418 protein-coding genes, 7 tRNA genes, 3 other RNA genes, 2 pseudogenes and 2 riboswitches (2 of these 432 cut by a window edge) are annotated in these 452,843 nt (G+C 62.1%); of the genes and pseudogenes, 168 read left to right on the top strand and 262 right to left on the bottom strand.

What is annotated here, in order from left to right:
* A protein-coding gene (locus ACEPP2_RS06735; protein WP_077546263.1) for an invasion associated locus B family protein crosses the window boundary here: on the bottom strand, window positions 1–505 show its 5' portion. The gene continues 143 nt to the left of window position 1, outside the view; only the first 505 of its 648 coding nucleotides appear in the window; the start codon lies at window positions 503–505; its stop codon lies off the left edge, out of view.
* Between the two features lie 281 nt (window positions 506–786).
* On the opposite strand from ACEPP2_RS06735, the gene ACEPP2_RS06730 reads away from it, so the two are divergent.
* From ACEPP2_RS06730 to ACEPP2_RS06720, 3 genes are read left to right on the top strand one after another with little or no spacing between them, the layout of a single operon-like run.
* Window positions 787–2,595 carry an extracellular solute-binding protein gene (locus tag ACEPP2_RS06730; RefSeq protein ID WP_281977444.1) on the top strand — a complete coding sequence of 603 codons (1,809 nt, stop codon included), beginning with the start codon at window positions 787–789 and terminating at the stop codon, window positions 2,593–2,595.
* Between the two features lie 42 nt (window positions 2,596–2,637).
* Window positions 2,638–3,309, top strand: coding sequence for a DsbA family oxidoreductase (locus tag ACEPP2_RS06725; RefSeq protein ID WP_395516143.1), 672 nt, complete (start codon window positions 2,638–2,640; stop codon window positions 3,307–3,309).
* A 12-nt stretch (window positions 3,310–3,321) separates the two neighbouring features.
* The gene (locus ACEPP2_RS06720; protein WP_281977446.1) at window positions 3,322–4,257 is read left to right on the top strand and encodes a DMT family transporter; all 936 of its coding nucleotides are present in this window, start codon (window positions 3,322–3,324) and stop codon (window positions 4,255–4,257) included.
* Window positions 4,258–4,269: 12 nt separating this feature from the next.
* On the opposite strand, the gene mfd is transcribed toward ACEPP2_RS06720, so the two are convergent.
* Window positions 4,270–7,782 carry a transcription-repair coupling factor gene (gene mfd, locus ACEPP2_RS06715; protein WP_395516142.1) on the bottom strand — a complete coding sequence of 1,171 codons (3,513 nt, stop codon included), beginning with the start codon at window positions 7,780–7,782 and terminating at the stop codon, window positions 4,270–4,272.
* A gap of 3 nt (window positions 7,783–7,785) precedes the next feature.
* Window positions 7,786–8,109, bottom strand: coding sequence for an FAD assembly factor SdhE (locus ACEPP2_RS06710; protein WP_395516141.1), 324 nt, complete (start codon window positions 8,107–8,109; stop codon window positions 7,786–7,788).
* A gap of 92 nt (window positions 8,110–8,201) precedes the next feature.
* Here ACEPP2_RS06710 and recG point away from each other — a divergent pair, with 92 nt between their 5' ends.
* Complete coding sequence (gene recG, locus ACEPP2_RS06705; protein ID WP_395516140.1) at window positions 8,202–10,307, top strand: ATP-dependent DNA helicase RecG; 2,106 nt, start codon at window positions 8,202–8,204, stop codon at window positions 10,305–10,307.
* Here recG and ACEPP2_RS06700 read toward each other — a convergent pair.
* The 8 genes from ACEPP2_RS06700 to pcsA form a co-directional block, all read right to left on the bottom strand.
* A complete protein-coding gene (locus ACEPP2_RS06700) occupies window positions 10,285–10,983 on the bottom strand; it encodes a DUF502 domain-containing protein (RefSeq protein ID WP_395516139.1) in 699 nt (232 codons plus the stop codon). The two genes, recG and ACEPP2_RS06700, sit on opposite strands and share 23 nt — an antisense overlap.
* Window positions 10,984–11,143: 160 nt before the next feature.
* A complete protein-coding gene (gene glmS / locus ACEPP2_RS06695) occupies window positions 11,144–12,973 on the bottom strand; it encodes a glutamine--fructose-6-phosphate transaminase (isomerizing) (protein ID WP_281977450.1) in 1,830 nt (609 codons plus the stop codon).
* Between the two features lie 108 nt (window positions 12,974–13,081).
* Window positions 13,082–14,443: a bifunctional UDP-N-acetylglucosamine diphosphorylase/glucosamine-1-phosphate N-acetyltransferase GlmU gene (gene glmU, locus ACEPP2_RS06690; RefSeq protein WP_395516138.1), complete on the bottom strand. Its 1,362-nt coding sequence runs from the start codon at window positions 14,441–14,443 to the stop codon at window positions 13,082–13,084.
* Between the two features lie 128 nt (window positions 14,444–14,571).
* Window positions 14,572–15,645 carry a BMP family ABC transporter substrate-binding protein gene (locus tag ACEPP2_RS06685; RefSeq protein ID WP_395516137.1) on the bottom strand — a complete coding sequence of 358 codons (1,074 nt, stop codon included), beginning with the start codon at window positions 15,643–15,645 and terminating at the stop codon, window positions 14,572–14,574.
* 44 nt (window positions 15,646–15,689) lie between these two features.
* Entirely contained in the window at window positions 15,690–16,604 is a 915-nt protein-coding gene (locus tag ACEPP2_RS06680) for an ABC transporter permease (RefSeq protein WP_142587632.1), read from the bottom strand.
* Window positions 16,597–17,682 (bottom strand): ABC transporter permease, encoded by a 1,086-nt coding sequence (locus tag ACEPP2_RS06675; RefSeq protein ID WP_395516136.1) that lies wholly within the window; start codon window positions 17,680–17,682, stop codon window positions 16,597–16,599. Before ACEPP2_RS06675 ends, ACEPP2_RS06680 begins: the two co-directional genes overlap by 8 nt.
* On the bottom strand, window positions 17,672–19,234 hold the full coding sequence (locus ACEPP2_RS06670) for an ABC transporter ATP-binding protein (protein WP_142588442.1): 1,563 nt from the start codon (window positions 19,232–19,234) through the stop codon (window positions 17,672–17,674). The genes ACEPP2_RS06675 and ACEPP2_RS06670 overlap by 11 nt, the downstream gene beginning before the upstream one ends.
* Window positions 19,235–19,393: 159 nt before the next feature.
* A complete protein-coding gene (gene pcsA, locus ACEPP2_RS06665; RefSeq protein WP_183949683.1) occupies window positions 19,394–20,128 on the bottom strand; it encodes a phosphatidylcholine synthase in 735 nt (244 codons plus the stop codon).
* 176 nt (window positions 20,129–20,304) lie between these two features.
* Between pcsA and ACEPP2_RS06660 the strand changes: the two genes are divergently transcribed.
* A complete protein-coding gene (locus ACEPP2_RS06660; RefSeq protein WP_281977454.1) occupies window positions 20,305–21,543 on the top strand; it encodes a UbiH/UbiF family hydroxylase in 1,239 nt (412 codons plus the stop codon).
* On the opposite strand, the gene ACEPP2_RS06655 is transcribed toward ACEPP2_RS06660, so the two are convergent.
* Both ACEPP2_RS06655 and ACEPP2_RS06650 read right to left on the bottom strand, forming a co-directional pair.
* The gene (locus tag ACEPP2_RS06655) at window positions 21,484–22,446 is read right to left on the bottom strand and encodes an AEC family transporter (RefSeq protein ID WP_395516135.1); all 963 of its coding nucleotides are present in this window, start codon (window positions 22,444–22,446) and stop codon (window positions 21,484–21,486) included. The genes ACEPP2_RS06660 and ACEPP2_RS06655 overlap by 60 nt on opposite strands.
* Window positions 22,447–22,487: 41 nt before the next feature.
* Window positions 22,488–23,237: a cytochrome c biogenesis CcdA family protein gene (locus tag ACEPP2_RS06650; protein ID WP_395516134.1), complete on the bottom strand. Its 750-nt coding sequence runs from the start codon at window positions 23,235–23,237 to the stop codon at window positions 22,488–22,490.
* A gap of 191 nt (window positions 23,238–23,428) precedes the next feature.
* On the opposite strand from ACEPP2_RS06650, the gene ACEPP2_RS06645 reads away from it, so the two are divergent.
* From ACEPP2_RS06645 to ACEPP2_RS06635, 3 genes are all read left to right on the top strand, one after another.
* Window positions 23,429–23,504 (top strand) — tRNA-Lys (locus ACEPP2_RS06645).
* 93 nt (window positions 23,505–23,597) lie between these two features.
* The gene (locus ACEPP2_RS06640; protein ID WP_395516133.1) at window positions 23,598–23,978 is read left to right on the top strand and encodes a YkvA family protein; all 381 of its coding nucleotides are present in this window, start codon (window positions 23,598–23,600) and stop codon (window positions 23,976–23,978) included.
* A gap of 157 nt (window positions 23,979–24,135) precedes the next feature.
* Entirely contained in the window at window positions 24,136–24,537 is a 402-nt protein-coding gene (locus ACEPP2_RS06635; RefSeq protein WP_152340132.1) for a heme-copper oxidase family protein, read from the top strand.
* Window positions 24,538–24,607: 70 nt separating this feature from the next.
* Here the strand turns inward: ACEPP2_RS06635 and ACEPP2_RS06630 are convergent, their stop codons facing one another.
* The 7 genes from ACEPP2_RS06630 to ACEPP2_RS06600 all read right to left on the bottom strand — a co-directional run bounded on the left by ACEPP2_RS06630 (window position 24,608) and on the right by ACEPP2_RS06600 (window position 33,030).
* Window positions 24,608–25,366: a TIGR04290 family methyltransferase gene (locus ACEPP2_RS06630; RefSeq protein ID WP_077546358.1), complete on the bottom strand. Its 759-nt coding sequence runs from the start codon at window positions 25,364–25,366 to the stop codon at window positions 24,608–24,610.
* Between the two features lie 79 nt (window positions 25,367–25,445).
* A complete protein-coding gene (locus tag ACEPP2_RS06625; protein WP_395516132.1) occupies window positions 25,446–26,561 on the bottom strand; it encodes a CgeB family protein in 1,116 nt (371 codons plus the stop codon).
* Window positions 26,558–27,646, bottom strand: a complete 1,089-nt coding sequence (locus tag ACEPP2_RS06620; RefSeq protein ID WP_395516131.1) for a CgeB family protein — start codon at window positions 27,644–27,646, stop codon at window positions 26,558–26,560. The genes ACEPP2_RS06625 and ACEPP2_RS06620 overlap by 4 nt, the downstream gene beginning before the upstream one ends.
* Window positions 27,643–28,773 carry a CgeB family protein gene (locus tag ACEPP2_RS06615; RefSeq protein WP_395516130.1) on the bottom strand — a complete coding sequence of 377 codons (1,131 nt, stop codon included), beginning with the start codon at window positions 28,771–28,773 and terminating at the stop codon, window positions 27,643–27,645. Before ACEPP2_RS06615 ends, ACEPP2_RS06620 begins: the two co-directional genes overlap by 4 nt.
* A gap of 2 nt (window positions 28,774–28,775) precedes the next feature.
* Window positions 28,776–29,849 (bottom strand): glycosyltransferase family 4 protein, encoded by a 1,074-nt coding sequence (locus ACEPP2_RS06610; RefSeq protein ID WP_395516129.1) that lies wholly within the window; start codon window positions 29,847–29,849, stop codon window positions 28,776–28,778.
* Window positions 29,850–29,887: 38 nt separating this feature from the next.
* The gene (locus tag ACEPP2_RS06605; protein WP_395516128.1) at window positions 29,888–31,927 is read right to left on the bottom strand and encodes an SDR family NAD(P)-dependent oxidoreductase; all 2,040 of its coding nucleotides are present in this window, start codon (window positions 31,925–31,927) and stop codon (window positions 29,888–29,890) included.
* On the bottom strand, window positions 31,924–33,030 hold the full coding sequence (locus ACEPP2_RS06600; protein ID WP_077546364.1) for an NAD-dependent epimerase/dehydratase family protein: 1,107 nt from the start codon (window positions 33,028–33,030) through the stop codon (window positions 31,924–31,926). Before ACEPP2_RS06600 ends, ACEPP2_RS06605 begins: the two co-directional genes overlap by 4 nt.
* A 186-nt stretch (window positions 33,031–33,216) precedes the next feature.
* Here ACEPP2_RS06600 and ACEPP2_RS06595 point away from each other — a divergent pair, with 186 nt between their 5' ends.
* From ACEPP2_RS06595 to ACEPP2_RS06575, 5 genes are all read left to right on the top strand, one after another.
* Complete coding sequence (locus ACEPP2_RS06595; RefSeq protein ID WP_395516127.1) at window positions 33,217–33,828, top strand: DUF1003 domain-containing protein; 612 nt, start codon at window positions 33,217–33,219, stop codon at window positions 33,826–33,828.
* 58 nt (window positions 33,829–33,886) lie between these two features.
* Entirely contained in the window at window positions 33,887–34,876 is a 990-nt protein-coding gene (locus ACEPP2_RS06590) for an MDR/zinc-dependent alcohol dehydrogenase-like family protein (RefSeq protein ID WP_395516126.1), read from the top strand.
* A complete protein-coding gene (locus ACEPP2_RS06585) occupies window positions 34,873–35,901 on the top strand; it encodes a Gfo/Idh/MocA family protein (RefSeq protein ID WP_395516125.1) in 1,029 nt (342 codons plus the stop codon). The genes ACEPP2_RS06590 and ACEPP2_RS06585 overlap by 4 nt, the downstream gene beginning before the upstream one ends.
* Window positions 35,902–36,012: 111 nt before the next feature.
* Window positions 36,013–36,138, top strand: a complete 126-nt coding sequence (locus ACEPP2_RS06580) for a hypothetical protein (protein WP_268876990.1) — start codon at window positions 36,013–36,015, stop codon at window positions 36,136–36,138.
* Between the two features lie 53 nt (window positions 36,139–36,191).
* Window positions 36,192–36,401, top strand: coding sequence for a hypothetical protein (locus ACEPP2_RS06575; RefSeq protein ID WP_395516124.1), 210 nt, complete (start codon window positions 36,192–36,194; stop codon window positions 36,399–36,401).
* A gap of 84 nt (window positions 36,402–36,485) precedes the next feature.
* Here ACEPP2_RS06575 and ACEPP2_RS06570 read toward each other — a convergent pair whose 3' ends face one another.
* Window positions 36,486–36,809, bottom strand: a complete 324-nt coding sequence (locus tag ACEPP2_RS06570; protein WP_139346141.1) for a hypothetical protein — start codon at window positions 36,807–36,809, stop codon at window positions 36,486–36,488.
* A gap of 252 nt (window positions 36,810–37,061) precedes the next feature.
* On the opposite strand from ACEPP2_RS06570, the gene ACEPP2_RS06565 reads away from it, so the two are divergent.
* From ACEPP2_RS06565 to ACEPP2_RS06555, 3 genes are read left to right on the top strand one after another with little or no spacing between them, the layout of a single operon-like run.
* Window positions 37,062–38,345: an efflux RND transporter periplasmic adaptor subunit gene (locus ACEPP2_RS06565; protein ID WP_395516123.1), complete on the top strand. Its 1,284-nt coding sequence runs from the start codon at window positions 37,062–37,064 to the stop codon at window positions 38,343–38,345.
* A gap of 7 nt (window positions 38,346–38,352) precedes the next feature.
* Window positions 38,353–39,069: an ABC transporter ATP-binding protein gene (locus tag ACEPP2_RS06560; RefSeq protein WP_281978255.1), complete on the top strand. Its 717-nt coding sequence runs from the start codon at window positions 38,353–38,355 to the stop codon at window positions 39,067–39,069.
* Window positions 39,059–40,261 (top strand): ABC transporter permease, encoded by a 1,203-nt coding sequence (locus ACEPP2_RS06555; RefSeq protein WP_395516122.1) that lies wholly within the window; start codon window positions 39,059–39,061, stop codon window positions 40,259–40,261. Before ACEPP2_RS06560 ends, ACEPP2_RS06555 begins: the two co-directional genes overlap by 11 nt.
* Window positions 40,262–40,298: 37 nt before the next feature.
* Here ACEPP2_RS06555 and sufA read toward each other — a convergent pair whose 3' ends face one another.
* The 7 genes from sufA to ACEPP2_RS06520 all read right to left on the bottom strand — a co-directional run bounded on the left by sufA (window position 40,299) and on the right by ACEPP2_RS06520 (window position 47,296).
* A complete protein-coding gene (sufA, locus tag ACEPP2_RS06550) occupies window positions 40,299–40,691 on the bottom strand; it encodes a Fe-S cluster assembly scaffold SufA (RefSeq protein WP_077546372.1) in 393 nt (130 codons plus the stop codon).
* 75 nt (window positions 40,692–40,766) lie between these two features.
* The gene (locus ACEPP2_RS06545) at window positions 40,767–41,147 is read right to left on the bottom strand and encodes an SUF system Fe-S cluster assembly protein (RefSeq protein ID WP_395516121.1); all 381 of its coding nucleotides are present in this window, start codon (window positions 41,145–41,147) and stop codon (window positions 40,767–40,769) included.
* 10 nt (window positions 41,148–41,157) lie between these two features.
* Window positions 41,158–42,399, bottom strand: a complete 1,242-nt coding sequence (locus ACEPP2_RS06540) for a cysteine desulfurase (protein WP_395516120.1) — start codon at window positions 42,397–42,399, stop codon at window positions 41,158–41,160.
* Window positions 42,400–42,401: 2 nt separating this feature from the next.
* Window positions 42,402–43,679, bottom strand: a complete 1,278-nt coding sequence (sufD, locus tag ACEPP2_RS06535; RefSeq protein ID WP_395516119.1) for a Fe-S cluster assembly protein SufD — start codon at window positions 43,677–43,679, stop codon at window positions 42,402–42,404.
* Between the two features lie 21 nt (window positions 43,680–43,700).
* On the bottom strand, window positions 43,701–44,456 hold the full coding sequence (gene sufC / locus ACEPP2_RS06530) for a Fe-S cluster assembly ATPase SufC (protein WP_077546376.1): 756 nt from the start codon (window positions 44,454–44,456) through the stop codon (window positions 43,701–43,703).
* Between the two features lie 62 nt (window positions 44,457–44,518).
* A complete protein-coding gene (sufB, locus tag ACEPP2_RS06525; RefSeq protein ID WP_077546377.1) occupies window positions 44,519–45,988 on the bottom strand; it encodes a Fe-S cluster assembly protein SufB in 1,470 nt (489 codons plus the stop codon).
* Between the two features lie 141 nt (window positions 45,989–46,129).
* Window positions 46,130–47,296, bottom strand: coding sequence for a cysteine desulfurase family protein (locus tag ACEPP2_RS06520; protein ID WP_395516118.1), 1,167 nt, complete (start codon window positions 47,294–47,296; stop codon window positions 46,130–46,132).
* Between the two features lie 225 nt (window positions 47,297–47,521).
* On the opposite strand from ACEPP2_RS06520, the gene ACEPP2_RS06515 reads away from it, so the two are divergent.
* Entirely contained in the window at window positions 47,522–48,199 is a 678-nt protein-coding gene (locus tag ACEPP2_RS06515; RefSeq protein ID WP_077546379.1) for an alpha/beta hydrolase, read from the top strand.
* 90 nt (window positions 48,200–48,289) lie between these two features.
* Here the strand turns inward: ACEPP2_RS06515 and ACEPP2_RS06510 are convergent, their stop codons facing one another.
* Both ACEPP2_RS06510 and ACEPP2_RS06505 read right to left on the bottom strand, forming a co-directional pair.
* Window positions 48,290–49,378, bottom strand: a complete 1,089-nt coding sequence (locus ACEPP2_RS06510; RefSeq protein WP_395516117.1) for a GGDEF domain-containing protein — start codon at window positions 49,376–49,378, stop codon at window positions 48,290–48,292.
* Between the two features lie 156 nt (window positions 49,379–49,534).
* Complete coding sequence (locus ACEPP2_RS06505; protein WP_077546381.1) at window positions 49,535–50,659, bottom strand: anhydro-N-acetylmuramic acid kinase; 1,125 nt, start codon at window positions 50,657–50,659, stop codon at window positions 49,535–49,537.
* 90 nt (window positions 50,660–50,749) lie between these two features.
* On the opposite strand from ACEPP2_RS06505, the gene tyrS reads away from it, so the two are divergent.
* Window positions 50,750–52,006 (top strand): tyrosine--tRNA ligase, encoded by a 1,257-nt coding sequence (tyrS, locus tag ACEPP2_RS06500; RefSeq protein WP_152340117.1) that lies wholly within the window; start codon window positions 50,750–50,752, stop codon window positions 52,004–52,006.
* A 58-nt stretch (window positions 52,007–52,064) separates the two neighbouring features.
* Here tyrS and ACEPP2_RS06495 read toward each other — a convergent pair whose 3' ends face one another.
* Window positions 52,065–55,454: a YhdP family protein gene (locus tag ACEPP2_RS06495; protein ID WP_152340116.1), complete on the bottom strand. Its 3,390-nt coding sequence runs from the start codon at window positions 55,452–55,454 to the stop codon at window positions 52,065–52,067.
* A gap of 109 nt (window positions 55,455–55,563) precedes the next feature.
* Here ACEPP2_RS06495 and ACEPP2_RS06490 point away from each other — a divergent pair, with 109 nt between their 5' ends.
* The 4 genes from ACEPP2_RS06490 to ACEPP2_RS06475 all read left to right on the top strand — a co-directional run bounded on the left by ACEPP2_RS06490 (window position 55,564) and on the right by ACEPP2_RS06475 (window position 59,540).
* On the top strand, window positions 55,564–56,031 hold the full coding sequence (locus ACEPP2_RS06490; RefSeq protein WP_077546872.1) for a peroxiredoxin: 468 nt from the start codon (window positions 55,564–55,566) through the stop codon (window positions 56,029–56,031).
* Window positions 56,032–56,133: 102 nt separating this feature from the next.
* Window positions 56,134–57,414: a M23 family metallopeptidase gene (locus ACEPP2_RS06485; protein ID WP_395516116.1), complete on the top strand. Its 1,281-nt coding sequence runs from the start codon at window positions 56,134–56,136 to the stop codon at window positions 57,412–57,414.
* 182 nt (window positions 57,415–57,596) lie between these two features.
* Window positions 57,597–59,108: a DEAD/DEAH box helicase gene (locus ACEPP2_RS06480; RefSeq protein ID WP_395516115.1), complete on the top strand. Its 1,512-nt coding sequence runs from the start codon at window positions 57,597–57,599 to the stop codon at window positions 59,106–59,108.
* Window positions 59,109–59,114: 6 nt separating this feature from the next.
* Complete coding sequence (locus ACEPP2_RS06475; protein WP_395516114.1) at window positions 59,115–59,540, top strand: NUDIX domain-containing protein; 426 nt, start codon at window positions 59,115–59,117, stop codon at window positions 59,538–59,540.
* 1 nt (window position 59,541) lies between these two features.
* Here ACEPP2_RS06475 and ACEPP2_RS06470 read toward each other — a convergent pair whose 3' ends face one another.
* Genes ACEPP2_RS06470 through ACEPP2_RS06440 form a run of 7 tightly spaced genes read right to left on the bottom strand, consistent with a single transcriptional unit; the run spans window position 59,542 to window position 65,240 of the window.
* On the bottom strand, window positions 59,542–59,871 hold the full coding sequence (locus ACEPP2_RS06470) for a TfoX/Sxy family protein (protein ID WP_152340111.1): 330 nt from the start codon (window positions 59,869–59,871) through the stop codon (window positions 59,542–59,544).
* A 3-nt stretch (window positions 59,872–59,874) separates the two neighbouring features.
* Entirely contained in the window at window positions 59,875–61,512 is a 1,638-nt protein-coding gene (locus ACEPP2_RS06465; RefSeq protein ID WP_395516113.1) for an NTP transferase domain-containing protein, read from the bottom strand.
* 1 nt (window position 61,513) lies between these two features.
* Window positions 61,514–62,209: an XdhC family protein gene (locus ACEPP2_RS06460; protein WP_281978267.1), complete on the bottom strand. Its 696-nt coding sequence runs from the start codon at window positions 62,207–62,209 to the stop codon at window positions 61,514–61,516.
* The gene (locus ACEPP2_RS06455; protein WP_077546389.1) at window positions 62,209–62,535 is read right to left on the bottom strand and encodes an XdhC family protein; all 327 of its coding nucleotides are present in this window, start codon (window positions 62,533–62,535) and stop codon (window positions 62,209–62,211) included. The genes ACEPP2_RS06460 and ACEPP2_RS06455 overlap by 1 nt, the downstream gene beginning before the upstream one ends.
* The gene (locus tag ACEPP2_RS06450) at window positions 62,532–63,791 is read right to left on the bottom strand and encodes a vWA domain-containing protein (RefSeq protein ID WP_395516112.1); all 1,260 of its coding nucleotides are present in this window, start codon (window positions 63,789–63,791) and stop codon (window positions 62,532–62,534) included. The genes ACEPP2_RS06455 and ACEPP2_RS06450 overlap by 4 nt, the downstream gene beginning before the upstream one ends.
* A 3-nt stretch (window positions 63,792–63,794) precedes the next feature.
* On the bottom strand, window positions 63,795–64,724 hold the full coding sequence (locus ACEPP2_RS06445; RefSeq protein WP_395516111.1) for an AAA family ATPase: 930 nt from the start codon (window positions 64,722–64,724) through the stop codon (window positions 63,795–63,797).
* A 21-nt stretch (window positions 64,725–64,745) separates the two neighbouring features.
* Window positions 64,746–65,240, bottom strand: a complete 495-nt coding sequence (locus tag ACEPP2_RS06440; protein ID WP_345742176.1) for a flavin reductase — start codon at window positions 65,238–65,240, stop codon at window positions 64,746–64,748.
* 165 nt (window positions 65,241–65,405) lie between these two features.
* Here ACEPP2_RS06440 and ACEPP2_RS06435 point away from each other — a divergent pair, with 165 nt between their 5' ends.
* From ACEPP2_RS06435 to ACEPP2_RS06420, 4 genes are all read left to right on the top strand, one after another.
* Complete coding sequence (locus ACEPP2_RS06435) at window positions 65,406–66,476, top strand: branched-chain amino acid ABC transporter substrate-binding protein (RefSeq protein ID WP_395516110.1); 1,071 nt, start codon at window positions 65,406–65,408, stop codon at window positions 66,474–66,476.
* 53 nt (window positions 66,477–66,529) lie between these two features.
* Window positions 66,530–67,204: a ribulose-phosphate 3-epimerase gene (gene rpe, locus ACEPP2_RS06430; RefSeq protein WP_142587665.1), complete on the top strand. Its 675-nt coding sequence runs from the start codon at window positions 66,530–66,532 to the stop codon at window positions 67,202–67,204.
* A 77-nt stretch (window positions 67,205–67,281) separates the two neighbouring features.
* Complete coding sequence (purB, locus tag ACEPP2_RS06425) at window positions 67,282–68,589, top strand: adenylosuccinate lyase (RefSeq protein ID WP_142587666.1); 1,308 nt, start codon at window positions 67,282–67,284, stop codon at window positions 68,587–68,589.
* Window positions 68,590–68,729: 140 nt separating this feature from the next.
* A complete protein-coding gene (locus ACEPP2_RS06420; protein ID WP_077546874.1) occupies window positions 68,730–69,284 on the top strand; it encodes an RBBP9/YdeN family alpha/beta hydrolase in 555 nt (184 codons plus the stop codon).
* A 61-nt stretch (window positions 69,285–69,345) separates the two neighbouring features.
* On the opposite strand, the gene ACEPP2_RS06415 is transcribed toward ACEPP2_RS06420, so the two are convergent.
* A complete protein-coding gene (locus ACEPP2_RS06415) occupies window positions 69,346–69,654 on the bottom strand; it encodes a DUF1476 domain-containing protein (RefSeq protein WP_077546396.1) in 309 nt (102 codons plus the stop codon).
* Window positions 69,655–70,000: 346 nt separating this feature from the next.
* On the opposite strand from ACEPP2_RS06415, the gene purC reads away from it, so the two are divergent.
* The 9 genes from purC to ACEPP2_RS06370 all read left to right on the top strand — a co-directional run bounded on the left by purC (window position 70,001) and on the right by ACEPP2_RS06370 (window position 77,543).
* Window positions 70,001–70,765: a phosphoribosylaminoimidazolesuccinocarboxamide synthase gene (gene purC, locus ACEPP2_RS06410; RefSeq protein WP_052638461.1), complete on the top strand. Its 765-nt coding sequence runs from the start codon at window positions 70,001–70,003 to the stop codon at window positions 70,763–70,765.
* A gap of 16 nt (window positions 70,766–70,781) precedes the next feature.
* On the top strand, window positions 70,782–71,024 hold the full coding sequence (gene purS / locus ACEPP2_RS06405) for a phosphoribosylformylglycinamidine synthase subunit PurS (RefSeq protein ID WP_142587669.1): 243 nt from the start codon (window positions 70,782–70,784) through the stop codon (window positions 71,022–71,024).
* Between the two features lie 158 nt (window positions 71,025–71,182).
* Window positions 71,183–71,854 carry a phosphoribosylformylglycinamidine synthase subunit PurQ gene (purQ, locus tag ACEPP2_RS06400; protein WP_395516109.1) on the top strand — a complete coding sequence of 224 codons (672 nt, stop codon included), beginning with the start codon at window positions 71,183–71,185 and terminating at the stop codon, window positions 71,852–71,854.
* Between the two features lie 42 nt (window positions 71,855–71,896).
* Window positions 71,897–72,295 (top strand): hypothetical protein, encoded by a 399-nt coding sequence (locus ACEPP2_RS06395; protein ID WP_395516108.1) that lies wholly within the window; start codon window positions 71,897–71,899, stop codon window positions 72,293–72,295.
* 170 nt (window positions 72,296–72,465) lie between these two features.
* The gene (locus ACEPP2_RS06390; RefSeq protein WP_395516107.1) at window positions 72,466–73,071 is read left to right on the top strand and encodes an acyloxyacyl hydrolase; all 606 of its coding nucleotides are present in this window, start codon (window positions 72,466–72,468) and stop codon (window positions 73,069–73,071) included.
* Window positions 73,072–73,187: 116 nt separating this feature from the next.
* Entirely contained in the window at window positions 73,188–75,395 is a 2,208-nt protein-coding gene (gene purL / locus ACEPP2_RS06385; protein WP_077546401.1) for a phosphoribosylformylglycinamidine synthase subunit PurL, read from the top strand.
* Window positions 75,396–75,494: 99 nt separating this feature from the next.
* Complete coding sequence (locus tag ACEPP2_RS06380; RefSeq protein WP_077546402.1) at window positions 75,495–75,728, top strand: BolA family protein; 234 nt, start codon at window positions 75,495–75,497, stop codon at window positions 75,726–75,728.
* 151 nt (window positions 75,729–75,879) lie between these two features.
* A complete protein-coding gene (grxD, locus tag ACEPP2_RS06375; RefSeq protein ID WP_077546403.1) occupies window positions 75,880–76,215 on the top strand; it encodes a Grx4 family monothiol glutaredoxin in 336 nt (111 codons plus the stop codon).
* 122 nt (window positions 76,216–76,337) lie between these two features.
* On the top strand, window positions 76,338–77,543 hold the full coding sequence (locus ACEPP2_RS06370) for a multidrug effflux MFS transporter (RefSeq protein ID WP_077546875.1): 1,206 nt from the start codon (window positions 76,338–76,340) through the stop codon (window positions 77,541–77,543).
* Between the two features lie 41 nt (window positions 77,544–77,584).
* On the opposite strand, the gene ACEPP2_RS06365 is transcribed toward ACEPP2_RS06370, so the two are convergent.
* Window positions 77,585–78,409 carry an inositol monophosphatase family protein gene (locus ACEPP2_RS06365; protein ID WP_395516106.1) on the bottom strand — a complete coding sequence of 275 codons (825 nt, stop codon included), beginning with the start codon at window positions 78,407–78,409 and terminating at the stop codon, window positions 77,585–77,587.
* 146 nt (window positions 78,410–78,555) lie between these two features.
* Between ACEPP2_RS06365 and ACEPP2_RS06360 the strand changes: the two genes are divergently transcribed.
* Window positions 78,556–79,185, top strand: a complete 630-nt coding sequence (locus tag ACEPP2_RS06360) for a thioesterase domain-containing protein (protein ID WP_395516105.1) — start codon at window positions 78,556–78,558, stop codon at window positions 79,183–79,185.
* Between the two features lie 3 nt (window positions 79,186–79,188).
* Here the strand turns inward: ACEPP2_RS06360 and ACEPP2_RS06355 are convergent, their stop codons facing one another.
* The 5 genes from ACEPP2_RS06355 to recA form a co-directional block, all read right to left on the bottom strand.
* On the bottom strand, window positions 79,189–79,770 hold the full coding sequence (locus ACEPP2_RS06355; RefSeq protein WP_077546405.1) for a protein-S-isoprenylcysteine O-methyltransferase: 582 nt from the start codon (window positions 79,768–79,770) through the stop codon (window positions 79,189–79,191).
* Window positions 79,763–80,986, bottom strand: a complete 1,224-nt coding sequence (locus ACEPP2_RS06350; RefSeq protein ID WP_395516104.1) for a lipase — start codon at window positions 80,984–80,986, stop codon at window positions 79,763–79,765. The genes ACEPP2_RS06355 and ACEPP2_RS06350 overlap by 8 nt, the downstream gene beginning before the upstream one ends.
* A 175-nt stretch (window positions 80,987–81,161) precedes the next feature.
* Window positions 81,162–82,031, bottom strand: a complete 870-nt coding sequence (ttcA, locus tag ACEPP2_RS06345) for a tRNA 2-thiocytidine(32) synthetase TtcA (RefSeq protein WP_395516103.1) — start codon at window positions 82,029–82,031, stop codon at window positions 81,162–81,164.
* A 32-nt stretch (window positions 82,032–82,063) separates the two neighbouring features.
* Complete coding sequence (alaS, locus tag ACEPP2_RS06340) at window positions 82,064–84,724, bottom strand: alanine--tRNA ligase (protein WP_077546408.1); 2,661 nt, start codon at window positions 84,722–84,724, stop codon at window positions 82,064–82,066.
* 152 nt (window positions 84,725–84,876) lie between these two features.
* The gene (recA, locus tag ACEPP2_RS06335) at window positions 84,877–85,962 is read right to left on the bottom strand and encodes a recombinase RecA (protein WP_152340089.1); all 1,086 of its coding nucleotides are present in this window, start codon (window positions 85,960–85,962) and stop codon (window positions 84,877–84,879) included.
* A gap of 236 nt (window positions 85,963–86,198) precedes the next feature.
* Between recA and ACEPP2_RS06330 the strand changes: the two genes are divergently transcribed.
* Genes ACEPP2_RS06330 through ACEPP2_RS06320 form a run of 3 tightly spaced genes read left to right on the top strand, consistent with a single transcriptional unit; the run spans window position 86,199 to window position 89,001 of the window.
* Window positions 86,199–87,140 (top strand): carbohydrate kinase family protein, encoded by a 942-nt coding sequence (locus ACEPP2_RS06330; RefSeq protein ID WP_152340088.1) that lies wholly within the window; start codon window positions 86,199–86,201, stop codon window positions 87,138–87,140.
* Window positions 87,141–87,159: 19 nt separating this feature from the next.
* Window positions 87,160–88,086: a pseudouridine-5'-phosphate glycosidase gene (locus ACEPP2_RS06325; RefSeq protein ID WP_152340087.1), complete on the top strand. Its 927-nt coding sequence runs from the start codon at window positions 87,160–87,162 to the stop codon at window positions 88,084–88,086.
* Between the two features lie 24 nt (window positions 88,087–88,110).
* Window positions 88,111–89,001 (top strand): DMT family transporter, encoded by an 891-nt coding sequence (locus tag ACEPP2_RS06320; RefSeq protein ID WP_395516102.1) that lies wholly within the window; start codon window positions 88,111–88,113, stop codon window positions 88,999–89,001.
* A 34-nt stretch (window positions 89,002–89,035) separates the two neighbouring features.
* Here the strand turns inward: ACEPP2_RS06320 and cckA are convergent, their stop codons facing one another.
* Window positions 89,036–91,633: a cell cycle histidine kinase CckA gene (cckA, locus tag ACEPP2_RS06315; protein ID WP_077546412.1), complete on the bottom strand. Its 2,598-nt coding sequence runs from the start codon at window positions 91,631–91,633 to the stop codon at window positions 89,036–89,038.
* A gap of 216 nt (window positions 91,634–91,849) precedes the next feature.
* Here cckA and ACEPP2_RS06310 point away from each other — a divergent pair, with 216 nt between their 5' ends.
* Window positions 91,850–92,749, top strand: coding sequence for a flagellar biosynthetic protein FliO (locus ACEPP2_RS06310; protein ID WP_281978289.1), 900 nt, complete (start codon window positions 91,850–91,852; stop codon window positions 92,747–92,749).
* 69 nt (window positions 92,750–92,818) lie between these two features.
* On the opposite strand, the gene ACEPP2_RS06305 is transcribed toward ACEPP2_RS06310, so the two are convergent.
* A complete protein-coding gene (locus ACEPP2_RS06305) occupies window positions 92,819–95,371 on the bottom strand; it encodes a methyl-accepting chemotaxis protein (protein WP_395516101.1) in 2,553 nt (850 codons plus the stop codon).
* A gap of 263 nt (window positions 95,372–95,634) precedes the next feature.
* On the opposite strand from ACEPP2_RS06305, the gene ACEPP2_RS06300 reads away from it, so the two are divergent.
* Genes ACEPP2_RS06300 through mobB form a run of 4 tightly spaced genes read left to right on the top strand, consistent with a single transcriptional unit; the run spans window position 95,635 to window position 98,933 of the window.
* On the top strand, window positions 95,635–96,570 hold the full coding sequence (locus tag ACEPP2_RS06300) for a DMT family transporter (RefSeq protein ID WP_077546415.1): 936 nt from the start codon (window positions 95,635–95,637) through the stop codon (window positions 96,568–96,570).
* Between the two features lies 1 nt (window position 96,571).
* A complete protein-coding gene (locus tag ACEPP2_RS06295; protein WP_395516100.1) occupies window positions 96,572–97,798 on the top strand; it encodes a multidrug effflux MFS transporter in 1,227 nt (408 codons plus the stop codon).
* On the top strand, window positions 97,795–98,418 hold the full coding sequence (gene mobA / locus ACEPP2_RS06290; RefSeq protein ID WP_395516099.1) for a molybdenum cofactor guanylyltransferase MobA: 624 nt from the start codon (window positions 97,795–97,797) through the stop codon (window positions 98,416–98,418). The genes ACEPP2_RS06295 and mobA overlap by 4 nt, the downstream gene beginning before the upstream one ends.
* A complete protein-coding gene (gene mobB / locus ACEPP2_RS06285; protein ID WP_395516098.1) occupies window positions 98,415–98,933 on the top strand; it encodes a molybdopterin-guanine dinucleotide biosynthesis protein B in 519 nt (172 codons plus the stop codon). Before mobA ends, mobB begins: the two co-directional genes overlap by 4 nt.
* A 65-nt stretch (window positions 98,934–98,998) precedes the next feature.
* Here mobB and ACEPP2_RS06280 read toward each other — a convergent pair whose 3' ends face one another.
* The 4 genes from ACEPP2_RS06280 to rpiA all read right to left on the bottom strand — a co-directional run bounded on the left by ACEPP2_RS06280 (window position 98,999) and on the right by rpiA (window position 103,329).
* The gene (locus ACEPP2_RS06280; RefSeq protein ID WP_395516097.1) at window positions 98,999–100,372 is read right to left on the bottom strand and encodes a class II 3-deoxy-7-phosphoheptulonate synthase; all 1,374 of its coding nucleotides are present in this window, start codon (window positions 100,370–100,372) and stop codon (window positions 98,999–99,001) included.
* A gap of 146 nt (window positions 100,373–100,518) precedes the next feature.
* Window positions 100,519–101,907, bottom strand: a complete 1,389-nt coding sequence (gor, locus tag ACEPP2_RS06275) for a glutathione-disulfide reductase (protein WP_395516096.1) — start codon at window positions 101,905–101,907, stop codon at window positions 100,519–100,521.
* A 103-nt stretch (window positions 101,908–102,010) separates the two neighbouring features.
* Window positions 102,011–102,613 carry a DUF2059 domain-containing protein gene (locus tag ACEPP2_RS06270; RefSeq protein WP_077546420.1) on the bottom strand — a complete coding sequence of 201 codons (603 nt, stop codon included), beginning with the start codon at window positions 102,611–102,613 and terminating at the stop codon, window positions 102,011–102,013.
* 20 nt (window positions 102,614–102,633) lie between these two features.
* Window positions 102,634–103,329 carry a ribose-5-phosphate isomerase RpiA gene (gene rpiA, locus ACEPP2_RS06265; RefSeq protein ID WP_395516095.1) on the bottom strand — a complete coding sequence of 232 codons (696 nt, stop codon included), beginning with the start codon at window positions 103,327–103,329 and terminating at the stop codon, window positions 102,634–102,636.
* Window positions 103,330–103,472: 143 nt separating this feature from the next.
* Between rpiA and gph the strand changes: the two genes are divergently transcribed.
* Window positions 103,473–104,180 (top strand): phosphoglycolate phosphatase, encoded by a 708-nt coding sequence (gene gph / locus ACEPP2_RS06260; protein WP_395516094.1) that lies wholly within the window; start codon window positions 103,473–103,475, stop codon window positions 104,178–104,180.
* A gap of 42 nt (window positions 104,181–104,222) precedes the next feature.
* Here gph and ACEPP2_RS06255 read toward each other — a convergent pair whose 3' ends face one another.
* Window positions 104,223–106,034, bottom strand: a complete 1,812-nt coding sequence (locus ACEPP2_RS06255; protein WP_395516093.1) for a L,D-transpeptidase family protein — start codon at window positions 106,032–106,034, stop codon at window positions 104,223–104,225.
* A gap of 432 nt (window positions 106,035–106,466) precedes the next feature.
* Between ACEPP2_RS06255 and fumC the strand changes: the two genes are divergently transcribed.
* Together fumC and ACEPP2_RS06245 are read left to right on the top strand one after the other, a co-directional pair.
* Window positions 106,467–107,858, top strand: coding sequence for a class II fumarate hydratase (fumC, locus tag ACEPP2_RS06250; protein ID WP_395516092.1), 1,392 nt, complete (start codon window positions 106,467–106,469; stop codon window positions 107,856–107,858).
* A gap of 169 nt (window positions 107,859–108,027) precedes the next feature.
* Window positions 108,028–109,098 (top strand): GGDEF domain-containing protein, encoded by a 1,071-nt coding sequence (locus ACEPP2_RS06245; protein WP_395516091.1) that lies wholly within the window; start codon window positions 108,028–108,030, stop codon window positions 109,096–109,098.
* 27 nt (window positions 109,099–109,125) lie between these two features.
* Here the strand turns inward: ACEPP2_RS06245 and ACEPP2_RS06240 are convergent, their stop codons facing one another.
* On the bottom strand, window positions 109,126–109,734 hold the full coding sequence (locus ACEPP2_RS06240) for a pyridoxamine 5'-phosphate oxidase family protein (protein ID WP_395516090.1): 609 nt from the start codon (window positions 109,732–109,734) through the stop codon (window positions 109,126–109,128).
* Window positions 109,735–109,801: 67 nt separating this feature from the next.
* On the bottom strand, window positions 109,802–110,716 hold the full coding sequence (locus tag ACEPP2_RS06235; RefSeq protein WP_395516089.1) for an alpha/beta fold hydrolase: 915 nt from the start codon (window positions 110,714–110,716) through the stop codon (window positions 109,802–109,804).
* A 47-nt stretch (window positions 110,717–110,763) separates the two neighbouring features.
* On the opposite strand from ACEPP2_RS06235, the gene ACEPP2_RS06230 reads away from it, so the two are divergent.
* Window positions 110,764–111,240 carry a MarR family winged helix-turn-helix transcriptional regulator gene (locus tag ACEPP2_RS06230; protein ID WP_395516088.1) on the top strand — a complete coding sequence of 159 codons (477 nt, stop codon included), beginning with the start codon at window positions 110,764–110,766 and terminating at the stop codon, window positions 111,238–111,240.
* Window positions 111,241–111,243: 3 nt separating this feature from the next.
* Here ACEPP2_RS06230 and ACEPP2_RS06225 read toward each other — a convergent pair whose 3' ends face one another.
* Complete coding sequence (locus ACEPP2_RS06225) at window positions 111,244–111,618, bottom strand: gamma-butyrobetaine hydroxylase-like domain-containing protein (RefSeq protein ID WP_395516087.1); 375 nt, start codon at window positions 111,616–111,618, stop codon at window positions 111,244–111,246.
* Window positions 111,619–111,743: 125 nt separating this feature from the next.
* Here ACEPP2_RS06225 and moaA point away from each other — a divergent pair, with 125 nt between their 5' ends.
* Window positions 111,744–112,790, top strand: coding sequence for a GTP 3',8-cyclase MoaA (gene moaA / locus ACEPP2_RS06220; protein WP_077546428.1), 1,047 nt, complete (start codon window positions 111,744–111,746; stop codon window positions 112,788–112,790).
* Window positions 112,791–112,892: 102 nt separating this feature from the next.
* Here the strand turns inward: moaA and dksA are convergent, their stop codons facing one another.
* Entirely contained in the window at window positions 112,893–113,312 is a 420-nt protein-coding gene (gene dksA, locus ACEPP2_RS06215) for an RNA polymerase-binding protein DksA (protein ID WP_281978302.1), read from the bottom strand.
* A gap of 268 nt (window positions 113,313–113,580) precedes the next feature.
* Here dksA and ACEPP2_RS06210 point away from each other — a divergent pair, with 268 nt between their 5' ends.
* The 4 genes from ACEPP2_RS06210 to ACEPP2_RS06195 all read left to right on the top strand — a co-directional run bounded on the left by ACEPP2_RS06210 (window position 113,581) and on the right by ACEPP2_RS06195 (window position 117,333).
* Window positions 113,581–114,084, top strand: coding sequence for a SixA phosphatase family protein (locus ACEPP2_RS06210; protein WP_395516086.1), 504 nt, complete (start codon window positions 113,581–113,583; stop codon window positions 114,082–114,084).
* Between the two features lie 65 nt (window positions 114,085–114,149).
* The gene (locus ACEPP2_RS06205) at window positions 114,150–115,619 is read left to right on the top strand and encodes a YcjX family GTP-binding protein (protein WP_395516085.1); all 1,470 of its coding nucleotides are present in this window, start codon (window positions 114,150–114,152) and stop codon (window positions 115,617–115,619) included.
* A complete protein-coding gene (locus tag ACEPP2_RS06200; RefSeq protein WP_281978305.1) occupies window positions 115,616–116,692 on the top strand; it encodes a YcjF family protein in 1,077 nt (358 codons plus the stop codon). Before ACEPP2_RS06205 ends, ACEPP2_RS06200 begins: the two co-directional genes overlap by 4 nt.
* A gap of 92 nt (window positions 116,693–116,784) precedes the next feature.
* The gene (locus tag ACEPP2_RS06195) at window positions 116,785–117,333 is read left to right on the top strand and encodes a hypothetical protein (RefSeq protein ID WP_052638499.1); all 549 of its coding nucleotides are present in this window, start codon (window positions 116,785–116,787) and stop codon (window positions 117,331–117,333) included.
* Here ACEPP2_RS06195 and folK read toward each other — a convergent pair.
* The 3 genes from folK to folP are packed head-to-tail and all read right to left on the bottom strand — an operon-like array spanning window position 117,330 to window position 119,063.
* Window positions 117,330–117,833: a 2-amino-4-hydroxy-6-hydroxymethyldihydropteridine diphosphokinase gene (folK, locus tag ACEPP2_RS06190; RefSeq protein ID WP_077546433.1), complete on the bottom strand. Its 504-nt coding sequence runs from the start codon at window positions 117,831–117,833 to the stop codon at window positions 117,330–117,332. The two genes, ACEPP2_RS06195 and folK, sit on opposite strands and share 4 nt — an antisense overlap.
* Before the next feature lie 7 nt (window positions 117,834–117,840).
* Complete coding sequence (gene folB, locus ACEPP2_RS06185) at window positions 117,841–118,206, bottom strand: dihydroneopterin aldolase (RefSeq protein ID WP_395516084.1); 366 nt, start codon at window positions 118,204–118,206, stop codon at window positions 117,841–117,843.
* Entirely contained in the window at window positions 118,203–119,063 is an 861-nt protein-coding gene (gene folP, locus ACEPP2_RS06180) for a dihydropteroate synthase (RefSeq protein ID WP_077546880.1), read from the bottom strand. The genes folB and folP overlap by 4 nt, the downstream gene beginning before the upstream one ends.
* Window positions 119,064–119,176: 113 nt before the next feature.
* Here folP and ACEPP2_RS06175 point away from each other — a divergent pair, with 113 nt between their 5' ends.
* Window positions 119,177–119,797, top strand: coding sequence for a DUF922 domain-containing Zn-dependent protease (locus tag ACEPP2_RS06175; RefSeq protein ID WP_077546435.1), 621 nt, complete (start codon window positions 119,177–119,179; stop codon window positions 119,795–119,797).
* Window positions 119,798–119,817: 20 nt separating this feature from the next.
* Here ACEPP2_RS06175 and ACEPP2_RS06170 read toward each other — a convergent pair whose 3' ends face one another.
* Together ACEPP2_RS06170 and ACEPP2_RS06165 are read right to left on the bottom strand one after the other, a co-directional pair.
* Window positions 119,818–120,138 carry a 2Fe-2S iron-sulfur cluster-binding protein gene (locus ACEPP2_RS06170; protein WP_395516083.1) on the bottom strand — a complete coding sequence of 107 codons (321 nt, stop codon included), beginning with the start codon at window positions 120,136–120,138 and terminating at the stop codon, window positions 119,818–119,820.
* A gap of 109 nt (window positions 120,139–120,247) precedes the next feature.
* On the bottom strand, window positions 120,248–120,616 hold the full coding sequence (locus ACEPP2_RS06165) for an Hpt domain-containing protein (protein ID WP_077546436.1): 369 nt from the start codon (window positions 120,614–120,616) through the stop codon (window positions 120,248–120,250).
* Window positions 120,617–121,075: 459 nt separating this feature from the next.
* Here ACEPP2_RS06165 and ACEPP2_RS06160 point away from each other — a divergent pair, with 459 nt between their 5' ends.
* On the top strand, window positions 121,076–127,591 hold the full coding sequence (locus tag ACEPP2_RS06160; RefSeq protein WP_395516082.1) for an apolipoprotein A-IV repeat region-like domain-containing protein: 6,516 nt from the start codon (window positions 121,076–121,078) through the stop codon (window positions 127,589–127,591).
* A gap of 292 nt (window positions 127,592–127,883) precedes the next feature.
* On the opposite strand, the gene ACEPP2_RS06155 is transcribed toward ACEPP2_RS06160, so the two are convergent.
* Together ACEPP2_RS06155 and ACEPP2_RS06150 are read right to left on the bottom strand one after the other, a co-directional pair.
* Window positions 127,884–128,831, bottom strand: coding sequence for a DUF1775 domain-containing protein (locus tag ACEPP2_RS06155; RefSeq protein WP_395516081.1), 948 nt, complete (start codon window positions 128,829–128,831; stop codon window positions 127,884–127,886).
* A gap of 74 nt (window positions 128,832–128,905) precedes the next feature.
* On the bottom strand, window positions 128,906–129,274 hold the full coding sequence (locus tag ACEPP2_RS06150) for a hypothetical protein (protein ID WP_395516080.1): 369 nt from the start codon (window positions 129,272–129,274) through the stop codon (window positions 128,906–128,908).
* A gap of 191 nt (window positions 129,275–129,465) precedes the next feature.
* Window positions 129,466–129,553: riboswitch (glycine riboswitch) on the top strand.
* A riboswitch (glycine riboswitch) is annotated at window positions 129,554–129,640 on the top strand.
* Window positions 129,641–129,703: 63 nt separating this feature from the next.
* Here ACEPP2_RS06150 and gcvT point away from each other — a divergent pair.
* The 9 genes from gcvT (at window position 129,704) to ACEPP2_RS06105 (ending at window position 136,821) form a co-directional block, all read left to right on the top strand.
* The gene (gcvT, locus tag ACEPP2_RS06145) at window positions 129,704–130,840 is read left to right on the top strand and encodes a glycine cleavage system aminomethyltransferase GcvT (RefSeq protein WP_395516079.1); all 1,137 of its coding nucleotides are present in this window, start codon (window positions 129,704–129,706) and stop codon (window positions 130,838–130,840) included.
* A 19-nt stretch (window positions 130,841–130,859) separates the two neighbouring features.
* Window positions 130,860–131,222 carry a glycine cleavage system protein GcvH gene (gcvH, locus tag ACEPP2_RS06140; RefSeq protein WP_152340056.1) on the top strand — a complete coding sequence of 121 codons (363 nt, stop codon included), beginning with the start codon at window positions 130,860–130,862 and terminating at the stop codon, window positions 131,220–131,222.
* Window positions 131,219–134,083, top strand: a complete 2,865-nt coding sequence (gcvP, locus tag ACEPP2_RS06135; RefSeq protein WP_395516078.1) for an aminomethyl-transferring glycine dehydrogenase — start codon at window positions 131,219–131,221, stop codon at window positions 134,081–134,083. Before gcvH ends, gcvP begins: the two co-directional genes overlap by 4 nt.
* Before the next feature lie 234 nt (window positions 134,084–134,317).
* Window positions 134,318–134,527 (top strand): cold-shock protein, encoded by a 210-nt coding sequence (locus ACEPP2_RS06130; RefSeq protein ID WP_029618104.1) that lies wholly within the window; start codon window positions 134,318–134,320, stop codon window positions 134,525–134,527.
* Between the two features lie 245 nt (window positions 134,528–134,772).
* On the top strand, window positions 134,773–135,015 hold the full coding sequence (gene rpsU, locus ACEPP2_RS06125) for a 30S ribosomal protein S21 (protein WP_152341916.1): 243 nt from the start codon (window positions 134,773–134,775) through the stop codon (window positions 135,013–135,015).
* Window positions 135,016–135,075: 60 nt separating this feature from the next.
* Entirely contained in the window at window positions 135,076–135,282 is a 207-nt protein-coding gene (locus tag ACEPP2_RS06120; protein WP_052638514.1) for a hypothetical protein, read from the top strand.
* A gap of 107 nt (window positions 135,283–135,389) precedes the next feature.
* Window positions 135,390–135,527 (top strand): hypothetical protein, encoded by a 138-nt coding sequence (locus ACEPP2_RS06115; RefSeq protein ID WP_172973586.1) that lies wholly within the window; start codon window positions 135,390–135,392, stop codon window positions 135,525–135,527.
* A 223-nt stretch (window positions 135,528–135,750) separates the two neighbouring features.
* Entirely contained in the window at window positions 135,751–136,011 is a 261-nt protein-coding gene (locus ACEPP2_RS06110; protein WP_395516077.1) for a hypothetical protein, read from the top strand.
* A gap of 129 nt (window positions 136,012–136,140) precedes the next feature.
* Window positions 136,141–136,821: a DUF922 domain-containing Zn-dependent protease gene (locus ACEPP2_RS06105; protein WP_395516076.1), complete on the top strand. Its 681-nt coding sequence runs from the start codon at window positions 136,141–136,143 to the stop codon at window positions 136,819–136,821.
* Between the two features lie 52 nt (window positions 136,822–136,873).
* Here ACEPP2_RS06105 and ACEPP2_RS06100 read toward each other — a convergent pair whose 3' ends face one another.
* Both ACEPP2_RS06100 and dusA read right to left on the bottom strand, forming a co-directional pair.
* A complete protein-coding gene (locus tag ACEPP2_RS06100) occupies window positions 136,874–137,680 on the bottom strand; it encodes a PRC-barrel domain-containing protein (protein WP_395516075.1) in 807 nt (268 codons plus the stop codon).
* Window positions 137,681–137,769: 89 nt separating this feature from the next.
* The gene (gene dusA / locus ACEPP2_RS06095; protein ID WP_395516170.1) at window positions 137,770–138,783 is read right to left on the bottom strand and encodes a tRNA dihydrouridine(20/20a) synthase DusA; all 1,014 of its coding nucleotides are present in this window, start codon (window positions 138,781–138,783) and stop codon (window positions 137,770–137,772) included.
* Window positions 138,784–138,923: 140 nt separating this feature from the next.
* Here dusA and ACEPP2_RS06090 point away from each other — a divergent pair, with 140 nt between their 5' ends.
* Window positions 138,924–139,451 carry a gamma carbonic anhydrase family protein gene (locus ACEPP2_RS06090; RefSeq protein WP_077546447.1) on the top strand — a complete coding sequence of 176 codons (528 nt, stop codon included), beginning with the start codon at window positions 138,924–138,926 and terminating at the stop codon, window positions 139,449–139,451.
* A 39-nt stretch (window positions 139,452–139,490) separates the two neighbouring features.
* Here the strand turns inward: ACEPP2_RS06090 and ACEPP2_RS06085 are convergent, their stop codons facing one another.
* The 9 genes from ACEPP2_RS06085 to ACEPP2_RS06045 form a co-directional block, all read right to left on the bottom strand.
* Window positions 139,491–139,778, bottom strand: coding sequence for a hypothetical protein (locus ACEPP2_RS06085; protein ID WP_077546448.1), 288 nt, complete (start codon window positions 139,776–139,778; stop codon window positions 139,491–139,493).
* A 58-nt stretch (window positions 139,779–139,836) separates the two neighbouring features.
* The gene (locus ACEPP2_RS06080; protein WP_077546449.1) at window positions 139,837–140,865 is read right to left on the bottom strand and encodes a fatty acid desaturase; all 1,029 of its coding nucleotides are present in this window, start codon (window positions 140,863–140,865) and stop codon (window positions 139,837–139,839) included.
* A 78-nt stretch (window positions 140,866–140,943) separates the two neighbouring features.
* A complete protein-coding gene (locus ACEPP2_RS06075; RefSeq protein ID WP_077546450.1) occupies window positions 140,944–141,324 on the bottom strand; it encodes a DUF6481 family protein in 381 nt (126 codons plus the stop codon).
* Between the two features lie 170 nt (window positions 141,325–141,494).
* Entirely contained in the window at window positions 141,495–141,704 is a 210-nt protein-coding gene (locus tag ACEPP2_RS06070; protein ID WP_077546451.1) for a cold-shock protein, read from the bottom strand.
* A gap of 278 nt (window positions 141,705–141,982) precedes the next feature.
* On the bottom strand, window positions 141,983–142,222 hold the full coding sequence (locus ACEPP2_RS06065; RefSeq protein ID WP_077546452.1) for a hypothetical protein: 240 nt from the start codon (window positions 142,220–142,222) through the stop codon (window positions 141,983–141,985).
* Window positions 142,215–142,433: a hypothetical protein gene (locus tag ACEPP2_RS06060; RefSeq protein WP_281978321.1), complete on the bottom strand. Its 219-nt coding sequence runs from the start codon at window positions 142,431–142,433 to the stop codon at window positions 142,215–142,217. Before ACEPP2_RS06060 ends, ACEPP2_RS06065 begins: the two co-directional genes overlap by 8 nt.
* Window positions 142,434–143,251: 818 nt before the next feature.
* Window positions 143,252–143,659, bottom strand: a complete 408-nt coding sequence (locus ACEPP2_RS06055; RefSeq protein WP_077546454.1) for a Fur family transcriptional regulator — start codon at window positions 143,657–143,659, stop codon at window positions 143,252–143,254.
* Window positions 143,656–144,477 (bottom strand): zinc ABC transporter permease subunit ZnuB, encoded by an 822-nt coding sequence (gene znuB, locus ACEPP2_RS06050; protein ID WP_281978322.1) that lies wholly within the window; start codon window positions 144,475–144,477, stop codon window positions 143,656–143,658. Before znuB ends, ACEPP2_RS06055 begins: the two co-directional genes overlap by 4 nt.
* Window positions 144,470–145,381: an ATP-binding cassette domain-containing protein gene (locus ACEPP2_RS06045; protein WP_395516074.1), complete on the bottom strand. Its 912-nt coding sequence runs from the start codon at window positions 145,379–145,381 to the stop codon at window positions 144,470–144,472. The genes znuB and ACEPP2_RS06045 overlap by 8 nt, the downstream gene beginning before the upstream one ends.
* A gap of 104 nt (window positions 145,382–145,485) precedes the next feature.
* Here ACEPP2_RS06045 and znuA point away from each other — a divergent pair, with 104 nt between their 5' ends.
* Window positions 145,486–146,481, top strand: a complete 996-nt coding sequence (gene znuA, locus ACEPP2_RS06040; RefSeq protein WP_395516073.1) for a zinc ABC transporter substrate-binding protein ZnuA — start codon at window positions 145,486–145,488, stop codon at window positions 146,479–146,481.
* A gap of 54 nt (window positions 146,482–146,535) precedes the next feature.
* Here the strand turns inward: znuA and ACEPP2_RS06035 are convergent, their stop codons facing one another.
* The 10 genes from ACEPP2_RS06035 to ACEPP2_RS05990 form a co-directional block, all read right to left on the bottom strand.
* Window positions 146,536–146,883, bottom strand: coding sequence for an RcnB family protein (locus ACEPP2_RS06035; protein WP_395516072.1), 348 nt, complete (start codon window positions 146,881–146,883; stop codon window positions 146,536–146,538).
* Between the two features lie 143 nt (window positions 146,884–147,026).
* Complete coding sequence (locus ACEPP2_RS06030) at window positions 147,027–148,640, bottom strand: glycoside hydrolase family 43 protein (RefSeq protein WP_395516071.1); 1,614 nt, start codon at window positions 148,638–148,640, stop codon at window positions 147,027–147,029.
* A gap of 55 nt (window positions 148,641–148,695) precedes the next feature.
* Window positions 148,696–149,745: an L-glyceraldehyde 3-phosphate reductase gene (gene mgrA / locus ACEPP2_RS06025; protein WP_395516070.1), complete on the bottom strand. Its 1,050-nt coding sequence runs from the start codon at window positions 149,743–149,745 to the stop codon at window positions 148,696–148,698.
* 63 nt (window positions 149,746–149,808) lie between these two features.
* On the bottom strand, window positions 149,809–150,942 hold the full coding sequence (locus ACEPP2_RS06020) for a Gfo/Idh/MocA family protein (protein ID WP_395516069.1): 1,134 nt from the start codon (window positions 150,940–150,942) through the stop codon (window positions 149,809–149,811).
* 25 nt (window positions 150,943–150,967) lie between these two features.
* Entirely contained in the window at window positions 150,968–151,732 is a 765-nt protein-coding gene (locus ACEPP2_RS06015; protein WP_395516068.1) for a sugar phosphate isomerase/epimerase family protein, read from the bottom strand.
* A 39-nt stretch (window positions 151,733–151,771) separates the two neighbouring features.
* Window positions 151,772–154,210, bottom strand: a complete 2,439-nt coding sequence (locus ACEPP2_RS06010; protein WP_395516067.1) for a beta-mannosidase — start codon at window positions 154,208–154,210, stop codon at window positions 151,772–151,774.
* Window positions 154,211–154,216: 6 nt separating this feature from the next.
* The gene (locus tag ACEPP2_RS06005) at window positions 154,217–155,305 is read right to left on the bottom strand and encodes an ABC transporter ATP-binding protein (RefSeq protein ID WP_077546463.1); all 1,089 of its coding nucleotides are present in this window, start codon (window positions 155,303–155,305) and stop codon (window positions 154,217–154,219) included.
* An 8-nt stretch (window positions 155,306–155,313) separates the two neighbouring features.
* A complete protein-coding gene (locus tag ACEPP2_RS06000; RefSeq protein WP_077546464.1) occupies window positions 155,314–156,258 on the bottom strand; it encodes a carbohydrate ABC transporter permease in 945 nt (314 codons plus the stop codon).
* Window positions 156,251–157,153, bottom strand: coding sequence for a carbohydrate ABC transporter permease (locus ACEPP2_RS05995; protein ID WP_052638555.1), 903 nt, complete (start codon window positions 157,151–157,153; stop codon window positions 156,251–156,253). Before ACEPP2_RS05995 ends, ACEPP2_RS06000 begins: the two co-directional genes overlap by 8 nt.
* Window positions 157,154–157,281: 128 nt before the next feature.
* On the bottom strand, window positions 157,282–158,517 hold the full coding sequence (locus ACEPP2_RS05990; RefSeq protein WP_077546465.1) for an ABC transporter substrate-binding protein: 1,236 nt from the start codon (window positions 158,515–158,517) through the stop codon (window positions 157,282–157,284).
* 404 nt (window positions 158,518–158,921) lie between these two features.
* Between ACEPP2_RS05990 and ACEPP2_RS05985 the strand changes: the two genes are divergently transcribed.
* Window positions 158,922–159,974 carry a LacI family transcriptional regulator gene (locus ACEPP2_RS05985; RefSeq protein ID WP_077546466.1) on the top strand — a complete coding sequence of 351 codons (1,053 nt, stop codon included), beginning with the start codon at window positions 158,922–158,924 and terminating at the stop codon, window positions 159,972–159,974.
* A gap of 87 nt (window positions 159,975–160,061) precedes the next feature.
* Here the strand turns inward: ACEPP2_RS05985 and gndA are convergent, their stop codons facing one another.
* The 5 genes from gndA to ccoG form a co-directional block, all read right to left on the bottom strand.
* Window positions 160,062–161,489 (bottom strand): NADP-dependent phosphogluconate dehydrogenase, encoded by a 1,428-nt coding sequence (gene gndA, locus ACEPP2_RS05980; protein ID WP_395516066.1) that lies wholly within the window; start codon window positions 161,487–161,489, stop codon window positions 160,062–160,064.
* Between the two features lie 94 nt (window positions 161,490–161,583).
* On the bottom strand, window positions 161,584–161,739 hold the full coding sequence (ccoS, locus tag ACEPP2_RS05975; RefSeq protein WP_065814526.1) for a cbb3-type cytochrome oxidase assembly protein CcoS: 156 nt from the start codon (window positions 161,737–161,739) through the stop codon (window positions 161,584–161,586).
* Window positions 161,736–164,030, bottom strand: coding sequence for a cation-translocating P-type ATPase (locus ACEPP2_RS05970; RefSeq protein WP_395516065.1), 2,295 nt, complete (start codon window positions 164,028–164,030; stop codon window positions 161,736–161,738). Before ACEPP2_RS05970 ends, ccoS begins: the two co-directional genes overlap by 4 nt.
* The gene (locus ACEPP2_RS05965) at window positions 164,027–164,521 is read right to left on the bottom strand and encodes a FixH family protein (protein ID WP_395516064.1); all 495 of its coding nucleotides are present in this window, start codon (window positions 164,519–164,521) and stop codon (window positions 164,027–164,029) included. The genes ACEPP2_RS05970 and ACEPP2_RS05965 overlap by 4 nt, the downstream gene beginning before the upstream one ends.
* Window positions 164,518–166,095 (bottom strand): cytochrome c oxidase accessory protein CcoG, encoded by a 1,578-nt coding sequence (gene ccoG, locus ACEPP2_RS05960; protein ID WP_395516063.1) that lies wholly within the window; start codon window positions 166,093–166,095, stop codon window positions 164,518–164,520. The genes ACEPP2_RS05965 and ccoG overlap by 4 nt, the downstream gene beginning before the upstream one ends.
* Window positions 166,096–166,220: 125 nt before the next feature.
* Between ccoG and ACEPP2_RS05955 the strand changes: the two genes are divergently transcribed.
* The 3 genes and pseudogenes from ACEPP2_RS05955 to ACEPP2_RS05945 all read left to right on the top strand — a co-directional run bounded on the left by ACEPP2_RS05955 (window position 166,221) and on the right by ACEPP2_RS05945 (window position 168,503).
* On the top strand, window positions 166,221–166,625 hold the full coding sequence (locus ACEPP2_RS05955) for an SRPBCC family protein (RefSeq protein WP_142587730.1): 405 nt from the start codon (window positions 166,221–166,223) through the stop codon (window positions 166,623–166,625).
* Window positions 166,626–166,702: 77 nt separating this feature from the next.
* Window positions 166,703–168,121: an alanine/glycine:cation symporter family protein gene (locus tag ACEPP2_RS05950; protein WP_281978335.1), complete on the top strand. Its 1,419-nt coding sequence runs from the start codon at window positions 166,703–166,705 to the stop codon at window positions 168,119–168,121.
* A 26-nt stretch (window positions 168,122–168,147) separates the two neighbouring features.
* A pseudogene (locus ACEPP2_RS05945) lies at window positions 168,148–168,503 on the top strand (VOC family protein).
* A gap of 45 nt (window positions 168,504–168,548) precedes the next feature.
* On the opposite strand, the gene ccoP reads toward ACEPP2_RS05945, so the two are convergent.
* From ccoP to ccoN, 4 genes are read right to left on the bottom strand one after another with little or no spacing between them, the layout of a single operon-like run.
* On the bottom strand, window positions 168,549–169,412 hold the full coding sequence (ccoP, locus tag ACEPP2_RS05940) for a cytochrome-c oxidase, cbb3-type subunit III (RefSeq protein ID WP_052638565.1): 864 nt from the start codon (window positions 169,410–169,412) through the stop codon (window positions 168,549–168,551).
* Between the two features lie 3 nt (window positions 169,413–169,415).
* A complete protein-coding gene (locus ACEPP2_RS05935; RefSeq protein WP_052638566.1) occupies window positions 169,416–169,568 on the bottom strand; it encodes a CcoQ/FixQ family Cbb3-type cytochrome c oxidase assembly chaperone in 153 nt (50 codons plus the stop codon).
* Window positions 169,569–169,578: 10 nt separating this feature from the next.
* Complete coding sequence (gene ccoO / locus ACEPP2_RS05930) at window positions 169,579–170,310, bottom strand: cytochrome-c oxidase, cbb3-type subunit II (RefSeq protein ID WP_052638567.1); 732 nt, start codon at window positions 170,308–170,310, stop codon at window positions 169,579–169,581.
* An 11-nt stretch (window positions 170,311–170,321) separates the two neighbouring features.
* Entirely contained in the window at window positions 170,322–171,947 is a 1,626-nt protein-coding gene (gene ccoN, locus ACEPP2_RS05925; RefSeq protein ID WP_395516062.1) for a cytochrome-c oxidase, cbb3-type subunit I, read from the bottom strand.
* 203 nt (window positions 171,948–172,150) lie between these two features.
* Here ccoN and ACEPP2_RS05920 point away from each other — a divergent pair, with 203 nt between their 5' ends.
* Window positions 172,151–172,639, top strand: a complete 489-nt coding sequence (locus ACEPP2_RS05920) for a hemerythrin domain-containing protein (RefSeq protein WP_395516061.1) — start codon at window positions 172,151–172,153, stop codon at window positions 172,637–172,639.
* A gap of 3 nt (window positions 172,640–172,642) precedes the next feature.
* Here the strand turns inward: ACEPP2_RS05920 and ACEPP2_RS05915 are convergent, their stop codons facing one another.
* The 7 genes from ACEPP2_RS05915 to ACEPP2_RS05885 all read right to left on the bottom strand — a co-directional run bounded on the left by ACEPP2_RS05915 (window position 172,643) and on the right by ACEPP2_RS05885 (window position 178,823).
* Window positions 172,643–173,362, bottom strand: coding sequence for a PAS domain-containing protein (locus tag ACEPP2_RS05915; protein WP_281978339.1), 720 nt, complete (start codon window positions 173,360–173,362; stop codon window positions 172,643–172,645).
* A 133-nt stretch (window positions 173,363–173,495) separates the two neighbouring features.
* A complete protein-coding gene (locus ACEPP2_RS05910) occupies window positions 173,496–174,425 on the bottom strand; it encodes a lipid A biosynthesis lauroyl acyltransferase (protein WP_395516169.1) in 930 nt (309 codons plus the stop codon).
* A gap of 10 nt (window positions 174,426–174,435) precedes the next feature.
* Window positions 174,436–175,464 carry a zinc-binding dehydrogenase gene (locus tag ACEPP2_RS05905; RefSeq protein WP_395516060.1) on the bottom strand — a complete coding sequence of 343 codons (1,029 nt, stop codon included), beginning with the start codon at window positions 175,462–175,464 and terminating at the stop codon, window positions 174,436–174,438.
* A gap of 59 nt (window positions 175,465–175,523) precedes the next feature.
* A complete protein-coding gene (locus ACEPP2_RS05900; RefSeq protein ID WP_077546479.1) occupies window positions 175,524–176,810 on the bottom strand; it encodes a beta-ketoacyl-ACP synthase in 1,287 nt (428 codons plus the stop codon).
* Window positions 176,811–176,821: 11 nt separating this feature from the next.
* Entirely contained in the window at window positions 176,822–178,027 is a 1,206-nt protein-coding gene (locus ACEPP2_RS05895) for a beta-ketoacyl-ACP synthase (RefSeq protein ID WP_077546480.1), read from the bottom strand.
* A 21-nt stretch (window positions 178,028–178,048) separates the two neighbouring features.
* The gene (locus ACEPP2_RS05890) at window positions 178,049–178,522 is read right to left on the bottom strand and encodes a 3-hydroxyacyl-ACP dehydratase FabZ family protein (RefSeq protein WP_077546481.1); all 474 of its coding nucleotides are present in this window, start codon (window positions 178,520–178,522) and stop codon (window positions 178,049–178,051) included.
* Window positions 178,523–178,544: 22 nt separating this feature from the next.
* On the bottom strand, window positions 178,545–178,823 hold the full coding sequence (locus ACEPP2_RS05885) for an acyl carrier protein (protein WP_003502893.1): 279 nt from the start codon (window positions 178,821–178,823) through the stop codon (window positions 178,545–178,547).
* A gap of 253 nt (window positions 178,824–179,076) precedes the next feature.
* On the opposite strand from ACEPP2_RS05885, the gene ACEPP2_RS05880 reads away from it, so the two are divergent.
* Window positions 179,077–179,805, top strand: coding sequence for a Crp/Fnr family transcriptional regulator (locus tag ACEPP2_RS05880; protein ID WP_152340018.1), 729 nt, complete (start codon window positions 179,077–179,079; stop codon window positions 179,803–179,805).
* Window positions 179,806–179,813: 8 nt separating this feature from the next.
* On the opposite strand, the gene ACEPP2_RS05875 is transcribed toward ACEPP2_RS05880, so the two are convergent.
* Together ACEPP2_RS05875 and cobU are read right to left on the bottom strand one after the other, a co-directional pair.
* Window positions 179,814–180,773 carry a nucleoside hydrolase gene (locus ACEPP2_RS05875; protein ID WP_077546483.1) on the bottom strand — a complete coding sequence of 320 codons (960 nt, stop codon included), beginning with the start codon at window positions 180,771–180,773 and terminating at the stop codon, window positions 179,814–179,816.
* A 176-nt stretch (window positions 180,774–180,949) separates the two neighbouring features.
* On the bottom strand, window positions 180,950–181,465 hold the full coding sequence (cobU, locus tag ACEPP2_RS05870; RefSeq protein ID WP_281978347.1) for a bifunctional adenosylcobinamide kinase/adenosylcobinamide-phosphate guanylyltransferase: 516 nt from the start codon (window positions 181,463–181,465) through the stop codon (window positions 180,950–180,952).
* A gap of 481 nt (window positions 181,466–181,946) precedes the next feature.
* On the opposite strand from cobU, the gene ACEPP2_RS05865 reads away from it, so the two are divergent.
* Window positions 181,947–182,948, top strand: a complete 1,002-nt coding sequence (locus ACEPP2_RS05865; RefSeq protein ID WP_395516059.1) for a glycine betaine ABC transporter substrate-binding protein — start codon at window positions 181,947–181,949, stop codon at window positions 182,946–182,948.
* A gap of 186 nt (window positions 182,949–183,134) precedes the next feature.
* Window positions 183,135–183,485, top strand: a complete 351-nt coding sequence (locus tag ACEPP2_RS05860; RefSeq protein WP_395516058.1) for a hypothetical protein — start codon at window positions 183,135–183,137, stop codon at window positions 183,483–183,485.
* 75 nt (window positions 183,486–183,560) lie between these two features.
* Here ACEPP2_RS05860 and ACEPP2_RS05855 read toward each other — a convergent pair whose 3' ends face one another.
* Window positions 183,561–183,689, bottom strand: coding sequence for an entericidin domain-containing protein (locus tag ACEPP2_RS05855; protein WP_235864195.1), 129 nt, complete (start codon window positions 183,687–183,689; stop codon window positions 183,561–183,563).
* A 151-nt stretch (window positions 183,690–183,840) separates the two neighbouring features.
* Window positions 183,841–184,737: a LysR substrate-binding domain-containing protein gene (locus tag ACEPP2_RS05850; RefSeq protein ID WP_395516057.1), complete on the bottom strand. Its 897-nt coding sequence runs from the start codon at window positions 184,735–184,737 to the stop codon at window positions 183,841–183,843.
* A 202-nt stretch (window positions 184,738–184,939) separates the two neighbouring features.
* On the opposite strand from ACEPP2_RS05850, the gene ACEPP2_RS05845 reads away from it, so the two are divergent.
* A complete protein-coding gene (locus ACEPP2_RS05845) occupies window positions 184,940–185,161 on the top strand; it encodes a hypothetical protein (protein WP_395516056.1) in 222 nt (73 codons plus the stop codon).
* Between the two features lie 170 nt (window positions 185,162–185,331).
* Window positions 185,332–186,360 (top strand): GlxA family transcriptional regulator, encoded by a 1,029-nt coding sequence (locus ACEPP2_RS05840; protein WP_395516055.1) that lies wholly within the window; start codon window positions 185,332–185,334, stop codon window positions 186,358–186,360.
* Between the two features lie 43 nt (window positions 186,361–186,403).
* Here ACEPP2_RS05840 and ACEPP2_RS05835 read toward each other — a convergent pair whose 3' ends face one another.
* The 3 genes from ACEPP2_RS05835 to ACEPP2_RS05825 all read right to left on the bottom strand — a co-directional run bounded on the left by ACEPP2_RS05835 (window position 186,404) and on the right by ACEPP2_RS05825 (window position 192,421).
* Window positions 186,404–187,240 (bottom strand): response regulator, encoded by an 837-nt coding sequence (locus tag ACEPP2_RS05835; RefSeq protein WP_077546491.1) that lies wholly within the window; start codon window positions 187,238–187,240, stop codon window positions 186,404–186,406.
* Window positions 187,241–187,385: 145 nt separating this feature from the next.
* Window positions 187,386–189,899, bottom strand: a complete 2,514-nt coding sequence (locus ACEPP2_RS05830) for a GcvT family protein (protein WP_395516054.1) — start codon at window positions 189,897–189,899, stop codon at window positions 187,386–187,388.
* A 128-nt stretch (window positions 189,900–190,027) separates the two neighbouring features.
* Window positions 190,028–192,421, bottom strand: a complete 2,394-nt coding sequence (locus ACEPP2_RS05825; RefSeq protein WP_395516053.1) for a mechanosensitive ion channel family protein — start codon at window positions 192,419–192,421, stop codon at window positions 190,028–190,030.
* 198 nt (window positions 192,422–192,619) lie between these two features.
* Here ACEPP2_RS05825 and ACEPP2_RS05820 point away from each other — a divergent pair, with 198 nt between their 5' ends.
* Complete coding sequence (locus tag ACEPP2_RS05820) at window positions 192,620–192,871, top strand: GlsB/YeaQ/YmgE family stress response membrane protein (protein WP_052638585.1); 252 nt, start codon at window positions 192,620–192,622, stop codon at window positions 192,869–192,871.
* A gap of 16 nt (window positions 192,872–192,887) precedes the next feature.
* On the opposite strand, the gene ACEPP2_RS05815 is transcribed toward ACEPP2_RS05820, so the two are convergent.
* Together ACEPP2_RS05815 and ACEPP2_RS05810 are read right to left on the bottom strand one after the other, a co-directional pair.
* A complete protein-coding gene (locus ACEPP2_RS05815) occupies window positions 192,888–193,430 on the bottom strand; it encodes a DUF924 family protein (protein WP_395516052.1) in 543 nt (180 codons plus the stop codon).
* Window positions 193,431–193,440: 10 nt separating this feature from the next.
* Window positions 193,441–193,932 carry a heme-degrading domain-containing protein gene (locus ACEPP2_RS05810; RefSeq protein ID WP_395516051.1) on the bottom strand — a complete coding sequence of 164 codons (492 nt, stop codon included), beginning with the start codon at window positions 193,930–193,932 and terminating at the stop codon, window positions 193,441–193,443.
* Window positions 193,933–194,204: 272 nt separating this feature from the next.
* Between ACEPP2_RS05810 and ACEPP2_RS05805 the strand changes: the two genes are divergently transcribed.
* Window positions 194,205–194,687, top strand: coding sequence for a cupin domain-containing protein (locus ACEPP2_RS05805; protein WP_395516050.1), 483 nt, complete (start codon window positions 194,205–194,207; stop codon window positions 194,685–194,687).
* A 36-nt stretch (window positions 194,688–194,723) separates the two neighbouring features.
* Here ACEPP2_RS05805 and ACEPP2_RS05800 read toward each other — a convergent pair whose 3' ends face one another.
* From ACEPP2_RS05800 to ACEPP2_RS05785, 4 genes are all read right to left on the bottom strand, one after another.
* On the bottom strand, window positions 194,724–195,386 hold the full coding sequence (locus tag ACEPP2_RS05800; RefSeq protein ID WP_395516049.1) for an HAD-IA family hydrolase: 663 nt from the start codon (window positions 195,384–195,386) through the stop codon (window positions 194,724–194,726).
* A 102-nt stretch (window positions 195,387–195,488) separates the two neighbouring features.
* Window positions 195,489–196,397, bottom strand: coding sequence for a methylenetetrahydrofolate reductase (locus ACEPP2_RS05795; RefSeq protein ID WP_395516048.1), 909 nt, complete (start codon window positions 196,395–196,397; stop codon window positions 195,489–195,491).
* Window positions 196,398–196,499: 102 nt separating this feature from the next.
* On the bottom strand, window positions 196,500–197,912 hold the full coding sequence (gene ligM, locus ACEPP2_RS05790; protein ID WP_142587758.1) for a vanillate/3-O-methylgallate O-demethylase: 1,413 nt from the start codon (window positions 197,910–197,912) through the stop codon (window positions 196,500–196,502).
* A 146-nt stretch (window positions 197,913–198,058) separates the two neighbouring features.
* Complete coding sequence (locus ACEPP2_RS05785) at window positions 198,059–198,799, bottom strand: GntR family transcriptional regulator (RefSeq protein ID WP_052638592.1); 741 nt, start codon at window positions 198,797–198,799, stop codon at window positions 198,059–198,061.
* Window positions 198,800–199,003: 204 nt separating this feature from the next.
* Between ACEPP2_RS05785 and ACEPP2_RS05780 the strand changes: the two genes are divergently transcribed.
* On the top strand, window positions 199,004–200,173 hold the full coding sequence (locus ACEPP2_RS05780; RefSeq protein ID WP_395516047.1) for an MFS transporter: 1,170 nt from the start codon (window positions 199,004–199,006) through the stop codon (window positions 200,171–200,173).
* Window positions 200,174–200,190: 17 nt separating this feature from the next.
* Here the strand turns inward: ACEPP2_RS05780 and ACEPP2_RS05775 are convergent, their stop codons facing one another.
* Window positions 200,191–201,393, bottom strand: a complete 1,203-nt coding sequence (locus ACEPP2_RS05775; RefSeq protein WP_142587760.1) for an MFS transporter — start codon at window positions 201,391–201,393, stop codon at window positions 200,191–200,193.
* Entirely contained in the window at window positions 201,393–203,477 is a 2,085-nt protein-coding gene (locus tag ACEPP2_RS05770) for a TonB-dependent siderophore receptor (RefSeq protein WP_395516046.1), read from the bottom strand. Before ACEPP2_RS05770 ends, ACEPP2_RS05775 begins: the two co-directional genes overlap by 1 nt.
* Window positions 203,478–203,767: 290 nt before the next feature.
* Between ACEPP2_RS05770 and ACEPP2_RS05765 the strand changes: the two are divergent.
* A pseudogene (locus tag ACEPP2_RS05765) lies at window positions 203,768–204,957 on the top strand (IS481 family transposase).
* A 43-nt stretch (window positions 204,958–205,000) separates the two neighbouring features.
* On the opposite strand, the gene ACEPP2_RS05760 reads toward ACEPP2_RS05765, so the two are convergent.
* From ACEPP2_RS05760 to ACEPP2_RS05740, 5 genes are all read right to left on the bottom strand, one after another.
* A tRNA-Arg gene (locus ACEPP2_RS05760) sits at window positions 205,001–205,077 on the bottom strand.
* Window positions 205,078–205,097: 20 nt separating this feature from the next.
* Entirely contained in the window at window positions 205,098–205,403 is a 306-nt protein-coding gene (locus tag ACEPP2_RS05755; RefSeq protein WP_142587820.1) for an ETC complex I subunit, read from the bottom strand.
* 47 nt (window positions 205,404–205,450) lie between these two features.
* A tRNA-Pro gene (locus tag ACEPP2_RS05750) sits at window positions 205,451–205,527 on the bottom strand.
* 84 nt (window positions 205,528–205,611) lie between these two features.
* Window positions 205,612–206,088, bottom strand: coding sequence for a DUF192 domain-containing protein (locus ACEPP2_RS05745; protein WP_142587821.1), 477 nt, complete (start codon window positions 206,086–206,088; stop codon window positions 205,612–205,614).
* Window positions 206,088–206,666, bottom strand: coding sequence for a cold-shock protein (locus ACEPP2_RS05740; RefSeq protein ID WP_052638598.1), 579 nt, complete (start codon window positions 206,664–206,666; stop codon window positions 206,088–206,090). Before ACEPP2_RS05740 ends, ACEPP2_RS05745 begins: the two co-directional genes overlap by 1 nt.
* Before the next feature lie 192 nt (window positions 206,667–206,858).
* Between ACEPP2_RS05740 and ACEPP2_RS05735 the strand changes: the two genes are divergently transcribed.
* The 4 genes from ACEPP2_RS05735 to ACEPP2_RS05720 all read left to right on the top strand — a co-directional run bounded on the left by ACEPP2_RS05735 (window position 206,859) and on the right by ACEPP2_RS05720 (window position 208,325).
* Window positions 206,859–207,299, top strand: coding sequence for a VOC family protein (locus ACEPP2_RS05735; RefSeq protein WP_395516045.1), 441 nt, complete (start codon window positions 206,859–206,861; stop codon window positions 207,297–207,299).
* A gap of 78 nt (window positions 207,300–207,377) precedes the next feature.
* Window positions 207,378–207,890, top strand: coding sequence for a hypothetical protein (locus tag ACEPP2_RS05730; protein WP_281978367.1), 513 nt, complete (start codon window positions 207,378–207,380; stop codon window positions 207,888–207,890).
* A 119-nt stretch (window positions 207,891–208,009) separates the two neighbouring features.
* A tRNA-Glu gene (locus ACEPP2_RS05725) sits at window positions 208,010–208,084 on the top strand.
* A 166-nt stretch (window positions 208,085–208,250) separates the two neighbouring features.
* A tRNA-Glu gene (locus ACEPP2_RS05720) sits at window positions 208,251–208,325 on the top strand.
* A gap of 20 nt (window positions 208,326–208,345) precedes the next feature.
* Here the strand turns inward: ACEPP2_RS05720 and recJ are convergent.
* The 4 genes from recJ to ACEPP2_RS05700 all read right to left on the bottom strand — a co-directional run bounded on the left by recJ (window position 208,346) and on the right by ACEPP2_RS05700 (window position 213,706).
* A complete protein-coding gene (recJ, locus tag ACEPP2_RS05715; protein ID WP_395516044.1) occupies window positions 208,346–210,181 on the bottom strand; it encodes a single-stranded-DNA-specific exonuclease RecJ in 1,836 nt (611 codons plus the stop codon).
* Window positions 210,182–210,592: 411 nt separating this feature from the next.
* Window positions 210,593–211,915, bottom strand: a complete 1,323-nt coding sequence (locus ACEPP2_RS05710) for a homoserine dehydrogenase (RefSeq protein ID WP_395516043.1) — start codon at window positions 211,913–211,915, stop codon at window positions 210,593–210,595.
* A gap of 74 nt (window positions 211,916–211,989) precedes the next feature.
* Window positions 211,990–213,210 carry an LL-diaminopimelate aminotransferase gene (locus tag ACEPP2_RS05705; RefSeq protein ID WP_395516042.1) on the bottom strand — a complete coding sequence of 407 codons (1,221 nt, stop codon included), beginning with the start codon at window positions 213,208–213,210 and terminating at the stop codon, window positions 211,990–211,992.
* A gap of 97 nt (window positions 213,211–213,307) precedes the next feature.
* The gene (locus ACEPP2_RS05700) at window positions 213,308–213,706 is read right to left on the bottom strand and encodes a hypothetical protein (protein WP_281978371.1); all 399 of its coding nucleotides are present in this window, start codon (window positions 213,704–213,706) and stop codon (window positions 213,308–213,310) included.
* An 81-nt stretch (window positions 213,707–213,787) separates the two neighbouring features.
* On the opposite strand from ACEPP2_RS05700, the gene ACEPP2_RS05695 reads away from it, so the two are divergent.
* From ACEPP2_RS05695 to sthA, 5 genes are all read left to right on the top strand, one after another.
* The gene (locus tag ACEPP2_RS05695; RefSeq protein ID WP_395516041.1) at window positions 213,788–215,680 is read left to right on the top strand and encodes a PHA/PHB synthase family protein; all 1,893 of its coding nucleotides are present in this window, start codon (window positions 213,788–213,790) and stop codon (window positions 215,678–215,680) included.
* Window positions 215,681–215,689: 9 nt separating this feature from the next.
* Window positions 215,690–216,409, top strand: coding sequence for a DNA/RNA nuclease SfsA (sfsA, locus tag ACEPP2_RS05690; protein ID WP_281978373.1), 720 nt, complete (start codon window positions 215,690–215,692; stop codon window positions 216,407–216,409).
* 25 nt (window positions 216,410–216,434) lie between these two features.
* A complete protein-coding gene (gene map / locus ACEPP2_RS05685) occupies window positions 216,435–217,271 on the top strand; it encodes a type I methionyl aminopeptidase (RefSeq protein WP_281978374.1) in 837 nt (278 codons plus the stop codon).
* 3 nt (window positions 217,272–217,274) lie between these two features.
* Window positions 217,275–218,087: a RadC family protein gene (gene radC, locus ACEPP2_RS05680; RefSeq protein ID WP_142587831.1), complete on the top strand. Its 813-nt coding sequence runs from the start codon at window positions 217,275–217,277 to the stop codon at window positions 218,085–218,087.
* 134 nt (window positions 218,088–218,221) lie between these two features.
* A complete protein-coding gene (gene sthA / locus ACEPP2_RS05675) occupies window positions 218,222–219,691 on the top strand; it encodes a Si-specific NAD(P)(+) transhydrogenase (protein WP_395516040.1) in 1,470 nt (489 codons plus the stop codon).
* Window positions 219,692–219,739: 48 nt separating this feature from the next.
* Here the strand turns inward: sthA and rpsD are convergent, their stop codons facing one another.
* Window positions 219,740–220,357 (bottom strand): 30S ribosomal protein S4, encoded by a 618-nt coding sequence (rpsD, locus tag ACEPP2_RS05670; protein ID WP_052638610.1) that lies wholly within the window; start codon window positions 220,355–220,357, stop codon window positions 219,740–219,742.
* 412 nt (window positions 220,358–220,769) lie between these two features.
* On the opposite strand from rpsD, the gene ACEPP2_RS05665 reads away from it, so the two are divergent.
* Window positions 220,770–221,759, top strand: a complete 990-nt coding sequence (locus tag ACEPP2_RS05665; RefSeq protein ID WP_077546885.1) for a TerC family protein — start codon at window positions 220,770–220,772, stop codon at window positions 221,757–221,759.
* A 93-nt stretch (window positions 221,760–221,852) separates the two neighbouring features.
* Here ACEPP2_RS05665 and ACEPP2_RS05660 read toward each other — a convergent pair whose 3' ends face one another.
* The 6 genes from ACEPP2_RS05660 to ACEPP2_RS05635 all read right to left on the bottom strand — a co-directional run bounded on the left by ACEPP2_RS05660 (window position 221,853) and on the right by ACEPP2_RS05635 (window position 227,380).
* Window positions 221,853–223,376: a helicase HerA domain-containing protein gene (locus tag ACEPP2_RS05660; RefSeq protein ID WP_395516039.1), complete on the bottom strand. Its 1,524-nt coding sequence runs from the start codon at window positions 223,374–223,376 to the stop codon at window positions 221,853–221,855.
* Window positions 223,377–223,497: 121 nt separating this feature from the next.
* Window positions 223,498–224,136 carry a LysE family translocator gene (locus ACEPP2_RS05655; RefSeq protein ID WP_152339989.1) on the bottom strand — a complete coding sequence of 213 codons (639 nt, stop codon included), beginning with the start codon at window positions 224,134–224,136 and terminating at the stop codon, window positions 223,498–223,500.
* A 76-nt stretch (window positions 224,137–224,212) separates the two neighbouring features.
* The gene (gene murI, locus ACEPP2_RS05650) at window positions 224,213–225,013 is read right to left on the bottom strand and encodes a glutamate racemase (protein WP_395516038.1); all 801 of its coding nucleotides are present in this window, start codon (window positions 225,011–225,013) and stop codon (window positions 224,213–224,215) included.
* Window positions 225,000–225,815: an RNA methyltransferase gene (locus tag ACEPP2_RS05645; protein WP_142587837.1), complete on the bottom strand. Its 816-nt coding sequence runs from the start codon at window positions 225,813–225,815 to the stop codon at window positions 225,000–225,002. The genes murI and ACEPP2_RS05645 overlap by 14 nt, the downstream gene beginning before the upstream one ends.
* A 68-nt stretch (window positions 225,816–225,883) precedes the next feature.
* The gene (locus tag ACEPP2_RS05640; protein ID WP_077546521.1) at window positions 225,884–226,495 is read right to left on the bottom strand and encodes a LysE family translocator; all 612 of its coding nucleotides are present in this window, start codon (window positions 226,493–226,495) and stop codon (window positions 225,884–225,886) included.
* 36 nt (window positions 226,496–226,531) lie between these two features.
* Window positions 226,532–227,380, bottom strand: a complete 849-nt coding sequence (locus tag ACEPP2_RS05635) for a cell envelope integrity EipB family protein (protein WP_395516037.1) — start codon at window positions 227,378–227,380, stop codon at window positions 226,532–226,534.
* Window positions 227,381–227,494: 114 nt separating this feature from the next.
* Here ACEPP2_RS05635 and ACEPP2_RS05630 point away from each other — a divergent pair, with 114 nt between their 5' ends.
* From ACEPP2_RS05630 to ACEPP2_RS05615, 4 genes are read left to right on the top strand one after another with little or no spacing between them, the layout of a single operon-like run.
* Window positions 227,495–227,965 (top strand): RidA family protein, encoded by a 471-nt coding sequence (locus tag ACEPP2_RS05630; protein ID WP_142587839.1) that lies wholly within the window; start codon window positions 227,495–227,497, stop codon window positions 227,963–227,965.
* Window positions 227,962–228,687, top strand: a complete 726-nt coding sequence (locus tag ACEPP2_RS05625; protein ID WP_395516036.1) for a glycerophosphodiester phosphodiesterase — start codon at window positions 227,962–227,964, stop codon at window positions 228,685–228,687. The genes ACEPP2_RS05630 and ACEPP2_RS05625 overlap by 4 nt, the downstream gene beginning before the upstream one ends.
* A gap of 1 nt (window position 228,688) precedes the next feature.
* Window positions 228,689–229,906 (top strand): GNAT family N-acetyltransferase, encoded by a 1,218-nt coding sequence (locus ACEPP2_RS05620; protein ID WP_395516035.1) that lies wholly within the window; start codon window positions 228,689–228,691, stop codon window positions 229,904–229,906.
* Window positions 229,903–230,328 carry an HIT family protein gene (locus ACEPP2_RS05615; RefSeq protein ID WP_077546525.1) on the top strand — a complete coding sequence of 142 codons (426 nt, stop codon included), beginning with the start codon at window positions 229,903–229,905 and terminating at the stop codon, window positions 230,326–230,328. The genes ACEPP2_RS05620 and ACEPP2_RS05615 overlap by 4 nt, the downstream gene beginning before the upstream one ends.
* Window positions 230,329–230,384: 56 nt before the next feature.
* Here the strand turns inward: ACEPP2_RS05615 and ACEPP2_RS05610 are convergent, their stop codons facing one another.
* The 9 genes from ACEPP2_RS05610 to ACEPP2_RS05570 form a co-directional block, all read right to left on the bottom strand.
* Window positions 230,385–231,242, bottom strand: coding sequence for an urea carboxylase-associated family protein (locus ACEPP2_RS05610; protein ID WP_395516034.1), 858 nt, complete (start codon window positions 231,240–231,242; stop codon window positions 230,385–230,387).
* A gap of 50 nt (window positions 231,243–231,292) precedes the next feature.
* On the bottom strand, window positions 231,293–231,631 hold the full coding sequence (locus ACEPP2_RS05605) for an AzlD domain-containing protein (protein WP_142587841.1): 339 nt from the start codon (window positions 231,629–231,631) through the stop codon (window positions 231,293–231,295).
* Entirely contained in the window at window positions 231,621–232,382 is a 762-nt protein-coding gene (locus tag ACEPP2_RS05600; RefSeq protein WP_395516033.1) for an AzlC family ABC transporter permease, read from the bottom strand. Before ACEPP2_RS05600 ends, ACEPP2_RS05605 begins: the two co-directional genes overlap by 11 nt.
* A gap of 83 nt (window positions 232,383–232,465) precedes the next feature.
* A complete protein-coding gene (gene clpA / locus ACEPP2_RS05595) occupies window positions 232,466–234,985 on the bottom strand; it encodes an ATP-dependent Clp protease ATP-binding subunit ClpA (protein ID WP_395516032.1) in 2,520 nt (839 codons plus the stop codon).
* Window positions 234,986–234,994: 9 nt separating this feature from the next.
* Window positions 234,995–235,348, bottom strand: coding sequence for an ATP-dependent Clp protease adapter ClpS (gene clpS / locus ACEPP2_RS05590; protein ID WP_052642018.1), 354 nt, complete (start codon window positions 235,346–235,348; stop codon window positions 234,995–234,997).
* A gap of 227 nt (window positions 235,349–235,575) precedes the next feature.
* Complete coding sequence (locus ACEPP2_RS05585; protein ID WP_281978383.1) at window positions 235,576–235,926, bottom strand: phasin family protein; 351 nt, start codon at window positions 235,924–235,926, stop codon at window positions 235,576–235,578.
* Between the two features lie 103 nt (window positions 235,927–236,029).
* Complete coding sequence (locus tag ACEPP2_RS05580) at window positions 236,030–236,233, bottom strand: DUF3126 family protein (protein ID WP_052638625.1); 204 nt, start codon at window positions 236,231–236,233, stop codon at window positions 236,030–236,032.
* 125 nt (window positions 236,234–236,358) lie between these two features.
* Window positions 236,359–237,183 carry a serine O-acetyltransferase gene (gene cysE, locus ACEPP2_RS05575; protein ID WP_077546531.1) on the bottom strand — a complete coding sequence of 275 codons (825 nt, stop codon included), beginning with the start codon at window positions 237,181–237,183 and terminating at the stop codon, window positions 236,359–236,361.
* A gap of 113 nt (window positions 237,184–237,296) precedes the next feature.
* Window positions 237,297–238,073 (bottom strand): alpha/beta fold hydrolase, encoded by a 777-nt coding sequence (locus ACEPP2_RS05570; RefSeq protein ID WP_281978384.1) that lies wholly within the window; start codon window positions 238,071–238,073, stop codon window positions 237,297–237,299.
* Window positions 238,074–238,221: 148 nt separating this feature from the next.
* Here ACEPP2_RS05570 and ACEPP2_RS05565 point away from each other — a divergent pair, with 148 nt between their 5' ends.
* Both ACEPP2_RS05565 and ACEPP2_RS05560 read left to right on the top strand, forming a co-directional pair.
* A complete protein-coding gene (locus ACEPP2_RS05565) occupies window positions 238,222–238,467 on the top strand; it encodes a zinc-finger domain-containing protein (protein ID WP_077546887.1) in 246 nt (81 codons plus the stop codon).
* A gap of 17 nt (window positions 238,468–238,484) precedes the next feature.
* Window positions 238,485–239,648 (top strand): FAD-dependent monooxygenase, encoded by a 1,164-nt coding sequence (locus ACEPP2_RS05560; protein ID WP_281978385.1) that lies wholly within the window; start codon window positions 238,485–238,487, stop codon window positions 239,646–239,648.
* A 1-nt stretch (window position 239,649) separates the two neighbouring features.
* Here the strand turns inward: ACEPP2_RS05560 and ACEPP2_RS05555 are convergent, their stop codons facing one another.
* Window positions 239,650–240,840 (bottom strand): cystathionine beta-lyase, encoded by a 1,191-nt coding sequence (locus tag ACEPP2_RS05555; protein WP_077546534.1) that lies wholly within the window; start codon window positions 240,838–240,840, stop codon window positions 239,650–239,652.
* A gap of 328 nt (window positions 240,841–241,168) precedes the next feature.
* Here ACEPP2_RS05555 and ACEPP2_RS05550 point away from each other — a divergent pair, with 328 nt between their 5' ends.
* From ACEPP2_RS05550 to ACEPP2_RS05535, 4 genes are all read left to right on the top strand, one after another.
* Window positions 241,169–242,191 carry an amino acid ABC transporter substrate-binding protein gene (locus tag ACEPP2_RS05550; protein ID WP_052638630.1) on the top strand — a complete coding sequence of 341 codons (1,023 nt, stop codon included), beginning with the start codon at window positions 241,169–241,171 and terminating at the stop codon, window positions 242,189–242,191.
* Window positions 242,192–242,286: 95 nt separating this feature from the next.
* Window positions 242,287–243,480 carry an amino acid ABC transporter permease gene (locus ACEPP2_RS05545; protein WP_395516031.1) on the top strand — a complete coding sequence of 398 codons (1,194 nt, stop codon included), beginning with the start codon at window positions 242,287–242,289 and terminating at the stop codon, window positions 243,478–243,480.
* A gap of 3 nt (window positions 243,481–243,483) precedes the next feature.
* Window positions 243,484–244,641: an amino acid ABC transporter permease gene (locus ACEPP2_RS05540; protein WP_395516030.1), complete on the top strand. Its 1,158-nt coding sequence runs from the start codon at window positions 243,484–243,486 to the stop codon at window positions 244,639–244,641.
* A gap of 15 nt (window positions 244,642–244,656) precedes the next feature.
* On the top strand, window positions 244,657–245,430 hold the full coding sequence (locus tag ACEPP2_RS05535) for an amino acid ABC transporter ATP-binding protein (protein ID WP_052638633.1): 774 nt from the start codon (window positions 244,657–244,659) through the stop codon (window positions 245,428–245,430).
* A gap of 91 nt (window positions 245,431–245,521) precedes the next feature.
* Here the strand turns inward: ACEPP2_RS05535 and ACEPP2_RS05530 are convergent, their stop codons facing one another.
* The 7 genes from ACEPP2_RS05530 to paaN all read right to left on the bottom strand — a co-directional run bounded on the left by ACEPP2_RS05530 (window position 245,522) and on the right by paaN (window position 253,723).
* Window positions 245,522–247,462 carry a 3-hydroxyacyl-CoA dehydrogenase NAD-binding domain-containing protein gene (locus tag ACEPP2_RS05530; RefSeq protein WP_395516029.1) on the bottom strand — a complete coding sequence of 647 codons (1,941 nt, stop codon included), beginning with the start codon at window positions 247,460–247,462 and terminating at the stop codon, window positions 245,522–245,524.
* Between the two features lies 1 nt (window position 247,463).
* Window positions 247,464–248,165, bottom strand: coding sequence for an ABC transporter ATP-binding protein (locus tag ACEPP2_RS05525; RefSeq protein ID WP_395516028.1), 702 nt, complete (start codon window positions 248,163–248,165; stop codon window positions 247,464–247,466).
* Window positions 248,152–248,943: an ABC transporter ATP-binding protein gene (locus tag ACEPP2_RS05520; RefSeq protein WP_395516027.1), complete on the bottom strand. Its 792-nt coding sequence runs from the start codon at window positions 248,941–248,943 to the stop codon at window positions 248,152–248,154. The genes ACEPP2_RS05525 and ACEPP2_RS05520 overlap by 14 nt, the downstream gene beginning before the upstream one ends.
* Entirely contained in the window at window positions 248,940–249,896 is a 957-nt protein-coding gene (locus ACEPP2_RS05515) for a branched-chain amino acid ABC transporter permease (RefSeq protein WP_077546540.1), read from the bottom strand. Before ACEPP2_RS05515 ends, ACEPP2_RS05520 begins: the two co-directional genes overlap by 4 nt.
* 2 nt (window positions 249,897–249,898) lie before the next feature.
* On the bottom strand, window positions 249,899–250,771 hold the full coding sequence (locus ACEPP2_RS05510; RefSeq protein ID WP_052638637.1) for a branched-chain amino acid ABC transporter permease: 873 nt from the start codon (window positions 250,769–250,771) through the stop codon (window positions 249,899–249,901).
* 120 nt (window positions 250,772–250,891) lie between these two features.
* Complete coding sequence (locus ACEPP2_RS05505) at window positions 250,892–252,037, bottom strand: ABC transporter substrate-binding protein (protein WP_077546542.1); 1,146 nt, start codon at window positions 252,035–252,037, stop codon at window positions 250,892–250,894.
* 36 nt (window positions 252,038–252,073) lie between these two features.
* Window positions 252,074–253,723 (bottom strand): phenylacetic acid degradation protein PaaN, encoded by a 1,650-nt coding sequence (paaN, locus tag ACEPP2_RS05500; protein ID WP_395516026.1) that lies wholly within the window; start codon window positions 253,721–253,723, stop codon window positions 252,074–252,076.
* Between the two features lie 112 nt (window positions 253,724–253,835).
* Here paaN and paaG point away from each other — a divergent pair, with 112 nt between their 5' ends.
* From paaG to ACEPP2_RS05480, 4 genes are all read left to right on the top strand, one after another.
* Window positions 253,836–254,630, top strand: a complete 795-nt coding sequence (gene paaG, locus ACEPP2_RS05495; protein WP_395516025.1) for a 2-(1,2-epoxy-1,2-dihydrophenyl)acetyl-CoA isomerase PaaG — start codon at window positions 253,836–253,838, stop codon at window positions 254,628–254,630.
* Entirely contained in the window at window positions 254,627–255,076 is a 450-nt protein-coding gene (gene paaI / locus ACEPP2_RS05490; protein WP_395516024.1) for a hydroxyphenylacetyl-CoA thioesterase PaaI, read from the top strand. Before paaG ends, paaI begins: the two co-directional genes overlap by 4 nt.
* Window positions 255,077–255,104: 28 nt before the next feature.
* The gene (gene paaK / locus ACEPP2_RS05485) at window positions 255,105–256,415 is read left to right on the top strand and encodes a phenylacetate--CoA ligase PaaK (RefSeq protein ID WP_077546546.1); all 1,311 of its coding nucleotides are present in this window, start codon (window positions 255,105–255,107) and stop codon (window positions 256,413–256,415) included.
* Window positions 256,416–256,522: 107 nt separating this feature from the next.
* The gene (locus ACEPP2_RS05480) at window positions 256,523–257,122 is read left to right on the top strand and encodes a TetR/AcrR family transcriptional regulator (RefSeq protein ID WP_077546547.1); all 600 of its coding nucleotides are present in this window, start codon (window positions 256,523–256,525) and stop codon (window positions 257,120–257,122) included.
* Between the two features lie 136 nt (window positions 257,123–257,258).
* Here the strand turns inward: ACEPP2_RS05480 and paaZ are convergent, their stop codons facing one another.
* The 9 genes from paaZ to ACEPP2_RS05435 form a co-directional block, all read right to left on the bottom strand.
* Window positions 257,259–259,328 carry a phenylacetic acid degradation bifunctional protein PaaZ gene (paaZ, locus tag ACEPP2_RS05475; RefSeq protein ID WP_395516023.1) on the bottom strand — a complete coding sequence of 690 codons (2,070 nt, stop codon included), beginning with the start codon at window positions 259,326–259,328 and terminating at the stop codon, window positions 257,259–257,261.
* A 53-nt stretch (window positions 259,329–259,381) separates the two neighbouring features.
* Complete coding sequence (locus ACEPP2_RS05470; RefSeq protein WP_395516022.1) at window positions 259,382–260,152, bottom strand: Phenylacetic acid catabolic protein; 771 nt, start codon at window positions 260,150–260,152, stop codon at window positions 259,382–259,384.
* Window positions 260,142–261,218, bottom strand: a complete 1,077-nt coding sequence (gene paaE / locus ACEPP2_RS05465) for a 1,2-phenylacetyl-CoA epoxidase subunit PaaE (RefSeq protein WP_395516021.1) — start codon at window positions 261,216–261,218, stop codon at window positions 260,142–260,144. Before paaE ends, ACEPP2_RS05470 begins: the two co-directional genes overlap by 11 nt.
* A gap of 27 nt (window positions 261,219–261,245) precedes the next feature.
* Window positions 261,246–261,770 (bottom strand): 1,2-phenylacetyl-CoA epoxidase subunit PaaD, encoded by a 525-nt coding sequence (gene paaD / locus ACEPP2_RS05460; RefSeq protein WP_395516020.1) that lies wholly within the window; start codon window positions 261,768–261,770, stop codon window positions 261,246–261,248.
* Window positions 261,771–261,775: 5 nt separating this feature from the next.
* Window positions 261,776–262,558 carry a 1,2-phenylacetyl-CoA epoxidase subunit PaaC gene (paaC, locus tag ACEPP2_RS05455; protein ID WP_395516019.1) on the bottom strand — a complete coding sequence of 261 codons (783 nt, stop codon included), beginning with the start codon at window positions 262,556–262,558 and terminating at the stop codon, window positions 261,776–261,778.
* Window positions 262,558–262,842 (bottom strand): 1,2-phenylacetyl-CoA epoxidase subunit PaaB, encoded by a 285-nt coding sequence (gene paaB / locus ACEPP2_RS05450; protein WP_077546889.1) that lies wholly within the window; start codon window positions 262,840–262,842, stop codon window positions 262,558–262,560. The genes paaC and paaB overlap by 1 nt, the downstream gene beginning before the upstream one ends.
* A gap of 57 nt (window positions 262,843–262,899) precedes the next feature.
* Window positions 262,900–263,901, bottom strand: a complete 1,002-nt coding sequence (gene paaA / locus ACEPP2_RS05445; RefSeq protein WP_142587864.1) for a 1,2-phenylacetyl-CoA epoxidase subunit PaaA — start codon at window positions 263,899–263,901, stop codon at window positions 262,900–262,902.
* 17 nt (window positions 263,902–263,918) lie between these two features.
* Window positions 263,919–265,124: a 3-oxoadipyl-CoA thiolase gene (gene pcaF, locus ACEPP2_RS05440; RefSeq protein ID WP_152341913.1), complete on the bottom strand. Its 1,206-nt coding sequence runs from the start codon at window positions 265,122–265,124 to the stop codon at window positions 263,919–263,921.
* A 172-nt stretch (window positions 265,125–265,296) separates the two neighbouring features.
* Window positions 265,297–266,136, bottom strand: a complete 840-nt coding sequence (locus tag ACEPP2_RS05435) for a PaaX family transcriptional regulator C-terminal domain-containing protein (RefSeq protein ID WP_395516018.1) — start codon at window positions 266,134–266,136, stop codon at window positions 265,297–265,299.
* A gap of 318 nt (window positions 266,137–266,454) precedes the next feature.
* On the opposite strand from ACEPP2_RS05435, the gene ACEPP2_RS05430 reads away from it, so the two are divergent.
* The gene (locus tag ACEPP2_RS05430; RefSeq protein ID WP_077546555.1) at window positions 266,455–267,795 is read left to right on the top strand and encodes a pilus assembly protein TadG-related protein; all 1,341 of its coding nucleotides are present in this window, start codon (window positions 266,455–266,457) and stop codon (window positions 267,793–267,795) included.
* Between the two features lie 247 nt (window positions 267,796–268,042).
* Here the strand turns inward: ACEPP2_RS05430 and ACEPP2_RS05425 are convergent.
* From ACEPP2_RS05425 to ACEPP2_RS05385, 9 genes are all read right to left on the bottom strand, one after another.
* Window positions 268,043–268,118 (bottom strand) — tRNA-Lys (locus ACEPP2_RS05425).
* Between the two features lie 123 nt (window positions 268,119–268,241).
* Window positions 268,242–269,156 carry a PhzF family phenazine biosynthesis protein gene (locus ACEPP2_RS05420; protein WP_052638650.1) on the bottom strand — a complete coding sequence of 305 codons (915 nt, stop codon included), beginning with the start codon at window positions 269,154–269,156 and terminating at the stop codon, window positions 268,242–268,244.
* A gap of 98 nt (window positions 269,157–269,254) precedes the next feature.
* Window positions 269,255–270,361 carry an endonuclease/exonuclease/phosphatase family protein gene (locus ACEPP2_RS05415; protein WP_077546557.1) on the bottom strand — a complete coding sequence of 369 codons (1,107 nt, stop codon included), beginning with the start codon at window positions 270,359–270,361 and terminating at the stop codon, window positions 269,255–269,257.
* Window positions 270,362–270,407: 46 nt separating this feature from the next.
* On the bottom strand, window positions 270,408–271,436 hold the full coding sequence (locus tag ACEPP2_RS05410; protein ID WP_395516017.1) for an ABC transporter ATP-binding protein: 1,029 nt from the start codon (window positions 271,434–271,436) through the stop codon (window positions 270,408–270,410).
* Window positions 271,424–273,118, bottom strand: coding sequence for an ABC transporter permease (locus ACEPP2_RS05405; RefSeq protein ID WP_395516016.1), 1,695 nt, complete (start codon window positions 273,116–273,118; stop codon window positions 271,424–271,426). The genes ACEPP2_RS05410 and ACEPP2_RS05405 overlap by 13 nt, the downstream gene beginning before the upstream one ends.
* A 14-nt stretch (window positions 273,119–273,132) precedes the next feature.
* The gene (locus tag ACEPP2_RS05400) at window positions 273,133–274,116 is read right to left on the bottom strand and encodes an ABC transporter substrate-binding protein (protein WP_395516015.1); all 984 of its coding nucleotides are present in this window, start codon (window positions 274,114–274,116) and stop codon (window positions 273,133–273,135) included.
* Window positions 274,117–274,244: 128 nt separating this feature from the next.
* Window positions 274,245–275,471, bottom strand: a complete 1,227-nt coding sequence (locus tag ACEPP2_RS05395) for an aminotransferase-like domain-containing protein (protein WP_395516014.1) — start codon at window positions 275,469–275,471, stop codon at window positions 274,245–274,247.
* Window positions 275,472–275,668: 197 nt separating this feature from the next.
* Entirely contained in the window at window positions 275,669–276,688 is a 1,020-nt protein-coding gene (ilvC, locus tag ACEPP2_RS05390; RefSeq protein ID WP_077546562.1) for a ketol-acid reductoisomerase, read from the bottom strand.
* A 41-nt stretch (window positions 276,689–276,729) separates the two neighbouring features.
* Window positions 276,730–277,368: a TetR/AcrR family transcriptional regulator gene (locus ACEPP2_RS05385; RefSeq protein WP_077546891.1), complete on the bottom strand. Its 639-nt coding sequence runs from the start codon at window positions 277,366–277,368 to the stop codon at window positions 276,730–276,732.
* A gap of 152 nt (window positions 277,369–277,520) precedes the next feature.
* On the opposite strand from ACEPP2_RS05385, the gene ACEPP2_RS05380 reads away from it, so the two are divergent.
* A complete protein-coding gene (locus ACEPP2_RS05380) occupies window positions 277,521–277,901 on the top strand; it encodes a DUF4087 domain-containing protein (RefSeq protein WP_142587876.1) in 381 nt (126 codons plus the stop codon).
* A gap of 42 nt (window positions 277,902–277,943) precedes the next feature.
* Here the strand turns inward: ACEPP2_RS05380 and ACEPP2_RS05375 are convergent, their stop codons facing one another.
* Entirely contained in the window at window positions 277,944–278,408 is a 465-nt protein-coding gene (locus ACEPP2_RS05375) for an Lrp/AsnC family transcriptional regulator (protein ID WP_077546564.1), read from the bottom strand.
* 151 nt (window positions 278,409–278,559) lie between these two features.
* Between ACEPP2_RS05375 and ACEPP2_RS05370 the strand changes: the two genes are divergently transcribed.
* A complete protein-coding gene (locus ACEPP2_RS05370) occupies window positions 278,560–279,276 on the top strand; it encodes an aspartate/glutamate racemase family protein (protein ID WP_077546565.1) in 717 nt (238 codons plus the stop codon).
* 1 nt (window position 279,277) lies between these two features.
* Here the strand turns inward: ACEPP2_RS05370 and ACEPP2_RS05365 are convergent, their stop codons facing one another.
* Complete coding sequence (locus ACEPP2_RS05365; RefSeq protein ID WP_077546566.1) at window positions 279,278–280,030, bottom strand: pyridoxine 5'-phosphate synthase; 753 nt, start codon at window positions 280,028–280,030, stop codon at window positions 279,278–279,280.
* Between the two features lie 254 nt (window positions 280,031–280,284).
* Here ACEPP2_RS05365 and ACEPP2_RS05360 point away from each other — a divergent pair, with 254 nt between their 5' ends.
* The gene (locus tag ACEPP2_RS05360) at window positions 280,285–280,803 is read left to right on the top strand and encodes a DUF4405 domain-containing protein (RefSeq protein WP_395516013.1); all 519 of its coding nucleotides are present in this window, start codon (window positions 280,285–280,287) and stop codon (window positions 280,801–280,803) included.
* Between the two features lie 24 nt (window positions 280,804–280,827).
* On the opposite strand, the gene ACEPP2_RS05355 is transcribed toward ACEPP2_RS05360, so the two are convergent.
* The 5 genes from ACEPP2_RS05355 to ACEPP2_RS05335 are packed head-to-tail and all read right to left on the bottom strand — an operon-like array spanning window position 280,828 to window position 284,281.
* Window positions 280,828–281,952, bottom strand: a complete 1,125-nt coding sequence (locus ACEPP2_RS05355) for an ATP-dependent DNA helicase (protein WP_395516012.1) — start codon at window positions 281,950–281,952, stop codon at window positions 280,828–280,830.
* 56 nt (window positions 281,953–282,008) lie between these two features.
* Window positions 282,009–282,389 carry a nitrile hydratase accessory protein gene (locus tag ACEPP2_RS05350; protein WP_395516011.1) on the bottom strand — a complete coding sequence of 127 codons (381 nt, stop codon included), beginning with the start codon at window positions 282,387–282,389 and terminating at the stop codon, window positions 282,009–282,011.
* Window positions 282,376–283,035: a nitrile hydratase subunit beta gene (gene nthB, locus ACEPP2_RS05345; protein WP_152339949.1), complete on the bottom strand. Its 660-nt coding sequence runs from the start codon at window positions 283,033–283,035 to the stop codon at window positions 282,376–282,378. The genes ACEPP2_RS05350 and nthB overlap by 14 nt, the downstream gene beginning before the upstream one ends.
* Window positions 283,032–283,676, bottom strand: coding sequence for a nitrile hydratase subunit alpha (gene nthA / locus ACEPP2_RS05340; protein ID WP_077546571.1), 645 nt, complete (start codon window positions 283,674–283,676; stop codon window positions 283,032–283,034). The genes nthB and nthA overlap by 4 nt, the downstream gene beginning before the upstream one ends.
* 11 nt (window positions 283,677–283,687) lie before the next feature.
* Entirely contained in the window at window positions 283,688–284,281 is a 594-nt protein-coding gene (locus tag ACEPP2_RS05335) for a LysE family translocator (protein WP_395516010.1), read from the bottom strand.
* Between the two features lie 155 nt (window positions 284,282–284,436).
* On the opposite strand from ACEPP2_RS05335, the gene ACEPP2_RS05330 reads away from it, so the two are divergent.
* Window positions 284,437–285,285 carry an aldo/keto reductase gene (locus tag ACEPP2_RS05330; protein ID WP_395516009.1) on the top strand — a complete coding sequence of 283 codons (849 nt, stop codon included), beginning with the start codon at window positions 284,437–284,439 and terminating at the stop codon, window positions 285,283–285,285.
* Here ACEPP2_RS05330 and ilvN read toward each other — a convergent pair whose 3' ends face one another.
* The gene (ilvN, locus tag ACEPP2_RS05325; RefSeq protein ID WP_052638667.1) at window positions 285,286–285,858 is read right to left on the bottom strand and encodes an acetolactate synthase small subunit; all 573 of its coding nucleotides are present in this window, start codon (window positions 285,856–285,858) and stop codon (window positions 285,286–285,288) included.
* A gap of 44 nt (window positions 285,859–285,902) precedes the next feature.
* A complete protein-coding gene (locus tag ACEPP2_RS05320; protein WP_172973583.1) occupies window positions 285,903–287,681 on the bottom strand; it encodes an acetolactate synthase 3 large subunit in 1,779 nt (592 codons plus the stop codon).
* 344 nt (window positions 287,682–288,025) lie between these two features.
* Here ACEPP2_RS05320 and ACEPP2_RS05315 point away from each other — a divergent pair, with 344 nt between their 5' ends.
* Window positions 288,026–290,110: an ATP-binding protein gene (locus ACEPP2_RS05315; RefSeq protein ID WP_395516008.1), complete on the top strand. Its 2,085-nt coding sequence runs from the start codon at window positions 288,026–288,028 to the stop codon at window positions 290,108–290,110.
* Here the strand turns inward: ACEPP2_RS05315 and miaA are convergent.
* On the bottom strand, window positions 290,092–291,009 hold the full coding sequence (gene miaA / locus ACEPP2_RS05310; protein WP_077546577.1) for a tRNA (adenosine(37)-N6)-dimethylallyltransferase MiaA: 918 nt from the start codon (window positions 291,007–291,009) through the stop codon (window positions 290,092–290,094). The genes ACEPP2_RS05315 and miaA overlap by 19 nt on opposite strands.
* Here miaA and serB point away from each other — a divergent pair, their 5' ends adjacent.
* Together serB and ACEPP2_RS05300 are read left to right on the top strand one after the other, a co-directional pair.
* Complete coding sequence (gene serB, locus ACEPP2_RS05305; RefSeq protein ID WP_281976893.1) at window positions 291,010–291,900, top strand: phosphoserine phosphatase SerB; 891 nt, start codon at window positions 291,010–291,012, stop codon at window positions 291,898–291,900.
* Window positions 291,901–291,917: 17 nt separating this feature from the next.
* The gene (locus ACEPP2_RS05300; RefSeq protein WP_395516168.1) at window positions 291,918–292,472 is read left to right on the top strand and encodes a GNAT family N-acetyltransferase; all 555 of its coding nucleotides are present in this window, start codon (window positions 291,918–291,920) and stop codon (window positions 292,470–292,472) included.
* On the opposite strand, the gene ACEPP2_RS05295 is transcribed toward ACEPP2_RS05300, so the two are convergent.
* From ACEPP2_RS05295 to ACEPP2_RS05275, 5 genes are all read right to left on the bottom strand, one after another.
* Window positions 292,473–294,167: a Do family serine endopeptidase gene (locus tag ACEPP2_RS05295; RefSeq protein WP_395516007.1), complete on the bottom strand. Its 1,695-nt coding sequence runs from the start codon at window positions 294,165–294,167 to the stop codon at window positions 292,473–292,475.
* Between the two features lie 176 nt (window positions 294,168–294,343).
* Window positions 294,344–295,318, bottom strand: coding sequence for a protease modulator HflC (hflC, locus tag ACEPP2_RS05290; protein ID WP_395516006.1), 975 nt, complete (start codon window positions 295,316–295,318; stop codon window positions 294,344–294,346).
* The gene (hflK, locus tag ACEPP2_RS05285) at window positions 295,315–296,418 is read right to left on the bottom strand and encodes an FtsH protease activity modulator HflK (protein ID WP_142587890.1); all 1,104 of its coding nucleotides are present in this window, start codon (window positions 296,416–296,418) and stop codon (window positions 295,315–295,317) included. Before hflK ends, hflC begins: the two co-directional genes overlap by 4 nt.
* 131 nt (window positions 296,419–296,549) lie before the next feature.
* Window positions 296,550–297,077, bottom strand: a complete 528-nt coding sequence (locus ACEPP2_RS05280; RefSeq protein ID WP_281976890.1) for a dihydrofolate reductase — start codon at window positions 297,075–297,077, stop codon at window positions 296,550–296,552.
* A complete protein-coding gene (locus ACEPP2_RS05275) occupies window positions 297,074–297,868 on the bottom strand; it encodes a thymidylate synthase (protein ID WP_281976889.1) in 795 nt (264 codons plus the stop codon). Before ACEPP2_RS05275 ends, ACEPP2_RS05280 begins: the two co-directional genes overlap by 4 nt.
* Before the next feature lie 1,082 nt (window positions 297,869–298,950).
* Between ACEPP2_RS05275 and ACEPP2_RS05270 the strand changes: the two genes are divergently transcribed.
* The 6 genes from ACEPP2_RS05270 to ACEPP2_RS05245 all read left to right on the top strand — a co-directional run bounded on the left by ACEPP2_RS05270 (window position 298,951) and on the right by ACEPP2_RS05245 (window position 301,370).
* Window positions 298,951–299,250 carry a hypothetical protein gene (locus ACEPP2_RS05270; protein ID WP_395516005.1) on the top strand — a complete coding sequence of 100 codons (300 nt, stop codon included), beginning with the start codon at window positions 298,951–298,953 and terminating at the stop codon, window positions 299,248–299,250.
* A 203-nt stretch (window positions 299,251–299,453) separates the two neighbouring features.
* Window positions 299,454–299,811, top strand: a transfer-messenger RNA (tmRNA) gene (gene ssrA / locus ACEPP2_RS05265).
* A 93-nt stretch (window positions 299,812–299,904) separates the two neighbouring features.
* Window positions 299,905–300,237: a transfer-messenger RNA gene (gene ssrA / locus ACEPP2_RS05260) on the top strand.
* A 116-nt stretch (window positions 300,238–300,353) separates the two neighbouring features.
* A complete protein-coding gene (locus tag ACEPP2_RS05255) occupies window positions 300,354–300,860 on the top strand; it encodes an SspB family protein (RefSeq protein WP_077546582.1) in 507 nt (168 codons plus the stop codon).
* Window positions 300,861–300,872: 12 nt separating this feature from the next.
* Window positions 300,873–301,067: a DUF4169 family protein gene (locus tag ACEPP2_RS05250; protein ID WP_077546583.1), complete on the top strand. Its 195-nt coding sequence runs from the start codon at window positions 300,873–300,875 to the stop codon at window positions 301,065–301,067.
* 75 nt (window positions 301,068–301,142) lie between these two features.
* Complete coding sequence (locus tag ACEPP2_RS05245) at window positions 301,143–301,370, top strand: ribbon-helix-helix domain-containing protein (protein ID WP_077546584.1); 228 nt, start codon at window positions 301,143–301,145, stop codon at window positions 301,368–301,370.
* 3 nt (window positions 301,371–301,373) lie between these two features.
* Here ACEPP2_RS05245 and ACEPP2_RS05240 read toward each other — a convergent pair whose 3' ends face one another.
* From ACEPP2_RS05240 to ACEPP2_RS05225, 4 genes are all read right to left on the bottom strand, one after another.
* A complete protein-coding gene (locus ACEPP2_RS05240) occupies window positions 301,374–305,096 on the bottom strand; it encodes an AsmA family protein (protein WP_395516004.1) in 3,723 nt (1,240 codons plus the stop codon).
* Between the two features lie 76 nt (window positions 305,097–305,172).
* A complete protein-coding gene (locus ACEPP2_RS05235) occupies window positions 305,173–306,594 on the bottom strand; it encodes an FAD-binding oxidoreductase (RefSeq protein WP_077546586.1) in 1,422 nt (473 codons plus the stop codon).
* Between the two features lie 120 nt (window positions 306,595–306,714).
* A complete protein-coding gene (locus tag ACEPP2_RS05230) occupies window positions 306,715–309,879 on the bottom strand; it encodes an efflux RND transporter permease subunit (RefSeq protein WP_395516003.1) in 3,165 nt (1,054 codons plus the stop codon).
* Window positions 309,876–311,042: an efflux RND transporter periplasmic adaptor subunit gene (locus tag ACEPP2_RS05225; protein ID WP_395516002.1), complete on the bottom strand. Its 1,167-nt coding sequence runs from the start codon at window positions 311,040–311,042 to the stop codon at window positions 309,876–309,878. The genes ACEPP2_RS05230 and ACEPP2_RS05225 overlap by 4 nt, the downstream gene beginning before the upstream one ends.
* Window positions 311,043–311,318: 276 nt before the next feature.
* On the opposite strand from ACEPP2_RS05225, the gene ACEPP2_RS05220 reads away from it, so the two are divergent.
* Together ACEPP2_RS05220 and ACEPP2_RS05215 are read left to right on the top strand one after the other, a co-directional pair.
* Window positions 311,319–313,817, top strand: coding sequence for an ATP-dependent helicase (locus ACEPP2_RS05220; protein ID WP_395516001.1), 2,499 nt, complete (start codon window positions 311,319–311,321; stop codon window positions 313,815–313,817).
* 2 nt (window positions 313,818–313,819) lie between these two features.
* Window positions 313,820–314,263 (top strand): SAM-dependent methyltransferase, encoded by a 444-nt coding sequence (locus ACEPP2_RS05215; RefSeq protein WP_395516000.1) that lies wholly within the window; start codon window positions 313,820–313,822, stop codon window positions 314,261–314,263.
* Here ACEPP2_RS05215 and ACEPP2_RS05210 read toward each other — a convergent pair.
* Together ACEPP2_RS05210 and ACEPP2_RS05205 are read right to left on the bottom strand one after the other, a co-directional pair.
* A complete protein-coding gene (locus ACEPP2_RS05210) occupies window positions 314,229–315,107 on the bottom strand; it encodes an NmrA family NAD(P)-binding protein (protein ID WP_395515999.1) in 879 nt (292 codons plus the stop codon). The two genes, ACEPP2_RS05215 and ACEPP2_RS05210, sit on opposite strands and share 35 nt — an antisense overlap.
* Before the next feature lie 53 nt (window positions 315,108–315,160).
* On the bottom strand, window positions 315,161–315,514 hold the full coding sequence (locus tag ACEPP2_RS05205) for a nuclear transport factor 2 family protein (RefSeq protein ID WP_395515998.1): 354 nt from the start codon (window positions 315,512–315,514) through the stop codon (window positions 315,161–315,163).
* A 108-nt stretch (window positions 315,515–315,622) separates the two neighbouring features.
* Between ACEPP2_RS05205 and ACEPP2_RS05200 the strand changes: the two genes are divergently transcribed.
* The 3 genes from ACEPP2_RS05200 (at window position 315,623) to ACEPP2_RS05190 (ending at window position 317,985) form a co-directional block, all read left to right on the top strand.
* A complete protein-coding gene (locus ACEPP2_RS05200) occupies window positions 315,623–316,453 on the top strand; it encodes a helix-turn-helix domain-containing protein (protein WP_395515997.1) in 831 nt (276 codons plus the stop codon).
* Complete coding sequence (locus tag ACEPP2_RS05195; protein WP_152339931.1) at window positions 316,450–316,758, top strand: putative quinol monooxygenase; 309 nt, start codon at window positions 316,450–316,452, stop codon at window positions 316,756–316,758. Before ACEPP2_RS05200 ends, ACEPP2_RS05195 begins: the two co-directional genes overlap by 4 nt.
* An 81-nt stretch (window positions 316,759–316,839) precedes the next feature.
* On the top strand, window positions 316,840–317,985 hold the full coding sequence (locus tag ACEPP2_RS05190; RefSeq protein WP_395515996.1) for an amidohydrolase: 1,146 nt from the start codon (window positions 316,840–316,842) through the stop codon (window positions 317,983–317,985).
* Here the strand turns inward: ACEPP2_RS05190 and ACEPP2_RS05185 are convergent.
* Both ACEPP2_RS05185 and ACEPP2_RS05180 read right to left on the bottom strand, forming a co-directional pair.
* Window positions 317,982–319,316 carry a DUF2778 domain-containing protein gene (locus tag ACEPP2_RS05185; protein ID WP_395515995.1) on the bottom strand — a complete coding sequence of 445 codons (1,335 nt, stop codon included), beginning with the start codon at window positions 319,314–319,316 and terminating at the stop codon, window positions 317,982–317,984. The genes ACEPP2_RS05190 and ACEPP2_RS05185 overlap by 4 nt on opposite strands.
* A gap of 287 nt (window positions 319,317–319,603) precedes the next feature.
* A complete protein-coding gene (locus ACEPP2_RS05180; protein WP_395515994.1) occupies window positions 319,604–320,827 on the bottom strand; it encodes a YeeE/YedE family protein in 1,224 nt (407 codons plus the stop codon).
* A gap of 289 nt (window positions 320,828–321,116) precedes the next feature.
* Here ACEPP2_RS05180 and pncA point away from each other — a divergent pair, with 289 nt between their 5' ends.
* The 3 genes from pncA to ACEPP2_RS05165 all read left to right on the top strand — a co-directional run bounded on the left by pncA (window position 321,117) and on the right by ACEPP2_RS05165 (window position 322,899).
* Window positions 321,117–321,743 carry a bifunctional nicotinamidase/pyrazinamidase gene (gene pncA / locus ACEPP2_RS05175; RefSeq protein WP_395515993.1) on the top strand — a complete coding sequence of 209 codons (627 nt, stop codon included), beginning with the start codon at window positions 321,117–321,119 and terminating at the stop codon, window positions 321,741–321,743.
* A 119-nt stretch (window positions 321,744–321,862) separates the two neighbouring features.
* On the top strand, window positions 321,863–322,582 hold the full coding sequence (locus ACEPP2_RS05170; protein WP_395515992.1) for an AzlC family ABC transporter permease: 720 nt from the start codon (window positions 321,863–321,865) through the stop codon (window positions 322,580–322,582).
* 2 nt (window positions 322,583–322,584) lie between these two features.
* Window positions 322,585–322,899 carry an AzlD family protein gene (locus ACEPP2_RS05165; protein ID WP_152339927.1) on the top strand — a complete coding sequence of 105 codons (315 nt, stop codon included), beginning with the start codon at window positions 322,585–322,587 and terminating at the stop codon, window positions 322,897–322,899.
* 19 nt (window positions 322,900–322,918) lie between these two features.
* Here the strand turns inward: ACEPP2_RS05165 and ACEPP2_RS05160 are convergent, their stop codons facing one another.
* A complete protein-coding gene (locus ACEPP2_RS05160) occupies window positions 322,919–324,745 on the bottom strand; it encodes an aminopeptidase P family protein (RefSeq protein ID WP_395515991.1) in 1,827 nt (608 codons plus the stop codon).
* 251 nt (window positions 324,746–324,996) lie between these two features.
* Here ACEPP2_RS05160 and ACEPP2_RS05155 point away from each other — a divergent pair, with 251 nt between their 5' ends.
* Window positions 324,997–325,170: a hypothetical protein gene (locus ACEPP2_RS05155; protein ID WP_052642038.1), complete on the top strand. Its 174-nt coding sequence runs from the start codon at window positions 324,997–324,999 to the stop codon at window positions 325,168–325,170.
* 205 nt (window positions 325,171–325,375) lie between these two features.
* On the opposite strand, the gene ACEPP2_RS05150 is transcribed toward ACEPP2_RS05155, so the two are convergent.
* Complete coding sequence (locus ACEPP2_RS05150) at window positions 325,376–326,257, bottom strand: 50S ribosomal protein L11 methyltransferase (RefSeq protein ID WP_395515990.1); 882 nt, start codon at window positions 326,255–326,257, stop codon at window positions 325,376–325,378.
* A gap of 76 nt (window positions 326,258–326,333) precedes the next feature.
* Entirely contained in the window at window positions 326,334–326,933 is a 600-nt protein-coding gene (locus ACEPP2_RS05145) for an SCO family protein (protein ID WP_395515989.1), read from the bottom strand.
* 557 nt (window positions 326,934–327,490) lie between these two features.
* Between ACEPP2_RS05145 and ACEPP2_RS05140 the strand changes: the two genes are divergently transcribed.
* The 3 genes from ACEPP2_RS05140 to ACEPP2_RS05130 all read left to right on the top strand — a co-directional run bounded on the left by ACEPP2_RS05140 (window position 327,491) and on the right by ACEPP2_RS05130 (window position 330,300).
* Window positions 327,491–327,958, top strand: coding sequence for a chemotaxis protein CheW (locus ACEPP2_RS05140; protein ID WP_052638696.1), 468 nt, complete (start codon window positions 327,491–327,493; stop codon window positions 327,956–327,958).
* A gap of 186 nt (window positions 327,959–328,144) precedes the next feature.
* Window positions 328,145–328,486, top strand: a complete 342-nt coding sequence (locus ACEPP2_RS05135) for a hypothetical protein (RefSeq protein WP_077546606.1) — start codon at window positions 328,145–328,147, stop codon at window positions 328,484–328,486.
* A gap of 152 nt (window positions 328,487–328,638) precedes the next feature.
* Entirely contained in the window at window positions 328,639–330,300 is a 1,662-nt protein-coding gene (locus tag ACEPP2_RS05130) for an FAD-binding dehydrogenase (RefSeq protein WP_395515988.1), read from the top strand.
* Window positions 330,301–330,304: 4 nt separating this feature from the next.
* On the opposite strand, the gene ACEPP2_RS05125 is transcribed toward ACEPP2_RS05130, so the two are convergent.
* The 28 genes from ACEPP2_RS05125 to ACEPP2_RS04990 all read right to left on the bottom strand — a co-directional run bounded on the left by ACEPP2_RS05125 (window position 330,305) and on the right by ACEPP2_RS04990 (window position 362,521).
* Complete coding sequence (locus ACEPP2_RS05125; RefSeq protein ID WP_152341908.1) at window positions 330,305–330,796, bottom strand: CreA family protein; 492 nt, start codon at window positions 330,794–330,796, stop codon at window positions 330,305–330,307.
* Window positions 330,797–330,871: 75 nt separating this feature from the next.
* Window positions 330,872–331,462: a 3'-5' exonuclease gene (locus ACEPP2_RS05120; RefSeq protein WP_395515987.1), complete on the bottom strand. Its 591-nt coding sequence runs from the start codon at window positions 331,460–331,462 to the stop codon at window positions 330,872–330,874.
* 64 nt (window positions 331,463–331,526) lie between these two features.
* The gene (ligA, locus tag ACEPP2_RS05115; RefSeq protein WP_395515986.1) at window positions 331,527–333,686 is read right to left on the bottom strand and encodes an NAD-dependent DNA ligase LigA; all 2,160 of its coding nucleotides are present in this window, start codon (window positions 333,684–333,686) and stop codon (window positions 331,527–331,529) included.
* Between the two features lie 65 nt (window positions 333,687–333,751).
* Window positions 333,752–335,425 carry a DNA repair protein RecN gene (gene recN, locus ACEPP2_RS05110; RefSeq protein ID WP_395515985.1) on the bottom strand — a complete coding sequence of 558 codons (1,674 nt, stop codon included), beginning with the start codon at window positions 335,423–335,425 and terminating at the stop codon, window positions 333,752–333,754.
* Window positions 335,426–335,427: 2 nt separating this feature from the next.
* The gene (locus ACEPP2_RS05105) at window positions 335,428–336,294 is read right to left on the bottom strand and encodes an outer membrane protein assembly factor BamD (protein WP_172973582.1); all 867 of its coding nucleotides are present in this window, start codon (window positions 336,292–336,294) and stop codon (window positions 335,428–335,430) included.
* Window positions 336,295–336,510: 216 nt separating this feature from the next.
* Entirely contained in the window at window positions 336,511–337,467 is a 957-nt protein-coding gene (gene lpxC / locus ACEPP2_RS05100) for a UDP-3-O-acyl-N-acetylglucosamine deacetylase (RefSeq protein ID WP_281976864.1), read from the bottom strand.
* Window positions 337,468–337,721: 254 nt separating this feature from the next.
* On the bottom strand, window positions 337,722–339,497 hold the full coding sequence (ftsZ, locus tag ACEPP2_RS05095; RefSeq protein WP_395515984.1) for a cell division protein FtsZ: 1,776 nt from the start codon (window positions 339,495–339,497) through the stop codon (window positions 337,722–337,724).
* 86 nt (window positions 339,498–339,583) lie between these two features.
* Window positions 339,584–340,912 carry a cell division protein FtsA gene (gene ftsA / locus ACEPP2_RS05090; RefSeq protein WP_052638705.1) on the bottom strand — a complete coding sequence of 443 codons (1,329 nt, stop codon included), beginning with the start codon at window positions 340,910–340,912 and terminating at the stop codon, window positions 339,584–339,586.
* Window positions 340,909–341,832, bottom strand: coding sequence for a cell division protein FtsQ/DivIB (locus ACEPP2_RS05085; RefSeq protein WP_281976946.1), 924 nt, complete (start codon window positions 341,830–341,832; stop codon window positions 340,909–340,911). Before ACEPP2_RS05085 ends, ftsA begins: the two co-directional genes overlap by 4 nt.
* Window positions 341,829–342,755, bottom strand: a complete 927-nt coding sequence (locus ACEPP2_RS05080; RefSeq protein WP_281976862.1) for a D-alanine--D-alanine ligase — start codon at window positions 342,753–342,755, stop codon at window positions 341,829–341,831. Before ACEPP2_RS05080 ends, ACEPP2_RS05085 begins: the two co-directional genes overlap by 4 nt.
* A 260-nt stretch (window positions 342,756–343,015) precedes the next feature.
* A complete protein-coding gene (gene murB / locus ACEPP2_RS05075; RefSeq protein ID WP_395515983.1) occupies window positions 343,016–343,990 on the bottom strand; it encodes a UDP-N-acetylmuramate dehydrogenase in 975 nt (324 codons plus the stop codon).
* The gene (murC, locus tag ACEPP2_RS05070) at window positions 343,990–345,402 is read right to left on the bottom strand and encodes a UDP-N-acetylmuramate--L-alanine ligase (RefSeq protein WP_395515982.1); all 1,413 of its coding nucleotides are present in this window, start codon (window positions 345,400–345,402) and stop codon (window positions 343,990–343,992) included. The genes murB and murC overlap by 1 nt, the downstream gene beginning before the upstream one ends.
* Window positions 345,399–346,523, bottom strand: coding sequence for an undecaprenyldiphospho-muramoylpentapeptide beta-N-acetylglucosaminyltransferase (murG, locus tag ACEPP2_RS05065; protein ID WP_395515981.1), 1,125 nt, complete (start codon window positions 346,521–346,523; stop codon window positions 345,399–345,401). The genes murC and murG overlap by 4 nt, the downstream gene beginning before the upstream one ends.
* Before the next feature lie 3 nt (window positions 346,524–346,526).
* Window positions 346,527–347,678: a putative lipid II flippase FtsW gene (ftsW, locus tag ACEPP2_RS05060; protein WP_077546619.1), complete on the bottom strand. Its 1,152-nt coding sequence runs from the start codon at window positions 347,676–347,678 to the stop codon at window positions 346,527–346,529.
* A 2-nt stretch (window positions 347,679–347,680) separates the two neighbouring features.
* Window positions 347,681–349,087: a UDP-N-acetylmuramoyl-L-alanine--D-glutamate ligase gene (gene murD, locus ACEPP2_RS05055; RefSeq protein WP_395515980.1), complete on the bottom strand. Its 1,407-nt coding sequence runs from the start codon at window positions 349,085–349,087 to the stop codon at window positions 347,681–347,683.
* Between the two features lie 7 nt (window positions 349,088–349,094).
* Window positions 349,095–350,198, bottom strand: a complete 1,104-nt coding sequence (gene mraY, locus ACEPP2_RS05050) for a phospho-N-acetylmuramoyl-pentapeptide-transferase (protein ID WP_052638714.1) — start codon at window positions 350,196–350,198, stop codon at window positions 349,095–349,097.
* Between the two features lie 24 nt (window positions 350,199–350,222).
* Window positions 350,223–351,656 (bottom strand): UDP-N-acetylmuramoylalanyl-D-glutamyl-2,6-diaminopimelate--D-alanyl-D-alanine ligase, encoded by a 1,434-nt coding sequence (locus ACEPP2_RS05045; protein ID WP_281976857.1) that lies wholly within the window; start codon window positions 351,654–351,656, stop codon window positions 350,223–350,225.
* Window positions 351,653–353,113: a UDP-N-acetylmuramoyl-L-alanyl-D-glutamate--2,6-diaminopimelate ligase gene (locus ACEPP2_RS05040; RefSeq protein WP_395515979.1), complete on the bottom strand. Its 1,461-nt coding sequence runs from the start codon at window positions 353,111–353,113 to the stop codon at window positions 351,653–351,655. Before ACEPP2_RS05040 ends, ACEPP2_RS05045 begins: the two co-directional genes overlap by 4 nt.
* A 61-nt stretch (window positions 353,114–353,174) precedes the next feature.
* Window positions 353,175–354,920, bottom strand: coding sequence for a peptidoglycan D,D-transpeptidase FtsI family protein (locus ACEPP2_RS05035; RefSeq protein ID WP_152339906.1), 1,746 nt, complete (start codon window positions 354,918–354,920; stop codon window positions 353,175–353,177).
* Window positions 354,920–355,390 carry a cell division protein FtsL gene (ftsL, locus tag ACEPP2_RS05030; RefSeq protein WP_395515978.1) on the bottom strand — a complete coding sequence of 157 codons (471 nt, stop codon included), beginning with the start codon at window positions 355,388–355,390 and terminating at the stop codon, window positions 354,920–354,922. The genes ACEPP2_RS05035 and ftsL overlap by 1 nt, the downstream gene beginning before the upstream one ends.
* Window positions 355,390–356,418: a 16S rRNA (cytosine(1402)-N(4))-methyltransferase RsmH gene (gene rsmH / locus ACEPP2_RS05025; protein ID WP_395515977.1), complete on the bottom strand. Its 1,029-nt coding sequence runs from the start codon at window positions 356,416–356,418 to the stop codon at window positions 355,390–355,392. Before rsmH ends, ftsL begins: the two co-directional genes overlap by 1 nt.
* A gap of 14 nt (window positions 356,419–356,432) precedes the next feature.
* Window positions 356,433–356,864: a division/cell wall cluster transcriptional repressor MraZ gene (mraZ, locus tag ACEPP2_RS05020; RefSeq protein WP_395516167.1), complete on the bottom strand. Its 432-nt coding sequence runs from the start codon at window positions 356,862–356,864 to the stop codon at window positions 356,433–356,435.
* Between the two features lie 409 nt (window positions 356,865–357,273).
* Window positions 357,274–357,702, bottom strand: an RNA gene (gene rnpB / locus ACEPP2_RS05015) — RNase P RNA component class A.
* Between the two features lie 56 nt (window positions 357,703–357,758).
* Window positions 357,759–358,949, bottom strand: a complete 1,191-nt coding sequence (locus ACEPP2_RS05010; protein WP_395515976.1) for an NAD(P)/FAD-dependent oxidoreductase — start codon at window positions 358,947–358,949, stop codon at window positions 357,759–357,761.
* 9 nt (window positions 358,950–358,958) lie between these two features.
* Complete coding sequence (locus ACEPP2_RS05005) at window positions 358,959–360,146, bottom strand: FAD-dependent oxidoreductase (protein WP_395515975.1); 1,188 nt, start codon at window positions 360,144–360,146, stop codon at window positions 358,959–358,961.
* Between the two features lie 89 nt (window positions 360,147–360,235).
* The gene (locus ACEPP2_RS05000) at window positions 360,236–360,781 is read right to left on the bottom strand and encodes a lytic transglycosylase domain-containing protein (RefSeq protein WP_395515974.1); all 546 of its coding nucleotides are present in this window, start codon (window positions 360,779–360,781) and stop codon (window positions 360,236–360,238) included.
* Window positions 360,782–361,016: 235 nt separating this feature from the next.
* Window positions 361,017–361,784 carry an N-acetylmuramoyl-L-alanine amidase gene (locus tag ACEPP2_RS04995; RefSeq protein WP_395515973.1) on the bottom strand — a complete coding sequence of 256 codons (768 nt, stop codon included), beginning with the start codon at window positions 361,782–361,784 and terminating at the stop codon, window positions 361,017–361,019.
* Window positions 361,781–362,521, bottom strand: coding sequence for a TerB family tellurite resistance protein (locus ACEPP2_RS04990; RefSeq protein ID WP_395515972.1), 741 nt, complete (start codon window positions 362,519–362,521; stop codon window positions 361,781–361,783). The genes ACEPP2_RS04995 and ACEPP2_RS04990 overlap by 4 nt, the downstream gene beginning before the upstream one ends.
* Window positions 362,522–362,924: 403 nt before the next feature.
* Here ACEPP2_RS04990 and ACEPP2_RS04985 point away from each other — a divergent pair, with 403 nt between their 5' ends.
* From ACEPP2_RS04985 to ACEPP2_RS04975, 3 genes are all read left to right on the top strand, one after another.
* Window positions 362,925–364,136, top strand: a complete 1,212-nt coding sequence (locus ACEPP2_RS04985; RefSeq protein WP_395515971.1) for a pyrophosphate--fructose-6-phosphate 1-phosphotransferase — start codon at window positions 362,925–362,927, stop codon at window positions 364,134–364,136.
* Between the two features lie 36 nt (window positions 364,137–364,172).
* Window positions 364,173–364,808, top strand: a complete 636-nt coding sequence (locus tag ACEPP2_RS04980) for a LysE family translocator (RefSeq protein WP_395515970.1) — start codon at window positions 364,173–364,175, stop codon at window positions 364,806–364,808.
* 92 nt (window positions 364,809–364,900) lie between these two features.
* The gene (locus ACEPP2_RS04975) at window positions 364,901–365,944 is read left to right on the top strand and encodes a transglycosylase SLT domain-containing protein (RefSeq protein ID WP_395515969.1); all 1,044 of its coding nucleotides are present in this window, start codon (window positions 364,901–364,903) and stop codon (window positions 365,942–365,944) included.
* Here the strand turns inward: ACEPP2_RS04975 and ACEPP2_RS04970 are convergent, their stop codons facing one another.
* A complete protein-coding gene (locus ACEPP2_RS04970; protein WP_281976849.1) occupies window positions 365,945–367,282 on the bottom strand; it encodes a serine hydrolase domain-containing protein in 1,338 nt (445 codons plus the stop codon). It abuts the gene before it with no gap.
* Between the two features lie 141 nt (window positions 367,283–367,423).
* Here ACEPP2_RS04970 and ACEPP2_RS04965 point away from each other — a divergent pair, with 141 nt between their 5' ends.
* The 5 genes from ACEPP2_RS04965 to ACEPP2_RS04945 all read left to right on the top strand — a co-directional run bounded on the left by ACEPP2_RS04965 (window position 367,424) and on the right by ACEPP2_RS04945 (window position 372,511).
* Window positions 367,424–368,671, top strand: a complete 1,248-nt coding sequence (locus tag ACEPP2_RS04965; protein ID WP_395515968.1) for a DUF3419 family protein — start codon at window positions 367,424–367,426, stop codon at window positions 368,669–368,671.
* Window positions 368,668–369,336, top strand: a complete 669-nt coding sequence (locus ACEPP2_RS04960) for a class I SAM-dependent methyltransferase (protein WP_142587937.1) — start codon at window positions 368,668–368,670, stop codon at window positions 369,334–369,336. The genes ACEPP2_RS04965 and ACEPP2_RS04960 overlap by 4 nt, the downstream gene beginning before the upstream one ends.
* Window positions 369,337–369,437: 101 nt before the next feature.
* Entirely contained in the window at window positions 369,438–370,220 is a 783-nt protein-coding gene (locus ACEPP2_RS04955; protein ID WP_395515967.1) for a glycoside hydrolase family 25 protein, read from the top strand.
* 91 nt (window positions 370,221–370,311) lie between these two features.
* A complete protein-coding gene (locus ACEPP2_RS04950; protein WP_395515966.1) occupies window positions 370,312–371,496 on the top strand; it encodes a lytic murein transglycosylase in 1,185 nt (394 codons plus the stop codon).
* 82 nt (window positions 371,497–371,578) lie between these two features.
* Window positions 371,579–372,511 (top strand): DMT family transporter, encoded by a 933-nt coding sequence (locus ACEPP2_RS04945; RefSeq protein WP_395515965.1) that lies wholly within the window; start codon window positions 371,579–371,581, stop codon window positions 372,509–372,511.
* A 403-nt stretch (window positions 372,512–372,914) separates the two neighbouring features.
* Here the strand turns inward: ACEPP2_RS04945 and metF are convergent, their stop codons facing one another.
* The 3 genes from metF to ettA all read right to left on the bottom strand — a co-directional run bounded on the left by metF (window position 372,915) and on the right by ettA (window position 376,624).
* A complete protein-coding gene (gene metF, locus ACEPP2_RS04940; RefSeq protein WP_395515964.1) occupies window positions 372,915–373,808 on the bottom strand; it encodes a methylenetetrahydrofolate reductase [NAD(P)H] in 894 nt (297 codons plus the stop codon).
* A 13-nt stretch (window positions 373,809–373,821) separates the two neighbouring features.
* Complete coding sequence (locus ACEPP2_RS04935; RefSeq protein ID WP_395515963.1) at window positions 373,822–374,823, bottom strand: ArsR/SmtB family transcription factor; 1,002 nt, start codon at window positions 374,821–374,823, stop codon at window positions 373,822–373,824.
* Between the two features lie 151 nt (window positions 374,824–374,974).
* Window positions 374,975–376,624, bottom strand: coding sequence for an energy-dependent translational throttle protein EttA (ettA, locus tag ACEPP2_RS04930; protein ID WP_281976843.1), 1,650 nt, complete (start codon window positions 376,622–376,624; stop codon window positions 374,975–374,977).
* 88 nt (window positions 376,625–376,712) lie between these two features.
* Here ettA and ACEPP2_RS04925 point away from each other — a divergent pair, with 88 nt between their 5' ends.
* From ACEPP2_RS04925 to ACEPP2_RS04910, 4 genes are all read left to right on the top strand, one after another.
* Complete coding sequence (locus tag ACEPP2_RS04925; RefSeq protein ID WP_395515962.1) at window positions 376,713–377,645, top strand: alpha/beta fold hydrolase; 933 nt, start codon at window positions 376,713–376,715, stop codon at window positions 377,643–377,645.
* 99 nt (window positions 377,646–377,744) lie between these two features.
* Window positions 377,745–378,722, top strand: a complete 978-nt coding sequence (locus tag ACEPP2_RS04920; protein WP_395515961.1) for a DMT family transporter — start codon at window positions 377,745–377,747, stop codon at window positions 378,720–378,722.
* Complete coding sequence (locus ACEPP2_RS04915; RefSeq protein WP_395515960.1) at window positions 378,719–379,924, top strand: CaiB/BaiF CoA transferase family protein; 1,206 nt, start codon at window positions 378,719–378,721, stop codon at window positions 379,922–379,924. Before ACEPP2_RS04920 ends, ACEPP2_RS04915 begins: the two co-directional genes overlap by 4 nt.
* Window positions 379,921–381,570 carry a thiamine pyrophosphate-binding protein gene (locus ACEPP2_RS04910; RefSeq protein WP_395515959.1) on the top strand — a complete coding sequence of 550 codons (1,650 nt, stop codon included), beginning with the start codon at window positions 379,921–379,923 and terminating at the stop codon, window positions 381,568–381,570. The genes ACEPP2_RS04915 and ACEPP2_RS04910 overlap by 4 nt, the downstream gene beginning before the upstream one ends.
* A 60-nt stretch (window positions 381,571–381,630) precedes the next feature.
* On the opposite strand, the gene ACEPP2_RS04905 is transcribed toward ACEPP2_RS04910, so the two are convergent.
* The 3 genes from ACEPP2_RS04905 to ACEPP2_RS04895 all read right to left on the bottom strand — a co-directional run bounded on the left by ACEPP2_RS04905 (window position 381,631) and on the right by ACEPP2_RS04895 (window position 383,283).
* Complete coding sequence (locus tag ACEPP2_RS04905; RefSeq protein ID WP_052638768.1) at window positions 381,631–381,972, bottom strand: RidA family protein; 342 nt, start codon at window positions 381,970–381,972, stop codon at window positions 381,631–381,633.
* Between the two features lie 58 nt (window positions 381,973–382,030).
* Window positions 382,031–382,369: a TIGR01244 family sulfur transferase gene (locus ACEPP2_RS04900; protein WP_281976837.1), complete on the bottom strand. Its 339-nt coding sequence runs from the start codon at window positions 382,367–382,369 to the stop codon at window positions 382,031–382,033.
* Window positions 382,370–382,443: 74 nt separating this feature from the next.
* Window positions 382,444–383,283 (bottom strand): DUF4432 family protein, encoded by an 840-nt coding sequence (locus ACEPP2_RS04895; protein ID WP_395515958.1) that lies wholly within the window; start codon window positions 383,281–383,283, stop codon window positions 382,444–382,446.
* 190 nt (window positions 383,284–383,473) lie between these two features.
* Between ACEPP2_RS04895 and ACEPP2_RS04890 the strand changes: the two genes are divergently transcribed.
* A complete protein-coding gene (locus ACEPP2_RS04890; protein WP_395516166.1) occupies window positions 383,474–384,838 on the top strand; it encodes a L,D-transpeptidase in 1,365 nt (454 codons plus the stop codon).
* A 50-nt stretch (window positions 384,839–384,888) separates the two neighbouring features.
* Here ACEPP2_RS04890 and ACEPP2_RS04885 read toward each other — a convergent pair whose 3' ends face one another.
* The 8 genes from ACEPP2_RS04885 to ACEPP2_RS04850 all read right to left on the bottom strand — a co-directional run bounded on the left by ACEPP2_RS04885 (window position 384,889) and on the right by ACEPP2_RS04850 (window position 393,657).
* Window positions 384,889–385,605, bottom strand: a complete 717-nt coding sequence (locus ACEPP2_RS04885) for a ParA family protein (protein WP_052638773.1) — start codon at window positions 385,603–385,605, stop codon at window positions 384,889–384,891.
* A gap of 201 nt (window positions 385,606–385,806) precedes the next feature.
* Window positions 385,807–386,952: an iron-containing alcohol dehydrogenase gene (locus tag ACEPP2_RS04880; RefSeq protein ID WP_395515957.1), complete on the bottom strand. Its 1,146-nt coding sequence runs from the start codon at window positions 386,950–386,952 to the stop codon at window positions 385,807–385,809.
* The gene (locus tag ACEPP2_RS04875; protein ID WP_395515956.1) at window positions 386,949–388,334 is read right to left on the bottom strand and encodes an aldehyde dehydrogenase family protein; all 1,386 of its coding nucleotides are present in this window, start codon (window positions 388,332–388,334) and stop codon (window positions 386,949–386,951) included. The genes ACEPP2_RS04880 and ACEPP2_RS04875 overlap by 4 nt, the downstream gene beginning before the upstream one ends.
* Window positions 388,335–388,374: 40 nt before the next feature.
* Entirely contained in the window at window positions 388,375–389,745 is a 1,371-nt protein-coding gene (locus ACEPP2_RS04870; protein ID WP_395515955.1) for a glutamine synthetase family protein, read from the bottom strand.
* Between the two features lie 69 nt (window positions 389,746–389,814).
* Complete coding sequence (locus ACEPP2_RS04865) at window positions 389,815–390,861, bottom strand: TRAP transporter substrate-binding protein (RefSeq protein WP_395515954.1); 1,047 nt, start codon at window positions 390,859–390,861, stop codon at window positions 389,815–389,817.
* Between the two features lie 102 nt (window positions 390,862–390,963).
* Window positions 390,964–392,289, bottom strand: a complete 1,326-nt coding sequence (locus ACEPP2_RS04860; protein WP_395515953.1) for a TRAP transporter large permease — start codon at window positions 392,287–392,289, stop codon at window positions 390,964–390,966.
* Window positions 392,286–392,795 (bottom strand): TRAP transporter small permease subunit, encoded by a 510-nt coding sequence (locus tag ACEPP2_RS04855; protein WP_077546652.1) that lies wholly within the window; start codon window positions 392,793–392,795, stop codon window positions 392,286–392,288. Before ACEPP2_RS04855 ends, ACEPP2_RS04860 begins: the two co-directional genes overlap by 4 nt.
* 67 nt (window positions 392,796–392,862) lie before the next feature.
* Window positions 392,863–393,657: an N-formylglutamate amidohydrolase gene (locus ACEPP2_RS04850; protein ID WP_395516165.1), complete on the bottom strand. Its 795-nt coding sequence runs from the start codon at window positions 393,655–393,657 to the stop codon at window positions 392,863–392,865.
* 163 nt (window positions 393,658–393,820) lie between these two features.
* On the opposite strand from ACEPP2_RS04850, the gene ACEPP2_RS04845 reads away from it, so the two are divergent.
* The 5 genes from ACEPP2_RS04845 (at window position 393,821) to ACEPP2_RS04825 (ending at window position 398,790) form a co-directional block, all read left to right on the top strand.
* Window positions 393,821–394,708: a MurR/RpiR family transcriptional regulator gene (locus ACEPP2_RS04845; protein ID WP_077546654.1), complete on the top strand. Its 888-nt coding sequence runs from the start codon at window positions 393,821–393,823 to the stop codon at window positions 394,706–394,708.
* A gap of 127 nt (window positions 394,709–394,835) precedes the next feature.
* On the top strand, window positions 394,836–395,942 hold the full coding sequence (locus ACEPP2_RS04840; protein WP_395515952.1) for an ABC transporter substrate-binding protein: 1,107 nt from the start codon (window positions 394,836–394,838) through the stop codon (window positions 395,940–395,942).
* A 116-nt stretch (window positions 395,943–396,058) separates the two neighbouring features.
* Complete coding sequence (locus ACEPP2_RS04835) at window positions 396,059–396,934, top strand: ABC transporter permease (protein ID WP_077546656.1); 876 nt, start codon at window positions 396,059–396,061, stop codon at window positions 396,932–396,934.
* A complete protein-coding gene (locus ACEPP2_RS04830; RefSeq protein WP_077546657.1) occupies window positions 396,931–397,722 on the top strand; it encodes an ABC transporter permease in 792 nt (263 codons plus the stop codon). Before ACEPP2_RS04835 ends, ACEPP2_RS04830 begins: the two co-directional genes overlap by 4 nt.
* A 12-nt stretch (window positions 397,723–397,734) precedes the next feature.
* Window positions 397,735–398,790 (top strand): ABC transporter ATP-binding protein, encoded by a 1,056-nt coding sequence (locus ACEPP2_RS04825; RefSeq protein WP_052638783.1) that lies wholly within the window; start codon window positions 397,735–397,737, stop codon window positions 398,788–398,790.
* A 33-nt stretch (window positions 398,791–398,823) separates the two neighbouring features.
* On the opposite strand, the gene metH is transcribed toward ACEPP2_RS04825, so the two are convergent.
* Window positions 398,824–402,597, bottom strand: coding sequence for a methionine synthase (gene metH, locus ACEPP2_RS04820; protein WP_395515951.1), 3,774 nt, complete (start codon window positions 402,595–402,597; stop codon window positions 398,824–398,826).
* A 150-nt stretch (window positions 402,598–402,747) separates the two neighbouring features.
* On the opposite strand from metH, the gene ACEPP2_RS04815 reads away from it, so the two are divergent.
* Together ACEPP2_RS04815 and ACEPP2_RS04810 are read left to right on the top strand one after the other, a co-directional pair.
* Entirely contained in the window at window positions 402,748–404,004 is a 1,257-nt protein-coding gene (locus ACEPP2_RS04815; RefSeq protein ID WP_395515950.1) for an AGE family epimerase/isomerase, read from the top strand.
* A 94-nt stretch (window positions 404,005–404,098) separates the two neighbouring features.
* Window positions 404,099–404,593, top strand: coding sequence for an MgtC/SapB family protein (locus tag ACEPP2_RS04810; RefSeq protein ID WP_152339868.1), 495 nt, complete (start codon window positions 404,099–404,101; stop codon window positions 404,591–404,593).
* Here the strand turns inward: ACEPP2_RS04810 and ACEPP2_RS04805 are convergent.
* Entirely contained in the window at window positions 404,590–407,478 is a 2,889-nt protein-coding gene (locus ACEPP2_RS04805; RefSeq protein WP_395515949.1) for a hybrid sensor histidine kinase/response regulator, read from the bottom strand. The two genes, ACEPP2_RS04810 and ACEPP2_RS04805, sit on opposite strands and share 4 nt — an antisense overlap.
* A gap of 348 nt (window positions 407,479–407,826) precedes the next feature.
* Between ACEPP2_RS04805 and ACEPP2_RS04800 the strand changes: the two genes are divergently transcribed.
* Entirely contained in the window at window positions 407,827–408,129 is a 303-nt protein-coding gene (locus ACEPP2_RS04800) for a DUF982 domain-containing protein (RefSeq protein ID WP_152339866.1), read from the top strand.
* 30 nt (window positions 408,130–408,159) lie between these two features.
* Here ACEPP2_RS04800 and ACEPP2_RS04795 read toward each other — a convergent pair whose 3' ends face one another.
* Both ACEPP2_RS04795 and ACEPP2_RS04790 read right to left on the bottom strand, forming a co-directional pair.
* Entirely contained in the window at window positions 408,160–408,432 is a 273-nt protein-coding gene (locus ACEPP2_RS04795) for an usg protein (protein WP_395515948.1), read from the bottom strand.
* 100 nt (window positions 408,433–408,532) lie between these two features.
* On the bottom strand, window positions 408,533–408,688 hold the full coding sequence (locus tag ACEPP2_RS04790) for a hypothetical protein (RefSeq protein WP_395515947.1): 156 nt from the start codon (window positions 408,686–408,688) through the stop codon (window positions 408,533–408,535).
* A gap of 20 nt (window positions 408,689–408,708) precedes the next feature.
* Between ACEPP2_RS04790 and groES the strand changes: the two genes are divergently transcribed.
* Together groES and groL are read left to right on the top strand one after the other, a co-directional pair.
* Entirely contained in the window at window positions 408,709–409,023 is a 315-nt protein-coding gene (gene groES / locus ACEPP2_RS04785; RefSeq protein ID WP_395515946.1) for a co-chaperone GroES, read from the top strand.
* A 48-nt stretch (window positions 409,024–409,071) separates the two neighbouring features.
* On the top strand, window positions 409,072–410,697 hold the full coding sequence (gene groL, locus ACEPP2_RS04780) for a chaperonin GroEL (RefSeq protein WP_395515945.1): 1,626 nt from the start codon (window positions 409,072–409,074) through the stop codon (window positions 410,695–410,697).
* A 73-nt stretch (window positions 410,698–410,770) separates the two neighbouring features.
* Here the strand turns inward: groL and ACEPP2_RS04775 are convergent, their stop codons facing one another.
* The gene (locus ACEPP2_RS04775) at window positions 410,771–411,898 is read right to left on the bottom strand and encodes a hypothetical protein (RefSeq protein WP_395515944.1); all 1,128 of its coding nucleotides are present in this window, start codon (window positions 411,896–411,898) and stop codon (window positions 410,771–410,773) included.
* 250 nt (window positions 411,899–412,148) lie between these two features.
* On the opposite strand from ACEPP2_RS04775, the gene ACEPP2_RS04770 reads away from it, so the two are divergent.
* The 4 genes from ACEPP2_RS04770 to glgB all read left to right on the top strand — a co-directional run bounded on the left by ACEPP2_RS04770 (window position 412,149) and on the right by glgB (window position 421,184).
* A complete protein-coding gene (locus tag ACEPP2_RS04770) occupies window positions 412,149–412,370 on the top strand; it encodes a DUF982 domain-containing protein (protein WP_281976822.1) in 222 nt (73 codons plus the stop codon).
* 70 nt (window positions 412,371–412,440) lie between these two features.
* Complete coding sequence (locus tag ACEPP2_RS04765) at window positions 412,441–415,683, top strand: alpha-1,4-glucan--maltose-1-phosphate maltosyltransferase (protein ID WP_395515943.1); 3,243 nt, start codon at window positions 412,441–412,443, stop codon at window positions 415,681–415,683.
* Between the two features lie 12 nt (window positions 415,684–415,695).
* Entirely contained in the window at window positions 415,696–418,983 is a 3,288-nt protein-coding gene (gene treS, locus ACEPP2_RS04760) for a maltose alpha-D-glucosyltransferase (RefSeq protein WP_395515942.1), read from the top strand.
* Window positions 418,980–421,184: a 1,4-alpha-glucan branching protein GlgB gene (glgB, locus tag ACEPP2_RS04755; protein WP_395515941.1), complete on the top strand. Its 2,205-nt coding sequence runs from the start codon at window positions 418,980–418,982 to the stop codon at window positions 421,182–421,184. Before treS ends, glgB begins: the two co-directional genes overlap by 4 nt.
* Before the next feature lie 9 nt (window positions 421,185–421,193).
* On the opposite strand, the gene ACEPP2_RS04750 is transcribed toward glgB, so the two are convergent.
* The 10 genes from ACEPP2_RS04750 to araD1 form a co-directional block, all read right to left on the bottom strand.
* Window positions 421,194–421,691: a cupin gene (locus ACEPP2_RS04750; protein ID WP_395515940.1), complete on the bottom strand. Its 498-nt coding sequence runs from the start codon at window positions 421,689–421,691 to the stop codon at window positions 421,194–421,196.
* A gap of 67 nt (window positions 421,692–421,758) precedes the next feature.
* A complete protein-coding gene (locus ACEPP2_RS04745) occupies window positions 421,759–422,340 on the bottom strand; it encodes a J domain-containing protein (protein WP_077546671.1) in 582 nt (193 codons plus the stop codon).
* Between the two features lie 106 nt (window positions 422,341–422,446).
* A complete protein-coding gene (locus ACEPP2_RS04740) occupies window positions 422,447–423,154 on the bottom strand; it encodes a phosphatase PAP2 family protein (protein WP_395515939.1) in 708 nt (235 codons plus the stop codon).
* A 29-nt stretch (window positions 423,155–423,183) separates the two neighbouring features.
* The gene (locus tag ACEPP2_RS04735; protein WP_142587976.1) at window positions 423,184–423,999 is read right to left on the bottom strand and encodes a DUF1206 domain-containing protein; all 816 of its coding nucleotides are present in this window, start codon (window positions 423,997–423,999) and stop codon (window positions 423,184–423,186) included.
* 116 nt (window positions 424,000–424,115) lie between these two features.
* Complete coding sequence (gene mmsB, locus ACEPP2_RS04730; protein WP_142587977.1) at window positions 424,116–425,306, bottom strand: multiple monosaccharide ABC transporter permease; 1,191 nt, start codon at window positions 425,304–425,306, stop codon at window positions 424,116–424,118.
* The gene (mmsA, locus tag ACEPP2_RS04725; protein WP_395515938.1) at window positions 425,303–426,865 is read right to left on the bottom strand and encodes a multiple monosaccharide ABC transporter ATP-binding protein; all 1,563 of its coding nucleotides are present in this window, start codon (window positions 426,863–426,865) and stop codon (window positions 425,303–425,305) included. The genes mmsB and mmsA overlap by 4 nt, the downstream gene beginning before the upstream one ends.
* A gap of 51 nt (window positions 426,866–426,916) precedes the next feature.
* Window positions 426,917–427,981: a multiple monosaccharide ABC transporter substrate-binding protein gene (gene chvE / locus ACEPP2_RS04720; RefSeq protein WP_152339854.1), complete on the bottom strand. Its 1,065-nt coding sequence runs from the start codon at window positions 427,979–427,981 to the stop codon at window positions 426,917–426,919.
* Window positions 427,982–428,063: 82 nt separating this feature from the next.
* Window positions 428,064–429,908, bottom strand: coding sequence for an IlvD/Edd family dehydratase (locus ACEPP2_RS04715; RefSeq protein WP_152339853.1), 1,845 nt, complete (start codon window positions 429,906–429,908; stop codon window positions 428,064–428,066).
* A 46-nt stretch (window positions 429,909–429,954) separates the two neighbouring features.
* A complete protein-coding gene (locus ACEPP2_RS04710; protein ID WP_395515937.1) occupies window positions 429,955–430,878 on the bottom strand; it encodes a Gfo/Idh/MocA family protein in 924 nt (307 codons plus the stop codon).
* Between the two features lie 8 nt (window positions 430,879–430,886).
* Window positions 430,887–431,876: an AraD1 family protein gene (gene araD1, locus ACEPP2_RS04705; protein WP_395515936.1), complete on the bottom strand. Its 990-nt coding sequence runs from the start codon at window positions 431,874–431,876 to the stop codon at window positions 430,887–430,889.
* 310 nt (window positions 431,877–432,186) lie between these two features.
* Here araD1 and ytfQ point away from each other — a divergent pair, with 310 nt between their 5' ends.
* The 5 genes from ytfQ to ACEPP2_RS04680 all read left to right on the top strand — a co-directional run bounded on the left by ytfQ (window position 432,187) and on the right by ACEPP2_RS04680 (window position 437,577).
* Complete coding sequence (gene ytfQ / locus ACEPP2_RS04700) at window positions 432,187–433,146, top strand: galactofuranose ABC transporter, galactofuranose-binding protein YtfQ (protein ID WP_052638804.1); 960 nt, start codon at window positions 432,187–432,189, stop codon at window positions 433,144–433,146.
* A 95-nt stretch (window positions 433,147–433,241) separates the two neighbouring features.
* Complete coding sequence (ytfR, locus tag ACEPP2_RS04695; RefSeq protein WP_152339849.1) at window positions 433,242–434,762, top strand: galactofuranose ABC transporter, ATP-binding protein YtfR; 1,521 nt, start codon at window positions 433,242–433,244, stop codon at window positions 434,760–434,762.
* The gene (locus tag ACEPP2_RS04690) at window positions 434,762–435,790 is read left to right on the top strand and encodes an ABC transporter permease (protein WP_172973580.1); all 1,029 of its coding nucleotides are present in this window, start codon (window positions 434,762–434,764) and stop codon (window positions 435,788–435,790) included. The genes ytfR and ACEPP2_RS04690 overlap by 1 nt, the downstream gene beginning before the upstream one ends.
* Window positions 435,787–436,788: a galactofuranose ABC transporter, permease protein YjfF gene (gene yjfF, locus ACEPP2_RS04685; RefSeq protein WP_395515935.1), complete on the top strand. Its 1,002-nt coding sequence runs from the start codon at window positions 435,787–435,789 to the stop codon at window positions 436,786–436,788. The genes ACEPP2_RS04690 and yjfF overlap by 4 nt, the downstream gene beginning before the upstream one ends.
* Window positions 436,789–437,577, top strand: a complete 789-nt coding sequence (locus ACEPP2_RS04680; protein ID WP_281976811.1) for a FadR/GntR family transcriptional regulator — start codon at window positions 436,789–436,791, stop codon at window positions 437,575–437,577.
* On the opposite strand, the gene ACEPP2_RS04675 is transcribed toward ACEPP2_RS04680, so the two are convergent.
* On the bottom strand, window positions 437,545–438,075 hold the full coding sequence (locus tag ACEPP2_RS04675; protein ID WP_395515934.1) for a hydrolase: 531 nt from the start codon (window positions 438,073–438,075) through the stop codon (window positions 437,545–437,547). The two genes, ACEPP2_RS04680 and ACEPP2_RS04675, sit on opposite strands and share 33 nt — an antisense overlap.
* Before the next feature lie 151 nt (window positions 438,076–438,226).
* Here ACEPP2_RS04675 and ACEPP2_RS04670 point away from each other — a divergent pair, with 151 nt between their 5' ends.
* Window positions 438,227–438,430: a CrpP-related protein gene (locus ACEPP2_RS04670; RefSeq protein WP_077546685.1), complete on the top strand. Its 204-nt coding sequence runs from the start codon at window positions 438,227–438,229 to the stop codon at window positions 438,428–438,430.
* Window positions 438,431–438,683: 253 nt separating this feature from the next.
* Complete coding sequence (locus tag ACEPP2_RS04665; RefSeq protein WP_395515933.1) at window positions 438,684–439,394, top strand: BA14K family protein; 711 nt, start codon at window positions 438,684–438,686, stop codon at window positions 439,392–439,394.
* 48 nt (window positions 439,395–439,442) lie between these two features.
* On the opposite strand, the gene ACEPP2_RS04660 is transcribed toward ACEPP2_RS04665, so the two are convergent.
* On the bottom strand, window positions 439,443–439,787 hold the full coding sequence (locus ACEPP2_RS04660; protein ID WP_395515932.1) for a PilZ domain-containing protein: 345 nt from the start codon (window positions 439,785–439,787) through the stop codon (window positions 439,443–439,445).
* A gap of 185 nt (window positions 439,788–439,972) precedes the next feature.
* On the opposite strand from ACEPP2_RS04660, the gene ACEPP2_RS04655 reads away from it, so the two are divergent.
* On the top strand, window positions 439,973–440,170 hold the full coding sequence (locus ACEPP2_RS04655) for a hypothetical protein (RefSeq protein ID WP_052638811.1): 198 nt from the start codon (window positions 439,973–439,975) through the stop codon (window positions 440,168–440,170).
* Window positions 440,171–440,286: 116 nt separating this feature from the next.
* The gene (locus ACEPP2_RS04650; RefSeq protein ID WP_395515931.1) at window positions 440,287–441,042 is read left to right on the top strand and encodes a BA14K family protein; all 756 of its coding nucleotides are present in this window, start codon (window positions 440,287–440,289) and stop codon (window positions 441,040–441,042) included.
* Between the two features lie 54 nt (window positions 441,043–441,096).
* On the opposite strand, the gene ACEPP2_RS04645 is transcribed toward ACEPP2_RS04650, so the two are convergent.
* Window positions 441,097–441,172 (bottom strand) — tRNA-Ile (locus ACEPP2_RS04645).
* A 147-nt stretch (window positions 441,173–441,319) separates the two neighbouring features.
* On the opposite strand from ACEPP2_RS04645, the gene ACEPP2_RS04640 reads away from it, so the two are divergent.
* A complete protein-coding gene (locus ACEPP2_RS04640; RefSeq protein ID WP_395515930.1) occupies window positions 441,320–442,096 on the top strand; it encodes an SIMPL domain-containing protein in 777 nt (258 codons plus the stop codon).
* 77 nt (window positions 442,097–442,173) lie between these two features.
* Here the strand turns inward: ACEPP2_RS04640 and ACEPP2_RS04635 are convergent, their stop codons facing one another.
* From ACEPP2_RS04635 to ACEPP2_RS04600, 8 genes are all read right to left on the bottom strand, one after another.
* The gene (locus tag ACEPP2_RS04635; RefSeq protein WP_077546690.1) at window positions 442,174–442,521 is read right to left on the bottom strand and encodes a hypothetical protein; all 348 of its coding nucleotides are present in this window, start codon (window positions 442,519–442,521) and stop codon (window positions 442,174–442,176) included.
* 129 nt (window positions 442,522–442,650) lie between these two features.
* Window positions 442,651–443,073, bottom strand: coding sequence for a secondary thiamine-phosphate synthase enzyme YjbQ (locus ACEPP2_RS04630; protein WP_395515929.1), 423 nt, complete (start codon window positions 443,071–443,073; stop codon window positions 442,651–442,653).
* A gap of 42 nt (window positions 443,074–443,115) precedes the next feature.
* A complete protein-coding gene (locus ACEPP2_RS04625; RefSeq protein WP_077546692.1) occupies window positions 443,116–443,469 on the bottom strand; it encodes a DUF1428 domain-containing protein in 354 nt (117 codons plus the stop codon).
* An 89-nt stretch (window positions 443,470–443,558) separates the two neighbouring features.
* Window positions 443,559–444,599, bottom strand: a complete 1,041-nt coding sequence (locus ACEPP2_RS04620) for a zinc-dependent alcohol dehydrogenase family protein (RefSeq protein ID WP_395515928.1) — start codon at window positions 444,597–444,599, stop codon at window positions 443,559–443,561.
* A gap of 75 nt (window positions 444,600–444,674) precedes the next feature.
* Window positions 444,675–445,655: a DUF930 domain-containing protein gene (locus tag ACEPP2_RS04615; protein WP_395515927.1), complete on the bottom strand. Its 981-nt coding sequence runs from the start codon at window positions 445,653–445,655 to the stop codon at window positions 444,675–444,677.
* A 109-nt stretch (window positions 445,656–445,764) separates the two neighbouring features.
* Window positions 445,765–447,816: an RNA polymerase sigma factor RpoD gene (gene rpoD, locus ACEPP2_RS04610; RefSeq protein WP_142588010.1), complete on the bottom strand. Its 2,052-nt coding sequence runs from the start codon at window positions 447,814–447,816 to the stop codon at window positions 445,765–445,767.
* Between the two features lie 426 nt (window positions 447,817–448,242).
* On the bottom strand, window positions 448,243–450,240 hold the full coding sequence (gene dnaG, locus ACEPP2_RS04605; RefSeq protein ID WP_395515926.1) for a DNA primase: 1,998 nt from the start codon (window positions 450,238–450,240) through the stop codon (window positions 448,243–448,245).
* Between the two features lie 154 nt (window positions 450,241–450,394).
* Window positions 450,395–450,844, bottom strand: a complete 450-nt coding sequence (locus ACEPP2_RS04600) for a GatB/YqeY domain-containing protein (RefSeq protein WP_172977905.1) — start codon at window positions 450,842–450,844, stop codon at window positions 450,395–450,397.
* Between the two features lie 322 nt (window positions 450,845–451,166).
* Here ACEPP2_RS04600 and carA point away from each other — a divergent pair, with 322 nt between their 5' ends.
* A complete protein-coding gene (gene carA, locus ACEPP2_RS04595) occupies window positions 451,167–452,372 on the top strand; it encodes a glutamine-hydrolyzing carbamoyl-phosphate synthase small subunit (protein ID WP_395515925.1) in 1,206 nt (401 codons plus the stop codon).
* A 36-nt stretch (window positions 452,373–452,408) separates the two neighbouring features.
* Here carA and ACEPP2_RS04590 read toward each other — a convergent pair whose 3' ends face one another.
* Window positions 452,409–452,843, bottom strand: partial view of an MATE family efflux transporter gene (locus ACEPP2_RS04590; protein ID WP_395515924.1) — the final stretch only. Its footprint extends 948 nt past the window's final position; only the last 435 of its 1,383 coding nucleotides appear in the window; its start codon lies beyond the right edge, outside the window; its stop codon occupies window positions 452,409–452,411.

Raw genomic sequence — 452,843 nt, 5'->3', positions numbered from 1 at the left:
TGAAGCCGTTCAGGGAAATCTTGATCGGATTGGGGGCGCGGCGGAAGTTCATCGAGGTGAACACGACCTCACCGCCCTTCTTGAGGCTGGCGATCATCGCATCCGTCAGCGGCACTTCTGCCGTGCACTTGTCCGGAAGGCAGACAGCGTAATCGAGCTTCTGACCCTTTCCGCCATCGATCTGCATGGTGATGCCGGGCGGTATCAGTCGTGCGGTTGGCACCGAGACCTGAAGGATCTTGCGGTTGACCTTGCCTTCAACGGTGATCAGGCCGACGGCGGTCACCAACTGCCCGTTCTGGGCGAGCATGATGTTCTGAACGACGCAGAGGTCGCTGTCATCCTGCTTGGTACAGGTCTTGAACCAGCCAAGCGGTGGCGCCCCTGCTCCTGCGGCTGCCGGAGCACCCTGCGCCAGCGCGGCGGTGGGCACGGTGGATGCCGCGAACGAAAGAGCGAGCGCGGACATCGCCGTCCGCAGAGCCGTATTTGCCTTGAGTTTCATAACGAAAGATCCGTCTCCTGAAATCGGTCCGGGTACGGCTTTCGCCGCCCTCCCTCGGGTGTCCTACTGCACTCCACCTGTCGGCGAAATGAGGCAATTGAATGACTCCCGGCTTCGACATCCTGTTACATCGGCGACAGAGTGATATCCAGTCCTTCCACAGGGCTTTTTTGCAGGACGGTTACCAACGGAAGCTCCCACCCCCAGGGAGCAGGAGGTTGGTCCCGTTCAATGGTTGGTCTATTTTGGCCACGACCGATTCGACTTCCGAAGGATACACCATGCGCCGCCTCATCCCGCTCCTGGTGCTTGCCGGCATGTCCTGGCCTGCCGCCGCCGAACCTCTGCACGCCATTGCCATGCATGGCGAGCCGGCGCTGCCGGCCAATTACACGCATTTCCCCTATGCCGAGCCGGACGTGAAGAAAGGCGGCAGTGTTCGCTACGGTGTGGTCGGCACCTTTGACAGCCTCAATCCCTTCATCCTGAAGAGTATGCGCACGACTGCACGCGGCATGTGGGATCCGCAGTTTGGACACCTCGTCTTCGAACCGCTGATGCAGCGCTCCGCGGACGAGCCGTTCACTCTCTATGGTCTGTTGGCGCAAAGCGTCGAGATGGACGAGGAGCGCAGCTTCATCCAGTTCAACCTCAATCCCGATGCCAAGTGGTCGGACGGCCAGCCGGTGACGCCGGACGACGTGATCTTCACGATGGAACTCCTGCGAGACAAGGGGCGTACGCCGTTCAGTAACAGGCTGACACCGGTGGCCCGGATGGAGAAGGTCGGCACACATTCCGTGAAGTTCGTCTTCAACGAGAAATCGGACCGGGAATTCCCGCTGATCCTGGCGACGGCCACGCCGATCCTTCCGAAGCATGCCACCGACGTCGCTGCGTTCGAGCAGTCCTCGCTGGCGATCCCGGTCGGTTCCGGGCCCTACAGGGTGAAGTCGCTGACTCCGGGAGAACGCATCGTGTTCGAGCGCAATCCTGACTATTGGGGTAAGGACATTCCGGCCAAGGTCGGGTTCGACAACTATGACCGGATCTCCGTGGAATACTTTCTTCAGGAAAACACCCTGTTCGAGGCCTTCAAGAAGGGTGTTGTCGACATCTATCCGGATGGAAGCCCAACGCACTGGGCGCGGGCCTATGATTTCCCTGATGTCCAAAACGGGGCCGTGATCAAGGACACCTTCCGGCCGGAAGTGCCAACCGGCATGCTGGGTTTCGTCTTCAATACGCGCCGCCCCGTCTTCGCCGATCCGAACGTCCGCGAGGCGCTCGCGCTCGCCTTTGATTTCGAATGGGCCAACAGGAACCTTTTCGAGGGCGCCTACACGCGGACGGAAAGCTTCTGGCAGAACTCTTCTCTCTCTTCGCTCGGCAAGCCGGCTGACCCGCGCGAACTGGCAATTCTCGGAGACGCGAAGGATGCCCTTGATCCCACCGTGCTCGACGGCAGCTACCGCATTCCCAAGACCGATGCCTCGGGTGGCGACCGAAAGATTCTGCGTCGTGTCGTCGAGCTTCTGAAGGAAGGCGGTTACACGATCAAGGGCGGCAGGATGTCCGACGGATCCGGCACCCCCCTTCGCTTCGAGATCATGACCCAGACACAGGATCAGGAAAAGCTGGCAATCGCTTACCAGCGGACGCTCAGGATGATCGGCGTCGAGGCAACCATCCGTACCGTGGACGATGCGCAGTACCAGGCACGCTCCGGCACCTTCGATTATGATGTGATCGTGAAGTCCTACCCCTCCTCGCTCTCTCCGGGGATAGAACAGGTTGGCCGGTGGGGATCGGTCTCGCGGGATCGAGAGGGTAGCAACAATTTCGCCGGCGTGGCCGATCCGACCATAGACCGCGCGATCGAAGCCATGTTGAGCGCTCGCAGCCGCGAGGAGTTCGAGGCGGCGGTCCGGGCCTATGACCGGCTGCTGATCGCCGGCCACTATCTGGTCCCGCTTTACCACGTACCGGAACAATGGGTGGCGCGGCGTAGCTATATCGGTTATCCAGACAAGACACCTCTCTACGGCTATCAGCTTCCCGTCTGGTTCGACAAGCGCGTACAGGACTGACCACAGCCGACTGCCATTACCATTTCAGGAAGGGTTGCGGCCATGGAGCGCGTTACCATCGATGTCGTATCCGATGTGGTTTGCCCATGGTGCTATCTGGGCAAGGCGCGGCTGGAACTCGCAATCGCCGAGGTGCAGGGTGAGGTCGGCGTCGATGTCAATTGGCGGCCCTACCAGTTAGACCCGGATGCGAGCAGCACGGGCACGGACTACCGCACGCACCTGATCAACAAGCTGGGAGGCGCCGAGCGCCTCGACGAGATGCAGGATACCCTCAGGCAACACGGCCGCGAGATCGGCATCAGGTTCCGTTTCGAGAACATCAAGGTGCGCGCAAACACGCTCGACGCGCATCGGCTTCTCCACTGGGCGGGCATTGAGGGTCGAGAGATCCAGGACCGTGTGGCGACTGCCTTGTTCAAGGCCCATTTCGAGGATGGTGCGAACGTCGCGGACCGTGATGTGCTGATCGGTATTGCCGAACAATGTGGGCTTGACCCCGCCGTGATCACCAATCTGCTCGCGTCGGATGCAGACAAGGCCAAGATACTCGACGAAATAGAGGCCGCCCGGCAGATGGGCGTCAACGGTGTCCCGTTCCTGATCTTCGACGGCCAGTATGCCGTCAGTGGAGCGCAGCTGCCCGAGGTGCTTGCTGAAGCCTTGCGCGACATTGCGCGCATGAAGGCCGACGCCCGCAAGGGCATGATCTGACGGGTCTCCTCCATGTCCGCCGAACCGACCTTGAAGGGCGTGCTCCTCGCCTTCGCCGCGTTTGCGGCCTTCTCCTGGAGCGATGCGAGTGTGAAGCTGATCGAGGGGGCGCTGAGCGCCTTCGAAATGGCATTCCTGGGGGCGGTGTTCGGTCTGGTGGGCCTGCCGTTCCTGATGAAGCGCGAGGACCGACTTTCGGACATGCTGCGGACCACGAGCCGACCGCTGTGGCTATTGCGGGCGCTGGCGGCAGCAGTCGGAACCATCGCCAGCGTCACCGCCTTCACCTATCTTTCCATGGCGGAGGCCTTCGCCCTCATCTTCCTGCTGCCCTCCTTTGTCACGATCATGTCCGTGGTCTTCCTGAAGGAACAGGTCGGCATCCGCCGCTGGAGCGCAGTCATCATCGGCTTCATCGGCGTTCTGGTGGTACTGCGCCCCGGATTTCGCGAGCTTTCCATCGGTCACCTCGCAGCGGTCTTTGCGGGATTGAGCGGCGCGATCTCCATTGTTGTCTATCGCGCCATTGGTCATCGGGAAAAAGGCATATCGCTCTATGGCGCCGGTGTCCTGGGATCTCTGCTGGTCTGCGGCGTCCTGATGCTGCCCGGCTTCGCCTGGCCCTCCGCGCTGCAATGGCTGATGCTCGCCGGCTATGGTCTCTTCGCCGCGCTTGCAACCATCCTGCTGATGCATGCCACGGCTCACGCACCCGCAGCAGTCGTTGGCCCTACGCAGTACAGCCAGATGCTCTGGGCGGTCCTCTTCGGCTACCTCGTCTTCGGCGACGCCGTTGATCTGCCGATGCTGCTCGGCATCCTGCTGATCATCGGCTCCGGCCTGCTGACGCTGGCGCGCGAGCGCGTGCGAAACGTGCCGCTGCCAGCCTCCGTTGTCAGCGACCCGCCGGCAACTGCGCTCGCGGCCACTGACGATACCGCGCCCTGACGGCTTCCGGCACTACTCTGCTTCTTTCGCGATCGCGGCGAATTGCTTCATCACCTGAGCCGCAACTGCCAGCCGCTTGTCCGGGGTCGGAAGGTCGCGGGTCAGGAAGACACTCTGGTCCGGCCGGATCTTCGCCATCGTCCCCTGCTTGGCGATGTACTGCACAAGGCCGGCAGGGTTCGGAAACTGCTTGTCGCGGAAGGTGACGACGAGGCCTTTCGGTCCAGCATCGAGCTTCTCGACATTGGCGGTACGGCAGAGCGATTTCACGTAAACGACCTTGAGCAGGTTCTGCACCTCGGACGGCAGCGGGCCGAAGCGGTCGATCATCTCTGCGCCGAAGCCGTCGATCTCCTTGAGGTCGGTGAGTTCGCCAAGGCGGCGGTAGAGGCTCATGCGCAGATGCAGGTCCGGAACGTAGTCCTCCGGGATCATCACGGTAACCCCGACCGATATCTGCGGCGACCAGCCCGTGTCGACGATCTCGTCATCGCCTCGGACCTCGGCCACGGCCTCCTCGAGCATCTGCTGGTAGAGCTCGAACCCGACCTCCTTGATGTGACCGGACTGTTCTTCTCCGAGCAGGTTTCCGGCCCCGCGGATATCGAGATCGTGGCTGGCAAGCTGGAAGCCTGCACCCAGCGTGTCGAGCGACTGGAGCACCTTCAGGCGTCGCTCCGCCGTCGCAGTCAGCTGCTTGTTGACCGGCAGTGTGAACAGCGCGAACGCACGTACCTTCGAGCGCCCGACACGGCCGCGCAACTGATAGAGCTGGGCTAGCCCGAACATGTCGGCGCGGTGGACGATCAGGGTATTGGCGGTCGGTACGTCGAGCCCCGACTCCACGATCGTCGTTGACAGAAGGACGTCGTACTTTCCGTCGTAGAAGGCATTCATGATGTCTTCCAGTTCACCGGACGCCATTTGTCCGTGCGCGACCGCCACCTTCAACTCCGGCACATCCGATTGCAGGAAGGCCTGGATGTCGGGCAGGTCGGCGAGACGCGGACAGACATAGAAGCTCTGGCCGCCCCGGTAGTGCTCGCGCATCAGAGTCTCGCGGATCACCAGCGGATCGAAGGGCGAGATGAAGGTGCGCACCGCCATGCGGTCCACAGGCGGCGTCGTGATGAGTGAGAGTTCCCGCACACCCGTCATCGCCAGTTGTAACGTTCTGGGGATCGGGGTGGCCGAAAGCGTCAGCACATGCACGTCACTCTTCAGCTCCTTCAGCCTCTCCTTGTGCTTGACGCCGAAATGCTGCTCCTCGTCGATGATCAGGAGGGCGAGGTTGGAGAAGCTGATGCCGCTACCCAGAAGCGCGTGGGTGCCGACCACTATGTCGACCTTCCCCTCGGCCAGATCCTTCTTGACCTGGTTGAGTTCCTTGGTGGGGACCAGACGGGAGGCTTGCGCGACCTTGATGGGGAGGCCGCGGAAGCGCTCCCGAAATGTCTTGTAGTGTTGCCGCGCCAGAAGTGTGGTTGGTACGACGACGGCCACCTGCCCCCCGTTCATTGCAGCAAGAAAGGCCGCGCGAAGGGCGACCTCGGTCTTGCCGAACCCGACATCGCCGCACACAAGCCGGTCCATCGGCTTGCCGGCCGACAGGTCGTCCCGGACGGCCTCGATGGCGCTGTCCTGATCCTCCGTTTCGTCATAGGGAAAACGGGCCGCAAACTCGTCGTAGAGGCCGTCAGGGGCCGCTAGAACAGGCGCGCGACGCGTGATCCGGCTGGCTGCGACCCGGATCAGGCCTTCGGCCATGTCCAGCAGGCGCTTCTTGAGCTTCGCCTTGCGGGCCTGCCAGGCTCCACCGCCGAGCTTGTCCAGCGCCGCTTCGGCGGCATCCGATCCGTAGCGGGACAGGAGGTCGATGTTCTCGACCGGCAGGAAGAGCTTGGCCTGATCGGCATAGTGAAGTTCAAGGCAGGCGCGGGGTGCGCCAGCCGCCTCGATCGTCACGAGCCCGACGAAGCGCCCGATCCCGTGTTCCGCATGAACCACGAGCGAGCCCTCGTCGAGACCGGAGACTTCCGAGATGAAGTCGCTGCCGCGCTTTCGTCTCCTGCCGCGGCGGACCATCCTGTCGCCGAGGATGTCCTGTTCGCCGATGACGGCGAAGCTGTCGGTTTCGAAGCCGGCTTCCAGATTGAGAACAGCCGATGCGGCTTCACCCTTTTCGAGCTTCTCCAGATCAGCGAACGCTTCGATCGGCTTGACGCGCTGGAGCCCGTGTTCTTCGAGGACCTGCAACAACCGGTCGAGAGATCCCGCCGACCACCCCGTGATTAGCACCTTACGGCCGGCAGATCGCCTTTCTGAAATATGTTTGACCGCCAGGTCGAAGACGTTGACGCGCTCGTCTCGATCATCCTTTTCGGCCTGGGACTTGGCCCAGCGCGGACCGACACGTGCGTCAAGCTCGATGACGCGGCGGCCTTGCGTGTCGTGTTCGTTGAAGGGTGTCAGGCGAACTGAATTCGCCTCATCCAGTGCGGTGGAGAACGCCTTGGTATCCAGATAGAGTTGCCCCGGTGGTACCGGCTTGTAGGGCGCTGCCTGAGCCGCAGCGCCCTTGCCTTGCGTGCCACTGTCGCGGCGGGCCTCATAGTAGTCGATGATCAGCTTGGAGCGCTCGTTGGCAGCCTCGCGGGCTGTATGATCCGTGACGAGACGGAAGTCCTTGAGGTAGTCGAACGCGGTATCGAGATGCTCGTAGAAGAGCGGCAGCCAATGCTCCATCCCTGCATAGCGTCGTCCTTCCGACACTGCCTGGTAGAGAGCATCATCCCGTGTGGCGGCGCCGAAGAGCGCCAGGTAGTTGGTCCGGAACCGACTGATCGTATCAGGTGTCAGCGACACCTCGCTCATCGGGTTGAGGTCGAGTGAGCGCGCCTGCCCCGTCGTGCGCTGGCTCGCGGGGTCGAATGTCCGGATAGTCTCTAGCGTGTCGCCGAAGAAATCGAGGCGGACGGGCTCGTCATTCCCGGGTACGAAGACGTCGAGAATGCCGCCGCGTACGGCGAACTCGCCCACCTCACGCACCGTCGGGACGCGATCGAAACCGTTGCGCTCCAGCCGCGCGGCGATATCGTCCATGCGGACGATGTTCCCCGGCCGTGCCGAGAATGCCAGGCTTTCGATCACCTCCGCCGGAGCAATCTTCTGCAGCATGGCGTTGACGGTAACGAGGACGATTGCCGGATGCGGCTTGCGCGCATGGGCGATAAGCCCGGAGAGTGCCGCCAACCGACGGGCAGAGACATCTGCGCCGGGCGAGACTCGGTCATAGGGAAGACAGTCCCAGGCCGGCAGTGTCAGGACGGGGATTTCAGGCGCGATGAAGCCGAGCATCTGCTCGATATCCGCCATCCGCTGGCCGTCAGACATGATGAAGGCTACCGGCTGACCTGCCCTGGCCATCTCCGCCAGAAGCAGCGCCTCCATACCGGGCGGAACGTTGCCGATAGTCAGCGAGCTGCCGGCCGCGGCAATCTTCTTGGCATCGAAACCTGGGATCATTTTCTATCGCTCTGACTTCGCCTGCAGGCTCGCCGTCGTCACCGGATCGAAGTCTGGCCTGTAAGAAGCAACTCGGGCGAAAAGCGGCGTCTGCAAATGCTCGGGCAGCGGCTTTGCGCCAGTGATCCAGGCATGCAGATCGTGATCGTCCTCGCCCATGATTGCTTCGAACTCATCGAGCTCAGCGTCGGAAAGCGCCGAGATCTCCTCTTCGGCGAACTGGCCGAAGACGAGGTCCATTTCGCGAATGCCGCGGTGCCAGCAGCGGTAGAGGATGCGGCGACGGCGGGGGCTGAGGTCCGCGCTGCTGCGTGTCAGTCCTGTCATGGAAAAGTCCTTGTGTAGCCCGGACCATATAGGTCGGAATTTCCGCTTCGTCACCTTGCAAAGCGGTCGAAATCCATCGCATTTTGCCGCCCATGCGCCCCGCCATCCTCGATCCGCTGTTTTCGCCCGTTGCATCCCTGTCGGGCGTCGGTCCCAAGCTCGCGGAACTGATCGCGCGCGTGACGGGACGCGAGGACGCGGAGGATTGCCGCGTCGTCGATCTTCTTTTCCATGCGCCCGTTTCAATCATCGACCGCCGCAACAGGCCGGGCATAGCGCTGGCTCCGCAGGGCGCCATCGTCACCATCCAGGGGCGGGTCGACCGCCACCAGCCGCCGCCTCCGGGAAAAGCGAACCTGCCCTACCGTGTCTTCCTTCACGACGAGACGGGCGAACTTGCCCTGACCTTCTTCCGCGTCAAGGGCAACTGGTTGGAGAAAGCGCTGCCGCTCGACGAAGAGGTCATGGTGAGCGGCAAGGTCGACTGGTTCAACGGGCGCCCGTCGATGGTCCATCCGGACTTCATGGTGAAGATGTCGGAAGCCGACAACCTGCCGCTGGTGGAGCCGGTCTATCCCCTCACCGCCGGCCTTTCACCGAAAGTCCTGAGGAGAGCGCTGGATGCCGCCCTGGCCCGCATGCCCGAACTCCCGGACTGGCTCGATGCCACCCTGGCGGAGCGCCAGGGGTTTCCCTCCCTTTCCGAGAGCTTTCGCCGGCTGCACGATCCGCGTGACGAAACCGACGTCGACCCGCGGTCCGCTGCCCGACGGCGTCTCGCCTATGATGAGTTCCTGGCCGGACAGATGTCTCTGGCGCTGGTGCGCCAGCGCCTGCGCCGGGTGCCTGGCCGACCTGTGCGTTCGACAGGTCAGTTGGCGAACCGGATACGCTCCACCCTCCCCTTCGCCCTCACCGGCAGCCAGGAACGTGCCGTCGCCGATATCTTGGATGATATGGCGGGCGAAGATCGCATGCTGCGCCTGCTGCAGGGCGATGTCGGGGCGGGAAAGACGCTCGTCGCCTTGATGGCGATGGCTGCCGCGGTCGAGGCCGGAAGTCAGGCGGTGCTGATGGCGCCGACCGAAATCCTCGCCCGACAGCATTATGCGACCATATCGAAGCTGGCGGCGGCCGTCGGCCTTTCGGTGGACGTCCTGACAGGACGGACGAAAGGTCGCGAGAGAGACGCGATCGTCGAGAGGATTGCGTCGGGCGAGGCGCAGATCATCATCGGCACCCACGCTCTCTTCCAGGATGCGGTCAACTATCACGATCTGGTTCTGGCCGTGGTGGACGAGCAGCATCGCTTTGGCGTCCACCAGCGGCTTCGGCTGACGGCGAAGGGCGTCACGCCGCATATGCTGGTGATGACGGCGACACCCATACCGCGCACGCTTGTGCTGGCCGCCTTCGGTGACATGGACGTCTCCAAGCTCACCGAGAAGCCGGCGGGGCGCAAGCCCATCCAGACGGTGACGATCCCGACGGAACGCACAGGTGAGATTGTCGCTCGGTTGAGGACCGCCCTGTCAGAGGGCAAGAAGGCCTATTGGATCTGCCCGCTGGTGGAGGAGTCGGAGGCTTCGGACCTGATGTCGGCAGAAGAGCGGTTCGCCGTGCTGGCCAAGGAGTTTGGCCGCGACGTCGGCCTGGTCCACGGCCGCATGCCTGGCGCGGACAAGGATGCCGTGATGGCCGCCTTTAAGGCCGGTACAGTGCGATTGCTCGTTGCAACGACGGTGGTTGAAGTCGGCGTCGATGTGCCGGATGCGACAATCATGGTCATCGAGCATGCTGAACGATTTGGCCTCGCCCAGCTACACCAGTTGCGGGGTCGCGTCGGCCGCGGAGCGGACGCCTCCACCTGCATCCTTCTCTACAAGGGACCGCTGAGCGAGACGGGACATGCTCGCCTGTCGATCCTGCGCGACAGCGAAGACGGTTTCCTGATCGCGGAAGAGGACCTGAAGCTGCGTGGTGAAGGCGAACTCCTAGGCACGCGTCAATCCGGGACGCCCGGCTTCCGTATCGCGAGCCTTGAGGCCCATGCGGACCTGCTGGAGACCGCCCGCAAGGATGCCGGCTATCTCATCGAGAAGGATCCGGACCTGACCAGCGAACGCGGGAAGAACGTCCGCACCCTGCTCTATCTGTTCCGCCGCGATGAAGCAGTCAGGTTCCTTGGAGCGGGCTGACATTCGACGAGATCACCGACGGGCCGGCTTTCGGCCGGTAGTCTGGCGCAAGCAGCCCTCCCGAGATGAGGAGCTTGGCCCCCTCCTCCGGTGTCATGTCCAGCATGACAATCTTGCTGCGCGGCACGAACATGAGGAAGCCTGCAGTCGGTACCGGCGTCGGCGCTAGGAAGACGCAGACCATCTCTTCACCATGCTCGTTCAGACGGGCCGCAATCTCGCCTTGGGCATCGCCGGAAATGAACACGAGTGCCCAACTGCCGGGGCTTGGAAACTCGATCAGCCCGCACTTCTTGAAGGAAGTGGACTGCTCCTTGAGCACCGTCTCAAAGATCTGTTTCAGGCTCTTGTAGATCGTCCGGACGAGGGGCATACGGTGCAGCACCGACTCGCCGAAGCTGACGATCGAGCGGCCGATCAGGTTCTTTCCCAGGAAACCGATCAGGGTGATCAGCGTGATCGCGATCACCATGCCCAGCCCGGGCATGGCGACGTCCAGATAGTTCTCCGGGTTGTAGCGGGCGGGGATATACGGCTTCACCCAGCTGTCCGCCCAGCGAATGAAGCTGAAGGTCAGCCATATGGTGATGGCCAGCGGCGCACAGATGATCAATCCGGTCAGGAAGTTGTTGCGGATGCGCGTCGCCAGCGAAATGCGCTCTGGGCTATCGTTCATCGTCTCGCCGTCATGCTGCATCGCATAAAAGTGGTCAGGTCGAAGCGACCATGCCCGAGGGACCCCCGCCATGCAAGGGCGGGATATCCAGATTTCGATACCCCGCTGCGCGGACGGGGGGAGCCCCGAAGGGATGGTCTCAACCCGCCTAGCGGGTGGCTCACTCCACGGTCACGGACTTCGCAAGGTTGCGCGGTTGATCCACATCCGTGCCCATGAAGACGGCGGTGTGGTAGGCCAGAAGCTGAATTGGCAGAGAGTAGATCATCGGCGAAACGATCTCAGCCACGTTCGGGAGCGTAATTGTCGCCATGGTCGGCAACTTCGAGGCAGCGGCGCCTTTTTCGTCCGTGACGAAGATGATCTTGCCGCCGCGCGCCGCGACCTCCTGCATGTTCGAAACGGTCTTCTCGAAGAACCGGTCGTGGGGAGCGATCACGATTACCGGCATGTTCTCGTCGATCAGCGCGATGGGGCCGTGCTTCAGTTCTCCGGCCGCATATCCCTCCGCGTGGATGTAGGAGATTTCCTTGAGCTTCAGCGCGCCTTCCATTGCAAGCGGATAGCTGGTGCCGCGACCGAGGTACAGCACGTCCTTGTAGCGCGAGAGTTCGCGCGCCAACGCTTCGATCTGGGGTTCGATGGTGTTGAGAACGGCGTTCATGAGCCGCGGCATCTCCGCCAGGCTCTTGATCAGTTGCTTTTCCTCGGCCTCCGAGATCGTCCCGCGGGCCCTTCCGGCAGCGATCGCGAGAGATGCCAGGACGGTAAGCTGGCAGGTGAACGCCTTCGTCGAAGCAACGCCGATCTCCGGGCCCGCGAGGATCGGGAAGATGGCATCCGATTCCCGTGCGATGGTCGATTCCTTGACATTGACGACCGCGCCGATCTTCAGCCCGGCCTCGTGGCAGTAGCGAAGCGATGCAAGTGTGTCGGCGGTCTCGCCGGACTGGGAAATGAAGAGAGCCGCCTGGTCAGCGGAAAGCGGAATTTCGCGATAACGGAATTCCGAGGCGACATCGATCTCGACCGGCAGACGCGCATAGCGCTCGAACCAGTACTTGCCGATCAGGCCGGAAAGATAAGCCGTGCCGCAGGCAGAGATCGCAAGGCCACGCAGGGAGGAAAAATCGATGAGCCCGGTGGCGGCCGGATCAACCGTATGCTTGCCGAGGTCAACGTAGTGGGCAAGTGCATGGGAGACGACTTCCGGCTGCTCATGGATCTCCTTCTCCATGAAGTGCCGGTGGTTGCCCTTGTCGACAAAATAGGCGGCGGCCTGCGTGATCTGGCGCGGTCGATCGATCTGGTTGCCCTCATGGTCGAAGATGAAGGCCCCTTCACGACCAATAACGGCCCAATCGCCATCCACGAGGTAGGTGATCTCGTTCGTGAGCGGTGCGAGCGCAATGGCATCCGAACCGAGGTAGGTCTCGCCGTCACCGAACCCGATTGCCAGCGGCGGGCCGGAGCGCGCTGCCATGATGGTCGACGGATCATCCGCAAAGATCACGGCCAGGGCATAGGCCCCGGTGATTTCCTGGAGCATGGCCTGCATTGCCTGTCGCCGGCCCATACCGTTGCGCAGGTTGCGGGCGATCAGTTGGCCGACGACTTCGGTATCCGTCTGCGTCTCGAAGGTGACGCCCTCCGCCAGCAGCCCTTCCTTCAACTCGGAGAAGTTCTCGATGATGCCATTGTGAACGACTGCGACGCCGTCCACGATATGCGGATGGGCATTGGTCTCGTTGGGAGCGCCATGGGTGGCCCAGCGGGTATGGGCGATGCCGATATTCCCGGCCAGCGGTTCGGCCGCGAGCTTCTTCTCGAGGTTCACCAGCTTGCCCTCCGCCCGTCGGCGGGCCAGGTGTCCCTCGTGGATCGTCGCGACACCGGCCGAGTCGTAGCCTCGATATTCGAGCCGCTTCAGCGCATCCACCAATCGATCCGCCACTGGCTCCTTACCGACAATGCCAACGATCCCGCACATTCAAAACCTCATTGTTCCCGTAATGTCGCGGGAGTTCTAATCGATAAACCGACTGCTGCAATTCCCTTGCCGGTCACTTTGCGTGTCGGAAGGTTACCTTAGAGCGCTTCACTTGTTCGCCTTGGCGGCGGCCTTGAGTGCAAGTGCGCGCTCGCGGATCGCCTTTGCTCGGTCAGGCTTTATTTCCTGGCGCGCGCGCGCAAGCGCAAGGGCATTCGCCGGCACGTCCTCGGTCACGACGCTTCCGGAGCCTACATAGGCGCCCTCCCCGATCGCGACCGGTGCGACCAGCGCCGAGTTCGAGCCGATGAAGGCGCCGGCGCCGATCTGGGTAAGGTGCTTGTTGACGCCGTCATAGTTGCAGGTAATCGTGCCTGCCCCGATGTTCGCATGCGCGCCTACGACAGCGTCGCCGATATAGGTCAGGTGGTTGACCTTCGCCCCTTCGCCGATCTCGGCCTTCTTGACCTCGCAGAAGTTCCCGACCTTCGCCTTGGCCGCGAGGTTCGCGCCCGGACGCAGCCGCGCGAACGGACCGACCGTTGCGCCAGCACTGACATGTGCTCCCTCGAGGTGGGAGAAGGCGTGAATGACGGCGCCGGCCTCCACCGTGACGCCGGGTCCGAAAACGACGTTCGGCTCGATCACCGCGTCCTGGCCAATGGTCGTGTCATGTGCAAGGAAAACTGTTTCGGGCGCGATCATGGTAACACCCGCAAGCATGATCTCATGCCGGCGCCGCTCCTGCCAAAGCCGCTCCAGCACCGCAAGTTCGGCGCGATTGTTGCAGCCGGCCATTTCGGCTTCCGGCGCATCGACCGCCACGGCCCTGCCGCCCGATGCCCGAACGATCTCGACAAGATCGGTCAGGTAGTATTCGCCCTTTACGTTGTCGTTGCCGATACGATCTAGAAGCTCAAGCGCCTTGTGACCATTGATCGCCATAATGCCGCTGTTGCACCAGGTGACCTGTCGCTCTTCCTCGGTCGCGTCCTTCTCCTCGCGGATGGCGACGAGCTCGCCGTTTTTGACGAGCAGCCGCCCGTAGCCGGTGGGGCGCTCCGTGTGAAATCCGATGACGGCAACATCTGCCCCCTTGGCGATTTCCGCCCGCGCTGCTGCCAGCGGCTCCGCGGTGACAAGCGGCGCATCTCCATAGGTGACCAGAACATCATCGAAGCCTGCAGAGAGCGCGTCACGCGCAGTCAGGACCGCATGGCCCGTTCCAAGCCGTTCCGTCTGCAGGAAGGTACGGACTGCCACCCCATCTATCTCAGCCGCCTGGGCCACCGCATCTGCATCGCGTCCGAGCACCAGGGCAACGTCCGAGATCCCGGCCGAGGCGACAGCTCGCATCACGTGCCCGATCATCGGCAGTCCAGCCACGGGGTGAAGGACCTTCGACATTGACGACTTCATGCGGGTGCTGTCGCCAGCGGCAAGAATGACGGCCAGGCAGGTGCGGGTCATGATGGATTTCCTCGATTCAGTCGAGCGGCACTTAGCAGCAACTCGATTGACAGGCGATAAACGGCTTGTTTCTCGCTGCAACAAAAAGGGCGCCCTTGAAGGCGCCCTTCCTGCATGATGCCATTGCCTTACTGCGGCAGCTTGTCGTCCACGCCGGCAACGTAGAAATTCATGCCGAGGAGAGCGCCGTCTTCGGCCTTCTCGCCTTCCGCGAGCCAGTCAGAACCGTCCTGCTTCTTGACCGGTCCGGTGAACGGATGCAGCTCGCCCGACTTGATCTTCGCCTCGGTTTCTTCGGCCATCGCCTTCACGTCGTCCGGCATGTTCGTATAGGGCGCCATGGTCAGGATGCCGTCCTTCAGGCCGTCCCAGATCTGCTCGGACTTCCAGTTGCCGTCCAGCAGCGCCTGGGTGCGCTTGATGTAATAGGCGCCCCAGGTATCGACGATCGCGGTCAGCTGGGTCTCCGGTCCGGCCTTGATCATGTCGGATGCCTGGCCGAACGCCTTGATGCCGCGCTCTGCCGCAACCTGCATGGGCGCGGTAGTATCGGTATGCTGCGTCAGCACGTCGACGCCCTGGTCGATCAACGCCTTGGCCGCATCGGCTTCCTTGCCCGGATCGAACCAGGTATTGGCCCAGACGACCTTGAGCTTGAAGTCGGGGTTGACCGACTGCGCACCGAGAATGAAGGCATTGATGCCCATCACCACTTCGGGAATCGGGAACGAGGCGATGTAACCGGCCACGCCCTTGTCCGAAATCTTCGCGGCGATCTGGCCTTGAATGTAGCGGCCTTCATAGAAGCGCGAATTGTAGGTGGCGACATTTTCAGCGGCCTTGAAGCCGGTAGCGTGCTCGAACTTCACGTCCGGGAACTTCTCGGCCACCTTGATGGTCGCGTCCATGAAGCCGAACGAGGTCGTGAAGACCATCGCGCAGCCGGAGCGGGCCATGCGCTCGATGGCGCGCTCGGCATCCGGACCTTCCGGAACGTTTTCGAGGAACGGTGTCTCGATCTTGTCGCCGAAGTGCGCTTGCAGCTCCTGGCGGCCGATGTCGTGCGCCTGCGTCCAGCCGCCATCCGTCTTGGAGCCCACATAGATGAAGCAGACTTTCGTCTTGTCCTGGGCTTGGGCGCCGCTGACGAAGCCGCCGAGAAGGGCGGCCGAGGCGGCAAGTGCAATGATCAGTTTCTTCATTTTTCGACCTCTGTTGGCTTGAAGACTTGGATGCGGGACAGGCCTCAACGTTCGGGAACGAAAGGTTTTCCGAGCGAGGCGGGAGTATTGATCAGCGTCGTGCGCCGATTATGCGAGATGATGATCAGGACGACAATAGTCGCGACATAGGGCATGGCGGACAGAAGCTGGGAGGGTATACCGATCCCCAGCGCCTGCGCATGCAATTGGCCGATGGTGACCGCCCCGAACAGATATCCGCCGGCAAGCACACGAAGCGGCCTCCAGGACGCGAAGACGACGAGTGCCAGCGCGATCCAGCCGCGTCCGGCCGTCATGTTCTCCACCCATTGAGGGGTGTAGACGAGGGACAGGTGAGCGCCGGCGAGCCCCGCGCAGGCGCCACCGAACATGACGGCGAGATATCGGGTCCGGATCACGTTGATCCCCAGCGCGTGGGCGGAGCCATGATTGTCGCCGATCGCCCGCAACTTCAGGCCCGTGCGGCTCCTGAACAGGAACCAGTGGATGCCGCCCACGAGCAGGACAGACAGATAGAAGATGATATCCTGCCGGAACAGCAATGGCCCGAGAAGAGGAATTTCGGAAAGCAGTGGGATGGCGATTGGCTGCAGCTTGATCCCTGGCTGCCCGACGAAGCTCTCCCCGATCTGCCCGGAAAGCCCCAGTCCCAAGATCGTCAACGCAAGCCCCGTCGCAACCTGATTGGCGACCAGCGTGAGGGTCAGGACACCGAACAGGAGCGAGAATAACCCGCCTGCGATGATGCCCGCAGCGACGCCAATATAGGGGGAGCCGGTCGCCTGTGTCACGGCGAAGGCGGCGACCGCCCCCATGATCATCATGCCTTCGACGCCGAGATTGAGCACGCCTGCCCGCTCCGTCACCAGTTCGCCGAGCGACGCGATGACAAGTGGCGTCGCAGCGGTGATTACCGTCAAGAGGATCGCCTCAAGCATGGGCGGCTCCTGTCGCCTGACGCCAGACGAGGCGGATGCGGTAGTGGATCAGGGTATCGCAGGACAGCACGAAGAACAGCAGAAGCCCCTGGAAGACGCGGCTCACCTTGTCGGAAATGCCGATCGAGAGCTGGGCCGCCTCTCCTCCGAGAAAGGTAAGGGCGAGAACAAATCCGGAAGCGATGATGCCGAGGGGGTTCAGCCTGCCAAGGAAGGCAACGATGATGGCCGTGAAGCCGTAGCCCGGAGATATTGCCGGCTGCACGTGCCCGATGGAGCCCGAGACCTCGGAAATACCGGCAAGACCCGCCAGCGCTCCGGAGAGCAAGAACGCAAACCAGACCATCCGCCGGGATGAGAAGCCGGCAAAACGGCCCGCACGTTCCGATTGCCCGATCACGGAGACCTGAAAACCCTTCAGCATGAACCGCATCATGAACCAGATGGCGACGGCGGCGACGAGCGCAAAGACGATGGCGAGATGGGCGCGCCCGGAATCCAGGATCTCCGGCAGCACAGCTTCGGGCACGAAGGCCTTAGTCTGCGGGAAGTTGTAGCCCTGCGGATCGCGCCAAGGACCCCTTACCAGCCAGTCGAGGAACAGTTGGGCGATATAGACGAGCATCAGGCTCGTCAGGATCTCATTCGTGTTGAAGCGTGTCTTCAGGAGCGCCGGAATGCCGGCATAGATTGCTCCACCGATCGCGCCCATGACGAGCATCAGCGGCAGGATCGCTGGCGAGTGCCAATCCGGATAGAGGACCGGGAGGATAGCACCTGTTATCGCGCCGATGGTGAACTGTCCCTCCGCGCCGATATTCCAGTTGTTGGAGCGGTAACAGACCGCAAGACCGACCGCGATAAGAATTAACGGCGCAGCCTTGATGGCCAGTTCATGCAGGGACCAAACCTCCAGCAACGGCTCCACGAAGAAGCTGTAGAGCGCATCGACTGGGTCCTTGCCGAGGAACCAGAACATCAGGCCGCCGAAGAACAGCGTCAGCGCCAGCGCAAGGAGAGGCGATATGAAGGAGAACAGGCGCCCTCCCCGGTCCCGTTTCTGCAGTTCAATGCGCATGGGACGCCTCCGCATGCGTCGAATCATGGACACCGCCCATCAGCAGGCCGATCCTTTCACGACTTAGTTCGCGCGCGGGGTATGATGGCGAAAGCCTCCCCTCGGAAATCACCGCGATGCTGGTGGCCACCTCGAATATCTCGTCCAGGTCCTGACTGATGACGATGACCGCAGAACCTGCGTTGGCAAGGTCGACGAGTGCCTGACGGATGCGGCTCGACGCGCCTGCGTCGACGCCCCATGTCGGCTGGTTGACGACCAGGACTGCCGGCTGACGATCAAGTTCGCGTCCGACGATGAACTTCTGAAGATTGCCGCCGGAAAGTGAGCCAGCGCGCGGATCCTCTCCACTCTTGCGGACATCCATCTCTTCACAGATCCGCTGGGTTGCCCGCTGAATCGCGCCGTGCCGGATGACGTTCATGACCCCGCCGCCGAGGAACGCCCGGCGGTCGGACCGGCTCCGTGCAAGGAGGAGATTGTCGGAAAGGCTCATCTCCGACACTGCTGCATGTCCATGGCGCTCCTCCGGTACAAAGCCGGCCCCCAACAGGCGCCGGTCATTGATCCCGAGGCGGCCGACCAGCTTCCCGCACAAGCGGATCGTCTCGTTGTCCGACACAGGGTATTCACCTGAAAGCGCGTCGAACAACTCGCCCTGTCCGTTCCCGGCAACGCCGGCTACGGCCAGCACCTCGCCCGCGCGCACCGTCAGGTTGATGTCCTTCAGGGCGACCGCGAACGGAGTACGGGCCGCAACAGAAAGGTCTTTGACCTCGACCCGGACATCGCCTGGGACCTTACGATCCTCCCGCTGAACTCCGGCAACGTCGGAGCCGACCATCATTCGCGCCAAGGAGGCTGCCGTCTCCTGCTTCGGATCGCAGTCGCCCGTTACCTTTCCATGGCGCAGGACGGTGGCGCGATCGCATATGCGCTGCACCTCTTCCAGCCGATGGCTGATATAAAGCACCGACCGCCCCTCTGCCCTCAGCTTGAACAGCGTCTCGAACAGGCGATCCGCCTCCTGGGGCGTGAGAACCGAGGTCGGTTCGTCGAGGATAATCAGTTTCGGGTTCTGCAGGAGCGCGCGGACGATCTCGATGCGCTGACGTTCGCCGACCGAGAGATCCGCGACATGGGCCTTGGGATCGAGCGGCAATCCGTAGGCCTTGGACAGGCTCGCAGCCTCGTCGGAAATCCTTGCAAGCGAAATCTTGGGATCGAGAGAGAGGGCAATATTCTCGGCTACTGTCAGGGCCTCGAACAGCGAAAAGTGCTGGAAGACCATTCCGATTCCGACTGAGCGGGCCTCCCCAGGCGAGCGTATGCTGACAGGCTGCCCCTCCCAGCGAATCTCACCTTCTGTCGGATCGAGAATGCCGAAGAGCATCTTGACGAAGGTCGATTTTCCGGCGCCGTTCTCTCCCAGTAGCGCATGGATCTCGCCGGCGCCGATATCGAGGTCAATTCCGGAGCAGGCGGGGAAGCTGCCGAAATACTTGGTAAGCTTGCGGACCGACAATAGCGGATTGACGGCCGATCCCTCCATCACAGTCACTGCACCCCCTTGTTCACGCGGCTTCACCTTCTTCGAGGCTTGCGAGAAACACCGCGCGTCCTGTTTACACACGGCCACGATGGGACCGCAGGCGTCTACTGTTATCGGATTTGTTGCTGCGCACAACCGAAAACATGCATCGCCAACAGGTTAGGCGTCCCTGCCAAGAGACGGAAACAATTGCAGGATTGCTCCGATGAAATAGAGGTAAACGCCAGACGCCACGACCCCATAGACGAGCCAGTCGGGAGATGCGAAGTGCAACAGCAGGGAATAGCCGCTGAGCACGCACCAGATCATGAGAATGGCCAGATTGACCGGCCTTAGACGTTTGACGCGCACCGGGTGGAGGAAGTTGATGGGCAGGAACGTGAGTATCACCGAGACGATCACGACAATGAAGGCAGTGGTCTCGCTCGCCTGGATGACGAAGAGAGTGAAGATCACCATGTTCCATACGACGGGAAAGCCGGAGAAGAAATATTCATCCGTCTTCATGCCCGTATCGGCATAATAGATCGCGCTCGAGACCACGATCAGCCCTGCGGCGACGAAGGACCACGGTTCCCCGATCATGCCGCTCTTGTAGAGAGCAAAGGCGGGGAGAAGAACATAGGTGACATAGTCGATGATGTTGTCGAGCGTATCTCCCGACCAGTTCGGCAGGACCTCGCGCACCCGCACCTTGCGTGCAATGGGACCGTCGATCCCGTCCACGAACAGCGCAAGCCCTAGCCACCAGAACATGTCGACAAAGCGGCTCTCGGCCGCTGCCACCACCCCGAGAAAGGCGAGAAACGATCCCGATGCGGTCAGGAGGTGGACGGAGAACGCGCGGATTTCGGCATAGGGGACTTTTCGGTAGTTGAAAATTCGTCTGATCACGCGCCATTCCCGTTCTGTTTGACGACCTATGCTGCGAAAACTGCGGCTTTGCAACCGGCCACTCCCGACCGGCACCCCTTGCGCGCAGGATTTGCGATCTGCGCTACCACGTCCCATGGATAAGGAGGCGGGAAGGCTCTACATAGCGCGGATTGGTTTGCCGACGAGGATGCATCATGCTGGACTATGAAGTTGCGGTGGTAGGTGGCCGATTGGCCGGCACGGTTGCAGCGCTTGCGATGGCGCGTGGCGGGCGTCGGGTCGCCCTGATCGCACCGGAGGCACCGGCGCACGACGAGCGGACGACGGCGCTGATGGACCACTCCATTCGCTTCATGGAGCGCCTCGGGGTATGGGACCGGATCGCCCCGACTGCCGCCCCTCTCAGCGTGATGCAGATCATCGACGGAACCGACCGGCTCCTGCGGGCGCCGACGGCGCAGTTCCGATCCGCCGACGTCGGTTTGACCGCATTCGGGTATAACATTCCCAACCGCGGTCTGCTCGAATGCCTGGAGAGCGCAATTTCGGCAGAGCCAAATGTCACCCGTCATCCGGTCACCATGGAGGCCTGCGCGCTGGCGCAGGAAAAGGCACACCTCACCCTGGCTGACGGAACGACCGTGACCGCGGACTTCGTGCTCGGTGCGGACGGGCGCTCGTCGCGCGTTCGCGAAAGTGCCGGCATCGGCACCCGGCGCTGGTCCTATCCTCAGTCGGCCATCGTGCTGAATTTCGGCCACGCCCTGCCACACGGCAATATCTCCACCGAATTCCATACGCCGACCGGCCCCTTTACCCAGGTCCCCCTGCCCGGCAATCGCTCCAGCCTGGTCTGGGTCGTCAGACCGGACGAGGCAGAGCGGTTGCTGGCGCTTCCGCTCGATCAGCTTTCCCTGCAGGTCGAGAAGCGGATGCAGTCGATGCTCGGAAAGGTGACGGTCGAGCCCGGCCCCCAATGCTGGCCTCTGTCGAGCCTGATGGCGGATCGATTCGGCAAGGGCCGCATGGCTCTCGTCGGAGAAGCCGCTCACGCGTTTCCGCCCATTGGCGCGCAGGGGCTGAACCTCTCGCTGAGGGACATCATCACGCTGACGGAACTCTTGGCAGACACGGTGGGCAGGCCCGTTGCCGCCGATGCCGGTGACCGCTTCAACCGCCGTCGCCGCCCCGACATCATGACCCGGACCTTCGGCGTCGATCTCCTGAACCGGTCGCTGTTGTCAGACTTCCTGCCCATCCAGATGCTGCGCGCTACAGGCATGCACCTTCTGAACGCGGTCCCACCGCTGCGCAATCTCGTTATGCGCGAGGGCGTGGAGCCTGGACGCGGCCTGCGGGCCTTTGTCGACCAGCTACGGGAAGAGGTCCGGCGGAAGAAGCCCGGCGGTGATCAGGTAGAGAAGCACCGGTAGTGTCAGGACCGAGAGTGCCGTGGTGATCAGCACGGTTGCGGATGCCCTTTCCTGCCAGACCCCGTACTGCTGGCTGATGACGAACACATTGGTCGCAGTGGGAAGTGCCGCGAGCAGGACGGCCGAATAGACCCAGACATGATCGAAGTCACCGGCAAGAGACAGGACTACGTAGACTGCTACCGGGTGAATGATCAGCTTTGCGGCTGACAGATAGCCGATCTCTACCGGGACCCGTTTGAGCGGCCGTAGCGCCAGGGTGACTCCCATTGCAAAGAGTGCACAGGGAGCGGCCGCCTGGGCCAGGTAGTCTACCAGACGCTGCGCCGCCGTCGGCACCGCAAGCCCGCTTGCCGCCACTAGGAAACCCAGCCCGGTGGATATGATAAACGGATGCAGCGCCACCTTTCGCACGACTTCGCCGGCCAGTTGAAGCGGCGGGCGTTTGTCGCCGCCCGCCACCGCCATCATGGCCGGCGCCACGATGAAGTGCGTGGCGTTCTCGAGGCAGACGATGAGCGCGACGGGCACCGCAGCCGCATCGCCGAAGGCGAGGAGCGCGAGACCCGGGCCCATATAGCCGATATTGCCGTAGGAGCCGCCAAACGCCTGGATCGTTGAATCGGCCACCGATGCTCGCCGGAGGAACCGCGCGATCAGGAAGAGCAGGATGAAGATTGCATAGGTCGCAGCAATGTCGGCAGCGATGAAGTCGATGCGCGCCAGATCCTCGATCGGCGTTCGTGAAACGAGCTTGAAGAAAAGCGCCGGCAAGGCGGCATAGATGATGAATGTGTTCATCCAGCCAAGCGCTTCGGCCGGCTGGCGCGTCACGCGGGCGGCGACATAGCCGATCAGGATCAGTCCGAAAAAGGGCAACAGCAATGCTGTGATGTCGGCCATCGTCTATCCTTCACCCGCACCGATCCGGCGCCGGGCCCGGCTTAGCCGATTTGCATCAGGATTGGAAAGGTCTGCTGGAACCAGATCGCGACCGTACTGATGAACCCGAACATGAATGCCAGTCCGGTGAGGACGAGAAGCACGCCCATGACCTTCTCGACCGCACCGAGGTGCCGGCGGAAGCGCGACAGGAAACGCATGAATGAGCCCGAGAAGCCGGCCGCGATCCAGAAGGGGACGGCAAGCCCGAGCGAATAGACGGCAAGCAGCGTCGCTCCGTCGCCCACCGTCTCGCGGGAGGCCGCGACACCGAGGATTGCCCCGAGGACCGGACCGATGCAGGGGGTCCAGCCGAATGCGAAGGCCAGACCCATGACATAGGCGCCGGAAAGTGTCGCAGGCTTCCCGCTCCCCTGGAAGCGCGCCTCGCGGGAAAAAAGGCCAATCCGGAAAACGCCGAGGAAATTCAGGCCCATGGCAATGATGATCATCCCGCCGATCTTGGCCAGGAGGTCGAGATGCTGGCGCAGCAGTACGCCAATGGTCGATGCACCGGCGCCGAGTGCCACGAAGACTGTTGCAAAGCCGAGCGTAAAGAAAACCGCGGCTGACAGCACCGCCCGCCGCGTTTGCACTGCGGCCTCGCTTGGCCCCTCCCCGCGAAACTGGTCCACGGAAATGCCAGCCATGTAGCAGAGATAGGGCGGTACCAGCGGCAGCACGCACGGCGACAGGAACGACAGCGCTCCCGCTAGCAAGGCACTCCACAGCGATATGTCCGCAATTGACAACAGCAACTCCTGCAATCAGCCCTGCCGAGGGCCTGCCTGCTAAAGCACGGCAAGACTGCAATGCCAATCACGTTTTTGAATGCTGCTTGTCTTGGGACAAGAAGCCGCATTTTTGCTGTTTTTGCGGTTGACCCGGAAAGTCCGTCTGCATATGTTCCGCGCACTTCCGAAAGGGGCTTCCCCTTGCGTGGGAGAGCGTAGCTCAGCCGGTAGAGCAACTGACTTTTAATCAGTAGGTCCAGGGTTCGAACCCCTGCGCTCTCACCAACCTCCCCTCATCTTGAGTTTGGAACCCGCAATCTTGCCCCAGGATGACGATTGCGCTGCTGCATCTATATACGATCTGTCATGACGAGGTGGATGAGCAGTTTGCGCGAATGGGCCCGGTCGCTGAAACGCGATGTCGTAGCCCTCTGGGTCGCTGCAAGAGACCCGCGCACTCCGCTCGGAGCGAAAATCGTCGCAGCCTGCGTCGCCGCTTACGCCTTGTCTCCTGTAGACCTGATCCCCGACTTCGTGCCCGTCCTCGGTTACCTGGATGACCTCCTGATCGTGCCTCTTGGTATCACTCTTGCGATCCGCTTGATCCCTCCTGGCCTGATGTCCGAATTCAGGATACTTGCTGAAGAGATCAGCGCGCGCCCGAGTAGTCGTGCAGGACTTCTGGCGATTATCTTGATCTGGGCGCTCGCAGCTGGGCTGGCCGGCTGGTGGGCCTGGAAAGCCTTCGAAAGCGTCTGATCCGTGGGACGGAGGGGGCCCATGAGTGGCCTGTCACAAGTTCCCTCGCCACTAGTCCCACGTGTTACCACTCAAGTGCACCTGCCTGATTACATTTTCGTCGTCCTCTGATAATCTTGACCGTTGTCAATGTTGGCTCTGACAGGAGGGGATTGTCATGCCACGCCTAGCAAATCTGTATTTCAAGACTGCGACCTGTTTTCTCATCCTCGGCATCATCATGGGGCTGCAGATGTCGATTTCCCACGATCACGCCGTAGGCGGTGCCCATGCTCACAACAACCTGCTCGGCTGGGTGACCATGGCGATCTTCGGCGGATACTATGCGCTGAACCCTGCCAAGGCTGAAACGCGGCTCGCCCAGCTGCAATACTGGGTCTACACGGCAGGCGTCACCGTGATGATCCCCAGCCTCTACCTGCTGCTCGGCGGCAATGCCGCCATGGAGCCGCTTGTCGCAATCTCGTCGATCGTAACGTTCGCCGGCGTCCTGTTGTTTGCCGGGGTTATTTTCACCCGGCCCAAGCCGATTGCTGAACCGGCCGCAGTACCGGGCTGAGGGGCATCGGACCAGGCTGCAGGTTGATCAGAATGGCGGGCGGATTCTCGGCGCCCGCCCTTTCCTGGCGTCAGCCGCAGACGAAAGTCGGAGACTCGACCGCATAGTGGCGCTGGCCGCGCTCAAGAAGGTAGACCTCGCGCTCCGGATGATCGCGAATGACGAAGCCGGCACTGCGCAGCATCGCCTCCATCGCAGCCGAATTGGGCAGAAACCAGTTCGTCGGGTCGTTCGCATAGCGTTCCTCGACGAAGAACAGTTTCGGATAGTCCGGTCGGTCAAATACCGCCCATTCGGAAAAGTCGTAGTTTTCCTTGAGTTCAGGTAGACGCTCATCGCCGCGCTGCAGGCACTGGAAGAGCATCAGGTCGTCAGCGACGTGCTCGTAGATCAGGTCGAGGGCGAGCAGCGGGTGCCGCAGGTGGTACAGAACGCCCATGAAGATCACCAGGTCGAACCGCTCCTTGAGCTTCGGGACGTCGTAGACGGACATCTGAAGATATTCGATGTCCAAGCCCTCGTGCTTGGCTGCGAACCGCGCCTGTTCCAGGTAGCGGGGATCGGGCTCGAGGCCAACGACCCTCCCAGCGTTCCGCCTCTTCATTTCCATCGCGTAGAAGCCGGCATTGCAGCCGATATCGAGGACGCTACGGCCTTCCAAGTCATCTGGAATAACATGCCTGAAGCCCTGCCATTTGAAGTTGGGGTAGTCGCCGAGAAAGTGCTCTGGCGCCGTTTCGACACCGCCGATCCGCATGTTCTGGAACCACGGACCAAGGCTGTCGATCTGTTCCTTCAGGTGGCGTCCCGGATCGCTACGTGCATCCATTCGTACTATCCCATGTCTGGTTGACCGTTGGCGGCGGGAATCGGCCCAGAGCATCAGTGGTTTTGGGCCTGGCTTCCCATCAAGCGGAAATGCGTTGTCGCGGATGTCGTTCCGTCGCCCTCCCCGGCGGGATCGCCAGAAGCGCCTCCACCAGTTCCCGCGATCGGGCGAGCCCCGTATGGTCTGCAAGCACCCTTGCCTGGGCGGATGCAGCGATTTCGTCCCGTTTTGCGTCGTTCGCGGCGGATAACGCCGCCACGACGTCGGCGGTGTCGCGTGCGATGATGATCGCGTCCTGGTGCGGCAGAAGCTCATCCAGCCCGCGCCAGTAGTCGCTGATGATCGGCGTCCCGCAGGCGGCCGCCTCGAAAAGGCGCACGCTGGGCGACCAGCCGGCCTCGATCATGTCGGCCCGCGTCACATTCAGCGTAAAGCGCTGGCGGCTGTAGAAGGAGGCGTGCTCGGCGGGCGGCAGGTGCTCGATACGCTCCACATTCTCCGGCCAATCGATCTCCGCAGGATATTGCGGACCAGCGACGACGAAGCGTCTGTTCGGCAGGCGGCGCGCGACGTCCAGCAGCAGCCTCTCCACGGTCGGCTGGCGATCGGGACTGTAGGTACCGAGGTAACCGAGATCCCATTCGAACGCCTCGCCGGTATTGACGTAACGCGCCGGATCGACCGAGCAATAGAGGGCGACAGCATTCCGTGAGCCGTAAACCTCCTCGAGCCTTTTCAACACCTCACCACCCGAGAACGAGAAATAGGCGTCGAAAATGGGTATCTGCCGCCGCGCCAGGTATTCCTCGTCATTCCGACCGAGCTTCGCAAGTGTCACGGGCGTGTCGATGTCATAGAAGCAGAGGCGCTGCGGAGACATGGCCACCACTTCGTCGATTACCCTGACGCCCTCGGGTACGTAGGAGCCGATGATCACTGCATCTGCCGACCTTATCCGGTCTGCGTAATTCCCGATCAGATCCTCCACCTGCGTATAGTACTGCAGTTCGCAGAAGTCCGGCGCCGGCAGATCGCGCTGGCTCGCGTACCAGGGAACGTCGCGCTCCAGGAACAGCACATGATGACCCTCCTCCTTCAGGCCCCTCAGGAGCGCCCGATAGGTGGTGGCATGCCCATTGCCCCAGGAGGACGAGAGGGAAAGCCCGAGGACAATGATGTCGAGTGATTGTCTCATTCGGCAGCCTCCAGTTTCTCGGCATGGCGGCGGAAGAGGAGATCCACCGTTTCGGCGCGGTGGGCATAGGTGTGCTCGGAAAGGACACGCTGCAGTGCCCGCTGTCCGATCTCCTTCGCCCGCTCCTGCGAAAGACCGCCGAGGATGTCGGCAACGTCCCCGCCGTCCCGCGCCACGAGGACCTCCTCGTCCGGCTTCAGGAACAGATCGATACCTTCCCAAAAATCCGTGATCAGGCAGGCCCCTGCCCCGGCAGCCTCGAAGACGCGGGTCGCTGGCGAGAAACCGTTCTCCGCCATGCTGGCTCGCGAGATATTCAGAACCGCCTTGGGCGTCACGTTGAAGGCATTGTGGTCGCGTGTCGACACGTGACCGATGTAGTTGACGTTCTGGGACATCGGCTTGTCCTGCCAGCCGGAGCCACCGAGCAGGAAGGTCTGGTCGGGAAGCCGCGAAGCGGGATCGAGAAAGAACTCCTCCACCCGCGCCTCGCGATCCGGAAGCCGATTGCCGAGAAAACCGAGATCAGCAGTGAAGCGCGGTTCAGCGGGAACCGGATGATGCGTCTGAGGATCAAGGGCGTTGTAGATCGGAATGCACTCCTGCGCGCCGATGAAGCGATAGGCGTCGACGACGGGATTACCGCCGCCGTAGGTGAGGACCATGTCGATCTTGCTGAGCGCGCCACGTAATGGATGGTCCGGCGCTCCCCGGACCTCCGCCAAAGTCGCGGGTGCGTCAACGTCCCAGAAAATCTTGAGCGCTTCCGGCCGCGCCTTGCGCAGCAGTTCCTCGAGCAGGAAATCGTCCTCGAAACCGACACCGCTTGCCTTGACGACGATATCCGCTGTGGCGGCTTGCTCAGTGGCCGTTTTCAGAGCACCCACAGTTCCTTCGTAGACGACGACCTTGCACCACTCCGGCGGGTCGATGTCGCGGTTCTTCTGCCGATCATAGACGTCCGGCTCGTAGAAGGTGATGTCATATCCTTTCTCTGCCAAAGCGCGCAAAAGGCCGCGGTAATAGGTGGCGGCTCCATTCCAATAGGCGGAGACAAGGCTTGATCCGTAAAAGGCAATCTTCATTCTGCGGCCTCCGCGGTTGTTGCATGGTCAGCTTCGGGGCGGTCTCCGAGATCAGCCAGGAAGGAAAGGAGTTCGTCGACGCGATGGCGGCAGGTGTGCCGCGCGAGGATCCTCTCTCGGCCGGTGACAGCGAGTTCGCGTGCGAGGTCCTTATCAGTGAGCACACGGCGAAGATGCTGCCTCATCTCCTCGCCATTGCGCGCAACAAGGAAGTCGGTGCCGGGGCGAAACAGGCCTTCACAGTCCTCCCACGGCGCCGAGATGAGGGGAATGCCGCAGGCCAGCGCCTCAAACACCCGGATTGTTGGAATCCCCGGCAGATTTTCGACGTAGGGGCGCCGCGGGATATGCATCGTCACGCGATATCGGGCGAAAGCCTCGGGCACATCGGCATTGGCGATCCAGCCCTTGTAAGCGATGCCCGCTTCGGCGAGAGACGCCAGTGCCGATTGCGGGTAGCGGACGCCATGGACGGTCGCCGTCAGATGAAGATCCCGTGCGGGAGCCACCAGGAATTCTGCAATCTCGGCTGTCCGCTCGTCATCGCCCCAGTTGCCGATCCATACGAGGTCGCCAGTCTTTTCCACATCCGGCATCGGCTTGAAGATGCTCGTGTCCGCCGCTTCATGCCATGTGAGAACGTTGCGGCCCCAACCCGCTTCGAGGTAGCGCCGGCGCAGCGTTTCACCAAAGGCGAGCACGCCGTCGTAGTCCTGGAGGTCGAGACCGCCGATATCCTTCTCGGCCGAAACCGCCCGGTGGTGCGTGTCGTGAAAAAGGAGAGCAAACCGCCCTCCATGCCTGCGCACCCGGCCGATTTTCTCCACCAGGGAAGGTTCCGACCACTCGTGGACCACCACGACGTCGGCATCGGCCAGAGCTGCCTCGTGATCGAAATCGGCCCCGTAGATCCGCGTTTCGAGGTCCGGGAATGTCGCCCGGAAGCGCTCCAGGGGGGCTGTCCCCTGGTCCCGGACCAGATTTTCGCGGCTCCAGGCACCTTCCGGTTCCAGTGCAACGGCATCATGTCCCCGACGTATCAAGTCACGCATGACGCCGCGCATGAAATGCGCATTGCCATGATTCCAGTCCGACATCAGGGAATGGGTGTAAAAGATGAAACGCATCACTACTCCGCAGCGGTCAGTGTGTTATTTTCTGTTCGCAGTTCAGCATAGATTTCAGCCATGGCACGGGCTTGGGCTTGGATTGTGAAGTCCAGCGATCGTTCATAGGCCTTCACTGCAAGCATGGCCCGCAGATCTGCATCATCAGCCAACCGGTTGATCGCCTCGATGAACGCCTCCGGGTCATCAGGGTCGGCAAAGCAGGCACAGCCGTCCCAGAGCTCCCGATAGGTGTCGATATCGGACAGAACGAGCGCGGCGCCCGCACGCGCAGCTTCAAGCGCTGCCAGCCCGAACGGCTCGTAGACGGAGGGCGAGACGACGATTCTCGCTCGTCGCATCAACGAGATCGTATCGGCATAGGATAGTTCGCCCCTGTGCTGCGCGTGCGCGATCGGCGTGTACTGTCCACCAGGCCCGTCATTGGCGCCGGCCATGATGACTGGCCATCGGGTTGCGGCAGCCGCTGCATCGAGCACCCTGCCGTTCTTCCCGTCATCCCACCAGCGTCCGGCGGCAAAGACCATGTCGGTCTTTTCGGCAAGCAGGTTCTCAAGCCGGCTGCCGTTGTGAATGACGCGCATTGCCGGGATGGATCCGTAGGCTTGGGTAACCATTTTTGCGTGGCTATGACTGGGTGAAATCACGATGTCCGCACGCTCAAGTCCTTGGCGATTGAGGTCCTGCTGCCAAAGCCAGTCTTGAGGAACGGGTTGTCGGCGCACCCCGGCGAACCAGGTAACAACGCAGGAGTGGGAGACGGCGACGACAGGCAGATCGGTTGGGATCTCCGCGGCCTGCGAGGGAAGGTTTAGGTGTAGGACATCCGCACCCACCTCTCGACCGAGCTCGGCAATCAACCGCGGAACGTCTGAAAGGTCGCTCTCGGCGGAGACGAGCCAGTCGAGTGCCGCGTCCAGATGGACAAGCTGCCCTACCTGCTCTGCCTCTTCCACCTTCTGGGCTGACGGCGCCGGGCCCAGACAGGCGAAGACGGTTTCCACGCCATGGTCGCGCAACTCGGCGGCGAGATCCATCGCGTAGCGCCAGACGCCGCCGATCGCGTCGACAGTCATCAGCAATCTCATGTCACAGGCGGGCGACCATTGCTGCGTCACGCCGGAATCCTTTTTGCTTCGCTGAGGATTGGCCGGCCGCCAAAACGATGCTCGACCAGCCACTCCGCGAGATGGCGGATACCACCACGCCAGCGGGTCCTGGCCTGCCAGCCGAGCTCCTGCTCGAGCTTCCTTGTGTCGGCGATGAAAAAGTACTGGTCGCCTGCACGCCATGGCCCGAAGGAGGTTTTCAGCGGTCGCCCGGTCAGACGTTCGATCTCGCGGAGCACCCCGAGAATGCTGACGGAGTTGTGGGGTCCGCCGCCGAGGTTGAAGACGCTCCCGCTAATCTTGTCGACGGAGGCCAATGCGGCGCGATAAGCAGCGACGGCATCGTCGACATGAAGAATGTCACGGACCTGCTTGCCGTTTCCGTAGATGGAGATCGGTTCGCCAGCCAGGGCACGGATCAGGAAGTGAGCCACCCAGCCCTGATCCTCCGTCCCGAACTGTCGCGGGCCATATATGCAGCTCATGCGGAGTACCGCGCTCGGGATCCCGAACGACTTGGCATAGTCGAGGACATACTGGTCGGCGACGCCCTTAGAGCAGCCATAGGGTGTGCAGAAAGAAAGCGGACGCTGCTCGTCGATGCCATGAGCCCTGATCGCCTCGTCCGACGGGATGTAGCGGTCGTCCAGTTCGAGCATGGTGATGTCTTCGAGCGCGCCGTAGACCTTGTTGGTACTTGCGAAGATGACCGGCGCCCGGTTGCCGGCCTTGCGTACCGCCTCGAGCACGTTGATGGTGCCCCGCGCGTTGGTTTCGAAGTCCTCGAGGGGATGTACCAGGCTCGTGGTAACCGCCGTCTGGGCTGCAAGATGGAAAACCGCCTTGGCATCGGTGAACGCTGCTTCGATCCCATGCATGTCCCGGATGTCCGCCAAGTAGGGGTGGACCCGGTCCCCATGGCGTTCCCTCAGCCAGGAGAGGTTCTGGTCGACACCCGGCCGCCCGAGGTTGTCCAGAATGACGACGTCCGCTCCCTCGCTCAGAAAGCTGTCCGCGAGGTTGGAGCCGATGAAGCCACTCCCGCCGGTAATGACGATGGGCGCGGCTCCCTCGCCGAGACGTGGCGCCGGGAACTCGGTGACCTCGCGCAGGCGCTCGACCCCGCCTTCCGTCAGGAGCCGAGCGAGAAGCTTCGGCTGCCCGTCATGCGTGACGGCGCCGAGATGGTAGTGGCGGGGATCGAACCAAAGACCTTCCTGCACCGCGACATTCGGCGGCACGTCGGCCCAAGAGTACCAGTAGAGCCTGTCGGCCGGTATATCCAGAGCATTGGAGAAGCGACGAACCTGCTCCATCTCGTCATTTCGCCAGGTCGAGTATCCTGTCTCAGTGACCCAGATCTCCGAATTCGGATTGTACTTATCAAGGATAAGCCGCATCTCGCCGAGATGCATGTCCCAGCCGCCCCAACTGCCCTCCTCGCTGTCCCAGGTCCCCGGGAACCCGTGAAAGCCCACTGCGTCGACGACGCCGAGAACGCCCCGTTCACCCATGAGGTTCAGCCAGTAGGGATCGAAGGGGCATGGGCCGCCCAGCACCGGTTTGAACCCCCTCTGCTGCGCCCAGTAGGCGGCACCGCCGACCATTTCGCAGAAAAGCTGAAAGTCGGTATCTTCGCGCCAGTCCCAATCCAGCAGGTTGTTCGGCTCGTTCCAGAGTTCGATGTGGCGGAAATGCTTGCCGTACCGGGTCAGGACGTGATCGATGAAGTCGGCATAGGATTTCAGATTGTGCGGGGCTCCTGAAGAGCGTCCCGTTCGCGACATCGACGGCGGCGTATAGTGAACGCAGGGCAGAAGGTCGATTTGCGATCCGATCTGCGGAATGAGCCAGTCGAACCAGGCCTCTCCTTCAGGAGCGAGATATTCAGCCCATGAAAGATGCGTCCTCAGATAGGATGCCCCTGATGCGATGAGGCGCGGCAGCACCTCCTCTGCCCGGTCATATTCTCCCGGCCGAAACCACTCGACGAAGCCGAACTCTTTTACTGCTGCCTTTCCACGGCTGGATCCGGTGTGCTTCATGATACCAGACCCCGCTCCTCGAGCTGACGCCGCATCTCGCTACCGCGGTCAACTGCTTCGGTGCTGCGAACCCACTCAACGAACGGCGCAAGCGAGTCCTCCAGCTTGTATTGCGGCTTGAAGCCGAGGAGCTCACGGGCCTTCGAGATGTCGGCGAAGCAGTTGCGGATATCGCCGGAGCGCGCCTTATGCATGATCTCGGGTTTGATCTCCGGTACGCCCATGGCATCCGCGAGAAGGGTCGCAACCTCCTCCACGGTGTAGGCCTGACCGCTACCCACATTGATTACATGGCCACTGGCGCTCGGCTGCTCGTACGCCAGGCGGAACGCCCGGGCGACATCGCGGACATGGACGAAGTCGCGGCGTTGCTGGCCGTCTTCGAAGATCGTCGGCGGTTGGCCGTTAGCAAGCCGCGACGCAAAATTGGCAAGGACCCCCGTATAGGGATTAGACAGTGCCTGCCCTGCACCGAAGACATTGAAGAGACGAAGAGCTACAGCCTCGACACTATAGGCTTCCCCGAAGATCAGGACCTGTTTCTCCTGCGCATACTTCGTCAGCGCATAGATGGAGGCGAGGTCCACTGGCTTGCTTTCGTCGGTGGCGACCGGTGTCAGCCTTTCGCCGTCCGGCCCGGCGGGCTCCCAGTGCCCCTGACGGATCTGCTGCGCCTTGCGGCGGATAAAGCCCATCGTACGTCCGTCATCGGTGGCGTAGAGCCCCTCGCCATAGACGCTCATCGACGATGCGACGACGATACGACGGATCGGCAGTCCGATCATGGCTTCGAGGAGGACGGCGGTTCCAAGATCATTGCCGCCCACATAACGAGCGATCTCGTACATCGACTGTCCGACCCCGACCTCGGCCGCCAGGTGGATCACCCCGTCGACCCCCTGAAGTGCCTCCGTCACCGCAGCCTTGTCGCGCACATCGGCACGGATCACCTCGACCAGGTCCGGAACTTCCGCCTCCGCATCGGCGTGGACCTGGTCGATCAGCGCATCAAGGACGCGGACCTGATAGCCTGCCGCAAGAAGTTCTTCGACGACGTGGCGCCCGATAAAACCACATCCACCTGTCACGAGAATTGTCGACATCTGCACTCTCTTCGCTGGAACAAATTGGCGATTTCGCGAGCCGAACCAGAGGCAGATGCAAAAGTTCCTTCTTCAGAGACATCTTTGTCATCAATGACATCTTCAACCGGTGTAGATGCCTATCGCGGAACACTTCCAGGAAATCGGCGTTCGGGAGCGTCGAAAACGTCACGAGAGGCTTCGCCGATGCAGGCTGCACCGATCCGAGATAACACTTCCCCCAAAGAGGATAGTGCAATGCCGCCGATTTCCCATGTCCTGGATCGCAATATCAATGCTTTGATACTTCGGAGGGCGCAGGACGAAAGTACGCTCTCCCGGCAGCAGAGGGTCGCCAACGGTATCACTGCCTTCGTCGGCAGTATGGTCTTCGTCTATATCCACGCTGCTCTCTTCGGACTCTGGATCCTTATCAACATCGGCTGGCTTCCGGTGGTGCCCGCATGGGACCCGTCACTTGTGGTGCTTGCCATGGCCGCGTCGGTGGAGGCGATCTTCATCTCCACCTTCGTCCTCATCAGCCAGAATCGCATGGCGGCCGAAGACGATAAGCGCGCGGACCTCAGCCTGCAGATCGCCCTGCTCAACGAGCACGAGACCACGCGGCTGGTAACAATGGTCTCTGCAATCGCCGGCAAACTGGGGGTCGATCCACAGGTAGCCCCCGAAGAACTTGAGGAGATGCAGCGCAATCTACCGCCCGATGTCGTCCTTGAGGAAATCGAGCGGCAGAACGAAAAGGGCGCATCTTCTTCATCATCTTCATCTTCAGGAACTCCCGCCTCCCTCACGAGTTGATCCGACAGCCGCTCCTGCTGAAGAAGGGCGCCTGACGAATGCGAGGGAGACGACGCGAATGAATATCATGACCAGTTCCAGGACGGGGTTGACGAGCGCCGCCATCATCACTGCCCCCGGGACAATCGTCGTGGAACAGCGACCATTGCCGCAGCCGGGTCCGGGCCAGGTCAGGATCAGGCTGGAAGGCTGCGGCGTGTGCGCGTCCAACCTTACCCCCTGGGCCGGCCCCGATTGGATGAAGTTCCCGACAGAACCCGGTGACCTTGGGCATGAGGGCTGGGGCTATATCGACGACGTCGGCGAAGGCGTCGACGGTCTGAAGATCGGAGACCGCGTCGCAGCACTGTCATACCATGCCTACGCCAGCCACGACCTCGCTGAAGCCCAAAACGTCGTGCCTCTTCCAGACGCACTCAAAGACATGCCCTTCCCCGGCGAACCCCTGGGTTGCGCAATGAACATCTTCCGCCGCAGCGAAATCCGCGCAGACCAGACAGTGGCGATCATCGGCATCGGGTTTCTCGGCGCGCTGCTGACGCAACTTGCGACGGCAGACGGCGCGCGGGTGATCGCCATCTCGCGCCGCGCCTATTCCCTTGAGGTAGCGCGCCGGATGGGGGCGGCCGAGTTTATCCCCATGGAGGACCACTGGCAGATCATAGAAGAGGTAAAACGCCTGACCGACAATAGGATGTGCGACCGGGTTGTCGAAGCGGTCGGCCAGCAGTGGCCGCTCGACTTGGCCGCCGAACTGACCAGGGAGCGCGGCAGGCTGGTGATTGCCGGTTATCATCAGGATGGTCCGCGGCAGGTCAATATGCAGTTGTGGAACTGGCGCGGGCTCGACGTCATCAATGCGCATGAGCGGGACCCCGCTGAGTATATCCGGGGCATCCGTGAAGCCATCGATGCCGTTGCCGAAGGACGCCTTGACCCCAACTCGCTCTACACCCACCGCTTCCCACTTGATCAGCTCGACCAGGCGCTGGATATGACCAGAGACCGTCCGGATGGTTTCCTCAAGGCATTGGTGACTTTCCGATGAACGAGGTATTGCGCAGCAGGACAATGCCGGCTGGCTCCCGCCCGGCGCGGCTCGGCTTTCTCGGCGTCGGCTGGATCGGGCGTCACCGCATGGAGGCGATCCTGTCTTCCGGTGCAGGAGAAGCAGTCGTAATCGCGGATGCGTCTCCGGAGATGGTCGAGGAAGCTCGCCGAATCGCGCCGGCCGCCAAGGTCGTCGACGGGGTCGATGAACTCCTTCGGCACGAACTGGACGGCATCGTCATCGCCACCCCCAGCGCGCAGCATGCCGCTCAGTCGATCCAGGCGCTCGAAGCTGGCTTTGCTATCTTCTGCCAGAAGCCGCTGGGCCGCAATGCACGGGAAGTGGAAGCGGTCGTCGATGCCGCCCGCAAGACGGATCGTCTGCTCGGCGTCGATCTGTCCTACCGTCACACCCAGGGTATGGAACGAATTCGTACCCTCCTGCAGAATGGCGAGCTCGGGTCGGTTTACGCGGTCGATCTTGTCTTCCACAATGCCTACGGACCAGACAAGCCTTGGTTCTATGACAAGCACCTTTCGGGTGGAGGCTGTGTGATGGATCTCGGCATCCATCTGGCAGATCTCGCGCTGTGGGCTCTCGATTTTCCGCAGGTGGAGAAGGTATCGTCACAACTCTTCCACCAGGGCCGGCGAATTTCTGGGCAGGCCGCCGAGGTGGAGGATTTTGCCACGGCCACGATCGAGCTTTCGACGGGTACTGTTCTGAGGCTGACCTGCTCGTGGCGCCTCCAGGCTGGGACCGATGCGATCATCGGAGCGAGCTTCTACGGCACCGGCGGAGGCGCAGAAATGCGGAACGTAAGCGGCTCCTTCTACGACTTCGTTGCGGAGCGATTCCAGGGGACATCTCGGGCTCCGTTGTCCGAGCCTCCGGAAGCCTGGGGCGGAAGGGCCGCCGTAGACTGGGCCCGCAGGCTTCAGTCGGGAAGCCGGTTCGATCCCGCATGCAGCGAATATACCGCAGCGGCGGCCGTCATCGACCGGATCTACTCGGCTGCTTGAAGCTGATCCATATGTCCGTCTGCCGGCGAGGCCTGTGACATGATTAATCGCCGCTCGGCCGGCGCGGAACCTCTTTGCCATCTGGGGGTTGTGAGGCTCAAGGAGTTCTCCATGCGCATTATTTTCGTCGTGATGCTCGCGTCAGTCCTGAGCATCCTCGCATTCAAGTACGTCGATCGGTCGATCGGCGAGTCGGATATCATGGCCTCGCCGATGGAGATGTCAGCCGAGAACTAGTGCTTGGCCAGAGGCGAGGCATAGGAACCACCCTACTGACGGAGGACGAAGCCATGTCCCGGAAGCAGATCATCCTCACCTTCCTTACAGCAATGACCGTTTACGTCCTGGCCGTTTTCCTGTGGCCGTCGAACATTACCCCCTCATCTCAGCTTGGTTCCGAAAAAGGAGCTCGGCTGGCAGGGTTGTCCAGCGAAGCCGACTTCCGCCAGGAACGCTTCGGCGTTCCGTCGCCGGTGCAGACGGAGACCCGGATACAGTAGGAGGCACCGCGAACACGGCACCTCCTTCCCGACGATCGGTGGGAACCATCGTCGCCGCTTGGTCATTCGCGCGGCGCGGTTGTGCTACTCGTGGATTTCGTAGGAACCCATTTCGCAGAGGTTCTGGCTGTCCTCGGTCGTATCCAGATCCGATTCCGCGGAAAACTCGAAGCGCATGTCGTATTCGCAGACGCTGCGGCCATCCGCGATCGTGATGCGGATGCTCTCACCCGGCTCAAGCACATCATTTCCGAAGACGTCTTCTTCCCATGCGTCGACGCCGACCGGCGAGGTGTAGAAGCGCTCGAGCGTGGAATTGGTCGAGTTCTTCAGGGTGAAGACGAGATCTTCCGCCTGCGCCACGCCTGCAGATACGAATACAGCCGTCAGGGTAGCAACGGCGGCCATGCTTGTCTTGATCACGATTTGAAATCTCCTGCCCATGATTGGGCATGCATCTCTTAGCAGGTATGTTCCAGGCGGCAATCGCGGTGGTGAGACTTCCGGTACGGCCAGAATCAGGGTTACCGAAGTTTAAGTTGGTCTTCCCTGGCCCGCGTGGCATCTGCAGATTACAGCCGCAACCAATTGATCTGGCGCAGGGCCGTCCGGACTGATTGCGTCTAGGCTTGTCGGGACGGAGAACGAGGAACACGAACATTGAAAGTCGAGACCGACATCGAGAGACAGAAGGCCAACGCTGTCCCGGATCTTGCCGCGATCCTGGGCGCTCAAGGCCGCAAGCCGCGACGCTCTCGGCTGCGGTGGAGCGTGATCCTCCTTGCACTCGTCTCCGGCGCCATCGGCGGATATCTATATTTTCGAGGCGACGTAGAGGCGTACAATTATACGACAGCCCCCCTTGAGCGCGGCGATCTGCAGGTCATTGTCACCGCGACCGGTTCTGTGCAGCCGACCGACCAGGTGGACATCTCCAGCGAACTCTCCGGTACAATTCGGGCAGTGAATGTGACCTACAACTCGTCGGTCAAGGCAGGCGCGGTTCTGGCCGAACTCGATACCAACAAATTGCAGGCCGATCTGGAAAATGCCCGTGCGCAGGTCGCCTCCGCCCGCGCCAACCTCCTGAAGGCAGAGACCGAGGTCGCGTCCGCGAAGACAACCCTCGATAGACTGACAGCGCTTGCCGATCGCAACATCAGCAGCCGGCAGGACCTTGACTCGGCCCGCTTCGCCCATGAGGCCGCGATTGCCGCCAAGGCAGTCAGCGAGGCATCGGTCCAGTCCGCCGAAGCAAGCCTGCGCCTGGCTGAGGTGAACCTCGGCAAGTCCAAGATCATCTCACCGATCGATGGCGTGATCCTGACCCGGGATGTGGAACCGGGCCAGACCGTCGCCTCCTCCCTCAATGCGCCAATCCTCTTCACCATTGCCGGAGACCTTCGGCAGATGGAGTTGCAGGTGGCGGTCGACGAGGCGGATGTCGGGCAAGTGGACGAGGGACAGGAGGCGACCTTTGCCGTGGATGCCTATCCGGACCAGCACTTCCCCGCCCGGATCCAGACCGTTCGCTTCGCGCCGGAAACGGTCTCCAATGTCGTCACCTACAAGGCGATCCTGACCGTCGAGAATGACGACCTTCTGCTGCGGCCGGGGATGACGGCGACAGCTGATATCGTGGTCGAGTCGGTGGAGGACGCGCTGCTCGTGCCGAATGCGGCCCTTCGCTATAGTCCGCCGGCCGTCCGCACCGGTAGCAGCGGAAGTATCTTGACCCGCCTTTTCCGCCCGCCACGCATGGGAGGCGGGCGCCAGCCGGGGCGTGACGAAGTCGGGCGAAGCGTATGGGTTCTCCGTGGCGGCACGCCGCAGCGCGTGACTTTGGAAACCGGACCCTCCGACGGACAATCGACGGTCGTGCGATCCGGCGAACTTGAGGAAGGCGATCTGGTGATCACCAACGCGACCGCCCGCAACGGTTGACGAGTCGATGGACAACCAACCCTTCATCGAGTTCCGGCAGGTCTCGAAATTCTACGGGCGCGGCGAGGCAACGATCCGCGCACTTGATCATGTCAACCTGGCCATCAGCAAAGGCGAGTTTGTGTCGATCATGGGTCCGTCGGGTTCCGGCAAGTCCACGGCCATGAACATTGTCGGAGGCCTGGACGTGCCCTCCTCCGGCGAGTACCTGTTTCAGGGTATCCCGACTGCCAACTTTACCCGGACTCAACTGACTCTGCTGCGTCGCCACATGCTTGGCTTCGTGTTCCAGGGTTTCAATCTCCTGGCGCGCACCTCGGCGATCGAGAATGTCGAACTGCCGCTGGTCTATCGCGGCCTGCCCGCGCGGGAGCGGCGCAAGCTCGCACAGCAAGCGCTCGAGCAGGTGGGCCTTCAGGGCCGTGAAAGCCACACCACTCAAGAACTCTCCGGCGGCCAGCAGCAGCGGGTGGCAATCGCCAGGGCGATCGTCACCGATCCCGCCGTGCTGCTTGCCGACGAGCCTACGGGCAATCTCGACACCAAGACCAGCCGGGAGATAATGGATCTGATCTCCCGCTTGAACCGCGAGCGGAACATCACGGTCATCATGGTCACGCATGAAGAGGACATCGCTGCCTACGGCCGGCGCCTCCTCCGCTTCGTGGACGGCCGGCTGGCTAGCGATGAGAGCCATGTTCGGGAGGCCCGGCATGTTCCTTGAGACGGCGAAGCTCGCCCTGAGAGCGATCCGACGCAACTTCCTGAGATCCTTCCTGACCGTCCTTGGCGTGGTCATCGGCGTGGCGGCCGTGATCGCGATGGTCACCATCGGCAACGGCACGACGGCTCAGGTGCAGGCCGAACTGACGCGGCTCGGTACCAATACCCTGTTCGTCCGCCCAGGGCAGTGGGGTCCCGGCCGGGCGAGCACGGAAGCAAAGCGGTTTGACGACCGCGACGTCGAAGCTATCCGCAGCCAGGTAAGTGGGTTGCGCGCTGTCGCCCCCGTCAACCGTGGTAGTGCCACCATCATCGCAGGGGGAGAGAACCGCTCCTCCAGCGTCATCGGCACCACCAACGACTACCTGATCGCACAGGACTGGGACCTCGCCTCCGGGCGCGTTTTCCTCCCCGGCGAGGAGCGAGGCCAGGCGGCCTGTCTCATTGGAGAGACGGTGAGGCGCGAGCTTTTCGGCACGGCTGATCCGGTAGGGCAAACAATCCGTGTCAGCAATATTGCATGCCCGGTGGTCGGGCTGCTTGCGTCCAAGGGCCAGTCGGGCCTGGGGGAAGATCAGGATGAGACGATCATCATGCCGCTGAAGCTGCACCAGCGGCGTATCGGCGGCACCACCACCATTTCCAGCATCACCCTCTCGGCCCAGGATCGCGTCTCCACCGCCATGGTGCAGGCCGATGTCGAAAGCCTCCTGCGCGAGCGCCGCCGGATCGGAATCGGCCGCGATGATGACTTTTCCGTCGCGAACATGTCGCAGATGGCAGCGGCAATGACCGGTACCACGACATTGCTGACGGGGCTTCTCGGCGCGGTGGCTGCCGTCAGCCTGCTTGTCGGGGGTATCGGCATCATGAACATCATGCTCGTCTCGGTGACCGAGCGAACCCGGGAGATCGGCATCCGTTTGGCGATCGGTGCGCTGGAAAGCCAGGTGCTGACGCAGTTCCTGGTCGAGGCGGTCATGCTCTCGGTCTTCGGAGGCGTGGCGGGAATTCTGACCGGACTTGGCCTCGCCTATGGCGTGGTCGGCTTCCTGAACGTCCCCTTCGTGACCAGCCCGACGATCATCCTCGTCGCTTTCGCCTTTTCAGCCGTGATCGGCGTCGTATTCGGCTACTTCCCTGCCCGCCGCGCCGCGCAGATGAACCCGATAGACGCGTTGCGCCATGAATAAGCTGGAAGAAAGTCGCAGCAGGAAGCGGAAGGACGGCTCAGCCTGCGTGCGACTGCTCGGCGCGCTCGCGTGCCAATGCAGCCAGATCAGCCGGCTTCAATTCGACTGACTCGCCGCAGCCGCATGCCGACGTCTGGTTCGGATTCACGAAGGTGAAGCCCGATCTCATCTTCGTCGATTCGAAATCCATCTGGGTGCCGAGGAGGTAAAGGACGGCAGAGGGCTCGACCCAGACTTGCGCACCCGCGTGCTCGATCAGGTCGTCCTTGGGATTCGGCTCCGTGACCAGATCGATTGTGTACTCCATCCCGGCACAGCCGCCCTTCTTGATGCCGACGCGCACGCCTTTGGCATCAGGACCGGAGTTCCCGACAATCGCCTTGACGCGGTCGGCCGCGGCGTCCGTCATGCTCATTACTGCAAAGCCCATGGGCCAATGCTCCTTCCACCTCCGGCGCAAAGGGCCGGTGCTGTTGGATCAATGTAGGTTGCGCCCGTAAGGCGATCAATACCAGCCGACGGCGACCTGAGCCTCTTCGGACATCCGCTCCGGCGTCCACGGCGGATCGAAGGTCATCGCGACCTCGACGCCAGAGACACCCTCCACGGCTCCGACCGCATTCTCCACCCAGCCAGGCATCTCCCCGGCGACGGGGCAGCCGGGGGCCGTCAAGGTCATGACGATCTTGACCATGCGATCGTCCTCGATGTCGATCTTGTAGATCAGGCCAAGCTCGAAGATGTCCGCTGGAATTTCCGGATCATAGACGGTCTTCAGCGCGGCGATGATGTCATCGCTAAGCCGCGCCAGTTCTTCCTGCGGGATCGCCGACTGGACGATGCCTTCGCGGGCATCCCACTTCAGTTCGCTGTCTTCCACGGCCATGGCAAGGTCCTCAGGCAAAGAATGTACGGGCGTAGTCGAGCGCATCTGCCAGAGCGTCGACCTCGGCACGTGTATTGTACATGCCGAACGATGCGCGGCATGTGGAGGTAACGCCGAACCGCTTCAAGAGCGGCATGGCGCAATGGGTACCGGCACGGACGGCGACACCTCGGCGATCGATGACCATCGAGACGTCGTGGGCATGAATCCCGGCGAGTTCGAAGGAGAAGATCGCGCCCTTCCCCGGTGCATTGCCGATGATCCGCAGCGAATTGATCGCCCGCAGCCGTTCAGCGGCGTAAGCCGCCAGATCGGCTTCATGCTTCGCAATCGCTTCGCGTCCGATTGTGTCGATATAGTCGAGCGCGTAGCCAAGGCCGATCGCCTGGACGATCGGGGGCGTTCCCGCTTCGAACCGATGCGGCGGATCGTTGTAGGTGATCTCGTCTTCGCTGACGTCGACGATCATCTCACCGCCGCCCTGGAAGGGTCGCATCTCCTGCAGCCGCTCCTTCTTTCCGTAGAGCACGCCGATGCCGGAGGGCCCGTAGAGCTTGTGGCCCGTCATGACGTACCAGTCGCAGTCGATGTCCTGGACGTCCACCGGCATGTGAACCGCGCCCTGGCTACCGTCGATCAAAACCGGAATGCCACGCTCATGAGCGATGCGGCAGACTTCCTTGACGGGGACCACCGTCCCCAGCGCATTCGACATATGCGTGATGGCGACGAGCTTGGTCTTGTCCGTCAGCGACTTCTCGAAGTCCTCGATGTGGAAGGCGCCGTCCTCATCGACCGGCACCCAGACCAGCTTCGCGCCCTGTCGCTCCCGGATGAAATGCCACGGCACGATGTTGGAGTGGTGCTCCATGATGGTGATGACGATCTCGTCGTCCTCGCCGATCTTCGGCATCCCCCAGCCATACGCCACCGTATTGATGGCCTCAGTGGAGGACTTCGTGAAGACGATGTCGTCCACCGATGGAGCGTTGAGGAACCGTCTTACCTTCTCGCGAGCGCCTTCATAGGCATCCGTCGCCGCGTTCGACAAGAAGTGCAGGCCGCGATGGACATTCGCATATTCCTGCGAATAGGCGTGTGCTATCGCGTCGATCACGACCTGCGGCTTCTGGGCCGAGGCGCCATTGTCCAGATACACCAGAGGCTTGCCGTAGACCTCCCGCGACAGGATCGGAAAATCCCGGCGAATGACTTCAACATCGTATTCTGTCGCTGGCGTGATCTGGTCCATGGTCAGGCGTGCTTTTCCAGCCAGGTCGAGATGACGCTTTCCAGCGCCTCGACCAGCTTTTCGTCCTCGAGTTCCTCGACAATCTCGGCGACGAAGGCATTGACCAGCATGGCCCGTGCCACGTTCTCCGGGATCCCGCGCGAGCGCAGATAGTAGAGGTGGTTCTTGTCGATGTCCGTGACGGTCGCACCGTGGCCGCAGACCACGTCGTCGGCGAAGATCTCCAACTCGGGCTTCACGGAAAACTCGCCGTCGTCCGTCAGCAGGAGCGTGTTGCAAGCCATCTTGGCATCGGTCTTCTGGGCGTCAGGCGCGACGCGGATCATGCCCTGGAATACGCCCTTGGCCCGGTCGAAGACCACGTTGCGGATGATCTCGGTCGAACTGGTGTGCGGCACGTTGTGGCCGAGCACCAGCGTGACGTCCGTGTGGGTTTCCTGGCCGAGGAGATTGACGCCGCGGAGGGTCAGTTCGCTGCCCTCGCCCTCGACGTCGATCCGCAGTTCCTGTCGCACCAGCTTGCCGCCGACATTGACGACGAAGAGCTTCAGCTTCGCTTCGGCTGCAAAGCGCACGCGGATCTGGCCGAGATGCGTGTCATCGGCGCCCTGCTCCTGCAGGATCACCCAAACCACGTCGGCACCCTCTTCCAGTGTCAGGTCGCTGATGGAGGATACGAAGGCGGCGTCACCAGTCACCGAGCGGTGACGTTCGATGATCGTCGCCCGGGAACCCGCGCCGAACGTCACCGGGAAGCGGGTATGAACCTGCCCTGCCCCGTGCAGCGCCTGCAGTTCGATCGGCGCGTCTACCGTTGCGCCGGCCGGCACGTTGATCTGGTAGCCGTCGCGGACAAAGCTGCCGTTGATCTTGCCGATCGCATCGTCCTTGTCGCGGGCTGTGAGCGATTGCGCGGCCGCACCACTGACGAGGGTGTCGGCGAAACTGGACACCTCGGCGCCATCGACGGAAACGGACGGCGCGGCAGCACCCTGAAGGACCGGCAATACCTGTGCGCCTTCAATGAGCGAAGCAATGGGTTCAATCGTCGGCACCACCGCGTTCGCGGTCGGCACAGCCCGCAGCAACGTGCGCAGGTCCGTATAGTGCCAGGATTCGACCCGGCGCGTCGGGAGCCCGGACGTCTTCAGGTCGTCCAGCAGACGGTCGCGAGTACCGGCAACAGCACCGTTCCCCGGCAGGCTCCCCATCTGTTCGTTATAGGCCTCGATCAGCGCCGTTTCGGCTGCCGTCAGGCGATTGGTCATCTGAATGTTCATGTCTACATCCTTCCCGGGGGTTCAGGCAGCTTCCCCGATGATGTCTGCATAGCCATTGGCTTCGAGTTCGAGCGCCAGGTTCTTGTCTCCGGAGCGGATGACCTGGCCCTTGTAGAGCACGTGGACCGTGTCCGGGACGATGTATTCGAGCAGGCGCTGGTAGTGCGTGATGACGATCACGGCGCGATCGGGGGACTTCAGCGCATTGACGCCATCCGCAACGATCTTCAGCGCATCGATATCGAGGCCGGAATCGGTCTCGTCCAGGATGCAGAGCTTCGGCTCGAGCAGCGCCATCTGCAGGATTTCCGCGCGCTTCTTCTCGCCACCCGAGAAGCCGACGTTCAACGGCCGGCGCAGCATTGCAGGATCGATCTTCAACTCGCCAGCGGCTTCCTTGACCCGACGCATGAATTCCGGGGTCGTGAGTTCTTCTTCGCCACGCGCCTTGCGCTGCTCGTTCATCGCGATCTTGAGGAACTGCATGGTGGCAACGCCCGGGATCTCGACCGGGTACTGGAAAGCGAGGAAGATGCCCTTGGAGGCGCGCTCCGCCGGGTCGAGTTCGAGAATGCTCTCGCCGTTGTAGAGGATGTCACCCTCGGTGACTTCGTAGTCTTCGCGGCCGGACAGGATATAGGACAAGGTCGACTTGCCCGAGCCGTTCGGCCCCATGATGGCTGCGACCTCACCCGGCTTTACGGACAGGTTCAGGCCGCGGATGATCTCGGTGCCGTCTTCGGCGATGCGGGCGTGCAGGTTCTTGATCTCAAGCATTTACAAATCCTCTCGGACAAACATCGTTGCGTGCAGCGCACGTAGATTGCGAATTGGTGGCGTCAGCCCACAGAACCTTCGAGCGAAATGCCGATCAGCTTCTGCGCCTCGACGGCGAATTCCATCGGCAGCTCCTGGATAACGTCCTTGACGAAGCCGTTGACGATGAGCGCGATCGCCTCCTCTTCCGGGATGCCGCGCTGCATGACGTAGAACTTCTGGTCCTCGGAAATCTTGGAGGTCGTCGCCTCGTGCTCCACCTGCCCGGACGCATTCTTTACCTCGATGTAGGGCACCGTGTGCGCGCCGCACTTGTCGCCGATCAGCAGCGAATCGCAATTGGTGAAGTTGCGGGCATTCTCGGCGCGACGATGGATCGAGACCTGGCCGCGATAGGTGTTCTGCGACTTACCGGCGGAAATCCCCTTCGAGATGATGCGGCTCGACGTGTTCTTGCCGAGGTGGATCATCTTCGTACCGGAGTCGATCTGCTGGTGGCCGTTGGAGACAGCGATCGAGTAGAACTCGCCGCGGCTGTCGTCGCCACGCAGGATGCAGCTCGGATACTTCCACGTGATCGCCGAACCGGTCTCGACCTGTGTCCAGGAGATCTTGGAGCGAGCGCCGCGGCAATCGCCACGCTTGGTGACGAAGTTATAGATGCCGCCCTTGCCCTGGGCATCGCCAGGGAACCAGTTCTGCACCGTCGAATACTTGATCTCTGCATCATCCAGCGCAACGAGTTCGACAACAGCCGCGTGCAGCTGGTTCTCGTCACGCTGCGGCGCCGTGCAGCCCTCGAGATAAGAAACGTAGCCGCCTTCTTCGACGATGATCAGCGTGCGCTCAAACTGGCCGGTGTTCTTCTCGTTGATGCGGAAATAGGTCGACAGCTCCATCGGGCAACGGACACCCTTCGGGACGAAGACGAAGGATCCATCGGTGAATACGGCGGCGTTCAACGTCGCATAGTAGTTGTCAGTGGTCGGAACCACCGAGCCCAGATACTTCTTGATGAGCTCTGGATGCTCGCGGATGGCCTCGGAGATCGACATGAAGATCACGCCGGCTTTCTCAAGTTCCTTCCGGAAGGTGGTCACGACCGAGACGGAGTCGAAGACAGCATCGACGGCGACCTTGGAGGTCTTCACGCCGGCCAGGATTTCCTGCTCGCGGAGCGGGATACCGAGCTTTTCATAGGTGCGCAGGAGTTCCGGATCGACTTCATCCAGCGACGTCGGCCCCGTCAGGTTCTTCGGCGCCGCATAATAGTAGATATCGTTGAAGTCGATCTTCGGATAGTCGACGCGTGCCCAGGTCGGCTCTTCCATGGTCAGCCAGCGGCGATAGGCGTCGAGACGCCATTCCAGCATCCATTCCGGCTCCTGCTTCTTGGCCGAGATGAAGCGGATGATGTCTTCGGAAAGACCTTTCGGGGCCTTGTCCACTTCGATAACGGTCTCGAAGCCGTATTTGTACTGATCGATGTCGATCCCACGGACCTGATCGATTGTCTCCTGGACGGCAGGCATGCGCGTTCTCCAACTGTCAGCCGGCAGTCGAGCCGGCGCCTCTTTGTTCGGACGGGAAGTTCCGCCTTTATGTAGTTGCCAAAAGGCGCGTTTCACACCTCGCGGCAAGCGGAAAGTTGCCTTTCCGCAAGTTTATTGCTGCTAGGCAGCCTCTCCTGCCGGACGTCGCCGGTCGGAAATCTTCTTGAACGCAGCAAGCGTCGCTGCAATGTCATCTCGGGTGGTCTTGGGCCCAATGGAAATCCGCAGGCCTCCGATCTCGTTGTCGAATCCCATGGCCGTCAGCACCTGGCTCTGCCCCACCTTTCCGGAGGAGCACGCGGAGCCTGCCGAGATCGCAACTCCTTCGAGATCAAAAGCGATCTGCCCTGTTTCCGACTTCAAGCCCGGGAGGCTGAAAAAGCAGGTATTGGCGACCCGGTCGACGTCACGCCCATGGATGATGACGTCCGGCGCTGCGGCAAGCATTCCAGCCTCCAGATCATCGCGCAAACGGGGGATTAGAGAATTTCGCTCGCCTAATCCTTCAAGTGCTGCTTCAGCCGCAGCCGCGAAGCCAATGATCGCGTGGAAATTCTCTGTCCCCGACCGGTGACCCTTCTCCTGGCCGCCGCCCCGGATGAGAGGCTCCGGCATCAGGACCTCACCCCGCGCCACCAAGGCCCCCACCCCCTTCGGGCCGCCGATCTTGTGGGATGTGAGGATCAGGAAATCCGCATCGAGAGCAGCAATGTCCACCGGTATGCGACCAACAGCCTGGACCGCGTCCACGATGAAAAGCCCGCCATACCGATGCACGATCTGCGCAGCTTCGGAAACAGGCTGGATGACGCCGGTCTCGTTGTTGACCAGCATCAACGCCACCATAGGCAGACCGGCTGACCGATCGTGGCCTGCCAGCGCCTGTTCCAGGGCATCGAGATCCACGACACCTGAGCGCGTGGCGGCGAACCGGCTTATCTGCTCCGGGGCGAACCGTCCGCCTTCGCGGACGGCTGAGTGCTCGATCGCCGAAGCATAGAGGCGGCTTACCTTGAGCGGTGAGCGCCCCATACGGAAATCAGGTGTCAACACATGATTGATCGCTTCGGTCGCACCGCTCGTGAAGATCACATGGGCGGGCTCCGCCCCGACAAGAGCGGCAACATGACGTCGGGCCCTCTCGACAGCCGCACGAGCCGCACGGCCTTCGGCGTGGACGGAGGAAGCATTGCCGGGAAGTGCAAACGCGTCGACCATCGCCTGCCGCGCTTCATCCATGAGCGGAGCGGTCGCGTTCCAGTCCATGTACACGCGTGCCAAAGCCATTGCCCGACCCGTTTTCCTTCCTAGATACCCGGTCAACTCAGCGCAGCGCCGGAGCAGCCGCATTTTTCTTGAAATTCAAAACAGCCTTGCCGTAAGAGACGTCAGCCGGCCATCAGGCGGCCCAAGTTTCGAATGGTTCTAAACTGAGTTCTAGAAAAGCTGACCGGCTTCGTCAAGTCTTACTTGGCGCTCAGTGCACGACCAGAACACGTGACCGGAGTACCAATGCCCGAAGTCATCTTCAACGGCCCCGCAGGTCGACTGGAAGGCCGCTACCAGCCTTCCAAGGAAAAAAGCGCGCCGATCGCCATCATCCTGCATCCGCATCCGCAGTTCGGCGGCACGATGAACAACCAGATCGTCTACCAGCTCTTCTACATGTTCCAGAAGCGCGGCTTCACGACGCTTCGGTTCAATTTTCGTGGCATCGGACGCAGCCAGGGAGAGTTCGACCACGGCGCAGGCGAGCTTTCGGACGCGGCATCCGCTCTCGATTGGGTCCAGAGCCTTCATCCGGACTCCAAGAGCTGCTGGGTCGCCGGTTATTCCTTCGGCGCGTGGATCGGAATGCAGCTTCTCATGCGCCGCCCCGAAATTGAAGGCTTCATGTCGATCGCGCCACAGCCGAATATCTACGATTTTTCCTTCCTGGCGCCCTGCCCCTCGTCCGGCCTGATCATTCATGGCAATGCCGACAAGGTGGCGCCCGAAAAGGACGTCCTGGGTCTGGTCGACAAACTGAAGACCCAGAAGGGCATCCTGATCACGCACAAGACGGTGGAAGGTGCGAACCACTTCTTCAATGGTCAGGTCGACCATTTGCTGGCGGAGTGCGAGGATTATCTCGACCGCCGCCTCGAAGGCGATCTGGTGCCTGAACCTGCTGCCAAACGGATAAGGTAAGCCGAACAGCACTGCGAGCTTTAGCGGCCGCCGTAACGGGCGGCCGTTCGCGTTCAGAGCCATTGCGGGGTGGTACCTGCTGCCAGGCGTTCAAGCGGCCAGACTGCGCGCCTGATGGACACGATCCCGGCCGCCTCGCTTGGCATCGTACAGCGCGGCATCCGCCTGGCGCAATGCAGTCTCCAGGTCACCGTTCGCAGGCAGAGCCGCGACACCGAAGCTGGCGGTTACGACAGAACCGCCGGGCAGACCGGGTACCGTCATCTTGCGGGTACCGATCCTCAATGTATCTGCAACGGCAACGGCGATGGCCGGAGACGTCCCGGGTAGCAGGACCGCGAATTCTTCTCCGCCAATGCGCGCGACGATCGCACCGGTTCCGGCAAGCGTCGTGATCATCCTCGCGAAGGCACTGATGACCATATCGCCGGCGTGGTGGCCATAGCTGTCGTTGATCGACTTGAAATGATCGATGTCGCACAGGATGACGGCATGCTGACGATCGCCGGAACTGTCGACCATCCTCTTCGCCGCTTTATCAAGGCCTCTGCGGTTGGCGAGCCCGGACAGGCTGTCATGTTCTGCATGGCCCCGCTCCACTGCCATGATGTCCAGCGTCAGAACAGCGAGCAGCATCAGCCCCACGGCAACGATCAGGACTGCCGTTATGCTCTGCGACATCACGGCATAGGACGTGGATATATAAGCACTTGGGGTCGCGCCCGGGCCCATCAGGGCCGCAAGGGTCGCCTTGACCAGGAAATGCGCCCCGCTGAATGCCAGGACGAAACCGAGCGCCTTGTCCATCGCCGTCTTACGATCCGAGAGGAAGACAGTGATTGCGGCCGAGAACGTGACCACCGCATAGGGACCCTGATAGACGAAACCGTACCCCCACCACGTCCGCGGGACTTCTCGCACCATAAGATACCCGGCCATGCCCAAGAGAAAGATTGGCAGAGCGGCCCGTACCGAGAAAGGCCGATCGTAGAGGAGGGAGACGCCCCAATGTAGCAGCACGAGCCCGGCCAGCACGGTTCCATAGACAGCAAAGGACCAGGGTGCGGGATTACTGGCATAGGCCACGCCGAGTTCGGAGATCATCGTCAACGACGCGATGAACAGGCCGCCGGAGAATAGAAGAGCGGACGAGCGCCAGCGGCTGTAAATGGAGACCACTGCGAAAACCGCACTGAAACACACACCGATGAGGAAATTGACCCAAAGAAATAACGCGGCAGCAGACATAGTGGACCAGCTTGTTGAACAGTCGCGCAGTGGGCGCGCTTTTGCATCGCAAACACAACTGTTAGTAACGACAAAAGATTAACATCATCACGTTGAGGGCGATGCCACCAACCCGCCCTTCATGGGACTTGGCACCCCGGTTGTCCCAGGAAAGGTCAAGGGCAAGCCCTTCATGCTCCGGACAGCCAGATAGGCCCAGGCTTCCGCTTCCATCGCGTCACCGTCCAGCCCTGCTTCCTCCGCGGTGGCAACGCGGGCGTCGCGTTCGCCAGCGAGTTCGCGAAGATCCGCCATGAGCACCTCGTTAAGGCGTCCGCCCCCACAGACGACATACAAGCCGGGCGGCTCAGGCAGGTGCTTGGACGACTGGATGATTGATGCCGCAGCCACATAGGCGAGCGTCCTGGCCCCATCAGCCAGTTCCACCTGATGGCCGGCCGGCGGGAGGAAGTCGTTTCGGTCCAGGGAACGGCGCCGCTTGTCCGTGAAGAATGGCTGCGAGAGATAAGTCCCCGCCAGGTCATGGTCGATCTGGCCCTCGGAGGCAATCAGCCCACCCTGATCGTAGGGGACGCCCGCATTCGCGTCCACCCACTGGTCGATCAGACTGTTTCCAGGTCCGCTGTCGTAGGCGACGATTTCGCCGTCGGTGCCGATGAAGGTGAGATTGGAGATGCCGCCGATGTTTACAAAGCAGACTGGCCACTCCGGAAGCTGAAGCCCTTCCGCAAGGGCGGCGTGATAGGCGGGCACCAGGGGGGCCCCCTGCCCGCCATGGGCCATGTCGTTTGCGCGCATGTCGAAGACAACGGGTATGCGGGTCAGGTCGGCCAGGCATTGACCGTCACCCAACTGGATCGTCAGCCTCTGCTCGGGCCGATGCAGCACGGTCTGCCCATGGAAGCCGATGACATCGATCTCGGAAGCCGAGAGTCCATTGAGCTGCAGGAACTTTTCAACTGCTTCAGCATGCCGACGCGTCAACTCATCTTCAACGCTCAAGAGACACCCGGGGCGGTCGTCGCGGAAACGGGCCACCCTCGCGTCCTCCAGCGCCTGCTTGAGCCTCTGGCGGAATGCGTTCTCGTAGGGAATGCCAAGGAAGGCTCCACGCTCCACGCGACGTCCGCCATCTGTATGCAAGAGGGCAATATCGATGCCATCCATCGATGTCCCGCTCATGAGACCGATTGCTGTTTTCATCCCGTCCATTGATGGCATCCAGAATCAATTTTGGAGTGATTATGCGCGAAAACAGTGGTAGAGGCCCGCGCGTATCCGGAATTCCTTTCAGAGAACGTCATGTCCAGCTTCAAGTCCGATTTCCTCCGCACCATGCATGAGCGCGGCTTCATCCATCAGGTTTCCGATGAAAGCGGCCTCGATGACCTGCTCGCGAAGGAGAGCGTGACGGCCTATATCGGCTTCGACCCGACCGCTCCCAGTCTGCATGCCGGCGGGCTCATCCAGATCATGATGCTGCACTGGCTACAGGCAACGGGTCATCAGCCCATCTCGCTTATGGGTGGCGGCACCGGCATGGTCGGCGATCCTTCCTTCAAGGAGGAAGCACGCCAGCTGATGACCATCGACACGATCGAGAGCAATATCGCGTCGATCAAGCGGGTGTTCTCCAACTACCTCGACTATGACAAGGGGCCCAAGGGCGGTGCCCTCATGGTGAACAATGCCGAATGGCTTCGCGAGCTGAACTACCTCGAGTTCCTGCGCGATGTCGGACGCCATTTCTCCGTCAACCGCATGTTGTCCTTCGACAGCGTGAAGACGCGCCTCGACCGAGAGCAGTCGCTGTCATTCCTAGAGTTCAACTACATGATCCTCCAGGCTTACGATTTCGTCGAACTTAACCAACGCTACGAATGCCGGCTGCAGATGGGCGGATCGGACCAGTGGGGCAACATCATCAACGGCATCGACCTCGGTCACCGGATGGGGACGCCGCAGCTCTACGCGCTGACCTCGCCGTTGCTGACCACCTCCTCGGGCGCGAAGATGGGCAAGTCCATTAACGGCGCGGTCTGGCTGAACCCCGACATGCTGTCCGCCTACGACTTCTGGCAGTACTGGCGCAATACGGAGGACGCCGATGTCGCTCGGTTCCTCAAGCTGTACACGACGCTGCCGATGGACGAAATCGCCAGGCTTTCGGCGCTTGGCGGGACGGAAATCAACGAGGTCAAGAAGATCCTCGCAACTGAAATCACCGCCATGCTGCATGGTCGGCAGGCAGCCGAGGAGGCAGCCGAGACCGCCCGCAAGACCTTCGAGGAAGGCGCATTGGCCGAAAATCTGCCAACTGTGGAGATACCCACCGCCGAAATCGAAGCGAGCACAGGCCTCCTTGCGCTGATGGTACGGGCTGGCCTGGCGGCTTCGAACGGCGAAGCGCGCCGGCATGTGCAGGGCGGCGCGGTAAAGATCAACGACCGGCCGGTTGCTGACGAACGCACGATGATCGGCAGCTCCGATGTCACGGAAGCGGGCGTCATCAAGCTCTCGCTTGGCAAGAAGAAGCACATCCTCGTCCGCCCGGCCTGATCCGCAGGAGGCGGAGCATCTGGAACAGGCCCGGCCCGCGCGCCGGGTCTTTCCCGCTCTACTGGAATTCGAAGATCTGCCGGAAAATGCCTGGTGCAATGATTGACAGCGGATTGATCGTCAGTCGCGGCTCCGCGAATGGCCCCTCCAGCTTGAACGTGATCCCGATCAGACCGCGGTCGCGCCCATTCCCGAGGATGGCGCCGATGATCGGCAGTTCACCAAACAGTCGGTTCAGCCCATAGGCGGGCATGAAGGTGCCGGTGAGATCGGTGTTGCCTGCAGCATCACGTACCACGCCCTGGAAGCTTGCACCGATCTGCTCGCCGCGGACGATCCCGTTCTCCACCGCAAGCACGCTGTCGCGGTAGACGATCCTCGCGAAGCCACGCTGGAAGCGGGCGGAACTGATGTCGATATCACGCTTCACCGCAGCATTCAGGCTGCGCCCGTCCTTGCCGACCGGCGTAGACACGAGAGACTGCAGCTTCTCTTCGTTCACCAAGCCAAAGTTGCGAATGTCGATCGAGCCGCTCCAGATGCGTCCTTCCTGCGCCCTCAGCGTGAGGTTCAACAGGCCGCCGCGCATCCTGTTATAGAGATTGGCAAAACGCGCAACGGCGCCCGCATCACCACTGGTCAGTGAAATCGTGTTCCCTTGCTGCATGCGGCTGACGACCGCTTCGCCAGTGCTCGTGACCGCCGAGAGATCAGCCGCCGAGACAGTCCCGCCAGCGGCGGAAAACAGCATCGATACGTTTTGAAGCCTCTCGTCGTTGAAGCCTATCGCCTGGTCGAGTTTCAGCTCCACCGTGACGTCCATGTCCCCGCCATCGTCTGAGCGACTCGATGAACGCAGCTGGCGAAGCACGGGCCGCATGTCGGCTGATGAACCGGTCACCGTCACCTGCAGCCCCCCACGTTGTCGCTTCACGCTGGCGGCGAAGTCGTCGCTCGGCGACAGTCGCATCCTGGAAAACTGAGCCGTCTGTAGCGCGCCATCCTGCAGGGAAAGGCTTCCTTGCGCGCCAAACCCTTCGCCGCTCAGTTCGAAGTTCTCGACCCGGTCAGTCTCTCCGTCCTTCACGACATCGAACGTGGCCCGCGCCGGAATGCCACTTCCCTTGCTCCAGCCTATTCCGGGGACAGACAGCGTGGCGTTCGTCAGGTCAAGCTTGAGGCTCTGTCGATCGTTTTCGAGCAGGCGCACTTCGGCCTTCATCGACCCATCGACGATGTCGTCGAGGCCCGGCGTCAACACGTCGCGCTGAGCGTTGTTGAGCGTTGCCGTGACCACCCGCTCCCTGGCCACCATCGATCGCGTCCCGACAGGCTCAACCAGTGCGATCTCCGCAGGCACGCCGTCGATGGCAGCCTTCGCCTCGAGGCGGGCCGCCTGAGGATCGACCTTAAGGACGCCAAATACGTCGCTGACTGATCGCCCGGAGAACTCCTGCGCAACGTTTACGTCGTTCAATTGAATTTCGGTATTCCATGTCGGCTCGGGTGGCTGGTGCTCAGAGATCAACCCGAACTGAGCCGTCACTTTTGCACTTGCATATCCCGAGAAGTCCTCCGGAGCGAAGTCGGTGTCCTTCAGCGCATTCAACGGCGGGAAATTTGCGAGCTCGGCAATCGCGTCGGCGGCCCCCGAGACCTGAAGCGACAGGTCGCCCATCAAGGGTTTTGCATAGGTCGAACGCAGCACAAAGCGCGAGTCGCGGACGGCGACTGACCTGCCTGAGGGAAAGTAGGAGGCGGCGGAAGCGATATCGACGTTCATGACCTCGCCACGCAGGTCGAAACGACCTTCAACATCCCGGAGCGGCGGGATCTGGCCTGGCAGGTTCATTCGGGCGTCGTCGATGGCGAAGCTGATCTGCAATTCATCATCGTCCAGCTCCAGCGGATGACCGGGTCCTTTCATCCTTCCGGCAGGGATAAACACCGCCAGCGATCCGTTCGTGACCGTACCGCCGAACATGTTCTGGGTCGCCCATTCGCGCGCCTTGCGGGCCATCCAGAAGGGCCATAGCTGCTTCACCCCCGTAACCTGCATGCTCGGCAACCTCGCGCCGAAGCTGATCTCCGGCGACTCGTCCCCAAACCGGACCTTGAGTGACCCGGCCATGGTTCCCTGGGGACTCGATACCATCATGTCGTCGAACTGCAGTTCCCGCTCCACGGCAAGATAGTGCCCCCCCGCTCGCAGATCGAAGGTCGTCGGTTCTTCGGCGGAACCTTCGGCAACCGCCCGCCCACCGCTGACCAGCAGATTGATACCGAAGCCGGGGCGGGTTTCCCCCGGCACAAGTCGATTGAGGTCGATGACGGCACCGACGAACGGGACGACTGTCGGCCCGAACCGGATTTCCGACTGGAGCAATTCGAGTGAATGCTTCGAGAAGTCATAGGCAGCATTGATCGCGCCGCCGGACAATTCCTGCTCTATTCCATCGAAGTAGAAGAGCCCGGGCGAGTTTCGCACTGTGGCAGTGATTGCCGGAGGTGTGGATTCACGTGCCCTGACTGCCGAGAGATCGACGTCGACCGTACCTTGCACGCCGTCACGAGCGGCGCCGTCATCCGCTCGTCTCAGCAGGAAGGGCGTGACCTCGAGCTCGCTCAGTGTCGCAGAGAGTGCTGAGGTGACCCCATCCACCACCGACGCGCGGGCAATCAAGGCGGCGGGCTGCCCGTCAAGACGGACTTCTCCCGTTACAGCGATCTCGCCGGGGTCCGAATGTGCGAGATCCAGTTCATCGACCTGCAAGGTCAGCGGACTGCGCCCCGGGCCCGCAGGCAGCAGAACCTCGACACCAGATATCCTGATGGATCGGGTTCCAGTCCGCGCCATCAGACCTCTGGCCTCGTCCAGTCTCTGGAACGCCTGCTCCAGAAGGTCAGGCAGCTTGTCAACCCGCACTTGCGACAGCGCCATCGGCTCGCCCGAGGGCAATGCCCCCGTATCCACATGGATTCCATCGGCCTCCATGTGCCTGATAGAAACACGACCGGCCAGCAGTGCCAGCGGATCGATGGCCATGCGCATCGCCGCAGTTCTGGTGAGGCGCGCGCCGGTCGCCTGCTCGATGATATCCACGTCCCGTGCTTCGATCGCTAGGCGGAAGTCGGAATCGAATCGGATCGCGGCTGACCCGACCGAGGCCGCGTAGCGAGGGCCTATCGCATCGTTCAGAGCGTTCGTAGCTCGGGCAGAGAGCGTGCCGTCGACGATCCCACCCTCGATGGCGAAAATGGAACTGCCGATCGCCGTCAGAACGAGCATTGCCAAGAGAACGAGCGTCCGGCCGATCCGGCGCACTCGCGATCGGGGCGGCGGACAGTGGACGATGATGGCATCCTCCGCCTGGGCGGATGGAAGACGATCGAGCGGCGTTATGTCCTTCTTGTTGAAGCTGACCTTTTCGCCCCGGATTTCCGACATCAGAGAGTATGCCTACCTTCTTGCCGGTGACTGATCTGTTTTCCGGTCGAACTAGTATACACGAACGAGCGCCTGATGATTCATAATGCTGGCAAAAGAAAGGACGATCATGACGAAGCTGAGTATCGGCGACCATGCCCCAGATTTCACCTTGCCGCGTGACGGCGGCGGCACGATCTCCCTTCGCGACTTTCGGGGTCGGAACGTCGTCCTGTACTTCTATCCGAAGGACGACACTACCGGTTGCACGGCGGAGGCGGTTGCCTTCACTGCCCTTCTCCCCGAGTTTGAGGCGTTGAATACGTCGATCATCGGGGTTTCACCGGATTCGGTCTCAAGGCACGACAAGTTCGTGGCCAAACATGGCCTGCGGGTCATCCTCGCGTCTGACGAGGAAAGTCGGACATCAGAGGCCTATGGCGTCTGGGTGCAGAAAAGCATGTATGGACGCAGCTATATGGGCGTCGAGCGCGCCACCTTTCTCATAGGGGATGACGGCCGCATCCGCGCCGTCTGGCCCAAGGTAAAGGTCGCGGGTCATGCGGAAGAGGTGCTCAAATCGCTCAGAGGCGACTGAGCCGGCACCTCTCTTCAACGTCCCAAAATCAACGGTCCATTAACCTTAACCGGGTGTAATCCCGCCATCGGATGACCTTGGGTCGGATGGTGGGGCAGCGTCTTGGTAGTTTCCGGAAACAGAAAAGCATTTGGTCGCAAGAAGGTCGAGCACGTCTTGATCCTTGCCAGTGGCGAAAAGGTACGCCACGTGACCATTCGTCCCTGGATGACGGCGGCTGCCGCAATCTTTCTCGCAGTCTTCACGCTTGGCTATCTGGCGGCAACGGGATACCTCGTCCTTCGGGACGACCTCATCAACGCGACGCTGGCACGGCAGAATCGCATGCAGCGTGACTATGAGGATCGCATATCCGTCCTCAGGGCACAGCTCGACCGGGTCACCTCCCGGCAAATGATGGACCAGCAGCTGATCGATCAGAAGGTGCAGAAGCTCCTGGAACAGCAGAACGCACTATTCTCCCGGCATGGAAAGTTAGGCGATCTATTCGATCGGGCCGCGGAAGTCGGGCTCACGACGCCACCGGTCTCAGTCAAACCTCCCAAAGACGAGCGCGAAGCATCTCTTGGACAAGCAAGTGACGCGATCCTCGCTCTTCTCGGCAAAGACGAGACTACTCTCCCCGACAATGTTCCCACACTTGCCTATGCGCCCTTGCGGGAAGGTCGATCGGAAAGGGCCGATCGCATGTTCGCCGACATGTCGCAGTCGCTGCAGCTCCTTGAACAGAACCAGTTGGCCAGCATAGAGGCGCTGACCGTCGACGCATCCGAAACTGCATCCCAAATCGCCAGAATCATGAAGCGGACCGGCATCGACGTGGATGCCCTTGTGAACGATGGCGACACGGGATTGGGCGGGCCCTTCGTCGAACCGGAGCCCCTTAGCGATCCATTCGAGACTTCGATCGAGGAACTCGACGCCGCCCTGAACCGGCTGGAGACCCTTCGCGGCACAGCCCTCGCCCTGCCCTACGGCAATCCGGCCCCCGGAAAGTCGATCACCAGTCGCTACGGCAATCGCATAGACCCGTTCCTCGGGCAACTCGCCTTTCATGCAGGAATCGATTTCCAGGCGTCGACCGGCGCAAAGGTCGTCAGCACCGGTGCAGGCACAGTGATCGCAGCCGAATATTCGGGCGGTTACGGAAATCTGGTCGAGATCGACCACGGCCACGGTATCACCACGCGCTTCGGCCATCTTTCCAAGCTGCTCGTCAAGAAGGGCGACCGGGTTTCCGCGGGAGACGTGATCGGCCGTGCCGGAACGACCGGCCGATCCACCGGACCCCACGTTCATTACGAGGTTCGGCGAAACGGCCAGGCCGTAGACCCCGTGCACTTTCTCAATGCGGGCATGAAGTTGACCAGCTATCTTAACTGACAGGATTTCAGTTTCGCCCTTGGCTGCATCTTAAGCACGCGCATTCACCACGCTTGCAGCAAACCTCCCGTGTTTCCTTGACTTTCCGGTCTTTTACCCTTATTTCGCCGCCAGATGTTGGGCACGCGCTGTGCGCCGACCAGTGTGTTCTATGAAGAACCGGAACGGAAACAGATTTCCCTTTGACTACATTTGCTGATCTTGGCCTGAGCCAGAAAGTCCTCTCTGCCGTCACCGACGCCGGCTATACCACACCGACGCCAATTCAGCTGGGTGCGATTCCGCACGCGCTGCAGCGCCGTGATATCTGCGGCATCGCTCAAACAGGAACGGGAAAGACGGCGTCGTTCGTCCTGCCCATGCTGACCCTTCTGGAGAAGGGCCGCGCCCGCGCCCGGATGCCGCGCACGCTCATCCTGGAGCCGACCCGCGAACTCGCGGCCCAGGTCGCGGAGAACTTCGAGAAGTACGGCAAGAACCACAAGCTCAACGTAGCCCTGCTGATCGGCGGCGTCTCCTTTGAGGAGCAGAACCGCAAGCTCGAACGGGGTGCGGACGTGCTGATTTGCACACCTGGCCGGCTGCTCGACCACTGCGAGCGCGGCAAGCTGCTCATGACCGGAGTGGAAATTCTCGTCATCGACGAAGCTGACCGTATGCTCGACATGGGCTTTATTCCGGATATTGAGCGGATCGCTAAGATGATCCCGTTCACGCGCCAGACCCTGTTCTTCTCAGCTACCATGCCGCCGGAGATCCAGAAGCTTGCCGACCGTTTCCTGCAGAATCCGGAACGTGTCGAAGTCTCGCTGCCCTCTTCGACAGCAACTACCGTAACTCAGCGCCTCGTCGCCGCCCACAACAAGGACTACGAGAAGCGCGCTACCTTGCGCGATCTCATCAAGGAACAGGAAGACCTGAAGAACGCCATCATCTTCTGCAATCGCAAGAAGGACGTGGCTGACCTGTTCCGCTCGCTAGAGCGTCACGGCTTCTCTGTCGGCGCCCTGCACGGCGATATGGATCAGCGTTCGCGCACAACCATGCTGCAGAGCTTCCGCGACGGCGAAATACAGTTGCTGGTTGCCTCTGACGTCGCAGCGCGAGGACTTGACCTTCCGGATGTTGGCCACGTGTTCAACTTCGATGTGCCGATCCATGCCGAAGATTATGTGCATCGCATCGGTCGCACCGGCCGGGCGGGTCGCTCCGGCAAAGCCTTCACGCTGGTGACACGATCGGATGCCAAGTATCTCGATGCGATCGAAAAACTGATCGACAAGAAGATCGAATGGTTGAGCGGCGATCTTTCGGAACTGCCCGCGCCGATGGAAAGCCATGACAGCGATCGTGGTCGCAAGGGCCGCGGTCAGGCAAAGGACCGCAGTCGCGACAAGGATCGCGGACGTGGCAAGCGCAGCGAATCGGCGCCGAAGTCGGAGCCGGCCGCAGAGATAGAAACAGTTGAAGAGGTTGCAGTGGAAGCGAGCCAGGAGCAGAACGGACCAGAGCGCCGGAACGAGAGAAGGTCGCAGCCGACAGCTCGGGCAAGCCGTCCCAACCCTGCCAATGACGACAGCCGTGATCGCCGCTCTCGCCATCGCCGCGACCATGACGACGGTCCGACACCTATCGGCTTCGGTGACGATATCCCCGCCTTCATGCTGATCGTCGCCAACGCCGGCAAGGCCTGAACCATCGTGGCATCCGCAACACCTGGCACTGATTTCCCGGGCGTTGGTGCTGGCCTCGTGATCCTCAATGGTGAAGGCAAGGTTTTGCTTTGCCGCAGGCTGCGTGCGCCGGAAGCGGGCCACTGGAACATCGTTGGCGGCAAGGTGGATCCGATGGAGCCTGCTGCGGTGGCCGCACGCCGGGAGGCCGAAGAAGAAACGGGCCTGCAGATCGGCAGCGTCGAACCGCTTTGCATCACCGAGCAGATCATCGAGGCGGATCGCCAGCACTGGGTCTCGCTGATCTACGTGACGCGGGACTTCTCGGGCGAAGAAAGCCTGACGGAGCCGGACAAGCTCTCCGAGATTGGATGGTTCGATCCCGCCGAGCCACCATCCCCCCTCTCTGTCTTCGCCTCGGAAGCCTTTGCGGCGCTCAGGTCGCGCGCCTGAACTAGGTCGGGCTTTGGGCCCGCAACGCCGCCTCGTAAGCCAGACGCAGCCACTTTTGTAGAATATCCGGATCATCGAGAGCTTCGTCGGGAATGGTCCAGTAGGGCATGGCTGCCGGTTTCCCCTTCTTGCTTTCGTATGTCCACTGCCGAGCGCCGGCGGCACGGAATTCCGCGGCACTCGTGGCATCCGCCTTCAGGAGCAGTTCGCCATCGGACAATTCGAGGGCGATGATCAGACCCTGGTGATAGATGCCCTTGCCGCCGAACATGCGCTTGATCGTGACGGGTCCCAATGGCTCGAACATTTCCTCGATGGCATCATTATTCATCGTTCAGTCCCCCAGGATGCCTCCTGCTGCGACGACGGCTTCCGGAGTATCGACGTCGATATGCGCAGCGCGGCCGATGTCGATGTCGATGAGGGGAAGGCCGCAGTTTTCCACGATCGAACGGGCGCCGACATCCCCCTGGAGCTTCCGCACGGCCTCGAAGGTCGCGTGCGGAAGTATGATCGGATTGCCTCGCTTACCGTCATGGACAGCGCGGACGACAGCCTGTCCTCCGGCGTTTCGAAAGGCTTCCACCATCCGTGAAATATGCGTCACCGTCACCGCCGGCATGTCGGCCAGCATCACAAGGACGCCATCGCAACTGCTGACACCGTGGGACGACAAGCCCGTCACCAGCGAACTCGCCATGCCAGATGCATAGTCCGGATTGAAGACGATCTTCACGTCCACGCCTGCAAGCGTCGCCTCGATTTTCTCGTGCCGGTGACCGGTCACCGCGACGACCGGCCTTAGGCCGGCTGCGAGCAGCGTTTCGACACTTCGTCGCACCAGCGGCACGCCCCCGAAGGACGCCAGCAGTTTGTGCGGTCCACCCTCGCCCATGCGCCGCGCCTGTCCAGCCGCCAACAGCAATGCCCCAACGGTCACCGCCTCGCCTTCCGTCGCCTGCACAGCATCGCGCGGCCTCGGCCGTTCAAGTATCTCCATCAGCAGCCCACCTACCCCCATACCGGTAATGTCGAAGGACGTTGGTCTTTCTCCGGCGAGGATCCGGTTCAGTATCCAATCAAACCCGTTTTCCTTCGGCGACCGGGCGCAACCGGGAGCTCCTATGACCGGGATGTCCCCGATCGCACCGAGGACCAGGAGGTTTCCGGGATCGACCGGCATTCCCACCTGCTCTACTCTCCCACCCGATGCACGAATGGCGGCGGGAATGACATCGTCCGGATCCGCCACGGCGGAAGCTCCGAAAATCACGATGAGGTCGGGCTGTTCTCCGCCCGACGCCGTCACATCCACAAGCGCGGCAGCGACTTCCCCGGTATCATGGGCGACGCGTTCCTCCCGGTAAACACTGCTTCGCGAGGGTTCCAGTCGTTGCGCCAGAAGACGGGCCGTACGATCCATGACGGACGGTTTCAACGTCGGGAGAGCCGTGGCAATTAACGCCACCCGATGCGGACGGTAAGGCCTGAACGAGAAGGCGGTCGATCCCCGGACCAACTGAGCGGCGGCCTCGACCTTGGAAGACGCGACGGCGAGCGGGATGATCTTCACCGTCGCCACCATGGCGCCCGCCGTGACCGGAGAGTGGTCGGCGATCGTGGCAAGCGTGATGCCAGGATCAATCCGGTTGAGCGAGTCGACGGTGGTGCGATCGGCAATAAAGAGGCCGTTCTCCGTCGCATAGATGTTCACGCGGCCGGTCGTTGCTTCGGACCGACGTGTATGGGGGGTGTCGAGCGCTTGCGCGACTGCCCTAGCGGCATCGTCTTCGAGCATGTCGCCCGGCTCGAGGCGACACACCGTGACGTTCTCGATGCCGCCCTTCTCTATGGCCTCGATATAATCGGGCGTCAGGATCGTTCCCTTGGGTATCCGCCCACCCGCCAGCCGGAGGCTGTGGGCGAGGATGCATCCTTCGGCACTTTCTGTGGGAACCGGTCCGAACTGCACGCTAGGCTCCGGGGACGAGGTTGCGCTGGCGGAAGGCCTGGACGATCTGCGCCAGGATGGCCACGGCTATCTCGGAGGGGTTTGCCGCGCCGATATCGATTCCGATCGGCGCAGCAATCCTTCCAATCTGTTCATCGGTCAGCCCCTGTCGCCGCAGCCGATCCACCCGCTGGGCGTGGGTCTTGCGACTCCCGAGCGCGCCAACGTAGAAACATTTGTGCGTCAACGCCTCCGCGAGCGGAAAATCGTCGATCTTGGGATCATGCGTCACCACCGCGACGGCGGTATAGGCATCGAGCGGCCGCGTCGCCAGAACGTCCTCCGGCCAATCCGCGACGAGGTCGACGCCGGCGAAACGCTCATCCGTTGCGAATGCCGTACGTGGATCGATGATCGTCACATCGTAACCGGCCACGGGCGCGATACGGCACAGGGTTTGGCTGATATGCACCGCCCCGATGACGACGATGCGCGGCGGTGGCAGGTAGACGTTGAGGAAGAGCTCCCTACCCGCAACGTCCACAATGCTGCTTCGGCCACTGCGAAAGGCAGCCGAGACCGCCTCTCCCAATGACCCGGCTACCGGCTGCCCCTCTAGGATGACCTGCTCACCCTGGCCATCGAGGTCGGTCACGAGGATGGCTGCCTCCCGGCCCCGTCGTGCGACATTCAGAGCATGAAGCGATTCGATTCGCATCAACCGAGCCTTTCGACATGGATCCGGATCGTTCCTCCGCAGGACAGACCAACGCGCCAGGCCGTCTCGTCGGCGACACCGAATTCCAGCATCTTCGGATGGCCGGTCGCGATGACCTCCTGCGCCTCGCCGATGACTGCGCCCTCCACGCATCCGCCGGAAACGGAGCCTTCGAAGTTGCCTTCACCGTCGACGATCAGGTGGCTTCCGGCGGGACGTGGTGCGGAGCCCCAGGTCTGGATGACCGTGGCGACGGCAACCGAACGACCTTCCGCATGCCATCGTTCGGCCGTGACGAGTGGATCAAGCGGTTGAAGGTCGCTCATGCTGTAGCTCCTGAAGACAGGAAACGGCGCGGATCGCCGCTTCTGGAAATATCCCCACTCAGCGCCTGCGCAAGATCGGCGACCGATTGGAGGTTATGGACAGGGCGCAACTCGTCGACATGAGGCAGGATCGCCCTCACCCCTCGCGCCCGTGCCTCGAACCCGTCGAAGCGGAGCAGCGGGTTGAGCCACACCAGCCGACGACATGACCGATGCAGGCGATCCGCCTCCCGTTCCAGTTCCTCTATGCCTTCCCGCTCCAGACCGTCGGTAATGAGCAGGACCACGGCTCCCTGGCCGAGCACGCGCCGCGACCAGAGCCGATTGAATTCCCCCAGCGTCGCCCCGATGCGTGTGCCTCCCGACCAGTCAGGAACCGCATCGGCGCACGCGTTGACGGCCTCGTCCGGATCGCGCCTGCGCAGATACCGCGTCACGTTCGTCAGCCTGGTGCCGAAGAGGAAGATGTGTACCCGCTGTCGCCGCTCCGAGAGAGCATGGAGAAAGTGCAGGAAGACCCGCGTGTACTGGCTCATGGAGCCCGATATGTCGGCTAACACGACCAGGGGTGGAGGCAACTTCCTGCGTCGGCGGTAGCGTGGCAGGATGAGTCCTCCGCCGCTGCGCATCGCGTAGCGCATGGTGGCGCGCGGATCGATGCGGCTGGCCGAGGCCGCGGGCTCGAACCGCCGTGTCGGGTATTCGCTGAACGGCGTCACGAGCCGGGCGATTTCGCGTCGCGCCATGGCAAGCTCGGCAGCCGACATCTGCGCGAAGTCCATCCGCTTCAGCATTTCGCGACTTGACGAGGTGAGCCGCGCATCGACATCGACCTCGGGGATTTCCTTACTTGCCTTTGAGTTGGTTGGAGACGGGGTCAGCGCATCGGCAACCCGGCTGCGACCGGGCTTCGGCTTGCCTTTCTCACGATTGTCGGCAGCCTTCGGCGACATGAGCGCGATCATCTTCCCGACCAGATCGCGCGAGCGCCAGAAGAGTTCGAAGGCCTCGTCAAACACCGGCTGGTCTTCGCGCCGTCGGACGAATACTGCAGATAATGCAGCGTGGAATTCGTCGCGAGAACCCAGGCCGATAGCCTCGATGGCATTGATCGCATCGGCGGCATCACCCGGTCCGGTCTTGAGCCCCGCCCGCCTCAGCACCCGCGAGAAATGGACGACATTGTCCGTCAGCTTTCCACTGCCGGAGCGCCGGCTTGCAGTGTAACCCTGATGCTGTTCTACCAACGCCTGCATGCTTCATCCCGCCGCGAGAAGCTCTGCCTTCACATCCGAGAGCAACCGTTTGCCCTCGTCTCCCTGGATGCGAGCGATGTCATCCTGGTACTTCAACAATGTGCCGAGGGTATCGGAGATCGTCTCGGGATCCAGCGCAAGCTTGTCCAGTTCCGTCAGTGCCGTTGCCCAGTCGATGGTCTCCGCGACACCCGGGTTCTTGAAGAGATCCAGGCTGCGCAGCCGCTGGACGTAGCCGACTAGCTGCCGCGACAGTGCATCCGCGCACCCCGCAACCTTGCGCCGAACGATTTCCAGCTCCCGTGCTGCGTCGGGATAGTCCACCCAGTGATAGAGGCAGCGGCGCTTGAGAGCATCGTGAATCTCGCGTGTCCGATTGGTGGTGATGATCACGATCGGCGGTTCGGCGGCCTTGATCGTGCCGAGCTCGGGAATCGTCACCTGGAAGTCCGACAGAACCTCCAGCAGGAACGCCTCGAACGCCTCGTCGGTCCGGTCGAGTTCGTCGATAAGGAAGACCGGTGCGGCCATGCCCGGCTGTCCGAGCGCCTGCAGTACAGGGCGCCGAATCAGGTGCTTTTCGGCAAAGATATCCGTTTCGAGCCGCTCGCGATCGCGGGCACCTGCCGCCTCCGACAGGCGTATCTCCAGCATCTGGGCGGGATAGTTCCACTCGTAGACGGCTGATGCAACGTCGAGACCCTCGTAGCATTGCAGGCGGATCAACGGCCGGTCCAGTGCCGCGGCAAGAGTCTTGGCAACTTCCGTCTTTCCGACGCCTGCTTCGCCTTCCAGGAAAAGGGGCCGCTTCATGCGCAAGGCGAGGAAAATGACCGTCGCAAGCCTCCGCTCCACAAGGTAGTCGTGAGCCTCGAGGAGGGCGATAGTTTCGTCGATCGAGGCTGGTAGGGGCGCTCTGCCGTCTTGCGTCATGTCTCCTCCTGAAGACACAGTCTAGAGCGTGCGGAAGCCCCGGTCCAGATAGATCAGCGCCGGATTGCGCGGGCCGAAATGCATGGCTAGGACCTCGCCGAACATGACGAAATGCGTCGAGGCTGGACGGATTTCGGTGACACGGCAGTCGAATGCAACAATCGCGTCCGAGAGCACCGGCGCCCCCGTCTCAAGGGTTTCCCATTCCCCCAAGGCGAAACGATCCACGACGGAGCCTCCGGCAAGCCCGGCGAATCCGGTTGCCAGTTGCTCGTGGTGCGCAGCCAGCGAATTGAGAGTGAATACGCCGCTTTCCGCAAAGATCTCGTTGCCCGGGTTGCTTGCGTTGAGGCAGACGAGGAGAGTCGGCGGATTGTCCGAGACAGAGCAGGCTGCCGTGACCGTCACCCCGCGCCTGACACCTTGATGTTCGGTCGTGACCACCTGGACGTGTCCAGCGTAGAGTGCCATCCCGTTCCGATAGGTCGCGGGATCAAGCTGCTGCTGTCGTGTCAAATGCTTCTCCGAAGACTGCGAGCGTTCAGCGTCCGCCCGATATGGCGTTCTCTTCCCGCCTTGTCTACGGCTATCCGCACCCCGGGTTGCGCCTGCATTCCGCAAATTGCTTTGATCCTCAGCCTCGGGCAGCTAAATGTCTTGGAAAGAAGGAATGGGAATAGCATGCGTATCCGCCTCACCAGCATGATTGCCGCCGCGGCATTTCTTGTGCCGTTTCTGGCCAAAGCGGAGACGATCGCGATCGTCGCACCGCAAACCGGGCCATATGCACTGCTCGGCGGCCAGATCCTTCAAGGTGCGCGCGCAGCTGCGGAAGCAGCCGGACATACGGCGCTGGCGCTGGACGAGCCTTGCGAGGCAGGCACGGACACGGATCTCGCGGCCCGGATGCGCGAGGCTGACGCGGTGGCAGCGGTCGGCTTCCTCTGCACCGAAACCTTATCCACGCTCATGCCCGCACTTGCCGAGGCCGGGATCCCCGCGCTGACTGTCGCTGTGCGATCCGACATCCTTATGGAAGATGCACTTAGGGAACAATGGCCGCTCTTTCGAATGGCGCCAGGCGAGGATGACGAGGCCCAGGCGATTTCGCAAGCGGTACTGGAGCGATGGAAGGCGGAGCCGGTTGCCATCATAGACGATGGCACGATCTACGGCCGGGAATTGGCCAGTGCCATCCGCGAAACAATTGAGCAGGGTGGCATCTCACCGGTTTTCGTCGACACCTACCGGCCGGGCCAGGAGCAGCAGGTTGCCCTTGTTCGCAGGCTTTCAAAGGCCGGAGCAACCCATCTTATTGTTGGCGGAGACAGGAACGACGTATCGGTGATAGCCCGCGACGCAGAGGTCGAAGGCATTCCACTGACGATCCTTGCCGGCGATACCATGCGCGCGGCGAACCGTCCGGTTCCGATGCGGGAAGGCGTCCTGACCGCCGCCCTGCCCGACTACTCCCAACTTCCCTCCGCCTCAGACGTCACGGCCTCGCTGCAGTCGGCGAACCTGGAGCCGGACGGCTATACGCTTCCTGCCTATGCGGCTGTGCAAATCGTGGCAGCAGCGCTGTCTGGGGAGCAGTCCCAGAGTCTCGCCGCACGGCTTGTCGACAGAGAATTCGGCACGGTGCTCGGACCCGTCGAATTCGATGCCGGTCAGCAACTTGTCCAGAATCCATTTCGGCTGCAGCAGTGGCAAAGCGGCCGTTTCGTCACGGTCTCCCCGCTGACGGAATGATTGTTCCTAAGCGGCGGCGGTGATACAGGGCCTCGGAACAGCTGGAGACACCCATGACCACCCTGCCCATCCGTATCGCCCCGTCCATCCTCGCCGCAGATTTCGCAAAGCTTGGACAGGAGGTGCGTGACGTCGTGGAGGCAGGCGCGGATTGGATCCACCTGGACGTCATGGATGGTCACTTCGTGCCGAACATTTCCTACGGTCCCGATGTCATCAAGGCCCTTCGTCCGCATACGAAGGCGTTCTTCGACTGTCACCTGATGATTACCCCGGCCGATCCGTTCCTCGAATCCTTCGCCAAGGCCGGCTGCGACGGCATTACCGTCCACGCCGAATCCGGTCCGCATTTGCACCGGTCGCTGCAGACGATACGGTCCCTCGGGAAGAAGGTAGGAGTTACACTCAACCCGGCCACGCCGCTATCCGTGCTGGAAAACGTCCTCGACGATATCGACCTCATCCTGATTATGAGCGTCAATCCAGGCTTTGGCGGACAGAAGTTCATTCCCGCCATGGTCCAGAAGACCCGGGCTGCCAAGGCCATGATCGGCCACCGGCCGATCGAGTTGCAGCTGGATGGTGGCATCACGCCGGACACGATCGGCGCAGTGGCGGTAGCCGGTGCCAATGTCTTCGTCGCGGGTTCTGCAGTCTTCCAGGGCAACAGCGTCGAGAGCTACCGGGAACGCATCGAGGCTCTGCGGACCGCCGCCCGCACGGTCTGACGCACCCGAGATTGAGCTTCAGGCCGGTTCTTGCTAAAGCGGCCCCACCCCCTACTGTCGATGGAAGGCCTCTGCCCATGATCCCCCGCTATTCCCGCCCCGACATGGTCGCGATCTGGTCGCCCGAGACGAAGTTCCGCATCTGGTTCGAGATCGAGGCGCATGCCTGCGATGCCCTGGCGGCGATCGGGGTCATCCCCAAGTCTGCTGCGGAAACCATCTGGGAGAAGGGTGGCGCCGCAACCTTCGACGTTGATCGGATCGACGAAATCGAGGCGGTGACGAAGCATGATGTTATCGCGTTCCTGACCCATCTGGCGGAATTCGTGGGGCCGGACAGCCGCTTCATCCACCAGGGAATGACATCTTCCGACGTGCTCGACACCTGCTTCAACATCCAGCTCGTCCGCGCCACTGACCTGCTGCTGGCGGGTATGGACAAGTTGCTCGAAGCGCTGAAGCGGCGCGCCTTTGAACACAAGGACACGGTGACCATAGGACGAAGCCACGGAATTCACGCCGAGCCCACCACCTTCGGCGTGAAGCTGGCCCAGGCATATGCCGAGTTCGACCGCAACAAGACCCGGCTGATGGCCGCGCGGGAGGAAATCGCAACCTGTGCGATCTCCGGCGCCGTCGGCACTTTCGCCAATATCGACCCGCGAGTTGAGGAACACGTAGCAGCGGCGATGGGACTGAAGGCGGAGCCGGTTTCCACCCAAGTTATCCCGCGCGACCGCCATGCCATGTATTTTTCGACGCTTGCAGTGATCGCCTCGTCGATCGAGCGTCTCTCCATCGAGATCCGCCACCTGCAGCGAACTGAGGTCCTGGAGGTCGAGGAGTATTTCTCGCCTGGCCAGAAGGGTTCCTCCGCCATGCCGCACAAGCGGAACCCGGTGCTGACGGAGAATCTGACGGGATTGGCGCGAATGGTCCGTTCCTATGCCATGCCAGCCATGGAGAACGTCGCACTCTGGCACGAGCGCGATATTTCGCACTCGTCGGTCGAGCGAATGATCGGCCCCGATGCCACGGTAACCTTGGACTTCGCGCTGGCACGCCTGACCAGCGTCATCGACAAGCTGTTGGTCTACCCGGACAACATGATCAACAATATGAACAAGTTCCGCGGACTAGTTCATTCACAGCGTGTGCTTCTGGCGCTGACGCAGGCCGGTGTGTCGCGTGAAGACGCCTATCGCCTGGTACAGCGCAACGCCATGAAGGTCTGGGAACAGGGCAAGGACTTCCTGGAGGAACTGCTGGCCGACGAAGAAGTCCGGGCGGCACTCTCAGAGGAAGATATCCGCGAGAAGTTCGATCTCGGCTATCACACCAAGCATGTCGACACCATTTTCCGCCGTGTGTTCGGAGAGGCGTAATCGCCGGCCACTACGGGCTATGAGAGACTGCCTGCGTATCCGTGTCAGCGTCCGGCATTGGCGCCTGGAGCGGCCGTATTGCGCCCCGTCAGGCTCTGGCCCTTGACTTCAGCGCTTCGGTTTCTCAAATCGGCGCCATCATGAAAGCATCAGAAGCCGAAATTCTCATCATCCCTGGTTACACCAATTCCGGGCCTGATCACTGGCAGAGCCGTTGGGAGACCAAGCTTTCCACCGCGCGCCGGGTTGAGCAGGCGGAATGGTCAAAGCCGGTACGCGAGGACTGGGTGGCGAAGGTTGCCGAAGAGGTCAACGCGGCCACGCTGCCAGTGGTCCTCGTCGCCCATTCTCTCGGCATCCCCTCGGCGGTCCACGCGATCCCACTGTTCAGGAAGCAGGTTGTCGGCGCCTTCTTCGTAGCGCCGCCCGAGGTAGACAATCCTGCCGTGCGTCCCCGGCACCTGATGAGCTTTGGCCCATATCCGCGCGATCCCTTACCCTTCCCGACGGTGACCATCGCCAGCCGCAACGACCCGTTCGGCTCTTACGAACACGCTGACGACATCGCTGCCGCTTGGGGATCGTTGCTGATCGACGCCGGAGAATCGGGACATATCAACGCGGAGAGCGGACATGGCCCATGGCCCGAAGGCACCATGGTCTTCGCCCAGTTCCTGTCTCGCCTGAAGGCCTGACCCGCATGAAAAAGCCGCGTCGGTGACCGACGCGGCTCGTGCAGATAGACTCGGGCTAAGCTTACTGCTTCACCTCGGCAACGGCGTCCTGAAGATAAGCGAACATCTTCTGGCGGATGTCTTCGTCGGAGATCGACACGCCGGCGGCATCGAAATCGGCGCGCAGCTTACGGAAGACGTCCTCTTCTCCAGCCTCCTGGAAATCCGCCTCGACGACCTCCTGTGCATAGGCGCCGGCATCGCGCCCCAGAAGTTCGGCGGCCCAGCGGCCAAGGAGCTTGTTCCGCCGCACCACGGCCTTGAACTTCTGCTCTTCGTCGAGCGCAAACTTGTTCTCGAATGCGCGCTCGCGGTCTTTCATATTGGTCATGAATTATCTCCCCGGTAGTCGGTTCTCGTAGGTCCATAAATCAAAAGCGTTCCCAAAGTGCAATGCGATTTGTCAAAGCGCATCCTGCCATGTCAGGCATCGAAATCATGCCGGATTCCTCGCTTAGGTATCGACGCGCCCAGATATGTTGGCTAGGCCATAGAGGCAGGGTTTCCTCAGCCCGGAAACACACCGCTTTGCCCGCTGGGAAGTCTACCCTGTCAACGGGCCATTACTCCCGAGCCACGAAGAAATCGCATCATTGTGATTCTCGATCTTTTCCGTTATGGGACCGCTCAACCACCTTTCACTGCGCCACGAGGCGCCAACAATGAGACAATAAGAAATGAACCGTCGCCGCCGTATATACGAAGGCAAGGCCAAGATTCTGTACGAGGGTCCCGAGCCCGGCACCCTGATCCAGTTCTTCAAGGACGACGCCACTGCCTTCAACAAGAAGAAGCACGACGTCATCGACGGCAAGGGCGTGCTGAACAACCGCATCTCGGAATACGTCTTCACCCATCTCAACAAGATCGGCATTCCGACGCACTTCATCCGCCGCCTCAACATGCGCGAGCAACTCATCAAGGAAGTGGAGATGATCCCGCTCGAGGTGGTGGTGCGCAATGTCGCCGCCGGCTCCCTTTCCACGCGCCTAGGAATCGAAGAGGGAACCGTCCTTCCGCGTTCGATCATCGAATTCTACTACAAGTCCGACGCGCTCAACGATCCCATGGTCTCGGAAGAGCACATCACCGCGTTCGGCTGGGCAAATCCGGCTGAACTCGACGATATCATGGCTCTGGCCATTCGCGTGAACGACTTCCTCAGCGGCCTTTTCCTCGGCGTTGGAATCCAGCTGGTCGACTTCAAGATCGAATGCGGCCGCCTCTACGAAGGCGACATGATGCGCATCATCCTGGCCGACGAAATCTCTCCCGACAGCTGCCGTCTGTGGGACATCGAGACCAAGGAGAAGATGGACAAGGATCGCTTCCGCCGCGACATGGGCGGGCTGGTTGAAGCCTATTCCGAAGTCGCGCGCCGCCTTGGCATCATCAACGAAAACGAACCGATCCGCGGCACCGGCCCGGTTCTCGTGAAGTAACGGACGGGGGACGACAGTGATCAAGGCACGGGTTACGGTTACGTTGAAGAACGGTGTACTCGATCCGCAGGGCAAGGCCATCGAGGGCGCGCTTTCCAGCCTCGGCTTTCAGGATGTCGGTCATGTCCGTCAAGGCAAGGTGTTTGACATCGAGCTCGAAGGCACCGATCGCGCCGCGGCTGAGGCGAACCTCAAGGATATGTGCGACAGGCTGCTGGCGAACACGGTGATCGAGAATTATACTATCGCTCTCGACTGACGGCTGAGGCGTCGGTTCGTGATACATTTGGCAGTGCTTGGCAGACGCGGTACAATGATCGCGATTGAGCTGGGCATTCCCGACCGCTACAAGACGGGGTCAAACAGTCTGGAGTGGCGTGAACTCCAGGAAACCCAATCGAGGTTCGAGCCGCACCCATGAAATCAGCTGTCGTCCAACTCCCCGGCCTCAACCGTGATCGGGACATGATCGATGCCCTGACCAAGATTTCCGGTCAGGCCCCTGTCACCGTATGGCAAACGGAGACGATCATTCCGGATGTCGACCTTATCGTGATCCCGGGGGGGTTCTCCTACGGCGATTACCTTCGTTGCGGAGCCATCGCTGCCCGCATGCCCGTCATGCAAGCCATTCGGGAAAAGGCGGAAAAAGGCGTCAAGGTCCTGGGAGTCTGCAACGGTTTTCAGATTCTCGTCGAAGCCGGCCTTCTTCCCGGCGCGCTGATGCGCAACACGTCACTGCGCTTCGTCTGCAAGGAAGTCCTTCTCGAGGTCGTAAACGCCGATACCGCCTTCACACGTGCCTATGAAGAGGGCCAGGTCATTCGCTGCCCGGTAGCGCATCACGATGGCAATTACTTCGTCGATGAAGCGACACTGGCGTCCATGCAGGACAACCGGCAGATCGTGTTCAGATACGCCGCCGGCACCAACCCAAACGGTTCGCTCAGCGATATCGCCGGTGTCATCAACACGGCAGGCAATGTTCTCGGCATGATGCCGCATCCGGAGAACCTGATCGAAGCGGCTCATGGCGGGCTTGATGGGCGGGGCATTTTCGCATCCGCGCTGGATGTGATCGCAGCCTGAGCACAGGTCAGACCGGGGTTCTCCCGACAACAAGGAAATCCGATGCATCTTCATCCTGCGGTCCGCCTTGTATCGCTGTCGGCAACCGTCGCACTCACCCTCACCTCCTGTCAGTCGGATCGTTCGCCGCCCTCTGCTCCGGATCGTGCCGCGCTACCGACAATGGAACGTGTCGCCGTCAATGCAAACCGGTGCTGGTTCAAGTCAGGCGATCCCATGTTCCAGCCCTATCGGCTCGCACCAGAGCTGAACTCCTTCTCCGGGCGACCTCGAATTCTTGCCGTTCCTCGTAACAGTCCCGAATCAAGGCCCGTGCTCGTGGTCCAAGCCGAGGGCAGCCCCGCTCGCCTCGATGCATTTGGGCCGCTTATGGACGGCGCGTCGGGAGATCGGATCAGACGAGACGTTCTCAAATGGGCAAGCGGGACGTCCGGCTGCTGAGCTTCGCCGTAGCCAAAATGTCACGTGCCGCCGTCGCCGAGTCGAGACCGTGCGATAAAAACGGATAGCTGTTGCACGAGCCCGCATCCCCAGCTTAAGGTCTCGCCGAATCTGTGGTGACAGTGTGGCGTGATCGTGACCGCGGTACTATTGGGAGCCCTTTGCTAGTGATGCACAAACTGTACGCCGTCTCGGCGGTTGTTGCCGTACTTTCGTCGACCGGTGCCTTCGCAGCAGACCTTTCAGCGTCGAAGGCACCCACTGTGGCGGCACCTGTCGTCGAGGATACCGGACGGATATTCAACGAAGCTCGCTTTGGCGTCCTAACCTCCGTCGACAGTTCCGACCTCAACGGGGAGGATGGCGCTTTCGTGACCGGCATGCTTCTCTTCGATCCGTGGAGCCACATGGAAGCGGCCGGATGGGACAGGCTTCTACGGCCGCGCATTCACGTGGGCGGCACAATCGCCACAGAGGGCGAAGCTAACCAGGTCTATGCAGGTTTTTCCTGGACGGCGAATGTTACCGACCGCTTCTTCCTGGAGCTCGGCTTCGGCGGTACGCTGCATGACGGTGATCTCGACATCGACGATGGTGGAGAGGGTCCCAAGCTCGGATGCCGCGCCTTGTTCCACGAGTATGTGGCTGCCGGCTTCAATGTCACCGACAGATGGAGTGTCATTGCGCATCTCGAGCATTCGTCCCATGCAAATCTATGTGATGGCCCCAACAACGGCCTCTCGCGCGGTGGCGTCATGGTCGGCTACAAGTTCTAGATTCAGCGTCATTTCGGTGGCGGCAAAAGCAGGGCGCGACGGGAAATTTCCTGTCGCGCCTTTTGGCTGCTTAGGCTAAAGAGACCGGCAGATGCCGCCCCTAGCCCGAGAAGACCATGAACATCCGTAACAGCATTGAGATCACGCCCGAACTCGTCGCCTCGCATGGGCTGAAACCGGATGAGTACCAGCGCATTCTCGACCTGATCGGGCGCGAACCGACCTTTACCGAGCTGGGCATTTTTTCGGCCATGTGGAACGAGCATTGTTCCTACAAGTCATCCAAGAAATGGCTACGCACCCTGCCCATAAAGGGGCCCCGTGTTATTCAGGGGCCGGGCGAGAATGCGGGCGTCGTCGACATCGATGATGGCGATTGCGTCGTCTTCAAGATGGAGAGCCACAACCACCCCTCCTACATCGAGCCCTACCAGGGAGCCGCGACCGGTGTTGGCGGCATTCTCCGCGACGTGTTCACCATGGGAGCACGACCAATCGCCGCGATGAACGCGCTGCGCTTCGGTGCCCCGGATCACCCGAAGACGAAACACCTCGTTTCGGGCGTCGTCGCCGGAGTGGGCGGATACGGCAACTCCTTCGGCGTCCCGACGGTCGGAGGGGAAGTGGAGTTCGATGAACGCTACAACGGGAACATCCTGGTCAACGCGTTCGCTGCCGGCCTGGCGAAATCCGATGCGATTTTCTACTCCAAGGCAGAAGGCGTCGGCTTGCCCGTCGTCTATCTCGGTGCAAAGACCGGTCGCGACGGCGTGGGTGGTGCCACCATGGCCTCTGCCGAATTCGACGAGTCGATCGAGGAAAAGCGGCCAACCGTCCAGGTCGGTGATCCCTTTACCGAAAAATGCCTGCTGGAGGCATGCCTCGAGTTGATGAAGACCGGTGCCGTCATCGCCATCCAGGACATGGGTGCGGCGGGATTGACCTGTTCGGCTGTCGAGATGGGCGCAAAGGGTGACCTGGGAATTGAACTCGATCTAGATAAGGTGCCGGTGCGCGAGGAGCGCATGAGCGCCTATGAAATGATGCTCTCGGAAAGCCAGGAGCGCATGCTCATGGTTCTCCGGCCCGAGAAGGAGGATGAGGCCAAGGCCATCTTCGTCAAGTGGGGCCTGGATTTTGCCATCGTCGGCAAGACGACCGACGACCTGCGCTTCCGCATCCTCCATCAGGGCGAGGAAGTCGCGAACCTGCCGATCAAGGAACTGGGCGACGAGGCACCGGAATATGACCGCCCATGGATTGCTGGCAATGGGAAGTCTCCCCTGCCCGCCAGCGAAGTCGCCGAGCCGCAGGATTACAACGTCGCACTGCTCAAGCTGGTCGGTTCACCCAACCAGGCAAGTCGCCGCTGGGTCTGGGAGCAGTATGATACCTTTATTCAGGGTAACTCTTTGCAACGCCCGGGTGGCGATGCAGGTGTCGTGAGGGTTGACGGACATCCCACCAAGGCGCTGGCTTTCTCGTCAGACGTGACGCCGCGCTACGTCGAAGCTGACCCTGTGGAAGGTGGAAAGCAGGCCGTTGCCGAGTGCTGGCGCAATATTTCGGCCACGGGTGCAGAACCGCTTGCCGCAACCGATAACCTGAACTTCGGCAACCCAGAGAAGCCGGAGATCATGGGACAACTCGTGGGCGCGATCCAGGGCATCGGCGAAGCATGTCGGGCCCTCGACTTCCCGATCGTGTCTGGCAATGTTTCGCTCTACAATGAGACAAACGGCATCGCCATCCTCCCGACCCCCACTATTGCCGGCGTCGGACTGCTACCCGACTGGTCGAAGATGGCACGCATCGGCGACATGAGAGACGGCGACGTGTTGATCATGATCGGAACGGACGGCAGCCATCTCGGGCAGTCGATCTACCTGCGTGACGTGCTGGGTTCAACGGAAGGTCCCGCTCCTTCGGTAGATCTCGACGCTGAACGTCGCAACGGCGATCTCGTACGTGGCCTCATACGCAACGGTCAGGTATCAGCCTGCCACGACATCTCCGACGGCGGCCTGCTCCTCGCGCTCGCGGAGATGGCGATGGCGGCGACGAAGGGCATGAACATCAGCTTGACGGATCAGCGCGGACCCGCGCATGCGCTTCTGTTCGGCGAAGACCAGGCCCGCTATGTCCTGGCGGTCCCTGCGGACCTCGCCAATTTCGTCGAGGCCAGCGCTGAAAGCGCCGGCGTTCCGTTCCGAAAGCTCGGCACGGCAGGAGGCGACCGATTGGTTGTCGACGACCTCGTGGATGTCAGCGTTCCTGACCTGGTCAATGCCAACGAAAGCTGGTTCCCCGGCTTCATGAACTGAACCCTCAGGACTCGCATCCTTTGACCGCCGCTGCCGTTTTTGGCACTCTCCCTTACAAGCTGCGACTCAGCGGAATGAGATAATGAGAAGGACCACATCATGCCCATGAACCCGGGAGACATCGAAGACATGATCAAGGCCGGGATTCCCGGAGCCAAGGTCACGATCCGGGATCTAGCGGGCGATGGTGACCACTACGCGGCCGAAGTCGTTGCCGAAGCTTTCCGCGGCAAGACCCGCGTCCAGCAGCACCAGATGGTCTACGATGCGCTCAAGGGACACATGGGCGGAACGCTACATGCGCTAGCGCTCCAGACCTCGGCGCCGGATTAGGAATGCGTCAGCGCCGGCCTTATCGGCGCGCCTCATCTATCAACCGTTTTGATTGTATCCATCGGTTCCCGGTGCTGGTAATTGCACCGATGCATGCTATTTAAGCACTAGACGATCCGGGCCTTGAACCCGGCAAGCTAAGGATATCGACATGAGTGGCATTAACGAATTCATCGACAACGAGGTGAAGACGAACGACGTCGTTCTCTTCATGAAGGGCACACCGCAGTTCCCGCAATGCGGTTTCTCCGGGCAGGTCGTGCAGATCCTCGATTACCTGGGTCTCGACTACAAGGGCGTCAACGTGCTGGCGGACCAGGAAATCCGCGAAGGCATCAAGCAGTATTCGAACTGGCCGACCATTCCGCAGCTTTACGTCAAGGGCGAGTTCGTCGGCGGCTGTGACATCGTTCGCGAGATGTTCCAGTCTGGTGAACTGCAGAGCCATCTCCAGGAAAATGGCATCACCACGCGCGGCGCCGCATAGCGTCATCTTCATTTCCCGTACTGGATCTATTGCAAAGGCGCCGTGCATGCGGCGCTTTCTCTTTCTATGGAATTTTCATTGTGACGATTAAACCCATTTCACCGACCGACCGCCTTGGCGGCATGGGCCGGGTCGAATTCATCGGCCTGATGGCCATGCTCATGGCGCTCAACGCGCTGGCGATCGACATCATGCTGCCCGGCTTGCAGCAGATCGGCGCCGCCCTCGGGGTCGAGAACGAGAACCACCGCCAATACGTTGTTTCCGCCTATCTGTTCGGCTTCGGCCTCGCGCAGCTTGCCTACGGACCGGTTTCGGATCGTTTCGGACGACGCAAGCCGATGCTGTTCGGCCTCGCGGTATATGTCATCTCGTCCCTGGCCGTGGTCGCGGTGCCATCCTTCGCTGGCCTGCTCGCCCTTCGCTTCATCCAGGGCATCGGCTCGGCCGCGATGCGCGTGATCACGATCTCGATCGTGCGTGATATCTATGGCGGACGGGCGATGGCCGAGGTCATGTCGCTGATCATGATGGTCTTCATGGTCGTTCCGGTCATCGCGCCCGGCACGGGGCAGATCATCCTTCTGTTTGGCGACTGGCACCTGATCTTCGTCTTCATGGCGTTGGTGGCCCTGGCGGTGGCGGGCTGGATGTATATTCGTCTGCCCGAAACACTGCATGAGGAGGATGTCCGACCCTTCACCGTCACGTCGGTTCTCGACGGTTTCCGCATCGTTCTCACCAATCGGGTCGCCCTCTGCTACACGATTGCGAGCATGTTCATCTTCGGCGCACTCTTCGGCTTCATCAACTCGGCCCAGCAGGTCTATGTCGGCATATACGGACTTGGCGTGTGGTTCTCCGCGGCCTTCGCAGCCGTCGCCGTCTTCATGGCCTTTTCATCCTTCGTCAACGCCCGGCTGGTCGGTCGGTTCGGCATGCGGGGCCTCTCCCATGCCTCGCTGCTCGGCTTTATCGGCATCACCTGCCTCTGGCTGCTGGTCCAGGTCTTCGGGCCGCAGCCCATGCCCTTCCCGCTCTTTCTCGCGTTCTTCGCTCTGGCAATGTTCCAGTTCGGCTGGATCGGCTCAAACTTCAATTCGCTTGCCATGGAGCCGCTGGGACATGTGGCGGGAACGGCATCGTCCGTTCTGGGCTTCATGGGCACGATCGGCGGCGGGGTGATCGGGGCAATGATCGGTCAGGCATTCGACGGTACGGCCCTGCCCATGGTCGCCGGATTTTTCGCCGTCTCCATAGTAGGCCTTGTCTTCGTACTGATCGCAGAAAAAGGGCGGCTGTTCCGGGCCCAGAACCCGCGCGTCTGATCGCGCGGGCATTCGTGGCGGAGTGGCGCGTAACCCCTCCGTTATACTCCAAGGATCTCCCGGCGCAGCATCTGCCAGCTGTCTTCGTCGGTCGCGACCAATAGACCGCCGTCGACATGATGCGGGAGATAAGCGGAACCGTCGAACCGAGCGACATGTCCGCCGGCTTCCTGTGCGATCAGGGTTCCTGCGAGATGATCCCAGGGCATCAACCTGTTATACATGGCAAAATGCACGTGTCCGCCGCTGAAGGTGCGATACTCGTGGGCAGCGCAACGGTAGCTCGCTACGAAGCGCACCTTCGCCAGGTTCCCGAGCACGCGTTCGCGCACCTCGCCGTAGAAATAGCCGGCGGATGCCATCCCCACCATGGTCTCGATAGGCGCAGGATCGGCCGCCGCAAGACGCGTTGCTTCTCCATCAGGACGCCGCAGGTAGGCACCCGAACCCTTCTCGGCAATCGCCCAGTCGTCGCCCATGGGGTCGTAGATGATTCCCGCCACTGTCTCACCCTTCCAGACCACCGATGCCATCACGCCGAAGGCCGGAATGCCGGAGGCAAAGTTGAACGTACCATCGATCGGATCGACGACAACCGCCAAGTCGGCGTCGGCCAGTTTGTGAAGAATGGTGGGATCGGCAGCGACCGATTCCTCTCCCACAAACAGGGCATCCGGAGCGAGTGAAGCTATGGCTCGGCGGAGATGCCTTTCCGCCGCCTCATCCGCCTCCGTCACGAGATCGGTGGGTTCGCTCTTCGCCCGGATGTCGCCGGCTCCCAGCTTGCGAAAGCGAGGACGTATTTCCTGGATCGCCGCGTCCTGCAATAGAGCGGCGAGTGCGCCAACATCGATAATGCTCGTCAACTGAATCTCCGCAGTGGATCTGATGGCAATCTCGGTCTGCGAGGCCAGTACTATCATCCCGCCGCAGAAGTACAGCGAGATCCCGTTCACGACACTGTTGTTTGCGGCCTGAATCAGGCATGATCGCGAAAAGGACACAATTGGGAGTGCGCCAGCTGATGTTATCCCGGCGATCGCTGATTTCCACGGCATCCGTCCTGCTGGCCTCCACTATCCTGCCCCCTGAGGCGACCGCAAAGAGGCGGCCCCAACCTCCTGCGGGTCAGGTTTATCTCTTCCGTGGACTGGCCGACATCTTCTCCACCGGCCTGAATACACTGGGAAAGCAGCTGGCTGCGGAAGGAATTGATGCACAGGTTCTATCGCTGCCCAATGCCGCGAGGTTCGCAAGAGAAATCGCGGACCGCTATCGCCAGTCGAAGCAGGCCCGGCCAATCATCCTGATCGGGCATTCTCTTGGCGCTGACGTAACGTTCTCGATCGCAACCGCGTTGCAGCCACTGAAGATCCCCGTCGGATTGATCATCAGCTTCGACCCTACAGGCAAAGGCCCCGTACCCAGTAACGTCCGCAAGACGATCAACTTCTACACCGGAGGCGGGAATATGTGGGCGCCGGTCATTCCTGCACCGGGGTTCAGGGGCGACCTCGCCAACATCAATGTCCGGCATGGAGAAGCGGCTGTGAAGGGCATCGGCCACTTTAACATCGAGAAGAGCCCGGAATTGCATGCGCGCGCCATCAAGGAGGTCAAGGCGGCTCTGCGGCGGCGCTGAGGCCTAGAAAACGCCCGGGACCAGTCTCTTGGTGCGTGCGCAATAGGCGTCGTATTCTAGGCCGAAAGTCTCTCGCATCATGGCCTCCTCGCGTGACTGGCGCACGGCATAAAGACCCAGTACTGCGGCTAGGCCTGCAAGGCCGGCGATCCAGTTTGGAATCAGGAAGGCCTGCGCCGTTCCCCACAGCAGAAATGATGCATACATCGGGTGGCGCACATGGGCGTAGACTCCCTGGGTCACCAACTGGTGCCCCTCCCTCACTTCAAGTGTCACCGACCAGTTCCTGCCGAGATCCTTGTGGCTGCGCCGAAAAAGCCAGAGAAACGCAGCACCGGAGGCCACGCCCAGAAGGATAGACAACAGGCCTTGCGAACGGTCAGCAACACCTGAAAACAGCCCCAGGCGCCAGAGGACCGGCAACAGCGCCAGTCCGAGCCCGCAGGCAAGCAGCAGCGTGATATCGAGCGCGGTCCGTTTGTCCACCGCCGTCCTCTGCCGCCGGGCGCGACGCATGGCCGGATAGCGCATGGCGCACCAGGCCAGCAGCATAAGCGCCCAGAGGATGAAGGAAAATTCAGTCATGGTGAACCTTTGTCCGGTTGTGCTCGGCCCAACGTTGCTCGCCATCGATTAGCGGCATCGATCCGGGCCGCGCTTCTTCGAGGCTTCTCGTGCCGCAACAGATCATGAAGAAATCATAGAAATACTGCCGGCTGTTGGCGGAAATGAACTGGTAGTGCACCCGAAAGAAGTTGCGCTTGATCCGCCTGTAAATGCCAGGTTCCAGCATTTCGCGAAACCGCACCTGATACTGCTGCGGAAATGCTTCCCTTCGATCGTGGGTCAGCCCTGCCAGTGCATAGGGATCGCACTTGTAGAAGTTGATGATGTCGGTAAGCGCCTGGAATTCGATCCAGCGGATCTGCATTCGCGTTGCGAGTGCCGCCATACGCGCACGGGCACGGTTGGCCGCGGGGTGAAGCGCAACCTTCAGCGATGTCGAACCGACCGTAAGGACCTTGAAGTTTACCGCGCGGCCCTCAGTTTCAAGCCGCTCCCCGACCAGTTCCGCAAGATCGAGGATCATGGCCCCGCCAGTGGAATGCCCCACCAGCAGCACCTCATCAAAATTCGCGTCGGCGATGCGATCCTTTATCAAATCCCCCCAAGCGGAAAGCCGTGCATCCATGTCGGCCCGTCGACAGTGGAGATGTTCCCGGCTGAATGACCAAAGGTCCATGAGGTGGAAGACGAAGTACCGCCGCCCCAGGTAACCGCCGACGACGACGGTCAGCCCGATCCCTGCAACAAGCGGCAGGATCAGGCCGCCGGGAGGATCTACGAGCGAAACAAGCCGAAAGCCCAGGGACCCGATCCACAAGAAGGCCAACAAGGCCGCGAACGGATAGAGAAAGTAGAGCGCGAACCGCCAGTTCGTCTGGAAGAAGCGGATCATGGTTCCGCTCGCCACATAGTCGAAAAAGGCCGCCAGATAGGCAAGAAGGCGCAAGTGAAAGGGCCTCGCCCCATCGCGTCGGACAATGTCGTCATAGCTGAGGAAGGTGATGTCGGATCTGCAGGAGCCGTCTGGGCCTTCATAGAGGACCTGTGCCGTCGCCGATGAGTGACACTCAGCATGACCAAGGACCTTCATCGATGTCGTGACCGCCCAGCATCGCGAAAAACAGTCAATCTCCCGCCCGATTCGGCGCAAGAAGCCCTCACAGTCGTTCCGCTCGTAACCGCCGATCAGGAACACTGCACGTCGCGCTACCGCCGGACGACCGGGCTCATGCATTCGAACTCCCCCATTCGCGCAAATCAGAACCAGCGACCTGGCCAGCAGCGCCTTTGGCTGCAATTTGCAGGATGGTGTCCATGCAGTCCAGCATTAGGCGCAACCAGCCTGTTCTCGGGGACGATTTCCTGTGTCTAAAACCAAAGGTGCGGGCCCGAGGGATGTCTGTTCGGCCTCAGTCTGATCCGCCGGCATTCAGTCCGGCAAAATCGAACAGCTTGGTATCGAGGAGATGGGACGGATTGACATGAGCGAGTGCCCGCAGCATCGCATCCTTGCGACCAGGCATTCGAGCTTCGATATCCGCAAGCATCGCCTTCATCGCATTGCGCTGCAGGCCATCCTGGGAGCCGCAGAGGTCGCAGGGGATAATGGGAAACTCCATTGCCTGGGCGAAGCGTGCCAGATCGTCCTCGGCGCAATAGGCAAGCGGGCGCAGCACCAGCAGATCGCCCTCGTCGTTGAGCAGCTTCGCCGGCATCCCGGCGAGCCGGCCGCCATGGAAGAAATTCATGAAGAAGGTTTCGAGGATGTCTTCCCGATGATGGCCAAGCACCAGCGCGTCGCATCCCTCTTCGCGGGCAATGCGGTAGAGGTTACCGCGCCGGAGTCGAGAACAGAGCGAGCAGTAGGTTGCTCCCTCGGGTACCTTCTCCGTCACCACGGAATAGGTGTCGCGGTACTCGATCCGATGAGGCACCCCGATTGAACCCAGGTAGTCCGGCAGCACGTGCTTGGGAAAGTTCGGCTGTCCTTGGTCAAGATTGCAGGCGATGAGTTCTACCGGCAACAGGCCGCGCCACTTCAGGTCCATGAGAATGGCCAGGAGCGAATACGAATCCTTCCCGCCCGACAGGCCAATCAGCCAGCGCTTCTGGCCTTTCAGCATCTGGAAATCTTGAAGCGCCTGGCGCACCTGCCGGAGCAGGCGCTTTCTCAGCTTGTTGAAGCCGACAGACTGCGGCGCTCCGGAAAAGAGCGAAGGGCCCTGCCCCTCGCCTTCAAAATCGATTGCATCGACTGCCGCTGGACCGTTCAGTCCCATCTCGTCTCCAGGCCCTTTTGCTAGGTGTGGCGTCAGGCTCCGAGCGCGCCGGCTACGGCCTCGACGGCCTCCTTGGCGTTCGAGCCGTCGGGACCGCCTGCCTGTGCCATGTCCGGGCGTCCACCGCCGCCCTTGCCGCCGAGCGCCGCCGAGGCGATACGAACCAATTCGACTGCGCTGAAGCGGTCAGTCAGATCCTCCGTCACGGCGACCACGGCACTTGCCTTGCCATCCGCCGACACGCCCACGAGCGTAACCACGCCGGAACCGAGGCTTGCCTTGCCCTCATCCGCCAATCCCTTCAGATCCCGGGCATCGATCCCCTCAAGAACCTTGCCGAGATACTTCGTTCCGGCGACCTCGCGAACCTCGCTGGCGCCGCCACCCTGGCTTCCGCCCATGGCAAGGCGCCGCTTCGTCTCGGCCAGTTCCCGCTCGAGCTTCCGCCGCTCTTCCACCAGCGCTTCCACGCGCGAGACAACCTCGCCCGGCTGCACCTTCAGCGCCGAGGCAAGCGTCTTCACCCGCTCGTCCTGTTCCGCCAGATAGGCAAGGGCCGCCGCACCCGTGACGGCCTCGACGCGGCGAACGCCGGCCCCTACGGCGCTCTCTCCCAAGATCCGCACCAACCCGATATCGCCGGTCGCATTTACATGGGTGCCGCCGCATAATTCGATCGAATAGGGCTTGCCCGACTTTTCGCCGGCGATCGCCGTCCCCATAGAAACGACGCGAACCTCGTCACCATATTTTTCCCCGAACAGCGCCATGGCGCCCTCTGCAATGGCATCATCGACACTCATCAGCCGTGTAGAGACCGGAGCGTTCTGGATCACGATCGCATTGGCCATCTCCTCGACCCTTCGGAGTTCCTCAACCGACATCGGCTTCGGATGCGAAATGTCGAAGCGCAACCGCTCCGGTGCCACAAGCGATCCCTTCTGTGCGACATGCGAACCAAGCACTTCCCGAAGCGCCTCGTGAAGCAGATGGGTGGCGGAGTGATTGGACCGCAGTTGCGACCGCCGGCCATGGTCGACAGCGAGCATCACCGCTTCGCCGGCCTTCAGGGTGCCGGAGACGACCTGGGCGCTGTGGACGAAGAGCCCCTCACCCTTTTTCTGGGTGTCGGTCACCTCAAGCCGCGCGTGGTCGGTGGTGATAACGCCGGTGTCGCCCATCTGGCCGCCGGACTCCCCATAGAAGGGCGTCTGGTTCACCACAACCTGCACGGCCTCACCAGCCGTGACGGCTTCGACGCTCGCTCCGTCGCGCACCAGCGCCTGCACCACGCCTTCGGCAGTCTCGGTGTCATAGCCGAGGAACTCGGTAGCGCCGTGCTTCTCCTTGAGCTCGAACCAGATCGTCTCGGTGGCCTTGTCGCCGGAACCCGCCCAACTGGCGCGAGCCTCCGCCTTCTGACGCTGCATCGCGTCGTTAAATCCGGTCAGATCGACGCCGATCCCGCGGGCCCGGAGCGCATCCTGGGTCAGGTCGAGCGGGAAGCCGTAGGTGTCGTAAAGCTTGAAGGCGGTTTCGCCGTCGATGCTGTCACCCTTCTTGAGGTCAGCCGTCGCATCCGAAAGCAGCGTCAGGCCGCGATCGAGCGTCTTGCGGAACCGGGTTTCCTCGAGCTTCAAAGTCTCGGAGGTCAGCGCCTCGGCGCGAACGAGCTCCGGATAGGCGCGGCCCATCTCCTGAACCAGCGTCGGCAACAGGCGGTACATCAGGGGCTCACGTGCACCGAGCAGTTGCATGTGGCGCATGGCACGGCGCATGATGCGACGCAGTACGTAGCCACGGCCCTCATTCGACGGCAGTACCCCGTCGGCAATCAGGAAGGCAGACGACCGAAGGTGGTCTGCGATGACCCGGAAGCTTGCCGCCTGGTCACCCTCGGCCTTAGCGCCGATAACATCCTCCGTGGCGGAAATCAGGTTCCGGAAGAGGTCCGTCTCGAATACGCTTCCGACGCCCTGCAGCACGCAGGCCATGCGCTCCAGCCCCATGCCGGTATCGATCGACGGCTTGGGCAGCGGCGTCCGTTCGCCCGGCGCCGTCTGGTCGAACTGCATGAAGACGAGGTTCCAGAACTCGAGGAAGCGGTCGCCATCCTCTTCCGGCGAGCCGGGCGGGCCGCCCCAGACATGCTCGCCCTGGTCGATGAAGATCTCGGAACAGGGGCCGCAGGGACCGGTATCGCCCATCTGCCAGAAATTGTCCGAAGTCGGGATGCGAATGATCTTGTCGTCGGAGAAGCCAGCGATCTTCTTCCAGAGGGTCGCAGCCTCTTCATCCTCCGAGTAGACCGTGACCAGCAAGCGGTGTTTCGGGAGGTCGAAGCCTTCCGTAACCAGCTTCCAGGCTAGCTCGATCGCGCGCTCCTTGAAGTAGTCGCCGAAGGAGAAGTTGCCAAGCATCTCGAAGAAGGTCAGGTGGCGGGCGGTATAGCCGACATTGTCCAGATCGTTGTGCTTGCCGCCGGCGCGGACGCATTTCTGCGAGGTGGTGGCCGTCGAGTATGGGCGGCTTTCCAGGCCGGTGAAGACGTTCTTGAACTGCACCATGCCGGCATTGGTGAACATCAACGTCGGGTCGTTGCGCGGCACCAGCGGGCTGGACGACACGACCTCGTGGCCGTTCTTCTTGAAATAGTCGAGGAAGGTCGACCGGATGTCATTCACGCCGCTCATGCTACGCCCTTTGTTCCGCCGGATGCGGATCCGTCATTTGAAAACCAGTGGCTTTTATCGCCCGCACCGGAGACTGTCCAGCCGAACGCAGAACCGGCCGCGCATCTTTGCAGACACGCAGCCGGTGAAATGAGAAGGTTGACCTGGGGGAACTACAGGTCCTCTCCGTCGCCCTCCTGGGCGTCCGGGCCGCCATTCTCCAGGAAGCGGTCGGCGATCAGCCCGGCGTTCTGGCGAAGTGCCAGCTCGATCTCACGGGCAAGCTCCGGATTGTCCTTGAGGAAGGTCTTGGCATTCTCACGCCCCTGCCCCAGTCGCTGGCTGTTGTATGAGAACCAGGCGCCGGACTTTTCGACGATGCCGGCCTTGACGCCCAGGTCTATCAACTCGCCGGTCTTGGAAACACCCTCGCCGTACATGATGTCGAACTCGACCTGCTTGAAGGGAGGCGCCATCTTGTTCTTGACGACCTTCACGCGCGTCTGGTTGCCGACCACTTCCTCACGCTCCTTGACGGAACCGATCCGGCGGATGTCGAGGCGGACGGAGGCATAGAACTTCAGCGCATTGCCGCCCGTAGTGGTTTCCGGCGAACCGAACATGACGCCGATCTTCATGCGGATCTGGTTGATGAAGATGACCATGCAGTTGGAGCGCGAGATCGAGGCGGTCAGCTTGCGCAGCGCCTGGCTCATCAATCGAGCCTGCAGGCCGGGCAGGCTGTCTCCCATCTCGCCTTCGATTTCGGCCCTTGGCGTCAATGCGGCAACCGAGTCCACCACCAGCACGTCGATCGCACCGGACCGAACCAGAGTATCGGTGATTTCAAGTGCCTGCTCGCCGGTATCAGGCTGGGAGATCAGCAGGTTCTCAAGGTCTACGCCGAGCTTGCGGGCATAGATCGGATCAAGAGCGTGCTCGGCATCCACGAATGCGCAGATGCCACCCTTCTTCTGAGCCTCGGCTATCGTCTGCAACGCAAGCGTCGTCTTGCCCGAGCTTTCCGGACCATAGATTTCGACGATGCGGCCTTTGGGCAGTCCACCAATGCCGAGCGCGATGTCGAGGCTGAGGGAGCCAGTGGAAACCGTCTCGGTCTCCACCACATTCTCCTTCGCGCCAAGCTTCATGATCGATCCCTTGCCGAAGGATCGTTCGATCTGCGACAGTGCCGCGTCCAGCGCCTTGCTCTTATCCACTGTTTTGTCCTCTACAAGCCGCAAAGAATTTTGTGCCATCTGATCCACCTTTAGGTTATTGACGCCGCGCAGGCAACGAAGCAGCTGATGTCGACCATGTACACGTTTTGTTCTCATAGCGCAAGGGCCTGCCATGTGATTGGCGTCTGGACGTTTTTCGAAGTTCGTTCGCCTCCTGTTCCCCCTGCTGCAGACGGGATGTATTCCCGGTTGCTCGGACGGGCCGAGGCCTGCATCCCTCGAATCGTTCGCAGCATTGTTCGGGGCCTTCGGCCATGACGAAACGGATCCTGGTTCTCGGGGGCGCGCACCTCGATCGCCGCGGCCGCATCGCCGCCGAGACAGTGGCTGGTGCCAGCAACCCGGGGACGTGGCGGGAGGACGTGGGCGGCGGCGCGTTCAACGTCGCGCGCAATCTTGCACGGCTTGGGCACGCCGTGGAACTCATCGCCCCGCGCGGTGGCGATGCAGCGGGTCAGCGGGTTTCCGAGGAGGCATCGTTGGCGGGTATCGACGACCGGCCCTTTGTCTTCCTCGATCGCGCCACCCCCAGCTATACCGCGATCCTCGAGCAGGACGGCAATCTCGTCATCGCGCTTGCGGACATGGAGCTCTATCGGCTCTTCACGCCGCGGCGGCTTCGTGCAAGGTCGGTCCGGGAGGCGATGGCACGCGCCGATCTCATCGTCTGCGACGCCAATCTGCCCGCTGAGACGCTGTCTGCCCTCGGTGCCGAAGCGAGCGCAAGGGGAATAGCTTTGGCGGGCATTGCGATCTCACCAGCGAAGGTGATCCGCTTCCGAAAGGTTCTTCCCGACATTGCGTGGCTGTTCATGAATTCGGCGGAGGCTGCGGCGCTTGCCGGCGCGGCAGCCTCTCCGGATCAGTTGGCAGACCTTCTCCGTCCCCTTGGGCTTTCCGGTGGGGTGGTCACGAAGGGTGGCGAGGACATTGCCGCCTTCGACAGCCAGACCAGTTTGATGATCAAGCCACCCCCTGCAAGCCCGGTCGTGGATGTAACCGGCGCTGGGGACGCGCTCGCCGCAGGTGTGCTCGATACGCTTCTTGCCGGCGAGAGCTTGCCACCAGCCCTTGTTCGTGGGATCGCAGCCTCGCACATTGCCTTGGCCTCACCCTATGCCGCCCCTCCGGAACTCGACCGCAGCCTTCTGGAGCGTAAGGCCGCAGAGATAGCAGCATCAACCGCATACTCCTGAGATCTTGCCGGAGAAAGACATGAACGCGTCCGCCGACCCCACTCTTCCCATCGTGTATTCCGAGGAGGTCGCTGCTGCCAAGCGGGCTGGCCGCCCGCTCGTCGCATTGGAATCCACGATCATAACTCATGGAATGCCCTATCCCGGCAACCTGGACATGGCACGCAGTGTCGAGGCGATCATCCGGCAGGCTGGCGCCGTACCGGCCACGATAGCGGTAATCCGCGGCACGCTGCATGTCGGGCTGGAGGACTGCGAACTGCAGGATCTTGCCAAGGCAAGGGACGTGCTGAAGCTATCACGCGCCGATCTGGCATTTGCAGTGGCGCTCGGCCGCACCGGAGCCACCACGGTCGCGGCGACCATGATTGCGGCTTCACGTGCTGGCATCGATGTCTTCGCAACCGGCGGGATCGGCGGTGTTCATCGTGGCGCGGAGGAGAGCTTTGACATTTCCGCAGATCTCGAGGAATTGGCGAAGACACCGGTCATCGTTGTCTGCGCCGGCGCCAAGGCGATCCTCGACATTCCCAAGACGCTCGAGGTTCTGGAGACCCGGGGCGTACCCGTCGTGACATACGGCTCTGACGACTTCCCCGCCTTCTGGTCCCGAGCCTCCGGTTACCCGAGCCCGCTTCGTCTGGACGCGCCCCAGCAGGTCGCGGCCTTCCAGGCAGCGCGCACGGCCCTGGGCATCGAGGGCGGCATGCTGGTCGCAAACCCGGTGCTCTATGCCGACGAGATCCCGCGCGAGGAGATGGAGACGTTCATCCAGACCGCACTCAAGGCAGCCGATGAACAGGCCGTCACGGCGAAGGCGGTCACTCCTTTCCTGCTTGACCACATCTTCCACCAGACGTCTGGCCGCAGCCTGAAGACCAATATTGCGCTGGTCGAAAACAATGCACGTCTTGCCGCGGAGATCGCACTGGCCCTGAAGGCCTGATCCCAGCCCGATCGGAGAGCTAACGTGTCCGCCATTTCGACCGGCGTATCTGCGCCCGCGCAACGTACCGCGCTTGCCTGCCTCGTTCTCGGCGGTATCGCGATCGGCGCGTCGCCCATCTTCGTCCGCCTGTCTGAAGTCGGACCTGTCTCCACCGGTTTCTGGCGGCTGGCGCTGGCGCTCGTCCCGCTTTTCCTCTGGAGCATGGTCAGCCCCAGCAGGCCGGAAACCGCGCCGCTCGAACGGCGGGACTACTTCCTGCTCATCCTGCCGGGCCTGGCGCTTGCGGTGGACCTCGTCGCCTGGCACCTCGCGCTCCACATGACCTCGGTCGCCAATGCGACGCTCCTGGCCAACCTCGCGCCCGTTTTCGTCACGTTGATCGGCTGGCTGCTGTTCAGAACCGCCGTCACAAGAATTTTCCTGCTTGGCCTCGGCTTGGCAATCCCGGGGGTCGTTACCTTGAAGGGTGGCCCGGCTGCACTGGCCGATGGCCAGCTGGCGGGGGACGCCGTGGCGGCGCTCGCGGCGGTCTTCTACGCCTGCTACATCCTGGCGATCGGCCGGCTGCGGAGCCGGTTCGCGACCAACCGGATCATGATCTGGAGCTCGGCGTCAGCCGCACTGTCGATCCTTCCGTTCGCCCTCTATTTCGAAGGAAACATTCTGCCTTCCAGCCTTTATGGCTGGACCATTCTGGTTGGCCTGGCCTTTGTCAGCCACGCCGGTGGGCAGGTGCTCATCACCTATGCACTCGCGTACCTTCCGGCCGCGTTCTCTTCGCTGACGCTCCTGCTGCAGCCCGTCGTTGCCGCAATCCTCGCATGGTGGATCCTGACGGAGAGCGTCTCGCCGCTGCAGACGGTTGGCGGACTGATCGTGCTTGTCGGGATTCTTGTGGCCCGCCGCGGCTGAGGCGGGCCTTGGATTCGGCGGCGATCGGTCGGCGTCAGCTATCCAGCATTTCGCGCACCGCGACTGCCAGCTGTTTCAGCGAGAAGGGCTTCGGCAGGAAGCCGAACTTCGCATCGGCCGACAGGTTGCGGGCAAAGGCATCCTCCGCATAGCCGGAAACAAAGATGAACTTCAGGTCCGGATGCTTCTTGCGCAACTCTCCGAGCAATGTCGGCCCGTCCATCTCCGGCATGACCACGTCGGATACGACGATGTCCACCTGCCCCCCGAGCTCTTCCATGATCTCGAGCGCCTCGATGCCGGAACCCGCCTCATGCACGGTATAGCCACGGGTCTCGAGCATGCGCTTCCCTCCCCGACGCACAGCCTCCTCGTCCTCGACCAGAAGAACGACGGCGGAATTGCCCGTCAGGTCCACCTGCTCGCTGGCGGGTGCAGCCGGGGCCTCGGTCGTGACAACCGGAGCGTCGCCGCCACCCGGTTGTACGGCAGCCACTGCTTCCGGCACATGCCGGGGCAGGAAAATGCGGAATGAGGTACCGCGCCCAACGTCCGATTCGGGATAGATATAACCGCCGGACTGCTTGACGATCCCGTAAACCATGGAAAGGCCGAGACCCGTCCCTTTGCCCACTTCCTTAGTGGTGAAGAACGGCTCGAAGATCTTGTCCATGATCTCAGGCGGAATGCCCGTGCCGGTATCGGAGACCTCGACCATAACGAAATCTTCCGAAGGCAGGTCCGCCTGCGGATAGTTGCCAGTCTGATCGGCGGGGACGTTGCGGGTCTTCAGGAGGATCGTCCCGCCTTCCGGCATCGCATCGCGTGCGTTCACGCAGAGATTGATGAGAACCTGTTCGAACTGCGAAAGGTCGGTGCGTACCGGCCACAGGTCGCGCCCGTAATCCACTTCCAGCTTGACGTTGGTCCCCGAGATCAGCCGGTCGACGAGCATGCGCAGGTCGCCCACCACATCGGTGAGGTTAAGAACCGCCGGCCGCATGGTCTGCTTGCGCGAGAACGCTAGCAGTTGGCGTACAAGCACGGCCGCACGATTGGCGTTGCGCTTTATCTCCATCAGGTCGGCGAAGCTCGCGTCGGACGGCCGCGCCTGCAATAGGAGGTGATCGGAGGACAAGAGGATCGCGGTGAGCACGTTGTTGAAGTCGTGCGCAATGCCCCCTGCCAGGGTACCCACTGCGTTCATCTTCTGCGTCTGCGCCATCTGCGTCTCGAGCGCCTTCTGCTCGGTGGTCTCGACGGCGTAGACGATGGCGACTTCTTCCGGTGCCTCGTCGCTCTCGTCGATCACGGCGTTCACGTAGAAGCGAACATAGCGGCTCTCGTCGCCGGGATGGCGACAGTCGATCGGCGCGATATCGCCCTGACGGTCTCTCGCCGCAGCGAGCGCGTCCATCAACTGCTGTCGCGCCCCTTCATGCACGATCGTCTCGAGCTGGGCACCTGCCTCCACATCGTCGCGCGAGACCACACCGGAGAACAGCCGCAGGAAGGGCGCGTTGATCCGCAGGATCTTGCCGTCGCCGTCCACGGAGGCAATCGCCATGGGCGTATTGTTGAAGAAGCGGGTGAACCGCATCGCCGAAGCCGACTGGTCGCCCTCCACCCCTGGCTGGCGGGCGAGCACGATGGTCCTGCTTTCGCCGGGTGCGCCGTCGCGCATGGACGTCACACTATGCAGCAGCCGCACAGGCAGGCTCTGGCCGCTCGTGCGACGCAGATCGAGATCGAGCGTCTCGGTTCTCTGCAGCCCCGGCGCCGCCTGTACTGACTGGATGAGCGCCATGCCTTCGCCGGCGACCAGGTCGGCGATGGAAAGGGAGCGAGGAACAAACTTGGTCAGGTCTATGCCGAGCCAGTCGGCAAGAGTTGCGTTGACGTAGAAGATCTCGCCCTTCCGCCCGGCAGAGAAGAAGCCGGCGGGGGCATGGTCAAGATAATCGATGGCGTTCTGAAGCTCCCGGAAGAACCGCTCCTGATCGTCTCGCTCGGACGTGATGTCGGTCAACTGCCAGACACTGAACTGCTCGGGACGGCCCTCGTCCTCCTTCAGGATCCGAGCCTTCAGCCGATACCAATGCGCCTCGGAACCTTGTCCGCTGGATCGCCCGAGCGGCTGCGGAAGTCGAAACTCCTCGTGGCCTTCCCGCCCCTCTCGAATGCCGTTGACGAGCCTGTAAAGTGCTTCGCTGGACTCCCGATGGCGTGACAGGAGCGGTTCGAGCGGCTGCACCGCCGCTGCCTTGCCGGCGCCAGTAAGCCGGCCGTAGGCCGCGTTGGCGTAGATGGTGCGCCCCTTCGGATCGGTAACGAGAATCCCGTCGCGATGCCCGGCCATGAAGGCGCGTGCCAGCGCATCCGAGCGAGACTGCGGCATGACCTCCACGAAGCCGATCACGGAGGAGACGAGGAAGAATATCCCCACCATGGCGAGAACGCCGAGCACACCGAGGACGATTTCGTTGTCGAGCGCCTGCTGGAAGAAAACAAAGGCCGCCGAAGCGCCGATCAGCACGAATGCGAGCAGGAGAATTCGGATGATCGTACCGCCGCGTCCGCCGCGTTCGACCAGCGGTGGCTCGTAGTTGCCGCCGTGCTGCAACTTCGTCATCAACCCCTCACACTCTCGGTGTGCGTTGACGCACACCTTGGGAACTTCCGGCACTTTGCCGCGATTCTCTTCTAGCAAGTTGTGATTGAAGCCAAAAGCATGCGAGGGCAGAAAAGCCGGGATAGCGCATTGCGGGCGTCGGGATGACGAAGGGCGCGCTTGCACTCCGTCGGAAACTTCGCCTCTAATCCTGCCGAAACGGCCAAGGAGCAAGTCATGGAAGAAATGCTGGGAGCTTACGGAGGCCGGCTGATCGTCGCAGTCGTCGGCGTCGCCATCGGGCTTGCCTGCCTCGTCGGCGTTCTATGGGTCGTGCGCGGCCGTTCCGGGCCGTCCCCCTTCGTCCGTGGCGGTAAGAACCGGCAGCCGCGCCTCCAGGTGCTCGACGCCGCAGCGGTCGATACCAGGCGGCGGCTGGTGCTCGTTCGGCGGGATGATACCGAACATCTAATCATGATCGGTGGCCCGACCGACATCGTCATCGAAAGCGGTATCAGCGCGAACCGGCCTGTCTCACCCCCGGAAGCCGCGATCGTTGACGCCGCCGTCCCGGGCCCACGGGTTCCCACGGAGGAGCGGAAACGGGCGGCGCCACCCCCTGCGGCCGCGTCGGTCTCGGGCCGTGAACCAGTGCCGGCAGCGGCCAGACCCTCGCCGCCGGCCGAACCGCAAATACCGCGCCCGGCTGCCACCACCCCGCCTCCAGTGACCGATTCCTCGCCGCCGGCCAGAGCGGCGGCAACTGCTACCTCGGTCGTCACGCCGCCACCGGCTGCAGCAGAACAGCAGACACGCCGCGAACCGGTCCTGGAAGAGGCTGCCGATGTTCTCGACGCTGCCCGAAGCCGCGTCCTACAGGGTGCGACCGTCCCGGTGCGGCCACCTCCCCCGGAGCAAGTCGCTCCCTCGGTCGCATCCCCTGCACCGGTATTGGGCAGCGACTTCGAGCGGATTCTCGAGGAGGAAATGGCGAGCAATTTGGCGTCACGGGAGAGGGTGGCTCCTCCCCCCCGTCCCGCCGATAAGCCGGCGCTGACAGGCGCCACGCCAGAACCTTCGCTTCAGGACGAGATGGCGCGGATTTTCGGCGAAATGTCAGTCACTCGCGAGAAGTAACATAAGACATGGATATGGGAGCCCGCGCGCGGCAGGCCTCCCATATCAGTCTCGGCCGTTCCGCCGCGATCAGGCGGCGTGAGCGTCGCGCGCTGCGGGACCACGGTCCCCGTTCCTGCCCACCGGGCTGCCTGTCCTGAACCGGTCGATCTTCTCGGTCAGCACTTCGACCCGCTGTCTAAGGCCATGGATCTCCGCATTGTTCTCCTCGACCATGGCAGCATTCTGCTGGGTAATGAGCTCCACCTCGTGAACGGCCTGCGTGACCTGACCGATCCCCGTTGACTGTTCATCCGTGGCGGCCGAAATGGCCGCAACCAGCTTCCGCACGTCCGTGACATGCGTAATGATCTGGTTAAGAGCACTGCCGGTCTCCTCGACGAGATGAACCCCGCTGCTGACCTGCGTGGAACTGGCCGAGATCAATTCCTTGATTTCCCGGGCAGCTCCAGCGCACCGCTGAGCCAACTCACGGACTTCCTGGGCCACGACGGCAAAACCACGCCCTGCCTCTCCGGCCCTGGCCGCTTCGACGCCGGCATTCAACGCCAGAAGATTCGTCTGGAAGGCAATCTCGTCGATAACCCCGATGATGGTCGCGATCTTCTCAGAGGAGCGACTGATCTCACCCATGGCGCCGACCGCCCGGGAGACCACCTCGCCCGAACGGACGGCGAACTCCTCCGTCTCGTTTACCGAGGTGGCGGTCTTCCGCGCGCTGTCTGCCGTGGACTTCACCACATCGCTCAGATGACGCAGTGCCCGCGAACTCTCCTCCAAAGCAGACGCCTGCTGCTCCGTACGCCGCGCCAGATCGTCAGCAGATGCGGCCAGGTTCCTTGTCCCGCTATTGATCTCGCCGGTCGTGGCCCGCACGTCTTCAAGCGTTGCGCGCAGCGCTTGCACCGCAGTGTTGTAGGTATGAGCCATAGGGACGAAGTCGCTGGCGAGGTTCTCGTCCATGCTTCGCTCCAGATTTCCTTCCGAAAGCTGGGTGAGAGCATCGGAAAGCGCCGTGAGAGCGGCATGCTGCTCAGCCGCGATCCGTGCGCGCTCCTCGGCACGACGGGCGGCTTCAGCGCTCGTCTGCTCCCGTGCCGCGGCAGCTTCCTGTTCAAGCCGAACGTTTTCAAGCGCGGCATCGCGGAAGACGGTGACGGAGCGAACCATGTCGCCTATTTCATCCCCTCGTTCGCGCCCCTCGATGCTCACGGCGAGATCGCCCTCAGCCAGGCGCTTCATCACGTCCGTCACGCGGCGGAGCGGTCCCCGCAGCGTCTCCACCAGCATCAGGCCGCCAATGATGGCGAGCAGGGTACCGACGACCATTGCGGCGACGGAGATGTTTGCGGACCGTTCGCTGTCTTCCTTGCCGACTTCCTGGGCCTGCGCAATAAAAGCCTGCAGGCCCGACATTCCCTCCGAGAGGGTGCCCGAAGTCCGCACCCGCGCCTCGTTCCACTTCGACTCGATCTCCAGCATCTGGCCGGATGCACGTTCGAGGGCGACGAGCGGTTGCTCCAGATCGGTAGAAAACGAACCCATGGCCGAGTTGTTGTTTCCCAGTGCCGATATCTGGGTACCGGAAGCCCGCAGCGCAGCAATGTCGTCCAACACCACCTTCCGAGCTTCCTCGGTCAGCTGCGAGCGCAGCCGCTCCACATGCAGTTGCAGCAAATCTCCCAGCGCCAGGGACGTCTCCACATGGGCGAGTAGCGTCTTGAGCGTCGTAACCTCGCCTTCCAGATTGGCAAATCGCTCGGCCGCATCTCCGGACTTTTTCAGGACGTTCTGCTGCAACTCGTTCTGGAACCGCATAAAGCCGCTGGCCGCGACGCGCAGGGCCTGTGCCTTCTCAACCGCCGCCATGTCCCCTTTCGCAATCTGCAGGAGATTTTCGGCCCCTTCCTGAACGGGAGAAAATCCCTGCATGATCTTATCACTCACCAGGGACCTCAGCGGCTCGAATTCCGCCAGCAACGCCTGCGCCTGCACTTCAGCAGCCTTGGCCGTTCCCTCGTCGGAACTCGCGTTTCGAACCGCGCTTCGCAGATTGTCTATCCGCTCCGCGATAGACTTGTAGGCGAAGGATTCAAACAGGGCGCCCTTGGCGAACCGTTCCTGGCCTTCGAACTTCTTTCGCAGGTTACCCAGACGCTGCTCAACTGTCGCCGACAACGCCTTGACGGCGTCGAGGTGGGCGCTGATCTCGCTTCCGTTAGCATCACGTTGCTGCTTGACACTCCATAGCTCCTCGGCCCTCTGCCGCATGGCCGGCGCCAGCTTTGCGACAACGTCTATTCGTTGCCGGTCCGCCTCGCTCGCAAGCAGACCCTCCAGGACTTGAACGCCCTTTTCCTGCCGGTCGATGCCCTGTTGCAACGCCCCAAGCGTAACCTCGTCGGGCTTCTCGCTGAACTCCTGCAGCACCGACTGCAGATGGTCGAAATCGGCAATGTTCTCGATCGTGGCGCGTGTGACGGTCATATGCCCGTTGAGCATGTTGGCCGTGTAGTAGCCCGCCAGTCCGACCCCTGCGATGAGAAGTACGAGCGGAACGACGAAGAGCAGGACCTTGGTAACGATCCTGCGGCCTTGAAGAATTCGATCGATAAATGACATGCGACCTCGAGGAAAATATCGCCCTACCCTGCCGGAACATTTGCAAGGCGGCTGGCCGAAATTCCCGCGTCATGCCGGACGGCTACACACTTAGCGATATCTCTTGAGCAAGCGTTAATCGCGACCGGCCATTTTTCTTGCGGGCCGAGGTGGCCAGACTGGTTCTGAATTTCACGCGGTTGAAGACGTTTCTCCGGCCAACCGGTCTGGCCGACCGGGGGTGCCTGCTCTAGAACTTCCTCCCTGCAAGTGAAGGAATCGTCATGGCATCGCCCGAAAACACAAGAGGCGCGCTCTACATGTCCCTCGCCATGGCTTCGTTCACGTTCAACGATGCGCTGGTCAAGTCGGTGACATCTTCGCTGAGCGTCGCACAGATCATCACGGTCCGAGGGGTCATGACGACGGTCCTGGTGTACTTCGTGGCACGCCGCCTCGGCGCATTGCGTCGGATTGCCGTCGTGTTTCAGCCGCTGATCCTGTTGCGGACATTCTTTGAAATCGGAGCAACACTGACTTTCATCAGTGCGCTTGGGCAGATCGATTTCGCCAACGTAACCTCGATCATGCAGTCCCTGCCCCTCGCCGTGACCTTGGGGGCAGCAATCTTCCTGAAGGAACCGGTCGGCTGGCGGCGATGGGCGGCGATCCTTGTTGGATTCTTTGGCGTCCTCATCATCCTGCGGCCGACCGCTGACGGATTTGCATCCGCTTCGCTACTGGTGGTCGCCGCCGTCTTCTTCACCTCGTCACGGGACCTCGTTACCCGCCGCATCGTCGCAGACGTGCCGTCGCTGACCATCACACTCTTCACGGCGGCGGCAAATACGATTGTCGGCGGGTTCCTCATCGTGCCGATGGGCGGCTGGCAACCCATGACGTGGGAAAACTTCCTGCCCCTCGTGATCGCCGCCTTGCTGGTATTCTCAGGCTATCAGGCAGTCATCATGGCCATGCGGACCGGCGAAATCTCCTTCGTCGCGCCTTTCCGCTACACGAGCCTGATCTGGGGCCTCGTCCTCGGCATCCTTTTCTTCGGAGAGCGCCCGGATGCCTTCGTCTATGTCGGAGCGGCGATCATCATCGTGTCAGGGCTGTACAGCTTCTACCGCGAGGGGAAGCGACGCCGCGAGGCCATGGCAAGAAGCCAACAGCCGCTCCCGCAAGGGCCGACAATGTCGATGAAGGATGGAAGCTGACTTGGGCAAGACACGTTTTCTGGACAACAGCACGCCGCCACACATCGCCACCTTGGTCCTCGCAGCCGGCCTGGCGGCGATGTCGATGAACATCTTCCTTCCGTCGCTCGCAACGATGGCCGAGTACTTCGGCACCAGCTATGCCGTCATGCAGTTTGCCGTGTCCGGCTATTTGGCAGGCACCGCGGTCATCCAGATCGCCATCGGTCCACTGTCGGACCTGTTCGGGCGGAGACCGGTCATGCTGGGGGGAATCGTCCTCCTTCTCGCCGGCACGCTCATCTGCGCTCTCGCCCCCAACATCACCATCTTCATGATCGGGCGCCTGATGCAGACAGGGGTCGTTGCCGGCATCGTTCTGTCGCGCGCCATCGTGCGAGACATGGTTCCGATGGAGGAAGCCGCTTCCATGATCGGCTATGTCACCATGGGCATGTCTCTGGTTCCGATGATCGCCCCGACGCTCGGGGGCGTCCTGGACGACCTGTTCGGCTGGCAGGCGAGCTTCACGGCCATGCTCTTGGCTGGCCTCGCGGTACTGCTCCTGGTCTGGCGCGATCTCGGCGAAACCAATACGGCGCAATCCGCCAGTCTCGGCGCCCAGTTCCGCAGCTGGCCGCAACTGCTGCAGTCGCGACGCTTCTGGGGATATACCCTGACCGCCACCTTCTCTTCCGGTGTCTTCTTCAGCTTTCTCGGCGGCGCACCCTTCGTCGGCAGCGTGATCCTCAAGCTGACGCCGTCCGCCCTCGGTCTTTACTTCTTTACCATGGCGGCGGGCTACATGCTCGGAAACTACCTGTCCGGCCGGTATGCGCGTCGCTTCGGGATCGGCCCGATGATGTTGTCGGGTAACATTGTCAATGTCGTCGGTATCGGCACAGCCGTCGTCTTTGCGATCGTCGGCATCAGCCATCCGTTCGCTTTCTTCGGCCCACTGTCGCTGATTGGCATAGGCAACGGACTAACGCTTCCGAGTGCCAACGCAGGCATGGTCAGTGTCCGTCCACATCTTGCGGGATCGGCATCGGGGCTCGGAGGGGCGATCACCCTGGGCGGCGGTGCAGCCCTTTCGGTCCTTGCAAGTTCGGTCCTGACACCTGAGACCGGAACCATGCCTCTTCTTGCCGTCATGGGAGCGACGGTTGTTCTGGCTCTGGCTGCGACCGAGTACGTGCGCTGGATCGATCGCCGCGAAGGATCGCTGGGAGGTGGTGACGGCCGATGACGAAGCGCCCGCCGAACGGATTGATCCTCGCGGGAGGAAAGTCGAGCCGCATGGGCAGCGACAAGATCTCGCTCCCCTTCGGGTCGGGCACGCTTCTTACCCGCATGCTTGATCGCCTGGCACCGCAGGTAACCGAGGTCGCCGTCAATGGACCACCGTCGCTGCAACTGCCGAAGGGTGTACGTCACGTCCCCGACACCTTGCCGGGCCAGCCGGGACCGCTCGCGGGTGTTCTGGCCGGATTGCGGGATCTGTCCAGCCATCGACCGGACGAGGTGCACCTGCTGACGGTGCCTTCGGACGCCCCGTTCTTTCCGGAGGATCTCGCCCGTCTGCTCATGTCAGCAGCATCGGGTCCGGAAACGGTCGCGATCGCGGCATCTGGTGGGCGAGCGCATCCCGTTTTTGGCCTCTGGCCGATATCACTGGCGAACGATCTCGAACATTGGCTGAGGAACAGCGAAAACCGACGCATGTCTGACTATCTTGGACGTCAACAAGTGGTGACGGTGGAATGGGCGATGGTATCTACTACCGCCGGCCTGCTTGACCCGTTCATGAACCTCAACACCCCTGAAGAATTGGGAAAGGCCCGGCGCTTTCTGGAGATACTTCCGTGAGCCGGCCCCGCGTCTTCGGGATCGCTGGCTGGAAGAATTCGGGCAAGACGGGTCTTGCCGTACGGCTTGTGGAGGAATTCACCCGGCGGGGCTACCGCATCTCGACCATCAAGCACGCCCACCACGACTTCGATATCGACAAAGTGGGCGCAGACAGCTATCGCCACCGCCAGGCAGGCGCACACGAAGTCGCGCTCGTCTCCGGCATGCGCTTTGCGATCATGCATGAACTCCGCGGTGATCCCGAACCAGCCTTCGAAGACATCCTCGCCCGCCTCGCCCCCTGCGACCTCGTCCTGATCGAAGGGTACAAGCGGGAACCTGTGCCGAAGATCGAGGCGCGACGGCTTCAGGCGGAGAGCCGCGAACCGCTCGCCCCAGGCGATCCGCACATCGTCGCCATCGCCGCGGACCACCCGGTGGAGGGCACATCCCTTCCCGTCTTCGAACTCGACGACACCAGCGCCATCGCGGATTTCATTGCCGCGGCGATAGACCTGCCACGGAAGGAATGACGCAACGAAAAAGGCCGGCTTCCACTGACGGAGAGCCGGCCTTTCGTTTCACTATGTCAGGGCTGTCAGCCGTTGACGACCATCCGCTTCTCGTCGCGGCCGGTCTTCATCCTCTCGGCGAGCAGGAAGGCGAGCTCCAGCGCCTGGTCGGCGTTCAGGCGGGGATCGCAATGGGTGTGATAGCGATCCTGCAGATCACCAGCCGTGACTGCGCGCGCTCCGCCGGTGCATTCCGTGACGTCCTTGCCGGTCATCTCGATATGGATGCCGCCCGGGTGCGTCCCTTCTGCACGATGGATCTGGAAGAAGCTCTCGACTTCCGACAGGACACGGTCGAACGGCCGGGTCTTGTAGTTGTTGAGGGTGATCGTGTTGCCGTGCATGGGATCACAGGACCAGACGACCTTGCGGCCTTCACGTTCTACCGCGCGGATCAGCTTCGGCAGATGGTCCGCCACCTTCTCATGCCCGAACCGGCAGATCAGCGTCACTCGACCAGCTTCGTTTGAAGGGTTCAGCGCGTCGATCAGTTCCAGTAGGTTGTCGGGCTGGAGCGAAGGGCCGCACTTCAAGCCGATCGGGTTCTTGATCCCGCGGCAATACTCCACATGCGCGTGATCTGCCTGACGGGTCCGATCACCGATCCAGATCATATGGCCGGACGTCGCGTACCAGTCACCCGACGTCGAATCGACGCGCGTGAGCGCTTCCTCGTAACCCAGGAGCAGAGCCTCATGGCTGGTGAAGAAATCGGTCTCGCGAAGGCTCGGATTGTTGTCGGCGCTGATGCCGATCGCCTTCATGAAGTCCATGGTTTCGCTAATACGGTCGGCAAGCTTCTTGTAGCGCTCGCCCTGCGGGCTGTCCTTGACGAAGCCGAGCATCCACTGGTGGACGTTCTCCAGGTTGGCATAGCCGCCCATCGCGAAGGCGCGCAGCAGGTTCAGCGTCGCGGCCGACTGGCGATATGCCATCAGTTGCCGCTCGGGGTTCGGAATGCGGGCTTCGGGATTGAACTCGATGCCGTTGATGATGTCGCCGCGGTAGCTCGGCAGTTCGACGTCACCCTGCTTCTCGATGTTGGAGGAGCGCGGCTTGGCGAATTGGCCAGCGATCCGACCGACCTTGACCACCGGCTGCTGCGCTCCGAAGGTCAGCACAACGGCCATTTGCAGGAAGGCACGGAAGAAGTCACGGATCGTGTCCGCCCCGTGCTCGATGAAGCTTTCGGCGCAGTCGCCACCCTGCAGCAGGAAGCCATTACCCTCAGCGACACTGGCAAGGTGCTTCTTGAGGCGACGGGCCTCACCCGCAAAGACGAGCGGCGGAAAAGTGGTAAGCTGGGCTTCTGTCGCGGCCAATGCCGCGGCATCCGGATAGTCAGGGACCTGCTGGATCGGTTTCTGCCGCCAAGTGCTCGGGGTCCAGTTCTGTGCCATTTCGCTCACCTGTCATCGCCGCGGCGCCGGCGCCGGGCTTTCCGTTCTCGATTTTGCGGCGGCTTATAACTCTTCCGGCTGCCCTTGCCTAGCATTTTAGCGCCACTGCATCAGGCGGGCGAACTGCCTATGACGGTCGGAAGACCTCAGACGCGCTCGCCTTTGCGGATGCGATAGCTTGGCTGGTACATGGTTACCAGTTCCTCTGCCGCGGTGGGATGGACGGCCATCGTCCGGTCGAAATCATCCTTCGTGCAGCCAGCCTTGAGCGAAATTCCAAGCAACTGCGCCATCTCGCCCGCATCGTGGCCGAGCACGTGAGCCCCGACGACCTTCCGACTGGCAGCATCGACGACCAGCTTCATGATCATCTTCTCTGCGCGCCCAGACAGGGTCGCCTTCATCGGGCGGAATTCGGCGCGGTAGACCTCGATTTCCGGATAGCGCCGGCAGGCTTCTTCCTCTGACAGTCCGACGGTACCGATCTCAGGCTGTGAGAACACGGCCGTCGCGATCAGCTCGTGATCCGGCTTTGTCGGATTGTTCTTGAATTCGGTCTCGATGAAGCACATGGCTTCGCGGATCGCCACCGGCGTCAGCTGTACCCGGTCGGTGACATCGCCAAGGGCATAGATATGGGGCACGTTCGTGCGGGAGTATTCATCGACGATGATCGCGCCCTTCTCGTTCATTTCGACGCCAGCCGCCTCCAGACCAAGCCCCTGCGTGTTCGGGTCGCGGCCAAGAGCCAGCATGACCGTATCGACGGCAAGTGCCTGCCCTTCAAGTGTACGTGCGACCAAGCCGCCGGCCGGCGCCTTCCGTACTTCCTCGATGATGTCGGTGCAGATGATCCGGATGCCCTTTTCCTCCATCGCGCGATGCAGGCCTTGGCGCATGTCGCGGTCAAAGCGCGAGAGGATTTCCTTGCCACGGTAGATCAGCGTCGTGTCCACCCCGAGCCCGTGGAAGATGTTGGCGAACTCGACGGCGATATAACCGCCGCCGGCGATCAGGATCGAACGTGGCAGTTCCGGCAGATCGAACGCCTCATTTGAGGTGATGCAAAGTTCGTGCCCAGGAAGCGCCGCATGCGGATTGGCCGATCCGCCGGTCGCGATGACGATCTTCTCTGCGGTCACCGTTTGGCCGGTCGTAACCAGACGTATCGTGTGAGCGTCGACGAGCTCAGCCCGCGTCCCCAGCACCTCGACGCCGGCATTCTCAAGGTTGCGCCGATAGATCCCCTCAAGCCGCGAGATTTCGCGGTCCTTGGCTGCAACCAGCCTCTTCCAGTCAAAGCTCGTTTCGCCAACCTGCCAGCCAAAGCCGACCGAATCCTCGAAGTGCTCCGGGAATTGCGAGGCGTAGACGAAGAGCTTCTTCGGAACGCAGCCGCGGATGACGCAGGTGCCGCCGAAGCGATATTCTTCCGCGACCGCTACCTTCTTGCCGAGCGAACCAGCAAGCCGCCCGGCACGAACACCTCCCGAACCACCGCCGATGACGAACAGGTCATAGTCGAAATCGGTCATCGGAGGCTCCTTCGTCAAGTGGCACGCCGCCCATATAAGGGGGATGCCGGAAAAGCAAAAGCCCGGATTGCTCCGGGCTTGGGATTGGGAACCGTGGGTGTGCTTATTGCGGCGGAAGTTGCAGCTGCAATCGCGGCTGTTCTGCTGCTCCTTCGGCAGCAGCCGGCGCCCCGCCCTCGGCGGCCGGCGGCATTTCCGCAGGGACGGCATCAATGATGTCGCGCAGGACGGCCGTGCTCTGGTTGTTCAGGTCCCGAGATATGCCGTTTGCCCAGATCTCGGCTGCCTTGGCCAATTCGCGGGAGACAAGCGGGCCGTTGGTAAGGAGCTTCTTCCCAGCCTCGGTGGCGTAGAAGGAAGAAATCGCCTTCAATTCGTCGAGGGTGAAGGCCTTGGCGTAGATCGTTGCCGCTTCACGCTCGAGGTCGGCACGGCGCGGCGCAAGCTCAAGAGCCTGCTCGTCGACGGCCGCCGAAATCTGCTCCTGAAAATTCGGCGAGGCCTGGATGAACTGCGCCTTCAACCCTTCCGCAAGACCCGGCAGGATGTTGTCGTAGCGGTCGGTTGCGTTGATCGAGGCGATGGCTTCGCGGGCTGCGGCCAGATGCTCCTCGGAAATCTCCTGCGCCTGGAGCGGCGCCGCCATGCTGCCCGCGACAAGCACGGCAAGAGCGGCCGCGCGTCGGAAACCCGCAAACTTGGTCATGAAAATAGTGCTCCTGTCTTTCATTGTGCCTTGAGCGTCCGTGCCCCGTTCTCGCCGGCGATGATGGCGAAAGACGCTAGATTGATAAACAGCCCGTGCTCCACCACACCTGGGACGGAATTCAGCTGACTTGCGAGAGCCTCTGCATCAGGAATACGGCCAAAAGATGCGTCCAGAATATGGTGCCCGCCATCCGTCGTGAAGGTGTCGTCGGCGCTTCCACGCAGGCGAATTTCGCCGGTGAGGCCCAGCCGCTCGGCGAGCTTGTCGATCGCGATCCGCGTTGCCACCAATCCGAATGGATTGACTTCGATCGGCAGCGGGAAAGCGCCCAGCGTCTCGACCAACTTCGTCTCATCGGCGATTACGATCATCCGTGAGGATGCAGCTGCGACGATCTTCTCGCGCAGAAGGGCACCACCGCCGCCCTTGATAAGCTGCAACCGCCCATCGACCTCGTCCGCACCATCGATGGTGAGATCCAGTTCCGGCAGCTCGTCCAGCGACTTCAACGGTACACCGAGATCAAGGCAGAGGCGCGCCGTACGTTCGGACGTAGGCACACCCTGGACGTCCAGGCCTTCAGCCACCTTCTCCGCCAGAAGCCTTACGAATTCTTCGGCGGTGGATCCTGTGCCGATGCCGAGGCGCATGCCGTGCTCGACATGGGCCAATGCCGCTTCCGCCGCCTTGATCTTCATTTGCCGGGCGTCCATGCGCCAGATGCTCCCCTTTGTTTCGCCGTTGCTGTTTACACGGCCACCCTCGGAAGGAAAAGGGCCATTGCAAGGTTGCCATTTGCTTTAGCGATCGTCCTGTCCTAAGCCCTCTCTCCAAGAAAATCCGCTAAGAGGCATTCATGACGGCTCCCCTGGTGATCTTTGACCTCGATGGCACTCTTATCGACACCGCACCGGATCTCGTTGCCAGCCTCAACCATACGATCGCAGCTGCTGACCTCGAACCAGTCACTTATGCCGACCTCACCCACCTCGTCGGCCAAGGCGCGCGCGTCATGATTCGTCGCGCCTTCGAACTGCGTGGGCAGCCGCTCAGCGACGAGGCGGCAGAACCCCTCCTCCAGCGTTTTCTCGCCCACTACAAAGCGGAAATGCCGGGTGCCAGCCGCCCCTACCCCGGATTGATCGAGGCGATGGAGCGGTTGAAGGAGGCAGGGATGCGCCTCGCCGTCTGCACCAACAAGCTGGAGGAACTAGCGATCCCGCTCATCGGCAAGCTTGGTCTGTCGGATCGTTTTGTGACGGTAACAGGCGGAGACACCTTTCCCGTTCGCAAGCCCGACGCCGGTCACGTTCTGGGCACGATCGAGAAGGCCGGCGCTCGACCGGAAGCGACCGTGATGATCGGGGACAGCATCAACGACATCTTGGCAGCCCGCAACGCCGGAATTCCCTCGATCGCCGTGACGTTCGGATATTCCGACGTCCCGGTCGAGGACCTTCAGCCGGACCATGTCATGACTCATTTTTCCGAGCTTACCGGTGAACTCGTCCGGCGGCTGCTGTCACGCGAGACACAAGCTCCCGCATTGACCGTTCCTGCTTGAAAAGGGCGGCACTAGGCCGCCCTCCAATTGCACCGGAAAGCTTCAGGAAGTCCTCGCCTTGGTGGTCGCGGCCATGGCCTTGAGCGTGGCTGCGTCGCGGTCATAGACATCGTCGAAATACTCGATGACCCCGTCCTTGTTCGGCCAGGCGGTGAAATAGGAGACGTAGACCGGAATCTTTGCGGTCACCTTCTCTCCCTTGTTGCGCCCGCCGGCGATACGGCTCCCGATCTCCTGCTCAGTCACACCGAGAACCGCCGCGGCCATCTTGCGCGGCTCGGCCAGACGGATGCAGCCATGGCTGAGCGCACGCGTATCGCGCTGGAAATAGCTCTTCGAGGGCGTGTCATGCATGTAGATCGCATGGGCGTTCGGGAACAGGATTTTCAGTTCGCCGAGCGCATTGTCGCTGGAGGGCGGCTGGCGCACCGCGATTGACTGTGTCGAGCCATACCAGTTCACGCTCGACGAAGACACCGGCCGGCCATTGACCTCGACCTGGTAACCCATCCGGTCGAGGTAGGACGGGTCGGAGCGCAGGTGCGGAAGCATCTCGTTGATGATAATCGACTGCGGGACGCCCCAGTATGGGTTGAACTCGACGGTCTCGATCTCGTCCTGAAAGAAGTAGGTCTGGTTACTCTTGGAGCCCACCACGACGCGCATCGAGAACTGCTCGTCGCCATCTTCATGATAATAGGCCATGTATGCAGGCTGGTTGATGAAGACGTGCCGCTCACCCAGTTCGGTCGGCAACCAGCGCGCCTGCTCCATCGCAATGACGAGTTTCTCGATCTTTGCCTCGTCGCTGTGACCGACGAGCGCCCGGACTGTGGCACGCCCAACAACCCCGTCAGGCTTCAGCCCCGCTTCCTTCTGGAAGGCCTTCACAAGCTCGACAAGCTCCGGCGTGTATTTTCCGGCCTCCTGATAGCCGGAGAGAGTCTCAGCATGCGCGGAGGTCAAATCGTCCGATGCAACCTCCCGGATTGCGGCAACAACGCCGGCCACGGCGGGATCGTCGGTGCCCGGCTTGAGCAGCAAATCATACGGCAACTCGATCCTCTGGTCCCGATCCGAGACCTTCGCCTTCAGCCGCGCAAGCTCCGCCTTCAACGCCACGAACTGCGGGCTCTGCGGGGCAAGACCCTCCAGATATGCGGCCGGGTTCTCCTCGGCCCGTACGAACGGCAACACGAACGCGAGCTTCACGTCCTTGCGCTTGAAGTCATGGTAATCGGAGATGCGGTTAGGGTCGAGGCGGCCACGGACCATATCCTGAGCGAAGCGCAAGACACTTGCTGAGAGATCGAGTTCGAACTGCATGAGCGCTCTGCGGTGGCCGTCGCCGGGGACCGCGGCCATACCGTCGGACATCGTCGCGGAGACCGGCTCGGTGCTGGCTGTCAGCAGTTCGGGAACCGTGAGGCGGTAATCCGCCGGGTCCAAACCGTAGGCATCGGCGCGTTCGAACAGCTCGATGACGGCCTGTGCCTTGCTGGTGACGTCACCATTGGAGACCCAGAGCGGCGTAGCGTTCTTCCCGTAGAAGGATTCGATCGCGGCAGCTACGTCCTCGGACGCCGAAACCTTCGCATCGGCAAAAGGACTTGCATCATTTCCTGCTACAGCAAAGCCAGCGGTTCGAACGGCGCGAACGGCATCCGGCTTATAGGCGTGGTATTTCGGGCCGGTCACCTTCGGCAGTGGCTGCGGATCGACTCGCCGCTCGCGCGTTCCCCCCCCCGGCAGGCGATCGTTGTAGACCGGCGCGCGATTGGCCGGTCCACCCCTGATGATGTCCAGGAGGGTAATCGCCTGTGCCGGTGATGAGTGTGCGCAGAGGGTAGCCACTGCAGAAACGACTGCAAGGGCGATAGGTGCTCTTCTGGATAAAGTCTGCAATTCTGTCCCCGTCGGCTGGGTTCGGCCCTTAGGCGGTTTCGCTCACCGGTCTAGCGGATCGCATCGAAAATGAAAAGGAAACGCCCGGCTCAGTGACTGGTCGCACTCGCCAGCCGTGCATGAGTCGCTCCATGCGGCAAGGCTAGGAAACCACTCGTTAATTTTTTCTTCATCATAATCGACCTGCCACCTTTCACGTCGCTCCCTCGGCTGAAACCTCGGCGTCGTGTCAAAAATGGCACGCGGGTTTGGCGGCCCATGATCGTTTTGCGGACATCCGGAATGGTCCGACATTGGTATACAATCCAGCGGCTGGCCTTGCGCCACAGTGTTTTGTCGAATAACTCCGGCGCTACCATCCAGCGCAGCAGAGGCAGAACCATGTCATCCACCCGCACCGAAACCGATACCTTTGGACCGATTGACGTCGACGGCGATCGCTATTGGGGCGCGCAGGCGCAGCGCTCGCTCGGCAACTTCAAGATTGGCTGGGAAAAGCAGCCAGCCGCCGTCATCCGCGCGCTCGGGATCGTCAAGCAGGCCGCTGCCCGTGCCAACATGGAGTTAGGGGGCCTCGACCAGGGGCTGGGCAAAGCAATCGTCGAAGCCGCCCAGGAAGTGATCGATGGCAAGCTCAACGATCATTTTCCGCTCGTCGTATGGCAGACCGGCTCGGGCACCCAGTCCAACATGAACGCCAACGAGGTCATCTCCAATCGCGCGATCGAGATGCTGGGCGGCACCATGGGCTCCAAGAAGCCTGTGCATCCCAATGACCACGTCAACATGAGCCAGTCGTCCAACGACACCTATCCGACGGCCATGCATATCGCCTGCGCGGAGCAGATTGTCCGCCACCTGATCCCGGCCCTGAAGCAGCTTCACGCCGCGCTTGAAGACAAGGTCAAGGCCTTCTCGCACATCATCAAGATCGGCCGCACCCATACACAGGATGCCACGCCCCTGACACTTGGCCAGGAATTCTCCGGCTATGCCGCGCAGGTCGCTTCCGCCATCAAGCGCATCGAACTGACGCTGCCTGGCCTCTACGAGCTCGCCCAAGGCGGCACCGCGGTCGGGACCGGGTTGAACGCACCGGTCGGCTTCGCCGAGAAGGTTGCCGAGGAAATTGCCCGGATCACCGGCCTGCCCTTTGTCAGCGCGCCGAACAAGTTCGAGGCTCTCGCCGCCCATGATGCGATGGTCTTCGCCCATGGCGCGATCAATGCGGCTGCAGCGGCCCTCTTCAAGATCGCCAACGACATCCGTTTCCTCGGCTCCGGCCCGCGCGCGGGCCTCGGCGAACTGGCACTGCCCGAAAACGAACCCGGCTCGTCCATCATGCCCGGCAAGGTGAACCCCACGCAGTCGGAGGCGATGACGCAGGTCTGCGCCCACATCTTCGGCAACCACGCAGCGATCACCTTCGCTGGCAGCCAGGGCCACTTCGAACTGAACGTCTACAACCCCATGATGGCCTATAACTTCCTGCAGTCGGTACAGCTTCTCGGCGATGCGGCGGTCTCCTTCACCGACAACTGCGTTAGTGGCATCGAGGCGCGCGAGGATAACATCAAGCGCGGCGTCGAGAACTCGCTGATGCTCGTCACCGCCCTAAACACGCGCCTCGGCTACGACACCTGCGCGAAGATCGCCAAGACAGCCCACAAGAACGGGACGACTTTGCGCGAAGAAGCTGTCGGTGGTGGATACCTGACCAATGAAGAATTCGATCAGTACGTGCGTCCTGAGAACATGATCGGACCGCGTTGAGGTACGAACGCCTCTATCGGTAAAGAATGGTCTGGCCGGGAAGTGATCGGCTGGACGCACCGAATCTGCTTTTTAAGGAGCCGCTTAATTTTGAGCGACTCCTTAATTGTTTTCGCATAGATTTGATATAAAGCAGTCCTACTAAAGTGTTGGGGAACACGTGGGGGGTTTGATGACAACGACTGCGCAGAAGGCGCAAGCGAACGATGTAGTTGGCCAGATCATCTACGCATTGCGGGCAATGGGCGTCGCCCCTATTCCTCGCAATTATCAGTTGTTCTACGAAGCCTATATCGGCTCGAATACGTCTCTGACGCAGCAACTTGCTGCGCTCGGCAGCAGCGCGACCCAGGAAGAACTGGACGCGATTTCGAGCCAGTATCTCGGAACCGGCCAGGTGGAGGTAATCGAGAGGGCTCACGGAAAGCTTCTTGTCGAACTCGAGAACCTCCTCCGCCTGCTGCGGCGCGAGCAGCAATCGATGGAAAGCTATACCAAGCTCCTCGGTGAAACGGCCACCCGCATCAACAGCAAGGCCAACTTCTCCAACGACATCATCCGCAACGCCATTGCACTTCTCACCTCCGCTACCACTGATACGATGGCCCACGGCGAGCGAACTGCCGACACCGTTGCGGAGCATTCCGTTGAGATGGATCAGGTCCGAAAGGAACTGGACGAGTACAAGCGGATCGCCAACACCGATTCGCTGACGCGTCTTTCGAACCGGCGGGCCTTCGACGACAAGCTGGCGTCGATTTTTGACAGCACCGGCAACCTGAAGGTCACCGCGCTGGTGCTGGCCGATATCGACAACTTCAAGAACATAAATGACAACTTCGGCCACCCGGTGGGAGACAAGATCCTCGCCACCGTCGCCTCAGTGATTCGCGCGAATGTGCGCAAGGATCTGTTCGTCGCCCGTACCGGCGGTGAGGAGTTTGCGGTGATCGTGGAAGGCAATACGGCCGATGAGGTCATGCTGATCTGCGAGCGGGTTCGCTGCGCACTCGAGACCCGCAGCTTCCGCAACTCCCGTTCGGGCGTACAATATGGTCCGATCACCATATCACTGGGCTATTCTATGGCAGCTCAGGCCGAAAACCCCAACCAGCTATACGCCAATGCCGACGCGGCGCTCTATCACGCCAAGCACAACGGCCGAAACAGGACCGTATTTTTCGACGAAGTAATGCGCAGGGACTATGCGGCCAAGAACTGGCTCATCTATCGCAACTAAACGTTTGCGGCGCGCTTACTGGCTTCGCTACCACATCGTCGCTGCCGCGCGTCCCGCCCATTCGCGGTCATAGGTGGCCTGGTCGAAACCTGCCTTCGCAGCTTTCAGCATTGCGCCGGCGCTCGGCAAGGTCGCTGGATCAATAAACTTCTCGGGGTTCCAGAGCTGTGCCCGCATGATCGCTCTCGCACACTGGAAGTAGATTTCACCGATCGTGATCACGATCACCGAGCGGGGATGATGCCCGTCCGTCTCAAAGCTCTCCAGCAGCGACGGCTCGACGGACACGACGGCCGAACCGTTGACGCGCATCGCCGTGTTTGATCCGGGGATGAGGAACATCAGCGCCACCCTCGGGTCCCGGATGATGTTCATCAGCGAATCAACGCGGTTGTTGCCGCGCCAGTCCGGCAAGAGAAGCGTCTTCGGGTCCTGAACGCGGACGCAGCTTCCGGTGTCGCCCCGCGGCGAGCAATCCAGCCCCTCAGGGCCGACCGTCGCCAGAGCCATGAACGGCGAAGCTTCGATCATCGAACGGTATTCCGGCGTCAGCATCCCCGTGACCTTGGCGACCGAGGCTTCGGTCACGTCGGCGTAGATGTGCCGAAGGTCTTCGATCGTCCGGATGATCGTCATTCTGCCGCCACTCCTGTCTGGTGCAATCTGGCAGGGACGTTACGACGGCAGATCTGTGCAATCAACGTCACGCGGCGGAGTTGCGGCTATCCTCGCCTTGAACGTCGGTGAGAAACGCCGCCACGACTCCTATCACCTCCGGTGCGCTGATGATCCTGCGATGGCCATGACCATTCGCCCAGTGAATTCTCGCTGACGGCACCGTGGCGTAGCGCCGTGCGTGCTCGGCATCGACCTCCTTGTCGTCTTCTGCGTGGACGACGAGCAACGGCTTGCACAGCCTCTGCGCGATGGGAACGCCGTCGAATTCGGATAAGGCCGCACCCGCCACTGTCTCGGCATGGCGCACGAGGTTTCGGCGCATTGACTCGCTGAGGCCGACGACATCCGAGAATCCGTCGAAAAGCCACTCGATTCTGCTGGGTGCCCCAATCACTGCCAGTCGGCCGGGGTTAAATTGTCCGGCGTCAGGCATGATGCCGCCGGCTGCAAGTACCAGACTGGCTCCTCCAAAGGAGTGTCCCACCGCACCGTCGAATGGTCCGAATCGACGCTCCGCTTCAACGATCGCCTCTACGGCCATGCGGATGTTGAGGCGTCGTCCGCTCGAGTGTCCATGGCCGGGAAGATCCAGAACCACAACCTCCGCACCCGTCGATGCAAGGCCTCCCGCCAGCGACGAAATATAGGCGGCCGATGAGCCCCAGCCATGGACGACGAGAAACCGCTTGCTCACCTCCCTATGCTGACCTGCGAAAAGATATGCCATTACTCTTGCCTTCCCCACCCGGAACGGCATGGTCTTGGCAGCGGCAAGCCGTTGGTGGCCCTGAGCGTGGACTTGGCGAGCCTTCGGCCCAGCCGGCCGGCGCGGTGGCGTGCGACAGAACAGTTCGAATGCAAGGCGCGCCGTCACCTGGGGTGCATATCTGCTGCCGACGCTGATAACAGGACGGATGACCTTGAGTGCAATCGGTGTCATGGTGGAGAACCTTCATTATGTTCAATGCTGAACAATAAAGTACAAGAATGAACAAAGATCAATCCCTTCCCTGGGACCATCCACGGTTCAAGAGCTGGATCGCCGTTGCCCGCGCCTGCCAGCTGATGCAGTCAGCGCTGGCACGCGATTTGTCACCGCTCGACATCAAGCCGCCGCATCTGGATATCCTCGTCAACCTTTTTCGCTTTGAAGGTATCTCCCAGCAGGAACTGGCTCACAAGCTGCTCGTCGGACGCTCCAACGTAAGCATGACCCTGCCCCAGCTGGAACGCCGTGGACTGATCGAACGCCGCGGAGACAAACGGGACAAGCGCGTCCTGCGCCTCTTTCTCACGAAGGAGGGCCGGCGGGTCACGGAAGAAGGAATGCGAATCCAGACCGCGCTGATCAACAGCATCCTGTCTGCAACCCCCATTGAGGAGTGCCTCGCCATAGGCGCCAACATGGAGCGCGTCGTAGCCGCGCTTCAGTCGGAGATGGGGGATGATCAAGACGACGGCTAACGCTCAGCGCCTTGGCTTCAGCGGATCGCGGCTTAGACCCTTCGTCTCCAGCTCGCGCTCGTAGTCGGCGAAGAGCGTGTCCCCTTCCTCCCCGAGCTGGCGGAGATAGGACCAGGTATAGATGCCGCTGCTGTGACCGTCGTCGAACCCGATACGCACCGCGTAATTGCCCGTCGGCGTAAGGCTGCAGATGGTCACGTCCCGCTTGCCGGGGACGGTGACCTTCTGCCCCGGTCCATGCCCCTGGACCTCGGCCGAGGGCGACAGCACCCGAAGCATCTCGGCCGGGAGAGGATAGGCCGCCTGATCGTTGAAGGTGACATGGAGAACCCGGCGGTCCTTCGAAACGCGCAGTTCGGTGGGCCAGATTTCGGTCATGTTCTTGAGGCTCCATGCAACAAACTATCGAGAACTAGAGGCTGAACCGTTCCTCCGCAAGCGGCGCTAGCCCTCTTGACGCAACTGGCATAGCCGCCCACTTTGTCCCTTCAGGAGGACAAGCTGTGAATACACTGGCAGGACCACTCGGCAATGCCCGCCCGCTTGCAACCGCGGAAGGGCCGATGATCGACCCGTTCGGCCGCGCCGTCACCTATCTGCGTGTGTCGGTGACTGATCGATGCGACTTCCGCTGCACCTATTGCATGGCCGAGAACATGACCTTCCTGCCGAAGAAGGACCTGCTGACGCTGGAGGAGCTGGACCGGCTCTGTTCCGCCTTCATCGCCAAGGGCGTGCGCAAGCTGCGACTGACCGGCGGCGAGCCGCTGGTGCGCAAGAATATTATGCACCTGGTGCGCGCCCTCGGCCGCCATATCGAAGCGGGACATCTCGACGAACTGACACTGACGACCAACGGCTCGCAACTCGCCCGCCACACATCGGAACTTTATGACTGCGGCGTGCGGCGCATCAACGTATCGCTCGATACCCTAGACGCTGACAAGTTTCGGACCATCACGCGCTGGGGCGAACTCGGTCGGGTGCTGGACGGTATCGAGGCTGCTCAGAAGGCGGGGCTAAGGATCAAGCTCAACGCGGTTGCTCTCAAGGGCTTCAACGAGCACGAAATCCCGAGCATGCTACGCTGGGCCCATGAACGCGGCATGGATCTGACAGTGATTGAGACCATGCCGATGGGCGAGATCGAGGAAGATCGTACGGACCGCTATCTGCCGCTCTCGAAGCTGCGGGCCGATCTCGAGCAGCAGTTCACACTGAACGACATTCCATTCAAGACCGGCGGGCCAGCGCGCTACGTTGAGGTCGCGGAAACCGGCGGAAGATTGGGCTTCATCACCCCGATGACCCACAATTTCTGCGAAAGCTGCAATCGGGTCCGCCTCACCTGCACGGGCACACTCTACATGTGCCTCGGACAGAACGACGCCGCGGACCTGCGCACGGCGTTACGAGCCTCCGACGACGATGCCTATCTTTTCGCCGCTATCGACGAGGCAATCCTGCGTAAGCCGAAAGGGCACGATTTCATCATCGACCGCAACAATCGCCCGGCCGTGCCACGCCATATGAGCGTCACCGGAGGCTGAGCCCGCAGGTACGCTGCCCCTGTTGTTTCACAGCAATCTATAGCGGACACAAAAAAGGCGCGGTTACCCACGCCCAGTTGTCTCATGCAAGGGTGAAGCTACCTATTCGTCGCGATAGACCTTCTCGCGGCGCTCGTGGCGCTCCTGGGCCTCGATCGACAATGTCGCAATCGGACGGGCATCAAGACGCTTGAGGCCGATCGGCTCGCCGGTTTCCTCGCAGAAGCCGTAGGTACCGTCATCAATGCGTTGCAAGGCGGCGTCGATCTTGGAGATCAACTTTCGCTGCCGGTCGCGAGCGCGTAGTTCGATCGCCCTGTCGGTCTCCGAAGAGGCCCGATCGGCGAGATCCGGATGGTTTGCACTTTCTTCCGCGAGATGGTCCAGCGTCTCGCGCGCCTCCCTGAGGATGTCGTTCTTCCAGGCGATCAGCTTCGCCCTGAAATACGCCCTCTGGTTCGCATTCATGAACTCGTCGTCTTCCGAGAGCACATAATTGCTAAGATCGATCTTCTCACTCAACGCGATTCTCCCGAAGAACATCTCAAGGCGGGCTCTATATCCCAATCGGCTACTGCGGTTCAAGCCTGTTGGGTGCTTTACGGCGATTTTTAAAACTGTCGCAATATTGGGCTAAGAGCCTAGGATTTAACCAGTTTATTCTTTGAAGCCTCGACCATCTACTCTCTCACTTGCCTCCCGCCCCAACGCTACGTTGCCGACCATGGTCATGGTTGACGTCATTCTTCCCCCCGGTTACCCATCGACTGAACCACTCCTCAGGCCCTTGATGAACATGATCTCCCAGCCCCTCACCCGCGTTTATCTGCTGCGTCATGCAAGGTCTGGCTGGGCGCAACCTGGTGAACGGGATTTCGACAGGCCGCTGGACGACGAGGGCTATGCGGAAGCCGAGATTGTGGCGGAGAAGGCCCTGGATCGGGGCTACAGACCCGCCCGGGTTATCAGTTCGACCGCCCTGCGCTGCCGTCAGACCGCCGAAGCTATACGACGCGCCCTCGATCAGGACCTGGAACTGCTATTCATCGACGAACTCTACAACGCCCCGCTCGATGTCTATCTCGGAATGATCGCGTCTTCGACCGAAGCCGAGTCCATGATGTTCATCGGCCACAACCCAACGATCGAAGAGGTATTCGAGAAGCTTGCCGGCGCCGATACCACCGCGGCCGCGATCCCGACCGGCTACCCTACGGCCGGGCTTGCCGTACTCGAACGCCCCGCGGCCTCTCATGAGCGCCACTGGACCCTGACGGACTTCCTAACCGCCTGATACAGGAGCCAGCTTTCATCCCCGGCATCAGGCGCCTATATAGGCGAAAACAAGGGGATGTGACTTTGCCGCCTTCGCTGACCAGCCTCACTGACGACGCACGAATCGCTCTGGACAACCTCGGAGACAGGGCCTCTTCCCTGGTGAACCCTTCGATCCGGCTCGGCGTCACTGGCCTCTCGCGGGCCGGTAAGACGGTCTTCATCTCCTCCCTCGTCCACAATCTCTTAAATGGTGGGCGATTGCCCCTGTTCGAGCCCGTCCGCTCCGGCCGCGTCTCGCGCGTGCGGCTGGAGCCGCAACCAGACGACGCCATCCCTCGCTTCCAGTATGAGGATCACATACAGGCACTAGTCAGGGAGAGGGTATGGCCGGATTCGACGCGCGCTATTTCCGAACTGCGCATCACCCTGGATTACCAGAGCGCCAGCGGGTGGAGCCGGATGTTCTCGCGTGGCCGCCTGTCCATCGACATCGTCGACTATCCGGGCGAGTGGCTGCTGGACCTGCCGCTTCTCGCTCAGGACTATCGAACTTTCAGCGCCAACACGGTCAGTCTTGCACGGAGCGGCGTCCGCGCGGAGCTTTCCAGAGAGTGGCTCGCGCTGGCGGAAAGCGTCGATGCGGAGGCACCCGGAGACGAGATGGCCGCACGACGTCTTTCCGAAGCCTTCGCTGCCTACCTGAAGGCCTGCAAATCAGACGAGCGATCGCTTTCGACCCTGCCGCCCGGCCGGTTCCTGATGCCCAGGGATCTCGACGGTTCACCTGCCCTCACCTTCTCGCCGCTGCCCCATGTCCCGGAAGAGCGCGCACCGAAGGGCTCGCTCCGGGCGATGATGGAGCGGCGTTATGAGGCCTACAAATCAGTCGTCGTGAAGCCCTTCTTCAGAGAGCATTTTGCGCGGCTTGACCGGCAGATCGTGCTGATCGACGCGCTGCAGGCGATCAACCGTGGCGAGGAGGCAGTCCACGATCTTGAACGGGCACTCGGCGATGTCCTTGCCTGCTTTCGTCCGGGGACCAACAGCTTGCTGTCGTCTCTCCTCGGGCGGCGGATCGACAAGGTTCTTGTCGCCGCCACCAAGGCCGATCACCTTCATCACGAGAGCCATGACCGGCTGGAGCGCATCACCGCTCGCCTGGTCGATCGCGCGATCAGGCGAATCGGCATGGCGGGAGCCGGAATCGAGGTTATGGCCATCGCGTCCGTGCGGGCCACGCGCGAGGCGACGGTCACCGAGGGGGGACACGTTCTCCCGGTCATCGTCGGCACGCCAATGGCGGGCGAAACGATCGGATCCGAGGTGTTCGACGGTCTCCGCAAGACTGCTGTCTTCCCCGGCGATCTGCCCGCCAGCCCGGACGTTCTCTTCAGAGGAGCCGACGGCGGCCAGCCGGAGTTTCCGGAGATCAACTTCGTCCGCTTCCGCCCTCCCGCACTGGAAGAGACGAGCGGCGGCCTCAAGCTGTCCGTGCCGCATATCCGCCTCGACCGCGCGCTGCAGTTTCTCCTGGGGGATCGACTCGCATGACGACATCGGACCGCAACGGACGCCGCCCCGGCGCTTTTCAAATCGAGGAGGAGGAAGGGCACGGTCCCGCCCCTGCCGTACGCAGGTCGCCGCGAAGTTTCCAGGAAAACGTCCTCCTGACGTCGGAGGAGGACGATCCCTTCATGACGCCGCCCGAACTTGCGGATCGGGACGTTCCCGTCGCAGAACCGAGGACACGCAGGCGCTTCTCCTTCGTGAATGTCGCACTTGCAGCGTTCGGCACTTTTCTTTCGCTGGCCTTCGGCCTCTGGGCGGACAGCGTCGTACGGAACCTCTTCGCACGTTCGGACTGGCTTGGTTATGCGGCACTGTCAGCCCTTGCGATTGGGCTGATTGCGGTTGCGGTCGTTGTGGGCCGGGAGATCTACGGCCTCATGCGTCTTTCGGCAGTCCAGACACTGAAGGTCGAGGCCGAGGAAGCCGCAGCAGCACCCCTTCCCGGCCCGGCCAGGGCCGTAGTGGCAACTCTCGCCCGCCTCCTTTCGCACCGGGCGGAGACGGCCAAGGGACGGGCCGTCCTGGAAGCGACAAAGGAGGAGATCATCGACGGACCGCAGATGATCGAACTCGCTGAACGCGAACTACTCGCGCCGCTCGACAGGCGCGCGCGGGCGCTCATCCTCAATGCCTCCAAACGGGTCTCGATCGTGACCGCCGTCAGCCCTCGCGCCATCGTCGATCTTGCCTATGTCGTCTTCGAGGTATCGCGGCTCGTGCGCGCGATGGCGGAGTTGTACGGCGGCAGGCCAGGAACGCTCGGCCTCTTTCGCCTCTTGCGTGATGTCGTGGCGCACCTGGCGGTCACCGGCTCGATTGCGGTGGGTGATGGTCTGGCACAGCAGGTGCTGGGCCACGGCGTCGCCGCAAGGCTCTCAAAGCGTCTCGGCGAAGGCGTGATAAACGGGCTCCTCACCGCGCGCATCGGTATTGCCGCAATGGACCTCTGCCGACCGCTGCCATTTCGCGCGCTGAAGCGCCCGGGAGTCGGCGACTTCTTCGGTGATCTGACGCAATTCGGCCGGGAAGACGATCCCCGCGACGCGGCGCGATAGTCGTTCCAGAACGTCGCGGATACCACTCATTAACCAATCCGAAGCTATGGTGAACGCTCGAAAACGAGCTGGCACTCGCCTAGGAAAGCACCATGTATCTGCGCATCTTTTCCGTGATCGGCGGCCTCGCTGCCGCCTTCGTCGCCGACTCCGCCATGGCGCCCGATGCGTCAGCCGCGCCGCGCGACAAGGCATTCTTCCAGTCCGTCGCTGGCACCTGGAAGGGTCCGGGCGAGATCGTCGCCGGCAAGTACAAGGGCACCAAGTTCAACTGCAGCCTGACGGGACAATCGGTTTCCAGCACTGAGGCCGGCATCAAGCTTGACGGCACGTGCCGGGTTGGCGTCTTCAAGCAGCCCATGTCTGCCGTGATCACGCAGAACGGCAAGGGTTACAAGGGCCAGTTCCTGGATGGCGCCGACGGCAAGGGCCTCGATATCGTCTCGGGTGCCGTGAATGGCGACAAGGTCGTGGTCGGAATCAACCGCGCCCAGTTGAACGGGGCCATGGTTGCGAGCCTGCGAGACCCCAACACCATGAACATCACGATCTCGGTCAAGGTGGAAGATCAGATGATCCCGGTCATCGGGCTTACTCTCGACCGCGACCTCGATTCGATCGCAGTGGGCTCGATCGACTAGCGTTCGCGCCACCAGTTCTGGTTTTCGCTCGCGGGATGGATGCCGCTACTATCCGTCCTGCGAAGCCATTCCGATAGGCTCTGGCCGGACACCACCATCTCGGGCGCGATTTCTGCGAGTGGCACGAGTACGAAAGCACGCTCCACCATCCGGGGATGCGGAAGCGCCAGCCTTTCGGTTTCCATTTCCCGGTTACCAAAGGTGAGGATGTCGATGTCGATCGTCCTCGGTCCCCAACGCTCGACCCGTTCCCTCTTCATGCTGCGTTCCACCGACAGGCAGACATCCAGAAGCGCCTCTGGCCCCAGCGATGTCTCCACCAGAGCGCAACAGTTCAGGAAATCCGGCTGGTCCGTCTTGCCCCATGGCGGTGTCTTGTAAAGCCGCGATACGGCTGACACTGTGCAGTCGTCGCGCGAATCGAGTCCCTGCAGGGCTTCCGCCATCGCAGCTTGCGGATCCCCAATATTTCCCCCAAGGCCAAGCGCCGCTGTGGTCATGATCTTGTCAGCGCCTATGCACGACGCGCACTTCCGCATAATCCAGCACCCCCTGGATTGGCGCACTCGGCTTGCGCACCGTTATGGCGGCCATGCCGATCTGAGGAAAACGCTGGCAGAGCGCTACGGCAATGTCCATGGCGAGCGTCTCGATCAGCCGTCGCTGGCTGCCCGTGACGATCTCCTCGATGAGGGTGAAGGCGACACCGTAGTCAACAGTGTCCTCAACGCGATCGCTGGTCAGCACGTCGCCCGCTTCCACCTCCAGTTCCGCATCCACGAAGAACCGCTGCCCCAGACGGTTTTCTTCCGCATGGACACCATGACGAGCGAAGAAGGCGCAATTCTTGAGGGTGATCATGTAGGTACTCACTGAAGCGTCTCCTCTGCGTGAACATGGATCAAGGCGTCCGCAATACCGAGCGCGTCGCGGTTGGCGGCAACATTGTGGACCCGAAAGATCGCGGCACCAGCGAGCCGCAGGATTGCCGTCGTCGCCGCCGTTCCGATATCACGGTCTGCAGCCATGTCCCGACCGGTTGCCGCGCCTATGAAACGCTTACGGGACGCACCGACGAGCCATGGGAAGCCGATCTGCGTCAATTCGGCGAAGCGCGCCATGATCTGGAGATTGTGGTCGGAATCCTTGGCGAAGCCGAAACCCGGATCGAGCACGATGGCCTCGGACGCCACGCCGGCCGCCTCGGCGATGGCGAGCGAAACCTTGAAGAAGGCGTGCTGGTCTGCGATCACATCGTCGAAGATCTCGCCTTCCCGGCCGCGACCAGTATGCATGATGCAGAGCCCGGCGCCCGTCTCGGCCGCAACGGACGCGATCGCTGGCTCCCGCTGCAGGCCGTGGACATCATTGATGATGTGGGCACCCGCTGCCATCGCCAGGCGGGCGGTTTCGGCGCGATAGGTGTCCACGGATATCAGGGCATCCGTTTCTTTCGTTAGCCGCTCGATCACCGGAAGCACCCGATCCTGTTCTTCCGCAGCGCTGACCGGCGCTCCGCCAGGCCGGGTGGATTCGCCGCCGACGTCGAGGATCGCCGCCCCCTCGCGAACGCAGTCAAGGCCATGGGCGACCGCAACCTCGAGACTGCGGTGCAACCCACCGTCCGAAAATGAATCTGGCGTAACGTTGATGATGGCCATGATATGGCCGCGGTTGGCCAGTTCAAGGTGACGACCACGGCCGACCCGCCAGATTTTCGGGAGGGGCATGTTCGGCTTGGCATCATCCGTGCGGGAGTAACGCAAATTTTTCTGCCTCTGTGTTGCGCCGCCGACGGCTATGCCCCAAGCTCCCATCAAGTTCAATGTCCGCAGGCTCCAGAATGTCGCTGATTCCCTGTTTTCGCCGTGTCGCCGGCGGGCTGGTTGCTATGTGCATGCTCTCGTCCGTGGCCTCGGCTGAGCCGTTGATCAGCAAGACTTACGGCTATTTCTCGATCGGCGGGAAAACTGCCGAGGCACTGGACCGCGAGCTCGAGCGGCGTGGACCCGTGACCAATGCCACCGGGCATCGCCATCCGGGGGCGACGGAGATCAAGTTTGGTGGTGAGGTCACCTATCTCGAGCGCGGCAAGCAGTGTTCAGTGGGCAACGTGAAGGTCACGTTGAAGACAAACCTCATCCTGCCTCGCTGGAAGAACCGCCGCACCGCCGACAAGAACCTGCGCTTCATCTGGGACACGCTGTCGGCAGACATCAAGCGACACGAGGAGCGACATGCGGAGATAGCCCGCACCTATGCGCGAACCCTTGAAAGGGATCTGCACGCCCTCCGCTCCGCCAGCAGTTGCCCGGAACTGGAGAAAAAGGTCGGCGCGGTAACGAAGCGCGTCCTCGAAGCCCATGATCGCGACCAGATGCGGTTCGATCAGATCGAATCAAAGAATTTCGACAGCCGAATGATGCGTCTGCTGAAGTACCGGATGGGACAGAACGACGGATGACCCGGAGCTAGCTCGACGCGTCAGCCTTGTCTCTCAGGCACCTGGACAACCAGCCCTTCGAGCGCATCAGTCATCTTGATCTGACAGGAAAGACGGGAGGTCGGCCGCACATCGTGGGCGAAATCGAGCATATCCTCTTCCATGGCCGAGGGCGCGCCCACGGCTTCAGCCCATGCATCGTCGACATAGACGTGACAAGTAGCACAGGCACAGGCGCCACCGCATTCGGCTTCGATGCCGGGCACGGAGTTGCGGACGGCATTCTCCATCACCGTCGATCCGTTGCTCGCATTGATATCGAAGCGCGTTCCGTCGAAGGCGACGATGGTCAGTTTCGTCATGATCAGGAAATCCGTATGAACAGTCTCGATGAACGGGTCTGCTCATCGAGCAGTTCCGCCGGGCCGTCAACATAGGTTTGCATGCCCGGCGCCGCAATGGTGGGCGGGCTTATCGGCAGAGCTTGAGAATGAAGTTTTCCGTTTCGACGATGGCTGTTGCGATCTTCGCCATCGATGTCGCCTCGGCTCCCTTTTCCTCGATCCGCATCGCCAGATCGGCGACGGTGAATGCGCCGACCGAGGATGCCGCACCCTTCAGCCGATGAGCGACAGCAATAATGACGGAACTTTCTCCGCTGCTCATCTCCAGCATGGCCTTGCGCGCCTGCCGCGCGAAAATTTGCAGGATCTCGACTTCGAGGGTCTTGTCTCCCATCGTCTGTCGAGCGAGATGCACGAGGTCTATCGGTCGGGACTGGGATGGGGAGAGCGCCCGCTGGGTCGGAGGGGCTTCGAATGCAATTGCTGTTGCGGCCATGGGAACGATGATCCTAAAGATGCTAGTTCACAGCATCGTGCCGCCAAACCGGCGCCATAGCGTTAAGAACGGCCGAGCGACCCCTTGAATCTCGCCCTATGGTTAATTTCCGCTAAGGTGCTTGTTTTATGGGACTTTCCAAAAGTCTTATGGTTTAAATCCTGTTAACAACCCATTTTGGCTTTTTGGCGCGTCCAGGGGGTCGAATTGTTAAGACCCCTCAGATGTGCCACTACAATACAGTTGGAGAGGCGGGAGTCCGCTCCTGCATCCGTGGATGGCCGCGTGGTAAGTTTTCCTTATCATCCGTTTGGAACAAGGCTATCCGAGAGTGAAGTGAAACGGGAAACGCCGACGTCATGAGGGCGAGGCTTTCCGGCAGGCAGTGTCTCTTCTTCGTTTGCAGGGCGGGCAGACAGGACGGGATGGCCGGGCGAGTATGTAGCGAGGCGTAACCGCATGGCGAAGAAGACCAGCAGCGAGTCGATGGATGAAACGGCGTTCCAGGCCCTGGAAGATGCGTTGAAGATCGACTTCATCGAGGATCAGGAGGCGACACGCCCAAAACCTGCATCCTCTGCCTCGGAGGCCAGAGTGTCTGAAACCAAGCAGCGTCCCTCACCCGCGCGTGGCGAGAACCAAGCATCTCCTCCCCGTTCGTCGGCGGCGGAGCCTGCAGCCCGTGCACCCGTCTTCGAGCCGGCCAATGATGCCAGCCGCCGCAGTTCTGTGAACTTGCTCAAGACGCTCGAGGGCGGCACGATGCGCAGTTCCTTGCGCAATGCGACGATCGTCTCCGTCCTTTGGGCGATCGGCGGTCTCGGACTGGCGCAACTTCTCTACGGTGCACAGCTCTGGAGTTCGGGTTCCGTCGGCGGCCTGGTCGCAATGCCCGGCCTCGTGGCGATCCTCGTGGGCATCATCGTTCCCATCCTGCTATTCTTCGCCTTCGCCACGATGATGGCCCGGGCACAGGACATGCGAAATGCCGCGCGTTCCATGGCGGAAGTCGCCCTGCGTCTGTCCGAGCCGGAGACAGTGGCATCCGAGCGAATCATGACAGTTGGCCAGGCCGTTCGCCGCGAAGTGTCCGCGATGAACGAGGGAATCGAGCGAACGATTGCGCGGGCAACGGAACTGGAGACGCTCGTCCATTCGGAGGTCAATGCCCTCGAACGCAGCTACACCGACAACGAACTGCGCGTACGAGGACTGGTCCACGAGCTCGGCGCGGAGCGCGACGCCATCGTCAACCATGCCGAACGCATCCGTTCGTCGATCGTCGGAGCTCACGAGCAGCTCAAGGAAGAACTGTCGCTGGCGACCGAGGAGATCGCGGTGCGGCTGGCGACCTCGGGCGAGGCTTTCGCATCGCTGATAGACACGCGCGCCGCCGCGCTGACGGAAAAGACCAATGCGGCCGGCGAAGCGCTGGGCTCTCTACTCGCCGCGAAGGCCGACGAACTGGTGCGAACCCTTGGCTCATCCGGCGTTGCCCTCGCCAGCGAGTTCGACGAACGGCTCGAAAACCTGTCAATGACGCTGGCTCAGCGCGGGCAGGCACTGCTCGGCGAATTCGAGACCCGGGCCTCGACACTGGATGCCAGCACGGAACGTCTCAATGCGGCGCTTGCCGACCGGACGCGGCAGCTGAATGAAACGCTCGTTGCACGAACCCGCGAGATCACGGATGGGCTCGCGGAAGGCGAACGCTCCATTACCGGGTCGCTCGAAGCAGTCCTCACATCGTTGAACAAGGCCTTGGACGACAAGGGCAGCGCGTTCAGGCAGAGCCTCAAATCTGCTGCCGACGACGCCGTCATGGACCTCGATCTGCGCTCTGGGCTCTTCGAGGAGCGCCTGCAGGCGACCGTCGGCCAGCTCAGCACGACCTTCGACAATGGGCTCGACGCGCTCACGACGGCCTTCGACCAGCGAGCCGGCAGCCTTGACAGCAAACTCATGGACAGCCTGGCCCGCATCAACGAGACGGTGGCCACAGGGTCCGAGTCCATCGAAGGCATCCTCAGCAGCAGCATTGCGCAGATCGGCAATACCCTGACCGAACAGTCACTGGCATTGGCAACAGCGCTTGGTACCGGTCAGGACGTTCTCGATTCCATGCTGGAGGATCGCAGCCGCGAGTTTAGCGAGGCTCTCGCTGCACGCACGACCGAAATCACCGGCGCAATGGGCACGAGCCGCGAGACGATCGAGGCGGTTCTATCCGAACGCAGCAGCGCGCTGATCGAGGCGTTGAACGAAACGCAAGGCAAGTTCGAGCGTACGGTGGGTGATCGCTCGGAATCCGTAATTGCCGCACTTACGGCCGGTCAGGACCGCTTCACAGAAACCCTCGACGCAAAAACGGCTGCAATCGAGTCGGTCGTCGCAGACGCACCGCAGAGGCTTGCAAGCCTCCTGGACGAGCGCGCCGCTACGATCGCGCGCCATCTTCAGGAGGGCGAGGAAAAGATCGGCTCCGGTCTCGATCAACGGATGGACAATCTCGCGCAGACGCTGTCAGCGAGCGGCGATCGGATTGGCGAACTCCTCGACGACAAGACGATGGATATCAGCACGGCCTTCGCGCTCGGCGAAGACCGGATTGCCGGCATCCTTGACGGCCTCGCCGATGCTCCCGAGCGTCTGGCCGCGACCATGGACGAGCGCGCTGCGCAGATCGCCCGGAATATCGAGGAAGGAAGCCTGCGCCTCGGCGAAGGCCTCGACCAGCGGGTAACCACTCTCTCGCAGACGCTTGCCGCGAATGGTGACCGGATCGGCGAACTCCTTGACGACAAGACGATGGAGCTCAACACCGCTCTCGCACTCGGCGAGGACCGGCTTACCGCCTTTCTCAACAATGTCGCCGATACGCCGGAGCGGCTTGCGGCGGTCCTGGACGAGCGTGCCGCCCAGATCGCGCAGAATATCGAGGATGGAAGCCAACGCCTAGGCGAGGGCCTTGATCAGCGTGTGGCCAACCTGACCCAGGCACTTGCTCAGAATGGCGAGCGGATTGGTGAACTCCTCGACGACAAGACGATGGAGCTGAGCACGGCCTTTGCGCTCGGTGAGGATCGAATTGCCGGCATTCTAGACAGCGTCGCCGACACGCCCGAGCGGCTTTCGTCCGTCCTGGACGATCGAACTGCGCAGATCGCTCGGCATATCGAGGAAGGAAGCCAGCGCCTCGGCGAAAGCCTTGACGAGCGGGTAACCACCCTCTCGCAGACACTGGCCGAGAATGGTGATCGGCTCGGGAATCTCCTTGACGATAAAACGATGGAGATCAGCACGGCATTCGCACTTGGCGAAGACCGCATCACTGGCGTTCTGACCAACCTGGCCGAGACTCCGGAACGCCTCTCCGGCATTCTCGATGAGCGGGCCGCCCTGATCGCGCGTCACATGGAGGAAGGCGAACAACGGCTTGGAGAAGGCCTCGATCGCCGCGTTGAACAACTCGCCTCTACCATCGCGTCTAACGGCGACCGGATCGGCGAGATGCTCGACGACAAGACGATGGAACTCAGCACCGCATTTGCGCTGGGCGAAGACCGGCTCTCCGGCGTACTCGACGAAAAGGCGGGTGCACTCAACACTCTTGCGACTGACGCTGAGAACCGCATCGAACAGTCGATCAGCGAGATCTCCGTCAGGGTGGGCGATGTGCTCGGGGACGGCGCACGCCGGTTCGAGGAGAGCGTATCTGGCGGGGCGGAGCGTATCGAATCCGTCATCGGCACGGGTCAAGAGCGGATCGCCGCGACGCTCGGTCTCGGACATCAGCAATTCAGCGACACGGTTGCTGCCGCCAACGAGCAGATGGAACAGACACTGGGTTCCGGCTACGAACGCCTGCGCGCGACCCTGGAAGAGCGGAGCGACATGATCTCCGCTGCCCTCACCCAGAGCGAGGAGAAGATTTCCGAACTGATGTCGGAACAGGTGATGTCGATTGGTGCGACCGTCGCCACCAGCGCCGGCATGCTGGAAATGTCCCTGGAAAGCCAGCAGGACGCCCTTCGGGCGGCACTCGATGGCGCCGGTACCGACCTCGAACAACGGCTGAACAGCACCGCCGGGGTCATTGCCGAACGCCTGAACGAGGCAGCACGGGAGATCAGCCTGTCAGCCGAGAACCTTTCGGGGCGGATCGAGCAGACGATCGGCAGCGTCGAGGCAGCCCTTGGTGAAACTGGCAGCAAGGTGGAGGCGACATTCGGTGGCCTTGAGGCTCGCATCCGCAGCGAGCTTTCTAGTGTGACGGAGCTAGTCGACGGCGCCGGCCGCGACATCGGCGACACGCTCGCTCAACGCACCGCCGAGCTGGAGCGCATCAGCACCGACGCCCACGATCGCATCGCAGGAACCATGGACAGCGGGACGGCTCGCCTCGACGAGCGCCTTTCGACCATGGACCGAGCACTGACCGTCGGCTTGGATGCGGTCACCCGCACGATCGAAGGCAAGGCCGCAGGTCTTGCCACCAGCCTCCGCGAAGCTGTCAGCGCCGCTGCAGCTGGAATGGACGACGAGGCGATGCGCTCGGCAGAAATGCTTACCCGCACGGGCTCCGAGTTCAGTGAAGGTCTCGCCCAGCGCAATGCTGAATTCACCCGCTCGATCGAGGAACAGTCGAGCGAGATCGTAAACCGCATTTCGGAAACACAGACCCGTCTCGCCGGCCAGGCGGCAACAGTCGCTCAGGCTTTTTCCGAAGCCGGCAATGCCATCGTCAACAAGGTTTCGGAAGCCGATGCTCTGGTCAAGAAGCAGGTCACGGCGATCTCGGCAGCACTCTGGGAGGCTGAGCAGGCGCTTCAGGAGCGCGGCGGCTCATTGCAGGGTGTCCTTGCCGAGACGGCGACCGAACTGCAGTCAGCGATGGAAGCGGTGGACAAGGCGCTGGCCGCACGCGGTGATGCGATTCGCTCCGCCCTCGACAGCCGTACCCGCGACCTCAACTCGATGCTCGCCAGCCGTACGACCGAACTGTCGCGCCTCATCGAGGAAGAGGCAAGGCCGGTGGTCGAAAAGTACGGCGAGGCCAGCCGTTCTGCCGCCGCGGAAATCGCATCTGCAGCTCGGGAAAGCACTGAACGCCTCGTGGCGGCCGCCAGCGAAAGCAGCAGCCGGATACGCAGCGAGAACGATGCTCTCGTGGATGCCATCGCCGCCCGCACGAATGAGGCCTTGTCCGCCCTCACCCAGCGGGCCGAGAACACCGCGAGCGCCATGCTGTCGGTCGAAAGAAGTCTTACGGGCAACGTCAATGCGCTGATCGAACGTCTGGCGGAAAGCAATTCCGGGATTTCCGGTCTTGTCGAACGTGCTGCGCACGACATCACCTCGGCAGCCGACCAGGCGCTCGAGCGCCTTTCCGGTGTCGACGAGAAGCTCGGATCAACCGCCAGCCGCTTCTCCGAGTCCGCGGCTCACGCGGCAGACATGGTCTCCGGCTCCAGCCGCCTGCTGGAAAACAACATCGACCGGCTGGCAAACATTTCCGGCCAGACGCTCAACCAGGTCGGTGGCATTGTCGGCCGGTTCGACGAGCACTCAAAGGTGCTCGCCCAGGCGTCCGAATTGCTCGGAGCCGCACAATCCAATCTTGCCAATACGCTCGATGAGCGCCAAACGGCCCTTCGCAGCCTCTCCGTTGGTCTCGTCAAGCGCTCCGAGGAAATCGAAGCGACGATGCGCAATCTCGCCACCTTAGTGGAAGGCGCATTCGAGCGGGCCGAGGGCAGATCTTCGCAGGTAGCGGCGCATCTGCGCGAAAGCCTCCAAGGCGCGTTCGCCGATATCGGCCGTACGCTTGGAGAGACCCAGCAGCGTGCCGACGTTACCGCCGAAGCCATGCGAACCTCGCTCCTTGGCGCAAGCGAAGAAGCCAACCGGGCAGTTGACGCCACCATGGCCAACGCCGAACAGCGTGCCCGCGGTCTCTCGGAGCGCATCCGAAGCGGCGTGGAGGGCTCGCTTACGGATGTCGAGCGCATGCTGGGAGACGCGACCAGCCGCACGGACGACGCTGCCTCCCATCTCCGCGACCTCCTGCGCAAATCGGTGGATGAGGCTGTCGGCCGCTTCTCCGGCGCAACTGACGAGATCCGCCGGTCTGCCGAGCAGATCCGCGAGGAACTGGACAGCACCCGAGCGGAACTGCGGCGTGGAGCCTTCGATCTGCCGGAAGAAGCCAAGGAGAACGCTGCAGCCATGCGGCGCGCGGTGTCGGAGCAGATCAAGGCGCTGCAGGACCTGTCGCAACTGGTTGGCCGTTCGGCACAGGCACTCGAAGTATCGCAGCCGACGCCGGTGCGCGCCCCTGCACCTCAGCCCGCTCCAGCGCCACGCGCCCAGCCGACAGCGGCAACCCTGCCGCCACAACCGGCTCCTCCGGCCCGTGGGGAGACCCTGCCCGCCGGATTGCGGGGCAGCCTGAACCTCGACCGCACTTCGCCCACGCGGCCCGCGGAACCTGCTCCCAGGGGACAGGAAGGTGGCTGGATCTCCGATCTGCTGCGCGGCGCTTCGCGTGAGGAAGCCCCTGCCCGACCGGCCGCGCGGCCGACCGAGCAGCCAGCACCTCGCGGCGGTGGCGACAATCGCAATCCGCGCCACATGGTCGAATCGCTGAACTCATTGTCGGTCGATATCGCCCGAGCCATAGACCACGACGCGTCCGTGGATCTCTGGCGCCGCTATCAGCGTGGCGAGCGCGACGTGTTCACCCGCCGCCTCTACACGCTCAAGGGCCAGCAGACCTTCGACGAGATCAAGCGCAAATACGAGCGCGAGCCGGAGTTCCGTACGGCGGTCGACCGCTATATCGGCGATTTCGAAAAACTTCTCGCCGACGTCGCCCGGACTGATCCGGACAAGACGGTCACGCAGAGCTACCTGACTTCCGACACGGGCAAGGTCTACACGATGCTCGCCCATGCGGCCGGACGGTTCAGTTGACCACTCCTGCCAGGTCTTGAGTGAGGGCGGCCTAGGTTGCTCTTCCCACTGCCAATCAACCCGCCGGTATCCGCCGGCGGGTTTCTTCTTTGGCGAAGGCCGCCTTCGTGTGTCACGCGGCAATGGCAGGGCTGGAAGGGACTGCGAGGACGTGACGCGGGCGGTTCGGCCTCCCAAGGCACCCCGCGAACGTCGACCTATCCTCCACCTCGTAACCAGCAGACTGAAAAAGCCGCCGTCTTAAGGACAGCGGCCTCCAAAGCACTTTGAACTCAAAACCTGTTTGGGTTCCTCAGTTGTGCTGGTGCCCCTTCGGAGCGGCGTCACGGACCGGGAAGATGACGTCGATGCTGCCGGCCTTCTCGAAGGTCAGCGTCACCGGAACACTGTCACCTTCCTTGAAGGGCGTCTTTACCTGCATGAACATCAAGTGGAGGCCGCCGGGCTTCAGTTCGACTGTCTCGCCAGCCGGCACCTCTATGCCGTTCTCGAGCTTGCGCATCTTCATGACGTCGCCCTCCATCGCCATCTCGTGGAGCTCGACGATCTCGGAAGCTGGCGAAGTAGCCGAGATGAGTCGGTCGGCGCCGCCCGAATTTCGGATCGTGACGAACCCGCCGCCGACCGGCTGATTGGGGAGCATGGCGCGGGTGAAGGCTCCTTCCACGGAGATTTGGTCCACCATCGTCGGTGCCGGAGCCGACATATGCTCCTGGCCCTGCTTCTCGACCACCTTTACCACAGGCGCAGGATTCTTGAGGTCATGAGCATCTTGTCCGGGGACGGCGACCTCCGTCCAGGCAACGCTTGCGTCACTGCCGCAAAGCTGGGTCGCAGGGAAGGCAAGTTCTGTCCCCGCAGCAACACCGGAAATCTTGCCGCGAATAACGAAGATGTCGTAGTACTCGTCCGGCAGCTCGCCACCCTTCCAGCGGATTTCGGCAGGGCCTGCGCTGACTTTGGTACCGTGGTTGTCGTAGGTCTTCTGGTATTGGCCCTGGATGATCTCTAGTTCCCAGCCCGGCTTCGGCTGCGGCTTTGCAAAGACGAAGCCTTCCGGCAATTCGATCCGAACCTCGTTTGTCGCCTTGCCTTCGCAGCCGTGCGGCACCTGCAACTGCATGAGCGCGTAACCTTCTGCGGCAACGGTGGCGCTGGTGAACGTTGCATGAGCCTGGGCGGTGCCCGTAGCGGCGAGAACGGCGAGAGCCGACAGCTTCATCGTCTTGATGGTGGTCATGGTCTGTATCCCCTTCCGGCTGCGCTCATGGCTGCAAGACCGGACGTGTTGATCTGAAGAGATGTTCGTCTGGTTCAGATCGTCACGGGTGGAGCACGCGAACTCGGTCGCGCAAGCGCGGTGAAACCGACCCTCAGAGATTCGATCCTGGGCGGATTGAGGAGAAAGGCTTGCTGCAGAGGCACGCCCAGCCCTTCGGCCGGCGGCGGCAGGAGGATGGAGGCTGCCAGAAGGCAGGCCTCGCAATAGGGGCGAGTGCCCTCTTTCCGGTGCGAGCCATGGGTCCTTGGCTCGCCGTGATCAGCGCAGATATCGGCAAAGCTGCCGTCGGGCAGTCGGTAGGCTTCGCTGAACGCATCGGCAGGCCAGGCAGCCTGGACCGGCTGGTGGCTGAACCCAAGCGACATGAACACCATGGCGCAGAGGATGCGCAGCATGTTCATCGATCTGGGGTTCCGTAAAACCATCGCTTCGCTCATTCGTGGCCTGATGCCGATTACCTTACCGATAGACAAAGAGCAAATCCCTGCAGCTGCTTCTTTGCGCCGCATCAACATCCGGTCCGCCAGCGAAGATTCTTCCCGACAGTTCGGGATAGCCCTTGCCAAGCGCCCTGCCTACCGGATAATGGGCGGCACGTACGTTGGGAGAAGCCGCTTCATTGCGGTGCCGAAGGAGCAACCGCCCCGGAAACTCTCAGGCAAAAGGACCAGCGCACGGCCTAGCAGGACTCTGGAGAGAGGCGCCGCCGATAAGACGGTGCACGCCGAAGGGATAACAATCTCAGGCGCAAGGACAGAGGGGGCTCATGAATCGGGCGCAACCGCGCCGTCAAATGAGCTTACGCGTCCATGACGCACCTGGAGGCATTCTTGGATCAGGCCCCTGTCCTCAAGCAAACCCCGCTGCATGCACTGCATCTGTCGCTTGGCGCCAAGATGGTGCCCTTCGCCGGGTACGATATGCCGGTGCAATACCCTCTCGGCGTGATGAAGGAGCACCTGCATACGCGCGCCGCGGCAGGTCTCTTCGACGTCTCCCACATGGGCCAGGTCGTGGTTAAAGCAACCTCCGGAAAGCTCGAGGAAGCTGCACTGGCTCTCGAAAGGCTCGTTCCGGTCGACATTCTGGGACTGAAACCCGGACGCCAGCGCTACGGCTTCTTCACAGGCGACAACGGCGGCATCCTGGACGACCTGATGATTGCGAATCGCACCGATCACCTCTTGATCGTCGTCAACGCGGCCTGCAAGGATCAAGACGTCGCCCATATGAAGGCGCATCTGGCCGGCTGCGATGTGGCGCTGCTCGACGACCGGGCGCTGCTTGCCCTTCAAGGACCGAAGGCCGAGGAGGTTCTTGCCAACCTGTGGCCCGGCGCACGCGAAATGAAATTCATGGACGTGCAGGACGTAACAATCACCGGCAGCGACTGTATCGTCTCGCGGTCCGGATATTCGGGCGAGGACGGCTTCGAGATCTCCGTTCCGGCCGATAATGCGGAGGAGCTTGCAAAGGCGCTGCTCGCCGATCCGCACTGCGAAGCCATCGGCCTTGGAGCGCGTGATTCCCTTCGTCTGGAGGCAGGGCTTTGCCTCTACGGCAACGACATTGACACCACCACCTCGCCGGTCGAGGCTTCGCTGGAATGGGCGATGCAGAAGGTCCGCCGCCCCGGTGGGGAGCGCGCCGGCGGCTACCCCGGCGCAGCGCGCATCGAGGAAGACCTGACGCAAGGGCCTGTCCGTCGCCGGGTCGGACTGAAGCCGGAAGGCAAGGCGCCGGTTCGATCCCATGCCATCCTCTATGCCGAGGATTCACCTGAGTCGCCGATTGGCGAGGTCACCTCCGGAACATTCGGTCCCTCCGTCGAAGGACCGGTGGCAATGGGCTATGTTCCCGCCTCGCTTGCCGAACCCGGCTCCCGCGTCTTTGCCGAAGTGCGCGGCAAGTACCTGCCGCTGACCGTCACCGCGCTTCCGTTCATCAAGCCGACCTATAAACGCTGAAAAACCTCCGGAGAGAACCATGCTGAAATTCACCCCCGAACATGAATGGCTGAAGCTCGAGGGCGATATCGCCACCGTCGGCATCACCACCCATGCCGCGGAGCAACTGGGCGATCTCGTGTTCGTCGAACTGCCGGAAGTCGGCGCCGAACTGACCAAGGACGGCAATGCCGCCACTGTCGAATCGGTCAAGGCTGCGTCTGACGTCTACGCTCCGCTCGATGGCGAAGTGACCGAGGTCAACCAGGCGATCGTCGACGATCCCTCGCTGGTCAATTCCGATCCGCAGGGTGCTGCCTGGTTTTTCAAGCTGAAGCTCAAGAACCCCTCCGATGCCGATGCCCTGCTTGACGAATCCGCCTACAAGGATCTGATCGGATGACCGACAGCACGGATTTCCATTTCACCGACTACCAGCCCTACGACTTCGCCAACCGTCGCCATATCGGACCCTCGCCCTCGGAGATGGCGGAGATGCTGAAGGTTATCGGTTACCCGACGCTCGACAAGCTGATTGATGCTACCGTCCCCGCCTCTATCCGCCAGAAGGAGCCCTTGGCATGGGGCGCAGCACTGACGGAGCGCGAGGCGCTCGACAGGCTGCGGGAGACCGCGAACAAGAACCAGGTCCTGACTTCTCTGATCGGCCAGGGCTACTATGGCACCATCACGCCGCCGGTCATCCAGCGCAACATTCTCGAAAATCCCGCCTGGTACACGGCCTACACCCCGTACCAGCCGGAAATCTCCCAGGGCCGGCTTGAGGCGCTCCTGAACTTCCAGACGATGATCTCGGACCTCACGGGTCTCGACGTCGCCAACGCCTCCCTGCTTGACGAAGCGACCGCCGCCGCCGAAGCCATGGCACTCTGCCAGCGCCAGGCGAAGTCCAAGGCGACCGCCTTCTTCGTCGACAGGGAATGCCACCCGCAGACAATCGCACTGATCGAGACGCGTGCAGCACCGCTCGGCTGGACTGTCATCGTCGGCGATCCGACGACGGACCTCGATCCGGTCGACGTCTTTGGCGCGATCTTCCAGTATCCCGGCACCCACGGCCATGTCCGCGACTTCTCCGGCCTGATCGCTAGGCTGCACCAGACCGGCGCCGTTGCTGCCGTCGCCGCCGACCTTTTGGCCCTGACGCTCCTGAAGTCTCCCGGCGAGATGGGTGCGGACATCGCCATCGGTTCCTCGCAGCGCTTCGGCGTTCCGGTCGGCTACGGAGGCCCGCACGCCGCCTACATGGCAGTGAAGGATGCCCACAAGCGCGCCATGCCCGGCCGCCTCGTCGGCGTTTCCGTCGATGCCCGCGGCAACCGCGCCTATCGCCTGTCGCTGCAGACCCGCGAACAGCATATCCGTCGCGAGAAGGCCACCTCGAACATCTGCACCGCGCAGGTCCTGCTCGCCGTCATGGCCTCCATGTACGGCGTCTTCCACGGCCCCGACGGATTGAAGGCGATTGCCCAGCAGGTCCACAGGAAGGCCGTGCTGATGACCAAGGGCCTCGAGAAGCTCGGCTACAAGGTTGAACCCGAGACCTTCTTCGACACGATTACTGTCGAAGTCGGCCACATGCAGGGCCTCATCCTGAGGGCGGCCGTGGCGGAAGGTGTCAACCTGCGAAAGGTCGGCGAGACGAGGATCGGCATGTCGCTCGACGAGCGCACAAGGCCTGCAACGCTGGAAGCCGTCTGGCGCGCCTTCGGCGGCAGTTTCAGGGTCTCCGACTTCGAGCCGACCTATCGCCTACCGCAGGATCTGCTGCGCAAATCCGCCTACATGACGCATCCGATCTTCCACATGAACCGCGCGGAAAGCGAGATGACGCGCTACATCCGCCGCCTGTCGGACCGGGACCTCGCGCTCGACCGGGCGATGATCCCGCTTGGCTCCTGCACGATGAAGCTTAATGCCACAGCGGAAATGCTGCCGATCACCTGGCCGGAGTTCTCGGACATCCACCCCTTCGTGCCGGCCGACCAGGCGCTGGGCTACAAGGAGATGATCGACGACCTGTCCGCCAAGCTCTGCCAGATCACCGGCTATGACGCCTTCTCCATGCAGCCGAACTCGGGGGCGCAGGGAGAATATGCCGGCCTCCTCACCATCCGCAATTACCATATCGCCAACGGTGACACGCATCGTGACGTCTGCCTGATCCCCACCTCCGCCCATGGCACGAACCCGGCTTCTGCGCAGATGGCTGGAATGAAGGTCGTGCCCGTCAAGGCCAAGGAGAACGGTGACGTCGACCTGGAGGACTTCCGTGCCAAGGCGGAAGAGCACGCGGCAAGTCTCTCCTGCTGCATGATCACCTATCCGTCGACGCACGGAGTATTCGAGGAGACGGTCAAGGAGATCTGCGAGATCACCCACCGCCACGGTGGCCAGGTCTATCTCGACGGAGCCAACATGAATGCCATGGTCGGTCTGTCCCGCCCTGGCGACATCGGCTCGGACGTCTCGCACCTCAACCTGCACAAGACCTTCTGCATCCCACATGGCGGCGGGGGTCCCGGCATGGGCCCGATCGGCGTCAAGGCGCATCTCGCCCCTTACCTGCCGGGTCATCCGCAATGGCACGGTGGACAGGGTGCCGTCTCGGCAGCGCCATTCGGCTCGCCATCAATCCTTCCAATCTCCTGGTCCTACTGCCTCATGATGGGCGGCGAAGGCCTGACCCAGGCCACCAAGGTGGCAATCCTCAACGCGAACTACATCGCCGCCCGGCTGAAGGGGGCCTATGAGGTCCTTTACAAATCGGCCAACGGTTGCGTTGCCCATGAGTGCATCATCGACACGCGTCCCCTTAATGCCTCTGCGGGAGTCACCGTCGACGATATTGCCAAACGCCTGATCGACTGCGGCTTCCATGCGCCAACGATGAGCTGGCCGGTTGCCGGCACGCTGATGATCGAGCCGACTGAATCGGAGACTAAGGCCGAGATCGATCGCTTCTGCGATGCGATGCTGGCGATCCGCGAGGAAGCCCGTGCCATCGAGTACGGCAAGGCGGACAAGGAGAACAACCCTCTCAAGAACGCCCCGCATACCGTGGAAGACCTGGTCGGCGAATGGAACCGGCCTTATAGCCGCGAGCAGGCCTGCTTCCCGCCCGGGTCCTTCCGGGTCGACAAGTACTGGTCCCCTGTCAACCGGATCGACAATGTCTATGGCGACCGCAACCTCGTCTGTACCTGTCCGCCGATGAGCGAATACGCCGAAGCGGCAGAGTAAGACATCCTGATGTAGAATCGCCGGCCCTGCCCGGGCCGGCGCCCTTATTGAAAAACAGCATCTGTATTTATTTCGCTCCAGCCCTTGTTTGGGCTCATTAAAACGCTATGTTTACCTCATCGAACTTTGCTAGCGACTTTTGTCCTCAGCCACGGCTGTTTCAGATTTCCTCTCAACGTCGATTTTAGATCGGTCAGATACGACCGGGCCCACCAACGATTGAAGGAAATCGTCATGAATACAGGTACCGTAAAGTGGTTCAACAGCACCAAGGGCTTTGGCTTCATCCAGCCCGATAATGGCAGCCAGGACGTTTTCGTCCATGTCTCCGCCGTTGAGCGCGCCGGCATGCGTGGCCTGACCGAAGGTCAGAAGATCAGCTACGACATTGTCCAGGACAAGCGTTCGGGCAAGAGTTCTGCAGACAACCTGCAGGCCGCCTAAGGAATTTCATTGCCCCGCGTGACCACGGATGTACTGGCACGCTTGAGGCGATGATGTGGAAGGTCGGGAGCAGTCCCGGCCTTTTGTTTTTCCCCAGGGTGGATGTCACATGCGTCGGGTTTGGGACATGTGACTGGAGGGACCATGGAGCAGAACCGACTGTTGCCATGGGATTGAGTGTAGAGGTCGAGCCGGGCAAGTTTTGGCTCGGGAAATGACGGCCATTGGCCGGAAAGGAGTTATTTTTGCAGGTACTCGTCAGAGACAACAACGTCGATCAGGCCCTTCGGGTCCTGAAGAAGAAGATGCAGCGGGAAGGTCTCTTCCGCGAGATGCGCGCGCGCAGCGCATATGAAAAGCCATCTGAGAAGCGGGCACGTGAGAAGGCGGAGGGAGTGCGCAGGGCACGTAAGCTCGCTCGCAAGAAAGCCCAACGTGAGGGATTGCTTCCGGCACCCAAGAAAAAGGTCGTCGGTCAAGGCCGCTAGCAACACGAACGGCGCGGTCCAGGTGACCGCGTCCGCCCGCGGCAGATATAGGAGCATACCATGACAGCCACCACCGAAGAGTTCTTCAAACCCGCCAAGCTTTCGGCGCAGGCGAAAGCCGAACAGACCAATTCCGTCGTGCGCGATATTCTCGCTGCGGAAACTGCTGCGAGAGAAAGCAAAACAGAGAAATTGAAGGCGTTGCGACTGGCCCAGGCTCAGCCGGAACCCGCACCAAAGAAGCGCGGTCGCAAAACACCTGCGTGAGTTCTCCCCGCGCGCCCATAGTCCGACGCAATAATCCTCCGGACATATCCAGGCCTTGACAGCGCTAATGGGAAGCTTCATGGCTCACCTCGCAAGGAGAGCAGACCATGACGGAAGATCATCGCAGCAACGGGCTTTGGGAAAGGGCCTTCAACGTTGACTCGCAGTCCGGGACGGGCCGCTTTGTGGCTCTTGTCCTCGCATTCGTCGTCATTGGTGGCGCCCTCTCCTGGTTTGTCGGTTGACCCACCGGTTCCCTGGCCGGCTCAGGGAAGCTATCCGGCGGACTGCCGCCATCAGCCGCCTGCCAGAGTAACCAGCCCCCCACACTTAAGCTATAGCGAACGCTTCTATATTAGCAAGCTCTGCACAAGCTTTCTAAGCCATACCTACATTCAACTTAGGTCTTCCTGTTGGCGACAAAACCCGCCGGCACTCGCCGGAGGCTAACGGTATGGATTGCGACGCATGCTGCAGCAGAACGGAACCCCCTCACCCGTACCACTCGCGCCTGATGACCTGGAGCTCTTGCAACGATTCCTCAAGGCTTGGTGCCAAGAGAACGGGGTTGATTCTTCAGCCGACTCGGCTGCCGATATCGCCGCGGCTTTGATCGACTGGTATTTGTTCAAGGTGGATGACCGGAGCCAATTGAAGCTGACATTGGATGAGAGCCTGACCGCAACACCGCAACTGCAGCGGCTCGTGGGTAAGCTTGACGAGATGTGAGTGCCGAGCCGCGAACAGGATTTGATCGTTTGTCGCACCTCGGCCCGCTCGTCCCGATCCTCAGCCGTGATGTGAGCCAGACGCTCCCCTCTCTTTCCCTCGGGACGGCTCTCGCCTAGGGTTCAACCAATGTCGCCTCTTAACCTTCCCACAAAATATGCATCGGCCGTGGCCGCCCTGCTGGCCATCGGCATCTACCCCAACGCAGCCATTGCGCAATCTCTTCCCGCCCAATCACCGTCAGCCTTCCCCGCTGCCCCCCTTCCTCCGGCCGAACCCTGGCAGCCAGTGGAACAGGTAAAGACCTACGCGATTCGTGGCGCGACGGGCATCGATCTCTACCGTTCGATCGGGGAGCATGGACCGGCCGCCGGCGTACTGGCCATCGCCCATACAAGCTTCAAGCTCACCTGGACCCGCGATTATCGTCCGCAGCCCGACGGCTCCTGCGTACTGGCGGTGGCGAAGCCAAAGCTGATCATCACCTATACGCTGCCCAAGGCGCCGTCCGGCCTGCCGCCAGTGGTGGCGGAGAAATGGCAGCGCTTCGTTTCGGGGGTGGAGACACATGAGCGGGTACATGGCGAGCAGATCGTCGACATGGTTCGCGGCATCGAGGCCTTCAGCCGCGGCCTGACGGCGGCGGACGATCCGAAATGCCAGAAGGTGCGTCAAAAACTGCAGGCGCGGCTGAAGGAGTTCTCCGACGAGCGGGTGCGCCAGTCGCGTCAGTTCGATGAGGTCGAACTGACGGAAGGCGGCGCCGTCCACCAACGGATCCTCAGTTTGGTGAACTCGCCGGACCGCTGACATAGAAATACCCCCGCGGCTGGCGCCACGGGGGTGAATAACGATGGAGCTTTTACTGCTGGGGCTGGGTTTCGCTGCGTACGCCTTCGAATGCGGGCGCGTCTTCCAGTTGCTGACGGGTAACGTTCAGCACGATCCGTTCGGGCAGGCCGTCCGGGCCGATCATGATCGCGCCATCGTTTCCGGCATTGTTTGCGGCCATCTGGTCATCCCCGGTGGCAGGCATGCCCGTGCCGGTCGTGCCTGCACCCGGGGCGGCGGCGCCGTCGGTCATGGCCGTGTCGGTACCCGTTGCAGCCGTACCCGCTCCGCCGGCCGGCGGCATGGTGGTGTTGTCGGTGTTGGTCGAAGCCGTCGTCTCACCCGAGACATCGCCCGGCGCAGCGTCAGGGTTGGCGCGGGATGCCTGGTTGGCTTCGGCCTGTGTTGCGCCCGGACCAAGCTCAAGCGCGCCCATGTCGACGGCGACGTTCTTCTCGCCGATACCAAGGAAACCGCCGACACCGATGATCACGGCATTGACGGAGCCATCCTGGCTGACGAGCACGTCATTGATCTCACCGATGCTCTCGCCGTCCGAACCATAGACAGCCTTACCCTGGAAATCGCTGACGCGCCATGCGCCAGTCTCCGGAACCGTGACGAACGGGCCCTCGGTGGTGGCGCTGGCATCAGCTGTCTGGTTCATCGGCATCGCATCATTCATGCCACCCGCTGCATCCGGAGCAGTCTGTGCGTTCTGGTCGGCGGCAGCACCCGGATTAATCGTTGTGCCGGCTTCGCCGGTCGCCGTCTGCGCCATGGCCGCCATCGGGAATGCGGCGGACAGGAGAAGAATCGGAAGTAGACGCTTGGCCATGAGAAAGCTCCTTTGTTTTGAATGGGACAAAGGGGTAACCCATGGGTTGCGCCATGGTTCCGTAGTAAACTGCTTGTGAGCCGACGGTGTCAGCCTGCCTGCCGCTTTGGCCCAGCCTCCAGGTCGATGACGGAAAAGGCTGCCGCTATCACTTCGGGACCGGCACCCGGCCTGGTGGAGTCCGTCGAGAGAATCTGGCGATAGCGGCGAGCGCCGGCGAAGCCCTGAAAAAGCCCCACCATGTGGCGCGTGACATGGTTCAGGCGCCCGCCCGCCGCCATCACCCGGTCCGCGTAGGCCATCATCGCATCGCGCAGCGCCGTCCAAACCGGCTCCTGGTGCGGTTCAGCGAAGATTGTTTCGTCCACCTCGGCCAGAAGTCCGGCATTCTGGTAGGCGGCTCGTCCGAGCATCACCCCGTCCATGACTTCCAGATGTCGGACCACCTGATCAAGATCGGTGATGCCGCCATTGATGCCGAGGAAGACATCCGGGTTCTCCCGCTTCATCCGGTGGACGATCTCGTAGTCGAGTGGCGGGATCTCGCGGTTTTCCTTCGGCGAGAGCCCCTGCAGCCAGGCCTTGCGGGCATGGATCCAGACAGCGTCGGCCCCGGCGCCGATCATCCTCGCCAGGAAATCCGGCAGCACCGTCGCCGGCTGCTGTTCATCCACCCCGATCCGGCATTTCACCGTCACAGGCACCGTCGCCACGCGCTTCATCGCAGCCACGCAGTCGGCCACCAGCTCCGGCGTCTTCATCAGGCAGGCGCCGAACGTGCCGGACTGGACCCGGTCCGAGGGACAGCCGACATTGAGGTTGATCTCGTCATAGCCGTAGTCGCCAGCGATCCTCACCGCCTCCGCAAGCTTGGCCGGGTCTGACCCGCCGAGCTGCAGCGCCACAGGATGCTCCTCCGGCGAATGCGAGAGAAGTCGCTCCCGCGGCCCATGAATGATCGCATCCGCGACGATCATCTCGCTATAGAGAAGCGCATGCGCCGACAGCTGCCGATGGAAATAGCGGCAGTGCCTGTCAGTCCAGTCGATCATCGGGGCGACCGCAAAGATCTTACGGCCCGTCTTCAACGCCTCGGCATACATGGCAATCCTTTCGTCGCCGCCGCTCATACAGGAAGCGCGACACCTTCGCCAGTTTTGCTCGTCCTCGTCTGCCGCTAGGATGGTGTGGAATCGCGCCCGGCATAGCACCAGGGCGCCGCCACGTCAGGGAGGAGACCATCATGCCGCTTTACGCCTTGGGAGACATCCAGCCGAAGACCCCTGCTCCCCACCGCTACTGGGTCGCGCCGACGGCGACCGTCATCGGCGACGTGCATATTGGCGAAGACGTCGGCATCTGGTTTGGCGCCGTGCTGCGCGGCGACAACGAACCGATCATCCTCGGCACGGCGACAAACATCCAGGAAGGGGTCATGATCCACAACGATGTGGGCTTCCCGGTAGCCATCGGCGCCGGCTGCACGATTGGCCATCACGCCATTATCCACGGCTGCACGATCGGCGAGAACTCGCTCGTCGGGATGGGCGCGACCATTCTCAACGGCGCGAAGATCGGCAACAATTGCCTTATCGGCGCCAACGCTCTGGTCACCGAGGGCAAGGAATTTCCGGACAACTCGCTGATTGTCGGCTCGCCCGCCAAGGCGATCCGCACGCTCGACGAGACGGCAGTAGCGGCGCTTCGGAAATCGGCCGCGCACTATGTCGAGCGCTGGAAGCTCTACGCCCGTGACCTACGGGCGCTTTGACCCCGTCCGGCGCCGTAACGCGCACGGGAGCCGGTGGCGCTACTTGATCTTCAGGAGATGCATCTTGCCTGCCATGGTGATCGCATGCGGCGATTCCTCTGGAGCAACCCCATCATCCAAGGGCTTCACCAGTCCGTGCTCGCGCAGCTCCTTCAGCGTCGTCGTCGTCAGGAACTTGATTTTCTGCGGCCGCTCCTTGAAGCGGTCGTTCCTGGCATAGGTCACCTGCGCATCGAGGTGCGTCCACTTCTTCCCCTCTTGCGGATGGACATCACCGTCCTTGGCAAGCTTGAGACCGCGTATCTGGGTGGGCGTCAGTTCAATCATTTCTTCTTCTTTCTTGCGTCGTATCGGAAAGGGAGCGGCGCGTAATCGGCTACCAGAATCAGGTGGCGGCGGCGGCGCGGAAAGAGACCAGTTTGCGGCGCTCCTCGTCCCACAGCACGAGCTTAACGCAGCGCAGGCTGTCCATGAGGGTAATGCGGCCGATGCCGGCGAGTTGCGGATGGTCGCGCAGGACTTCCGGCAGCCGATAATAAGGAATGCGGCTCGACAGGTGGTGAACGTGGTGAATCCCGATATTGCCTGTCAGCCAGCGCAGGACTGGCGGCAGGTCATAGTGGGAGGCACCGTGCAGCGCAGCCTGCGGAAACTCCCACTCCTCGCCGGCGGACCAGTGTGTCTCCTCGAACTGGTGCTGCACATAGAAGAGCCAAACGCCTGCAGCGCCGGTCAGGAGAACAATGGGAAGGTGAATGAGCAGGAACGGCACCAAGCCGACAGCCCATATCAGTAGCCCGCCAAGCAGCAGGACTGCGGCATTTGTAGCCATGGTTGAAATCCAGGGCAGCGCCCCTGACCTCATCATCCCGAACGGCAAGCGCTGCTTGAACAGGAAAAGATAGGCCGGCCCGATGCCGAACATCACCAGCGGATGCCGATAGAGCCGGTAGCCCAGCCGCCCCCACGGGGAAAGCGCACGATATTCCGCGACCGTCAGGGTCGTGATGTCACCCACGCCCCGTTCGTCCAGATTGCCCGCGGAGGCATGATGGGCAGCATGGGCGCGCTTCCAGTAGTCGTAAGGCGTCAGCGTCAGAACCCCGAGCAGTCGACCGGTCCAGTCGTCGAATTTGCGGCGGGCAAAGAACGATCCGTGACCGCAGTCGTGCTGGATCATGAACAGTCTGAGCAGGAAAGCGCTGGCGGGCAGGATGGCGATCAGCCCCGGCCAAAATTCGCTCAACAGCGAATAGCAGGCGATAGCCCAAAACAGGGCGAAAGGCGCCAGCGTAACGACCAACTCGAACGCGCTCCTGCGGATACGGGGCTGGCGGTATTTTGCCAGCGTCTTCAGCCACGCGCGTGGATCGTCTTCGACATCTAGAGCGGGCGGATAGACATGTGCGTTCATTGTGTGGGTCCGTGTTGCTCGCCCAGCAGTCCTCCGCGGGCGGTAGCTGCGTCATGGTCGACGCAGCTAGTTAGTGGATCAGGATTGACGAGCCTTGCGGGCCGCATAGCGACGGTCGCGCTCGGCCTTGCGGGCTGCCTCGTCCGCGATGACGCGGGAGACTCGATCGGCCATCTCGGCCTGCCGGGCTTCCGCCTCGGCCTTTTCCTCTGCTTCGGCTGCGGCCGCCACTGCTGCCGCCTCGGCCAGCTCGCGCTCGCGTTCGGCAGCCTTCAGCGCCTCACGCTCGGCGCGGCGTGCTTCCCGGGCCACGCCTACTGCCTGGCGGGCCGCAAGCTTTTCCTGCATTTCAGGGTCGGTCGGCTTCGGCGCAGAAGCGAACTTCGCCAGGAGCTGGCGCTTTGCATCTGCAGCGGCACTACGCCGTTCCGCGAAACCGTTGTCGTTCGGGTGTCTCAATCGTTAGTCCTCTTCATTGTAGTCGTTGTTGTCGCGGGTGCTACCCGCCGGTTCCCGTATGTGCAGAAACGCCTGCGCCCGCAACGAGAAAAGGCCAGACATTACGCCTGGCCTTCTTGAACCTCTTGCCGCAATGCCAGTACATCCGTGGTCATCGCGGCGAAAAAGCGTTAGGCAGCGCGCAGCTGGCCTGCGGACATCTTGCCCGACTTGTTATCGCGCTCCAGCTCGAAGCCGAGCTTCTGGCCTTCGACGATCGAGTTCATGCCTGCACGCTCTACAGCGGAGATATGAACGAAGACGTCCGAGCTGCCGTCATCCGGCTGAATGAAGCCGAAGCCCTTGGTGGAGTTGAACCATTTTACTGTGCCAGTGGTCATGACGAACCCTTTCTTAGCAACGAGAATTACCACCGAGCGACGCCCGGCGGGGTTTCGATCTTTGAGAGAGGGAAGTTCGTCAAGAAACGCGCGAGGCGCGGCAAAAAACAAATATCGGCAAACAAACTATCGATGAGTTCTATATAGACGGGAGGGGCAACAATGTCAACTTCTTGTTATCAGTATACGCAAAATACAACCATCGGATGAGCCTGCGTAAGGCAGTCGCCTCACCCGCCATAGAAGCCGGCCAAGCAAGAGAGAAAAGACCGTCGGCGCTAGCTGTCGCGACGCGTCAGAGGATAAGCTTCCGCCTCGTAGAGCCATTGCATTTCCTGTCCCCCGAAGCGGGCCTCGTCCACCTCAAGGATCGATCCCCGAAGCATGGATGGCGGCATGTCCTCGATCGCAAAGCGCAGGGCTTCCGCGACCGTATCGAACCTTCTGTACCGGAGGTGACTGGTTCTCTTTACGGTCTTGCAGGGATAGAGACCGGCGCTCGCATTGTAATCAACCATGGGATTGCCGCCTGGCCGCCGGGCTGAACAGGGCCTTCGAGGCGTCCGCGTGGCCGCGCTTTTCCACACGTTCCTGGCGTTCGTCCTGTTTCGTCTTGCGCATCCGGATCGTCTGCCGTAGCCGAAATTCTTCCAGTTTGGCAGCATTGCTGCCTGCGGCGGCGGGATGCCTGAACAGGCTTTCCGCAGCATCGCGGGTAATATCAATCATATCATGTTTCCTTAAAGTTGTTGGTGGCACGCGGTATCGTGCCTGCAAGCATCTGCGTAGCCAGAGTTGAACGCGGGGGCCTTCGGCACCCCGGGACACCCAATCGACTGTGATCAGAGGCTTGGGATCCGCTGTATGTGAAACCCCTAGATGGCGACGTTGGAAGCCCATTCAAGACGACGCTGGCGCAATGCGCATGAGTGTCATCTCCGACGGGGGGATCAATCCCACCCGGCGGTGCCGTTATTTCTTCTGCCCGGTAGAGCCTGCAAACTTAACCTGCGAACCCTGCGGGGCCACAGTTACCGGGACACTCTTGTCCTTCTTCGGCTTCCGCGCTTCCTTGTTGCTTCTCATCTGACCCTTGGCCATGGAAATCTCCTGAAACTCCTGCTGACGACGGATATGCGTGCGGTCCGGGCGGGCAGCTAGACTGCCGTTGGCGCAGGCAAGGACGCCGGAGCTACAAGCATCCTGATGGAAAGCGGCACGGACAGCGCCCGTCTGCCTGCTATCGCCATCCTTATCCGTGGGAAGATGACGGAAGCGGCGCTCGAACTGGCGTCAGATCGCCCTGTCGCGATGTTCTCGCGATAGCCAAATCCGCTGATGCGGACCAGATTGCGCGACAGGGTATGTCGATGAAGGTCGGAAGACATCTTGTCCTCCTTTCGTTGGGGCCAGGGTATTCAGCCCCGAAGCAGCAGCGCCCTTGAGTTTGGCTGCTGACGAGTCACTTTGCGCCCTTTGACCCGTGAAAGCAACTTATATCACCACAACCCCAAGGGCGGAGAGAGCCGCAGACCAATTGCTTCGCTTCAGGCCGCGCAGGCATCGCAAAGGCCACGGATCTCGATCGTCGTCTTGGCCGGCTTGAACTTCCGCTGTCGAGCCCAGTCGTCGAGCCTATGGTCGACGGCGTGGTCGTGGAACTCGACCACATGGCCGCAGCTCTCGCAGATCGCGAAGGCAACGGTGCCATGGCCGTGGCCGCCGCAGCAATCCTTCTCCTGGTGCGCACAGGCAACGAAGGCGTTGAGGCTTTCCAGCCGGTGAACCACGCCGCGCTCCAGGAGCTTGTCCAGCGCACGATAAACCTGCAGGGGCGCCCGGAAGCCGTGCTCGCGCAGCTTGTCGAGAATGGTATAGGCGCTGAGCGGAGCATCCGACCGCGACAAGACGTCTAAGACCAGCGACTGGTTCTTGGTCAAGGCGGGAGCGGTCATGATCGAAGTCCTCCGGTATTGGCGTCCGCCCCGGCGCGGTTGAACGGCAACAGGCTGACGATGAAAAGCAGCAGCGCGGCAACCACGATCGATGGCCCGGACGGCGTGTCGTAATGTAGGGATCCGAACAGCCCTCCTGCAACCGCCAGCGCCCCGATCAACGAGGCGAAGACCGCCATCCGCTCCGGACTCGCGGAAAACCGGCGTGCGGTGGCGGCCGGAATAATCAGCAACGACGTGATCAGCAGGATGCCGACAATCTTCATCGCGATCGCGATCACCAGTGCCATCATCAGCATGAAGAGAAGCCGCGCCCGCTCCGGATTCAGCCCCTCAGCTTCCGCGACGTCCTCGCTGATGGTGGAGGCGACCAGCGGGCGCCAGAGCCAGACGACCGCCGCGAGCACGACCAGTCCGCCGCCCCAGATCAGCGCGATGTCCTGACGAGTGACCGCGAGGATATCGCCGAACAGGAAGGCCATGAGGTCGATTCTGACCCAGCTCATGAAGGCGACCAGCACGAGCCCAATCGCAAGCGTCGAATGCGACAGGATGCCGAGAAGCGCGTCCGCCGACAGGGCCTGCCGACGCTGCAGGACGAGGAGGATGAGCGATACCACCACCGCGACGGCAAAGACGCTTGCCATCAGGTTGAGCGAAAAGAGCAGCGACAGCGCGACGCCGAGAAGCGCTGAATGTGCCATTGTATCGCCGAAATAAGCCATCCGCCGCCAGACGACGAAGCAGCCGAGCGGACCGGTTGTCACCGCCACGCCGATACCCGCGAACAGTGCGCGGACGAAGAAGTCGTCAAGCATGGCGCGCCGCCTCCCCGTCCTGGCTGCCGTGGTCGTGGCTGTGGTGACCGTGACCGTGATCGTGAGCATGACCTTGTTGGTCGTGATCGTGGTGATGATGGCCGTCTTCGGGATGGCAGTGTTCGGTGATCGAACCGTCGCCGTGCAGGACACGGCCGTCAGGCAGATGCGTGTGGTCGTGCTGGTGGCTGTAGAGTGCCAGCCCGCGGGCGTTGACGCCAAACAGGCGCTGATAGTCCTCGCTACGGCTGACGCTGTCGGGTGTCCCGCGGCAGCAGACATGGCCGTTGAGGCAGATCACGGTGTCAGTCGCCGCCATGACCATGTGCAGGTCGTGAGAGATGAGCAGGATGCCGCAGCCGGTCGCATCGCGAATCTGGCGGATGAGGTCGTAGAGCGCCGTCTCGCCAGCGAAATCGACGCCCTGGACCGGCTCGTCGAGCACGAGCAGGTCGGGCTTGCGGGCGATCGCACGGGCCAGCAGCGCCCGCTGGAACTCGCCGCCTGAAAGATGGCGCACCTCTGCATTGATCAGATGGGAGATGCCGGTTGCCGACAGAGCGGCAGTCAGATCGGCGTCCGTCAGGCCATTGGTCAGGCGCATGAGCCGGCGGACCGATAGCGGCATGGTCCAGTCGATCGAAAGCTTCTGCGGCACGTAACCAATGCGAAGGTCGCCAGCGCGGGCGACTGTACCCTCGTTCGGACGCAGCACCCCGGTCACGAGCTTTGCGGTCGTCGATTTGCCGGCGCCGTTCGGGCCGATTAGCGTGAGGATTTCGCCGCGGCTGATCGAAAGATCGACGCCCCGCACCAGCCAGCGTCCATTGCGCTGGATCCCCGCCCTCTGCAGGTCGACGAGTTGATTGCGGCCCTGCGAACCGCTCTTGTCTTGCATCAGCATCTTTTTCTCGCGCCCGGTTGCCTGCCGCTATGACACACGTTATAGCATAACGCAATTGATGTAATAACATTACGTTTGCATGCAAGCCCAACAAGGAAGTCACGATGAAAGCTCGCGCCCTTTTCCTAGCCAGTTCCATCCTCCTCTCGGCCTCGGCAGCCGCCGCTGCCCCGGAGGTCGTAGTGTCCATTAAGCCGATCCACTCGCTGGTCGCTTCCATCATGAAGGGTGTCGGTGAGCCGAAGCTGATCGTGGAAGGTGCTGCCTCGCCCCATACCTTCACGATGAAACCCTCCAATGCCCGGGCCGTCGAGGGCGCCGACATGGTATTCTGGATGGGACCCGGCATGGAGGCCTTTCTGAAGAAGCCGCTAGAGGCGCTGGCGTCCGACGCCACCGTCGTCGAACTCGACGATGCGGAAGGCCTGACCAAGCTGCCATTCCGAGAAGGCGGCGCCTTCGAGGCACATGAGCATGACGACGAGGGCCACGGCCACGGTCATGAGAAGACGGCGGAGGACGACCACGGCCATGACGACCACGCCGGCGAGGCGGCGGAAGACCATCACCATGATCACGGGGAGTTCGACACCCACCTCTGGCTCGACCCGATGAATGCGAAGGCCATGGCTGCTGCGATCGAAAAGGCCCTCGCCGAAGCGGATCCGGAGAACGCGGAGGCATATGCCGCCAACCTGGTTTCGCTCAACGACAGGATCGATGCGCTCGACAAGGAGATCGCTGAAATGATTGCGCCGGTGGAGGAGAAGCCATTCGTCGTTTTCCACGATGCCTACCAATATTTCGAGGACCACTACGGCGTGCGCGTCGTCGGCTCGATCACTGTCTCTCCCGAAGTGGTGCCAGGGGCTGAACGGGTGCAGGAGATCCGTCAGAAGGTGCAGGAGCTTGACGCCGCCTGCGTCTTTGCCGAGCCTCAGTTCGAGCCGAAGCTGATCCAGGTGGTGACCGAAGGCACCGACGCCCGCTCGGGCACGCTGGATCCCGAGGGTGCCACGCTGACAGAGGGCCCGGATCTGTATTTCGACCTGATGCGATCGATCGCGACCAACCTCAAGGCCTGCCTTTCGGCGGCCTGACGGATAACCGAATGACTAGAAGGGCGACCAATGCCGCCCTTTTTCTTGTTCATGTCACCGCACGGCGATGATGCTGGAAATGATCCCGGACGTGATGCCGATCAGCAGGAAGTCGTTGTCGATCCGAACCCAGCGGTGGCCGCGCGGCGGCGCGGAAAGGCGGTGGCGGCGATAGTCGCGCACCTCGCGCATGTGGCGCCTTTCGGCCGCGGTCATCCGATGGCCTTTCTTCCAGTGATGCTTGGGCGCAACGAACCTCTTCGGCGGCGCCATCCGCTTGTGTGGCGCCGGCTGCTCGACATGCCGTCCTCGGTCGTTGTGGCCACGATGATGATCCCGGGCCTGTGCCATCGGGGCAGCAAGGATCGTGGCGGAGAGCAGGACGATAACGAACTTCTTCATGTCTGTTTCCTCGTGTTGAACACGTTGGAAACTAGGGGCTGGCGGATGAACCCGATCTGAATGAGAGAATTACATATCCGTAATGAAAATATGGAGTTGTTGTTGAAAGCTCAGGTTCGCAGTTAAGATTCTCCAATTACGTTTCAGCCCTCCAAAGCCTCATAGACGAAGCGACTGAAGTCCGCCGGCCTTGCCCGTCCCGAGGTGTCGAAGGCGAAGACTCCTGCAAAGGCACCGGTAAACGAGCCGTGTTCGCCCCGGCCGCCCTCATCGGAGATGACGCCTGCATCAAGTGCGGGCCCGAGTGCCTGCCAATCGTTGCTGCCACCAGCCCGCCAGGAGAACTGCAAGTCGTTATCGCGGATTTCCATAGCCAGATCGACGGGGCCGTCCGTGACCGCCACGCCGCTGTCGGCCGGAAATATCATGCGACCGTGCGGAAAATCGCCCGGGCAGGAGAAGATCGTCACCACGCGGCCGAGCTTTTCGTGAAGCGTCACCACCACGGCGTGGAACTTGTGACGGTTGTAGTAATGCGTCAGACCCGCCACCTGCTGATAGGTATCAGGAGAGAAATCGACGGTCGTCTCAGTGCGGAAGGAGTGATGCTCCTGCCGGCGGGCGACCAGCGCCTGCTCGAACCAGGAGCCGATGCTTTCACGCCCGTATAGGCGCAGATGACCCGGGCGCTCTGAAAGGCTGAAGATGCGTTCGGGCTGAGGCGTGCGCAGCCACTGGAATTCCATCGGCAGCCGTCCCGGCTCGAACCGGGTTTCGATGCGTGACGGCTGTTCGTGCCGCTCAACATCGGCCGGTGCCGGAACCTCGACCTCGGGTACGACACCGCCCTGGGCGAGATAGAGCCAGTCGTCCTGCCAGATGCACTTCTGCAGAGCGGTCTCGCGACCGAGCGTGCACCGCCGTTTCGGCGGCATCGGACGGCCGCAAAGATGCGTATGATAGGCCTGCCCATCCGGGGTCTCGACATACTGTCCATGCCCTGCCCGCTGCAGGACTGCATTCGGAGCATCCTTGGACGTGATGAGATGCGTGTTCGGATGCATTTCGTAAGGACCGTCGATAGCGCGCGACCGAGCCATGGTGACGGCGTGGTCGTATCCGGTACCGCCCTCGGCCGTCGTCAGGTAGTACCAGCCGTTGCGCTTGAAGAGATGCGGCCCCTCGACCAGACCGAGTGGGCTACCGGCGAAGATGTTCTTGATCGGCCCCTTCAGCGAATTCGTCCCGGCATCCCATTCCTGCAGCAGGATGCCGTCGAAGGCGGGGCTTTTCGGCGCGCCACCGTAGCTTTCCGTGCGGTGGTTCCACTGCATGTTGACGAACCACTTGCGGCCGTCATCGTCATGGAAGAGCGACGGGTCGAAGCCGGAGGAGTTCACATAGACCGGGTCCGACCACTCTCCCTCGATCGTGGGTGAGGTCACGATGTAGTTGTGGGCGTCCTTGAAGTTGCCGTCATAGCGCTTGACGTCGGTATAGACGAGCCAGAACAGGCCATCGGCATAGGAGAGACAGGGCGCCCAGATGCCGCAGCTGTCGGGATTGCCGCGCATATCAAGTTGACTTGCCCGCTCCAGCGGGCGGCGCACCAGCGTCCAATTCACCAGGTCCCGGGAATGATGGATCTGAACCCCAGGGTACCATTCGAAGGTGGAGGTGGCGATGTAGTAATCCTCCCCGACGCGGCAGATCGACGGGTCAGGGTTGAAGCCCGGCAGGATCGGGTTGCGGATCATCTTGCTGCTCCTCCGAGGGACGAGACCCGGCGGTGGGACGCCGGGTATGGATGGATTAGTGCTTGCGCGCGGGCCCCTGCCGCTCGGCGGAGGCGGCCCAGAGATTGATGTTGCCCTCCCGGGCATATTTGTCGATCTCGGCCAGTTCCGCGGAGGTGAAATCCGGAGTGTCGAGCGCGCGGACGCAATCCTCGACCTGCTCGGGACGGCTCGCCCCGATAAGCGCCGTCGTGACGCGACCACCGCGCAGCACCCAGGCGATCGCCATTTGCGCCAGCGTCTGGCCGCGCTTCTCTGCAATGGCGTTGAGTGCCCGCAGGTTCTCGATGTTCTCCTCGCTCAGGAACTCGGAGCGCAGCGACTTGCCCTGGGCGGCGCGGCTGTCGTCCGGGATACCACCGAGGTACTTCGAGGTGAGCATCCCCTGCGCCAGCGGCGAGAAGACGATGGAGCCAATGCCGAGATCGTCGAGCGTGTCGAGGAGGCCGTCTTCTTCGACCCAGCGGTTGATCATCGAATAGCTCGGCTGGTGGATGAGGATCGGCGTGCCGAGTTCCTTCAGGATGGCCGCCGCCTCGCGCGTACGCTTCGAGTTGTACGAGGAAATACCGACATAAAGCGCCCTGCCCGACCGGACGATGTGATCGAGCGCGCCGCAGGTTTCTTCCAGCGGCGTGTCCGGGTCGAAGCGGTGGGAATAGAAGATGTCGACATAGTCGAGGCCCATGCGCTTCAGGCTCTGGTCGCAGGAGGCGATCAGATACTTGCGGCTGCCCCATTCGCCATAGGGCCCGGGCCACATGCCGTAGCCCGCCTTGGACGAGATGATCAGTTCGTCGCGGTAACCGGAGAAATCGTTGCGCAGGATCTCCCCAAACGCGATCTCGGCGCTACCGCCTGGGGGCCCGTAATTGTTGGCGAGATCGAAATGGGTGACGCCGAGGTTGAAGGCCTTGCGGCAGATCGCCTGCTTGCGCTCATGCGGCGTGTCATGGCCGAAATTGTGCCAAAGACCAAGCGAGATCGCCGGCAGCTTCAGCCCCGATTGGCCGCAGCGGTTGTACTTCATTGATGAATATCGGTCGTCTGCCGGTTGCCAGGCCATGACATCCTCCTTCTGTCCTGAATGCGGTGCGGGTGCGATGCCCCGCACCGCATACTTAGCGGATCAGCGCAGCAGCGCCAGCGCCTCGTCAATGCCGAGCGGCTCGGGCTGTGTGCAGGTGGTGGTCATGTCGATGAACCGCCCCTCCTCGCCCGACTTCAGGATCGAGGTCAAAACGTCGATGCCATGCAGCGAACGGTCGAGGGAGCAGCGCGGGTCGCGCTTCTCGATCAGCGCCATCGCCATGTCGGCGAGGCCGGCGGTGCGGTAGTTCGCACGAGGGCCGCTCGGGTGCTCCTGGTTGGCCTTGGAGAACGGATGATCCCAAACGGGCAGCGGCTTGATGTCCTTGTCGCGGCCGGAGGCTTCCACGAGACCGCCGAAGAAGTTCGGGTCGGGCACATAGAGCGAGCCTTCGGTCCCGTAGAGCTCCATATTGGCGTGGCGGTGCGACCAGACATCCCAGCTGGCTGACATGGTAATCGTCGCGCCGTTCACGAACTCAAGCAGCGCATGGATGTTCGTCGGCGTCTCGACCGGTATCGTCTGGCCGGCGAGCGGCTGGCTGGTTATCGTGCGGGTAGGGTTTGCCATGGAGGTGAGTGCTGCGACGCGCTTCACCGGTCCGATCAGGTTGATGAGGTTCGCTACATAATACGGACCGAGGTCGAGGATCGGACCGCCCCCCTTAAGGAAAAAGAAGCCGGGATTGGGATGCCACATTTCCATGCCCGGGCTCATCACATGGCAGGTGCCGGAGGTGATGCGCCCGACTCCGCCCTCGTCCACATACTTGCGCGCCAGCTGGTGCGCGCCGCCGAGGAAGGTGTCCGGTGCGCAGCCGATGGCGAGGATCTTCGCCTTGGCGATCCGCCGCAGTTCCTCGCCTTCTTCCAGCGACAGAACCAGCGGTTTTTCCGAGTAGACGTGCTTGCCAGCTTCGAGGATCGCCTTGGAGACGCGGAAATGCGCGTCCGGAATCGTCAGGTTGACGATGACATCCAGCTCGTCATTCGCGAGCAATTCGTCGATCGTCTGCGCCTTCACTCCGTATTCCTTCGCCCGCAACTGCGCGGCCTCCGGATTGAGGTCGGCGCAGGCGAGCATCTTGATGCCCTTGAACAGCGGCGCCAGCGCCAGGTAGGTGATGGAGATATTGCCGCATCCGATGATGCCGACGCCGAGTTCCTTGGCCATGTGGGGCTCCGAAAATGCTGGGGTATCAGTATGTCTTGAAGGCTGCGATCGAGCGGGAGATCAGCCGTTCCAGGTCGTTGGGGTTATCGTGCTCGACGATGAAGTGCTTCGCGGGCGTCTTCTCGCGTAGCGCCGCCATCAGGCCCTTCCAGTCCACGGTCCCGTGGCCCACATCAGCCCAGCCATCCTCGTCCGTATTTTCACCGGCACGCGCGATGTCCTTGACGTGGACAGCGGTGATGCGGTCGCCGTAGCGGTCGATCCAGGCCATCGGGTCGGCGCCGCCGCGGATGACCCAGGCGATGTCGGCTTCCCAGGCGAGATCCGGGCCGCCTTCAAGGATCTGCTCCTGTGCGGTCGTACCGTCTTCCAGCGTCTTGAACTCGAAGTCGTGGTTGTGCCAGCCGAAGGTGTAGCCGGCGTCCTTGTAGCGCTTGCCGGCTTCCGAAAGCCGCTTGCCGAAGGCGCGCCAGCCAGCGGCGTCCGTCGGACGCTGATCCGCGACGAGATGTGGGCAGTAGATCGCTTCCATGCCGAGCGTCTTCGCGATCAGCAGGGCCTGCTCCGGCTGCTTCTCGAGAAGATCAAGCCCGAAGTGACCCGTCGGCATGGTCAGGCCATTGGCGTCGAGATTGGCCTTGATCGCCTTCAACTGGCTTTCGTCCATGCTCGCATAGAGGCCGCCATAACCTTCGACTTCCGCATAACCGGCCTTACCGAGCGCGGTGAGCGTATCGGCGAGCGGCGGGAAATTGCGCGCGCTATAGAGCTGGAAACCGAGTTTCGTCATGTCCATCCTCCTGGGCCGGCGGCCCTTCTGCTGAAAGGTTCAATCTGCCGACTGGCAGGAATAGAGGTCGTAGATGCGGAAGACCGGTGCAGCCGCACTCGGCTCCGAAGGAGTGAAGGTGATGCGGCGGCTTTCGCCGGCGGCAACGTCGAAAGCGTTATCGGAATAACGGCCGGGCGTGTCGCTCTCGACCATCACGAACAGCGCCAGACCGGAAGCCTGAACCAGGAGGTCGATCGCACCGTCTCCGGCCGGTGACATAGAGACCTCAAGCCCCGGCGGCGCAAGATCGAGCGCCTTGTAGGTGCCGTGAACATAGTGCCCCTCGCCGCCCATGCCGTTAGTTGCGGTGAAGCTCCAGAACAGGATTGCATCCGGCGGAAGGTCTGACGCAGACAGGCCAACCGCCGGCACCGCGGCATCCGGCGAGCAGAGGGCGTCGACGCTTTTCAGCGGTGTGCGGGTCCCGCCGAGAGAGACTGTTGACAGGTTGATGGTGGCTGTGACGTCCTCCATCGTGTCGTTGACGAGCGAGATGCGGATCTCGTTTCCGTCTTCCGAGGGAATGGCAGCAACGGCAACCGGCTGGAAGAAGCGCCGCGCAACATAATGCAGGACCTTCCAGCCGCCGCCATAGTCGAGGCTAGACCAGGAGGCGACGGGCCAGGTGTCGTTGAGCTGCCAGTAGAGCGTGCCCATGCAATGGGGCTTCAGCGACCGCCAGTAATCGACGGCGGTCCGGATCGCGAGTGCCTGCTGCACCTGGCTCAGATAGACGAAGTTTGCGAAGTCCTTCGGGAAGCGGAAATAGCGGAACATGGTCGCCGCGATCCGCTCGTTGCCGCCGGCGTTCTTCTGGTGGTGCTCCATCACCGGGGATGCGATGTTTATGTCTTTCGGCTCGGCATATGTCTGGATGACCGGCAGCGAGGTGTAGGACTGGAAGCCGAATTCCGAGCAGAAGCGCGGGCGGACGGAACGGTAGTTGTCGAAGCTCTTGTTCTCGTGCCAGACCGACCAGTAATGCATATCGCCCGAACCATCGGCGTGCCAGGCGTCACCGTAATCGAGGTAGCCGGATGCCGGGCTCGACGGCCACCAGATCGCCTCTGGTGCAGCCGCTTTCAGCGCCTGTTCGATTGTCCGGTTCAGGCGATCGTAGGAGACCAGATAGCGGTCGCGGTTCTCGATCGACTCCTTGAACCAGGTCAGCGCACCAACAAGCTCGTTGTCGCCGCACCAGACGACGATCGACGGGTGCGAGATCAGGCGGCGGACCTGGTAATCCACCTCCTTTGTCACATCCTCTAGGAAGTCCGGTGTCGAAGGATAAAGGTTGCAAGCGAATTGGAAGTCCTGCCAGACCATCAGGCCCAGCCGATCGCAGAGGTCGTAGAACCAGTCGCGCTCGTAGAAGCCTCCGCCCCAGACCCGGAGCATGTTCATGTTGGCGTCTACCGCGGACTGCAGCAGGTCCTCCGTCTTCTGCGGACTCGAGAGGGAAAACAGCGCGTCGGCCGGGATCCAGTTGGCGCCTCGGCAGAAGATCTCGCGACCGTTGATGCGGAAGGCGAAACGGCTGCCGGCTTCGTCCGGGTCGGTCACCAGTTCGACGGTGCGCAAGCCGATCTGCCGCGTCACCTGATCCTCGGGGATCTCCACCGTCAGCCGGTAGAGGTTCTGCTCGCCGCTCCCCGCCGGCCACCAGAGCCGGGGCTCGGTGATCTCGAAGACGTGGTGGATCGTGGTCTCACCGGCAGCAATGCCGCAATCCAGCCGAACGCGCTCGCCATCGAGATCGAAATGCACCGGCACGACGCCCGGGTCCACAGCATAAAACGTCAGCGCCACGTGCAGCTCGACCTTGCCCTCGGCGTGTCTCTGGCTGGTGACCACGTGCTCGATCCGCGCCGTTTCGAGCCGATTCAGCGAAATCTCGCCGTAGAGCCCGAGCGGTGCCAGCGCAATGTTCCAGTCCCAGCCGAAATGGCACTGCGGCTTGCGCAGCATGTTGCCGTTCGGGATGGGGCAGTTGCCGGTCGAATAAGGAATGTAGAAAGGCTGCCGCGCCTGACGCTCCGCCCCCGCCGCAACGCTGGAGTGAAAGTGGATGCGGATCGTGTTCTCGCCCGCCTGCAACGCGGCGGAAACATCCGGCCGGTAGCGGCGAAAGCAGTTATCGGCCGAGAGTACCGGCACATCATTGATGAAGACGACCGCCACCGTGTCGAGATAGGTGATGTCGAGGTACCAGTTGCCGTCCGGATCATCGATGACGAACTGCCGCTCGATCACCCATTCCCGCTCGGCGACCCACTGGACCTGATCCTCGTTGCGGCCGACATAGGGATCGGGGATGATGCCCGCCTCCTTCAGCGCAGTGTGGACGTCGCCGGGGACCCGCATGGCTGACCGACGGTCACCCCCCGCCTCAGCGAGTTGCCAGGTCCCGGAGATGTCGAGGCGGGAGATGGACATCAGCGATCAGATCCGTTCTTCGGTCTCTGCGTCGAACAGCGAGGCGACCGACATGTCGAAGGACATCTGGAGCTTCGTTCCTGGGGCGAAGCGCTTGGCGCCGCCAGTGCGCACCGACATGGTGTGCCCCGCATGCTTCAGCCACAGCAGGTTGTCCGCGCCCATGGGCTCCTCGATATCGACCACCGCGTCGTGCATCTCGGCACCTGCCTGATGGTTGTCCACATGAATGTGTTCCGGCCGAACACCGAGGACGACCTTCCGGCCAGGAGTAAGCGGCCCCTCGGCCTCGTATCCCTCCAGAGAGAACGAGACGCCATGGGTCTTGAAGACGGTGCTCCCGCCCTCTTCCACGAGTTCGCCGTGCAGGAAGTTCATGGACGGCGAGCCGATGAAGCCAGCAACGAAGAGGTTGACCGGACGGTTGTAGATGGTCACCGGATCGTCGAGCTGCTGGATCACGCCGCTCTTCATGATGGCGATCCGGTCCGCAAGCGTCAGGGCCTCGATCTGGTCGTGGGTGACGTAGATCATCGTGTTCTTGAGCGAATGATGCAGGCGCTTGATCTCGACGCGCAACTCCGAGCGCAGCTTTGCGTCGAGGTTCGACAGCGGCTCGTCGAACAGGAAGACATCGACGTCACGCACCAGCGCCCGCCCGATCGCCACGCGCTGGCGCTGACCGCCAGAAAGCTCGGCCGGCTTTCGTTTGAGGAGCGGCTGGATCTGCAGGATGTCCGCGGCACGCGCGATCCGGCGCTGGATGTCCTCCTTGGGAACCTTGGCGACCCGCAGCCCGAAGGAAAGGTTCTTCTCAACCGTCATCTGCGGATAGAGCGCGTAGGACTGAAACACCATGCCGATGCCGCGGTCCTTGGGCTCCTCCCAGGTGACGTTGCGGCCCTTGATGAAGATCTGGCCGTCGGTCGGCTCCAGGAGGCCGGCGATGCAGTTGAGGAGCGTGGACTTGCCGCATCCCGAAGACCCGAGAAGAACGAGGAACTCCCCGTCCCGGATTTCGAGATTCATGTTCTGCAGCACCTTGACGGCACCAAAGGAGAGCGAGAGGTCGCGGATGGATACGCTGTTGTTCATGGAAGTACTTACCCCTTCACTGCACCTGCGGCGATGCCGCGGACAAAAAGCCGGCCTGACAGGAAGTAGACGATCAGCGGTACCGCCCCCGTCAGAAGCGTCGCGGCCATGTTGACGTTGTATTCCTTCACGCCCTGGACGGAGTTGACGATGTTGTTGAGCTGGACGGTCATCGGATAGACATCCGGCCGCGTGAACACGACGCCGAACAGGAAGTCGTTCCAAATACCGGTCACCTGCAGGATCATCGCGACGACGAAGATCGGCAGCGCCATTGGCAGCATGATGCGGAAATAGATCTGCCAGAAGCCCGCGCCGTCGATACGCGCCGCCTTGAACAGCTCGACCGGCAGCGAGGCGAAGTAGTTGCGGAACAGCAGCGTCAGTATCGGCATGCCGAAGATCGTGTGGACGATGACCAGTCCGGTCAGCGTCCCGTATACGCCGAGTTCGCGCAGCGCGATGACGACCGGATAGATCATCACCTGGTAAGGGATGAAGGCACCGATGATCAGGATCGAGAAGAAAAGCTCGGAGCCCTTGAAGCGCCAGTTAGCAAGCGAATAACCGCTCACTGAGGCGACGGCGATCGAAACCACGACGGAGGGTATCAAGATGCGGACCGAATTCCAGAAACCGCGCGAGAGGCCATCGCAATTGAGCCCGGTACAGGCTTCCGCCCAAGCCTTCACCCACGGCTCGAAGGTGATCTCCATGGGCGGCGCGAAGATGTTGCCCATGCGCACTTCCGGCATGCCCTTGAGCGAGGTGACCACCATCACGTAGAGCGGCAGGAGGTAGTAGAGCGCCGCAACGAAGAGCGTGCCGTAGAGCATTATGTTGCGGCCCGAGACCACGCGCCGGGGTTTGCGCCCTCGGGGACCGCTTGCGACTTGATCGGAGACGGCATCGAAACCTGCCGCCGTGGTGTTGAGGGTGGAGATGTTAGCCACGCTTCTTCCCTCCGAACTCGAGATAGGCCCACGGGATGATGATGATGGCGACCGTCAGCAGCATCATGGTGGATGCGGCGAAGCCCTGGCCGAGGTTCTGCGCCTGGAACATGTAATCGTAGACATATTTGGCGGGCACCTCGGAAGCGTTGCCGGGGCCGCCACTCGTCTGGGCCACGACAAGGTCGTAGACCTTGACGATGCCGCTTGCGATGATGACGAGCGTCGTGATGAAGACGGGCCGCATCATCGGGATGACGATGAAAAGATAGGTTCGCCACATCGGGATACCGTCAACGCGTGCGGCTTTCCAGATATCCTCGTCGATCCCGCGCAGGCCTGCGAGCATCAGGCACATGACGAGCCCCGTGCCCTGCCACAGGCCGGCGATCAGGATGCCGTAGATGACGATGTCCGGGTTGTAGAGCGGATCGAAGGTGAAGCTCTCCCAGCCGAGGGAGCGGACAATGCCTTGAACCCCGAATTCCGGGTTGAGGATCCACTGCCAGACAAGGCCGGTAACGATGAAGGACAAGGCGAACGGGTAAAGGAAGATCGTACGGAAGGTGTTCTCGAACCGGATCTTCTGGTCCATCAACGCCGCCAGCAGGAAGCCGATGACCATGCTGAAGATCAGCGAAAGGATGCCATAGATCGCCAGGTTCTGGATCGAGATGATCCAGCGGGACGATGCCCACAGCCGCTCGAACTGGTCGAACCCGACAAAAGTCGCCCGCGGCAGGAGCTTGGAATTGGTGAAGGAGTAGACGACGGTCCAGAGAGAGCCGCCGAGGAAAATCCCGAGCGCAATCAGGATCATCGGAATGGACGCAATCTTGGCAGTCAGATTGCGAAAGAGCTGGTTTGGGCGTTTGGCAGGCGCCAGACCTGTCATGTCTCGATCCTCCTCGAACGTGACGACGCATCCGTGACCCCCGGAACTAGAAGCCCAGCGGACGTCAGCGACGCCGGTTCAACCGGCCGACGCTCCGAGGAACGCCGGCCGGCCGCGGTCGCTTGGGATTAGTCGGCCGAGGAGATGATCTCCGCGAAGCGCTCCTGAGCGGCCTCGGGAGTCATCGAGGTGCTGGAGAAGAACTCCGTCATCAGGTCCTGCTTCTGGCTCTGCGAGTCGGGCGAGAGCAATTGATCGGTGCTGGTAAGGGCATTTCCTTGTGCAACGATCTCCAGGCCCTTCTTCATGCAGTCGTTGGCCGTCGCCAGATCGACGTCGCCGCGGATCGGCAAGGACCCCTTCTTCAGGTTGAAAGCGACCTGAGTTTCCGGCGCGACGAGCACTTCGGCCAGGGCATCCTGCGCCTTGGATCCTTCCTCGTCCTTCAGAACCGGGAAGTAGAAGGCGTCGCCGCCCGTGGTGATGTACTGGCTGACGCCAAGGCCCGGAAGGCAGCTATAGTCCTTGCCCGCGACCTTACCGGCGATCTGGAACTCGCCCTGGGCCCAGTCACCCATGACCTGGCCGGCAGCCTTGCCGGTGATCACCATGTTGGTGGCCTGATTCCAGTCCTGCACGTTGGTGCCGATGGAAAGTTCGCGTGCCTGCGCCGCCGCTTCGAAGATCTTGGCGACCTCCGGGCCGGCCGCCGCTTCGGCGTCCTTTTCCACATAGACCTTCTCGTGCAATTCCTTGCCGCCGAGTGCCAGCAGCAGGGTGTCGAAGAGGCCATTTGCCTGCCAGGGCTGACCGCCCAGGGCCAATGGATGGATGCCGGCTTCCTTCAGTTTCGGCCCGGCTGCAACGAACTCGTTCCAATCCTTTGGAACCGCCACGCCAGCCTTCTCGAATGCCTCGTTATTCAGCCACAGCCACTGCCAGGAATGGATGTTGACCGGCACGCAATAGATCCGGCCGTCGATCGTGCAGCTGTCGAGCAGGCTCGCAGGCTTGATCACCTCTTTCCAGTTGCCCTTCTCTGCAACGTCGGTCAGGTCGCGCATCAGCCCGGCTTCGACAAGCTCCTGCGCCTGGCGTCCATGGTTGAACTGGGTAGCCCCCATGGGATCACCGCCGGTAATGCGGCTGATCATGATGGGACGGGCGGTGCTTCCGCCCCCGGCGATGGCACCGTCCACCCACTTGTTGCCGGTGGCGTCGAATGCCTTGGCGAATTCGGCGACGGCAGCTGCCTCGCCACCCGAAGTCCACCAGTGGGTTACTTCAAGGTCTGCGGCCTGGGCAACACCAAGCGGCAGCACGACGGTTGCCGCAAGCGCGGCTGCAAAAGCACGAATATTCATGAGTCTCCTCCCTCACTGAAACGATGCAGTAAAAAGTTAAGCGAAAGCTGCAGCACGCGCAACTAGGTACTGGAGAAAAATTCCGCTGGGGAGCATTTCTCGAGCTGCTCCTGATATTGAGCGCACTGCACAACGCATATGACGGTTCCATTATATTGTTGATATCATTACGTTATCTCGGATATCTTCGAACCACGCATTTCGCGCCCGCACAACATCCATTTCCCACTGAATTGATCGGAGAAACGCTCCGAGGCGAGTTAGCCGTGAATTTTTCCGCTCGACAAGCGACCTGTATCGTTTCAGATTTCAGCCATGGAGACCCGACGGATGGAGGAGGCATTCGTTTCCAGCCATGACAAAGGCATCTATAGTCCTGGCTGGATTCGGATGACGGCAGGGTGATGGACGACAGCAGTACGAAGAGAGCGGCGAAATCTCCGCTAGCGGCCGGCGAGCGGCCGACACTGAAGACGATTGCCTACATGACGGGTCTCGGGATCACGACCGTGTCGCGAGCCTTGAAGGATGCGCCGGATATTGGGACTGAGACCAAGGAGCGAGTTCGTCTGGTCGCCAACCAGCTAGGCTACCAACCCAATCGAGCCGGCGTCCGCCTGCGGACCGGCAAGACGAATGTCATCGCGCTCGTGCTCAGTATTGAAGAAGAACTGATGGGCTTCACCAGCCAGATGGTCTTCGGTATCTCCGAAGTGCTGGCCGGCACGCAGTATCATCTCGTTCTGACGCCCCATACCCACCAGAAGGACCCGATGGTGCCGGTCCGCTACATCCTCGACACGGGATCGGCAGATGGCGTGATCATCTCCAGAATCGCTCCGGACGACCCAAGGGTCCGGCTTATGACCGAGCGCAACATGCCATTCGCGACCCACGGCCGGACGGACATGGGCATCGTCCACCCCTACCATGACTTCGACAACGAGGCCTTCGTCTACGAGGCGGTGGCAAAGCTGGCGTCAAAGGGTCGCAAGCGCATCGCGCTGCTGCCGCCCCCGGCCACCCTCTCCTTCTACCTGCACAGCCGCACCGGCTTCGAGCGCGGCCTCGCTGACTTCGACCTGACGGAAGTCTCGATGGGACGGATCTCGACCGAAACAATACTCGGCGACATTCGCACCTATACCGAAACGCTGATGCGATCCGCCAACGCGCCGGACGGCATCATCTCCATCAGCGGCAGCTCGACCATTGCACTGGTCGCGGGGATCGAAGCCGCCGGCAAGAAGCTTGGCAAGGACGTCGACCTGGTTTCCAAGCAGTCAGCGGAGTTCCTCAACTGGATCCGCCCGGAAATCTACACGGTGAACGAGGACGTCCGGCACTCCGGCCGCGAGCTCGCAAAGGCGGTGATCGCCCGGATCGACGGCGTGGCGCCGGAACTGCTTCAGAGCATCAGCAAGCCGACCTGGTCGTCTATGGGCCCGAAGGAGTGAGTTCCCCCTCGTCAGCAAGATCGTCAGGTTCAGAGGTCAGATGCAAAACCCGCCGCAAGGGCGGGTTTTTCCACTGCGAACCTAGGCTCAACCCTGGCTGAGGCCACTGCCCCAAGGGCCGTGCGGGCGATCAAGCCCGTCGACCCGCTCAAATCCGTGCGCGCCGAAGAAATCACGTTGCGCCTGGATCAGGTTTGCGGTTCCGCGGCCGCGGCGATAGGCATCGAAATAGGCGAGCGCCGAAGACAGCGCCGGCACCGGCAGGCCGGAGAGCACTGCATAGGCGACGACGCGGCGGAGGGCTCCGTCCGTCTCCTTCACCATATCGGCGAATGCGGGCGTGACGATCAGGTTGACGTCAGGATCCTTGGTGAAGGCGGAGGTGATTTCATCGAGGAACTGTGAGCGGATGATGCAGCCGGCGCGCCAGATACGCGCAATCGTCGGCATCGGCAGGTTCCATTTGAACTCGGCGGAGGCTGCGGACATGACCGCGAAACCCTGCGCATACGCGCCGATCTTGGCGGCAAGCAATGCATTCTCCAGGTCCGCAAGGAATGCATCCCGGTCCCTCGGCGCCTCGGAAAGCGACGGAAGGTCGAGAATGGTCTCCGCCCTCTCGCGCTCGCTCTTTTGCGAAGATAGGATACGTCCCGCGACGGCGGCCTCTATGGCGGTCGCAGCAACCCCCATGTTCTGTGCCTCGATCACCGACCACTTGCCGGTGCCCTTCTGGCCGGCACGGTCCACGATCATATCGACCATGGGTTTTCCGGAAAGCGGATCGGCAGCCTTCAGCACCTTCTCGGTGATCTCGATCAGGTAGGAGTTCAGCCTGCCAGTGTTCCAGCGGCCAAACACCTCTCCGATTTCCTGGGCGCTCATGCCCAGGCCATCACGCAGGATGCCGTAGATTTCAGCGATCATCTGCATGTCAGCATATTCGATGCCGTTGTGAATGGTCTTGACGAAATGTCCCGCGCCGTTCTCGCCGAGCCAGGCCACGCAGGGGTCGTTGTTGAACTTGGCGGAGATGGAGGTCAGAACTTTCTCGACGCGCTTCCAGCTCTCCTCCGTACCACCGACCATGATGGAGGGACCGTGGCGCGCACCTTCCTCACCGCCCGAAACCCCCATGCCGATGAAGGTCAGGTCGCTGTCCTTGAGGCCGTCGAAGCGGCGCATCGTATCGCGGAAATTGGCATTGCCGGCGTCGATCATGATGTCACCGGCGGAGAGGTATGGCGTCAAGGCCGCCATCTGCTGGTCGACGGGCTCGCCCGCCTTGATCATGATGATGATCGGTCGCGGCGGCCGGATCGCGGCAACGAACTCCTCCAGGGTCTCACAAGGGACAATCTGGCCCTGCAGGTCGCCCGCTTCCGCAAAGAACTTTCGCGTGGCTTCCGGGCTGCGATTGAAGACCGCGATCCTGTTGCCCTTCTCAGCGATGTTGAGTGCGAGGTTCGAGCCCATGACGCCGAGCCCGATAAGGCCGATTTCTGCCTGTTCCACGAAAGTGCCTCCATTTGCGATTGGCCGCCGTTTTGGCACCAGAGATTGCAAACGGCAAGGCTGAAACGATTAGATAGGGAGCGTTATCCGCTTGTCAGACAGCAGGACGATCGTCGTCATCATCGATTGCCCGCCAAGCCGCACCGTCGAGATCATCGTACTGGCCGCTCTTCAGCGACCAGAGAAAGGCGACAAGCCCCAGCCCGCCGAGAAGGAGGGCGATCGGGATGAGATAGACAAGCATGTTCATGCCAGACGCGCCTCCCCAGACATGGGGGTTGATGCAGCCGAGATGGTCAGCTTCCGCTCCGCTCCAACCAGCCTGTTCAGCCGAAGTGCATTCACCACGACAATGATGGACGAAGTCGACATGGCGACGGCGGCAATCAGGGGCGTCGCATAGCCCGCAAGCGCAATCGGCACCGCGATGATGTTGTAGCCGATGGCGAGCGCAAAGTTCTGCCGGATCAGCCGCCCCGCCCGCCGGGACACTTCAATGGCGAGCGGCACCGCGTTGAGGCTCTCGTGCATGAAGACGAAGTCGGCGGCCTGTCGTCCGACATCGGCTGCCGTCGCAGGCGCGATGGAGACATGCGCAGCCGCCAGCGCCGGCGCATCGTTGATTCCGTCGCCGACCATGAGCACCTTCGACCCGCCACGGTCCAGTTCGGCCACCGCATCCACCTTGTCGCGCGGCGAAAGCTCCGCCCTCCAGAGGGAGATGCCGAGGCGACGCGCGAGCGCCTTGACGACCGGCGCGCGGTCGCCGGAGAGGATGCCGGTCGAGAAGCCACTTGCAGCGAGTGCCGCGACGGCGGAAGCACCGTCCGGCCGGACCGCATCTTCAAAGAGGAATCTCTGCAGTTCCTTTCCGTCAAGCGACAGGACGACTTCCGACAGTTCATCCGGATGAGCGTTGCCACCACAGGCGAAGCGGCGGTTTCCGAGGCGATAGACACCCTCGTCCGCGACCGCCTCCAGTCCCTGCCCCGGCAGTTCCGTGACTTCGGCGAATCGCTCACCGCCGCCGGGGGCGCCTTGGTAGAGCGCCTGCGACAGCGGGTGACGGGAGTGAGCGGCAAGACCAGCGGCGAGAGCGAGGTAACCCCGCTTGACCTCCACACCATTGACGAGACGCGGGCGACCGAGCGTCAATGTCCCGGTCTTGTCGAACAGGACCGTGTCCACCTCGGCGAGACGTTCCATCGCCGATCCGTCCTTGACCATGACGCCGTTCCTGAAGAGCCGGCCTGCGGCCACAACCTGGACCACAGGCACGGCAAGGCCGAGGGCGCAGGGGCAGGTGATGATCAGGACGGCGATTGAGATCAGCATGGCCTGCTTCCAGTCGCTTCCGAATACCCCCCAGGCGATGAAGGCGCCCAGGGCAAGAAGGTGAACCGCCGGAGAATAGAGCTGAGCCGCCCGGTCGGCGATTCGCCGATAGCGCGCCCTGCCCCCTTCGGCGGCCTCCATCAGCGATATGACCTCGGCCAGGAAGGAATCCTTCGCTGCGGCCGTCGCGCGGATGACCAGCGAGCCAGTCAGGTTTAGGATCCCCCCCTGGACGGCGTCCCCTGGCCCGGCAACCGTGGGTGCGCTTTCGCCATTGACGATGGAAAGATCGAGATCGCTTCTGCCGCTCTCGACGACCCCGTCGACCGGTATCCGTTCGCCGGCCGCGATCATCAGCCGGTCTCCCGGCCGGATGTCCTCGATCGGACGGTATTCCCGCGCGCCATCCTCCGCGAGCACCATCGCACCACGCGGCGACAGCCGCGCAAGGCCGCTGATCGCGGCGCGCGCCCTGTCGCGCATGACATGATCGAGCGTGCGGCCGATGAGCAGGAAGAACAGCAGTGAGACGGTGGCATCAAACCATGCATGCTGTCCGTGATGCATCGTCTCCCAGAGCGAGACAGCGTAGGAAAGCGTGATGGCAAGCGCGATCGGCACATCCATGTTGGTGCGGCCGTGACGCAGCGCGTTCCAGGCCGACTGGTAGAAGAAGCGGCCGGCATAGACGAGCGCGGGCGCCGCGATCATGGCGGAGATCCAGTGGAACAGGTCGCGCGTGGAAGCTTCCGCTCCCGACCATACCGAAACGGAGAGCAGCATGATGTTTGCCGCCGCGAAGCCCGACACGGCAACCGCCCGTATCAGTTCGCGCTGCAGCCGATCGCCGGCATCTTCGACACTTGAGAACAGATGGGCGTCATAGCCCGTTGCACCGCGAATTGTCTGCACCAGTTCCAGCGGGTCAGTGCGGACACCGGAAACTTCTTCCTTCCAGACGATGGAGACCCGCTTGGTCGAAAGGTTCACCCGCGCCCGCTCCACGTCGGGGCGGGCCTGCAGCGCCTTTTCGATTGCCGTGATGCAGGTGCCGCAATGGACGCCGGGCACGCTCAGATCGGTCTGGAGCAGCCCCGGCTGGATCTGCCGGCTCGACAGGAGCAATTCTTCCGTCGAAGGCAGGGCATGGCTCAGCCGCTCAAGTTCCACGGCTCCCTCGGTACCGGGAGCACAACAGGTGGTCATTTCGCTTCTCCGGCGACAGAGATCCGCTGCGTGTCATGAAGAATGCGCTTGCCGTCGCGAAGCGCCTCCGCCTCGACGATCCAGGCTCCGCCGGCGACAGCATGGCGGGCAACGAAGACGCCCTCCCCCTCACGCCGGAGCGCAAGCTCGAAATCCTGGTCTTCGCCAACCGGACGCTTGAACCGCAAAGTGACGTCATCCGCTTCAACGGCACCATCCTGGGCGTGAGATATCCGATAGCTGACTTCAGTATCTTCTATCGTCAGCGCACCGACCACGCCCGTAGCCGCCAACGCCTTCGCCTCGGCAACCTTCCCGTTGAATTCCTGGCTGGCGATGTAGGTGTTCTTCACCACTAGACCGCTCCAGGTATGGGTCGCCTGCCACGCCATGTAGAAGTTCACCGATATTATTGTCCCGAAGAAAAGGCACATGACAGCAAGCATGTGCCAGCCCGTAAAGACGAAACCCTTGCGGTCTGTCGAACTCATTTCCCGTCCTCCGGAGCATAGAAGGTTGCGTCGTAGTGGTCACGTTCATGGCTCGAACGATCTTCGGCAATGAAGCTGAAGCCGTCGCTGCCATCCGGCAGGGCATTGGCCGGCACTGTCACGAAGACCTTCAGCGCCGTCGCCTTGTCCGGTTCGACCGAGACGGCAAACTGACGGTTGTCGTCACTCGTCAGACCGTTGATCTTCATCGTCGCCTCCGGCATCCCTTCAAGCGACAACAGGATGGTGCGCGGTTCGGGGATCATGTTCAAGAGGCGAATGGTATATCCGTTCCGGATCGAGCCATCCGATTCCAGCACGTATTGCGGATTGCGGTCGTGGATGACGTTGACCTCCAGCCGGTCACGGCTGAGGAGCGCGACGAGGAGCCCGATGCCAACCGCCGTCCAGACGCCCATGTAGAGCAACGTGCGAGGCCGGAAAATGATGCGCCAGTTGAAGTGGCGCACCTTGTCGATGAAGCTGCCGTCCGCGTTGCGCACACGATCGGGATTGATCGGCGTCGTGCCATTGTCAGTGGCAAGTGCCATGTTCGCATCATATTCGTTCAGGGTCGCGTAGGCGATCAGCCCGCGCGGCTTGCCGATCTTGTCCATGACGCTATCGCAGGCATCGATGCAGAGGGCGCAGGTGATGCAGGCCAGTTGCTGCCCGTCGCGGATGTCGATGCCCATCGGACAGACGGCAACGCAAGCGTTGCAATCGACGCAGTCACCGACCGGCTGGCCGGCAGCAGCGGCCTTCTTGGTGTGTTTGGTTCTCGGTTCTCCGCGCCAGTCGTTATAGGTCACGACCAGCGAATTGTCGTCCAGCATGGCCGCCTGAATGCGCGGCCACGGGCACATGTAGATGCAGACCTGTTCCCGCATCAGCCCGCCGAAGACATAGGTGGTGGCAGTCAGGATACCGACGGTTGAATAGGCGATGAAAGCCGCGTTGCCGGTCACGAAGTCGTAGGCCAGCGTTGGCGCATCGGCGAAATAGAAGATCCAGGCGCCGCCGGTCGCGACCGCAATGGCGATCCAGATTGCATGCTTGAAGACGCGCTTGCGGATCTTCTCGAAGGTCCAGGGCGCGGCATCCAGTTTCATGCGGGCATTGCGGTCGCCCTCTACCCAGCGCTCGACAACCAGAAAGAGATCAACCCACACGGTCTGGGGGCAGGTATAGCCGCACCACGCGCGACCGACCGCGGACGTGACGAGAAACAGACCGAAACCGGCCATGACGAGGAGCCCGGCCACGAAAAAGAACTCCTGCGGCCAGATCTCGATGAAGAAGAAATAGAAGCGCCGGTTGGCGAGGTCCACGAGCACCGCCTGGTCCGGAGCATAGGGACCGCGATCCCAGCGGATCCAGGGCGTCAGGTAGTAGATGCCGAGCGTGATGAGCATCACCAGCCACTTGAAGCGACGGAAACGTCCTTCCGCCCGCTTCGGAAAGATCTTCTTTCTCGCCTCGTAAAGCGATTGAGGGGCGTTGCCAGCGTCAGCGTTTGTTGCCTGATGGCCGTCACCGGTCGCGTCGACGTTCTTTGCGGTGTAGAGATTCATGGCACATTTCCACCTTTGTGCCTGCCTTTTCCCATCTGGGCCGGCAAGTATCCTTGATATAAATCAAGTAGCGACGCAGAGACGTCGCGCTCATTGTCGCAGGCCAAAGATCGGAGGAGCAGAGCTTGGCATCGTATCAGGTCGAGATCATCCACACGACAATCAACAGGAACTGGCACGAGGTGTACGACTTCGCCAGCCAGCCCCGGAACATGGCAAGATGGGCTGCCGGTCTTGCCGCCGGGCTGAAGCAGGATCGCGATGAATGGATTGGGGACGGCGGACCTCTTGGCGACATCCGCATACGGTTCGTCCCGCCGAACGCGCTCGGCGTCATCGACCACGACGTCACCCTGCCGGGCGGACAGGTCGTGCACAACGCGCTGCGCGTCGTGCCGAATGGCGACGGTGCCGTCGTCATGTTCACCCTGATCCGCCAGCCGGATATGGACGATGTTGCGTTCCAGGCGGACGCCGACGCCATACGGCGGGATCTCGCAGCATTGAAATCTCTTCTGGAAGAGCTCTGAGCGCGAGAGGCGGTGGCTTTCCTATTTGCCGTCCCGCCCTACCATAGGCTTCATCTACTGCCTCTCGGGAGAGCTCAATGACCGCGCTGATCGACCTGCTGAACCTGATCCTCTGGGAATATGTCCTGGTCTATGGGCTGCTGGCGGTCGGGCTCTACTTCACGATCCGGCTTCGGTTGATCCAGTTCCTGCACTTCGGCGAGATGTTTCGCGTCCTACGGAGCAGCCCCACCGAAGATGATGCGGGGATCAGCCCTTTCCAGGCGTTGACCGTCAGCCTCGCCTCCCGGGTTGGCACGGGCAATATCGCCGGCGTCGCGGTCGCACTCTATCTCGGCGGGCCAGGCGCCATCTTCTGGATGTGGATGGTGTCGCTCGTTGGGATGGCGACCGCCTATTCAGAGAGTGCCTTGGCGCAGCTCTACAAGGTCAAGAACGAAGAAGGCATGTATCGCGGCGGACCCGCCTTCTATATCGCCCGCGGGCTGCGCGCTCCCTGGGCCGGCGGCATTTTCTCCATCTGCCTCATCCTCTCGTTCGGCCTCGTCTTCAACGCGGTCCAGGCGAATTCCATCGCCGATGCCATGGAGGGTGCATTTGGTCTGCCGAAGCTGGGGGTCGGCGTCGTGGTCGCCGTGCTCGCCGGCATCGTCATCTTCGGCGGGATCCGCCAAATCGCGCGCGTCGCGGAACTGATCGTACCCTTCATGGCAGGCGCATACCTCTTGGCTGCTATCTACGTGCTCATCACCAACTGGTCGGAAGTCCCGGCAGTCATCGGCAGTATCTTCGCCAGCGCCTTTGGCTGGCAGGAAGCGGCGGGCGGCGCGACTGGCGGCATCATGGCGGCAATGATGAACGGCGTAAAGCGCGGACTGTTTTCCAACGAAGCCGGCATGGGATCGGCCCCGAACATTGCCGCAGTCGCTACGCCACAGCCACACCACCCCTCATCCCAAGGCTTCGTCCAGGCTCTTGGTGTGTTCATCGACACCCTCCTTGTCTGTACGGCGACGGCCATCATGATTCTGCTTTCTGGTGCCTTGGTTCCGGAAAGCGGCGTCACCGGCGCCCAGTTGACGCAGGCCGCGCTCGGCGAACATCTCGGGACCTTCGGCGCCTATTTCATCGCGATCGCCATCTTCTTCTTCGCGTTCACGTCGATCATCGGCAATTATTCCTATGCGGAGAACGCCATGACGTTTCTGGGAGCCGGAACGGGCATCGGCATTATGATCCTGCGCAGCGCCGTCCTGTTGATGGTCATCTGGGGTGCCTATGAGACCGTTACCACGGTCTTCAACGCAGCTGACGCCTCGATGGGCCTGATGGCGACCATCAACCTGATCGCCATCGTGCTCCTGTCGGGTACCGTCGCCAAGCTGACGAAGGACTATTTTGCTCAAAGGAAGGCTGGTGAATCGCCAGTCTTCCATGCGGCCGACTATCCGGAACTCGCAGGCAAGATCGACAAGACGATCTGGACCCGCGACTGAAAGCGAGATCATTTAGGAGAAAGCCAATGGCTGCCGAAGGCGCCGATCGGAAGATCGATTACATCGAGTTCAACGTACGCGATATGAGCGCGCAAAGCAGTTCTACGGCGAGGCCTTCGCCTGGTCGTTTAAGGATTACGGGCCAGACTATTGTGAGTTTGGCGACGGCCGGCTGACCGGCGGCTTTGCGAAAGCTCATACGGTCATGCCGAAAGGCGGACCGCTGGTTATACTGTATTGTTCGGACCTGGAGGCGGCGCTGTCGCGGGTGGAGAAGGCGGGAGGCCAGATTTCCCGGCCGACCTTCGACTTTCCGGGCGGCAGACGCTTCCATTTCATCGACCCCGAAGGATACGAGTTGGGAGTCTGGTCGAACGCATGAAAAAGGCCGCGCCACGGCGCGACCTCCAAGTTCGATGGGAGAGATCTACTCTCCGCCGCCCAGCGAGTGGACGTAGACTGCCAGTTGCTTGACCGTCTCGTTGCTCAGGCGGGCGTTCCAGGCCGGCATGACGCCATGACGCGGAGCCTGGATCTGCTGCGCAATCTCCGCCTCGCCCTGGACCTTTAGCCAGATCGCGTCGGCAAGATTGGGAGCGCCGAGATCGCGTACGCCTTCACCGCTTTCGCCATGGCAGGAGGCGCAGTTGTCGGCATAGAGCTGCTGGCCCGGCTCCACCATCGAAGGGTCGCGCGGCGTGCCGCTGAGGCTGACGACATAGGCCGCCACCTGCCGGACCTCCTCGGGCTGGAGGATATCGATGAATGCCGGCATTTCCGATACTCGCGTATCTGCGTCGACCGGATCGCGAACCCCATGTGCGATGGTCTGGTAGATCGCGTTGATGTCGCCGCCCCACAGCCACTCGTCGTCATTGAGGTTTGGATAGCCCTGCCCGCCTGCAGCACCCGTGCCATGGCACTGGACGCAGTTGACCCGGAAGGCCGAGGCGCCGCCGGCAGTGGCGAACTGTGCGAGTTGCGGGTCGGCTAGGATTTCCTCAAGCGAGACCTTCGAGATCTTTTCGATGACTTCGCCCTGAGCAATCTTTGCCCCTTCCAGGTCACCCGCCAGTTCGGCCCGGCTGGAATAGTTCAGCACGCCCTTGGTCGCTTCATTGACCAGCGGCCAGGCCGGATAAAGGATCGTGTAGCCAAGGGCCCAGACAATGGTGGCGTAGAACGTCCAGACCCACCAGCGGGGCATCGGGTTGTTCAACTCGCGAATGCCATCCCACTCGTGTCCGGTGGTTTCGACGCCGCTGATTTCGTCAATATGCTTGTCCGCCATCTATCAATCCTCCTTCAGAGGGATCTGGGCGGCATCCTTGGCAAGAGCCTTGGCGCCCGGGCGCAGGGTGAAAAGGACAACACCGATAAAGAACAGGGTCATGGCAAGCAGGGCCCAGCTGTCGGCGAAAGCGCGAAGTGCTGTGTAGATTTCCATCGGATCCTCCTCAGCGATAGCCAGCGGTGGCGTCATAGGTCGAGAAGTCGACCAGCGTACCGAGCATCTGGAGATAGGCCACAAGAGCGTCCATCTCGGTCAGCTCGGCAGCATTTCCGTCGAAATCACCGATCTTCGCCTTCGGGTAGCGCTCGCTGATACCTGACGTGTCTGCATTGGGATCCGCCTGCGCCTTGAGGTCCGCCGCGGCGTTTTCCAGCATCTCATCGGTATAGGGCACGCCCACCGCCCGATTGGCACTGAGCTCCATGGCGACATTAGTCACCTGCAGCGGCGTGTCCTTCAGGAAGGAGTAGCTCGGCATGACCGATTCAGGCACGACCGACCGTGGCTCGATCAGGTGCTGCACGTGCCATTCGTTCGAATAGCGGTCGCCGACGCGGGCGAGGTCGGGCCCCGTCCGCTTCGAACCCCACTGAAACGGGTGGTCATACATGGATTCTGCCGCCAGGCTGTAGTGGCCGTAGCGCTCCACCTCGTCGCGGAACGGCCGGATCATCTGGCTGTGACAGGTGTAGCACCCTTCACGGATGTAGATGTTGCGACCGGCCAGTTCGAGCGGCGAATAGGGGCGCATGCCCTCTACCTTTTCGATCGTGTTCTCCAGGTAGAAGAGCGGCACAATCTCGACGATCCCGCCGATCGACACCACGAAGAGGGAGCCGACCAGAAGCAGGGTCGCGTTACGTTCAACAAATTTGTGTTTGTCCAGAAGAGCCATGGATCCGCTCCTTATTCGGCCGGCTGGAGGGCCGCGGGTGCAGCAGCACCCGGAACCTTTTCGCGTCGCTCATAGCCGAGGATTGTCATCGTGATGTTGAAGGCCATGATCAACGCACCAGCGAGGAACATGGCGCCACCGACGGCACGCAGCACGTAGTACGGGAACATGGCTGCGACTGATTCGGCGAACGAGTAGACAAGGAAGCCCTGGTCATCGTATTCGCGCCACATCAGGCCCTGCTGGACACCGGCAACCCACATCACGGCCGCGTAGACGACGATGCCGAGAGTGGCCAGCCAGAAGTGCCAGTTGACCAGCTGGATGCTGTAGAGCCGGTTGCGGTTCCAGAGCTTCGGAACGAGGTAGTAAAGCGCGCCGAAGGTGATCATGCCGTTCCAGCCGAGAGCACCCGAATGCACGTGGCCGATCGTCCAGTCCGTGTAGTGGCTGAGCGAGTTGACCGCCTTGACCGACATCATCGGGCCTTCGAAGGTCGCCATGCCGTAGAAGGCGACGGCGATGACCATCATGCGCACGATCGGGTCTGTACGGATCTTGTCCCAGGCGCCCGAGAGCGTCATCAGGCCGTTGATCATGCCGCCCCAGGAGGGCATCCAGAGCATGACGGAAAAGACCATGCCGAGCGTCTGCGCCCAGTCAGGCAGTGCCGTGTAATGCAGATGGTGGGGGCCGGCCCAGATGTACATGAAGATCAGCGCCCAGAAGTGGATGATCGACAGGCGGTAGGAATAGACGGGACGGTTCACCTGTTTCGGGATGAAGTAGTACATCATGCCGAGGAAGCCGGCCGTCAGGAAGAAGCCGACTGCGTTATGGCCGTACCACCACTGCGTCAGGGCGTCCTGAACCCCGGAAAAGGCCGAGTAGCTCTTGGATCCAAGGAACGACACTGGAATGGCCAGGTTGTTGACCACGTGCAGCATCGCAATGGTGACGATGAAGGACAGGTAGAACCAGTTGGCCACATAGATGTGGGGCTCTTTGCGCCTCAGGATCGTTCCCAGGAAGACCACGAGATAGGCAACCCAGACAATCGTGAGCCAGAGGTCCACGTACCACTCCGGTTCCGCGTATTCGCGGGACTGGGTAATGCCGAGCAGATAGCCCGTCGCGGCCATGACGATGAAGAGCTGGTAGCCCCAGAAGACGAACCAGGCGAGGTTGCCACCAAAAAGTCGCGCGCGGGAGGTGCGCTGCACCACATGGAATGACGTCGCGATGAGCGCATTGCCTCCGAAGGCGAAGATCACCGCCGAGGTGTGGAGCGGTCGCGTCCGTCCGAAGTTCAGCCAGGGCTCAATGTTGAGGTCGGGGAAGGCCAATTGCAACGCCACGATGACGCCGACCAGAAAACCGACAACGCCCCAGAACATCGTTGCGATGACGCCATACTTGACGACCTCATCCAGATATTCCGATTGGCGGGCAGCCTTCTGCGCCGCCGTGATCGGTGCGAAGTTGGCACGGCGCACCATGACGACGGTACCGGCAAACAGCGCGAAGAAAAGTACCCACATATGGGCAGCGAAAAGACTGTCATGGGCAAAGGCCACACCCAGCAAAGCCAGGAAAGCGCCGACCGCCAAGGCCAGTGTTTCTACGGTATAGTTCATGTTGGACATCCCCCAACGGCGTGTTTCAATCTCGCGTCGATCATCATGGCAACCCGAATCCCTCGGCGGCCAGACCATCGGCGATTGTGGCCAGCTTTGCCACCGACACGTCAGGGCAGCCTTGATTTGGATCAAGGCGCGAAAAGTCTCCCTCGGCGAATCTCGGCCTCAGCTCATAACACTGGCCATGATCGAGGCGATAAATGACCATGAATCAGAGATCTGACGAACAGAGCCTTATTCTCTTGGGCCGCGGGAAAGTGCTGCCCGATGAAGAGATCGTTGCCTGGCTCCGCAGTGCACATGCCGAGCAACTGGCCCTCTGCGACGAACTGGAGGAGATCGCCGATTCGCTTCCGTCCAACATCAACAAGCAGAAGTGTATCTACGCCGCCAAGACGCTCGTACCGATGATCCAGGCGCTCCACCGCTATGAGGAAACCGTTCTGTTCCCGCGCGTCCAACAGAAGAACGCGGTCGCCGACAGCGGCGAAACCCTGTCACGCTTGAGATACGAGCATCTCGAGGACGAGGGCTATGCGGAGGAGCTCACCGAAACGCTCCTGAAGCTTGGCTCCAGTGATCCCGTCAACATCGAGGCTGTCGGCTACATGCTCCGGGGCTTCTTCGAGGGGATGCGCCGGCACATCGCGTTCGAACAGGCCCACCTGCTCAAAACCCTCGCCAACTGATCCTCAGCCTACGCTTCTGCGTCGGCGTCGGTCTGCCATTTCCTGCATCACCACCATTGCGCCGACCTGCGCCCGCGCCTCGGTAAAGCACGGGGACATTCGGCAGGAAATGACGACGGTATCGCCGTCTCTTTCCTCGGCATAGGTCAGCGACACGCTCTCCCCCGCGAGGCAGCGATCCAGCGGCTCACGAAGATCGCACTGGAAATGGTGTATGCCGATCAACTCGGCAAAATGTTTGCCGATCACCTTCTCCTTGGACAACCCCAACTGCCGAGCGTTTGTCTCGTTCGAATAGAAGACTCGATAGCCCGGAACAACCACCAGAATCCGTTCGGCAATGCCGTCGAACAGCGCGGGATCGAGCAGACCGTTGATCGTGTTCCCGCCTTCGCTCGATTCGGTGTGATCCGATCTCTTTCCTGGGATCTCGCCTGCGGCGCGCCCGATCTGGGGAGCGAGGTAGCGCTCGACCAGCATCTGCAGAAGGTGGCCGTTGCGATGCACGCACCCTCTGTCGTCAGCCTCCGTCTTCAGCAGTTCCAGAGCGAACCTGAATTGTGCCTGGATGCCGGCAGCATCCGTGACTTCGTGACGGAATATCGCCTGAAGAAGCGGGTCGATCTCCTGATCCAGCGCGTGAATCGTGACGTTGTCTTCCCGATCTATCGCTGTCTGCAGCCGGCCATACTTGGACCAGAAGAGGTCGATCAAAGCTTCCACACACCACCTCCCCGGAGCGGAGATCTTCTCACGGCAGCCGGAACCCAGCCGGCTCGCCCTGTCGCAACACGCCGACATAAGGACGCAAACTTGCGCGAGCATTGATCAATTCCCGCTCGCACGCAAGACATGCTCAGTCCGTCAGCATCTTCTTGATCGCCCAACGGTCGTGATACCACAGCCACTGATCCGGATACTCCCGCACCCAGCTCTCGACTTTGTCGTTCAGCATCTGAGCCGTCGCCTGCACATCGACCGCTCCACTGGCATTTCTCGGCACTTCGATCCGCGGTTCGATCTCCAGGCGATAGCGATTGCCGGGAAGACGGATGCAGCGAGCCGGGTAGACCTCGACGTCGAACTGGCGCACCAGCTTGGCGAGCAGCGGGTTGGTCCGCACCGGTCTGCCGAAGAAGGACGTGGTCAGGCCGCGGCCAAACTTCTGGTCCACCAGCACCCCCACCCCGCCACCGGCCTCCAGCCGTCGCGCCAGAGCAAAGGAGGACCCGGCATGCGACGGCACCAACTGGCCCATGCGGGCGCTACGGAACGCGAAGACTTTCTCGGCGATGTAGGGATTGTTCGGCGGACGAAAGAGGACCATCACATCCAGACCAAAACTGTTGCCGGCGACCGGAAGCAGCTCGAAATTGCCGGTATGGGCAGTAAAGACGATGAACGGTCGCGGATTGTCGCGGAGATCCAGGAAAAGCGGTATCCCCGATACCTCAATACGACCAGGCGCCGAACGCTCAGGGTCGAAGTCGAAAAGGCGATCGAGGAAAACGTACTCGGCGGCAAGACGGCCCATGTGCCCCCAGCTCGCGAGCGCGATCTCCTGCAACTCACCATCCGATTTTTCCGGATAGGCGTTACGCAGGTTGGTCAGCATCAGCCTGTGACGACCAAGCTTCGGACCGATCCACCTTGCTACCCGATCCGAAAAGCTGATCGCAGCATCGGCGGGCAATAGCTTCAGCACATTGAGAATCGCGAAGACCGCCTGCGCCACCAGCCACTGCTGGAAACGCCGGAGACCGAGCACGACCCTCCTAAGGAACATCTTCAAGGGATCAATCCATCCTGAGGACGATCTTGCCGAATACCTGTCTCGTCTCCATGCGCTCGAGCGCCCGATCGATGTCTTCGAAGGTCACTTCCGTATCGATCACCGGATGAACGACCCCGCGCGCCATCTTCTGCATGGCATCCGCCATGTTTTCCATGCGGCAGCCGAAGGAGCCGAGCAGCTTCAGCTGCTGCTGGAAAAGCATCATCAGGTTCATGCTTGTGGAGACGCCGGAGGTGGAGCCGCAGGTAACGAGCCGCCCTCCCCGCTTCAGCGACAGCATGGAGCCGGCCCAGGTATCAGCGCCGACATGTTCGAAGACGACGTCGACGCCCTTTTTCTTCGTCAGCTTGCGGACGACGCCTTCGAAGCGATCGGTGCGATAGTTGATGACATGATCGGCGCCGAGCGCCTTGGCGCGCTCGATCTTGTCGTCCGAACCGACGGTGGTGATCACCGTGCAACCCGTCTTCTTGGCAAGCTGGATCGCCGCCGTGCCAATCCCAGACCCGCCGGCATGCACGAGGATCGTTTCACCGGGCTCGAGCTTGGCATTGTCGAACAGCATGTGCTCGACGGTGCCGAAGGTGACGGGCGCCAAGGCTGCACCAACGGCATCGACACCCGGAGGCGCCGGAACGAGCAGGCGTGCCGGCAGGTTCGTCTTCTCCTGGGCGAAGCCGTCCAGGTGGAAGCCGTGGACGCCGGAGACGTTCTCACACAGATTGTCGCGCTTTTCACGGCACGGCTTGCACAGCCCACACGTCCGCGCGCCGTAAATCGAGACAAGCTGGCCGGGAAGGAGGTTGGAGACGCCAGGACCGATTGCTTCGACCACGCCCGATGCTTCCGCGCCAATGGTGAGCGGCATCTTGCGCTTGGCGAACGCCATTCCGCGCCAGCCCCAAACGTCGATGTGATTGAGTGCTACGGCCTTGACACGAAGCGTGACCTCGCCTGGACCGGGCGCTTCGGGCTCGGGAATGTCCACAGCCTCGAGCTTGCGGTCGTCGATCAGTTGCAGAGCGCGCATAACAGGTCTTCCTTCGCCCGAAGGCGTTCCAGATCGTCAGAAGGGGTTGGCGACGGTCTCTAAGCCGGTTCCAGCGTCATGACAAGGCTGGCATTCTGCCCGCCGAAGCCGAAGGAGTTCGACAGCACGGCCCTAACCTGCTGATCCCTCTTCTGGTTTGGCACCACATCGAGCACGATCGTCGGGTCCGGATTGACGTAGTTGATCGTCGGCGGAAGTGTGCCGGTCAGCATCGTCTGGATCGAGAACACCGCCTCGACGGCTCCGGCCGCCGTCAGCGTATGGCCGATCATCGACTTGTTCGACGAGACCGGAATATCCTTCAAACGCTCCCCGAAGACGGCGAGCATGGAGCCATACTCCATCTTGTCGTTTTCCGGCGTGGAAGTGCCATGGGCATTGATGTAGCCGATGGCCGTCTCATCCATGCCGGCGTCTTCCAAGGCCGCACGAATGGTAGCGATTGCCGGGCCACCGTCCGGTGAGGAACGGGTTCGGTGGAAATGGTCAGCCTTCTCGCCGCAGCCCTTTAGGATACCAAGCACCTTCGCACCACGGGCGACCGCCGATTCCAACGACTCGAGAACGAGTGTCGCCGCACCTTCGGCAATGACGAAGCCGTCGCGATCCTTGCTGAACGGCTTGGACGCCTTCTCCGGCGGATCGTTCTGAGTCGAAAGAGCAGAAAGCAGCGAGAAGCGGATCAACGCTTCGGCACTGACGGAACCATCCGTCGCAACAACCAGCGAACGGTCGGTGCGGCCCTGGCGGATCGCTTCGACCCCGAGCTGGATGGCGGTAGCCCCGGAAGCACAGGCCGTTGAAAGCGTCACAGGGAGCCCGCGGGTGCCGAACCGGTCGGAAAGGCGCTCCGAGATCGAGCCGAACTGGACAGCCTCCAGGAAGGCGGGATCGGGACGTTGGCGCATCGCTGTCAGGAACCGATCATAGGCGTCGCCCTCCACCTGCGATGGTGGTGCGCGATCGGCCAGTGCGAAACGTGCCGACCACTCCGGCTCGACCGGCGGTGCCGCCAGGAAGAGCGGGCCTTCGAAGTCTCCGGAAAGGCCCGCCTGCGCAATTGCTTCCGCCGTTGTCTCGCGTGCGAAGGCATAGGAGCGCTCGACGGCGTTTTCGACCGGAACGTCGATGAAGTCGACGGTGCCGCTGATGCGCGTCGATAGGCCTTCGGTCGGGAAGCGGGTGATCTTGTGGATGCCCGACGTGCCGGAGGTAAGTGCCGCCCAGTTGTCCTGCAGCCCCTGCCCCAGCGAGGTGATGACGCCCATGCCGGTCACGGCAATGATCGGCCGGCCGAGATGATCGGTGAAGCGGTTGTCGCTCATGGTCGTTCTCCTCACGCGTTCAGCGACAGGACCGCAAGGCCCTCGCCGCGCGTATAGCCAACCGTCGTCACCACGGCGCGGTTCGCCGGCGCCGGCATCGGCTGTTCAAGGCTGGAATCGAAGGAAGGCACGCGAAGGTCGCCGTCAAGCGCGAGCGCCGCGAGCGCCAGACCGAGCGGGAATTGGGCCTCCATGCCGTGGCCCGTCACCCCACCATAGCCGCGTAGCGTGGCGCCGGGGAAGGTCTTCTGGATGACATCGCGTTCGCGCGCAGTCGGATCAACCAGTCCGCTTGCGCCGGAAAAGACCAGCGTCTGGGCCGGATCCGCATCCAAGGCAAGCATTGATAGCCGCTCGAGGCGTTGCTCGAGCTTACCGTCGTCCCGGCTGCCGCGGTCACCTTCGACGGCGTCGATCGTGGCATAGATATGTGCACCACGCGCTTCGGCGTTCGCACGCGATTCCAGCACCAGGAAAGCACCGACGGAGCCCATTATCATGCCGCCGCCATTGTCAGCCGAACGCTGCCACAGCGGATGCCAGGAGCCGGTTGCATGCGCACGGATCCCCTCGACGAGCAGAATGATGTCGGCGCGTTCCGCAACGAAGGCACCGCCGACGAGCGAATGCGTCGACTGTCCCGACCTGATGCGATGATATGCCGTCTCGACAGCCGAGATGCCTGCAGCTTCCTCTCCCATGAACGTGCGTGAGGAACCGGTCACCTTGTGGACGATCGAGATATTGCCGGCGAGAAGGTTGGAAAGCTGGGCGAGGAAAAGCGTCGGGCGCAGCTCGGTCGTCAGCTTCTCGTTGAGCAGCGTCTCGCGATCATTGCGCTTCAGCGCCTCGTCGACAATCAGCGAATCCACCTTGATGTCGCGCTCGCCACCACCGGCGGCGACGATCATGTCCATCGTGGCACAGGCTTCGGCATTGTCTTTCAGGCCGGCATCATCGAGAGCCAGACCTGCGGCAAAGACGCCGAGCCGCTGCCAGTTCTCCATCTGCCGCTGGTCGCCTCTCTTGGCGATCTGCTGCGACCAGTCGATCTCGGGCATTGGATGCACGGGGTAGGGCTTGAAGCGCTCAGTCTCGACCTTCGGCGGCTCCACATCGGCGGCCGACAGAAGCGCGATATGCGGCTCCTTGCCAACGCCATGGCAGGTGACGATCCCGACACCGGTGATCACGACATCATTGTCAGACTTGCTCATCCTGTCCTCATTGCCTGGCGGTCACGCGCCAGCTTGAAGCGCGTCCATGAGCCCGACTTCTCTCGCACGCTTTCGAACGATGTCGGCAAGCGGCACCTCGCTGAACGGCATCGTGCGCAGCTTCAGTTGCGCGTCGCAGACCTTCTTGCCGTTCGACGTAATCTTCGCCTTCGTCACGGCGTAGCCGGACCCCTCATGCTCCAGAAACGCCTCGATGTCGAGTACAGCCTCCGGCTCCACGAACGACCGCATCTTGGCGCCATCGACCGACATCAGGAACGGCATGGCCGCGAAATCGGTAGCTGCGAGCACCAGCATGCCGGAGGCTTGTGCCATCGTCTCGATCAGAAGAACACCGGGAACGAGCGGCATTCCCGGGAAGTGACCTTCGAAGACCGGGCTTTTCGCCGGAACGACCGACCTAGCCTTCAATAGGTTGGTGGAGAGGTCCACGCTCTGCACCCGGTCGATCATCTGGAAGTATTCAAGCAGCATACGACGCTTGGGGAATGGCTTTTCAGCCCTTCGCCGCCCTCAGTTCGTCGATCTTCGCGCAGAGGTTCTTGAGGACGAAATACTCCTCGGTTGAAACCTTGCCTTCGTTGACTTCCTGCGTCCACTGCTCGAGCGGGATCTTGATGCCGAACTCCTTGTCGATCGCGAAGACGATGTCGAGGAAGTCCAGGCTGTCGATGCCGAGGTCGTCGATCGTGTGGCTTTCAGGCGTGATCGTTTCGCGATCGATCTCGCTGGTTTCCGCAATGATGTCGGCAACTTTATCGAATGTAGCAGTCACGCCAATGTCCTCTGAAATAACGATTCAGCGTCCCACATAGGGAAAACTCGGGCAAATGCCAATCCCCGTTGGCCCCGCCGGAACATTTGCCATCCGACTGTTGCAGACGGCGAACTCCTCGATCCGCGATCCTTCAACGCGCGAAGTGTCGCAGCGACGATTTCGCGAATGTTGATCCAGATCAATTCGCTGCATTAGCGGTTGACGATGATCCACATCATCTCGCAACTGCAAACTCAATCGGGGCAGCCAAATGGACATGCAGATCAAGGAGACCCAGAGCCGGGACATTCCGGGAGTCTGCCGATCCTGCGAAGCACGGCACGGAGGCATCTGTTCCGCCCTCACTCCGCCCCAGCTTGCCGAATTGAGCAAGCACGCCTCCCGGCGCAAGGTCGAGGCCGGAAACGAAATGATCGGCCAGGGTGAGAGCATAACGTCCTACAGCAGTATACTGAACGGCGTGGTGAAGCTGTCGAAGGTGATGGCGGATGGTCGCCAACAGATCGTTGGCCTGCAATTCGCGCCCGATTTCATGGGGCGTCCATTCCTGGGCGAAAGCCGGATGAGCGCCGAGGCTGCCACAGATACCGAGATCTGCGTCTTCCCCCGCCGGGCAATCGAGCGGCTGATGCGCGACGCCCCGAGCCTCGAGCGCCTCCTGCACAATCAGGCTCTTCAGGAACTTGATGACGCCCGCGACTGGATGCTGACGCTCGGCCGCAAGACCGCACAGGAGAAGGTGGCAAGCTTCCTGTGGCTCATCGCCAATCACAGCGACCCCGAAGTGGGCGACAGGAGCTTCTTTGACCTCCCGCTCTCACGATCGGACATTGCGGATTTTCTCGGCCTCACGATCGAGACGGTGAGCCGTCAGATGACAAAGCTCCGCAAGGACGGCGTGATCCAGATCGAGAACAATCGGCACATCACCGTGCCGGATCTTGAACGGCTGGCCGACGCGGCGGGCATCGACCAGTAGCGGCGATTTCAGGCCGCTTTCCCCTCGACGATTGCAGCCCGGATGACCTCAAGAACGCGATCGCCGTCCACATCCGTGCAGACGAGCTGGCTCGGATGGCCGTCCCAGTGACCGGGCGGGAAGACCTTTCCGTCGGGCTTCTGGATTGTCTGGCCGTCTGCGATTCCGCCACAGACGACCCGTATCGGTCCGCTGCGTGTTCTGAAAAGATGCGGAGCGACGAGGTAGACGCAGGCGCAACTGTCATGGATCACCATGCCATCGCCGACCCTATGCTTGTAGAATTCGATGTAGAACTGCGAGATGTTGGAGAGGAGCTGCACTGACGGCCCACCGACAGCCGCCATCTCCGCCAGATAACCGCTGGTCATCACCGTCTTCATCGTCACGTCGAGCCCGATCACTGTGACCCGCCAGGGAGCCGTGAAGACGAGATCGGCAGCTTCCGGATCGCCATGGATATTGGCTTCCGCGGCCGGGCTGACATTGCCGTTGAGGTCGAAGGCACCACCCATCACGACGACCTCTTTCACGAGCGCTGCGAAGTCCGGGTCTGCCTTCAGGGCCAGTGCCAGGTTGGTCATCCGGCCAACAGCGATCAGCGTTACCTCTCCCGGCTGCGCCCTCACCGTATCGATGATGAACTGCCACGCCGGCCGGCCATCCGCTTGCGCCTCCAACGCCTCAGGGATGTCGATGTCGCCCAGTCCGTTCTCCCCGTGAATGAAGGTGGGCCAGTGGCCTTCAGGACGCGCCGGGTCATAGGTCACGCCCGCGCCCCGCGCGACTGGCGCTGCAATGCCCCATTTCTGTTTCAGGTAGAGCGCATTTCGCGTCGTCAGCTCGATCGGTGCGTTACCGAAAACAGTCGTAACGCCGATAAGGTCGACCTCCGGATGCCGATGGAGGAAAAGCAACGCCATCGCGTCGTCAATGCCAGGATCCGTGTCGAAGATGACCTTGTGCATGGTAATGCCCTGCTAGCGTTGGAAAAGAGAAATGCCGCGCACCATATCGGCGATTCTTGGCGTTACAAGCCCACGGCGCACAGCCCCCGGTTGTTGGGCCGGCGACACCAGATTTGCGACACAAAAGACATAGGCGCACGACAGAAATGCCGGACATCCAGACCGTGTGACTTCGGCTATCCCTTCATCTTCAGCGGGAGACCCGCCGCAACGAGGTAGACCTCGTCCGCAACCGCAGCGACCTGCTGGTGTAGCCGGCCGGCATGGTCGCGAAACTCTCGGGCCATCCTATTCTCCGGGACGATTCCCAAGCCAACCTCGTTGGAAACAAAGAGGTATCGACCCCGGCGCTTCTCGATGTGATGGACCAGTTCCGCAGATGCCTGCTCCACATCCTCTCCTGCCATCATCAGGTTCGAGACCCAGAGCGTCAGGCAATCAACAAGCACGACCCGACCGTCCGACCCGACCTTGTCCAGACAATTCACCAGTTCAACGGGAGCTTCGTGCGTCGTCCAGCCGGTGCCCCGATCCTCGCGATGCCGGGCGATCCGCTGCGCCATCTCGTCATCGAATGCCTGCCCCGTTGCCACGTAATGGCGTTCCAGCCCGCTTTCACGGGAAAGCCGTTCGGCGAACGAAGACTTGCCCGACCGCGCTCCGCCGAGAATGAGCGTCGCATGGCTGCTCATCGGCAAATCATCTCAGCGCAATGGGTGGAACGGGGATCGGTGTGGATCGCGGCAGCACAGGGGCTGAAAGATCGGACGATTCGTAGATCCATGAGGCGTCCGCCTTGGTTCATCAGCGATGCGCTGCCGCGACAGAAAGATGGAGAGCGACAGGATCGATGTCAACCGACGGCACTCCACGACAGCATGATCATCGGGATACAAAGCGGCGGGTACGCACTACCTGACCCGCGCTCCGGCGAAGCAACCGTCCGCGATTGGATGATTAGCGTCACATCGTTACCGGAACGTTAGCCGCCGATCCTTCTGACAGATTTTTGCACCTGCCCTCACGAATGCGTGCCCCGGCGCGAGGCAATAAGCGGTTGATTTCAACTGGGCAAACCCTAGTCTGAAGGATGGTAACAGAGAACGCCGCTCCCCCTGGAGACAGTGCAGCCGAAGGCGGCAAGTGCGGCCCGAAAATCGAGACGGTTTGTAGATGAGCAGGCTACCAGTCTATCTCGGCGCACTCCTGGCGACGATCTCGATCAGGGTCGGGGCTGCAGAGGCCGCGTGCGGAGACATTAGCATCGCCGAGATGAACTGGGGCTCGGCTGCCGTGGCCGCGCATATCGACGAAATCATCCTCGAGCACGGCTACGACTGCGACGTCACGCTCGTACCCGGAGATACGATACCGACGTTCACGTCGATGCTCACGAAGTCGCAGCCCGATATGGCGCCCGAATTTTGGATCAATGCCGTGCGCGCGCCCCTGGCGAAAGCAATCGGGGAGAGCCGGCTGTTGCTGGGAGCGGAGATCCTCCAGGAGGGAGCGGTCGAAGGCTGGTGGGTGCCGGCATTCATCATCGAAGCACACCCGGAGATACGAACCGTCGACGATGCCTTGGCGCGGCCGGACCTCTTCCCCTCTCCCCGCTCCCCCGGCAAAGCAGCAATCCAGAGCTGTCCCGACGACTGGAGTTGTCAGGCAACAACCCGCAACCTGTTCCGGGCATTCGGCGCAGCGGACAAGGGATTTGAGTTGCTCGAACCCGCCACTGCAGAGGCTCTGGATGCCTCCATCGCCAGCGCGTTCGACACAAAGACGGGCTGGCTAGGCTACTACTGGGCGCCGACTGCCGCGCTCGGTAAATATCCCATGGCTCGGCTTTCCTTCGGGGTCACGCACAATCAGGTGGAGTGGGAAAACTGTACCGCCGTCCCTGGCTGCGCGAGCCCACAGAAAAACTCCTATCCCACCTCTCAGGCATTCACCCTGGTGACACAGGAATTCACCGAGAAGGCTGCCTCCGCAATGGACTACATCCGGACCCGGCAATGGTCGAATGCCACGATCAACGGCATCCTCGCATGGCAGGAGGAGAATCGAGCCAGCAACCGGGAGACCGCGGAGCATTTTCTGAAGATCCATGAGGAAGTCTGGTCGAAATGGGTGCTCCCGCTCGTGCAGGAGCGGGTCAAGACTGCGCTGCGATAGCGTCTGGCGCAGTGTTTGTCCCGACGCGAATGCAGGCAGAACCGCCTGAGTCAGGGGCCTCCACGAACTGAAATAGCAGCAGGCTTGCACCGTCATCGAGTTCGTCGTCGGCTCGCTTCGAAAGCTTCGCATCAGCATTCTGCAATAGTACGAGGGAATACACTGGAAAGCCCTGAGGACATGAGAATGAGCAAGATCGCCCCGATCGCCAATCGTGACATGGTCGCCGACAGCCTCTCCGGCCTGACCGATGAGAACCGATCATGGCTCGGGCTACTGATGGAGAAGCCGGCCTCGGACGATATCCTGCTCGACGGGCTGCACCTCTATCTCGATCGCCAGGCGGAGGCGCGCTTCCTCAACTCCTTGAAGCTTAGGCAGTGCGGCGAGTGGCTCGGGCACGCGGCACCGGCTCGCCTGCAGGTGAAGCTAATGGAGGCCGCACGGTCGAGCCAGCATGCGGCATATTCGGCTTTTCGTGACGGGCTTACAGAGTCAGGCGGGCTCGAGCGCGCCTATCCGGCGGCAAAGATCTGAGAACCGCTAAAGCTAATGCAAAAAGCCGGCGCTCAGCCGGCTTTCCACTTGCATCATGGGATTTGCGTCTGACGCTCAGCGCGCGGCGCGTTCCACGTTGCGGCCTGCATCCTGCGTTGCGTCAACGGCGTTGGCCGTATCCTGCCCCACGCCGCGAATCGTGTTGCCACAGGAACTCAGGGCAGCGGCTGTGAAAACGAGCATGGCGATGGCGGTTGCTTTTCTGGGCGTCATTCTCGAAGTCCTCCGATGGTTGCGGTCGTGCAAGGCAAAATGACCTTCCGCCACACGAACGCCTCAATCGGCAAAAAGTTCAATGCCCCGGCGAATGTGCCTATGTTCCTGCATGTTTGGGTCAGGCAGCGGCGCGTGTGATCTGACCGTAGAAGTCCCTGATGCTCTCCGCGACTGCCCGTGCGGGCACGGAAAGTTGTGGGCGCGTCAGCAGCCGGACATCGAAGCTGAAAAGATCCGGCAGGCCTTCCTGCTGCCCGAGCACGACCATCTCATCGGAGACGTAGGACCGGGGGAACGGCGCGATCGCGAGGTCGGAGAGGACTGCTGCACGCTGCGCCATGGTGTGGGCGCTGGCATAGGCGATCCGATAGCTCCGCTTGTGCTTCTCCAGCTGTCCGATCGCCTCCTGCCGCCAGCAGCACCCCTCCTCCCATACCGAGATAGGCAAAGGATCGCGCAGGTGAGCGTTACCACATTTCGCGCCGGCCCAGACGAGACGTTCCGTGTGGATGATGTCGCCAACGCCCGGAAAGGAACGCGGAGTGCAGTTGAACAGGGCAAGGTCGAGCCTCTGCTCCTCGACCCGCTTCCGAAGTGCTGAACTCATATCGACCGTTACGTCCACCATGATCCCGGGGAACTGTTCGGCAAAGTCCTTCAGAATGCGCGGAAGCAGACGCTCGGCGATATCGTCAGGCGCCCCCAGGCGCACCACGCCTGCCAGTTCCGGCATCACGAAACGGGAAACGGCCTCGTTGGACAGGGCCAGCATTCGCCGCGCATAGGAAAGCAGTACCTCGCCGTGCTGCGTGAGAGACACGGATCGGGCGTCGCGCAGGAACAATGTCGTCCTCAGCTGCTCCTCAAGCTTCTTGATCTGCATGGACACGGCTGAAGGCGTTCTGAGGACTACCTCGGCCGCCGTCGAGAAATTCCCGGTTTCAGCAATCGCGACGAAGGTGCGCAAGACGTCGTTATCAAGCAACGGAAGCGGTGGGCGGAAGGGAGCAGCCATGGCATCCTCATCAATTAAACTGAACTTAAGCACCATATCATTTCGTTTGATTGAACGTCAATCACGCCCCATGCTCTCTCCTACAGAAACGAATTGCATGAGGAATTGACCACAACATTTCATCGATTCCATTCGCGACATCAGATTGATTGATGCGTCTCCCGTGCCATCCTGAAGACGATCAGCCAAAGGAGTAGATACCATGTTAACTCTCTCGCCCTTGAACGGCAGCTCCGGCGGCCGTATCCGCCGCCTGACCCGCCCCCTCGCCCGCCTCAGTTCCCAACTGCAACATGAATGGAGGCAGCGCCGGACGGAGCGCGTGCTGAATGGCTTGCCGGCAGAAATCCGCAAGGACATCGGCTGGCCGGCCGGCGATCCTCTCGCATCGGACCTTCGCCATCCGGAGAATCCGTCACGGTGAATCCGCTGGTGCGGCCTCCACCAATGCTTCTGCTCAACTAGCAGCAGGACCGACCGAATCTACTGTGAGAACAAAAAGCTGGGGCCCCAAAGGGCCCCACTTCCCGACTGCGATTTTCCGTGCCACTCTCGGATCCTTAATCAGGCATTCGCAATCGACGGACACCGTGCATGAGCGTGATCAACGATCTTCGAGGAACAAGAAGAACCCTCGTCTTCTTCCTCGTTCCGGAGTTCACCCTGCTTCCTTTCTCTGCTGCGGTGGAGACGCTGCGGATTGCCAATCGCATGCTTGGCTACCGCGCTTACGAATGGCGCCTCTGTTCTGCGGATGGGGAAAAGGTGACCTGTTCCGCTGGAATCGGCATGGAGGTCGACACCTCGATCGCACAGGAGCGGAAATATCTCGGGGACGAGAAGCGCCCCAACATGGTGCTGGTGTGCTCCGGCATCGATGTCGAGGCCTATGACAACAGAAGCGTGAATGCCTGGCTTCGGGAAACCCATAACCGTGGTGTCGCGCTCGGCAGCCTTTGCACCGGCGCGCACATTCTCGCACAGGCTGGGCTTCTCGAGGGGCGCCGTTGCGCCATCCACTGGGAAAACCTCCCCGGCTTCGCCGAAGCCTTCCCGCAGGCGGAGGTCTATGCAGACCTCTATGAGATAGATGGAAACATCTATACCTGCGCGGGCGGAACCGCATCCCTCGACATGATGCTCACCCTGATTGGCGAGGATTTCGGCGAGAACCTCGTCAGCCGGATTTGCGAGCAGCAATTGACCGATCGCGTCCGAAGCCCGCACGATCGTCAACGGTTGCCGTTGCGGGCAAGGCTCGGCGTGCAGAACGCCAAGGTACTTTCAATCATCGAGCTGATGGAGAGCCATCTTGCGGAGCCTCTGTCGCTCGTTGAGATTGCGGAGGAGGCAGATCTCTCCCGGCGGCAGGTCGAGCGCCTGTTCCGCCAGGAAATGGGCCGCTCCCCCGCCCGCTACTATCTGGAGATCAGGCTCGACAGGGCGCGCCACCTCCTCGTGCAGTCCGCGCTGCCGGTAGTCGAGGTAGCGGTCGCCTGCGGCTTCGTTTCGGCGTCGCACTTTTCCAAATGCTACCGCGAGGTCTACGGTCGCTCGCCGCAGCAAGAGCGCGCCGGGCGCAAGCCGATCTTGGCATCGTCGAAACCCAGCGTGGCGGCGTAGCCGGCCTAGCCGCCTCCGCCGAGACTTTCACTTACCGCAGGCCCTAGGCGGCGGCAGGCTGCCGTTCATTCTTCAATGCACGGATCTGGATCAGCGTGTCCAGGTTCTGGTTGATCCGGCAGTAGAATTCCTCGTCGATGAACGGTCTCAGCATGAAGTCGTTACCGCCCGCTTTCAGGAAGCGCGCCGACAGCAGTCTATTGGATGAGGAGGACACACCGATGATGCGCAATTCGTGCGAGCCGCGGGCGGAACGAATGCGGCGCGTAAGCTCGAAGCCATCGATGTCCGGCATATTATAGTCCGTGACGACCAGACCGATGTCCGGATTGCTCTTCAGGATCTCGAGTGCCTTGGCGCCACTTTCTGCGGTGCTGACCCGGAAATTGTACCGCTTCAGACGGCTGGTCAGCAGGGCGCGAGCCGTCGGGCTGTCGTCGACGATCAGCACATGGTGGCGATGGTTCGTGAGAAAGCGGGCGACAGATTCCGCCAGCATGTCCACCGCAAAGACATTGTCCTTGATAATGTAGTCGACAATTTCCTTCGAGAGCAACTGATCGCGCGTCCCTTCGTGGAAGGTGCCGGTGAAGACGATCGTCGGAATGCTGAGATCAATGAGATATTCCAGCGCCTCGCCGTTCTCCGCCCCGGGCAGGTTGATGTTGGAGATCGCGAGCGTCACCGGAGATGTCGAGCGGTCGTAGGCAAGCTGGAGCTCTTCGAAATTCCGGCAGATCTCGACCTCGATCCCGAACAACTCTTTGAGCCGCGTCCCGATCATGGACGTGAAGACGTTCGAATCCTCGGCAAGCAGGATGCGCGAGTTCGCCAGAGATTGGCCGGAATACTGCATCCCGGAAATGCCAAGGAAAGTCATGTTGCCCCTTCAGTCGTTGCTGTCCCCACTTGGCACAACCTACCAAAGCTCGTTTGCAGAAGCGTTAATTCCTGTGGCTAACTTGTTGCTGAAGAACGAAAAGACGGCCGAAGCCGCGTCCTTGGTAAAGGTCCTGTTACTGTGCTTAAGCCCGAAGTGCAGCATTGTCCGGATCATACGGGCTTTCCGGCACGACGGTCGCGTCGTAGAGGTCCCCGAGGATTTTGATCTTCAGCCGCGTGCCGACCTCGCTCTGCCCCGGCTTCACCATGGCGAGCGCCAGAGATTTGCCTACCCGCCAGCCGTATCCGCCGCTGGTGGCCCGACCGACCAGTTCCCCCGCCTCGTCGTATATCGCTTCCGAGCCACGGGCGTCGACATCGCCGCTGCCCTCGACGACCAGCGTTACGAAGTTCCACCGCAGACCCTTTTCCTTGTAGGTGAGCATCGCGTCGCGACCGATGAAGCGCTTTTCGGGGCGGATGAACCGGTCGAGCGCCGATTCATAGGCGTTGTATTCGATCGACAGCTCACGCCCCATGTTGCGGTAGGATTTCTCCACGGCCATGGCGCTCATGGCACGGATGCCGAACGGCTTGATGCCGTCCTCCGCGCCCGCTTCCATCAGGCGGTCGAAGATGTAGGCCTGCATCTCGATCGGATGGTGCAGCTCCCACCCGAGTTCGCCGACGAAATTGACGCGAAGTGCATGAGCCGTGGCGATGCCGACCGAGATCTGCTTTGCAGTCAACCACGGGAAATCCTTGTTCTCAAGGCTGGTGCGCGTGAGCTTCTTTAGTACGTCCCGAGACTTCGGGCCGGCAAGCACGAGCACCCCGTATTTCTGCGTTATGGGCTGCAGATGGACCGAGCCATCGGTCGGCGCCAGCCGCTGCAGCAGGTCGTGGTCGTGCGCTTCGAGTCCCCCGGCGGAGACAAGGTAGAAGCGGTTTGGCGCCCATTCATAGACCGTGAATTCCGCCCGTACCCCGCCGGCCGGGGTGAGGACGTGGCAAAGCGCGATCCTGCCACGCTTCTTCGGGATTGCGTTGGCGAGGATTGAGTCCAGCCAGACCCGGGCGCCGGGCCCCGAGACTTCCATCTTGGCGAAGGGCGACATGTCCAGGACGCCCACATTCTCGTGGACGTTCCGCACCTCGTTGCCCACGTGTTCGAAGTAGTTCGAGCGGCGGAAGGACCACTTCTCCACGATCCGTCCGTCGTCCAAGGGCGGCGCGTGATTGTGGCTGGTGATGACATCTGCGCCGACACCCAATTGGTCTTTGGGCACCTCGTAGCCTTCCGGCGCGTACCAGTTCGCGCGCTCCCAGCCGTAGACGGAGCCGAATACGCCGCCGAGCTTCTTCAGCCGGTCGTAGATCGGCGTCGACTTCAGCGGACGTGCCGCGGCACGCTCCTCATCCGGATAGTGCATGGTGAAGACGTTGGCATAGGCCTCCTCGTTCTTGGCAATGAGGTAGCCTTCCGTCGCATAAGGTCCGAAGCGCCTGGGATCGACGCCCATCAGGTCAACGGTCGGCTCGCCGTCCACGATCCATTCCGCGAGTTGCCATCCGGCCCCACCGGCGGCGGTGATGCCGAAGGAGTGGCCCTCATTCAGCCAGAAGTTCTTCAGACCGGGAGCTGGGCCGACGATCGGGTTGCCGTCAGGCGTATAGGCGATGGCGCCGTTGTAGACCTTCTTGATGCCGACCTCCCCAAAGGCCGGCACGCGGGCGATGGCCGCCTCGATGTGTGGCATCAGCCGGTCCAGATCCTCCTGGAAAAGCTCGTATTCGCTCTCCGCCGAGGGACCATCGACGTAGCATACCGGCGCACCGACCTCATAAGGGCCGAGGATCAGTCCGCCGGCTTCCTCGCGCATGTACCAGGCACTGTCCGACTCACGCAGGACACCCATCTCCGGCAGGCCCTGGCGCCGGCGCTCCTGGATCGCCGGATGGGGCTCCGTGACGATGTACTGGTGCTCGACGGAAATGACAGGGATATTGATGCCGACCATCTCGCCGGTCTTGCGGGCGAAGCTTCCGGTACAGGAGATGACGTGCTCTGCGGTGATCTCGCCCTTGTCGGTCGTCACCTTCCACATACCGTCCTGCTGCTGCTCGATCGCAGTGACGGCGGTGTGCCGGTAGATCGTCGCGCCGCGGTCGCGGGCTCCCTTCGCCAGCGCCTGGGTGAGGTCAGCCGGCTGGATATAACCATCATCCGGATGCTGGATGGCGCCGAGCAGGCCGTCCGTCTCGCAAAGCGGCCACACCTCCTTCACCTGTTCGGGCGTCAGGATGTTGACCCTGACACCGATCGTCTCCGCAATGCCGGCATAGTACATATACTCGTCCCAGCGATCCCTGGTGCGGGCGAGCCGGATGTTCGAGACTTTGGCAAAACCGACATTCATGCCGGTCTCCGCCTGGAGTTCCTCGTAAAACCGGACAGAATACTTGTGCAGCTGGCCGACCGAATAGGACAGGTTGAAAAGCGGCAGCAGACCGGCGGCGTGCCAGGTCGAACCCGATGTCAGCTCCTTGCGCTCGATCAGGACGCTGTCGCTCCACCCCTTCTTCGCCAGATGATAGAGCGTCGAAACGCCGACAACTCCGCCCCCGATGACAACGGCACGCGCATTCGCCTTCATTCACTCGCCCCTCGCGTTGATCGTCTTTCCTGACAAGACGATGCATGACCTTGGCTGCAAGAAATATGCAGTTCCCGCCACAAGACGAAACGCCTGATTACGACATCCGAAAAGCTTGCCGCGACGGCTTACACGCCGGCGCCCCCCTCCACGGTTCCGTCTTCGTCCTTCCCCGACGCTTCCCTGTTTCGACCCGGGCGCGGCAGGATCATGATGTCCTGGCGGACATACGGGATTTCGATCCCCTCCACTTCGAAACGCTTCAGGATTTCGATGCGCACTTCAGCCCGGATGCGGATCCCGTCGGAATAGTCCGCGAGGCAAAAGCGCAGTTCGAAGTCGAGCGAGGACGCACCGAACGCGAGGAAATCGACATGGGGCTCCGGATTGCGAAGCACTTCGGGTACCGCTCGGGCGATCTCCAGCAGGATCGCGATCACCTTCTCCGGGTCCGTCCCATAGGCGACGGAAACTGGAATTTCCGACCGCTGCACGCGGTTTCGATGGGTCCAGTTACCGACTGGCGCATTGATCAGGTCCGAGTTCGGCACGATGATCGACTGCTTTCGGAAGGTCTCGATCTCCGTCGCCCGGACTGAAATGCGTTTGACGATGCCTTCAGTTGTCCCGGTAACGACATGGTCTCCGACCTTGAACGGACGCTCCACGAGCAGAATAAGCCCGGAGACGAAATTCGAGACGACATTCTGCAGGCCGAAACCGATGCCGACCGAAAGCGCCGAGGCCACAAGCGCAAGGCTGGAAAGATCGATGCCGGCCGCCGACACGCCGAGGATGACCGCGATCCCGATACCGAGATAACCGATGCCGGTCTTGACCGAATTTCGCACGCCCGTGTCGACGTGGCTGCGTGCAAGGACGTGGCTGTCAATCCACTTCTGGACCCATTTGGTGGCAAGGTAGCCCAGCCCGAACAGCAGGAGCCCGCCCAGGATCCCCACAATCGAGATGGAGATATTGCCGATCGTGATCCGGGTGAAGAATCGATAGATCCAGGCCTCGATATCGGTGATCTGAAAACCCCAGGTCAGCAGGATGAGGGGTATGCCGAGAAGAAGAGCGATGGCGTAGACCAGAAGGCCGGCAGCAAGCCCAATCTGGTCCAGCGCGACTTCGCCCAACTGGAACCGCCTCGCCAGTCGCTCGCCCAGCCCCGTGCGCGCGAACGCGCCCTCCTTGCCGACCGCCTTGCCCGACAGGATGCCAATGTAGGTGGTGACGAGAACCGCCCCGGTCAGCACGATCTGCGTGGCAACGAAACGCGCAAGTCCCGCATAACCTGCCATGACCGTCAGGATGAGCAGTACCCCCATGACCCGCAACAGGACCGCCAGCCACCGTGGCCAGCCGCGTCCAGGCAGAGCCGGATCCTCATGCAGAACCGGACGTGCAAACGACAGGGCGAGGAGGATGAGGCCGATCACCAGCGAGGCGACGACGCTCTTTGCGATTGTCAGTTCCAGGGGTGAATTCAGCACCTCGCTGACCACCCCAAGCAGATAGTCGAGGCCGTTGACGACAGCCATCGCGACGATGGCTGAAACCAGCAGATGGGCCCCTCGATCCGTGACCCGCACAAGCCGCCAGTGGGGATAGCGCGGTGAGAGCACGGCATCGGCCAACTGCCAGATGAAATAAACGAACCAGATGAAGCCGAACGCCGCCCCGATGATGGGAGCAACATCCCTTCGCATCACATTGAAGCCATCCAGAAAGAGATAGGATGCAACAAGAAAGGCCGTCAACGAAAGCGTCCTCGTCACGGTCGTCCAGAATGCGAGCGAAAGCCGCTTGATATAGGTCGGCTGCTCCAGCGAGGGATCCCGCGCGATCAGTCTCGCGAACAGGCGCTGGCCGCCAGACAGGAATAAAAGCGCCGCACCCAGCGAAAGCAGGATCGCGGCCAGAAGCGGGAGTTTCTTGAACTTCCATGCAAAGCTCAACCAGCTCCCCACCGTGCTGCCGAGATCGCGCATTTCACGTACGAATGCCTCGCCAGCCTGGCCGAACAGCCCCAGCGAAAGCTCCGTCCGCTTGAGCAGCGTCTGCGTGAAGAGATCTCGCCGCAATGTCGAAATGCTGCTGGTCGCCTGGTTGGCATTGGTTCTGAGGTTGGCGGCGTCATCGATAATGACCGTCAGTTCGGCGCGCTCCGTCGTCAGGCGATTGCGCTCGTCCGTCACCGCCTCGGCTTCGGCGGGCTGGCCGGCTGCGGGCGCCTCACCCAGGTCTGCCAGTCGCGCCTGAATCTGCGAAAGGCGCGTCTCCAGATCCGCCGAGGCGCCTTCCAGTTCCGTAGCCACCTCGTCCGCCTGGACGCGCAGCTCCGCGAGCTTCAGGTCATCGATCGGCGTCTGCTCCAGACGCTGGCGGATGTCGATCAGCCTCTGGCGCGAAGCTTCCAGCCTCTCCGCCATCTCGTCGTTGATGGAATCGGCCGTGACTTCGGTTGCTGCCGGCTGCTGCGCATGCACCCTGCCCATTGGGTGAGCAGAGAGCATCAGAGCCGCGATCAATGTGAGCTGGAGGAGCCCGATGCCGAAAGAGAAAGAACAAGTACGACGCAGCTTCAACGGAGGTCACCGGATCATGGATTCGTTTGTCGGCAATCTAGTTCCACCACCAACAAAGGAAAGGCGGCGGGAACCTTGGAACATTGTCTCGCGTTACCAACGGCAACCACCACAGGAGGGTAAGGCATGGAAGACGCAGGTATCGGCTGGATCGCGGCCATCATCATCGGGGGTATCGCCGGCTGGCTTGCCGAGCAGTTCATGAAGAGCAATATGGGCATCTTGATGAACATCCTGCTGGGCATCGTCGGCGCCATCATCGCCAACGCTCTGCTTGGCCTTCTCGGCATCAGCCTTGGCGGCTGGATCGGCTATCTCATCGCCGGCTTTATCGGTGCATGTATCCTGATCTGGGTCGGGCGAATGATCCGACGCTAGAAGCAACCACTAACGACTAGAAACCGGCGCCGGGCTTCGACAGATAGTCGAGTTCGGCGCTGTTTGATTCGCGACCCAGCAGCGCGTTCCGGTGGGGGAACCGTCCAAACTCCCGGATTACGGCAAGATGCCGCTCAGCATAATCAAGATACTCAGGATCGCCGAGTTTACGGAATAACTCGACCGACAATTCCTGATCCGCGAGGCTCTCTGAGTGCTCGAAGGGCAGATAGAAAAAGGCTCGCCGCTCCTCCGGCACTCCCATATCAGCCCCCACATCGAGAGCCAGCCGAGCCTCGCGCAAGGCTATCCAGTCTGCCGCGAATGCGAGCGGAGTGCCGCGATAGATGTTGCGTGAAAACTGATCGAGAACGATGATCCCGGCCAGCCGCTGGTCAGGTGAGCCTCGCCACTCCGCTACCCCGCTTCGTGCCAGATCAAGGTGCGTCCGGCCAAATCGTGCCGAAATTTCAGCATCGACCTCGGCAGACACCTGGAACCACTCTTTGCGCGTCAATTCCTCGAACCAGAACTGCAAAACGGTGTGCGGCGCTTCCATCTCGTCTCCTTCAGGTCAGTCGTAGAACGTCGTGGTCCTGGTCAAGCATGCGGCACAAAGCTTCGACGACCAGATTGTGATCTTCCCGCTGCGGCAGTCCCGAAACGGTGATGGCGCCGATGCATCCAGTTCCCTTCAACGTGATCGGGAAGCTGCCACCATGCGTCGCGTACTCCGCGGATGGAAGCCCGTACTTCGCTTCGATGGTGGTGCCTTGCTGGGAAAGCGCCAATCCGACGGCATAGCTCGACCGGAAAAAGCGAAGGGTGACGGCCCGCTTTCGCCGTATCCACGAGGCGTTGTCCGCTGTCGTAAATGTCAGGGCGCAGTAGAAGACAGGCATGGAATGGAGATGAACGTCGACCACCACGCCCGCACCTCGCTCAAGCGCCATGTCCCGCAGCAAGGAGCCGAGCCTCCAGGCCATCTCTCCATCGAACTGCGGGAAGGCAAGCGCCCTCTCCTGCTGCAGTATCTTCTCCAGGTCTTTTTCTTCAGTCATTCCGAAATCCGCCGTGTTTTGCCCGAGCATTGAGGACGAACCAGGGGGATAAGTAAAGCCCGAGGAAGTATCGCATTGGTACAGGGTCACCCTTCACCTGGGCCGATGCGTGAACATCTCCTTCACCAACGACTTGCCTTCAAGTGCATGGAGGTTGAACAATGAGCCGAAGCAACGTTAGCTCCTATCAGCCGGCCAGCCACCGGTCAGGGGCTCGCGGACCCACTGCTCGGAAGAGTTGGTGAGCCCCGCCAATGCGCACGAGGAACGGCATGTCAGACGACCATCATGATCATCCAGCCCCCGCTACGGACTGGCGCGACAACGGCGTCAAGGTCATACCCGGCAACTCGCTGGATCCAAACACCGCCCAGACGCCTGGAATGAACCGCGCCACCGCGATCAATCATGCGCGCGCCGGAGCGGAGAAGATCTGGGCCGGCACCGTCACGATCCACGCCAACGCCAAGACCGGAGCCCACCACCACGGGGATCTCGAAAGCATCATCTATGTCGTCAAGGGCAAGGCACGGATGCGCTGGGGCAACAATCTGGAGTTCGTGGCAGAGGCAGGCCCTGGCGATTTCATCTACGTCCCGCCCTTCGTGCCCCACCAGGAAATCAACGCCAGCCGGGATGAAACCCTGGAATGCGTCCTCGTCCGATCGGGTCAGGAACCCGTCGTCGTCAACCTGGACATAGAACCGGTGGAGAAGCCCGAGGAAGTCTTGTGGAAGGATCCGATCCACCGCTGATCGTTGCGACGAGCGGTCGCCGTGTCGTCGCTTATGCTAACGGAATTGAATGGATAGCCGCCCGCCGGCGCCTATCGCCACCCGAACCTCCCCATAGTGCGGCAGCGTCGGATAGTCGGTTTCGATGGGATGCTGGTGGGTTGTCGTGATCACCGTAATGTCGGTTCCAGCGGCTTCCGCGGCCACGACTCCGGCCAGGACATCCTCGAAGACCATTGCATCGGCCGCGTCCACCCCCAGTCGCTCCAGGCCGAGCTGGTAGCACCGAGGGTGGGGTTTCCCGACCGCAACATCCTCTGCAGTCACCATGATACGGGGTTGCGGCAGGCCCGCGGCGGCGAGCCTTGCGCGCGCGAGGTCCATAGGCGCCGACGTCACGATGGCCCAGCGCTCCGGCGGCAGGGACGCCAGGAAATCAGCCGCGCCCTCGATCGCAACGACACCCTCGACGTCTTCGATTTCGCCACGAAGGATCTCGGCTGCCTCCACCACCGGATCAATCCCGGGGAGGTTCAGGGCCGTAATGGTATCGATGCCGCGCTTGCCGTGCATGGTCGGCAGGAAAGTCGCAAGATCCAAGCCCTGCCGCGTGGCCCATCGACCCCAAACCCGCTCCGCCGCGGCAATCGAATTGAGGAGGGTGCCGTCCATGTCGAACAGGAAGCCGCCATAGGTCTTGGTGCTGGGAAACTGGTACATCAGAAGGTGTGGGTCCGCCGGCGCGTCTGTTCATGCCGCTGCCAAGCGCGACCACCCTTCATATTTCTGATGCGCTACGCATGCAAGCTGACAGCGGCGGCACTAATCCTGGTGGGACGCCCCGTCCCTCACTCTCGCCAGCCAGTCCGCACTTGCCTGTATCCCGCCCAGCGGAAACACATGCACCCGCTCGATGGAACTTTCCGGGTAAGCTGCGCGATGGGCGGCGATGTCCACGAGGAAGTCCGTCGGTTCGTACGGAACCAGCAGCTTGCGCAGGTCGAGAGCCCGCTTCTGCAGGACGTTTAGCGACGGCCCAACGCCACAGGCTACGGCATACTTTATCAGTGTCTGCAGCTTTGTCGGACCAGCGACACCGACATGGATAGGGAGAGTGATCCCGGCGGCCGCGATACGTTCAGCCCAGGCAATTACCGGTGCCGCCTCGAACGCGAATTGCGTGACGATGGCCATCTCGGCATCCGTGCGCTCGGAGAAGGACTGCTTCCACTTGAGCGCCTCATCGACAACGGCTGTACCACCGTCACGATCGATGTCCTTGTTCCCTTCGGGATGGCCGGCCACGTGCAGCCGGTCAAAGCCGAGCCGGTCGAACACGCCCGTTTCCAGCATTGCGATCGAGCTGTCGAGGTCGCCAGCCGGGGTCGACACACCGCCGCCCAGCAGCAGCGCCTGCGTGACACCCGCCTCCTCCCGATAGCGCCTTACCCAGGTCTCCAGCGTCAGGCGATCCGGGATGATCCGCGCCGGAAGGTGCGGCATCGGCTGGAAGCCCTCATCCGTCAGGCGGCGCGCGGTCGCCACCATGTCGTCGATCGGCGTATCGCGGATATGAGCCACATAGACCCGCGTCCCCTGCGGCAGGATCTGCCGAAAGTCACCGATCTTGGCCGCTGTTCGCGGCATGACTTCAATGGAACAGTCCGTTAGCACGGATGCCAGCGAGGCTGAGTTCTCGGCCGTCTCGTCATTGCGAAACACGCTTGTCATTCCCATGGCCAACCCTAGACGTCCGACGTTCGAGCGGACGCTCCTCGTAAAGCAACAGAAACCAAGCAACGGGCGCGCCTGGCACGCCCGTCACCAGCCGGCTCAGCCGGCCTTTTTCGTGCGCCAGCTCTCTGCATAGTTCTCGCGAGCTTCCCGGGCATAGGGGGTTGGCGACACACGCACACGGATCTCCGCCTGCTTGTGGCGTTCCGTCGATGTCTTGCCGGTGCCGCCGTTCGGCTCGCCCCAGATCATCGTCAGCACATCGCCTTCCTGGACATCGGCATCGACCACGCCGAGCGACAGCATGCAGCGTTCGTTGTAGCTGTAGCCGTTGAACATCGACATGCCGACCATCTTGCCGTCGTGCATGACCATGTCGGCACTGGTGGAGGCATAGTTGGGCTGCGGGAAGTCGATCCACTTGTAATGGTCCTCTCCCGGTTGGAAGGCCGATGCAATGACCTTAACGACGTCCTCCGCATTCCATTCGAAGGTGACCTTCTTGCGGTTCCTCCCGTCCTTCATCTTCTCGAGCGCCTGCTTGCCGATGAAGTCGGACTTCCAGCCGATGTAGAAGCCGTATCCGAGTTCGAAGGGGTTGACGTAGTAGTCTTCGATGTTGCTGGACACGAAGCTGCCGCCGATCGCCCCCGTCGCCTCATAGCTGTCGGCGCCCAGCCAGTCGCGGTACTCCTTCATCATCCCGTCACCGGTGTAGATTCCCGGCAGCGGCGACGGAATCCAGCCAGATTCCAGCGTGTTCGTGGAGTACGCGCGGCTGCCGACCTGGTGAAGGTCGACACCGGCGTCGCGCGCGGATTGCAGGATCACGCTGCGGATATACTCGAGATCAGCGTAAGGCCCCCAGATCTCCAGGCCAGGTGCGCCGGCCATGCCGTGGCGCAGTGCCTGCACCCGCTTGGAGCCAACATTGATCCAGTCGACGTGGAAGAACTTGATGTCCGGAACCGGACCGCCATTCATCTTCTCGAAGATTTTCGGTGCATCCGGACCCTGGATCTGGAACCGATAGTGGGTGCGGTAGACCGCCTTGCCGTCCGGTCGCGAGGGCGAGCGTGGATCGCGATGTATACGCACGTTCCACTTGCCGATTGCCTGCTGGAACTGCACCCAGTTGGCGGTCGGGGCACGTCCGACGAGGATGAACTTGTCCTCCCGCTCCCGGAAGATGATCATGTCACCGATCACGTGGCCGGCCGGCGTCACCGGTACGAAGTGCTTTGCACGGTTCAGGTCGAAGTTGGCGAAGCTGTTGATCCCGACATACTCAAGGAAAGCAGCTGCCTGAGGCCCTTCGACGATCACTTCATCCATATGGTGGGACTGATCGAACAGGACCGCGGATTCGCGCCAGGCACGCTGCTCGTCGCGCCAGTTTGTGAACTCCGGCGCCACCACCGGGTATACATACATTCCGACTTTGGAGTTGCGGAGCATCTCCACGACGTTGCCGCTGGCACTAATGACGTCCGAAAGACTGGATCTCGTCACGATATCTCCTCCCTGAGATGAGTGATGATGTATACATCATCCTCATTCAGGGCAAAACATCAAGAGGGCTGACGGCGAATTCTCTCAAGCGTCATCGCAACCCTGTATGCACGGGGAGCCAGTCTGCCTTGATTGATCACTGGAAATCAGCTGTTGAGAAGCGCCAGCCCCGGGACACGGAGTATGAGGTCGGGGTCCTCGAGGGTCACATATTCGAGATTTCGGCGGGCAATCCGCGCATGCTCCCGCGCAATGAACTCTGCACGAGTGCCCTCCCGTGAACCGATCGCCGATACCAGCGCGCGATGCTGCTCCTGCGCCACATGGAGCGACTGCCTGAAGACATCGATATTCGTTCGGTCAGAGAGGAACGCCGAGGGTGAAGCGAAGGGCAGACGCGTTGCGCGATCGATTTCGCGCTGCAGGACCGCACTGCCGGAGAGCTCCACCAGGATGCGATGGAACTGCCCGTTGAGCTCCGAATAGCCCTCGAAATCCACGTCGTTGGGTGCCGCACCGAAACAGTCATCCAACTGGATCAGCACCTCTTCCATCTCCTGCAGCCGCCTCGCCGGCGCTCCGCGCTCGGCTGCGAGCCGCGCCGCCGTCCCTTCGAGCACGCCACGCAATTCGATCGCGTCTACGACATCGGCAAACGTGAAGCTGCGGACAACGAAACCGCCATTAGCGAGCCGGTCCAGCAACCCCTCCTCGGCCAGGCGCGACATCGCCTCGCGAATCGGAGTTCGGGAAATCTGCAGCGTCTCGGCAAGCGGGACCTCAAAAAGGCGCGTGCCGCCGGGAAAGTCACCATTCAGGATACGCTTGCGAAGCTCCATCAGCGCCGCAAGTGTGTGCGTCGTCCGCCCCGTATCCTCGATCGACATGGTCCTGCCCCTGTTTCCTTGCCCGAAAATCTAGCGGGGGACCCAGGTGCCCGCAAGCATATTTGCCACGCTGCATACATCTGCAGGAGCCAGACCTTGGCGTATCGATCTCTCCCCTATACCAACTCTTCCGGGACATCTGCCCGGCCGCCGAGTCGCGTGGAGGCGCGCTCGCCCACCGGGGATGAAATTGAAGAGTAGGCAATGACGACACGCTGGAGCCACGTCACCATAGCGGTGCTGGGAGGAGTTGCTGCGGCGGTGCATGTCGGCAAGGTTCCGCCTGCCTTGCCGCTTCTGCGCGAGGAACTGCAACTGGATCTTGTCGCTGCCGGCTGGCTCATGGGGCTGGTCGCGCTGATGGGCGGTCTTCTGGGCCTCGTCATGGGGCGGCTCGCCGATCGCGTCACGCACCGGCGCGCGATGATACTCAGCCTCGTCCTCCTGACATGCGGGAGCATGGCGGGTCTGTTCGCACACTCGGCAGCAGTGCTTTTCGCCAGTCGGATCGTAGAGGGCTTCGGATTGATCCTGGCCGTTGTCGCTGCGCCTGCGCTCATTACGAGCGCGACCGAGGCCCGCGATCGCGGGCTCGCTTTTGCAATCTGGGCCGCCTGGTTGCCGGTCGGTGTCGGTGGAATGATGCTCGTCTCACCGGTCCTGCTGCCGGTCTACGGCTGGCGCGGCGCCTGGATTGCCGCTGCACTTTTCACGCTCATACCCCTGGCAGCTCTCCTCCTGTGCAGGCCGGTCTCCTCCGTCACCGGAGCCACGCCGCCATCTTCCCTTCTCGATGGAGCAAGACTGACGGTCGCCCTTCCGACCACCTGGCTGCTTGGCGGAATGTTCCTGCTCTATGCGGCAAGCTTCATGTCCGTCTTCGGTTTTCTGCCAACGATGCTGATCGAGGAGAGCGGGCTCGCATTGGGCACTGCTTCCGCGATGACGGCAATCGCCGTACTCGCGAATGTGCCGGGCAACATCGCCGGAGGCTATCTGCTACGTCACGGTGCGCGGCGATGGGCATTGATCGTCATCGCCTTCTTCCTACTGTCGCTGAGCGCCTTCGCCGTCTTCGCATCAGAACTGCCGCTGACGATCCGCTACACGGCCGCGTTGATCTATGCGGCAACCGGCGGGCTTCTTCCCGCCTCGATCATGAGCGCTCTCCCCGCCTATGCGGCCCGGCAGGACCTCGTCAGCACGATCAGCGGCTTTGTAATGCAGGGCACCAACCTGGGGCAGTTTCTCGGACCGCTGCTACTCGCCGCCGTGGTATCCGCCAAAGGCTGGGCCGCGGCACCCTATTATGTCGCTGCGACAGCCCTCTTTGGTATCCTTCTTGCCCTGATGTTCCGGCGCCGGGAGATCTGACTGGGACGGACAAGTTCTCACCGGTCTGCAAAACGCATCATGACCGGCCCAGAGGCCAGGGCCACCAAGGACGCACCGAGAAACAGCACCCCGTAGCCGAGCGCTTCCGCAAGATAGCCGGCGGCGACACCGCCTGCGAGGCTGACGAGCGCATCCATGCTCTGGAACAGTGTGAAGTCGACGCCAGCCTGACGGGGATCCGACCATCGCATGAACTGCGCGTAGAGGCCGACGAAGCCGAATGCCATAATGCCCGACGTACTGCCGATTGCGACCCCCATGAGCACCGGCACGGGTATCGCGTCCGTCCAGCCGGCGAACGCCAGCAGGCTCAGTGCCGCCGCCTGGAGGGCGAGCGCCAGGAGCAGCACTGGACGGATCCCCCATGACAGAACGCAGACTCCGCCTATCAGCGCAGCGGCCGAGCCGATCAACAGGGTGCCGACACCATTGAGTATCCCGACAGTCGTCAGTTCAACACCCTTGTCGACGAGAAACGGCCCGATCATCCCGAGCGCCGATTTCTGGGCGAGCACGAAGATCGCCGCGACAATCAGACCTCTCCTCAGGAGCGGTCGCCCAAGGGCGTGACTCAGGGATGGCACATGGCGTCGCGCCTCGATTGGCATGTGGCGGACGACACCGAACAGGAAGGGCATGCCGAGCAGTACGACCAATCCTGCCATGGACCAAGTGGCGAGCCGCCAGTCGGATGTGCCGACGAGATAGAGGAAAAGGCCACCACCCAGCGCGGCACCCAGATATGCGCCACCAACCTGCGCCGCATTGGCCCATCCGTGGTGACGCTGGGCCAGGCTCTGCACGGCAAAGCCGTCGCAGGCAATATCGACGGTGGAGGCGGCAAAGGCAACGACGATCAGGATGGTAAAGAGGCCGGTCCAGTTCGACGCGTCGAGCATCCCGACCGATATCAGCCCGAGGACGGAGACAAGGCCTCCGACGAGCACGATCGAACCAGATCGATCGCGGCCGGCTACCGGCAGCCTGTAACGCTCCACCGCTGGCGCCCACAGGAACTTCAGCACCCATGGAAGCGCGATCAGCGAGACGAGACCTATGCGATCGAGCGATACACCCGCCTCACGCATCACGGCGGGGAGCCCCGTCCAGGTCATGCCGCCAATCACACTTTGCGCCACATAGAGAGCGGCGATGCCCGTAAGCAGCACCGCCGGTGATGGTTGATTCGTCGTCGCCATCAGAACCGGTAACGCAGGCTACCATAGACGGTTCGTCCCTCGTCCCAGTAGCAATTGCCCGAGGTGCAGATCGCCTCCTGCCTGTCGAACAGGTTCTTTGCGTTCACCTGCAGCGAGAGGCCCTGCAGATCCGGATTGCGGTAGCCGAAGTCGTAGGAGACGGCGGCGTCGACCAGCGTGCGCGAGCTGCTCTTGAACGTGTTGGCGTCATCACCATAACTTTCGCCAACATATCGCACCCCTGCCCCGAGCCCCAGGCCAGCCAGCGGGCCATCCTCGAAGAGGTAATGCCCCCACAGCGATGCAACATGGTTCGGAGCGCCCGAAAGCTCGTTCCCCACTGTGCCCGGCAGGCCTTCCTCGATCGTCATGCGCATGTAGGTATACGATGCAATGAGGCTGAAACCGTTGTCGAAGGACGCGTTTGCCTCCAGCTCCAACCCCCGGGAGTGCAGGTCGAGCTGTCGCTGAACCTGATTGCCGGCGGCATCGAAGGTCCCGTCGAAGACCACTCCGTCGGTCTGGTCGATATCGAAATAGGCAGCGCCCAGCATCATGTTCGTCTCGGGAATTTCGTACTTGACGCCGATCTCGATCTGATCGGCACTGGTGGGTTCCGCGACTGTTCGGGTTCCGCTTGCGTCATAGACGAAACCGAGGTTGGGCGAAAACGACGTCGCGTAGCTGGCGTAAGGCACCAGACCCCAGTCGAACTGGTAGGAGAGACCGGCTCTCCAGGAGAAGGCGCGATCGGTGGTGTCGATAGCGGTTCCCGCAGATGTCACGCTGTCGGAAGCCGCCCAATCCTGCCGTCCGGTGAGGAAGAGCGTCCAGCGGTCCCACTCGATCTGGTCGTGCAGGTAGATGCCATACTGGTCCATCTCCTGCTCGCCCGACGACGCGAAGGCTTGGAGGGCAACATCGGCAGGCGACGTGGTGGATCCGCGTGCCTTGGCCGAATAGTCCCACCAGTTGTAGTTGAAGCCGAGGATTGCCGTATGCGACAGCGGACCGGTATCGAATTCGAACTGGGCGATGTTGTCGACCGAGAAGGCAGAGACCTTTTCCTTGTACTGCGACCAGGAGGTTCCGAGATAGCTGTACTTCAGGTCCGCATCTACTTCGTGGTAGCGAAGGTTCTGGCGCAGGGTCACGACGTCGTTCAGCCGATGCTCGAATTCGTATCCGATCCGGCCCTGCGTTGTGGTGAAGTCGTTCCAGTCCGGATCTCCGGAATAGATGTCCGATATCTGTCCCAATGAAGGATTGACGTAGTACGCCGTCGCCCCCACGACGGACCTCGAATACTCGCCCAGAAGCGTGAACTTTGTGTCCTCATCCGGCTTCCAGGTGAAGGCAGGGGCGAGATAGAAGGTGTCGTCCGGATAGCCGTCGATATGGGTGTCGCTCTTCCGTCCTACCGTCGTGAACCGGTAGAGCAGGCTCCCCTCATCATCCACCGGACCCGACAGATCAACGGCGGCCTGATAGCGGCTGTCCTGGCCCAGCAGCAGCTCAACCTCGCGGAATTCTTCGTCCTTCGGCCGCTTCGTCACCATGTTGACGATGCCACCCGGACCGCTGACCCCATAGAGCGACGACGCCGGCCCCTTGAGAATGGTCACGCCCTCTAGGCCGTAGGGTTCGGTGCGAAACCATGCAGAGGGGCCGTTGAACTGTTTCAGACCATCACGGAAGGTCCCGGTATAGTAGGCCGGAAAGCCTCTCAGGTAGAATGCATCATAGCGGCTGTCGTAGCCGAAATTGGTCGGGTTCGCCCCGGCCGTATAGGTCAGCGCCTCATTCAGTGTCCGCGGCTTCTGGTCCTCGATCTGGTCCTGGGTTACGACCGAGACCGCCTGCGGTATCCGGACGAGTGGCGTGTCGGTCTTCGTTCCGATTCGGTCGCTTTTGGCGACATAGCCATCCTGGACCAGGATGTCGTCGCTTTCCGCTTCGAGAACGATGGTCTCAAGTTCGGTGCCTCCGGCACTATCCTGTGCAATCGCACCCGTGGAAAGGCAAAGCGAACCCCCCGCCAGAAGCATGAGCCTCCGGCGCCAGAACATTGATCTGAAACGCATTTATTTATCCCCTGTGATCGGGGCGATCAGATCACAAAGATGATTACTTGAGTCAAGTATAGACGCAAAAGCCGGGCGCAAGCTATGCTGCCTGTTGCAGAACAGACACACTCAGCCGCCGTAGATTCTCCGGGAGATATCCGTGATGGCCTTATGGCTCGTGCGCCACCGTCCGCTACACGTTCAGACGCCAGTTGGATGCTGATATTCTGGATGTCCGACCTGAGAGATAGGTGACATTTCGTACCGGATACATGGGTAACACTTTTCGACTTTGTCGGGAGGTGTTGATGCCGTGGAGAGAGACTTCGGTCATGGAGGAACGTCTACGATTTGTCGCCCGGCTGCTTGAGGGCGAAGGCATGAGCGAGGTGTGCCGAGCGTTCGGCATCTCGCGCAAGACCGGCTACAAGATCTTCAACCGCTACAAGGATGATGGCCTAGAAGCGCTGACCGATCGATCCCGACGGCCGGTGCGCTATGCCAACCAGTTGCCGGATCCGGTTGAGGCGATGATTGTTCGCCTCAGACAAGAGAAGCCTTACTGGGGTGCCAGGAAGATCAGGGAACTGCTCGTCAAACGGCTGGCCGGCGATGTGCGCATTCCGGCAAGGAGCACCGTACACGCCGTACTCGATCGTCACGGCCTTGTGAGCCAGGCCCGCAAGAGGAACCGGGCGAACAAGGCCGTCGGCACGCAGCTATCGGCGGCACCTGGTCCCAACGATCTCTGGTGCGCCGACTTCAAGGGCGAGTTCAAGCTGGGCAACGGCAATACTGTTACCCCCTGACGATCACCGACCAGCTCTCGCGCTATCTTCTGTGTTGCGAGGCCTTCGAATCGACGCGCGAACAGGGTGTCTTCGAGGCCTTTCGGCGGGTTTTTGCCGAGCGGGGCCTGCCGGCCGCGATCCGCTCCGACAACGGCCTGCCCTTCGCCAGTCCCAACGGGCTCTACAATCTGTCAAAGCTCTCGGTCTGGTGGCTCAGGCTCGGCATCGCCCTCGAGCGCATCCGTCCCGGTCACCCGCAGGAGAACGGCCGCCACGAGCGCATGCACCTGACGCTCAAGAAGGAAGCGACGAGGCCGCCGGGCCGCAATATCCTGCAGCAGCAGATGCGTTTCGACGCTTTCGTAAGCGAATTCAATGAAGAACGGCCGCATGAGGCGCTGTCTATGAAGGTACCGGCAGAGCTCTACACCACGTCGCCCAGACTCTATCAGGGCCTGCCGGACATCGACTATCCCTTCCACGATCGCGACGCCATCGTCACCAACTGCGGGCGGCTTTGCATCCATCGCAAGAAGATCAATATCTCGACGGTGCTGGCCGGACAGAGGCTCGGGCTCAAGGAAGTCGACGACGGCATTTGGCTCGTCAGCTTCATGCACTATGATCTCGGATATATCGACCTGGAGCAGAGAACATTGCAAACCATCGACAACCCGTTCGGCACGAGGTTGTCACCCATGTATTAGGGACAAACCGTTACCTATGTCTCCGGGTCGGACAGAACAAAATTGGCGACCCCTGCAGGACTCGAACCTGCGACCTACTGCTTAGAAGGCAGTTGCTCTATCCAGTTGAGCTAAGGGGCCGGATGCGCCGGCGGACGAACTCAGTGCGTCCAGGGCTGGATGCGGTTATAGCGAAAATTGTCCGTGTAGGAGACGACCTGACGTGCGACTTCCTTCGGCGGGATGACGCGGTACTGGATGCCTTCGCGCTGCGCATAGGCTTCCGCCTGCTCCTGGCTCTCGAAGGTCAACCGGACCTGCTGGCGCATGTCGGACGATGACGTGTAGCCGAGAATCGGGTCGATGCGACGCGGCGCCTCCTGGTCAAACTCCAGAACCCACAGATGGGTCTTGGCCTTGCCCGACTGCATGGCTGTTTTCGCAGGACGATAGATCTTGGCGGACATTCCGACGACGCTCCCTGAATGCCGGACTGCTGGGCTCGTCCGGCACGTGGTCGGAGTGGAGAGATTCGAACTCCCGACCCTCTGGTCCCAAACCAGATGCGCTACCAGACTGCGCTACACTCCGTTTCCACGTTGCCCAGCGGATTACACGCTTCGATGCCGGGCCGCAACTGCAAAATCCAACGGAAAAGTCATGCGGGGTTTCCGGTCAGTCTCGGCTGTCGATCCGCTTGCTCATAACCCTGTCGCCTGCCTCGATCCCAAGGGCGGCAGCGCGCCCCCCGTTCAACTCGAGGACGAAATGTACCGGCCCGCGCGAATCGATGATCGCTTCAGAGAACGGAACGGCCTTGCGGTGAATATGGGAGATGGTCCCGTCGCGCTGGATGAACAGCATGTCGAGCGGCAGCGGCGTGTTGCGCATCCACATGGAGACCGGCCGGGTCTCGCCGAAATCGAACAGCATGCCGTGATCTTTCGGCATGCTTTCCCGGTGCATCAGCCCTTGCGAGCGCTGTTCCGCGGTCAGCGCCAGTTCCACCGTGAAATTGTGCACTTTGCCGGACTTCGTCTGGATCAGCAGGTCTTCCTGCTCGAAGCTCGTCTGCGCAATGGACTGGCTCATGAAAAGCAGAAGAAGCGCCGCTACGGCGCTTCCAGCAAAACGGAGAGACCACCTGCCCATCAGTGCGCCCGGCCGATTGGATTGGGATTGTCGGGATGAATCTCGGCCGCCATCAACCCCTTGTCGCCCGGTCCGTAGCGGACGAGGACCACCTGGCCTGGGCGCAGCTCAGTCAACCCGAATCGACGGAGCGTCTCCATGTGAACGAAGATGTCCTCCGTCCCCTCGCCGCGCGTCAGGAAGCCAAACCCCTTGGTCCGGTTGAACCACTTGACGAGCGCCCGTTCCAAACCGCTGGTCGCCGTCACCTGCACATGGGTGCGCACCGGCGGCATCTGATGCGGATGCACGGCCGTCGACTGGTCCATGGAAAGGATGCGGAAGGCCTGGTAGCCGCGTTCGCGCTTGTGGATGAGAGCCACGATGCGCGTCCCTTCAAGGATCGTCTGGTACCCGTCGCGGCGCAGGCAGGTGACATGCAGCAGCACATCCTGCATGCCGTTGTCCGGCACGATGAAGCCGAACCCCTTCGCCACGTCGAACCACTTCACGACACCGGTGATCTCAATCAGATCGACAGCCTCGCCGGCGAGGTCCTCGATCCCGGCCATGTCCTTCGCTGACATTCGGTCTGCCATCTGTGTCGGCCCCTCGATTACGCGCTACAGCCCCGGTAGACTGATTCTGGAGGTGAGATTAACATCCCGTTAACCCTCCAGCGCAAGTCCCCGTCTAGGAATTATCCACCCCGTTCCTATCTCTGCAGGCTTGTCCGTAGCTGACGGACGGGAGCATAAGAACCGGCATAGAGAAAGCGGAGAACAATGCCCATGCGTTACCTTCACACCATGGTCCGGATCAGGGACCTCGATGCCTCGATGCGATTCTACACCGATCTGCTGGGACTCCAGGAGGTACGACGTATCGAGAACGAGAAAGGCCGCTTTACGCTCATCTTTCTGGCCGCGCCTGAAGACGCCGAGGCGGCACGTACTCGCAAGGCCCCCTGCCTGGAGCTCACCTATAACTGGGACGCGGAGGACTATGCGGGAGGCCGCAATTTCGGCCACCTCGCCTACGAGGTGGACGACATCTATGCATTCTGCCGCAAGATGATGGAGAACGGCGTCACCATCAATCGCCCGCCCCGCGACGGCTACATGGCCTTCATCCGTTCACCGGACGGCATCTCGATCGAGATTCTCCAGAAGGGTGAGGCGCTGGCGGCGACGGAGCCGTGGGCGTCGATGGAGAATACCGGCTCCTGGTAATACCGTCGCGAGGCTTGCTCCCGGCACCGGAACGGGGGCAAGCTCTACCGGCTGATTCGAACGATGGGGGCAAACGGCATGATGCCTGGAAATTCCGGTGGAAGGCTGAGTCGCTCGCGGCTGCTCATCGCAGCAGGTGCTGCGGCTATTGCCCTCTCCGGCTGCACCACCTCCAGTAAGTCCGGATCGGCTGACGAGCCGACAGTCAAGGAAACCGCCGCATCCAAGGGGCGAAGCGCCAACGCAGGCGAGACAGCCTCCAGCAGCTACACCGACCCCGCAGTGGTGTCAGCATCCTCCGCGGCTTACGACCCGGATGGTATGGTGGCCGATGGGTTTCCGGCAGCACCCGATCCCGATTCCTTTGCGGGAGATGCAATGGCGGCAGGCGTCGTCACTGAACCCACCGGCATCCGCGCTGGCAGCGCCAGCATCTTCTCCGGCAACGCCGCGCCCGCGACAGACGCCCCGGCACCTGCAATGGCCGGCCGCGGCATCAACGCCCGCACCGGTAGCGTCTTCAGCGCGCCGGCGCAGTACCCGAGCGAAAGCTGCGGGACGGATATTGACGGAAACCCGCTAAGGTGCTGATGGAACTAGACTATCACCCAACCAAATCGCGTTTCCCGCCCTTCGGTATTTTTTTGCAGGCAAGCAAAATTCGCGCTTGCGGGATGAAAATCACCCCTCTATAAGGTCGCTCACCGCACGCGCCCTTCGTCTATCGGTTAGGACGCCAGATTTTCATTCTGGAAAGAGGGGTTCGACTCCCCTAGGGCGTGCCACTCTCTTCAATCATTCTATCTCAGCAAGCCGAACAAGACGCGCTTTGAATCCTGGCGGCGGCGTGCAGCATCTGGCCATGGAATTTTTGCTGTTTTTCCTGCGAAATCCAAAATTCACGCTTGCGGCCAAAAGGGGCGCTGACTATAAGGGCGCCACACCGCGCACGCGCCCTTCGTCTATCGGTTAGGACGCCAGATTTTCATTCTGGAAAGAGGGGTTCGACTCCCCTAGGGCGTGCCACTTCTTCCTGAGAAATTAGATCAGTTCGCTGGCGCAGCATCCAGAATTCGCAGCTGAATTCGCCGGTTGCCCTGCCAGTGATCGCCGCTCAGGCAGCCTGCAACGTGGATCTGGCTGCCGCGGGAATTGAGGAGAAGCTGTCCTAGCGGTGTGTCGGCAGATCGGAACGCTATTCCGTCCAATCGAGCCCCGTCAACCGCTTCAAGTTGGACCTTCACATGGGCGGTCCCCACCAGCCGCGCATCCCTCACCCGATGAGACGGTATCGCAAACACCGGCTGGGGGTGCCCGGAACCGTAGGGGCCGGCCTTTTCGAGCTGGTCCAGCATGTCGAGTGTCGCTCCCGATGCCGAGAGCGCCCCATCGATCTTCAACACGTGACTGGCGACAAGCGAAGCGACCGTGTCGGCAGCCTTCTCCTCAAAGAAGGCACGCAGCCGCCCGAGGTTGTGGCGCTCGACGGTCAATCCTGCCGCCATGGCATGACCGCCGCCCTTTACCAGCAGCCCCTCGTCGACCGCGGCACGCACCATGCGTCCCATGTCGAAGCCGTTGATGGAGCGGCCCGAACCGGTGCCCTTCCCAGACGGATCGAAAGCGATCGCGAAGGCAGGTCTGCGGAATTTCTCCTTCAGACGCGCCGCAAGCAGCCCGACAATGCCCGGATGCCAGTTCTCCCGGGCGGTCACCAGCACAGTCGCCGACTCGCCGTCTCCATACTCCGCCATGACCTCCGCCTCGGCCTCGGCGAGCATCGCCGCCTCCATAGCCTGCCGTTCGCGGTTGAGCTCATCGAGACGCCCGGCGATTTCCTCGGCTAGCGCCGCGTCGTCGAGCGTCAGCAGCCGGCTGCCGAGTGCCGCATCGCTGATGCGCCCTCCAGCATTTATGCGGGGGCCCAACAGGAAGCCCAGATGATAGGGTGTGACGGGACCACCAAGTCCTGCCTTGCGCAGGAGAGCGGCGAGTCCGCAATTGTTCATGTGACGAGCCGCCAGCAGGCCTTTCACCACGAAGGCACGGTTGAGGCCTTTCAGCGGAACGACATCACAGACCGTGGCCAGGGCCACCAGGTCCAGCCAGGCCAGAAGATCCAGCCCTGCCGATCGGGGATGTCCCTGCTGGCGGAGCAGCCGCGCTGTCGCCACCAGCACCATGAAGACGACCCCTGCCGCGCACAGGTGCCCCTGACCGGAAAGATCGTCCTCGCGGTTCGGGTTGACCAGCGCCAGACAATGGGGAAGTTCATGGCCAAGCTGGTGGTGGTCGATGACCACGACCTCGCAACCTGCCTCCCGTGCGGCATCGAGAGCTTCGTGACTGGTCGAACCACAGTCCACCGTGACGATCAATCCGGCACCATTCTGAACAAGCTGGCGGATCGCGGCGGGGTTCGGGCCATAGCCCTCGAAGATGCGGTCGGGAATATAGATCTCGGCCGTCACACCGAAGTGTGCGAGGAATCGGTAGAGCAAGGCAGAAGAGGCAGCGCCGTCCACATCATAGTCACCGAAGATGGCGACCTTCTCCCCACGCTCGACAGCCAGCGCAATTCGCTTGGCGGCCTGCTCACAATCCGTCAGCGTGTATGGCTCGGGCATCAGCGAGCGGATGGTTGGATCGAGGAAAGCTGGCGCCTCGTCCAGCCCGACGCCGCGCCCCGCCAGCACACGCGCCACGAGGTCGGGAAGGCCGTGAACCTGAGCAATGGCAAGCGCGCGGTTCTGCGCAGCCTGATCAAGCCGCGACACCCATCGCTGCCCGCAGGCGGAGCGCTCGACGCCGAGGAAGGCCCTCGGCACCGGATCGACCGGCGTGTCTGTGGACGTGATGAGCGGCAGATGCTTGACTGTCATGTCGACTTAATAGCCGATCGGCAGCCCAGACGGAATCACATTACGTCGGTTAACTAGGAACTAGTCCGCACCACGATTGCAGGCCCGTCACAAGAATGCCGCCAGTACAGTCAGGGCTGTTGCCGGAGGAACAAGAAGTACAAGCAAAACAGCCCAGTTCCGGCTTCCTTCGCTTTCCTCCTGCCTTTGGTCGTTGGCATGAACCGGACTCGTCACCGAAGCCGCCTCTGCCAGGACGATTCTGGCACCCTCGCAGGAAAGCCGCAACGGCTCCCTGCCCGACACCCTCCAGACCACTCTGACGCCCTCCCCGCGCAAGGTGATTTCGCAACGAATCTAACGTGATTCGAGCCATCTCGGCCAGCGGTCTTTGCTCGCCGCAAGCCGCTCCAAAAGGGAGGTGTGAAGCAGTCAGAACGCCTTCGGGCGCTCGATGCGGATGACTTGTGGCTCGCCTACTAGATAATCCTCCGCCTTGATGGCGGTCACGGCGTTGCGCACCGACGCCTCCGTCGTCGCGTGGGTCACGAGAATGATCGTCTTGGCTCCCGTCGCCGGGGCGGTGGAGCTTGCGCGCTGTACGATTGATTCCAGAGAAATGCTGTTCTCCGCCATCCGGGTGGCGACACTGGCGAAGACGCCGGTGCGGTCAGCGACCGTCAGCCGGATGAAGTAGCCACCCTCATGGCTGCGCATGCGGGCGCGTCGATATGGTTCGAGGGCCGCAGCAGGCGTGCCCAGCACCGGGACGCGCTGTTCTCCGGGACGGCTCTTGGCGATGTCCGCGATATCGCCAAGAACCGCGGATGCAGTCGCATCGCCACCGGCTCCTGGCCCCACCATCAACAGTTCGCCCAGGATATCGGATTCGATAGCCACAGCATTCGTCACCCCGTCGACCTGAGCGATGACGGAATCGCGCGGCACCATGGTGGGATGCACACGCTGCTCGATGCCGGAATCCGTCTGCTGGGCTACCCCCAGCAACTTGATGCGGTAGCCGAGATCGGCGGCCGCCTCAATATCCTCGATGGAGATGTTGCTGATGCCTTCTAGGTAGATCTCGTCTGCGGCAATCTGCGTCCCGAAAGCAAGCGTCGTGAGGATCGCGAGCTTGTGGGCCGTGTCATTGCCTTCGATATCGAAGGTTGGGTCGGCTTCCGCATAGCCGAGGCGTTGCGCTTCCGTCAGGCAATCCTGAAAGGACAGGCCCTCCTTCTCCATCCGGGTCAGGATGTAGTTGCAGGTCCCGTTCATGATGCCGTAGACGCGGGAAATGCGGTTTCCGGTGAGGCTCTCTCGCAGGGCCTTGATGACCGGGATGCCTCCCGCTACGGCCGCCTCAAAGTTGAGGAGCACCCCCTTCTTCTCCGCCAACGCCGCCAGTTCGACACCATAGCGCGCAAGAAGGGCCTTGTTCGCCGTCACCACGTGGAGGCCACGGTCGAGCGCCGCGCGCACCGCACGTTCAGCGGGACCTTCGGAACCGCCGATCAGCTCAACGAGCACGTCAATGTCCGCCCGCGCAGCCATTTCCTCGGCAGAGTCAAACCAGGCCATGCCGGAAACGTCGACACCCCGATCCCGCGACCTGTCCCGCGCACTGACCGCGGTTATCTCGATGGCGCGGCCGCAAGTCACCGAGAGTTCGTTCGCGCGCCCAGTGATAATCCTTGCAAGCGAGGAACCGACCGTACCGAGACCCGCAATGCCGATTTTCAGGGCACCTGCCATGACTTGTATTTCCTGATTTCTGGAGGGGATTTGGCGGCCCGCGGGAGCCGCCTGAATTCCGGACATGCAGTCCGTTAGCGGCGAGCGTTGAGCGAGATCACGTTGTGCATGGTCTCGTCTGCGCTCGAGAGAAACTTCTTGATGTTCCGCGCCGCCTGGCGGATACGGTGCTCGTTCTCGACCAGAGCCAATCGGACGTAGTCGTCGCCCATCTCGCCGAAGCCGACGCCGGGAGCCACGGCCACATCCGCCTTTTCGACCAGGAGCTTCGAGAACTCGAGCGATCCGAGATGCCGGAACTTCTCCGGGATCTTCGCCCAGGCAAACATGGTCGCGGCCGGCGGCGGAACCTCGAAACCGGCCTTGCCAAAGCTTTCCACCATCACGTCACGCCGGCGCTTATAGACAGCCCGGACCTCCGCGATGTCGGAACCATCGCCGTTCAGGGCGTGGGTTGCGGCGACCTGGATTGGGGTAAAAGCACCGTAGTCGAGGTAGGATTTCACCCGCGTCAGCGCCGAGATCAGCCTTTCGTTGCCGACAGCAAAGCCCATCCGCCAGCCGGGCATCGAAAATGTCTTCGACATCGAGGTAAACTCGACGGCCACATCGATGGCACCTGGAACCTCCAGCACCGACGGCGGCGGATTGTTCTCGTCGAAATAGATCTCGGAATAGGCAAGGTCAGACAGCACTATGATGTCGTGCTTGCGCGCGAAATCGATCACGTCCTTGTAGAAATCCAGCGACGCCACATGGGCGGTCGGGTTGGAAGGGTAATTGATGATCAGCGCCAGTGGCTTCGGGATGGAGTGGCGAACCGCCCGCTCCAGGGGCGGAAAGAAACTCTCATCGGGCTCGACGGTCATCGAGCGAATCACACCGCCAGCCATCAGGAAGCCGAAGGCATGGATGGGATAGGTCGGGTTGGGGCACAGGATCACGTCGCCCGGCGCAGTGATGGCCTGCGCCATATTGGCGAACCCCTCCTTGGAGCCGAGGGTCGCCACCACCTGCGTTTCAGGATTGAGCTTTACACCGAAGCGGCGTGCGTAATAGGCGGCCTGGGCGCGACGGAGGCCCGGAATGCCCTTCGAGGAGGAATAACGGTGCGTACGCGGGTCCTGGACGACCTCGCAGAGCTTGTCGACGATGTTCTTCGGGGTCGGAAGGTCCGGGTTCCCCATGCCGAGGTCGATGATGTCGGCTCCCGCCGCTCGCGCGCTTGCCTTCAAACGGTTGACCTGTTCGAACACGTAGGGTGGCAATCTGCGAACTTTATGGAACTCTTCCATGACATTCCTCGTGAAGCACGCGCAATCAATTGAGAGCGCAAGGATCTGCCTTCCGGCAATTTGGTGATTTGCGGCCAAAAAGCCCCGAAGGCAAGTGCTAATTGGCGATCGCCGCTTCGGCTTCGCGTGCGTGTTCCGCTGCCAACCGCCGCAGCTCCGCGAGACGGCGCTGGTACTCGGCCTCGGTCACTGTTCCGTTGGCACGCGCCCGGGCAAGCGCCGAAAGCGCCGCTTCGGATCCAGCAGCCTCATCGTCACCGATCTGGACGTTGGCTGCCTTCAGCGTCTGGTCGAATGTGGGATAGGTGCCACTGTCCCGCTTGGCAAGAGGCCCCTGGGGCGGCGGCGGGGCGTTGGAAACGACGGTCGCAGCAGGCGCGGTATTCGGGATCCCGTCGTCGAGTGCGAAGCTGTTGCATCCCGCCACGAGAATCGTCAGCGCGCCAATTGCCGTCAGACGCGGCATGACTGCCGCCAGAAACCTGCTCTTTTCCATGTCTTCTGCCTTACCCGGCCTTGGTACTGTGACGCATTTTGCCGCGCGTCTCGCTGGCACTTGTATTCGTTTTGGGGCACAATGTACAAAAGAAATCAAATAACAAGAACTGGCCTTGGGGAGGAGCAGTTGGTCAAGAAGAGCGAGGGAGCGGAAGGCGGTCCCGGTGAATTTCCGGGTTTCGATCCAAAGTCCGTTGAGCCCTATGTCGTCAAGGATCCCCATACGCTCGCCATCAACCTTGCCCGTGCCCTGGAACATCTCGGGCAGGCTGCCGCGCAGTGGCTCGCAGCACACGACCGGGGCGAGGTGCCGGACCATGCTGCCGACCCGGTGACCGATCTCGTCAAGACCCTCGCGGAGGTGGCCCAATACTGGGTCTCGGACCCGAAGCGGACCCTGGAGGCGCAGACCCTCCTCCTTTCAAGCTACATGGGCATATGGACCAGAACCCTGGCGCAGATGACCGGTCAGCCGGTCATCGAACCTGATACCTTGCCCAAGGACAAGCGGTTCGCGGACGAGGACTGGACAAAGAACCCGTTCTTCGCGTTCCTTCGGCAGGCCTATCAGGTCACCAGTTCCTGGGCCGAGAAGCTGGTGACGGAAGCGGACGGTCTCGACGACCATACGCGCATGAAGGCAACCTTCTACGTCCGCCAACTGACGGCCGCCCTGTCGCCTGCCAACTTCGCCCTCACCAATCCGGAGGTTTATCGCCACACGGTCGCGACCAGTGGGGCGAACCTGGTTGAAGGCATGCGGATGCTGGCGGAGGATATGGCTGCCGGTGGGGGAGAACTGCGCCTTCGCCATACGGACCACAAGCAATTCAAGATCGGCGAAAACATCGCGATGACACCTGGAAAGGTGATCGCCCAGAGCGACGTCTGCGAGGTGATCCAGTACGACCCTTCGACCGAAACGGTTCTCAAGCGGCCGTTGCTGATCGTCCCGCCCTGGATCAACAAGTTCTACATCCTCGACCTGACGCCGCAGAAGAGCTTCATCAAGTGGTGCGTCGACCAGGGTCATACCGTCTTCGTCATCTCCTGGGTCAACCCGGACGAGCGGCATGCGCAGAAGGACTGGGAGGCCTATATCGAGGAGGGCGTGGAATTCGCGCTCGAGACCGTCGAAAAGGCGACCGGCGAGCGGCAGGTCAACGCCATCGGCTATTGCGTTGGCGGCACGTTGCTGGCGGCGACCCTCGCTCTCCATGCGCAGAAGAAGGACCGTCGGATCGCCTCGGCCACCTTCCTGACCACGCAGGTGGATTTCACCCTTGCAGGTGACCTCAAGGTCTTCGTCGACGAGGAACAACTGGCGGCGATCGAGAAGCAGATGAGCAAATCGGGCTATCTCGAAGGATCGCGGATGGCAAACGCCTTCAACATGCTGCGCGCTTCGGAGCTGATCTGGCCCTATGTCGTCAGCAACTACCTGATGGGAAAGGAGCCCCTGCCCTTCGACCTGCTCTACTGGAACGCAGATTCTACCCGGATGGCGGCCGCCAACCACGCCTATTATCTGCGTAACTGCTATCTCGACAACACGCTCGCCAAGGGCGAGATGAAGCTTGGTGGAAGGGTCCTGTCGTTGAAGGACGTCAAGGTCCCCGTCTACAACCTCGCCACGAAGGAAGATCACATCGCGCCGCCGCGGTCCGTCTTCAAGGGCTCCGCCCTGTTTGGGGGACCCGTCGAATATGTCCTTAGCGGGTCCGGGCATATCGCAGGCGTCGTCAATCCTCCGGACAAGCAGAAGTACCAGTACTGGACGAACGGCAAGCCGCACGGCAAATTCGAGGACTGGGTCGCCAAGGCCAAGGAGAGCAAAGGCTCCTGGTGGCCGCACTGGCACGCGTGGATCGAAAAGCGCAGCAAGGAGCGCGTCGATGCTCGCACTCCTGGGGGGTCTGCGCTCAACGCCATCGCCGATGCGCCCGGAACCTATGTGCTGGAGCGTGTCTGACCGCCATCGATGCTCTTTGATCCGCCACTGGTTCGCGCGACCCTCGTGCAGCGCTACAAGCGTTTCCTGTTCGACGCGCTGCTCGACGACGGCACACCAGTCACCGGTTTCTGCCCGAACACAGGTTCCATGCGTGGATTGACCACCCCCGGTTCACCGATCTGGATGTCAGTGCACGACAGCCCGACGCGCAAGTACCGGCACATGCTGGAGATGGTGGAGGCGGACGGAACCCTTGTCGGCATCAATGCCGCCTTCGCCAACCGGATCGCCGAAGAAGCACTCGTCGCGGGCCTGGTGCCTGATCTCCGCGGCTACGGAAGCCTTCGCCGCGAGCAACGCTATGGAGCGAGATCGCGTGTCGATTTTCTTCTCAGCGGTTCCGGTCGTCCCGATTGCTATATCGAGGTGAAGAACGTCCACTTCATGCGAGCACCCGGCCTTGCCGAGTTTCCCGACACCGTCACGACGCGCGGCGCGAGGCATCTGGAGGAACTTGGCGACATGGCTGAGGCAGGTCACCGGGCGGTGATGCTCTACGTCGTTCAGCGGCAGGATTGTGATCGTCTGAGGCTTTGCAGCGATCTCGATCCGCGCTATGCGGCAGCCTTCCGGCGTGCAGCCGCCCGCGGTGTGGAGGCACACGTGCTGCGATGCCGGGTCACGCCACAGGAAATCGTCGCCACGGACCTGATCGCCATGGACGAAGCTGGCCTGCCTGCATTATGAACGTAGAAATTGTGAGAGCATCCGGATGGTGAACTACATAGATGCGGTCGATGCCCCCCTGAAGAACACGGGCGCGATCCGGCTCTACAGCGCGGACGACTTCGCCGGCATGCGCAAGGCCGGTCTCCTGACGGCGCGCTGCCTGGACGAACTGGCTGCCATCGTGAAACCTGGCGTCACAACCAGCACCATCGATCGCTTCGTTTTCGAATTCGGCATGGACCATGGCGCCCTGCCCGCGACATTGAACTATCGCGGCTACAAGTATTCCGTCTGCACCTCCATCAATCACGTTGTCTGTCACGGTATGCCCGACGACAAGCCGCTGAAGGAAGGCGACATCGTCAACATCGACGTCACCTATGTTCTCGATGGCTGGCACGGTGATTCCAGCCGCATGTACCCGGTCGGACAGATCAAGCGTGCCGCCGAACGGCTTCTGGAAGTCACCTATGAATGCCTGATGCGGGGCATCGAAGCGGTTCGTCCGGGGGCGCGCACGGGAGCAATCGGCCAGGCAATCCAAAACTATGCGGAAGCCGAGCGGTGTTCGGTGGTGCGCGATTTCTGCGGCCACGGTGTCGGACGGCTGTTCCACGATACGCCGAATATTCTGCATTACGGTCGTGCCGAGGAGGGCCCGGAACTGCGAGAGGGCATGATCTTCACCATCGAGCCGATGATCAACCTCGGGAAGCCGCATGTGAAGGTCCTGTCGGATGGCTGGACCGCCGTGACGCGTGATCGCTCGCTGTCGGCGCAGTACGAGCATGCCGTTGGCGTGACCGCGACGGGCTGCGAAATCTTCACCCTCTCCCCGGCCGGCCTCGACCGGCCGGGTTTGCCACCGCTCAAGAGGTAGCGCATGACGAACCGCCCCGCCCCTCCACATGACGGCAATGCGCCTGCCATGGACGAGGAGGCGGATGAGCGCGGTTTCTTTGCGGAGCAGGCACCGAAGTCGGCTTCCCTGAAGAAGAGCGACCTGCTGCCGCGGGACGAAAAGCAGGCACACTACCACGGCCATCGCGATCGTCTTCGCGCCCGATACCGCGAACACGGCGACGCTGCCCTCGCCGACTACGAAATCCTGGAGCTCCTGCTTTTCCGCCTCATCCCGCGGCGTGACACCAAACCGATCGCCAAGGCGCTGATTGAACGTTTCGGCAATCTCGCCGGAGTCTTCGGGGCACCGGCTGCGCTCCTGCAGGAGGTGAGCGGCGTAGGCGAAGCCGTTGCTCATGATCTCAAACTCGTTTCGACGGTCGCGCATCGCATGCTGAAAAGCGAGCTGCGCGGCAAGCAGGTGCTCTCCTCCTGGTCCTCGGTGATCGACTACTGCCATGCGGCAATGGCCTATGAGGCGCGGGAGCAGTTCCGGATCCTCTTTCTCGACAAGCGCAATGCGCTGATCGCTGACGAGGTGCAGGGCCGCGGGACGGTCGATCATACACCGGTCTATCCGCGCGAGGTTGTGCGCCGGGCCCTGGAATTGTCCGCCACCGCGATCATCCTCGTCCACAATCATCCGAGCGGCGATCCCACTCCGTCGCGCGCCGACATCGACATGACGAAGACGATCATCGATACGGCCAAACCCCTTGGCATCACCGTCCACGATCACATCATCATCGGCAAGGACGGCCATGCGAGCCTGAAGGGCTTGCGGCTGATCTGACGCCAATGTGGGAAGCGCGAACAAAGCGCGGCGCCGGCAGTTAGAACTCCACCAGCTTCAATCAATCTGTAAGACACCCCTGATATAGTCAGGGGCTGGCGTCTCCTCGCCGCGCACAACAACCGGAGCATTTGATGAACCACTACGACCTCATCGTCGTCGGCAGCGGACCGGCTGGACGCCGTGCCGCAATCCAGGCAGCAAAGCTGGAAAAGAGTGTCCTGGTCATCGAAAAGGGCAGGCGCGTGGGTGGCGTGTCAGTACATACGGGAACCATCCCGTCGAAGACACTGCGCGAGACGGCGCTCAACCTCACCGGTTGGCGCGAGCGCGGCTTCTACGGGCAGTCCTACCGCGTGAAGCAGCACATCGATGCGGCAGACCTCCGCCAGCGTCTCTTGATCACGCTCGACCACGAAGTCCAGGTCCTGGAGCATCAGTTCGCCCGCAACCGCGTGCAGCAACTCCATGGCGCGGCTCGCTTTGTGGATCCGCATACGCTGGAGGTGACGCGGGAGGACGGTGAGCTGCAGCGGGTAAGCGGGACGTCGATCCTGCTGGCAGTTGGGACGAAACCCTATCGTCCGTCCCATATCCCGTTCGACGGCGAGGCGATCATCGACAGTGATGAACTCCTGGACATCGACACTGTGCCGCGATCTCTCGTGGTTATCGGCGCCGGCGTTATCGGCATCGAGTATGCGTCGATCTTCAGCGCCCTTGACACCCAGGTATCCGTCGTTGAACCACGCTCCACCATGCTCGACTTCATCGACCGCGAGATCGTCGAGGACTTCACCTACCAGCTCCGCGACCGCAACATGAAGCTGATCTTCGGCCAGACGGCTGAGAAGATCGAGCGGGAAGCCGGCGGAAAGTGCCGGGTGGAACTGAACAACGGCCGCGTCCTGCATTCGGAAATGGTGCTGTTCGCCGCCGGGCGCGTCGGCGCCGTCGGCGAACTAAACCTGGAAGCTTGCGGACTGGAAGCCGACAGCCGCGGCCGGCTGAAAGTGAATCCGGAAACTTTTCAGACGTCCGTGCCGCACATCTATGCTGCCGGCGACATCGTCGGCTTTCCGAGCCTCGCCTCCACCTCCATGGAACAGGGCCGCATCGCCGCGCGACATGCCGTCGGCGCACCGGCGAGCGAACCGCCCCAATACTTTCCCTATGGTATCTACGCGGTGCCGGAGATCTCGACCTGCGGCCTCACCGAGGAAGAGGTCATCGCCCGGAAGATCCCCTATGAGACGGGCGTGGCGCATCTCCGGGAAACGTCGCGCGGCCACATCATGGGGCTGGAAACAGGCCTCCTGAAGATGATCTTCTCGCGCAAGACCCGCCGTCTGCTTGGCGTCCACATCATCGGCGAAGGCGCCACCGAGCTCGTTCATATCGGCCAGGCGGTGCTCAACCTGAAAGGAACCGTCGACTACTTCGTCGAGAACACCTTCAATTATCCGACGCTGGCGGAGGCCTACAAGATCGCCGGGCTCGACGCCTGGAACCGCATGGATCAGGGACCCAGGGAAGCACCGGTCGCAACTGCGCAGTCGCTGGATTCCACGCTGCAGGCCATGAAAAAAGCCGCGTCGAGCTGACGCGGCTTTCGAGATAGAATGGACGGGCCCGCGTCGCGGGCTCTTCCATTAGCGCGAGTAGAACTCGACGACAAGGTTCGGTTCCATGATGACCGGATACGGCACGTCCGAGAGGCTCGGAACGCGAACAAAGGTGGCGACCATCTTGCTGTGATCGGCATCGATGTAATCCGGAACGTCACGCTCGGCGAGCTGGACCGCTTCCAGAACCGAAACCAGCTGCTTCGACTTCTGGCGAACTTCGACGACGTCGCCCGGCTTGCAACGGTAGGAACCGATGTTGACGCGAACGCCATTGACGGTCACGTGGCCGTGGTTGACGAACTGGCGTGCAGCCCAGATGGTCGGAACGAACTTGGCGCGGTAGACGATCGCGTCGAGACGCGACTCGAGCAGGCCGATCAGGTTCTCGCCGGTGTCGCCCTTGCGGCGGTTGGCTTCGTCGTAGATCGCACGGAACTGCTTTTCACGAACGTCGCCGTAGTAGCCCTTCAGCTTCTGCTTGGCGCGCAGCTGTACGCCGAAGTCGGAAAGCTTGCCCTTGCGGCGCTGGCCGTGCTGGCCCGGGCCGTACTCGCGGCGGTTGACCGGGGACTTCGGACGACCCCAGATGTTTTCGCCCATGCGGCGATCGATTTTGTACTTGGATGATGCGCGCTTGCTCATCGTATTTCCTTCTCAACACGTTGCACCAGCTTGTTACCAAGCCGGTTCAAGGAAACACGCCCTCCTCTGGACTTCGATTTAGAAGTCCTGACAGGTCTCTCACGAAAGCGTCCGGAGAAAACCACGGGACATGTCAAATGAAACACCGAGCGTTGCCACCCGGTGCTGGCGGGTCTTTATGAGGAAGTAGCGCGATTGTCAACAGCGAGAGCCGAATGAGAGCGCCGCTCTAGCCGCAAGCTGCCGCGTCCTCCACTAACGGTATCTGCAAAAAATCCTCCCGACGCCTCTTGAACGGCCCCGGGCGACTTCCCATCTCGCCCGCCAGCACCGGGCCCCTCTGACGTGTATCACCGGATCGACCGTGATGTCGGTGCTCTACCCATCAACTTGATCCGGCATGGACAATGTCATGGATTTCCTCTGGGTAGACTTCCAGGGAGCCGCCGTCTGGATGTGGCTCGCCTTCATCACCGCCGTCATTGCTCTGCTTGCACTTGATCTCGGCGTTCTCCACAAGAAGAGCAAGGAGATCGGCATCAGGGAGAGCCTCCTGATGTCCGGCTTCTACATGACGCTCGGCATTCTCTTCGCTGGCTTCGTCTGGAGCCAGTTCGGTCAACAGGCCAGCCTGGAATACCTCACCGGCTTCGTCATCGAGAAAAGCCTGGCGATGGACAATATCTTCGTCATCGCGATGATCTTCGGCTATTTCTCGATCCCCCGCCAATATCAGCACCGGGTCCTGCTCTACGGCATCCTTGGCGTGATCGTCCTGCGCGGCATCATGATCGCGGCCGGTGCGGCTGTCGTCGAGAACTACGGCTGGGTTCTCTACCTCTTCGCCGCCTTCCTGATCATCACCGGCATCAAGATGTTGTTCTCGAGTAGCGAGCCCTATGATGTGGAGAGCAATCCGGTCTTGAAGGTGCTGCGCCAGCGCCTGCCGGTCACCGACCGCATGCACGGCGAGAGGTTTCTCGTCCGCGAGCCGGATCCGAAGACAGGCAAGCTGAAGACCTATCTTACGCCGCTGATGCTGGCGCTGATCCTCATCGAGTTCGCGGATCTCGTCTTTGCGGTCGATTCGATCCCGGCGATCTTTGCCATCACCACGGATCCCTTCATCGTCTACACGTCGAACATCTTCGCGATCCTCGGTCTACGCGCCCTGTATTTCGCGCTCGCAGCCCTGATCCACCGCTTTGCTTATCTCAAGTACGCGCTGTCGGTTGTCCTGATCTTCATCGGCTCCAAGATCTTCGTCGCAGACATGCTGGGCCTCACGAAAATCCCGCCGGTGGTATCGCTCGGGGTGACGCTGGCCATTCTCGCCGCGGGCATCATCGGCTCGTTGTGGGCAACGCGCGCCAAGCCCTCCCAGGTAACGGCTGCCGAGTAGTCCTGAACGGCCAGCCCGCGCCAGGACATCCGCGGGCCTGACTTTCTCTACGGGGCTTACCTCATACAGCTTAAGGGCGGCCTCGAAACGATGTCACTCCGCCGCGTCCTGCCGCGCCACCGGCTCAGCATCAGGCGCGTCGGGCGCACCGGGGCAGGTCTGAACGTCGAGATCGGGAAAGGCGACGATCCGCTTACCACCAAAATCCGTATGGACCACGATCAGCCCCTGCTCCTCAAAATAGCCGAGCAGGCGCCGGGCGCGACGGGCGGAATGAGTACCGTAAGCCTTGGCGATGCGCATGTCGGACGGACAGGGTTCCGCGAGCAGCGCCGCCTTGGCGAGCATCAGGAAGACGCCCTGCAGATCGTCCGAAACCCGGACCGACAACTCGAGCGCCGTCTGCCAACCCTCGGTCTCCGCCGTCTCCTTGTCCACCCCTGCCCGCGAGATCGCCACGCGCCGGCGAAAGTCGCTCATTCCCATGGGCGCGCCGGGTAGCCTGCGCATTCGCGCCCGTACCAGGAAATCCTGGTAAAGCGCTGCATCTGTGCGATAGGCAGCCTGCGGGTCGTCGATGATTTCCGAGAGAACCGCATTGAGGCGCTCCTCCCGCTCCTCGGGCGAAAGCTCCGGCTGCGTCGGACGGCCTGACTCCTGCGGCACGGGTCCTGCAGCCGGTGCGGATCGAGACAGTTCCGCGAGGATGTCCGTGGTCGGACGCGGCGCTGGCGGTGCACGCCGCACCATCGGCCGGGTGAACTCCTCCGGATCGGGCGTGAAGATCAGGTCCTCGACGTCCTGGGGCGCATCCGGCAGCGGCATCAGCTTCGGGCTGGAGGACCGCGCCGACGTTTCCACCGGGCCGATCACGATCGGCAGCGGCCGACGCGACAAGGCTGGACCAAGGGCGACAAAATTGCCGCGCTTCAGGTCGCGAAACATCTCCGCCTGCCGGCGGTCCATGCCGAGAAGATCGGCGGCACGCGCCATGTCAATATCGAGGAAGGTACGGCCCATGAGGAAGTTGGAGGCTTCCGCCGCCACATTCTTCGCCAGCTTGGCAAGGCGCTGCGTCGCAATCACGCCGGCCAATCCCCGCTTTCGACCGCGGCACATCAAGTTGGTCATCGCTCCGAGCGACATCTTGCGCGCCTCTTCCGAGACATCGCCGCCGACCGAAGGCGCAAACATCTGGGCCTCGTCGACCACGACCAGCACCGGGTACCAGTACTCGCGATCGGCGTCGAACAGGCCGTTCAGGAAGGTTCCAGCGGCCCGCATCTGTTCCTCGATGTCGAGGCCCTCGAGGGTGAGGACGCAGGAGACGCGGTGCTGGCGGATACGGGTGGCGATGCCGATCAGTTCAGCCTCAGTCCGATCACCATCGACGACGATATGTCCGTACTTGTCGGCCAGCGTGACGAAGTCGCCTTCCGGATCGATGATGACCTGCTGCACCCATTGCGCCGACTGCTCCAGCAGCCGCCGTAGAAGATGGGACTTGCCCGAACCGGAATTGCCCTGCACCAGAAGGCGCGTCGCCAGAAGCTCCTCGATATCGAGCTTGGCCGGAGCGCCCCCGGACACGGTCCCCATATCGATACCGACCTGCAATGCACTAACCTCGTATGCTCAGTCTCTCGGCGGTGACTCATTCGCCGCAAGGACGATGGGTCTATCATGGATGCGGGCGCGATGCGCGAGCGGAAGAGATTTGTTCACAGCCGAATCGGGATCACGCGACCACCGCACGCTTCCATCCGAGCGTCAGGAGCCCGGCGCCGATCATCAAGGACCCGCCGGTCCGATTGACGATCCGCTGGACCTGAGGCTTGCGGATCTGATTGCGCGCCAGCGATGCAAGCAGCGCGTAGAGGGTCGCATTGAGGGTGGCAAGCACCAGGAACGTCGTCTCGAAGATCGCCATCTGGACGAAGAGCGGCCGGGCCAGGTCGAGGAACTGCGGCAGGAAGGCGACGAAGAACATGATGCTCTTCGGATTCAGCGCCGTCACCACATAGGTGTGCAGGAAGATCCTGGACGGCCGCTCGGACGGCACACTACCCTCTTCCATGACTACCCCGCTCGAGGCCGGCGCTCGCCATAGCTTGATCCCCAGATAGATGAGGTAGGCCGCGCCGATCCACTTCAGCGCCGTAAAGAGCGTTGCCGATGTTGCCAACAGGGCGCCGAGCCCCAGCATCGAGGCCGTCATGGCAGTGAAGTCCCCCAGCGCCACGCCGGCCACTGTGGCCGAGGCGATCTTGCGCCCGTGCCCGAGAGCGTAAGAGATCACAAGGAGAATAGTCGGCCCGGGAATGGCCAACAGGACGGCGGAGGCGGCGACGAAGGCGAGCCAGGTTTCAATCGGCATGGACGATTCCTCTTGATGACGTGCAGCAGCAAGCCACCGTTGCTGTCCCTTTGCAAGGTGCTGCCACCCAGCCGGCTCAGGAGCGCAGGCCGAAGCCCTGCATCAGCCGCCGGATGGCAGGATCCGGGTTGCCGGAAGTAAAGACCGCGTTATCAGGTTCCGTCGGCATCGGCTCGTGTGGCCGTCGCTCCTTCGGCAGTAGAGACAGCGCCCGCCGCGCGATTGCCTCGGCAGGATCGATCCAGTCGACCGGCCAGGGCGCGGTCTTGCGCATCCGGTTGACCAGGAAGGGATAGTGCGTGCAGGCAAGGACCACGATGTCGGTCCGGCGCCCGTCCTGCTCTATGAAACACGGGGCTATCTCGTCTCGGACGGCCGACTCGTCGACGAAGCCTTCGCGCATATATGTTTCGGCCAGTCCGGCAAGACGCTCGCTGCCTACGAGGCGCACATGCACCTTTGAGGCCCAGTCCCCTATGAGATCTCGGGTGTACTGTCGCTTAACGGTCCCCGGCGTGGCCAGCACAGAGATCAGGCCGGATCGGGTCCGCTCCGCAGCCGGCTTGATTGCCGGTACGGTTCCCACGAAGGGGGTCTGTGGGAAGGCAGACCTCAGATCGCCAAGCACGAGGGTCGAGGCCGTATTGCAAGCGATGACCGCGATCTCCGGATCATACCGCTCGATGAGATCGCCGAACAGGGTGACGATCCGCTCGCGCAACTGCTCCTCGTCCCAGCCGCCATAGGGAAAGCCGGCATCGTCCGCGACGTAGACGAAGCGGCGCTCCGGCATCAGCACCCGCGCCTCGCGCAGGACCGTAAGACCGCCGATGCCCGAATCGAACATCAGCACCGGCTTCGGATCAGACGTCGTCATTCTCCGGCGCCTCCCCGGCGCTGCCGGTCTTCTTCGGCCATCGCCGCGGGAACCGGTCCAGCGACGAAATCACCCCGCGAAAGACGCTGATCTCCTGCTCGCTGAAGCCGCGACGCGAAATGACGGCGCGGAGATTGTCGACCATCTTCGGCTTCTTCGCCGGCGGATGAAAATAGCCGCGCGCATCGAGCGCCTCTTCCAGATGCTCGAACAGGCCAAAGACCTGCGCCTTGGTTGACGGCCGCTGCTCGACAGGCTGGAAGGGTGTGGCCGCCACGTCGTCCAGACCCGTCTTCATCCACTCATAGGACATCAGCAGAACCGCCTGCGCTATGTTCAGCGACGCGAATGCAGGATTGACGGGAAAAGTGACGATTTCGTCTGCCAGCGCCACCTCTTCGTTAGTGAGGCCCCAACGCTCGCGGCCGAAGAGGATACCGGTCTTCTCCCCTGCCCTGAACTTCTCGCGCAGCGTGGTTGCCGCGACAACCGGCGACCGGACCGGTTTGAAGCCGTAGCGCTCCCTTGCGGTCGTGGCGTAGACGAAGTTCAAATCCTCGATCGCCTCCTCCAGGGTCTCGAAAACGCGGGTCTGGTCGATTACATGGTCGGCCTTGGAAGCCGCCGAGCGCGCCTTCTCGCTCGGCCAGCCATCACGTGGATTGACCAGCCGCAGTTCGGCCAGTCCGAAATTGGCCATGGCGCGCGCCACCATGCCGATATTTTCGCCCAGTTGAGGCTCGACCAGGATAATGGCCGGACCTTCGGCTATGAGTTCGCGCTCGCTGTTTGTGCCTGACATTCTTCAACCCGATCCTTCGGGCGCCGCAATAGCGGTCGCGAGGCGGAACGGCAAGGCCTGTGCCGCGCTCAGCGCTCGGCCAGCGCCAGCTTCGCGCCCATGGCCACGAAGGCCGCAGCGAACGTGCGACGCATCCAGGTGACCACCGCAGGGCGTGAGATCACGTGTCGCCGCATCAGCGCAGCAAAGACGCCATAGCCGACGAAGACGATGAAGGTGAGCGCCATAAACACGCCACTCAGCACCAGCATCTTTGGCAGCGCGCCGGCCTGCGTCGGGCTGACGAACTGCGGCAGGAAGGCGAAGAAGAAGATCGAAAGCTTCGGGTTCAGGATGTTGAGAAGGATGCCGTCTACGATCGTCTGGCGAAGCGAACGCGGCGCGCGCTCCTCGTCGACACTGAGCGTCCCGCGATCCATGATCGTTCGCCAGGCCATGTAGAGCAGGTAGGCGACGCCGAGATACTTGATGATCTCGAAGGCGAGTGCGCTGGCATGCAGGACGGCCGCGAGACCGGTCACGGCTGCGGCAATATGCGGGACGATCCCCAGCGTGCAGGCCAGTGCCGCGACGATGCTGGCCCTTGCGCCACGCGAGAGGCCTGCCGCCAGCGTGTAAAGGACACCGGTGCCAGGCGAGGCAACGATCACGAGTGACGTCAGGAGGAATTCAATGCTCATGCGCGTTCCCCTTCATGGACGGCGGCCGGTTAATCTCTACGGACGCGGTTTGGTCTGGTCACAATTCGGCTTGTCGAGGAGGTCTAACCTCGAAAGGCTTCCGCTGAGGACGAAGTCGCCATAATCCATGGTGAGGTCCCGGGTAATACCGTTATCGTAAAGCTTGAATGACATGGAATAGACCGGAGTCGTGTCACCCGACCCGCCGTCGTTGAAATACGCGATCGAGACGGGCCAATACGCCGCGTCGGCGAACTCGCCTGCCTTCGCGGCGTCACCTGCATCCTCCTTCTGCGGCTGCTGCTGGGGCCCGATCACCGTATTGGTGATCATGCTCTGGTCACCGTTCTCCGATCCGTCGAAGATGCGGGCTTCGAAGAAGCGATTTCCGTTGCGGGCATTCCGGATGACTTCCAGCATGTGTTCGGTCGGGAAAGCGCTCGCTGTCAGCTCAACCTCCCGCGGATCAGGGAGATCGATCGCCACCTTCACTTTCGAATCCGCCTCCGTTGCGGCCCCGCTCACTTCCTTGTCCAGTTGCTCGTCCGTGAAGGACTTCGTCTCGAAGCGGAACTCACCCTTTTCGGTGTCTTCGAATGTCGTCGTCTGCTGGTCGGTGAGTCGGGTGTCCTCGCCGGTGTTGATGCGTGTCACGAAACGGAAGTTGGTGGTGAAGCCGGTGCATGCGGATCCGGTGAACTCGTAGACCATACGTCCGCTCAGTCCCTCTATACCGGAGCGGTCTGAGGCGTCCTTCAGCTTCAGATCATAGACCGCGCGATGCGGGAGGAGTCCCGCGGCGCCTTCGACACCGGCCAGTGCCGGCACGGACGCTCCCGCGGCCAGACCGAAGGCGAGGATCGCTACGCGTCCATGGTCGATCATTCATTATCTCCTGTTGGACTCACCGTGGGTGTTATATGAACGCCATCCAGCAAGGCTATGCCTCTTTGAATGCCGGATTTTCAAGCCGTTTACAACAAACACTGGGAGTCGATCATGTCTGAAGCCATCGAGAACCGCCTGAAGGAGAAGGGCATCGTCCTGCCGGCAGCGGCTGCGCCCGCTGCAAACTACGTCCCCTACACGATCAGCGGCAATACGCTCTATCTCTCCGGACAGTTGCCGATCGAAAACGGCAAAGTTGCGGTCACGGGGCTGGTGGGTCGTGACGTCGATGTTCCGGGTGCCCAGCGCGCCGCCGAGCTCTGCGCCATCAACATCCTCGCTCAGGCCAAGGCGGCGCTCGGTGGAGATCTCGGGCGCATTCGCCGCATCCTCAAGCTCAACGGTTTCGTCGCCTCCATGCCTGACTTCACGGAGCAGCACCTCGTCATCAACGGGGCATCCAACCTGATCGCCGACATCCTGGGCAACGCCGGCAAGCACGCCCGGGCTGCAGTCGGCATGGCGGCTCTGCCGCTCAATGCATCGGTGGAAATCGACGCAATCATCGAGATCGAAGCATGACCACTGCCGCCTGGATCAAGGACGTGCCAGTCGCCCACCGCGGCTATCACGACATGAACAAGACCGTCTGGGAGAACACGCTCTCGGCCTTTTCCCGCGCCGTCGAGGCGGGATTTGCCGTCGAATGCGATCTGCAGCTTGCCGCAGACAGCGTGCCGGTCGTGTTTCACGATCACGATCTTGAACGCCTTTGCGGCATCAAGGGCGATGTGCGCGAGCGCACCTCAGCAGAACTCGGCATGCTTGCCGTCGGCGGCACCTCGGACAAGATCCCCACCCTCAGGCAGATGCTGAAGCTGGTCGCCGGACGCGTACCGCTCGTCATCGAGATCAAGGGACGTCCCGGCGAGGATGACGGCTTCGCCGAAGCCGTGCTGGAGGCACTGGAAGGCTATGAGGGCAAGGTGGCGCTGATGAGCTTCGACCACCATATCCTCAAGGACCTCAAGAAGGCGGGTTCACCCCACCCTGTGGGGCTGACCGCCGAGGGCGTGAAGCCGGAAGACCTCTTCGCGCATGACGACGCGATGCATCTCGGACTGGATTTCATCTCCTATTTCCACGGTCACCTTCCTAACAGCTTTGTCACCGCACAGAGACAGGCCGGCATTCCGGTCATTACCTGGACCGTCAGGGATGAAAATGCCCGGGCGCATACCTATACTCATGCGGACCAGATGACCTTCGAGGGCTTCGACCCCAGGGAGACCGCTTCCGCATAGGATGACAGAACCGCTCTCCATCCGCATCGAGAAGAGCTTTGCCGCGATCACGCCGGAACGCTGGTCGCGGCTCGCCGGCACATCGAGATCCGGCCACGGCATCTACAATCCGTTCCTGTCGCACGCCTACCTGTCGGCCATGGAGGAATCCGGGTCGGCTATCGCCAAGACAGGCTGGCTCGGACATCACACGCTGCTGGAGGACGCCGCGGGCACGCTGCTTGGCGCCATCCCGGGCTACCTCAAGAGCCACAGCCAGGGCGAATACGTCTTCGACCATGGCTGGGCTGACGCCTTCGAACGCGCCGGCGGCCAGTACTATCCGAAGATCCAGTGCAGCATCCCCTTCACGCCGGCGACCGGCCCGCGCCTGCTCGTATCGGAGGGGCAGGATGAAGCGTCCGTTCGAGCCACCCTGGCAGCAGGTCTCCAGCAGGTGACACGACAGCTCGGCGTCTCTTCCGCCCATGTCACCTTCCTGCCGGAGGAAGAACTGCCCTTCTTCAAGGAGGCCGGCTACCTGCACCGGACCGACCAGCAGTTCCACTTCATCAATGCCGGCTATGCCGACCACGACGCCTTCCTCGACACACTCGCGTCGCGCAAGCGGAAAGCCCTGAAGAAGGAACGTCGGACGGCGGTGGAGGACGGCATTACCATCGACTGGCTGACCGGCAGCGATCTCACCGAAGACATCTGGGACCAGTTCTTCGCCTTCTACATGGACACCGGCAGCCGCAAGTGGGGCCGTCCCTACCTCACCCGCAGTTTCTACTCGCTGATCGGCGAGCGCATCGCTGACGACATCCTGCTGGTGATGGCGAAGCGCGCCGGCCGCTATATTGCCGGCGCCATCAACTTCATCGGCGGCGACGCCCTATATGGCCGTCACTGGGGGTGCATCGAGGATCACCCCTTCCTTCATTTCGAAGTCTGCTATCATCAGGCGATCGATTTCGCTCTCGCCAGGGGGCTGAAGCGGGTCGAGGCCGGTGCGCAGGGCGAGCACAAGCTGGCGCGCGGATACCTGCCGGTGACGACGCACTCGGCGCACTACATTGCCCATCTGGGCTTGAGGCGGGCGGTGGCCGACTATCTCGAGCGGGAGCGCCGTGACGTGGAGCACGTCGGCGAATACCTCGAGGCGCATAGCCCCTTCCGAAAGGGAGAACGACAGCAGCAAGGACCATCAAGAGACGAAGGAGAGGATTGCCAATGAGCGGCCAGATCTATGACGACAACAACATCTTCGCGAAGATCCTGCGCGGCGAGATCCCGTGCCACAAGGTCTACGAGGACGACGATACGCTGGCTTTCATGGATGTGATGCCGCAGGCTCCCGGTCACCTGCTGGTGGTACCGAAATCGCCGTCTCGCAACCTCCTCGACGCAGACCCGGCGGCATTATCGAAGACCATCCCGGTTGTCCAGAAGCTCGCGAAGGCGGCAAAGGAAGCCTTCGACGCCGACGGGATCTTCATCGCCCAGTTCAACGAGCCGGCCGCCGGTCAGACGGTCTATCACCTGCACTTCCACGTCATCCCACGCCGCGAAGGCGAGCCGCTGAAGCCGCATTCTGGCAAGATGGAAGACGGTGACATCCTGAAGGCCAACGCCGAGAAGATCAGGGCCGCCCTGTAAGGCATACTCGCAAACCAGAAGGGAGGCTCAGCCTCCCTTTTTTCAACGCACGGATGTCAGACCGGGCTCACATAGCCGTTCCGGTCCGGAAACGGCCAGTCCGACAGGAGGTCCCTGTCCGGCCGGAAAACGTCCACCTTCAAGGGATAGCAGGCGGCCACATCGCTCGAATGCGAGCTGCCACAGTCTCCTCCCGGGCAGGCGGAGAGAGCACCCAGCAGGTCGATCTCGGCGAAGAACTCCAGGTAGTCCCCCGGCCGCACTGGGCTCGCCTTCATGAAGTACTGGTGCGTGTCCTTCGTGAAGCCGGTGCACATGAAGACGTTCAGGACGTCGTGGACATGCGGTTCCGCCTCCTTGAACGACATCCCCCGGGCAGAAGACAGTGCGCGGCAAAGGTTGGAATGGCAGCAGTTGTGATAGTCGCCGCCGCTCAAGAGCCGGTTCGTGTAGGGATCGCAGCGCGTGCCGATGACATCATGCACGCCTGCACCATCATCGTCCCAGCCATACCAACCGAGCGTATCGTGGGTGATGGTGGCCATGGGCCGCAGCGACGGCAGCGTGCTCCATAGCCGATCACCGACGGACACGTGTGTCGCGTGCAGCGCCCTGGTCTTGCCGCTGAAGAACCGTTCATTGAGGTCGTGGGCGTTCCACAGGTTGAGATCCCCGACCTGCGGCCCCTCAATGCTGACGACGCGGAAGAAATGCCCCCTCGGCACCGTAAATGTGCGCCCGTCACGCGGCGGCACGATCACCTCGTCGATCTTCTCCAGCGTCTCCCGGGCCTTCCCCAGCCTGGCTAGGTCCGGCGCCGCCAGCGTCCCGTTCGGATAAACCACTACGGGCTTTTTCGAGCGGCGCTCGGCCGCGTCGGCGGGTTCTGCTGGGCGACGTATTCTGTCTGTCATGGGGATTCCGTATGGGTGAGGCATGGTGTGGATTGGCAGGTTGGGTAGCGCTAGAAGCCAAGCCAGTAAAGACCAAGGCCCAGGAGTAGGGTAGAGGTGACGACTGCAACGCCGATCCGCTGCCCCGCGATCAGGAATGCACCAAACCCCACCCCGGCAGCAAAAAGTCGCAGCCAGAGCGGCGACTCGGCAAGCGTTCCAGTGGGGAAGACGATGAGCTTGGCGGTCACGGCCATCACCAGGGCCGTGGCAACCGCCCTCACCCAGTGTAGCGCCTCGGAATCCTCGTCCAGCCTGTTGCCAGCCAGGACCCCGAGCCACCGCCAGATGTCGGTTGCCAGCCAGCCGGCGACGGCGATCACGATATAGGGCCACCACTCATCGCCCATGCAGCTTCTCCGCCTGAACCGCCCGCTTTCGTCCCCGGATCCAGAAGCGATCGATGACATAGGCGAGCGTCCCACCGCCAATGCCCGCATAGAGAACGTCAAATCCCGGTGACACCAGTGCCAGCAGCGGCCCGGAAGCCACCCCGATGACAAAGGCAAGCCGGACAACCGCCTGCCGGGCCGTCGCCCAGATGGATGCGAGGAAATAGACCGGCGTCAGCATGAACAATGAACCTGAGACAACCGGCGGAAACGCTTCCACCACTCCATAGCAGACGGCGACGATCAGCGTGTTGGTCAGCGTCAACGTTATACCAAATCCGGCGAAGAAGGTCGCCCGATGCTCCCGCGGCACGTCCCGGAGACGCTGCGTTGCGAAAACCCAGGCCGTGATGGCGACGAAGTGCGACAACAGCAGGAGCAGCCAGGTAGGAGTACGCTCCGTCCGCATCTCCGGAACCAGCGACGCCACCATCGGCATCATGCGGATGGACGACAGCGTCACGGCGACGAAGCACGCGGCAATGTGAGCGCCGCTCGCCATCATGCCGACGAGGATCATCTTCGCCGGCAGCGCCCAGATCGAGATGGTCATGAAGATGGCTTCGCCTCGCGAGATTCCCGATTCGAAGGCAAAGGCGCTGAATCCGACGAAGGAGGTCATCAGGATGATGGCGGGCAGCGAAGTGATGCCCCGCATCCCGGTCAGGAACCAGAAGGAGGCGGACTGCGTATCACTGCTTGGCGACATTAGGAAACCGAAGGCAAGGCGGACTGGCCGCAGGAAAAGGCAATGCCGGGCAAGATACCCGGCACTGCCATTTTATGGGTACGTTACTTCGACTTCGGCACGCGTGGCACAATGCTGCCCTTGCGAGGTGGCGTCTGCGGCGCCTCCTCAGAGGCCGTCACGTCGGCTTCAGCCATCGGCCTGGCGGGTTCGCCATCATCCCTGCCCTTGGACTTCTTTGCGGGACGCGACTTCTTCGCCTTCGCGCCAGCCTCTTCCGAAGCCTCTTCGACTTCGGCTTCCGGCTTCGGCTTCACCGGCACGGCTTCCGGGATGCACTCCAGGATCAGGCCGTCTGTGCCATCTTCCTGCTTGCCGACCGTTACGTGAACGACGCCACCCTTGCGCAGCTTGCCAAACAGAATCTCGTTGGCGAGCGGCTTCTTGATGTGCTCCTGGATGACACGCGCCAGTGGCCGTGCGCCCATGCGCTCGTCATAGCCCTTGTCCGCCAGCCAGGCGATTGCATCGGGCTGCAGGTCGAACGTGACGTTGCGTTCGGAGAGCTGCGTTTCCAGTTGCATGACGAACTTCTGAACGACCTGGTGGATCACCTCCGTCGGCAGCGGCGCAAATGGGATCGTCGCGTCGAGACGGTTGCGGAATTCCGGCGTGAACAGGCGGTTGAGCGCCTCTTCATCCTCGCCCGTGCGCTTGGAGGAACCGAAGCCGATCGCGGCCTTGGCCATTTCCGAAGCGCCCGCATTGGTCGTCATGATCAGGATGACGTTGCGGAAGTCGATCTTCTTGCCGTTGTGGTCGGTCAGCGAACCGTGGTCCATGACCTGCAACAGGATGTTGAAGATGTCCGGATGCGCCTTCTCGATCTCGTCCAGCAAGACCACGGAATGCGGGTGCTGGTCGACGCTGTCGGTCAGCAACCCACCCTGGTCAAAGCCGACATAGCCGGGAGGCGCACCGAGCAGACGCGAGACCGTGTGCCGCTCCATGTATTCCGACATGTCGAAGCGCAGCAGTTCCACGCCGAGCGACGACGCCAATTGCTTGGCGACTTCGGTCTTGCCGACGCCGGTCGGGCCGGAGAAGACGTAGGCGCCGATTGGCTTGTTCGGTTCGCGAAGGCCGGCACGGGCGAGCTTGATCGATGTCGAAAGGGCTTCGATCGCCTTGTCCTGGCCGTAGACGACCGAACGGAGTTCCTTCTCCAGGTTGGCGAGAACCATCTCGTCGTCCTTGGAAACCGTCTTCGGCGGGATCCGGGCCATGGTGGCGATCGTCGCCTCTATCTCCTTTTCGGTGATCAGTTTGCGCCGCTTCGAGGCGGGCAGCAGCATCTGCGCCGCGCCGGTTTCGTCGATCACGTCGATCGCCTTGTCCGGCAGCTTACGGTCGGAGATATAGCGGGCCGAGAGCTCGACCGCCGACTTGATCGCCTCGTTCGTGTAGCGGAGCTTGTGATACTCCTCGAAATAGGGCTTGAGCCCCTTCATGATCTCGATCGCATCATCGACAGACGGCTCGTTGACATCGATCTTCTGGAAGCGGCGGACGAGCGCCCGGTCCTTTTCGAAGAACTGCCGATACTCCTTATAGGTCGTCGAGCCTATGCAGCGGATTGCACCGGACGAGAGCGCCGGCTTCAGGAGGTTCGATGCATCCATCGCACCGCCGGACGTAGCACCCGCCCCGATAACGGTGTGGATCTCGTCGATGAACAGAACCGCGCCGGGATAATCCTCCAGTTCCTTCACCACCTGCTTCAGGCGTTCTTCGAAGTCGCCCCGATAACGGGTGCCAGCGAGCAGCGTGCCCATGTCCAGCGAGAAAATGGTGGCGTCGGCGAGTGCCTCGGGCACCTTGCCCTCGACGATGCGCTTGGCGAGACCTTCGGCGATTGCCGTCTTGCCGACGCCGGGATCGCCCACATAGAGCGGATTGTTCTTCGATCGGCGGCAAAGGACCTGGATCGTCCGGTTGACCTCGGAGTTGCGGCCGATCAGCGGATCAATGCGGCCGCCCTTGGCCTTCTCGTTGAGGTTGACACAATAGGCTTTCAGAGCCTCTGCAGGCTTCTTGCCGGATCCATCCTCCTGCTCGCGCGCCGGTTTTGCGTCGGCATCGCTTTCGTCTGCGCCGCGAGGCGGACGTATGGTAGAGGCACCGGGCCGCTTGCCGATCCCGTGGGAGATGTAGTTGACCGCGTCGTACCGGGTCATTTCCTGCTCCTGCAGGAAAAAGGCGGCATGGCTTTCGCGCTCCGCGAAGATCGCAACGAGCACGTTCGCGCCCGTGACCTCTTCCCGGCCGGATGACTGGACATGGATGACGGCGCGCTGGATCACGCGCTGGAAGCCGGATGTCGGCTTGGAATCCTCGTCGTAACCGGTGACGAGGTTGGCAAGCTCGTTGTCGACGTAGTCCATCACGGTCTTGCGCAGGGCATCGAGGTTGACGTTACAAGCACCCATGACCGCTGCTGCATCGGCATCGTCAATCAATGCCAGAAGCAGGTGCTCGAGCGTGGCATATTCATGATGCCGCTCGTTCGCATAGGTCAGTGCCTGGTGTAGCGCCTTTTCAAGACTAGGCGAAAAAGTTGGCACGTGGGCTCCTCACTTCTTTTCCATCACGCATTGGAGCGGATGCTGGTGCTGCCGGGCAAAGTCCATGACCTGGCTCACCTTCGTCTCCGCGACCTCGTACGTGTAGATTCCGCATTCCCCCACGCCATGATTATGAACGTGGAGCATGATCCGCGTGGCTGCTTCGCGATCCTTCTGGAAGAAACGCTCCAGAATGTGGATGACGAACTCCATCGGCGTGTAGTCATCATTCAACAGCAGTACGCGGTACAGATTTGGTTTCTTCGTTTTCGGCTTCGTGCGGGTGATGACGGACGTGCCGCGATTAGCGTTGTCTCCGTCGCCGCTTTTGTCATCTTGCATCAAGATCGGCCGTGCGATCATCTTCATTCATTCCCCAGTCGCCCGACGAACGCGATCGGCTCGAACGGCGGACATCAGATCGTACTAACTTAGTTCATCGGGCTGCGATTTTAAGCCCCCCTCGCCGCCGCGCAATCACTATTCCGTCCCGGACCCGCTCCAGCCGTAACTTCTCAAGTCGTCGGAATCACGAGGCCGGCGACGGATCCGTCACCGGCCTCTGAATTCCTGTGGGCTCTTCCTTCCGGTCAGGCCGCGTCGGCGGCCACAACCTCAGTCGAAACGGCTGTCGAAGGTTGCGGCTGGAGCCTGTAGCCGGTCTGGGCAAGTTGCGCATAGAGTTCGCCAAGCTTGGCTGCCTCGGCAACGAACGCATCATAGGACGACTTCATGTAGCCTGTCTGGATCTGGTAGGCTTCTTCCATGCCGCGAGCCGACATCAGCGATTCCATGAATGCAGTCATTTCGTTGAACGACCGGCGGGAATAATCGCTCGCCTCGGCCGCAATGAGTTGAAAGCCCTTGGTCATATAGGAGTAGACTTTCAGCATCTCCTCCATGGTCTCCATGCTTTTGCTGGCATTATCGAAATTGAACATAGCAGTGCCCCTTGTTCATTCGCACCCGCTCATAGAATGGCGGGCTTCCCCGTGAGTCAAGGAGTTTTGTGCAGTGCACAAAGTATACAGTCCCCACGGGGGCTCAAAGATCGACGTCGAGGATCGCCATCGAGAAATTGTACGAGCGATCGCCGTCTTCATCATCGAGGTAGACGACGCCCAGGAACTCTTCGCCAAGATAGACTTCAGCGGAATCGTCCTTCCTCGGCCGAGCCTTGACGACCATCTGCGGATTGAACATCCGCTTGAAATAGCCGTCCAGCTTCTTGATTTCGTCAGGTTTCACGATGTCTTCTCCGTAAGCGGTTCGGTTCGCGGCGCTTGTGCCATGCCATCAAGGGCAAAGTAAAGGCAGGCACCAACCCGCCGGCACTTTTCCGGCGGGGGCGGCAAGTACCTTGCCTCCATCGCTCACTCGTCGGAGGTCAGCAACTGGTCCATCAGCCGGGCCGGTTCGGAGCATCCGGCCTCCCCGACCACCTTGGCGGGAACCCCCGCCACCGTCTTCTTCGACGGTACCGACTTGAGCACGACGGACCCCGCGGCGACACGCGAGCAGGAACCGATATCGATGTTGCCGAGGATCTTGGCACCAGCCCCGATCAGCACGCCGTTGCCGATCTTCGGATGCCGATCGGCTCCTTCCTTGCCGGTACCGCCAAGCGTCACACCATGCAGGATCGAGACGTTGTCGCCGATAACTGCCGTTTCACCCACCACGAGGCCCGTGGCGTGATCGAGGAAGATTCCCTTGCCGATCCGCGCTGCCGGATTGATGTCGGTCTGGAAAACGCTTGACGCGCGGCTCTGGAGATAGAGTGCAAAGTCGCGGCGCCCGCGCGCAAGCAGCCAGTGCGCCAAACGATGTGTCTGTATCGCGTGGAAGCCCTTGAAATACAGCACCGGCTCCAGGAAGCGCAGGCAGGCGGGATCGCGATCATAGACGGCTTGGATATCCACCCGCAGGACGCTGCCCCATTCGGGCCAGTCGGCCAGCATTTCCGCGAAGGTCTGGCGAAGCAGCACGGCCTGAAGGTCGGGATGATCCAGGCGTTCGCAGATCCTGTGGATGACGCTGTCTTCCAGCGACGTGTGATTGAGGACTGTCGAGTAGAGGAAGGCCGCCAGGAGCGGATCGCTGTCGGCAGCGGCCCTCGCCTCCTGACGCATCGTGTCCCAGATGGGATCGACAGTCGCGACAGGTTCCTTCGGGCGGATCTCGGTTCTTGCGGCCATGGCCGTCTCCTCGTTTCTCTAGCCGTCGGTCATATAGAATGACGATACAGCAAGACCAATGGCAACGAAATCGCATTTCGTTGACGGCTAGATTCAATCACAGCGAACGTCGATCAGAGTTCCGCATAGAAGTCGAGCACAGCCTTCTTGAACACCTTGTCACCGACCGCCAGCATGTGGTCGCGGCCCGGGATGTCGAGCGCCCTTGCATTGGGCATCAGCGCCGCCAGTTTGTGGGGCGAACCGGCGATATCATCCTTGGTTCCGACCCCGATTAGGGTCGGGGCTTCAATCCGGCCCATATCGGCTTCTGCCACCAGGTCTCGCGAACCGCGAATGCAGGCGGCCAGCGCCTCCCGGTCGCTCCTCGTCTGCTCCGCGAACGCGCGGAACATCCTGCCGCGATCATGATCGACGTCATCGAGCGAAGGCGCCAGAAGCGCATCGGCGATCGGATCCCAGTCCCCTACGCCGTCGGTCATCCCGCTGCCGAGCCCACCCAGGACGAGCGACCTGACACGATGCGGGTGAGCGAGCGCCAGGAAGACCGATACCCGCGCGCCCATCGAATAGCCCATGACATGCGCCTCGGGTATCCGCAGGTGATCGAGAAGCGCAACGGCATCTTCGGCCATGACCCAGGGTCGGTAGGCTTCCGGGTCGCGCGGCTTGTCGCTGAGGCCATGGCCGCGGTTGTCGATCGCGATCACCCGGTATCCCGCCTCGCCCAGCGTCTTCACCCAGCCCGGATGGACCCAGTTGACCAGAGCGCTGGAGGCAAAACCGTGGATCAGAAGTACCGGGGCCCCCGCCGGGTCGCCCTCGTCCAGATAGTAGAGGTCGAGACGGTTGTGGCGGAAGGATGAAAACGGCGGAGCATTGAGGTTCATGGATTAGCCTTGGTCATAGCCGGACGCATCACGGGCATGTATTCCGGCCGCACCCGAGTTTCCAGCCTCCCGCGGCCCTTTTCCCACTACACATTCCCATGCGGGGACTATAATGTCCGCCGCCAACGACAAGCATTCGGAGACGACCATGGCCGGGCACAGCATTCCCCATTTCCAGAACGACGGCGGACATCGCATGATCGAGATCGGCGTGAAGGAGTTCATGTGCACCGGCGCCTCGGTGCCCTTCGACCATCCGCACATCTACATCGATATGGGCGACGACAGCGAAAAGGTCTGCTCCTATTGCTCTACGCTTTACCGCTACAACCCGGCACTCAGGCCTGAGCAGACGAACCCTCCGGGATGCGTCTTCCACGTCAAGGCCGCCTGACGCGAAATCACTGATCCATGTCTGTCGAAAGAGTCGCAGTCGTAGGGGCCGGAGTGGCAGGGCTCACCGCTGCGCTCTCCTTTGCGCGCCACGGGATCGAGTGCGACATCTTCGAGGAGGCGCAGGAGCTCCGGGAGGTTGGTGCAGGTCTTCAGATATCGCCCAATGCCTCGCGGATACTTGGCGAACTGGGCGTTCTGCCGGCGCTTGAGGCCACCTGGGCCGAACCTGAGCGGATCGCGCTTGTGTCGGGAACTTCGGGCCGCGACCTGGCCCATGTTCCGGTCGGCGAGTCTGCCCGGCAGCGGTGGGGCGCTCCCTATGGCGTCCTGCATCGGGCAACGCTTCAAAGTGCGTTGCTGGTGGCGGTCCGCGCCAATCCCCTCTGCAGTCTTCGCCTTGACACCCCGCTGCGTTGCGACATCCGCGCGAGCATCAAAGCCGTTTCCAATAAATCCTATCCTCTGATCATCGGCGCCGATGGTGTCTGGTCCGAGGTCCGCGAGCAGGTCCCCGGAGCTCCGGTCGCGAGCTTTTCGGGCAACGTCGCCTGGCGCTTCAACCTGCCCCAGGCGAACGTCCCCCAGTGGCTGTCACTCCGACAGGTAACCGCCTATCTCGGCCCGTCGGCACATCTCGTCGCCTATCCTCTGAAGGATACCAACAGCATCAATCTCGTCGCGATCGCGTCCGGCATCTCATCGGCAAACGTCTGGGATGCGACGGCAAGTGATGCCCAGCATCGCATGCTGTTGGCGCAATTCGGCAGGTGGGACAGACAGCTGCTTCAACTGCTCTCGTCTGCCGAAAACCCGACCTTCTGGCCGCTCCATCAAGTCTCCACAGGCCGATGGCAGAACGGCAGCGACATCGTCCTCATCGGCGATGCGGCCCATGCGATGATGCCGTTCGCGGCCCAGGGTGCTGCAATGGCGATCGAAGACGCTTTCGCTTTGGCAGCACGAGTGTCCGGCGTAACGTCGGTTGCGACGGCACTTTCCATGTTCGAGGCAGAGCGGACGAAGAGGATTGCCCGCGTTCGCGCCCGTGGAGCGTTCAACCGCTTCGCCTATCATGCCCGCGGCCCCATTCGCCTCGGGCGCGATCTGGTTCTTGCGGTAAAGCCGCCGCAGTCGCTGGCTGCGGAGCTTGACTGGCTCTACGGCTACCGGATGTCGTGAATTAGACAGCCGCTGCGGCCGCGAAGCCTGCCTCGAGATCCCTCTTCAGGTCAGCAACGTCTTCGAGCCCGATCTGCAGCCGGATGACCGGTCCATCCAGTGGTGCCTTGCGGATCGTCCGGTCCGAAAGGTTGACCGGCACCGCCAGGCTCTCATAGCCACCCCAGGAATAACCGAGCCCGAAGAGCGACAGCGTATCGAGCAAGGCATGGGCCTTCCTGCTGAAACGGCCGGCATCGTCGACCTTCAGCACGAAGGAAAAGACGCCGCTCGCTCCCTTGAAGTCGCGTTTCCAGATCTCGTGCCCCGGAAAGCTCGGCAAGGCCGGATGCAGGACCCGCGCGACGTCATCCCGGCTCTCCAGCCACCGCGCGATCTCGAGTGCGCTTTTCTGGTGATGCTCCAGTCGGACGCCCATCGTCCGCAATCCACGCAGGATCTGATAGGAATCGTCCGGCGAGCCGCATATCCCCATCGTGATGGCAGCATCATGCAGTTGCGGCCAGCACTTGGCGTTCGCGGACACCGATCCCATGATGATATCCGAGTGTCCCGACGGATATTTGGTGGTGGCATGGATGGAGATGTCAGCCCCGAAATCCAGCGGGCGGAAGTAGAGAGGCGTGGCCCATGTATTGTCCATGGTTACCACGCATCCGTGACGGTGGGCGGCCTCCGAAATTGCACGGATATCCTGCATCTCCATGGTGTTGGAGCCAGGAGCTTCCGTATGCACCAGCCTCGTGTTCGGCCGCATCAGGCTCTCGATCCCGCCGCCGATCTCGGGATCATAGTACTCGATCTCCACGCCCATCCGCCTCAGCATCGTGTTGCAGAACAGCCGGCACGGGGCATAGACGGAATCGACGATGAGTGCATGGTCGCCCGCAGAGAGGAAGGCCAGGAACGGCACCGAAATCGCTGCGAGGCCTGAGGGGACCACAATGGTTCCGGCGGAGCCTTCGAGTTCATCAAGAGCTTCGCACAGCGCGTCCGTGGTCGGCGTGCCTCGTGTTCCGTAGGTATATTTCTGCGCCCGTGTCTCCATGGCGCGGCAATCGGGGAACAGGACCGTCGATGCATGGACTACCGGGGGATTGACGAAGCCGTGATAGCTGAACGGGTCATGCCCCACATGGGCGAGACGCGTGTTGACGCCGGCGTCGGCGGACAAGGTAGACCTGTTTTTCATGTCGGAAGAGGCTCTCTGCTGGAAGGTGGCCGGATGTTGCCGCCTGTCGTGAGGCCGGTCAAGCCCGAGGCGACAGCTGCGGATGGCACCATCGCCAATGCATTTGGCAACCACTGCCTAAGGTTTGGGAGTCTGTCACTGCATTAGGCATATCAGGAAGGTTTGACTCTTTTTGGACACAATTTGAACGCCGCAGACTTGACCATGCTGGCGTTTACGACTGTGATAGCGCTCCCCGCATCCGGGAGGTTGGTGGGGCGCGGCATGGGTTCGGCTGTCGAACTTCATCGCGACGAGATTAGAAAACCAAAAGATAAAGGTTGGGAAAATGAAAAAGACGCTTCTGTCTGCCACGATTGGCGCAGCAGTCCTGGGCGCCGCCTCGGCTGCATCCGCTGCCACCCTTGACGACGTCAAGGCGAAAGGTTTCGTACAATGCGTGGTCAACACCGGGCTTGCAGGCTTCTCTGCGCCGGATGCGTCGGGGAACTGGACCGGTTTCGACGTCGACTACTGCCGCGCAATTGCTGCTGCCATCTTCAATGATCCGTCCAAGGTGAAGTTCACCCCGACCACCGCACAGACCCGCTTCACGGCACTGCAGTCGGGTGAAGGCGATGTGATGTTCCGCAACACGACGTGGACGATCAACCGCGACACGGCTCTCGGCCTCAATTTCCGTACCGTCAACTACTATGACGGTCAGGGCTTCATGGTCCCGAAGTCGCTCAACGTAAAGTCGGCGCTTGAGCTCTCCGGCGCCGCGGTCTGCGTCCAGTCTGGAACCACGACCGAACTGAACCTGGCGGACTACTTCAAGGCCAACAACCTCCAGTACAACCCGGTTGTCTTCGAAAAGCTGCCGGAAGTGAACGCCGCTTACCAGGAAGGTCGTTGCGACGTCTATACGACCGACCAGTCGGGCCTCTACTCGATCCGCCTGTCGCTCTCCAATCCTGACGAGCACATGGTCCTGCCGGAGATCATCTCCAAGGAGCCGCTCGGCCCGGCAGTCCGCCAGGGTGACGACCAGTGGTTCGACATCGTCTCCTGGAGCCATTACGCCATGGTTCAGGCTGAGGAATTCGGCATCACGCAGGCAAACGTCGACGAGATGAAGAACTCCGAGAACCCGGAAATCCGTCGTCTTCTCGGTGTTGAAGCCGATTCCAAGATCGGAACCGACCTCGGCCTCGGCAATGACTGGGCATACAACATCATCAAGCACGTCGGTAACTACGGCGAGGTGTTCGAGCGCAACATCGGCATGAGCACGCCGCTGAAGATCGAGCGCGGCCTCAATGCACTGTGGACCGATGGCGGCCTTCAGTACGCAATGCCGATCCGCTGATCGGCAATCGATCCGGGATGAGGCGGCTTCGCCTCATCCCTTCTGAACCATAAGAAAAGAAGACCCGAAAAGGGTCGAAGGGGAAATAGGCCGGCATGACCGATCACGCTGTAGCTGCGCCGCCCGCTGGACGATCGTTGACTTCGTACATCTACGATCCGAAGTTTCGCGGGCTGTTCTTTCAGGCGCTCACTCTCGTCATCACCATCTTCGTGGGTTGGTGGATATTCGACAACACGACCGAAAACCTCGCGCGTTCCAACACCGCTTCCGGTTACCAGTTCCTGAAGGGCCGTGCCGGATTCGATATCGGCCAGTCGCTGATCCCCTATACGAGCGACTCGACCTATGGCCGAGCCATTTTCGTCGGTTTCCTGAACACGCTGCTCGTTGCGGCGGTCGGGATCGTCACCGCAACGATCATCGGCTTTCTGATCGGCATCGGGCGCCTCTCCCGGAACTGGCTGATCGCCAAGCTTTGCACGATCTATGTCGAGGTGTTCCGCAACATCCCCGTGCTGCTCGTCATCTTCTTTTTCTACAAGGGGGTCCTTGGCGCACTACCGCAGGTGCGCGATTCCCTGGAACTGCCATTCAGCATGTTCCTCAACAATCGCGGTCTGGCTTTCCCCCGGCCGATATGGGGAGATAGCGCCACCCTCATCCCGATTGCCTTCGTCGTCGCAGTCATTGCCGCTCTTGTCATCGCGCGATGGGCAAAGGCGCGCCAGGCAGCGACCGGACAACCATTCCACACCGTCTGGACCGCCATGGCGCTGATCGTTGGGCTGCCATTGCTCGCATTCATCCTCGGCGGGATGCCGCTGACGTTCGACTACCCGGTTGCAGGCCGCTTCAACCTCACCGGCGGCAGCGTGATCGCGCCGGAATTCGTCGCGCTTTACCTCGCGCTCGCATTCTATACCGCGTCGTTTATCGCGGAGATCTTCCGCGCCGGCATCAAGGGCGTGCCTAAGGGCCAGACGGAAGCCGCGTCTGCGCTCGGGCTGCAGCCATCGACGACGACGAGGCTGGTCGTCATGCCGCAGGCAATGCGGATCATCATCCCGCCGCTTACGAGCCAGTACCTCAACCTGACCAAGAACTCCTCGCTCGGCATCGCCATCGGCTTTCCCGAACTCGTGGCGACCGGCGGCACGACCATGAATCAGACCGGTCAGGCAATCGAGGTCGTGTCGATCTGGCTGGCTGTGTATCTCAGCATCAGCATCGTGACGTCGATCTTCATGAACTGGTTCAACGCCAAGATGGCGCTGGTGGAAAGGTAAGTGATGAGAACGAACTCTCTCGGCTTTGTCCGCGCCGAACTCCTCGCTCCCCGCCCTGCCCCTGCCAGCGAAAGAAGCGCCATTGGCTGGATCCGCAGCAATCTCTTTGCGACCCCCAAGGACACCGCTCTGACGATCCTAGCGATCGCCCTGCTTGTCTGGACTGTCCCGGACATGCTGAACTGGCTCTTCTTCGATGCCGTCTGGAGCGGACCTGACCGAACCGCCTGCCTCACCCTTGCCCAAGGAGGCGTCCAGCCCGATGGCTGGAGTGGCGCATGCTGGGCATTCGTCAGCGAGCGTTTCGAACAGTTCATGTTTGGCCGCTACCCTATTGACGAGCGCTGGCGCCCGACCCTGGTGGCCGTGCTCTTCGCCGCTGTTCTGGCCCCCATGCTGATGCCGCGACTGCCCTACAAGGGGTGGAACGCGCTCGTTCTCTTCATCATCTTCCCGATCGTCGCCTTCTTCCTGCTGCACGGTGGTGTCTTCGGCCTGCAAAGAGTCGAGACGCCGCTCTGGGGCGGCCTGATGGTCACACTCATCCTGTCGTTCGTCGGGATCGCTGTGTCCCTGCCGATTGGGATCCTGCTCGCCCTCGGCCGACGATCGCATCTGCCGGTTATCCGGGTGATCTGCGTCACCTTCATCGAGGTGATCCGCGGCGTGCCGCTGATTACCGTCCTCTTCATGGCCAACGTCATGCTGCCGCTCTTCCTGCCGACGGGCTGGACGATCGACAACTTCCTCCGCGCCCTCGTTGGCGTGGCGCTATTCGCGTCGGCCTATATGGCCGAGGTGGTTCGCGGCGGCCTGCAGGCGATCCCGAAGGGTCAGTACGAGGGCGCCGATTCCCTCGGCCTGACCTACTGGCAGAAGACACGGCTGATCATCATGCCGCAGGCGCTCAAGCTCGTGATCCCCGGCATCGTCAACACCTTCATCGGCCTCTTCAAGGATACGTCGCTGGTGTCCATCATCGGGATGTTCGACTTGCTCGGGATCGTGCAGTTGAACTTCACCGACACGCGATGGATCACGCCGATCACGCCAAGCACCGGCCTGATCTTTGCCGGGTTCATATTCTGGTTGTTCTGCTTCGGGATGTCGCGCTACTCCGCCTTCATGGAGCGCCATCTCGACACCGGCCACAAACGATAAGACAAGGGGAAAACAATGGCTGACGCCCAACCCACCACGCCTTCCGTCTCCGCCACCGATATCGCAATCGATATCATCGGCATGAACAAGTGGTACGGAGACTTCCACGTGCTGCGCGACATCAACCTGCGCGTCATGACGGGCGAGCGCATCGTCGTCGCCGGTCCTTCCGGATCCGGCAAGTCGACGATGATCCGCTGCATCAACCGCCTTGAAGAGCACCAGTCGGGCCGTATCGTAGTCGACGGCATCGAACTGACCAACGACCTGAAGAAGATCGACGAAGTGCGCCGCGAAGTCGGCATGGTGTTCCAGCACTTCAACCTCTTCCCGCACCTGACGATCCTGGAGAACTGCACGCTTGCGCCGATCTGGGTTCGCAAGATGCCGAAGAGGAAGGCCGAAGAGATCGCCATGCACTACCTGGAGCGGGTGAAGATCCCCGAGCAGGCAAACAAGTATCCCGGCCAGCTTTCCGGTGGACAGCAGCAGCGCGTGGCAATCGCCCGCTCGCTGTGCATGAGCCCGAAGATCATGCTCTTCGACGAGCCGACCTCGGCTCTCGACCCGGAGATGATCAAGGAGGTCTTGGACACGATGGTGAGCCTCGCCGAAGAAGGAATGACGATGATCTGCGTGACCCACGAGATGGGTTTCGCTCGCCAGGTCGCCAATCGCGTCATCTTCATGGACCAGGGGCAGATCGTCGAGCAGAACGAGCCGGCGGAATTCTTCGACAACCCGCAGCACGAGCGCACCAAGCTCTTCCTGAGCCAGATCCTGCACTAGGCAAACGGATCTACGGGACGATTCAAATGGCCGCGCTGGTTATGCAGCGCGGCCTTTTTCGGTTGTCTATCTAGCAGCTATCGGTGACGGACTATTTCGAGCGGGTCGCGAACATCGGCCCACCGCGCCAGCGCGGGAAGCCGTAGCCATGGATCTCGACGAGGTCGATGTCGGAAGCCTGTCGGGCCACTCCTTCCGAGAGGATTGCGGCACCCTCCTCCGCCATCTCCCCTACCAGGCTTTCTGCGATTTCCTTGGCAGACAAGTCCGCTTTGCCATTGATCTGCGAAGACAGGAGCTCGGCCACCGCCGTTGACGGATGTGGCGTCCGATCGCCAGCGGCATAGTCATACCAGCCGCCCCCGGTCTTCTGCCCCTTTCGTCCGACCCGAACGAGGATATCGCCCAGGGTCTCTGCCACATCCTGCCCCGCTGCCCGTGCACCTTCGCGCTGTAGGAACGCGATGTCCAGTCCACCGAGGTCCTGGGCTTCGAACGGTCCCATTGCGAACCCGTAGGCGCGCATGGCGGCATCGATTGCGTCGATCGCCACGCCCTGCCGCACCAGCGCCTCGGCAGAGGCGCGATACCGCTTCAGGATGCGGTTGCCGATGAAGCCTTCGCAGATGCCGGCCTGAACCGGGATCTTGCCGAGCATCCTTCCGAGCGCAAAGCCCGTGGCGACCACAGCAGGTGCCGTTTCCGGAACGGGCACGATCTCGAGCAGCTTCATCACATTGGCGGGGCTGAAGAAATGCAGGCCGATGAAACGTTCCGGATTCGGCAGGCCTTCGGCGATCAGTCGGGGATCGAGATAAGATGTATTGGTCGCTAGGACCGCGTCCGGCCGGCAGATCCGCCCCAGTTCGCCGAAAACCGCTCTTTTCACGCCGATCTCCTCGAACACCGCCTCGATGACGAGATCGGCATCGGCGAGAGCCGCATAATCCGTTGTGCCAGTGACCCTGGACAGTCTCTCGGCGGCGGTGTCCGGCGTCATACGGCCCCGCTTGACCGCTCCATCATAGACGTTGCGGATGTTGGAGAGGCCTTTCTCTACCGCTTCGCCATCCCGCTCGACCAACACGACCGGGAGCCCCGCATCGCTCAGGGCGACGGCAATGCCCGCACCCATTGTGCCTCCCCCCACGACGCCGGCCAACCGGATCGGCAAAGGCTCTGCTGCAGCCAGATGAGAGGGGCGCCCGGCAGCGCGCTCTGCGAAGAACACATGACGCAAGGCCGCCGCCTGCTCCGAACTCCGAAGTTCCAGAAATGTCGCCCGCTCAAATGCCATGGCATCGGAAAAGTCAGCCTCTACGGCCTTCCGAAGACATGCGAGCGCTCGGAGCGGCGCAATTTCGCCGCGCGCTCGCTTCCAGATTGCCTTCTCCTGCCTCTCCCAGAAACCTGGTTCGGGCGCCTCGACAGGCCGTCGCGAGATAGGCGGTGGCAGTGGACGTTCGAGCGCCGCACGGGCAAAGGAGATGGCTTCACTGCGCAGATCACCCGTGACGACGGCATCCACGAGCCCAAGGGGGGCAGCCTTCGCCGCCTTCACCGGCTTGCCGCTGGTGACCAGCTCAACCGCAGCCTCGACGCCGGCAAGACGCGGTGTTCGGACCGTTCCGGATGCACCGGGAACAATGCCAAGGCCAACCTCGGGAAGCCCGACCGAGGCGCCGTCCAGTGCGATACGGAACCGGCACCCCATGGCGATCTCGAACCCGCCGCCAAGGGCCGATCCATGGATTGCTGCGACCCACGGCTTTGCGGCACCTTCGATACAGTCGACCAGATCAGGAAGGTGTGGCGGCACCGGCGGCTTGCCGAATTCGGTCACGTCAGCACCGGCGATGAAGGTCCGTCCTTCGCAGATCAGCACCACAGCCCGCACGGACGGATCGGCATCCAGCGCACCGACCGCGTCCCAAAGCCCCTGTCGGAGCATCTGACCCAGCGCATTGACGGGCGGATTGTTAACGGCGACGACGGCGATCTCGCCTTCGCGAGCGATGGTGACGACAGACATTTCATATTCCCAGATAGGCTTCGCGGATGCGCGGATCGGCGATCAGCTCTTCCGCCGCGCCCGACATGGTGATGCGGCCAGTTTCCATGACATAGCCACGATCGGCGATCTTGAGGGCCCCGAAGGCGTTCTGCTCCACCAGAAGCACGGTCACGTCGAGAGCCTTCAATCCCTTGACCACATCGAAGATCTGGCTGACGATGATCGGCGCCAGCCCCATCGACGGTTCGTCGAGCAGAAGACACGAGGGCCGGCCCATCAGCGCCCGCGCCATGGCGAGCATCTGCTGCTGCCCGCCCGAAAGGCCGCCTGCTGCCAGATTGCGCTTCTCCCGCAGGATCGGGAACATCTGGAAGGCGTCCTCCATGTCCTTCTCGACCCGGTCGTCGTTGAACAGGAAGGCTCCGAGCCTCAGGTTCTCCTCGACCGTCAGATTGGTGAAGATCTGCCGCCCTTCGGGCGACTGAGCGAGACCACGGCGCAGCCGTTTGTAGGCCGGCGCCGGCGTCAACGCCTCGCCGCGGAACGTGATCTGCCCCGCCGTCACCGGCTGGACGCCCGAAAGGCAGCGCAGAAGCGTGGTTTTTCCCGCCCCGTTGGCTCCTACGACCGTAACGATCTCGCCGCTGTCGACGCTGAGGTCGATCCCGTGCAGCACCTCGATGCGCCCATAGCGCGAACGCAAGCCCTCAACGGTCAGCATGTTCAGCTCCCAGATAAGCGGCGATCACAGCCGGATCCTTGCTGACCGTGGCCGGGTCACCCTCGGCGATCTTTTCGCCATGGTCCAGAACAACGATGTGATTGGAAATCCGCATGACCATCTTCATGTCGTGTTCGACCAGCAAGATGGCGACGCCCGAGGCCGCCACCTCGGCAATCAGATGGTCGATCTCTGCGGTTTCCACGGCGTTGCAGCCGGCTGCTGGCTCGTCCAGCAGAAGTATTTTGGGGTTCAACGCCAGGGCGCGGGCAATCTCCAGTCGCTTCAGCGAGCCATAGGAGAGGTTTCCCGCCTCGCGTTCCGCTGCCCGCTCCAGCCCGACCCGGCCAAGCAGCCCCATCGCACCATCCCGAGCGGCTTCCGCCCGGCGGCGGGAGGCAGGCAGACCCAGCATGTCCGCCAGGATCGATCCCTTCTCCTGAAGGTGGTAGCCGGTCACGGCATTGTCCAGCACGGACATCGACTGGAAGATTTGCAGGTTCTGAAAGGTTCTGCTCATGCCGCGGCGGGCAAGCAGATGCGGCTCCATTCCAGTGACATCCTCGCCGTTGAGCACCACGCGACCACTGCCGGCCTGATAGATGCCCGAGATCATGTTGAAGAGCGTCGTCTTGCCGGCACCGTTCGGCCCGATCACCGAAACGATCTCTCCGGGCTTCACCTGGAAGCTGACGTCGTTGACGGCCTTCAAGCCACCGAAGGTGATCCCGAGACCCTCGACGGACAGAAGCGTCGTCTGGCTATCGCGGTCGCTCATTCACCCGTCCCCCTCAGCTTGCGCAGAATCGAGGGCAGAAGCCCCTCGCGCAGGAAGATCATTACCAGCATCATCACCAGACCCAGGACCAGTTGCTCGTATTCGGCAAAGACTGTCAGGACCTGCGGAAGCAACGTCAGTATGCCGGCGCCGAAAATGGCGCCAAGGACCGAGCCGACACCACCCAGAACTGCCATCGTGACCATCTCGATCGAATGCATAAAGCCTGCCACGTCGGGTGTGATGAACTTGTTCTGCAGCGCCAGGAGCGAGCCGGAAACCGAGGCATAGACGGCGGAGACAACGAAGGCGTTGAGCTTCATCCGGGCGACGTCGACGCCGACCGTTCGCGCCGCGATCTCGGACCCGTGCAGCGCCCTCAGCGCGCGCCCTGTCGGGCTGTTGTAGAGGTTGAGCGCGAGCCAGGCGCCGAGGAGCAGGCAGAGACCGGAGAAGAAATACCAGAACTCGCCGTTCGTGAGGTCCAGTCCGAAATCCTTCAGCAGTCCGCGCAGACCGAGATCGGCCACGTCGATCCCGTCAGGCCCGCCGGTCAGTTCCCGCTCGTTGTTGAGCACCATCGACACGAGAATGCCGAAGCCGAGCGAGGCGACGGCCAGATAATAGCCCTTCAGCCGGAGGATCGGCCGGCCGACCAACCACGCGAGAACCGCAGAGATGACCGCGCCCAGCACGACCGCGAAGGCCGGGTGGATCCCAAGATGGACCGGCGCGAGCGCACAGGCATAGGCGCCGATACCCGCAAATCCGGCGTGACCGAGGCTGATCTGGCCCGCATATCCGGTCAGGATCACGATACCCGTGACCGCAAGCCCGTTCACGAAGATCAGTGCCCCGACACGGTAGTAATAGCCGGAGGGAAAGAAGAATGGCGTCAGCGCGATCAGCACGGCAAGCGTGAGGAGGGTCGCCTGTTTGGGTGTCAGCTTCATGGTTACACCCGTTGCGTCGCCTGGCGTCCAAAGAGACCATGCGGCAGAAAGAACAGCACCAGCAGGATCACGATGAACGCAGCCGCGTCCTTGTATTGCGAGGACAGGTATCCGGCCGTCAGCGCCTCGATCAGCCCGATGAGGAAACCGCCGACCAGCGCACCCTTCGGATTGCCCATGCCGCCCAGCATGGCGCCGGCAAAGCCTTTCAGGGCAAAGCCGATCCCGACACTGTAGGCGGTCAGCGTGATCGGGGTCGCAAGCACCCCGGCCAGGGCACCGATCGCGGCAGACAGCGCGAAGGAAAGGGTCATAACGAAATTCGTGTTGATCCCCACCAGTTGGGCGGCCAGCCGGTTGTTGGATGTGGCCAGAACCGCGCGACCGAGGAGCGTGCGGGTGAAGAAGACCCACAAGCCTGCGAAGATCACGAGTGCGCCGCCAATCACCCAGAGGCTCTGGGGCAGGATCGTCGCGCCGCCGATCCGGAGCGGTTCGTCGCCGGAGAAGGCGGGGAACGTGTGAATCTGCTTGTCGAAGATCAGTTGCGCGCCGCCCTGGATGAAGATGGAGGCACCGATGGTGATGATGATCAGCGAGACGACAGGCGCGCCGCGCGCCGGCTCGATCGCCAGCTTGTTGATCGCAACGCCAAGCGCCGCCGTCGCCACTATGGCGATCAGCGCAGCAAGCGGCAGGGGCAGGCCCGCGGCATAGACGAACCACGTGATCATGCCGCCCAGCATGACGAATTCGCCCTGCGCGAAGTTCACCACATCGGAAGCGTTGTAGATGAGCGTGAAGCCGAGCGCGACGAGCGCGTAGACCGCGCCGACCGTCACGCCGGAGAAAAGGAATTGCAGAAGCTCCGACATGAGGCTCTCCGGCTCGGATAGGTGTCGCAGGGTTGCACTTGGCCGGTCCGGCAGAGCCGGGCGCGGCCGTCCCGATGGCATGAGAGCCGGGTCGCGGCGGACCCGGCTCCGGTCAGGCAATCATTCCACCAGGGCCCACTTACCGTCCTTGATCTCCAGCATGCGGAACGCCGACAGGTCGAGACCCAGGTGATCCTCGGGAGAGAAGGTGTAGGTACCGGTCGTGCCAGCGAGGCCGGAGGTGGACTCGATCGCGTCGCGGATTACGGCCGGCTCGGCCGATCCTGCACGCTTCAAGGCATCCGTGAGAATGAGGAAGGCATCGCGGGCATAGCCGCCGAACGTGCTGACCGGCGCCTTGAACTTGTCCTCGTACGCTGTCTTGTAGGTCGTGACGACCGGCTTCTGGGCATCATCATCCGCGAGCAGGCCGGCAACCAGAAGCGCCGTGCCGGGAAGACGCACGCCTTCTGCCGCGTCGGCACCGGCGAGCTCGATGAAGCCGTCGGATGCCACGCCGTGTGACTGGTAGAGCGGCAGGTCGATTGCGAGCTGCTTGTAGTTGCGGGTCACGATGGACGGGCCCTGGCCGAAACCGGGGTTAAGGACTGCCTGCACGCCTTCGGCACCCTTGATCTTGGTGAGCTGCGCCGTCATGTCGGCATCCTTGGGATCATAGGTCTCGTCGGCGACGATCTCGATGCCGTAATCTCCGACGACCGACTTGCACTGTGCCTGCATCGAGGCGCCGAAGCCGTCGGTGCCGGAAATCATGCCGACCTTGGTGTAGCCCTGCTTCTTCATGTCCTCGAAGATCTTCTGGCAGGCCATCCGGTCGGTATGGGGGGTCTTGAAGGTAAACGGCTTCACCGGGTCGATGATGTCGATCGCGCCGGCCAGCGAGATGAACGGGATCTCGGCATCCTCGGTCACCGAAAGGATCGACATGGACGTGCCGGTCGTGGTGCCGCCGATGATGGCAACGACCTCGTCATCCTCGACGAGACGTGTGGCAAAGGTACGTGCCTTGTTCGGATCTCCGCCGTCGTCGTAGAGCACCAGCTTGATTTCCTCGCCATTGATGCCGCCGGCGGCATTCAGTTCCTCGACGAGCATTTCAAGCGTCTTCGCCTCCGGGTCGCCCAGGAAGGCGGCAGGTCCCGTCGCCGAAACGCTGGCACCGATGCGGACCTCGGCCTGAGCGGCCGGTGACAGGCCGAGGCCGGCCAGAAGTACGAGTGCGGTAGTGGTCAGAGCCATTTTCATTCTACTCTCCTCCTCGAGAATGATGCGATGATGATATCAGGAAGTGACGGTCCGCCGCCACATGACGCGGCGGAACCGGGTTGCGACAAAAGCGGTGTCCGTCAGGCTCGCATTGCCTGCCGGATTGGCGCCCGTGACGTGGAAGTCGCTGAAGGCAGCGGACTGGTTGACGAAGATGTTGCCGGTCAGGTTGATTGACAGGTTGACGCCCGCTGCCGTGAAGGCTGCGATGGCGCGCCCGATGCGGTCCTCGTCGGTATCGTAGAGTGCAGCCGTGATAGCCCCCTTGCGCGCGGCAAGGTCGGCCGCCCGCCCGATGCCGTCATCGGCATCCTTCGTGGCGACGACGAAGGCTACCGGACCAAAGCACTCGGACTCCGCGACGGCGTCACCGGCATCGACCGCTATCAGCAGCGGTGTGGCGGTGCGTCCCTCGCCCAAGGCGCCAGACTCACGGATCACCCGGCCTCTGGCACGGACGCTGTCGCGCCGGGCAAGCGTTGCCGGATTGGCAACAGCGCCGCAGACGCCCGCCGCCCGCGCCGGATCGTCCAGCAGCGCGTCGATTGCCTTGCCGATGCCATCTGCCACGCTGTCGAAGCTCAGATGCCCCTTGTCGGTGTCGATCCCGTCGACAGAAATGTAGATGTTCTGCGGCGCCGTGCACATCTGCCCGGAATAGAGCGACAGGGAGAAGGCGAGGTTCGCACACATGCCGTCGAAGTCGTCCGTCGCGGCGATGACGACGCTGTTGACGCCCGCCTCTTCGGTGAAGAGCTGCGCCTGTCGCGCATTCTCCCGCAGCCAGCCGCCGAACTGGTTGGAGCCCGTATAGTCGATTAGCTTGACGGCCGGATCGGTGGCCAGTTCCGTGGTGATCTCCGCGCCCGGCGCATCCACGGCCAGCAACACAGCGTCCATGGGCAGGCCTTCTTCGGCCAACACCTCGCGGGCAACGCGCACCGTCAGCGCCATCGGCAGGATGGCGGCCGGATGCGGCTTGACGATGACGGGATTACCTGTGGCGAGGCTCGCAAACAGTCCGGGATAGCTGTTCCACGTCGGAAACGTGTTGCAGCCTATGGTCAGGGCGACACCGGCGGGAACCAGCGCCCAGTGCTTTTCGAGAAGGATCGGCGCGGCCTTCCCTTGCGGCTTTTCCCACCGGGCCTCGCTCGGAAAACGGGTCATCTCCTCCCAGGCCACTGCCACCGCTTCGAGGCCCCGATCCTGGGCATGGGGACCTCCGGCCTGGAACGCCATTGCAAAGGCCTGTCCGGTCGTATGCTGGGTCGCATGACCAATCAGGAAGCTCATCCGGTTCAGGCGGTGGAGGATCTCCAGGCAGACGCCGACGCGCGACTCGATCCCGGCCGCAGCCAGTGCCGGCGCTGCATTCTTTGCCGCTGCAATCAGTGTGGCCGGCTCACAGGCGGGATAAGTAATGCCGAGTTCGGGGCCGCAGGGGGAAACTTCCGCGCCTCGCCGAGACGATTCGGGATGGCCGGTGAGTTGGAAGAGCTGACCTTTCAGGGCTGCAAAGGCGGCCTCGCCGTCTGCCTTGGCAGTCTCGCCATAGTTCTTGCTGCTGGGGACTTCCGGATATGGTGTACAGTAGCTGCGCTCGTGCAGTGCCGTGACGGCACGCTCCAGAAGCGCGCGATGGCGGCTGAACAGATCGGTCATGGCACTCTCCCAACCCGGGCTCCTCCCCGGTCGCCTTTATAATTGACCGACCGGTCGGACTATGCAACAAGAATCTTCAGGAGCCGCCGGGAGATGCGGCAGGGAGATAGAGATGACCGGTTCGGAAACGGTTCTGTCGACTCTTGTCGATGGCGTATTGAAGCTCACCCTCAACCGACCAGACAAGCTGAATTCCTTCAATGAGGAAATGCACCTCGCCTTCCGCGCCGGGCTCGAGCAGGCCCGCGACGACTCGGAGGTGCGTGCCGTTCTGATCACCGGATCGGGGCGCGGCTTCTGTGCCGGGCAGGATCTCGGAGATCGGGATCCGCGCAAGGGCGGCCCTGCCCCCGATCTCGGCCACACACTTGAAACCTTCTACAATCCGAACCTGCGGCTCATCCGCGCGCTGGAAAAGCCGGTTGTCTGTGCGGTGAACGGCGTGGCTGCAGGCGCTGGAGCCAACATCGCTCTCGCCTGCGACATCGTGCTGGCGGCCCGTTCGGCCAAGTTCATCCAGGCATTCTCCAAGATCGGACTGATCCCCGACGCAGGCGGCAGTTGGAGCCTTGCCCGCATATTGGGCGAACCGCGCGCCAAGGCGCTGGCGCTCACTGCCGAACCACTGACGGCGGAGAAGGCCGCCGAGTGGGGCATGATCTGGAAGGCCGTGGATGATGACCAATTGATCAACGAAGCCACGGCGCTCACGGGGAGCCTTGCCGGCGGTCCGACCGTCGGCCTGGGCCTCACGAAGCGACTAATCCAGGCGGCAGCGACCAATAGCCTCGACATGCACCTAGACATGGAGCGTGACTGCCAGCGGACGGCCGGTCGTACTGCAGACTATGCGGAAGGTGTCACTGCCTTCCTCGAAAAGCGCAAGCCGGAGTTCAAGGGCCGATGAAAGCTGTCGCAGACATGAACCCTCAGGAAATCGCCGAAGCCTCGGCCAACGCGATGTGGAACGATGATGCGGCCAGCCAGCGGCTCGGCATGAGCCTGGACCATATTGCGCCCGGACACGCGACTCTCTCCGTCACTGTCACGGAGGCGATGTCGAACGGCCACGGCAACTGCCATGGAGGCTACATATTCACCCTCGCCGACAGCGCCTTCGCCTTCGCCTGCAACAGCTATAATGAGATGGTCGTCGCGCAGCACTGCTCGATCACCTACATCAACTCGGTCCGCATCGGCGATCGATTGACCGCCACGGCCGCCGAGGTCTCGCGTCGCGGCCGCTCCGGCATCTACGACATCCGCATCACCAATCAGGACGGCGTCCAAGTTGCCGAATTCCGCGGCCATTCGCGCACCGTCAAGGGCACCCATATTCCGGTCGACGCCTGACCGCGCCAGCATTCCAAGGGAGGAAGCCATGGAAGATCTGACCCCGAACCCGAAAGACCTGGACCCGATCGAGACAGCATCGCGCGATGAGATCGAAGCGCTGCAGTTCCATCGGATGAAACGGTCGCTGAAGCATGCCTATGAGAACTCACCCTTTTACCGGAAGCGCTTCATCGAACAGGATGTACATCCCGAGGAACTGAAGTCGCTCAAGGACATCGCCAGGTTCCCGTTCACCACCAAGCAGGATCTGCGCGACACCTATCCCTTCGGCATGTTTGCCGTGCCGCAGTCCAAGCTGGTGCGCATCCATGGCTCCTCCGGCACCACCGGCAAGCCCACCGTGGTCGGCTACACGGCAGCCGACATCGACCATTGGGCTAACCTCATTGCCCGTTCGATTCGCGCGGCAGGCGGCCGCCCCGGTGACATGCTCCACAATGCCTATGGCTATGGCCTGTTCACCGGCGGCCTTGGCGCACATTACGGCGCCGAGCGACTTGGCTGCACCGTCATTCCGATCTCCGGTGGAATGACCGAGCGGCAGGTTACCCTGATGCATGACTTCAAGCCGCAGATCATCATGGTGACGCCAAGCTACATGCTGTCGATCCTCGACGAATTCAGGCGCCAGGGACTGGACCCGCGGGCGTCCTCCCTGAAGGTCGGCATCTTCGGTGCCGAGCCTTGGACGAATGCGATGCGACAGGAGATCGAGGAAGCCTTCGACATGCATGCCGTCGACATCTACGGGCTTTCCGAAGTGATGGGTCCGGGCGTTGCCCAGGAATGCGTGGAGACGAAGGACGGCCTGCATATCTGGGAGGATCACTTCTATCCCGAGATCATCGATCCGGTGACGGGTGAAGTGCTGCCGGATGGCGAGCTCGGCGAACTGGTGTTCACGACGCTGACCAAGGAAGGTCTGCCGATGGTGCGCTATCGCACCCGCGACCTTACCCGCCTCCTGCCCGGTACCGCTCGCTCGATGCGGCGGATGGAGAAGATCACCGGTCGCAGCGACGACATGATCATCCTTCGCGGCGTCAATGTCTTCCCGACCCAGATCGAGGAGCAGATTCTGAAGTGCAAGGGACTGGCGCCGCATTTCCAGATCGAACTGACACGCAGCGGCCGGATGGACAACATGACCGTCCATGTCGAATGCACGGCCGACCGGTCCGCCGAGGACGCACGCGCCTTCTCGGCCAAGGAACTTGCACATCACATCAAGTCGGTGGTGGGCGTCACCACGCGTGTTCTCGTCTGTGATCCGAACGGCGTTCCCCGGTCGGAAGGGAAGGCGAAGCGGGTCGTCGACAACCGGCCGAAGGAGTGATCCGCGCGGGGTGACATTCACAGCCGGAGTCATTAGACGAAACAAGTCTCGCGGCGCCTCGTTCGAGCAACGACCGCGAGGCCCGAGATATTTTGGAAAGAATTGCCATGGCTCGGACACGAGCTCAGGATTTTGAAGAGAAGCAGCGCAGTATTCTGGACAAGGCCGCGGAAGTCTTCGCGACGCAAGGCATGGAGAAAGCTTCCATGTCCCAGGTCGCAAGTCATGCTCAGGTGTCCAAGGCCCTGCTCTACCACTATTATCCCAGCAAGGACGCGCTGATCTTCGCAATCATCATCACGCATCTTGAAACGCTGGACGCCGCCGTCGCTGATGCCGACGATCCTTCTCTCCCACCAGGCGAGCGGCTTCGCAAGCTCGTCGGCGCGGTGCTGGAGAACTATCGCGGAGCAGACAACCAGCACAAGGTGCAGTTGAACGCAACCAACACGCTGAGCGATGAGCAGAAGGCCGAGATCCTTGGCCTCGAACGTCATATCGTCCGCCGCTTCTCGGTTGTCATCGACCTCCTCAACCCGGCGCTGAACAATCGCGAGCGTCCCCTGCTCACACCCGTCACCATGTCTCTGTTCGGCATGATGAACTGGATGTACATGTGGTTCCGGGATGGCGGTCGCATCAGCCGCGAAGACTATGCGGATGTCGCGACAACGCTGATCCTCGAGGGGATCAAGGCCGTCCGCTGAACCCTGCTGCTATCGCGAGCAGCGCATCACACACCACGGCCACGGGATACCCGTCGATGGGCACCGCCTCCCCATAGGGGAATCCGGCGGGGTCGATGATTGCATCAATGGCCCGCCGTAGCTACAGACGGAACGGTTACTCCGCGGCCTGGGCGGCAACGGCTGGCCAGGTCTTGGCCACCATCGTCAGCACGTCGTACTGCGCCACCACTGCGCCGTTCTGGTTGGTCACTTGGCAGTCCCAGCGCACTTCCCCATGCTCCGCACTGGCGCGCGGATTGATCTCCTTGCAGGTCAGGCGCACCTGAAGCGTGTCGCCGAAGTAGACCGGGGTCAGGAAGCGCAGGTTGTCGACGCCATAATTCGCGAGGACCGGACCAGGATTGGGCTCGACAAACAGCCCTGCAGCAAAGCTCGCAATCAGGTAGCCATGCGCCACGCGGTCATCGAAGAAGGGATTGGCCCGCGCGGCCTCCGTGTCCATGTGAGCGTAGAAGGTATCGCCGGTGAAGTGCGCGAAGTGTTCCACGTCCTCCTGAGTGACCTGACGGGCCGCCGTGATTAGCTGGTCGCCAATCCTCAGCTCTGCGAGCGACTTGCGGAAAGGATGGATGTCGTGCTGCACCGGCGCACCATCCACCCAGCGGCCTGTCACCGCCGAGAGGAGCCGCGGGCTGCCCTGCACCGCGGTGCGCTGCATGTAGTGCTTGACGCCGCGCATGCCCCCCATCTCCTCGCCGCCACCGGCGCGGCCGGGGCCACCGTGAACGAGCGGCGCGAGTGGCGAGCCATGTCCAGTCGAGGACTTTGCGGAAGCGCGGTTGCCGATCAGCACACGCCCATGGAAAGGTGCTGCGCCCAGCACGACGTCGGCTGCAACGGCCGGATCGTCGGTGAAGATCGACGAGACCAGTGACCCCTTGCCCAGGTGCGACAGCGCGACGGCCTCTTCGAGGTCGTCGTAAGGCATGACCGTCGAGACCGGTCCGAACGCCTCCACCTCATGCACCGCGCTAGCACCGAAGGGTTTCTCGCAATACATCAGCACCGGGTTGAGGAAGGCGCCCTGTGTCGCATCTCCCGAACCAGTCTTCACCTCGTCCGGATTGCCGGCAACGATCTCGGCATCGGCCTGCAGGTCGCGGATGCGGGCCCGGACCTCCTCCCGCTGATCGAGGCTGGCGAGTGGCCCCATGCGGGTCGCCTCTTCGTACGGGAGACCGAGTGTCGTCTTGCCCAGTCGATCGCCGAGTGCAGCGACGAGCGCCTGAACATGGGCGCGCGGAGCAATGACGCGGCGGATAGCCGTGCACTTCTGTCCCGCCTTCGCGGTCATCTCGCGGGCGACTTCCTTGACGAAGAGGTCGAATTCGGGGGTGCCGGGACCGGCATCGGGCCCAAGGATGGACGCATTCAGGCTGTCGGCTTCCATGGTGAAACGGACCGAGTTGGCGACCACCGGGGCATGCGACTTGAGCTTGCGTCCGGTCCAGGCGGAGCCGGTGAAGGTCACGGCATCCTGTCCCGTCACATGGTCGAGCATATCGCCGACGGAGCCGCAGACCAGCTGCAACGCGCCTTCAGGCAGTATCCCGGTCTCGATGATCCGGCGGACGCACAGTTCGGTGAGGTAGGCCGTCTGCGACGCAGGTTTGACGACGCAAGGGACACCGGCCAGCAGTGTCGGCGCGATCTTCTCCAGCATTCCCCAGATCGGGAAGTTGAAGGCGTTGATGTGGATCGCGACACCGCGCATCGGCGTCAGGATGTGCTGGGCAACGAAGCTGTTGTCCTTCGACAGCGGCTCCACCTCGCCATCGGTCAGGACACGGGTATTGGGCAGCTCGCGGCGCGCCTTCGAGGCAAAGGTCAGCATCGTGCCGATGCCGCCCTCGATGTCGATCCAGCCATCACTGCGCGTGGCCCCGGTGTGGAGGCTTTCCGTGTAGAACTCCTCCTTCCGCTCCATGAGCGCCAGGCCGAGTGCCTTCAACATCGCCGCCCGGTCATGGAAGGACATTTCCCGCAGCTTTGGGCCAGCCACCCGCCGTCCGTGGTCGAGAACGGCGGCGAAGTCTATGCCGGAGGAATCGATGCGCGCCACCGGCGCACCGGTCGCAGCGTCGGACAGAAGCTGCCCCTCGCTCCGGCCGGGGTTCCAGCTTCCGCAGACATAGCTCTCGAGACGACGTGGGGCAGCAGTCATTGCATTTCCTTTAGTTCAGGATGGAGCGCGGGCAATTGGGCCGCGTCATTGTGTCAGAGACCGATCGTGTTCAATCGGTCGGCAAGCTGAGCCTCCCAACGGCCCAGCAGTTCTTCATTGGGGCTGTGGCGCAGCCCGAATTTCTTCAGGGTCGCGAACCGGGAGGAATTGGCGGTGCCGAAGCCAGCGGCCACGCGGGGACGCCAATAGGAGAGTGCGACTTCCGCTTCGGCTTTTCCTTCAGGCGTCACGACAATGCGCTCTAGCCCCTCAAATCCGAGTTCCGCATGGCGCGTCTCGCGCGGCGCGATTTCGCGGAACACATCGGCGAGCGGTCCGTAAGAGACCGCCGTGAGTTCCATCATCTGCACGCCGGTTGCAAGGCCCTGCAAGACGTTCATCACGACCGCATCGGTCCAGCCCGTGATCGGATAGTGGAAGATCGACAGGCGCATGTCGCCCGCCTGACGCCCCGCGCCGACCTCGGCGTCGCGTGCGACGCGCGCGGCCCAGTCATGCTGGCGCTGGTAGCGCTGGATATCCGTTCCGAAGGTTTCCATCACCTTCAACACCCGCTCGGCATGATCGGCCTTCTCCAGGGTGATCCGGCTCGCAGCAATCCGCTCCTTGATGCCCGGCGCATGGTTGATCGCGTTGGCGAACCCGGCCGAGGCCGCCAGCTCGCTGTCGACAAAGGAAGACATCAGCCGCATCAGCTCGCCGCGATAGCGGGCCGGGGCATTGTCCGGAGCGGACAGAACCCCGCCCTGCTCCAGGTATTCCTCGATCTGGATCATGTCCGCCACGTCACCCTCACTCGTCATAGGTCACGACCACGCGGTCGGACAGCGGCGTCGACTGGCAGGACAGGGCGTAGCCTGCACGCACCTCGTAGTCTTCCAGCGCATGGTTGACGGCCATTTCCACCTCGCCCTCCAGCACCTTGCAGCGGCAGGTGGAACAGACGCCGGCCTTGCAGGAATAAGGAGCGTCCACGTTCGCCTCGATGGCCGCCTCGAGGATGGTCTGGCCCTGGCGCGGCATGATGAAGGTGCGGGTTGCACCGTCCAGGGTGACCGTGGCCTCCACCCCGGTTCCGGGCGTGATCGCAACTTTCGACACCGCCTTCTGCTTTGCACGGCCCGGCTGGCCGCTGGCGAACAACTCGAACTTGATCTGGGCATCCGTCAGCCCGTGTTCGCGAAGCGACGCCGCAATTGCGAGCATCATCGGCTCGGGTCCGCAGATGAAGGCCGTATCGACCGCCTTGGGATCGATCCAGTGAGTAAACAGCCCCTTCATCTTCTCCGCGTCAACCCGACCGGTGAAGAGATCGATCTCCTGGCCTTCCTGCTCCAGGACGTGAATGACCGAGAACCGTCCCAGATAGAGGTTCTTCAGGTCCTCCAGTTCCTCGCGGAACATGATCGAGTTGATCTGCCGGTTGGCGTAGACCAGCGTGAACTTCGACTGCGGCTCGCTAGCGAGCACCGTCTTGATGATCGACAGGAGCGGCGTGATGCCGGAGCCGCCGGCAAAGCCGAGGTATTGCTTGGCCGCTTCTGGTTCGATGGCAGTGAAGAAACGGCCCATCGGCGGCATGGCCTCGATAACGTCGTCGGGCAAGAGGTTCTCATTTGCCCAGGTCGAGAAGGCGCCACCATCCACGCGTTTGATACCCACCCGCAGGACCCCCTCGCCCTTGCCGGCGCAGATGGAATAGGAGCGGCGCAGTTCCTCGCCGTCGAATTCCCGGCGGAAGGTGAGATACTGGCCCTGGGTAAAGTCGAAGAGCGCCCGGTCTTCATCCCGGGGCGCAAGCGTTACGACCACGGCGTCGCGGGTTTCGCGCCGGACATCTGTCACTTTCAGTGGATGGAAGCGTGCCATTGGGTTGTTCCTAAAGAGCGGGCATCGTCAGATGCACTTGAAATAGTCAAAGGGTTCCAGGCAGTCCTTGCAGCGATAGCTTGCCTTGCAGGGCGTCGAGCCGAACTGGCTGATCTTCTCTGTATTCGTCGATCCGCAACGCGGACATGCAACGGTCATGTTGGAACGACCCGAAAGCCGCGCGACTCGCCCCAGCAGGCGCCCGTCAGCGGCAGTGCCGTCGATGGGCGGTGCGATGCCGTAGGCGCGCAGCTTTTCGCGCGCGTCGGCGTTGATCCAGTCGGACGTCCAGGCTGGCGACAGCTGACGCTCGATGCGGATCCTGTCGATGCCGTGGCTGCGCAGGGCGTTCTCGATGTCGAGGTTGATGACGCCCGTCGCCGGACAGCCCGAATAGGTGGGCGTCACCGTGACGACCAGGGTGTCATCCTCCCAGTTCACCTGCCGGACGATCCCCAGATCCGTAACGCTGATCACGGGAATTTCCGGGTCGGGCACTTCGGACAGCCAGCGCCAAACCTCCTCGGTGTCGGGCTTGCTCTCCTGTTCCATGGCGCTTACCAGATAGCGCCGGGATAGGCGCGCTGCAGGAACTGCATCTCGGCCAGGATGAAGCCCAGGTGTTCCGAATGGACCCCCTTCTTGCCGCCACCCGCACCGGTAATCCCGTGCTGCCAGACCGTGTCCGGGTAGGAAAGAGTGGCCTCGGATAGCACGGCCTTGACTGTCCCTTCCCACGCGGCCCGCAGCGATGACGGCAAGGGTGCTATCCCCGCCTCGGCCATGGCGGCGTCGACGGCATCGTCAGTGAACATCTCGCCCGTATAGGGCCAGAGTGCCTTCAGGGCCTTCTCCATGCGTCGGTGGCTTTCCGCGGTACCGTCGCCCAGCCGGATGATCAGGTCGGCCGACCGTTCCAGGTGGTAGGCGACTTCCTTCTCCGCCTTGGCCGCGATGTCGGCAACGCGTTTGTCGGTGGAGGTCTTCAGCGCCCGCAGGAGGTTGATGTGGAAGGCATCGAACAGGAACTGGCGCATCAGCGTCTGGCCGAAATCGCCATTGGGGCGCTCGACCAGCAGCACGTTGCGGAAATCCGCCGCATCGCGCAGATAGGCGAGATCGTCGGCGCTGCGGCCCTTGCCTTCGACTTCGCCGGCCAAGCCTAGCCACAGCTGGCACTGGCCGATCAGGTCGAGAGCCTGGTTGGCCAGCGCGATATCCTCTTCGAGGACGGGAGAGTGGCCGCACCATTCGGACACGCGATGCCCCAGCACCAGTGCATTGTCGCCGATGCGCTGCAGCCAGTCGAAGAACCCGGACTGATCAACGGCGGTCGCCATCACATGTGCCCCACTTCGCTCGGAATGTCGAAGAAGGTCGGGTGACGGTATACCTTGGCGTTCGACGGCTCGAACAGCGGTCCCTTGTCGGACGGGCTCGACGCGGTGATGTCGTTCGAGCGCACGACCCAGATCGAGACGCCTTCGTTGCGGCGCGTATAAACGTCGCGGGCGTTGCGGATGGCCATTTCCGCGTCGGGCGCGTGGAGGCTGCCGACATGGCGATGGTTCAGGCCATGCTGGCCGCGGATGAAGACTTCCCAAAGGGGCCATTCGTTTGACATGACTGTTTCCTCCCGGAAAAACGCGATGTTGGACTGCGGGCTGGCGCCCTTTGCAATTCACTCTGCGGCGATCTTCGCGCTAGCGCGAAGCGCCTCTTCCTTCTGCGCGTGGGCGAGAAGCCCCTCGCGGAACCAGGCGCCATCTTCCCAGGCCGTGACGCGCGCTTCCATTCGCTCAGCGTTGCACGGGCCGTTGCCGGCGATCACCTCGAAGAACTCCGTCCAGTCCGGCTCGCTGAAGTCATAGCCGCCCTTCTCCTCGTTCCACTTCAGGTTCGGATCAGGGATGGTCAGGCCCAGGTATTCGGCCTGCGGCACGGTCTGGTCGACGAACTTCTGGCGCAGTTCATCATTGGTGTTGATCTTGATCTTCCACTGCATGGACTGGGCCGAATGCACCGAGTCCTTGTCCGACGGGCCGAACATCATCAGCGACGGATACCAGAAGCGGTTCAACGCATCCTGCGCCATCGCCTTCTGCTCCGGCGTGCCCTGCAGGCACATCTTCATCAGGATGTCGTAGCCCTGGCGCTGGTGGAAGGATTCCTCCTTGCAGATGCGGATCATGGCGCGGCTGTAGGGACCGTAGCTGGTCCGCTGCAGCGGCACCTGGTTCATGATCGCAGCCCCATCGACCAGCCAGCCGACCGCGCCGATATCTGCCCAGTTCAGGGTCGGATAGTTGAAGATCGACGAGTATTTCATCTTGCCGCTGTGCAGGAGTTCGATCAGCTCGTCGCGGCTGACACCGAGCGTCTCCGCTGCGGAATAGAGGTAGAGGCCGTGGCCTGCTTCGTCCTGGACCTTGGCAAGCAGGATCTGCTTGCGCTCCAGCGTCGGAGCGCGGGTGATCCAGTTGCCCTCCGGCAGCTGGCCAACGATCTCGCTGTGGGCGTGCTGGCCGATCTGGCGGATGAGCGTCTTGCGGTAGCCTTCCGGCATCCACTCCTTGGGCTCGATCTTCTCACCCCGGTCGATGCGGTCCTGGAAAGCCTGTTCTTCCGGCGTCATCTCCTCGCGCGCCTTGGCGCCTTCGGCCTTTACCATCTGTGCGTACATGGGGGGCTCCTCCCTGTTCAGACGCGTTCGATTATCATGGCGATCCCCTGCCCCACACCGATGCACATCGTGCAGAGCGCATAGCGTCCGCCGGTGCGGTGAAGCTGGTACATCGCGGTCATCACGAGGCGCGCGCCGGACATCCCGAGGGGATGCCCAAGCGCAATGGCGCCTCCATTCGGGTTCACATGCGGCGCATCATCCGGCAGACCGAGATCGCGCAGCGTCGCCAGAGCCTGGCTGGCAAAAGCCTCGTTCAACTCCATCACATCAATCTGTTCGATGGTGAGGCCGGCGCGCGCCAGAACCTTCTTCGCTGCTGGCGCCGGGCCGATGCCCATGATCCGCGGCTCCACGCCGGCGGCCGCCATGGCGACGATCCGCGCCTTCGGCGTCAGGCCCTGTGCCGACGCCGCCTGCTCGCAAAGGACGGCAAGCGCTGCCGCACCGTCGTTGACCCCGGACGCATTGCCGGCCGTCACGCTGAGCTCAGGCCCGTTCACGCCCTTGAGCCTCGACAGTTGCTCCACGGTCGTACCGGGACGCGGATGCTCATCGGTATCGACGACGAGCGGATCGCCCTTCTTCTGGGGTAATGTGACGGGCACGATCTCGTCGGCGAATAGCCCGGCCGCCTGCGCAGCCGCCCAGCGCGCGTGGCTGCGGGCAGCAAAAGCATCCTGGTCTGCGCGGCTGACCGCGAAATCGGCGGCCACATTGTCGGCGGTCTGCGGCATGGAATCGATGCCGAACTCCGCCTTCATCTTGGGATTGACGAAGCGCCAGCCGATCGTGGTGTCATAGACGGCGTTCGACCGGGAAAAGGCAGTTTCAGCCTTCGGCATGACGAAGGGTGCGCGGCTCATGCTCTCGACACCACCGGCGATGACGAAATCACAATCGCCCGCCTTGATCGCACGGGCTGCCATCCCGATTGCATCCATGCCCGAGCCGCAGAGGCGGTTGACTGTCGTGCCCGGCACGACGACCGGCATTCCGGCCAGGAGGGCCGCCATGCGGCCGACATTGCGATTGTCTTCGCCTGCCTGGTTGGCGCAGCCATAGACAAGGTCGTCCACGGCCGACCAGTCCACGCCCGGATTGCGCGTCGTCAGTGCCTTCAGGGGCAGTGCGGCGAGATCGTCGGCGCGAACCTGCGCCAGAGCGCCGCCATAGCGTCCGATAGGCGTCCGGACCGCATCACAGATATAGGCGTCGCGCATTATTCCTCCCATTCGGCCCTCCGGTCGCGAGCGGCTCTCCCCATTCGCCGACCGATCGGTCAACTTATAGCTTCTAAAACATCACATGCAAAGTGATTTTTTTGATGTTTGCGTGATGTGTTGGGTCGCACAGCCCCTGCGCGGTGTGACGGAACCAGAATGAGTAGCTTGATCAGATAGTTGGCTCGAGGAGGCGATCCCTGCTGGCTACAGTCTGTGCCGGCAGTGCTCCCTCCTCCCCTTCGCACCGGGCGGCGATATGACGTTCCGCGGCAGGTGTGAGGCGCAGGTACAGCCGGCGGAACAGGTCCCGCGCATCATGACCGCTCCAGCCGGGCGGCAGCGCCGCCTGCGGCAGGCGCGGGTCGCGCAGAAGCACATGCCGATAGGCGTGCACGAGCAGCAGCCGCGCCATCAGAGCATCCGCGTCCGACAAGGTGCGGGCGGATATCGACCGCTCGAGCGGCGCGAAGCGTGCAATGATCTCCTCATAACCGGCCTGCAGGGCGGAGAGATCCCAGAATTGGGCCAGACCCGCCGGGTCGTCGGGATCGACGGCATGCAGTGTCAGTGCGCCCGAAGGCGCGGCCTGCCCGCGATCCGGCCGGATGAAGACGGAGCCGCCCATATGGCCCAGTCGCTGCCGCCGCCCCTCCTCCGGAGAAAGTTCCGGAGCATGGATGACCTGCCACCCACGGGCCGGAACATCCTGCCCATAGAGCAACCCGGCCGCCTGGTCGAAGGCCGCCCGCGCAGAGGCATCCAGCCGGTAGTAGCTGCGCCGGCCGATCCTCTCCCCCTGAAGCTGGCGCGCGGCAACCAACCGCGACACGGCGGTCCGCACAAGCGATTCGTTGATGCCGACGCGGGCGCAGAGATCGATCAGAGTGCCGGTCCAGAGCACGCCCCCGCGCGGCACGACCACATCACCATAGATCGTGACGATGAACGCCGCAGCATTCAGCCGCAGGTCGCGCGCGAGGTCGGCAATCGGATCGGTTTCGTTTCTCATGCGCCCAGATACGGCATTGGCCCCACGCACCGCAAGCCTGCTGGTCCGAGGCTGAGAGGGGTGGCACCGCCTGGGGAACGTCCCGGCCGGACAATCCGAACGCCGAACATTCCGCATTGAACGAACTGGGTCATCCGGTTTGGCTGACGTTCACTGTAGTTGGATGGACCGCCGGTATTCGATCAACCGCTTGGTAATACACCATTAGGAATGGTCGTTAATTCCACCGACACGTCTAATTGATATGAGGTCCTATCGGCCCATGATATGGCCTCTCTGCTGCATGATGCTGCTTTCGTCCATCGAGAGAGAGTAAGCATGCTCGTCCAATTGAGCCGGATGCTGTCAGATACCAGAGGCAATTTCGGCATCATCACAGCACTTCTTATGGTGCCGCTCGTCGGCGCAGCGGGTCTGGCACTCGATATATCGCACGCGCTTTTCATGCGGACCCAGCTCTACAATGCTGCGGACGCAGCAGCAGTGGGCGCGATCACGCCGAATTCCATGGCGGTCACCAAGGCCATGCAGATGCCCGGCAACGGCACGATTGATATCGGCGCGGAAGACGCCAGAAAATTGTTCCTTCAGCAGATGTCGGGGAAGGATGCGGATCTTCCGCTTGAGGTAGAGGTGTCGGTCACCAAGGAAAATGGAACCATCGAATCACGCGTTACCTTCAACGCAACCGTGCCGACGACTCTGATGAAGGTGCTCGGCAGAAACACGGTCACGGTAGGCGGCACCGTCAGCGCGCGCTATCAGATGCCTGCGTTCATCGATTTTTACATGCTGCTCGACAACACGCCATCGATGGGCGTTGCGGCGACCCCGGGTGACGTCGAAAAGATGGAATATGTCACACGTCATGGCAACGCATCGGGAGGCGACAAGAACTGCGCCTTCGCCTGCCACATCGTCAGCGAAGCGGGGATCGAGGACAAGAGCAGCTATTACAATGTCGCGAAGAACAACGGCATCACCATCCGCATCGACGTAGTGGCGCAGGCGACAGCGGCTCTAATGGCGACCGCCGAGAAAACCCAGACGGTGAAGGGGCAGTTTCGCGTGGCCGCTTATACTTTCGGGAAGACGGCGCAGGATGCTTCGCTCTATAAGGTAGCCGAACTGAGTGAAAGCTTGTCTACGGTTGCCAGCGCAACTGACAAAATCAAGCTGATGAGCATCCCATACCAGAACTACGACAACGATCAGCAGACCAGCTTCGACGACGCCCTCACGAGAATCGAGAAAGAAGTGAAAGGCGTACCTGGCAGTGGAAGCAGCGCCGCGGACCGACAAAAGATAGTATTCTTCGTGGCTGATGGCGTCGGCGACAGCAGAAAGCCAAGCGGTTGCACCAGCCCAAAAGGTAAGGTCGATGCTAACCGCTGCATTGAGCCGATCGACACGAAATACTGCACGAAGCTGAAGGAGCGCAACATCCGCATCGCGGTCCTCTACACCACATACCTCCCGCTCCCCAAGAATGACTTCTGGAACAAATGGGTAAAGCCGTTCGACACATCGATCGGAGCGAAGATGCACGAATGCGCGAGCCCGGGCTATTATTTCGAGGTAAGCCCCGAAGAGGGCATCAGCCAGGCCATGAATGCCCTGTTCAAGAAGATCGTCAGCACGCCACGCCTGACCAGCTGACCATACTGCTGAAAAATGTGTTCTTCGTCTGGCTGTTTTTCTTGAGGTGGAGCGCTTCGAAACAGCTCGACTGACAGAAGCAGATGGCGGAGCAGCCTTAGCGGGCATTGACCCCCACCGGCAGGAGTGGCGTTCTGTCGCCGCTTCGCGCGCATCGGCAAGGCTTTTAAAACGCACCAGTCGGAACGTGAGTTGGAGCCGACCTTCGATCAGGCGCGAACATAAAATCTGTTTAGGAAGTGCTTTTTGGTGGGTGATGTAGGGCTCGAACCTACGACCCGCTGATTAAGAGTCAGCTGCTCTACCAACTGAGCTAATCACCCGAATTCCGTCCGCCGCAAGCCGTGCGCCGCCGGTGTGTGAGGGCGTATAATGGGGAACGAATTGCTTGTCCAGCGTCGAACGAAAATAAATTCGGTCAGAAAGAGCTTGCATCGACGGATGGGTCAGAGCTCCAGTGTCCCCCGGGCCAGCCGCACGGCCTCGCCCCCGATGCGGGCCCGGGCGATGCGCCCTTCCTTCACGTCGATGTGCAGGTGAATGTAGGAAGGACGGCCCATCTGGACGCCCTGCTCCACCAGAAGCGGGTGATGGCCGTCGGGCAGCGCATCGAAATGATGGACGGCACCGGCAAGCGCGGCAACGGCAGAGCCTGTCGCCGGGTCCTCCGTAATCCCCATGTCGGGAGAGAACATGCGCGCGTGGAACTTCGCATGATGATGCGTCCCGCCCCGACAGTACACATAGGCAGCCGCGAGGCCGCCATCTGCGAACGGGGCAACCTTTTCCCAGAGACCGGGATCGAATTCCAGGCTGTCGACCTCTGTTCGGCCGTGAACCGGTATCATGATGAACGGCACCCCCGCACTCCAGATCGAGGCACGGTGGTTTTCGAAGCCGATCGCACCGACCTGCAGGCTGAGCGCATCGGCGAGCCCCTGCATATCCAGCGGAAGATCAACCTTGGTGGGCGTTCTCGGCAGGTCGAATTCTGCGAAGCTCGCGGCGTGCTCGCGAAGCCGCACCGCACAGCGCACGGGCCCGACCTTCTCCTCCAGCACGCAGACCATGTCGATGTCGCCTTCATGCCCTCGTTGCAACTCCGCCAGCGCCACGGCAGTGCCGACGGTCGGGTGGCCTGCGAACGGAAGTTCTCGCGCCGGCGTGAAGATCCTCAGGCTCGCAGCATGGGCGGCATTGGTCGCCCGCTGGACGAAGACAGTCTCCGACAGGTTCATTTCCCGGGCGACCGCCTGCATCGTCTCGTCGTCGAGATCGTCACCGTCGAAAATGATCGCCAACGGGTTACCGGCAAGAACCTGATCCGTGAACACGTCGTAAATCCCGTAGCGGCGCGCCATCGTCACTCCCTGCACTGCAATCTCCGGATCGCAACCTGCCCGACCCGGCAGTTGGACGCAACCCGCCACGAACGACATGGTTGACGTTGTGGAGATACCTAGAGGCTCAGTTCCATCACCACCGGGCAATGATCGGACGCCTTGGGACGGTCCCAGCCGATCCTCGGAAACCGCTCGACCTCTTGTCCCGGCGGAAATGGCGTCCGATAGGGCTGACCGCCGCGAACGATTTCAGGCACCGCCGTAGCGTTGCGTGCCGCGAGCGCCGGCGACAACCAGATGTAGTCGAGCTGGCAGAGGTGCTGCTCCTCGGGCCCGCGGGCATGATAGAGGGTCCAGCGATCAAGCTCGGCCCGCCGTTCGACGGGGTTGACCGCAAAGCCATCTGCCGAAAACACGTCCAGCGCGCTCACGTCCTCGCGAACATGGTCGAACCTGTAGCCAAGGCGACGGCTGCCGGTGACGATAACCTTCTCCTGATAATCGTTCATGTCGCCGCAGATCGCGAAATTCTTCTTTGCCGCATGGCTGGCGCCGAAACGATCCTCGATGATCCTGCGCACCGCGGCCGCCTCGGCCGAACGCACCGCCATGGTGCTGATCCGCCCGTCGCCGGGCTCCCGCGCATTGCCCATCGACTTGAAATGCACGACATAGAGCGTCAGCGGACGCCCGCCGATCTTCAGGTCAAGCTCGAGGCAATCGCGCTTGAAGACCTTGTCGTGCGGCTTGACGGTTTCCGCCAGCGCCTCGTTGAAGAGATCGAGGTCCGCATAGGTCAGCATGGCATTGCTGCGGATGTCCACGAGTTCGATCGGCTGCCCGTGACGCGTCTTCTCGCGCATCAGCACCGCGACGTCGATGCCACGGGAGTCATTGCCCTCGACCAGGTACTTCTGCATGTAACCATGGCCGACCATCCGAAAGAGGTAGCCGTATTCGAAGGCATGCAGGGCGGGCATATTGTCCACCTCCTGCAGGCAAAGGATGTCGGCATCGGCGTCGGCGATTGCGAGCGCGGAGAGTTGTCGCGTATCATCGGTCGATGCCACGACCCGCGCCTGCTCCATCTGCTCATAGGCATCCTTGCTTCCGACGTCATAGAGGCGCATGACGCGATCACGCCGCAACTGGTTGCGGAATCCCGAGAAATCGAAGCGGGTGATGAGGTTCTCGATGTTGAAGGTGGCGAGGCGAACGGTCATTTCCAATTCCTGGATGGAAAGCTGTTATGCCCGCCGGCACCCGGAGTTACAACCGCCACCCGGACTGAAGCACCACCCGTACGGTTTCCCCCTGTCGCAACGGGTGTCTCGAGAATGCGCGCAGTGACTGCCCGCCTGCGATCTTCAGCCGCAGCGCGTAGCGCTCGCCCTCGAAGAAGGCAGAGGTTACCTCTGCTTCGATCCCGGCCGCATCAAGAACCACGTCCTGCGGCCGTATCAGAACATCGACCTGAGGTTGGCTCCCGTCACAGCCGAGGATCGCTTCCCGCAGATGCAGCCATTCCAGTCTCCGGCTTAACTCCGGATTGAACCGGACCGACAGGATCGACCCCTGCCCTACCAGTCCGCCGACCACACGACCCTCCGGGCGCGCATAGATCTCCTCCGGCGGTGCGACCTGCAGCAGCCGCCCCTCGGACATGACCGCGACGTCGGTCGCCAGTGCCATGGCCTCGCTCTGGTCGTGCGTGACGTAGATCATCGTAGCGCCGGACCGCGCGTGAAACTCCCGAAAGGTTTCCTCCATCTCCTGTCGCAGGTGCCGGTCGAGGTTAGCGAGCGGCTCGTCGAGCAGCACCACGTCCGGCTCGGTGACGAGGCAGCGGGCCAGCGCCACGCGTTGCCTCTGGCCACCCGAAAGTGCTGCGGGCCGCCGATCCGCAAAGGCCTCCAGCCGCACTGCCGACAGCGCCTCACGCACCTTCTGCCGCGCCCTTTCCTTCGCCACGCGCCTCACCTTCAGCGGATAGCCGACATTCTCCGCAACCGTCATGTGCGGCCAGAGAGCATAGGATTGGAACACCATGGCCATGTTGCGTCGCTCGGGCGGCAGCATGGTTGCGGCGTCGGCAAGCAGACGCTCGCCAAGCAGGATGGAACCATCGGTCGGCTGCTCGAAGCCGGCGATCATCCGCAGCACCGTCGTCTTGCCGCAGCCGGAAGGCCCCAGCAATGCCAGGAAGCGGCCCTGCTGTACGGTCAGCGAAAGATCCCGCACCGCCGGGTCAGCATTGGCAAAGCGCTTCTCGAGGCTGTTGAGGATCAGCGGCGCCATGGCAGGGCTCCAACGGGCATACGGCGCGCCATCAGTTCGAGAAAGAGCATGAGGACAACCACCAGAAGGACGACCAGCACCGAGAGCGCTGCAGCAAGATTAAAGCTGCCGCTGTCGTCGAGATTGTAGATAGCGACGCCGAGGGTTTGCGTCCCCGCCGACCACAGCAGCGCCGATATGGTCAATTCGTTGCAGGCGATCAGGAAGACCAGGATCACCGATGAACCTGCCGCCGGGGCGATCATAGGCACCATCACATCACGCATTCGCCGGGAGAAGCCGGCGCCGGCAAGGCGAGCTGCCTCTTCTAGCGACGGGTCGAGCTGTCGATAGGCGCTGACGACCGGCTTGAGGCTGACCGCGAGGAAGCTGGAAAGATAGGCGATGAGGATGATCCAGACAGTTCCGTAGATCGAGACGCCAAGAACAGGCAACGGAGCAGCGAAGAGCAGGATGAAGGCAACCGCCAGCACAATGCCCGGCAGGGCATAGGGTATCTCGGCGAGCGCGCCAACCACGCCCGCCAGCCGGCTCCTTGTCTGAACGATATAATACCCGAGCAGTACGGAGATCAGCAGCAGCCCAAGTGCGGTCGCGAGTGCCAGCGTGAGGGAATTCGCAAAGGCAGTCTGCGTCACCGACTGCCGCAACAGCACCTCCTCGTAAGCGTGCAGGGTCGCCGTTTCCACCGTCAGCGGCACACCGTAGGCCGGCGCGAGCGAGCTTGCCAGGAGCGCCAGGAACGGCAGGACGAGGATGACACAGGTCAGACCCCAGAGAAGCACTTCCACCGCCAGGCGATGGCGACTGAGAGTGAAGAGTGCAACTTGCCCGGAGTGCCCGATGGCGCGAAAATCGCGTCCCCGCAAGACGCGCGCCTCCACCGACAGCCCGACGAGCGCAAGGAGCGTGATCAGGGCCGAGATGATGGAGATATCGGAGAAGGTCGTCGGCCCGAAGCTCGCAAATTTCGAATAGATCAGCGTCGGCAGCGTATAGATCGAGGCAGGAATACCGAGGATTGCCGGGATTCCGAAATTGCCGATGCCGGAGACGAATGCAATCGCCGCACCGGCGACGAGCCCGGGCGTGGCGAGCGGCAGGACGATGTCGATCAGCACGCGCCAGGAGGAGGCCCCCGAAAGCCGTGCCGCCTCGACGCCCTCCTTGGGCAACGCGAGCAGGCCGGCCCGCATGGCCAGGTAAACGAGCGGCGCATGCTGGACCCCGAAAAGGAGCGCGATCCCGCCGATGGAATAGAGCGGCTGCGGGCTGCCGAGCGGCGGCGCCATTCCGATCGCCTTGAGCAGCGTGCTCGATGGCCCCGTCAGACCAATCCAGGAAAGCGCCGTCACCTGCGGCGGGATCATCATCGGCAGCATGAACAGGAAGCCGAGGGCATTCCTGCCCCGGACATCGAACAGCGTCAGCAGGACGGCAAAGCTTCCGCCGAGGATGGCCGCTGCCACCAGCCCCAGGAAGGACGTCGTCAACGTATTGAGCGTGGCGTCCCAGAGCGCCGGGTCGGCAAGCAACCGCCCCGCGTCACCTTTCAGTGCGGAGGCGATGCCGGTCACGGTAAGCCGGGCAAGCGGCAGAACGCTGAGGACAACGATGACTATGGCGACAAAAGGAAACAGCCAGCGCGGCTGGCTGTTTCTGGAATAAGCCGAGGATGGCATTGCAGGTGGCGCAATCAGCCGGCGGCGTCGAAGATATCGGAGAAGGACTTCAGATCCTGTTCCGAGTTCTTCAGGGCATCTGCGGCATTGAGCGGCAGAACCTTGATCTCCTCGCGCGGCGGGAAGCCGGCCGGAACGCCGAGACCGCTATGCACGGGGATGTAGCCGAGGTCGAGCTGCACCTTCTGGCCCTCGTCCGAGAGGATGTAGTCGATGAACTTTTTGGCAGCTTCCTCATGTTTCGCGGAGGACAGGATTGCGACGGGCTCGGTCACGGCCGAAACGCCCTCTTCCGGGAAGACGAATTCGACCGGCGCACCCTTGGCCTTTTCGCGGATCGGCAGGTAGTCAACGACCATGCCATAGGCCTTCTCACCCGAGGCGACCGACTTCAGCACAGCACCGTTTCCGCCGGCGGCGATGGCACCATTGTCCTTGAGCTGCCGGTAGTAGTCCCAGCCCAGGCCGTCGACGCCGGTCAGCGTCTGGGCATGGATGAGGGCCGCACCCGACGTCAGCGGGCTCGGCATGGCAACGAGGCCCTTGGCTTCCGGCTTGGCAAGGTCCTTCCAGCTTGCCGGCTTCATGCCGGCCTGGGTGTTGTACATGATGCCGGTGGTGATCAGCTTCGTCGAGTAGTAGTGACCGTCGGCGTCGTAGAGAGACGCATCCAGGTTCTTCGCTTCCGGCGACCTGTAGGCAAGCAGCTGCCCTGCCTGCTTCATCCGCTCGAGCGTCACGGTATCGGCGATCAGCAGGACGTCGGCGACCGGATTTCCGGCCTCGATCTCGGCCATGAGCTTCGCCATGATCTTCGGTGTCCCGTCGCGAACCCATTCGACCTCGAGACCGGGATTGGCGGCCTTAAAACCGTCGACCGTCGCCTGCGCGTCCTCGTTCGGCTGGCTCGTATAGATCACGAGATCCGCGGCCTCGACAGCGCCCGCAAGCAGGGCTGTGACTGCAAGAGTGGAGATTGCTGAGACGATCTTGTTCATGGGGGATCCTTCCTGATGGGATGCCCCGCTAGATCACAGCCGTCTAACAGTCATGTGACAGCGCGCCGTCCTGCTGTGGACGGCGGAAGGCGCCCGCGAACCCAGGCGCCTTCCAATGTCGGATCACATCACGCCGCTTCGGCTACTGCCGTGCTGATCAGGCGACCGAGGCGCTGGATGCCCTCCTCGATCATCGCTTCGCTTGCGCAGGAGAAGGAGAGCCGAAGCGTATTGTTGTTCGAACCATCCGCGTAGAAAGCCTTGCCGGGAACGAAAGCAACCTTCTCCGTCTGGATCGACCGCGCGAGAAGCTCGGCACCGTCCATGCCTTCCGGAAGTCGCACCCAGACGAACATGCCACCTTCGGGTTTCGTCCAGGTGGCACCGGCGGGCATGTACTTGTCGAGCGCCGCAAGCATCGCGTCGCGGCGGGCGCTGTAGGCCTTCTTGATCTTGGCCACCTGCTCCGGGAATATGCGTTCGGCGACATGGGCGATCGCGATCTGGTTTATGGTGGAGGAGTGCAGGTCGGCTGCCTGCTTCATCAGCACCAGCTTGCGGATAACCGGCATCGCAGCGACGACGAAGCCCACCCGAAGCCCCGGGGCGAGCGTCTTGGAGAAGCTGCCGCTGTAGATCGTCCGCGTGTTCTCGATCCCGCCATTGCGGGCGATATCGAGCGCCATGATCGGTGGCACGGGCTCGCCGTCATAGCGCAGGTTCTGGTAGGCGGCATCCTCGATGATCGCGACATCCAGTTCGTCCGCCAGTTCCAGCAGCTTCTCGCGACCTGCGCGATCCACCGTCTCCCCCGTCGGATTGGAGAAGTCGGACGAGAGGTATGCGAACTTGACCGCGCCGCCCGCCTTCGCAGCAGCCTCGCGATAGCCGTCCGGCGTGCGGTTGCCGTTCAGCGACAGCTGGTCGTAGGTCGGCTCATAGGCGTTGAAGGCCTGCAGCGCGCCCAGATAGGTCGGCCAGGTGACGAGCGCCGTATCCTTCGGCGACAGGAAGAGCTTGCCGAGGTAATCCAGCGCCTGCTGCGACCCGGACGTGATGAAGACATTGTCGACGCTACACGGGATGCCGATCTTCGCCATCTCGCCGACCAGCCATTCGCGCAGCGGCTTATAGCCTTCGCTGACCGAGTACTGCAGCGCAGCGTTCACCTGAGGCCCGGAGAAGATGTCGGCATAGGCCTGCTTGAATGCTTCGTCCGGAAACAGCGCCGGGTCCGGAATGCCACCTGCGAAGGAAATGATGTCCGGCTGCTCCAGGAGCTTCAGCAGCTCCCGGATTTCGGATGCGCGCATCCTCGAAGAACGCGTTGCGAAGATATGTTCCCAATCAAGCACCGGATGTTTCCTCATGTTTCAATTTTGTTGGCGCCAGCTTTACATAAGTTGCGATAGGTAAGCAATACTGACCTATCGTCGTTCGGAGTTTATCGCCATGGCGCGAGGCATGGAAGGCGCATGCGATCCGAACCAAGCAAAAGCGAACGCCGCGTCTTCAGCATGAAAACGCGGCGCCGGCATGATCGAGATGGCTGTCAGTTGACCGACTTGTCGACCAGCTTGTTCTTGCCGATCCACGGCATCATGCCGCGCAGCTTTTCGCCGACTTCTTCGATCTGGTGGCTGTCGTTCATGCGGCGGATGCCCTTGAAGCGTGCCATGCCAGAACGGTACTCCTGCATCCACTCGGAGGTGAACTTGCCCGTCTGGATGTCCTTCAGGACGCGCTTCATCTCGGCCTTCGTTTCTTCCGTGATGATGCGCGGACCGGTGACGTACTCGCCCCACTCGGCCGTGTTGGAGATCGAGTAGTTCATGTTGGCGATGCCGCCTTCGTAAATCAGGTCGACGATCAGCTTCACTTCGTGGAGGCATTCGAAATAGGCCATCTCCGGAGCGTAGCCAGCTTCCACCAGCGTTTCGAAGCCGGCGCGGATGAGCTCGACCAGACCGCCGCAAAGGACGACCTGCTCGCCGAACAGATCGGTTTCGCACTCTTCCTTGAAGTTGGTCTCGATGATGCCCGAACGACCGCCGCCGACGCCGCAGGCGTAGGAGAGCGCGAGTTCAAGTGCGTTGCCGGAGGCGTTTTGGTGAACGGCAACGAGGCACGGCACGCCGCCACCCTTCTGGTATTCGCCGCGAACCGTATGGCCCGGGCCCTTCGGCGCGATCATCACGACGTCGACGGACGCCTTCGGCTCGATCAGGCCGAAATGCACGTTGAGGCCATGGGCGAAGGCGATCGCGGCGCCGTCACGAATGTTGCCAGCGATGTCGTTCTTGTAGATGTCCGCCTGAAGTTCGTCCGGCGTTGCCATCATCATCAGGTCGGCCCAGCCGGCCGCTTCGGCAACCGTCATGACCTTGAAGCCGTCAGCTTCGGCCTTCTTGGCTGTGGGGGAACCCGCCTTGAGAGCAATCGCCACGTTCTGGGCGCCGGAGTCCTTCAGGTTCAGCGCATGTGCGCGACCCTGGGAACCGTAGCCGATAATGGCGACCTTCTTCGACTTGATGAGGTTGAGATCGGCATCGCGATCGTAATAGACGCGCATCGTATATGTCCTTCCCTATGCGTGTTCGTTGTTGATGGTGCTTATCGTCCCGAGGAGAAGCGCACTGCCTCCCCCGATTCTTGGCGCGTGCCGTGAAGCGTCAGGAAGGCATCGACCGCCCTCCGCGCCTGGCGCGCATTATCTTTGAGCCCCGGCTCGCCAAGCAGCATGCGCACATGCAGGTCGGAGACGACAAGGCCATAGAGCGTATGATAGGCGGCGTCCGCATCGTCGAAGCGCAGAAGGCCGGCGCGCTTTCCCGCATCCATGAGGGCGATGGCGCGACGGTCGATCTGCCGACGCCCGTGCTCCAGAAGAAGCTTGCCGAGCTTCGAGCCGTCCCGACCCGACTGGCCGACTGCCAGGCGGTTCAGCGCCAGCGAGATGTCCCCGGACAGAACCTCCAGCAAATCGCGCGCGAAGGTTTCCAGATGTTCCCGAAGGTTCTCGGGCGTCAGCTTCTCCTTGCCGCGCTCGAAGGTCCGCACCTTGCTTGCCTGGTGCGCGATCATCGCAGCGAGCAGGCCGTCGCGGTCTCCAAACCACTTGTATAGGCTTTCCTTCGAGCAGTTCGCGGCCCTTGCCAGACCGGACGTCGTCAACGCCCTGTCGCCACCCTCCACAAGCAGGCGCAACGCCTGTTCCAGAACCTCGTTCTGGCGGGGTGTAAATTCAGGCATCCGGCCGGCATCGGCGATCACAACATCTGCTCCAACAAACTGGTACCGTACGGTACGGTTCTTGTTAGCCTTATGCGGAAGTCTGCATTGCTCGTCAAGGGGATTCATTGCATCAATGGCTGACCATATGAGCTGCGGCGGAGACCGGAACGATGAAGCCGACATTCAACAGAACAGCCCTCCTCGCGGTTGCTGCCTGCCTGCTCCTCCCGTCCCTGGCGCTGGCCGCGGAGATGCGGTGCGGCTGGCTCGACAACCCGACGCCGCGCAACTGGTGGCTGGAAGATAGCGAGAAGACCTGGACCCTCATGACGCAGGACCCCGACCGCCCGGATGGGCCGGAGGGGATGGAACTGGTTCCGGACCTGACAGAAGGAGAGTTCGTAGAGGTCAATGGCCCGTCCTATGGCTATGCCTGCGTCTGCATGTCCGTAGAGACCGATGGCGACGAACGGATCACGAAGATCCTGTCTGTCAGGCAACTCCAAATTGCCCAGTGCAACAACGACAAGGCGCTCGCATCCAGAAACTGACGGCAAGCGCGAACCGTTGCGGCAAACCATCAGCTTCTATGGCTAGCGGGCGTAGTCCACGGGTAAGGCCTCGCCGCTCTTCAGCACCTCCATAGAGATGAAGGCGGAGACGTCGAACAGTTCGATCCGCTTGACCAGCCGCCGGTAGACTACGTCGTAATGCTCCACCCGGGGCAACACGACCTTGAGGATGTAGTCGTAGCTGCCCGTCAGCCGATGCGCCTCGACAATCTCGCCGATGTCGCTGATCGCCTTGCGGAAAGTCTCGATCCAGTCGTCGGAATGGTGCGCGGTCTTGATCAGTGCGAAGACAGTCGTCGGCACGCCGATGCGCTCCCGATCAAGCACCGCAATCCTGCCTCGGATATATCCCGCCTCCTCGAGCCTTTGGATGCGCCGCGAACACGCCGACGGCGAAAGCGCCACCTGCTCCGCCACCTCCGCCACCGGCATCCCGGCATTCTCTTGCAGAAGATCCAGAATCTTCCGGTCGCGCTGATCCAGCATCGGTAACTCTCCTTCATATGCACCCAACATGCATCGTATCGGACATTTGCGCAACGAACGTGCGCTGGCAAACATAAGCATGCTGAAGATTGCACGCCTCGGGACACAGATGCGCTCTAACTTCTCGACAACGTCCAGAAGGGGAACAGCAATGAAAAGCATCGGTTTGATCGGCGGTATGAGCTTCGAGAGCACGGCAGTCTATTATCGCCTGATCAACGAGACGGTGCGCGCCCGCCGTGGCGGGCTGGCGTCCGCCGATATCCTGCTCCACTCCGTGAACTTCGCGGAGATCGTCGAGATGCAGAAGGCCGGTCGCTGGAATCTTGCGACCAAGGTGCTGGCGGATAGTGCCAGGCGGCTTGAGGCGGCGGGTGCATCCTGCGTGCTGATCTGCACCAACACCATGCACCTCATCGCGGATGAGGTCGCGGGTGCCGTCCGCATCCCGCTCATCCACATCATCGATGAGACCGCGGCGGCGCTGCGCGCCCAGGGGCTGAGGCGCCCCCTCCTGCTCGCAACCCGATACACGATGGAGCACGGTTTCTATACCGACCGGATGAAGACGCTGGGCATCGACGTGATGGTCCCGGACTCCGAAGACCGGACTGCCATGCACGACATCATCTTCAGCGAACTGTGCGCCGGATCAGTGAGGGACGACTCGCGCGACCGTGCCTTGGCCATGATCGGGAAAGCGAAGGCCGCCGGTGCCGACAGCGTCATCCTCGGCTGTACGGAAATCTGCCTTCTGCTGGATCCGGAGACCCTGCCTCTGCCCTGCATCGATTCGACGACCGTTCATGCCCGCGCCGCCGTGGACTTCGCGTTCTCCCCCGAGATGGCTGCCGACGCGGCGGAATAGGTCAGACGGTCTGGCCGCAGGCGCGGCGGAATCGGCGCACCGTTTCCGCCATCCCGAATTCCAGTGCATCGGCCGTCAGGCCATGGCCGATGGAAACCTCTGCCAGATGGGGAATGCGCCGGACCAGCGGTGGCAGGTTCGCGACCGTGAGGTCGTGGCCGGCATTGACGCTGAGCCCTTCGGCCTTCGCGGTATCGGCCGTCTGCCCGAGCTTCTCGATGATCGCCGCTGCACGTTCCGGAGCGTCGTAGCAGCCACCATAGGGCCCGGTGTAGAGCTCGATTCGATCCGCCCCCGTCGCCTTCGCGAGCCGCACCGCTTCCACGTCACCGTCGCCATCGGCAAACAGCGACACGCGAATTCCCTTCGCCTTCAGCCGCGCCACGATCGGCTTCAGCATCTCGCCGTCGCGGCGGAAGTCAAAGCCGTGGTCGGACGTCGCCTGGCTCGGATCGTCCGGCACCAGCGTCACCTGCTCCGGTTCCGTCCGCTCGCAGAGCGTCAGGAATTCCTCGCTCGGATATCCCTCGATGTTGAACTCGGCCTCAGGGAACTCGTCGTCGATCAGCGCCCGGATGACCGGCAGGTCGGAGAAGCGGATATGCCGCTGGTCCGGCCGAGGATGCACCGTCAACCCGCTTGCGCCGGCCTGCAGCGCAATGCGTCCTAGATGCTCCAGGCTCGGCCATGGCAGGTCGCGCCGGTTGCGCAGCATGGCGATGGCATTGATGTTGACCGAGAGCGTGGTCGGCATGGCTCTGCTTCCGATTGGGACGATGTTCCCGTGGTTTATGCCAGCCGCGGCACGAATGCCAACGAGTTTAGCGCATGCACCCATCTTCGATTTTGATGATGCCGCCTTGCCTCTTCCCGGCAGCAGCTGCGACAGAACATCGCGAAGCTGGGTATGACACCCTTGCTGAATACCAAACGTCAATTCTAACAGGGATTTAACCTGACAGGTCGGTGGCGCAGCAGTAGCCAGACACTGGTCCTTCCAACCAATGAATGAGTATCATCATGCACTCGCTCCTCTCCCGCTACGCTACGCCCCTCGTCACCGGGCTCTTCGTCGTCTCGCTCGTCTCGGGCATTGCCCTCTTCTTCCATTTCCAGAGCGGCGCCTTCCATTCGATGCACGAGTGGCTGAGCATGGTGCTCATCCTCCCCTTCATCCTGCATATCTGGAAAAATTGGCGCCCGTTCCAGAACTACTTCAAACGCCTGCCAATGGCGCTCGCCATCGGCGTGTCCATCGCCGCATCCATCCCTTTCGCCTGGCCCGCATTGACCTCGACCGGCCCCTCCACCGGCAACCCTGCCGTTGCCATGGCGGGCGTCATCACCGGAAGCCCTGCTGCCGAGGTCGCACCTCTGTTCGACCAGACGGAAGAGGCATTCCTGGCACTGCTGAGTGAGGGAGGTTTCCCCGTTTCGGATGCGCGCAAGACGCTGCGCGAGATCGCAGCCGAGTCGGGCAAGACGGATCGCGACGTCGTTGCACTCCTTGCCTCGATGCGGAAGTGATCGGTAGAGCGGAGCGCTCGCCTCTCATTTGACGATGGTGATCGTCTCCGCCGCGCGGGTGATGGCAGTGTAGAGCCAGCGCTCGCGCGTGTCGCGAAAGGCCCAGCTCTCGTCGAACAACACGACGTTGTTCCACTGCGAGCCCTGCGCCTTGTGGACGGTTAATGCATAGCCGTAATCGAACTCGTCGTAGCGCTTGCGCGTCGACCAGGGAATTTCCTCTTCGCTCTCGAAGGCAGCCTTCAGGAGCTTTATCTTCGCAGCACCGCGATCCATGTCGTCGTCTTCGGGGCGGATCATCAGGTTGATGCCGGGCTTGACGGTCTCGCGGGATGAGCTCATTACCTGCCAGAGCGAGCCGTTCAAGAGCCCCTTCACCTGGTCGTTGCGCAGGCAGACGAGCTTGTCGCCTGACTGCGGGTAGCCGGTGCTGAACCCCTTCAACTCGCGGAGCCGCTGGTTGTAGCGCTTGCGTGTCTTGTTCGTGCCGACCAGCACCTGGTCCGCCTCCAGCACCAGAGCCTGGTTCACCTCGTTTCGCGAAATCACCTGGGCGGTGCCGTAGTGGCCATACATGATCTCCTTGCCCTCGCGCACGTTCATGGCGAGCTGGATGATCGGGTTGTCGCGGGCCTGGCGGTGGATCTCGGTCAGCAGGTAATCCGGTTCCTGCTCGGTGAAGAAACCGCCTCCGGAAACGGGCGGCAGTTGTCCGGGGTCGCCGAGGACCAGGATCGGTGTCCCGAAGCTCAGGAGATCCCGGCCAAGCTGCTCGTCCACCATGGAGCACTCATCGATGACGATCAGCGCTGCCTTCGCGACCGGACTCTGGCGGTTGATGGAAAACATTGGCGAGATCGAGGTCTTGCCGGTCTCCTCGTCGGAGACCTCCTCCTCGCCGCGCGGCCGGTAGATCAGCGAATGGATCGTCTTGGCGTTCTTGGCGCCGCGTGAACGCAGCACCTGCGCTGCCTTGCCGGTGAAGGCGGCGAAAAGGACCTCGCCGTCGACATGCTCGGCGAAATGCTTGGCCAGCGTTGTCTTGCCGGTACCGGCATAGCCGAATAGCCGGAAAACCTCCTGGCGGCCATCCTTGAGCCAGCGCGAAACGGCCTTCAGGGCCTCGTCCTGTTGCGGGGCGAATTGCATGGCTGCGACATGGCAGGATTCTGGACGCTACCGCAACCGAAAAGAACGAAAGCAGATCAGGGCGATCCGGATAACGGATCGTTGATGAGCTCAATCGGCACGCCATGCGGCGTCGCCTCCGCCGCCCGCTGCCAGCTTTTCTGAAGCCCCAGTATGGCTTCGGCGTCCGCGATGCCTTTGCCTACCAGCAGGCCCGTCAGCGCCTCCACCCAGCAATCGAAATAGTCGCTGCCGTCTGCGGCTCGTCCGGGCTTGTGAACCTCCGCCGACAGCGAATCCGCCCATTCACGCCAGGAGAAAAGCCCCTTCTCGTGAAGGTGTACGGTGATCGCAAAGGCCTCGGCTGCCCAAGGCTCCGGAAACACCGGATCGCCCTCTTCAGACCGCGGCAGGCCCTCCGTCTGGGCAAATCGCGATCTTGCTTCACACACGCTCAAGATAGCTCTCCCATGCGTCGATCGACACCGTCAGCGTCGGATCGGCGCCCTCGCCCCAGATTTCGCCTCCATCGAATACGACCGTATAGACCCATTGCGGGTTCTCGCCACGCCCGTGCGCATTGTCGTCGGCAAAGACGAAGGAGCCCTGCACCGCCTCCACCACGCCGGTCTTCTCCCGTGCATAGCGGGGCAAGCGCGTGTGCGTCACGGGATTGAAGTTACGTGTTCGCACCCGATCGCCAACCGCAAATCGTGGCTCGGTGTCCACGGGTCGATCACACGGGCCGCCCCGCGCGAGCACGCCCGGCACCATGTCCGCCGTCAGCACCCGCTTCGGCTTTGCCGGCTCCTGCAGCTTGTGCCCGGCGCTGATCTCCTCGTCGCTGGCAAAGCCGTGCCGCTCCAGCAGTGTCTCCAGCGCCCGAATCCAGATTTCGTAGTAGCTCGCGTCCAGGTACTGGGCCGGTGGAATGTTCTCCCGGGCATGGCGGCTCTCATCCAGCGTCCAGGCGCCGAATGCGCCGCAGGAGAGCGTGATTCCCAGCGCCCGCTTCTCCCACTCCGCGTGGAAGACCGGCTCGTTCGGCTCCGGAGCAACCGGGCCGAACCCCATCTGGCCGCCGAGGTCGTGAGGCCCGTTCATCGCAGCTGCTCCGGCGCAAGCGCCAGGCCGGTACCGATCATCGCGTCGCGCGTCACGAGATCAGCCAGCGCCTCCTCGTCCAGATCCTCCGTGCCATCCGGACGCGTCGGCACCACGATATAGCGGAGCTCGGCCGTCGAATCCCAGACGCGGATCTTCGTGTCGTCAGGGAGCGTCACGCCGAATTCGTCCAGCACGCCGCGCGGATCGATCACCGCCCGCGAGCGGTAGGCTGGCGCCTTGTACCAGACGGGTGGCAGTCCAAGAACAGCCCACGGGTAGCAGGAGCAGAGCGTGCAGACGACGAGATTGTGCGTCTCCGGCGTGTTGAAGACCGCCCGCATATGTTCTCCCTGGCGGCCGGTAAATCCGAGACTGGCGATCGCGGCCGTGGCATCGCGCCGGAGCCAGTCGGCGAAGTCCGGATCGCTCCACGCCTTCGCGACCACGCGCGCACCGTTGCGCGGGCCTACCTTCGTCTCGTAGGTGTCGACGATCGCATCGATGGCCGCGGGATCGATCAGACCCTTTTCCGTCAGCACCGTCTCGAGAGCCTTCACACGGGCCTGCATGTCGGAATAGCGGTTGTCGTGGTGGTGATGATCGTCATCATCGTGATGGTGATGGTCGTGGTGATCCATCGTCCCCTCCTCTACCTGAGCATCGGCCAGAGGCTGATGACGAGCAGCACAGCCATTGTGATGTTGAACCACTTGAGCCGCACCGGCACCGACAGCCAGTCACGCAGCGCCGAGCCGAATCCGGCCCAGGTCGAGACGCTTGGCAGGTTGACGAGCGCAAAGGCCACACCGACCAGCAGCACCGTCGGCACGTAGGCTGCCGGATTGGTGTAGGTGGCCATGGCCGTCACCGCCATCACCCAGGCCTTCGGGTTCACCCACTGGAAGGCGGCCGCGCCGAGGAAGCTCATCGGCCGCGCCCCCGCCTCGCCCTCAGCAAGACTGCGTGACGTGCCGATCTTCCACGCAATCCAAATGAGGTAGGCGCCACCGGCGAACTTCAGCAGCGTGTAGACAAGCGGGACGCTCTGCATCAGCGCACCGAGCCCCAGCCCCACCCCGATCAGCAGCGACAGGAAGCCTGCGCCTATCCCCAGCATGTGCGGGATCGTGCAGCGGAAGCCGAAGTTCACGCCGGAAGCAAACAGCATCATGTTGTTGGGGCCGGGCGTGATCGAGGTCGTAAAGGCAAACAGGACCAAGGCCAGAAACGTCTCCAGCGGCATGTCTTCTCCAGGCGCCAATGCGTTGATTTGACCAAATGGTCGCCTCGTTCGGCGGGCGGCCTGTCAAAGCTTTATGCTTAATCCCCCACAGCTTCAAGCGGGCTTGGCAGGCAACCGTTACGCCTTATCTTGCCTCCATTGTGCAGGAGCAAGCGATGATCGACGACACCCTTCCCACAGTCACTCTCTCGAACGGCGTCACCGTGCCGGCACTCGGTCTCGGGACATGGCAGATGGGAGAGGACGTGCGCGCAGCCCAGCGGGAGGTCGAGGCCCTGCGACACGGGATCGACCTCGGCCTGACACTGATCGACACAGCGGAAATGTATGGCCAAGGTGGCGCCGAGGAGATCGTCGGCGAGGCGATCAGCGGGAGGCGGGACGACGTCTTCCTGGTCAGCAAGGTCTATCCCTGGAACGCCAGCCGCGAGGGCACGATCGCCGCCTGCGAGCGGAGCCTCAAGCGCATGAAGACCGACCGCATTGACCTCTATCTCCTCCACTGGCGCGGAGAACATCCGCTGGCGGAAACGGTCGATGCGTTCGAGACGCTTCGACGCCAAGGCAAGATCGGTGCATGGGGCGTCTCCAACTTCGACCTCGGCGACATGCAGGAACTGCTTGCGCTACCCGATGGAGGTAACTGCGTCGCAAACCAGGTCCTCTACAACCTGTCGCGCCGCGGCGTCGAATACGATCTCCTGCCCTGGTGCCAGGAGCGCGGGATCGCCGTCATGGCCTATTCGCCCATCGAACAGGGGAGCCTCGCCCGCAACGAGGCCCTCATCCACATCGCCAAAGCCTACCAGGCGACTCCGGCGCAGGTGGCGCTCGCCTTCCTGATGGAACGGGAGGGCGTGGTCGCCATCCCGAAATCCTCCCATGCGGCCCGCGTCGCCGAAAACCGGGAGGCAGCGGCGCTGGACCTCACCGACGAGGATCTGGACGCACTGGATGCCGCCTTCCCGCCACCGAGCCGGCCCATGCCGCTGGAGATGATCTGATCACATTCCCTGCGGCCCGCGGTTCATCGCCGCAATCCCGGTGCGGCAGATCTCGATCAGGCCGAGCGGCTTCAGGATCGCTACGAACTGGTCGATCTTTGAGGACTTGCCGGTAATCTCCAGGATGAAGTGCTCGACCGTCGCGTCCACCACCTTGGCCTGGAAGGCGTCGGCAAGCCGCAGTGTCTCGGCGCGGTGCTCGCCCGAGCCCACGACCTTGATCAGTGCCACCTCGCGCTCGATTGGCCGCTCCTGACCAAGGCTCTGGGCCCTGACCGTCAGGTCGACCACGCGGTGCACCGGCACGATACGCTCGAGCTGCGCCTTGATCTGCTCAAGAACGCTCGGGGTGCCGCGCGTCACAATAGTGATGCGCGACAGATGCGCCTCGTGCTCCGTCTCCGAGACGGTGAGGCTCTCGATGTTGTAGCCGCGGCCGGAGAACAGGCCAATAACACGGGCCAGCACGCCCGGCTCGTTGCTGACGAGCACCGAGAGCGTGTGGCTTTCCGCCTTCGCCGTCTCGGGAGCGATGAAGTAGGCCGAGCCGGTGGGTAGTTGATGGGCATTCATTGGTTTGCGTCCACTATTTCAGGAATGACTTTAACAAGCGGTGCTCACACGAGCTGTCGGCCCTTGGCGTCGATCGCCGTCGCAACGGCCTCGTCGGTCGCCTCGTCGGGCAGCAGCATCTCGTTATGCGCCTTGCCGGACGGGATCATCGGGAAGCAGTTGGCGAGGTTGGCCACCCGGCAGTCGAAGATCACCGGCTTCTTGACCGCGATCATCTCCTCGATCTTGCCGTCGAGTTCCTTCGGGTCGTCGCAATACATGCCGACCGCGCCATAGGCCTCCGCCAGCTTGACGAAGTCCGGCATGGCTTCCGTGTAGGAGTTGGACAGGCGGTTGCCGTGCAGAAGCTGCTGCCACTGGCGCACCATGCCCATGTATTGGTTGTTGAGGATGAAGATCTTGATCGGCAGGTTGTACTGAATAGCACAGGACATTTCCTGGATGCACATCTGGATCGACGCGTCGCCGGCGATGTCGATGACCAGCGCGTCCGGATGCGCAACCTGGACGCCGATGGCGGCCGGCAGGCCATAGCCCATCGTTCCGAGACCCCCGGACGTCATCCACCGGTTGGGCTCCTCGAAGCCGAAGAACTGCGCTGCCCACATCTGGTGCTGGCCGACCTCGGTTGTCACGAAGGTCTCCCTGCCCTTCGACAGTTCGTAGAGCCGTTCGATCGCATATTGCGGCATGATGACGTCGTTGGACGGCTTGTAGGCGAAGGACTTGCGCGCTCTCCAGCGGTCGATGCTATCACGCCACTCCTGCGTCTGGCTCTTCTCGGGCTTCTTCGGCAGGGCACGCCACAGGCGGACCATATCCTCCAGCACCGTTCCGACATCGCCGAGGATCGGAATATCGACACGGACATTCTTGTTGATCGACGACGGGTCGATGTCGATGTGGATCTTTCGCGAATTCGGCGAGAAAGCATTGATCCGACCGGTGATGCGGTCATCGAAGCGGGCGCCGATGCAGACCATGACGTCGCAGTCATGCATCGCCATGTTCGCTTCGTAGGAGCCATGCATGCCGAGCATGCCGAGCCAATTCTTGCCCGAAGCCGGATAGGTGCCGAGCCCCATCAGGGTCGAGGTGATCGGGAAGTCCGTCAATTCGACGAGCTCGCGCAGCAGGCGCGACGCTTCCGGGCCGGAATTGACTACTCCGCCGCCCGTATAGAGAACGGGCCGCTTCGCCGTCGCCATCAGTTCGATAGCCGCCTGGATTGCCTTCAGGTCGCCCTGCAGCTTCGGCGTATAGCTCTTGTTGACTACGGTCTCGCCGGGAGGCGTGTAGGTGCCGGTTGCAAACTGGATATCCTTCGGAACGTCGACGACAACCGGGCCGGGACGACCGGTCTGCGCAATACGGAAGGCCTCGTGGATGACGCCCGCCAGTTCGTTGACGTCCTTGACCAGCCAGTTGTGCTTCGTGCAGGGTCGCGTGATGCCGACGGTGTCGCATTCCTGGAAAGCATCCGAGCCGATCAGCGTCGTCGGGACCTGTCCCGAGATGCAGACCAGCGGCACCGAATCCATCAGCGCATCCTGCAGTGGCGTGACGGCATTGGTGGCACCCGGACCGGAGGTCACCAGCATGACGCCGACCTTGCCGGTCGAACGCGCATAGCCTTCCGCGGCGTGGCCGGCGCCCTGCTCGTGGCGAACGAGGATGTGTTGGATCTCCTCCTGCTGGAAGATCTCGTCATAGATCGGCAGGACCGCACCGCCTGGATAGCCGAAGATGTGCTCCACCCCGTTATCCTTCAGCGCCCTCAGAACGATCTCCGCTCCCGTCATCCGATTGTTGCTGTCCGTCATTGTCTGGTCCATCCGCTGCTGGTCTGCTGTTCCGTGATCGAGGCATAAAAAAAGGCCCCTTGAGGAGCCTGTCTTTCCGCGCATGGGTGGCTAACGCCGGATGGTCACACCATCCTGCCCATGCGCGTTCCCACCACGATAAGTGCGTTCAAAATCGTCATGCGCGGAAGTGTTAGACAGATTATTGCCCTGCGTCAACGCGATCTGGCGAAAAATTACCCGCTCCTGCAGCCATCGCTCCGCACAACCCCTTACACCACTTGTTAAATCGCCTGCACTACACTGGGCGTTGGTCTGCGGCTTTGGGAGCATTTGGGTCTCCCGCTCGAGACAGGGGCTTCGTTTTGCGAAACAACGACTTGCACCGTTCCATATCGGCTGGCGAACAGGATCGCCGCGACGCCCACCTCGCTGGCAATCGCATGCTTGGTCGCGTGGTCGCCTGCAATGGCTCACGGGCAACGATTGCGGCCGTGGCCGAAAATGGCGAAACCGCCCTCACGGAGCTTTGGTCGGTCGGTCGCCTGATCTCGATCGGTGTCGGCAGCAACCGGGTCGTTGCCCTCGCCTACTCGATGACGACAGACGAAAAGAGCTGGGGCGAGCAGAACAACAACAGTTTCCAGATCGAAGCCGAACTGCTGGGCGAAGTCCGGGTGGGCCCCGATGGTCGCGAAGAATTTTCCGGCGGCATTTCCCGCTATCCCTATCTTGGCGCCATCGCCCATCGCATCCGCGCCTCTGACCTCCTGCGCATCTACGACGCCGGCAAGAACGACAGCTGCGTCATCGGCAAGCTGACGCAGGACGAGACCATCGATGCGGCCATCCACATACCATCGATGCTGTCCAAGCATTTCGCCATCGTCGGCTCCACCGGGGTCGGAAAATCGACGGCGGTATCGCTCCTGCTCCACAAGGCCATTGAATCCGACCCGAAGCTCAGGGTGCTGATCCTTGATCCGCACAATGAGTTCGCCGCCGCCTTTCCCGGTCATGCCGTGGTCATCGATCCCGAGACCCTCGACCTGCCCTTCTGGCTGATGAAGCTTGAGGAGTTTGCGGAAGTGCTTTACCGCGGGCGCCCTCCTGTCGCCGAGGAACTCGACATCCTGCGCGATCTCATCCCGGAGGCGAAACGCGCGTTCCGCGGTGGCGACACGGGCCTGATGCGCCGCACGACCGAGAAAAGCTCTATCACGGCGGACACGCCGGTTCCCTACAGAATGGCGGATCTCCTTGCGCTGATCGACGAGCGCATCGGTCGCCTGGAAGGCCGAGGCGAAAAACCGGTCCTGCGGCACCTGAAGATGCGAGTCATGTCGGCGATCAACGATCCCCGCTATCATTTCATGTTCTCCAACAACACGATCCAAGACACGATCATGGAGACCATCGCCCACATCTTCCGCATTCCGGGTGGTGACAAGCCGATCTGCACGTTTCAGCTGGCGGGCATTCCGTCAGAAGTGGTCAACTCGATCGCGTCCATACTCTGTCGGATGGCTTTCGAGCTCGCCCTCTGGAGCAACGGCGCCATCCACATGCTGGTCGTGTGCGAGGAGGCCCACCGATATGTCCCGGCGGACCCCGAGCGAGGCTTCTTCCCGACCCGTCAGGCGATCGCCCGCATTGCCAAGGAAGGCCGCAAGTACGGCGTGTCGCTCGGCGTCATCACCCAGCGACCGGGGGAACTGGACCAGACGATTCTGTCCCAATGTTCGACATTGTTCGCAATGCGCCTTTCGAACGACCGCGACCAGGAAATCATCCGCTCGGCAATCCCGAACTCCTCCATCTCGACGCTGAGCTTCCTTTCGTCGCTCGGAAATGGCGAAGCGATTGCGTTCGGCGAAGCGATAGCCGTACCGATGCGCCTGCAGTTCGCCCGTGTGGAGAAGAGATATCTGCCGAAGGCGAACGGTGTCCTCGACAAGGGTAGCGAGGAGACGCCCGATACAGTCGACCTTCGTAGCGTCGTTGCAAGGATGCGCTCCGTCAGCGCACCCGAACTGGGGCCTTGCCGCCCGAGCCCCGATCATGCCGACGATTCGTTCCGGCGAAGCGATGCCGACGACCTGGAACAGGATTCGGGCATGGGCGAAATGGAACTGGACCGCTGGGCTCGAAGTGTCACACCATCCCCTCAACCGACCCCATACAGATCGGGCGATACAGCCAGGGCCGAGCGCTACCGTCCGGATATGCTGCCGGGCGCCACGCGATCGCCCACCGCGCCGCCTTCAACCTCGTATGAACCGTCACCGGCCCATCGCCAACCTGTCACCGATGACGGCGCGCCAGCGGCCCTTCGCTCCCTGCGTGCCGACGGCGGCCTGCGCTCCTCCCAGCCGCTTCGCCGGGAAGGCTCCCTTCGCGACACCCTGCTGAAGAAGCCGCTCAGCAGCCTCTACGACAACAGGGACTGAGGCTCGGAGGGATCGATCCTCCTCCAGCTCTCGTCCATCTGGTTGCGGAACCAGGTCATCTGACGTTTCGCGTACTGGCGCGTAAGCGCCGAGGTGCGCTCGATGACCTCCCCGGCCGTCATCTGCCCCTTGAGCATGGCCGCGATCTGCGCCACTCCGATCGCCTTCATGGCGGGAACATCGGGATCGGGATGAAGTGCGAGGAGCGCCTCTACCTCCTCCACGGCACCGCAATCGAACATCTGCTCGAAGCGCCTGTTGATCCGCTCGTGTAGGACTGCCCGGTCGGGAAGCGCAACCACCTTCAATGCCCGCTCCGGGTTGACCACCACTGGCCCAGGCTTTCCCTGATAGTCGAGGATGGAACGGCCGGTCCCTTGCAGAACCTCGAGCGCCCGCACAATCCGCTGCCCGTCCGCCCGCCCGAGCGTTGCGGCAGCAGCGGGATCGAGCGCCGTAAGCTCCGCATGAAGCTGCTCCGCCCCTTCCTCCTTCAGCCGCTGACGCAACCTCGAACGAACATCGTGTGCAATCTCGGGCATGTCGGACAGGCCGCCGGTCAGGGCCTTGAAGTAGAGGCCGGTGCCGCCCACGAAGATCGGCATCCTCCCCTCGTCGCGCAGCCGCGGCAGAAGATCCGCCACATCGCGCAGCCATTCGCCCGTCGAATGGGCATCGGTCGCCCTGACATAACCGTAAAGATGATGCGGGATGCCGGCCATCTCCTCCTCGGATGGACGCGCGGTCAGGACACGCAAGGTGTCATAGACCTGCATGCTGTCGGCATTGACGACCACGCCTCCCGTTTCGGCCGCACAGCGCAGTGCAAGCGCCGACTTGCCGCTGGCGGTCGGCCCCGTTATCAGGATCGCGTCGTAATCTCTTTCAAGGTCCTTCATATGGCTTCCGTTGCCACGCTCATCGCCCATCCGTCAAATGCCGTTCTGTCCGCAAGTGTAGGCGAGGCGGCGGCCGAAGCGGTGAATGCTGCTGGACTGTACTGGCTGGCGGACGGGATCGCCTGCGATATTGCGCTCCGCGACGGCACCGACGTGAAGACCGCAGAGCAAAAGCTTCGAGCCGCCGTTGCGGAACTGCCGGTCGATCTCGTGATCCAGGAGGCCGAGACGCGCCGCAAGAAGTTCCTGATCGCCGACATGGACTCCACCATGATCGGCCAGGAATGCATCGACGAACTCGCCGATGTCGTTGGCCTCAAAGACAGGGTGGCGGAAATCACGGCGCGCGCGATGAATGGCGAGATTGCCTTCGAGCCCGCCCTGCGCGAGCGGGTCGCACTCCTGAAGGGCCTGCCTATCTCGGTCGTCGACGAGGTTATCGCCAAGCGCATCACGCTCACATCCGGCGGGCCGGAACTCATCGCGACGATGAGGAAGAACGGCTTCCATACCGCGCTGGTATCCGGCGGGTTCACCGTCTTCACCAATCCGATTGCCGCCCGCCTCGGCTTCCACGAGAACCGCGCCAACCTTCTGCTCGCCGAAGATGGCATCCTGACCGGCAAGGTCGCCGAGCCCATCCTCGGCAAGCAGGCGAAGATCGACGCGATGATCGACATCTCCGCCCGTCTGGGCATCTCCACCGATGACGTCATTGCCGTGGGCGACGGCGCCAACGACCTCGGCATGCTGAACCTTGCCGGTTCGGGGGTCGCGCTCCACGCCAAGCCAACCGTCGCGGCTCAGGCCAGGATGCGGGTCGACCATGGCGACCTGACGGCGCTCCTCTACATCCAGGGCTATCGCAAGTCGGATTTTGCGAGCCCATGACCTTGAACGAGCCGCCGCTGATCATCCTCGAGACACCGCGGCTTCGCGTTCGCAGTTGGGTGGATAGCGACCGTGACCTTTTCCGTGAGATCAATGCCGACCCCAAGGTCATGGAATTCTTCCCCTTCCGCCGCAGCCATCAGGAATCGGACGCGCTTCTCGACAAGCTCAACGGCTCGATCCGGAATACCGGCCTCGGCTTCTATGCCCTGGAACTGAAGAACTCCGATGAGCCGATCGGCTTCTGCGGCCTCTCCCACCCCAATATGCCTGAGATCTTTCCGGCCGAGACGGTGGAGATCGGCTGGCGGCTGGCCACACGCTTCTGGGGCAACGGCTATGTGACGGAAGCCGCCCGCGCCTTGATGGACTTCGCGTTCAACGAGAAGGCTATCCCTGCCCTGCTTGCCTTCGCTGTCGAAGCGAACCATCGGTCCACGGCGGTGATGAAGCGAATCGGCATGCGCCCGTGGCCGCAGATGGATTTCGACCATCCGCGCGTGCCGGATACGCATCCCCATCTCAAGCGGCACGTCGTCTATGCCGCCACGGCGGGCTCTCTCGGACGCTGACTACTCGAGCGGTACGGCCACGAAGCGCAGTGCGCCAGTCGGATCGGCGATCATCAGGTGGACGTTGCGCCGCCCTTCCGCCTTCAGGGCATCGATCCGATCCGTCACCGCCGTCGGGCTGTCGACGAAGTCCTGTGCGACCTCCACGATCACATCACCCCGCTTCAGGCCCTTGACCGCCGCTGCCGATCCATCTTGGACATCCGTTATCACGACACCTTCGACGCTATCGTCGATACCAAACTCGGCTCGCCTCTCGTCGTCGAGCGGCGCGATCGTCATGCCGAGGGCGACTGCAGGACCTTGCTCGGCCTCTCCATTCTGATCCTCACCCTGCTCCCCACCGTCGGGCATCGGCTCCTCACCTTCGGGAGTGACGCCTTCCTCGGCATCCTCGGCCGAAGGACTGTCCTCCAGCCGTCCAAGCGTGACCTTAACCGTCTCTTCCTTGCCGTCCCGCAGAACCGTTACATCGACGGCCTTGCCAACGGGGCTTTCAGCCACCACACGCGGCAGGTCGCGCATCTCCCGCACGGGCACGCCGTCAAACGTCAGAATCACGTCGCCCGCCCGGATCGAACCGTCATCGACCGGGCCGCCCTTGACCACGCCGGAGACCAGCGCGCCGCGCACGCTGTCCAGCCCCAGGCTTTCCGCCACCTCATCGGTCACCGGCTGTATCCGCACGCCGAGCCAGCCGCGCCGCGTTTCGCCGAACTCGATCAGCTGGTTGACGATGTTCTGCGCAAGCTCCGTAGGCACGGCGAAACCGATGCCGATCGACCCGCCCGACGGGGAGATGATCGCGGTATTGATGCCGATCACTTCACCTTTCATGTTGAAGAGCGGTCCACCGGAATTGCCCTTGTTGATGGCGGCATCAGTCTGGATGAAGTTGTCATAGGGCCCGGCGTTGATGTTGCGGCCTCGCGCCGAGATGATGCCCACGGTCACCGATCCGCCAAGCCCGAAGGGGTTGCCGATCGCCATCACCCAGTCACCGATCCGCATATGGCGCGAATCGCCGAAACGGACCGCCTTGAGCGGCGCGGGCGGCTCTACCTTCAGGACCGAGAGATCGGTCTTGGGGTCGGTCCCGACCAGGGCCGCCTTCAGCTTGCTGCCGTCAGGGAAGACCACCTCGATGTCGTCTGCATCCTCGATGACGTGGTTGTTGGTGACGACGAAGCCGGAGGGGTCGATAACGAAACCGGAACCGAGCGAATTGACCTTCTGATTCCCCCCCTGGCTCCCATCGCCGTCGAAGAACTCATCGAAGAACTCTTCGAATGGCGAACCATCCGGCGTCTGCGGTGCCTGGGGTCCTGCCCCCGCGCCCCCGACGCTCTGCGAGGTCGATATGTTCACCACGGCATCCAAGAGACCCTCGGCCAGATCGGCGACGGAGGCCGGACCCGAGCCTATCGCTGGCCCTGTCGTGGGCGAGGTCGTGACGGTCGGCGCCCCAGTCGGCGGCGCGGGCAGCATCGCGTCCGGCGCAAGGTTCTGTGCTTCTCGTTGAGGCGTTTCCTGTGCAGACGGGGGAGCGACTTCCTGCGCTGGGGTGCCATTCTGTGGCGGCTGCGGTGCATCGGCTGGCGGGCTGCTTGTCTGCGCCTGCGCCCCCGCGGCAATAGCAATAATGCCGACCGCTGCGACGGAACGTTTCAACGACCATAGAACCGATTGAGCCATCGGGCCCCCCTTGTATCGAATGTCCTGACTGAGGCTATGCCGCCACAGCACGTCCTGCTGACTTTCCCCGCAAGATAGGGCGGATTGAAGACCGAAGAAATTGCCTTTTTCGTGAGACATGCAGGCAGCAGGAACGATGCTCGAATGAAAAGAGGCGGCCGGAGCCGCCTCTTGCATCAACCGCCATTTGCAGGTGCCGCAGGAACACCTGGCGAAGCCCCCGCCGCAGCGGGCGGAGCCGTCGGTGTCTGGCTGGAGACACCAGCAGAGCCCCCTTGCGAATTGTTCAGGTACTTGAAGAACTCCGAATCTGGCGACAGGACCATGGTCGTGCCCTGATCGGCGATGGAGGCGACATAGGCCCGCATCGACCGGTAGAATTCGAAAAAGCCAGGATCGCGACCGAATGCCTCGCCGAAAATCCTCGTGCGTTCGGCATCGCCTTCGCCTCGGATGATTTCGGAGTCTCGCTGGGCAGCGGAGACAATCTCCACCACCTGACGGTCGGCGATCGCGCGCCGTGTCTGGCCCAGTTCGTTACCCCGGGCACGGATCAGTTCGGCTTCGGCAAGACGCTCGGCCTTCATCCGCTCGAAGGTCTGCTGCGAAACTTCCTGGGTGAGATCGGTGCGCCGAATACGGACATCGCGGACTGCAAGACCCAGCGACTCGGCCGCATCGCGCAGCTGCGCATTGACTTCCTGCATCATCTGCGAACGTTCGTCCGACAGGGCTGCATCGAAATTGCGCAGACCATAGACACGGCGAAGCGCGGCGTCGAGACGGGTGCGCAGACGGGCTTCGGCAGCCTCACGGTCGCCGGAAACCGTTTCGCGGAACCGCCGGGGATCGCTGATCTGGTAGACCACGAACGCGTCAACCTCGTAGAAGGCACCGCCGCGGACCTGGACGCGGATGTCGTCGAGATCGAAGCGAAGCGCCCGGTCCTCAACATACTGCACCCGGTCGGCGTCCATGAAGGCGAAGGGCAGTTTGAAGTACAGGCCAGGCTCCGCCTTTACGTCCTGAATCTCACCGAAGCGGACAACGATAGCCTGCTCCCGCTCGTTCACCACGAAGACGGACGAGTAAATGAGGAAGAGCAGAACCGCGATACCGATCAAAATAGCTGGGAGGCGATTGGAACTCATCGGTTATCCCCCTGCTGGCTGCTGCCACGGTTCAGTTCGTTGAGGGGCAGGTACGGAACGACGCCCTGCCGCTCATCCATGATGATCTTGTTGGAATTCTTCAGGACCGTCTCCATGGTCTCAAGGAAGATACGCTGGCGCGTGACCTCAGGGGCGGTGGCATATTCGTCATAGATGGAGATGAAGCGCTGCGCCTCACCCTGTGCCTCGTTCACGACGCGATCCTTGTAGGCTGCCGCCTCTTCGCGGATCTGCGCGGCTTGACCGCGAGCCTGACCCAGTTGCTGGTTGGCGTACTGGTTGGCCTCTTCGACGAAACGGTCCTCATCCTGCTCGGCCCGCTGCACTTCTTCGAAGGCATCGGCGACTTCGCGCGGCGGGGCTGCATCTTCGATCGGTACGGCATTGATGGAGATGCCGGAACCGTAGGTGTCCATCGTCCCCTGAATGATCGCGCGGACCTCGGTCGAAATGTCCTCACGATTGTCGCGGAAGATATCCTGCGCCGGGCGGCGACCGACCACCTCGCGCATGGCGCTCTCGGCGACCTGCTGCAATGTGGCGGAAGGGCTTTCCAGGTTGAAAAGATACGCCTTGGGATCACTGACCGTATAGAGCACCGAGAACTGCACGTTCACGATGTTCTGGTCCCCAGACAACATGAGGCCAGCGGAGGATTGGGCGCTGCCTGCAGCACCAATATTCTGCTGCTGCTCGGTGACCTTGACGATCTCGACGGTCTCGAAGGGCCAGAAATGGAAATGCAGGCCGGGCATGGAGATTTCTTCCTTCGGCTTGCCGAAGCGAAGTTCCACGCCGCGCTCATCCGGCTGAACGGTATAGACGGACTGGATCGCCAGGAACGCAACGATCGCGAGGACGACGAAGACCGCAGCCCCGCCGTTGAAGCCACCGGGGACGATCCCGCGAAGACGGTCCTGGCTGCGGCGGATCAGGTCTTCCAGATCCGGAGGACCACCACTTCCGCTTCCGCCACCGCCCCGAGGACGGTTCGAACCACCGCCACCCCATGGGCCCTGATTATTGCCGCCGCCGCCGCCCCACGGGCCGCCGCCGCCATTCTGATTGCTCCAGGGCATCAAAACCTCTTTGTTTGCCACTCCCAAATACGTGGAAGCGCAGCTCCCTCGTCCTGCCCCCGTTATAGGGAGGCGGGCCGGTGCTTTCAACGACGCGTCAATAACTTCGGGGTGTTTGGTAACGAAATGTTTCAGTTTGTCGCGGGGCGACGGCGATAGATCGCAAAACGGGTGGGATAGTCGTCTCGCTCACCCGCCGGAACGAGCGTCTCCTCGACCTTCTTGAATACAGCGGGATCGATAGGTGGAAAGAACGTGTCTCCGTCCGGAACGGCAATCTCGACATGTGTGACATAGAGCACGTCGACGAGGTCCATCACCTGCCGGTAGACCTCGCCACCACCGATCACGCAGACTTCTGCAGCACCGGTCTCGGCAGCAACTTCCTGGGCCTTGGCCAAAGCCTTCTCCACGCCGTCAACTGTTACAGCACCTTGCACGCTGAAATCGCGGTTCCGGGTAATGATGACATGGGGGCGTCCAGGCAACGGCGTGCCGCCGAAGGATTCCAGCGTCTTTCGACCGAGCACGATGGGCTTGCCGATGGTCAGCTCCTTGAAGCGCCTCAGGTCTGTCGAGAGCTTCCAGGGCATGCCGCCATCGCGGCCGATGACGCCATTCTGAGCGACCGCGACGACGATGGAGACGGGAACAGTCATACCGCGATCGGTGCCTTGATGCTGGGATCGGCCACGTAGTTCTCCAGCGTAAAATCCTCGTAGCGGAAGGCGAAGAGATCCTTCCCTGCCGGATTGATGCGCATGGTCGGCAAGGGCTTCGGGGTTCGCGTCAGTTGCAGTTCTGCCTGCTCGAAGTGGTTCCTGTAGAGATGCGCGTCGCCAAGTGTGTGGACGAAATCGCCCGGCTTCAGCCCTGTCACCTGCGCCATCATCATGGTCAGGAGCGCATAGGACGGGATGTTGAAGGGCACGCCGAGGAATATGTCGGCGGACCGCTGGTAGAGTTGGCAGGAGAGCCGGCCGTCCGCCACGTAGAACTGGAACAGGCAGTGGCAGGGCGGAAGCGCCATCTCGTCAACCAGCGCCGGGTTCCACGCCGAAACGATGTGGCGGCGGGAGTTCGGGTTGGTCTTCAGTGATTCGATCACATTGGCGATCTGGTCGATATGGCCACCGTCGGGCGCCGGCCACGATCGCCACTGGGCACCGTAGACCGGCCCGAGATCGCCATTCTGGTCGGCCCATTCATCCCATATGGTGACGCCGTTTTCCCTCAGATAGGCGATGTTGGTATCGCCGCGCAGGAACCAGAGCAATTCGTGGATGATCGACCGCAAGTGCAGCTTCTTCGTCGTCAGGACGGGAAAGCCCTCCTCGAGGTCGAAGCGCATCTGGTAGCCGAAGACGGAGCGCGTGCCCGTGCCGGTGCGGTCTCCACGGTCGGTGCCGTGGTCCATCACATGTCGGAGAAGGTCGAGATATTGCCGCATGATTTCATTGCCACTCTGTTCGGCCGGCATCCTACAGGCCGCAGCATCCGGAACCAAGCGCCGAGAGGACATCCGGGACGTCTATCCCCCGAAGTTAGAGTACCTGCATCCGAACGGGTCGAGGATGCGATCTATTCGAGTTAGCACCCCTTTTCACGGCGTATGGAAATCCCTATATCTGCCTTGCCGGGCTTCGGTCCGGCTATGGCGATAAACGGTCGATGAAATAAGCCTATTGGACCCGGGGGCGTTATATCACATTCGGCTCGAAGTTAGTCGACACGTTAGAGAGCTACGGTGATCAGGCTGAAGCTGCGCGTTTTTAATTTAACGCCGTAGCTGCTTCAGCCTGATGGAGCACCAGGATAGTGGGTCCAATCACTTTAGCTTCCTCGATCTCAACTTTCGCTCCCTTGATCGGGAGTTAGTCCCGCTCCTTTGCTGCGCTTGATTTAGTGCCTCTTCCACAAGCTCCAAATTATCGATCCAACGAACTTCAACCTGATTGAGGAATGCGACCTGCTTTCTTCACCTCCGCTGACAATTCATATCGAGCCTCACGTTCTTGACGCGATACCTCTCCGCAGCTCAACCTAGCTGTAGAAATTTCATCCCCACGGAACGTAATCTACAGTATTTTTTCCTCCTTAGCGCCATCAGAGTCAGCACCTCCACAACTAGTATTTTCGAAATATAACAATTGAACATAAAGCAACGTATAGCGGGATGGTGGACGCATCGCCACGCTCCCAATCTTTTTGACTTAGGACCTATACACATAACTTTTACTAATCTACATAATGCCATTTATAAAATAGGGTATATACTTTAAGTGAAGATTTAGAGAAAAAATTAAATTTGCAATTAAAAAATTCAAACCTTTGTGCGTAATGGTTTCATGCCGAAAAATCCGAGTGCGGTTCCACCTACATTTAAAGTAAGAGCTCTTTAGAACAGCTTTCTAAATTTTGTCTTCTTTGAGCGGCAGATTACGAAATAGCTTTACTATTTCTGAGAGCAATGTTAGCATTCAAGCGACTGTTTTCGTTGCTCTCTTTTACCCTTCGGATTAGCTGAGGGAGATGGCTTCTGATTATCCACGGAATTTATTTAAAGCTGCACGAGCCGCGCTGAATATGAACAGCAGGCAATTCGCTGCACTTGCCAAGGTCAGCACATCCACTTTGTCGATGGCTGAAAATCCGTCGATCTACGTCAAGACCAACACAATCGAGAAAATTGGATTGGCGCTTGAAAGTATGGGTATTGAATTTATTCCGCCCCAGCATGGTCGTGGACCAGGCTTTACCATAGCCGAAGAATCCCTAGCTCGTGATGCTGAGCCCGCGGCTATCTCAGGCGCGGATCTTACCGACGATTAGATGATCGAAAAACACTTTCATCGCCGGATTGGGGGTGCACTGAACACTGCTTCCAAGCCGTCCGCCGGAACTCACCGCGGGAGCATTTAGTGGCCAGACACGACTTGCAGCTAGCCCGTCCGGATTAGCAGCAGAGCGGAACTTGATCGCCTCGTCCGCTGTAGGAAGGAGAAGCCAAGCTCCTTCTCTTTCTGCCAAAATAGTCTCTTGAACAAGCCGACTACGCCCCTTATGTTAATGATGCTTCGAAAGAAGCTATGGCGCTAAACCGTTTGTGCAATAGATGTGCAGGACGCGGCTTCGAAGCCGCCGCCTCCACCAGGAGATGTTGAAGGCAACATTTGCTGATGGGGGCGAAATGGGATCGACTGGCATTGAAAGACAAAAACTGTGCTCGGCATGATACCACCGTTATCGGGTCAAAAGTGTAGTTGCAAACGACAACAACGCTAAGGAATACGCTCTCGCTGCCTAATGGCGGTGTGGGAATTCCGATCTAAGTCCTTACGGTTAGCCCCGTAAGGCGGGGTTCGGAGGTACCTGGCAACAGAAACCTCCACCTAATCCCTCGGACCTTCAGTCTCATCAAGAACCAGAACCCTAGCCTGCGCACATCGGTCATCTTGGCTTCTGTGGGCTAAATTTAGTCGACAACATGTTGATCAAAGGCCGCGGTGAGCAGGCGTTTGGTTGTGGGCTAAGTTGCTGCTTCGTCATATAAGGTTCGGTACCCGGCGCCTCCACCAAAAACCGGTCTACCGAGACGACCGGCTTCTGATGGGGGCGAAATAGGATCGACAAGGGTGTAAAGATCGAACTTTTGCTCGGCATGATACCGCCGTTATCGGGTCACAATAGTAGTTGCAAACGACAACTATGCGGAAGCTCGTCTCGCTGCCTAATGGCGGTGTGACACTTCAAATCAAGTCCTAAGGGGTCGCACTCTTAGGCGGGGTCCGAAGGCACCTGGCAACAGAAGCCTTCACCTTCTCCCTTTTTGCGAAATTATATACACTGGCCATCAAGCGGGCGCTTTTCCGCGTATGGCTGGCATGGCATAAGGATGCTTCGAGAAAGCATTCAGAACTGAGAGACAGAACCGCATGGGGCAGGATCATATCCGCTACGATATCTTGGCGCAGGACGCATTGCGCGGTGTTATCCGCAAGGTGCTGAGCGAAGTCGCTGCCACGGGTCGGCTGCCAGGCGACCACCACTTCTTCATCACGTTCCTGACCGGCGCCCCGGGCGTTCGCATTTCGCAGCATCTCAAGACGAAATATCCCGAGCAGATGACCATCGTCATCCAGCACCAGTTCTGGGACCTGAAGATATCCGACACCCAGTTCGAGATCGGCCTGTCCTTCTCTGATACGCCGGAGCGGCTGGTGGTCCCGTTCAATGCGATTCGAGGCTTCTATGATCCGTCGGTGAATTTTGAACTCGAGTTCGAGGTGCCGTTGGCGGAAGAGGACGAGAACTCCTCGGCCGAGATCACTGCCATTCCCGTTGAGAGTGCCGCAAGGCATGACGCCGTCGAACAGGCGGAAGGGGAGGAAAAGAAGCCGGCATCAGTCGTGTCGCTCGATTCCTTCCGAAAGAAGCAATAGGGTTGCCGGGCCATGAGCGGTGACGTCGTCAATCTGCGCCAGGCCCGGAAGGCGAAGCAGCGCCTGGAAAAGGAGAGGCAGGCCGATCAGAACCGCCTCACCTTTGGTCGCAGCAAGACGGAAAAGACACTGACGAAGGCGCTGAACCGCAAGGCCGAGCGCTCCCTTGACCAGGGACGACTGGAAAAGCAGGACGATCGGGACTGAGCCGCGCACTCCGAAGACGCGAGGTCGTTCGGACGCCCAGCAGGGTATGACCTTTGCTTTCGACAGGAGGCGCCGGTGATCCGCAAGCATTCTGCAACACTGCATGGCCACCGTACCAGTTTCTCCCTCGAGGACGAATTCTGGGAGGAGCTGAAACGCATCGCCGCGGAACGTGATCTCAGCATCGCCGGCCTCATTGCCTCGATCGACGATGCCAGAGCGCCGGACAGCAATCTGTCGTCTGCGCTGCGGCTGCATGTCCTTCGATGGCACCAGGAAAAAAACGCATCCGACCTTCGTTGAGTGCTATTGCTCGACGCCGGGCAGGCTCTGGAACACGGGCGACTCTAGGGGTGCGCCGCCGGGAGCGATCAGTTCCTGGACGGGAGGTACGGTCAGAGCCGGTGGCGCCTCCTCCGCCCTTCGCGCCGCCGCCTCCGCCTCCCTGGCCTCCGCTTCGGCTCGCTCCCGCTCCGCCCTTGCGGCCGCCTCCGCGCGTTGCCGTTCCTCTTCCTCGCGTCGCGCCCGCTCTTCCGCCTCGGCCCTTTCCCGCGCTGCCTGGCGCTCCGCCTCCAGGAAGCGATAAAGTGCCACCTCGCGCCGGAGCCGCTGTTTCTCAAGCACGCTCGCCTGCAGCATCTCCACGCGACGACGCTCGCGCTCGAATGCCCGTAGCGACAGGAAGTTGGTCAGCGGTGCGACGTCGAAGTCGACCGACGGATTCTCAAGATCGCCGGAGTAGAGCCAGCGGACCATTGGCTCGCCTCCGGCCAGCCCCTCGTCGCCCGGCTCGTAGGCAATTGAAAATTCGCCACGCAGAGCCTGCTCGAGGAGATCAACCCTCACCTCGCCACTGATCCTGCCGTTGCCGGTATTGGCCGTGACGTTCTGCGCCCTCGCCTCCCCATCCGTAATGGTGAAGGGAATTACGACATCGGGAAACATGGCTTGGCCTCGGCGAACGAACTGCTCCGCCAGCGGACGTATCCTCTCCTCCGTCACCTCCCCCTCCAGCTTGTCGACCTCTTCAAGGAGTGGCGGCAGCGCTTCAGGATCAAGGCGGTTGATGGTGAGCGGTGCGATGGTGATCTCGCCGGAACCGTTGAGCGCGCCCAACAGGTCAGCGGGCGTTTTTCCGGTGGACTCGGCTGCCACCAGCCCACTGAACCGGCCGGTGGCCACGGGCCCGTCCTGGCCGTCCCAGACGAGCGCGGCAAGGTCGGCATCCTCCACAGTGAACCTTGTCTGGAAGATCCCCGTGCCTTCACCATTGTTGATCGCGAGACGCCCGCCGATCTTCCCCCCCTGCCACGTGCCCGCAGCATTCTCGATCGCGATCCCGCCATTGCGATGTTCGACCAAGGCCGAGAAGTCGCGGATATCGCCCATCATGCCTGGACGGAACGTCGCGGTTCGGACCTTCAGGCGGGCTTCGCTCGGCCCGAAGATCGGCATAGAGAAAGGCTTTTCCGAAAGCTCCCCCGTCTGAGGGTCCTGAACCGGCCCGTAGACTGCCTCGGCGAGCCAGGCGAGGTCGAGGCTGTCGGCGGCCAGGTCCCCGCTGAGCATCGTGACGGAGGAGGATCGATCTAGGGTCAGAGTGTCGCTGGCAACCCGGTTCCCACCGATCTCACCGGCGAACTTGTCCAGGCGGACTGTTTCGGGAGAGATGCTGATCTCCGTCGACATCGTGGTAGGCAAGCCCGTGCCGAACTGCGGAATCCCGATGCCGGTCATCAGCAGGTACGGCTCCACATCTTCCGAGCGCAGGGTGAGGCGACCTTGGCCTGTGCCAAATGCCGAAGAACTCAGTTCCACCTCGCCTTCCCCATCAAACTGCGTCCGGTCCGTCGAAAAGGACAGCTTTGCCACTGAGGGCTGATCGCCTTCCTGGCGAAGATCCAGCGACACCCGCGCCGGCCCGTCATCGCCGAACGGCAGAGGGTCGAGGCCCAGTTGCCCGAGGAGCACCGCTGTCTGGTCGTTCTCCAACTGCACGGAAAGCGAACCCTGACGGCTGCCGGTCAGGTTGAACACCGTTGGCAGTGCCAGTTCGGCGTTCACGGCGCTTCCATTGCTGGTTCCCGTCACCTGCGCCGAAAGCCCTGCCGTGTCCCCGCCGACGCGAATGTCGGCAGCGAGTTCCGTGTCGTCGAACCATCTGCTGTTTTCCGCAAGCCGGTCGAGCATCGGATGCCTTGGAAGGCGATTGTGCAGCATCGCGATGAACCCGGCAGCCTCACCGACCCGCATCCTCATCGATCCGCTTCCGCTGTAATCCAGCAACGAGCCTTGAAGCTGCCCCTGCGCCTCCATCGACGCACCTGCCAGATCACCCACCGTCAGTCGTTCCAGCGCCAGTTCGCCTTCCGAGAGCGTGAAGATCGTCTCGACATCCCGGGCGCCGACGCCGAAGGCGGTGAACCGCTCGGCCTTCAGACTTGCCCCGATGGAATGGTCCAGAACATCCTCCCCGGCATCATTACCGGTGATCAGCGAGCCGAGTGCGCGCATGGCGTCGAGATCGATCTCGTTGCCGGCGAGATCGACGCTCAGCGAGGGAACCGTCTCGGCCGGCGCATGCCGCTCAATGCTGCCGCGGAGGCTTGCCGGCCCGACGGCCAGTTCCAGATTGATGAACCGCTGCAACTCCTGTGTCAGGTTGACAGTTGCCGAAAAGCCGGTCGTTTTCAGTTGCCGGATCGCCGGATCCACGGAGCCGGATAGCCAGGCGGCCAAGCCGGACGGCTGGTTGGACGCGACGAGCATGTCTCCGACGAAGGAGACATCATCCGCCAACGTGAGCGCACCCTTGGCCTCCACCTGCGTGCGGCCGGGGAAGGTTGCGGCGAAACTGTCGACCGTCCAGCCCGTTCCTGCCGGGCGGACGTCGATGCGGATGTCGCGTACGGTGGTATCATTGGCAACGACGGCGGGCAGGCTGAGGCTTGCGCGCCCCGGGACCTGCGGGATCGGAATCTGCGCGGCGACATCGATCACGGCCTGGATCCGCCGCTGCGCCGAAGCCGCCGCATCCCGTCCCGTCTTCGCACGCTCGCCCTCACCCAGCCGATTGACGTCGATCTGCTGGCCGTCGGCCGTCAGCAGGAATTCCGGGGCCTCGCCCGTGTCGAGCGTCGCCTCGCCGGTCACCACGTAGGGATTGTTGAGTGGTCCCACTTCAAGTCGGTAGTCCGGTATCCTGATGCGCTCGTTGGTGAGCTCGAAGCTACCCTTCAGCCGTGGGCCGGGCGGTGGCGCCTCCACCGGCTCGCTCTCATCCTCCTCCTCCAGGGCGTTCATCGCAAAGCGCCCGTTATAGGCTGGCCGATCCTCGGCGAGAACGACATCCCCGTCGAGCTCGATCGCCGCTGGTACCGCATCGGGAAGGATACGAAGACGCAGTGGCATGGTCCGGCTGGCCGCATCGCCCTCCCCCGTTGCCAGCGTGAATGCCGCCTCCTCGCCATCGAGAGAACCATAGCCCTCGCCGCGCCAGGGACCGGCAAGCGACGCGGCCGAGAGATCCGCGTTGAGGCCGGCAAGCTGGCGCGTCTGGCCGCTCTGTTCATCGATGATGTCGATCGAACCGTTAGTGATGTTGACCCCTTCGATCACCACCGTCCGGAGCGGGATGTCGGCGCGGCTCCCCCGCATCCAGTCGAGCGTTCCGTCGGGCAATATCCGGACCCGCGCCTTCGGCTCCTCGAGCCGCATGTCGAATATCCGCGCCTCGCCGGAAAGGAAGGGCGCAAGTTCCATGTCCATCGAGAACCGTGCGGCGTGGAGTTGCGGCTGACCGTCCCGGTCCTGTCCAACGCGCACATCGTGCAGTGTCACCGATGGGAAAGGCAGGATGCGGGCGTCCACGTCTCCGTGCACAACGACCTTTTTGCCGAGGATGCGGCTTGCCCGCTGCTCGAACTCTACCCGGAAGTCGGTCCAGTCAACGAAGAATGGCGCAAGCAGAGCCGCAAAAAGCGCCACCACGAGAAGACCACCAGCCGTCAGTAGGATGCGTCCGAGCACCGTGCGTCTCTCCCTGCGTTCAGTTACTGACTAGTCCCACCCGGCGGCGGGGCAAGTCAAGGCATTGCGAGCCCGCTCAGCCCTGCACGTTCAGCGCGAAGATCTTGCCGGGATTGAAGATATTGTCCGGGTCAAGGCTCGTCTTGATCGAACGCATCAGATCAACGGCATCGCCAAGCTCCTGCTCAAGGAAGCTCATCTTTCCCTGGCCGATGCCGTGCTCGCCGGTGCATGTGCCGCCCATGGCGAGCGCCCGCGCGTTCAGACGCGCGACAAAGTCCTCGGCACGCGCGACGTCATCGGGGTCCTTGTCGTCGAACAGGATGAGCACATGGAAATTGCCGTCCCCGGCATGCCCGACGATCGGCGCGAGGAACCCGTGTTCGGCGATATCGGCCTGGGTCTCGACGACGCAATCGGCAAGCCGCGATATCGGGACGCAGACATCCGTCGAGAGGCCGTTGAGATGCGGAGCCAGTGCCCGCGACGCCCAGTAGGCATTGTGCCGCGCCTTCCAGAGCCGATTGCGTTCCTCGGCGTCCTGGGTGTAGCTGAAGCTGTCCCCGCCGAACTCGGCCGCGATCTCCGAAAACTGCGCCGACTGCAGCGCCACGGTTTCCTCCGTCCCGTGGAACTCCAGGAACAGTGTCGGCTTCTCGGCGTAGGAGAGGCCGGAATAGCTGTTGCAGGCGCGCATCTGCATCTCGTCGAGCAGTTCGATGCGAGCGACCGGGATTCCCATCTGGATCGTCATGATCACCGCATCGCAGGCCGCCTTGACCGACGGAAACGCGCAGACGCCACCACCGATCTTCTCGGGAATACCCTGCAGGCGGAGCGTGATGGACGTTATCACGCCGAGCGTACCCTCGGAACCGACGAAGAGGCGGGTCAGGTCGTAACCGGCAGACGACTTTCGAGCGCGCTGCGCGGTGCGAATTTCATCGCCATTCGCCGTGACCACGGTCAGCGACAGGACGTTGTCCTTCATCGTGCCGTAGCGGACGGCATTGGTGCCGGAGGCACGCGTTGCCGTCATCCCGCCGATCGAGGCATTGGCGCCCGGATCAATCGGGAAGAACAGGCCAGTGGCGCGGAGTTCTGTATTCAGTTGCTCGCGGGTGACGCCCGGCTCGACCACCACGTCGAGATCCTCGGCATTAATCTCGAGAACCCTGTTCATGCGCGAAAAATCGATGGAGATCCCTCCGTTCGGCGCATTGATATGCCCCTCCAGGGAAGAGCCGGTGCCGAAGGGGATCATTGGCACCCGATGGGCGGCGCAGACCCTGACGACACTCTTTACGTCATCTGCGCTTTCAACGAAGATAACGCCGTCGGGCAGCTGCGCGGGAAGGTAACTGGTGGTGTGGGCATGCTGGTCGCGGAACGCCTGGCCCGTCTGGAAGCGCTCTCCGAAGGACTGCTTGAGGATGCCAAGGACCTTGCCAATCCCCTCCTCGTTCCGGATGCCCGGTCTCACGTCCTTCAGCCCCATGGCGATTTCTCCCGCAAATATGTCCAGTACCGGTTAGGGAACAGATGCGGGTTTGTCCAGAACGGCGAGGCGGCAGACGGTTCGATGCGGCGTGGCAATCCCGCCGCATCCGTCCGACGATCATTCCGCTGCAAGCAATGGACGATCGCCATCCTCGTTGGCTTGCCGCTGGGTGGCGTTCACCAGTTCCTGATGCAGCCGCCGCTCCTCATGGACGTGGGGCTTGGAGAAGCGTGCGATCAACAGATAGGCCACGGGCGTTATCAGCAGCGTGACGGACGTCGCGAGCGCGAGCCCGCCGACAATCACCCAGCCGAGTGCGATGCGCGCCTCTGCACCCGCCCCCTGGGCGAGGATCAACGGAACGCCGCCGATGATGGTGGCGATCATCGTCATCATCACGGGACGAAGACGGATGCTGCACGCCCGCTCGATCGCCTCGCGCACGCCAGCGCCCTCGTCGCGCAGCTGGTTGGCAAATTCGACGATCAGGATGCCGTTCTTGGCCATGACGCCGACGAGCAGAACGAGGCCGATCTGGCTGTAGACGTTCAGGCTGGTACCCGTCAGGATCAGCGCGAACACGGCGCAGGCGAGCCCGAGCGGGACCGTCGACATGATGATGAGGGAGGACAGGACGCTTTCAAACTGGGCTGCGAGCACCAGAAAGATGATCGCGATGGCAAAGCCGAAGGTCATCAGCATGCCGGAGGAGTTTTCCTCCAGCGTCGCGGCCTCGGCCAGCGGCATCAGGCGAGCTCCGGCCGGCAGCAGCGGCTCGGCCATCTCCTCGACCGCCTGTAACGCATCGCCGAGCGTCACGCCGTCGCGCAGGTTGCCGGAAAAAGATACGGCCGCCAGCTGCTGTTCGCGGTTGAGCTCGGGGGCCACGGCCCCTTCCTGCAAGGTCGCGATCGTCGACATCGGCACGATCTTTCCGTCAGCCGCCTTGAGGAAGATGTTCTCGAGGTCCGTCGGGTCGTCGATGGGCTGCGTATTGGAGGTGAGCTTGACCGGCAGCGCTTCGCCGTCGACGAAGACATCGACGATGGACCGGCCTTCGAGCAATGCCTGCATGGCAGCTGAAAGCCCGGTGATGTCGATGCCGAGATCGGAGGCGCGCTCGCGGTCGATTGCCACCGAGAGCTGGGCCTGGGTTGGTTCATTCGACAGCCGCGGCGTCTCGAACAGACCACTGTCTTCCATCTTGTAGACGAGCTGGATGGCAGCCTGGGTCAGGCTGGCATGGTCGCTACCGACCATGGCCATCTGCAGACCATTACCGGCCCCGCGGATGCGCAGGCTGTTTGACTGGATGGCAAAGCCGCGAAGTGCCGGCACTGTCTGCGCCGCCGCGTTGATATCCTGGACGATCTCATCCTGGGTTCGCTCGCGTTCATCCCATGGCGCCAGCGTCAGCACCATGAAGCCGCTGTTCGTGTTGCTGCCGAAGCCCGAGATGGAGAAGATGTTGGAAATCTCGCCGGACTCGCGAAGCGGCTGCAGGTTTTCCTCGACGCGCTGCATCTGGTCGCGTGTGTAGTCGAGGCTCACGCCTTCCGGGGCCGAAAGCCGCATCATCACCATCGACCGGTCTTCGCGCGGCGTCAGTTCGCTGCGAACGGAGCCGAAGGCCCCGTAGGCCGCAACTGAGATCAGGACGGAGACGGCAATGACAACCAGCGGCGCATCGAGGCAGCGGCGCAGGATGCCGGCATAGAGGCTCGCGAACTTGTCGCCGATCCAGTAGAGCGGACCGCTTTCGCTTTCCCTGATCGGCTTCGACAACATGCGCGACGCCAGCATCGGACAGAGCGTCAGCGCCGTGACCGATGACAGCGCAACCGCAAATGCAAGTACGAAGCCGAATTCGCGGAACAGCCCACCCATCTGGCCGGGCAGGAAGGAGAGCGGGATGAACACCGCCGCGAGGGTCGCCGTCGTCGCCATGACCGCGAAGAAGACCTGCTGCGTGCCGAGGACGGCGGCCGCCCGGGGCCCCATGCCTTCTGCACGCCGGCGCACGATATTCTCGAGAACCACGATGGCGTCGTCGACGACGAGACCGGTGGCAAGTACGATGGCGAGCAGCGTCAGGATATTGATCGAGAAGCCCACGAGATAGATGGCGACGAGCGTCCCGATCAGTGCAACGGGCATGGTGACGGCGGGGATGAGCGTGGCGCGCCAGTCCCGCAGGAAGAGGAAGATGACGATCAGCACCACTGTGGCGGAAAGCCCGAGCGCGATTTCAACCTCGTGCAGCGCACCTTCGATGAAGACGGCGTCGTCGCTGGTGATGGCGATGCGCGTACCCTCCGGCAAATTCTCCTGCAATTCGGCGACGGCCGCCTTTACGCCGTCGGAAATACTCAGCGTGTTCGACTGCGCCTGGCGGATGATCCCGAGGCCGACCCCCTGGACGCCGTTGGCGCGCAGCACGGTAGAGCCGTCATCGGGACCAAGCGTCACCGTCGCGACGTCACGCAGCCGGATATTATCCTTGATGAGGACGCTCTCGAAATCCTCGGGCGTCGTCAGGTTTGCCGTGGCTCGCACGACGATGTTCTGCCGGTTGCTCTCCAGCGAGCCCGCCGGGACGTCGAGGGCAGCGGTCGAAAGCGCCGTCGAGATATCGCCGACCGTCAGTCCGCGGCCCGCAAGCGCCGCCTGATTGATGTCGACGCGGAAGATCTTCTCCTGATCGCCATAGAGCTCGACGTCGGCGACGCCATCGACGGACGCCAGCCGGTCCGTCACCTCGTTGTCGACGAGCAGCGTCAGGTCTTCCATGGACAGGGTGCTGGAGGTGACGGCAATTCGCATGATTGCCTGGGAGTCCGAATCCGCCTTGATGATGCGCGGTTCGTCGGCATCGTCCGGCAATTGGTTCGTGATGCGGCCAAGTGCGTCGCGTACGTCGTTCGCTGCCACGGCAAGGTCGGCAGTATCGGAGAACTCCATCGTGACCCGGCTGGAGCCGAACTGCGATTCCGACGAGATGGACTTGAGCCCGCTGACGCGCGCCACCGCCCCCTCGATGACCTGGGTCAATTCCTGGTCGATCGTCTGGGGCGAGGCCCCGTCGTAGGAGGTACGAACGGTGATGACCGGCTGGTCGACATCGGGAAGTTCGCGAACCTCGACCCCGAACAGGGCCGCAAGGCCTGCGACGACAAGGAGCGTGTTGAGAACGGCGGCAAGGATCGGCCGGCGGACGAACAGCGCCGTGAAGCTCTGGCCGGGGTCCTGCTGCGAGGGCGTCTGGCTGTCGTGGGACGTCATTGGCTCGCCACCTCCGCAGTCTCCGGCGCTCCGGCAATGCGGACGTCGGCACCTTCACGGACGCGCTGCAGGCCTTCGACCACCACGGCATCGTCGGTTTCCAGCTCGGCATCCACCAGCACGACATCGGGGTTGCGCTGGATGATCCGCACGCGCGTCTTCACGGACTTGCCATCGACGATCTGCCAGACATAGGAGCCTTCGGCATCCCACTGTACCGCCAGCGGATCTACGGCCGGGAAGGTATCGCCGGCGAAGCGCATGCCGACGCTGAAGGCCATGCCGGCGCGCAGTTTGTCGTCCGGATTGTCGATGCGGGCGCGGATGCGGAGCGTCCGGCTTGCCGGATCCACGCGGTTGTCGACAGCGTGGACGACGCCTGTGAAGGCGTCGCCAGGACGGGCAATGGATGTCGCCTCGACCGGATGACCGACGGAGATGGCGGTCGCGAAGCGTTCCGGCGCCCAGAAGTCCACCAGAAGCGAGGAACGGTCATCGATCGTGACAATGGCGGTCTGCGTGGTGACGTTGTCGCCGACATTGGCCGGCACGATCCCTGCCACGCCATCGATCGGCGAGACGATTTCGCGGCGTTTCAGGTTGAGTTCGGCAGTCGAGACTTCGAGCTTCGCCGTCTCCTCGGCGATCTGCGCATCGAGCACGTCGAGCCGCGACACGGAACGCAGGTTGCTGAGCGACTGGGAGCGCTCGGTCGCACTGCGCAGCGCAACCTGCGCCCGGTCTCGCGCAATCACCTGTTCGTCGTCGTCGAGACGGGCCAGCACCTGGCCCTTCGTGACCTTGTCGCCCGCCGACACGAGAATTTCCTCGATAGTGCCCGACGCCTGGGGCATGACGACGACCGACTGGATCGCCTCGCCGCTGCCGATTGCGGCCAATCGGTCGTTAACCGTCCCGGTTGCCACGGGCTCCGTCACGACCACGGTCGCGCGTCCGCCCGGCCCCCTGCCCTGTCCGCCATTCCTGCCCGCGCCGGGAGCCTCCGCGTCCTGAGCCGCCTGCGGCCGCATCGCCGCGACGATCGGCTCGGGCACGCCCATCCTCGCCAGCGTATCGCCGGCTCCGGGCACCATGAAGACCCAGAGACAGAGGGCGACGACGACGACAACGAGACTGAGGAGCAGTTGCTTCCAGATGCGCATTAAGATCTCCGGCGGGAGTAGTACGGATGAATGGCGGCAATATCTATGCCGGCGACTATACATGCAATTCGCGATCGGCATCCTTACGGATTTGTAACATCGTGGGGTTTCACGCAGATGTCAGATCGCGCGTCTGATGCATGCGCTGTACATCCTTGCCCCTCCCCCGCATTTCGCCGGCCATACCTTGATTTTGCCATTGGCTGGTGAAAGGACAGGAATGAAACCAGAACATCTTTTCTGGCCTTTCAGATCCGAATCACTACATTGACCCGCATGAGTAACGTTTTCGACGACATTCCGTTCTTCGACGAGGAACCGGAACCCCGCCGTCCTTCGCAACCGGCGCCACCACCGGCCGCCGCGGGACAGGGATCAGGGCTCGGCATTGCCGCCCGCGCCATGGCCGCGCGCGACCAGAACCGTGCAGCGCCCGACTATCTCTCCGGCCTCAACCCCGAGCAGCGGGAAGCCGTCGAGACGCTGGACGGCCCGGTGCTGGTGCTGGCCGGAGCTGGCACGGGCAAGACGCGCGTGCTGACGACCCGCATCGCCCACATCCTTGCAACGGGCAAGGCTTTTCCGTCCCAGATCCTTGCCGTCACCTTTACCAACAAGGCAGCGCGCGAGATGAAGGAGCGCATCGGCGTCCTCGTCGGCGGTGCCGTGGAAGGCATGCCCTGGCTCGGCACCTTCCACTCGATCGGCGTGAAGCTCCTGCGCCGCCATGCGGAGCTCGCGGGGCTGCGTTCCGACTTCACAATTCTCGATACCGACGACGTGATCCGGCTGATCAAGCAGTTGATCCAGGCAGAGGGCCTGGACGACAAGCGCTGGCCGGCCCGGCAGTTCGCCGGTATGATCGACAACTGGAAGAACAAGGGTCTGACGCCGAAGGACATCCCGGAGGGCGACGCCCGCGCCTTCGCCAATGGCAAGGGCCGCGAACTCTACCGGGCCTACCAGGACCGGCTGAAGACGCTGAACGCCTGCGACTTCGGCGATCTGCTGCTCCATCCGATCGCGATCTTCCGCGACCACCCGGATATCCTGAAGGAGTATCACGCCAAGTTCCGCTACATCCTGGTGGACGAGTATCAGGACACCAACACGGCTCAGTACATGTGGCTGCGGCTCTTGGCCCAGCGACCGAAGGGCGTGCCGCAGAACGTCTGCTGCGTCGGCGACGACGACCAGTCGATCTATGGCTGGCGCGGTGCGGAGGTCGACAACATCCTGCGCTTCGAGAAGGATTTTCTGGGTGCCAGGGTGATCAAGCTCGAGCGCAACTACCGCTCCACCGAGCATATCCTCGGTGCCGCCGGCCACCTGATCGCCCACAACGAGGGGCGCCTCGGCAAGACGCTCTTCACCGACCGCGTGGACCCGGACGACGAGAAGGTGCAGGTACACGCGGCCTGGGATTCCGAAGAGGAAGCCCGCGCCGTCGGCGAGGAGATCGAGAGGCTGCAGCGCGGCGATGCCGACGGAAAACGGCATGCGCTGAACGACATGGCGATCCTGGTGCGCGCCTCCTTCCAGATGCGCGAGTTCGAAGACCGCTTTGTCACGCTCGGCCTCAACTACCGCGTCATCGGCGGTCCGCGCTTCTACGAGCGGCTCGAGATCCGCGACGCCATGGCCTATTTCCGCCTTACCTGCCAGCCGGCCGACGATCTCGCCTTCGAGCGGATCGTCAACACCCCGAAGCGCGGGCTGGGCGACACGACGGTCAGGACGCTCCACGACTATGCCCGTGCCCGCGACATCCCGATGCTGGCTGCCGCGAGCGAAATCATCGAGACGGACGAGCTGAAACCGAAGGCGCGCAAGGCGCTCTTCGACGTGATTCAAAACTTCAGGAACTGGCAGGAACGGCTTGAGAAGATTCCGCATATCGAGCTTGCCGAGCAGATCCTCGAAGAGTCCGGCTATACCGACATGTGGAAGAACGACAAGTCGGCTGAAGCGCCTGGACGGCTGGAAAACCTCAAGGAACTGATCCGCTCCATGGAGCAGTTCGAGTCCATGCGGGGCTTCCTCGAGCATGTCTCGCTGGTCATGGATGCCGAGCAGAACGAGGATCTCGACGCCGTCTCGATCATGACGCTGCACTCCGCCAAGGGGCTGGAATTCGACACCGTCTTCCTGCCCGGCTGGGAGGAAGGTCTCTTTCCGCACCAGCGGGCGCTCGACGAGGGCGGCCGCTCTGGGCTGGAGGAGGAACGCCGCCTCGCCTATGTCGGGATCACCCGCGCCAAGCGCCGCTGCCATATCTGGTTCGTCTCCAACCGACGCATCCACGGGCTCTGGCAATCCACCATGCCCTCGCGCTTCCTCGACGAACTGCCGGCGCATCACGTCGATGTCGCGGCGTCGGACAGCAACTATGGCGGCTATGGCGGGCGCGGCGGCTACGGCCAGTCGCGCTTCGACAAGGCCGATCCCTTCGCCAACACCTATTCCACCCCCGGTTGGAAGCGCGCCCAGGCCAATCAGACGAACGCCACCCGCGACAACTGGGGCACTCGCTCCGGCCACGCGGTGGAGCGCATCGGCTACGGCGAGAGCGGGCCGCGCACCCGTACCATCGAGGGCGAACTGGTGGCGAAATCCGTCGCCGACACGCCCTCGCAATTCACCGTCGGCGACCGAGTCTTCCACATCAAGTTCGGCAACGGCAACATCGCTTCGATCGAAGGCAACAAGCTGACCATCGACTTCGACAAGGCCGGCCAGAAGCGGGTGCTGGAAGGGTTTGTGGAGCGGGTGTGACGATGGCCGGCGCTCTTTCGCCGCGGCTCCAGGCAATCGTGGACAAACTGCCCTTGCGCCCCGGGATGCGCGTCCTCGAGATAGGCTGCGGACCCGGCGCCGCCGCCCGAGAAATCGCCCGGCAGATAGGCCGCGGGTGGGTTCTGGGCATCGACCGCTCAGCCACCGCAATCCGGCAGGCGATCCGGGTTTCCGAGTACGAGATGAGTTCGGAAATCCTGACGTTTCGTCAGGTTGCGGCCGAGGAATTGACGCTGCATGCCGGTGAAGGTCCGTTCGATCTCGTACTGGCCGTTCGTGTCGGCGCTCTTGATGGTCGCCACCCCGAGGCCGGGCGTCGAGCCATGGAGAGAATAGCGGTCGTGCTGGCGCCCGCGGGAGAATTATGGGTGGACGGGCAGCGGCGTCCGATCAGCCCTGATGGTCTCCCCTCGTGCCCGAAGTAGCCGCCTCAAGATAAGCCCTCAACCCCACTTTCCCCCTCCTGACTTCACTCAGGTCTGGCACCGGCATGGTGACAGCAAGTCTGGTCATTCCCGCGCATGACCGAGCGGCGGATTGCGAGAAGCCGAAGCTGAGGAAGGTTTCCTCCCACCGTTCTGACGGGATGCTAGCAACCTTCACTGGTCGATTAAACAAATCCGACAGCGCAGTTGCTACATCGTTGGAGGTATAGCGCTCCGGACCCTCGGCATGGACCACACGGATCTTTCCCGGAGGATCTGTAATCAGCTCAGCCGCAGCCTCCCCAAGGTCCTGCGGCGCCACCATCGCCAAACGAAAATCTGCCGGGAAGAATGTCGTCAAAATGCCCTCGCGTCTGGCAAGTTCAAGGCTCATCTCCCAGTTCGTCATGTAATAGGCGGCCCGCAGGATGCTCGTCGGAATGGGCAAGCCCTGCAGCCCCTGCTCCAGCTCGAACAACGTTCCCAGATCGCCGATACTCTCCCCCTTCCGCGCGCCGTAGGTGGAGTGCCCGACGACTTTCTCCAGGCCCGAACCCTCGATCGCCGACAAGATGGAGGCAATGGTGCTCCTTTCCTCGGCATCCGGATCCTGTTCCGGTGATGCAGGCGGGTTGAGCGCGAACAGTCGTTTTCCCTGACGGAAAACTGCTCTGAGACCCTCAGTGTCATGAATGTCCGCAACCGCAATGGCAGCACCGAGGCCCCGAAGGTCCTCGGCCCGCTCCGCCGTCCGGGTAACCACCGTCACCGGCTCCCCGCGCGCTAGAAGAGCTCGCGCCGTCGCCCTCCCAACATGGCCCGTTCCGCCAAGGATGATATGCATTCGTCTCTCCTATGTTCTGGAAGACTAGAGGACGGACACCGGTTTTCCACCCGCTACCCCTCCAGAAACCCCACCACCTCCGTCACCCGTCCCGCCGCGTCCAACCGCGCTACGTCCATGCCGCGCGCGACGGCCTCGCCGTTGGGTGAGACGAGGGTCCAGGAGAAGCGGGTGAAGGGGCCGTGGCCGTCGGGGGTGCCGGAAAGATCGAAGCGGTGGTCGGGGAAGTGGCTGCGGGCAGCGGCGATCATGGCGGAGATTCCGGCAGGCCCCTCGCCCTGCATCAGCGGGTCAGCATAGTGGGCGTCCGCGGTCCAGCCCTTGGTTAGCGCGTCGGTCCGGGCGGCGTCGTCCGCCTCGTTCCAGAGGGCGAGATAGGCGTTGGCGATAGCGAGATGATCGGTCATGGTCGTGCTCCTTTCGTTGATCACGGCCCTAACCTGACCGGGCAGAGGACCCAGAACAATTACCTCCGAGGTAATCGTATTCCGCCGCTCCTCTGGTAGGGTCCGCCCATGACCCAGGCAGACACCCTCACCCAATCACCCTCGCCCCCGGCCGGCGTGGGCACCGTGCTGCGCGAATGGCGCGGCCGCCGGCGCATGAGCCAGCTCGACCTTGCGCTCGACGCCGAAATATCAGCCCGGCACCTGAGCTTCGTCGAAAGCGGCCGATCCTCGCCAAGCCGTGACCTGCTGCTGAGGCTCGCCGAGCGGCTGTCGATGCCGCTGCGTGCCCAGAACCGCCTGCTGCTTTCGGCCGGCTATGCACCCGTTCATCCGGAAGCGGCCTTGGATGCGCCGGAGCTTACGGAGATACGGCAGACGGTGGAGACCATCCTGACGGGCCACATGCCCTTCCCCGCCATTGCCGTCGACGGGCAGTGGACCCTGCTGCAGGCGAACGCAGCCGCGACGGCACTGTTCGAAGGCATTGATCCCATATTGCTGGCGCCGCCGCTCAACGTGCTGCGGCTCAGCCTCCATCCGCAGGGACTGGCGCCCCGGATCGCAAACCTCGGCGAATGGAGGCACCACGTGCTGGAGCGATTGCGGGTGCAGATGGAGGGCTCGGGCGATCCCTTCCTGGCAGAATTGCATGCGGAGCTTTCCGCCTATTCGGCGCCGCCGGCACCGAAGGAGAATCGAACCCACCCGCTGCTTGCCGTGCCGCTCGAACTGCGCATGCCGGGAAGCGACAGGGTGCTTCGCTTCATCTCGACCACCACCGTCTTCAGCGCCGCCACCAGCGTCACCCTCTCCGAACTGGCGCTGGAATGCTTCTACCCCGCCGACGCCGAGACCCGCGCAGCCCTGATGAAAAGCCAAGAAAGGAGCGCGTCATGAGCGTCACCTACCTGATCGAGTTCGACGTCAAGCCCACCGAGCGCGAGCGCTTCCTGTCCCTGCTGAACGGCGTGCTGGATGCCATGCGCCACGAGGCGATGTTCGTGAACGCGGCCCTGCATGCCGACCCGGAGAACGACACCCGTTTCCTGCTGCACGAGACATGGCAGAGCCATGAGGACGTGCTGACGGTGCAACTTGCCCGCCCCTACCGAGAGGAATGGCATGCAGCGCTGCCGGACCTCTTGGCAGCCGAGCGGAAGATCTCCATCTGGCAGCCGCTGCGGAGCGACCGGCCACGGTGATCCGCACCGCTCTGCTCGGCGACCCGTTGCGCTCGATCGGAACGGCGGATAGGTCTCGTGGAGCATAGGAGGAGGCCTGGCATGTTTCTCACCAATCACGACGTCGTCGAACTCACCGCCTGGCGGCGAAAGCTGCATGCCATGCCGGAAGTCTCCGGCGACGAAGTGGCGACGGCGGCGGAGGTACAGGCCTTCCTCGCCGAGACGGCGCCGGACAAGGTGATTTCGGGACTGGGCGGCACGGGCGTCGCAGCGGTCTTCGAGGGCGACGAAGGCGGACCGACCGTGCTCTTTCGCTGCGAACTCGACGCCCTGCCCATCGAGGAGATCTGCGATCTGCCGCACCGCTCGCGCCTGCCCGGCAAGGGCCATATGTGCGGCCATGACGGGCACACTGCGACGGTCGCAGCATTGGCGCGGGGATTTGCAAAGCAGCGCCCCAGGCGCGGCCGCGTCGTGCTGATGTTCCAGCCGGCCGAAGAAACCGGCGCCGGTGCCGCGGCGGTGATCGCTGACGAGCGATTCGCGGAGATCCGGCCTGATTACTCTTTCGCGCTGCACAACCTGCCGGGGCTGCCGCTCGGCCATGTCTGGCTGAAGGAAGGCATCGCCAACTGCGCCTCGCGCGGGTTGAAGATCGCCCTGACGGGCAAGACGGCGCATGCATCCGCACCGGAAACGGGTAGCTCGCCGATGCGAGCGATCGCATCGCTGATGCCGGCATTGACGGATCTGAGCGGCGGCTCGGTCGCCGGTGGCGACTTCGTCCTTGCCACGGTGGGCCATGTGCATCTGGGAGAACCGGCCTTCGGCATTGCACCAGCCTATGCGGAACTCTGGGTAACGCTGCGCACGACCACGAACGACCAGATGCAGGCATTGGTGGATGCGGCAGAAGGACTGGCGCGGGAGGCGGCGGAGAGGGACGGGTTGGCGCTCGATACAAGCTACCACGAGATCTTCCGCCATTGCGACAATCAGCCGGAAGCCGTGACGATCCTGAGGGCGTCTCTGGATGCGGAAGGTGTCACCCATGAGCCGGGCGAGGCGCTGCGGGCCTCGGAGGACTTCGGCCTGTTCGGCACTGTCTCGAAATCGGCAATGTTCTATCTCGGCGCCGGCGAGAAGCACCCTGCCCTGCACAATCCGGACTATGACTATCCCGATGACCTGATCCCGCTCGGCGCCCGAATCTTCATGCGCACGGCCAGGGACTTGCTCGGTTAGGCGCCGTTGCCACCGAACAGCTTAACCAGCAGGTTCTGGTTCTTGCCCGGCAGGCGACCGTTATATTCCGGCACGATGACCATATGGGTGATCTCGCCGCGGCGGAAGGCCGCCAGGAACTTGTCGTAGTGCTTGAAGGCGACGCAGCCATGCGAATCGCCGGGAGCGGAGCGCAGCAGGTAGGTGTGCGCCAGGAGCCCGGTACGGTTCTGCGGGTGCTTGCCGTCCACGGAAGTCAGGCGGATCGCCGCGACGCCATGGAAAGGCTTCTCGCGCATGGAGAGCTTGTAGGTACCGGGGGGCGTCGGGCCCTTCATCTTAACATGAGTGAACTTGGGGTTGTCGCGCATCTTGCCGATGCCGGAATGCGCCTCGAGCTTGGTGCCGTTCGGCATGTGCACCACGCCATTGGTGATGTCGTAGATTGCTACCTTCTTCGTGCCCGGATCGGGGATCGGCGTCACCTTGGGCAGCGACTTCATCGGGTTTTCGGGTTTCGCATAGGCAAGCACGGTGGAAGCCGGCTCGCCTGCGTCCTCGGCGGGAGCCCGGCCCGGCTTCGCGAGCTTCGCCGCAGCCAGCGCTTCGAGTGCCTTGGCGGCCGTCTCGGGACGCGAGGTCGGCAGCGGCCCCTGGATCGGCAGCGTGTCATCCATGAGGGCGGCCAGTTCGGTGGTGCGTCCCGCCTCTTCCGCCTCGATCGCCGCGGTCTCGACGGCGCTTTCGTCAGAGAGACTCTCATCCTCCGTTACGTCGGAGGGAATGGACGCGGTGACGATTGCCGCATCGGACATCTCGACACGCGGCGCGAGCGCAACCATCTGGTTCATCGCCTCGTCCAGCATCTGCTTGACGATGTCGGTCTCCGGCCGGATCGCCGCGAGTTCCTCGAACTTGGCGTCCTCGGCGGCCGATGCGAAGGCGGCGCCGAGCGAGCCGACCACAGCGTCGCTCGCGGGACGCCGCGAGAGGACGGCAGCAAGCTGCGCGCCCTCAAGCCGCGACGCCTTGGGCGCCGCAGGCTGTCGGTAGAGGCGCTCGAACTTGCTGATCCTCAGCGCAGCGCGCTCCACCTGCTCCACCTCGTCGGCGACGGCGTCGACAACGGGTTTCAGCGACAGGGCGAGCGAGAATTCAGGCTTCGCCGGCGCGGAGAAAGAGGGTGCGAAGCTGCTGACGGTGGTGGTCGCGGCGAACGTCCAGACGCCGCCCAGCGCCACGGTGGCAAGAGCCATCCGCCCCGCAAAGGCAATGCGCGAGAGACGCCGAGGGCCCCTTGAAACCGGTGTGGAGGGAGTTGCGGTGCCGAATGCCTCGATCTCTAGCGCCATGATACTCGTTACCCGATCATTCTGCCAAAGCCGCAACTGCGACCATGTCCATCTGCGTTGAACGGCGGCCCGAAGCCGTCATGCCGTCCGGCGACTGGATTAGAGAATGACAATATATGGTAACCAATATCTTTACGCCCCGCCCCTGATTTGATGCTTTCGGCACTAAGGGGAAAACCTGCCGGAAATTTAGCAGGAATGCGGCGATGCGGTGGCAGGCGCTTGAAAAGCGGCATTTACGCACCACATAGCCCGCACCAATCAGCGGTGCGGACCGATGCTTTGGGTCAGCCGTCGATGCGGCGGACGGTGGCACGTTCCATGAAGAACCAGGGGCGCAACTTGACGCCCAGCACATTGCCGGCGAAGGCCGCGATCGCCCAGATATAGCCGTGCAGGCTGCCGGACGCGATGCCGGAGAAATAGGCGCCGATATTGCAGCCATAGGCAATGCGGGCGCCGTAGCCGAGCAGAAGCCCTCCGACGACCGCCGCCAGAACCGAGCGCAGCGGTATCCTGAAGTTCGGCGCGAAACGACCGGCAAGTGCTGCCGCGAGCATGGCGCCGGCGATCAGGCCAAAGTCCATGACTGAGGTCACGTCGGCGAAGACGCTCTCGGAGAGAGCCTTGGCATTGGCCGGTGCTTGCCAATATCCCCAGAAGGCCGGCTCGATGCCGATCAGCTGCGCGCCCTTGGCACCCCACAGCGCAAAGGCCGAGGTGATGCCCCAGGGACGACCCGCGAGCGCCAGGGTCGCGAAGTTCAGAACGGCAAGCGCAATCGCACCGGCAACCAGCGGCCATGGTCCACGCAGGTAGCGGGCGAAGCCTTCGCGCGGCGCTGCTTCAGGCTTTTCCAGCCCGCCGTGGCGCTTCTTTTCGACCGCGACCGTCACGGCAGCGATGGCGCCAAAGATCGCTAATGAGAGGAGGATGCCCGGCACCGGACCGAGGCTCACCAACGTCGTCGGCGGCAGCGAGGGCAGGCTCGTCCACCACTCGAAGTGGATGGTCGCCAGTAGCGAGCCGACGATGAAGAAGAACAGCGTGACAAGCATCCGCGCATTGCCGCCGCCGGCGGTGAACAGCGTACCCGAGGCGCAACCGCCACCGAGCTGCATGCCGATGCCGAACATGAAGGCGCCGATGATGACCCCGGTTCCGGCAGGCGATACGAAGCCGCGAACCTCGTTGCCGAACAGCGTGCCGGATGCAAGGAAGGGGAAGAAGAGGACGACGGTGAGCGCAAGCAGGATCATCTGCACGCGAAGACCCCGGCCCCGGCCTTCGGCGATGAAGACGCGCCAGGCAGAGGTAAAGCCGAAAGCGGCATGATAGAGGGTGATCCCGAGTGCGCCGCCGATCAGGAAGAGCGCTCCATGAGCGGCACCGTAGGTGTAGCCCAGCGCGACGGTGCCGGCGACAAGCGCGACAAGAGCGGCAAGTCCTGGGACACCTATTGGCGAAGCCGTATCGACATCGGGCGATAGAGATGAACTGGCAATGGACATGGCAATACTCCGGAATTTGCCAGAGTCTTAGCCCAGGCTGCCCTTTCGGACGAGAAACCCTCTTCTGGCGGGTGCGCCGGCTGCGGATAATGTTTCCGCCGCCGGCATCCGACACGCAAAGCGCGTTTCTCTATTGGCACAAACGGTTGGAAGGCGCTTTTAGGTCGCCGGTTTTCATGCAAGGCCCCGAGCGCCCTCCCGACTTTCGTTCGGCCTGACGCCTTCAAGGGTTGTTCGACTGCCACTGCTCGGTATTTAATCAGTCAAAGACAGAGAAGGAGGAACCACCATGAAGGCCCTGCTGCTGGTCGATATCCAGAACGGCTTCTGCCCTGGCGGAAACCTGCCTGTCCCCGACGGCGAGAAGATCGTCCCGGTGGCCAACCGCCTGATCGAGGAAGGCGGGTACGACGTCATCGTCGCCTCGCAGGACTGGCATCCTGAAGACCACGGCAGCTTCGCGTCACAACATCCCGGCAAAAGACCCTTCGACATGGGCGAACTCTGCGGCCGGCCGCAAATGCTGTGGCCCGACCACTGCGTCCAGGGCACCAGCGACGCGGAGTTCCATCCCGACCTCAAGATCCACGACATCGACTATATTCAGCAGAAGGGCGAAAATCCCGCGATCGACAGCTATTCCGCCTTCCGCGACAACGACAAGGCAGCCGTCACCGGCCTCGCTGGCTATCTCCGCGCCCAGCAGATCAACGAGCTCGACATCTGCGGCCTTGCGACGGATTACTGCGTCAAGTTCTCGGCACTCGACGCCGTCGAGATGCTGCCCGGCGTCCAGATATGCTTCATCGAGGATGCCAGCCGCGGAATCGATCCAAAGGGCGTGAAAGCCGCGATCGAGGAGATGCGGCAGAAGGGCGTCGGCGTCGTCAGGAGCCGCCAGATTCTCAAGGACTGACCACCACGGCGAGCACCAACTCTTCGCCGGGACTTCACCAGAATCGATCGATGCATCAGCGCTATTGAATTGCGCCGGGCATTCCCTCTCGCCTAAGGGAGTGGGAAGAAGGAATCCCCATGAACCGCAGTGATTTCAGAGAAGGCCTGCGGGGCGGCGTTATCGTTGCCCTGTCCTCGGCGCCCTTCGGTGCCCTGTTCGGAGCGGTCGCGGTCGACAACGGCCTGAGCTTCCTCGAGACCCTTCTGATGAGTGCCACCGTCTATGCCGGAGCCAGCCAGCTGGTGGGGATCGAGCTTTTCGGCCAGCGTGTCGAGCCGTGGCTGGTGGTACTGTCCGTCTTCGCCGTCAACTTTCGCCATATCCTGTATTCCGCAGCGATGGCGAAATATATCGGCCACTACTCCCTGCCCCAGAAGGCGCTCGCCTTCTTCATGCTGATCGATCCGGCCTTCGCCGAAGGTGTGCGGCGTGGCGAAAGCGGCCAGGGCGTAAGCTTTTCGTGGTACATCGGCTTCGGGGTTGTGGTCTATCTCAGCTGGAGCGTGGCCACCATGCTCGGCGCCTTCTTCGGACGCATGATCGGCGACCCGGCTTCCATCGGCATCGACATCCTGCTGCCAGTCTATTTCCTTGGCATGGTCCTCGCGTTCCGGCGCCGGCCCGGATTTGCGCCCATCGTGCTAGCAAGCGCGCTCGGATCGGTTGCGGCCTACCATCTCGTCGGCTCTCCCTGGCATGTCAGCCTTGGCGCCGCCGCCGGCATCATCGTCGCGACCCTACTGCCGCTGCCCGCACCGGTTGCAGAAGTGGCGTCGCCAGAAGGTGGAGAGGCCTGACGATGGAAGGAACGCTCGACACCGGCACAGTGCTGCTGATCCTTAGCGCAGCCGTGGCGACTTATCTCACCCGCATCGGCGGCTACGTCCTGATCACGCGGATGAAGACGATCCCACCCCGTATGGAAGCCGCCTTGAATGCGGTCCCTGCCGCCGTGCTGACGACGCTCGTCGCCCCCGCCTTCTTCTCCGGCGGCTGGGACGTGAAGATCGCCATGGTCGCAGCGCTGCTCGTCGCGCTGGTCCGCCCCGGACTGCTGATGCTCGGCGTGGGCTGGGCGGCGGTCATGATCTGCCGCCAGTTCCTCGGCCTCTAGAACCCGACGGAGCCGGTAATCACACCGGCTCGGTTGCCTGCACCAGCCACTGGCGGACCTTTTCGTCCTCGATTAGCGACATGAGCTTCTCGCGCGTCGCGGCGTGATAGCCGTTCAGCCAGTCACGCTCCTCCGCCGTCAGAAGCTCCGCCAGGACAAGCCGGCGATCGATCGGGCACCATGTGAGCGTCTCGAACGACAGCATCGGGATATCGCCGCCCTCGATCTCCGTCGCTTCCTTCACATAGATCAGGTTCTCGATACGGATGCCGAAATCGCCGGGACGATAGTAGCCGGGCTCGTTCGAGAGGATCATCCCGGGCAGGAGCTCCTGCGTCGACAGCCGGGCGATCCGCTGCGGCCCCTCGTGCACGGACAGATAGGAGCCAACGCCGTGGCCGGTCCCGTGGGCATAATCGCCGCCGGCCTTCCACAAGGCGATCCGCGCAAGCGGATCGAGATCGCAGCCGCGCGTGCCTTTCGGGAACCGCGCGATGCTGACCGCGATCATCCCCTTCAGTACAAGGGTGAAGAAGCGCTTGCGGTCTTCCGGAACATCGCCGATCGCCACAGTCCGGGTGATGTCGGTGGTGCCGTTGATATATTGGGCGCCGGAATCGATCAGGAAGAGTTCGCCCTCGTTCAACGGTCTGTCCGTCTCCGTCGTCACCCGGTAATGAATGACCGCGGCGTCCGGCCCTGCACCAGAGATGGTATCGAAAGAAATGTCCTTCAGCGGGTTCTGCATCTGATCGCCCACCTTCACGCGGGCAGCCTCCAGCGCCCGGACCGTCTCGATCTCGGTCACCCGGCCCGGTTGCTGCCCGTCGAGCCAGCAAAGGAACTCGACGACGGCGGCCCCGTCCTGGAGATGCGCCTTCGCCGAGCCTTCCAGTTCGGCAGCGTTCTTGCAGGCACGCGGCAAGCGCGCAGGATCGGTTGCCTCTACGACGCTTCCGCCAGCCTTCTCGATCGCGATGCTGAGGACGAGCGGAGCGAGATCGGCATCGAGCATGATCGGTCCGCGCTGCGCCCAATCCTCGAGCCGGGCAGGAAAGTCCGCGGGCGGCAGTTGTTCGGCGAGTTGGGCAAGGTAGGCGCGGGCCTCGATACCGGTCTTGCGCTCGTCGAGGAAGAGCAGCGGCTTGCCCTCTACCGGCACGATGGCCCGCGCCAAGGGATGAGGGGTATGTGGCACGTCGCTTCCGCGGATGTTGAAGAGCCACGCGACCGAAGAAGGATCCGTGATGATGACGGCAGCGGCCCCCTTCTCCTTCACCTGCGCGGCAATCATGGGGATCTTTTCGGCTGCAAGCGTGCCAGCATGTTCATGCCTCTGGATCATCACCGCACCCAGGGGTTCGGCGGGACGGTCCGTCCAGATCGCGTCGAGCGGGTTGGACGGAACGAAGACCAGCGACCCGCCGATCTCCTCAAGCGCCTTGCGCAGCTTGCGGACTTCCGCGGCCGTGTGCAGCCACGGGTCCACACCGAGACGGAAGCCTCTAGCGGCATTTGCCTTCAGCCAGAGATGCGGAGGCTCGTTGACCAGGTCGCCGCCGGAAAAGACGCTGCCGTCCACCTGCTCCTTAAGCTGCGTGATATAACGGCCGTCGACAAAGATCACCGCCTGCAAACGCGTCACGAGTGCGACACCGGCCGACCCGGTAAAACCGGTGAGCCAGGAAAGCCGCTCGGCCGACGCCGGCACGTACTCACCCTGGTATTCGTCCGCGCGAGGCACCAGAAACCCGTCAATCCCAAAGCCGTCGAAATGGCTGCGCAAGGCGCTCACGCGCTCACGGCCGAACCGGGGAGTGGACCTGCTGTCGAAGGACTGGAACATGAAAACTTTCCGGGAGGAGTGATTCAAAGGGTACGCGATACTAGCGGGGCGCAGCTCGCACCGCCAGGGCGGGTGAACTGCCGCCGATCTATTGTGCATCTGCTAACTACATGTGGACGCCGATCGCGCATGCCATGCGCCCAGCGCATAACACCGTTGATGGGAAGCCCCTCACTGCACCGCACAATCCGGACTATATTCCACTCATCGAACGGGCAATGAACAGCGCCCGCGATGAAAGGATCTATAAGATGGCCAACTCAATCTTCCGCACTGCCTTCGAACGCGTGGTCGCAGCGCGCGAGCGTCAGGCCAGCCGCTACGTCAACAACGTTCTCATGAACCTGGACGACCAGACCCTGAAGGGCATGGGAACCAGCCGCGAAGAACTCCGCCGCAAGGGCGGATCCGGTTTCGTATTCTGATTTAAAACCCTGGCGGCCTTTCCTCCTCCCTCCCCCGCCAGGCCTTCGGAATACGGACCAACCCGCTAGAGCCGCTCCTCCCCGGCTCGCGGGCTAGATCAGGAACAACCTGATCGCGAAGGCGGTGCCATATGGCGCCGCCTTTTTCTTATCCCTCTTTCTCCGGATCGACTCCTGCAGCACGCGCAATGCTGCATCGCAACAACTATCGCCCCTGCCGCAGGTGGATCGTTACCCAGCCATTGCGCCAGAGCGTGTGCACATGCCGAAGACGAACGCCGTTATAGGCGGCAAGAACCTTCCAGCGCTGCTCGGCCAGAATCCCTGACAGGATCACCGATCCACCGGATGCGAGGTTGGCTGCAAGTTGCGGCGCCATGCGCATCAGCGGCCGGGCGAGAATATTGGCGATGATCAGGTCGAAAGGTCCCTCTTGCCTGAAGGCGGGCGAATGAAAGCCCGGCGCCGTCACAAGCCGCAGTCCGGACACGATGCCGTTGCGCCGGACATTCTCCTGAGCCACCCGAACCGCGACCGGGTCGATATCAGTGGCAAGAATGGGGATGTTGCGGATCTTCCTAAGGCCGATCGCGAGTACGCCGCTGCCGGTACCGAGATCGAGCGCGTTGCGAATCGGGCGGGCCCGGGCGACCGCATCGATCATCTCCAGGCAGCCGGCGGTCGTCCCATGGTGCCCGGTCCCGAAGGCTTGGCCGGCATCAATCTCGATCGATATATCGTTGGGACGGACCTTGTCGCGATCATGCGAGCCGTGAACCAGAAAGCCCCCTGCCCGAACCGGCTTCAGCCCCTCGAGCGATCTCGCGATCCAGTCGACATCGGGGATTACCTCCCTCTCGATCAGGGCTTGCGGGAAGGCTGGCGCGAGACCGTCCGACATGCGCTGCCGGACCTCTTCCTCCTCGTCCGCCATCAGGTAGACCGAGGCTTCCCAGAGATCCCGCTTCTCGTCGACCTCGGTGGTCCCGAGCGCGTAGTCCTCCTCGCCGAAGATATCCGTGAAAATGTCGAGGATGCGCTCGGCATCCTTTTCGGTGGTGCTGACGTAGAGGCGGATCTCGTTCAAGATTGCGCTTTCGGATGGTTGCGGATGCGGGACGGATGCCACAAAGGTACCGCCCCTTCAACTGCAATGCGCTCGATCAGCCGCTGATCAGGTTTTCGAGTTTCTTCACGGCCGTATCGGAGTTTTCCCCGTAGGAGATGGTCCCGACGAAGCGGCCCTCCTCATCAAGAAGGAAGACTGAGGCCGTATGGTCCATCGTGTAGTCGCCGGTCGGATCCTTCTCGTCGAGAGGCACCTTCTTGAAGTACACCTTGAAGCCCTTTGCCATTTCGATGACCTTTTCCGGCGGGCCGGAGATTCCGATGATGCGGTCTGTCACGTTTGATATGTACTGGCCGAGCATTTCGGGCGGGTCGCGCTCCGGATCGACCGTGACGAAGTAACCGGCGAGTTTGGTACCATCGGGGTCGACCTGGTGCATCCAGCCGTTCAGTTCATAGAGCGTGGTCGGGCAGACCTCCGGGCAGTGGGTGAAGCCGAAGAAAAGGGCAGTCGGCTTCTTACGGAAGGCTTCTTCGGTGATCGGCTGTCCATCCTGAGCCACAAGCTGGAACGGCACGCCAAAGGGACCTTCGGCAATCTGCTCCTTGCTTCGTGTCACCTCGAATGTCAGCCATGCGAGGACGCCGCCAAGCAGGATCACGGCGGCCCAGAGGATGATGCGCAGCGTTTTCATGTCTTTCTCTCTTCATGCCATCTGCGGCAAAGCCCACCCTCGATAGGCGAAAGGCCTCGCGCTCGCAAATCAATAGCGGATCGCGTCACCGTGCGCGCTGATTTGTCTCAAACAGGGAGAGGCTCAGAGACAACCAGAAAGGCCGTTCTCGCTGAGGGTTATCAACATATCCGACCCGTAACGCATCCAGCCGTAGAACGCCGCGCCACTGACCGCGACACCAACCAGTATGGTCAGCGCGTAGAGAGGCAGGCGATGCGATGCGGGAGAGACCATGTCCATACGGCGATCTTACTCAAAATCTATCTGCGCTGGAAGGGGCCTGAAGGCCGCACGGTTTTAGCAGAAGCTTAATGATTGACGGGCATGCTTGCGGCGCGAAGGTGGATTCCAACAGTGTCCCGCGGCTACTCGAACGGGACGCAGGCGAGCCATGCCGACATGATGTCATCGAGGTCATTCTCGATCTCCGCATCGATATCCAGACAATCCATGGCAGCCTGAATGGCAGCGTCCGCGGCATAAGTCGCGAGCCCATTGGCAGGTGGGAGAAAAGAATGAGCAACGCCATCAAGCAATCGGGAGCCTATCTCGAAATCGTCTCCTTCCATCTTGGAGATCAGGAATTCTGCATCGACATCATGGCGATCCGCGAAATCCGCGGCTGGGCGCCGGTTACGCCGATGCCACATACGCCCCCTTATGTGCTGGGCCTCATCAACCTGCGCGGCGCCGTCATTCCCGTGATCGACATGGCCTGCCGCCTCGGCATGAAGATGACCGAGCCATCCGAACGCTCCGCGATCATCGTGACTGACATCGCGGGTAAGCTGGTCGGTCTTCTCGTCGAGCAGGTCTCGGATATGATGACCATCCGCTCCGAAGACCTGCAGCCGGCACCGGAAATCATTCCGGAAGCCCAGCGCGCCTTCTGCCGCGGCATCGTTGCCCTGGAGAAGACGATGGTCTGCTTCCTCAACCTCGACACGGTGATCGCCGACGAACTGACCCGCGAAGCTGCCTGATCCCACGGCTCATCTCCGGTAATCTGCAACCCGGAGATGACGCTTTCGTTATCTGCCCGTGACGGGTTTGCCCGACTCGTCTGGAACGATCTCGGCCTCCCAGTGTTGCCCTAGTGTCCCAAGGGACAGCGAATTGTTCGGCTAAGCCAAGGCTGGTCGATCGGAAATCCACTAGGGAGAATAAAAATGAAAAACGCCGTTACACTCGCTCTCGCCGCAGCCCTTTCCACCGCTTCGCTCGGCGGGATCGCATTCGCGCAGACCACCACCGGCTCCACAAGCGCAACGACCATGAGCGATGACGTTCGCATCGTCCGCATCACGGAAAACTCGGACAGCGACGATGCTACGACACAGATCCCGGATATGTTCCGCAATCCGAGCGCGGACGTGACTGCTCAGGCTCGTGCCGAAGCGCAGGCTGATGCCGCCATCATGGCCGAGCTCCAGGAGAACAGCATCGACCTGGACAATGTCCAGGCGATCGACACGGCAGCCAACGGCGGCAAGATCGTCTACGTGAAGTAAGCCGCCTCATAAAGGACGAAGCACGAAAGAGCCCGCCGACGCGGGCTCTTTCCTCGTTCCGGCCCGAGGTTGACTTTGCGGATATCGCGATGCCTCTATGGCCTAGGGAGATGGATGCACGAGTATGCGATAGCATCCTGACAGGAGGATCGATGAGCCGGGCCCAATCGGAAGTGATCGTCGTGGGCGCCGGCCTGGCGGGACTGGTGGCTGCGACGGAACTGGCTAATGCCGGCCGTTCCGTGACCATTGTCGACCAGGAGCCTGAGCAGAATCTCGGAGCCCAGGCCTTCTGGTCGCTGGGCGGTCTGTTCCTAGTCGATTCCCCCGAACAGCGCCGCATGGGTATCCGTGACAGTTACGAGCTCGCGCGCGAGGACTGGCTCGGATCCGCCGGCTTCGACCGTCCCGAAGACTACTGGCCCCGTGCTTGGGCCGAAGCCTATCTCGCCTTTGCCGCAGGCGAGAAGCGGGAGTGGTTGCGGGCCCTGGGCCACCGCCTCTTTCCCGTCGTCGGTTGGGCGGAGCGCGGGGGTTGGTCGGCTACCTCCCACGGCAATTCCGTGCCGCGCTTTCACATCACCTGGGGAGCAGGGCCCGGCGTCGTCGAACCCTTCGAGAAGCGTGCTCGCGAGGCAGAGGAGAATGGCAGGATCCGCTTCCTATGGCGGCATCGGGTCGACCGACTGATCCTGACCGACGGCGCAGTGACGGGCATCGCCGGGACGATCCTCGAACCCAGCACGGCACCGCGTGGAGCAGAAAGTTCTCGAACAGCTTTGGGCGATTTCGACCTTCCCGCACAGGCCGTGATCGTCGCGTCCGGCGGGATCGGCGGCGACCAAGACCTCGTGCGCAGGAACTGGCCTGCCCGCCTCGGTCCGGCGCCGAAGTTCATGGTATCCGGCGTGCCGAAGCATGTCGACGGGCGCATGCTGGCGATAACGGAGTCGGCCGGCGGGCGCATCATCAACCGCGACCGCATGTGGCACTACACAGAAGGCCTGCGCAACTGGAACCCTGTCTGGCAGAACCACGGTATCCGCATCCTGCCCGGCCCCTCCTCCATATGGCTTGACGCCACAGGCGAGCGGCTGCCGGCACCCTTTTTCCCCGGCTACGATACGCTGGGGACACTGCAGCACATTCTCTCCACGGGCTACGACTACTCCTGGTTCATCCTGAACCAGTCGATCATCCGCAAAGAGTTTGCCCTCTCAGGTTCAGAACAGAATCCCGATCTGACTGGCCGCGACTGGGGGCTGACAGCCCGTCGCGCCGTCGGCCGTCGTGCGACGGGGCCGGTCGAGGCGTTCAAGGAGAAAGGCGAGGATTTCGTCGTTGCGAACAGTCTCGACGAACTGGTGCACGGCATGAACCGCGTCGCCGGCAATGATCTGCTCAAGCTGGATGGGATAGAGCGGCAGATCGTGGCGCGCGACCTTCAGGTGACCAATCCCTACGGGAAGGACTTGCAGGTGATCGGCATCCACAACGCCCGGCGGTCAATGGGCGACAAGCTGATACGCACGGCGCGGCCGCATCGAATCCTCGATCCCGCTCATGGCCCGCTCATCGCCGTGAAGCTCAACATCCTGACCCGCAAGACGCTGGGCGGGCTCGAAACGGACCTTTCGGCACGCGTTCTCGGCAATGACGGACAGCCGGTGCCAGGCCTTTATGCCGTGGGCGAAGCGGCGGGCTTCGGCGGCGGAGGCATGCATGGCTACCGCGCGCTCGAAGGCACCTTCCTCGGCGGCTGTCTGTTTTCAGGCCGCGTCGCAGGACGCGCCGCGGCCGCAGCAATCGCGTGAGCGACTAGGGTTTTCCCTGGGTCCAGTTCACTTCCTGTCCGTAAAGCGGCACGGTGGAGATCGCCATCTTGGCCGAGCCTTCGATAACCTGCCGCGAATGCGCGAGGTAGACCAGGGTATCGTTCGTCTTGTCGTAGATGCGCTTGACCAGAAGGTCCTTCCAGATCAGCGAACGGCCCTGGCGGAAGACCTCTTCTCCTCCGCGCGAAAGGTCGATATCGCCGATCTCGATCGGCCCGGTCTGGCGGCAGGCGATCGAGCTGTTGGAGGGATCCTCGAACCAGTTGCCCTGCTTCAGCCGGTCGATGATCGAGCGGTCGAAATAGGTGACATGGCAGGTAACGCCCTTCACTTCCGGATCAGCGACTGCCTCGACGATGATGTCGTTGCCGATCCAGTCGACACCGACCTTGCCGACCACTTCGGCAGAGGCGGCTGCCGCAAACAGACCAGCGGCGAGTGCCGCAGCAGAGACAAGCAAGGCAGTTCGTTTCATCATCTGGCACTCCGGTAAACCATCCGTGATCACAGATAAGCGTAACGGCGCAGGTTACAAGCGGAAGCGGCCGATCTACTTCAGCCGGCAGGTGCAGGGCGCATAACCACCGTCAAAGAGGCGGCCGACCTTCATGCCGATCAATGCCGGAATATCGCGGATGTGGGACACACCCAGCGAGTTTCCGATTGCGATCGCCGCACGTGCGCAGACATGTGCATCCTCGGCGGCATTGTGGTGCGCGAACTTCAACCCGAGATGAGCCGCCAGCACGTTGAGCCGGTGGGAGCCGAGATGCGGCCAGACCTTCTGGGACATCTTCACGCTACAGACATAGGAGAGTTCCGGATAGCCGCGGCGATAGAGATCGAGGCAGGCGCGCCAGACACTGAAATCGAAGGCCGCATTGTGCGCAATCATCGTCGCGCCGCGAAAATCCTCCTCGAACTCTTCCATCACCTCCGGAAACTCCGGAGCGTCCTCGACATGCTCGGGGCGGATGCCGTGGATGGCGACGTTGAAAGAGGAAAAGCGCATGTCCTGCGGGCGGATCAGCCGCTCCTCGACGCGAACGACCTCGCCATCCTCGATCCAGGCGAGCCCGACGGAGCAGGCACTGCCGCGCGTTTCGTTGGCGGTTTCAAAGTCGATGGCGATGGTTTTCAAGGTCAGCCCTAATTCTGCTGCCCAAGCCTTAGCGCAAGCGACGCTGATTCGGCAAAGAAGCGGATTACCCGCCGATCAGCGCGAGCCACTCATCCTCGTCCATGACCTCCACACCGAGCTCCCTCGCCTTGTCGAGCTTGGAGCCGGCGCCCGGCCCTGCGACGACGTAATCGGTCTTCTTGGAAACCGAACCGGCAACCTTGGCGCCGAGGCTTTCAGCGCGCGCCTTGGCTTCGTCTCGCGTGAACTTCTCCAGACTGCCGGTGAAGACCACCGTCTTGCCGGCGACGGGACTATCCGCGGTGGAAACCTGTTCGGCGGCCTGAGGCGTCACCTCCTGCAGCAGCCGGCCTATCACGTCCCGATTGCGCGGCTCCTTGAAGAACTCGACCATCGCCCGCGCCACCACTTCGCCAATGCCCTCGATATTGTTCAGGTTCTCCCAGGCCTCTCCCGTCAGATCGGCCGCCTCCTGCATCGCCTCGGAGAAGGCGTCATAGGTCCCGTAGGAGCGCGCCAGCAGCTTTGCGGTTGTCTCCCCCACATGACGGATTCCGAGTGCATAGATGAAGCGGTGGAGCGCAATGGATCGCCGCTCATCGATGGCGTCGAAGAGCTTGCGGACGCTCACCCTTCCGAAGCCCTCGAGGTTCTCGAGCTTCGTGAGTGGCGACGCCTCCTGCCGCCTCCTCAATGTGAATATATCCGGAGCGGTCTTGATCGAAAGCGCCGGATCGTCCGCCTCGAAGAAGAAGTCGATCTGCTTGGAGCCCAACCCCTCGATGTCGAAGGCATTGCGTGACACGAAGTGCTTCAGATGTTCGGTGGCCTGTGCGCGGCAGACGAAGCCACCGGTGCAACGAGTGACGGAATCGAGCTTGCCGGTCTTTTCGTTCTTCTCCCGCACCGCGTGGCTGCCGCAGACCGGGCATTTCCTCGGAAACTCGTAAGGGACGGCATCCGCTGACCGCTTTTCCATCACGACATCGAGGACCTGCGGGATGACGTCCCCTGCCCGCTGCACGATCACGGTATCGCCAATGCGGATGTCGTGCGCGTCCTCGCGGATGCGCTCGCCGGAATTGCCGATGCCCTTGATGTAGTCCTCGTTGTGCAGCGTGGCATTTGTGACGACGACGCCGCCGACGGTCACAGGCGTCAGGCGTGCGACCGGTGTCAGCGCTCCGGTACGTCCGACCTGGATGTCGATCCGCTCCACCCGGGTGAACGCCTGCTCCGCCGGGAACTTGTGCGCCGTCGCCCAGCGTGGGCTCCGCGAGCGGAAGCCAAGCCGCTGCTGCAGGTCGAGCCTGTCCACCTTGTAGACGACGCCGTCGATCTCGTAGTCGAGGTCGGGCCGCTTCAGACCGATCTCCGTGTAGTGAGCGATGATGTCCTCGACGGAGTTCAGCCGCTTCATCAGCGGATTGACGGGAAAGCCCCATTCCCGGAACTTCTCAACCATTCCCATTTGGGTGTCGGCCGGCATCTCGGAGATCTCACCCCAGGCATAAGCGAAGAAGCGAAGGTTGCGGCTCGCGGTCACTTTCGCATCGAGCTGGCGCAGCGACCCGGCAGCTGTGTTCCGTGGGTTGACGTAGGTTTGCTTACCCTCGGCCGCCATCCTCTCGTTGAGCGCCAGGAAATCGCTCTTCGTCATGTATACTTCGCCACGCACTTCCACGACGGATGGCACGCCGTCAGGAAGCTGGTTCGGGATTTCCTTGATCGTCAAGATGTTGGCAGTGACGTTTTCCCCTGTCGTGCCGTCGCCACGGGTAGCGGCATTGGCGAGCCGGCCGTTCTCATAGCGGATCGACATGGACAGTCCGTCGATCTTCGGTTCGGCGGTGAAAGCGATCGAACTGTCCGGGAGCTTGCCGAGGAAGCGGTAGACGGAGTTGATGAAGTCGCGCACGTCTTCGTCGGAAAACGTGTTGTCGAGCGACAGCATGGGCCGGGAATGGGTGATGGGCGCGAAGGTCGGGAGCGGCGCCGCCCCCACCCTCAGCGACGGGCTGTCGGCCCGACGAAGCTGGGGAAACAGATTCTCGATCGCATCATTGCGCCGCTTCAGCGCATCATATTCCGCGTCCGAGATCTCCGGTGCATCATGGCTGTGGTAGAGTTCGTCGTGGCGCGCGATCTCGGAGGCGAGGAAGGCGAGTTCGGCTGCCGCCTGCTCTTCGGTTAGCGTGTCAACGGATGGTCGTGCGTCAGCCATGCAAAGTCACTCCGGAGATGGAGTCGCTTTTTTAGTGCAAATCGGCAGGATGGGAAGAGAGGCGTTCAGTTCGCGCCGGCGATCAGCTTCCTGGCCGCCGCGCGGGCCTCGTCGGTAACCGAGGCGCCGGCGAGCATCCGGGCGATCTCCTCGGCCCGGTGTTCCGGCTCCATGGTCGCGACCCGCGTGGCGATCTTATCCGAGCCCTCGCCCGCGGGGCCTTTGGAGATGAGCAGATGCGTGGCAGCACGGGCTGCCACCTGAGGCGCATGGGTGACCGAGAGCACCTGCACTGTCGCCGACAACCGCTTCAGCCGCTGGCCGATCGCATCCGCGACGGCACCACCCACTCCGGTATCAATCTCGTCGAAGACGAGTGTCGGGGCCGAACCGCGATCCGCCAGCGCGACCTTCAGCGCCAGCAGGAAGCGGGAAAGTTCACCGCCGGACGCGACTTTCATGATCGGACCCGGACGCGTACCCGGATTGGTCTGGACGTGAAATTCGATGGTGTCGATGCCCTCCGCGGTCGCTGCCTGCGGATCGGCCGTCATCTCGACCATGAAACGGGCCCGTTCCAACTTGAGGGCGGGAAGTTCGTCCATCACCGCTTTCGCAAGCGTCTCGGCGCCCTGCCGGCGCTTCTCCGACAGCGTCAGTGCCGCGGCATCGAAGGCAGCCTTCGCGGCGGCGGCCTGCTTTTCCAGCTGGCCGAGCTTCTCTTCACCGGCATCGAGATCGGCAAGATCGGCAACCATCTTCTCTGCAAGAGCTGGCAGGTCCGCGACGGCAACGGAATACTTTCGCCCCGCAGCCCTTAACGCAAACAGTCGCTCCTCGACGCGCTCCAGTTCTCGGGGATCGAACTCCGTCTTTCTGAGCGCCGCCTCGACCTCCATCTGGGCGTTGGAGAGGCTGTTCAGGGCAGCATCCAGCAGTTCGACGGTTTCCTCCAGCAGGCCCGGCGCTTCGTGGCTCTTGCGCTCCAACCGCCGCACCATGGAAGCGATCAAGGGCACGGGCGAGGCATTGCCGTTGAGGAACTCGGAGGCTTCCGAGATGTCGCCGGCGATGCGCTCGGCCTTCTGCATCTGCGAGCGTTGCTCCGCCAGTTCCTCTTCCTCGCCATCGCGGGGACTTAGCACTTCAAGCTCCTCGACGGATGCACGGATATAGTCCGCCTCCCGCGCCGCCGCCTCGACCTTGGCACGATGCGCCTTGAAGGCGCGCTCGGCATCCTTCCAGGCGCGATAGAGCCCCCCGACCTGCTTCACCTCATCGGCCAGTCCGGAAAAAGCATCGAGCAAGTCGCGATGGGTGTTGGTGTCGGTCAGCGCCCGGTCGTCGTGCTGGCCATGGATCTCTACCAGCAGCTGGCCGATCTGCCGCATCAGTTGGACACTGACCGGCTGGTCGTTGATTGACGCGCGAGTCCGTCCATCGGCGTTCTGGATCCGCCGAAAGATGAGATCGCCGTCGTCATCGATGCCGCTGTCGCGGAGAAGCTGTCGGACGGGATGCTGCCCGGGCACGTCGAAGACGGCCTTCACCTGCCCCTTGTCCTCGCCGTGCCGGACGAGTCCGCCATCGCCGCGCCCACCGAGAGCCAGCGACAGGCTGTCGAGCAGGATCGACTTGCCTGCGCCGGTTTCGCCCGTCAGCACGGAGAGGCCGGATTCGAAGGCAAGATCCAGCCGCTCGATCAGAACGATATCTCGGATCGAAAGCTGGACGAGCACGATCAGGCCCCGATGAGCTTTGCCCCTGCGCGAGAAATCCAGGAGCCACGGTTCTCACGCGGTTCCAGACCGCCCGTCTGCAGCAGCTTGTAGGAATCGGCATACCACTGGCTGTCGGGGTAGTTTCGGCCGAGCACGGCCGCCGCCGTCTGCGCCTCCTCCACGATCCCCATCGCATAGTAGGACTCGACGAGACGGGCGAGAGCTTCCTCGATCTGGTTCGTCGTGGGATAGCGCTCGACAACGGTGCGGAAACGCTGGATCCCCGCCAGATATTCCTTCCGCTCCAGGTAATAACGGCCGACCTGCATCTCCTTGCCGGCGAGCTGGTCACGCGCAAAGCGGATCTTGGCCTGCGCATCCTCGACGTATTCGGAATCGGGATAATCGTTGACGACCTTGGACATGGCGTCGATGGTCTGCGCGGCCGCGCGCTGATCCTGCGTCACGTCGGCAATCTGCTTGGAGTAGGAAAGGCCCACCAGATACTGGACATAGGCCGAATCCTCGGTGTTCGGATACTGCTTCAGGTAACGGTTCCCGGTGGCGATCGCATCTTCGTTGCGCCCGAGCCGGTACTTGGCAAACGTGCTCATCACGAGCGCCTTGCGGCCCCAGTCCGTGAACGGATGCTGGCGGTCGATGGAGTCGAACTTGCGGCTTGCTTCTGCGATGTTGCCGGCCTTCATGTTGGCCAGGCCCTGGTTGTAGAGAACTTCCGGGGGATCGGTTTCGACGCCCAGCTTGGTGATGTCGATATCCTTGTCGGACTGGCACGCGCTCACCGCGACGCCGGCGCAGGCCAGAGCCATGGACACGAAGGCTATCCTCGCCGTTCTCTTCATTCCAACAGACCTCGCATAAGTCATTCGACAGTTCCCGATCGTCCCACGCAATTGCGCCCCTGCGCCAACTGGCCTTCTAGCCTTACAAGCAGGCGCCGGGCAACGCAATGCGGGCGCATTAACGCAATTTTGTGGCAAGGTCCCCTGCCCGGAAGGACGAAGGACCGGCGCGAAAACCGCAAGTCAGGTCAAAAAGAAAGGCCGCTCACGAGGAGCGGCCAGTTGGACTGGAAGAACGGATCAAGCAAACCAGGCGGCGACCTCTGGTTCCTTGACCGGTACGAACTCGACGGCGCGAACGCGGGTGCTGCGGACCGGTGCCTCGACGATCTCATAGGCTGTGGGGTCGCTGAGCAGCGCCTTCAGGGCGTTGGCGTTCATCTTGTGGCCGCCACGATAGGAACGGTAGCACCCGATGAACTGCGCGCCCGCCAGTGCGAGGTCGCCGACCGCATCGAGCGTCTTGTGGCGCACGAACTCGTCACCCTCGTAGCGAAGTCCCTCGACATTGACAATCGTGTCGTCGTCCGAGATCACCACGGAATTCTCTAGCGAGGAACCGAGAGCATAACCGGCAGCCCACAGCCGCTCGACATCGCGCATGAACCCGAAGGTACGGGCGCGGGAAAGTTCTTCCTTGAAGGAGGAGGCGGTCAGGTCGCCCTTCCAGCTCTGCCGTCCGATCAGCGGCGTGGAGAAGTCGATCTCGACTTCGAAACGTGTGCCGTCGTAAGGGCGGAACTCCGACCAGGATGCGCCCGAATCGATCCGTACCGGCTTCACCACCCTAATGTAGCGACGCTTCGCGCCGAGATTGACGATACCGGCCTGCTCCAGTGCCTCGATAAACGGATAGGAGCTGCCGTCCATGATCGGCATCTCGCCCGCATCCACCTCGACCACGACATTGTCGATCGACAGCGCATAAAGGGCAGCCATCACATGCTCAATGGTCGCAACCCATTTCGCCGGCGAGCCGCCAAGCACGGTGCAGAGATCGGTTGGTCCGAGCTGTGCCGAAACCGCGCGGTATTCCACCGAACTGCCATCATCCAGGCTGCGGCTGAACATGATGCCGGTACCGGCCTCCGCAGGCTGGAAGGTGATGGTGACCGGAGCGCCCGAATGCACGCCGATACCCGTCATGGTGACGGGGGCTGCGATGGTCGTCTGGAAACCGAGGAGTCCGATTGTCATTCGTCTTGCTTTCTCATGCGTTGGTCCTGATCCTCGATCAAGACCTTGGCAGCAGGCGTGACCGCTATCCGCGAGTCGCCTGCCTTCTTGCTGCTTTTCTACGCAGAGTGCTGGAACATTCCAAATCACTGTTCATTTCGGATTGTTACGCTGCCAAGCGTCGGAAATTATGAAGCTTTTCCGCGCGAACCCACGACAACGAACGAAGGCCCGAAACACTGTTCCGGGCCTTCAATCAAACTGTTGCCGCAGCGTCAGTTGTGCTGGCGGCGCAGGAAGGCCGGGATCTCCAGCTGGTCGTCCTCATGATGCATGCCGGCCTGAGGGACGGCACGTCCATGGTCGTCCAGCTGACCGCGACGCGGAGCGTAGAGATTGGCCTCTGCCGACAGCGGACGGCGCTGCTGCGGAGCCGCACTCGGTGCCGGCGCGGTCATGTCAGCCGCGACCTGCTCGTCATCTTCACGACGGCCGAGTGAATTGGTGATCCGCTTCAGAAGGCCCATCGGACCGCGCTCTTCCTGCACGTGCTGTGCCGGGTGCGCGCGATGGTCCATCTCTGCCTTGACGACCGGCGGGAAGTCTTCGACCTTCGGCATGCGGACGGACTCGGGAGCCATTGCCGGCGCGACCTGCTCATGGTGCAACTGAGGCGCCATCCGGGGTGCGGGCTGGGCAGCGACCGGCGCCGGCTGTGCCGCCATCACCGGGGCGGCCGGGGCCCGAAGAACGGGAGCTTCTGCCGGCGCTGCGGCGAAGATGCGGCTCTGCGGACGGAACTCCGGCTCTGCCGGAGCAGCAACGGGCTGCTGTGCGACCGGCTGCGGAGCGGCGTGGCGCGGCATGTCGGCGATGGCCAGTTCGCGTTCCATCTCGGCTTCTGCCTGGCGGATGGTCTCGGCAATCGGATCCACAGCCTTCGGTGCCTGCGCAATCGGAGCCGGCTGCGGTGCAGCAGCGGCCGGGGCTGCGGACGGTGCGATCGCGGCCGACGGACGGATCACCGGGCGTGCGGCAGCGGCGGCCGGCCGGGTATCGGTGAAGCGGCCGTCCATCTGTGCCGTGGCACGATCGATGCCGGTTGCCACTACCGATACGCGGATGAGACCTTCCAGGGCCTCGTCGAAGGTGGCGCCGAGGATGATGTTGGCGTCCGGATCGACTTCTTCACGGATGCGGGTTGCTGCCTCGTCGACTTCGAAGAGGGTGAGGTCGCGACCGCCGGTGATCGAGATCAGCAGGCCCTGCGCCCCCTTCATCGAGGTCTCGTCGAGGAGCGGGTTGGCGATCGCCGCTTCCGCGGCCTGCATGGCGCGGCCGGGGCCGGAAGCCTCGCCGGTCCCCATCATCGCGCGGCCCATTTCACGCATGACCGAGCGGACGTCGGCGAAGTCGAGGTTGATGAGGCCTTCCTTGACCATCAGGTCGGTGATGCAGGCAACGCCAGAATAGAGCACCTGGTCGGCCATCGCGAAGGCGTCGGCGAAGGTGGTCTTGTCGTTGGCAATGCGGAAGAGGTTCTGGTTGGGGATGACGATCAGCGTGTCAACCGACTTCTGCAGTTCCTGGATGCCGGATTCGGCAAGCCGCATGCGGCGCTGGCCCTCAAAGTGGAACGGCTTGGTGACGACGCCGACGGTGAGGATACCCTTGTTGCGGGCAGCCTGCGCCACGACCGGAGCCGCACCCGTTCCCGTCCCGCCGCCCATGCCGGCCGTGACGAAGCACATGTGGGTGCCGTTCAGGTGGTCGACGATCTCGTCCAGGCATTCTTCGGCGGCGGCGCGACCAACTTCCGGCTGGGAACCTGCACCCAGACCTTCGGTAACCTGCACACCCATCTGGATGATCCGGTCGGCCTTCGTCATCGTCAGCGCCTGCGCGTCGGTGTTGGCGACAACGAAATCGACGCCTTCCAACCCGGCGGTGATCATGTTGTTGACGGCATTGCCGCCGCCACCGCCAACGCCGAAGACGGTGATGCGGGGCTTCAGTTCAGTGATGTCCGGCTTCTGCAGCTTGATAGTCATGGGTACCGTTCCTTCTAACTTTGGCCGCATCGCCGCCGGCCGATTCATTGCTGTTCTTCATGCCGCCGCCCTTTTGGGGACGGACGTCAAAAACTCTCCTTGAGCCACTGGCCCATACGAGCCAGCCGGCCATTTCCACTGCCGAGGGAGCTTATCAGCCCCCCCTGCGAAGCATGCGTCTCCATCTCGGCCACCTGCGGATAGATCATCAGCCCGACAGCCGTGGAAAAAGCGGGGCCCTTGGCTGCGACCGGCAGGCCGGAAATCCCCATCGGGCGCCCGATCCGCACGTTGCGAGCCAGGATCCGGCGCGCCGTCTCCGGCAGCCCCGTCAACTGGCTGGCACCACCCGTCAGGACGACGCGCTTGCCGACGATCGGGCTGAAGCCGGACTTCTCGATCCGGTCGCGGATCAATTCCAGAGTTTCCTCGATGCGGGCCCGGACGATCCGGGTGACCAGCGAGCGGGGCACCTGCGTCGGCAGGTCCCGATCATCCTCGCCGATCGGTGGGATGGAAATCATGTCGCGTTCATCCGCCCCGTTGGCGAGCGCAGAACCGTGGACGACCTTCAGGCGCTCGGCATCCTCGATCCGTGTGGAAAGCCCTCGCGCAAGATCGGTCGTGACGTGGTGGCCGCCGAGGCTGATCGCATCGGTGTGAACCAGCTTGCCTTCAGCGAAGACGGAAATGGTCGTCGTACCGCCACCCATGTCGATCGCGGCACATCCCAATTCGACCTCGTCATCGACCAGGGCTGCGAGGCCGCTGGCATAGGGCGTCGCAACCATGCCTTCGACAGACAGGTGAGCGCGGTTGACGCACAGTTCCAGATTTTTGAGCGTCGCCCGTTCGGCGGAGACCACGTGCATATCGACGCCGAGGAGATCGCCGAACATCCCGAGGGGATCGCGGATGCCGCGCTCGCCATCGAGAGAATAACCCGTTGCCAGGGAATGAAGGATCGCCCGATCCTGCCGCTGCGACTGCTGGCTTGCCGACACCAGCACCTTGCGCAGGTCGGCCTGTTCGACCTCCTGACCGCCAAGGTCGATCGTGGCCGTGTAGACGTCGCTTGCAAGACGACCGGCGGAGACGTTGATGATCAGGCTATCGACGGTCAGGCCAGCCATCCGCTCGGCGGCGTCGACGGCAAGTCGCACGACGCTTTCGGCCGCATCGAGATCCGCAATCACTCCCGATTTCACGCCGCGGGACCGCTGGTGCCCAATGCCGATGATCTCGACATTATGGGTCCGCCCTGGGAGCACGAGGCTCTCCTGGCGAGGAGTCAGCCGGCCGATCATGCAGACGACCTTGGTCGACCCGATGTCCAGCACCGTGACCACGTGGCTACGCTTGGAGGAAAGCGGCTTGAGGCGCGGCAGGAAGTGACCCGAACCGAAGAGGCTCATGACCGCACTCCTGCTTTCTTGAGTGCCTTGCTTCGCAGCTCCAGCGCCTCGTTGCGGCGCTCGAGCGCGCCTTGTGACAACTGTATGGTGGTGCGGTCATTGAGCCGCAGGTCCACCGCAGCGATGTCCCGCTCCAAGAGCCCCTGCTCCGCTTCCAGGCGCGACAGAACGGCAAGCGCGTTCTGCACGCCCTGCTCCGGCAGCTTGAGGACGACGCCGTTGTCGAGATGCAGATCCCAACGCCGACCAGCTACGCGGACATAGGCGCGTACTCGGTTGCCGAGCTCCGGCCAGCCGGCCAGTTCCTCCACGAAGGCGGCGGCCCTCGTCTCGGCATCGCGACCGACGAACAGCGGCAGCGAGGCGAACTTGCCGTCCCGCAGCGGCCCGATGATGGCGCCGTTCCTCTCGATCAGGGAAAGCTCGTCGCCATGCTGCCAAATGCCGAAGGCCTTGCGCTCCCTGAGCGTGACCTCGATGGTCTTCGGATAGACCTTGCGGACTTCCGCATATTCGACCCAAGGCAGTTCGGAAAGCTTCTTGCGGGCAGCCTCAATGTCGAGAGCGACGAGCGAGGTCGTCCCATCCAGACCGAGAAGCTGCAGGATATCGATCTCGGAGGTCTGGTCATTACCGGAAACGCGAACATCCTCGATCGCAAAACCCGCCGAGGCTGTTACCGCCTGCGAAACGACAGCACTATGCCCGCCAACGGACATGCCGTAGAGGCCCACAACCCCCATGAAGGCGAAGGTCGAAACCGTCCCGATATGGCGAGGAATATGAACGCGGCCGCTTGCCAGGCTGACCGCGAAGCGAACGATACGACGGAGCGGACGCGGGAGAACCCGACGATCCTCCACCGCAGGAAAGGCGCGAGATGCGCCCCCCTTGAAACCTGCAGAACTCTGGCCGCTCAACGCAGACACGATGCGTCCTCCACCATCCAACGGACGAGATCACCGAACGAGAGGCCGGCATGCGCGGCCATTTCGGGCACCAGCGAAGTCGGGGTCATGCCGGGCTGGGTATTGACCTCCAGCCAGATCACCTCGCCGTCTTCGGAAACGCGGTCGTCGTAGCGGAAATCGGATCGACTCACGCCGCGGCAGCCCATCGCCTGATGCGCCTTGAGGGCCAAAGATTGGATCTTTTGGTAAACATTCGATGAAATCTGCGCAGGAAGAATATGCGTCGATCCGCCCGCTGCGTACTTCGCGTCATAATCGTAGAAGGCATTCCCCGTCGGCACGACCTCGGTTACGCCGAGCGCTGCGTCACCCATGACGCCGCAGGTCAGCTCGCGACCATGGACATAGCGCTCGACCATTACCTCGTTGCCGTAGCGCCACTCATCCGACGACAGAACTTGCGGCGGATGGGACTGGTCCGCCTTGACGATCACAACGCCGAAGGACGAACCCTCGCGTACAGGCTTTACGACATAAGGCGGCTCGATTGGGTGGCGATTACCGATATCGAAGCGGCTCATCACCCGTGCCTCGGCGACCGGGATGCCCGCGGCCTTGGCAACATGCTTCGCCTGCCCCTTGTCCATGGCCAGCGCCGACGCAAGGACGCCGGAGTGCGTGTAGGGAATCTGCAGGTACTCCAGAACACCCTGAATCGTACCATCCTCGCCGAAAGGGCCGTGGAGGGCATTGAAGGCGACGTCCGGACGAAGATCGGAAAGAACGCCGGAGACGTTGCGATCAACATCGACGCGCGTGACACGGTAGCCTTCAGCTTCGAGGGCCTGGGCGCAAGCCGCCCCGGAAGACAGGCTCACGGGCCGCTCGGAGGAAAACCCTCCCATCAGAACAGCCACATGCTTGTCACTCATCGAACGACCTCCGGAAAAAGTACGCATCCTTGCACAGCTTTGCTTGCGCCGACCTGTTCCCGATGCGAGTCCGGATCCCGCCGCGCAGGTTCATACTGCCGGCATATGGTTAACAAACCGTTTACTTTCGTTAACCGAGGCGGAAAAGGCGTGGAATTTCAATCGCTCCACCCCACATCGTGAATCTGATTCAAGACATCAAAAAAGGCCGCCAACCGCATGGGCTGACAGCCTTTTTTTCAGAATCTTCTAATGCTGCTCTATTCGGTGGCGACGCCCTGGAATGGCTTCACTTCCCGACCCGGCATGAAGATTCCGAGCCGCTTGATCTCCCATTCCAGCTTGATTCCTGAATGCTCGAAGCCCCGCTGGCGAACCGTTTCGCCGAGATATTCAAGATCGTAACCGCTGGCATTGCCGGTATTGATCATGAAGTTGCAATGGAGCGAGGACATCTGAGCGCCGCCGCAGACGAGCCCGCGGCACCCCGCCTCGTCGATCAGCTTCCAGGCGGAATGACCCTCGGGGTTCTTGAAGGTCGAGCCGCCGGTCTTCTCCTTGACCGGCTGGACCGTTTCGCGGTGCTGGCGCACCGCATCCATCTCATGCCGAATCTTGGCACGATCGTCCGGATAGCCTTCGAAGATTGCATGGGTAAAAATCAGGTCGCCCGGAGCGCTCGATTTGCGATAGCCGTAGCCCATCTGCGCCTTGTCCAGGACATGGATATTGCCCTGCCGGTCGACGGCATGGACTTCCACCACACGATCCGCAGTCTCCGTGCCGTTCGCCCCCGCATTCATGCGAAGCGCGCCGCCGATGGAGCCCGGGATGCCGTAGTAGAACGCGAAACCGCCAATGCCGTGATCCATTGCCATCGCCGCGACATGTTTGTCGGGACATATGCTGCCGGCGCGGATGCGATTGTCCCCTGCAAGGTCGACCTGCCCGAACCCCTTTGCCGACAGGCGCAGGACCACGCCCGGGATACCCCCGTCGCGAACAAGCAGGTTGGAGCCGACGCCAACGACCGTCAGCGGCACTTCAGCCGGGAGTATCTTCAGGAAGGTGACGAGGTCATCCACGTCATGCGGCTGGAACATCAGTTCTGCCAGTCCGCCGGCCTGGAACCAAGTCACGCGGTCCATCGGCGCATCCGGCGTCAACCGCCCACGAAGGTCCTTGACGCCCTCACCGAGTGAGGCCAGCAGCTTTTCACCATGCACCTGCTTCATTACGACTGTCCCGATACGCTTTCCAGTTCCCTGGGCAGCGCTGCCGCCCATTGCGTGATACTACCAGCCCCCAGAAGAACCACGAAATCACCCGGCTTCGCAATGCCGGCTACGATCGGCGCAAGTTCGCCAGGGCCGGAGATGTAGCGCGCATCGCGGTGGCCGGCGGCCCGGATCTTGCCGACCAGGACTTCCGAATCCACGCCTTCGATCGGATCCTCTCCAGCAGCGTAGACCGGCGCCAGCATGACGCTATCGGCATCATTGAAGCAGGTCGCGAACTCCTGGAAGAGACTGGAAAGACGCGTGTAACGATGCGGTTGGTGGACTGCGATTATCCGCCCCGAGCAGGATTCCCTTGCCGCCTTCAGGACCGCCCTGATCTCCACCGGATGATGGCCGTAGTCGTCGAAGACGGAAACGCCGTTCCAGGTCCCCGTCAGCGTGAAGCGCCGCTTGACGCCACCGAAGGCCGCCAGCCCCTTGCGGATGTCTTCCTCGGAAATGCCGAGCCGATTGGCGACGGCGATTGCCGCGGTGGCGTTCGAAATATTGTGCCGCCCGGGCATTGGCAGTGTCAGGTCCTTGAAGCTGAAGACCCTCCCCGTGCGACGGCGGCGGATCTCGACGTCGAAGATGGCTTTCGTCCCTTCCATGCGAACATTGGAAAAGCGGGCGTCGGCCTGCGGGTTCTCGCCATAGGTGATGATCTTGCGATCTTCGATTCGCGCCGCAAGCGCCTGCACTTCCGGATGATCGATACACAGTACGCCGAAGCCGTAGAAAGGCACATTCTCGACGAACTGCCGGAAGGCAGCGCGGACGGCGTCGAAGCTGCCGTAATGGTCGAGATGCTCCGGATCGATATTGGTGACCACTGCGACGTCCGCAGGGAGCTTGAGGAAGGTCCCGTCCGATTCGTCCGCCTCGACCACCATCCACTCGCCTTCACCCATGCGGGCATTGGTTCCATAGGCGTTGATGATGCCGCCATTGATAACAGTAGGATCGAGGTTTCCAGCTTCGAGAAGCGTCGCGACCATCGAGGTCGTCGTGGTCTTGCCGTGCGTACCACCGATCGCGATCGCATTGCGGAAACGCATCAGCTCAGCAAGCATCTCCGCACGCCGGACGATCGGCAGGAAGCGCTCGCGTGCGGCGACCAGTTCCGGGTTGTCCTTCCTGATCGCGGTCGACACGACCACGACTTCTGTCTCTCCGAGGTTTTCCGCCCGATGGCCGACGAAGACAGGTATGCCCTTCTCGCGCAATCGCTGGACATTGGCGCCGTCGGACTGGTCCGAGCCCTGCACACGATGGCCCAGATTGTGGAGCACTTCCGCGATACCGCTCATGCCGATGCCGCCGATGCCGACGAAATGAACGAGCCCGATGGCCTTCGGCATCTTCATGAACGCACTCCTTTGAATTCCGCGACCGATTTCCGCTCGGAAATAGCTACAACCAGGTCCGCGAGCAAGGCCGACGCATCCGGATGCCCCGCCTGCCGGGCGGCAGCCGCCATAGTTTCAAGCCGCTCCGGCACCTTCATCGCTGACGAAATCATCTGGGTAAGCCGCTCGGGTGACAGCTCCGACTGCGCCACGACCTCTGCCCCCCCCCGCTCGACGAGCGCTGCAGCATTGGCTGCCTGGTCGTGGTCAAGGGCATGGGGATAGGGAACAAAGATGGCCGGACGGCCGATCACGGCGACTTCCGACACCGTGGAGGCTCCGGACCGACAGATGACCAGATGCGCCAAGCGAAGACGTTCGGCCATGTCGGCGAAGAAGGGCGACACCTCCGCCGGAACTTGGAGCGCACGATAGTGATCGGCGACCGCCTGGTGGTCCTCCGCCCGTGCCTGCTGCGTTACCCTAAGCCTGCTTCGATCCACACCGTCGAGACGTGCGATCGCCGCGGGTACTGCGGAGGAAAAGAACTGTGCGCCCTGACTGCCGCCGAAGACTAGGAGGCGAAATTCTTCCGAACTCCGGGATGCGAGGTACGGCGAACCGGCGGCCTGCAGGACGGCGGGGCGCACCGGATTGCCGGTCGTCACCGTCTTTGCCGCATGGGCTCCGTGATCATCCGGCAGGAAGCCACCTGCAATTGCCTGTACCCGCGAGGCGAGCGCCTTGTTGGCGCGGCCCATCACAGCATTCTGCTCGTGGATCAGCGACGGCACGCCCATTGATGTCGCAGCAAGCAGGGGCGGAACGGTCGGATACCCTCCGAACCCGATGACGGCGGCCGGCTTCAGCCGCCCGATGAGGCGGCGGGCGGCCCGCAGGCCCGTCCACAAGGCCCACGCCGTGCGCAGCATCGCGATGGGATTCTTCGATCCGAAGGTCGCCGAGGGGACGACGTGGATCTCGTCCGCAGGAAAGCTTCCGGCGAAGCGTTCGGCGCGCCTGTCGGTCACGAGGTGGACGGCGTAGCCGCGTGCCTTCAGTTCGTGCCCAAGGGCCTCGGCAGGAAAAAGGTGCCCGCCGGTCCCACCGGCGGCAAGAAGGATGATGCCACTGGCCATTGTCTACTCCGCCGGAACGCCCGCAATGCGGAAGAGGCTGCGCTCCTGCGCCCGCTTTTCCGGACGGTGCCGGGTCAGTGCGAGGATGAAGCCTGCCGTCACGCAGATCGCAATCATCGAGGAGCCGCCGTAGGAGATCAGTGGCAGGGTCATTCCCTTCGCGGGCAGGAGTTCGAGATTGACGCCGATATTGATCATCGACTGGATGCCGATCTGCAGCACGAGGCCGGCGACGGCAAAGCGGGCGAAATCGTTGCGCTCCTTGAAGGAGTGACCGAGGCCGCGCAGAACGATGAAGGCGAAGATGAGCACCAGCAGCATGCAGAACAGGATTCCGAATTCCTCCGCCGCCACGGAGAAGATGAAGTCCGTATGGCTGTCGGGAATGATGCGCTTGACGATGCCTTCGCCCGGGCCCTGCCCGAACCAGTCGCCGCGGATGATCGCATCGCGGGCCGTGTCCACCTGGAACGTGTCGCCCTCGCCGGTCAGGAACCTGTCGATACGCCCGGTCACGTGCGGCAACATGTAATATGCCGAGGCAAAGCCGACGATACCGACTGCCCCGAGAACCATGATCCAGAGCCACGGCATGCCGGCCATGAAGAACATGCCGCCCCAGACGACCGCGGTCAGAATCGTCTGCCCCAGGTCGGGCTGGGCAACGAGCAGCGCGGCCACAATGCCGAACAGGATGATCGCGAAGAGATTGCCGGGAATTTCCGGCTGGCGGGCATGCTCGGCAAACAGCCATGCGCACACCACTACAAAGGCCGGCTTCATGAACTCCGAGGGCTGGATGGAGAAGCTGCCGATGGAGACCCATCGGCGCGACCCCTTCACTTCCACGCCGAAGAACAGCGCCATCACCATCATCAGCAGCGAGACGGCCAGCAGAATGATGGCGGCTCGACGCACCTGGCGCGGCGTCATGAACGACAACCCGATCATCACCATCAGCGACGGGACAATGAAGACGGCGTGTCGCTCCACGAAATGAAAGCTGTCGAGGCCGAGCCGTTCGGCGACCGGCGGCGATGCGGCGAAGGACAGCATGAAGCCGATCCCCATCAGAAGGATGAACGCCGCAAGGAAATAGCGATCGATCGTCCAGAACCAATCCGCCAGTGGTCCCCGGTCGGCGCGGCTTACCATGGTCAAATCCCCTTGTTCGTCTCGACCAGCATGGTGACGCCGTCGAGTTCGGCAACATGGCTCACGAATGCATCTCCGCGGACCTCAAAATTCCTGTACTGATCGAAGCTGGCGCAAGCCGGCGACAACATTACAGCAGCCGAATTGCCTTCCGCCTCAGCCTCCGCAGCGGCATGGGCGACTGCACGCTCGAGCGTCCCGGAAATCTCGTAAGGAACAGCCTGCCCAAGCGTCGCGGCAAAGGCCGGTGCCGCCTCTCCGATCAGAAAGGCTTTGACGATATGCGGGAAGAGTGGTGCGAGGCTTGCGATACCGCCTTCCTTGGGTAATCCACCGGCAATCCAGTAGATGCGGTCATAGCTCGACAGAGCCGGCGCAGCGGCTTCAGCATTGGTCGCCTTGGAATCATTGACGAACAGCACGCTTCCGCGGCGCGCAACCGGCTGCATGCGGTGCTTCAGTCCCGGAAACGACCTCAGACCCTCGCGGATCTCATCAGCATCGACGCCGACCGCAAGGCAGGCCGCGATTGCCGCCGCTGCGTTCTGGGCATTGTGCCCGCCCCTCAGGGTTGCGATGCCCTCCAGGTCGACGAACAGCGAACTCGCGCCGCCTTCGGCCCTGAAGAGCCGGCTCCCCTCGGCATGGATCCCGTCGACAACAACGTTGCGCCTGGAGATTCGACGAACCTTCACCCCTGCCCGCTCGACCCGGTCGGCGATGAGGGTCGAGAAGCTGTCATCGATGCCGATGATGGCAATGTCGCTGCCCGCCACCAGCCGCTCCTTGACGTCGGCATAGTGCTGCATCGTGCCGTGGCGGTCGAGATGGTCCGGTGTCAGGTTGAGCAGGATGCCGGCAGTCGGATCGAGTGTCGGCGCAAGGTCTATCTGGTAGGAGGAGCACTCGACGACATAGTAACGCTCAGCCTTCGGGGGATCGAGCGTCAGCACCGCGGTGCCGATATTCCCGCCAAGCTGCGTGTCACGGCCGCTGCTCCTCAAGATGTGGGCGACAAGCGCGGTCGTCGTCGACTTGCCGTTGGTGCCGGTAATGGCGATGAGCGGGCAATCGGGCGCGAATGCCCGCCTCTCACGCACGAAGAGTTCGATGTCACCGATGATCTCGACACCGGCGGCACGGGCGAGATCAACGCTCCAGTGCGGCTTCGGATGGGTCAGCGGCACGCCCGGCGACAGGACGAAGACGGCCATCTGCGGCCAGTCAATGGAGCGCAGATTCTCGGTATGCATGCCGGCCGAAGCCGCCTTGGCGACACTGTCCGGATTGTCGTCCCACGCCGTCACGTCGGCTCCGCCGGCCTGCAAGGCCTGTGCGGTGGCAAGCCCGGAGCCGCCCAACCCGAAGAGTGCGACCTTCTTGCCGGCGAATGTGGTGACCGGGATCATCTCCCCCTCACCGCAACTTGAGTGTCGAGAGGCCGAGCAGCGCCAGCCCGACGGCGATGATCCAGAAGCGGACGACCACTTGGCTCTCGGTCCATCCGAGTTTCTCGAAATGATGGTGGATGGGCGCCATGAGGAAGACGCGCCGGCCCGTCAGCTTGAAGAAGCCAACCTGGATGATGACCGACAGGGTTTCCATGACGAACAGGCCGCCGATGATGACCATGACGATCTCGTGCTTCGTCGCGACAGCAACGGAGCCGATCAGTCCGCCGAGGGCGAGCGAGCCCGTGTCCCCCATGAAGATCGCGGCTGGCGGCGCATTGAACCAGAGGAAGCCGAGGCCGGCACCGATCACGGCACCGAGGATGACGACCAGTTCCCCGGTGCCGGGGACAAAATTGATCTGCAGATAATTTGCGAAGACGCCGTTGCCGACGAGATAGGAGATGGCACCGAAGGAGGCTGCGGCGATCATCACCGGGACGATGGCAAGTCCATCAAGTCCATCCGTCAAGTTCACCGCGTTCCCGGCCCCGACGATCACGAAAGCGCCGAACAGGACGAAGAAGATGCCCAGGTCGACCAGGAAATCCTTGAAGAATGGAAAGGCGATCGAGGTGCCGAGGTTAGGATTGGCGGATTGCCCGGTGGCTGAAGCGATGCGCATCATGAAGAACACGGCGATCGCGGCAATCAGGAACTCGATCCCCAGCCGAGCCTTTCCGGAGAAACCCTTGTCCGTCTGTTTGGTCACCTTGAGATAGTCGTCATAGAAGCCGATCGCGCCGAAACCGAGCGTCACCAGCAGCGTCGCGACCACGTAGATGTTCGACAGATCCGCCCACAGCAGCGATCCGCCGATGATCCCCGCGAGAATCATCAGCCCGCCCATCGTGGGTGTGCCGGCCTTCTTGAAGTGGGTCTGAGGGCCATCGGCGCGGATCGGCTGTCCCTTGCCCTGTCGTACGCGCAGCGAGGCGATCATCGCGGGACCGAACAGGAAGACGATCAATGCAGAGGTAAAGAGTGCCGCACCGGTGCGAAACGTGATGTATCGGAACAGGTTGAAGATTTGAAACGTATCCGCCAGTTCCACAAGCCAGATGAGCATCCATGGCCCTTTCTAGAAGCCGAATTAAAGTTGGCGCTCCGTCTCGGAGACTGCCGGATAATTGTCAATAAGCGCAGCGACGATCTTTCCGAAACCGATGCCGAGGGAAGACTTCACCATGACCACGTCACCCGGCTTGACGGCGCGCACGGCAAAATCCCGGAGCTCTTCCGTCGTCGACCGGTACTCGCAATGCACGCTCTCCGGTAGCGCATCCCGAAGGACCGCCATTTCAGCGCCCGCCAGCCACACATGCTCGATGCCAGCTGCCAAAATCGGCCCTGCCAGTTCCTCGTGGACCTTGGCGGAAAACTCCCCCATTTCCAGCATGTCGCCGAGTACGGCGATCCGCCGCCCGGACGCGACGGGCTCCGATGCGGCAAGAAGCGCGATCGCGGCACGCATGGACGCCGGGTTGGCATTATAGCTTTCATCGATCAGCGTCAGGATGCCTTCGCCGATACCGAGCCTGTGCTGCTCGCCGCGGCCCTTGACCGGTCGCAGTTCTGCGAGCGCCGCGACCGCCTTGCCGAGATCCGCACCAACCAGCGTGCAAGCGCCAAGTGCAGCCATGGCGTTCTCAGCAATGTGCCTGCCCGGAGTACCGATCTCCACCTCCACCGTCTCGCCGCTGAGCGTCGCCCAGACGGTCGAGCTTTGCGCATTGCCCTCGAAATCGGCCAGCCGGAAGTCTGCCTTGGCATGCTGGCCGAATGTGTAAATGCGGCCAACGCCGACCTCCTGGGCCCGCTGCTCGAGGAAAGCGAACTGCTTGTTGTCGCGATTTAGAATCGCTGCACCACCGGGTTCCACACCTTCGAATATCTCCGCCTTGGCGGCCGCGATCTCCTCGAGATTGCGAAAGTGACCGAGATGGGCGGCGGCGATCGTGGTGATGATGGCCACATGGGGACGCACCATCTTCACCAACGGGCGGATTTCGTCCGGATGATTCATGCCGATCTCGAAGACGCCGAACTGCGCCTCCTCGGGCATGCGGGCCAGCGTCAGCGGCACCCCCCAGTGATTATTGAAGGAAGCAACCGCCGCATGCACCTTGCCGGACGGCGCGAGAACGTGCCGCAGCATCTCCTTGGTCGTCGTTTTGCCGACCGAGCCGGTCACCGCGACGATCTGGGCGCGGCTCCGTTCACGAGAGGCGACGCCGAGCTTTCCGAGCGCCGCCAGCACGTCCTCCACGACGATCATCGGGATGGTCAACCGCCCCATGGCCGGCAGCTTCGCCTCGCTCACCACGATCAGTGAGGCCCCGTTCGCCACGGCGATACTGGCGAAGTCATGACCATCGACGCGGTCGCCCTTGATGGCGAAGAAGGCTTCCCCGGGGGCTATCGAACGGCTGTCGATCGAGATGCCGGTGATACCCTCCGGAAGCGTACCCACCGGCCGCCCTTCCATTGCGCCAACCATTGCATCGCAGGTCCAGAGCCAGCTCAAGATGTCATCTCCTCCAGTGCCTTGCGCAGTTCCAGGTGGTCGGAGAACGGCAGGACCCGGTCGCCGATCGTTTGCCCTTCCTCATGCCCCTTGCCAGCGACGATGAGAGTGTCACCCGCTCTCAGAAGGGAGACGGCATGCCGGATCGCCGCCATCCGGTCGCCGATCTCGGTGGCACCGGGTGCCGCCGCCATGATCTCAGACCGGATGACCTCCGGGACCTCGGAACGCGGATTGTCGTCAGTTACGACCACCACATCCGCCAGCCGTGTCGCGATCTCCCCCATGATTGGGCGCTTGCCCTTGTCACGGTCACCGCCACATCCGAAAACGACCACGACCCGCCCGGTGGTGAAGGGTCGCACGGACGACAGGACGTTCTCCAGCGCATCGGGCTTGTGGGCATAATCCACGTAGGCCAAGGCCCCTTCGCGTGTCTGCCCCACGAGCTCCAGGCGTCCGGAAGCGCCTTGCAGCTTCTCCAGCGCCGCCATCGCAACTGCAGCCGGCGTGCCGGTCGATATCGCCAGACCCGCAGCCACGAGTGCATTTGCTACCTGGAAGTCGCCCGCCAGAGGAATGTCGACCTCGAAGATCTCGTCGCCGAAATGGATCTCGGCAGTCTGCTTGTGGCGGAAGTGCTCCACGCGCTTGAGAGCAAGGTAATCCCCCTTGCGGCCGACGGTGAGCACCTGAAGCTGCGATTTACCTGCAACGCGGATCGCTTCCGCAGACCATTCGTCATCCGCAAAGATGACCGCCGGCGAACCTTTCGGCAGCAGCGTATCGAAGAGCCGCATCTTCGCGGCCATATAGCTTTCGATCGTCGGATGATAATCCATGTGATCGCGGCCGAGATTGGTAAACCCGGCCGCCGCGAGGCGCACGCCATCGAGACGGCACTGATCGAGCCCGTGACTGGATGCTTCCATCGCGGCGTGGGTCACACCTTCTGCCGCAAGTTCCGCCAGCAGCGCGTGGAGCCCAACCGGGTCCGGCGTCGTCAGGGATCCATAGTCGTGGCGGGTCGGCGAAACGACGCCGGTGGTACCTATCTGCGCGGCAGGATGGCCGGCATGTGCCCATATCTGACGGGTGAAGGAGGCGACGGACGTCTTGCCGGCGGTCCCGGTGACGGCGACCATGGTGGCCGGCTGCGCCCCATAGAAGCGCGCCGCAACCAAAGCCAGAAAGCGGCGCGGATTGGAGACGGTCAGGACCGGAACCGGGGCATCGGCCGTCTGACCTGCGACAGCCGCAACGGCGCCACGTTTCGCGGCGTCGGCAATGAAGCGAGCGCCGTCGGCCTTCGTCCCGGGCAGCGCCGCGAAAAGCATGCCGCGCCCGACCTTTCGGCTGTCGGCAGAGATGCCGCCGATCTCGACATCGCCCGTCGCTCCGGCGAGCAGTTCGCTGATCTCCGGAAAATCATCGCCGGCCAGGTCGCGTAACTTCATCAGCGGTACTCTCATCATTGGTCAGGCAGGCTCTCTCGAATCGCCCGTGAATCATTATCGCCTAATACGATACCAAAAGGGCCGAACCATCCTCGCCGAAGCGTGGTTTTACACCGAGAATCGCCGCCGACCTGCTGATGATGTCCTGTACCATCGGGGCAGCATTGAGGCCGGCTGTGCGCCCTCCGCCTTCTCCGGTCTTCGGCTCGTCGATGAAGGTAAGCACGGCATATTGCGGCTCGTGAATCGGGAAGGCGGCGATGAAGACGTTGAAGTTCTTCTCGTTCGAATAGCGACCGTTGACCACCTTCTCGGCGGTTCCCGTCTTGCCTCCGACGTTGAAGCCCTCGACCAGCGCGCGCTTGCCTGAACCCTTTGTGGCGTTCCAGTCGAACAGGAAGCGCATGTCTTCGCTCGTCGATTCCTTCATCACCCTCTGCGCCACGACATCCGCTTCGTCCCGGGTCCGCGGGAGGAAGGTCGGCGGAATGAGCTTGCCGCCATTCACCAGAGCAGCAACGGCAACGGCCGTCTGCAGCGGCGTCGTGGAAACGCCGTGACCGAAGGAGATTGTGACCGAATGGATCTTCTTCCATTCCCGCGGCTGACTGGGCATCGCCACCTCAGGCAGTTCCGTTTGCATGCGGGTCAGAAGGCCGAGACGGGTGAGGAATTCCTTCTGCCCCTCGATCCCGACGACGTCCGCCATTTTTGCGGTGCCGATGTTGGAGGAATACTGGAAGACCTCCGGGACTGTCAGCATGCGGCCCTTGCCGTGGAAATCCTTGATCGTGAAGCCGCCGATGCGGATCGGAAAGCGGGCATCGAAGCTGTCGGTCATCTTGACCTTGCCGGAGTCGAGCGCCATCGCTGTGGTGAAGGCCTTGAAGGTCGACCCCATCTCGAACGTGCCGTTCGACATCCGGTTAAGCCAGCCTTCCTCTGCACCCGCCGCCGGGGTGTTGGGATCGTAGTCCGGAGCGGATGCCATTGCGATGACTTCCCCGGTATGGACGTCGAGGACGACGGCCCCCGCACCCACGGCCTGGTACTTGTCGATCGACGAGTAGATCACCTCCCGCACGATCGACTGCACCCTGAGGTCGATAGACAGCCGGACCGGTTCCAGCGGCTGGTCGGACGTCATGCCGACCGCTGCCAGATCGGCAAGGCCCTGGCTGTCAACATACCGTTCCATGCCGGCAACGCCGCGGTTGTCGATGTTGACGTGGCCCACCACGTGAGCGGCGGTCGCGCCACCGGGGTAGAACCGCCGCTTCTCCGGCCGGAAGCCGATGCCGGGAATTCCAAGTGCAAGGATTTGGCTCTGCTGCTTCGGCGTCAGCTGGCGACGCAGCCACTGGAAATGCGACTTCGAGGAGAGCTTCCCGTAGATCGATCTGGCGTCGAGATCAGGCAGGACAGTCGCGAGCTTCTCGATGACCTCGTCGGCGTCGACAATCTTGTGGGGCTCCGCGTAGAGCGAAACGGTGCGGATGTCGGTCGCCAGCACCTCGCCGTTGCGATCGAGAAGATCGGGACGGGAAGCCATCAGCCTGTCTGCAGGCATGATGCTGGAGGTGATCTCCGGTTGCGCCATTCCGTACTGAACCAACCGGCCACCAATGACGCCGTACACGGCGACAAAGCCGACGATGATCAGCCCGACACGATTGCGCGCCTGCGCGGCCTTACGCTTACCAACGCCCTCGAACGTGTTGTCACCCGATACCGCCGTGCTGCGGCGGCTCCCCGTCGACAGGTGCGCGCGACTTTTCAACACCATGATGCGCGAAAGAAACGACATCAGCGCCTCACCGATCCAGTTGAGATTGCATCCAGGGGCACGCCTCCTCGCGGGATCGGCACGGGAATCCCGTTCAAGGGGGCCGCATTCCTTGCCGCGTTTACGCCCTTGATGGCAGCAGCGACTTCACCACCAGCGCTGGCGATCAGTTCCTCGATCGTCGTCTCCGGCATTGGCAGCTGCGACCGCGGCATCGGCAGTTCGACGGGCATGGCAAGTTGCGTCGGCTGCGTCGGCACCAGTTGCAGCTCCGACTGATACGCTGAGATCAGGCGCTCCAGCCGGTTCGGCTGGGTCAACAATGCCCAATCCGCCTTCAGCAGATCGATCGTATCCTTTTCGAGGACGATCTCGGCCTCGAGGCGCCGCACTTCCTGCAGCTTGTCGTCGGCCCGGTGCTTGATGGTATAGGTCACAACGGCCGCGGCAGTCATTACGCCGATCAGAACGAGGTCGAGGCTTCTCAGCATCAGGCGGCTCCCATCTTGGCGAGGCTGGCGAGATCCGGCAGATCGAAAATGCCCATGTCCGCCGCGCGGGCCGGCGCATCCGTGCGGCGCCCTGCCCGTAGCTTGGCGGAGCGTGCCCGAGGATTGAGTTCCGCCTCCTCCTCCGTGGCGCTGACTACGCCCTTGCCGACCGGCTCGAAGATCGCGGGCTTCTCGACAACCATGGGCAGGTGGCGGGAGCCCGCCGCCTTGCCGGAACGATCGGAGAAGTATTTCTTGACGATCCGGTCCTCGAGCGAATGAAAGGTCACCACCACGAGCCGACCGCCCGGCTTTAGCGCGCGCTCCGCCGCGAACAGCGCCTGCGCCAGTTCGCCGAGTTCGTCATTGACGAAGATGCGCAGGGCCTGGAAGACGCGCGTGGCGGGATGGATCTTGTCCTTGGCCTTGCGCGGATTGACGCTCTCGATGAGGTTGGCCAAGTCGCGCGTGGTCGTGAACGGTTCCGAAGAACGACGCTTTTCGATTGCCCGCGCGATCCGTCCGGCCTGCTTTTCCTCGCCTAGGAATCCAAATATCCGGATGAGGTCGCCGACCTTGGCCCGGTTCACCACATCGGCGGCCGATACGCCTTCGGCCGACATGCGCATATCGAGCGGCCCATTCCTCTGGAAGGAGAAGCCGCGTTCGGCCTCGTCAATCTGCATGGAGGAGACGCCGATGTCGAGCACGACGGCATCCAGCCCGCCGGCGGGCGCATGATCCGCGAGGCGGGAGAACTGCGACTGGATCAGCGTCAGCCTGCCGCCGCTTGCAGCCACCAATTCACGGCCGCCGGCGATGGCGGTCGGATCGCGATCGAGCGCAATGACCTGGGCGCCAGCATCGAGCATGGCCGAAGTGTATCCGCCCGCACCGAAAGTACCGTCCAGGGCGATCTGACCAGGCGCCAGGTCGAGGGCCGACATCACCTCCGGGAGAAGAACAGGAATGTGGCGAACCGGTCCGCCTTCGGTTTCGGGCACGCCTCCACCAAGATTCGCCGCCATTCCGATCCCCCGTCCTAGGCAGGACGCGGAAAGCGCCCTGCTCTTGCCGCCGCCTGCGCCTCGTGAAACGCCTGCGGCTGCCACAGTTGAAAATGATCCGAGCGCCCCACGAAGGTGACTTCCGTGCTGATTCCCGTGAAGTCGCGAATGAAATCCGTGACCATCAGCCGGCCCTCCGCATCGAGCCTCATGAAGACGCCGCCACCATGAACCAGCAGCGACATCCTGTTCGCCTCCGGCGAGAAGGGATCGACAGACGCGATCTGCCGCTCGTACCGATCGAGCAGATCCGGTCCACCAATGCTGATCGCCGGAAAGATAAAATCCTGGAGACAGTAAAGCTCCTGAATTCCCCTCTCCACCAGAACCGAACGGAAGCTCGCCGGGACGGAAACCCGCCCCTTCGAATCGATCCGGTTCGTGGCATTCGACAGGAAGCGGCTCATGACGCCCGACATCCGCCTCGCTACTCCCGGGGACGACAAATCGTCCCTCGCAAACGACTGAACCAGACACAGCTTCGCCAGCGACGCGGATGGAACTCCGCCCGTTGAAACGCCTCAAACTCTGTGATTGGCGGGCACTCATTCGCCCTTGAACAGTACGGTGATGGGATAGCATGGGACCATATGGGCGTCAATGGGAAGAGGCCCCGCAGCAGGGCCGCAACATCGTTTATTTATGAGCTGTTAAGTTTAACAAAGGGTTAGTTCGCAATGCGGAGAAAGAGGTTCTCAAGAGGCTCGTAAGCCCCACCCGCGACCCTTCTAAGCCTATGTTTAGGAACGAATTTCAGGAAAGCCTTGAGCAAGGCCCGCACCTGGGAACTGCGTCAGGACGACGTCAAGGGAAAGAGGTGCCAGTTGGCCTGTAAGCCGGGTTCTGTATGGCTCCGGCGCGAACCGGAACGTGGCAGCCATTCATCTGGGGCGGTGCTTGCACATCGCCTCGCGCAACCCACCCGGATGACTGGCCTGGAAACCGGCTGTAGGCGCTTGCGCGCCCCACGTCATCCCTATTCGGTCTTGCTCCCGGTGGGGTTTACCATGCCGTCCCTGTCGCCAGCGACGCGGTGGGCTCTTACCCCACCCTTTCACCCTTACCCCGCCAGCTCTGCCGCTCGATTGGGAGCGGGACAGCAGGCGGGGCGGTATCCTTTCTGTGGCACTTTCCCTGGGGTCGCCCCCGCCGGACGTTATCCGGCACCGTGTTTCCGTGGAGCCCGGACTTTCCTCACCTCACCGCCTTTCGGCATTGGTGAAGCGCGGCTGCCCGGCCAACTGGCCGCCCCCAGATAATGGAGTTGGCAACGCAACGCCAGAAGAAACGGCAGCAGCCGGTCATCTGCGGAATGCGGCCTCGAAGTCAACGCCATAGCCGTTGTCGTTGATGGCTCCCTGGAAGAGGAGTTCGGCTCCAAGCCGCCCGATTTCGTCGGAGCTCTTGGCCGCGGCACCACAGCCGCCTGCGAGCACACCGATCCGTTTCGACTCGGACCATGAGATGGCCGGATAGCCGGTTGGCGTGAAGGAGGTCACGCAGGCCGCCATGGAGGTGCGCGAAAGATCAAGCGCCGGCATGAGCCGCTCCATCACCCCGGTTAGGTGCCGATGCGTGCTCGTCCGGCCACCCGACCGGAACCAGGCACGGATGTCGCTCTCCCGCTCGAGCAGAAGGTCATTCGGATCACCGCCGATCTTCAGGTAGATCTTGCCGTCGGGGTAACGGACGGGCGGCAGGAGGTAGATACCGTCATCCTCCTCGCTCCATTTCCAGATCAACGAAGGAAAGCTCCCCCACTCCTGCACCGCCGCTTCGTCCACCTCGTAGAATGCGACGGTCCGGGCGAAGACCTTGAGGTCGAGACGCCGCGGTAGCAGCGCCGTATTGATCGAGAAGCCACCGGCGGCCACCAGAACATGATCCGCCATGAATTGCTCGCCGCTTTCCGTCGCAACGATGACGCGATCGCCTTCTTCGCGTATCCCGCCAACGGTCTGGCGGATCAGGGCACAGCCCTGCCGCTCGGCAAGCAGCGTCTGCGCCCGTACCAGCCTGCGCGGATTGATATGTCCCGCATTCCTTGCTTCCCAGACTGCTTCGCTTCTGCTGGGGAAGGCGAAGAACGGAAAGTTGCGCGTTAGGTCCACGTCGTCGAGGAGAGCAACACCGACGCCCAGCCGCTCCGATGCGGCCAGAACTTCGCCGATATAGGAGTTCCCCTCGGCTCGTCGCGGGCCGACGATGAGGCAGCCGGTCTCCGTGTAGAAGTCTATGCCCGAATCGCATTCGATCTGCCGATAGCGGGCAATCGAACGATTGGCCAGGCAGGCCCAAATTGGGTCAGAGTCGATCGTGCGGGTGATCCGCGCCTCGTCGTAGTGGCTGGCGAAGACGCCCTCGTGCGCGGAGTGATCCAGCGGCTCGTCCGGCCCGATCAGCGCGACCCCATCCGTCCACCCCGACAGATGGCGGGCGGCAGCCGTCCCCATCATGCCCGCGCCGACGATGATGTATCTGTAGCTTTGCATGTCGAGGGCTCACCGAAAGAGTGGCGTCATCAGGCTTCCGTAGTCGTCTTCGCTTAAGCCCCCTTCCAGAAGAAGGACCGAACCGAGCCGTCCCAGTTCGTCGGATGATTTCGCGGCGACGAAATTGCCGCCGGTCAGGACCGCGATACGTGACGATTCCACGACGCCTGCATAGGGACGGCCTGTCGGCGTGAATGTTGCGACACAGGCGGCAGACGATGTAGGCCGTTCCTTGAGAGCCGGCATCAGTTGCAGCGCCGTGTCGACCAGCCGCTGGCGTTCCTCGGGATTGCCATCGGACCCGAACCAGGCGCGGAACTCCTCCGGGCGTGCCAGATCGCCAGTCTCTATGTCGCCACCGAGCTTGAGATAGATTTTTCCATCGGGGTAGCGGACCGGCGGCAGGATATAGACATGATCCTCTTCGCGCTCGGTAAAGACGATGGTGGACGGCATCGCGCCGAAGACATCCATGGCCTGTTCGTCGAGTTCGAAGAAGACCACCGTTCGCGGCGCCGCGCGGATTTGCATAGGACGAGGCAGGAGAGCGTTGAGGTTGCTGAAGGCGCCCGCAGCAATCAGCACGCGGTCGGCATGGAAGGTCTCACCGCCGGCAATGACCTCGACCCAGCTTCCCTCCTCCCGTACCGATGTCACAAGCGCATCCAGCACCGTCGCGCCGCCGCGCTTCGCCAGTGCAATTTGCGCACGCACCAGCGCTCTCGGATTGATGTAACCGGCCTGCGACAATTCGTGATAGCCGATCAGATGGGACGGAAAGTCGAACTGCGCAAAGCGGCTTTGGAGTTCGCCGGACGTCAGCCTCTCGATCTCCAGGCCCGTAGACGTGGCGACCTCGGTTGCGCGGTGGAGATAGTCGGCATGGGACCTGGGCTCGGGTCCAGCAAACAGGCATCCCGCTTCGGAGAAGAAGCGGATACCACTGCCCTCCTCGATCTCCCGGTAGCGGTCGATCGCTCGCTGCGCGAAGCTTGCCCAGAGCGGATCGGCATCGAACCGGCGGGTGATTCGGGCCTCGTCATAGTGGCTGGCAAAGACCCCGTCATGGGATCGGTAGTCGGCGGGCTCTCCCGGGCCGATCAGCGCGACACCGTCGACACGCTGGGAGAGGTGGCGGGCGGCGGCGGCACCCATCATGCCGCCACCGATGACGATGTACTTGAAATGCGCTGCCATGTCCGTCTGCTTCGATTCCGGAAAACGATGTTCTCGTCGGCGGTTCTAGCCGTTTCCGGAATCAGTTTGCCAGCGGAAAGCGCGGCACCTCAGGAGGACAGGATCGCCTGGACCTTGCCACAGTAGCGCTTGGAAATAGGGTTCATGCGCTTCGCGCCGTGGCCGGCATTGTATTTCAGGATCGTGCCGCAGGTTTTGCCGCCGCCGAGTTCATGGGCGGCAGCGAGATACTTCATGCCGAACTGGATATTGGTTTCCGGATTGTAGAGGTTCTTGACGCTGCCCTTGTACCCCATCATGCGCGCCGTCGCCGGCTTGATCTGCATCAGCCCGACTTCGCCGGCACTGCCGCGCGCCTTGGCGTTGAAGTTGCTCTCGACCTGGACCACCGCGTGGGCGAGATCGACTGGCACGCCGTAGGCCTTGGCGTACTTGGCGATGATCTTCGAATAGGGCTTGCCGGCATGCGCGGCATCCGAGACGGCGTTCTTCGGCGAAGCATATCCCGGCTTGCTGACCTTCGTTTCCAGCGCGAGGGTCTTCGACTTGGTCTTTTCCTCCGCAGCGAAGGACGCCTGGGGAAGGGCAACAAGCATGGTGAAGCACGCCGCGAGAGCAACAATCGATCTATTCATGTCTGAAAGAATTCTCCGGATCAGGGATGCTCCGGCCACGGATCGGCATCTGCGCACCACGTCCGTCAGACGCAGCGACAGCGGGAAGCATCCCAAGTCATTGATGTTTTGTGATCCCCCCGTCCATTGGCGGCGACCACGTTGATGAGCCCGGTTAAAACGGCCCATTGAGGAAATGATGTGGCACGGGAATTATTTTACGATTGCGCCACGGAACCAGCGTGCCCTGTAGACGTTACGCCAGGTTGTATCTTGGCAGTGACGTCAGCAACCGGTGCAACGTATCGATCGTCGAGATATCGGCGATTCCGTCGACGCGCTCGGTTCGAAAATGCCGTTGAAAAGCCTCGACGACACCCTTCGTCCGCTGGTCAAAACTCCCATTGATCTCAACATCATAACCATAGAGGGAGAGCATGGACTGCAGGGCTTCGATGGGTTGTCCCACTTCGCCAAGCTGGAAGAACCGGCCGCCGCCGACCGGCGCCGGTTGTACCCAGTGTCCTACCCCCTCGGCGTGAAGTCTTCCCCAGGGAAAATTTTCTCCCGGATCGAGCTTGCGGATCGGCGCCACATCGGAGTGCGCCAGTATCCGTTCCGGGGCAATCTGCCACCGCTGGCCGCAATCGCGACACAATCTGATCAAGGCATCGACCTGCGCCGTCGGGAATTCAGGAAGACCGGCCGGATGTCCGGCATTGGCGATCTCGATGCCGATAGAGGCGGAGTTAACATCACTTTCGCCGCCCCAGCAGCTCTTTCCCGCATGCCAGGCGCGCTCCGACTCCGGTACGAGCTGTACGATGCGTCCGTCTTCGTGGATGAAGTAGTGGCTCGAGACCTGGCTGTCGGGATTGCAGAGCCACGACAAGGCCTGCTCGTGGTCCGGCATGCCGGTATAGTGCAGAACGATCATGTCTGGCTCACGCGCGCCGGCGCGTGGCCCGAAATTCGGAGAGGGAATAACCGTTGCGCCGACATGGTCGGCAGCGAAGTGGTTCATGCAGCGCGGCGCTCTTTCTCGATCGCGGCGAAGGCCGCGTTGAGCGCTGCCATACGTTCATTCGCCGCGGCATGCAATGCTGCCGGCACGCCGCGTGCAATCAGGCGGTCCGGATGATGCTCAGAAGCCAAGCGGCGATAGATCCGACGAATCTCGGACAGTTCGTCCGTCGGCGACACGCCAAGCACCAGATAGGGATCGCGACCCTCCAGATGCACGTGACGGGCCATGATCCGCCGGAAATGCTCTTCGTCGATCCCGAAGATCTCCGCAATCCGCGCCAGGAAGGCTAGCTCCCCTTCATGCATCAGGCCATCGGCCTTAGCGATGTGAAACAGGCCGTCGATGACGTTCTCGAGCATCGGGCAGTTCTCGTCACCGCTGCCACAGAGGTTGGCGAGCTTGGAGGCATAGGCTTCAAAGCCCGCGATGTCCTGGCGCGCCAGGTTGTAGAGGCGCGCAACGTTGCGAGCCTCCTCTTCGGGAAAATCGAAGATCTGTCGGAAGGCGTCCACTTCCTTCTCGGTCACCACGCCGTCTGCCTTCGCCATCTTGGCGGAGAGCGCGATGATGGCGACCGAGAACGAGACCTGGCGCCGCGTCTCGGGGTCACCTTCGAAGAGTGTCCGTATGGCTTCGACCACGCGCCCAAGCGCACTTCCGGCCGTATCGCCGATTGCGCCGAGGAGCCGGTCCCAAAGGGAAGAAATCTGGAAGCAGGAAAAATCGAAGAACATACGACAAATGACCAGATTACGGGCTCGGGTGCAAGATTGTCGGGTACCCGGAAAAGATTAAACTATGTTCATCTTTCCCGAACAGTACGCCTGATTCCTACAATCGCTGCCGCTTCACTTTCATGCACGGTTTCTAATTATTCACTCGGCAGAAGGTCTACGTGTTCAATGTGGAACTCATGCGTTTCGCGACATGCCTGCCTTTCGAAAATGTACTACGGTGTTTGTCCACAGCCGGATTACCCGCCGCCCGGGTTGAATCGATTAGATCGAAACGTCCGTCTCGCAAGACCTGCCGAACAGGCGGAAATATCGGTTTTTCTTGAATAATTCCCTTTACAGCCCCTTCGCTCTGCTCCATCCATTGCCCACTGCGGCCGAAGGCGATTGAAGGGAGAAGACGATGGCGAAACAAAAAGTGGCGATGCTGACTGCGGGCGGACTTGCGCCATGCCTGTCATCGGCCGTCGGTGGATTGATCGAGCGCTACACCGATATTGCGCCGGAGATCGAACTGATTGCCTACCGCTCCGGCTACCAGGGCCTGCTCAAGGGTGACCGGATCGACATCACCACGGACATCCGCGAGCGCGCCCATCTGCTCCATCGCTATGGCGGGTCGCCGATCGGCAACAGCCGGGTCAAGCTCACCAATGCGGCGGACTGCGTGAAGCGCGGCCTTGTCAAGGAAGGCGCCAACCCGCTGCAGGTCGCAGCCGACCGCCTTGCGGAAGATGGCATCACCATTCTCCACACCATTGGCGGCGACGACACCAACACGACGGCCGCGGACCTCGCCGCATACCTCGCCGGCAATGGTTACGACCTGACCGTGGTCGGCCTGCCGAAAACGGTCGACAACGACATCGTGCCGATCCGGCAGTCCCTGGGCGCCTGGACGGCTGCGGAGGTCGGCGCCCATTTCTTCGACCATGTCAGCAATGAACAGAGTGCCGCACCGCGGACCCTTGTCATCCACGAGGTCATGGGCCGGCATTGCGGGTGGCTGACAGCGGCCACGGCGCGCAAGTACATCCAGCGTACCGAGCACAATGAATATGTCGAGCAGTTGATGATGAACACGTCGATGAAGAACATCGACGGCATTTACCTGCCGGAAATGGCCTTCGATCTGGAAGCCGAGGCAGACCGCCTGCGCCGGATCATGGACGAGCGCGGCTACGTGACGCTCTTCGTCTCCGAAGGCGCTTGCCTCGACGCCATCGTGGCAGAGCGCGAAGCATCCGGCGAAGAGGTCAAGCGCGACGCATTCGGCCACGTGAAGATCGACACCATCAACGTCGGCAACTGGTTCCAGAAGCACTTCGCATCCCTTCTCCATGCGGAACGCTCAATGGTTCAGAAGTCGGGCTACTTCGCCCGCTCGGCGCCCGCCAATCCCGGCGACCTGCGCCTCATCCAGAGCATGGTGGACCTTGCGGTCGATAGTGCGCTGGACAAGGTCTCCGGCGTGACGGGTCACGACGAGGGCCAGGAGGGGCGGTTAAGGACGATCGAATTTCCCCGAATTAAGGGTGGAAAACACTTCGATCTGTCGGCAAAATGGTTCGGCGAGGTCATGGATTTCATCGGTCAGCCTTTCCGGGCCGCCTGATAGACCTACCTCCGACAGAAGCCTCGGGAGGACGCAATGACGATCGAGACATGGATAGCCTTTTGCGCTGCCACGTTGGCGTTCGTCCTCCTGCCCGGCCCAATTGCAAGCCTGATCGCCCGCTACGCCCAGCACAAGGGCCGTTGGACGGCCTTAGTCACCATTCCCGCGGTGTCTCTCGGGTTGGGTGCCGCCTTTGCGATCGCAGAACTTCCTATCGTGATCGTCGTCGCGCTGCTGCCGGGCGCAGTCGAGTCTCTCGCCTGGCTCGGCCTCGCCTATCTCATGCTCTATGCCGTCTGGTCCTTCCAGGGGCCGGCAGCCCGCGGACCGCGTGCGGCCAATGACAACGTCCCGGAACAGGAGCGGCTTGCGACCTTCGTTCATCTGGTGAGAATTCCCCTCAGGACGGCGCGCTATGTCGTGGCGCTGGCTGCCCTGCTCGTCCACTTTGCTGGAGCAGTGTCGGGCAATATGGCGGTGCTGATGGAGATGCAGGCGGTGTTCCTGGTCGCAGCAGCGGCCGGATGCCTCGTCCATGTGATCTATCCCGGTTGGGCGCTCGAGCGCATTCGCCGGCCCGCCCTGCCGGGACCAGCCTCGCACAAGATGCACACGCGATTTATCGCACGGCGTGCCGTGACCGCCGGTTATCGGCGTATTGCAGCCTGATATCTTGCCCGCCCAAGGGCAATCAGTTAATGAAATTGTTAGTTCGGCGACGTCGGGGCGGCGGGGACGACAAGAATGATGGAAGCGACCCAATGGCGATCAACCGATTTCTGAGCCGCACGGCACTGGCCACCCTTGCCGTGACGGCTGCGCTTGCCAGCTGTTCCAGCGTCGAACCTTCGCCCGGCAAGACGGCGCGAGTGGGCATACCCTCCCCCGACGATGGGGCCCCGGCTCCGCCACTTGATACCGCGCAGGCGACTAGCGAAGTCGCAGCCGCCTCCGAGGGGGCGGCCATGCCCGACGCACCTCTGGCCAAGACCGGACGCATCCATATAGCCGTACCCGACAGCCCTTCCGTCGCCTCGATCCAGACCGCAGCAATGGCTTCGCCGGAGATGGCTCCCCAAGTTGCCTATGCCGCCATCAATCCGGTCGCCACAACAACAGCTGCCGCTGCCCTGCAGACGGTAGCGCTTCCGGCCGGTCAGGCTGTCGGCGCTTCAACGGCGAACCTGCTTGCGCCACCCGCCTCCGCCGAGCCGCTGGCCGCCCCGACGTCCGAGCTCCGCACACAGGCCTTGGCGGCGGATGAAGACGAGCTGACGCCGGACATGCCGGCGCTGCAGGCGGCGATTCCGATCCCGCGGCCGGACATCGCCGCGACCGCCTATGCCGCGAAGCCCTCGCAGCCGGCTGCTCTTGCGACGCTGCAGGCCGTAGACACCCGCACGCAGTTCCCGCCCGCACCCGGCGAACCTCTACCCGGGACGGCGTCCGCGAGCCCGCCGGAGATTTCTGCGCTGATCAAGCGCTATGCCGGAATCTATGGGGTTCCCGAATCCCTCATCCATCGGGTCGTGCACCGGGAGAGCCGCTACAATCCCAAGGCCTACCACAAGAACGGCTACTGGGGTCTCATGCAGATCAAGTACGCGACCGCGAAGTCCATGGGCTATTCCGGTCCGCCAGAAGGCCTGCTCGATGCCGAAACGAACATCAAGTACGCGACAAAGTACCTGCGCGGCGCCTGGCTCGTCGCCGACAACAGCAACGACAGTGCGATCCGCCTATACGCGCGTGGCTACTACTACGACGCCAAGCGCAAGGGCATGCTGCACGTCCTGCAGCAGTAGCTATTCGCTGAGCCGGACAACCTCTCGTACCAGGCGGAGGACCTCATAGCCGTCGCGCCGCGGCGTGAGCCCAAGCCGGACCACTGCGATGTTGCGCGAAGGCATCACTGCGATCGTCTGGCCGTCATGTCCCTGCAGGAAGAAGGTGTCACCAGGCAGTCCCGCCGCATCTCTTCCCGCCAGCCACGTCTGCATCATCGAGTAACGCCCCTCCGAAGTGGCGTTGGGCTCCGACATCCGGGCGACGAATCCCTCCGGAAGCAGGCGCTCGCCGCCCCAGACGCCATCCTGAAGCAGGAAGAGCGCAAAACGGGCCCAGTCTCTCGCCGTCGCATACATGTAGGAACTGCCAACGAACGTACCCTTAGCATCCGTTTCCATGACCGCGCTCTCCATGCCCAACGGATCGAAGAGCGCTTCGCGCGGATAGGCCAGCGCCGCAGATGGCGTTCCGGCACGGTCCATCCAGATGCGCGAGATCAGCACGGCGCTCCCGGAGGAATAGTTGAAGCGCGTGCCCGGCTCGGCCACCAGCGGCGCATCGGCGGCAAAGGCCGCCATGTCCGGCTCCAGGTACAGCATGCGCGTCACGTCGGTGACAGCGCCATAGTTTTCATTCGAGGCCAGACCGTCCTCCATGGCCAGCAACTGCGCGAGCGTGATCTCGCCCCGTTCGTCGCCGCGCCACTGCGGAAGGAGCGCCCTGTCGGACAGCGAGAGGCGTCCTTGCCGGATCAGCGTGCCGACGATGGCCGCATTGACCGTCTTCGTCATCGACCAGCCGAGCAGCGGCGTCTCAGGCGAGAAGCCCTGCCCATAGACTTCTCCCGCGACTTTTCCGCTCCTGACCACGACGACCGCCCGCATACCTGGGCCAGTCAAAGCACTGTCAGAGAGAAGTCTCGCAATCGCCAGATCCGACTCAACTTGTTCTCCGGCGGGCCAAGGAGTTGGTGCATCCGATAGCGCAGCCGTCGGGTTCGGCAGGGAAAGGTTGGAGACCTCGCCTTCTGGCGCCACCGCGCATCCGAGCCCATCGCGGTAGACCGCCTCGTTGGCGGCGAACAGACCGAGCAACGACGCCCTCACCCGCCGCTCCGTCCGATCCACTTCCATCAGCCGCAGCAGCGGATGCCCGGGCGCCTGGACATCAACCGCAAGCACATCTTCGGCGTCGCGTCCGGCAATAAACAGGTTGGAGCAGACGATCTTGGCCGAGTATCCGGCTCCCACACGAAGCAAGGCCGGTGGTGCGAGGTAAAGCCAGAGCGCGACGCCGGCCACCACAAGGACAGCCAGCACACCGACAATCTTCCCCACCTGGCGCAGACGTCGCATCCACCGCCTCCTCTTCTGCCGCGACATGCAAGCAGCAAACGTTCTCCGGCGAAAGGGGCCTCGGAAGTTAGCCACAACAGTCGTCATCTACCTGTTGCACGCGCGGGCTATTGGACGGCATCGCCAAGGGTGGGGATAGAGATGGCCCATGTAACTCACGACGCAGGCTATGTTCGCAACAAGCGGCTCAGGGACGCGCTCCTGCAGCACAGCCCCCTCAGCCGGAAGGGCTTTTCAGAGCGACTGTTCGGCATTCTGTTCTCCGGTCTCGTCTACCCGCAGATCTGGGAAGACCCGGACGTGGACATGGCGGCGATGGAGCTGACGTCGGGCCATCGCCTCGTCACCATCGGCTCCGGTGGCTGCAACGTCCTCGCCTATCTCAGCCGGTCACCCGGCCGGATCGATGTGGTGGATCTCAACCTGCATCACATCGCGCTCACCAGGCTGAAGCTTGCGGCCTTCCGTCACTTGCCTTCGCGGGCCGACGTCGTGCGGATGTTCGGAATGGAGAATGTTCGCAGCAACAGCGCATCATTCGACATTTTTCTCGCACCCAATCTCGATCCGCAGACCCGTTCCTACTGGGAACGGCGCCGTTGGAATGGGCGTCGCCGCATCGACGCCTTCGACCGGAACATCTATCGCAGCGGCCTGCTCGGGCGCTTCATCGCCACAGGTCACCTGCTCGCCCGCCTTCACAGGGTAGACCTGACCGAATTTTCCAACACGCGTTCGCTACGCGAACAGCGGCTCTTCTTCGATACGCAGATCGCGCCACTTTTCGACAAGCCCCTCATACGCTGGCTGACCAGCCGCAAAAGCTCACTCTTCGGCCTCGGCATCCCTCCGCAGCAGTATGACGAACTTGCCCGCAGCAGCGAGGACCGCACCATGGCACCGATCCTGCGCCAGCGGCTGGAAAAGCTCGCATGCCACTTTCCGCTGCGCGACAATTATTTCGCCTGGCAGGCCTTTGCTCGTCGCTACCCCGAAAAGAGCGAGGGCTGCCCGCCGACATATCTCCGCCCGGAAAACTATCTCGCCATCCGGGAGAATGTGGACAGCGTGGCTGTCCATCATGCGAGCGTCACCGAACTTCTCGCCAGGAAGCCAGCGGCCTCGGTCGATCGGTATGTTCTTCTCGATGCCCAGGACTGGATGACGGACGACCAGTTGAACGAACTCTGGGCGGAAATAGGACGGACCGCGGCGCCTGGTGCACGGGTGATCTTCCGGACCGCCGGCGAGCCCAGCATCCTGGAAGAGCGGGTTCGCGGCGCGATCCTGGGTCGCTGGGCCTATCTGAGCGACAGGTCGCAGGAACTGACGCTTCAGGACCGGTCGGCGATCTACGGAGGCTTCCACATCTACGAGTTGCGCGGATGACGGAAACTGAGGCCCGGCAGGAAGATGCTTCGCACGCCGTGCGCATGGATCGCATGTACCGCCACCAGCGGCACATCTATGATCTCACGCGCAAATACTACCTCCTGGGCCGTGACCGGGCCATCGAAGGTTTGCAGCTGCCTTCCAGGGGGCGACTGCTGGAGGTGGGATGCGGCACCGGTCGCAACCTCCTTGCCGCTCATCGCCGCTACCCTGACGCCCGTCTGTACGGGCTCGACATCTCCGCCGAGATGCTCGCCAGCGCCCGCCGATACTTCGAGGACAGGGCTATCCATCCCCGATTCTTGCGCGCCGACGCCACCCGTTTCAGCCCGGCTCACTTCGGTACGGATGGTTTCGATCGCGTGCTGATCTCCTACGCCCTCTCGATGATCCCCGATTGGGAGGGCGCGATCGATACCGGCATCGCGGCCCTTGCCCCCGGCGGCTCGCTGCACATCGTCGATTTCGGCCAGCAGGAAGGTCTTCCCCGCTGGTTCCGGTCGTTCCTCGTCGGGTGGCTGAGACGCTTCCACGTGACGCCCCGCGCCGGTTTGCAGAGGGCACTGGAGGAAAGGCTGGAGCAAGCCGACGCCGACATGATCTTCGAAGAGATCTTCGGCGGCTATGCCTGGCACGCGATCCTGCGAAAGCGCGGCGGCTGACGACCTCCCTTGCCAGCGGACGCATTTTGCGGCGTTATGTGGCGCGAGAATAGAACCGCAGGACCGCTCCGGCGCCGCCTGACAAAGCAGACGGAATGCGCATGTACCGGCTCCCTCTCGTGCTCCTGACGGCGGCGCTCCTGCTCAGCGGTTGCACGGTCGCCGCCTATGACGCGCTCAGTACGGACTCGATCGCGAAGCCGCGTTTCGGGGACAACGATCCTGTCGATTTCGGACAGCGGCACCCGCACCTGCACGACGTTCACGGCATCGACGTTTCCAAGTGGAACGGCGAGATCGACTGGCAGGCAGCGCGGAAGTCTGGTGTCGCCTTTGCGTTCATCAAGGCCACGGAAGGCAAGGACCGGGTGGATTCGAGTTTCGAGCGCAACTGGCGTGGCGCGGCTGCTGCCGGCCTTCCGCACGCGCCCTACCACTTCTACTATTTCTGTTCGACTGCCGACGAACAGGCGGACTGGTTCATCCGCAACGTGCCCAAGTCAGCCGTGCGCCTGCCCCCCGTTCTGGATGCAGAATGGAACCACGCCTCCCCCACCTGTAAGCTGCGACCGCCGCCCGCCAGGGTCCGTGCCTCCCTGCAGCGCTTCATGGACCGGATCGAGGCCCATTACGGCAAGCGGCCGATCATCTACACCACCGTCGACTTCCACCGGGACAATCTCGTCGGCCATTTCGACGATTACCACTTCTGGGTCCGCTCCACCGCGGCGCACCCGGAGGACATCTATGCGTCGAGAACCTGGGCGTTCTGGCAGTACACCGCGACCGGCGTGGTCCCGGGCGTCAATGGCAACACGGACATCAATGTCTTTGCGGGAACGCAGAAGAATTGGCAGGCTTGGGTCGCTTCGGTGACCGACTGACGGAGTGCTCGGACCCCGGCGCTACCCGCGCCGTGCTTCCGTCACAATGATTGCCGAGACGATGACACCACTCATTGCATGGAGAACCCGAATGTCGTCTGTCCGAAGCCTGATCCTCGCGGCCCTCATGTCGAGCGGCATCGCCTTGCCTGCAGCTGCCCAGAGCTGCGGCGGAGATCTCGGCGTCTTCCTCGAGGGCGTCAAGGCGGAAGCGGTGGCGAAAGGCATTCCCGCCGACGTCGCGGACCGCGCACTTTCCGGCGCACGGGTCGACCAGAAGGTGCTCGCACGCGACCGGGCTCAGGGTGTCTTCAAGCAGACTTTCCTGGAATTCTCTCAGCGAACGGTCAGCAAGGCGCGTCTCGATATCGGCAGCCAGAAGATCAAGCAGTACGCAGATATCTTTCAGCGTGCAGAGCAGGAGTTCGGCGTCGCCCCTGGAGTTATTGCTGCATTCTGGGCGATGGAAACCGACTTTGGGGTCGTCCAGGGCGACTTCAACACCCGCGACGCGCTGGTGACGCTGGCGCATGACTGCCGTCGTCCGGAGCTGTTCCGGCCTCAATTGCTCGCGCTGATCGAAATGGTGCAGCACGGCGACCTCGATCCGGCAACCAATACCGGAGCCTGGGCGGGCGAGATCGGCCAGGTACAGATGCTGCCCGAGGATATCATCGCCTATGGCGTGGACGGCGACGGCGACGGGCATGTCAACGTCAAGCAAAGTTCGCCGGACGCCATCCTGACGGCCGCGAAGTTCATCCAGAGCCTCGGCTTCCGCCGTGGCGAACCATGGATACAGGAAGTCACCCTGCCGGCCGACCTTCCATGGGAGAAGACGGGCCTCGGCAACGAGGTGCCGGCTTCCGACTGGTTTGCAATGGGCGTTCAGCCGCGAGATGGAAATACCGGGTTCGCCTCCCTGCCTGCGGCACTGGTCCTGCCGCAGGGGCGCAATGGCCCGGCCTTTCTGACCTACCCGAACTTCAACATTTATCTCGAGTGGAATCAGTCGTTCATTTACACCACCTCGGCGGCCTATTTCGCCACGCGGCTGATGGGCGCGCCAACCTACCAGAAGGGCAATCCCGAAGCGGGACTGGACGACGCGGCGATGAAGGCCCTTCAGACCAAGCTGCAGTCCCTCGGGCACGATGTCGGCAAGGTTGACGGCATCCTCGGCTCCGGCACCCGTCGTGCCGTTCAGAAGGAGCAGGCGAGGCTCGGCATTCCGGCCGATGGCTGGCCGACACAACAGCTGCTGCAGGCTCTTTGACCAAACCTACCCGCTCGCAAGAATTGGGTGGCGCCGCTAATCCGGCGCCACTATGCGTTTGGCTACACGAACGGAAATCTCGATGACCTCCTCCGCCCCTCGCCTGACGACGACCTCTTGGTCCCTGCTGATGCTTCTCGGGCTGATCTGGGGCGGGTCCTTCTTCTTCGCGCGGATCGCCGTGTTGGAAGTACCGCCCTTCACACTCGTCCTCCTGCGGCTGTCGCTGGCGGCGCTGGCCCTGCACATTTACCTGCGCGGGCGCTTCGGCCTCTACGCAACACTGCGCAGCCACTGGCGCGAATTCGCGATCATGGGCTTCATCAACAACGCGTTGCCCCACACGCTGATCTTCTTCGGCCAAACCGAGATCGGTGCCGGCCTCGCCTCCATTCTCAACGCGACCACGCCGATCTGGACCGTGCTGATCGCCAACCGCTGGACGGCGGACGAAAAACTCACGACGGCGAAGATGGTCGGATGCCTTACCGGCCTTGCCGGAACCGCGGTTCTGCTCGGTCCAGCCTTGACGTCTGCCGCGCATGCACCGCTTTGGGCACTCTCGCTGCCGGTCCTGGCTGCGGTCTGCTACGGAGTTGCCGGCACCTTCGGCAAGCGCTTCCGTCAGATACCGGCTCCGGTCACAGCCACCGGGCAATTGACCGCATCCTCCCTCATGATGCTGCCGCTTGCCCTTCTCGCCGACCAGCCCTGGACGCTTCCCGTTCCCAGCACGACGGCGATCCTCGCCATTCTCGCGCTCGCGCTGATATCCACCGCCTTCGCCTATCTGCTGTTCTTCCGGATCCTTACCCTCGCCGGCGCCACCAATACATCACTCGTCACGCTCCTTGTTCCTCCGAGCGCAATCCTTCTCGGCGCGCTTTTTCTCGGCGAGCGACTCGCCCTGACGGACATGGTTGGGCTCGCCCTCATCGCACTCGGCCTCCTGGTCCTCGATGCACGGATTCTGGAGGCGACAGGGAGGTCATGCCGCAGCCGGCGCAGCAGCTGAGACGCTTCCCGTGCTCACACTCTGTATCGTTCGTTAACAGGCGGCGACCGAAATTTTACGATTTATCCATCAACATTAACGCGGATAACAGCTAGCAAAATCAACCACTTGGCTCATTTTCACCTGAGGATTTCGCCCTGCGCGTGCTGCGCTGCAATACAGAAAAGTCTTTTCAAGAGCGGAAACTCCGACATACACTCCCTCTGTCAGCACAAGGAGGCAGACATGGGACGTGCATACTCTCTTAATGTCCTGGTAGTCGGTGCAGCGTTTGTGTTCGTGGCTTCCATGCTCTTTATCTGAGCGCCACAATCTCTCCGCATCGGGACATATCTGGCATCCGTGACACCTGTATAACAGTTTGGCCTCTCGAAAACGCAGCTCCCCTGGGCTGCGTTTTCTTTTATGCCGCGGCGTCCGCCTGGGCGCGCCGCGCCCGGCCCAGTTGCTCCAGCACCTGGTTTACGAGGCCGGAGCGGTTCATCGTGTAGATGTGGAAGTCGGTCACACCGCGACCGAGGAGATCATCGATCTGTTCGGCAGCCACATCTGCGGCCACCTTGGCGCGATCCTCGGGATTTTCTTCATAGCCCTCGAAACGCCTGTCGAGAAAGGTAGGAACTGAGGCCCCGCAACGTCCCGCAAAACGCTTCAACTGCGTCAGGTTCTGGATCGGCATGATTCCCGGCACGATCGGCATATCGATGCCTGCGGCCCGCACCTTCTCGAGATAGCGTTCGTAGACATCGTTGTCGAAGAAGAACTGCGTCAGCGCGCGCGCCGCGCCGGCATCCGCCTTGCGTTTGAGCATCTCGATATCGAAGGCAAGGTCGGCGCTTTCCGGATGCTTCTCCGGATAGGCGGAGACCGAGATGTCGAAGTTGCCGATCTCCCGCAGGCCCGCCACCAGTTCGGCCGCATTGGCATAACCGTCTGCATGCGGCCTGTACTGGGTGCCGACGCCGCTGGCAGGATCGCCTCGCAGGGCAACGATCCGGCGCACACCGGCGGCGCGGAAGTCTTCCACGACATTGCGCGTCTCATCCCGGGAGGCATCCACGCAGGTCAGGTGCGCGGCCGTCGGAAGAGCGGTCTCGCGAATGAGACGCCGGACGACAGAAAGCGTCGGTGCCTTGGTGGAGCCACCAGCTCCGTAGGTGACGGAAACGAAGTCGGGGTTCCAGGCGCCGAGGTCGAGGACGGCGTCCCACAACTGGCCTTCCATATCGGCTGAGCGCGGCGGAAAGAACTCGAACGAAAGCCCGAAGGATTTCTGCGGCGGGAGCGTCGGTGTCATGGCGGCAGTCCTTTCAGGCCGGAGTCATTTCCTTGGCGGCGGGAGCGTCGGCGATCAACAGGCGACGGTCCCTCGCGAGCCACACAGTCGCGGTCAGCGACGGGCCTCCCTGCCGGTCGGCTGCAAGATCGACAACCTCCTGCACATCAAGCCCGACCTTCTCTAGCCACTCGGCCATCGTCTCGTGAGAGAAGCCGAGCCGGACATGAGCATGTTCATCACGCAGGTATTCGAGATTGTGAGGCGCAAGATCGACGATCAGCAGACGGCCGCCGGGACGAAGGATGCGCGCCGCCTCGGCGATCGCCCGCTCCGGCTGATCCAGAAAGTGAAGGACCTGGTGGATCGTGACGAGGTCGAAATCCTGCCCGTCGAGCGGCAGATTTAGGATATCGCCCTGCCGCACAGACGCCTTCACGATACCCGCCTTGTCGAGGTTGGCCCGGGCGACGGAGAGCATGTCCCGGCTAGCGTCTATGCCCACGGCACGGCGATAGACGTCGGAAAGCAGCTGGAGGATCCAACCCGTGCCGGTTCCCAGATCGAGCAGCGAATCTACCGGGGTGCGCCCGACCAGCTTCAGCAGTGCCTTCTCGACCACAGCGTCGCTGACATGCAGGCGACGCAACTCGTCCCATTCGGCGGCATTACGACTGAAATAGGCCTGCGCCCGTTCCGCCCTCGCCTGCTTCACCGTCGCCAGGCGCTCCCGGTCACGTGCGAGAATCGGGTCGTCGATGGAAACGGCAGTGAGCAACGTCCGGACGAGCGCGGCCGCCGTACCCTCTCGCTTGAGACGGAAATAGGCCCAGGCTCCTTCTTGATATCTCTCGATCAGGTCCTCTTCGGCGAGCAGCTTCAGGTGCCGGGAAATGCGCGGCTGCGACTGGCCAAGGATTTCCGTAAGATCAGTGACGGTGAGGTCGCCGGCGGCCACCAGCGCGAGCAGGCGGAAGCGCGTGGGTTCACCGGCAGTTTTCAGGACGTCCACCAAGGTATCGAGGGAATGCCCCATTATAATCGCCTTCGCAATCAAGATATAAAGATATGTTTATATCTCATTTGACAATAAGGCAACCCTCAAATCGTCCGCCATCGTTGACGAACATCGTAAATACAAAACGGGCCACCCATGGGCGGCCCGTCAGCAGGCATTATAGTGCAGATCAGCGCGTCAGCCGTTTGTAGGTGACCCGCTTCGGGTTGACCGATTCCGGTCCTAGCCGGCGGATCTTGTCCTGTTCGTAGTCCTCGAAGTTGCCCTCGAACCATTCCACATGGCTGTCACCCTCGAAGGCGAGAATATGGGTCGCCAGGCGGTCGAGGAACATGCGGTCGTGGCTGATGATGACGGCGCAGCCGGCGAAGTTTTCCAGTGCGTCCTCCAGAGCCGACAGCGTTTCCGTGTCGAGGTCGTTGGTCGGCTCGTCGAGCAGCAGGACGTTGCCGCCAGCCTTCAGCATCTTGGCGAGGTGCACGCGGTTGCGCTGGCCGCCCGACAGGTTGCCGACCTTCTGCTGCTGGTCGCCACCCTTGAAGTTGAAGGCGCCGCAATAGGCGCGGGAATTCATCTCGTACTTGCCGAGCTTGATGATGTCGTTGCCGCCGGAAATCTCTTCCCAGACATTCTTCGAACCATCGAGCGAGTCGCGACTCTGGTCGACATAGCCGAGGTGGACGGTCTCGCCGATGTTGATCGAGCCGGTATCCGGCTTTTCCTGACCGGTAATCATCCGGAACAGCGTCGTCTTACCGGCGCCGTTCGGTCCGATCACACCGACGATTCCGCCTGGTGGCAGCTTGAAGCTCAGGTTCTCGAAGAGCACGCGATCGCCATAGGTCTTGGAGATGTCCTCCGCCTCGATGACGACATTGCCGAGCCGCTCGCCGACCGGAATGATGATTTGGGCTTCGCCGGGACGGCGGTTCTCGGCCGCAGCAACCAGTTCGTCATAGGCGCGGATACGGGCCTTGGACTTCGCCTGACGCGCCTTCGGACTCGAGGCAATCCACTCCTGCTCGCGCGACAGCGCCTTCTGGCGGCTGCCTTCCTCGCGCTCTTCCTGCGCCAGTCGCTTTGCCTTGGCCTGGAGATATGCGGAATAGTTGCCCTCGTAAGGAATGCCGCGACCACGGTCGAGCTCGAGGATCCAGCCGGTGACATTGTCGAGGAAGTAGCGGTCGTGGGTAACCATCAGGATGGCGCCGGGATATTCGCGCAGGTGCTTTTCGAGCCAGGCGATCGTCTCGGCGTCGAGGTGGTTGGTAGGCTCGTCGAGAAGCAGCAGGTCGGGCTGGCGCAGCAGCAGCTGGCAAAGCGCGACGCGACGCTTCTCGCCGCCTGAAAGATTATCGATGGTCGCGTCGCCCGGCGGGCAGCGCAGGGCCTCCATCGCCATCTCGACCTGGCTTTCCAGGTCCCAGAGGTTCTGGCTGTCGATGATGTCCTGGAGCTTGGAACCCTCCTCCGCCGTCTCGTCGGAGTAGTTCATCATCAACTCGTTGTAGCGGTCGAGGATCGCCTTCTTGTCGGCGACACCTTCCATGACGTTGCCGAAGACGTTGAGGCTCTCGTCGAGCTGCGGCTCCTGCGGCAGATAGCCGAGCGTGGCGCCCTCGGCGAGCCAGGCCTCGCCGGTCCACTCCTTGTCCAGCCCCGCCATGATCTTCAACACGGTCGACTTGCCGGCGCCGTTCGGGCCGAGAATGCCGATCTTGGCATCCGGATAGAAGGACAGGTGAATGTTTTCGAGAATCTTCTTGTTGCCGTAGGACTTGTTCAGTCCGGCCATGTGATAAATGAACTGACGTGCCATCAGAAAAGTACTCCGGCGTCTGGGGGTTTGGACGCTATCTAGGCGAAACGGGCGCCGGGAGCAATGCGCGAGCAGAGGGGGCGGAAGAATGTTCGAGGAAACCAGGCGGCTGGAAAGCCCCACGGGCGCAAGCCTCGCCTATCATCACCAGGCGGCCTCCGGCGCCGCATGCGGCGTTCTCCTGATCTGCCACGGAATGGTCGAGCATTCCGGTCGATACGGCGACTTCGCGCATTCAATCGGCGCCAACGGCTTCCACGTTTATGCCCATGATCACCGCGGGCACGGCGCAACGACGGCTGCAGATGCCGTCAAGGGCCGATTTGCCGTGCGCGATGGCGTGGCCAAGGTCCTGGATGATGTCTGGGCGATGCGAAATCTTGCAACGGATGCTCATCCAGGCCTCCCGGTGATCCTCTTCGGCCATTCCATGGGAGGTCTCATCGCCTTAAATGCCGCAGGCGATCATCCGGATGGATACCAGGGGCTCGCAATCTGGAATTCCAACTTCAACCAGGGGGCGGCGGGCCGTCTCGCGAAGCTCGTGCTACATATCGAAAAGGCGCTGATGGGGGCCGACGTCCCGAGCGCCATTCTCCCGAGAGCCACCTTCCGCAGTTGGGGTCGCTCGATACCGAACTGGCGGACCGAATCCGACTGGCTGAACAGCATCCCCGCCGAGGTCGATGCCTATCTCGCCGACCCTCTCTGCGGCTTCGATGCCAGCATATCGCTCTGGCTCGATATCCTTCGCCTCACGTTCCGGGGGCCTACGGTTCTCGGTCGACTGCCCAGGGGTCTCCCGATCCACCTCGTCGGTGGGGAAGATGACCCAGCGACCAACAGAGGGCGGGAAATCCGGTGGCTTGCCGACCAGTTCCGCCGGAAAGGCTTCCAGCGGGTCACCAGCCGGATCTGGGCGGGCACGCGTCATGAAACGCTGAAGGAGGTTGTCCGGCGGGAGGCGATGGACGATTTCGTGTACTGGGCCCGGGCCGCAGTCGCCTCTCAAACGGAATGAACTAATGACATTTCCTCAAGTGCCTTCGCTCTCCTGGTTGGATATAGGTTATGCGCGGCAGCGGCGTCGGGCGCTCCGCATTGCGCAAGAGTGGAAAGCATGACCTCACAGGCCGGTGGCCTCGCCACGCCATCCGCACCCACGACGACCATCGTGAACGGCCTCCTGCTGATGCTGCTGGCCATGCTGGCGGCACCTCTGATCGATATCTTCTCCAAGCTCGCGACCGGCACGACATCACCCACGATGATCACCGCTGCGCGTTTCCTGTTCCAGGCCCTGTTCATGCTGCCGATCGTGCTGTGGAACGGGCTCTGGCGGAATTTCTCGTGGCGCATGAGTGCCTACCATGCGGTGCGCGCCGCGATCATAACCCTGTCCATGATCTGCTTCGTTGCCACCCTCGCCGTCATGCCGGTTGCAGACGCAATCGCCATCTTCTTCGTCGAACCGATCATCCTGACCATTCTCGCCAGCATTTTCCTCGGCGAGACGATCGGCTGGCGACGCTATACCGCCTGTGGCGTTGGTTTCATCGGAGCGATGATCGTGATCCGCCCTAGCTTTGAAGAGGTTGGATTGATCTCCATCCTGCCGGTCATCACCGCCTTCTGTGTTGCGGTATTTGCACTCATGACCAGGGCGCTCGCGCCGCGTGAGAACCCCTGGGCGATGCAGTTCCAGATGTCGCTGTGGGGCATCCCGATCTGCGCCCTGCTACTTCTGGTGGGAGACATGGCGGAGGTGGACTTCCTTGCTCCCTCGATGCCTGACCTAAGCGTCCTTCTCTGGCTGCTCGGCGTCGGCTTCTTCGCAGCGCTTTCCGGCATTCTCGCCGTCTACGCCTATCGTGTCGCGCCGGCCTCCGTGCTTGCCCCCCTCCAGTATTTCGAGATTGTCTCGGCAACCGTGTTTGGCTGGCTCGTCTTCGGGGATTTTCCGGACGCCGTGAAATGGCTCGGCATCGCGATCATCATCGGCTCCGGCCTCTACATCATCTGGCGCGAACGGCGCGTCGCAGCCAAACCCGTAACGGCCGCAGAAACCTCGGTCGCGTCCCGGATCAGCACACCATGACCCAGAATACCCGAAAGAAACCGCCGCTCGCCGGCATCCGCGTCATCGAGCTCGCTCGCGTTCTCGCCGGCCCCTGGGCCGGACAGATGCTGGCCGACATGGGCGCCGACGTGATCAAGGTTGAGAATCCCGACGGAGGCGACGACACCCGCGCCTGGGGACCGCCCTTTGTCGAGGGCAAGAACGGCGAAAACCTGTCCGCCGCCTACTACCACTCCACCAACCGCGGCAAGCGCTCGATTGCGGTGGATCTCAAGACGGAGGAAGGACAGGAGATCGTTCGCCGCCTCGTGGCGACCGCCGACGTGGTGATCGAGAACTTCAAGCTGGGCGGCTTGAAGAAGTACGGCCTTGATTACGAAAGCCTGAAGGCGATCAACCCGAAGCTCGTCTACTGCTCCATTACCGGCTTCGGGCAGGATGGTCCCTATGCCAGCCTGGCCGGCTACGACTACATCGTCCAGGGCATGTCCGGTTTCATGTCGATCACCGGCGAACCGGACAGCCAGCCGATGAAGGCTGGCGTGGCGATCGCCGACATCTTCACAGGCACCTATGCCGTCACCGCCATCCAGGCGGCGTTGATCCACGCGATGAAGACGGGCGAAGGCCAGCTTGTGGACATGGCGCTGCTGGACGTGATGTCGGCCGTTCTTGCGAACCAGAACATGAACTACCTGATCTCAGGCACGGCCCCTTCCCGCCTCGGCAACGCACATCCGAACATCAGTCCGTATGAGGTGATCCCAGTCGCCGACGGCCACATCATCCTCGCGGTCGGCAATGACGGGCAGTTCCGGCGCTTCTGCACGCTCCTCGGCGTGGAACACCTCGCCTACGACGAGCGCTTCGCCACCAACAAGGCCCGCGTCGCCAACCGGGTCGAGGTTCGTCGCAATCTCCTGGTCGAGACGGAAAAATGGACCAAGGCAGATCTACTGGCAGCCTGCGGCGACAATGCTGTGCCGGCTGGGCCGATCAATACCATCGCCGAGATGTTCGACGACCCGCAGATCAAGGCGCGCGGACTGCGCGTCGATCTTAAGGCAGCAGACGGCACGCCCATCCCGAGCGTACGCAGCCCGATCGTGCTGTCGGAAACACCGCTGCGCTACGGCCGGCCGAGCCCAGGGCTTGGCGAACATACCGCCACCGTGCTGGCGGAACTGGATTCTATCGAAATGAAGGGGAAGAACCGATGAAGACCGGTGGTCAACTGATCGTCGAGGCACTGAAGGCGAACGGCGTCAAGCGTGTCTCCTGCGTGCCGGGGGAAAGCTACCTGGCAGTCCTCGATGCGCTCTATGACAGCGGCATCGACGTCCTCGTCTGCCGCCAGGAAGGCGGCGCGGCAATGATGGCCGATTGCTGGGGCCGGCTCACAGGCGAACCGGGCATCTGCATGGTGACGCGCGGGCCGGGCGCAACTAATGCGTCTGCGGGCCTGCACATCGCCCGGCAGGATTCGATCCCGATGATCCTGTTCATCGGACAGGTCCAGCGTGACGCCCGCGAGCGCGAAGCTTTTCAGGAAGTCGAGTACCGTCGGGCCTTCACCGAATTCGCCAAGTGGGTCGGCGAGATCGATGATGCCCGCCGTATCCCGGAATTCGTCACACGTGCCTTCGCCGTCGCAACCTCGGGACGCCCCGGCCCTGTCGTGCTGACCCTACCGGAAGACATGCTGGTGGACGAGGTCGAGGCTCCCGCGGCGCAGCCCTACATGCCGGTGGAGGCCCATCCCGGCCCCAGCCAGATGAAGCAGTTCGAGGCCCTTTTGAAGGAAGCGCAGCGACCGATGTTCATCCTCGGCGGCACGCGCTGGAGCGAAGAGGCTGTCGCCGGGTTCGAGGAGTTCGCCAGCCGCTTCAAGGTCCCGGTGGGATGTTCCTTCCGGCGCCAGATGCTGTTCGACCACCTGCACCCGAGCTATGCAGGGGATGTCGGTATCGGTATCAATCCGGCACTGGCAAGGGAAATCAAGGACTCCGACCTGCTCGTCCTCGTCGGCGCACGCATGTCGGAAATGCCGTCGTCAAGCTACACCCTGATCGACATCCCCTACCCCGCGCAGAAGCTCGTCCATATCTATCCTGACCCGGAGGAACTCGGTCGCGTCTACCGCCCGGATCTGGCGATCTGCGCTGCCCCTGCCGAGTTCACCGCGGCGCTGGCCGAGCTCGATCCGCCGGCAGCACCGCTTTGGGCCGAGCGCAAGTCCGCCATGCATGATGCCTACCTGAAGTGGTCGACACCGCCGAAGACAGGACCAGGATCGGTGCAGATGGGCCCGATCATGGAATGGTTGGACGCCAACACCGCAGAAGACACGATCTTCGCCAACGGTGCCGGCAATTACGCCACCTGGGTCCACCGCTTCCACCGCTTCCGCAAGTTCAACACCCAGGCTGCTCCGACGTCCGGATCGATGGGCTATGGCCTGCCTGCCGCGGTGGCCGCCAAGCAGCTCTTCCCAGAGCGCGAGGTAATCTGCTTTGCCGGGGACGGCTGCTTCATGATGCACGGCCAGGAATTCATCACCGCGGTTCGCTACAACCTGCCGATCATTACAGTGCTGGTGAACAACGGCACCTACGGCACGATCCGCATGCACCAGGAGCGGGAATATCCCGGTCGCGTCAGCGCAACCGACCTCGTGAACCCAGACTTCGTCGCCTTCGCCAAGGCCTATGGCGGGCATGGAGAACTGGTCGAGAAGACCGAAGACTTCGCTGCAGCCTTCGAACGGGCACGAGCGAGCGGCAAGCCATCGATCATCGAGATCAAGCTCGACGCCGAGGCGATCACGCCGACCCGGACGCTGACGCAGATCCGCGAAAAATCCTGATACAAGAAAAGCCGGCGCATCAGACAGATGCGCCGGCTTCCGGATTCGGATTGTCACGGCTCAGATAGCGGCGGTAACCGTGAACTCGACCTTGTACTTCGGCGCTGCGAGCTTGGCTTCGCTGGTCGCGCGTGCCGGCGTATTGGCCGGATCGACCCAGGCTTCCCAGACAGCATTCATCTCGGCGAAGTAGGACATGTCGGATAGATAGATCAGCGTCTGCAGGATCTTCGACTTGTCGGAGCCTGCGGCAGCCAGAAGGCGATCGACTTCACGCAGCGCGTATTCGCACTGCTCCTTGACCGTCTCACCCTCGCCCACCTGGCCCGAGAGATAGACGGTGTTGCCGTGGACGACAGCGCCGCTCATGCGGGCGCCCTGTTCGATGCGCTTGATGCTCATAAATGCTCCTGGAAGGTTTCAAGCTAAAGACTGGCCGGAGGGACCGGCCGCGGGAAGACTAGCCGCGCAGATGCTGGCTCTTTTCGTAGATCGCCGTGGAGCGGGCGCCGGAGCGGCAATAGCCAAGCATTGGCCGCGGCATTTCATCGAGCGCGTCCACCATGCCGTTAACCGCTTGCGCGTCGACGCCCATGCGACCGACCGGTACGTGCTTCACCTCAAGGCCAAGCTCTTCCGCCTTGGCGGCAATATCTGCGAAGCGCGGCTGGCCCGGCTCCTCCTCGTCCGGCCGATTGCAGACGATCGACTTGAATCCCATCGCCCTGATCTCTTCGAGATCCTCGATCCGGATCTGTCCGGTCACGGCGTATTCGTCGTTGATCTGGCGGATATCCATGGGCTCGTTCCTCCGGCTCGTTGTCTTGGTTGATCACTTACGCCGCAGCCGGCAGGGCGTCAATCGAGCCGGGCTCAGGCGAAGCAGAAGCGCAGGCCGTAGTCGATGCTCTCGCCAGGTCTCAGCGGCTGCAGTTCCCCGCGCTCTGCCAGTTCGTGGCGACCGACCCACCGGTGCGAAACCGGCTCAATGCCCAGCACGTGTGCCGGAGCCTGCTGGTTGCGCCATATCTGCAGCCACGGAAGCGTGTCTGTCCGGAACTTCACCTTGAGCGTGAGACCGCCGATGGCCGCAATCGGTCCCAGCGCGATTTCAGCCCAGTCCTCCCCCTCCTGCACCGCGGAAACACAGAATACACCGCCCGGATCCTCCCCGAAGTTCCAGGGAAGGCTGCCGTTTTCCACCATCTTGCCGCTCAGTCGGACCTCACTGTCGAACAGCCAGGCTCCGATATTCATGTGATACATGTGGAGCGGCGGAAACGACTTTGTACCTGTATTGGTGAGGCGATCGGAGAGGCACACTTCCCCGCTCTCGCCGTCGATGCGCCAATGACGTTCGAGGAGCGCGTTCCCCCCGTCGGCAAGACCGACCGGAACCGTCGCCCGGCACTCGGCATCCCCGTCCTGGCAATCCCAGAAGAGGATCTGCGCAGGATGCGAGGAGAAGGAGCCATGTAAGGGGTACCTGCTCCCATCCTTTCGGCCCTCGATCGGTTCGGGATGGCGGATATGGTCAGGGCCGCAGGTGAAAAGGAAACCCTCAAGGGAGTGATCTATCCTCGGATCACCGTCATCCGGGATCGCCCGCCCCGGAGCGATATCGACCTTGCCGACGAAACAGGAGCCAATGTCGAGGACGGAAGTGTGGTCCAGAAACAGGCGAGGACCGGCAGCTGCGGAAAAGACCTTCATTTCACTTCTCCAGATCCGAGAACGACTCCGTTACCAGAACGTGATCGAATGTTAACGTCACGTTCACCGCGAATTCACCTTTTTCACACTAGCGTCAAAATTCGCTTGTCTGTGGCAGGCGAAGTACCGGCCGGAACGTTTATCCAGTTCGGTGATTTCATTCATGTTCAACAAGAAGGTCGGTGACAACGTGAAACGGCTTCTCACTGCTGGTCTCGGTATTGCAGCCTTGGTGGCGCAGGGCGCTTCGATGGTCTCGGCCCAGGTGATCTACGATCCATACGCTCGCGACACGCTTCTCGTCGCACCCGACGGCAGCATCCTGGATTATGTGCCGGAACAGGGCGAAGTCGTGATCACCCGCGACCGCTCGGGCCGCCGGATAATCATCGACCGATATGGTGAGGTGATAGCCACAGAAGTGCCACGGGACGGCTATGGTTCGCGCAGCATCGACCGGTACCCGCCCCCACCCTCGGACTATCGCCGCTACCGCGACGAAGCAGGATACCGGGATTACCGCGAATACCGTCCAGGCGAGCCCGGAGAAATAACCGGCACCGTGCCGGATCGCGGCTCCATTACCCGGCTTCCCCTTGAGGATCAGCCCTTCCCGGATGAACCGCAGGATGACTTCGCGTCTATCGAGCGCGATCGGCAACCGGCCCGGCCTATGGAAGCGGAGAAGCCTATCATCGCGGTCACCAAGAAGCCGCAGGCAGAGATTGCCGCCCTGCAGGTCTTCCTCGACCGGGAGGGCATCTCTCCCGGCGTCATCGACGGCCATCTGGGCGATAACGTCAACAAGGCGATCGCCGCGTGGCAGGAGATGACGGGCGAAACGCTCGATCCCAACAACTCCGAGGACATCCTGCAACGGCTCGCCTATTCCGGCGGCTTGCCGATCGTCGACTACACGATCACGGCTGCCGATGCGGCAGGCCCCTTCGTCGCATCCATTCCGGACGATTACGGGCAGAAGGCCCAGATGCCCGCCATGTCCTATACCTCGACCAGCGAAAAGCTCGCCGAGCAGTTCCACATGGACGAGAGCTACCTGAAGGCCCTGAACCCGGGCAAGGACTTCTCTATCCCCGGCACGATCATCAAGGTCGTCAATCCCGGACAGCCGAAGAAGGGTAACGTCACTCGCATCGTCGCCGACAAGAGCAAGAAGCAGGTATTCGCCTATGGTGAAGACGGCGGACTGATCGCCGCCTATCCGGCCACGATCGGCTCGACCGACACCCCCTCGCCCACGGGGACCCATACGGTGGAACGCGTAGCGCTCGACCCGGGCTACACCTACAATCCCAAGGTCAACTTCAAGCAGGGCAACAACGACAAGATCCTGCAGATTCCGCCAGGACCGAATGGGCCGGTCGGAACGGTCTGGATTGCCCTCTCCAAGCCAAGCTACGGAATCCATGGGACGCCGGAGCCGTCGAAGATCGGGAAGACAAACAGCCACGGCTGTATCCGGCTGACCAACTGGGACGCGACCGAACTGGCCAAGATGGTCAAGCCCGGCGTCAGCGTCGAGTTCGTGGAATAGAAAAAGGCGCCTTTGGCGCCCTCTTCGTGGGAGCAGGTCTTACAGTCAGTTCAGGCTGCCAAGCGTCCTGAGGCGACCAGCCGCGATTTTCCCGAGCGGACAACCCTTGCCGGCATCAGGCGCACCACCTCCTGGGCGAAGGCGGCGGCATTCTCCCGCGCCTTGTCGAGGTTGCTCACTCTTGCGGCATCCAGGGTACGCAGCGTCCCCCCTGTCTCGAAGAGTTCCTTGAAGGCGATGCGTTCGCCGATGGGCGTGTTCAGGACGTTCACGCCGCGGGCAGCAAGAAGCCCCTTGATCGCCAGAAGCGCCTTTGTCGTGACCATGGACGTGACGCGGGTGAGGACAACGGAATGGGGAATGGCAAGATTGGCCTTTTCCTTCATCATGGCCAGGAGGTCGAGGATCTGCGCCGCGCCCTTGGCATCCATTGCCGAACCCTGGACGGGGATCATGACATGATCCGAAAGGCCGATCGCGGTCGTTACAAGTGCGTCCCTCGCACCCGCTAGATCGATAACGAAGAAATCAACCTGATCCCGCATTTCTCGCAGATGACACTGCAGGGACGCGACGGACACCTGCGAGATCACCTCCAGATTATGGAGCGGGCCCGAAATCTCCGCCCACTGGGTGATCCACTGCTGCGGGTCGCAGTCGATGATTGCCACGCGGTGGCCCTGACCGGCCAGTTCGGTGGCGAGCAAAAGTGCTGCGGTGGTCTTTCCGGCACCGCCCTTGGCGTTGGCAAAGGAAATTACGGGCATTCTCGATCCTTGAAGGGCATGAGCCGCATCGCTCAGATGCGCACCGGGGAGGCATGGTGCATTGACGGCCACCTTGCTTAATCATGGTTAACAAAGGGTAAATTTAGCGATCAACGATATAAGGGGTAACTTGTCGCTGCGGCATAGGAAAGCCCCGAAGTATCGGCTTCGGGGCTTCCCGGTTGGCCAAGCGGATCGGCTTCAGAAGCAGTCGACGAAGAGCAGCCGAGTGTTTTCCAGCGTCATCGGCACAGGATTGCCGCCGCAGCTGGGATCCTCGATCGCCATGGCGGCGAGCTCATCGATTCGATCCTGACCGATGCCCATCGCCGTCAGGTTTTCCGGTACGCCGAGTTCCGCCCGCAGCGACAGGACATAGTCGTAGAAGCCGTCGAAGCCTCCGCTGATACCGAGATATGCGGCCGCACGCTCGATCTTCTCTTCGATCGCCGACCGGTTGAAGCGCAGCACCGGCGGCATGACAACCGCATTCGTCATGCCGTGATGCGTGTTGTAAACGGCACCGATCGGATGCGACAGCGAATGGATCGCGCCAAGACCCTTCTGGAAGGCAACAGCCCCCATGGCCGCAGCGGACATCATGTTGGTGCGCGCCTCGATATCGGTCCCGTCCCTGTAGGCGCGCGGCAGGAATTCCTTGACCAGCCGCATGCCCTCAAGCGCAATTCCTTGGCTCATCGGGTGGTAGAAGGGCGAGCAATAGGCTTCCAGGCAGTGGGCGAAAGCGTCCATGCCGGTGCCGGCCGTGATCATCTTCGGCATGCCGACCGTCAGTTCAGGATCGGCGATCACGACGCCGGGCAGGAACTTCGGGTGGAAGATGATCTTCTTCACATGAGTCTCGGAATTGGTGATCACCGAGGCGCGACCGACTTCCGACCCAGTGCCGGCGGTCGTCGGTACCGCAACGATGGGTGCGATGCCCTCGGTGCTGGCGCGCGTCCACCAGTCACCGATATCTTCGAAATCCCAGACTGGCCGCGTCTGGCCGACCATGAAGGCAACCGCCTTGCCGAGGTCGAGGCCCGAACCGCCGCCGAAGGCCACCACGCCATCGTGCCCGCCATCGCGAAACGCTTTCACGCCTGCTTCCAGGTTCTTCTCGTTCGGATTGGGATCGACGTCGGCGAAAATAGCACGACCGAGGCCCGCCTCCTCCAGAACATCCAGTGCATGACTGGTGATCGCCATTGAAGCAAGTCCACGGTCGGTGACCAGAAGCGGCTTCTTCATGCCGAGCGACTTGCAGGCGTCGGCCAGTTCCTTGATCCGGCCCCGGCCGAGCTTGACGGCGGTCGGATAGCTCCAGTTCGCGACGATGTTCATTTCGTGACTTTCTTCAGATGGTAGGACTTGGGTCGGGTCAGGTTATGGAAGCCGAGGACGGAGAGTGAGCCACCACGGCCGGTCTCCTTGACGCCGGTCCAGCAAAGCGCCGGATCGAGATAGTCGGCGCGGTTCATGAAGACGGTCCCAGTTTCGATCTCACGACCGATCCGTCCCGCCCTTTCCGCATCCTGCGTCCAGAGCGATGCCGTCAGTCCGTATTTGCTGTCGTTCATCAACGCGATCGCTTCGTCGTCAGTCTTCACCTTCATGATCCCGACGGCCGGACCGAAGGTCTCCTCGGTCATGAACGACATGGAGTGATCGACATCCACCAGAACCTGCGGCGCCAGATAGGCGCCGCCGTCATCGGCCGGAAAGAGCTTCGGATCGACCAGCGCCTTCGCGCCGCGCGAAACGGCATCCGCCACCTGCTCCCGGACGACCTTTGCGAAACGCTTGTTCGCCATCGGCCCGAGCGTCGTCTCCTGCTCCAGGGGATTGCCGAGCTTGTAGTTCGAGACCCAGGCGACCGACTTCTCGACGAACCGATCGTAGAGCGATTCGTGCACATAGATGCGCTCGATACCGCAGCAGCACTGTCCGGAATTGTAGGTGGCGCCATCCATCAGCGTGTCGACAGCCGCATCGAGATCGGCGCCCTCCATGACGTAGCCGGGATCCTTGCCGCCGAGCTCGAGGCCGAGCCCGGTGAAGGTGCCTGCGGCTGCGCGCTCGATGGAGCGTCCGCCTTCCACCGAGCCGGTGAAGTTGATGAAGTTGAACTTGCCGGCGGCGATCAGTGCCGAGGTGGTGTCATGGTCGAGGAAGAGGTTGACGAAGACGTCCCCCGGCACGCCTGCCTCGACAAAGGCGCGCACCAGCCGCTCGCCGACCAGCAGCGTCTGCGAGGCATGCTTGATGACGACCGTATTACCGGCCATCAGCGCCGGCGCCACGGTATTGATCGCCGTCATGTAGGGGTAGTTCCAGGGGGCGATGACGAAGACGACGCCATGGGGCTCGCGCTCGATGCGGCGTTCGAAGCTCGCGCTCTCCTCCACCACCATCGGCGCCAGCGCATCGGCGGCGATCGAGGCGACGTAGTTGGAGCGTTCGTTGAAGCCTTTGAACTCGCCGCCATAGCGGATAGGGCGGCCCATCATCCAGGCGAGTTCGGGCACCACTTCTTCGGCCATCTCGTTCAGCCGGGTGACACCCTTCAGGACGAGTTGGACGCGTTCCTCGAGTGGCCGCTTGGCCCAGCTCTTCTGCGCCTTGCGGGCACGGTCAACGGCCGCAGCAGCCTCCTCGAAACCCATGGCCTGTCGCTCGGCATAGACCGAGCCGTCGACCGGCGAAATGCATTGGATCATGGTCATGATCACACTTCCTGTCGTTTATGATCTTGTCGGTCGAGCACTAGGCCCTTTCGAAGCCACGCGCCACTTCCCAATCGGTGATGCGACGATCGTATTCTTCCTGCTCCCACTGGGCGGCGCGGGTATAATGGTCGACGACGTCGTCACCGAAGGCGGAGCGCAACATGGCTGAGCCGGACATCAGCGCCGTCGCGTCGCGCAGCGTGTGCGGAATTTCGCGAATGTCCTTGCCACCATAGGCGTCACCCTCGAAGGCCGGCTCCAGCTCCATTCTGTTCTCGATCCCGTCGATGCCGGCTGCAAGGAGCGCGGCCATGGCAAGATAAGGATTGAGATCGGAGCCACCGACGCGGCATTCGATGCGGATGCCTTTGGTCGAGTCACCGCAGAGGCGATAGCCGGCCGTGCGGTTGTCCTTTGACCAGATCGCCTTGGTGGGCGCGAACGTGCCGGCCATGAAGCGCTTGTAGGAGTTGATATAGGGCGCCAGGAAATAGGTGATCTCGCCGGCATGGGCGAGCAGGCCCGCGACGTAGTGCTTCATCGTCTCCGACATGCCGTGCTCGGCGTCCTTGTCGAAGAAGAGCGGCGTCTTGCCATCCGCGCTCCACAGCGACTGATGGATGTGAGAGGAGGAGCCGGCGGCATTGTAGTTCCACTTGGCAAGGAAGGTGATCGCCTTGCCTTTCGACCAGGCGATCTCCTTGCAGCCGTTCTTGATGATTACGTGGCGGTCGGCCATGGTCAGTGCATCGGCGTAGCGGACGTTGATCTCCTCCTGGCCGGCCGAGGCCTCGCCCTTGGAGTTCTCCACCGGGATGCCGGCGCCCTGCAACCCGTTGCGGATTGCCCGCATCACATCCTCTTCCTTGCTCGTCTGGAAGATGTGGTAGTCCTCGTTGTACGCGCTGGCGAGCTTGAGATTGCGGTAGCCGGACGCGTGGGCCTGCTCATAGGTCTGGTCGAACAGGAAGAATTCAAGTTCCGTCGCCATGAAGGCCTTGATGCCCTTGGCTTCAAGCCGGGCGACCTGCTTCTTGAGGATGGCGCGGGGCGAATGCGGCACTTCTTCATGGGTGTGGTGGTCGAGAACGTCGCAGAGGACCAGGGCGGTTCCCTCGAGCCAGGGAATGCGCCGCAGCGTCGAAAGGTCCGGCTTCATCGTATAGTCGCCATAGCCCTTTTCCCAGCTCGTCGCCTTGTAGCCGGAAATGGTCTCCATCTCCATGTCGGTGGCGAGCAGATAGTTGCAGCTGTGGGTTTCCTCATAGGCGCCTTCAACGAAGAACTGCGCCTGGAAGCGCTTGCCCATCAGGCGGCCCTGCATGTCCACGAGGCAGGCGAGTACGGTATCGATCCGACCATCCGCGACGTCGCGTTTCAGGTCATCAAATGTGTAGGTGGCGGTCATGGAGACTTCCATCGGGACGAAGATCGGAGGAGGGACGGGGCCGCCACAGCGGCCCCGTCCCCGGCTGATTTAGCTGTATCGGTACGGAGGTCCGGCCTTCTCCATCGTGTCGCGATACTTCTTCAGGATCTCGACGACCTTGGCAGCGCGGGGGCTTGTCGCGGCGATCTCATCCCAAAACTTCAGGGCTTCCGCCTCGACGGTCTTCCACTCCTCGTCGGGGATGGTGGTCAGCTCAAGCTTGGTGCCCTCGGTGCGGAGCTGCGCCTCGCCACCCCAGTACCAGTACTGGCGGTAGTAGTGCGAGGAATCCATGGTGAGCTTGAAGAGCTCCTTCAGATTGTCCGGCACCTCGTTCCAGCGATCGGCGTTGGCGAAGAACGACCCGCACCAGGCACCGGAAATGTTGTTCGTGAGGAAATATTTCGTCACGTCGGCCCAGCCGACCGTGTAGTCCTCGGTAATGCCGGACCAGGCGATCCCGTCGATTTCGCCGGTCTGCATCGCGACCTGGACGTCCTCCCACGGGAGTGTGACCGGGACGACGCCGAAGCGGTTGAGGAACTGCCCCGCTGTCGGGAAGGTGAAGATGCGCAGGCCCTTGAGGTCCTCAAGGCTCTTCAGCGGCTTGTTGGTGGCGAAGTTGCACGGGTCCCAGGCACCGGCAGAAAGCCACTTCACACCGACCTCGCTATAGGCCTCGTCCCAGATCTCGTTCAGGCCGTACTGGTGGAACAGCGTCGGGACGTCCAGGCTATATCGAGAGGCGAACGGGAAATAGCCACCAAAGACTTTGATATCGACCGGCGAGTTCATTGAATCGTCGTCGGACTGCACGGCATCGATCGTGCCGGCCTGCATGGCGCGGAAAAGTTCGCCCGTGGGAACGAGCTGGTCGGCGGTGTAGAGCTCGATCTCCATCTGCCCTTCGGCGATCTTGTTGAAGGAATCGATCGCCGGCTTGACGACGTGCTCGGCAAGCGCCGGGCCCGCATAGGTCTGCAGCCGCCAGCGGATCGGCGCCTGCGCCTTTACATGTGGTGCGGCCAGCATGGCTGGTGCGGCTGCAGCGGCGGTCAAACCCGCCTTCTTCAGGAATTGTCTTCTGTTGGTCATGTCTGTTCCCTCTGTTGATGATTGATACAGTCACGCCGCACCGAGTTGTCCGGTGCGAAGCCGGCCCGTTGCCCGGGCTCTCTTGTTGATGTTCCGAGTGCGCTAGCCGCGAACATTGACATGCTCCGGCAGCCAGAGTGCGATCTGCGGATACGCCATGATGATGGCGAGCCCGATCATCATGATGATGACGAAAGGCCAGACCGAACGGTAGATGTCTCCCAATGAAACCTCCGGCGGCGCCATGGCGCGCATCAGGAAGAGATTATAGCCGAAGGGCGGCGTCATGTAGGAGATTTGGCAGGTGATCGTGTAGAGGACGCCGTACCAGATCAGGTCGAAGCCGAGCTTGCCGACCAGCGGGATGTAGAGAGGCGCCACGATGACGAGCATGGCGGTATCATCAAGGAACATGCCCATCAGGATGAACGACAGCTGCATCAGGATGAGGATCGTCCAGGGTGAAAGGCCCCAATCGTTGATCAGCAGTCCCTCGATCGCGCGCACCGCGCCCAGTCCGTCAAAAACGGCGCCGAAGCAGAGTGCGGCCAGAATGATCCACATGAACATGCAGGTGATGCCGAGCGTCTGCTCGATCGTCCGCGTCAAGACGCCGTTGCCGAGCCGTCCCTTCACGGCGGCCACAACCAGAGCGGACAGCGCGCCGACCGCGGAGCTTTCCACGAGGCTGGTATAGCCCATCAGGAAAAGCCCCATCATCAGGAAGAAGATAAGGAACGGCAGGACGCCGGCGCGAAGCAGCTTCAGCTTCTCCGAGAGCGGAATGTCCCGCTCTTCCTTGGGGAGGACCGGACCCAGTGCCGGGTTCAGATGGCAGCGGATGACGATGTAGATGATGAAAAGAGCTGCGAGGAGCAGGCCCGGAAAGGCACCGGCGAGCCAGAGCTGGCCGACCGGCTGGCGGGCGATCATTCCGTAGAGCACCAGCACCACGCTTGGCGGAACGAGGATTCCGAGCGAACTACCTGCCTGGATGACACCGGTCACCATGGTCTTGTCGTAGCCGCGCTTGAGCAGTTCCGGCAGCGCAATCGTCGCGCCAATCGCCATGCCGGCAACGGAAAGGCCGTTCATCGCCGAGATGATGACCATCAGGCCGATCGTGCCGACGGCGAGGCCGCCGCGAAGACCGCCCATCCAGACATGGAAGGCCTTGTAGAGGTCCTCGGCGATTCCCGATTCCGACAGGAGATAGCCCATGAAGATGAACATCGGCAGCGTTAGGAGCGGATACCACTTCATCAGCTTCATCGCGGCCGAGAAGCCGAGTTCGAAACCGCCATTGCCCCACAGGATGGCGGCAGCAACGACGCCGACGAATCCGATCACGGCAAAGACGCGCTGCCCCGTCAGCATGCTGAGCAGCATGGAGGAGAACATGAACAGGATGATCAGTTCTGCACTCATGCCAGCGGCCTTCCCAGCGCAACCGCCAGATCCTTGATGAAGATGGAGGTTGCCTGCAGGAGGGTGAGGAAGATGCCGATCACCATCACGATCTTGATCGGCGCCATGTAGGGCGACCAGGACGAGTAGCTGGTCTCGTTATACTGGATCGCGTAGTTGGTGCTGGATATGCCGCCATAGAGGAGGAAGAACAGGTAGGTAAACAGCATGAAGATGGTGACCACGTCGACGATTGCCTTGGTTCGCGGCGACCAGCGGCCATAGGCAAGGTCCATCCTGACATGCGAGTCGAGCTGCAGCGAATAGGCGCCGCCAAGCAGAAAATAGGCGGCCATCACGAACTGGGCCATTTCCAGCGTCCAGAGCGAAGGCAGGAAAAAGGCCTTCGACATGGACGACCAGAGAAGGATGCCCATCATCACGAAGATAAGGTACATGGTCACGCGGCCGACCCCGCGATTGAAGCGGTCGACAACGCGGACATAAGTCTTCAGCACGTCAGGCATCGGCGCCCGCCGCGACTAGCAATGTGTGATCGTGCACCCTTTCATTCTCCCAGTCCGTTCCACCTCGTCAGCCGCCATTTTTGTTGTTCTTGGTCAGCGGGCCAATGCTCTCCGTCAGCAGCTTGCTGAGGAAGTCTGCCGCCGCGCCCTGACCAGCCTCGTCGGCGATCAGGTCGTTGCGAACTTCGATCATCACGTTCAGAAGCCCGGCAGGCAAGGCATGAAGTTCGAGTGTGTGTGTCACGCCGTCTGCCGGGCCGTAGGGCTCGTTCCGTTCCAACCGGTAAGGGTGCGTCCCTGCAGTTGCCTGCAGCATCCTGTCGGCCAGACGGCTATCCGTATCGTGGAGGATGCCGATTTCCACCGCCCGCTCCTGTCCAAAATAGACGCGCGTGAAGCTGTGGACCGTGACAAGCACCGTCTGCAATCCCCTCGCCCGCCGCGCCACGATCTCGTCGCGGATCGCTCCCTGGAAAGGCAGGTAGAGCGAGGTGGTGCGCAGCGACTTCTCCGCCTCCGACAGGTTCTCATTGCCCGGAATGCGGAAGACCTCGCTGACGTCGCGGATGGCGGCGGGCGATTCCGGCGGGCGATTGCAGTCATAGACAAGCCGAGAAAAGCGCTGGTAGATCAGCGTGGCGTCAAGCTTCTGCGACATGAGCCGCGCAACAGCGAGCGCACCCGGATCCCAAGCGATATGCGACGAAAGCGCGTCCTCGGAGAGTCCAAGGGTGCCGTACCGTTTCGGCAGTCTGCGCGAAGCATGCTCACAAACCAGGAGCACCTCGCCCCGTCCCCGGGGGTTTTCGATTGCGACTGGCTCGCCGTCATTTTCCGTGAAGAATGTCGTTTCGGCCAGCATGTCGTCCGGAGCGCAAGTGTGGAACACGCCGAAGAGAATTCTTCATCTTCATTCCTCCGTCAATGCAGTTCTGAAATTTTCTCTTCATCACGCGCATTGACTTGCCGGCGGAAAGAAGAGTTAAATCTCATCAACCGGCGAAGACCGGAAGGGAACAGCATCAGTGCCAACCGCCGCACGCACCGTCTCGGATGTCATCCGCACCCGCTACGACAGCCTGACGCGTGCCGAAAGGCAGCTGGCCGACAGGATCTTGGAGAACTATCCGGTGTCCGGCCTCGGGAGCATCACGACGATTGCGGAAAACGCAGGCGTTTCCACGCCCACAGTTGCCCGCATGGTGCAGAAGCTTGGGTTCAAGGGATATCCGGAGTTCCAGTCCCACCTGCACCACGAGCTTGAGGAAACGATCTCCAATCCGATTACCAAGCATGATCGATGGGCGCTCAACGCGCCGGGTACGCACATCCTCAATCGCTTCGCGGAAGCGGTGACCGCCAACCTCCGCGACACACTTTCCGACCTGAATACCAAGACGTTCGAAGGTGCGGCAGCACTGCTGGGCGACCTCGATCGCAGCATCTACTTCGTCGGCGGTCGCATCACCGGGGCGCTCGCGGAATACTTCTTCACGCACATGCAGGTCATCCGCCCGAGAGCGACGTTGATCTCGAACAATTCCAGTTCCTGGCCGCAGCATGTGCTGAACATGAACCGCGGCGATGTTCTGGTGATCTTCGACATCCGCCGTTACGAGCAGGAAATGGCAACACTGGCGGAGGTCGCAAGGCAGAACGGCGTCGTGATCGTCCTGATCACCGACATCTGGGGCTCGCCGGTCGCGAAACATGCCCGGCACACTTTCCGCGCCCGGATAGAAGCGCCCAGCGCCTGGGATTCCTCGGTCGTGACTCTCTTTCTCGTCGAGGCACTGATCGAAGCTGTGCAGAGCGCCACCTGGGACAGGACGCGCGAACGCATGACCTCGCTCGAAGAGCTCTTCGAGCAATCGCGGCTTTTCCGCCGTCCGCACCGACACAAGCTGGAATGAGCGTCCGGCGAAAAGCCTGCAGTGCAAGAGACTTATCAGCGAATACTCACCTGTGCAGACTGTCACATACCGTACATGAACCGGCTCTACGAGTCGCCGCCACACGACCAAACCTCAGGAGGATATCGTGCTCAACAAGACCCACCGCTTTCTCTCTCTGACGACTGCCGTCGTCATCGCCTCCACGAGCCTGGCCTATGCCGAGCCCAGTGCGGAACTGATCGAAGCCGCCAAGAAGGAAGGGATGCTGACCACTATCGCGCTGCCCCACAGCTGGTGCGGCTATGGCGAAGTCATCGCCGGCTTCAAGGCAAAGTACCCGGAAATCCAGGTCAACGAACTGAACCCCGATGCCGGCTCGGCCGATGAAGTGGAAGCCATCAAGGCGAACAAGGACAACAAGGGCCCGCAGGCCCCTGACGTCATTGACGTCGGTCTAGCCTTCGGCCCGCAGATGAAGGAAGAGGGCCTGCTGCAGCCCTACAAGGTATCTACCTGGGACGAGATTCCGGACGACATCAAGGATGCCGAAGGCTACTGGTACGGTGACTATTACGGCGTGCTCTCCTTCATCGTGAACAAGGACATGGTCGAGACGGTGCCGCAGGACTGGGCCGACCTCCTCAAGCCAGACTATGCGGGCCAGGTCGCCCTCGCCGGTGACCCGCGCGCTTCCAACCAGGCGATCCTCGCCGTGCTTGCTGCAGGTCTTTCCAAAGGCGCCAAGCCTGGCGAGGAGTCTGGCAAGGCTGGTCTCGAGTACTTCGCCGAACTGAACAAGGCCGGCAACTTTGTACCTGTGATCGCCAAGGCGGGCACAATCGCCCAGGGCGCCACGCCGATCGCGGTCGCATGGGACTACAACGCCCTCGCCTGGCGCGACGAACTCAAGGAGAATCCGCCGGTCGAAGTCGTCGTTCCGAAGACCGGCGTACTTGCGGGCGTCTACGTCCAGGGCATCTCGGCCTATGCGCCGCATCCGAACGCTGCCAAGCTCTGGATGGAATACCTCTATTCGGACGAGGGCCAGAACCTCTGGCTCAAGGGCTATTGCCACCCGGCACGCTTCAACGCCATGGCAAAGGCCGGCAAAATCCCGCAGGAACTGATGGACGCCCTGCCGCCGGCTGAAAGCTACGAAGCGGCGGTCTTCCCGACGGTCGAAGAGCAGAATGCCAACAAGGCCGCCGTCACCGGTGGTTGGGACAGCGTCGTCGGCGCCAACGTCCAGTAATCCGCATCCACTGAGTGGCCCGGTCCGAAGCATTCGGGCCGGGCTTGCCATTTGAACGGCACTCGCCGTATTTTCGCCACAGATCAACAGCCGAGCCGAGGGAGACGACCGCGCCGATGACCAATAGCTCTCCCGCAACCCAGCTGCACCTGCCACTGACCTGGCTCGGCCTGGCGCCCTTTGCGATCTTCGTAACGCTGTTCCTGCTTATGCCGACCATGCATATCGTGATCGGCGCCTTCCAGACGCGTGACGGGTCGTTCACGCTGCAGAACATCATCGACCTCAACAGCGGGACAATCCCGTCAAGCTACTGGATCTCGATAAAGATCTCCGCCGCCTCCGCCGCGCTGGGATCCCTCATCGGCTTCGGAATGGCCGTCGCCGTTGTCTTCGGCGCCGTGCCTCGCTGGGTCCGCTCCCCGCTGATGACCTTCTCCGGAGTCGCCTCCAACTTCGCCGGAGTGCCGCTGGCCTTCGCTTTCCTGGCGACCTTTGGTCCGGTTGGTCTCGTCACCGTCTTGCTCCGCCAGAACTTCGGGATCGTCCTGCAACGCGACCTTGGCTTCAACATCCTGAGCTTCTGGGGCCTGACCGTCACCTACCTTTTCTTCCAAATCCCGCTGATGATCCTCATCATCACCCCCGCCCTGGAGGGGCTGCGCCGGGAATGGCGGGAGGCTGCACAGGTGCTCGGCGCCTCTACCCTCCAGTACTGGCGGATGGTTGCGCTGCCGATCCTCTTTCCGTCGCTGCTCGGCACCTTCGCGCTGCTCTTTGCCAATGCCTTCGGCGCCGTCGCGACCGCCATCGCCCTCACCGGATCGAGCCTCAACATTGTGCCCATCCAGCTCTTCGCGCAGATTCGGGGGGATGTGCTCGGCAATCCGAACCTCGGCTATGCCATGGCCTTCGGGATGATCGTTGTCACGGCCGTTGCCAACGTGGTCTACATCTGGCTGCGCATCCGCGCCGAAAGGTGGCTGAAATGAGTATCGGGGCGCGCATCATCGGCTGGGCGGTCCTGATCTTCGGCCTCCTCTACTTCTTTGTGCCGCTCGGCGGCCTCTTCGAGTTTTCCTTGAAGGCACGACGAGGGGTCTACTCCTTCGATGCCTATCGGCAAGTTTTCGCTGACCCGCAGTTCCAGGCGACATTTACCTATTCGGTGGTGATGGCACTGGTGACGATCGCCATCGGCATCCTGATCGTTGTGCCGACGGCATTCTGGGTTCGTCTGAAGATGCCCTGGGCCCGTCCCTATGTGGAATTCGTCACGCTCCTGCCGCTCGTCATACCGGCGATCGTCGTCGTCTTTGGCTATATCCGGCTCTACAACACTTCGAGCTGGCTGCCGCTGACCGGCTCCGTGTTTGGCACCAACGCGCTCCTTGCCTTCGGCTATACCATCCTGGCGCTGCCCTACATGTACCGGGCGGTCGATACGGGGCTTAGAACCATCGACGTCGCCACCCTGACGGAAGCCGCGCAGATCCTCGGCGCCGGCTGGTTCACGATCCTTCGCCGGGTGATCCTTCCGAACGTGGTTCCAGCGGTACTTTCGGGTGCCTTCCTCACCTTTGCGATCGTCATCGGCGAGTTCACCCTGGCGGCCCTCCTCGACCGCCCGGCGTTCGGCCCGTATCTGCAGCGGATCGGCGCCAACAAGGCTTACGAGCCGTTCGCCCTGTCCGTCATTGCCTTCGCCATCACCTGGGGCTGCCTTGGCCTCATCCAGCTCGTGTCGCGTTTCAGCAAGGCGGCGCCCTCGCGCATCTAAGGATCCTACTGCATGTCGTTCCTGGTTCTCGACAACCTCCAGAAAAGCTTCGGCGCCGTGCAGGTGGTGAAGGACTTCAACATGTCGATCGACAAGGGCGAGTTCGTCTCCTTCCTCGGCCCATCCGGCTGCGGCAAGACGACCGTGCTGCGCATGATCGCCGGATTCGAGACGCCGACCGGCGGTACGATCAGCATCGACGGCCGGGACCAGAGCCGGCTGAAAACGAACCAGCGCAATATCGGCATGGTCTTCCAGGCTTACGCGCTGTTCCCCAATATGAACGTCTTCGACAATGTCGCCTTCGGGCTCAAGGTGGCGGGCACGCCGAAGGCTCAGATCGAGGCGCGGGTGAAGGAAATGCTGGCGCTCATCCGCCTCGAGCACCTTGCCGACCGCTACCCGTACCAGATGTCGGGCGGCCAGCAGCAGCGCGTGGCGCTGGCCCGGGCGCTGGCGCCGAAGCCGCAACTCCTGCTGCTGGACGAACCGCTATCGGCGCTCGACGCGAAGATCCGCATCTCGCTGCGCGAGGAGATCCGCCAGATCCAGCGGCAGCTCGGCATCACCACGGTCTTTGTGACGCACGACCAGGAGGAGGCCCTGTCGATTTCCGACCGCATCGTCGTGATGAATGCCGGCCGCGCCGACCAGATCGGCACACCTTCGGAAATCTACAATCGGCCAACCACTCGCTTCGTCGCCTCCTTCGTCGGAACGCTCAACATGATCGACGCGAAGGTGGAAGATCCGGCCGCGCAGACCGTCCGGATCGGCGACCAGTTAGTCAGGTTGCGCGACCTGCCCGGGAGCCACAAGGCCGGCGAACCAATCCTGCTCGCCTTGCGCCCCGAAGCCGGCTCGATCTCCGAGGGCGGCGACAGTGCCTTGCAGGGAACCGTCCTCTCATCGAGTTTCCTCGGCTCGGTCGTCCGCACCAAGATCGACGTCGGCGGCAATGCCATATCCTTCGACATGTTCAACGCCCCGGATCTCAGAATGCCTGCACCCGGCGAGCAGGTGACGCTCAACTTTTCGGCGCAGGACCTGCTCGTGGTGGCGGACTAAGACCGTCCACCACCCGCCTGGCCCGGCTGATGATCAGGCTGCCTCGTCCTCCGCCTCCCCAGATCCGGTCGGAACATAGTTCAGAACTGGGCCGAGCCAGCGCTCTACGGCGGCGATCTCCATACCCTTTCGGGCAGCGTAGTCCCGCACCTGGTCCCGCTCCACCTTGGCGACGCCGAAGTAGTAGGAATCCGGATGACCGATATAGAGGCCGGAGACCGATGAACCGGGCCACATCGAATAGCCTTCGGTCAGGGTCACCCCCGTCTGGGCTTCGGCGTCGAGAATACGGAAAAGCGTATCCTTCTCCGTATGGTCCGGCTGGGCCGGATAGCCCGGTGCCGGCCGGATACCGCCATAGGCTTCACTGACGAGTTCCTCATTGGTGAAGTTCTCGTCCGGCGCATAGCCCCAGAACTCCTGGCGCACCCGCTCGTGCATGCGTTCAGCAAATGCCTCTGCAAATCGGTCGGCAAGCGCCTTCACCAGGATCGACGAATAATCGTCGTTCGCCCGCTCGAAACGCTCGGCGATGGCGATCTCCTCGAAGCCGGCCGTGACCACGAAACCACCGACATAGTCCTCGATACCGCTGCCCAAGGGTGCCACGAAGTCGGACAGGGCGACGTTCGGCCTTCCGTCGCGCTTCGACAATTGCTGGCGGAGCGTAAAGAAGGTCGCAAGTTCCTGTGCGCGCGTCTCGTCGGTAAACAGCCGGATGTCGTCGCCCACCGTATTGGCCGGCCAGAAGCCGATCACCGCACGCGGCCTGAACCATTTCTCCTCGATAATCTTCGCCAGCATCGCCTGTGCGTCGGCCCACAGGTGGCGGGCCGCCTCGCCCTGCTTCTCGTCTTCAAGGATCGCCGGGAACCGTCCCTTCAGCTCCCACGTCTGGAAGAACGGCGTCCAATCGATATAGCGGGCCAGTTCCGCCAGGTCGTAGTGATCGAAGCTGCGCGTCCCGAGGAAGCTCGGGCGTTTCGGACGATAGTTCGTCCAGTCCAGCTTCTCGGCGTTTTCGCGCGCCCGTGCCAGCGGCAGACGCTTCTTTTCCAGTTCGCTGCGGGCATGGGCAGCCGCGACCTTGGCATATTCGGCCCGGATGGTGTCCACGTAGCCGGCCTTCGCTTCAGACGAGAGCAGCGAAGACACCACGCCGACCGCACGGCTGGCATCGGTGACGTAGACCGCCTGCCCACGTTCATAGCGCGGATGGATCTTGACAGCCGTGTGGACGCGGCTGGTCGTTGCGCCACCGATCAGCAGCGGGATGTCGAACCCTTGCCGCTCCATCTCGGACGCCACATGCACCATCTCGTCGAGAGACGGCGTGATGAGCCCGGAGAGGCCGATGATATCGACCTTTTCCGCAACCGCCGTTTCCAGAATCTTCGTCGCCGGCACCATCACGCCAAGATCGATGATCTCGTAGTTGTTGCAGGCGAGAACAACGCCGACAATGTTTTTGCCGATGTCGTGGACGTCACCCTTCACGGTCGCCATCAGCACCTTGCCAGCAGACTGGCGCTGATCGCCCCCGGCCAGTCGCTTCTCCTCCTCCATGTGAGGCAGGAGCACCGCGACCGCCTGCTTCATCACGCGAGCCGACTTTACCACCTGCGGCAGGAACATCTTTCCGGACCCGAACAGGTCGCCGACGACGTTCATGCCTGCCATCAGCGGCCCTTCGATCACATCGAGTGGGCGCTTGGCCTGCAGACGCGCCTCTTCCGTGTCCGCTTCGATGAAGTCTGTAATGCCGTTGACCAATGCATGTGCCAGACGCTTATCGACAGGCCATTCACGCCAGGTCAGATCCTGTGCCTTCGCCTCCTTGCCGGCAGCGCCGCGATAGCGCTCGGCGATCTCGAGGAGCCGCTCGGTCGCGTCGTCGTGCCTGTTGAGCACCACATCCTCGCAGGCTTCGCGAAGATCGGCGTCAATATTCTCGTAGATTGCAAGCTGCCCTGCATTGACGATGCCCATGTCCATGCCCGCCTGGATGGCGTGGTACAGGAAAACGGCGTGCATCGCCTCGCGCACGGGCTCGTTGCCGCGGAAGGAAAAGGAGAGGTTGGAGACGCCGCCGGAGATGTGGACCAGCGGCATCTTCTCGCGGATGGTGCGCGTCGCTTCGATGAAGTCGACGCCATAATTGTCGTGTTCCTCAATGCCCGTCGCCACGGCAAAGATGTTCGGGTCGAAGATGATGTCCTCGGGTGGGAAGCCCACCGTCTCGACCAGCAGCTTATAGGCGCGCTGGCAGATCTCGACCTTGCGCTCGTAGCTGTCCGCCTGCCCCGCCTCGTCGAACGCCATGATGACGACGGCGGCGCCATAGTTGCGGATCAGTCGGGCCTGGTGGAGGAAGTTCTCTTCTCCCTCCTTCAGCGAGATGGAGTTGACGATGGCCTTGCCCTGGACGCATTTCAGGCCGGCCTCGATGATCTCGAACTTCGAGGAGTCGATCATCACCGGGACCTTGGCGATGTCAGGCTCGGCCGCGATGAGGTTGAGGAACTCCACCATGGCCCGACCGGAATCGATCAGCCCCTCGTCCATGTTGATGTCGATGACCTGTGCGCCGTTTTCCACCTGGTCGCGGGCAACGGCCAGCGCCGCCGTGTAGTCGCCGGCTGTGATCAGCTTGCGAAACTTGGCGGAACCCGTGACATTGGTCCGCTCGCCGACATTGACGAAGGGGATGTCCTTGGTCAGCACGAAGGGCTCGAGCCCGGCCAGCGACATCAGCGGCCTGTGCTTCGGTACCTCGCGGGCAGGATAGCGCGACACGGTTTCGGCAATGGCCTTGATATGCTCGGGGGTCGAGCCGCAGCAACCGCCGACGACGTTGATCAGCCCCTCCCGGGCAAACTCTTCGATCTGCCCGGCCATGTCCGCGGGAGACTCGTCATACTGGCCGAATTCGTTTGGAAGGCCTGCATTCGGATAGGCGCAGATGAAGGTGTCGGCCACCGCCGAAAGTTCCTGCAGGTGAGGCAGCATCGCATTGGCGCCGAGCGCGCAGTTGAGGCCGACCGTGAAGGGGTTGGCGTGCCGCACCGAGTACCAGAATGCCGACGGGGTCTGTCCCGACAGCGTTCGCCCGGAGAGGTCGGTGATCGTGCCGGAAATCATCACCGGCAGGCGGACGCCCTTCTCTGCGAAGCGCTCCTCGCAGGCAAAGATCGCTGCCTTGGCGTTGAGCGTGTCGAAGATCGTCTCGATGAGGATGATGTCGGCGCCGCCGTCGATCAGGCCGTCGATCTGCTCGCCGTAGGCGATCCGCAGGTCGTCGAACGATACTGCCCGATAGCCGGGATTGTTGACGTCCGGTGAAATGGAGGCCGTCCGGTTCGTCGGACCGATTGCGCCGGCAACGAAGCGACGGCGATCATCCTCCTTCTCCGCCCTCAGCGCCGCCCGGCGCGCGAGGCGTGCACCGTCGCGGTTCAGGTCGTAGACGGCCCCCTCCATCTCGTAGTCAGCCTGGGCGATGCGCGTGGAGGAAAAGGTATTGGTCTCCAGGATGTCCGCGCCGGCCATGGCATAGCGGTAATGGATCTCCTCGATAGCCTTGGGCTGGGTAAGGATCAGCAGGTCATTATTGCCCTGCTGATGGCAGGCACAGCCCGCAAACCGCTCGCCCCGGAAATGATCCTCGTCGAAGCCCAGCCCCTGGATCTGGGTGCCCATCGCCCCGTCAATAACCAGGATGCGCTCGCGGGCGGCCTTTTGAAGAGCGGCAAGCACTTCCTTTCCGTCACGCGGTGCAGCCTCCGGACCGAAAAGCTCGTCGAACATGCATCTCTCCTTTATAGGCTTTCTTCATAAGCGCATAAAGATATCTTTATGTCAAACAGACGACACCATCTTTCGCCTACAAACGCGATGACAGCCCTGCCCGCTCCCGCTATACCTTCGCGGCCACATCTTTGGCTTCCGGAGGATTTCATGAGCGATCAGGCGGCGATGCCGAAGACGTGGGCGAAGCGCGACTACCATCGGCAGTGGCTCCTGCGCCAAGCCGATGCGCTCATGGATTTCTTCCAGTATCGTGCCATCAATCCGAAGGGCGGCTTCCATGACCTGACAGCGGACGGTCTTCCCCTTGATCCGCAGAACGCGACACGCGGCATCCACACGTCGGCCCGCATGGTCCACTGCTACTCGATCGCCTATCTGCTCGGTCGGCCAGGTGCCGGAGACATTATCGATCACGGCATCCGCTACCTGTGGCAGCAGCACCGCGACCAGCGCAACGGCGGCTACTTCTGGTCGTTGAATGACGATGGGCCCGTCGACGATACCAAGCAAGGCTACGGACACGCCTTCGTTCTGCTTGCGGCCTCTTCCGCAAAGGCTGCCGGCCATCCCCTGGCTGACCAGATGCTCGCCGACGTAACGGAAAACCTCGATACCCGTTTCTGGGAAAGCCGACATGGGGCGATTGCCGAGGAGTTCGGAGTCGACTGGTCGCTCATCGATGGCGGAGACTATCGGGGTCAGAATTCCAACATGCACCTCACGGAGGCGCTGATGGCCGCCTTCGAAGTCACCGACGAGAGACATTATCTTGAGAAGGCCGAGAGCATTGCCGATCTGGTCATCCGCCGCGCCGCTGGAAGCGTTGGCTTTCGCGTGGCGGAGCATTTCGATGCAGAATGGCAGATCGACCGGAACTACTATCACCGGAACGAAATGTTCCGTCCCGCTGGTACGACCCCCGGTCACTGGATGGAATGGTCGCGGCTTCTGCTGCAGCTTTGGTCATTGGGCGGCAAGCTGCATGGCTGGATGGCCGAGGCCGCCAAGTCGCTCTTCGTGCAGGCCATGTCACTGGGGTGGGACAAGAAACGTGGCGGGCTCTTCTACACGCTTGACTGGGACGACCGGCCGGCCAAGACCAGCAAGCTCTGGTGGCCGATGTGCGAGGCGACGGGTGCTGCGCATTTCCTGAACGAGCAGCTGCCGGCCGATGATTTCTACGAAGATACCTATCGGCTGGTCTGGAGCATGATCGCCAACCGCTTCATCGACCACGCAAACGGAGGTTGGCACGAGGAACTTTCGGAGGATCTTGAACCTTCCTATACCCTCTTCCCGGGCAAGGGTGACATCTACCACGCACTGCAGGCCTGCCTCATCCCGCTCTTTCCCGCGACCGGCAGCCTGGTCCGCGCAATTCAGGAGACCGGAGGCAGGCTGTAGCGCCAAGGCGGCATCAACCGGCTGCCCTTACGTCGGAACCACCGCGCCGATCGTCAGTTGTCGGATGACGATCGCATGACGGGTACCGCCTACGATGACTGACGTTCTGGCCGCCGAATTCTCCTACACTTCTCCCGTCGACATCCGGATCCTGTTGCTGCGAATTTTCGGCGCCCTTTTTCTCTGCGGTCTTATAGGCCTGGAACGCGAAATCCGGAAGAATACCGCCGGCATTCGCACCAACATGCTCATTGGCCTTGCCGCCACCATCTATGCCCTGGTGACGCTGCACATGCTGCAAAACATAGGCACGGGCGATACCGATACGCAGATGGATCCTATACGTCTTGTGGAAGCAGTGACGTCAGGCGTGGCATTTCTCGCCGCCGGCGTTGTCGTCTATACCCGCGGGTCCGTCCGCGGATTGACCACCGGCGCAAGCATGTGGCTTTCCGCCAGTGTGGGACTTACGGTCGGGCTTGGCATGTGGGTCGTAGCCGTCATCGCCACTATCACCGGCCTCGTTGTCCTCTGGCTGCTACGCAAGACCGAGATCGCGGTCGGCATCAAGGAAGAAGACACAGGTTAGCCCCGTGCCGACGCCATTGACCGGATCTGGCTTGCTAGCGTCTCATAGTCATAGGGCTTGGTGATGAGGACCGTGTTTTCCAGACCGTCCATTTCCGACACCTTGCGGTCCCCCGTTGCGAATATGACCGGCAGCGTCGGCAAGCGCTGCCTGACCTCCCGCACCAGCTCGACTCCGCTCATGTCGGGCAGGTGCACGTCCGCGACCAGCACGTCGATCGGCTGGCCGGCCGCAGCGGCGATTGCTTCGCCTGCAGTGCCTGCTTCGATGACGTTCATTCCCGCATCCTGCAGGAAATCCGCGGTCGAGATTCGGATCAGCGCCTCGTCCTCGCACAGAAGAACGTTGATCGGAGCATCCTTTGCGGCGGGATTCGGTTCCGGCATTTGGTTGCGCAAAGCACCTTCTTCCCGACCCTGCTCGATCGCCTGCCTCAGCTTCCTGGCGAGAGCCTCGCGCGTATAGGGCTTGCTCAACAGATTGACGCCAGGATCGAGCCGTCCCCCGTGAACGATGGAATTCTCGGTGTATCCGGAAGTAAAGAGTACGCCGAGCATCGGCAGGCGCTCTTTCGCCTTGCGAGCGAGATCGCGGCTCTTGAGGCGGCCGGGCATCACCACATCCGTGAACAGCAGATCGATCGCCACTCCGCTCTCGACGATTGCCAGTGCGCTGTCCGCGTCTTTGGCTCGAAGCACCTTGTAGCCGAGTTCGGTCAGCAGCCCGACCGCGACCTCGCGTACCGCCTCGTCATCCTCCACGACAAGCACTGTTTCCGTTCCGCCAGTGACGGGACCGACGAGACTGTCGGCAACCACATCCTCTGCCTCCAGCGATCGAGGAAGATAGATCCGCACCGTGGTTCCGTTGCCCGGCTCGCTGTAGATCTTGATGTGCCCGCCGGATTGCTTGACGAAGCCATAGACCATGGAGAGACCGAGCCCGGTGCCCTTGCCATCGGGCTTGGTCGTGAAGAAGGGATCGAAGACCTTTTCCAGGATATCCGGCGTCATGCCGCACCCGGTGTCGCTGACGGCAACCATCACATATTGCCCCGGCTTCACGTCATAGGCGTTGCGCGCATATTCGTCATCGAGAAAGGCATTGCCCAGTTCGATCGTCAGCTTGCCCTCTCCATCCATCGCGTCCCGGGCGTTGATTGCGAGGTTGAGAAGGGCGTTCTCGACATTGCTCGGATCCACCAGCGTGTTCCACAGGCCGCCACCTACAATGGTGTCGATCTCGATCGCCTCCCCGAGGCTCCGCCGCAGCAGCTGATCCGTCTCGCGGATCAGGCGCGAGAGATTGATGACCTTCGGCTCAAGCGGCTGTCGGCGTCCGAAGGAGAGCAACTGGGACGCGAGCCGCGCGCCGCGGGCGGCACCCGCCAGGGCGCCTGAGACGCGTCTTTCGGCAACCTCGTTTCCGGCAAGGTCGCGGCCGAGGAGCTGGAGATTGCCGGTGATGACCTGCAGCAGATTGTTGAAGTCATGGGCGATGCCGCCGGCGAGGTTGCCGATCGCCTCCATCTTCTGGCTCTGACGCAGCGCCTCCTGCGTGCGTTCGAGCTCCTGGGTGCGCGCTTCGATAGTCTGACCAAGCGATTCCGCCAGATATTCGAGATGGGACTCAGTCTGCTTCTGTTCCTCGATATCGGTGTTGGTAGCCACCCAGAGGATGATGTCGCCGTCGCTGTTGGTCAACGGCGCGGCTCGGCTGATGAACCACCTGTAGACGCCGTCATTGCGGCGCAGTCGCAACTCCACCTCAAGGAGCTTGCCGGTGCGCAGACACTGCTGCCATTCACCCGAGACTCGCTCGGCATCGTCGGGATGGACCATGGCGGAGCGGTTATTGGCATCGAAATGCAGCTTCTGCATACCGCTGTAGCGGTAGACCTGGTCGTTGCACCACTCTACCTCGCCGTTAGGTCTCGCCGTCCAGACCTGGTTGGGGAGCGATTGTGCAAGCGTTCGGAAACGGTTCTCGTTTTCCTTGGCCGTCTCCTGGGCCAGTCTCAGGGCGGTGACGTCGTGTCCCTGCACGAATATGCCAGACACTTTGCCGTCAGCATCTCGGATCGGCTGGTAGACAAAATCGAGATAGCGCTCCTGCGGCCCAAGCGCCCCCCGATCCAAGACGACCCGTGCAGCGTTGGCGGCATAAGGTTCCCCCGTCGTATAGACCTGGTCGAGCAGTTCGTAGAAGCCCTGCCCGCTGATGTCCGGAAGCGCATCCCGCACGGCCTTGCCGATCAGGTCCTCCCGACCGACCAGTTCACGATAGGAGCGATTGGCGATCGTAAAGATGTGCTCCGGTTCACGCAGCACTGCCATGAATCCGGGCGCCTGCTCGAACAGCTTGCGGAGGTACTCGCGCTCCTCCCCCAGAATACGGTTCTGCCCCTGAACCGCGTCCACCCGGCGCAGCAGGTCGGTCTGCATCTTCCAGTCTTCGGCAGCACTCGCTCCCTGCCGAAGGGTATGCAGTTCAGTCACGTCGACCGTGTGCTGGAGAATGAAGAGCACGGCGCCTTCGGCATCCTTGATCGGCGTGTGAGTGGCACTCCAATACCGGTTCTGCATCAGTCCATCCGGACCGGAAATGGGATAAGGGATCATCGGAAGATGGTCGACATCCCCGGTTGCCAACACCCTGGCGAAGGAATCCCGCAGCATCTTTCCGTGCCCGGAATTCGGGTCGCTGGGAAACACCTCGAACATGAGGTGACCGATGACCTCCTCCTCGGACCGCGCGGTTGCCGCCAAATACGCGTTATTCGCACCGACCATACGCAGATCCCGGTCCAGGAGGACGTAGGGATTGGGAGAGAGATTGAACAACTCGTTCAGATCGAAATTCGATAGGCCAGTCCGCCGAAACATACCCATTCCCATGCCAGATTACGTACTGGTTATATAGCTTCCGCCGGGGATGACAATTGCGCTGCCGACCATGGCTAAGCTGCCGATTCATTCGAGCGGCAAAATCTTAAAATCGTCTGCTCGCGATCTTGAAGAAAATCAGGCTTTATCCGATATTTTCAGGCGGTTTGGGTCCGCAGGCGGTAGATTCGGGTTGGGCAGCCCGCAGATCAACGTTGCTCAAGAGCGTCCTCCTGTTAGTGAAGGGACGCCCCGACCACCACCTACTGGAACCACTGCACAGCGATCCAGCAGGAAGACAATCCGGTTACCTGCTGACATAGAAGCTTGATGACCCGAGGAGGAGAGATGCGTGACCTTTGCTTTCTTGCCCCTGTACCGATTGTCGTCGGCCTCGGCTACCCCGCCCAGATCGAGAGTGTGCTCGGCGCCACAGCGTTCCTGAACGACCGGCCGTCATGGCAAAAGGACCGCCTGTATTCGCTTGCCCTGAAGGCCTGCCGTGCCGCTCTGGCCGGTGAGATCGAGGCTGAAACTGCGCGAACGGCCTTCGCGGCCTTCGCGCGCAGACATGGACTGCTCGCCTACGAAGACGATCACCTGCCCGCAATCCTGACCGACGCACCGGCAGACGCGAGACAGCCCGTCTGATTCCTGGGGCCGCTGGAGCGGTCCCTCCGTTTAATGCAGCTTGAACTCGCCGTCGATCTGTCTCCACTCCTGAGGTCCGATGAGCCGCTTATGAGTGTAGCGGATCGAATGAAGCGGCCCTTCCAGATTGCTCTCCCAGAAATCGAGGAACTTGCGCATCTCGGGGAAATCGGGCGCCATGTCGTAGTCCTGCCAGACATACGTCTGCAGTACTGAGCCAAAATCCGGCAGGCGATAGAGGATGTGGGCGGTGGTGAGGCCGTAACCGTTCAGCTGGTATTCCAGATCAGACGAAAATCGCATCTTCATCTCCGTTACAACCGCATGACAGGCTGCCGCAAATACGCCCTCCGATCAACAGAAACCGTAACTGCCAGACGGAATAGACGCCCTTTACATGGTGTTAGCAGCCGCCATTACCGAGTGCTGATTTTTTTATTGAAGCCTCTTGAATAGACAAAAATGCCCAACCAAATCGATTGCCGCCGATTGCTACAGCAGAGGATCGGCACTTGTCCGGATTGGTCGTCCGGTCCGGCAGGGGGAAATTGATCATCATTGTTTGTCCAGGAGGAAAACATGACGTTCCGACCGCTTCATGATCGCATTCTCGTCCGCCGCGTCGACTCGGAAGAGAAGACCAAGGGCGGCATCATCATTCCCGATACTGCGAAGGAAAAGCCGCAGGAAGGCGAAGTGATCGCCGTCGGCCCCGGCGCACGCAGCGAGCAAGGTCAGATCCAGGCGCTCGACGTTAAGGTTGGCGACCGCATCCTGTTTGGAAAATGGTCAGGTAGCGAGATCAAGATTGACGGCGAAGACCTTCTGATCATGAAGGAAAGCGACGTGATGGGCGTGATCGAGGCCCGGGTCACCGAGAAGAAGGCCGCCTGAGGGCGCCGCAGTTTCAGTCATAACCAGCTGCCTATAGAGGAGTGAACCATGGCTGCTAAAGACGTCAAATTCAACATCGATGCCCGTGAACGCATGCTGCGTGGGGTCGATGTTCTTGCCAATGCCGTGAAGGTGACGCTTGGTCCGAAAGGTCGTAATGTCGTGATCGACAAGTCCTTCGGCGCACCGCGTATCACCAAGGACGGCGTCTCCGTCGCCAAGGAAATCGAACTGGAAGACAAGTTCGAGAACATGGGCGCCCAGATGCTACGCGAGGTCGCGTCCAAGACCAATGACCTGGCCGGCGACGGCACCACGACCGCAACCGTTCTCGCTCAGGCCATCGTCAAGGAAGGCGCCAAGGCCGTTGCCTCGGGTATGAACCCGATGGACCTGAAGCGCGGCATCGATCTCGCCGTGGATGCGGTGGTTTCCGAACTGAAGAACAATGCCCGCAAGATCTCCAACAATTCCGAGATCGCCCAGGTCGGCACGATCTCTGCGAACGGAGATACCGAGATCGGCCGCTATCTGGCTGAAGCCATGCAGAAGGTCGGCAATGAGGGTGTCATCACTGTCGAGGAAGCCAAGACCGCCGAGACGGAACTTGAAGTCGTCGAAGGCATGCAGTTCGACCGCGGCTATCTTTCTCCTTACTTCGTCACCAATCAGGACAAGATGCGCGTCGAGCTCGAGGACCCCTATATCCTGATCCACGAGAAGAAGCTCTCCAACCTGCAGGCCATGCTGCCGGTCCTCGAAGCCGTCGTTCAGTCGGGCAAGCCGCTCCTCATCATCGCTGAAGATGTCGAAGGCGAAGCTCTCGCAACACTCGTCGTCAACAAGCTGCGCGGTGGCCTCAAGGTTGCCGCCGTCAAGGCACCCGGCTTCGGCGACCGTCGCAAGGCGATGCTCGAGGACATTGCTATCCTGACGGGCGGCACAGTCATCTCCGAAGATCTCGGCATCAAGCTGGAGAATGTCACACTCAACATGCTCGGCCGCGCGAAGAAGGTGTCGATCGAGAAGGAGAATACGACGATCATCGACGGCGCCGGCTCCAAGGCGGAAATCGAGGGTCGTGCCAATCAGATCCGGGCGCAGATCGAAGAGACGACCTCGGACTACGACCGCGAGAAGCTGCAGGAACGCCTTGCAAAGCTCGCTGGCGGCGTTGCCGTGATCCGCGTCGGCGGCTCGACGGAAGTTGAAGTGAAGGAGAAGAAGGATCGCGTGGACGACGCGCTGCATGCTACGCGCGCGGCCGTCGAGGAAGGCATCCTCCCGGGTGGCGGCGTAGCCCTGCTACGTGCAGTCAAGGCTCTCGATGACGTGAAGACGGCCAACCCCGACCAGAAGGTCGGCATTGAAATCGTCCGCCGCGCCATCGAGGCTCCGGTACGCCAAATTGCGGAGAATGCCGGTGCCGAAGGCTCCATCATCGTTGGCAAGCTGCGCGAGAAGGCCGAGTTCTCCTTCGGCTGGAACGCCCAGACCAATAAGTATGGTGATCTTTACGCCATGGGCGTGATCGATCCGGCCAAAGTCGTCCGGACCGCGCTCCAGGACGCAGCCTCGGTTGCTGGCCTTCTGGTGACGACGGAGGCAATGATCGCCGAAAAGCCGAAGAAGGAAGCCGCTCCCGCAATGCCTGCTGGGGGCATGGACTTCTAATCAATCGACAAGACAGGACAGCCCGGCCTCCCACTGGCCGGGCTGTTCTCCCCCTAAATCTTGCAGGCTTGTCTCAGAGCGGCAGGGCGACCGTGTCCGCCGAAGGAGCCGTTCCATTGTCCGTCCCGGCACCAGCAGCAACGTCTGGCTCTCCGATGCCGCTGAGATCCTCCGCCTCTTCGAAGACAACTCCCTCCCCTGTGCCGTCAGCGGCCACATCGTCGCCCTCTGCCGTCTCACCGGCCTCGTCTTCCTCCGTGACCGCTTCATCCTCTTCAGGAGGGTTGGCTACGATGGCCGCCTGAAGCTCAAGAGCTTGACGCACCTCGTCGATCTTACCGACCGTCGTGCCAACGCCCAACACCTCCTTGGACCATGACAGGGCTTCCGGGCTTAGGGTCCCGCTTTTCGTAGTCGCAGCAAGTGCTGCCTCCAGTGCTGCGTCGCCCAGCTCTGGATCATCAATGGCGGGGGGCGCACCGTTGGCGATCTCATACTGCGCATAGGCGATCGCGAAGGCCGAAATTGCGCTGATGCGCGGATCGGCTGAGTTCATCAGCGCCTTGTAGTTGCGGTTCAAGGAGTTCAGGCCAGCGAGCTGAGCGGCCGGCTTTTTTGTCGGAACCCCCACGGTGGTGGGCTTGCTGCGGTGAGTCGTGACCTTCGCCGTAGCCGCCGTAGTCTTTCCCGACCCGGTTTTCTTGTCCTTCACGGAGCCGGCTGTCTTTCCGGATCTGGCGGAGGGTCCGGATTTTGCGGACTTGCCGCCATTCTTTGATGAGCTACCGGATTTTCCACTGCGGGCGTCGCGGCTTTTTCCTCCATCGAAGATGCCGCCAAAGAGGCTGCTCCAACCGCTACCATTCCCTCCATTGGAAGCGGAACTGCTGCCGCTCCTTCCGCCTCCGCCAGCGTTGCTGCCGCCGCCATTCCCGCCACCATTTCCACCGCCGCCATTGCCGCCGCCGCCGTTCCCTCCTCCGCCGCCGTTGCCGCCACCGTTGCCACCGCCGCCACCGCCACCGTTACCGCCGCCGCCTCCGCCGTTGCCGCCACCGCCGCCGTTACCTCCTCCTCCGCCGCCACCGTCGCCTCCCTTGGCTAACGCAAAGGATGAGAAGTCGGCCGCGCCAAAGGCGAGCGGCGATGCCGCGATCGCGAGCGAAAGGCCAAGAAGTGTGAAGAGTTTCGGTAAACGCATGCAATCCCCCAGGTTTGGAGGCCGTAGGCTAGACTCTCGCAGACACCTGTCGAGCGATGACTGGGTTCAGGGTGAAGAACTTATTTAAGGACACGCTACAATTCCACCCGGGCGGGGTGCGTCAAAAAGATAGTGGGATCGAGTTGGGGTCGTGTTACACTTCACGGGCAGTGCAACTGCTGCAACTCCTGGACGTTCACTGGACGTCTTGGCCATCTGGCCGGAAGACCTGACATCATGGGAGGATGATATGCAGAATGTTCCTTGGCAAAGACCTGTCTCAACCAGCGTCACCGCCGTCTCCAGCGCCTTCGAGGCGCTTGATCTCCTGGACCACCACTGGCCCAACATCAAGGGGCCGCGCTTCGTCAAGGCCCGGCATGCGTGCCTTGCCGCCCTAGATGGCCGCGAATCCGCGGAGGTAGCGCGCGAAACCTTCAAGGACGCTGTCGCGGAGGCGCAGCTGAACTAGGGGATATTCGGTGGGAACAAGCCAGCGGCCTTGTCGTTAAGCTCTCGAAGCAAACGCCAAGGCCCCTGCGATGAATTCTGTTCCCACGTTCAATGCTCCGGTCTCCCGCCTTACTCAGCCCCCTCGCATCTACTATGTCCACCCACTTCTGCTGAAGGGGTACCAGGCCTGGGGCGAGGTTTTCGTCCACGCGAAGGCCTTGGGTTTCGATACCGTCCTGACGGCTCCGCTGTTCCAGCGGGGCAGCAAGACGAGCATCTTCGTCTCAAGGACCTTCGATCAACTGGACGCCGACCTTGGTCTCGGTGAGGACGTTGGTGCGGGTCTGTCCCGTCTGTCGAAGATGGCTGCAGACCAAGGCCTCCGGTTCATGCTCGACCTCGTCATCGACCGGATTGCGCGCGAAGATCGCGGGACCGGCGATATCGCGGCTGATCCGAGGATAGGGCCCGATGCAAGCTGCAGCCAGTCTGTCGACCTTTCCCCCAGCGAGACGACCTACAACTATCTCGAGGAATGGCGGAAACGGATCGGCACACTCGTGGAGTGCGGAATCTCCGGCTTCCGCTGCCTAGGCATCGAGAGGGTTCCGGAGGAAGCATGGTCGTCACTGATCAAGGCGGCGCGGAACCATCGACAAGATGTTTCGATTTTCGCTTGGACCCCCGGCATCGGTTTTGAGCGGAGACGCGCTCTTAGCGACATAGGAATGGACGGCTGCTTCTCCTCCTTCGCATGGTGGAACTTGCAGGACGGCTGGCTCTCCGAAGAACATGAGGTCCAGCGTGGACTGGGCGTCCAGATCGCTTTTCCGGAAGCTCCCTACAGCAAGCGGCTCGTCCACGGGTCCGAAGGCTGCGAGGTCCTGCAGCGAAAGGCGTTGCGATCGTTGAAGCTTGCTGGCCACTTCGGCGGCGGCCTCATGCTTCCGATGGGCTTCGAATACGGCGTTTCCACACCGCTGGACCAGATGTTCGGTGATGGCTTGGGGCTCGCAGGTCTGAGGGATCAGTCAACCTATGACATCGGCGGTGAGATCCGCTCTGTCAACGACATGCTCCGGCAGGATCAGGGGCAGTTCCAGCGACGTCCTTTCACGCTGATCTCCGCAGCGAACACACAGGTCGTCGCCATCGTGCAGTCGAACCGGGAAGATCTGCGGACCTCCGACACGCTGCGGGTTATCCTCGTCAACCGCGACCTGAGACAGACGGCAGCCCCCCCTCTCAACGCCATCCACCAGATCGCGTCGTCATTCCTGCCACTGAAAGAGATCGAAGGCTCCTCCGGAGCAAGGTTGAGGCCGGCGGAAGTGCGCGTCCTGGAAGGTCGCGTCTCCAAACCGATCCTCTCCGCGTCTTCACTCCCCGATCTGGCAGTGGCGGCGGCCGCACCGCGCCTGGCGATCGAGAAGATCACGCCCTCCGTGGATGAAGGGCGCTTCGTGGTGAAGCGGGTGGTCGGCGAGACCGTTCGCGTCGAGGCCGACATCTTCGGCGACGGCCATGATCCGCTGGCGGCCGTGCTCCTGTGGCGGCCGGCTGACGAAGACGAGTGGCAGGAAGTCCGGATGCAGCTGTTCGAGAACGATCGCTGGCGGGCGGAATTCACGCCACGGCGCATGGGCCGCCACGAGTTTGCGATCGAAGCCTGGCGAAATCCCTTCGCCATCTTCCGCTACGAGTTCACCAAGAAGCACGATGCGCGGCTGGACCTGAAGCTGGAGATCCAGGAAGGGATCAACCTGATCAAGGACGCCATTGCTTCGGCAGAAGCGGGATTGAAAGTCGAGCTAAAGAGGCTTGTCGGTGATCTGGAACAGGGCTCGGAGGCGCAGCGGATCGACCTCCTGCTCGCACACGAGACGTCGGAGATCATGGCTAGGGCGGACCGGCGGCCTTTCCGGCTCCGGTCGCAGATCATTCCCCTCGACGCCGAGCGGCTTGGAGCCTCGTTCGCCAGCTGGTACCAGATCTTCCCCCGGTCCCAGAGCGGTGATCCGAACCGGCATGGGACCTTCGACGACGTCATCAATCGCCTACCCGCTATCCGGGAAATGGGCTTCGACGTCCTCTATTTCCCACCGATCCACCCGATCGGCTCGACCAACCGCAAGGGACGCAACAACAGCCTGAAGGCGCTGCCAGGCGATCCCGGAAGCCCTTATGCGATCGGCTCGGAGGAAGGTGGCCACGACGCAATCCACCCCGAGCTTGGAACCTTCGAGGATTTTCGCCGCCTCGTTGCCGCAGCCCACGACCATGGCCTCGAGATCGCCCTCGATCTGGCGATCCAGGCGTCCCCCGACCACCCGTGGTTGAAGGAGCATCCAGGCTGGTTCGACTGGCGGCCGGACGGGACGATCCGTTACGCCGAGAACCCGCCCAAGAAGTACGAAGACATCGTCAATGTCGACTTCTACGCCAAGGACGCAGTTCCTGCGCTATGGCAGGAGCTTCGTGACGTCGTGCAAATTTGGGTGGACCAGGGCGTGAAGCTCTTCCGGGTCGACAACCCGCACACCAAGCCCTTCCCGTTTTGGGAATGGCTGATCGCGGATATCCGCTCCCGCCACCCTGACGTGATCTTCCTGTCGGAAGCCTTCACCAAGCCCAAGGTCATGTACCGGCTGGCAAAAATCGGGTTTTCGCAATCCTACACCTACTTCACCTGGCGCAACGCCAAGTGGGAGCTCGAGCAGTACATGCGCGAGATCACCACCGAAGCTCCAAAGGACTTCTTCCGCCCGCACTTCTTCGTCAACACGCACGACATCAATCCCGACTTCCTCCAGAACGCGCCCCGCCCGGCTTACCTGATCCGGGCAGCTCTCGCGGCGACCCTTTCCGGGCTCTGGGGCGTCTATAACGGTTTCGAGCTTTGCGAAGGGCGACCAGATGCCAAGCGCAAGGAATACGCCGACAGCGAGAAGTACGAGATCCGGGCCTGGGACTGGGACCGACCGGGCAACATCAAGCACGAGATCGGCCTCCTGAACCGCATCCGCAAGGAGAACCCGGCACTCCACTCGCATCTGGGCCTCACGCTTCTCACCGCCTGGAACGACAATGTCATGTTCTTCGAGAAGGCGAGCGCCGGCCGGGAAAACGTGCTGCTGATCGCGATCAGCCTCGATCCCTACAATGCCCAGGAAGCGGACGTCGAAATCCCGCTCTGGTCATGGAACCTGCCGGACCAGGGATCACTTTCCATGGAGGACCTGATCTCGGGTCAGAAGTTCACCTGGACCGGGAAAATGCAGCGGCTGCGGCTGGAGGCCGGAATGCCGTTCGCCATCTGGCGCGTGAGATAAGGGAGGTTACGAATGGATACCCTGCAGTCGCAGGCTCAGGTTATTGCTGACCCTCTGTGGTACAAGGATGCGATAATCTACCAGCTTCACATCAAGTCCTTCTTCGACGCCAATGGCGACGGGATCGGCGACTTCAAGGGTCTGCACGAGAAGCTGGACCACATTGCCTCGCTTGGTGCGACTGCGATCTGGCTTTTGCCGTTCTTCCCCTCGCCTCGCCGGGACGATGGTTACGACATCGCCGATTACGGTGACGTAAGCCCCGACTACGGAACAATGGATGACTTCAGGGCTTTCGTCGATGCGGCTCACGAGCGCGGCATCAGGGTCATCATCGAACTTGTCATCAACCACACGTCGGACCAGCATCCCTGGTTCCAGCGGGCACGGCACGCACCGCCCGGATCGCCGGAGCGCGACCTCTATGTTTGGTCGGATACCGACCAGAAGTTCCCCGAGACGCGTATCATCTTCCTGGACACGGAGAAGTCCAACTGGACCTGGGACCCGGTCGCCGGCGCTTACTACTGGCATCGCTTCTATTCTCACCAGCCGGACCTCAACTTCGACAATCCAGCAGTGCTTGATGAACTCCTTAAGGTCATGCGGTTCTGGCTCGAAACCGGGATTGACGGCTTCCGCCTCGACGCCATCCCCTATCTGATCGAGCGGGAAGGCACCATCAACGAGAACCTGCCCGAGACCCACGACATCCTGAAGAAGATCCGCGCGGCACTCGATGCCACCCATCCGGGCAAGATGCTGCTCGCCGAGGCCAACCAGTGGCCGGAGGATACCCGCGAGTATTTCGGCGATGGCGACGAATGCAACATGGCATTCCACTTCCCGCTGATGCCGCGCATGTACATGGCAATCGCCAAGGAGGATCGCTTCCCGATCACCGATATCATGCGGCAGACACCGGAAATCCCGGAAAACTGCCAATGGGCGATATTCCTTCGCAATCACGACGAGCTGACGCTCGAAATGGTCACCGACGAGGAGCGGGACTATCTCTGGAATACCTATGCCGCTGACCGGCGCGCCCGCATCAACCTGGGCATCCGCCGCCGGCTCGCGCCTCTTATGGAACGCGACCGCCGCCGCATCGAGCTGATGAATGCGCTCCTCCTCTCCATGCCCGGGACGCCCGTCCTCTACTACGGCGATGAAATCGGCATGGGCGACAACATCTATCTGGGCGACCGTGACGGTGTCCGCACGCCAATGCAATGGTCGCCAGACCGCAACGGCGGCTTTTCCAAGGCCGACCCTGCACGCCTCGTCCTGCCTCCCATCATGGACCCGCTTTACGGTTACGAGGCGGTCAATGTCGAAGCACAGGTCGCAGACGCCCACTCCCTCCTCAACTGGACCCGCCGGATGCTGGCGCTGCGCGGCAAGCACTCCGCCTTCGGTCGCGGCAGCCTGCGCTTCCTCGCGCCGGGGAACAGGAAGATCCTCGCCTATTTGCGCGAGCATCAGGGGGAGACGATCCTCTGCGTCGCAAACCTATCGCGCCTGCCGCAGGCCGTGGAACTCGACCTATCCGAATTCGAAGGGCGTGTGCCGATCGAACTCACGGGCATGTCGCCCTTCCCGCCGATTGGCCAGCTGACCTACCTGATGACCATGCCGCCCTACGGCTTCTTCTGGTTCCAGCTGGTTGCGGAAGCCGACGGACCGGCTTGGCGCTACGAGCCACCGGAGCAACTGCCGGACCTCGTGACCATGGTCATCCGCCGCGACCTTCACGAGCTTCTGGAGGAGGCACGGGTTGCCGGCACCCTGTCCCGCGAAATCTTGCCCGCCTACGTTTCCAAGCGCCGCTGGTTCGGGTCTAAGGGCGAGCGGCTGGATGGGGTGAGCCTCGTGTCGGCGACGCCTCTCCCCTTCGTCGGCAACATCCTGCTCGGCGAACTGGAAGCCAATCTGGAAGGTCACACCGAAACCTACCTCCTCCCGCTTGCCGCAGCCTGGGACGAGACGCATCCATCCGCTCTAGCCCAACAGCTTGCGCTCGGCCGTATCCGCCAGGGACGACGCGTCGGCTTCCTGACCGACGGCTTCGCAATGGAAAGCATGGCCCGGGGCATCATCCGCGCCCTGTGCGAGAGGTCACGGGTATCCGGGCGGGCCGGGACACTCGAATTCATCGGCACCGAAAACCTGGACTGCATGGGCATCACCGACGAGATGCAGGTGCATTGGCTCTCCGCCGAACAGTCCAACAGCTCGCTGATCGTCGGCGACATGGCGATGATCAAGCTGATCCGCCACATCTTCCCGGGCATTCATCCGGAAGTGGAGATGACGCGCTACCTCACCAAGGTCGGTTTTGCGAACACGGCCCCCCTGCTGGGCGAAGTGGCGCGTATCGCCCCCGACGGCAGCCGCTTCACCCTCATCATCGTCCAGGGCGCCATTCGAAACCAGGGCGATGCGTGGACGTGGATGCTCGGCAATCTACGCCGCGGCATGGACGAAATCCTGCTTACTGGCGGGGAGGACGAGGTCATCCACGACCAGTTCCGGCCGCTGGTGGACTTTGCCGGCACGATCGGCCAGAGACTGGGAGAACTCCATGTCGCGCTCGCCCGGGAGACGGACGATCCGGACTTCAAGCCGGTCAAGGCGACACAGGACGACGTGGTGACCTGGCGACAGTCGGTCACGTCGCAGATCGAAACCGCTCTGGACATTCTGACAAGCGAGACTGCAGACCTCGAGGCCTCCGTCGCACAGCGCGTCCAGCCCCTTCTCGCGCGGCGGGAGGAGCTTCTCGCGGCTGCCGCGCGCCTCGCGGATGCGGCGGAGGGCGCCCTCATGACGCGCCATCACGGAGACTTCCACCTTGGCCAGATCCTCGTGGCGGAAAGCGATGCCTACCTGATCGACTTTGAGGGCGAGCCTGCCCGCGACCTCGCCGACCGCCGCGCCAAGTCGAGCCCACTTCGCGACGTGGCCGGCCTGCTCCGTTCCTTGAGCTATATGGCGGCAACCGCCGATCTCGAGCAGGATGTCGTGGTGGATGCCGATCAGACGCGACGTCACCAGATCGTGGACTTCTTCGGCAGGGAAGCGGAACAGGCCTTCCGCGAACGCTATTTCGACGCGCTCGCGGCAGCACCCGCCCTTAACATGGACCCTGCGAAGCGCAATGCGGTGCTGGACTTGTTCCTGCTCGAGAAGGCGGCCTACGAGATCGCCTACGAAGCCCGGAACAGGCCCAAGTGGCTTCCCATACCGCTCGAAGGCTTCGCCCAAATTTCAACGAGGCTCCTGGAGAATTCTGAATGAACCTTGAGCGCGCTGAACTCCTCGCCAATCTCGATTACGGTGCCCTTCACGCTCTCGTGGAGGGACGCCATGGCGATCCATTCTCGATCCTTGGTCGCCATCCGGTCGGTGACACTCATGTCGTCAGGGCGCTCCTCCCGGGCGCAACGGCAGTTGACGTGGTCGATGCCGACAGCGACGCTGTGATTGCGAGGATGGAGCAGGTATTCGAAGGCGGTCTCTTTGCCGCCGATATCGGCAGCCACGGCACCTACCGGTTCCAGATCCACTGGCCCGATGCGGTCCAGGAAACGGAGGATCCCTATTCTTTCGGTCTGCTCCTCGGCGAATTGGACCTCCATCTGATCGCTCAGGGAACGCATTATGATCTGGCGCGGGCGCTGGGTGCCCAGCCGATCGAAGTGGAGGATGTCTCCGGCGTTCGCTTCGCCGTTTGGGCTCCGAACGCGCAGCGCGTTTCGGTGGTCGGCGACTTCAATGCCTGGGACGGACGGCGCCATCCCATGCGGCTTCGCGCATCCGCCGGCATCTGGGAGCTATTCGTCCCGAGACTCGGGCCGGGCGAACGCTACAAGTTCGAGATCATCGACCGCGATGGTTACACCCTGCCGCAGAAGGCTGACCCTGTAGCACGCGCAAGCGAAGCGGCGCCCTCCACGGCCTCGATCGTCGCGTCTAATGCACCCTTCCGCTGGAGTGACGACGAATGGATGCGTCGGCATGACGTACGTGACGGCGAAGGCGCAATGTCGGTTTATGAGGTGCATCTGGAATCGTGGCTGCGCATACCGGAAGACGGCAATCGGAACCTCGACTGGATCGAGCTCAGCCAGCGTCTGATCCCTTACGCCGCCGACCTCGGCTTCACCCATATCGAACTCCTGCCGATCATGGAACATCCCTTCGGGGGCTCATGGGGCTACCAGCCGCTCGGCCTGTTCGCCCCGACAGGTCGCTATGGGACGCCTGAAGACTTCGCCTACTTCGTGGACCGATGCCATGCAGCAGGCATCGGCGTCATTGTTGATTGGGTACCGGCACACTTTCCGACCGACGTCTGGGGTCTCGCCCGTTTCGACGGCACCGCCCTCTATGAGCACGAGGATCCGCGCGAAGGCTTCCACAAGGATTGGAACACGCTGATCTACAACCTCGGACGCAACGAGGTAAAAGGCTTCCTCATCGCCAGCGCGCTGGAGTGGCTGGAGCACTACCATGTGGATGCGCTCCGCGTCGATGCGGTCGCCTCCATGCTCTACCGCGATTATAGCCGCAATGCCGGCGAGTGGATTCCGAACCAGTATGGCGGTCGGGAAAACCTGGAGTCGGTCGAATTCTTCAAGCACCTGAACAGCATCATCCATCAGCGATGCCCGCATGCTTTCACGGTAGCCGAGGAATCCACCGCATGGCCTGGCGTTACGCGTCCGCCGGAGGAAGGCGGGCTCGGCTTCGACTTCAAATGGAACATGGGGTGGATGCATGACAGCCTGCATTACATGCAGGAGGACCCGGTCTACCGGAAATACCATCATGGCATGATGACGTTCGGGATGGTCTATGCCTACTCGGAGCGATTCATGCTGCCGCTGTCACACGACGAGGTGGTTCACGGCAAGGGCTCCCTCCTCGGCAAGATGCCCGGCGACATCTGGCAGAAACACGCGAACCTGCGAGCCTATTTCGGCTTCATGTGGGCCCATCCGGGCAAGAAGCTGCTCTTCATGGGCGGCGAGATCGCGCAAGGAACCGAGTGGAACCATGACAGCTCGGTGCATTGGGACCTGCTGGACGATCCGATGCACGCCGGCGTGCAGCGACTGATCCGTGACCTCAACCATCTTTATGCAGCCGAACCTGCGCTTCAGTACGGCGACCTTCATCCAGAGGGCTTCGAATGGGCAGTTGGAGACGATGCCGAAAACTCGATCTTCGGCATCATGCGGTGGTCGCAGGATCGCTCGTCCTGCGTTCTTGCCCTGTCGAACATGACCCCAGTGCCCCGCCACGATTACCGGCTAGGCGTCCCCCGTCCGGGCCGATGGGTAGAGGTGCTGAACTCTGACGCCTCCTGCTACGGCGGTTCCAACCTCGGGAATGTCGATGCGTGGACCGACGGGGTTTCCTCGCATGGCAAGGAGCAATCGGTGCAACTGGTGCTGCCACCGCTCTCGACAATCTACCTGCGCTGGAAAGGCTGACGGCCGATATCAGTCATCGCTGCGCCAGAGCGTAGCGATGGCTTCGCCTCCAAGCGGATCGCTCTGCGGAACCGGCAGTGTAGCAATGATGTGGAGCCCCGCTTCGCCCGGCGCGTCCCGCCGAAGGTCGGGGTCCTGTCCGGGCGGATAGCCCCCAATGACGAGGAAATCGTCGCTGGCCGACAACCGGCAATGCCCGGTACCGGCCGGCAGGATCAGGCAATAGCCCGCAGCCAGCTTCACTTCCCGGCTTGCCGGCCCCCCGAGCATGACGACGCCCTGGCCGCGAGCAATCCCCAGCACTTCATGCGCCATCGTGTGGTAGTGATGATAGTCGAAGATGCCGTTTCGCCAGATCCCCTGCCAGCCGTTGCGGGCATAGGTCTTCTCGAAGGTCGTTGCCAGATCGCCCTCCGCCGCCGCAATTCCGTGGCAGACGATCACCGGCAGATGCGGATTGTTGGGAACCCAGTCGTTTTCCGAAAGAAAGAAGTGATCGATCACCATCTGCCGCCTCCATGCCGTCTCGCAATGCTAAGCTAGGCGACAATGGGCACATGGCCAGAGGCGACAGCTACTCGGCAGCCGATTTCGCCTCAACCTCGATTTCGTAGGAATAGCCATCGAGCATCTGATAGGCCTGTTCGATGGTCGCGATCTGCGCTTCGGCCTTGCCGATCGCCTCCGTTATCGATTCACTCCGGGCCCGCATCATGCTGCCGAGAAAATCGGTTTCCGGCCGCTTGCCTATCCGATCCAGGTGGTTGCGGATCCTCGCCCGATGTCTCTCCAGTTCGAGAATATGGAAGCGGACGTTGACGATCTTGTCCGTCAGCTTGCGCCGCATTGCAGCCACCGGATCGAAACTACCCGGTTCCCGCTCGTCCAGGATGAAGTCGTTGATCAGGCCTTCCAAGACCAGCAGGCCCTCGAGGTCCTTGGTATCGGCCAAGGTCGGATCATAGCCGGTTTCGTCGAAAACCTTGCGCCGCACCGGGTCGGAGAGCAGCTCGTAGGACGTCTTCAGCTTGGCAAAGGCGTCGATGTCGCCGCCGGTGTCCGGATGGGCGTTCTTTGCGCGCTTGCGATAAGCGGTCTTGACCTGTGCGGCGTCGGCGTCGCGCGCGACGCCGAGGGTCTCGTATGGATCGATCAACGTGTCCCACCTGATTTTCGGCCATGCTCCAGCCGCTCAAGGTCTAGAGGTTGATGCCGCTTTGCTCAAGCAAGAACCTCGTTTTCCCCATCGGCGAGCGACGCACTTAACCCGGTGTTTGGACGATATAACGGCGGGCGATCAGCCAGCAGATCAAGGCCCAGGTCGCACCGGCACACCAGCCGCCGAGCACGTCCGTCGGATAATGTACACCAAGATAGACGCGGCTCAAACCGATGATGAAGGTGAGGAAAACCGCAACGCCGATGGTGTAAAGGCGCGTCGTGCGCGTCGGTTCGGCCCGTGAGAGAAGCGCTCCCAACGTAAGATAGGTCGCCGCCGACACCATGGCATGACCACTCGGAAAGCTCAGGTCATGGACCTCGACCAGATGCGGTACGATATCGGGACGCGGGCGCGCCACGCCAACCTTCAACGCGGCGCTCAGAGCCCATCCACCAGCCACCGACACGAGCGTGAAAAGCGCGATCTTCCCTCTGCGAGCGAGTAGCAGGTAACCGACCACCATCGCCGTCATCAGCGATAGCACGGTCACGCCGCCAAGCGCGGTGATATCATCCATGGCATGCGGCAGCCAGTTCGGCCCGATTGGATTGACCGGGTCTGCAGCCGAGCGAAGCAGCAGGAGGAATTGCTCATCGAAAGCGTGCGTATCCCCTTCGATGACCTCTCCTGTAAGCTGCAGGAAGAGAAACAGACCGCCGGCTGCGACGGCAATAAGAATAAGGCTCATCGGCTCGAACGTTAAGATCCGGTCGATGATCTTGCGGCCAACCCTCTGATCAAACACCATTCCTCACTCCTGAAGATCTCTGCCGTCGCTCACGTTCGTAGCGCATGCCGTGCCTCACTTAGGGAGGGTTCCCGGATAATGCGATACCTGGCCTCGATCACACCATAGGCACCAAAGGCGAATAGCCCAAGCGCCGCCAACCCGTAGAGAACGCCACCAAAGGGCAGGCTCCGCACCCAGGCCAACGCATCCGCCGTGCTCCCCCCCTGCTGCGGGTCAACAGCCCAGGCCGCATACAGGAAGAAAACGCCGATAATGACAAAGATCGCTCCGCGTGCGGCCAAGCCATAGATGCACAGAAGGTCGAGAAGCCGCTTATGCCCGCCGCTGATGCGGACGAACTTTTCGTATCGCTGCGTCACACCCTTGTGCACCTGCACCGCACCGGCCCCGATCACCACGAGGCCGAGAGCTGCAACCAGATATGGCCCGAATGGTTGCTGCATCAGCCAGGCGGTCCAACTTTCCCGGCTGTTACCGGAGCCACTGCCGAACGAAATCTTCAAAGCATGCCCGATGGCGTAAGACGCGAGACCCGTATAGGTGGCGGCACTCACGAACATAGCTGCTCGGATAATGTAGCCCTTCATGTTGTTGTCGTGTTGGTCGGCATTCAGGACTGCCTGCGCCAGCCGCCAGACGATGAAGCCAACCAAGCCGACACCGATCAGTCCGAGCCAGACCGCGCCAAGCGGCTGCTCGAGGACCATCTGCATCGCTGATTTCGAATCCGCTTCCCCGCCGCCAACAGTCGAAAGCAGAGCCATGCCTCCGACCAGGATGTAGACGATGCCGCGGGCGGCGTAGCCCGAACGCGCCAGCCATTCGGAACTCAGTCGATCCATTCGCACTCTCCCGTAAAGACAGGCGAACGCGCAGCCCCGCGGCCGGTTCCGGCATGTGCCAGACAGAAAAGGTGAAGGCGCGTCGGGGCGCGCCTTCATGACAGGATGGCGCAGGGTCAGCGTCGCTGGTTATAGACGTCGACGCAGACTGCGCCGAGCAGCACGAGCCCCTTGATCACCTGCTGGTAGTCGATCCCGATCCCGAGGATCGACATACCGTTGTTCATCACGCCCATGATGAAGGCTCCGATAACCGCACCGGTCACCTTGCCCACGCCGCCATAGGCCGAAGCCCCGCCGATGAAGCAGGCCGCGATGACGTCGAGCTCGAAGCCGAGGCCGGCCTTGGGCGTCGCCGTATTTAGGCGGGCAGCGAAGACAAGGCCCGCAAGAGCAGCCAGGACACCCATGTTGACGAAGGTGAAGAAGGTCAGCCGCGCGGTCTTGATGCCGGATAGCGCCGCAGCTTTCTCGTTGCCGCCCACCGCGTAGATCTGCCGCCCGAGGATGGTTCGGTTGGTGAAGAAGGCATAGGCCGCGATCAGCAGCGCCATGATGATCAGAACGTTCGGCATGCCCCGGTGCGAAGCGATCAGGTAGGCGATATAGCTTACAATCGCGAAGATGACGATGTTCTTGGCTACGAAGAAGCCGAAGGGCTCCGTTTCCACATCATGCGAAACACGACGCGCCCGGCTCTGGAAATTCTGCCAGACAAGCAGCGCGGCCAGGGCCAGCCCAAGGATGAGCGAGGTGACATAGAGGCCGTTTGCCGAGGTGATGAGTTCCGGGATGTAGCCCGACGACAGCTTCTGGAATGTCGGATCGAACGGGCCAATCGAACGACCGCTCAGCACGGCGATCATGAGGCCACGGAAGACCAGCATCCCTGCCAGGGTCACGATGAAGGACGGGATCTTGAAATAGGCGACCCAGAATCCTTGAACCGCCCCGATCAATCCGCCGAGCACCAGGCAGAGGATGGCGGCAACAACGAAATGTACGTCGTACTGCACCATCAACATGGCTGCGACTGCGCCGATGAAACCGGCGACGGATCCGACGGAGAGGTCAATGTGTCCGGTCACGATCACCATCAGCATGCCAAGCGCCATGATGACGATGTAGCTGTTCTGCAGGATGATATTGGTCAGGTTGAGGGGCTTGAGGACAACGCCGTCGGTCGCGAAGTAGAAGAAGATCACGATCGCCAGCAGCGAGATCATCATCCCGTACTCGCGCAGGTTCTCCTTCCAGAAGCCGGTGCCCCGCTGAGGCGAGGCCATGGTGTTGGGCGGGTTACTCATTCTTCCCTCTCTTTGCGGCGCATGATGGCACGCATGATGTTCTCTTGTGTGGCCTCCTCTCCGGCCACTTCACCGACGAAATCGCCCTCGTGCATCACCATGATCCTGTCGCAGATGCCGATGAGTTCCGGCATTTCAGACGATATTACAATGACAGCCTTACCGGCGTCCGCCAGTTCGTTGATAATCGAATAGATCTCGTATTTGGCACCGACGTCGATGCCGCGGGTGGGCTCATCGAGGATCAGCAGATCCGGGTTGGTGAAGAGCCACTTCGACAGCACCACCTTCTGCTGGTTTCCCCCGGAGAGTTTGCCCGTCTCCTGGTAGACGTTGTGGCTGCGGATGCGCATGCGGTTGCGGAACTCCTGGGCCACCTTCATTTCGCGGATGTCGTCGATGACGCCGCGCGATGAGACGCCGCCGAGATGCGCCAGGGAGACGTTCTTGCGGATGTCCTCCGGCAGGATCAGTCCGAGCTGCTTGCGGTCCTCCGTGACATACGCCAGTCCAGCCTTGATAGCCCTGTGGACGTCGGACACGTCGATATCCTTGCCGCGCAGGCGCACGGTTCCGGAGATATCGCGACCCCAGGAGCGGCCGAACAGACTCATTGCGAATTCGGTGCGGCCAGCTCCCATCAAGCCCGCGATGCCGACGACTTCACCGGCTCTGACATGCATAGAGACGTTCTTGACGACGTGGCGCTCCGAATGCTGCGGATGGTAGACCGACCAGTCCTTCACCTCAAAGATGACGTCGCCGATCTTCGGTTCGCGTTTCGGATAGCGGCTCTCCATGTCGCGGTCGACCATCCTGCGGATGATCTCGTCCTCCTCCACCACGCCTTCGTGGCAGTCGAGGGTACCGACCGTGCGGCCGTCCCGAAGCACCGTGATACGGTCCGCGACGGCGGAAATCTCGTTCAGCTTGTGGGAGATCAGGATCGAGGTGATCCCTTGGGCCCGGAATTCCTTCAGGAGTTCCAGCAGCGCCGCGCTGTCCCTCTCGTTGAGGCTGGCGGTCGGTTCATCGAGGATCAGCAGGCGCACGTCCTTCGACAGCGCCTTTGCGATTTCGACCAGCTGCTGCTTACCGACCCCCAGATTGGTGATCAACGTGTCCGGCGCTTCGCTGAGGCCGACTTTCGCAAGCAGCGCCTTTGTGCGCTCGTGGACGGCCGACCTGTAGATGATGCCGAAGCGCGACGGCGGGTTCGACAGGAAAATGTTCTCCGCGATCGACATCAGCGGAATGAGCGCCAGTTCCTGATGGATGATGATGATGCCGAGTGCTTCGGAACCGTTGATGTCGCGGAATTGGCGCTCCTGACCGTCGAACAGGATCGAACCTTCGTAGCTGCCATGCGGATAGACGCCGGACAGGACCTTCATCAGGGTCGATTTTCCCGCCCCGTTCTCCCCGACTAACGCGTGAATCTCTCCTTCGCGCACGGTGAAGCTAACGTCGGAAAGCGCCTTGACGGCGCCAAATGATTTGGAGATGCCGCGCATCTCGAGAATGGGCGGTCGATCCGCCGAAACCACGGGTGCAAGCATCCGGAACTCCGTGTGAGATGAAGGCGCCCTCGTCGGGCGCCTTCCCATGCCTTACTTGATCTGGTCGGCGGTGTAGTAACCGCTGCCGACAAGCACTTCTTCCCAGTTGTCCTTGTTCACGACCACCGGCTTCAGCAGGTAGGACGGCACGACCTTGACGCCGTTGTCATAGGTCTTGGTGTCGTTCACTTCCGGCTCCTTGCCACCCATCACGGCATCGACCATGTCGACCGTCACCTTGGCAAGCTCGCGGGTATCCTTGAAGATCGTCGAGTACTGCTCGCCGGCAAGGATGGACTTGACCGAAGGCACTTCCGCATCCTGACCGGACACGATCGGCATCGGCATATCGCCGGAGCCGTAGCCGACGCCCTTCAGCGACGACAGGATGCCGATCGAGATGCCGTCATAGGGCGACAGCACCGCATCGACACGCTTGTCGGCATAGGTCGAGCTCAGAAGCGCATCCATGCGCGCCTGTGCAGTCGCACCGTCCCAGCGAAGCGTCGCCACCTTGTCCATGCCGGTCTGGCCGCTGCCGACGACGAGCTCGCCGCTGTCGATCATCGGCTGCAGGACGCTCATCGCACCGTCATAGAAGAAGTAGGCATTGTTATCGTCCGGCGAGCCGCCGAAGAGCTCGATGTGCCAGGGGCCTTCCTTGCCGCTGGCCTTCAATCCATCGACGATGGACTGCGCCTGCAGGACGCCCACCTGGAAGTTGTCGAACGTGGCGTAGTAGTCAACGTTAGCGCTGTCACGGATCAGTCGGTCATAAGCGATGACCTTGATGCCCTGATCGGCGGCCTGCTGCAGGACGTCGGAAAGCGTCGTGCCGTCGATCGAGGCGATGACCAGCACCTTGGCGCCCTTCACGATCATGTTCTCGATCTGCGAAAGCTGGTTCGGCACGTCGTCTTCCGCATACTGCAGATCCGTCTCGTAGCCGCGCTCCTGCAGCACCTTCACCATATTGTCGCCGTCGGCAATCCAGCGCGCCGAGGACTTGGTCGGCATGGCGACGCCGACGAGGCCCTTCTCCTGCGCAGACGCCGGTGCGGCAAATGCCATGGACGCCAGCATTGCGGCTGTCGTCAGATACTTCACGAACTTCATGACTGCTCCTCCAAATGAACGGGCTCCACGACCCGCAGGTGAAATGGGACGGAGACCCCCTGCCCCCGTCCCCTCTGTCAACTCAGTGGTTGTCGCGCGGAATGCCTTCCGTCTGCGCGATCCGCTGGTATTTCACGGCGGGCTCGAGAACCGCGCCTGATTCCATCTGCCCGACAATGCCGCGCTGGATTTCCTGCCAGGGCGTTTGGTGCTTGGGATAATGGTAGCCACCCTGTTCTTCCAGCTGACGGCGCCGTTCGGCCAACTCCTCCTGCGAGATCAGGATATCCGCTGTGCCGCGCCCCACATCGATGCGCACGCGGTCGCCGGTTTTCAACAGCGCCAAACCACCGCCGGCTGCAGCCTCGGGAGAAGCATTGAGGATGGAGGGGCTGCCGGACGTTCCAGACTGGCGGCCGTCGCCGATGCAGGCGAGCGAGGTGATGCCCTGCTTGAGCAGGTAGTCCGGCGCGCGCATGTTGACGACTTCAGCCGCACCGGGATAGCCAATCGGCCCCGCACCGCGCATGAACAGCACCGTATTGGCGTCGATTTCCAGCGACGGATCATCGATGCGCTTGTGGTAATCCTCCGGGCCGTCAAAGACGACAGCACGACCTTCGAACGCGTCAGGGTCGTCCGGATTGGAAAGGTAGCGGTCCCGGAACTCGGGCGAGATGACGCTGGTCTTCATGATCGCGGATGAGAACAGGTTGCCCCGCAGCACGCGGAAGCCGGCGCGCTCCTTGAGCGGCTGGTCGAAGGGGCGGATGACCTTCTCGTCCTCGATGATCGCGCCGCGGCAGTTCTCGCCGATCGTCTTGCCGTTCACCGTCATGGCGTCCTCGTGAATGAGGCCTTGGCTCATGAGCTGGTTGACGACCGCCGGAACCCCGCCGGCATGGTAGTAATCTTCTCCAAGGTACTCACCTGCCGGCTGCAGGTTGACGAGCAGCGGCACGTCCTCCCCATATGTCTGCCAGTCGTCGACGGAGAGCTCCACACCCATGTGGCGGGCAAGGCCGTTCAGGTGGATCGGCGCATTGGTGGAGCCGCCGATCGCGGAGTTGACGCGGATGGCGTTGATGAAGGCTTCGCGGGTCATGATGTCGGAGGGCTTTAGATCCTCCTTCACCATCTCGACGATCCTGAGCCCCGTCAGGTAGGAAACCTCCTGGCGGTCGCGGTAGGGCGCCGGGATTGCGGCAGAGCCCGGCAACTGCATGCCAAGTGCCTCGGCGAGCGAGTTCATGGTCGTCGCCGTGCCCATCGTGTTGCAGTAGCCGGTCGATGGCGCCGAGGAAGCAACGAGCTTCACGAAGCCCGCATAGTCGATCTCGCCCTTCGCCAGAAGTTCACGCGCCTTCCAGACGATGGTGCCCGAACCGGTCCGTTCGCCGCGGAACCAGCCGTTCAGCATCGGGCCGACGGAGAGCGCGATCGACGGGATATTGACCGTCGCGGCAGCCATGAGACAGGCTGGCGTGGTCTTGTCGCATCCGATCGTCAGCACCACGCCGTCGAGCGGATAGCCGTAGAGGACCTCTACGAGGCCCAGATAGGCAAGGTTGCGGTCAAGCCCGGCGGTCGGCCGCTTGCCGGTCTCCTGGATCGGATGAACCGGGAACTCGATGGCAATACCGCCTGCTTCGCGGATGCCTTCGCGCAGTCGCTTGGCCAGTTCCAGATGATGGCGGTTGCAAGGCGAAAGGTCGGAACCGGTCTGGGCGATGCCGATGATCGGCCGATCCGACTGCAGCTCGGCTTGGCTGAGGCCGAAATTCATGTAGCGCTCCAGGTAGAGCGCCGTCATGTCGGCATTGGCGGGATTGTCGAACCAGGCGCGGGAGCGAAGCTTGCGCGCTTCGCCACGACGGTGGTCGGTCTCGGCGATCTCGGTGGAGGGCAGGTTCTCGGAATTGCTCATGTTCTTCTTCTCAAGCGTTGAATGGGGACGGACAGCATGGATGCCGTCAGTCCTCGAAAGCCTCTACGGCCGTGCGTCGTCCCAGCATGAAGGCGTCAGCGACATGCACGAGCGGCGTGAAATCGGCGTCGACGCGACTGTCACCGACCAGCGACACGAAGTGACGGTACAGGTTGCGGTATTCCTGGTCCTCCTCGACGATCCGTGGTTCGCCGTCGACAGTCAACCGGCTGCCGCCATGGGTCAGCACCACCGGCCCCTCGGCAGTGTCGATCCGGATGTCCCAGGTCTGCGGCCCCGTCTGTCGCCAGTCGAATTCGGCTTCGACGGGAACCCCTGAAGCGGTCTCGAAAGACAGCGCCGCGGCAATCGGCGCCGCGCGGTTGTCCGGGAAGAAGAGGTCGGAGCGCACGAGGTGGAACGCCTCCGGCAGGATGCGGGTCACGATCGACAGCGCGTTGATGCCGGGATCGAAGACACCAAGACCACCGGGCTGCCAGATCCACGCCTGGCCCGGGTGCCAATGGCGCACGTCCTCCTTCCACTCTACCGCAACGTTGCGGACGGTGCGGCCGGTGAGCAGGGCGCGTGCCGGCTCGACGGCGGCGGCTTCACGCGAATGCCATGTGGAGAACAGGCTGACGTCTTTCTCCCTCGCCAGCGCTTCCAGAGCATAGACCTCAGAGAGTGTGGCGCCGGGCGGCTTTTCCAGCATGACATGCTTGCCTGCCAAGAGCGCCGCCCTTGCCTGCGCAAACCGACCTTGCGGCGGCGTGCAAAGGGATACGGCATCCACCTCCATGTTCGAGGCGAGGAGTTCGTCTATGTCGTTGAACGAGGCAATGCCGTCCAATGCAGCATTGCGGCTCGCAATGGCGACGAGCTCGATCCCCGCGGTCGCGGCAATCGCCCCGAGATGCTGATCCCTGGCGATCTTCCCGAGCCCGACAATGGCGAGGCGGATGCTCATCTAGGACCTCAGAGCTTGCGGACGGAGACCGGTGTCGCCGCGGCGACGGTCAGCCTGTTCACGAGCGGGAGCTTGAAGGGCTCGGCCGAGATTTCGAAGACGTCGCCCGGCTCGGTCTTCACTCCCTCCGAGAATGAAAGCGTCGCCGTGCCGAAGAAGTGGACATGCAGGTCTCCCGGTCGGCGGAAGAGATCATACTTGAAGTTGTGGTGCTCGAGGTTGGCGATCGAGTGAGACATGTTTGCCTCGCCGGAGACGAAGGGCTTTTCGAAGACGACGTCGTCGCCACGCCGGATGCGCGAGGTCCCCTCCACGCTCTGCGGCAGGTCACCAACGAGCAGTTCCGGGCCGAGCGCCGCCTGGCGGAGCTTCGAATGGGCGAGCCAGAGGTAGTTGCCCTTCTCCGTCACATGATCCGAAAACTCGTTGGCGAGACAGAAACCGAGACGATATGGCGTGCCGTCGGGGCCGACCAGATAGATGGCGGCCAGTTCCGGCTCCTCGCCGCCGTCGAGGGCGAAGGCTGGCGACACGAGATCCTCGCCGGTGGCGCGCAGCTGCGAACCGTCGCCCTTGTAGAACCATTCGGGCTGAACGCCTTCCTGACCTTCCGCCGGCTTGCCGCCCTCGACGCCCATCTGGAACATGCGCATGGAATCGGTGGGCTTCTCCGCCGCCTGCGCAGCCTTGTGCATCTTGTCGCGTCCGTCGGCAGAACCGAGATGCGTGAGGCCGGTTCCGGCGACGAAGAAATGCGCGGGATCGGGATGCGCGACAGGAAGGCCGAGACGTCCCTCGCGTCGTGCAAGCTGCAGGTCGACCTCCGCTCCGTAGCCGAGCGCATCGACCCTTTCGGCGAGCGACTGGCCCGCCTCGATGGCGCTCTTGACCAGCTCATAGGTAGAAGTCACGCCACGGACGACCCGAGCCGATCCGACACCATCCCATGCGACAACCACCTGGCTGTCGCCGTCACGCACCTGAAGAATTCGAAGCATGGATCCTCTACCTGAGCATTCGCAATGATGCCGACGCGGCACCCTCCTCCCATCACCTCGAGCAATGGAACATTAATAGCACTATTGGACGCGAAGCAGCCTTGTCAAGGTGAGGATAGATTATCAGGCTGTCTGACAACTACAAATTCGCGATGGTGTTTTTACATTAAAAATCAATATTTTAATATTGCACAGAGCCACGCCATACGAAGAATCCCGACTGACGCCTGTCAAAAACGTCTTGCAAAAGTATGACAATATGCAATCTGTGTAGCGTCCATATGCCAATCATCTTCTGGGAGGATTTAAGATGAAGAAGGCTCTCGCGGCGGTTACCGTCGCCTTTACCGCATGCCTCGCATCCACCGTTTCCGCGCAATCATTGACCGTCGGCTTCTCGCAGATCGGCTCCGAGTCCGGCTGGCGTGCAGCCGAAACGACCGTGACAAAGCAGGAAGCTGAAAAGCGGGGAATCGACCTCAAATTCGCCGACGCACAGCAGAAGCAGGAGAACCAGATCAAGGCCATTCGTGGCTTCATAGCTCAGGGGGTTGACGCAATCCTCGTAGCTCCCGTTGTCGCCACCGGCTGGGAAGCGGTGCTGAAGGAAGCCAAGGAAGAGGAAATCCCTGTTATCCTGCTCGACCGCCAGATCGAGGCACCTGACGATCTCTACCTCACCGCCGTCACGTCCGACCAGGTTCACGAAGGCAAGGTCGCCGGAGACTGGCTCGTGAAGGAGGTGGGCGACAAGGATTGCAAGGTCGTGGAACTCCAGGGCACCACCGGCTCCTCGCCTGCCATCAACCGCAAGAAAGGCTTCGAGGAAGCCATCGCGGGTCATTCCAACATCACCATCGCCCGTTCGCAGACCGGAGACTTCACCCGCACCAAGGGCAAGGAAGTCATGGAAAGCTTCATCAAGGCGGAAGGCGGCGGCCAGGATATCTGCGCTGTCTATGCCCACAACGACGACATGGCCGTCGGCGCAATCCAGGCGATCAAGGAAGCGGGATTGAAGCCGGGCTCCGACATCAAGATCGTCTCGATCGACGCCGTGCCGGACATCTTCAAGGCCATGGCAGACGGTGAAGCCAATGCGACGGTGGAACTGACGCCGAACATGGCCGGACCGGCCTTCGACGTTCTCGAAGCCTATCTGAAGGACAAGACAGAGCCGCCGAAGTGGATCCAGACGGAATCCAAGCTCTACACGGCCGCTGATGACCCGATGAAGGTCTATGAGTCCAAGAAGGACCTCGGTTACTGATCGAGCCGGAGGGGGCGCTTCGCCGTCTCCTCCCTGAACCCACGGCCGGAACCGTCGCACGCGGTTCCGGCCGCCGGCCGCAGGACATTCCGCACATGGAACCCACTCCCCTTCTGGAAGCGCGCGCCATCGGCAAGAGCTTTCTCGGCATCACCGCCCTCGACAATATAGACTTCACGCTCAACCGCGGAGAGATCCACGCGCTGCTGGGCGAAAACGGTGCCGGCAAGTCGACGCTCATCAAGATTCTTACCGGCGTCTACACCCGCGACAGAGGCAGCGTCATGCTGGACGGGGCAAAGATCGAGCCTGGCAACGTGGCGGAAGCGCAGGCGCTTGGCATTGGTACCGTCTACCAAGAGGTGAACCTGCTGGAGAACCTGACCGTTGCGGAAAACCTGTTTCTCGGTCGCCAGCCGCGACGGTTCGGTCTGGTCGACAAGCGGGAGATGCGAAGGAAGGCGCGAAACCTGCTGGAAGGCTATGGCCTCGACGTCGATGTCGATGCCCTTCTCTCTTCCTACTCCGTCGCCATTCGCCAGATTATCGCGATCGCCAGGGCAGTCGATCTGTCAGGGAAAGTCCTGGTGCTGGACGAGCCGACGGCGAGCCTCGATTCCCACGAGGTTGAAATGGTGTTCGCCGTGCTGCGTCGCCTGCGCGACCAGGGGCTCGGGATCATCATCATCACCCACTTCCTCAATCAGGTCTACGCCATTTCGGATCGCGTTACCGTGCTGCGCAACGGTCGCCTCGTCGGCAGCCGGCCGACCGGCGAGCTGCCGCGCATGGACCTGATCTCCATGATGCTCGGCCGGGAACTCCAGCACATCACCCGGGATCACCACGCCGCGGAGACCACGGTGGAGGCAGGCGAAGCACCGATCCGCTTTTCCGGCTACGGAAAGCGAGGAACCGTTGCGCCCTTCGATCTCGACATCCGACCTGGTGAAGTGGTCGGCATCGCGGGCCTGCTCGGCTCCGGCCGCACGGAAACCGCCTTTCTGCTCTTCGGCGTGGAAACACCCGACAGCGGCACCGCCAGCATCGATGGCGGGGAAGTCCGGATAACTTCGCCAGAGAGCGCTATCCGCCACGGCTTCGGCTTCTGCCCGGAGGAGCGAAAGTCCGACGGTATCATCGGCGATTTTTCCGTCAGCGAGAACATCGCGCTCGCCCTGCAGGCAAGACAGGGGTGGGCAAGACCGATCTCTTCCCGCGACAAGCGCAGCCTGGCTGACGAGTACATCAGGTCCCTCGACATCCGGCCGCCGGATCCGGATCGCCCCATCAAGTTCCTCTCCGGCGGCAACCAGCAGAAGGCGATCCTGGCGCGCTGGCTCGCTACCCATCCGCGCCTGCTGATCCTCGACGAGCCGACCCGCGGCATCGACATCGGCGCCCATGCCGAAATCCTCAAGATGATCGAGAAGCTGTGCACCGACGGCATGTCGCTCGTCGTCATCTCCTCCGAACTGGAGGAATTGACCGCCGTCGCCCACCGAGTGATCGTGCTTGCCGATCGTCGTCACGTGGCCGAACTTACCGGTGAGGCCATCACCGCCGACAACATCATGAAGGCGATCGCAGCGCCATCGCAGACGGAGGCCGCCTGATGAATGCGCTGACCCGACGCCTGCGCCGCATCGCGCCGCAGCTTACCGCACTGGCAATCATCATTGCGCTGATCAGCCTGCTGTCGCCCGGTTTCCTTGACATCACCTTCCAGAATGGCCGCCTCTACGGCAGTCTCGTGGATGTGCTGGTCCGCGCCGCACCCGTCGCGTTGCTGACGATCGGCATGACGCTCGTCATCGCGACCCGCGGTATCGACCTCTCGATCGGTGCCGTCATCGCCATCTGCGGTGCGGTTGCCGCGACGCTGATCAGCGATGGTCACCCCTTGGTGACCGTGATTGCCGTATCGCTTGGCGTAGGCTTGCTGTGCGGCCTGTGGAACGGCTTTCTCGTGGCTGTCCTCGACATCCAACCGATCATCGCCACGCTGATCCTGATGGTTGCCGGCCGCGGCATCGCACAGCTGATCACCGAGGGTGTCATCCTAACCTTCAACAACGAGAGCTTTGCGGCCTTCGGCTCCGGTACCCTCTTCGGCATTCCGATCCCGATCCTGATGTGGGTCGGCGCAGCGCTTCTGGTGGGCCTTCTGGTCCGCCGCTCGGCACTCGGATTTCTCATCGAGGCGACCGGCATCAACCGGCGTGCCGCCATGCTCGCCGGCATTCGCGCCCGCTTCCTGCTCTTCTTCGTCTATGCGGTATCGGGCCTCATGGCGGCGGTCGCCGGGCTGATCGTCACCGCCGACATTCGTGGCGCCGACGCCAACAATGCCGGGCTCTGGCTGGAACTCGACGCCATCCTCGCGGTGGTGATCGGCGGCAACTCGCTCAACGGTGGTCGTTTCTCGATCCTTGCAGCGCTCATCGGCGCCCTGATCATCCAGTCGATCAACACCGGCATCCTCGTCTCAGGCTTTCCTCCCGAGTTCAACCTGGTCATCAAGGCCGGCATCATCATCCTTGTGCTGACGCTGCAGTCCCCGGCGATCGTGGCCCTGCTCGGCTTCCTGAAGCCGGGCCGGCGGACGGCCGAGCCGGTCAAGGTGGAAAGGACCGCGCCATGATCCACGCCCGCAACCTGCCCTTCGTCGCGGCCTTGGCGATCTTCCTCCTCGCCTACCTCGCCTGCATCCTGCAGTTTCCCAACATGCTGTCGACCCGCGTGATCGGCAACCTGCTGACCGACAACGCCTTCCTCGGCATTGCGGCGGTGGGCATGACTTTCGTGATCCTGTCGGGCGGCATCGACCTGTCGATCGGCTCGGTGATCGCGTTCACCAGCGTCTTCGTCGCGGTCATGGTCGGAAGCCTCGGCGTCAATCCGATTATCGCCTTCTGTGCCGTACTCGCCATCTCCACCGCCTTCGGGGCGGCCATGGGGCTGATGATCCGCTTCCTCGGCATCCCGCCCTTTGTGGTGACACTGGCCGGCATGTTCCTCGCCCGCGGCGTCGCCTATCTGATCTCGACGCAATCGGTGCCGATCTCCCATCCCGTGATCGACGCCATTCAGGGCTTCTACTTCCGCTTCCCGGGCGGCGGGCGCCTCACCGCCATGGCCATGCTGATGCTGCTCGTCTTCGTCATTGGAGCCTTCATCGCCGGCCGCACTCGCTTCGGCGCCAATGTCTATGCGATCGGCGGCAACCCGCAGTCTGCCGAACTGATGGGAGTTGCCATCACGCGCACGACCGTCGGCATCTACGCACTCTCCGGCTTCCTCTCTGGCCTCGCTGGCATCGCCTATACCCTATACACCTCGTCCGGCTATTCGCTGGCGACCGTCGGCGTAGAACTGGATGCCATCGCCGCCGTGGTGATCGGCGGCACGCTTTTGACCGGCGGCGCCGGACTTGTGGCGGGAACATTTGTCGGCATACTGATACAGGGGCTCATCCAGACCTATATCGTGTTCGACGGCACGTTATCCTCCTGGTGGACGAAGATCGTGATCGGCATCCTGCTGTTCACCTTCATTGTCCTGCAGCGCGGCATTGTATGGTATTCGGATCGTAAGCTTGCAGAGGGGCGCTTGGCAGAGGGACGCCTGAAGGAGGCATGATTGGGACTGCTTGAATCGACGATCACCGGCCGCAAGGGTCGCAGCAGTCATGCGCATGTGGTCGCGGAACTCGGCAGTGCGATCGTCGCCGGCAGGATTGCCGAAGGCTCCCTGCTTCCCGGTGACGCCGAACTCTCCGCCCGGTTCGGCGTCTCGCGCACGGTGCTGCGCGAAGCGATGAAGACGCTCGCTGCCAAGCGGCTCATAGAACCCAAGGCCAAGGTCGGAACGCGCGTTCTCGATCGTTCGAAGTGGAACTTCTTCGATGCGGACGTGCTCGGCTGGCGCTGCCAGTCCGGGCTGGACTTCGACTTCATTGAGCACCTCGCCGAGATGCGGATGGCGCTCGAACCCGCAGCGGCAGCCGCAGCGGCACGGCGCGCCTCCAATGACGACATCGTCCAGCTCTATGCCATCGCGGCAAGGTTTGACGATCGCAGCCACACGCCAGAAACCATCGCGCAGGTGGACCTGGAATTCCACCAGGCGATCGCGCGCATGTCCGGGAACCCTTTCATGCGATCGGCAAGCGCCATCGTCGAAGCGGCGCTGGCGATTTCCTTCCAACTCTCTTCGCCGGCTGCATCCCCGGAAAAGATCGCCGAAGTTGCAAGTAATCACCTTCGTATCGCCCATGCGATTGCCTCGCGCGATCCGGAGAAGGCGGTGCAGGCCATGCGACACGTGATCGAGGTGGGCAAGAGCCGCATTCGCGCGTCCATCGCACCTTCCTCCGCACCTGGCCCGAACGAAACGTCAGCCCCCCTGCCCGTCGCCTCCGCCTCCTGACGTCTTCCTGCGGCGTCCGGCGGTCAGATCTTCAAGAGTGGCCGGCCGAAATTCCCTCGCATCCACCCCGACGTCGAACTGCCGCGGCATCGGCTTCAGCCGCCCATGCGAATGGCCATGCAGGTTCATCGACTTCCTGCCCATCTGGTTCCAGGTTCGGAAGGGATAATGACAGAGCACGAGCATCTGCCCGTCGATCCGTATTTCCGCATAATGCTGCACGCTCGCCCAGCCCGTCGCCCTGGTGACCGTATCCGGGTCATTGTTGCCGATGATGAGGTGTTTTCTGCCGTTCAGTCGCCGGAGCAACATGTCCGGCTCACCCTGCCGGGCCCACATGAAGTCACCCAGGTGCCAGAGTTCGTCATCCGGGAGAACCGTTGCGTTCCACAGGTCGATCAGAGCCTCGTCGTGTTCGGCCCTGCTGGAAAACGGCCGACGGTCGATCGCCAGGACCCGAGGGTCGGAGAAATGCGTGTCGCTCGTGAAATAGATCATGCGGCAGCAAACGCACCAGTCACGCCATCGATCCTCCAAGTCGGCCTCACCTGACGAAGGTCAATTCGGATCGTTGCGCTGCTTCGTCGACTCTGACATGGTCGCGGAAATTAGAATCAACTGATATTGCATTTACGCCAGCAGGTTAACCGTGTCGCTCGAAACGATCGTCAGTCATCAGCAGGAAGGCATTGCCGCAAGGCTGCGCGGCCTCGGGCACGACAGCAACCCGTTCCTTGCACGTGAACTCCTGCCGCAGGCCACAGGCGAGCCTGCAGAAGAATGGCGCTCGAAGGCGGAAGCCTGGCTTTTCGGCTGGCTCATCGAGAATGCCTGGCGGCAGGACGATCCGTAAGCCTCGCAATCCCTACTTGTAGACCGGCATTGTCTCGGGCGGCTGGTAGTCGGACGGCGCAGTCGTCGTGCAGGCGGCAAGCATCAGGACGGCGATCAGGGCAAGAATTCTCACGGCGGTCTCCAGTATTCTACGCCGTTCAGATTAGGCGAAGATTCTTACCAGGACCTGAACCACCCACCCTGGAACATGGCCGGGAACTCCTCGGTCCGACCTGCATTCTAGACCTGAAATGTCGAACGCGGAGAATGCCATGAAGTCCCTCGTGTCGCTGGTCCTCGGAGTAGGCCTCGCAGTAGTCCTGTTCATCGGCGGGTTCATGGGCTTCAGCTGGCTTATCTCCGAGGAGGAGCCGCACCGCTTCGCCAATCTCGACGGGACGCCACTGTGGACGAATGATCCCGTCCCGGTGAACCGCGAGGCCCAAAGCTACGAACGGATCGCGGCGGTACCAGTGCCACCGGTCTTCGCGGCGATGGCCGTGGATGTTCCCGACGAGGTGGAAGAGGAGATGCGGCTGGCTTCGAGGGCCCGACAGGAAGCAGATCCAGGTCTAGACCAGACCGCAACCGGGGCGGTGGATCCCATGGACCTCGCCTCCACCGCGCATGCACACTGGTGCTCAGGCCAGTATCGCTCCTATCGCGTCGAGGACAACAGTTATCAGCCTTATAACGGCCCGCGCCGGGAATGCGAGTCGCCCTATATGGCTGATCTTGACGTGATTGCATCGCGGGATGCAAATCTGCCGGACGAAGCTGTCTACGAGGATATTGCCCAATCAAGCCTTCCCGCTGCGGAACCGATTAGTTTCAACGGCTCGACCCGTGCTGCCAACATGGAAGCGCCTATGGATGCGCATGTGGAATGGTGCCTGCAGCGATACAGGTCCTACCGTCCGGAAGACAACAGCTATCAACCCTATGACGGGGCCCGGCGACAGTGCATGTCGCCATTCGGCTGAGCAGCCGACATCCGTAATGTCGGCGTGACGGCGGCTTTGCAACCGGGATCACGCCACCTGAAACATCATCTCCCGATGATAGTACTTGAAATAGGCATGCACCTTCGCCGCGGTGTTGGAGCAGCCGTCGAACTCGACGCCGATCCGGCCATTGCGGAACCAGCGTATGTGCGCCTCCACCGTGCACAAGCCATCGCAGGTCAGCTTGACCGAAGTCCCCACCATACCTCGAAAGCTTCCCTTGATCTCGATTGCGGCGCCGCTCGTCGATAGGTCCCGCAAAAGGCCCGGCGTTTCCAGGCCCATGTAGATGACCGTCACCTCCGCGAAGGTCTGCCGCCGGAGCGTCCTCCTTGTCTTTCTACCCCCTGCCTTCCCGCTCAGTTGGTGCATGTCAACAGTTCCTCACGCTGCTTCAGAGGAAAGCGTGGCACCCACCCGTTACAGCGGGATTGAAGAGAATGCTAAAAATTGACAAAAGACAGACTTTTTCTGACTCCCACTCAGAAATCGCATAGGACTTCAGTCCCTATCCCCGGTTCACCTGCCGTTCATACTGGCAGGACCACACTGGCGGCATGACTGATTATCAACCCAACCTCAGGCCTCTGGAGCCCGCTGAATTGCAGCTTCTGGAATGCGTTCTGAACCTTGTCTGTCAGCGGCGGGGGCTCGAGAAGACCAGCGTGGAAGCCGAGAACATCGCGGCCGATCTTGTCCAGCTTTACGAGCGCGGCGTGCGGCAGGAGGTCGACTTCGGTGCCTTGATGAGCTGAATCACGCGGAGGGCCGATAGCGCCCAACGACTGCCGGACTTTAGTCCGAGATGCGTTTTTCAGGGAACCCGCACCATCTGTGAACATTTTGTCTTCAGCAAATTCTGGAGTGCATCATGAAGGTGGTCTTGTCTATCCTGGGCGGGCTTTGCTTTTCCGTCATCACGTTCGTAGCTGGTCTCGTTGCAGCAACCCTGTATTTCTCCTCCGGCGATGAAAAGAAACAGCTGGCGGACACGACCGATCTATGGACCAACCATCCGGTGCGGATCGACGCCGCGAGCAACAACTTCGAACGCCTCCCCAGCCGGGCGGCGACACCAGAGCCGGCGTTGGCGGCCAGCCAGAATCGATCCCGGCCGCCCGCAAGTGCAGGAACGGCAATGGCCGCCGTAGGCGACACCGCTGATGGCATGGAAAACGTGGCGATCGACACCACGACGACCGGCTCCATATCCCCTGATCAGATGGAAACATCCACCGGCGCTTCCGAGGAGCCGCAGTTGAGCGAGGCGCATCTTGAGTGGTGCTCCTCGAGGTATCGGTCGTACCGCCCCCGGGACAACAGCTACACGCCCTACAGCGGCGGCCGGCGGGAGTGCAAGTCGCCCTTCTCGACGACGCCGCAGAACCAGGCTGCCTGGTCCGACGAAGACAGGATCTCGCCGCCCCCCGCGGCAGAAGACAGTTTCGCGGAGGACGCGGCGGAACCCGCGAATCAGAACGTGGAGCAGGCAGCGGCAGATGAAATGCCCAGCAGCTACGGCACCTGGGATCACGCAAAATCCTGCTTCGCCCGCTACCGCTCCTATCGCCCCGAGGACAATACCTACCAACCCTACGGCGGCGGCCCCCGTCGCCAGTGTCGGTAGGCGCTTCGGGCGAGCGGCCTGGCTGGACGGTGAGATTGAATTGATATGAGCGAATGGTGGGCCCGGAGGGACTCGAACCCCCAACCAAGCGGTTATGAGCCGCCGGCTCTAACCATTGAGCTACAGGCCCTGCCAGACTGGCATCGGGTGGCGCAATGGTTCGCCGGCCCGTGGCCCCGCTCTAACGCAATTCCGCCGCCGCCTCAAGCCGTTGCCGCATTCGCTTCACAATCGCAGACCACCAATGACGGATTGCCCACCTCCGAGAGGAATCACGATGCATCCGTCCCTCCCCGTTTTCCATCCGACCAGCGCCCTGCCGTCGCTCCTGTCCCGCCTGTCGCTCGGCGGACTTCTCGTCCTGGCGGCCGTCGCGCCGGCCACTGCGCAGGAGCCCTCGCCACAGCGCGAGCCGGTGATCCGCGTCTCAGCACAGGGCGAGGCCTCGATTGCGCCGGATATTGCCATCGTCAACTTCTCGGTTGTTCGCAATTCCGATACGGCGCAGGTCGCGATGGACCAGAACAGCCAGGCCATGAACGCCGTCATGGCGGCCTTGAAGTCGCAGGGCGTAGAGCCGAAGGATATCCAGACCGCCAACTTCTCGATCCAGCCGCAGTATCGGCATTCCCAGCCCAAGGAGGACGGCACGATCGATCCGCCGGAGGTCGTCGGCTACGAGGTCACCAACACGCTGATGGTGAAGATACTCGACGTCGCGAAGGTCGGCACCATCCTCGACCGCGTCGTGAAGCTCGGCGTCAACCAGGGCGGGCAGATCAGCTTTACAAACGACGACCCGGAGGAAGCGCTGACTCAGGCGCGCAAACAGGCGGTCGAACGGGCGGTCGCCAAGGCACGCGTTCTCACGGAAGCGGCAGGCGTCAGGCTCGGCCGCGTGATCGAGATCGGCGAACAGGCCCAGGCCCCCAAGCCGCAACCCATGTACCGCATGGCCATGGCCAAGGAGGCCGCCTCCGATGCGGTTCCCGTCGCGGCCGGCGAGAATACCTACACCGTCCGGGTAGACCTGACCTTCGCCCTGGAACAGTAGGACGGATAAGAAAGGCCCCCGCGAGCCTGATCTCGCGGGGGCCTTCTTGCATTTATCGTCGATGTTGATGGCAACTGTTATCGACGGATGACCGGGCAACCGCGGTCATTCGCAAAGACGATGCGGTCGCGGCCATGCCGGTCACGGCCGACGACGGTGACGGTGCGGCGATCGACATCGACCACGCGCGCACGTCGCAGCCCCATGCGGCTGGCCTTTTCCTCCGCGAGCCATGGGTCGCAACGACCTCCGCGGTCACGGCGCGGACGTTCCCACCGGTCGCGGCGATGGTCGCGGTCGTCCCATCCGTGCTGAACGAAGATGCGGAATTCAGGCCCTCCAGCGGCTGCCGTGGACGCGGTGGCGGTGAGGCCGGAAAGCGCGACGAGGGCGGCAAGGCCGGTCTTGACGAGGATGTTGGTCATGGAAGTGTCTCCCGAGAAGGGCCAGAACCTGGCGCCGTTGAATTCTCCCGTCCGCCGGGATTGAAGGCACCCTAGTTCCGGGCCGCTGAACGCCGTCCGAATCCCTTGTTCAGCAGAGGTTCATCAGCATCAGGGGGAAAGATGAAGCACGACGTTGCGGCTATGCGGGCGGTCGCGATGCTCGAAGAGATAGATGCCTTGCCACGTCCCGAGCGCCAGCCCGCCCGTATTCACCGGGATCGCAAGCGATACGGCCATCAGCGCCGCCTTGATGTGGGCCGGCATGTCGTCCGGTCCCTCCATCGTATGCGTCACCCAGGCCATCGACGGTGCGTCGGACGGCGGCACGAGGCGCGAGAAGAAGGTCTTGAGGTCGCGCTGCACATCGGGATCGGCATTTTCCTGAACCAGCAGCGAGCAGGACGTGTGCCGCACGAAAACCGTCAGCAGCCCCTCCTCTACCCCTTGCCGCCTCACGAACTCCGCAACCTCGTCCGTGAATTCGTAGAGGCCCTGGCCCCGCGTCTGGATCGTCAGTTGCGTCTGCGGCATGAAGCGTCCTTCACCTTGAGATGAGCGCCCGAGGGCGCCCGCTCACAGTGTCAGAAACGCCTGAAAGCCGCCATAGATCATCCGCTTTCCGTCGAAGACCTGCTTCCAGTCTTCCCCGGCCAGCCGCGGGTCGGCCATCACCTTGGCGAGGATTTCGTCGCGGCTTGCACGGTCCTTGTAGGTGATCCAGGAAAAGACCACCGTCTCCTCTTCCGTCGCCTGGACGGAACGCGGAAAGGACGTCATCTCCCCATAGGGGATGTCGTCGCCGATGCACTCCACGTAGGAAAGCGCGCCATGCTCCATCCATACGTCCCCGGCCGTGCGCGCCATTTCCTTGTAGGCCTCGAGCTTCGCCTTCGGCACGGGCACGATGAAGCCATCCACATAAGCCATTGTCTTCCTCCTCCTGTTGCTCGGATGCAGCAAGGACGAATGACCGGACGGCGATCCGACACCCGATGGTGATTTTGCCGATGTTCGCGTCAGAAGCGGGTGATGACGCTGATCCCCGGTGTTGTCGCGCGGTCCAAGGCCATCAGCCCCGACACCGCCTCTTCCAGCGTGATGCGCGACGAAATGAGCCGCGATGGCTCCATCCGGCCGGCGGCGATCATCGATAGCATGGCATCATAGCGCCAGGCCTGCATGCCATGGCTGCCGTAGATCTCGAGCTCGTGGCCGATCACCTGCGCCATGGAAATCTGCGGCGTCGAATGCTCGCCGAGCATCAGCCCGACCTGGACGTGGCGACCCCGCCGGCGGAGGTTGCGGATCGAGTTGAAGCAGGTCACCGGATGCCCGAGCGCATCGATCGAGACATGCGCCCCGCCCCCGGTGATCTCCCGCACCGCCTCGACCGGATCATCGATCTCGCTGGCGTTTAAGGTCGCGACAGCGCCGCAGGCGCGAGCCAGCGCCAGCTTCTCTTCGGAAAGGTCGATGCCGATGGCGTTTGCCCCGAGCGCCGTCGCGATCATAATGGCCGAGAGGCCGACGCCGCCGCAGCCATGGACGGCAATCCACTCGCCGGGCCCGGTGCGCGCCTGGTCCGCGACCGCGCGGAAGGAGGTGGCGAATCGGCAGCCGAGGCTGGCGGCGGTTGCATCATCGATCTCTTCCGGCAGATGCACGAGATTGGTGTCGGCATAACCGATCGCCACATATTCTGCGAACGAGCCCCAATGGGTGAAACCCGGCTGGAACTGGTTCGGGCAAACCTGCTGGTTGCCAGAATGGCATTCGCCGCAGTGACCGCAACCGGAGACGAAGGGGACCGTCACCCGGTCGCCGACCTTGAAACGCATCACGCCCCTGCCGGTCGCCACCACTTCGCCGGCCAGTTCATGGCCCGGCACATGCGGCAGGCGGATATCCGGGTCGTGCCCCATCCAGCCATGCCAGTCGCTGCGGCAAAGGCCGGTGGCGCCGACCTTGATGACGACGCCGTCTCCGACTGGATTGGGGTCGGGAAGGGTCAGGATTTGCGGCGCCTTCTCGAAGGCGTCGTAGAGCATGGCTTTCATGGGGTCCCTCGTTTGCCCGGAGCATAACTCGCAGGAACGGTCGGTCAATCGGCGAAACCCGACAGAAGTTCGACCTCAGGAGCCTGGAAAGCCGCGCCTCCGCCATTCGCTGCGTGGGACAGGAGCGCCGATGCGGAAGGCAAAGCTCAACACCTTGGTGGCCTCCTCGTTGATCTGGCATCGGAAGCTCAGGTCGTACCATGCCCCTTCGGCGCGGAACGCGGTCCGCTGGAGTTCGAGCACGGTGCCTTCCGAAAGCGGGGACCGCGGGATGAAGTCGGGATCCTGCGGGGGCGACGCGTTGCGCAACTGCTCCGTCAGCTCGGTCTCGCACAGCTGGGTCGCCCGCATGGCGCGGGGCATACCCTCCATCGCGGTACGCGCAACGGGGTCTTCCGTGATGTCCGGGGAAAACAGCGTCCTCGTCTCGGCCAGCGTCTCGGCAGGCTCCTCGGCCGCCTGCTCCGGTGTCTCGGCAGCCTCCGCGCTGGCCTCCGGTGGCGCGGTTGTCAGGCCGGCGACTTCGGCATCGTCCTGCGATTCGGCAGCCAGTTCCTCCGGCGCTTCAGGCGGGGGCGTCTGCGAAGCTTCGTCCGCTTGTTCCTGCGCTTCCGGCGCGTCGGCCCCTTCCTCGGACGAATTGCCCTCGGGCGAGACCCGCGGTCCCGTGGTTTCCTCACCGAACTCAAAAACGGGCCGGAGCGTCGGGATGGGCGGTGCCGAAGCGGCCTCTTCCTCGGCAGGAGGCTCCGGCGCCTGATCCTCCTCGACGGGTGGCGGTGGGGGCGGCTGCTCCTCGGCGGCTTCCTGCTCAGCCGGCTCGGACTCGGGTTCCGGTTCCGGTTCCGGTTCTGGCTCGGGTTCGGGTTCGGGTTCGGGTTCGGGTTCGGGAGGAGGTTCGACGATCTCCACCGTCACCGTCTCCTCCTCCGGCGGTGTCGGCAACTCCAGCGGCAGGCCGACAATCAGGATCGCAGCGACAAGAAGATGCGCAACGACGGAGACCGGAATGCCCCATCGAAAATCGCTGCGCGGCTTGTGCTGATCATCCTGCATGGTCGTCGATGTAAGGCTCCTGCCAGACAAGATCGATAGCCGCGGCCATATTCGGCGCAAAAAGAAACCCGGCCGCAAGGCCGGGTCCCGTTCTGACAGGAAGGGCTGCTTAGCTGTCCAGGAAGCTCCGGAGCTTCCTGGAGCGGCTCGGATGCTTCAGCTTGCGCAGTGCCTTCGCCTCGATCTGGCGGATACGCTCGCGGGTCACCGAGAACTGCTGGCCGACCTCTTCGAGAGTATGGTCGGTGTTCATGCCGATGCCGAAGCGCATGCGCAGCACGCGCTCTTCACGAGGCGTGAGAGAAGCGAGGACACGGGTCGTCGTTTCCCGCAGGTTCGCCTGGATCGCCGCATCGATCGGCAGAAGCGCGTTCTTGTCCTCGATGAAATCACCGAGGTGGCTGTCTTCTTCGTCGCCCACAGGCGTTTCGAGCGAGATCGGCTCCTTGGCGATCTTCAGGACCTTGCGGACCTTTTCGAGCGGCATGGCGAGCTTTTCGGCCAGTTCTTCCGGCGTCGGCTCGCGACCGATCTCGTGCAGCATCTGGCGCGATGTCCGGACGATCTTGTTGATCGTCTCGATCATATGCACCGGAATGCGGATCGTGCGGGCCTGGTCGGCGATCGAACGGGTGATCGCCTGCCGGATCCACCAGGTGGCATAGGTCGAGAACTTGTAGCCCCGGCGATACTCGAACTTGTCGACCGCTTTCATCAGGCCGATATTGCCTTCCTGGATGAGATCCAGGAACTGCAGGCCGCGGTTCGTGTACTTCTTGGCGATCGAGATCACGAGACGCAGGTTCGCCTCGACCATTTCCTTCTTGGCGATGCGGGCTTCCCGTTCGCCCTTCTGGACCATCGACACGATGCGGCGGAACTCGGCAATCGAAATGCCGGTCTCGGTCGCAAGGTTCTGGATCTCCTGGCGGATCTCGCGGATCGTCTGGTTCTCCTCGCGGGCGAAATCCTTCCAGCCGCGTGCGGAGAGGTTGGCGATCGACTTCATCCAGTTCGGGTCGAGTTCGGCACCCTGATACTGCTCCAGGAACGAATCGCGCTTGACGCCGTAGGATTCCGCCAGCCGAAGCAGGCGGCCTTCATTCTGCATCAGGCGCTTGGAAATGTCGTAGAGCTGTTCGACGAGGCTCTCGATGCGGTTCTGGTTGAGCGACAGCGACTTCACTGCCGTGATCAGCTGATCCTTGAGCTCCTTGTAGCGACGCTCCTGGCCGGACGACAGCGTGCCGGTGCAGGAGAGGCGTGCCTCGACCTGCTGGTCCTGAAGCTTGCGCAGCTTCTTGTAGGTGTCGGCGATGACGTCGAGGGTTTCCATGACCTGCGGACGCAGTTCCGCTTCCATGGCGGCAAGAGACAGGCTCGACTCGTCGTCGTCCTCCTCTTCCTCTTCCGCAGGCAGGCCTTCACCGCCGACGGCCGTGATGTCGTCGTCGTTTGCGGCAGTCCGCGTCTTGCGGGCCTTTTCCTTCTCTTCGGCCGCCTTGCGGTCGGCTTCAATCTTCTCAGGGCTCTGGAACTGCGGGGCAGCCTTTGCCTCGGGACCGGAATAGGTGGTTTCGAGATCGATGATCTCGCGCAGGAGCGTCGTGCCTTCGTTGAGTTCATCGCGCCAGATGATCAGCGCCTGGAACGTCAGCGGGCTTTCGCACAGGCCCGCGATCATCGTCTCGCGGCCGGCCTCGATGCGCTTGGCGATGGCGATCTCACCCTCGCGAGAAAGAAGCTCCACCGAGCCCATCTCGCGCAGGTACATGCGCACCGGATCGTCGGTACGATCGGTGGGCTCCTTCTTCTTTGCAGTCGCGAGCGCGGTGCCGGAGGTCGGGGCGATTTCGCCACCCTCGCTCTCACCATCGTCGGAGCTGTCGTCGTCGTCGGCGGTGGCCTCTTCGGCCTCGTCATCCTCGACGACATTGATCCCCATGTCCGACAACATGGACATGGTATCCTCGATCTGTTCGGACGTGACCTCTTCGGAGGGCAGGACCGAATTCAGCTCGTCCATCGTCACATAGCCGCGCTTCTTGGCGGCCTTGATCATCTTCTTGACCGCGTCATCCGAAAGATCGAGAAGCGGTCCATCCTGCGTACCTTCGCGCTCGGTTTCCGCTTCTTCGTTCTCTTTGACTTTGGTTGCCATGAATTTTCGCTTTCCCTGAACGCCACCTCGCCGCGGTGGCCGCCGGCTGGGATCAAGTCCTCAGCCGCGAATCACTGTTCAACACGTACGGAATGATCTTTAATTCCGGATTACCACCGAGGCGGACGTCAACTGCCGAGACCGCTGGTCCACGCATCGCCGCTCGTGGCCCGGTGTGCTTGACCCACTCCACCTTTTCTGCCTGCTGTGGTGATTCCCACAAATTAACGCTCCGTCAAGCTTTTCTAAGGCGATCAGCCTGTGAAAAGTGGAAAAACCGTCTGTCTCTTGGGCTTCGAGGTCTACGCGCACACGTTTCGCCCGATATGTAGTCAGTGGTCGTAGAATGACAAGGGCATCCACCGCCCTCTAGCCCTCAACGGCCACTGCTACACCCACAGGCTTTCCTCGAACTCCTGATTCGCTTCAGCCATGACTGACGGCGGGGCCTTTTACCCGCCCCGACATGACGCCGAACCCGTCGATGATCGCCTCCTGGTTCTCAAGCCGGGCAATCTCCAGTTGGACCTCCGAAAGAGCCCTGATCAGCGCCGACCCTCGCTCGACCTCGTCCGAACCGGCTTCCGCCAGTTCGCGCTCCAGCTCGATCTTCTGCCACCGCAGCTCCTTGTTGCGGGAATGCAGGGCAAAGGCTTGGCGGTAGGCCTGCACAACATCATGCAGGTCAGCCTCCTCGGTCGCCGTCCAAAGGCGTGCATTGCGAATCTGCTGGTTCATCACCTTCAGAAGCGCCTCGAAGCCGTTCTCCTCCAACTGTTCCTTCAGGTTCTCACGCTCCAGCCGCGCCCCGGCCTTCGCCACCACCGTCAGGAGGCAGGACCAGAAGCGTTGCAGGTCGCGGTTCTCGAACTCGATGCCGGCAATTTCGTCATAGTCCTGCAGCAGAAGCTCCGGATGGTTGACGACGGTCAGCGCCAACACGCTCTCGCGCAGCGCCGGCAGGTCGCGGTGACCGCGGACGAGCCCGGACCGCGCCAACCGGTCTGACACGGCGACACCGCGTCCCGCAGCCCTTGGACCTTGCGGTGCCTGCCCGCGATCCTGACCCTGCCTCCCACTCCTCGACTGGAAGGTCTGGCGCCGGTCGCCTCCCCGCCCTGCCGACTGGAAAAAGGCATTCAGTCGCTCGCGGACGTCCTGCTGGTAATGGCGACGGACATTTTCGTCCGCGATCACCGACACGACCTGCTTCAACCGCGCCTCAAGCTCGGCGCGCTTTTCCGGCGTGTCGAAATTCGCACCTGCCGTTTCACGCATCCAGATCATTTCGGCCAGCGGCCGTGCCTCCGCGAGTACCCGATCGAAAGGTGCCCGCCCCTCATGGCGGACAAGGTCGTCGGGATCCTTGCCTTCCGGCAGGAGTGCGAAGCGGACGGAGCGGCCAGGCTTGAGGAATGGCAGCGCGAGATCGGCCGCGCGATTTGCCGCTCGCACACCGGCGCCGTCGCCGTCGAAGCACAGCACCGGTTCCGGCGACATCCGCCACAGCAGGTCGAGCTGGTTTTCGGTCAGCGCCGTGCCGAGAGGCGCCACCGCGTTTTCCACGCCCGCCTGGTGGAGCGCGATGACGTCCATATAGCCTTCAACGGCGATGATCGCCGTGCTGTCGCGCTCCCCGGTCCGTCCCTGCGCAGCGCGCCGTGCCCGGGCGAAATTGTAGAGCACCTGGCCCTTGTGGAAGAGCTCCGTCTCGTTGGAGTTGAGATACTTCGCCGGCGCATCGGGCGCCATGGCGCGTCCACCGAACGCGATCACCTTCTCGCGCGCAGACAGGATCGGAAACATGATGCGGTCGCGGAACCGGTCGTAGGAGACCGCGATCCCCTCCCCGTGCACGACGAGCCCGCAAGCCTCGATCTGCTCCTTTGACACACCCTTGCCGGCTAGGTGCTCCTTGAGCGCGTTCCGGCTTTCGGGAGCGTAGCCCAGACGGAATGTCTCGATCGTCCTGCCGGTCAGCCCGCGGTCGCGCAGATAGGCGCGCGCCTTGGCGCCGGCCGCAGTCTGCAACTGGTCCTGGAAAAAGCGCGTCGCCATCTCCATGACGTCGAGAAGCGACATACGCTCCTTTTCCCTCCGCTCTGCCTGCGGATCGGGCTGGGGCAAGGCGATTCCCGCCATGTCAGCGATCTGCTGGACGGCCTCCGGAAAGCTCATCCCCTCCAGGTCGGTCAGGAAGCGGAAATGATCGCCGGAAACGCCGCAGCCGAAGCAATGGTAGCGGCCCTTGCGATCCTCGCAGTGGAAGCTCGGGCTTTTTTCACCGTGGAAGGGGCAGCACGCCCAGTAGTCGCCGCGCGAGATATTGGTCTTCTTGCGATCCCACGTCACGCGACGCGCGACGACTGCCGATATCGGCACCCGGTCGCGGATTTCGTCAAGAAAACTGTTGGAGAAGCGCATCGTTACCTCAAGGCAGACTGTTCCTATAGTGCCTGCGGCTTCATCTATCCATCGTCTAAGGAAACATACACGCTATCCACAGTCCCGGCGCGCGGAAACAGAAAGGGGCGGAGCCTTCGAGACCCCGCCCCTCCGACCACTATCGGCGACTGTGTTACTTCAGCATGTCCTTGACCATGCCGGACGCCTTGGCGAAGTCCATCTGGCCGGGATACTTCTCCTTCAGCGCGTTCATGCACTTGCCCATGTCACGCAGGCCCTGGGCACCTGTCTCGCTGATGACGGACTGGCAGAGCTGACGGACTTTCTCCTCCGGCAGTTGCTCCGGCATGAAGCTCTTGATGACGCCGATTTCCTCGCGCTCCTGCGTCGCAAGCTCGGCGCGTCCAGCTTCCTCGTAGATCTTCGCGGACTCTTCGCGCTGCTTCACCATCTTCTGCAGGATCTGCATGATGTCGTCATCGCTGACGGGATCCTTGCCGACGCCACGATTGGCGATGTCGCGATCCTTGATCGCCGTCTGGATGAGACGTACGGTCGAAAGGCGCCGGTTGTCCTTGGCCTTCATCGCGTCCTTCATTGCACTGGCGAGCTTGTCTCGCATCATTGTCTCTGCTCCTTCGGAAAGCCGGCGCATGGATGGAATTGCGGCTTTTCCTTGTCATTCGGGCGGCCCTCATAGACAAGCATTCGGCTTCGATCAAATCAAATCCGCCAAGCCCTTGATTTCCATGGATGCGAATTCCACGTAGAAAGAACTCGGCCTAGATTGACCGCTCCGCGCGCTTTGTCTATTTTCCGGCACCTGCACGAGATTTAGGTATTCAAGGCTACGCGGGTCGTCCTGCGCGCCTTTTTCTGCGACCATAGATGGCCCACGCACCCTGCGACTTCAAGTGGCGGGGCCTGCGGGCAGAAGGATAGAGATGACCGCGACTGCTCCCTGGACAAGCAAGAAACCCACCGCCGTTCTCGTTCTCGCAGATGGCACGGTGATCGAAGGCATCGGCATCGGAGCAACCGGCAAGGTGACGGCGGAAGTCTGCTTCAACACCTCGCTGACCGGCTACCAGGAGATTCTGACGGATCCGTCCTATCTCGGCCAGATCGTCACATTCACCTTCCCCCATATCGGCAATATCGGCACGAACGAGGACGATATCGAGGACCTGACGCCTGCCGCCCGGCACGGCGCCGTCGGCGTGATCTTCAAGGCAGACATCACCGAGCCGTCGAACTATCGTGCTGCCAAGCATCTCGACGAGTGGCTGAAGTCGCGTGGCATCATCGGCCTCTCAGGCATCGACACGCGCGCGCTCACCGCCTGGATCCGCGAGAATGGCGCCCCAAACGCGGTCATCGCGCATGATCCGAATGGCGTCTTCGACATCGAGGCATTGAAGGCTGAGGCACGGGCCTGGAGCGGCATCGAAGGCCTAGACCTCGCCAAGGAAGCCACCTCAGGCCAGTCGTCGCAGTGGACACAGACGCCCTGGGTTTGGAACGAGGGATATGGCGAGTCGAACCCAGACGAGGCCAAGTACCACATCGTCTGCGTGGACTACGGCGTGAAGCGCAACATCCTGCGGTTGTTCGCGGGTCTCGACTGTAAGGTGACCATCGTCCCCGCCCAGACCTCGGCGGAAGACATCATGGCGCTGAACCCGGATGGCGTCTTCCTCTCGAACGGACCGGGCGACCCGGCCGCCACCGGCGACTATGCAGTGCCGATGATTCAGCAGGTCCTCGACAAGGACATCCCGACCTTCGGCATCTGCCTTGGCCACCAGATGCTGGGCCTCGCTCTGGGCGCAACGACCGTCAAGATGCACCAGGGACATCACGGCGGAAACCACCCCGTGAAGGACCACACCACCGGCAAGGTTGAGATCGTCTCGATGAACCACGGCTTCGCGGTCGATGCGAACACGCTTCCCAAAGGCGTTGAAGAGACTCACATTTCCCTCTTCGACGGCTCCAACTGCGGCCTGCGCGTCAGCGGCAAGCCGATCTTCTCGGTCCAGCACCACCCGGAAGCATCCCCCGGCCCGCAGGACAGCCACTACCTGTTCCGCCGCTTCATCAACATGGTGCGCGAGCGCAAGGGCGAGCCGGCGCTTGCCGAGCGCTGATCCCGAACGGTCAAGGCCCGCGAAAGCGGGCCTTTTTCATTTGGATCGCACGAGGAGGTAGAAGCGACCGCACAGCATCGCGGCCGCAGCGGCAAGACCGGTGACGAAGCCGAACCAGACGCCTGGACCGCCATAGCCCAGCGGGAAGGCGAAGATCCAGGCACAGGCAAAGCCGATCGGCCAGTAGGCGATCAGCGCGAGAACCATCGGGATCGTGGTGTCCTTGAGCCCCCGCAGAAGTCCCGCCCCCACCGCCTGCAATCCGTCCGCCAGCTGGAAAACGCCCGCAATCACGATCAGCGTCGCCGCATAGTCGAGCACCGCCTGCGCGTCCTCGCGCGTCGTGTCGAGAAAGAGGCTGCCGAGCATCCGCGGCAGGAGGGCAAACATCGTGCTGCCGCAGATCGAGAAGACGAGGCTGACCATGAGCACCGCCACCGCCGCACGCCTCACCCCCTGCATGTCACGTCG

The organism is Pseudorhizobium flavum (assembly GCF_044142885.1).
GTDB lineage: Bacteria > Pseudomonadota > Alphaproteobacteria > Rhizobiales > Rhizobiaceae > Neorhizobium > Neorhizobium flavum.
Note: the sequence above shows the minus strand (reverse complement) of the source record. Positions and strands in the feature narration are given on the sequence as shown.

Excerpts from the sequence above, each read along its gene's own strand:
- ACEPP2_RS06435 (WP_395516110.1), top strand. The coding sequence starts at position 65,406 with ATGCGTATCCGCCTCACCAGCATGATTGCCGCCGCGGCATTTCTTGTG.
- ACEPP2_RS06560 (WP_281978255.1), top strand. The coding sequence starts at position 38,353 with ATGGACAACCAACCCTTCATCGAGTTCCGGCAGGTCTCGAAATTCTAC.
- ACEPP2_RS05780 (WP_395516047.1), top strand. The coding sequence starts at position 199,004 with ATGACGACACGCTGGAGCCACGTCACCATAGCGGTGCTGGGAGGAGTT.
- ccoO (WP_052638567.1), bottom strand. The coding sequence starts at position 170,310 with ATGGCTCTTCTGGACAAACACAAATTTGTTGAACGTAACGCGACCCTG.
- ACEPP2_RS04855 (WP_077546652.1), bottom strand. The coding sequence starts at position 392,795 with ATGCCTGACGTGCTGAAGACTTATGTCCGCGTTGTCGACCGCTTCAAT.
- ACEPP2_RS06330 (WP_152340088.1), top strand. The coding sequence starts at position 86,199 with ATGACGAAACGGATCCTGGTTCTCGGGGGCGCGCACCTCGATCGCCGC.
- ACEPP2_RS05560 (WP_281978385.1), top strand. The coding sequence starts at position 238,485 with ATGTCTGTCGAAAGAGTCGCAGTCGTAGGGGCCGGAGTGGCAGGGCTC.
- ACEPP2_RS05415 (WP_077546557.1), bottom strand. The coding sequence starts at position 270,361 with ATGACCGTTCGCCTCGCCACCTTCAACATCGAGAACCTCATCACCCGC.
- ccoN (WP_395516062.1), bottom strand. The coding sequence starts at position 171,947 with ATGAACTATACCGTAGAAACACTGGCCTTGGCGGTCGGCGCTTTCCTG.
- murG (WP_395515981.1), bottom strand. The coding sequence starts at position 346,523 with ATGGCCAGTGGCATCATCCTTCTTGCCGCCGGTGGGACCGGCGGGCAC.
- ACEPP2_RS04915 (WP_395515960.1), top strand. The coding sequence starts at position 378,719 with ATGACCCAGAATACCCGAAAGAAACCGCCGCTCGCCGGCATCCGCGTC.
- ACEPP2_RS06710 (WP_395516141.1), bottom strand. The coding sequence starts at position 8,109 with ATGACAGGACTGACACGCAGCAGCGCGGACCTCAGCCCCCGCCGTCGC.
- ACEPP2_RS05135 (WP_077546606.1), top strand. The coding sequence starts at position 328,145 with ATGAAAAACGCCGTTACACTCGCTCTCGCCGCAGCCCTTTCCACCGCT.
- ACEPP2_RS05255 (WP_077546582.1), top strand. The coding sequence starts at position 300,354 with ATGGGGCAGGATCATATCCGCTACGATATCTTGGCGCAGGACGCATTG.
- ACEPP2_RS04675 (WP_395515934.1), bottom strand. The coding sequence starts at position 438,075 with ATGATCTATTTCACGAGCGACACGCATTTCTCCGACCCTCGGGTCCTG.
- ACEPP2_RS06495 (WP_152340116.1), bottom strand. The coding sequence starts at position 55,454 with ATGTCGGAAATCCGGGGCGAAAAGGTCAGCTTCAACAAGAAGGACATA.
- ACEPP2_RS05470 (WP_395516022.1), bottom strand. The coding sequence starts at position 260,152 with ATGACGAGTGAGGGTGACGTGGCGGACATGATCCAGATCGAGGAATAC.
- mfd (WP_395516142.1), bottom strand. The coding sequence starts at position 7,782 with ATGATCCCAGGTTTCGATGCCAAGAAGATTGCCGCGGCCGGCAGCTCG.
- ACEPP2_RS05865 (WP_395516059.1), top strand. The coding sequence starts at position 181,947 with ATGAGCAGGCTACCAGTCTATCTCGGCGCACTCCTGGCGACGATCTCG.
- ACEPP2_RS06545 (WP_395516121.1), bottom strand. The coding sequence starts at position 41,147 with ATGGCCGTGGAAGACAGCGAACTGAAGTGGGATGCCCGCGAAGGCATC.
- paaN (WP_395516026.1), bottom strand. The coding sequence starts at position 253,723 with ATGACCGATCTGTTCAGCCGCCATCGCGCGCTTCTGGAGCGTGCCGTC.
- ACEPP2_RS04885 (WP_052638773.1), bottom strand. The coding sequence starts at position 385,605 with ATGCCCGTAATTTCCTTTGCCAACGCCAAGGGCGGTGCCGGAAAGACC.
- ACEPP2_RS05275 (WP_281976889.1), bottom strand. The coding sequence starts at position 297,868 with ATGCGGCAATATCTCGACCTTCTCCGACATGTGATGGACCACGGCACC.
- ACEPP2_RS06130 (WP_029618104.1), top strand. The coding sequence starts at position 134,318 with ATGAATACAGGTACCGTAAAGTGGTTCAACAGCACCAAGGGCTTTGGC.
- ACEPP2_RS04795 (WP_395515948.1), bottom strand. The coding sequence starts at position 408,432 with ATGCGATTTTCGTCTGATCTGGAATACCAGCTGAACGGTTACGGCCTC.
- ACEPP2_RS05710 (WP_395516043.1), bottom strand. The coding sequence starts at position 211,915 with ATGGCAGGTGCCCTGAAAATCGGCATTGCGGGTCTCGGTACGGTCGGT.
- ACEPP2_RS06120 (WP_052638514.1), top strand. The coding sequence starts at position 135,076 with ATGACAGCCACCACCGAAGAGTTCTTCAAACCCGCCAAGCTTTCGGCG.
- ACEPP2_RS04600 (WP_172977905.1), bottom strand. The coding sequence starts at position 450,844 with ATGCGAGACAAGCTCGCCAGTGCAATGAAGGACGCGATGAAGGCCAAG.
- ACEPP2_RS05845 (WP_395516056.1), top strand. The coding sequence starts at position 184,940 with ATGTTAACTCTCTCGCCCTTGAACGGCAGCTCCGGCGGCCGTATCCGC.
- ACEPP2_RS05000 (WP_395515974.1), bottom strand. The coding sequence starts at position 360,781 with ATGAATAGATCGATTGTTGCTCTCGCGGCGTGCTTCACCATGCTTGTT.
- lpxC (WP_281976864.1), bottom strand. The coding sequence starts at position 337,467 with ATGACAATCGGACTCCTCGGTTTCCAGACGACCATCGCAGCCCCCGTC.
- ACEPP2_RS05035 (WP_152339906.1), bottom strand. The coding sequence starts at position 354,920 with ATGTCGTTTCTTTCGCGCATCATGGTGTTGAAAAGTCGCGCGCACCTG.
- ACEPP2_RS05125 (WP_152341908.1), bottom strand. The coding sequence starts at position 330,796 with ATGAAACGAACTGCCTTGCTTGTCTCTGCTGCGGCACTCGCCGCTGGT.
- ACEPP2_RS05565 (WP_077546887.1), top strand. The coding sequence starts at position 238,222 with ATGGCCGGGCACAGCATTCCCCATTTCCAGAACGACGGCGGACATCGC.
- ACEPP2_RS06155 (WP_395516081.1), bottom strand. The coding sequence starts at position 128,831 with ATGACCACCATCAAGACGATGAAGCTGTCGGCTCTCGCCGTTCTCGCC.
- ACEPP2_RS06450 (WP_395516112.1), bottom strand. The coding sequence starts at position 63,791 with ATGCAGGCGTTGGTAGAACAGCATCAGGGTTACACTGCAAGCCGGCGC.
- ACEPP2_RS06540 (WP_395516120.1), bottom strand. The coding sequence starts at position 42,399 with ATGGACCAGATCACGCCAGCGACAGAATACGATGTTGAAGTCATTCGC.
- ACEPP2_RS05880 (WP_152340018.1), top strand. The coding sequence starts at position 179,077 with ATGGACATGCAGATCAAGGAGACCCAGAGCCGGGACATTCCGGGAGTC.
- ACEPP2_RS05540 (WP_395516030.1), top strand. The coding sequence starts at position 243,484 with ATGAGAACGAACTCTCTCGGCTTTGTCCGCGCCGAACTCCTCGCTCCC.
- mmsB (WP_142587977.1), bottom strand. The coding sequence starts at position 425,306 with ATGAGTAACCCGCCCAACACCATGGCCTCGCCTCAGCGGGGCACCGGC.
- ACEPP2_RS06325 (WP_152340087.1), top strand. The coding sequence starts at position 87,160 with ATGAACGCGTCCGCCGACCCCACTCTTCCCATCGTGTATTCCGAGGAG.
- ACEPP2_RS06150 (WP_395516080.1), bottom strand. The coding sequence starts at position 129,274 with ATGAACATGCTGCGCATCCTCTGCGCCATGGTGTTCATGTCGCTTGGG.
- ACEPP2_RS06590 (WP_395516126.1), top strand. The coding sequence starts at position 33,887 with ATGAATATCATGACCAGTTCCAGGACGGGGTTGACGAGCGCCGCCATC.
- ACEPP2_RS05295 (WP_395516007.1), bottom strand. The coding sequence starts at position 294,167 with ATGGCTCAATCGGTTCTATGGTCGTTGAAACGTTCCGTCGCAGCGGTC.
- recG (WP_395516140.1), top strand. The coding sequence starts at position 8,202 with ATGCGCCCCGCCATCCTCGATCCGCTGTTTTCGCCCGTTGCATCCCTG.
- ACEPP2_RS05655 (WP_152339989.1), bottom strand. The coding sequence starts at position 224,136 with ATGCCGATTGAAACCTGGCTCGCCTTCGTCGCCGCCTCCGCCGTCCTG.
- ACEPP2_RS06680 (WP_142587632.1), bottom strand. The coding sequence starts at position 16,604 with ATGCTTGAGGCGATCCTCTTGACGGTAATCACCGCTGCGACGCCACTT.
- paaC (WP_395516019.1), bottom strand. The coding sequence starts at position 262,558 with ATGGCGACCGCCGTTGATCAGTCCGGGTTCTTCGACTGGCTGCAGCGC.
- ACEPP2_RS06445 (WP_395516111.1), bottom strand. The coding sequence starts at position 64,724 with ATGACGCAAGACGGCAGAGCGCCCCTACCAGCCTCGATCGACGAAACT.
- ACEPP2_RS06700 (WP_395516139.1), bottom strand. The coding sequence starts at position 10,983 with ATGAACGATAGCCCAGAGCGCATTTCGCTGGCGACGCGCATCCGCAAC.
- dusA (WP_395516170.1), bottom strand. The coding sequence starts at position 138,783 with ATGTATGCCGAGGCGTTGAAGACGGGCCGTAAGATCTTTGCGGTCGCC.
- ACEPP2_RS06225 (WP_395516087.1), bottom strand. The coding sequence starts at position 111,618 with ATGACCGAAATCTGGCCCACCGAACTGCGCGTTTCGAAGGACCGCCGG.
- metF (WP_395515964.1), bottom strand. The coding sequence starts at position 373,808 with ATGACACCGACGCTCCCGCCGCAGAAATCCTTCGGGCTTTCGTTCGAG.
- purC (WP_052638461.1), top strand. The coding sequence starts at position 70,001 with ATGAACCGTCGCCGCCGTATATACGAAGGCAAGGCCAAGATTCTGTAC.
- ACEPP2_RS05160 (WP_395515991.1), bottom strand. The coding sequence starts at position 324,745 with ATGTTCCAGTCCTTCGACAGCAGGTCCACTCCCCGGTTCGGCCGTGAG.
- ACEPP2_RS04965 (WP_395515968.1), top strand. The coding sequence starts at position 367,424 with ATGGCCCATGTAACTCACGACGCAGGCTATGTTCGCAACAAGCGGCTC.
- ACEPP2_RS05850 (WP_395516057.1), bottom strand. The coding sequence starts at position 184,737 with ATGGCTGCTCCCTTCCGCCCACCGCTTCCGTTGCTTGATAACGACGTC.
- ACEPP2_RS05365 (WP_077546566.1), bottom strand. The coding sequence starts at position 280,030 with ATGCCGACCACGCTCTCGGTCAACATCAATGCCATCGCCATGCTGCGC.
- ilvC (WP_077546562.1), bottom strand. The coding sequence starts at position 276,688 with ATGCGCGTCTATTACGATCGCGATGCCGATCTCAACCTCATCAAGTCG.
- ACEPP2_RS05105 (WP_172973582.1), bottom strand. The coding sequence starts at position 336,294 with ATGACTTATGCGAGGTCTGTTGGAATGAAGAGAACGGCGAGGATAGCC.
- ACEPP2_RS05005 (WP_395515975.1), bottom strand. The coding sequence starts at position 360,146 with ATGGCAGCGCATTTCAAGTACATCGTCATCGGTGGCGGCATGATGGGT.
- ACEPP2_RS05570 (WP_281978384.1), bottom strand. The coding sequence starts at position 238,073 with ATGAACCTCAATGCTCCGCCGTTTTCATCCTTCCGCCACAACCGTCTC.
- ACEPP2_RS05640 (WP_077546521.1), bottom strand. The coding sequence starts at position 226,495 with ATGAGCATTGAATTCCTCCTGACGTCACTCGTGATCGTTGCCTCGCCT.
- chvE (WP_152339854.1), bottom strand. The coding sequence starts at position 427,981 with ATGAAGTTCGTGAAGTATCTGACGACAGCCGCAATGCTGGCGTCCATG.
- purL (WP_077546401.1), top strand. The coding sequence starts at position 73,188 with ATGAACATCCGTAACAGCATTGAGATCACGCCCGAACTCGTCGCCTCG.
- miaA (WP_077546577.1), bottom strand. The coding sequence starts at position 291,009 with ATGAAGGACCTTGAAAGAGATTACGACGCGATCCTGATAACGGGGCCG.
- ACEPP2_RS05615 (WP_077546525.1), top strand. The coding sequence starts at position 229,903 with ATGAGCGGCCAGATCTATGACGACAACAACATCTTCGCGAAGATCCTG.
- ACEPP2_RS06605 (WP_395516128.1), bottom strand. The coding sequence starts at position 31,927 with ATGAAGCACACCGGATCCAGCCGTGGAAAGGCAGCAGTAAAAGAGTTC.
- ACEPP2_RS05820 (WP_052638585.1), top strand. The coding sequence starts at position 192,620 with ATGGAAGACGCAGGTATCGGCTGGATCGCGGCCATCATCATCGGGGGT.
- ACEPP2_RS05645 (WP_142587837.1), bottom strand. The coding sequence starts at position 225,815 with ATGTCAGGCACAAACAGCGAGCGCGAACTCATAGCCGAAGGTCCGGCC.
- ACEPP2_RS05965 (WP_395516064.1), bottom strand. The coding sequence starts at position 164,521 with ATGAGTTCGACAGACCGCAAGGGTTTCGTCTTTACGGGCTGGCACATG.
- ACEPP2_RS04980 (WP_395515970.1), top strand. The coding sequence starts at position 364,173 with ATGACGATCGAGACATGGATAGCCTTTTGCGCTGCCACGTTGGCGTTC.
- ACEPP2_RS06355 (WP_077546405.1), bottom strand. The coding sequence starts at position 79,770 with ATGACTGAATTTTCCTTCATCCTCTGGGCGCTTATGCTGCTGGCCTGG.
- ACEPP2_RS04620 (WP_395515928.1), bottom strand. The coding sequence starts at position 444,599 with ATGAAAGCCATGCTCTACGACGCCTTCGAGAAGGCGCCGCAAATCCTG.
- mmsA (WP_395515938.1), bottom strand. The coding sequence starts at position 426,865 with ATGCTTGCACCCGTGGTTTCGGCGGATCGACCGCCCATTCTCGAGATG.
- ACEPP2_RS06115 (WP_172973586.1), top strand. The coding sequence starts at position 135,390 with ATGACGGAAGATCATCGCAGCAACGGGCTTTGGGAAAGGGCCTTCAAC.
- ACEPP2_RS04960 (WP_142587937.1), top strand. The coding sequence starts at position 368,668 with ATGACGGAAACTGAGGCCCGGCAGGAAGATGCTTCGCACGCCGTGCGC.
- ACEPP2_RS05545 (WP_395516031.1), top strand. The coding sequence starts at position 242,287 with ATGACCGATCACGCTGTAGCTGCGCCGCCCGCTGGACGATCGTTGACT.
- ilvN (WP_052638667.1), bottom strand. The coding sequence starts at position 285,858 with ATGAATGCCCATCAACTACCCACCGGCTCGGCCTACTTCATCGCTCCC.
- ccoP (WP_052638565.1), bottom strand. The coding sequence starts at position 169,412 with ATGGCGGACAAGCATATTGACGAAATCAGCGGCGTCGAAACCACCGGA.
- ACEPP2_RS06470 (WP_152340111.1), bottom strand. The coding sequence starts at position 59,871 with ATGAATAATGATGCCATCGAGGAAATGTTCGAGCCATTGGGACCCGTC.
- ytfQ (WP_052638804.1), top strand. The coding sequence starts at position 432,187 with ATGAAGAAGGCTCTCGCGGCGGTTACCGTCGCCTTTACCGCATGCCTC.
- ACEPP2_RS04905 (WP_052638768.1), bottom strand. The coding sequence starts at position 381,972 with ATGAGCATCAAGCGCATCGAACAGGGCGCCCGCATGAGCGGCGCTGTC.
- ACEPP2_RS05435 (WP_395516018.1), bottom strand. The coding sequence starts at position 266,136 with ATGAGAAACGAAACCGATCCGATTGCCGACCTCGCGCGCGACCTGCGG.
- ACEPP2_RS05235 (WP_077546586.1), bottom strand. The coding sequence starts at position 306,594 with ATGGGGCTGAAGGACGTGAGACCGGGCATCCGGAACGAGGAGGGGATT.
- rpiA (WP_395516095.1), bottom strand. The coding sequence starts at position 103,329 with ATGGACGCCCGGCAAATGAAGATCAAGGCGGCGGAAGCGGCATTGGCC.
- ACEPP2_RS06420 (WP_077546874.1), top strand. The coding sequence starts at position 68,730 with ATGAAAGCATCAGAAGCCGAAATTCTCATCATCCCTGGTTACACCAAT.
- ACEPP2_RS05480 (WP_077546547.1), top strand. The coding sequence starts at position 256,523 with ATGGCTCGGACACGAGCTCAGGATTTTGAAGAGAAGCAGCGCAGTATT.
- sufC (WP_077546376.1), bottom strand. The coding sequence starts at position 44,456 with ATGCTTGAGATCAAGAACCTGCACGCCCGCATCGCCGAAGACGGCACC.
- gcvH (WP_152340056.1), top strand. The coding sequence starts at position 130,860 with ATGCTGAAATTCACCCCCGAACATGAATGGCTGAAGCTCGAGGGCGAT.
- ACEPP2_RS06240 (WP_395516090.1), bottom strand. The coding sequence starts at position 109,734 with ATGACGATCATCCGGACGATCGAAGACCTTCGGCACATCTACGCCGAC.
- ACEPP2_RS05195 (WP_152339931.1), top strand. The coding sequence starts at position 316,450 with ATGAGCGTCACCTACCTGATCGAGTTCGACGTCAAGCCCACCGAGCGC.
- ACEPP2_RS06720 (WP_281977446.1), top strand. The coding sequence starts at position 3,322 with ATGTCCGCCGAACCGACCTTGAAGGGCGTGCTCCTCGCCTTCGCCGCG.
- ACEPP2_RS05935 (WP_052638566.1), bottom strand. The coding sequence starts at position 169,568 with ATGGAAATCTACACAGCACTTCGCGCTTTCGCCGACAGCTGGGCCCTG.
- ACEPP2_RS05795 (WP_395516048.1), bottom strand. The coding sequence starts at position 196,397 with ATGACAAGCGTGTTTCGCAATGACGAGACGGCCGAGAACTCAGCCTCG.
- ACEPP2_RS06065 (WP_077546452.1), bottom strand. The coding sequence starts at position 142,222 with ATGGTTGATTACAATGCGAGCGCCGGTCTCTATCCCTGCAAGACCGTA.
- folP (WP_077546880.1), bottom strand. The coding sequence starts at position 119,063 with ATGCCCCTCCCGAAAATCTGGCGGGTCGGCCGTGGTCGTCACCTTGAA.
- ACEPP2_RS05535 (WP_052638633.1), top strand. The coding sequence starts at position 244,657 with ATGGCTGACGCCCAACCCACCACGCCTTCCGTCTCCGCCACCGATATC.
- ACEPP2_RS06575 (WP_395516124.1), top strand. The coding sequence starts at position 36,192 with ATGTCCCGGAAGCAGATCATCCTCACCTTCCTTACAGCAATGACCGTT.
- ACEPP2_RS05530 (WP_395516029.1), bottom strand. The coding sequence starts at position 247,462 with ATGTCTGTCGTCACCATCGCTCGCGAAGGCGAGATCGCCGTCGTCGCC.
- ACEPP2_RS05985 (WP_077546466.1), top strand. The coding sequence starts at position 158,922 with ATGGACGACAGCAGTACGAAGAGAGCGGCGAAATCTCCGCTAGCGGCC.
- ACEPP2_RS06610 (WP_395516129.1), bottom strand. The coding sequence starts at position 29,849 with ATGACTGTCGACGCGATCGGCGGCGTCTGGCGCTACGCGATGGATCTC.
- ftsZ (WP_395515984.1), bottom strand. The coding sequence starts at position 339,497 with ATGACTATCAAGCTGCAGAAGCCGGACATCACTGAACTGAAGCCCCGC.
- ACEPP2_RS04800 (WP_152339866.1), top strand. The coding sequence starts at position 407,827 with ATGCGTGACCTTTGCTTTCTTGCCCCTGTACCGATTGTCGTCGGCCTC.
- ftsA (WP_052638705.1), bottom strand. The coding sequence starts at position 340,912 with ATGAGCCTCTTCGGTTCGGGTCACTTCCTGCCGCGCCTCAAGCCGCTT.
- rpe (WP_142587665.1), top strand. The coding sequence starts at position 66,530 with ATGACCACCCTGCCCATCCGTATCGCCCCGTCCATCCTCGCCGCAGAT.
- ACEPP2_RS04920 (WP_395515961.1), top strand. The coding sequence starts at position 377,745 with ATGACCTCACAGGCCGGTGGCCTCGCCACGCCATCCGCACCCACGACG.
- ACEPP2_RS05600 (WP_395516033.1), bottom strand. The coding sequence starts at position 232,382 with ATGTCGCCAAGCAGTGATACGCAGTCCGCCTCCTTCTGGTTCCTGACC.
- ACEPP2_RS04850 (WP_395516165.1), bottom strand. The coding sequence starts at position 393,657 with ATGCTGGCCGAAACGACATTCTTCACGGAAAATGACGGCGAGCCAGTC.
- ACEPP2_RS05400 (WP_395516015.1), bottom strand. The coding sequence starts at position 274,116 with ATGAACAAGATCGTCTCAGCAATCTCCACTCTTGCAGTCACAGCCCTG.
- ACEPP2_RS05355 (WP_395516012.1), bottom strand. The coding sequence starts at position 281,952 with ATGCAATTCGCCCCGCAACAGGACGAGGCCCTGAAGGCCGTTTCGCGC.
- mraY (WP_052638714.1), bottom strand. The coding sequence starts at position 350,198 with ATGCTCATCTGGCTTGTGGAACTGGCGGATACGTTTCAAATCTTCAAC.
- ACEPP2_RS05225 (WP_395516002.1), bottom strand. The coding sequence starts at position 311,042 with ATGCGCATCTGGAAGCAACTGCTCCTCAGTCTCGTTGTCGTCGTCGTC.
- paaI (WP_395516024.1), top strand. The coding sequence starts at position 254,627 with ATGAAAGCTGTCGCAGACATGAACCCTCAGGAAATCGCCGAAGCCTCG.
- ACEPP2_RS06195 (WP_052638499.1), top strand. The coding sequence starts at position 116,785 with ATGTATCTGCGCATCTTTTCCGTGATCGGCGGCCTCGCTGCCGCCTTC.
- ACEPP2_RS04690 (WP_172973580.1), top strand. The coding sequence starts at position 434,762 with ATGAATGCGCTGACCCGACGCCTGCGCCGCATCGCGCCGCAGCTTACC.
- ACEPP2_RS06350 (WP_395516104.1), bottom strand. The coding sequence starts at position 80,986 with ATGCATGAGCCCGGTCGTCCGGCGGTAGCGCGACGTGCAGTGTTCCTG.
- ACEPP2_RS05140 (WP_052638696.1), top strand. The coding sequence starts at position 327,491 with ATGAGCAACGCCATCAAGCAATCGGGAGCCTATCTCGAAATCGTCTCC.
- ACEPP2_RS06595 (WP_395516127.1), top strand. The coding sequence starts at position 33,217 with ATGCAGGCTGCACCGATCCGAGATAACACTTCCCCCAAAGAGGATAGT.
- ACEPP2_RS05910 (WP_395516169.1), bottom strand. The coding sequence starts at position 174,425 with ATGTTCCTTAGGAGGGTCGTGCTCGGTCTCCGGCGTTTCCAGCAGTGG.
- cysE (WP_077546531.1), bottom strand. The coding sequence starts at position 237,183 with ATGGCCGCAAGAACCGAGATCCGCCCGAAGGAACCTGTCGCGACTGTC.
- radC (WP_142587831.1), top strand. The coding sequence starts at position 217,275 with ATGACGAACCGCCCCGCCCCTCCACATGACGGCAATGCGCCTGCCATG.
- paaA (WP_142587864.1), bottom strand. The coding sequence starts at position 263,901 with ATGTACGCACAGATGGTAAAGGCCGAAGGCGCCAAGGCGCGCGAGGAG.
- ACEPP2_RS06010 (WP_395516067.1), bottom strand. The coding sequence starts at position 154,210 with ATGTCCATCTCCCGCCTCGACATCTCCGGGACCTGGCAACTCGCTGAG.
- ACEPP2_RS04925 (WP_395515962.1), top strand. The coding sequence starts at position 376,713 with ATGTTCGAGGAAACCAGGCGGCTGGAAAGCCCCACGGGCGCAAGCCTC.
- ACEPP2_RS05730 (WP_281978367.1), top strand. The coding sequence starts at position 207,378 with ATGATGCCTGGAAATTCCGGTGGAAGGCTGAGTCGCTCGCGGCTGCTC.
- ACEPP2_RS04935 (WP_395515963.1), bottom strand. The coding sequence starts at position 374,823 with ATGGGGCATTCCCTCGATACCTTGGTGGACGTCCTGAAAACTGCCGGT.
- ACEPP2_RS05515 (WP_077546540.1), bottom strand. The coding sequence starts at position 249,896 with ATGAAGCTGACACCCAAACAGGCGACCCTCCTCACGCTTGCCGTGCTG.
- ACEPP2_RS05320 (WP_172973583.1), bottom strand. The coding sequence starts at position 287,681 with ATGACGGACAGCAACAATCGGATGACGGGAGCGGAGATCGTTCTGAGG.
- ACEPP2_RS06640 (WP_395516133.1), top strand. The coding sequence starts at position 23,598 with ATGAGCAGTTTGCGCGAATGGGCCCGGTCGCTGAAACGCGATGTCGTA.
- ACEPP2_RS05905 (WP_395516060.1), bottom strand. The coding sequence starts at position 175,464 with ATGCGCGCTCTGCAACTGATCGACGACCGCAAGCTCGAGGCTGTGGAC.
- ACEPP2_RS04950 (WP_395515966.1), top strand. The coding sequence starts at position 370,312 with ATGTCGTCTGTCCGAAGCCTGATCCTCGCGGCCCTCATGTCGAGCGGC.
- ACEPP2_RS05370 (WP_077546565.1), top strand. The coding sequence starts at position 278,560 with ATGAAAAGCATCGGTTTGATCGGCGGTATGAGCTTCGAGAGCACGGCA.
- ACEPP2_RS06730 (WP_281977444.1), top strand. The coding sequence starts at position 787 with ATGCGCCGCCTCATCCCGCTCCTGGTGCTTGCCGGCATGTCCTGGCCT.
- ACEPP2_RS05635 (WP_395516037.1), bottom strand. The coding sequence starts at position 227,380 with ATGATCGACCATGGACGCGTAGCGATCCTCGCCTTCGGTCTGGCCGCG.
- ACEPP2_RS05525 (WP_395516028.1), bottom strand. The coding sequence starts at position 248,165 with ATGCTGACCGTTGAGGGCTTGCGTTCGCGCTATGGGCGCATCGAGGTG.
- ACEPP2_RS06505 (WP_077546381.1), bottom strand. The coding sequence starts at position 50,659 with ATGGACGGGATGAAAACAGCAATCGGTCTCATGAGCGGGACATCGATG.
- ACEPP2_RS05215 (WP_395516000.1), top strand. The coding sequence starts at position 313,820 with ATGGCCGGCGCTCTTTCGCCGCGGCTCCAGGCAATCGTGGACAAACTG.
- ACEPP2_RS06060 (WP_281978321.1), bottom strand. The coding sequence starts at position 142,433 with ATGATTGATATTACCCGCGATGCTGCGGAAAGCCTGTTCAGGCATCCC.
- ACEPP2_RS04660 (WP_395515932.1), bottom strand. The coding sequence starts at position 439,787 with ATGCACCAACTGAGCGGGAAGGCAGGGGGTAGAAAGACAAGGAGGACG.
- murC (WP_395515982.1), bottom strand. The coding sequence starts at position 345,402 with ATGAAGATGCCGAAGGCCATCGGGCTCGTTCATTTCGTCGGCATCGGC.
- ACEPP2_RS04640 (WP_395515930.1), top strand. The coding sequence starts at position 441,320 with ATGCATCCGTCCCTCCCCGTTTTCCATCCGACCAGCGCCCTGCCGTCG.
- ACEPP2_RS06300 (WP_077546415.1), top strand. The coding sequence starts at position 95,635 with ATGGCATCGCCCGAAAACACAAGAGGCGCGCTCTACATGTCCCTCGCC.
- ACEPP2_RS04810 (WP_152339868.1), top strand. The coding sequence starts at position 404,099 with ATGACTGACGTTCTGGCCGCCGAATTCTCCTACACTTCTCCCGTCGAC.
- ACEPP2_RS05385 (WP_077546891.1), bottom strand. The coding sequence starts at position 277,368 with ATGCCTGAATTTACACCCCGCCAGAACGAGGTTCTGGAACAGGCGTTG.
- ACEPP2_RS04895 (WP_395515958.1), bottom strand. The coding sequence starts at position 383,283 with ATGAAGGTCTTTTCCGCAGCTGCCGGTCCTCGCCTGTTTCTGGACCAC.
- ACEPP2_RS05605 (WP_142587841.1), bottom strand. The coding sequence starts at position 231,631 with ATGGGCGATGAGTGGTGGCCCTATATCGTGATCGCCGTCGCCGGCTGG.
- ACEPP2_RS06515 (WP_077546379.1), top strand. The coding sequence starts at position 47,522 with ATGCCCGAAGTCATCTTCAACGGCCCCGCAGGTCGACTGGAAGGCCGC.
- ACEPP2_RS04835 (WP_077546656.1), top strand. The coding sequence starts at position 396,059 with ATGACCAATAGCTCTCCCGCAACCCAGCTGCACCTGCCACTGACCTGG.
- gcvP (WP_395516078.1), top strand. The coding sequence starts at position 131,219 with ATGACCGACAGCACGGATTTCCATTTCACCGACTACCAGCCCTACGAC.
- ACEPP2_RS05800 (WP_395516049.1), bottom strand. The coding sequence starts at position 195,386 with ATGTACCAGTTTCCCAGCACCAAGACCTATGGCGGCTTCCTGTTCGAC.
- ACEPP2_RS06020 (WP_395516069.1), bottom strand. The coding sequence starts at position 150,942 with ATGGCCAAGGAACTCGGCGTCGGCATCATCGGATGCGGCAATATCTCC.
- ACEPP2_RS06310 (WP_281978289.1), top strand. The coding sequence starts at position 91,850 with ATGGAAGAAATGCTGGGAGCTTACGGAGGCCGGCTGATCGTCGCAGTC.
- folK (WP_077546433.1), bottom strand. The coding sequence starts at position 117,833 with ATGACCACAGCGGCGCTTGGCCTTGGGGGAAATATTGGGGATCCGCAA.
- ACEPP2_RS06660 (WP_281977454.1), top strand. The coding sequence starts at position 20,305 with ATGCTGGACTATGAAGTTGCGGTGGTAGGTGGCCGATTGGCCGGCACG.
- ACEPP2_RS05825 (WP_395516053.1), bottom strand. The coding sequence starts at position 192,421 with ATGCTCTCTGCTCACCCAATGGGCAGGGTGCATGCGCAGCAGCCGGCA.
- paaZ (WP_395516023.1), bottom strand. The coding sequence starts at position 259,328 with ATGACTGCTGCCCCACGTCGTCTCGAGAGCTATGTCTGCGGAAGCTGG.
- ACEPP2_RS06230 (WP_395516088.1), top strand. The coding sequence starts at position 110,764 with ATGAACAAAGATCAATCCCTTCCCTGGGACCATCCACGGTTCAAGAGC.
- ACEPP2_RS05740 (WP_052638598.1), bottom strand. The coding sequence starts at position 206,666 with ATGGCAGACCGAATGTCAGCGAAGGACATGGCCGGGATCGAGGACCTC.
- ACEPP2_RS05270 (WP_395516005.1), top strand. The coding sequence starts at position 298,951 with ATGGCTTCTGATTATCCACGGAATTTATTTAAAGCTGCACGAGCCGCG.
- murB (WP_395515983.1), bottom strand. The coding sequence starts at position 343,990 with ATGAAGCAGGTGCATGGTGAAAAGCTGCTGGCCTCACTCGGTGAGGGC.
- ACEPP2_RS05430 (WP_077546555.1), top strand. The coding sequence starts at position 266,455 with ATGCTCGTCCAATTGAGCCGGATGCTGTCAGATACCAGAGGCAATTTC.
- ACEPP2_RS05510 (WP_052638637.1), bottom strand. The coding sequence starts at position 250,771 with ATGTCGGAGCTTCTGCAATTCCTTTTCTCCGGCGTGACGGTCGGCGCG.
- ACEPP2_RS05145 (WP_395515989.1), bottom strand. The coding sequence starts at position 326,933 with ATGAAAACGCTGCGCATCATCCTCTGGGCCGCCGTGATCCTGCTTGGC.
- ACEPP2_RS04665 (WP_395515933.1), top strand. The coding sequence starts at position 438,684 with ATGAAGTCCCTCGTGTCGCTGGTCCTCGGAGTAGGCCTCGCAGTAGTC.
- glmS (WP_281977450.1), bottom strand. The coding sequence starts at position 12,973 with ATGTGCGGGATCGTTGGCATTGTCGGTAAGGAGCCAGTGGCGGATCGA.
- tyrS (WP_152340117.1), top strand. The coding sequence starts at position 50,750 with ATGTCCAGCTTCAAGTCCGATTTCCTCCGCACCATGCATGAGCGCGGC.
- ACEPP2_RS05080 (WP_281976862.1), bottom strand. The coding sequence starts at position 342,755 with ATGAGTGACAAGCATGTGGCTGTTCTGATGGGAGGGTTTTCCTCCGAG.
- ACEPP2_RS06380 (WP_077546402.1), top strand. The coding sequence starts at position 75,495 with ATGCCCATGAACCCGGGAGACATCGAAGACATGATCAAGGCCGGGATT.
- ACEPP2_RS06305 (WP_395516101.1), bottom strand. The coding sequence starts at position 95,371 with ATGTCATTTATCGATCGAATTCTTCAAGGCCGCAGGATCGTTACCAAG.
- ACEPP2_RS05405 (WP_395516016.1), bottom strand. The coding sequence starts at position 273,118 with ATGCCATCCTCGGCTTATTCCAGAAACAGCCAGCCGCGCTGGCTGTTT.
- ACEPP2_RS06390 (WP_395516107.1), top strand. The coding sequence starts at position 72,466 with ATGCACAAACTGTACGCCGTCTCGGCGGTTGTTGCCGTACTTTCGTCG.
- ACEPP2_RS06580 (WP_268876990.1), top strand. The coding sequence starts at position 36,013 with ATGCGCATTATTTTCGTCGTGATGCTCGCGTCAGTCCTGAGCATCCTC.
- sthA (WP_395516040.1), top strand. The coding sequence starts at position 218,222 with ATGAACCACTACGACCTCATCGTCGTCGGCAGCGGACCGGCTGGACGC.
- sufD (WP_395516119.1), bottom strand. The coding sequence starts at position 43,679 with ATGAACATTCAGATGACCAATCGCCTGACGGCAGCCGAAACGGCGCTG.
- ACEPP2_RS05620 (WP_395516035.1), top strand. The coding sequence starts at position 228,689 with ATGACAGAACCGCTCTCCATCCGCATCGAGAAGAGCTTTGCCGCGATC.
- ACEPP2_RS04825 (WP_052638783.1), top strand. The coding sequence starts at position 397,735 with ATGTCGTTCCTGGTTCTCGACAACCTCCAGAAAAGCTTCGGCGCCGTG.
- ACEPP2_RS05775 (WP_142587760.1), bottom strand. The coding sequence starts at position 201,393 with ATGGCGACGACGAATCAACCATCACCGGCGGTGCTGCTTACGGGCATC.
- ACEPP2_RS04990 (WP_395515972.1), bottom strand. The coding sequence starts at position 362,521 with ATGTTCTTCGATTTTTCCTGCTTCCAGATTTCTTCCCTTTGGGACCGG.
- ACEPP2_RS05555 (WP_077546534.1), bottom strand. The coding sequence starts at position 240,840 with ATGAAAAACAGGTCTACCTTGTCCGCCGACGCCGGCGTCAACACGCGT.
- ACEPP2_RS04750 (WP_395515940.1), bottom strand. The coding sequence starts at position 421,691 with ATGGTGATCGATCACTTCTTTCTTTCGGAAAACGACTGGGTTCCCAAC.
- ftsW (WP_077546619.1), bottom strand. The coding sequence starts at position 347,678 with ATGGTAAGCCGCGCCGACCGGGGACCACTGGCGGATTGGTTCTGGACG.
- ACEPP2_RS05990 (WP_077546465.1), bottom strand. The coding sequence starts at position 158,517 with ATGAATATTCGTGCTTTTGCAGCCGCGCTTGCGGCAACCGTCGTGCTG.
- ACEPP2_RS06085 (WP_077546448.1), bottom strand. The coding sequence starts at position 139,778 with ATGATTGAACTGACGCCCACCCAGATACGCGGTCTCAAGCTTGCCAAG.
- groL (WP_395515945.1), top strand. The coding sequence starts at position 409,072 with ATGGCTGCTAAAGACGTCAAATTCAACATCGATGCCCGTGAACGCATG.
- paaE (WP_395516021.1), bottom strand. The coding sequence starts at position 261,218 with ATGGCACGCTTCCATCCACTGAAAGTGACAGATGTCCGGCGCGAAACC.
- rsmH (WP_395515977.1), bottom strand. The coding sequence starts at position 356,418 with ATGGCGGCGAATCTTGGTGGAGGCGTGCCCGAAACCGAAGGCGGACCG.
- ACEPP2_RS05900 (WP_077546479.1), bottom strand. The coding sequence starts at position 176,810 with ATGAGCGACAACCGCTTCACCGATCATCTCGGCCGGCCGATCATTGCC.
- ACEPP2_RS04650 (WP_395515931.1), top strand. The coding sequence starts at position 440,287 with ATGAAGGTGGTCTTGTCTATCCTGGGCGGGCTTTGCTTTTCCGTCATC.
- ACEPP2_RS04615 (WP_395515927.1), bottom strand. The coding sequence starts at position 445,655 with ATGCAGGATGATCAGCACAAGCCGCGCAGCGATTTTCGATGGGGCATT.
- ACEPP2_RS06670 (WP_142588442.1), bottom strand. The coding sequence starts at position 19,234 with ATGGAGGGATCGGCCGTCAATCCGCTATTGTCGGTCCGCAAGCTTACC.
- mgrA (WP_395516070.1), bottom strand. The coding sequence starts at position 149,745 with ATGGCCTGGCAACCGGCAGACGACCGATATTCATCAATGAAGTACAAC.
- ACEPP2_RS05185 (WP_395515995.1), bottom strand. The coding sequence starts at position 319,316 with ATGGCGCTAGAGATCGAGGCATTCGGCACCGCAACTCCCTCCACACCG.
- gph (WP_395516094.1), top strand. The coding sequence starts at position 103,473 with ATGACGGCTCCCCTGGTGATCTTTGACCTCGATGGCACTCTTATCGAC.
- hflC (WP_395516006.1), bottom strand. The coding sequence starts at position 295,318 with ATGAGTTCCAATCGCCTCCCAGCTATTTTGATCGGTATCGCGGTTCTG.
- glgB (WP_395515941.1), top strand. The coding sequence starts at position 418,980 with ATGAACCTTGAGCGCGCTGAACTCCTCGCCAATCTCGATTACGGTGCC.
- treS (WP_395515942.1), top strand. The coding sequence starts at position 415,696 with ATGGATACCCTGCAGTCGCAGGCTCAGGTTATTGCTGACCCTCTGTGG.
- paaD (WP_395516020.1), bottom strand. The coding sequence starts at position 261,770 with ATGGAACAGGAGAGCAAGCCCGACACCGAGGAGGTTTGGCGCTGGCTG.
- ACEPP2_RS06490 (WP_077546872.1), top strand. The coding sequence starts at position 55,564 with ATGACGAAGCTGAGTATCGGCGACCATGCCCCAGATTTCACCTTGCCG.
- znuA (WP_395516073.1), top strand. The coding sequence starts at position 145,486 with ATGAAAGCTCGCGCCCTTTTCCTAGCCAGTTCCATCCTCCTCTCGGCC.
- ACEPP2_RS05755 (WP_142587820.1), bottom strand. The coding sequence starts at position 205,403 with ATGTCCGCCAAGATCTATCGTCCTGCGAAAACAGCCATGCAGTCGGGC.
- ACEPP2_RS04765 (WP_395515943.1), top strand. The coding sequence starts at position 412,441 with ATGAATTCTGTTCCCACGTTCAATGCTCCGGTCTCCCGCCTTACTCAG.
- purB (WP_142587666.1), top strand. The coding sequence starts at position 67,282 with ATGATCCCCCGCTATTCCCGCCCCGACATGGTCGCGATCTGGTCGCCC.
- ACEPP2_RS06675 (WP_395516136.1), bottom strand. The coding sequence starts at position 17,682 with ATGCGCATTGAACTGCAGAAACGGGACCGGGGAGGGCGCCTGTTCTCC.
- ACEPP2_RS06600 (WP_077546364.1), bottom strand. The coding sequence starts at position 33,030 with ATGTCGACAATTCTCGTGACAGGTGGATGTGGTTTTATCGGGCGCCAC.
- ACEPP2_RS05410 (WP_395516017.1), bottom strand. The coding sequence starts at position 271,436 with ATGGCGCCGCTGATCCTCAACAGCCTCGAGAAGCGCTTTGCCAATGCT.
- pncA (WP_395515993.1), top strand. The coding sequence starts at position 321,117 with ATGAAGGCCCTGCTGCTGGTCGATATCCAGAACGGCTTCTGCCCTGGC.
- ACEPP2_RS06015 (WP_395516068.1), bottom strand. The coding sequence starts at position 151,732 with ATGACGAAACTCGGTTTCCAGCTCTATAGCGCGCGCAATTTCCCGCCG.
- ACEPP2_RS04630 (WP_395515929.1), bottom strand. The coding sequence starts at position 443,073 with ATGCCGCAGACGCAACTGACGATCCAGACGCGGGGCCAGGGCCTCTAC.
- ACEPP2_RS04910 (WP_395515959.1), top strand. The coding sequence starts at position 379,921 with ATGAAGACCGGTGGTCAACTGATCGTCGAGGCACTGAAGGCGAACGGC.
- ACEPP2_RS06175 (WP_077546435.1), top strand. The coding sequence starts at position 119,177 with ATGTCGCTGATTCCCTGTTTTCGCCGTGTCGCCGGCGGGCTGGTTGCT.
- ACEPP2_RS06620 (WP_395516131.1), bottom strand. The coding sequence starts at position 27,646 with ATGAAGATTGCCTTTTACGGATCAAGCCTTGTCTCCGCCTATTGGAAT.
- ACEPP2_RS06615 (WP_395516130.1), bottom strand. The coding sequence starts at position 28,773 with ATGCGTTTCATCTTTTACACCCATTCCCTGATGTCGGACTGGAATCAT.
- ACEPP2_RS06080 (WP_077546449.1), bottom strand. The coding sequence starts at position 140,865 with ATGAACGCACATGTCTATCCGCCCGCTCTAGATGTCGAAGACGATCCA.
- paaG (WP_395516025.1), top strand. The coding sequence starts at position 253,836 with ATGACCGGTTCGGAAACGGTTCTGTCGACTCTTGTCGATGGCGTATTG.
- ligA (WP_395515986.1), bottom strand. The coding sequence starts at position 333,686 with ATGGCTGACGCACGACCATCCGTTGACACGCTAACCGAAGAGCAGGCG.
- ACEPP2_RS06210 (WP_395516086.1), top strand. The coding sequence starts at position 113,581 with ATGAACATGATCTCCCAGCCCCTCACCCGCGTTTATCTGCTGCGTCAT.
- ACEPP2_RS04805 (WP_395515949.1), bottom strand. The coding sequence starts at position 407,478 with ATGTTTCGGCGGACTGGCCTATCGAATTTCGATCTGAACGAGTTGTTC.
- ACEPP2_RS06685 (WP_395516137.1), bottom strand. The coding sequence starts at position 15,645 with ATGAAGAAACTGATCATTGCACTTGCCGCCTCGGCCGCCCTTCTCGGC.
- ACEPP2_RS06460 (WP_281978267.1), bottom strand. The coding sequence starts at position 62,209 with ATGCGAATCGAATCGCTTCATGCTCTGAATGTCGCACGACGGGGCCGG.
- ACEPP2_RS05735 (WP_395516045.1), top strand. The coding sequence starts at position 206,859 with ATGCGTTACCTTCACACCATGGTCCGGATCAGGGACCTCGATGCCTCG.
- ACEPP2_RS05875 (WP_077546483.1), bottom strand. The coding sequence starts at position 180,773 with ATGCACAAGGTCATCTTCGACACGGATCCTGGCATTGACGACGCGATG.
- ttcA (WP_395516103.1), bottom strand. The coding sequence starts at position 82,031 with ATGGGACTGAACGGTCCAGCGGCAGTCGATGCAATCGATTTTGAAGGC.
- ACEPP2_RS06045 (WP_395516074.1), bottom strand. The coding sequence starts at position 145,381 with ATGCTGATGCAAGACAAGAGCGGTTCGCAGGGCCGCAATCAACTCGTC.
- ACEPP2_RS05130 (WP_395515988.1), top strand. The coding sequence starts at position 328,639 with ATGAGCCGGGCCCAATCGGAAGTGATCGTCGTGGGCGCCGGCCTGGCG.
- ACEPP2_RS06725 (WP_395516143.1), top strand. The coding sequence starts at position 2,638 with ATGGAGCGCGTTACCATCGATGTCGTATCCGATGTGGTTTGCCCATGG.
- ACEPP2_RS06520 (WP_395516118.1), bottom strand. The coding sequence starts at position 47,296 with ATGGCTTTGGCACGCGTGTACATGGACTGGAACGCGACCGCTCCGCTC.
- ACEPP2_RS04625 (WP_077546692.1), bottom strand. The coding sequence starts at position 443,469 with ATGGCTTATGTGGATGGCTTCATCGTGCCCGTGCCGAAGGCGAAGCTC.
- ACEPP2_RS05665 (WP_077546885.1), top strand. The coding sequence starts at position 220,770 with ATGGATTTCCTCTGGGTAGACTTCCAGGGAGCCGCCGTCTGGATGTGG.
- ACEPP2_RS06370 (WP_077546875.1), top strand. The coding sequence starts at position 76,338 with ATGGGCCGGGTCGAATTCATCGGCCTGATGGCCATGCTCATGGCGCTC.
- ACEPP2_RS04865 (WP_395515954.1), bottom strand. The coding sequence starts at position 390,861 with ATGACCAACAGAAGACAATTCCTGAAGAAGGCGGGTTTGACCGCCGCT.
- ACEPP2_RS06415 (WP_077546396.1), bottom strand. The coding sequence starts at position 69,654 with ATGACCAATATGAAAGACCGCGAGCGCGCATTCGAGAACAAGTTTGCG.
- ACEPP2_RS05995 (WP_052638555.1), bottom strand. The coding sequence starts at position 157,153 with ATGACAGGTCTGGCGCCTGCCAAACGCCCAAACCAGCTCTTTCGCAAT.
- pcaF (WP_152341913.1), bottom strand. The coding sequence starts at position 265,124 with ATGCGCGACGCCTATATCTGTGATGCGGTCCGGACGCCTATCGGACGC.
- ACEPP2_RS06625 (WP_395516132.1), bottom strand. The coding sequence starts at position 26,561 with ATGAGACAATCACTCGACATCATTGTCCTCGGGCTTTCCCTCTCGTCC.
- ACEPP2_RS05040 (WP_395515979.1), bottom strand. The coding sequence starts at position 353,113 with ATGAAGTTACGCGACCTGGCCGGCGATGATTTTCCGGAGATCAGCGAA.
- hflK (WP_142587890.1), bottom strand. The coding sequence starts at position 296,418 with ATGCCCTGGAGCAATCAGAATGGCGGCGGCGGCCCGTGGGGCGGCGGC.
- ACEPP2_RS05920 (WP_395516061.1), top strand. The coding sequence starts at position 172,151 with ATGACCATGAATCAGAGATCTGACGAACAGAGCCTTATTCTCTTGGGC.
- rpoD (WP_142588010.1), bottom strand. The coding sequence starts at position 447,816 with ATGGCAACCAAAGTCAAAGAGAACGAAGAAGCGGAAACCGAGCGCGAA.
- ACEPP2_RS05610 (WP_395516034.1), bottom strand. The coding sequence starts at position 231,242 with ATGACAGACAGAATACGTCGCCCAGCAGAACCCGCCGACGCGGCCGAG.
- ACEPP2_RS06585 (WP_395516125.1), top strand. The coding sequence starts at position 34,873 with ATGAACGAGGTATTGCGCAGCAGGACAATGCCGGCTGGCTCCCGCCCG.
- ACEPP2_RS06105 (WP_395516076.1), top strand. The coding sequence starts at position 136,141 with ATGTCGCCTCTTAACCTTCCCACAAAATATGCATCGGCCGTGGCCGCC.
- ccoS (WP_065814526.1), bottom strand. The coding sequence starts at position 161,739 with ATGAACATGCTTGTCTATCTCATCCCGATCGCCCTCCTTCTCGGCGGG.
- ACEPP2_RS05200 (WP_395515997.1), top strand. The coding sequence starts at position 315,623 with ATGACCCAGGCAGACACCCTCACCCAATCACCCTCGCCCCCGGCCGGC.
- ACEPP2_RS05360 (WP_395516013.1), top strand. The coding sequence starts at position 280,285 with ATGAGTATCATCATGCACTCGCTCCTCTCCCGCTACGCTACGCCCCTC.
- ACEPP2_RS04635 (WP_077546690.1), bottom strand. The coding sequence starts at position 442,521 with ATGACCAACATCCTCGTCAAGACCGGCCTTGCCGCCCTCGTCGCGCTT.
- ACEPP2_RS05010 (WP_395515976.1), bottom strand. The coding sequence starts at position 358,949 with ATGCAAAGCTACAGATACATCATCGTCGGCGCGGGCATGATGGGGACG.
- ACEPP2_RS04655 (WP_052638811.1), top strand. The coding sequence starts at position 439,973 with ATGACTGATTATCAACCCAACCTCAGGCCTCTGGAGCCCGCTGAATTG.
- ACEPP2_RS05380 (WP_142587876.1), top strand. The coding sequence starts at position 277,521 with ATGAAGCCGACATTCAACAGAACAGCCCTCCTCGCGGTTGCTGCCTGC.
- ACEPP2_RS06100 (WP_395516075.1), bottom strand. The coding sequence starts at position 137,680 with ATGGCCAAGCGTCTACTTCCGATTCTTCTCCTGTCCGCCGCATTCCCG.
- ACEPP2_RS06165 (WP_077546436.1), bottom strand. The coding sequence starts at position 120,616 with ATGGCCGCAACAGCAATTGCATTCGAAGCCCCTCCGACCCAGCGGGCG.
- ACEPP2_RS06395 (WP_395516108.1), top strand. The coding sequence starts at position 71,897 with ATGCATCTTCATCCTGCGGTCCGCCTTGTATCGCTGTCGGCAACCGTC.
- ACEPP2_RS05815 (WP_395516052.1), bottom strand. The coding sequence starts at position 193,430 with ATGGAAGCGCCGCACACCGTTTTGCAGTTCTGGTTCGAGGAATTGACG.
- ACEPP2_RS05330 (WP_395516009.1), top strand. The coding sequence starts at position 284,437 with ATGATCGACGACACCCTTCCCACAGTCACTCTCTCGAACGGCGTCACC.
- ACEPP2_RS05205 (WP_395515998.1), bottom strand. The coding sequence starts at position 315,514 with ATGACCGATCATCTCGCTATCGCCAACGCCTATCTCGCCCTCTGGAAC.
- ACEPP2_RS05745 (WP_142587821.1), bottom strand. The coding sequence starts at position 206,088 with ATGGGCAGGTGGTCTCTCCGTTTTGCTGGAAGCGCCGTAGCGGCGCTT.
- ACEPP2_RS05805 (WP_395516050.1), top strand. The coding sequence starts at position 194,205 with ATGTCAGACGACCATCATGATCATCCAGCCCCCGCTACGGACTGGCGC.
- ACEPP2_RS04715 (WP_152339853.1), bottom strand. The coding sequence starts at position 429,908 with ATGAGCAATTCCGAGAACCTGCCCTCCACCGAGATCGCCGAGACCGAC.
- ACEPP2_RS04775 (WP_395515944.1), bottom strand. The coding sequence starts at position 411,898 with ATGCGTTTACCGAAACTCTTCACACTTCTTGGCCTTTCGCTCGCGATC.
- ACEPP2_RS05890 (WP_077546481.1), bottom strand. The coding sequence starts at position 178,522 with ATGCTGCTTGAATACTTCCAGATGATCGACCGGGTGCAGAGCGTGGAC.
- ACEPP2_RS06035 (WP_395516072.1), bottom strand. The coding sequence starts at position 146,883 with ATGAAGAAGTTCGTTATCGTCCTGCTCTCCGCCACGATCCTTGCTGCC.
- ACEPP2_RS04900 (WP_281976837.1), bottom strand. The coding sequence starts at position 382,369 with ATGGATATCCGCCAGATCAACGACGAATACGCCGTGACCGGACAGATC.
- ACEPP2_RS04860 (WP_395515953.1), bottom strand. The coding sequence starts at position 392,289 with ATGAGTGCAGAACTGATCATCCTGTTCATGTTCTCCTCCATGCTGCTC.
- ACEPP2_RS06655 (WP_395516135.1), bottom strand. The coding sequence starts at position 22,446 with ATGGCCGACATCACAGCATTGCTGTTGCCCTTTTTCGGACTGATCCTG.
- ACEPP2_RS05785 (WP_052638592.1), bottom strand. The coding sequence starts at position 198,799 with ATGTCGATCGAGGATACGGGGCGGACGACGCACACACTTGCGGCGCTG.
- ACEPP2_RS05210 (WP_395515999.1), bottom strand. The coding sequence starts at position 315,107 with ATGCATATCATCCTTGGCGGAACGGGCCATGTTGGGAGGGCGACGGCG.
- znuB (WP_281978322.1), bottom strand. The coding sequence starts at position 144,477 with ATGCTTGACGACTTCTTCGTCCGCGCACTGTTCGCGGGTATCGGCGTG.
- ACEPP2_RS06030 (WP_395516071.1), bottom strand. The coding sequence starts at position 148,640 with ATGATCCGCAACCCGATCCTGCCGGGCTTCAACCCTGACCCGTCGATC.
- fumC (WP_395516092.1), top strand. The coding sequence starts at position 106,467 with ATGTCATCCACCCGCACCGAAACCGATACCTTTGGACCGATTGACGTC.
- ACEPP2_RS05770 (WP_395516046.1), bottom strand. The coding sequence starts at position 203,477 with ATGCGTTTCAGATCAATGTTCTGGCGCCGGAGGCTCATGCTTCTGGCG.
- ACEPP2_RS05180 (WP_395515994.1), bottom strand. The coding sequence starts at position 320,827 with ATGTCCATTGCCAGTTCATCTCTATCGCCCGATGTCGATACGGCTTCG.
- ACEPP2_RS06090 (WP_077546447.1), top strand. The coding sequence starts at position 138,924 with ATGCCGCTTTACGCCTTGGGAGACATCCAGCCGAAGACCCCTGCTCCC.
- ACEPP2_RS06635 (WP_152340132.1), top strand. The coding sequence starts at position 24,136 with ATGCCACGCCTAGCAAATCTGTATTTCAAGACTGCGACCTGTTTTCTC.
- ACEPP2_RS04790 (WP_395515947.1), bottom strand. The coding sequence starts at position 408,688 with ATGATGATCAATTTCCCCCTGCCGGACCGGACGACCAATCCGGACAAG.
- ACEPP2_RS05230 (WP_395516003.1), bottom strand. The coding sequence starts at position 309,879 with ATGACGTCCCACGACAGCCAGACGCCCTCGCAGCAGGACCCCGGCCAG.
- ACEPP2_RS04710 (WP_395515937.1), bottom strand. The coding sequence starts at position 430,878 with ATGAGCATCCGCCTCGCCATTGTCGGGCTCGGGAAGATCGCCAGGGAT.
- ACEPP2_RS06630 (WP_077546358.1), bottom strand. The coding sequence starts at position 25,366 with ATGGATGCACGTAGCGATCCGGGACGCCACCTGAAGGAACAGATCGAC.
- ACEPP2_RS05895 (WP_077546480.1), bottom strand. The coding sequence starts at position 178,027 with ATGAGCAAGTCTGACAATGATGTCGTGATCACCGGTGTCGGGATCGTC.
- ACEPP2_RS05250 (WP_077546583.1), top strand. The coding sequence starts at position 300,873 with ATGAGCGGTGACGTCGTCAATCTGCGCCAGGCCCGGAAGGCGAAGCAG.
- ACEPP2_RS06235 (WP_395516089.1), bottom strand. The coding sequence starts at position 110,716 with ATGACACCGATTGCACTCAAGGTCATCCGTCCTGTTATCAGCGTCGGC.
- ACEPP2_RS04815 (WP_395515950.1), top strand. The coding sequence starts at position 402,748 with ATGAGCGATCAGGCGGCGATGCCGAAGACGTGGGCGAAGCGCGACTAC.
- ACEPP2_RS05970 (WP_395516065.1), bottom strand. The coding sequence starts at position 164,030 with ATGACCACCTGTTGTGCTCCCGGTACCGAGGGAGCCGTGGAACTTGAG.
- mobA (WP_395516099.1), top strand. The coding sequence starts at position 97,795 with ATGACGAAGCGCCCGCCGAACGGATTGATCCTCGCGGGAGGAAAGTCG.
- alaS (WP_077546408.1), bottom strand. The coding sequence starts at position 84,724 with ATGAGCGGCGTGAATGACATCCGGTCGACCTTCCTCGACTATTTCAAG.
- recA (WP_152340089.1), bottom strand. The coding sequence starts at position 85,962 with ATGGCACAAAATTCTTTGCGGCTTGTAGAGGACAAAACAGTGGATAAG.
- ACEPP2_RS05170 (WP_395515992.1), top strand. The coding sequence starts at position 321,863 with ATGAACCGCAGTGATTTCAGAGAAGGCCTGCGGGGCGGCGTTATCGTT.
- ACEPP2_RS04740 (WP_395515939.1), bottom strand. The coding sequence starts at position 423,154 with ATGGTGTTTGATCAGAGGGTTGGCCGCAAGATCATCGACCGGATCTTA.
- araD1 (WP_395515936.1), bottom strand. The coding sequence starts at position 431,876 with ATGCTTCGAATTCTTCAGGTGCGTGACGGCGACAGCCAGGTGGTTGTC.
- sufA (WP_077546372.1), bottom strand. The coding sequence starts at position 40,691 with ATGGGCTTTGCAGTAATGAGCATGACGGACGCCGCGGCCGACCGCGTC.
- ACEPP2_RS05190 (WP_395515996.1), top strand. The coding sequence starts at position 316,840 with ATGTTTCTCACCAATCACGACGTCGTCGAACTCACCGCCTGGCGGCGA.
- ACEPP2_RS04870 (WP_395515955.1), bottom strand. The coding sequence starts at position 389,745 with ATGACCGCCACCTACACATTTGATGACCTGAAACGCGACGTCGCGGAT.
- ACEPP2_RS05705 (WP_395516042.1), bottom strand. The coding sequence starts at position 213,210 with ATGGAAGAGTTCCATAAAGTTCGCAGATTGCCACCCTACGTGTTCGAA.
- ACEPP2_RS05280 (WP_281976890.1), bottom strand. The coding sequence starts at position 297,077 with ATGACTGTTCCCGTCTCCATCGTCGTCGCGGTCGCTCAGAATGGCGTC.
- rpsD (WP_052638610.1), bottom strand. The coding sequence starts at position 220,357 with ATGAGCAAGCGCGCATCATCCAAGTACAAAATCGATCGCCGCATGGGC.
- ACEPP2_RS06555 (WP_395516122.1), top strand. The coding sequence starts at position 39,059 with ATGTTCCTTGAGACGGCGAAGCTCGCCCTGAGAGCGATCCGACGCAAC.
- ACEPP2_RS04735 (WP_142587976.1), bottom strand. The coding sequence starts at position 423,999 with ATGGATCGACTGAGTTCCGAATGGCTGGCGCGTTCGGGCTACGCCGCC.
- ftsL (WP_395515978.1), bottom strand. The coding sequence starts at position 355,390 with ATGCTGAGAAGCCTCGACCTCGTTCTGATCGGCGTAATGACTGCCGCG.
- ACEPP2_RS05625 (WP_395516036.1), top strand. The coding sequence starts at position 227,962 with ATGACCACTGCCGCCTGGATCAAGGACGTGCCAGTCGCCCACCGCGGC.
- ACEPP2_RS05695 (WP_395516041.1), top strand. The coding sequence starts at position 213,788 with ATGTACAAAAGAAATCAAATAACAAGAACTGGCCTTGGGGAGGAGCAG.
- ACEPP2_RS05810 (WP_395516051.1), bottom strand. The coding sequence starts at position 193,932 with ATGACTGAAGAAAAAGACCTGGAGAAGATACTGCAGCAGGAGAGGGCG.
- ACEPP2_RS04770 (WP_281976822.1), top strand. The coding sequence starts at position 412,149 with ATGCAGAATGTTCCTTGGCAAAGACCTGTCTCAACCAGCGTCACCGCC.
- ACEPP2_RS05950 (WP_281978335.1), top strand. The coding sequence starts at position 166,703 with ATGACCGCGCTGATCGACCTGCTGAACCTGATCCTCTGGGAATATGTC.
- cobU (WP_281978347.1), bottom strand. The coding sequence starts at position 181,465 with ATGAGCAGCCATGCGACGCTCATTCTCGGCGGAGCGCGGTCGGGCAAG.
- ACEPP2_RS05830 (WP_395516054.1), bottom strand. The coding sequence starts at position 189,899 with ATGAAGGCGAATGCGCGTGCCGTTGTCATCGGGGGCGGAGTTGTCGGC.
- ACEPP2_RS04880 (WP_395515957.1), bottom strand. The coding sequence starts at position 386,952 with ATGAACATCGTCGCGAACTGGAGCTATCCGACCGCCGTCAAGCTCGGC.
- mraZ (WP_395516167.1), bottom strand. The coding sequence starts at position 356,864 with ATGAGCCGCTTCCTGTCGAATGCCACGAACCGGATCGATTCGAAGGGG.
- ACEPP2_RS04995 (WP_395515973.1), bottom strand. The coding sequence starts at position 361,784 with ATGAACCACTTCGCTGCCGACCATGTCGGCGCAACGGTTATTCCCTCT.
- ACEPP2_RS04875 (WP_395515956.1), bottom strand. The coding sequence starts at position 388,334 with ATGACCATGATCCAATGCATTTCGCCGGTCGACGGCTCGGTCTATGCC.
- ccoG (WP_395516063.1), bottom strand. The coding sequence starts at position 166,095 with ATGAATCTCTACACCGCAAAGAACGTCGACGCGACCGGTGACGGCCAT.
- clpS (WP_052642018.1), bottom strand. The coding sequence starts at position 235,348 with ATGATCGCACGGCCGATCTTGATGCAAGATGACAAAAGCGGCGACGGA.
- ACEPP2_RS05835 (WP_077546491.1), bottom strand. The coding sequence starts at position 187,240 with ATGACTTTCCTTGGCATTTCCGGGATGCAGTATTCCGGCCAATCTCTG.
- cckA (WP_077546412.1), bottom strand. The coding sequence starts at position 91,633 with ATGACGAAGTTGCAGCACGGCGGCAACTACGAGCCACCGCTGGTCGAA.
- ytfR (WP_152339849.1), top strand. The coding sequence starts at position 433,242 with ATGGAACCCACTCCCCTTCTGGAAGCGCGCGCCATCGGCAAGAGCTTT.
- ACEPP2_RS06055 (WP_077546454.1), bottom strand. The coding sequence starts at position 143,659 with ATGACCGCTCCCGCCTTGACCAAGAACCAGTCGCTGGTCTTAGACGTC.
- ACEPP2_RS06170 (WP_395516083.1), bottom strand. The coding sequence starts at position 120,138 with ATGACGAAACTGACCATCGTCGCCTTCGACGGAACGCGCTTCGATATC.
- ACEPP2_RS04975 (WP_395515969.1), top strand. The coding sequence starts at position 364,901 with ATGGCGATCAACCGATTTCTGAGCCGCACGGCACTGGCCACCCTTGCC.
- ACEPP2_RS04985 (WP_395515971.1), top strand. The coding sequence starts at position 362,925 with ATGGCGAAACAAAAAGTGGCGATGCTGACTGCGGGCGGACTTGCGCCA.
- sufB (WP_077546377.1), bottom strand. The coding sequence starts at position 45,988 with ATGCCTGCCGTCCAGGAGACAATCGATCAGGTCCGTGGGATCGACATC.
- glmU (WP_395516138.1), bottom strand. The coding sequence starts at position 14,443 with ATGACCCGCACCTGCCTGGCCGTCATTCTTGCCGCTGGCGACAGCACC.
- ACEPP2_RS04955 (WP_395515967.1), top strand. The coding sequence starts at position 369,438 with ATGTACCGGCTCCCTCTCGTGCTCCTGACGGCGGCGCTCCTGCTCAGC.
- ACEPP2_RS06110 (WP_395516077.1), top strand. The coding sequence starts at position 135,751 with ATGCTGCAGCAGAACGGAACCCCCTCACCCGTACCACTCGCGCCTGAT.
- murD (WP_395515980.1), bottom strand. The coding sequence starts at position 349,087 with ATGATCCCGGTCACCACATTCGCCGGCAAGAAGGTCGCACTCTTCGGG.
- murI (WP_395516038.1), bottom strand. The coding sequence starts at position 225,013 with ATGACGACGTCTGATCCGAAGCCGGTGCTGATGTTCGATTCGGGCATC.
- nthB (WP_152339949.1), bottom strand. The coding sequence starts at position 283,035 with ATGAACGGGCCTCACGACCTCGGCGGCCAGATGGGGTTCGGCCCGGTT.
- dnaG (WP_395515926.1), bottom strand. The coding sequence starts at position 450,240 with ATGCGCTTCTCCAACAGTTTTCTTGACGAAATCCGCGACCGGGTGCCG.
- ACEPP2_RS05520 (WP_395516027.1), bottom strand. The coding sequence starts at position 248,943 with ATGAGCGACCGCGATAGCCAGACGACGCTTCTGTCCGTCGAGGGTCTC.
- ACEPP2_RS05220 (WP_395516001.1), top strand. The coding sequence starts at position 311,319 with ATGAGTAACGTTTTCGACGACATTCCGTTCTTCGACGAGGAACCGGAA.
- ACEPP2_RS05855 (WP_235864195.1), bottom strand. The coding sequence starts at position 183,689 with ATGCTCGTTTTCACAGCCGCTGCCCTGAGTTCCTGTGGCAACACGATT.
- groES (WP_395515946.1), top strand. The coding sequence starts at position 408,709 with ATGACGTTCCGACCGCTTCATGATCGCATTCTCGTCCGCCGCGTCGAC.
- map (WP_281978374.1), top strand. The coding sequence starts at position 216,435 with ATGGTGAACTACATAGATGCGGTCGATGCCCCCCTGAAGAACACGGGC.
- ACEPP2_RS06200 (WP_281978305.1), top strand. The coding sequence starts at position 115,616 with ATGACGACATCGGACCGCAACGGACGCCGCCCCGGCGCTTTTCAAATC.
- purQ (WP_395516109.1), top strand. The coding sequence starts at position 71,183 with ATGAAATCAGCTGTCGTCCAACTCCCCGGCCTCAACCGTGATCGGGAC.
- ACEPP2_RS04970 (WP_281976849.1), bottom strand. The coding sequence starts at position 367,282 with ATGCGACGTCTGCGCCAGGTGGGGAAGATTGTCGGTGTGCTGGCTGTC.
- ACEPP2_RS05505 (WP_077546542.1), bottom strand. The coding sequence starts at position 252,037 with ATGAAAATGGCTCTGACCACTACCGCACTCGTACTTCTGGCCGGCCTC.
- ACEPP2_RS05420 (WP_052638650.1), bottom strand. The coding sequence starts at position 269,156 with ATGGCGCGCCGCTACGGGATTTACGACGTGTTCACGGATCAGGTTCTT.
- ACEPP2_RS06005 (WP_077546463.1), bottom strand. The coding sequence starts at position 155,305 with ATGAACAACAGCGTATCCATCCGCGACCTCTCGCTCTCCTTTGGTGCC.
- metH (WP_395515951.1), bottom strand. The coding sequence starts at position 402,597 with ATGTTCGACGAGCTTTTCGGTCCGGAGGCTGCACCGCGTGACGGAAAG.
- ettA (WP_281976843.1), bottom strand. The coding sequence starts at position 376,624 with ATGGCACGTCAGTTCATTTATCACATGGCCGGACTGAACAAGTCCTAC.
- ACEPP2_RS05155 (WP_052642038.1), top strand. The coding sequence starts at position 324,997 with ATGGCCAACTCAATCTTCCGCACTGCCTTCGAACGCGTGGTCGCAGCG.
- ACEPP2_RS05630 (WP_142587839.1), top strand. The coding sequence starts at position 227,495 with ATGTCTGAAGCCATCGAGAACCGCCTGAAGGAGAAGGGCATCGTCCTG.
- ACEPP2_RS05840 (WP_395516055.1), top strand. The coding sequence starts at position 185,332 with ATGAGCGTGATCAACGATCTTCGAGGAACAAGAAGAACCCTCGTCTTC.
- ACEPP2_RS06270 (WP_077546420.1), bottom strand. The coding sequence starts at position 102,613 with ATGACCAAGTTTGCGGGTTTCCGACGCGCGGCCGCTCTTGCCGTGCTT.
- ACEPP2_RS05375 (WP_077546564.1), bottom strand. The coding sequence starts at position 278,408 with ATGCTGGATCAGCGCGACCGGAAGATTCTGGATCTTCTGCAAGAGAAT.
- carA (WP_395515925.1), top strand. The coding sequence starts at position 451,167 with ATGACCGCGACTGCTCCCTGGACAAGCAAGAAACCCACCGCCGTTCTC.
- ACEPP2_RS06160 (WP_395516082.1), top strand. The coding sequence starts at position 121,076 with ATGGCGAAGAAGACCAGCAGCGAGTCGATGGATGAAACGGCGTTCCAG.
- ACEPP2_RS05700 (WP_281978371.1), bottom strand. The coding sequence starts at position 213,706 with ATGGAAAAGAGCAGGTTTCTGGCGGCAGTCATGCCGCGTCTGACGGCA.
- ACEPP2_RS06455 (WP_077546389.1), bottom strand. The coding sequence starts at position 62,535 with ATGAGCGACCTTCAACCGCTTGATCCACTCGTCACGGCCGAACGATGG.
- grxD (WP_077546403.1), top strand. The coding sequence starts at position 75,880 with ATGAGTGGCATTAACGAATTCATCGACAACGAGGTGAAGACGAACGAC.
- ACEPP2_RS05550 (WP_052638630.1), top strand. The coding sequence starts at position 241,169 with ATGAAAAAGACGCTTCTGTCTGCCACGATTGGCGCAGCAGTCCTGGGC.
- ACEPP2_RS06570 (WP_139346141.1), bottom strand. The coding sequence starts at position 36,809 with ATGGCCGCCGTTGCTACCCTGACGGCTGTATTCGTATCTGCAGGCGTG.
- ACEPP2_RS05860 (WP_395516058.1), top strand. The coding sequence starts at position 183,135 with ATGAGCAAGATCGCCCCGATCGCCAATCGTGACATGGTCGCCGACAGC.
- recJ (WP_395516044.1), bottom strand. The coding sequence starts at position 210,181 with ATGACAGTCAAGCATCTGCCGCTCATCACGTCCACAGACACGCCGGTC.
- sfsA (WP_281978373.1), top strand. The coding sequence starts at position 215,690 with ATGCTCTTTGATCCGCCACTGGTTCGCGCGACCCTCGTGCAGCGCTAC.
- ACEPP2_RS06070 (WP_077546451.1), bottom strand. The coding sequence starts at position 141,704 with ATGACCACTGGCACAGTAAAATGGTTCAACTCCACCAAGGGCTTCGGC.
- nthA (WP_077546571.1), bottom strand. The coding sequence starts at position 283,676 with ATGGATCACCACGACCATCACCATCACGATGATGACGATCATCACCAC.
- ACEPP2_RS04830 (WP_077546657.1), top strand. The coding sequence starts at position 396,931 with ATGAGTATCGGGGCGCGCATCATCGGCTGGGCGGTCCTGATCTTCGGC.
- gor (WP_395516096.1), bottom strand. The coding sequence starts at position 101,907 with ATGACCGATTTCGACTATGACCTGTTCGTCATCGGCGGTGGTTCGGGA.
- serB (WP_281976893.1), top strand. The coding sequence starts at position 291,010 with ATGGCTTCCGTTGCCACGCTCATCGCCCATCCGTCAAATGCCGTTCTG.
- paaB (WP_077546889.1), bottom strand. The coding sequence starts at position 262,842 with ATGTCAAACGAATGGCCCCTTTGGGAAGTCTTCATCCGCGGCCAGCAT.
- ACEPP2_RS05335 (WP_395516010.1), bottom strand. The coding sequence starts at position 284,281 with ATGCCGCTGGAGACGTTTCTGGCCTTGGTCCTGTTTGCCTTTACGACC.
- paaK (WP_077546546.1), top strand. The coding sequence starts at position 255,105 with ATGGAAGATCTGACCCCGAACCCGAAAGACCTGGACCCGATCGAGACA.
- ACEPP2_RS04945 (WP_395515965.1), top strand. The coding sequence starts at position 371,579 with ATGACCTCCTCCGCCCCTCGCCTGACGACGACCTCTTGGTCCCTGCTG.
- yjfF (WP_395515935.1), top strand. The coding sequence starts at position 435,787 with ATGATCCACGCCCGCAACCTGCCCTTCGTCGCGGCCTTGGCGATCTTC.
- ACEPP2_RS05585 (WP_281978383.1), bottom strand. The coding sequence starts at position 235,926 with ATGTTCAATTTCGATAATGCCAGCAAAAGCATGGAGACCATGGAGGAG.
- ACEPP2_RS05165 (WP_152339927.1), top strand. The coding sequence starts at position 322,585 with ATGGAAGGAACGCTCGACACCGGCACAGTGCTGCTGATCCTTAGCGCA.
- ACEPP2_RS06280 (WP_395516097.1), bottom strand. The coding sequence starts at position 100,372 with ATGGCACAGAACTGGACCCCGAGCACTTGGCGGCAGAAACCGATCCAG.